This window comes from Nostoc sp. DSM 114167 (assembly GCF_052692655.1).
In genome coordinates this window covers 7,663,186-8,124,558 of record NZ_CP195116.1, presented here as the reverse complement: position 1 = coordinate 8,124,558, position 461,373 = coordinate 7,663,186, and the positions used below count along the sequence as shown (strand labels likewise).

The following is a 461,373-nucleotide window of genomic DNA, read 5'->3' as shown; positions in this document are numbered from 1 at the left end:
TGTGCCTAATCTAGTAGCACCTGCTACGATTAAGTCTAGGGCTTGATTGATAGTGTGAATACCACCTGAAGCCTTAATTCCCACTTTTTCTTTTGCTAATTCCTGCAAAAGTCGTACATCTGCCACTGTGGCACCACCATTCCAACCTGTACTAGTTTTTAAGAATGCTGCTCCCGCCTCCATAGCTATTTCAGCAGCTATTTTTTTCTCTGCATCTGTCAACAGGTTAGTTTCCAAAATTACTTTGACTGTTTGTCCAGTCTCTTCACAAATTTCGGCAATCTCCCGATGGACTTTTTCAGTCTTGCCAGCTTTCAACCAGCCCAAGTTCATGACTACATCCAACTCAGTAGCCCCACTATCAACAGCTTCTTGAGCTTCGTACAGTTTCACGGCTGAAGTCGTTGCACCAGAAGGAAAGCCTATTACTGTACAAACTTTCGGGTTTTTACCGTGGAGGAGTTCTACTGCTTGCTTGACATTAGCAGGGAACAGACAAACCGCCGCAAAGTTGAATCTATATGCTTCTTCACACCATTGCTCAACCTGCTCTGGAGTAGCCGTTGGCATTAACAGGGAGTGATCGATAAATGGCGCAATATCAATGTCTGGATAGTCTGCTGCCATCGTGTCTTCTGCCAGTGATTGATTATTAAACTTTATAAAAAATTAAAACATTTCTTATATATATATTAAACCACATTTATTACGAGTTTATCCTGAAAACAAGTTGCTGAATTGTCTTTCATATTGGCTTTACAGATATCCCAGGATTACTACAAGTGTTTAAGTTAACGCTAAGTAGTAGTAATACTAGGAAGATCGAGAGTGTTTTTTATACTATTTGCTAAAAAGTTAATAATACTTTGAGCCAATGCCTGCGATGCCAAATATGGAACACCATTACCAATAGTTTTAAACATATTAGTAAGTGACATATTTTCTGGAAGTACAAAATTGGCAGGCAAAGATTGGATAGCTAAAGCTTCTGCTACAGAAATCCGCCGGACTTTGTAAGGATGTAAATGTACCTCATTATTTCCATAGCAAGCTGTCGGAGAGTAACGCCATCTATGCAGACGTTTGAAAGACTTTTTAGAATCATCTCCTTCATCAATAGCAGCAAATTTTGTGATCCCTGCCCTTGGTTGAAAACAATTTTCCGTATTGAGATGTTTCAGAACATTATTTTTTCTAAACCAGTATTCAACTGTTAATTCTTCGGGGATGTCATCAGGGCAAGGTATTAGAGAATTTTCTTGGAATGGTTCACACTGACGCCAAGGGTAAGCAAAGACTTTTTCGGGAGGATATAAAATATGATTTTTCCAAGGAAAATATCCCTCATGTAGTAACTTTTCACTACCGATTTCGATCCCTATGTCCTGAAGAAAATTATTTTTGAAGCCAATTAGGATAATTCTTTCTCTATCCTGGGGTACGCCATATTCGATAGCATTAATTAATCGCTCTGTTAATATATAGCCTGCTTCGTGTAATTGTTGCTTGAGCGATTCAAAAAATAAACGATGTTTTGTTGTCTTCCATAAACCCTTAACGTTCTCAAATAAAAAGAAGTCGGGAATGTTTTGGCAAATTAATTCAATATATGAAGCAGAAAGCTTACCATTGTCTCCCAAACTTCCTCTATTTTTCCCACCAATAGAAAAATCAGGACAAGGAGGCCCACCGATGAAACCAATTATATTATGAGATTTGCGGCAGTCTTTGACTAATTCTTGAAGTTGTTGTGCTTCTTTTCTAACAATAAGTTTTGTTACATCTGCTGCTTCACCGTGATGATATCCATATTCAGGCGATCGCATTTTCATAACTTCTCGTGAATAGCGATAGGCGGCAATAAATGGGGCGAAGATTTCATTGACATAAACAATATTAAAACCGCTGGTTTCAAAACCTAAATCGAGGAAACCTGAGCCAGCAAAAAAAGAGAAAATACAAGGGCGATCGTTCATTGAATTACTAGTACGATCAAAAATCTTATTAATATTCAGATTCTCGGAAAATGGTTTATGTACGTAACTTATACTAACTACCCCAAATTGGATTTAAGGGTTGGCAAAAACTAATATACTTAGGATTTCTACGTAAGTACCAATCAAAAAATAACAATTGAAAAACTGCTTAAATAGTCAAAAAAATTTACAGTTTCTCTAAGTATTACATCTTAAAGTTTACTCAATCTTTAAGGAAAATACCTGACAGAAAAAGAGTCTGGAGTCACAATTAAATATAGGGTTTCCAAGCCCAAATGATATTTCAGACAAATATTTGTCATTCAATAAAAAGCCGGGGTACTTCGGACTAAATTTTATGCGAATTTTAATTTACTCCTACAACTACTATCCAGAACCGATTGGTATTGCCCCACTAATGACTGAATTAGCAGAGGGACTAGTGAAACGTGGGCATGAAGTGCGTGTAGTCACCGCTATGCCCAATTACCCTGAGCGGCAAATTTACCAGGAATATCGGGGTAAATGGTATGTCAACGAATACAAAAATGGCGTTCAAATTCAACGCAGTTACGTTTGGATTCGTCCACAACCCAACCTATTAGATAGGGTGTTATTAGATGCTAGTTTCGTCGTCACTAGCTTTGTACCCGCCCTCATCGGTTGGCGCCCAGATGTGATTCTCTCAACATCGCCATCCTTGCCAAGCTGTGTACCAGTTGCTCTTTTAGGATGGTTACGTGCTTGTCCTGTAATTTTAAATCTACAAGATATCTTACCAGAAGCAGCAGTTCATGTCGGTCTATTAAAAAATAAATTACTTATCCGGTTGTTTACATTATTGGAAAAATTTGCTTACCGCACTGCCACTAAAATTAGCGTCATTGCCGATGGGTTTGTGGAAAATTTGCGATCTAAAGGCGTAGAAGCTGACAAAATTGTACAAATTCCCAACTGGGTTGATGTAAATTTTATCCGCCCTTTGCCTAAAGAGGATAACCCTTTCCGTACAGCACATAATCTAAACGGCAAATTTGTAGTACTGTATTCAGGTAATATTGCCCTAACCCAAGGCTTAGAAAGCGTTGTCAAAGCTGCTTCTGTCTTGCGCCATATCCCAGATATTGTCTTTGTCATCGTTGGAGAGGCAAAAGGTCTACAGCGATTGCAACAGGAATGTCTAGACTGCGGCGCAGATAATGTGATGTTACTGCCATTTCAACCCCGCAAAGATTTACCACAGATGTTAGCAGCTGCGGATATTGGTTTAGTGGTACAAAAGAAAAATGTTGTATCCTTCAACATGCCGTCAAAAATTCAAGTGTTACTTGCTAGTGGAGGGGCCTTAGTTGCTTCTGTACCTGATAATGGTACGGCAGCAAGAGCCATTAGGCAAAGTGGCGGCGGAGTTATCGTTCCTCCAGAAGATCCCCAAGCTTTAGCGATGGCAATATTAGATTTGTACCAAAACCCCGAAAAAGTCAAAACTCTAGGTTATAAAAGTCGCCAATATGCCGTTGAGCAATATGCTTTTGAGCAAGCTTTAAATCAGTATGAGTCCTTGTGTTACTCATTGACAGCAGAACGTAGAGCAATTCAATCTACAGGCATAGTTACAAAACAAGAAGTTTAATCTTTGCTGCAAAGTTATGTTACATCTGTAGAAATTACAATTATACACTCGTGTCTAAGTATTATGAGTTTATAAAGGTAGCTAATTTTACTCTTAAAAATATAATAATAGACAAGCAGGTTGTCAGGTGGATTGTTGAACTAAAAATCTCGTGGCTCACTTCATTCAATAGACCTCTTGCAAAAGTCCCTAACACCCCACCCCCAACACCTTCCCAAAGCATAGGAAAGAGGAGCGTTTACTTTCCTCAAATGCGCGGTGGGGTTCTTTATTTTTGATTTATGCAAGAAGTATAGCCGTAGTCACATAGGTTAGGACAGTGTTGAACGCTCAAAGCCTTGACAAAACTGGGTTTTTACTCAGCACGGGCTAAACGTCCCGCTGACGCTAACAGCACTCAGCACTTTGCTATATAATCCGGGAGTTACTGTGATAAAGTATGTATTTATACTTATTTATATGTGTGTATAATAAATCGTACTTTTGCTAGACCAGTAATTAGTATGCTGTGTTGGATCGTAATTTTTAGCAGACAGTATAAAACGTAGATGTGTAGTTACCTGCAAATTACTAGCTTTAGATTACATATTATGCTGTTTGATGAATCTGCAATTATTTTCCCTATCAATTCCTGCTGCAAAGCTATTGGTTGATCGATCGCTGCACAATAACCATCAGCTTTTGGGCTATTGCGGATATCGAAATCTAAACAGCCAATTATCAAACTAATCCCATAGACACCTGTTTTTTTGTTAGTATTCAAAAAAACCTATTGGCATATTTGTCAGATCAATTGTTCGTTGTTTGTAAGTAAATGTCAACAATTGTTTCACAAGGAAGAAAGTACCTGAGGTTTAATGACTGATTATTTCCAAGGAAATTTACCATTGCAATCTGTCCCACTGACTAAGAGTGCGGTAATAAGCCACGGCCAAACCGAAGAGGCGAGCGAAAAATTAGCTGCAACGATCGCTGTTGCGGCATCAGACCGCAAAGCAGGTGAGATTTTATTGCTCAAAGTAGCAGAGGTATCTTACCTGGCGGATTACTTTGTGATGATGACTGGCTATTCTAAGGTACAGGTAAGGGCGATCGCTCAAGCAATTGAAGGAAAAGTCGAAACTGAGTTGCAACGCCGTCCCTTAAGAACAGAAGGAAAAGTCGAGGGCAATTGGGTACTACAAGATTACGGTGATGTGATCGTTCATATCATGATGCCCAAGGAACGAGAGTTTTATAATTTAGAAGCGTTCTGGATTCATGCAGAACGTATTTCCCTTCCAGAATCTGATGAAGGTGAGGGTAAGCCAACATGATTAGGTCTTCGGTTTCTAATTGCCCAGTTCCTACAGACCAACAACCACTCAATGAATACGAAGAGTTAAAAACTTCCTGGCTGTTTCGTGATACCACTTTACATTGGCGCGAGTATATCACAAAACTTGTTTGGATTTGGGGTTTATCTTGGGTCTTCGCAGGGCCGATAGCTGCGGCAAGTTTTCCTCCTCACAAGTATATTGCACATTTTATCCTTTGTGGTGCAGCAGGAGCCAGTGTCGGGTTAGTGCTGATACTGGTAAGGTTATACTTAGGCTGGTTCTACGTGTGCGATCGCCTTTGTAGTCCCACAGTATTTTATGAAGAATCCGGCTGGTACGACGGTCAAACTTGGACTAAACCACAGGAAGTCCTTAACCGCGATCGCTTAATTGTCTCATACGAAATCAAACCGATTCTGCGGCGGTTACAATTTACCTTCGCTGGGTTGGCGGGAATGTACGTTATTGGTACTATAGGTTGGCATTTGTTTTAAAACGTCATTAGTCATTAGTCATTAGTCATTAGTCATTAGTAAATAAACAAAGGACAAAGGACAAAGGATTAATAACCAATGACTAATTAATTAAAAAAGGTGATAAATATAAACCCATGACAATGGGAAAACGAACTCAAGCCACAGCATTGGAAGTCCGGTTGCTGCGGGAAGGTATTATTGAATCCAGGCATATAGTCCAAGCTGTTGTCTGCGACGAACGAGGACGGGTTCTAACCGTTGCCGGAAATTCTGAAACTGCTGCATTTATCCGTTCAGCCCTCAAACCATTTCAGGCACTTGCTGTCACCACCACAGGTACACTAGAACGCTATCAACTCAGCGATCGCGATTTAGCAATTATCACAAGTTCCCATAAAGGAAGAATCGATCAAGTCCGACAGGTATTTAACATCCTTTGGCGGGCCGATCTTGACCCAACTGTACTCCAGTGTCCAATTCCTGAAGATAAGCACAGTCCTCTGGAATACAATTGCTCTGGAAAACATGCCGGAATGTTAGCCGTTTGTCAGCAACGCCATTGGCCTTTGAATAACTACTTGGATCGCAAACACCCAATACAGCAGTTAATTTTGGGCAAGGTAGCAGAGTTGCTGCGAATGCCAGCAGCAGAATTTATCAGCGCTCATGACGACTGTGGCGCACCAACATATCTAATGCAACTCGGTCACATGGCATCTTTATATGCACTGCTAGCCTCCAGTACCAACTTGGATATGGAGCGCATTGTCCGTGCTATGACTCATCACCCCGCAATGGTAGCAGGAGATGGAGAATTTGATACGGAACTGATGCGCTTAACTCCCGGAGAACTAGTCAGCAAAAGTGGTGCCGAAGGAGTGCAGTGCATTGGTAGACTCGGTGAAGGCTTGGGATTGGCAATCAAAGTCATGGATGGGGCGAAACGAGCAAAATATGCTGTTGCTATTCACTTACTCCAGCAAATGGGGTGGATTAGTCCCAGCGGCGCCGAAAGCCTCTCAGAAAAGTTTGTCACCTTGGGAAAATACAAGCGTTTAGAAGTAATTGGAGAATTATCATTTTTATAGTTGCCAAACTCTTGACTATTAGGTTATACTATAAAAGTTAAGAGCAACGCGGGATAGAGCAGCCTGGTAGCTCGTCGGGCTCATAACCCGAAGGTCAGTGGTTCAAATCCACTTCCCGCCACCACATAGAACATAAAACAAAACCCTACAATCAGTAAAGATTGGAGGGTTTTGTTTTATTTTGATCTATTCTGGAAGAAATAGCCATCCAAAAAGCGCGGAGAATCATGGTTGTGAAGTTGCAGCGACCAATTTTAGTGGGAGGATTGGGACTTTCCTTTTCCCTGTGGATGTTGGACAGTTGGCACGATTCTATAGTGCAGGTGGGTGAGTTCGGTTTGTTGAGTGCCTTAGCTGTCGGTGGTGGTTTGTGGTTATTCCAGCAAAAGCGCCCCAAAGACAGTTTAGAGCAGCTAGATGGTATGGTAGTGGATCGGGCAACTGTGGAAAGTGCGATCGCTAAAACTGAAACTGTAATTAACCAACTAGCACAAGAAACAGAAAACCATCCAGCCTTAGAGACACTCAGAGAACAAGTTGCTCAATTGTTGCTGGAATTAGACAGAGAAAAAATTAAAGTAGCTGTGACTGGCGGTAAATCCGTGGGTAAAAGCACTTTAATTGAAGTGCTACAAATAGAGACACAAAATTTCGTATCTCTACAAGAGACAGCACCTTTATTTAGAGAAGTGGGCGAAAATTCAGATGCGGCTATTTTGGCAGAAGTAGCAAAATCTGATTTTGTGCTATTTCTGACAAACGGTGATTTGACAGACTCAGAATTTCAAACTTTACAGCAGCTAAAGGCAGCAAATCAGCCTAATATGTTGGTTTTCAACAAACAAGACCAGTATTTAACTGATGAAAGCGCTAACATCTTTAGTCAATTGAAACAGCGGATGCAAGGAAATGTAGTTGCAACTGCGGCCTCTCCCGTTGCCATCAAAGTCCGAAAGCATGAGGCTGATGGTTCTGTGCAAGAGTGGATGGAGCAACCAGCAGCAGATATCCAGCAATTAACGCAACAGTTAGATGAAGTTTTGGCACAGCAAGGACAACGGCTAGTTTGGCTAACAACCATGAGGAAAGCTGGGTTGTTGAAAGCTGAGGCAAAAAACTGGTTGAATGGAACCAGACGCGATCGCGCCACCCCAATTATTGAACAATATCAGTGGATAGCTGCTGCTGCTGCCTTTGCTAACCCAGTCCCAGCCTTTGATATTCTGGCAACTGCGGCAATTAATGCTCAAATGGTAATGGATTTGGGTAATATCTATCAGCAAAAATTTTCCCTAGAACAGGCACAAACCGTAGCTGGAACAATGGGAAGTTTAATGCTGAAATTGGGTTTAGTTGAACTTTCTACAAAGGCGATTAGTACTGTTCTGAAAAGTAATGCCGTTACCTTTGTTGCTGGTGGCGTAGTGCAAGGAGTAAGTGCAGCTTATCTGACTAGAGTCGCAGGGTTAAGTCTAGTTGAGTATTTCCAACAGCAGGAAATAGCGATAGATTCTGGAACTGGTTTGAATCTGGAGAATTTGCGGCAAACCTTGCAAAAGGTATTTCAGCAAAATCAGCAGATTGGTTTTTTGCAGGGGTTTGTTAAGCAAGGTGTGAAACGTTTGTTGCCAGAAGTGCAGCCGATTGAAGTAATTAGTGTTCAGAAGGCAATGGGATAATCTTATACACAGGATCGCTAAATTTTAGATTTTGAATTTTGGATTTTGGATTTAATGATTCAAAATCCAAATTTTTTTCAAATCCTAATTTTAATAGAGGATAAAAATACATAAACATCTTTGTTTTAATAAATCAGTCTAAAATCTCAAAACCAAAATTGGCTGACACTTGTGTGCTGCTGTTATACCAATTTAAATAGTGTTTAGGGCAGATAGGGCATCGAGAATGAAGGAATACCCCGTAATGGACATAATCACGGACGGTGTTAACTCAGCCAAGAGTTGATCAACTTTGGCTTGCAGTTGATCAAGTGTCTGAAAACAAGCCCATTTAAGATCCACTTTGAGGTGTGCCCATAACCGCTCAATTGGATTGAGTTCTGGACAGTAAGGAGGTTGAAATAACAAAACGACATTCTCAGGCACAATCAAATTTTTACTTGTATGAAAGCGCCCTTGATCAACTTGAAGAATATTGAGACTACCTGGATAAGCTTGAGAAAAATCATTCAAGAACTGTTGATAACACTGGGTATCAACGTGAGAAAATTGCAAAAAGAAGGATTCTCCGGTTGCTGGTTCCACTGCGCCATAAAGCCAAAAGGCTTTAAATAACCACTGCCATCGCCCTATCGGTTTGACTCCACAAGCCGTAATCAAGCGTCCAAGCATTGTGTGCAGTCCAAAACGACTCTCGTCTTCAACAAAATAGCGAATTGGGCGTTCTTGTTGGCGAATTTGTCGATCATACTGGCTCAACAACTCCAGGTTGTCTGCAAGTTTTTTTTAAACGACTCTCGCTGTTGAGGCTTCTGCTTATTGTGTTGCGGACGTGGAACTTTTAGCTTAGCCTGGAGCCGATTATGGGTCATCTGATATACCGTGTGATATTCTGCTTCCACTCCCAAAGTCTGTGCCAACCATTGCTGCACTGCTCCGTAGCTTTCAAACCCATGATGCGGCTCCTCTAATCGCTTTGCCAACGCCGTTTCTGCCCATTGCGGAATTATCCTGACTCCTCCTGGCGATCGCTTGAGTTCCAGCATCTCATCAACTCCGCCTTGACGGTATTTCAATAACCAAGTTTGCACCGTATTGCGATGTTTCCCGATGGCTTTAGCCATCGCACTGATTGTCGGTGCATTCTCCTGTTTAAGCCAGTACAGCACTTGCAAGCGTTCTTTTGTTGTTGCTGTTTCTGCTTGACGCAACCTTTCTACCAATTCATTCAAACTTTCCTTGACTTCAATTGAGGTTACACCAACCATCGGTAGAGGTATCTAAACGACGATTCTCAGTTTACCTCATCTGCCCTGTATCCAATTTAAATTGGTATCAGTTTACCTCATCTGCCCTGTATCCAATTTAAATTGGTATTAGTAAACCTAAAATTTACCCAAGCCTAAAATAGGCTTGGGTGTATTTAAGAATATCGTGATTGCTAGTTCTCAAAAAATTGTGAATAAGGATAATTAGCTAAACAGCACCACTGTTTCTATTAAACAGAATAGCTATAGTTTTGAAAATTAGCTTTAAATCGTACACTAAACTCCAATTTTTTTGATACTGCAAATCCAGACGAATTACATCTTCAAAACTACGGACTGTAGAACGTCCATTTACTTGCCATTCGCCAGTCATACCGGGTTTTACATCTAAACGTTGCCACTCTGGTACTTCATAGCGTTCCACTTCATCGGGTGTAGGTGGTCGAGTACCGACTAAACTCATCTCTCCTTTGAGGACGTTCCAAAATTGGGGTAATTCATCAAGACTAGTTCGCCGTAAAAAACGCCCTACCTTAGTAATTCTGGGGTCATTTTCATTCTTGAAAAAAGCACCTTGTACTTGGTTTTTAACTAGGGATTTCTTCGCTTCTGCATCCACACACATAGAGCGGAATTTCCAAATCTTAAACCGCTTACCCATCCAGCCACAGCGGGTTTGACAAAAGAAAATCGGCCCGGGATCGTTAATTTGAATTGCGATCGCAATTGGAATAAACAAAATTCCTGTAATTAATAAACCAATCACTGACCCGACAATATCTAAAAACCGTTTCATCCAAGATGCCATAGAAGGGTGAGTAGTGGGTAACTGCTCTACTTTACGGGAAGTTGTCTTCCGATTATCTAGTACGTCATCTTGTTCTATTAACGGCCTATCCTCCACAAGTTCTAAAGGAAAAACCTGATCCAACCCTGTGAGTTTTAGAACTGCCATGACTTGAGGTGTTACATTTCGCAGTGTTAATGTAATACCTTGAGTTTGAGCGTATTTAAAATTACTTACCAGGGCACCTAAACCACTACTATCGATAAAAGTAGTTTGGTGAAAATCAATAATGATTTGCTTAGGATGTGAATTAGGCTGGATTAAGCCTTGGCAGGTTTGCTTAAAGCCTAAAGCCTCCAGCACGCTCAACCGCGTCGGCACCTGCACTATAGCCATGTCGTTTAGGGAATTAACTGGAAAATCGACCTCTGTCGGTTGGCTAGTCATGAAGCTCTGCACTTTCGTTGCCATGTATAATGTAATATGCCAAACATTACTTTGTCCTACAAAATTACTTAACCTAATATCGGAATTAGTGGTAATTAGGACTAACTGCTATTTACCGGGGCTGAGATTGGAGATCGCTAGCGACGATTCACAATAGAACAAGAAGCCAAAAAACATCCTTGCTGTTGTGCCGACGCAGCGCGATCGCGTTGCTCTCATCAAATGATTGCTAAAAATACGGTTACACCTACCGCACGCCTGATTGAGGTCTTTTCTGCCATTCAAGGGGAAGGACTGAATGTAGGGACACGTCAGATATTTATTCGTTTTGCTTTGTGTGATTTGCGCTGTCACTTTTGTGATAGTGCCCACACTTGGAGTGCACCTACAACTTGTCGGATAGAGCGATCGCCTGGATTGCGCGACTTTGAAATTCACTCTAACCCTGTCCCATTACCCATATTACTCGAATGGGTGGAACAGCAAAATCTACCTTGTCTACACGATAGCATTAGCTTAACTGGCGGCGAACCACTTCTTCATGCCTCATTTTTAACGCAGTTTCTACCCCAAGTGCGAGCCATAACTGGTCTACCTATATACTTAGAAACCGGCGGACATCGCCCAGAACAACTAGCAATGATTCTCCCCTACTTAGACTCTGTAGGTATGGATTTCAAATTGCCCAGTGTTAGCGGCGAAAGTCATTGGCAAGAACATAGTAAATTTCTCCAGTTATGTCATGACTCATATTTAAATGTTTTTGTCAAGATAATTGTGTCTCAAGACACAGATCCCGCCGAGTTGGAACGTTCAGCTTCGTTGGTGGCAGAGGTCAGTCCAGATATCTCAGTATTTTTACAACCTGTTACGCCTTTGGCAGTATCAGAACAATTTTCTCCAGTACCTGTACTTGCGCCTTCTGGCGATCGAGTTTTGATGTGGCAAGCTTTGATGAAAGGGTTTCTTAAGCACGTGCGCGTGATCCCCCAGACACATAAAATGCTGAACCAGTTGTAAAATTTTAGTTTGATAAAGATGTAGTCAAGAAAAAAGTAAGATTTTATGAAATGGTAATTGGGCTGTTGCCTCTTATGAATTAGGAAGGCAGCAGCCCAATTACTAGCAGCAGGGCTGATTTATGCCATTTCAAATAGAAGTTGCTATAGTGCGCCCTCATCTGGAGCTTTGGATTTAGCTTTTGCCTTATTGGCACTGCGTTTGAGGGCAGAGAGCCTTGCTTCGTATCTCGACCGTTGGCGCTTACTAGGAGTATTATCAATCAGGGTTTTCAAGGCGCTACCGAGACTCTTGTAGGCATTGGGGAGGCTATAACCAAAACGAGTTGCTAAAGCGATCGCTTTCTCATCAGCATTGAGCAATTCTCTTAGTTGCTTTTCCCCATTATTCTTTTGGTACAGTCGCCAGCCTGACACGCCACAAAGCGACAAAGCTAACACCAGCAGCAATCCATCTTGTACCCACAATTCCCCGACAGCACCACCTAAACCGATAGCTAGTGCTGCCATTTCCCAACCATCTTTAGGAATTGTGTCATTTTGAACGCGAGCAACCTCATGCCAGAACAGCAGATTACGCTGATCCATTGCGAGGGCATCCCATTTCACCAAATCAATTTGAATTTCTACCTGGTCTTTACCAATTTCTTCGCAGCGAACCAGGGGTGGATTGACCTCAGTTGTGCCTTCAACCGTGACCCAGCTTTGCAGTTCTGGTGGTAGTAAGGCTTTCAACCGCCGGAGTTCGCTCATTTCCGCTTTGGCAGAGGAGGTTGCATAGGATGTCATAAATATCCAGCCCCAGAAAATTTCAGTATATAGTGAGGGTATCACTTTGGAGTATAGCTATTTAAGTAACGATCCGTCTCACTCACTAGGAAAACTTCCTCGCTTTTTTCGGGCTTCCATTGCTTTTTCTAGTAAATCTAACAATCCTGGGGCTTCTTCTTGGATACTGAGTAATAGTCTTTCCCCAAGTTCTATATTCCCCGGATCGAGGCCTGTTGCCATCACTTCTGTCAAGCGAGGTATTGCTATGCCATCCACAATCTGAATTAATCCACTCAGACAACGGTGAAATTGTTTTTCTGTAAGAATCGAGTCCTCTAAAGGAAACTCAATAATGGCACGAATTTCACCATCGGATGGGTCATACTCCCATTGCAACATTTTGGTTTCCCAAGAAATGGCCAGCATTGTTTGGAGGATAGCTGCCTTGTGAGGATGGTCTTGGATACCTCCCAGAACTTGAGGGGCAAATACCCGAAAAAATTTTCCTTCTTCATCCAGTTGGACAACTATTAGGAAATCTTCTAGATTATCAGCCTCCACACCTGTTATAATTCGGTCTTCTTCATCATCAAAACGGTAGTCCCAACCAAGGTTGTCTAAATAGTTGGCAATCTGTTTGAGGTTAGCTCCCATAAAAGCCTCATAAGGAACGTGGAGCAGTTGTTACCAGACCTAGTTTAACCTGCTAGGGGTAGCTGTTTGGGTTGGTGTGGATACTTCCGATCGCATAGAAGTATGCAATGAAGGTATTGGGGATGGGTTATGGGGTATGGGGCATTGAAGATAAGAAAAATAGACGTTCAGTCGGCCCTATGAAGAATGATATTTTTTGAATGACTCTTGCTGATTCTTAAAGAGACAATCATTACTGTTTTTCAAATGTTAGTCAGTCAAGGATATAGTCCTAACTCTCTTAAATTTTAATTTTTTATAATTTGAATGAATGTCTTGCTAGAGCAAGCATAGTGGCAGGATTTGTAAGCAAATAGAAAATTGAAACTTATGAAATATCGAAAAAATGGAACTGCGACACCTGCGCTACTTTATTGCTGTAGCTGAAGAACTGCACTTCAGTAGAGCCGCCGAGCGACTGCACATCGCTCAACCACCCTTAAGCCAGCAAATTCAGCAATTAGAGGCGCAATTGGGGGTAGAACTGTTTCACCGTAAAACCAAACGACAGGTGCAACTAACAGAAGCAGGACAAGTTTTTTTGCAAGAAGCTTATCAACTTTTAGCTCAACTCCAAAAAGGAATTGAGCTAACCCAAAAAACGGGAAGAGGTGAAAAGGGACAATTACGAATTGGGTTTACCAGTTTGGCAACTTATGATTTGCTTCCTGTGATTTTGCGGCGATTCCAAGAACAGTTTCCAGAAGTAGAGTTGGTATTGCAAGAATTAACCACAACTCAGCAAGAACAAGCACTACAGAATCGGCACATCCATGTAGGTTTTGCCCATCCACCCTTAGAAGACAACACACTCAATCAAGAGTGCATTCAGCAAGAAGCTTTAATTGTGGCTATGTTAAAAACTCATCCCTTAGCTGAACAAGAAAAGATTTCAGTGCGATCGCTAGTAAACGAAAACTTTATCATGTTCCCTCGCCATTTGGGGCCCGGACTTTACGATCAAATCGTAAGTCTATGTCAGCAAGGAGACTTCAGCCCAAAAGTGACTCAAGAAGCGATTCAGATGCAGACGATTATCGGATTGGTTTCAGCAGGAATGGGGATTGCGATCGCACCGTCTTCATTGCAAAATCTTCAGAGAACTGGTGTAGTTTATCGTACTCTGGAGGAGAAAACACCACTAGTAGAAACGGCCATAGTGTGGCAGGAAGAAGATATGACACCTGTACTAAAGGAATTTCTACAAGTTGTCAGGAGTATCTGTTAAGAAATGACGGCCCTATTTTGATGGAGATATTATGCAAACACAAGTTAGCTTGATTTTTGCCATTCTACTTATTTGTTTAAAACGGGTTTTGCTAGGTTATCAAAACAGTAATTGAGAAAAAAGGGTGGTTAATCACTCATGATATTCATACTCTTCAGACGGAAACCTTGTTATATACTTTGTACATGAGCGATCACTTTTCGTTAGATTTAGGGTTAAGTAGCATCATAGTGATTTTATCTAAGTTGGTGAGAGAGAGGGTAATCGCATTTACGGTGCTGAAAATGGACGGCTATAACTGAAACCTTGTTTTTTACTCTTAATTTACAATTTGAGAATTATTAATATAAAATTAGTAGCTTCACATCCTTTAAAATGTCCTCTAGATGCTTTTCTTGTTCTTTATCTATTAAAGAATTATCAACTATTTCTAACAATTTTTTCTTTTCAAAGTTAATGACTCCTTTATTTACTTTTATAAATTCGTTTTGCTTAGACAATACAATAATAGTTATTATTAATACACGGAGATAATCTAGTATTTCTATTAAAAACTCTTTAGAATTATAATGGCTATCTAATTTTTTTACCTCTTTTTCCAACTCAATATCATCGCCATGAGCAAACGTACTCCTTATACTGTAAGCTACTTTTAGCTTCTTTTTTACATCAATGGCAGAATAATTTAATAAGCTGAGTATCTTTGCTCCACGTATGCAAAAACGGAATGCTATTTCCTGATTTTCAGCTAAAATTAGAGATTCTAAACCAATTACTGCTTTTGTAATTTTTTCTTCTAAAAAAGTATTGCTAAGTAAAGCTTCACAATAATGCCTATAAGCAATACCTAAATGAATCATTTCTTTATTTTCTGTTCCTAAATTATAAAAAATTGTGGGTATTATATTTGCTAGTTTTTTAAAAAAAATAATAAAATTATCTTTGTCGTTTTCTGTCACTTCAAGTGTATTAACATTAGTAAAATTAAGATATTTTAAATTTCCAAATCTTCCAATTATTTTTCTTTTCCATACAATTGATTCTGAATCTAGATCGTAAGAGATATATTTAACACTACAGACTCTAAATAAACGTAAAATCGCAATAGTTTTTTCAACTTCAAATTGTATTTCATATCCTTGATCTAGATATGATTCTACATTAGCTATAGCTGAAGTTGTCTGATAGTATGTTCTATCTATCGAAGTTTGAACGTAAGGATAAATAATATATTCCTTCTCGAAATCTTTAGGTTCAACTTGCCTAAAAATAATTTTTAATTTATCAATATTCAATTCAATTGGTGCAGTCTGTAATTTAATTCCTGACAGGTCAATATTTGCAGTACACTTGAAGGTTTCATTATTAACATCTTTTAAAAAAATATCTATAATTGAATTTATTTTTGCCTCATTGATATTAGGTAGATTCAAAAAAGAATGAGCAAGATAATCTATAAAATTATCTAATAACATAATTTCTATATTCATCTCATCATTTATTTTATATTCTAAAACTGATTGATAATTTCTAGTATTTTTAATCTTGTTAATAACTTCTTGAGAAAGACTATAATTTTTTTTAGTAATATACTCAGTCTGTGATTGCCAGTTTGGATTATCAGCATTGTGTTGAAAGTTAACTATCTTGTCACGACAATAGATACTTTCGCTTACATTAATGGAAGAAGACTTAATACTATATTCAATTTCATCTTTCACTATAAAAGCTAATTGCTTTAGTAATTATTTAATATTTTTCATATATTTAAAAAAATGTATTATGCACTATTTGTTAGGTTTATACATTAGCTGAGAAAACATTTAAAAGTCCAATTAATAAAGTATAGCAATTAAATTAATGGGTGCTTTGTATAAGTAAAGCGATCGCACCTTACCCCAATTCCTCAACATCAGCACTTTCCCCTTCAAACTCAACAGGCTCAAACTCCACCTTGTTGTATAAATCTTGTAGAGAAATCTCAAATGGTACGGTTACAAGTGCGATCGCTTCATCTTCTTCATCATATTCACGAAGCGTCCATTGTTTTTTCCCAGTTTTAGAAAATTGATCTACATGAATCCGAGTTTGGTCAATTAATAGATATTCTTGAAAGGTAGAAATAGTCCGGTAAGCCTGAAATTTATCTTCGCGATCGTAGCCTTTGGTAGATTTTGACAAAACCTCAACAATAATCTGTGGGTTTATAATTATATCCTTTCGGTTGTTAAAAAACTCTGGTTCACCCGCCAGAATCATCACATCTGGATAGGTATAGGTACGCTTTTGGAGTATCCACAGACGAACATCACCCATGAAAACGCGGTAATTCTGCTTTTTAAAAGCAAAATTCAACTCAGTACTTAAGTTAAGTGCTATTTGATTATGATTTACTGTTCCACCCGCCATAGGAATTATTTGTCCATTAATGTATTCACTTTTGTAGTCAGCAGCTTCTTCTAGCTCTAAATATTCCTCTGGGGTATAGTATCGCTGTTTTGTTATTTGCATAATTTTATCGGGTAACAATGTTTAAAAATACGGCTCGTCTAGGCACTAAAGATATTTTATCCATGTTGACCGAACTGGTTAACAGGTTAGATAGAGGTTTTATGTGCTTTCTACAAGGTGAGCGTAGGCGCAGCCGACTGTAGGCATCGCTATCTCAATTTACAAAGTCTTTTAACTTCTTTTCCTATTGATAACCAGCAGCTTGTAAGAGAAACAACTTGGCATAACGTCCTCCTAGCTGTAATAATTCTTCGTGAGTTCCCTGTTCTATAACTTCGCCGTTTTCTATAACTAGAATTTTGTCAGCCATTCGTACCGTCGAGAAGCGATGGGAAATCAAAAGTACCATCTGATTTTGAGTTATCGCGCGAAAATGATTGAAAATTTCAAACTCAGCTTGGGCATCTATTGCTGATGTTGGTTCATCTAACACCAAGATATCTGCTTGCGATCGCATAAAAGCACGAGACAAAGCAATCTTCTGCCACTGTCCCCCAGAAAGTTCTTGTCCTCCCTTAAACCAACGACCAAGTTGAGTCTGAAAGCTTTGAGGTAATTGGTCAATAAAAGATTGGGCCATGCCTTTTTGGGCAGCAGTTTTCCACTGTGTTTTATTTTCGAGATGTTCTACATCGCCTACGCCAATATTCTCTCCCACAGTGAACTGGTAGCGGACAAAGTTCTGAAAAATCACACCAACGCGACGCCGCAACACATCCACATCCCATTCCTGCAAATCCAAGCCATCTAAAAAAATTCGCCCGGAGTCTGGTGTGTAGAGTCGGGTAAGTAATTTGATTAAGGTAGTCTTACCGGAACCGTTTTCACCCACAATTGCCAGTTTTTCTCTGGGTTTTAAGTGCAGCGAAATGTTTCTCAATGCTGGCTTGGAACTTCCCGGATAAGTAAATGAGACATTCTCAAAACGGATACCATCTTGGGAATTTAAACCAATGGTTGCCTTACCCCAAGATTTTGGTACTTCTTCTTCTAAAAAATCGTAGAGATTTGATAGATATAGGTTGTCTTCATACATCCCTCCAATAGAAGTGAGGGCATTGGAGAAAGTAGACTGTCCTTGGCGAAACACGGTGAGATACATTGTCATATCTCCCAAAGAAATCTTACCTAGCACTGTTTCCAGCACAATCCAAGCATAAGCTAAGTAAAAAGCACCAGTACTCACTAAACTCAAGAGATATCCCCAAAGTCCTCGTCGCAGAGTTAAATCGCGGTCTTCGCCATATAGTTGATCGAATAGGCTGCGATAACGTCCTAGCAGCATCTCTCCCAACTGGTAGAGTTTAACTTCTGTGACAAAATCTTCTCTTGCTAGCAGATTTTCTAAGTAGTTTTGTTGACGGGTTTCTGGCGCACGCCAACTAAACAAGCGAAAGGCTTCTCCAGCAAATTTTGTTTCGGCAATAAATACAGGCATAGCTGCCAAAACCAGTACCACCACTGCCCAAACTGAGAAATTGACCAGCAAAATCCCGTAGGTGATTAAGGATAGGGCATTTTGCACCAACCCAAAGGTGCGGTTTACTAGGGAAAGGGGACGAACCGATGCTTCTCGTCGGGCATTGGTCAATTTGTCATAAAATTCTGAGTCTTCAAATTGCCTAAGATCGAGTGTCAGCGCCTTTTCTAAGATGAGTACATTTACTCGCTGACCCATTAGCGCCCGCAATAACGACTGACAAATAGTGATTCCTCGCTGACTGCCTGCTAGTAAAATTACAGCGATCGCTTCTAATCCTACATAAAATAGCGAGGGGTAAATATTGACAAAACCATCGCTTTGTGTATTAGCTTGAGATGCAAATACCACTGCATCAACAATTAACTTACTAATGTAAGATATCGCCGCCGGTAAAAGACCAGCAACTATTGTTAAACTAGCCAGAAAAATAGTAAGCGATCGGCTAGTAGTCCATACCAAGCTTACAGCTCGTCCACTGTAGCGGAAAACCGTCAGTGATTGGCGCAGGATATTTCTTTTTTTTTAATCTTCATCTTTCTTGCCGCGAGATACCCCAGCTTGGGCGGATCTTCCTAACTCTATTAAATCTTTATTAATTTTACATTTTTCTAAGAATGTTCGCTGAAAACCCCGAAGTTAAAACCTAAAAACTAGTTTTGTAGGGTGTGTTATGCCGTGGGCTAACGCACTAGGGTGTTAACTTTGTACCATTTTAGGTGTTCAAAATTCATGCAATATATATATGCCAGTAGTTCTAATCAAGCGGACTACGAACAGCTTTACCCAGAAAGAAGGTAGCTGTAATGCTTGATATATTAGGATTTAGAAAAAAATTATATGGAAAACTGACTTTTACACAAAGGCTTTCAAATAGCTGTTATACATATAGCTCCAGAGGGTGCAATTGTACAGGTCAAAGTAGGGCGATCGCCTATCGTCGTAGGCTGGGTTGACAACAGGAAACCCAGCATCACTTTTCTCTGGCAGTATTAACCAGAAGCCAGATTGCACTATAAGCTGCAACCGTGGATGCAATCGCGAGGCTAAAATGAGAGGGCGATCGCTTCCTTTCACCAGCCCTCAGACGAGGAGATTCTCAAATGCCATTAGCTGAACTCATGTCACAAATCCAAGAACTTCCAAAAATTGACAAGCTTCGGCTAATGCAGTTCCTTGCCACAGAACTGGTCAAGGAAGAAGATGCAAACTTTTTTGTTGCGAACCGGGAGTATCCAGTCTGGTCGCCGTACAATTGTTCTGAGGCTGCCAATGTCTTGATGAATCTTCTGGCGACAAAGCAGCAAGAGAAGAATGGTTGACACTCAAAAATTTCCCTACAAAATTATTGATAGTAGCCTTGGCATAGTTGATCGAGTGCCATACATACCTTTGAGGCTCAGTCTTAATGGTCAATCTCTGAACACTGAAGGTTTATTGGATACAGGTGCAAGCGTTAATGTTTTGCCCTATGAGTTGGGTTTACAACTGGGCTTAATTTGGGAGGATGAAACTCTCTCAGTTCTATTGACAGGGAACTTGGCTCGATTTGAAGCTCGTGCAGTCGTTGTTGATGCTCAAGTCAGTTCATTCCCCACCATTAATCTTGCATTTGCTTGGACACATACACCCAATGTGCCTTTAATCTTGGGGCAAGCTCATTTCTTCTTTGAGTTTGATGTTTGTTTCTTCCGCGCGCGTTCTGAATTTGAAGTTCGTCCCAAAGAGGTTGGATAAAATGAAGATAGGAGCGTCAGTTGGCAGCGATTGCTGAGGTACGGTCTAACAATCTCGTTGCACACCGACTGTACAGAGTCTCTGATTTTCGGTGCATTAGGACTAATATCCATAACGCACCCTACCAGATTCAAGCCAATGTGCATGAGGTTTTCCGACTTGTGTGTACACAGTAAGTCTTTAGACCGGAGAGTGTCAGCTCCACAATCTCCTACCTACTTTCCCATTTAATCTTTGATGAGTATCTTCCAACAAAGCTGGAATATCTAATTTTGCTGGACAGCGAGGCAAACAGTCACCACATTCTGTACAACGGTTGCCTTTCATTCCAGGGAACCAGTGACCGGCATTTTCAAACATTCCGTAACGATATTGGCCATAGTCTTTCATGTCGTATGCCACAGCGAGATTACGTAACCGTAACACCTCTGGAATATTAATATTTTCTGGACAAGGTAAACAAGCATAACACTGGCTACAATTATCAGTTTCCAAAGTAAGTTTTTGGTGATTTTCTAACTGCTGGAAAGTGGAAATTTCTGCTGATGTTAACTCTCCATCATGGTCAGCAATTTGCAAAGGTTCTCTTAATTCACCTGGGTTAGCTGGCCCTATACTCAAAGTAGTAATACGGCGATCTGAAAGTAAAAATCGATAACTTAGTTCTAAGGGTGAATACGGGTAACACAGGTCTTTTAAGGTTTGAGGTGGCGTGTAGAGACGTCCTCCCTTATCAGCAGGGGAAATAATGAAAATGCCCATATCCTTTTCGGCAGCTAGTTGAATCGCTAGTGCGTGCCGTTGAAAAAAATAGTAATAATGCAGATTGACAAATTCAAATAAATCTGTATTTATTGCAGCCTGAATTACCTCTAATGACCCGTGGGTGGAAAAACCGACGTGTCGCACTCGACCATCAGCAATAGCTTCCTCTACTGCTTGCATACAGCCATTTTTGGCTTGCACCCATTCCAAATGTTGCCACGTATTCAAACCATGAACACCTAAGCAATCTAAATAATCTAGTTGTAATCGTTCTAGGGATTCGTCGATGCACCGACGCATGGTGTCAGCATCTGCTGTGGCTGAGATTTTGGTAGTGACATAAAGCCTAGTTCGGGGTACTGACAACCCAGCTTTTAGCGCTCTACCAAGATACTCCTCGCTTTTGCCATAACCTCGGGCAGTTTCTAGATGATTAATTCCTAGCGCTAAGGCTTGTTCGATGGTCTGGTGAGCATTTTCAAAATCAGCCAAGTAGCGCATTGTTCCCAAGGAAAAAACCGAGAGGCGCAGATTCGTTTTTCCAAAGCGTCGGTATTGCATTTTTAACAAAGAGTTAAGAGTTAGGAGTTATAAGTTAGGAGTTGAAGGAAATAAATCATAACTCTTAACTCCTAACTTTTTTTGCTTACAAGTTAGGAGTTGAAGCAAAATAACTCATAACTCCTAACTACTAACTCATAACTCATAACTCATAACTTTAATTTAGCTGTCGTCATTACCAAAGCGCTTGATCAAATCTTCAGGACGGAGATTAGAAATAAATTCACGGAAGGCTTGCTGTTCGGCTTCATCTGCATCGCGATCGACAGGGATAGAAGCATCGGCAATGACTTCTTCCATTACCCAAATGGGAGTATTTGTACGGAGGGCAATAGCGATCGCATCGCTAGGACGCGCGTCAATTTCTTTTTTGACTTCGCCTTGCTGGACAATTAAAGCTGCATAAAATGTATCCTTTTGCAGGGAATGAATAATCACCTTTTCTAGAGTCATATTCCAAGTCTCTAGAATATTCACAATCAGGTCGTGAGTTAAGGGTCTGGGAGGCTTCTGATTCTCCAGCGCGCCCATAATTGCCCTAGCCTGTTCCTGACCAATGTAAATTGGCAAAGCCCGCCGATCTGAAGAATCTTTCAAAAGGACGATCGGGCTGCGGGTTATGGCATCTAATGCTATGCCAGCGACTTTCATTTCAATCATTGCCTAAGCCTCTACAATGCTTTGAGAGTCTTGGATGCCGTGTAATAAATAGCACCCATTTTTAGGCGGTTTGGTGACAGTAATAAACATAAGCATTCGTTCTCTATAATTGCTTCTATTAAACTCCGAACTTGTGGTGAAAACCAGAGTAAGTCAAATTGGTCTTCTTAGACAATAACCTTCTTACCCAAGTATGCCCTGTGAAGGATGCTAATGTGTTAATATTCCTATGCGAAAAAACTATGCGAAAAAAAGTCAGAAAATATACTTGGATGTTCGAGATTTCTGTGACAATTACCAATTGATTTCCGGCCAAATTAGGCAATAAATAGAGTTAGTTTGACAAAAAAGCCGTGTTTACAGGATTAATCCAGGCATTAGGAACGATGGAACCCTTAGGGGGCGATTCTTGGCAAATTACTTGTGTAAGCCATTCGGGTGAAGTAATTATGCAAGATTTGGCTTATGGTGACAGTGTTGCTGTAGATGGTGTTTGCCTGACAGTGGAACAAGTTTTAAAAGACGGGTTTATTGCCACGGCTTCACCGGAAACTCTACGCCGGACAACCTTGGGAGGTGAGCAAACCCAACGGAGATATGTCAATTTAGAAGCGTCGCTCAAGGTAGGCAGCAAAGTTGGCGGTCATTTTGTGATGGGTCATGTAGACGGCATCGGTCGATTGCTAGTGGCAGAACAAACGGCTAGTTCTTGGGAAATGACCTTTATTGCTTCCGCTGCGATCGCACGGTACATTGTCCCCAAAGGTAGCATTGCCGTCAATGGCATCAGTCTCACAGTCGCCGCTTATGAGCCAGAACTCTCCCAATTCAAAGTAGCGGTAATTCCCCTGACATACAGCGAGACAAATCTTCGCTACTTGGTTTCTGGCAGTTTGGTAAATCTAGAAGGGGATATTCTCGGCAAATACGTCGAAAAATTCCTTTATTCTGGCAACCCCCACACCAGAGCTAATGATGACAATAGTATAGATGGCATTACACCCGCATTCCTCGCAGAACACGGGTATTTGTAAGTAACTAAAGGAGTTTGGAGTTTGGAGTTTTAAATTCATAACTCTTCACTCCTCACTCCTAACTTTCTTCTAACTGCCTGGTTCTTGACTAACCTGAGCAGTTTGCAAACCCCGCACTAACTGACTGAGGGCACTTTGTAATTCCACGCCTGGGTCAGAAGCAACCCACCCATCTTGTGTCAGGTGACGAACTTCAAAGTGCAGGTGAGGGCCTGTGGAGTTCCCAGTGCTGCCAACTCGCCCGATGACAGTTCCAGGCTGTACCCACTGACCGGGTTGAACAAGGATTTCTGACATATGACCGTAGAGAGTTTGTTCAGCAGATTTGTGATTTAGGATAACAGTTAAACCATAACCACCCACCCAATTAGCAGTTTCCACTTGACCCGCAGCAGCAGCCAAAACTGGTGTTCCTGTAGGCGCACCCAAGTCTGTACCAGCATGGAACCGTTGAGTACCTGTGATTGGATGAATTCGCCAACCAAACAAAGAAGTAATGGGAGCGGGAATAGATAGGGGATACATCATTCCCGTACCACTATAGGCGACTCTCCCCATGTAGGGGATTTGCGGCAATACTGATGCCAGTGAGAAGTCGTAAGCTACGTTGCTGGGGCGGGGTGCAATGTTACCATCTGCCATTGGTGGCGGTAAAGTCCCACCACTTGGTGCAATCGGAGCTGCACTTACTCTGGTAGGACTGAATTCAGCGGGAGTCGGGATAAACCGATTCGGGCGAAATGCGCTCTTGGTGACGACACCGCTAGAACCACTTTGAGCAGCACGCCATCTACTAGTATTGCCAGTAGTTGCAATTGGCCGCACGGGTGGAACTACTACTGGTAATTGAGCGTTTTGACTTCTTCTGAGCCAATTAGGTGCTGATTTACGATTAGAATCAGCTACACTTTTTTGGGGTACTTTGGCACAAACGCCGCCTAATACACTTTGCCCTGATGGCAAAATGGCTCGACAACCACTAGAGCGTTCTGTAACAATTACAGAGTTTGGTGCTTGATAAGTAGCTGTTGCACCACTGTCATAACTATTAGGATCGATATAAGCGTTATTATAATCCTTGGTTTTTTGTGCCGTTGCACTGACAGGGCTGTTAGAGTTATTTGATGGTTGAGCAACTACTGGAAGTTTTTCAGGTGCATAGCGGGCAGGGGCATTGGGTTTTTCCTGTCTCACCCTTACAGGAGTAACCTGGGAAGCTTCTACTTTGGGCTTTGACTGTCTGATAATTACAACAGGTTCAGCTGCTTCGATTTTAGGTGTAGACTGCCTAACTGGCTCTTTTGATTGAGCAACCTCTGGCCTGCCTAGTCTCTGTCTGAGTCTGGCTCGCCGTTGGGAAAATTCCGGTTGCGCTTGAGCGGCTTCCGGCGCAGCAGCCTGTTTTTTAACACTTTGGCTTCTCTGCGAGACGCTGCGCGAACGCTCAGTGTTAACTGGATTTGTAACGGCTGTTGGCTGAGAACTTTCAACAGTAGGAACGATGTTATCTATTTGTGCTTCCGTTTGGGCAAATACGAAGCCACCGCTAAGGAGGCTAACGCTACTCAGCCAACAGAGGCTCTGAGCTGGTAGCGTTGAGGCAAAACGTTTTTTTGTCAGACTTTGCTGCCATAAGTAATGCAAACGATGATCGGCAGAATTATTGCGCTGCGTCATTTGTTCTCTCAGTTGTGTGTAATTGCCTAAAGAGATGATGCTAGTGGTTTGTCTTGCCCCGAGAGCGAAATTTTGAACAAACCTCAAATTTAAACGGAAGATTTATGGTACCCCAAACTGATTGTACCGGGTTCAATATAAATTTCCGGTGAAATTAATTCCTTTGTATCATGTGTTTCTAAATCAACTCGTAAATTTCCTTGAAGAGTCACCCCAACTACTGTACCTGAAAGATTATTGACGTACACCCGATCGCCTATGTTTGTAAACAATTCTAAATAGCGAGACAAGAGTATATTTACTCCTTCTTGTTCAAGGCACTCCATACCGGATTCTATTCCTAGCAAGACTCTAGAGGTTAACATTTCCAGACAAGAAATTGGTCTGCTATCTTGGGAAGCTTGCCACGATTCCAGATTGATTCCAGTTTCTGGTACTGGGTTTGTCCAGTTAATACCAACACCAATTACTGCTTGGGTGATTTGTCCTTTGTTTACTTTGGTTTCTGTCAAAATGCCGCCTAGTTTGCGACCATTTAAAACTAAATCGTTAGGCCATTTTATCCCAACATCTATACCGTGTTGACGCAATTGCGACGCAATTCCCCAAGCAGTGGCAAAAGTTAGCTGATAGCTGTCAGTAGCTTCTATTTTGTGGTCGAAAGAAATTGCCACGGAAACATATAATCCCCCAGCCGGAGAAATCCACTGGCGGCCCCATTGTCCCCGCCCAGCAGATTGCACAGTTGCGATTACTACTGTTCCTGAAATAGCCCCTTGGTTGAGTAAGTTCCAGAGGGTTTGGTTGGTTGAAGAGACGCTTTCAAAAAAGTGAAGAGAAAATGGTAAATATGTATGCTTACGCCCTGCTAGCAAGGCTGCTTCCAAGTTTTGCAGATTAAATCCCACAGCAGTTAACCCAAATTCCGTTGTTCAAGTTAGCATTGATTGGCTGATGAGTGATTTCTGTTTAGGTTTGGTTGAAGATGCACACTTGGCACTGGCGCAATTGGGAAGGACTCCCCTATCTAACTTGTAGTATTCTGGAACGTTGGCATCACGGCTTCTTTACCCACCAGTTTTGGCCGCGATCGCCACAAGTTATCACAGAAGTATTGCAACCAGAGGCATCAGTCTATCGCTTAAAGCAGGTTCATGGCAATACTGTTCTCACCCCCCAAGAAGTTGAAAGCTTCTTAAGTTCTGCACAGGAGGATTTCGCATCGGCAGATGGTTTAATCAGCGAACAGCCAAAACAAGCGGTTTGGGTCGCTAGCGCAGATTGCACACCCGTGTTGATTGGGGATGTGCGAACTGGACAGGTAGCAGCATTACACGCAGGCTGGCGGGGGACTGCCAAGAAGATTGTTCCCTTGGCGATCGCTAGATTACAATCTCAAGGCAGCAAACTTGATGATTTACGGATTGCGATGGGCCCAGCGATCGCTGGTGAGGTTTACCAAGTCTCTATCGAAGTGGCTGCCGAAATTGGGGCTAGTATTATATCACATAATGACGAAGAAAAAATTGTTCAAGCGTTGTATGAATTACCAAATTCACCTTTGCTAGAAGACCCCGATCCAGGAAAGGTACGGCTGGATGTGCGGCGAGTAAATACCTTACAACTGGAAAATATGGGAATTAATGCAGAACAAATTGCGATCGCACCTTATTGTACTTTTCAAACTCCAGAACATTTCTTTTCTTACCGTCGGGAGAAAGAAAAAAAGGTTCAATGGTCAGGAATTGTTAGCAGTAAAATAAGTCACTAGCATTCAAATGTGTTTTGGCTGATAGAGCAATCGCTTTATCAGCTTGGATTCAATATATAAATTCGCCATGTTGTGGATCAAAAATACGGCATTTTAACTGATGACAGAGATCCTGAATAATTCTCAAATCACAGATACCAACATGGGGTGAGAGATAAATCAACTTTACGGGTTCATCATCTAAACAGACTTTCCATACAGAAGAATCACTAGGATTTTCTCTAGTGCATCCTGGAAAGTAATAAAAACCATCGTAGAATTCAACGTTAGGATAAAGTTCATAAATTACAGAAATTATTTCTGTACTAGTACCAATTTCTAAAATATTCTCTTCAATGATATGGTTTATCGAGATTAAGTCAGGTGATACTCGCATTAGCCAAAAGCTGAGACTCATAACTGACAAAAACTTAACTTAAAGCTTCACTCAACAACTCGCAGTACAGGAAAACACCATCTACCAAAGATTGGATTTTCTCTGATGATAAGTTCTTAGCCTATATTCTCATCACAGGATAGTTAGGATACTCAGGATTCGGAATAAGTCGCTGATTTCTACACTCCACCAGTAAATCCAGCGTCTCAAGCACCGTTTGTCCAATCAAGACTATATCACCTATAACCAATGTTGCTTCGGTAGTTTCCCGTCCTGTTAATTCAATAATTACGGGTTCAGTGACGCCTATAGATTCTTCACTACCGTTGGCGTATTGAGCAATCTGTTGTCCTCGAATTCTCATACCAAGTTGCAGGGCAATAGACATGGGTAGTACAGTACGTACTGCTCCAGTGTCCACTAATGCTTCAGTTTCATACACCCGCAGCATATTCGGATTGAGCATTCCTCGGCTAACAAGCGCTTCATCAATGGCGTTAGTGAGCTTGACTTTGACTTGAACTGCACCCATAGGTTGATTGCTGGCAGAATGGTAACGATTGAGATTTACCATAATCCCTATGTTTTGGAAAATTATTTAATCTGTTTCTAGAGTATCCTATGTTGCCCAAAGGTTTACCGAATTTTAGATTTTAAATTTTGAATCTTCAATCCAAAATCTAAAATATAAACGGGTTTGAAAGCAAGCAAATTAAAACGCGAGAATAAATCCAAAATAAAAAATTTTTAATTTATCCCTGCATTCATGAGCCACTGCGGTCTTGAGACCTTTCCTAGTAGAGCAGGTGGCGTGCATGGGGTCAATCTAAAATCAAAATCCAAAATTAATTCACACCCGATTCAAAAGTTCAAATTTCATCACTTGTTTTTGACGAAGGGAACTAATTGCTAAAAGTAAAATACTCAGTGTAATTCCTAAAACTGCATAACTCGGTAGGGCGAAGATAGTTACTTTCATAATGTATGGCAATTCCCCTGCTTTTACGTTCCAACAATTTGCTAGCGAGTGGATAAGCCAGCCATGAATAACTGCTGTTTGCACTGCAATACAGCAAACCCCTACGAACCAAACAGACATTTTTATCCGAGAGAATTTACAATACCTGATCTGATACAGGAAATCATTTAGCAAAAAAACAACAGCAGGTATTAACATTACAGAACTAGTTTCCTGCGAATAATTGATGCCAATACTCAAGCAAGAAACTAGTACCATTTCTACTAAATATATTTTTTTTGACCAGTTGGTGACAGATTGTTGTAAATACCAATACCAACCCGCCAAACCAAGAAGTATCAAAACAATTAAGTTTGACAAAAGCTTGGCAAAGAATGGGTTATTGGGAACTAATCTTGGGCCCACAACCATCAAATCGAGACGACTGATTGATATATAAGGGCTAACTGCGGGATCATTTTGCCAGAGAGAAAATCCACGAGATGAATCGGACACGAATTGTGTCAAAGAATTACCTGTCAAGGCTAAACCTAAAAATGCTAGAGCCGTTACTGTGAAAACAGATACAAAAACTAGAGAGAAGCGTCTTTTAAGTAGAAAATAAAGAATGAATAATGCAGCTAATGTTGGCTTACAAAGGGCAATTCCCAAGCAAATTCCTGCTGGAATATCCTGATTTTTTCTAGCCAAGATAAACATCCATAAGGTCAGAACCGCAATAAAAATTGCAATATTACCAACTTGAAGATCGCGAACTACGCCATAAATCAAGGCAACCGAAATTGTGCAAATAGTTCTTAGAGCTAGTGACTTCGACTCTAGCAATATATTCGCTCCCCATAAGGCCAAACCGATTGCTAATATATGCATTAAAATTGAAATTTTAAATGCAGTATTCATCGAAAAATAACCGAGAAACCAGATGAGAGGAATAATATTAGGTGGATAGACAAACGGTGGAAGAGATCCACACACCGTAGTTATGGTACAGAAATTTTGGTTAAAAATCTCAACATTAAACGGACTCAAATGCTGATGAGCCAATTTACTCGCTACATAGTACCAGTGAAAATCCCATAAAGGTGCATTTGGCTGGTTTAGGAAATCAATTAGCCAGCCTGTATAACAGAGAAATCTCGTAACAACTAATACAACACATCCTTGGATGAAAAAGTTAACAATTGGTTGACGAAAAAATTTTATTAGCCGTTGTATGACTGAAGATTTTAAAAATAAAGAATTTTTCCAGGCTGCCTTTTCTTCATCTAATCGCCAATTATTGTTGAGAACTAAAGCAACTAAAATTAGTATAATTAAGTTCCAAAAGCCAAAGCTTATCATTAGAATTATTTTAATCATTATTTTTGCATTTAGTAAATAATATCGCTAAAGCAAATATGTACAATTAAGACTAAGATATTTTTATAACTACTTCATAAAGTTTTTACAATTACTCTATGTACAATTAAGACTAAGATATTTTTACAAACACTTCATAAAGCTTTTAAAATTTCTTCCCGCCAAAAAACAATAAAAGCAGGAAAAGATGTATTTATATCGCTACACAACATGATGATTTTGAACAATTTATAAGTTATAGAAGTTAACCCCTTCAAGGGGGTAAAAATATTACTTGAAAAATCCTTTTTAATCTCTTTTATCGGTGCTGTCTGCGTATGTAGGGGTTAGTTCAGTTACTTTTAACCAGAGAGGAGCGAGTGCGCCCTTGCAGTTAGTTACCCAGCCTGTTCGCGCTATTAGCGTTCCCGCAAGGTAGCAACTGACATAGCACAGAGATAAAAAAAGATATTTTACAAGTCACCTTGAAAAGGCTAGTTCTAGAAGTTTTACATTTTCTTCGCTTTAAATTGTACAATCTTATTTATTAAATAAAACGTGGCTTAATAACTCGCGGTGCATTAATGCCCCATCTACTAAAGATTGGATTTTCTCTGATGATAAAGGATCGCCATTGGCGTAATGCTCCATCCAAGTCAGCCCAATCAAATTGGGGTCATCTGGTAAACTCGCTAAATCCCATCCAGGCATTTCCAAGTCTTCCATCAGCCGATTTACCTTGGGGTCATAACTGAGAGCAAAACAGCGACAACCTTCAGATGCAGCCATAATTAAACTGTGCAAACGCATTCCAATCGCCATTTCAACGCCGCGAAACACACCTTTTAAAAGTTGCGGATCTTCCAGACACAAAATCTTGCTAACACCTTTAAGATGTGGTTGAATGGCTTCGGCAATACTTAAATCTTCACTTTTTTGAAACGGCAGTAATAAAATAAATGCTTGCGTAGCTTTTTGAAAGTCAACCAAAGCGCGAGTTAAGTTTGCCAGACGTGTTTCTGTAAGTTGGGGATGCGATCGCAACGTTACCGCAACTCTCGGCGCAGGTAAATCCCAAAGTCCTGGTACTGGTTGAGATTCCAACGCCCAAACCGGGTCAGGAGCTATAATACAAGGAATTTGCCAATCAGATAATAAAGCCGCACTGGCGCGATCGCGGACACTAACTTTGGTACACTTACTAAAGGTTTGCTTTGCCAACCAACGAGTTTGCGGACGCACCAAAGGGCCAATACCCTGCGCCCAAGCAACAGTTTTCAAACCCATTTTCTGCGCCAATGCCATCAGTCCCCCATAATAAAATGGACTGATAGTACTGGTGACATCTTGAATAAGACTCCCGCCGCCCCAAATTAAGGCATCACTTGAGCGTAAAGCTTGTAGTACAGCCAAAGGAGCCATGCGATCGTAGGTTTCTACATTGTAGCGATCGCGGGTTTCCTCTGGATTACCAGAAAGCACCACAGGCGTTACGTGAGATGGTAACATTTGCAAAAGCGTTGCCAATAAAGCTTCGTCACCACCATTACCTTTACCGTAATACCCAGACAATAATGCCCGCATCTTGACCATTTTGGATTTTGGATTTTGGATTTTGGATTAATAGCTATTGTGAAATGAATCTCTGTCCACCATATAGATGGTAAACTCATTCCCAAGTTCTATAACAGCAATCAAACAACTGAGGACATTCATTGGCAAATCGTCAAAGAACTACTGTCACAGTTATCCATAGCAGACTTGTCCTAAGCAGGATAGCAGGCGCTATAATTACTTACATTTTTTCGACTCCGAAGTGTTTACTTCCGGTTTCATTGACAAAAGTCTTGTTACCTTGCGCTTTCTTGGTCTGTGCTTGGATACTGGGATAAAAGTTACGTCGCTTCTCTTGAAAACTAGCTAATACAATAGACATCTAGTGAAAAATCCTTGTAGAAACTCGAAATTTCGCGTCTCTACAAGGATTTAAATTTTCAAAAGATGGGTTTTGTTACACAAAAAGTAGGAGTAGAGTTCTAATGTGGAACTTGAAAACTGGTATTTTGCTACTGACGCTGAGTTGCATAATTGCAACTGGTATAACCGTATATCTTCTTGGTGGCATTGAACCAGTACAAATTCAAGCTTTGCTGAAATCTTCTGGTATCTGGGCACCGATTATTTATATTGCTTTATACGTTGTGGCAACCATGTTAGTTTTGCCCTCAACGGTACTAAATTTGACTGGAGGTGCCATTTTTGGCCCTTGGCTGGGTACTGTCTGGACTAGTGTTGGAGCAGTCATTGCGGCAATAATTGCCTTCGTTTTTACTCGAACTATTGGACGCAAAGCAGTTGCAAAACGACTAGCAGGACGCTGGCAAGCTATGGATGCTGAGGTGCGTCGTGGAGGGCTTTTTTATATGTTTGCCATCCGATTAGTACCAATCATGCCCTATGGCTTGGTCAACTTTGTCGCGGGACTGACTTCGATTAGCTTTAAAGATTATGTTCTCGGTACAACACTTGGTACTGTTCCTAGTGTCTTACCTTTTGTACTACTAGGTAGTTCTGGTCTGAAGGCAGTGAATACGGGCGATTTTTTGCCGCTAATACTTGCATTAGGTTTAACTGGAACACTGGTAGCAGGGTCTACTTGGTATCGCCATCATCGAACTTTTGCCAAAAAAGCTGTAGAAAGCCTGAAAAAATCAGACTCTTCAGATAACATAAATCCGAAGAATAAATAAAGTATGAGAATGAGACTTGAGTCTTGCTAGGTATACTGTGAAGCAAACCTTTACGATCGCAAGCAGCTTGTTATCTTAGTTGTAAAAAAAATTAAACAATATTTTTAGATGCTACCAAAGTATTCATTCATTGTTCCAATTTATAACGAAGAAGAAATTATTCCAGAACTATACCGCAGACTGAGTGCAGTCATGAATCGGATGGATGGGCTTGTCGAATTAATTTTAATCAATGATGGTAGCCGCGATCGCTCCCTACAATTACTACGAGACCTGCATCAAAAAGACCCGCGCATTTGCTATCTGAGCTTTGCTCGTAACTTTGGTCATCAAATTGCCGTAACTGCTGGTCTTAATTTTGTCCGGGGTCAAGCTATTGTCATCCTTGATGCAGACTTACAAGACCCACCAGAACTAATCCCCGACATGGTTGAAAAATGGCGACAAGGTTATCAAGTCGTCTACGCTCAACGCACTCAACGCCTTAAAGAAAGATGGTTTAAGCGTTTTACTGCCTATTTCTTTTATCGTATCCTTAAGAAGCTTGCAGATGTAGAGATTCCTACTGATACTGGTGATTTTTGTCTAATGGATCGGCAGATTGTAGATATTCTCAATTCTATGCCAGAACGTACCCGCTATATTCGTGGTTTACGTTCTTGGGTTGGCTTTCAGCAAACAGCAATTCGGTTCGAGCGCAACCCCCGCTTTGCTGGGGAAGTTAAATACACTTTTAGCAAATCCTTAGTCCTTGCTATCAATGGTCTAGTGTCTTTTTCAATAGTGCCACTGCGGTTATCAACCTACTTAGGCTTAGTAGCAGCGGCGGTGGCCATCTTCATGGCTTTATTAGTCTTGTATTGGCGTCTTTTTGTCCCCCATTCGCCTTTAACTGGATTTACGATTATTTTGATGGCAATTTTCTTTCTCGGCTCTGTGCAGTTAGTCAGTGTTGGCATATTAGGTGAATATATAGGGCGCATCTACGAAGAAGTTAAAGCCAGGCCCCTATATACTCTGGCAGAAGTAGGTGGTTTTGAGCGCAAATCCTTCAACTCAACGAGCAATTCTGACAAACTAGATAATTTAGAAGACGCTTATAAATAAGAATCTCAATACTGCTCGGTTAAAGGGAAAAGGGTAAGGGTAAAAGGAGTATAAGGCTCGATATATAAGGTTTTTTCCCTTTTGACATGAGTCCCTTTCCCGCAAAACCCGACAAGTATTGATAAGAATCTTTATTTGGCGTTGCATAATCAAGGTTTGTTTAAACAAATATAAAATTCAATATATATCACCTTGACAGTGCTACTCTCCACTCCAAATCCCTAACTCCCAACTCCTAACTTTCTTATGCACGCCCTTTCGATTCCTACCTGGATTATTCATGTTTCTAGCGTTATTGAGTGGATTGTCGCCATTTGGTTAATCTGGACTTACGGCGAACTGACTAATAACCGCAGCTGGTGGGGATTATCCCTGGCGATGTTACCAGCTTTAGTCAGCGCTATGTGTGCTTGTACCTGGCATTATTTCGACAACGCCGAATCTCTGGAATGGCTGGTAACGCTTCAAGCTACCATGACTTTAGTTGGTAATTTTACACTTTGGGCGGCGGCGTTTGTGATTTGGCGTTCTACCAAATCTGTCAACACTGTTGAACCAAAACCTATCAAATCAGAGCAATGATTTCTAAAGAAACCCTGTTTGCACTTTCACTGTTTCCCTATTTGGGTTTCTTGTGGTTTATCAGCCGCAGTCCGCAAATGCCTCGTTTAGCGTTGTATGGATTTTACGGCACTCTCGTTTTTGTTGCCATTACCATCCCGGCGGGGATTTATGCTGTATTGCATTATGGCGAGTCTTTAGCCAATGTGGATTGGTTGCACGGTAGTGCAGAACTATTTTTGACGCTTTCTAACATCTTGCTTGTGCTAGGTTTTGGGCAAGCTGTAAGGCAATTACAAATGAAAAATGAAAAATAGTAAATTTCAGCTATAGATAGCGTTTTGATTGCAATAAGGAAGAGTTAAATGGACGTAATTCCAGCGATTGATTTACTAGAAGGTCATTGTGTGCGACTGTATCAGGGAGACTACGATCGCTCGCAAGTTTTTAGCGAAAATCCTGCCGATGTTGCCAAACAGTGGGTAGAGCAAGGTGCTACTAGATTGCATATAGTTGATTTAGATGGTGCTAAAGCAGGTAAAGTAGTAAATCTGGGGGCAATTGAAGCGATCGCTCAAGCAGTGTCAGTACCCATTGAAATTGGTGGAGGATTGCGCGATCGCACCAGTGTACGACAAGTATTTAATCTAGGCATACAGTGGGCAATTCTCGGAACCATTGCCGTAGAACAACCCCAGTTAGTCCAAGAACTCTGCCAAGAATTTCCCGAACAGATTATTATCGGTATTGATGCTCGTAACGGCAAAGTAGCAACTCGCGGCTGGTTAGAAACCTCAGAAGTTTTAGCAACTCAACTGGCTGTACAAATGCAAGAATTAGGCGCAGCCGCCATAATTTACACAGATATCCACCGCGATGGTACACTGACAGGGCCAAATTTAGAAGCTTTGCGAGAACTTGCAGCAGCAATTTCCATCCCGATAATTGCTTCTGGCGGGGTAAGTTCTGTCACGGACTTGTTGAGTTTGTTGGCGTTAGAACCTCAAGGCGTGACTGGCGTAATAGTCGGACGTGCCTTGTATACTGGGGATATTTTACTCAAAGAAGCATTACGAGCGATCGGGCCTGGGCGAATTCAGGATATTCCACCCAATCTCGGTTTTTCTACCTTTGCTTGACATTTTCTTGGCAAGTTCGCTATCAAAATTTAGAATTACCCTGGTTGCGCTGGTGGGATAGATAATCAAGGATGCGACAAATAGACCATCTTGTAGAGACGCGATTCATCGCGTCTTTAGCCAAGAATGTATTGCAATCATTAATTGAGTTGGTATTAGTTTAATTATTTTGACAACTATCTTTAGATAGATAAGGTAAACACTACATTATTTCTGATTACAAATCCCTTGTTAATGGAAAAAATCTACACCCCATATTTGATCGATTTTGTCAAGATGTAATCCCTTGTATGATTTAAAAAATCAGTAAGGCCTTCTCTGGACTGAATTTATATTAATGCTTTCAGTAGATGTAGTTATGACTTTGCAAATGCAATAATGAATATGTTCTCAAACAATATAGTTGCTGTGATTCAGATAAAAAATTAAAATTTTATCAGACTCTAGTAACTTTGGTTTTTAGAAAATTGTTTGATGTTTTGAGAAGGTAACACAATGAATAAAATCCTAAAACGCGCACTTTTACCCAGCCTCATGGCTGCAAGTTTAGCTGGTGTAACCTTAGTTCCCGCCAAACCGGCTGCTGCTGATGACCAAGTATTAAGAGATGCAGGTATCGGAGCTGTTACCAACGTTGTAACCGGAGCTGTTAGGGGAAATGGCAGTGTATTAGGGAATGCTGTTAAGGGTGGTGTCACTGGTGCAGCCGTCAACGGTGCAAATGGTCTGAGAAATACTCGCAATCGCCGTCACCGGAACGCTGCTCAAGATGTTGGAGTCGGTGCAGGGGCTAGTGCATTGACTGGTGTAATTACTGGCGATAAAAGAGATACTCTTGGCAATGCTATTGATGGTGCAGCTGTTGGTGGCGCAATCCATCTATTAACCAATGGTAAATAATTGGTAAATTCATCAGTTGAAATATTTTCCAACGGTAAACGAACTTATCCTTCCCTAATCCTTCCCTAATTGCTCTCCTTCGTAAAAGGAACAAACCTAACCTCGCTTCCTTAGTAGGAAGCGAGGTTGTAGGTTAGATTTATTTGAGATATATACCACCGTCACCATTAGATGATTTAGGTTTAATAGTAATCCCTAGCCCTTCAACGCCTTTCTAAAGTTTCGACGATAAGACTGATTTGTAATAAACAAAGCTGGCCATAGCAAAGATAAACCAATCCGATTAGTCAAAGTTGGATTAAAATTAGTCCGTCCAAACCCATTCCAAAATTTCCAAGCGCCGCCTCCGTAAACCACTATCAAGCCAATAAAAATTAAGGTAGTCATTCCCATCAACTCCGTTAGTAACTGACAGAATTTAAGTTAAGTTTTAACACACGAGGTAATCACCTCATAAGCAACACCGAGAAGGTATGACAAAACTCCCCAGTTTTGGACATATAAGCCAGTTAAACACACATTCTCTTATTCCAGTGTAGATTAGCCTCATGCATCCGAGCTAGTTATCAGCGGTGGCAAGCTAGTCAAAGGATGCAAAAACGTTATTTTTGAGGTGTTTTGGCGACACACTCAAATATAAATGCCGATCCCTTAGTAGAAAAAAGTCTCTACCATCTTAAACTACAAAGTTCTGGGGCGCATTATTCTTATACTTCGTCTACCCAATAAAGATAATATCTTTCATTATCCACCCAGCCTCTCTGAAAATCTTTGATCGGAACAATTTTCAAATCATTGCGGTTAACATTCAGTTTTTTATTTAAAATCAGCAAAACTTTCTTTCGCTCATCTTGATTTTGAAGTAAAGAATTAATCTGGCTTAATATCTCAGCTTGTTCTACTTCTTGACGACCTTTTTTAAATAAAGTAAAGCTTCCCATTTTTTCAATCTCTGGATAGTAAAACTTTCGATTGAGATAACCTGATAAAGGAGCCATATTCGCATCTCGACTGGCAACAATAAACTCATTATCCAATCCAGATTTATGAATATACTGGGCTGTTTCGCGACTAGCAGAAAATGGTATAACTAAATCTCTTGAAAAACTATAAATTCCTCCTCCAAACTGGACATAAAGAATGAGCATCAAAGCGACATAATGCCATTTATGAATAAATGTAATTGAACGTGGAATAATAGAAATTTTATTAAGTAAAGCTACAGACTTGTGATAATAACTTCCCAGCCATAAAGCTGCAATTAAAACTAAATAGAAATGTCCAAAATGCCGTGGCATACCTATAAATCTCAAGTATGTAAAGGCAAATAATATACAATTACCTATCATGTAGAAAAAGCAAACAACTGGCTTTTCAGATAATTTTATTAAAGTTAAAACTACAAAAAATAAAGCAATTGTCGCACAAACAATTAAATCCAGCCATCTTTTATGTGTAGGAATAATTAATAAATAACTACCAAATACTCTGCCAACACTTCTCAACAGATGACGGATATCTAATTCTATTAGCCAACCATTATTTAACCCACCGTGAAGATAACTATCTGTTGGAGGAGTAATAATATAAACGGATAAAATAAAAGATAATGTGATAATTCCAATACTTAAAGCTAAGTCGTACCTTTGGGCTTGACTAAAATACTGCTGCCGATGTTCGCTATCAAAACAAAATTCAACCAGCAAAGTCAATAATAAAGAAAATGATACTAGTAAACCATAAGCACTACTATTTGCGAGTAAACCCAATAAAATTCCCAAATAAGCATAAGTTATTTTTCTAGATGCAAAAACTGTACAGAATGCAAAAACAAATAACATACTAAAGGCATAATTTCGAGAAATTAAAAGATATTCATAAAAAGGAAAGAAGCCAAAGGAAAATAGAAATTTTTGTTGATAGTTAAAAGGGCTATACAGGCAACAAAGTGTAACTGAAACAACAGTAATTGCCAAATGGAAAATTTGCATGATAATTGGATCGTCGGCTATTTTTCTTAGAAGTGCCAGAGAAAAATACCATAGAACAGGATGACCTTCATAATGAATATTTGTAATTAAATCCCTCACTGAGCCACTATCTCTGACAATCAGCCAGGGATTTAGTTCATCTCGCCACATAGAATGGTTAAGAATACCTATTAAACCAAGAAAAGAAAAAAGAAGAATAATAAACCAAGGAGAATTCAAAGGTAATTTTGAAGTATATTTGCTAATTTGATTGCTTAACATTGTTAGTTTAGAATCCAATTTGTTTGGAGCGTAAAAATTGTTGTAAATGCTATCATCACATATTCTTCTGATTCTTAAACTACTCAGACGGATAGGTTATGACTTATGAATTATTACTCATTTTTACTTATAACTTTCTGGTATACCCACTGCTGATAAACCTGCGATCGCTCGTAAGTTTTGGCAACGAATCAACTCAGTAAAATTGAAACTGGAACGTCCTTCAATTTTGGCTACCGCTTCAATTGCTGATAATAGGTGCTGTGCTGCTTCAACTTCTGAATAACCACGCCGCTGTGCTATTTTAATCGCGGCTGCATCGGCATTTAACTCTGACTCTTGAGATTTATTAGTGCGCCAAATCCGAAAAGCAGCGATCGCACTTAATCCCCCAGCGACAGCAACGCCCACTACATCTGACTGTGCTGCTTCCAAGAATCCGCCTAACAGCCCAGCCAACACCACGCCTTGATAAATGTCGGGTTTAAACCACTTTACCCCTGTCAACCAGCTAACCATCTGCAACAGCAGCAAGTCTCGTTGGGGCTTTGTCAGGCGACGCCACAAATCAAAATTAATATATATCGGTCGCGCTTGGTTCCAGGGTTGGGGAAAGGAAGCGTCAATTACTTTTGCTTGCTCTGGCTTACTGACGATTTTTGTCGTCATCCGACCAGAAGCAGGCATCACATCTAACAAACGGCGAATTTCAACATTTGGCTCCATAAATTTAATTATTAGCCATAATGTGCATAGTAACTAGTAGTCTGCCAACCCAAAAATGTTAAGTGGAGGTTGGGTAAAGGGAAAAGGGTAAGGGATAAAAAACATGAGTCCCTTTCCCCTGCCCCTTATCCCCGCCGACGTTGCCAAGGCGTACTACTATGTGTGTAAAAAATAAAGTTTTCGTGTTAACCTTTGATTTATGAGATGCTCTCGCAGTCATTGAATAGATTCAGATTGAGCTATAAGAATATTTATTCAGCAGTTTGATAGTATGGCGGGATTTTATAGTATTCCTTTGCCGCCAAATTCCAAACCTCAAAGTTTTGGCTTGCCATTAAGACTATATTTGTAACTACATGGACGCTTTTGCTCCCCTCCCACCTGAATGGACAAATAAGGCAATACACGCTTATGATTTTTGCTGTCCTAACTGCCACTCAAGTAGCCTAGAAGCTGAGAAAGTTTGGCTAAATCGGCGATCGCCTGTTCTTACGGAAGACCGTCGTCGCAAATGGCAAGAGTTTTATTACTGTCACTGTGGTTCTGTGTGGTGGGCTTGGAGTAGCGATCGCCCCCCAAAAGATATATCCAATCAGCCAGATTACCATCCTACATAGCCAATTTTCTTCATAAACAAAACCCCACCTAAAAGTGGGGTTTTGTTTATCTAATTCTCAGCTTTATATTTCATCACCAATTTTAACGTGAGTTCGACGAGTGCTATTTTGACCTCTCCCCCAGCCCCTCCCCTTTACAAGGCTACCGTGTATACACAAGTCGGATGTAAAGTAGGTGCAGAGGATTTTTGAGAAGCAAAAACATGGATAATCCAATCTTAATTCACGCTGCGATGATACCAGCAAAGGCATTTGGAGACGCTCGGTTGATAAAAAGGGGGCAGCATTATATGAAGCGATACAAAAACACCAATCGATAAAGATCCGGCAAATAAGTCGAAATTGGGCAGAACAGATGGGTTATTATCGGTTTTTGGAGAATGAAAATATCACAGTATCAGAACTAGTACGTAGGATTGCGGTTGATTGCCAGCTTCGTGTAGCAGAAAAGCACGTATTAGCGATAAGTGATAGTAGCGAAATCAACTTGCAGTCTCATTTAGGTAGGCTGTCACCAGCAGGATTAGGAGTAGTAGGAAACAACACAGATGTAGGGTTTTATATTCATCCAACACTGGTATTGGATGGTGAGAGTGGATTTACTTTGGGATTAAGCACCATACAATTGTGCAGCCGAGATATTGACCATGCAGATAAATATGAACGGGGCTATAAAAATTTACCAATTGAGGAGAAAGAATCCTACAAATGGTTAGCATCGGCATCGGAGAGCCAGAAATGCTTTGAAGCGGGTAGGGCAAAGATGGGAACTCACATTGGCGATCGCGAATCCGATCTATTTGAGGAATTTGCCACTGTACCCAACAAAAACAATCATTTACTGATCCGCGCTTGCCAAGACCGTCGATTGTTAGGGCGATCTCAATCACTGTTCGATTACTTAAGGGGAGCAACCATGTGAAGGTACTTATATCATTAACATACCTACAGACTCACGTCGAAAGCGAATGCCAAGAGAAGCAATGCTTATTGTTCGTTGTGGACAAGTTGAGATTCAACGCCCAGATAAATTAAGCGTTTTTGGCTATCCCACTAGCGTAACCCAAGTTGGCTGTTGAAGCTTTGGAAGTCCAACCACCCGCAGGACAAGAACCGATTCATTGGCGGTTACTAACCACACACGAAGTTGTTTGCTTAGAACAGGCACTGCGAGTGATTCAATGGTACGGGTGGCGATGGAAGATTGAACAACTCTTTGCCACCCTCAAAACAGCAGGATTAAATTTAGAAGCTACTCAGTTAGAGTCTGCGATCGCTATTCGACGCCTGACAATCTTGGCTTTGTCCGTAGCTGTCCGAACCTTACAAATGGTTGAAGGGCGCGACAATACTCAGCTTTCGGCTGCGCTTACCTTTTGTGAAAAGCAGCAACAATGCTTAGGAGTAATTCAATCTTCTGTTGAAGGTGATAGCGAAAAACTGCAAAATCCTTATCCCCTGGGTTGTTTACCCTGGGCTACTCGATCCAAAAGCTCGCCTGGGTGGATGGTCTGGTTACTTCTCTCAAAGACCTCCGGGGATGCATACCCTCGTTCGAGGTTTGAGGCAATTTGAATCCATCTTTTTAGGCTGGAAACTTGCTCAGGGTGGACTTGTGTATACACGGTAGGCCCCCTGCCCCCTCTTTCTGGGGCAGGTTTTTTTGATTAGACAAATTTTTGGGATTTTAAAACCAAAACCATTGTCTGAGAACTTAAAACTACGTTCAATAATTGAGAACATTCTCAACTATTTATCGAAAGCCTAAAAGCCTGCCCTTGAAAGCCCTGCCCCCTGCCCCCTTTCCTCTTTATTAGCTTTGGGAAGGAATAAATTCGTTTTCTAATTTTGGCGCTTCTTGATACATTTGCCATTCCTGCCAGAGTAAAGCAGATAAATGTACTATGGCGAGAATTAGCGTCGTTACCGAAATCAGATAACTGTGGATTGTGTAAAGGTGTTCGACGGTAATTGTGTTAATAGCTCCACCACCAGTCAGGATTTCGCGCAGTTGCCCACCAATCAAAGGAATGGCTTCGATGGTTCCTAGCTCAATGCTAAAACGCCAGTATCCTTCCTGAGTCCAATCTAGAATCATTGCTGTCCAATCCAGCCCGATCGCACTTAGGGTTAACAAAATCACACTAATCCAAGCAGCCAGCCAACTCTTGCGAAATTGCCGACCTAAAAACATCACCACAATTTGAATGAGAGCGATCGCAATTACCCCGTTACCAGCAATATCATGCGCTCTCCAAAACAACCAGCCGTATGGCAGTTGTGTATTAATCATCTTTAATGAGTTATAAGCTCCGCCTGCTGTCGGTTCATAGTAAAAAGAAAGCATTACTCCGGTAGAGATATAAATTAAACACAGAGTCAAAATCACGACTGATAATATCGTCGCTATTCTTCGCAAAATCTTATCGAACTGGGTGCTTTGCATGGCTCACCCCTCCTGTTCTTAACTAAGTATTTATTCTTATTACGATTTTAGCTAAGAAATTTTAATAAATTTTACTTTTCTTATATAAAAATAAAGTTTTTTAAATCAAATATTGTACCCAAGCTTTTAAGGGTTCTGGTGAGCCATACCAAATTCCAGGACTTCTGGGAGAATGCTTGACACCTGCAATCACCAGATTTTCTGCCCCCTGCAAATGAGCAGCTTCGATGGGCGTAATGCCATCTCCCCAAGTGTTACCCTTACCACAGGTTAATTGGTAACTACTATAAGCTAACCAACTACCAGGCCGCCTTTTGCCAAAGATAGTTTTGCCAGCCACACAAACGTAACGAACGTTTTTGTAAAAAGCTCCTGGGTAGTTATTGTTGACAAAATCTAGATTGGAGCGTGTCCAGCGTTCTTGGCTAATATGGGGTGTACCTAAAGTGATGAGAGTAGCAACCAAGGGATGCCCTTGCCAGAGAAATGGTTTGACATCACCGCGCGCTAAATAGGGCTTTTCTCCCATGTAAATGCGGGATATCCAACCTCCGGCTGAGTGACCAATTAAGTTAATTTGAGTAGCATTATGTTGACGTAATATATGCTTAATCGTGTAATCGAGTTGTTGCAAAATCGATATTACAGGTCTTACTCCCAGAGTGGGAAGCCAGTCACGCCGTCGCAGTGGCACTGTAACTGTGGGAAAATCTAACTGCTGTAGGGATTGTTCTAGTTGGCGATAAGCGATCGCACTTTCTAGATATCCAGGCAAAATAACTGTCGGTAACGGCATTAGAAATTTTGGATGCAATGATTACGGGTTTGAACTTTTTTGACGAAGAAGTAGTCATATTCAAGAGCTAGAATTGCGATCGCCTGACTGACTCCTTGGAGAAAAAAACCATAGCCTTAATGAGATTTCAGGCTAAAATGTCAATAAAATTGTACAATTTACAACAGTTTGACGGGCTGCTGATGTGGTAATATTTTCAAATAGGGCCCAGTCTCAGACAAACACATGTGTCATCTGTTACAGAAGTGTAGTTGACTGAAAAACAGTTGAAAAAACCAGGCAACTTCGGCAGATGTTTTGATGTATTCAAACCTGTGCGTTTACTTAAACCTTATAAAACTCCCAGATATTAATTTTAATTGTGTGCGTCATAACAATAAAAAATCAAAAGTAGTAATTTTTCAAATATCTGTTTAGCAAGCTCGAATTTTGAAAATATGATACAGCGTCATTGATTAATTAAAAACTTGAATAAATGGCAATTTTGGCGTTTTGATTGCCAACCGGGGAAGTTATTATTTCCTTATGAAGAACGCATCTCTTGCAAAATATTGCAATGCCGGAAAGAGAAAATCGCTATTCAACTGCAACTGAGTGAGTGAACGATAACAGCCATGTCTTACGTCTCCCTGCTGAAAAATATACCAGACATCTTAAGCCAGCCAATTGGGATAGCAGCTATAGCTTCCCTTGGTATCCACGGTGCGATCGCCATGATCGTACCATTGATGCCGATGGAGTCTAACAAGCCCAAAGAAACAGCATCAGCCAAACCAGTTGGACTTTTGGAATTGAGCCAAGCTGACCAAAACCGTCTGCCGCAAAGCACACCCCAAATTGGTTTACAACAATTACCTCCAGTCGCCCCACTTGCGGCTCCAAACTTTAGTGTCCCACCGGGATTAACGCCATTAGCGCCATCACCATCCAGTCAGCTGGTATTACCTCCGCTACCGGCATCATCGAATAACTATCGAGTCTCTTCCTTACCTACAAAGCAGTCTTTGCGGATGATTCCGAGTGATAATTTGCGGTTTGACGCTTCTAAATTTGATAGTTCTAAATTTAATACCAGCGCCAGATTCTCTCGACCAGTTCCTCGTGTGAATGTGAGTGAGAGCGTCGCCAAATACGAGCCACCTAAGCCGCTACCTGTAAATAGGTTGCCAGAATTGCAGTCGCAGCAAATACCTGCTGATCTTCTGCGGAATCCCCAGCCTCCAATCTTATCTGACAGTGCACCTGTTGCAACGGCACAGGTAAATACAACTTCACAGCCAATGACGCAACCAATTCTGAATGCGTCGTCTACAATTCCTCAAAATCCGCCAATAAATTCCCTAAAACAAGCTCCAACGAATGGGGGTACTTTAATTGGAACTAGGGGAAGCACGCTACAAACAGCGGATTTATCAGGGAAGGGAACTCAACAGGCAATTGCACAGCTAGACTCCTACGCCAACCTGAGAAAGGAAGTTCAGCGACAATACCCCAACGCTGAACAAAAACCAGTCATCCGTCAAACATTATCTACGAATAAGTCAAATCTTGAAGGTACTGTTTTGGGAGTATTGGTTGTAGATCCTGATGGTAAGGTTTTAGATATCAAATTTCAAGACAAGTTAATTTCTCCGGAATTGCAATTAAAAGCAAGGCAATACTTCAACAAGCAATCCCCCAAGGGTGATAAACAGATTAGTTCCTATCCATTTAACCTACGTTTCCAAAACAGTACGAGCAATCTTACTGAGGCTACTCAAGAGCAAAAGCCCTCGTTATTATCTGCACCGACAAGCAATAACAATCAGTTTACCCCCTCACCAGCAGCTACTTTTAAACCATTACCTAATTTACAAATCAGAAATAACCCGCCTACGTCCTCACCAACAGGTACTCTCAAACCATTAATTACACCAGCTACTCCCAAACCATTATCTGAACTGCAAATTCAAAATAACCAGCCTACGCCTTCATCGGCAGCTACTACTTCTGAACCTTTATTGTTGCCGAAAATCAATCAGGGTCAGTCTACATCTGCTGCTGAATCGGATAAAAAATTAGTAGAACGGTTGCGCGAAGTTAAGGAAAACAGACAAAAGTCTAATCCAGAAAAATAATCGCCCGTTGATAATTTCGGATTCAGATAGGAGTAATTTATCTAGACGCATTTGCAGCGTCTGATAAAGAAGCGTCTACTCTACAAGTTCTCAACTGGAGTAACCGCAGGGTATTATCCCTATCTGAAAAATTTTCTTGCATAAGTCCTGTTTAAAATACAATACGTTTGGGTTAAAAGTTATTGGTGTAGTTTCAAGACAGGATAAATCGCGTCTCTAGATCGGGGTTTTGGATTTCAAATATTGTTTTTAGTCGTTGACGAATTAGCGATCGCTAGTTCGTGATACATAATACTTAGTTTAGAAGTTCGTTAGAAGGTTCTAAGAAGGAAATGCAGGCTTGGGATTTTCAACAAATAAATTATCCAATGTTTTCGGGTGAGTGTCTAGTTAGCTATTAACTAAAGATAGGCAAACGCTCACCCCAAAAAAACTATACAGTATAGCTACTTTACCAACCTTGTTCTGCATTTTGAAAAACGTAAGCAGCTACCTCTAGAATCTCCTCAGAAGTTAACTTGGCTTTAAAAGCAGGCATGGCATTTTTACCATTTTGTACTTGATGGATAATCGCCTCGATTGAGTCTTGATTGTAATTTTCTAGGTACTTTGACAATGCTTCCTTTTTCAAGGTTTTCTGGCTGATAAGGATGTTACCGCCACCTATATGGCAAGAAGCGCAGTTAGCCTCGAAAATTTTAGCACCGTTGGATGTTTCGGCAGCTAGTGCTGGACTAATGAATGTGAATTTGAATAGGGCGATCGCCGACAGTAGAATTAATAAAAGTATTCTCAACAGTATTTCCTCGCAACAAGCCTCCAGCAAGAGTATAAACGCGATTAATCCCTGATTAAGTCAAATTTGATCAAAATTGGCGGTAACAAGTTCACTCCTCGATCGCTACAGATTGTTTAGCGTCTTAAGGAAGGATAGAACTCGTTACCGCCATTTCTGCATTTTATGCGTCACTCTAGGAGTGTAGCGTGTGGCGATGAGCTAATTTCATTGAGTAATCATCTCGTGTCAAACGCTGGTGTTTCTAGCCTTTGACAGTAATTGTACCAACCATGCCAGCACCACGATGAGGTTCACAGTAGAAAGTGTAGTCACCAGCAGGTGCGTCTGCTGCAAAGGTGGTGGTTTCCTTTTGACCAGGACTCATGAGCAACTTCTTATGAGACAGAGATTTAGCTAAATCGGCACTCTTAGTGGGGTTTTTGGCAGCATCAAACACAACATTATGAGGAGGAACTTTATTGTTCACCCATTCAATAGTGTCACCTGGTTTAATGGTCAACTTTTTCGGTTCAAATGCTAGCAGTCCTTTATCGCTACCCAATTTCACCTTGTAGGTTTCAGCCGAAGCACTGGGAGTAAAAACAGCAAAGCTGCTAACAACTAAAAGGATTGTCAACACAGCTAAACTAAGGCGTCGCCAGCTTACCGAAATTAATTTCATAGCTCTCTCCTAACAATCAATTTTTTTCCCTTTCTCATTTTAAATAAAATCAACACCAAAGTATGACAATCTGTCATAGATCCATTTTTTTTTTAGAATGGAAAGCAATTTATTGCAAAAAGCTGTCCAATAATCAGTAAATGGGGAATGGGGAACGGGGGATTAAGAGTAGGGACTGAATTCTTTCCAATGCCCTATTCCCAATGCCCAATACCCTATTCCCAATGACTCAACTCCGGGATTTAGTAATAGATTTTTCCGCCTCCCCACTTAGTACCAACGATTTTGGGTTGTAAGAGAATATGACCAGCGATCGCTTCCAAGTCATCATCCGTCAGATTTCGCACTGCTGTGAAAATATCTGCGCTTTTGATACTGGGGTGTATTTCGGAAATCTCTTCTTCACCATCGTAAGTAGTGGGATTTTTTAGGTAATCTACTAAACCTTCAATGTTGTTCCGGTTAGGTGTTGCCAGTGCTAAGTCCTCTGGAGTGAGTCCCACGTTTTGGTTTGTCTTGGTAACTCCACCAGCATGACATTGGGCGCAAGCGTAATTAAATAAGCGTTTGCCTTCTTTGACTTGTTTAAGGCTGAGTACAACGGTATCACCTTGAGCATTTAATGGCACTGTTCGGGTAGCTTTGTCTAGTTCCACTGCTGTCGCGCTACCGACAATCAACTGAAACGAGAGTAAAACAGTAGCCATAACAACGCCAATTAGTCTTATAAACATGTTTCCCCTTAAAGATTTTGACGCTCAACACAGCTAAGAACGCGATTCTCAATCTCCAAGCTGCTAATTGCTAATGACTCATTAGTTTTTTATCATTAGCTATCAGTTATTAGCGAAAGTTCTGAGATAACCCTTCAGGGGACTTCGCGATCGCCCACCAAGTCGTTAGTACCTTTGGGGCGTATTTCAGAGGATATTTGGGAAATAATTGCCCTTGCATCTTCTAACGCCAAACGGGTCTTTTGGTGTTTGTAGGCGATTCCCAGTTGGTTGCACAGAGAAAACACTTGTTCTACAGGAATGCTGTAGTCGGCTGCTATCTCTGCGATCGATAGGTCTGCAAAACCCATAATGCTTGTTTACTGATAGATAGAGATTGAGTCGCTGTAATACCAATATCACGTTAGGAGTGCAATTTGTTGCCCAAAATACTGTTTGGGGAATGGGAGGGGGCAGGGGGCAGGGAAAGCAGGGGAAGAATTTTTAACTGTTGACTAATGACTAATGACTATTAACCTTTTCCCCCGGTAAAGGTGACGCTTTGAATGAAGTAACGATTAAAAAAGGCATAAATACCTAAAGCTGGCAGGGTAAAGACCATAGAAGCCGCCATAATGTAGTTCCAATAGCTGATGTATTGACCTTTGAAGGTGTTCAGTCCCAAGGGGAGGGTAAACATTTCTGGGTCAAATAGGATAACTATGGGCAGTAAAAAATTATTCCAACTCCCCATGAACACAAAAACTGCCTGTGCTGCTAGTGCTGGTTTTGCTAAAGGTAAAACAATGTGTCGAAAAATTCCAAAGGTATTTAAGCCATCGAGTTGTGCTGCTTCTTCTAGTTCTTTAGGAAAATTAACGAAAAACTGCCGCATCATGAAGATAAAAGTGGCATTAACCATGCTAGGAACAATCATGCCTTGATAAGAATTCAGCCAGCCGATCGCTTTTAAAATCAAAAATGTCGGAATCAGGGTGATTTGCGTCGGTACTGCTAGTACTGCCAAAATTAGGAAGAACCAAAAGCGCTTGCCCACAAAGCGCAGTCTTGCCAAGGCATAACCAGCCATTGAATTTAACAACAAGTTTAAAAGCGTGACGCTGAGTGCGATCGCTACACTGTTAAACAACCAGCGCCAAAATAGCGGTTCTTGGAGAAAGATTTGCCTGTAGTTGTCAAGAGTAAAATTCTTGGGGAGAAAGTTGGGTTCACCATTGACAATCTCTGTTAGCGGCTTAAATGATGCTGAAAGTGCCCAGAGAAAGGGAATTAGGGTAATGATGGCATAGAGTGTCAGCAAGACGTACAACAGGGCTTTGAGCCAAGATAAGCCAGAGGTATTAGTCAAATCCGTTCGCCTCCGAAAAATCGTCGCTGAATCAAAGTGATGGCAACGATGGCAGCTGCTAACAAAAATGCGATCGCAGCTGCATATCCCATTTGTAAATTCCGAAATACAGCTTGATAAATCAGCAGCACCACAGTTAAGGTAGCGTTGTTTGGCCCGCCAGTACCGCCAGAAAAGATGTAAGACTGGTCAAAAAGTTGAAAAGTCCAAATTACCCCCACTGTTACCACAAAGAAGGTTACAGGCTTAAGCAAGGGAAGAGTAATGTGGATAAATTGCTGCCATCCATTTGCGCCATCCAGTTCTGCGGCGTCGTAAAGTGTTTGGGGTATATCTTGCAATGCCGCCAGATAAATCACCATGAAAAACGGTGCAGTGGACCAAATGTTCATGATCGTAATGCCTTTGAGGGCAACTGCTGGATCGCCCAACCAGTTATAAGTAGGTAGCCCCACAAAAGCGAGAAAATCGTTTAGTAGCCCATCAGTGTTATAAATCCACATAAAGATGAGTGTCAGTACTGCTGAAGAAGTGACTGTCGGCAAAAAATAGAGGATGCGCCACCAGTTTTTACCGCGAATCCCAGAATTCAGAGTTACTGCCAGAATTAAAGCCAGGATAGTTTGAGTTGGCACAACAATAGCTACATATTCGGCTGTGTTTCTCAAAGCAATCCAAACTCTTTCATCTTCAGCTAATCGTGTGAAGTTGCGAAAACCGATGAATTCGTACTCAATACCGCCGAGAAGTTGGACTTTTTGCAAGGAAAGAAAAACGGCGTAGAGAATGGGTAAGACTACAAAAGTTCCCAAAACTAGAATGGTGGGCATCATGAACATATACCCAGCCAAGTCTTCAGTGATGTTCCACTTGTGGTTTCTGCGCCGCCTGCTAATTTCAAACACTACTGAACCTCCGATGAATCTCGCACTCACCCGACTGTAGCGATGGGTTGTACATGATTATTTATCGTACTCCTGTACAAAAATATTTCACCTCATCAAATAATTCTCTACCTTTGGAAAGCGTAGATAAAAGCAGCAAGTCAAAAGACATCGCTTGTATGAGTTAGCTGGATATGCAACTTAGGGAACTATATATTAACCCGATTCAAGCAATAGGACACAAAATGTCATATACAGTTTACTTACGTTCGATCAAAAATAAACTCCAGAGAACTGGTAAAAGTCAAAAAAGCCTACGGGTCAAAACTATCATAGAACAGTTTGGCTACCAGCGTAGAAGTCAATCATTCATAGATGATTTTAATACTGCTCTTGATGAATTGGGGCTTTGTGCAAATCCTCGGTTGGATTTGCATATTCCGTTAGATACAAAAATAGCTATTTCTCTTAAAGGTGTAAAACCAACAAATGAAGTTGCTGAATCTGAATCAATTTCAGACAAACTAAAAGAGGCAATTTCAGTCAAGCATGATTTTTTCTACTACTTGTTTGATTTTGGCTCTGAACAAGAATATGAACGATTCCAAGCGTGTTTAGATTCTCAGCAGCCAGTTGGTATTTTTTTGATTCCGCAAGTAGAAGATTTCTTCTGTGATATTGTTGTCAAAATCTTTAATTATGAATTAATTAGAAAATCTCAGTATGGAGGCTATAATAGTATACCTAAAATTGCTAATAGGAAAATTCCTACAAATCTTGTCTCAGAAGATAAAGATTGTGAAGATGAACAAGAAAATCCTATCTCTGATGCTAGTATTTTTCAATTTTATCGCTCAACTATGACTAGCATTATACTTGGCAACACTGGTTTAGAATTGCTTGATTCAGAAAAATTCGATCGGCAGTTTGAACAGATATCTTTATATGCCAATAAATATAATTCTGAACAATTTTTTATCTTATTTCATTGTCCATCGGCATTAGAAATCCAAGCTCATCAACAAGAAGATGCTTTAGGATATTTGGTAGATAAAGTTGCTAGTAAAATTCCTTTTACTTTTACTCTCCGATGTAAATATCCAAATGAAACTTCGATTGAATATCAAGAGGAAGTGTATGCCCATTTCCGTCTACTACTGGAACTTCCGTATTATGAAATAGAGGAAGAGGATGCATCTTTGCAAGATTACTTTGTAGAATTACAAAAGGCTCAAATCCAAGCTGAGTCTCAGTTATTGCTGAAGATGAAAACTGAACATTTTTACACTTTGAAATGGCAGCAAGAAAGTAAAGAATATATCTACCTTAAGTATTTTGCGATTAAAACGTTGAAAAGTCTAGGATATGGATTGTCTAATATTGGCTGTGAAGTTGAGTTGACTTCTAGGGATGAAGAAACAATCGATGAAGATACATCAGACGACGATCAAGAGTACCAAAGTGAAATTATAGAAGTCTATGTAAAAAATCAGGTAGTGGTTGAAATAGAAACGCTCAAATACCAAGAGTTTCAAGATAACAATCTCTTTTTAGATTCAATTAAAAGAGTTTTAAGGAAATCAAAAGTATGGCCAAATCAATTAGAAAGCCTTTGGTTGGTAATTCCCGGTTTTGAGATAGCACGCAACTATTACCAGCTGAAAAAACTAAAGGAAATATTAGAATATAAGTTTTCTGAATATTATGGCGATCGCTTCCAAGTTGTAATCATGGCTCCTGATTATGAAAAACACCAATTAGTCCCAGTATCCTTTGACTCTATCGACTATCCATCTTTTAATTATGAGACTAAAAAACCTAGTTTAGTCCAAGCATATCCAATTACTAACCGCGTCAAAGAATTTAAACTTGACTTTAGCCAAGTACAAGGGCTGAATGAAGAAAAAGAGAAACTAACTAGACTTCTGAAGCTGCAATCTCAAGGATATAAAAGTTCAATTGGTGGAATTCTTTTTTATGGCTTACCGGGATGTGGTAAAACTTTACTAGCAAATGCCTTTGCTAATGAGTCTGGAAGATATTTTTTTAAGTTCTCTCCTGCTGATATTGTCAGTGTTTGGATAGGGCAAAGTCAAAAGAATATTCGAGATATCTTTGCTCAAGCTAAGAAAAAATCACCTTCACTTTTATTTATTGATGAATTAGACAGTATTGGGTTTAATCGTAATGAAGATAACGCACACACAGATCAAAAGGCAACTATCAACCAATTACTCATAGAACTAAATAATCTGCAAAATAGTGATGTAATTGTTATTGCTGCTACTAACTATTTGAGTGGCATTGATAGTGCTTTGAAGCGTTCTGGTAGATTAGATTGGAAAATTCCTGTTTTTCCACCCGATCGAGTAGAAAGAATAGATTTATTCAAACACTACCTATCAAAAATTGATATGAATCAGCTAATCAACTTTGAAATTCTGGCAGATAAAAGTGGGAGATTTACTTCATCTGATATTGAGTTAGTTTGCCGGGAAGTCAGAAATGCTCTTCTTTTAGAAGAAATAAGTTCGGCTTTAACAACTTCAGATGTAATTACTTACATTAATAATCTACAAGATGGTGGCTTAAGTCTTAACGAGGAACAAGTTAAAGAATTTTTGGAAGAGTGTAGGAGAATGAGTGTAAAAAATCCTAAGTTAGAAACTCTAAAATTAGAATGGGGATTGTATTAGTAATAGGCTAGCGATCGCTATTTCCACACCCCGATCGATCGTAAAAAATAATTCGTCTTCCGGTTGCGGCGATCGCTTCCAAAGGTTCTAAGTATTCGTGGGGTACTTCTGGCTATTAGATTCAGAAACATCGCTTGACTATCTTGATCTCATTGATGAGGATGATATCCCTCAAAATAGTGATGTAGTACTGATGTTATCTCAGTATTTAGCCGCTATGAAGCAGTTCAAATCCGCTTATTATGCCTGGGATGCTTCCAAGCGTCGTTGGTGCTGGTTTACTGAATAAATACAGCGTTTTAAGCAATAGTTCATGCTATGTCCTATTAAAATATGACTATAGTCATGACTACGGTTATTATGAAATCAATTTCCAAAAGTAAACTCAAATCTCAACTTCTTGAGTTCTTACGACTTGTAGAGTCAGAAGGAGAAGAAATTGTAGTTACCGATCGCGGTAAGCCAGTCGTGAAAATTTCCAAATACGCACAAGCACCTTCAACAGAAGAGTTATTTGGGGAAATACGCGGTAAAGTGAAGTACTTTGAGGATTTAACTACACCAACCACTGACGAATGGACACAATTGTGAAGATAGTCCTTGACACTTGTGCCCTAATCTGGTGGAGTTTAGATCCAGCCAAACTTTCTGAACAAGCTAAAGAAGCGTGCAACCAGATGGAAAAGGATAAAAATGGTCTTGTCCCTTCCATAGCTATATGGGAAATTGCGATAAAAATTAAAAATAAAAAACTAGATTTAGGAGTCAATCTTAACGAATACGTAGTAAGGCTGAAAAAGTCTAGTACCGTTCAGATTGTACCCATTGATGAAAATATTTGGATGGAAAGTGTCAATTTAGAATGGGATCATCGAGATCCAGTAGATCGAGTTGTCGTCGCACTAGCCAGAAGTAATCAAGCTGCAATAATTACAGCCGATCGAGAGATAGCAAATTTCTACTCAGAAGTGATTTGGTAGAGGTAAGAAAGATCGCTTACTCCATCGTCTTAATTTGCTGGTTAGCTTCATTTTCTGCCTTTAGCATTGCTTGCTTTAATGATTGTTGTCCCAACAAGGCGCTGACAAACTGGTTATCAAAGTTATTCACGATCGCACCTGGATACTGACCTACCTGCCAGAGTGTAGCATATTTAACCCCCGCTACTAATGGCGCTCGCAATGGGTCTTGGTCATAGCCCAAATTCTTTGCCACTGATTTACGTGTTGGCAAAGCAAACCCTGTTCCTGTCCACTTTTGCATCCCCTCTTTACCCGTGAGATAGGAAATCAATTCCCAAGCTTCGGCTTTGTGGTGTGCTTGCTTGTTCATCACGTAGGCAACAGTCAGCATCATTGTGCCTTTTTTATCATTAATAGTAGGTACTGGTGCGGTAGCAAACTCTACTTGGGGAAAGGTTTCGATTAGATAGGGAATTGCCCAGTTACCTTCAATCACCATTGCCACTTTACCTTGACCAAACATTTCACTACCTGTGTTTGTGCCAACATCAGATTTTTGAGCAGAGGAGTGGTCTTTTTGATACTGATCTACTACTAACTCTAAACCCTGTAAACTTGCCTCGCTGGCAAAAGTAGCATAACTATTTCGATCGACAGCTTGCCCACCAAAGGCTTTAATTTTATAAGCCTGACGCGCTAATTCTGGGATTTCTCCAAAGCCGTATTTATTAAGTTTACCTGTCAATTGCTTAGAGTAGGTGCGTAGTTCATCCCAATTAGCTGGCGGATTACTCAAGCCTGCGGCGGCAAAGGCTTTTTTATTATAAAACAGGGCAAGGGTGGAATAGTCTTTAGGAAGACCATAAATATGGTTCTGGTATTTGAAGCTTTTAAGTAAGCTATTCTCAAAGTCCGCTAAGTCAAATTCAGGGGTAATGTAAGCTTCTAGCGGTTCCAGAACATTTTGACTCATCAAAAAAGGAGCTTCTACCGACTCCAGATAAAAGACATCTGGCGCTGCTTCGCCAACCAAACGAGTTTTGATTACATCCATGTATTGGTCAGAAATCGCCTCATATTTGACCTTAATATTTGGATGCTGTGCCTCAAAGTCTAGCAGTACCTGTTGCAAAAGTTTTTGCTCAACAACATTGCCTCCCCAACCACTGAGTTTGATGGTGACTGCGGTAGATGCTAACGGCTTGCTTGGCAATTGTAGGCTTTGACAAGCAATAATAGCGATCGCGATCGCCATCGCTAATGCCAAAAAGTTAAATAATCCTTTATTGTTCACAGACAAATAATACGTCTCTTTCCTTGCTCATACCTTGTGTTATTAAGGAGTGATATGTTTAATTATTTGAAATTTTGGTTAAAAATTGCAAGCTAAAATAACGAAAAATTATCAGCGATGCTAATTGAAGCATACTGAGTTCTTGTGCAACCTGATTTATCAGAGGATACTTCACCCATAATCTATGTTTACGGATTCTGTTCAGATTGAAACAACTGCGCCACTGATCCTGGAATTTACCCAGACTGCCTCACCACCAACAGCAATCTCTTCAAACTCTCGAATTTCCAAGGATACTATTCGCACTAGTTTAAAAGCTTCTACTGCGGATTCTGTCTTAGCATCGGTTTATTCTCTGGGAACTGGCGGGATTTTACTCAGCAATTTATTGGTGGAATTGGGTGCTAGTCCAGTGGTATTTGGGATGCTGTCTTCTATTCCCATGTTGGTCAATCTTATTCAGCCGTTGGGTGCTTACTTGTCGGAACGCAGCACCAGCCGCTTTCAATATTCGCTTCGGACACACGGAATTGGTCGGCTGCTATGGCTGATTTTAGTAATTGGTATTGTCAGCGCCAGCTTGGGAGTAATTGATGCTCACCAGTTAGTCATATTGACACTCTTGATTGTTCTATTCAGTAGTCTTTTAGGAGGATTAGGAACAGCATCGTGGCTCAGTTGGGTGGCAATGATAGTTCCCCGACGATTACGAGGCAGGTATTTTGGGACACGCAATAGTGCTGCTAGTCTCACTAATTTGATTTGCGTACCAATGGCCGGTTTAGTTGTATCGCATTGGTATGGGGGAACTCTCCAAGGTTATGGTGTAGTTCTACTGCTAAGTATTGTGTTTGGGATTGTGGGATTGGGGTGTCAGTATTTCCAGGTGGATATGAATCCGCGATCGCAAAACACTTATTATGGCAAGTCCTCACAAACCAGTGAGATTCAATCCGAGGTTGCAAAAGATGAATCTTCTGAAATACTTCAATCAATTCATTTGCCACAAGAACAGTCAGCTAACAGCATCTGGAAAAACTCTAACTTTTTGGTATTTCTGCTGTATTTCAGCTTCTGGACGCTTGCTGTTAACCTCAGCAGTCCTTTTTTTAACCTCTATATGCTCGACACGCTGGATTTAGATGTCAGCTATGTGACTATCTACAATAGCCTTCAGGCGGGGGCAACTTTGCTGATGCTTATTCTGTGGGGAAAATTAGCAGACAAGATAGGTAATCGTCCCATCCTCATCTGTATTGGGATTTTGGTTGGAGTTACACCACTCTTGTGGCTGGGGATTGGTGTAAATCGCCTTGATATCTGGTTGTGGTTGCCACTACTACACATCTTGATTGGAGGTACTTGGGCGGCGATTGACTTGTGCAGCAACAATATCCAATTGAGCATTGCACCAACTAAAAATCAGTCTATCTATTTTGCGATCGCAGCTGCCGTTGCTGGAGCAAGTGGTGCTTTGGGCACAACTATAGGCAGCTTTCTCGTGCAATTTACTCAGTCTGGAGGTTTACTAGGCTTATTTGCCCTCTCAGGCATATTTCGACTAGTAGCCCTTGTTCCACTCATGTTTGTTCAAGAGCCAAGCAGAAGTTAGGAGTTAGAAGTTAGGAGTTAGAAGTTAGGAGTTAGGAGTTGTAAATTTTTAACTCATAACTCATAACTCATAACTTTTGACTATTCTGCGGCGGTAGAAGTCAAGGACATTGTTTCCCACAACACCATGTGAGGTGTTGTTAATACGGGCTGATGTAGAGCAATCAGCTGGGCTAGGGTGTTCTTTAATTGGGTACGGGGGACGATATCATCAACAAAACCATGCTGGAGCAAATCTTCAGCAGTCTGGAAATCTTCGGGTAGTTTTTCCCGCAGGGTTTGCTCAATCACTCGCCGACCAGCAAAACCAATGGTTGCCTTGGGTTCTGCCAAAATTATATCGCCCAACATTGCAAAACTAGCGGTAACGCCGCCCGTTGTCGGATTGGTCAAAACAGGAATATATAATAATCGGGCATCTTTATGGCGCTGTAAAGCTGCGGAGATTTTTGCCATTTGCATCAAAGAGAGCATACCTTCTTGCATTCTCGCGCCACCGGAGGTGCAGACGATAACTACAGGATAGCGTCGTTGAGTGGCTTGCTCAATCATCCGGGTGAGTCTTTCTCCCACAACCGAACCCATACTACCACCCATGAAGCGGAAGTCCATAACTCCAAGGGCAATGGGCAAACCATTGATTTGACCTAAACCAGTTTTAACTGCGTCTATTAAGCCAATTTTATCTTGTGTTTCCCGCAAGCGATCGCTGTAGGGTTTGCGATCGCGAAATTCTAGCGGGTCAGTTGGACGCAAATGCTCATCCAGAGGTTTCCAGGTATTATTATCTATCAATTGACGGATGCGCTCATCACTGTCTACCCGATTGTGATGACCACATTCGACACAAACCATCTGATTGGCTTTCAAGTCTTTTGTATATGCCAACACGCCACATTTAGAGCATTTATGCCACAAACCATCAGCAATTTCACGTTCTTGGCGTTCGAGGCTGGTAGGCCCTGACTTCCTTCGATTTGCAAACCAATCAAATAGAGACTTTAAACCACGTGATTCTTCGTTGTTAGCCATTTTTTATTTTATTTTAAGTGGGTATGAGGTCGAAAACATGTCAAACCGTATTGGTTGTGCTAAGTCATAAGTCATTTGTATTTACTAATGACTTATGAATACATCGTTAAACTACGTTTTTAAGCAATTCAGACCTTAATTTTCGTCTTTGGTTGCCAGCTTAACGAAAATACTTATACCAATACAAGTCTCTTGCTCTTTTTTTCAGCAGACTTAATTATATGGACGTAGTGACAAAACCATGAGAATACCAACCTCCAAATAAGATGCTCTCCCCCTCCCACCCTAATCAATTATTTGTATTGCTGGGTTTTGAACAATCAGCATCTGTTGCACTAGTTGTACTTGCCAACGGTTAATCGTCGTTAAGAGGGTAATACAAGTCACAAGCTGAATATTATCAAAATGTGAAAGGCAGATGGGGTAATGTTGGTTACAGTCACGAATTATAAATATTTCTTATGAAAGAGCATTAGGTATGGGTATAGGGCATTGGGTGTTGGGCATGGAGAAGAGACAAGGGAGACAAGGAAGAGGGGGAAGACAAGGGAGAGATTTGTTCAATAATTCCCTCTTGTCCCCCTTGTCCCCCTTGTCCCCCTCGTCCCCCTTGTCCCCCTCATCTTCCCTGCTCCCCTGCTCCCTACTTCAATTCAAGAGGCTGGAAAAAATAACCGCAGGTAGCTAGACAAAATGGCTTCGCCGCTAAACAGGGTAATCACAGATCCTAAAGCCAGAAAAGGCCCAAAAGGGATCTTTTGTCCTAATTTTTGTCGCGATCGCTGCATAATCAAAATACCGATGCCAATAAATGCTCCTAGCGCACAGGCAATAAAACTAGCCAAGAGCAAATATTTCCAGCCTAACCAGGCTCCCATCATGGATGCTAACTTGGGATCGCCTGTACCCATTGCTCTTTTACCAAAGGCAATTGAACTCAATAGGGCGATCGCTTCAAACAGCCATAAGCCTAATACTGCACCAACTATAGCGATCATAAGGTGATTTACCAATGCCACAAAACTACCCTCTGGTAGAAAACCAACTATCATTTGAAACAAAATTCCCACCACTAAACCCGACTTAATCAGTGGATTGGGTAGGGTCATTGTATCTAAGTCGATGAGTGATAGCGCCAATAACCAACTGCAAAAAGCCCAATAGCCTATTGTTAAAGTCGAAACTTGAAATACCAAAAAAATTAGTAAAAAAATTATGCCCGTTACCCCTTCTACCACAGGATAACGGACAGAAATTTTGCTTTTGCAATATCGACACCGCCCTTTTAAGGAAATCCAGCCGAACACTGGTACGTTGTCGTAAGCTTTTAGCTGGTTTAAGCATTTAGGACAACGAGAAGGCGGCCAAAGAATTGACAACCCAGCAGGTAGGCGATAAACAATAACATTCAAAAAACTACCAATAGATGCACCCAAAGCAAAGACCATTACACTCGCCGGGATGGCGAACAAAATGTCCATACAGTCATTTGTCCTTTGTCATTTGTCTTTTGTCATTTGTCATTTGTCCTTTGTCATTTGTCATTTGTCAATAACTAGTTACCAATGACCAATACATCTCTTGGAGAGGGTGCACTTCGACTCATTTCGGCTACGCGGTAATTGAGCGTAGTCGAAATTCAATGACCAACGCTCAGTGACCACGCCAACGACTACGCCCAACTCTTGGAGAGGCTGCGCCTTAAGCGTTCGCGTTGGCGAAGCCTCTCGAAGAGAAACGTCTCGAAGAGAAGCTATGCCGCAGGCTTTACGGCTACGCTCAGGACAAGCTCAGTACAAGTGACCAATGACCAATGACCAATGACCAATGACCAATGACCAATGACCAATGACCAATGACCAATGACTAATACATATGGGATTCAATTTGACTTAAGGGCACAAAACACTCTTGAGGTAAAAGAACTGGTTGGTTAGTAAAAATAACCTTGCCTCGATGAGTCACACGATTAATTGCTACACCGGAAGGTTGCCCAGCTATTTCGGGATGGACTTCACAGTGAGTATAGTATATCTGCCCAGCAGCTCTAATTACAGAGGGATCAATCAAAGGCGATTGGTTCTTTGGGGCGGTAAAATTTACTTGACCTTGTCGTAATGCGTACACTATCGACTGTTATTTGATTGCTAGATTTCCCTTTAGTCTACCCGAAACTTATAGCAAAGGTTGCCAAATTGCCCAAGTTGCTATATAAAATTATTTTTCTTCGATCGCTTTGATGAGTGAGTCTCCCATAGCGCGGCAACCAAGGAGATTTTTTCCTGGAGAAATTATATCGCCTGTGCGATCGCCTTGCTCTAAAACTTGCAGTACACCTTGTTCGATCCGATCTGCCGCTTCTGGTTGGTCTAAACCGTAACGTAACATCATCGCCACACTCAAAACTTGTGCTAGAGGATTTGCCTTATCCTGTCCAGCAATATCTGGGGCGGAACCATGAACTGGTTCATATACACCAGGGCCAGAAGCGCCCAAACTAGCTGAAGGTAACATCCCAATACTACCTGTGAGCATGGCAGCAGCATCAGAGAGAATATCGCCAAACAAGTTGCCTGTAACAATGGTGTCAAACTGCTTGGGAGCGCGTACCAACTGCATAGCAGCATTATCTACATATAAATGAGAGAGTTCGATATCTGGATATTCGGTAGAAAGTTGGGTGATGCGATCGCGCCACAACTGAGATACTTCTAATACGTTCGCTTTATCTACTGAACAAAGTTTTCCACCGCGTTTTCGGGCTGTTTCAAAGGCCACTCGCCCAATGCGTTCAATTTCTGATTCGGTGTAAACCATCGTATTTACACCACGTTTCTCACCGTTTTCTGTAGCAAAAATACCTTTGGGTTTACCAAAGTAAATCCCACCAGTGAGTTCGCGCACCACCATAATATCCACGCCTTCGACAATTTCGCGTTTCAAAGTTGAAGCGTCGATTAGCTGGGGCAAAATTTTCGCTGGGCGCAAATTGGCAAATAATTCCAAACCGGCACGTAACCCTAACAAACCTGTTTCTGGACGTAAATTGGATGGCAGAGAATCCCACTTATAACCACCAATCGCTGCAAGTAACACAGCATCACTGTTACGGCAAGCCTCTAGAGTGGCAGATGGTAGGGGTTCCCCGGTGGCATCAATTGCTGCACCACCGATGAGAACTTCTTGGAATTCAAACTTCAGATCGAATTGCTTCCCTACGACTTTCAGCACATCTACCGCCACTGCCATAATTTCAGGGCCAATGCCATCGCCGGGGAGTAGAGTAATGCGGTAGTTCTGAGTCATAGCTGGTTATTACTAGGTAAATGCTTTCAGATCAAATATCATACCTAGCAAAATGTACTGATGGAGTTTTTAATTTTAGGACTTACGCAAACTCTACGAACTCTTGGCGTCTTCTCTGCGAGACGCTACGCGTTGGCGAAAGCCTCTCGTAGAGAAGGTGGTTCGATAACTTGCAGCAGTTTTCATGTATTTGAACCACATCTGTGGTAAAGGCACAGCATTGCTCATTAGTGTCAACTTAACGCCAAACCCCTTGTCCATCCTTGTGCGTCGGGAATTGAAATTCCCGCCTCATAGCTCAAGTCATCTGAAGATGACTAAATATCGCCAAAATCTCCAGTTTCTCGTTGCTCTCGTTCCCATGCTCTGCATGGGAATGCCTGATTTAGAGGCTCTGCCTCCAGTCAGATATTGAGTCAGAGACTCAATGAATGCATTCCCAGTCGGAAACTGGGAACGAGGAACGAGGAAAGTCAAGGTTTTTAGGACTTGTGTGTACACCGTAGCTGGAGGTAAGCGGCGGGGGAAAAGGGAAAGAAAAAACCTTTAACCCAACCCCAGTAACCTTTTCCTCAAACCAAATTCTGAGTTCAAACCCTAGTTGAGCGGATCGAAACGCTGCAAGATCAGAGCGATGAACACTACTGGCAAACCTACACCCATACAAATGAGAGCTTGGATCAATGTTAAAGGTGTAGTGTTAAACACTTGATTCATCATGCTCCACTGACTAAACAGACATTGTAAAATCACCACAGCCACAATTCCGATCGCAGGTGCATAGGCTACAGGTGTGCGTTTACCTTGGAATCTCACGACTAGAGATGGTAAAAACTGGGTAATGCTTAACAAGTAAAAGACTTCTGCCGCCACCAATCCATTAATCGCCATCGTGCGAGCTAAGGCTTCATTGCCTGTAGTTTGAAGTATCCATTGAAACATCCCAAAAATTACTACCCAATTGAAGACGGAAATCGCGACGATCCGCTGGAGCAATCCACCCGATAAAAGTCTTTCTCTGGGGTTGCGCGGTGGTTGTTGCATCACCTGTCCAGATTTTGGCTCAAAGGCGAGGGGAGCAATTAATGCTATTGAACTGACCATGTTCAACCAGAGAATTTGGATTGGTAAGATGGGAAGCACGGTTGCTAGAAGAATAGCAATCAAAATCGTCATGGATTCGCCAACGTTGATCGGCAGCAAGAAGGCGATCGCTTTTCGTAAGTTGCGGTAAACACTACGTCCCTCTTCCACAGCAGCTTCGATTGAGGCGAAGTTATCGTCAGTTAGCAGCATATCCGCCGATTCTTTGGCAACCTCTGCCCCAGCTATGCCCATCGCTACACCAATATCTGCCTGTTTGAGCGCGGGAGCATCGTTGACACCATCTCCAGTCATGGCAATAATTTCACCCTGAGACTGCAATGCTTTTACCAGATGCAATTTTTGTTGTGGCGCAACTCGCGCAAATACCATACCTTCCTCAGCCGCTTGGGTGAATTCTTTTTCATCCATCTGAGTTAATTGCTGTCCGGTGAAAACTTGTGCTTCAGTCGAGCAAATTCCCATTTGACGGGCGATCGCAGCTGCTGTTAGTGCATGATCCCCTGTAATCATTTTCACCTGAATTCCAGCCGATTGACAGGCTTTGACTGCGGCGATCGCTTCTTCGCGCGGCGGATCGATAATGCCTTGAAGTCCCAGAAACACCAGTCCTCGATCGAGATCGTTGCGATCCAAGGATCGCTTAGTGGCAACTTCTTTGCTGGCAAAAGCTAGCACTCGTAACCCTTGGTTTGCCATACCAGCAACTTCTTCTTCCACTGTGGCAGGATTGAGACGAGCGAGTTGTCCTTGAGCATCGAGCAGGCGATCGCATCGTTGGAGAATTGCCTCTACAGAACCTTTGAGATAAATCACATTCAGCCGGCGTTTTACATCCAATTCATGCAAAGTCGCCATGTATTGGAATTGAGACTCAAAGGGAATGGTGTCTATTCTGGGTAATTCTTGCTCTAGATTGGCTTGCGTCATTCCCACTTTATTGGCAGCCGTAATCAATGCTCCCTCAGTTGGGGTTCCTACTAAATCCCACTGTCCATCTCCCCATTCGATGTGAGAATCATTGCAGAGCAATCCTGCTTCTAAGGATTCCCAAAGAGCAATATGTCCATCTGCATTGAAATCAACAGGCTGTCCATCGATTAGGATTTCACCGTCTGGCGCATAACCAATACCGCTAACGGTGTAATGTTGTCCACCTGCATAAATCTTTTGAACCGTCATCTGATTCTCAGTTAACGTCCCAGTTTTGTCAGAGCAGATAACGGTGGTACTTCCCAAGGTTTCCACAGCAGGTAGCTTGCGAATAATCGCCTTACGTCGTGCCATCCGGGAAACTCCGATCGCCAACGTGACGGTAACGATCGCAGGTAATCCTTCGGGAATCGCGCTGACTACCAAAGCCACACTCGCTTTAAAAACATCAATCCAAGATTCGCCTTGTCCTAATCCGACTGCAAATGTCAGAGCAGCCAAACCTAAAATCACATACAACAAGCTTTTGCTAAACTTGTCAATATTACGTGTTAACGGTGTTTTCAGATTTGTGCTGCTTTCAATTAACTGGGAGATGCGACCGGTTTCAGTGGCATCTGCGATCGCTACTACAATCCCTTCTGCCTGTCCAAAGGTGACGAAACTTCCGGCATACACCATATTGCTGCGTTCGGCTAACGGTGTCTCGACATCCAACAATTGAGTTACTTTCTCCACCGGAACGGATTCGCCTGTTAAGGCAGACTCGTCAACTTGCAAGCCACGCACACTTAATAGCCGCAGATCGGCGGGTACTTTATCCCCAGATGCCAACAGTACCAAATCACCTAGAACAAGTTCAGTCGAAGCCAAACGAGTTTTTTGACCATTGCGAATCACAGTTGCTTCGGTAGTGACAGCTTTGGATAAAGCAGCGATCGCACCTTCTGCTTTCGATTCTTGAATGTAGCCAATGATAACGTTTATCAGGGTGACACCAAAAATTACTCCTGCATCTAGCCAATCTTGCAGCAGCAGCGTTACTACTCCCGCCGTCAGCAAAATATATAGTAGTGGTTGATTAAATTGCTCTAGAAATCGCAGCCAAGGACTTTTTCCTCCTTTACTACTCAATTGATTTGCACCCATCTGCTGGTATCGGGTAGTAGCTTCTTCATGGCTCAAACCCGCTTCCGGATGGCTGGCTAACGTTTGCACAACCTTTTGTTCGCCCAGAGTATGCCATTCATAGTTGAGTAAATCTTCTGTTGTCTGAGTCAAAGTATTTGTAGCGATCGTATTTGCTGTCATCTGTATCTCCAAACTAATTCGTAATTAATACTCATCAGATTTAAGTAAAAATTTCTTTTTGAATCTGTACCTTTGATTTTTGAAATTGGTGTGATTACGAGAATCTTTTGCTAGGTTCGTAAACATGCCACTCTCGCACACCCCAGTAACTAAGAATCAATTCTGCTTGCAAAATTTCATCTGCTGTTCCCTCTACCTTCACCAAAAGTTCTTCTTGGAAGGTGGTTGGCTTACAGAGCGTAGCTTGCCTTTCGGGAGCAAACCAACCTTGATATGCACCATATACACTGCCCAAAATTGCACTTGCTCCACCTGCCAGCAATGTACCCAGCACAGATTCAACCGCTAATACTGGCCCAAAACCGGGAATAACTAATACGCCAAGTCCAACTGTTAGTGCCAGAAAGCCCCCGGCTGTTCCTCCTGTAATTGCGCCTGCTTTGGCACCTTGGCTCGGAGTTATGATATGTTTATCCGCATTAGCATCCCCATACAACTTTTCGTGTTTAGAGTCTAAAGGAAACACAGAAATTTGTTGCATAGGAAAGTCAATTGCTCTGAGTTCATTAAGCACCTGTGTTGCCGCTTGACGGGTAGAAATGATGCCTATTGCATATTTAACTGAATGTAAATTCATCACAATTTCTCCTATATAAATAATTAAGTGAAAAATGAAAAATTATTAATATCTAAATAGTATAAAGTTAGAGTTTTTAGCTTGATTTTGAGTCATATTAGGTTGCCGAACTGCTGCTTCTATTTCAGGATTACTGATAAATGTGAATGAAAAGTGAATAAATTGTTTATCTTACTTAATTTTCATTTTTGAATCACATTTATCACTTAAGCTAAAAGACAACACAGATGAATGAAGTAATTAGCACCTCTTGCAAAAATCCTTGAATTACCCCTCCCCAACCCTCACCTTGTGAAGCTACCTGACTTTTCACGTTATGTAGAAAAGTCCACGAAAAACTAACCCCCTTCCCGTGTTGGGAAGGAGAGAGAAATAGAAGAGAGGTTTTTCAGATACCGTGAAAAGTCAGGTGAAGCTACGGGGTATACACACGTCTGAAATAGTTGGAAATTTGGGTTTGAACGTGGTTTTACCCCACCCTAACCCTCCCCGTATGTATTGGGGAGGGAACAAGATTTATTATTTCCCCCCTTTATAAGGAGGGATTAAGGGGGGTAATTTGACTTGTGTATACACGGTAGCCAATATATCGGGGGGATTAAGGGGGGTATTAGAATTGGTATCAGCACTTTGCTATACCTTCGCCAAAATAAAAGTATGAAGATAGGGCTGATTATCAACCCATTTTGCCAAGCTTATTTCTGGAGAACGTATTTATCTGATTTTTACAGGCGTTAAATCCTTGCAATTTGGCGAAGGTGTTGCCATAAAAGTGAGATTTGCTCCAATTAGGCTACCACTCGGTTTTATTATTGGTGTAATGTGGATATCGAAATAACGAGTGCTGTGGCTAGTTGTCCACTCTATGTTCTTTTCACTTATCAAATAGCGATCGCGATTTAACCGCTTCATCAATTCTCTAAAATTTACAATTTGTCCTATTTCTAAATCTTGCATTTGCACACCTAGATCGTCATTTTTGAGACCAAATAAGGTATAAGCTTGCTCGTTAGCCAGAATTAGGCAAGCACGAGCGTCGACTGCAAGTAAGGCAAATAGGCTGTTTTGGAAAGCAGCTTGCCAGAAGTGGATAATTTCAAAAACTGGAGAGTCGGGTACTTTCTTTTTGGCAGACTCAGGTCGAATCTGCAAGTATTTTTGCAAACTGAGATTCTCTGCTTTAGTAAAAATCGAATGCTTCATACTAACGGGGATGAAGATTTGTTTGTCGTTAGTCAAGTTTTTTGTTTTTTCTAAAAAAAGAAAACCATTATTGTTCAAGGCAAAATGAAAGCGAAGTAGAATAGTTGCGTAAGTTTTTGCGTCGAAGTACTTTAGGATGTTGCGGCACACAAGCAGGTCAATTTTAGATATGGGCGCATTCTTAACTAAGTCATGGCGACCAAAAATGATTGACCTACGCAGTTCGGAGCAAAAAACATGAATCGACCCAATTTGCTTACAGTACTCAGACAAAAATTTACAGGGAATGTCTGCTAGCTCCGAGTCACTATAACTACCTTGTCGCCCCTGTTTGAGCGCGTCTTCTTCTATATCCGTGGCAAAAATTTGCACTCGTTCCAAATATTGCTCCATACCCAGAGCTTTTGCTAGCAACATACTCACTGCATAAGCTTCTTGTCCAAAAGCACAGCCAGCAACCCAAACTCGAATTCTTTCGTCTGGATGCTTGCTCTTAATAATTTGGGGAATAATTTTGTTAGCTAAATAATCCCAAGAATCGCGCTTAGAAAACAATTCGGTGGAATTCTTTAAAATGGTGTTAATTAAAACATTAAGTTCTTCTGGTTGATCTTGTAAGTATTGTAAGTATTTACTATATTTCTCAATTTTTAATTGCTGCATCCGGTCTTGTAACTGAGCTATTAAATTCAGCTGGTTATAATCTGGAAGATTATAAGCATAATTTTGCTGAAGGTAATCTAATAAAGTCTCTAACTCTTGCTGGCAAATTGATTTATTCATGTTATTATTTTTTTGTGTTGCTAAATAATTACTGAAGCACTGAAGTTAATGTAAAAAGGCATCGTTAGCCGTACTCAGTGAAATCTGTCAAAATAATGTATTATTAATGTTAAATATAAATAATACCAAGTTGCCAAAGTTAGTATTGTTTAGTATCTAAGCGCTGCTGGACTAGCTTTCAAGCAAATAATACTATCTATCACAACTTGGTATTATTTGATTAATATTTTTAAATTTTAAATAATTAGTATTTCTTCTGAAGCTAGAAAGGAATCATTTATTATACAACAAACTTGAAGTACTAAAAAACTGCCTTAAGGCTTAAATGCTATTACCACTCAACGGTAAGTTGACAATAAAAGTTGCACCCTGCCCGACTGCTGCACTTTGGGCGTAGATAGTACCACCGTGGAGTTCTACGAGGTTACGTGCGATCGCCAGTCCTAACCCTAGTCCTTTTTTTGTGCCTTTTGCTTGACGAAATGCGTCAAAAATGTGTGGTAGAAACTCAGAATCTATGCCGCAGCCAGTGTCACTTAATATAATCTGGGCTTGATTTTCATGAGTTTGCAGACTAATTTCAATTTTTCCCCCAGTAGGAGTAAATTTGACAGCATTAGTCAGTAAATTTAAGACAATTTGTTGTAAACGGTGTGGATCGCCTTGAACTGTTACTGGTAAAGGAGCAAGCGTGCACTTTAAGTGAATATCTTTGGTTTGGTAAGATTGATGCACTGTAGCGATCGCCATTTCAATCACTTCTTGCAGTTCAACTGGCTCTGGATTGAGGTTAATTTTACCCGCAGTGATACGCGAGATATCGAGCAAATCTTGAACGAGTTTAGTTTGGAGAGTAGCATTGCGTTCTATCGCTTCCAGGGATTTCGTTAACATGGCAAGACTTGGCTGGCTGCTACGGAGTAAGCGAGTCCAACCAAGAATAGCGACTAGGGGGGTATTGAGTTCGTGAGAAACTTCTGCTAAAAACTTATCCTTCATCCGGTTAATTGTTTTCTCTTGGTGGAGTGCAAGCGATCGCAACTGTGCCATTTGGAGATGAGCTAAAACACGGGTGACAAGTTCGGTGGCCGAGAAGGGTTTAATTAAGTAATCGTCAGCCCCAGCTTGAAGCCCTTCAATTACAGACTCTTCTCTTGCACGGGCAGACAGCAGGATGATGGGTACTTCTTTTGTCCGGGCGTCGGCACGCAATGCTTTCAATAACTCAAAGCCGTCCACCTGTGGCATCATCACATCAGAAAGAACCAAAGAAGGTACTCGTTCGGTAACAATTGCCAGTGCAGCTGCCCCATCCGCAACGGCTTCAACTTCAACATCGCGATCGCTTAATATCCGCTTGAGGTAATCGCGCATATCGGCGTTGTCATCGACAATCAGGACATAGGTTGAGGGAGGTGGGGAAGAAGTTTTAGTTTCTGGGTTCGCCGAAATGATTTCTGAGTTCGCCGAAATGATTTCTGAGTTCGCCGAAATGATTTCTGAGTTCGCCGAAATGGTTTCTGAGTTCGCCGAAATGGTTTCTGGGTTCGCCGAAATGGTTTCTGGGTTCGCCGAAATGGTTTCTGAGTTCGCCGAAATGGTTTCTGGGTTCGCCGAAATGGTTTCTGGGTTCGCCGAAATGATTTCTGGGTTCGCCGAAATGGTTTCTGGGTTCGCCGAAATGGTTTTTGCAGCTGCTTCCCCTACTTCTGTTGTATCGCTATCTTGCAACAACCAGCGCTCTGCCTCTTGAACATAAGGGGCTGCACCTAATGCAGTTGATGTCAGGGTGCGTGTTGCTATGATACGATCGCGAAGCGTCTCCGAAGGAGATTCGCCTACGTCAAATCGTAGGCGACGTGCGCTATTGCGCCCCGCTGACGCTCCTAACGTCGCTACCGCTTCGCTAACGCTAACGCTTGGCAGGTGTGCTGTCCCTAATGGAATTGTGACGGTAAAGCAACTTCCTTGTCCTACAGTGCTGCTCACATCTATAGTTCCGCCATGCATCTCGATCAATTCCTGCACCAAAGCTAGACCAATACCAGACCCTTCATGAGTTCTGGCTTTTGTACTTCGCACTTGATAAAATCTCTCAAACAGATGAGGCAGTTCTTCCGGCTCAATCCCGGTGCCTGTATCTTCTACCTTTAGCGTTACACGATCGCCATCAGCAAGATGCAGTCTGACGGCGATTTCGCCTTCTAGGGTAAACTTAAAGGCGTTGGAGAGCAAGTTAAGCACAATTTTCTCCCACATTTGGCGGTCTACGTATACAGGCTCGGCTAAAGGTGGGCAATCGACCACTAGCCGCAAAGAAGCCCTTTCAATGGCGGAACGAAACACTGAGGCTAACTCAGTGGTGAACGTTGCCAAGTCGGTCGGTTCATAAACTGCTTCCATGCGTCCGGCTTCGATGCGAGAGAAGTCGAGCAGGGTATTAACTAGTTTCAGCAGCCTCACGGCGTTTCGCTGGGCAAGTTCTAAACGGAGGCTTTGTTCTTGAGGCAGGGGATGAGTGCGATCGCTTAAAGCATCTTGCAAAGGAGCCAGCAACAGCGTTATAGGCGTGCGGAATTCATGGCTCACATTGCTGAAGAAAGCTGTTTTGGCACGATCGAGGTCTGCCAGAGCCTCGGCGCGTTGGCGTTCTTGTTGACGGGCAGCTTGTTCCTGAATCAGGCGAATTCGATCGGCTTCTGCCTGTTTGCGATCGGTAATGTTGTTGAATACGACGACAATGTGGTGTTTATCTTCGTTGATGCGCGACACCAAAATCTCGAACCAGTAATCTACACTGTCGATGTAGTGTTCAAACCGGGTTGATTCGCCTGTTTGAGCTACCGTACCAAAGGTTTGCAGCCAGTTCTGATTCAACGGTTGATTCAGTTGAGTGGCGTTTTTACCTGCGACATCGCGCAGTCCAGTCAGGGACTCGAACGCTGGGTTGACCTGCAAAATTTTCCAGTCGATCGCTCTTTCATCGTCGTCATACAGCAGTTCGCAGAGGGCGTAACCTTCAGCGATCGAATTGAACAGCAGCCGATATTTTTCTTCTGATTGGCGCAACCCGATTTCGGCGCGGGCGCGTTCGACGGCTGCCCAGGTGCGATCGGCGGTTTCTGTTGCCAGTTCTACTTCCATATCTGTCCAGTCTCTGGGCGTGCTTTGAACCAGACAAAAGATGCCTACCGACTTGCCGTTTTTAATCACGGGCACATTGACATAGGAAATCACCTGCAACTGTATGCAAAGCTGCCTAACATCTTCGTCCACCGTATCGGTCGTATGCACATCCCGAACAATAAAAGGACGACCTCTATCCACCACAGCTTGCAAGATGGCAAAGTTCGAGAGCGGATACACACCGACAACGGTCGGCAAATCTCCACGGACGGTATCGCGTCGAATGATGGCATTGCCATCCTCGATTTCGCAGTAGTAGCACCTGTCCGCTCCAAAGTAATTCATGGCGGTTCGGGTTACTGTTTGCTGAATGTCAACTGGATCGGCAAGCGATCGCAGCGCATCGCTGAGTTTCAGCAGGAAGAACTGCCGCTCCTCGCTCTTGCGTAACAACTCCTCGGCAAGCTTGCGCTCAGTAATATCATAGGAAACGGCAAGCACTGCATAAACTTCACCGTCAACAGAACGCAACGGCGTTCCGCGCGAGATGAATGAGCGATTGTGTGCGTCATATTCGTGTTCAAACGACTCACCAGCTAGCCCCCGACGGTAAAACACCTCGTAAGTTGCTGCTAATTCGAGCGGCAGTACCTCGAAAATCGTTTTTCCGACAAAATCTTCGCTTTTGAATCCAGCAGCAGACAACGCTTCGCCTTCAGCCAGCAAGTAGCGCAACTCGCGATCGACGACAAAGGCAGCTCCACCCGGCAGATTCTCAATCAAAGCGCGCGCTCGTTCTTGTGCCTGTTTGCGCTGCACAATTTCAGCTTCTAAGGCAGCGTTGGCAGCTAGCAGTTCCTTTGTTTGTCGTTGATTCAAAAGCAGGGTAGCCGCAGTAAAGTTTGCTAAACTCATCATCACCCGCACGTCTTCACTGTCAAAGTGTCGCTGTTCATCGTGCGATATAATCCAGATTGTGCCGAGTGCTTTGTTGTCAGCAATCAGAGGCAACACCAACCCTTCAACGAAAGGGGTTTTAGCTTCCTGAAAGTACGTGAAATAGCGTTCCGGATAAGAATAAAGCACAGGTGTACCGCGATCGAGGCAAGTTCCACAGGGGCTAAAGTTGCGAGGGATAGTGCCGCCTACGTACTGTTTTAACGCTCCTGCCAACACATTCCAGCGAAAGACTTCTTCACCACTTGGCAATACTTCAAGTAAACTGACCCCTGTACTTTGGGCATTGCACAATTCTAGTGCCATGTCAACTAGACTCTGGAGCATCGTCTCCGGCTGATTTACCAACTGCCGCGCCAACGTATGCAATGCTTGATTTTCCGAAGCTAAGTTTGCCGGACGAGGGTTTCGCCGGGACAACTCTTGGGTGATGACAATATCCTCTAGGGTGACTGTTTCTGTTTGAGGTCGTTGCATCGCTTTTACTAGTTAATTGGGTGCGATCGCACAGAAATAGGCTGATTGTAATTCATTATTTTAAGGCTTGCTGACTGCCATCTGTGTATAAAGCAGCAGCAAGACGTTCTCTCACGCTGGGCGATCGAAATCCTAAAACAATATCTTGGGGTGCAACGCCGCGTCCAATCAGTTCTCGATCGATAAAAATTTCAGTACTGTTGTGCTGAATCCAAACTTTACCTTCAATCAGGTCTAGCTGCATTGCACAACCGTAGATGCGGTATTCGCCGCGCCAACCATTATGCATGACCAGATAGCGATTGCGCTCAGTATCAAAAATCAACTGGGCTTCTGGATCGTCAGCAGCAAAATTCTCTAAGAAATCACGCACGATTTGGCGATATTGGTTTACTCGATCCATTGTTCAATCACCTCTTGATTGGAATTGTAAATAATCAAGCGAACTTCATAGCGGTCTATGACCGTTTTGGCTGGCTCAAAACGCAAAAAGGTTTGATGAACATCGCTTGGAACTGCCAAATAAAGAATGCGGTCTGGTTCTTCTGAAACTTCTAAGGCAATGCGATAGTTTAGAAATTGTCCAAGGGCAGTATGAAATTCGGAGATTGCTGAACTTGACACAAAGCTTTTGACTTCTACTGCAATTTTACGTCCTGCTTTTTGGGCAGCGATCGCTTCTTCTGCGGCGAGGTCAATGTAGATATCAGCAATCCCATAGCGCAGGCGATAGGGATCGTGGGTAATTGTCCAGCCGTCTTTTTGCAGTGCCAGCTTCACAGTATCGTGAAAAATGTCTTTTGCCATCTCAACTGTTAAATTAATGGCAATTTGATGGTAAACGTTGCACCTCGTCCTTCCCCTTCACTGGCTGCCTCAATTGTACCGCCGTGTAGCTCTACGAGTTGACGTGCGATCGCTAGCCCCAATCCCAGTCCTCCTGGCGAATGTCTGCTAGGAACCTCTGCTTGCGTAAAGCGATCGAAAACGTCAGGCAGAAACTCGGCACTAATTCCCACACCTGTATCTTTGATTTGAATCGTAGCTAGAGAATCAATAGTATCAATATCAAGCCGAACTTCTACTATTCCTTCCTTGAATGTAAATTTAATCGCATTGGCAAGTAATTCTCTGATAATTTGCTGCAAGCGATCGCGATCGCCTAAAACGGTGTCACATTCTTCGGAAGTTGCTTGCAAAGTTCTGACAATTTTCGCTATCGCCTGCAAATACATCCAAAGCGAGAGCGGCTTTCTTATTTTCGATTAAGCTGTCCATAATTACTCAGATAATCTACTAAAGTTCTCAATTCTTCAGCTAAGAGAATTTTAGAATGTTACCGAATTGATATATGATGATTCAGGTTTTACAGAAAAACCAAAATTCTTTCTTTCCTTGCCCCCCTGCCCCCTGCCCCCTGCCCTGGTTCACGCTCGTCCAGCAAGCTGTGCCACCATTGCTATTAACTCCCTTGGTTGAGCAAGTTTATGCAAGTGCGATTGAAAACCTGCTTTTATTGCTTTTGCTCGGTCTTCTGCAAGATAAGCAGTCAAGGCAGCAGTGGGAATTTGCCATCCCTTCTCTATTTCTAGTGCTTTAATTTTGCGAATCAAAGCATAGCCATCCTCATCAGGCATTCTGATATCGCTAATTATGACATCAGGACGCGATCGCTCTAATTCCAAAAGCGCCTCAGTTACAGATGCAACTGCTGTCACCATCACCCCATATTGCTTTAGCACTGCTGCAATTAACTCGCGGGCATCAGCTTCATCATCTATAAACAGTACGTGTAAGCCATTAAGCTGATGGGGCGTTTCCACAGGTTCGCTAAAAATAGGTTGCTGACTTGCTGCAAATTGCGATCGCTGTATATGCTTGTACTTGGTAATATCATGCAAGCATATCTGTAGTAAACTCTGTGTCCCAAAAGCTTCTCGGATAGGCTTGACTAAAAGTAAAGCATCAAAAGCTTGAGCGTTCCGCGGACAGATAGATACTTCCCATTCTTGCACAGACTTTACATTCAACGATTGGTTGAGTTTGGTACGAAAGAATGGACGCTCTTCCCTAGAAACGAAATTAGTTAATGATTTGCCAACTAAGAAACTGGGCAACATATTTAATAATGCAGCAGCAGCATAGTTGATTTCTTGAATTTTTCCTTGGCTATCTATTAGCAAATAAGCATTAGGTGCAAATTTAAACAAATTATGATAAAGCTTGCGTTCTGTTATTATCTTTTCATTTTGTTGTAGCAGTTGTTCCTCAATGATTTCCATTGCTTCTAAACTAGCCTGCATTTCTTCTTTGAGTAGCTCTAGATTGCTGAGAGAAATGTCAAGAGCTTCTAACTCTGCAATCACCTGTTGCTGCTGCATTGGTGTCTCTTTAATGTATTTATACAGTGTCTCTATCTGATCTCTAATATTTTGAAACTCAAATAGCAACTCATCTCTGTTCATAATTAACTTGCTTGTTTACAATACCTTAGCCAAAATAAAAGGATGAAGTAGAGAGGTCTACTGTAGTAGAGTAATTGTCTTCCCAGACAACTCAAAAACTACCGATCAGCCCGTGCCCGACATCTTATCACTACTAGAGTGTCTGTTACCGCAGATAAATCCTACAACGATTTGACTTTTGCCTTGCGGTACTAGCCTGAAATCGGATCGATGTTATTGTGCAATTTCATAGCGCACTAATTTTCTAATATCCTGACGGGGTAGACCTAATTCTTGGGCAATTGTCGCTTCTATTTGGTTGAATTCTATTGTTTGAAGTTCTAATTCCAATCGCTTCAAGATGGGATCTGCTGTTTCCACTTCAACCTGGGTAATTCTCTTAGTTCGGTCAACGGCGGCGTTAATGAGTAACACATTGACTGATATCTGTGCTTCGAGTTGAGTATCTGACTGAAGTTTATTTTCTGTGGAATAGGGCCGGCTTAACTCTTGAGCAGCGAGGAAATTACAGCCAAGCCAAAACACAACCGCTACTAGTGGTAGAGGCAACCAAAACTCTAATCCCAGCCCTTGCAGCCAACGTTTACTAATACGCCACACCAATACACCTGCTTTTGATTTTGCTAGCTCACACTTCATCTATATCTTAATGGGGTAGACAATTCTCTGAAATCTGACTGATGAAAGACGTTGAGATTGCTTCAATGGATTATTCTAAACAAGCACAAGTGTATAAAAGTGATGAAAATCTTACTGGTAGAGGATGATCCAAAGCAATTAATGCCGCTACACATGGTTCTCTCTCAGGCTGGACACAGCGTTGATGGTATTAAGGATGGTGAAACCGCTCAATGGCTTTTAGCTGAAAAAGAATACGATCTGCTGATTTTAGATTGGATGTTACCTCGAATTAGTGGAGTGAGTTTGTGTCAACAATATCGGGCGGCGGGAAAAACTGCTCCCGTATTAATGATTACAGCAAAAGATACCACACCCGATAAAGTCATAGGATTAGATGCCGGAGCAGATGATTACCTCGTCAAACCGATTGATATCGTGGAGTTCATGGCACGGGTGCGGGCATTGAGGAGGCGATCGCCCCTCTGGCAAGGAGACACTCTCAGCTTGGCAGACCTCGAACTTCATCTTGATACACTAATTTTGGAGCGTCAAGAGACGACTGTATCCCTTTCCAGCCAAGAATTTCAGTTGCTAGAGTACTTCATGCGTCATCCTAAGCAAGTTTTGACTCGCCACCAAATTGAGCAAGCCGTATGGGAGTGGGGTAGTGAGCCAGAAAGCAATGCAATCACCGTTTTAGTTCGTAAACTTCGCCAACGTTTGCAAACATTAGCAGCAGCCGATTGGATTGAAACTGTTTACGGTATGGGCTATCGCCTCAACCCTCCAGAACCATCTTGAAACTTGATAATAACTCAGACGCAGAGTAGGGAGTAGTGTAGTTCAATTACTTGAAAAGTCTTGTAATTACAAACTACGAACTTGTACTGAGCGTAGCCGTTGGCGTGGTCACTGAGCGTAGTCGAAGTGCAGCCTCTCGTAGAGAAGTATTACGAATTACGAATTAGCATAAGTTGTGTTTAACCGCAGTCGTCGTAACTTAGCTCGTTGGTTTACCCTTTCAATGGGATGCATTCTCATTCTCTTTGCTGGAGTCATTTACGATCTTGAGGTAAAAGACAAGCTAAAAGCATTAGATCAACTGCTTTATAAAAGAGCAGAGCTAATGGCAGCCAGTTCGCAGTATCGGCTGGATCGAGGAAAAAAACAAGTCGATCTGAGCAATATACCGCTATTGGGTAGTGGTTCTCACCCTGCTGATATTGAATTGGTCTATGTTCGCTGGTATGACCCAAATGGCAAACTCAAACGGTTTTTTGGTACTCCACCTCCAGAAAAGTTGGGAATAGCATCTGAGTTTCTCACGATTAAATCTGTTGACCAATTTACAGGTGAGACAGTTTGGCTGCGTCAAGTTACGTTACCTGTTCAAGGCGGAAATTCGGTCATCGGTTATCTGCAAGTTGCTATCCCGCTGACAGAAACTCAAAACGATCTCAGAGAATTTCAGTTAATGTTAACCCTTGCTGTGCCTGTAGCACTGGGGTTAATTGGACTTACAGGTTGGGTACTTGGCGGCATAGCTATGCAACCCGTTCAGCAAGCTTATAATCAACTGCAACGCTTTACATCAGATGCTTCTCATGAATTGCGATCGCCCTTGTCTGCGATTTTGACCAATGCCCAAGTTGGGTTACTAATGGCAGCAGACCATCCTCAAATCCATCCCTCTGTGGAGAACATCATCGATAGCGCTAAGTCGATGAGTACCTTGGTCAACAACCTACTGCTGTTGGCTCGGCATCAGGGAAAATTAACTCCCGAATCTCTCAAAAAGGTTAATCTTAATAGCTTGCTAGAGAATTTAGCTATTTATTACCATACTGTTGCTGCAAAAGCATCGATCGAGTTGATCGGCCATTTACCAGAACAATCCATTGAGTTGTGGGCTGACCCCGATTTGCTACGGCTAGCTGTGGAAAACTTGCTCAACAACGCCTGTAATTATACTCCGTCTGGTGGAACTGTCTGGTTACGCTTAGAACCTCACTCAGATCGGGCAGTAATTCAGGTTATTGATACTGGAATTGGAATTCCAGAGGCAGATTTACCTTACATTTTCGATCGCTTTTACCGAGTTGATACAGAACGTGCCAGAGAAAGCGGCGGATTTGGGTTGGGATTAGCGATCGCTCAACAAATTGTCCAGGCTCACGGCGGTAACATTCATGCGATCAGCAATGAGGGTAAAGGCTCGACTTTCCAGATAAAGTTACCGCTGATGAGTCATTCCTAAATCACCTTTAAGAGATGATTCATAATGAAAATCACAGATCAGAAAATATTTTCTGAGAATATCCAGAACCTCACATACTTCTTGATGTCGCTAATTTTCTGAAAGCTATAGCAGGAGGCAGGTGGTCACTGAGCGGAGCCGAAGTGAGACAGGAGGCAGTGTTTCGACTACGCGGCAGTTGAGCGTAGTCGAAACTCAACAACCATGCTGGAGGTAAAAACCTTGCTATTCCTGAGATTTACGCTTGTCATTATGTCCTAATCTACTTGGCAACTGCTATAGTTTCAATTTTGGAAACCATCCTGACAAAAGCTGTAAAAAAAGTTAGGTTAGCGGTTAATTACAAGCCGCACCCTAGCAGCGATGGTAAAAGAATTAACAATTTGCACCCGTGGACTCACTAAGCAATTTGACCGACACGTTGCTGTCAATGATGTTGATTTAGAAATCCAGGCGGGGGAAGTATATGGACTGATTGGGCCGAATGGCGCGGGTAAAACAACTCTCATCCGAATGTTGGCGACTGCTGAGGAAGCAACTACGGGTGAGATTTATATTAATGGCGATCGCCTGATCCGTGACAGCAGTAACCTCAAACTTAAGCGTCATCTTGGCTATTTACCCGATGACTACCCACTATATGAGGATTTGACAGTCTGGGATTACTTAGATTACTTTGCGCGTTTATATCGTTTGCGAGAACCGCGCCGCACTAAACGCTTACATGAAGTTTTAGAACTTATTCAACTTGGTAATAAACGCAATAGTCAGATTTCTACTCTGTCGAGGGGAATGAAACAGCGTTTAAGTTTAGCGCGAACTATTATCCACGAACCAACTTTACTATTACTCGATGAGCCTGTTTCTGGTCTCGATCCGATTGCGAGGATGCACTTTCGTGAAATTATTAAGGCTTTGCAAGAAGCTGGAATGACTGTCATCATTTCCTCTCACGTTCTCAGCGATCTAGCGGAAATTTGTACTTCTGTAGGAATTATGGAACTTGGCTTCTTAGTAGAAAGTACTTCCTTACAGCAACTTTATCAACGTCTAGCCCATCAGCAAATTGTGTTATCAACTCTAGGAAACTTAGAGACACTTTTGAACGAACTTAAACATCATCCTTTAGTAGAAGAATGGGAGGTTATATCAGGAAAAAACAGTGTGCGGGTAAATTTTTCCGGCAAAGATGAAGATAGTGCCGAGTTATTGCGATCGCTCATCAAAGCGGGCATTCCTTTAACTGATTTTCACTGCACGCAAGAAGACTTAGAAAGTATTTTCTTAAAATTAGGTCACAAACAAGCATCTTGATTCATCAATAAATCTCACTCACTATTTTTGGAGAATTTTTTTATCCTATGCTCAATTTAATAGACAAAATCGGCGATTGGAATCCGCAATTATTTCGCGAACTCAAAGGACAATTTAAATTTTTTAATGTAGCGATCGCAGTTGTGACATCTTTCCTATTGCAACTGGTAGTTATTTTATATCATTTAAGTAATCCTCCCGATCATAAATACTCCCTAACTGGTAAATACTGTCTTTTACGCCAAATATATGAACCGCAACAAACACAGGTTTTCAAAGAATCAAATCAATCTAAAATCGATGAATTAAATAAATTCTTTTCCACAACTTTTTGTCCCCAAAATCAAATCAATTGGCAGATGTGGTGGCGAGAGCATTGGGAATATATATTTTTAACATTTAGTGTAATTTTTATATTTACACTACTAGTTGCAGGAACTTATTTTCTAATCAATGATTTCGCTAAAGAAGAAACTCGCGGCACACTCAACTTTATCCGTCTTAGTCCCCAATCAGAAACAAGTATATTGACTGGCAAGTTGCTAGGAGTTCCGAGTTTAATTTATCTGATGATTTTAGTAGCAGTTCCTTTACATTTATGGGCTGGGCTTTCTGCCAAAATTGCTTTTAGTTACATTTTGGCTTACTATGCAATTCTTGCTGGTAGCTGTATTTTCTTCTACAGTGCTGCACTACTACTTAGCTTATTTAGTCGTTCATTTAGTGGTTCTCAGCCTTTGTTAGGTTTGTTAGTTAGTGGTATAATTTTTGTGTTTTTGTTCATAACGATGTTACTTGCATCGTCTTATAACAACAGTTTAAATCATGCAACTGCTTGGTTTAGACTTTTTAATCCTTGGGATACAACTAATTATCTATTTCCTAACTTGTTTAATCTCTCCAGTGGCTCTGATATTAAAAAATTGCAGTTTTTCTATTTACCATTAGGGAGGAATATTATTAGTGTTGTTGGCTTTCATTTATTAAATTTGGGATTGTGCAGTTACGGAATTTTGCAAATTCTTAAACGTTGCTTCCGTAACCCTCAAGCCTCAATAATTAGTAAAAAACAAAGTTATTTATTAGTAGCGTTTTGCCAGTTGATGATCTGGGGCTTTACTCTACAAATTGGTGAAAACAGTTACACATTAGATCGACAAGTTGGGGAAAATTACATTTTGCTAGCATCGTACAACTTGGTGTTGATTTTAAGTTTAATTGCAGTTCTTTCGCCTCACCGTCAAGATGTACAAGATTGGGCAAGATATCGACATCAAGGAGTTTCTAGCCGCAAGAGTATTTGGCAGGATCTAATTTGGGCTGAAAAAAGCCCTGCACTCGTGGCGATCGCAATTAATCTTACAATTATTACTATCCCCTGGCTAATTTGGATTTCAGTGACATCTATTTTTGATACGAACAATGGCCAAACTTGGCTGGGTAGCGATGTTGACAGGTTTAAAGTACTTTTAGCTATAGCTTTGTCTATCAGCGTAATCATGATTTACGCTACCATCGCCCAATTGATACTTTTACTGAAAACTCCCAAACGTTCTTTCTGGGCAATTCGGATTATCGGTGCAGCAGTGTTCCTACCACCGATAATTTTAGAATTTATCGGCATCACATCACAGGTGTCTACTGTGATGTCTACTGTATGGCTGTTTTCAACTTTTCCTTGGGCTGGGATACAAGGCTCTAGTACGACAACAATTTTTATGGCATTCCTCGCTGAGTTAACTTTTCTAGGATGGTTAAACTTGCAGTTGACAAGGCAAGTGAAATTAGCAGGCGAGTCTGCTACGAAAGCATTATTAGCATAACGTTAGCTCGGTAGTTATCAATAAACTTAGAACCTCAATTTATCAAATAAATTGGGGTTTATGTTTTTTTTGACATCCTTACCGACCTTTAGGCGCAGTGATTCTAGAGTAATGAGTAATGAGTAATGAGTAATGAGTAAATACCTATTTTTCATCTACTCATTACTCCAAAATCATTACTTGAAAGCATTGCGTGAAGCACGGGGTTTCAAACCTATTTTTCTGATGAATGCTTTAACACTGCTATATTATCTATTATTTGTTATTTTTTTATTAACACAAAAATCACAACCATCTGAAAATCATGTTAAATATCTCTACTCAAGACCTACGCTATACAGCTATTCAGTTTTTAGAACAAAGTCCCCCACAACGTCTACAGATTCTTAAGCAACTGGGTATCGCTCGTTATGAATTTTTAACTAAAATGAAACTAAATGAAGCTAATATCATCTGTATAATGCGGTTTTTTCAATATCCCAGTCAGCTAAAGTTTCCTAATCTGATGGGTGCAGATTTATCTGGTTTAATTTTAGATGGTGTCAACTTCATCAGAGGAAATTTGTCAGAAGCAAATCTCCAAGGTAGTAGTTTAGTAAATGCAGACCTTTTATTTGTAAATTTTACGAAAGCCGACTTGAGAAATGCAGATTTGCGAGGTGCAACTCTGAATGAGACTATTTGGTTAGAGACTTTAGTAGATAAGTGTCAGTTTGGCGTAGGTATTGGTTTAAATCCTCTACAACGTCAAGATTTAGAACTACGCAAAGCAATATTTAATTATTGAGAAATTAGTAATGGAAACGCAAAAAATTATAAGATGATTGAATTGATCTTGACCTGGATAAGTTAATGAGTATTAAGTTGCCCCAAAAATTGATGTTGCTGGGTTCAGGAGAACTAGGCAAAGAATTTGCGATCGCGGCTCAACGTCTTGGTAATTATGTGATTGCCGTTGACCGCTACGCCAATGCTCCAGCGATGCAGGTTGCTGATGCTTATGAAGTTATTTCTATGCTCAGTGCTGATGATTTAGAAGCTGTAGTGACAAAACATCAGCCAAATATTATTATACCAGAAATTGAAGCAATCCGAACAGAAAAACTCATCGAATTTGAACAGCGAGGAATTACAGTTATTCCGACTGCGGCTGCTACTAACTATACAATGAACCGTGACAGGATTCGGGAACTGGCACATCAAGAATTGGGCATTAGAACGGCTAAATATGGTTATGCAACAACTCTAGAAGAATTGATTGCAGTTTCGGATAAAATTGGCTTTCCCAATGTTGTTAAACCTGTGATGTCATCATCAGGAAAAGGTCAATCTGTAGTGCAGAATAAGAGTGAAGTTGAGAAAGCTTGGAATTATGCGATCGCTAATTCTAGAGGAGACAGTCAAAAGGTTATTGTAGAAGAATTTATTAACTTTGAAATTGAGATAACTTTACTGACAATTAAACAGTGGAATGCACCGACAATTTTCTGTTCTCCCATTGGTCATCGCCAAGAAAGAGGCGATTATCAAGAATCGTGGCAACCCGCAGAAATTTCTGAAGATAAAATATTAAAATCCCAAGAAATAGCTATAAAAGTCACTGATGCTTTAGGAGGAGCCGGAATTTTTGGCGTTGAATTTTTCATTACTAAAGATGAAGTGATTTTTTCAGAACTTTCTCCTAGACCTCACGATACGGGAATGGTGACATTAATCTCACAAAATCTCAATGAATTTGAACTACATCTACGAGCTATTTTAGGCTTGCCAATTCCTCATATAGAACAGCTAGGAGCATCAGCCAGTGCAGTAATTTTAGCCTCAGAAAAATCTGATTCTATTGCTTTTGGTGGTGTCGCCGATGCTTTGTCGGAAAAAGATGTAGATATTAAATTATTTGGTAAACCTAATGCTCATCCATATCGGCGAATGGGCGTAGCTTTGGCGAAAGGTGTGAATGTCCAAGAGGCTAGGGAAAAGGCTACTAAAGCCGCAAGTAAAATCACAATTATCTAATTACTTTAGGGACGTACAGCTGTCATTGATGTAAACTTCAGCCAAAACCCTTTTAAAATCTCGTTTTCAGCCTTTAGCTGGAAATGCTACTCTTAGCGGCTCTGCCGCGAGTTGGGAGGCGGAGCCTCAATGAGGGGCGTTCCCAGTCTGATGACTGGGAACGAGATAATCTGCTAAAAGCTTTTTCTAGACTGGCTTTAACCTTAAGTTGACACTAATGCGCAGCTATCTGTGCGCCCTACTCCTATCTCGTAACACTATTAGGCGAATCAACCGCAGCAACCGGATTCGGCTGATTCAGATAATCGTAAACTAATCGGGAAACTTGACGGATAAAGTCTCTCCCTCTTGTGTCCTTATAAGGACGAGTGACAAAGATAGCCGCCAGGTAATGCTTACCATTGGGCATAGTTACAAATCCTGCATCGCCGATGAGAAAGCCGATATCTCCGGTTTTGTTGGCGATAACTGCACCTTTCCCCAAACCGGCGGGAAGCAGTGTGTGAATTGTGGTGTGACGCAGAATATCTAAGGCTTGCTCCCGACTCTGGGGCGACACTAACTTGTTATTCACAACTAAAGCCAGCACCCGCGCCATATCTTGAGAACTTGTGGTGTTGGTTCCTCTCAAGTCAGCTAAAAGATGGCGAATTACTGTGTCTTTCAGTCCCCAACTACGAAAGCGCTGATTTAGTTTCGCCGCTCCACCTAAGCGATCGATAATCATGTTGGTGGCGGTATTATCGCTAATGGTAATCATCTTAGTGATGGTTTCCAAAGCTGTGTACTTCTTCCCAACGCGTTCATATTGCATACTTCCAGAACCATTGGTAACTAAATCGCGCCGCATCGTCAGGTTTTCCTGAAGGGTAACTTTACCAGCATCTAAATCCTGGAAAAAGGCGATGAGTATTGGCAGTTTGATTGTACTCGCAGCAGGGAAAACGCGATCGCCTCCAATATCCAAATAATCCCCAGTATCCAAATCCAGGAAAAACATTCCTGTTTTCAGAAAGCTGTAGCGACTCATCAAGGCTTTAATTTGTGGTTCCAGCACTTTCATTGGTGAATGCATTGGAACCACGCCAGCAAAGAGAGTGCTATTATCATTCACTCTTGGAGAAATACTCGGAGTTATTTCTAAATATTGCGGCTGGGTTGCAGTCAATCGTATTGGCTTAGGTAACTGCACAGACCAATGATTAGGGGATTCCTCTTGCAGTTGCACCTGTGCTAAATCAAAGGTGTAACCTGGTGCTAAAGTAACTACCATGCGGGTAGTCTCTGCATTAAACTGCTCGATGCGAATGTCTTTAATTACTGGCCCCACTCTTTGACTAGTCTGTGGATATCCTAATGTAACTCCAGACAAATCAATTACCAGACGAGTCGGGTTGGTAAGTAGTTGTACCTTCGGTTGAACATTTTCATCTGTAGTGAAGTCCAGATGATTGCGATTGCTATCAAAATGCCAATTAGCGACCGCACCATTAGCTTTAACAGTGGAGCCAAGCAGCAGCAAGCTTAAGAAACTGGGTAGAAGCCAACTAAATTTTACAATGTTTTCTTTGTGTGTGAGTAGCATCAGCGATCGCTTTGTGTGTGAGGAAAATTCTTGAACTAACAAAAGCCGCCCACCATTAAAGCACAATTATGAAAAATTTTGTAAATTGCAGTGAAAAGGCAAGGTAAAGAACCAACCGAACCGATTTTGAGCGTGGCGTAAGCTATTGCATCCACCACGAATGCATTTGCGTATCGCGGCTGATGACTGTTTCTCCGGCGTGAGCCGCAATGCCACAATTGTGTCACTGAAGGCTTTTATTGCGAAATCTACAGTAGATATTCGATAGGCACACCACATAAAAATGAGTTTTATCCTGACATAACATTGACATCAGAATGACATATCTAAAAAGTATGGAATCAACTATAGTTTTAACAAATCAACATAATTTCTATTTAGTAACTGCGCTGGTTACAAGCTACAAAATTTTTAAATTATATTTCAGCAGCTAAAGCATTGTCAAAATTACTATATAGACCATGTGCGAAACCTGTTTCGTTCAGTACGTCAACTGAAGTCAGGTATCAAGAGCAAAAATCTCAAGATATCATTGAGGCGTTTATTCTCAATACAATACTAAAACAATAAATGCGATCCTATGAATTCTGTTTCAATATCTCTGCTTGATTCAACAGCAATAGCAATCTGGCAGAATCTGTCTATAGGTACTTTCATGTATTTTTCTACCTAAAAGTATACATATATAGCTAAAACTTGAGTTATTGATTTAGAGAAATCAGTACTACAAGAAAACTGTCTATGTTTTCCCAAGATAAACCAAATCCAAAAGATTCACCGCAAGTATCATCTTCAGCACCTTGCCAAACCATTTTGCCCACAGCCCCATTGCCGGAAGCGATTAGTCAAAATATCGAGACTATTATTGCCCTGCACAAACGTTATGAAAAAGACGTACCTCAACATCAACGGTTTGTAGAAACGGTAACAGCCTTTTTTGGTCGTCCGGTATTCCTATATAGCATCTTGTTAGGAATTATTCTATGGGTAACACCCAATGTTTTACCACGACGTTTAGGCATATCAAGATTCGATCCCCCGCCATTTTCTTGGCTACAATTTTCACTGACCGCAGGTTCCCTGTTAGTAACAGCAGGGGTGTTGATAAAACAAGAGCGTCAGGAAAAATTAGCAGAGCAACGGGCGCAACTTAGCCTTCAGCTTAACCTCCTCTCTGAGCAAAAAATCGCAAAACTTATCGCTTTAGTTGAAGAATTACGCCAAGATATTCCCAATGTTAAAAATCGCCCCGATCCGCAAGCCCAAATAATGAAAGAAGCTGTCGATCCCCAAGCGATTCTAGATACTTTAGAAGAGACTTTAGAATCAGAGTTAGCTAATTTTCAGCACCGAAAAATACCAGATAATGAGTAATAATGCTAACTATTGTGTTAGCAAAATCACTAAAGTTAGTAACTTTTTGATTGTATTTGCTACCCCTCTCAATACGGTTTAGATAGGCTGGGGAGGTAGTTTGGAGGCTCTTAAAGTGAAGAGATTAAATTTAAATACTTTTGCTTCCCCAGCACTTTCCTCTACCTTCGCTCAAAAAACTCGCTTTAACAGATAACTTTCTTAACAAACCGTATTGAGAGTTACTCAGATTGTTAGGGTAGCTATCAGCTTCACTAGTAAAGTTATCCGCTTACTAGGTTTTTTGCATAGGCTGTTTCTGTAATTAAAATCCTAAATCTACAGCAATGCGATGGGCGCAAGCAAACCCAGAAAAAGCAACTGCATTCAACCCTTGACCCGGAAAGGTACTATCCCCTACACAATAAAGTCCTGAAATAGCTGTGCGATTAAAAGGCATATTCAATAACCCCCACAACTTACGCCGGGGAATTGGCCCATAAGTGCCATCTTCTCGACCCAAAAAGCGGCGATGGGTGCGCGGTGTTCCCACTTCTAAATAATCCAATCCGGCATCTAAACCGGGAAAAAGTTTCTCTAGGCGGTCAATAATTCGCCAAGCTGCCTTTTCTTTTTTTGCTTCGTACTCACTTGGAGAAAGTTCTTGCCAATCATCAATCCAGTGAGGCGTAAAAGCATGAATGATGTGATATCCATTTGGTGCTAAATCTGGGTCAAGCAGTGTGGGAATCGAAACAAACACTGTGCCTTCTGCTGCTGTCATCTTTTCCCAATCTTCCAGCAAAATATGGTGACACTCTGTCCCCGCAGGTAAAACTGACTCCTTTACTCCCATGTGCAAACTCAAGAAGCTTGGAGATTTTTCATAGTTTTGTTGCCATTTTTTCTCATTATTCGGCATTGCTTCTACTGGTAATAATTGTGTAAATGTATCCCAGCGTGTAGCATTAGAAACTATGCGTTTACCCCGATATATTTTACCATTAGCCAGTTGCACACCTACCGCTTTTCCTTGTTCTATAAGAATTTTGGTGACTCTAGCTTGGTACTGAATCTGACCTCCAGCCTTTTCTAGACCTTCGACTAGTTTTTGGGCAATTTGCCCGACTCCGCCTTTGGGATAGTTAACTCCGCCATAATGCCTGTCAGAAAAGACCATTCCAGCATTAATCATAGGAGTCATATCTGATGGAACCACCGACCAGCAATAACATTCCATATCAATAAATTTCAATAATTGCGGGTCTTTGATGTAGCGCCGCGCCACATCTCCAGCATTTTGCGGCAGATACTTAGCTAAACCGAGACACGCCAAAGGATGCTGGAAAAATACGCGCAGTAAATACCGAGGTTCTTCCAGCGACAGCAAATCCATGCTGTTGAGACACTTGAATACTTTTTGGCATTCGTCATAAAAGCGACGAATCCCTTGTTCTTCATGACGAAAATGAGCAGTAAGATTTTGTAAAAATTTTTCATAAACCCGGTCAACCTTCAAGTCTAAACCTTGGGGTAAATGATAGTGAATCTGTACCGGATCTGCGATCGCTTCTTGGCTGACATTTACAGCTGATAATGCACGGGTGAGTAAGTTGGTAGTACCGTTGTGTCCCAGTCCAAAAATCATTGATGCGCCAACATCGAATCGATAGCCTTGGCGTTCAAAATAACCAGCGCTACCGCCAGGAATCAAATAACGTTCCAGTACCAGCACTTTCGCACCCTTCGCCGCCAACTGGGTCGCTGTTACTAATCCGCCAATCCCAGACCCAATTACGATCGCGTCATTTGTCATTTGTCATTTGTCCTTTGTCATTTGTACTGAGCGTATCGCTAAAGCGAAAGCTCCGCTAACGCGTAACGTTTCGTAGAGAAGTATTTGTCCTTTGTCTAGAGTCAAATCAATATTTAATTTAACTAATGACAAATGACCAATGACCAACGACTAATCAAAAAAAAAGAGGGACGAGCCTGCTACTGCTGGCTAATCCCGTCTGCCGATCCTTAAAAGAGAGGAGAACACTTTATAAAAATATAGCCTTGATTGAGAATTAATGTCAACTATTAATGAAAAATTTTATCAATAAACTTGAGATTGTCAATTTTAAGCTGTCAGCCGGATGCAGGAAAGAGTATTATGGTGTTTCAGTTCTTATACAATCAAAAGGCGCCTATTTCTGGCTATGACGCTACAATTGCGCGTTTATGTTCCACCCCATCCCCTGATCAAGCACTGGCTAGCAGTTGCCCGTGATGCAGGCACGCCTTCAGTATTGTTCCGCAGTGCCATGACTGAGTTGGGAAGATGGCTGACTTATGAAGCTGCACGAGACTGGTTGCCGACTCAAGAAACAGCAGTACAGAGTCCCTTAGATACCTGTGCAGCAACGGTAATCGATCCGCAAGTGCCTATGGCAGTAGTGCCGATTCTGCGGGCTGGGCTAGGATTACTAGAGGGAGCGCAGACTTTACTGCCTTTAGCATCGATTTACCACCTTGGTTTGGCACGAGATGAAGAGACACTACAACCTCATTGTTATCTGAACAAGTTACCAGAAAAATTTGACCCCCAAACACGAGTGTTAGTTACCGATCCAATGTTGGCAACCGGAGGATCGATCATGACAGCAATGGCAGAATTGACACAACGGGGTGCTGACCCAGCCCTGACGCGGATTGTTTGTGTAGTAGCAGCTCCACCAGCTTTACAAAAATTAAGTGAAGCTTATCCAGGTTTAATAATTTATACCGCTACTATTGACGAAAAACTCGACAGTAGGGGATATATTGTACCGGGATTAGGAGATGCAGGCGATCGCATCTTTGGGACTTAAGCTAGTATGCAGCTAGGGCAGGAAATAGCATAACTACTGTAAAAGTTGCAAGGTTTGTTGAAGGCGGTAAAGATATGAGTCAGCGAGATGGTTTTGGCAGTGGTTTTGTAGCAGGGGCGTTTGTTGGTGGCGTATTTGGCGGTGTTATCGGGGCACTGATTGCTTCTCGACGCGAGCCAGAATTGCTAATAGAAGAGGAGACAGAACTGACAGATAGTCAAGCCGAAGCGAAAAAAATAGCAGCAAAGCGGCGTCAGATGAAAGCCTCAGAAAGCGAAAGCATCGGCATAGAAACGGCCAGGCGATCGCTAGAAGATAAAATTGCCCAGCTAAATGCCACAATAGATGAAGTGCGAAATCAACTAGGAAACGTGAATAGTAGTTCACCCCAACCAAGCAATGATCGCTCCCTCACTAAAGACTCCTGAAGTTTGTTTAGGCGTGGTGAAAGTGTCAAGTGTGGTAAAGGTGAAATCCGCAAACACTTTTGACTTTGGACTAAATTAAAATTAAAACATAAGACCGCGTTTGACACCTAGTAGGAAACAAAGCTATCCATGAGTTTACTGATTACAACACTAATTACCTTTGTCACCTTTTATAGCTATTTGCTAATTATCCGGGTTTTGCTAACCTGGTTCCCGACAATCAACTGGTATAACCAACCATTTGCCGCTTTAGCCCAGATAACCGATCCTTATCTGAATCTATTCCGCTCAATTATTCCCCCATTGGGCGGTATGGATTTTTCGCCGATCTTAGCTTTCTTAGCACTCAATCTAGTTAGTAGCCTTCTGAGTGCCATTCCAGCTAGCCTGCCCTTATAGAACGATTTTGATTACTACCTTGGTAAAGAATTGTGTAGAGACGTTAAGTATACAAGCGTCTCTACGATTTTTTACAGGGTTTCTAATTAGCTAGCCGTACTACGAATTACGTAGCTTGCTTCTCGCCTTTGGCGAGTATTAAGAATTACTTACGCACTTGACCGCTAAACCCCGCAGCCTTGAACTGTTTTAGCTTCAACGGAGTAGGCTGATTCGCAGGTACAGAAATTCTCAATTCAAAATCGCTAATACCTGGTGGTACCTCAGTAATGGAGCCTAAGCGAGTGCGGTTTTGCATCACCGAGTCATTATTAGCATCATAGATACGTCCAAAAATATCTGCGTCGTAGACTGTTTTGTTAGTGCCATTTTCTGCTTTGCCAACGACAAGAAAACAATTGGCAGCAGCGCTACCACTACTGATAACAGCCCCTTGTGCTAGTTCTGGTGGACAATCTTTATATGAGACATCAAATAGTTTAATCTGTGTCAGGGCTACAGCTGGGGGAATAATCACCCACGATAGAAAAGTAATCAGACATGAAATAAAAACGACCGTGAGTGAACGCAACCGCATAAAAGAAAGACCCCGTGATTTAATTGAATAATTATTAACTGATAACCTCAGCTTACAACATACCCCTACTCTCTATTCTCTACTTCCCTGATTAATTCGCCACTGCAAATACCTGCTCTACGATCAATTCCTAATCAGGTACTATATCTGATGCAATGGTCGCCGTACCTTTCAAGACCGTATCTTCATATTGTCCCTCAACCCACTTGCAAACGGTGATTTGTTTTAACTCAGGATCGACAATCCAGTATTCAGTAATGCCTCTAGCTGCGTATTCCGTGCGCTTATAACGGTAATCGCGGGTGCGGTTCTCAGTTCCGGGGCTGACGACTTCAACCACCAGCGCAGGCGGGGGCATATCACGGGTAATCAGATTGCGAGGACTGCCAATCAAAGCCGCTTTCGACTCTTCCGTATGCAACACCAGATCCGGTAGGCGACAGGTTGCTCGCCGCCCACTAACTTCAACTTCAATGTCCTTGTAAGCCAGCAAGGTAATAGGAAAACGCTTTGCCAACTCGAATAATAGAAATTTGGCAATATCACAATTTTCCTGGCTCTCAGTTGGCATTTCTACTAGCTCTCCATCCACTAATTCATAACGGGTATCAGTGCGATCGTCATAAGCCAGAAATTCCTCAAAAGTCAGGAGTTTTGTGGGATGCTGAGTTTGAGTCATGGCAATTTTCCTAACTAGGTGATAAATGAGGTCAACACTAGAAAATACCAAACCGATACCAAAAACTCAGGAGACAGAATCAAGTTTTCTGCTGACTTCCTTGAATATTAGGCATCTTACATTTGATTATGTCTATATTTAACTACAGGAGGATTAGAGACTTGAATTTAACATTTGTAATAATTAGGGGAATAACCCCTCAATTGCTATGAACTTATGACTCCAGATGAGATTGAAGTAGCTATGTTCGCAGCCTTTAATGATTGTGATGCAGCAAGCTGTCCTCTCACTGACACGCAAAAACAGATATTACTGCAAGTGGTTGAGCAAATTCAGGGAAATTCTACCTCTGCGATGTCAAATATTGCTAATCCTTTAGACGAACTTACCCCAGAGGAATTAGAAGCATTTTTACAATTTGTTAAGGATGAAGAACAACACAACCGCACTTGGAAAGTGCAATTACTCAATGACTGGTTGCTGGGCAATGACTCTGGAACAGTACAATTCATTCGCCAACGCTATGGTTTGCAGTGGTTGAATCGGGTTGAGTCATATCATTTTGACAAGTATTCTTATTTTGAGGATGCACTGAAGTTAAGAGTAGGCGATCGCATTGAAGTTTCCAATGCACTATGGGAATGGGTGCAAGAGGATGGGCCTTGTAAGCGGGAATGGTTTCCCTGTATGGTGATTAAGGTTAAGGAAATTAGCGATAGCAATGATTCTTCTACTAATTGCGTTGTCCGCTTCTTCAATGGCGCTGAGTACGAAATTCAAGGTATGTATGAATGGAATCGCTACAATTGGCGTTGGCCTCAAAAGGAGTAAGGAGTGCTGAGTTTTTAATACTTGTGAATGAGTCTGCAAATAAAATCATTGCCTGAACAACGCCCAAGCCAAAAACCTCTCAGTATAATACAACGCTAATTGATTGCTCACACCGTTGAAAACAGCATCAAAAGCGTGTTCTGCCCAAGGAATTTCTAGAAAAACCGCAGTGTTACTATCATGTAAACGTTCATACATCTGTCTGCCAAATCGCGCTTGCACCAAATGGTCGCGACTGCCGTAAATTAATAAAGTTGGCGGTAAAGGGTGCGTTAGGTAATTTATCGGTGAAGCAATTTGATATCGATTAGGCAATTCTTCTAAAGAACCACCAAGAAATGCTTTTAAAACAGCGCGGCTATTTATAGGATCGGGATTTGGCGGCGTTTTGTATCCTTCGGTTAAATCAACAGGCCCGTAATAGTTCACTACAGCACGAATGGGTGGTGCATCGGCTTGATAAGCCGCTAGCATTGCTAGGTGCGCTCCCGCAGAACGTCCTAAAAGTACCATACGTTCTGAATTCGCTTCATATTCAGCTGCATGTTTGCGAATAAAATTTAGGGCTGTACGCACATCATCTAACTGAGATGGAAACTGATATTTAGGTGCGTGTCGATAGTCGATCGCAAATACCGTATATCCATGATTAGCAATATATTGATTAAACTCGGTATTAGCATGAGTATTGCCATACTGCCAAGCTCCACCATAAATTACTACCACGGCTGGATATTTCCCTACCTCTGGGGGTTGGTAAACTTCCATTTTTAAAGGCATTCCCCCAGGAGAAGCAAAGAGAATATCTTTTTGATGACGCGTTTTACCTAATGGAATACCCCAGAAAAAATTAACTAAGTTAAAGGGATAGATTTGCATCTTAGCCCTTACTTGAGGTGGAATTTGCTCTAGATAATTTGCTCCCAACCCTTGTTTCATCGCTTTAGCCATCTGCATTTGAGTTGGTGGGATATTTATTAGCACCCATCCACAAATTAGCAATCCGATTAAACTGAAAATGCAAACTAAACGCTGTAATTTACGGCGACGGATATAGAATAAAGACAGCAATAAAAAGAGCAAGTTTAATAAAAATAACCAAGGACTGACTTCTGGCGCTCCCACTGCAAGGGTGAGGAAAAACATATTTGGAGCCGGAAGAATAATCCAAGAACTAAGAAATAGAGTTGCCAAACTGAGTAACAATGCAACCGATGATAAAAATATTTTGGGTTTAAAAAACATAGATTAAAATGCGGTAGTAATGACTTCAAAGAAGTACAATTTATCCGCTAATGCTAGGGCGTGTCATCAATTGAGCCAGATGACAGAAGCAGCCAGATAAATATAAATAGCACCTAGAAATTTGGTTGCCCGTTTATCATAGCGAGTTGCGTAGGCATCGCCCGGTACTGTTTGAGTTTAGCAAAGAAGTTGTCAATTAAATAACGAGCTTTGTACAAGTCTAAATCGTAATCACGAGGATTTCTACGGTTGCACTTGAGCGGAATCACGACAGTTTTGCCTTGGGCTTGCAGGGGTTCAATCACGCGCTTATCAGCATCGTATCCTTTGTCTGCCAGCACCAAACAATATCTTGTTGGCATCAAGTCATTAACAGAATTTAACCTATCTGTGGATAGATAGTAATAGTTTGAATAAAAGTATATTTTCAGTAACGAAAGATACAGAAATTTATAAAAGATATGGCTGACATTGTTGATACTGCTGTTAATGCTGGTTCCTTTAACACCTTAGTAGCAGCAGTACAAGCTGCTGGTTTAGTGGATACCCTCAAGGGCGCTGGTCCATTTACGGTCTTTGCACCAACTGACGAAGCATTTTCTAAGCTACATGAAGGGACAGTAGACTCACTGCTTGCTGACGTTCCACTACTGACAAGAATCTTAACTTATCATGTTGTTTCAGGGAAAGTGTTGTCAACAGATGTGGTCAATTTAGACTCTGCTCCAACCGTTGAAGGAAGCAGCATCAAAATTGATGCATCTAATGGTGCTGTGAAAATCAATAATGCGACAGTTATTACGCCAGATGTGGAAGCTGATAACGGTGTGATTCATGTGATTGACACAGTATTAATTCCTGAACCTGCATAGGCACCTGTTTCAATAGCTAATTTGTATTTCGATTTTGTAGGACAGCGATTATATTTAATTGCTGTCTTACAAATTTTTAGATGCAGTGTAGAGCAGGGGTGAGTGTTGGGTTTCGTTAACCATGTCGATGAATTTAGTTTTAACGTGAGAATATGTGACAAAGACGGGAGCATCATAACTTATTGTTTTTGACAAATACTTGATAGCTAACAAGTCAAAAGCATTCTTTTTTCTAAAACTTTATTTGTCCCACTAAAACAGGGTTTCTATACTCGACTAAAAGATGACAAACCCTAAAGTTGACAATAGTTATACAATATAATTCAGAATTTATATTGTGAATTATGGTGACAGCGTTAGTTATTGCTGTTGTATCTGTTTTTGTACCCAAAGACGAAAAGCTTTGAGCGTTGCATTTCTGCCTGCTGTTGTACTTTGCTCTAAATATTGGGGAATTGCTTCAATTAGTGAGAAGAGAGGGAAATTTAGGCTTTGTTGAGATTCTACATAATGTCCGTCTTGCAAAACATTAATTTTGAGCTTTCCTCGATCAAAACGCCAAAGTTCCGGCACTTTTAAGGCTTCATAAATATTAGGATGAGTGCGAGAAGTAATATCAATTTCTAGAGCTAAATCTGGAGGAGGATCTACTGCTAAATCTAGCCGCTTCTTGCCGCGAATCTTAGATTCATTTTTTATATAGAAACACCGATCGGGTTCTATACCTTGAGCCATTGCTTGGTTTTTGAAAGTAGTAGAACCAAGGCATCTAAACTCAATGTCTAATTCTTCCAAAAGAGCTTTGACTAAATCGCTAATAATTTCTTTGTCATATTCATGTTCTGGCAGTGGTGCCATAATCTCCAGTATTCCTCTGTCATAAGCAATTCGTGCAGCACGATGTTCCCCTAAATCTTCTAGAATTGTTTCCAATTCCTGCCAGGTTACATCTCGCAGTAGCACTCTTTGTCCTGGTGGAACATGGATGCGCTTTAATTCCAACAACATCATCTCCACTCCCGATAGTTAAAACCTAAATTTAGCTTACTCTAGTTGACCCGATCGGGGCGACAACTTTTGCTGCTTTATAGAAGTGTATGCTGGAGCGATCGCTTCTATAAAGATGAATAGAGTAGAGAAAAACCTCTGGAGTTCCCAGAGGTTTTGGTTCCTGATTTAGTTTCTACTTGTTACTCCAATTTGTCTTTAGTCATTTCCTGATAATGGAGAAAATTATTTTCAAAACAAGATCCCCAATTTCTTAAACAGTTGGGGATCTGAGCCTTGCGATTTTATTTGGATATTGAATGTCTACCCATCTACGCTATTAATTCTTTGCCTGTGGCTGCGAACCAGGAATAGTTACATCTATTGGTGTCACCTGTTTAGCTAACTCTGTCAATGGCGGTTGAATAGCGGTTTGATTCCCCACTACTAGAGTCACAATCTTTTCTGGTTTGAGATATTCTCGCGCTACCCGTTGGACATCGGCTGCTGTGGTGGCGGCGACGGCTTTTTGATAGCGAAAGAGAAAATCAGCAGGATAGCCGTAATATTCGTATCGCATCAAGCGTGATAAGGTTTGGCTGGGGTCTTGAAAGTTGAATACAAAGGAGTTGAGTGTAGACTCTTTGGCATAAGCCAGTTCTTTTGCTGTCACTCTCTGAGTTTGGGTGCGCTTGATTTGGGCTTGTAAAGCTTTGACAAACTGGACGGTAGCATCCGATCGCGTTTCTCCACCAGCGATAAATATGCCAGGATAATCGTAGCGGGGACTCCACTGCCCGTAGACAGAGTAAGCTAAACCTTGACGCGATCGCAATTCATTAAATAAGCGTCCACCAAATCCATTTAACACTCCATTCAATACATCCAGCGCGGCATAATCGGGACTATCGAAACGTCCGCCCAAATGCCCGATAAGCACACTACTTTGCGTCAGTTGGGGCTGATTGACAAAAAAGACTCCACCTGTATTAGCTGGTGAAACCTTTGGTAATGTGGGTTTAGCAATACCTGGGTTACGCTGCCAATCGCCAAACTTAGCTTGAATGAGCGATCGCATTTTCTTACTATCAAAATCGCCCACAATCCCCAAAATCATATTATTGGGGTGGAAATATTGCTGATAAAACTTGAGCAAATCCTCACGCTCAACTTTATCCACCGTCGCATACTCTATGGTGCGAGCATAAGGGCTATCTTTGCCATAGATTAATTTCTTAAATTCCCGATTAGCAATCCCATCTGGATTGTCATTACGACGGGCAATGCCACCTTTGGCTTGAGTTTTCGCCAAGTCTAGCTTTTCTGGAGCAAATACAGGCGATCGCAACACCTCAGCAAACAGCCCAAACACTGTTTCTAAATCTTCACTGAGGGCGTCAAAGCTAGCACTACCAGAAGTTTCACCAATACCAACTTCCACAGATGCCGCCCGTTGTTCTAATATCTCGTTGAGTTCATCAGACGAATGCTGCTTAGTTCCTCCAGTTCGCATTACTGCGCCTGTAAAACCAGCCAACCCAACTTTTTCCATTGGTTCCAAGCGATTCCCTGTCCGCACAAACGCCGTACCATTCACCAACGGTAATTCATGATCCTCCATTAAATAGACAACCAAGCCATTTTGCAGCACAAACCGCTCATACTTGGGTAACTTAATCTCAGGTAGCGGTGGTAGCTGCAACTCTGTGTAATGTTTCGCCTCAGCCGTCGCCGCCAGAGAGAAATTACAAGTTAAAAGTAAGCACGCAAAAACAGCAACCAAAGCATAAATCAACCCTTTCCTATTTTGAATTTTCAACGCTATTTGCCTTTTAGCTTTCACCTTGTACTTGTGCATATCTATTTTCCTGTGCGCCCTTTGCGATTTGTTGTTCATGCTGCTTTCGACAACAACTTGCCAATCGTGCGATTTTTCGGCGTAAAAGTTTCCTTTGCCACCCGTTGAATATCAGCCGTTGTCACTGCTGAAATGTCATCCAACTGCTTAAACAAATTCCGCCAAGAGCCAGTTTTCACTTCATATTCCAACAATTGTTGAGCCATGCCCATATTGGAATCGAGAGTACGTAACAAACTCGCCCGTGCTTGGGTTTTCACTCGTTGTAAATCAGCCGCCGCCACAGGCTCAGTTTTTAATTTGTCTATTTCTTGCCGCAAAGCCACCGCCAACTCATCAACTGTATGACCAGGAGCTGTGAGAGCATAGAAAAATATCAAGTTTGGGTATTTATCTCCAGGAAATCCACTGTAACCTTGGGCATTTAACGCCAAACGCTGCTTTTCTACCAAAGACTTATATAGCCGCGACGTGCGCCCATCACTTAATAAACTGCCAATAATTTCATAGACGGCATTATCTGGATGAGTAATCGCCGGACGATGATAACCTTCTAAATACCAAGGTTGAGAAGGTAGCTGTAAAGTAACTTCCCGTGTTTGTTGTTGTGGCGGTTCCACTGGAATTTCTTCAACAGCTTTGGTTTTGGCTTGAAAGCGGCCAAAATAAATTTGTGCCAGTTTTTTCACCTCAGCCGGGTTGACATCCCCGACAATAGCGATCGCTAAATTACTTGGTACGTAGTGAGTATCAAAAAACTTTTGGACATCTTCTGGTGTCAGATTGCGGATATCTTCGTCATAACCAATCACCGGACGCCTGTAGGGATGGGCTTTATAAGCAGTATCGATAAACTTTTCCACCATCAATCCAATAGGTGAATTCTCTATCCGCATCCGTCGTTCTTCTAAAATTACATCTTTTTCTTTATAAAACTCACGACGAATTACCGGATCGAGAAATCGTTCTGACTCCAACGACATCCAAAGTTCTAGCTTATTGGCAGGAAAGCTGTAAAAATAACGAGTCGCTTCGGTTGAAGTATTAGCATTTAAACCCACGCCTCCCGCTTGTTCGACAATTTGCCCTAATTCATTTTGCTTGACGAGCTTACCTGCTTGCGATTCCACTTGCTCAAACTCAGTCTGTAAGCGGATAACCTCAGCTTTTCTGCCAGCGGCTTTCGCTGTTTTAATTTGAGCATTCAACTGCTCTAAGGTATCTAGTAGCGGTTTTTCTTTTTTGTAGTCTTGTGTACCAATGCGCGTTGTGCCTTTAAACGCCAAATGTTCTAGAAAGTGAGCTACACCAGTTTTACCATCTGGCTCATCCACACCACCCACATTCGCATAAGTGAGAAAAGAAACCACGGGCGCTTGATGTCGTTCCAAGACAATGAATTTTAAACCATTGTCGAGGCGAAACTCCGTTAATTGCTTAATAACTCGATCTAAATAAGGTTGAATTGAACTTTCAACTGGTGGGGTTGGAGTTTTAGTTTCTTGAGGAGGTGCTGTCTGAGTTTGAGCTAGAGCAACTTCTGGCAGCAATCCCCATGAGAGAACGATCGAAGCTAACAAAGCGATCGACAACCGCCGCAATATCACAGATACTCGATCTGACCAATCCAAAATCGTTCGACTGAGCGTACCCCTGCGGGGAAGCAAGCTACGCGTAGCGTCTCGTAGAGAAGTCGAAGTCCCCAATCGTTCGACTGAGCGACTTGCCTTGAGCGTTCGCGTAGCGTCTCGTAGAGAAGTCGAAAGGAGCCGAAGTCTAAAATCTAAAATTGACCGACTGCTCTGGTTCATAAGCGAGAAGTAAGATAAAGTTACATTACCTAAATAACAGGATACTTAGCAAAAGAGCCTTAATCTTGTATTAAGCTTTCAGTGGCTCTTTAACTTGATGTTAGACAATAATGCTACAAGTCTTGTTACGGATATCTAACCATAACTGTTATGCGAGTTTTTAATTCTTCCCCGCCCTCAGAGGCTCAGACGCGCACCCGGATTTTACACGCAGCGCAAAGGTTGTTTGCCTCTCAGGGATTTGACGGCACTACCACCCGCGACTTAGCACAAGCGGCAGGTATAGCTGAAGGTACTTTATTTCGTCATTTTCCAAATAAAAAAGCAATTTTAGTGGAAGTAGCCACGAATGGCTGGGTAGAAATTCTGACAGATTTGCTCACAGAATTAAGTGAAATGGGCAGTTATAAAGCCGTTGCTCAGGTGATGCGCCGTCGGATGTGGAATTTCCAAAAAAATGCCGATTTGATGCGCGTCTGTTTTATGGAGGTGCAATTTCACCCCGATTTGCGCGATCGCATTCAATTAGAAGTCATTACCAAAATGACTGATGTCGGCGAAGCATTCTTTCAAACAGCGATGGATAAAGGTATTTATCGTCAAGGCGACGCGAAGCTAGTTGCGAAAGTTTTCTTAGGAATGTTTGCGATCGCAGGTTTTTCTAACAACACCCTCATGGAACCTGATGCCTCTCCCCAACAAATGCAGGAAATGGCAGAAGGACTCGCTGATATTTTTCTTAATGGTGTTTTAGCTAAAGAGTGAAGAGTTATGAGTTATGGGTTATGAGTTATGGGTTATGAGTTATGAGTTATGAGTTATGAGTTTTAACTCCTCACTCCTAACTCCTAACTCCTAACTAATGATTGTTTTCGCTTGCTGACTCCACTGTTGTACTAGCTCAAGTGCTGGACACAAATCTCGGCGCTGCATTGTTGCTACTTGCAAGCGCATGATTTGTTGGTGCAATCTGTGAGTGGGAGTTTGAGCTAACTGCACTACAGAACCAATACCCGCATGAAGCAATAAACCACAATATTGTGTCCCGACACTGGGAATACGTGCCAAGTCAGCTAAAGCCATCCATTTATTTACATACTGAAGATGAATCTGTAATTTATTTGCTAACGCTAGTCTTGACTCTAGAGTTTTCCCTTGTTTGACTAAAGCTACTGTGCTAGTTATCCCACAATTTTGGAGTTGAGATTGTTCCTCATGGCTCAGTCCAGGTAATTGCTCAATTGGCCAATCACGAGATTGGATACTAGTTCTACTATCTTTGTGTTTAGCAGACATTTTTGAAATTAAAATATAGGCTTGTTTAAATATTGTGACAGTTGCTTCTTCGCAAGAGAACGCTCTTGCGGTTTAGTGTTTGTATTGATGTGCAATTTTAAGCCAACCTTCTGCAATGCGATTGCATCGACTGACAATGCGATTGTATCGACTGACAATGCGATTGCATCGACTAACAATGCGATTGCATCGACTAACAATGCAATTGTATCGACTAACAATGCAATTGTATCGACTAACAATGCCATTGCATCGCTTGACAATGCCATTGTATCGCCTGACAATTAGATATCTTGCAAAAGTCTCTAACACTTCACAGGCTACAAGCAGACACAGCTTGGTACATAAACCTCATCTATGTTGAAACCTAGAGTTTTTTAAAAAATATATTTTTGTAGGTTGGGTGGAGTGAAACGCAACCCAACATTACCACCAAATTTTATGTTGGGTTACGCTATCGCTGCACCCAACCTACAAAACTTGTGTATACACCGTAGCCTAAAAGGTGAGGGGAGGAGTAACGAGAAAACAAAAGTTTTTGCTCCCCTCTCCTGGTAGGAGAGGGGCTGGGGGAGAGGTCAAAATAGCACTCGTCGAACTCACGTTATTTTAGGCAGGTAATGCCGATCGTATCGGGATAGTCAATGTAATCCTGCCAGAACTCAAAGCCAAATTTCTGTATGCCTTTGGGAGAGACTTTTGGATGGTGCCAGCGGATATCTTTAAAACCAGCACTCATCAAAGCCCATTCATAAGTCGCTTGGCTAAGGTAGTAGTTGTCAATACTGATAGACTCACCGTCATCAGGAATACTCAATGTTAAGGTTATGGGAGTACCTTCTTGGAGCGACTGGGCACATCTCCTAGCAATGCCATATTTCTGATGTTTATCATAAAACTCTGGAAGCAGTTCTAAATTATTGTTCAAACTGACGAATCGACCACCAGGTTTCAGATGAATTGCTATGGCCTGACACATTTTGAGTAGTTGCTCTTTAGTTGAAGCGCAATTGAGCAAGTAGGAGACTACCACAAGATCGAAGCTGCCAATAGAACCAATTTCCATGACATCACCGATGATATATTCAATTCCAAGTGGCACAGAGGCTTCTTCAAGTCTTGCCAACTCGATCATTTCTGAGGAAATATCTACACCAACCAAACGTGCAGCGCCATTCTGTTTGAGCAATCGTGTGAAAAATCCTTCTCCACAAGCTAGATCGAGGATTGATTTCCCGGCAACATCTCCGATTAAATTTAAGTATGTATATGCCTCACCATACAAGCGATAAGGCAATTTGTTAAGTTTTTGAAATTGGAGAGCTATGTTATCAAAGACGGTTGCCATTTTTTCACCTCGCTTGCAAGTTTTTTATTAAAGGATATCTCAAAAGTTAAATTCTACACCTGTCATCTCAGCATCAACAGTTCAAGATAAGCGCGTTACGGCTCGTATGGCTAAAAAGATGCGATCGCTTTCTATAGTTTTCTTGAGTTTTATCCACAAGAAGTTTTAGCCCAGTCTTATCATTGGGGATTGAAAGCTGTTAGTAATGAAACTGAACTACCAATCAATACGTTTCCAGTGAAATGTCCTTATTCCATTGCCCAAGTTCTTGACGGTGAATTTTTGCCAGATATTATTGATTTGTAATATGAGGTTTATGCGGTAATTAACTCGCCTCGCAACACAGTTACCGCTTGTCCGGCGAGAAAGACGCGATCGCTCCCGTCATAATACACCTTCACCACACCGCCGCGACTGGATGCTTGATAAGCCAAAAACTCATTTTTGTGCAGGCGATCGCGCCAGAACCAAGCAAGACAGCAATGAGCTGCTCCTGTAACTGGGTCTTCATTAATACCTAATCCTGGTGCAAAGAAGCGAGAGACGAAATCATATTCAGAATCAGAGTCAGTGAGGCTAGTGACAATGACATTAGGAATCGGCAACGTTTTGAGTAGTTGAAAATTGGGCTGTATTTGCCGCACCAATTCTTCAGATTCCAATTCCACTAGATAACCCAGTGAATTCTGCAAGACAGATTTGTAGGCTACACCCAAAGCTTGCTTGAGTTCTGGAGGAGCGACTGTTGCTTGTGAGTGATTTACTGGAAAATCTAACTCAATCCAATCACCTTGTAACTTCGCAATCAGCACTCCACTTTTGGTATAAAAACGTGCAACTTCATCAGGTAACAAATGTCCCTCTGACCAAAGTACATGGGCACTAGCTAAAGTTGCGTGACCACAAAGCGGCACTTCTACTGTAGGCGTAAACCAACGCAGATTAAAGCCATCATCCTGTCTGACTAGAAAAGCTGTTTCAGATAAATTCATCTCCTGCGCCACCTTTTGCATCCAGCGCTCATCTTGGGGAGTAGGCAAAACACAGACAGCAGCCGGATTACCTGCAAAAGGTGTATTGGTAAAAGCATCAACTTGAGTAATAATTTGTCCCATTATAGTCACGTCACCTCGCTCCAAATTCAAAATTCAAAACTTGTACTGAGCTTGTAGAAGTATTCACGCATTCAAAATTTAAAATTAATGATCCCCATAAATAAATTTTCTTGTGGGGCGGGCTAGAGAGCTTATCCCACAAGAGTTTGCTAATGCACTATTTTAGTCCTACGTTGTGTTAATCCAAATGAGAACCACTATATACAGTACCTTAGAAATTAGAAATACAATCTCCAAAAACTAGGGTCAATGTTAAAGCAAACCGAAAACGTGAGGATAAAAATCTTCAGAAGCATCTTTGCTGCTGTCAACTTAGCGCTAATTTCTGGAGGATTAGTTAGTTGTGTTGTTGAAGTCCCGCAGCCACCTGCACCAACTGAGCAACAAAAACCAGTGTTACAACCTAATCAAGAACCTAAGCAGATAAAGCAGAACGACCAAGATGATGATGACAAACATCGCGATCGCAAAAACGATCGAAAAGATGGCGATAAGGATGATAAAGACGATAACGACTAAATAAAGGCAAAACCATCACTTTTATCTTTTTTTGAGTTTACATTTATGCTTATCCCACAAACTTCTACTTCCCTCGCCGATACTTTACGCCACCGACGGCAACAATTAGCCAAACTGATTGATTTTCCCGCAATTTTGTGGTCAGGTAGCAATAATCCGCGCAATTTTCCGGCAAATTCCTTTCCATTTCGTGCTAACAGTCATTTCCTCTATTTCGCCGGACTGCCATTACCAAAGGCGGCAATTCGTCTAGAAGCAGGCAAACTAGAATTATTCATCGACGATCCGTCACCCAGCAGCGCCCTTTGGCATGGTGAAATGCCAACGCGCGAGGAAATAGCCGAGAAGATTGGGGCGGATGTGGCAGGGCCAATGGCAGAATTAGAGTCTCGGCTAGAAGATGCCGCTACACTTGCCGTCCAAGATGCGGCTACTTGGACGCAGCAATCGCAGCTATTAAATAGATGGGTTTTACCACAAAGTCCTCCTCAAGGAATTGACTTGGAGTTAGCGAAGGCGATCGTTTCTCTCCGCCTCACCCACGATGATGGTGCATTAACCGAGTTGCGAAAAGCTGCGGCTGTCACTGTCAAAGCTCACAAAGCCGGGATGGCAGCAACACCCCAAGCCAAACTAGAAGCAGAAGTTCGGGCAGCGATGGAAGGGGTGATTATTGCCCACAATATGACTACCTCTTACAACAGTATTGTCACTGTTCGCGGTGAAGTTTTGCATAACGAGCAGTATCACAATAGTTTGCAGCCAGGTGATTTACTCCTTGCCGATGTTGGCGCTGAGACTGAAACTGGTTGGGCAGGTGATGTGACTCGTACATGGCCAGTTTCGGGTAAGTTTTCATCTACCCAAAGAGATATTTATAATGTGGTGTTGGCAGCCCATGATGCTTGTATTGCCAAAATCCAGCCTGGTGTAGAGTATGGAGATATTCATTTGCTAGCAGCTACAGCGATCGCTGAAGGTTTAGTAAATTTAGGTATTTTACAAGGAAATCCCCAAGATTTAGTAGAAATGGATGCCCACGCGCTGTTTTTTCCTCATGGGATCGGCCATCTACTGGGTTTAGATGTGCATGATATGGAAGATTTGGGCGATTTAGCTGGGTATGAAGAAGGACGCCAAAGGAGCGATCGCTTTGGCTTAAGCTATCTTCGTTTAAATCGTCCCCTGCGTCCAGGAATGTTAGTCACAATTGAGCCTGGTTTTTATCAAGTACCAGCAATTTTAAACGATCCTAATGTCCGTTCAAAATATCAAAATGTGGTGAATTGGCAGCGTTTATCTGAATTCGCCGATGTGCGAGGAATTCGCATTGAAGATGATGTTTTAGTTACTACAGAAGGCAGCGAAGTTTTAACAGCTGCATTACCAAACGATGCCGATACTGTAGAAAATCTAGTTAATGGCTAAGTTCATATCTCACAGGCATCTTTTGTAAATACTTGCAGTGTAATGCTGCGTACTACTACGGTTTTTCTAAATTACTGGATTGACGTTTAATCCAGTTAAGCATTTGACGGGAGCACATCACCTTCAGATCGGGAATCCAGCAAGATCGCTAACATAGAGGCATCGCGCTCATCATCAGTGTTAGAGTACTGCGCTGGCTCTCGATTTACTTGCACTTTTGCAATCTTTACGCTTTCTGCAATCACCTCAAAACGCACTTTGAAAATACAAAAACCAGTCCAACTACGATGCAAGTATAGCCAAGGAGCCTCATAGAAAATGAACCACTTATCTTCCATCTGCTCTGGAATGACTCCAGCAGCAATTCGGTCGAATTCTTCCTGTGAGTAAACTTTTTCTAGTGTTATATTTTTGCATACAGAAGGCATAGGTTCTGTTTTCCAATCATTGCGTTTGGCTATTCGCATAGTTTTGATTTCATTCTATTACCATTGTGAAAAAGGGTATTTTACTAAATTGCTGTTGAAATATCTAGAGTCATCAGAAACTTCTTGTCCAATCCAGTTTGGTAATTCAATTTGCTGATTTTCATCAGTGAGTTCAACTTCTGCTAAGATGAGTCCTTTATTAACACCATCAAACTCATCTATTTCCCAAATCAAACCACCCGACTCTATTTTATATCTGGTTTTTTCTATAAAGGGACGTTGACATAATGTCTCAAGTATTTCTTGAGCATCTTGAACAGGAATAGGATACTCAAACTCTAATCTCGAATATTTAAGATTGGGGCCTTTAATGGTCAAATAACTTTTTTCCCCTACTACACGTATGCGTACAGTTGCTTTATCTTGTGTAGCAATATATCCTTGACGATATACACTACCTTCAGCTAATCCTCTCCAGCTATCTCCTCTTACTAAATATTTCCGCTCTATTTCTTTTGCCATTTTATTTACCAAATTATTTGCTTTTTTATATCACAAATAATAGATTAATTCTAAATATATTCACAAAAATGTGTGTGCAATTATTACAAATCAAAGTAACTTTCTTGAAGGATTGATATTGACTAATTGATAATTAGCGATCGCTTTTACTGTCGTCCGATAATTTACCTCCTGATGACGATTTAATGCTATCTGCACTAAGCAATTGCAAGTAGCAGTAAATTCGTGATTTTTATCCCACTTATTTCCAGGTACAGTGAATTTAAAAGACTTTTAATCCTCCATACCTATGCTCGATCGCTAACCTGGAATTCAAACATTTGTTATATGTAAGAACTCACCAAATTTTCTTGTTTAATTTGTTCTTTTGCTAAAGCCAATGATTGACGAGCATTTTTAAACTTTATTTCATCTGTAAATTTATGCTCAAAATTCTTTAAATAAGCTTCCAAATATCGAATACGTAAGTGTGGATCGGCAGGATTCTGAAGAAAAGGGAGGTCAGCTTCAACCATAAACCGAATAGCCAACAAGGGGATAGGGCTACGAAGGGGACGAAAGTTTGGGTTGTGTAGACCAGGACTCTCATTACGTTTATGAAATTCTCCGATCATCAGTCCTGACTCAACAAACAAAGGTTTAAGTTTTTGTTGGACACTATCTATTACTTTAGAAGCGTCTTCTATATGAATGTCAGGAAAAATAAGTAAAAAAGCTCTATTAATTGCTAATTCCTGCTCTTTAACATCTATTTGCAGAAATATATCTCGATAGCGTCCAACAATCTCTTCTAATTCTTCTGGATACAAATCTTTTGTGTGAATAACTGCTAGACGAATACTATTTGATTTGAGAGAGTAAGGTACAAAGGGGCAAACTGCGCCGGGTCTACCTAAGTCAGGATGAGACCTTCCTAAAAATTTTTTCACCCACTCCATAATTTCAATTAAGACAGAAAGGTCTTCGTGTTGCTGGAGTTGTTCAATTTCACGAGTTGTATAGAGTTGCATAAGCTTGAGCGAAATGGAATAATTGTTTAATTCTGAATCCCAAATTAGTTTACCTACATGTGTATTGTAAAACTAATTATTTAAGTAAATAAAACAAGCCCTTTGTTGTTGATTTTTGGTTACTCTTTAACTGGCAGAAGATAACAACTATCTCTCATTTAGTTCTGTGAACTTAAAGTAAGTTACCTCAATACATACACAAACATATTTCACATCAAATAACTTGTTTTCATTTGTTTTGAAATTAGTTTGTAATATGTTAGCTTCAGAACTAATATTTGAATCTTGAACCACTTGTAAGGTGTGCTACAGTTTGCTAATACACCCTACAAGTAATTGAGAATCTTTTTCAAAAATAATTTACGATTTCTATAGGATACGTATGTACCATCATTCGGCATCTACTCCTAGTTTTTTTCACTCTTAAGCTTCTGTTATTTTTACGAATACATTATAAATTTTATGTGTAAATAGTTATTTTTACTGTAAAAATTTGGTGTAGATTTAACAGCAACTTTAGTGCTACTATCAAGGTAGTATACTTGTAGCAAGTAAAAAGTTTACATAGAATTGGTATAAGTCAATTTTATAAGTTTTATATTACTTACAGCGGATTATAAATTAATAAAGTACACTCTCCCAAATAGATTGGGGAGGATGCTTGATAGGGTGGTAGGGTAGTTAATCTGCTTAGATAAAAAGTACTATATTCTCGATTGGTCGATCTCAACGTCAGGTATTTGTAGCGAATATCAGTATTTTAGGCTTTGTTTGGTCTCAAAATAAAAATAGTAGGGATAGTTAGAATAAGCGGGGGCTTCTACCGTTCCCTATACCCCTATTCTTAAGTAAGCTACTCACAAAATTAAATATTTTAGGACTTACGGTACTATACCAATTAACCATAATATGCATTAAGTGAAATTTATACTTCAGGTGCTGATTGCAACCCTGATTTTGTTGCATATTTACTGTTCTGGGTATTATAGGACTTACGCAAGTGTCACAAAAAAATCGGATTTGTAGTTTGTAGTAAGCGGCTCTAGCCCTTATTTTGAGGACTTTAGTCCTCTCTTCTCTTTCAGAGACGCACTCACGTTCGAGACGCTACTTCGGCTCCCAACTCTTGGAGAGGCTGCACTTCGACTACGCTCAGTGACCACGCCAACGACTACGCTCAGGGCAAGTTGCTCAGTACAAGTGCGCGAAAACTAGGAACTGAAAATAATATGTCAGTTGCGTAAGACCATTTTGAAAAATGATTGCGACAGACGGATTCACACCAAGCCAGACGCACCAAGGCAATTTCCAATCCAAAATCTAAAATCCAAAATCTAAAATGGTATAAGTCCTGTATTAGAAATGGTTCAAAAGCCCAAAATTAGTACAGTCAATATGTATCATAGGTAAGTCCTATATTTGTTTAATTGAAAGTCTCTTATTTCTCAACAAATTCTTTCACCACTGCCATAGCATCAGGAGGAATCTGGGTAACTAGACGAAATGGAAATGCGGCAGTTGAAGCAAACTGAGCATAGTCTGGTGTCAGGAAGATAGCATAGTTTTTAGCTTCTGGAGTCATCTGGAAAGCAAAGGCCAAGGTTAAAGCTTTAACGTACTTGCGAACATCTGCTGCTTGTTCGCCGACAACTTCACCGCCACTAATCGGTGTATTTGGTTGTCCGATCTGATCTAATGTGGTGCTGGGGTCTTTTACACTGAGATGAGTACCTCCAATAATACCAACTAGCGATTTTGGGGATGGGATCTTGTCAAATCCCACAATCTGTTCAGTTAAAGCTGGGGTAGTTTTATCAGCGGAACCTGCTAACACTATGGTAGGAACTTGTATCTTAGTTAACCCAGTTTCGCCAAAAATTAGAGAAGTTGTGGGATTGAAAGCGATCGCTTGTTTGATTCTGGTATCTCGTAGTTGATAACTATTTTCTGGTAATTCTTGAGCGATACACTGAATATTTTCTCCCAAACTCAAGATAGTCAGGTTCTTTTTACAGCGTTGTTTGAGATGTTCTAGTTGCAACTCCGCCCCAGCAAGTGCTAAAGCTGTACCACCACCCAAAGAATAGCCAACAACCATCGCGTTTGTAGTTGCAAGTTTCCCTTGTAGGGGATGATTAGCCGTTTGGTTGAGTTTTTCTAATTCATCGAGAACAAAACTAATATCTTGAGGGCGATTTAAAAACTCTTGAGGCTTCATAACTCTGGTTTTGCCTTGTAATGCTATATCAGTATTTGCCGCATTACTACCGGGATGTTCTAAAGCTGCGACTACATAACCGTAGGATGCTAAATGTTCTGCTAGGTAACGCAAGTCCGTGCGAACCGATCCGAAGCCGTGAGAAAAGACAATTACGGGTTTTTCGGGAGTTGCAGCAGTTGACCAGTAAATATCAACTGGGATTTTGCGATCGCGCTTTCGATCGTTCAGATTTAAGTTGAGTATTTTTACTTGGGCGCTTCCTAGTTGGCTGGGATCGAAAGGGAAAGCAATCTGCGGTGTTCTCGGATGTGCTGTTATCGGGTCGAGTTGGGGAGCGATCGCTAACATGAATTGCTGGGTACGCCAAAAAGCTGTATTTAAGTTTTTTGTAACAACGAAAGCCTTTGGCAAATCAATTTCTAAGCGTTTACTGGGATAAGCAGCAATAAAACTCAGTATAGAAAGACCTTGCGGTGCAGTAGAACCTAATACCAAGCCTGCTCTCAATGCTTGTACCCCAGCTTTATCCTTTCGGGCTAAGGCTGTAGCGAAGTCATTGAGAATAGTTGTACCAATCTGGGTATTAATTAACTTATCAAGTGTGACAACATTCATAGGTATATTCATGCCCAGCGCCCCCAAGAAGAAGCGGCGTTGTTCTTCAGATAAAGACTGTAAACTCCCAGGCAATTTTCCTGTTTTTACAGCCTTTTGCAACTCAGTAAGAGAAATGGATTCTGTAAATAAACCCAAACGCACAACAACTGTGTCAGCAGCAATGGCCGAAGTATTTACCCCAAACTGTGTAAGTGCGATGGCGCTAAATAAACCCGCAACTGTCTTAAGACTTCTCCAATTTCCCATAAACTTTTATACCAATTCTTACTTACGGGAATATAACGGATATTTGTGTATTTGACTACCCCAATAATTGATTAGAAATAAAAGTAAATTTTTTCTTAACTTGATGGCGATGTCTACGATGGGCTGTGACGCTCTTGCGGACGCTCGAGTACTCGCTAACGCTACGCTTTCGCTAACGCTACGCTAATGGTGACGCTGCAATCTCCTCAAAGCATCTGCGGATGCAAGAGCCATATTACAAGCATAACAAAAGCAACGAATTGTAGAATTCATCACAGCTAAAAATTTAAGCATAAATCAGTGTTAACAGCCACAAAAGCTTAATGGTTTCTCAGCTAGGTTTAGTACTGTAACGGAGCTACTAGAACAGGGTAAACTACGCATCGACAATCTGCAATTTTTTTTGACAACAAAATTTAACTGACTGCTTAATGTTTTGTCTTTGCCCTTTAAAACGTTTTGCAGATGTGTTGCCAATACTTTTCGGATAAGCCTAACAATCTCTCTTTTGGTCTGGGAAAAGGTTAAAGGGCAAAGGGGAAAAGGTAAATTTAAACCCTTTCCCTTTCCCCTTTCCCCTTTCCCCCTTAACCGAAAAGTATTGGATGTGTTGCAGGTGAATAGTCTGACTGCTGTAGCTGCACTATCGTTACTCATCAAATTTTACCAGCCGCATCAACAACTTTTCTTGGCTTTATGCGTCGCAGACTACCCTATATTTTAATTTTTCTGCTCTCTTTGAGTATTATTACACTGTGGTGGCCTGTGAATGATTCTGATTGCAATTTTGAGGCTTTTATTGCATCAAAAACTACAAAATTTCAAGTACATGCTACTAAGGTTAGTGTTCAGCCGTGGCGTGGTCGTCACCATGTATATGGCATCTTTATGATTCCTAATGAATACAAACAAGCGCCATTTTTTGTGTTAACAGTCCAAGGTGCTGGTAGTTACTGTTCAAAACAATTTGGTTATAAACAAAACTTTGATGATATCTTTGCTGAACCAGGAACTTATCTGGTAAAAAAGGCTATTAGAACTCGAAAAACTCTGCGGCTTATTCTTCAAGGTTTATATTCTCAGGTCAATGATAAAAATAATTGGACGTTGACTTTCCCTGAACCAAAAGCTAGTCAAGATAATTCATAATTCATTAGTTAGCTTGGTGGTTGAGTTTCCAAAACCTGATCTTTCTCCAATAAGGCACTAGTCGTATTAACTACAATTTGTGCCGCTCCGGTGAAAAACGATCGCTCGATAGTCGCTGGCACATCGCTAGGTTTATGATAGTGCGGAGTGCGTAAATTTGCGGTATCTGTCACCAGTACAGCGCCCACACCTTGGTACCAAAACGGTGCATGATCGCTGCGTAAGGTGTCTGGTGTCAGTAAACCTTTAAAAGGAATTGGTAGTGTTAGAACTGCTGGCATTGATTCCTGTGTATTCAGGGCGGTTGAGGAGATGTTTTGTGAGTTTTGAAAGGCATTTAAGAAAGGCAAATGTTCTGTATCACCAACTACTACCAAAAAGTCACCCTTGTCGCTAGGTGGCGTAACAGGCAATCCAGCCGGGTATTTCTGACATCCAGAAGTGTAACAAGCGTAACCTACCATATCCATAACGATCGCTCCGCCTAAATTTTGCAAGCGTGATTTCTGACTCACAAAAGCCTGACTACCCAAAAGTCCTGCTTCCTCTTGGTCAAAAAAAGCTAGCTGTAACGTCCGTGGCGTCGGACGAAAACCGAGCAACCGAGCAATTTCCAGCACTACAGCGACACCACTGGCATTATCATCAGCACCAGGGGAAGAGAAAACAGTGTCGTAATGCGCTGCTACAAGAATTGCTTTCGCGGCTTTATTCGTTCCTGGGCGCTCGGCAAAAATATTCACACCGTCGGAGAACTTTTCTAATTTAGGTTTCCAGCCGAATTTTTTCAGTTCGGTTGTAATATAAGTGCGAGTAAGCGATCGCTCTTTTGCGGTGTAGCGCTGAAAATTCAACTTTTGGATATGGTTCAGCAGCCGATCGGTAGACACTTGCGGGGTAATATCAACTTCCTTTGACTCTGGCTGTGGTTCGGATGTTTCCACTGGAATGCTTTCAACAATTGCCGGTGAGGGGCGCTGTTCAAAAAACGTGCTACCTCTGCTACCCACAACAACAACTGTCATCAGCACCAACAGCATCAGCCAAATCCATTTGCTCATCTGATTTATCCTTGGCTTCCTGACTTAGGGTAGCGCAAATCCCCAAGCATCACTTTCCAGGATTGCTTCGGTTAAAGTTTTTTGATGAAAATTCTAGCGATCGCAAAGACGCGATAAATCTGATTATTGTAGAGACGGCGATTCATCGCGTCTCTTGCTTGCGTTAACCTAACATTTGTCTCTTAACAAGAGCATGGCCAGATTGCACGTCAAACCAGTGAATATCTTCAGGGGGCAATGCTAGTGTAATATCCTCGTTACTCCAATTTTGGTCTGTTGGCAACAAAGCACGTACCGTAATCGCTCCAGTTTGTGAACCCTCCACCTTGACACTAACCAAATAGTGCATACCCAAATTTTCCACTAAAAACACTTTCCCTTGAATAGTTTGAGTATCACCTGGTTGAGCAATGCGGACATTTTCTGGGCGGATTCCCAGAACAATCTGCGGTGGTACAGTTGGTATATCTGGGAGAAGTATTTGGAAATTACCCAGGAGCGCGTATTTTCCTTTACAAGGTAGAGTCAGCAAATTCATTTGCGGACTACCAACAAATCCAGCCACAAATAGATTAGCTGGATGGTTATAGATGCGGTCAGGCGGGTCAAGTTGTTGGACATAGCCATCATTAAGCAAGGCAACTTTCGTAGAGAGCGTCATCGCTTCGGTTTGGTCGTGGGTGACGTAAACAACTGGCACTTTCTGAGCGGCAAAAATTTGTTTGATATCGGCTCGGACTCTTTCCCGCAGCAGTGCATCCAGGTTACTTAAAGGCTCATCCAGCAGGTAGACATCGGCATTACGCACCAAAGCACGACCGACAGCAACCCGTTGCCGTTGACCTCCAGACATTTGGCCAGGTTTGCGGTTCATTAACTCTGCTAATCCTAAAACGTCTGCCACTTCTGCTACTCGCTGTTTAATTTCTGTCGGTGGTACTTTTTTCAGCTTGAGTCCAGAAGCGAGGTTTTCGTACACCGTCATGTGAGGATAGAGTGCATAGCTTTGAAATACCATTGCAATATTGCGATCGGCCGCTCGTTTATAGGTGACATCTACATCCCCGATTTCGATCTGACCGCGAGTCGGTTCTTCAAGACCCGCAATCATGCGTAGGACGGTGGATTTGCCACAGCCAGAAGGGCCAAGTAAAGTGAGAAACTCATGGTTATCTACAGTTAAGCTAACGTCTTTGACAGGGACGACTTTGGGACTGTAGGTTTTATTCAAGTTTTTGAGTTCGAGTTTAGCCATTTTTCATTTGTCATTTGTCATTTGTCATTTGTCATTGGTCATTTGTCATTTGTACTGAGCTTGTCCTGATTTTCGACTGCCCGGTAATCGAGCGACTTGTACTGAGCGTAGTCGAAGTAAGTCGAGATTCAACTACCGCGTAGCCGAAGTATTAGTCATTAATTATTCTCCTTGTCTCCCTTGTCCTCCTTGTCTCCCTTGTCTCCCTTGTCTCCCTTGTCTCCCTATCCCTTGACAGCACCAGCGGTAAGACCTTGGACAATCCGGCGCTGGAAAAACAAAACTAGTAAAATCAGGGGTAATGTGCCGATGACAGTTGCAGCAGCGATCGGGCCATAGGGAATTTCATATATTGTCGCACCACCCAACTGAGCCGCAGCAACGGGAATTGTCTTCAACTCTTCACGCGTCATAAACGTGAGAGCGAAAATAAACTCGTTCCAAGCAAAAATAAAGGTAAGGATTCCAGTAGTCACTAAGGCAGGAAGGGTCATGGGTAGCACGATTTGCCACAATAGTTGAAAGGTGTTGTAGCCATCGACCCTAGCAGAATCCTCCAAGTCTTTTGGTAATTGTTCAAAAAAGCTTTTAAGTACTAAAATTGTTAGCGGCAAATTAATCGCAGTATAGGGTATAATTAGCGCCAGATAATTATTGCCCAATTTCAGCGCTTGGATAATTTCTAATAGTCCTAAGAACAAGAGAATTCCAGGAAATAAGGTAACAATTAAAATGCTGGCGAGGATAACTTTTTCACCCCAAGGGCGTAACCTTGCGAGAGCATAAGCCGCAGGTGCGCCGATCGCTAAAGCTACAGCTGTAGAAGTAATCGACACAAAGGCACTGTTGAAGATGTAGCGCCAAAATGGCCGACGAGTAAATAACTCAATGTAGTGATTGAAAGTAAAGCGTGTGGGGAAATAGACAGTAGGAACGGCGGCAATATCGTCATTTACTTTAAACGAGGTCAGCAATTGCCATAAAGCTGGTGCCAGGCTAAATAGCACTATCAATACAACTATGATGCCCAGCAAGATTTTTTTCAGAGAAAACTTGGTTTTCCCTGTTCGTTTTGGAGTCGTTGGCACTGCTTGGGGAGTTACACTCATAGGTTAAATGGCTCCTGAGGTTTTGGCACGGTATTTGTTAAGTAAGAAACTAGCGATCGCCACCGCCGCAATTAATATTAAAAATGTCACTACTACCAGGGCTGCTCCATAACCAAAATCTAAGTAGCGCATCACCGTGGAGTAAATGTACAATGACACCACTTCCGTAGCGCCACCAGGGCCACCCCCGGTCATCACAGCAATCAAGTCAAAAATTCCGAAAGCTTGAGCAAACCGAAATAGCACTGCAATTAATATCTGCGGCAGCAGTAATGGTAGGGTAATATTGCGGAAACTTTGCCAAGCAGTTGCTCCATCAACCGAGTAAGCTTCATAAAGGTCTTGTGATATCGACTGCAACCCAGCTAGCAACAGGATACTGATAAACGGCGTAGTTTTCCAAACATCAGCAAAAACCACTGCGATCGTTGCCAGCGTTGGCTCTCCTAACCAATTAATCCCAGTCTTAATCAGCCCCAAGCGCAGCAGAATATCATTCACAACCCCAAACTGGTCGTTAAAAATCCAAGACCACGCCAGACCAATCAAAGCAGTAGGCAAAGCCCAAGGGATAATGGCAGTTGTACGCACTATGCCCCGGCCAACAAACGCCTGATTGAGAACTAGGGCAATCCCCAGTCCTAGCAACAGTTCTGAGATTACTGATGCTGTTGTGAACACGGTTGTCGCCCACAAACTCTGCCAGAAACGACCATCCCCCGCCATCCGCACATAATTCTCCAAACCAGAGAATACGGGTTGTAACTCTGTTCCCAAATTTCTAGTAAATACGCTTAACCAAAATGCTCGTAAAATCGGGTAGGCAAATACAAACAACAACAGCAGCAATGCTGGTGTTAGTAAGATCCAGGCTGTCTGTTGTTCTCGATTTCTGAGTGTATGTAAATTTGTCATTTGTCATTTGTCATTGGGCATTGGGCATTGGGCATTGGGCATGAAGAAGAGACAAGGTAGACAAGGAAGAGGGGGGAGACAAGGGAGAGACTTATTCAATAATTCACCCTTGTCCCCCTTGTCTCCCTTGTCTCCCCTGCTCCTCCTGCTCCCCTGCCCCCTGCCGCCAGCAGTCGGCGTGTTTCCGCCGCAGCAGCTTGCATTGCTCGTTCCGAATTCATTCGACCGGATAAGGCGGCGCTGAGATAACGCTGTAAAATATCTGATGTTTGAGCATATTGGGCGATCGGTGGACGTAAAACTGCATTGTCTACGACCTCTAATAACTGCGGATAGTGGGGGTATTTAGAAACAATCCCTGGGTCTGTAAACAGTTCCCGGCGACTGGGCACATAACCTGCACTGAAAATGAATCGGCGCTGTGCTTCTCGACTGGTAAAATACTGAATTGCTTTCCAAGCTTCTTCAGGATGTTGAGAAGATTTCGCAATGCCTAAACCCCAGCCTCCAAGACAAGCTGCTCCCGTCTTACCAGGAGCATGAACCATCGGTTTAATCGCAATTTTGCCCCGGATTGGCGAATTTTCTGCTTGGGCGAGAGGCCATGCGTATGGCCAACTACGTAAAAACGCTACTTGACCACTTTGAAACAAGCGTCGGGTGTCTTCTTCTTGATAGGTTGTGACTCCAGGAGGAGAAACGCCTTTGCTGATGGTACTACGTAGAAACTCAATGGCTTGTAATGTTTCTGGTCGATCTAGTCCAACTTCGAGGGTGTCGGGTTTAACCCAAAAGCCGCCAAAGCCATCGAGGACTTCCGCAAACATCGCCACGAGTCCTTCATATTGGCGACCCTGCCAAACATAGCCCCAATTTACCTGGTTTTTCTTCTGCAAGACTTGGGAAATTCGGATCAAATCATCAAATGTTTCTGGCGGTTGCAATCCTGCTTGTTTGATTAAATCTTCCCGGTAATAGAGCATTCCTACGTCGGAACGCACTGGAATGCGGTACAGCTGGTTTTGATAACGTCCCCCTTCTACATCCTGGGGTGAAAATGCTGCCAACTCTTTTTTAGAAATGCGATCGCCTAAAGGTAGCAACCATCCAGCAGCAGCAAACTTGGATGTCCAGATCACATCCATATTGATCAGGTCATAAGGGGATTCACCCAAGATAAAAGATGAAGTATACAGGTCTTCGAGCAAATTTGTGGCATTCGGCCCTTCAACTAGGTTAATGCGAATACCAGGGTTCTCAGCCTCGAAGTCTTTAATCAAACCCTGCCTCCAAGGTTGGGCATCAGGGGCAGTCATTAACAGATTGAGGGTGACTGGTTGCTGCGAGAGTGCTACCCAACTGAACAATATAATGCTCAAGAGAGTTGCGAAAAAAAACTTTATATGCAGATAACTTTGTTTTTGGATGAATTTTTGCAACTTGTTTATTGGCTTTCGGTACAACATTATCAATGTAGCGATCGCTAGTGGTAATTCTTAGGAAATAAAAACATAAAATATCTGAAAAAAGATTATTTTGTATTATTTTTTATCAAAATGCTTGAGTAATGAAGAAGCAAGTCAATAATTCCCTAACTACATTAACAAGTAGGGGAATTAACTATACAAAACTTAAGCTCACTATTGTTTTGATCGGGCTTGGTTGGTTTAATTGGAGTAACCAAAACCCTAATGTTTTTTTCTTGGCGATCGCCATTTTCTTCAAAACTTACTGTTAAGTCACTAACTACGCTACTTTTTGTTGGACTAAAAGTAGATAAATTATCTTTTATGCTTGATCGATTGTTTTGTACTCCTGACTTTAGTAATATTTTGACCAATATTTCAGTTGCTTCATACGCCATAGCAGTTCTATAGTTTACGTTACCGTACCAGTACTGTTCTGCTGGCGTAGAAAAAACATCTGCTCCAGGCTGATTAGGATGCCAGTCAACAGCAATAATCAAGCGATTGTTGAGTTGTAAATCTTTAAGATTATTCAAGGTTTCCATCTGATAAAGCGAATTTGCACCCAGGATCAACTTATCTGTCTTCTCGATCACCTCAATTGCTCTATAAAATGAATTATTACTATCCTCTGTTTGACCATCAGGAAAAACAGCTAAAGCATCAGCTTGTTTGCTTTTTCCTAACTCTTGTGTCAAACTAAAGTTCGGTGCTGATAGTGAAGAGACACCAATAACTCTTCCTTTTTTATCTTTTTCTAAAACTTCTTTAAACTGTTTAAATAGAGATTTACTGAATTCTTCTTCAGGGTTGTAAAAAACAACAACTTGAGGATTAGGTTTTCCACTATTATTCAATAAGTGAGTGACAAGAGACTCGGCTTCTACTTGCGTTGAAGAGACAGTACGAAAAAACACTTTGTTATTGTCTCTACATTCTAAGCGCATACCAAACATGGTACTACCTGGAGAAATCACAACAAGATTGCCTTTGCTATATTGTGGTAGGGCAGAGCAGGTGCTACTAGAAGCATAGTGTCCTACAACAGCAATAACATCTTTTTGATGATTGGCGAGTTCAGTTGCTATGTTCTTAGCTTGAGATTTATAGTTGCCATCATCAGCAATTAATACTTGTAAATTTAACTTTGAATCTTCTGGCGCATTAACAGCTTTATCTTGTGCCTGAGCAACTCCAAGTAAAATCTGACTCCCGGCGGCATATTTTTTCATCGGAGCCGCAACAGCAATTGTATAAAGAGTTGATTCTGGTCGAGCCTTATGATTCTGTCGTGCTTGAGCGTTGTTGCGAAATATCAAGATTTCGGGATCTTTTAAAACTGCTAAAGCCGCATTTTTTTCAGGGTTTTTACCAGAAGTATCATTACGATATCTCTCTACAACAGTTTTGGCATTTTCTCGGATTCCCTTAAATATGTCAGATGCTCCCTTATAGTCTTTGTCTCTGAATACTTGCATCCCTGACAACTTCTGATCATAGTAATATTTTGCTGTGACTGATTTATCCTGTCCAGGAGCAAGCAGAGATTTTTCCCCGAAGCTAATGAATTCTTCCACATTTGGACTATAGGAAATTAGATTTAATATGAACGGGAAAGCAATCAAGAGAACTAACAGACTGACAATTGCCAAGCCCACCCGGACAAAGCGGTAGTGTCTGCGGAATAACGGAATCTTGAGTATTCTAGTAATCTTATTTAGCCATGATCCTTTGGGAGGTGGTACAACAGGGACAGGAACTTTAGTAGGTGGAGGGGGTGGAGGTTGGCGTTTCTTCCGTATACCTTCAACTACCCGTCGAATTTCACGCGCTACATCGGTTAAAGAATCATCAATTGAACAGCCCTGACGGACAACAGGTTTACCATCTTTAGGCAAAGCCTGAAGATTTATAAGAGGCGGATGTTTCCAATCGCAGGGACGAAGAATAACAGGGATGACACAAATTTCACCACGCCTGTGTCGCTCCAGTGCGAGGGACATCTCATTGTTGTAACAATATTTTGAGGCAAGAAAACCTGCGCTAACCAGTAGTAAGACAATATCTGCTGCCCTCAACTGATCTTCAATTTCATTTTGCCAGTTTGACCCAGGCTCAATCATCCGGTCATACCAAATTGTAATATAACCCGAATTGATAAGACCAGCGAGATGATCTACCAATTCACGCCGCAGCGAGTCGTCCTGGCGAGAGTAACAAAAAAATACATTAAGCCCCTCATCTACTACCCCAGAGAATGAGAGTGAATTCATTTTAGTTCTAAATCTAGTAGCGATTATTCTGGCAATGACTGATTATACATTGAGACTCTTTAGGTGGGAATATGGGGTTTTATATAAAACAAAAATATTTAGCAAATTTAATATGGCTGAAGTACAAGTTCCCATACTTACTTAAACACTTGTTTTAAATAGCACATTTTAAATTTATAACAAGTGTTTAAGAGATGCTCTTATTTACTAACTTAGTTGTGTCTAGGGAAGGTATTATCGACCACCTACTCCAAACAAGCGTTTAAATTCTCTGTTGGATAAGCTTTTGGCTTATTCGTTTGGCATCTTGCTCAATCAGCTTTTGGTAAACTCCTTGATTTAGTATAAATTATTTGTGCAAGAGTTTTTTTATAGATTGACCCTGATGACAGAACATTCATGTTGAGCCTTGTTGCAATGGTCTTAGCAAGATATCCCAAAAGTACTCAGCGGCTCCTTGTTGAGACAATAATTTCTTCACATTCTGTTGGCTTGGAAAGGAAGCCATTCCTAATGGTTGCACAAAAAGAGCGTATCCATCATCAACTATAGACATAGATTCATTAATACTATTGTCACTTCCTGAGGCATTTGAGGAATATGCAATATCGTTTCCATAAAGATGGCTAGTTCCTCTTATCCAAATTCGACATTGAGTAGCTTTCTTTCCCGCAATGTAGACAATAGCCGAAAAATGATTTGCATCTATACGTTTAAAATTTGTACCCACTTCTGGATTTCGGTTGGATAATTCAGCAAGTGAATTCTCAAAAAAGTTGGCTATGTATTCAAACAATTCCTCCACAAATTGATCCCTCTCTCGATCAAAGAATGTTCTGCGAATACGGAGATTGCTCGATCTTGGTATATCCAAAATTTGTGGTTTGACAGCAGAACCACTGTAACTTATGCTTGGTGGCGTGGAATCTTGACGGAGTTGTAAGCGAGTAATTGTCCGTTTTATAGCGTTGACTACTTCAAGAAAAGCATCATCTTTATCGGGGAATTTTGTGATAGGCTTGCCATCAGTTGGCATAACCAAGAGCTTGCCAAATGGTGCACTGCGCCAATCACATGGACGCAGAATGACTGGTAAAATGTGAGATTATCCCTGCTCATGCTTTTCCATTGCACGTTGCATCTCAATATCATAACAATAATTGGAAGCTAGAAAATCTGAACTGACTAATAAAAGAATGATGTCTGCTTCTTCCAAGTTTTTGCTTATTGCCTTATCGAATTCCTCACCAGCAGTTATTCGCCGATCATGCCACGTCTCAATGAAGCCTTGCTTTTTTAGCATAGCAAGATGAATTTCCAACTCATCGCGCAGGGTTTCATCCCGATGTGAATAAGAGAAAAAAATTGTAGCCATTCGACGATTATTAATTAAAGCAGGTATTTACTTATGATTAATACCTTTATATCTTATACCAGTACAAAAGAACTAATTCTTTAAAGTAAACATCAAGTTTGACAACTTGTCTTTTGACAGCGATCGCAATTTCACCTACAGTTCCGCACTAGAGGAGTCCTGAGTACTGAGCAAAAAAGAAAAGAATTTCTTAATTACTTCTTCAAAATCTTTATTCTTACATTCAGGACTCATGACTCAGAACTCGGAACTTTTTTTATGGTAGATTTGTTGCTGATCGCAATCCTGGGGTTCCTGGGAAGTTTTGGACACTGCTTTGGGATGTGTGGCCCGCTAACAGTGGCATTTTCTCTGTCTCATCAGCCGAAAAGTCCAAAAACAGTCTCTTTGGGACGGACATTAACCTTAGAAAAGCCCGATACTTGGCAACAGCAATTAAAATTTCATATCCTGCTAAACCTGGGGCGGATGTTGAGCTATGCTCTAGTCGGTGCTGGCATTGGGGCGCTAGGTTCGGTATTGCTACAAGGTGGACAGCTAGCGGGTGTTGGCAGCGAGTTCCGGCGCTGGATGGCAATTCTGACTGGTGTGATGTTGATTTGGTTTGGCTTAGGACAGGTAAAACCCGATTTACTACCGCGTATTCCCGTATTACATCCCCTATTGCAAGGTAGTTTACACGATCGCCTCAGCAGCGGAATGGTTAAACTTTCCTTAAAAACCAAATGGTGGACGCCAATGCTTTTGGGGATGACTTGGGGTTTAATGCCCTGTGGTTTCCTGTATGCTGCCCAAATTAAAGCCGCTGAAACTGGCAATTTATGGATGAGTACAGCTACTATGCTGGCTTTTGGCTTGGGAACCTTGCCGACAATGCTAGGTGTAGGCGTTTCCACATCTTTGGTAAGTAAAGACAGGCGCAGTCAGTTGTTTCGATTAGGCGGTTGGGTAACACTCACCATTGGCGTTATCACCTTGCTGCGGACTGGTGACACAATGGTAGATTACACCGGACACGCTGCCTTAATCTGCTTAATTTTGGCATTAATTGCGCGTCCGATTAGTAGCTTGTGGGCTTCACCACTCCGTTACCGCCGCGGCTTGGGAGTAGGATCTTTTGTGCTTTCTGTGGTTCACACCTTCCACATGATAGAACACTCATTGCAATGGAATTTTGCCGCCTTTTCGTATTTGCCGCCAGAATTTCAGTGGGGGATGGCTGCGGGTGCTGTAGCATTGGTATTAATGTCCCCCGCCGCTTTTACAAGTTGGGAATCGTTGCAAAAATCTTTGGGCAAGCGTTGGCGACAGATTCATCTATTGGGTGTGCCAGCCTTGCTCTTGAGTGCCATTCATACTGTGTTGATTGGTTCCCATTACCTGGGTTCCCTGCAATCAACTTGGGGAAATAAATTAGCGGCAGTACTGATGGTAATGATTACTCTCAGTGTCTTGCTAGTGCGATCGCGCTTTTTCTGGTCAAAGTTAGCCGTAGAAAAGTTTTATGTTCCCCCAACCAAATCGCGGTAAATCATCCTTATTTTCTGGCTCCATTTCAACGAGTCAAAAACAGAAGCGTTACCCTCAAAAAGGTATTTTCTGGAAAAATCAAGGAACGATAAAGTATTTATTATTCTTGAGTTGCTTAGTTATATCAATAACTAATCTTTACCCTGCTTTTGCTCATAAGGTTGAAGTAGCCTCAGATGTTGGCGGCACTCTCCACATTGAACCAAATGATAATCCCCGTGCTGGAGAAGCAAGCCAAGCCTGGTTTGCACTTACCCGCAGAGGTGGAAAGGTGATTCCTCTGTCACAGTGTAATTGTCAGTTGGCTGTTTATGCCGAACCTTATGCAGCCGGAGAGCCGCCGCTATTAGAACCACAGTTACAACCTGTGGCAGCCGAACGTTATCAAGGCATCCCAGGTGCAGATATTACCTTTCCCAAACCAGGTCTTTATGAGTTGCAACTAAATGGAAAACCTGTTTCTGGGGCAAGATTCAAACCCTTTGAATTCAAATTTGAAGTGACTGTGGCAGGAGGCGGGTCTACACAAAATACACAAAATGTGCGAAATGTCAATGGCGATCTAGTAGAGGGTCAATCTCAACAATTACCAACTTGGGCGATCGCACTGCCAATTCTCGGATTTATCGGCATCTTAGTTGTCGTCATGCAAAGTATGAGGAGGGGAGGGGAGTAGGGAAGAGGCAGGGGAGTAGGGGGGCAGAGGAGCAGGGAGCAGGGGGACAAGGGAGACAAGGGGGACAAGGGAGAATTATTGAATAAGTCTCTCCCTTGTCTCCCCCCTCTTCCTTGTCTACCTTGTCTCTTCTTCATGCCCAATGCCCTTACTTATGTCGCTTCTGATGCCACTGCCACGCGTCAGCGACGATATCTTTGATGGATGGATACTGAGGTTGCCAGCCTAAAATGGTTCTAGCTTTCTCGCTGGTGCCAATGAGAACTGGGGGATCGCCAGGACGGCGATCGCGTTCTTCTACTGGTATCGAAATTCCTGTCACCTCTTCAACTGCGGCAATGACTTCTCTAACGGAGAAGCCGCTGCCATTGCTCAAATTAAAAACTTCGCTATCGCCACCTTTTAATAAATATTCCAATCCCAAAATATGGGCATCTGCTAAGTCGTTAACGTGAATATAATCGCGAATACACGTACCATCGGGCGTTGGGTAATCAGTACCGAAAATTGAAATGGATTCTCGTTTCCCTAAAGCTGTCATTAGCACCAAGGGAATTAAATGGGTTTCTGGGTTGTGATCCTCGCCCAGTAAGCCATCGGGATTAGCTCCAGCAGCATTGAAGTAGCGAAAACGCACTGATTGCAAACCGTAAGCAACATCAAAATCAGAGAGAATCCTTTCTACCATCAGCTTTGTAGCGCCATAGGGATTAATCGGATTTTGGGGATGGGTTTCTGGAATGGGCACGAATTCCGGCACCCCGTAGGTGGCACAGGTAGAAGAAAAGACAAATTTCTTTACAGATGCTGTCAGCATCGCTTCTAACAAGGTCAAAGTACCAAGGACGTTATTGCGGTAATATTTGGCCGGATCGCTCACCGATTCTCCTACGTAGGCATAAGCAGAAAAATGCATTACTGCGGCAATATCGTGGGTTTTAAATACACGATCCAGCAAGGCGCGATCGCTTGTGTCCCCAATTATCAGTTCTACCTGTAAAACCTCTTCTACTAGATCGCGATGTCCATAGACTAGATTATCAAGTATGACAACGCCATAACCCGCTTTCTTCAAAGCAAGCACTGTATGAGAACCAATATATCCAGCTCCCCCCGTTACCAGAATAGTAGGCTTTCCAGGCGACATAGTTTTTCCTTTTGAGTTGATTACTTAATTAATTTAGTTTACCGGTACCAGATTACTCTTCTGGAAAATTATAAATAATAGACGCAGTGTCAAAAAATTGCACTAAAATCACTACGACGGTAGTCATTGGGTGTGAGGTTTGAGAAATTTTAAGTCAAACAGTACGATTACAATTTGACAATAAAATAAATCCATTTCCCGAAACCTCTAGGTTGAGCCTTACGGGTGACGCTTATCACGTCGCTATCAGTAAGAAGTCGCCAGTTGTTTTATGTATGGTTTCCCTGCATGGCAGTCTTTTCTGGGGGCAACCCCGATCGAAACGGACTGCCTCTCCTGACGGAGACGCTACGCGAACACCACCACACTGGCTCACCGAAGAGGCAGAGGGGAAAGGGGCAGGGAGCAGGGGGGAGCAAGCCCTTCCTCTCTGCGACAAGCGTTGCGGAGCATGGGTACGTTCGCGGCGCGTCTCGTTGGCGCAGCCTCTCGCAGAGAAGAGAAGCCCCGCCCCTCCGAGGCGCTCTTGCTGGGGCAAAGTACAAGCTCCGAGTCTTCCCCCTTTCTCCCTGCTCCCTGCTCCCCTGCCTCTTGTGACTGCACCAGAAAATTTGAGAGTTAGTCTATGTTTCTATTGTTAAGCCGGGTACTGCTGTGGCTGCTGATTGGCACTATCGTTTATTCTCTGTTCCAGCGATTTTATCCCTCTGGAACTTTTGTCGGACGATTAATCTTAGTCGTTATCTTGGTAATCGTAGCCCTGTCATTTCTTAACCCTAATGAACCTGCTGTGGCGTCGTTGTGGAGGATGCTATCTTTTCCACTCAAGCCTCTAGGAGCCTCTGTTTTACTGATGATTCTTGCCGCTCAGAAAATCAAAGGAGGTGGAATAGACAAACCAGGAGGATACTTGATCGGTTGGGCACTGACGATTTTGCTGTTGGCAAGTACACCAGCAGTCGCCTATTTCCTTTATAGAGCACCTCTAGCAATGACGGGTGAAACATCTGTTGCAACTGCTACACTAACATCTGGGACACTGGTAGCATTAGGGCAACCCGCCACAGCGAATATCTCAGATGTAACGGGGGATAACATTCTTTCTTATAATTTGAGAGTGCCTCCCTATTTATTACAAGGAAGTCCTCAAGATATTCGCACACGCGGTTTACGACTTGAAGACTTTGTACCAAATTCGGAAACGTTGCAATTGACAACAAGAACTTGGGAAAGTTATCTGGTTGAAATTTACAGGTTCTTGCGTGTTCAGCGGTAATAGGCAAGAGAACAATACTTAGTTCGTAGTCAGCGCTTGAGCGCTTAATTCAATGCCTAAAGTCCTGACTACGAACTTATTTCTTCATTAAAGTTGCTGTGGTGGACTACTAGTACCGAATGGCAATAGCTATCCAGTTAAAAGAGGTAACAAAAGCTGAATTTATCACAAGCGATATTTCCTCTTCATAGCTGCCTTCTGGGACTAGCAGTTAATCTAGATGATAAAGTTGCACAATTGCTTTAATGGCAAAATCTCGACGAATCGCTAAACTCAGTGCTTACCTACGACCCCATTGGCGGGAAGCCTCCTTGGGCATTCTCGCTTTGTTGTCTGTCAATGCACTGGGTGTTTATATCCCTTGGTTGATTCGTGCTGGTGTTGATAAACTCTCGACAACCTTCAGCTGGAACCAAATACTACATTACGTAGTAGTTATTGTCTTGCTCAGTTCGGCAATGTGGCTAATGCGGATGGCATCACGCATTTGGCTATTTGGGGTGGGGCGTCAGGTAGAATTTGACCTGAAACAACGGATTTTTGAACACTTACTGAAACTGGAGCCTGGTTATTTTGCCAGTAATACTGCTGGCGATTTGATTAGTCGCGCTACTAGTGATGTGGAAAATATCAAGCGGTTATTGGGTTTTGCGGTCTTGAGTTTGGCAAATACGATGTTTGCCTACGCCCTGACACTGCCAGTAATGCTGACAATTAGTGTGGATCTCACCCTAGCCGCCCTGGCAGTATACCCTTTTATGCTCTTATTGGTGAGTCTGTTTAGCGATCGCTTACGCAAACAACAAGCAAAAGTCCAAGAGCAACTCTCTGACATCAGCGAACTCATCCAAGAGGATATCAGTGGCATTGCTTTAATAAAAATCTATGCTCAAGAAGCAAACGAGCGTCGAGCTTTTGCCAAGAAAAATCAGCAGCTATTGACTGCTAACCTGGAATTGGCAAAACTCCGCAATACACTGTTTCCGCTAATTGGTGGGTTAGCTAATATCAGTTCGCTGGTAATCATCTGGCTAGGGTCGGCACGAATGTCTGCTGGGACACTTCAGGTTGGCGATTTTTTAGCATTATTAATTTATGTAGAGCGTCTAGTTTTCCCTACTGCTCTTTTAGGATTCACAATTACTGCCTACCAACGCGGTGAAGTTAGTATCGATCGGCTTGAAGCTATTCTCTCTGTCACACCAAAAATTCAAGATGCAGCCGATGCCATACATCTGCCAGTGGCTGAACTCAAAGGCGAACTGACAGCTAAAAATCTCACCTACAGTTACCCTGGTTCTACGACTCCAGCTTTAGCAAATGTTAACTTTACCATTGCTGCTGGAGAAACTGTCGCGATTGTTGGGGCAATTGGTTCGGGGAAATCTACTTTGGCCAATGCTTTACCGCGCTTGTTAGATATTGAATCAGGACAATTGTTTTTAGATGGCGTAGATATTACTAAGATCGCTTTGACAGATTTACGAGGTGCGATCGCCTACGTTCCTCAAGATAGCTTTCTATTTAGCACTACAATCAAAAATAACATTCGCTACGGCGATCCAGTTAGCGAACAACAGCAGGTAGAATCTGTCGCTAAACTTGCCCAAATTGAATCTGAAATTCAGAATTTTCCCCAGCAATATGAAACTATTGTTGGCGAACGCGGTATTAATCTTTCTGGCGGTCAACGCCAACGTACTGCTTTGGCTCGAGCAATGTTGGTCAATGCTCCAGTATTAATTTTGGATGACGCTCTCTCTAGTGTAGATAATCAAACAGCTACGAAAATCCTCAAAAATCTTTCTAGTGGTACTGAACGTAAAACAGTAATTTTTATTACGCACCAATTATCAGCGGCAGCGGCAGCTGACCGAATTTTTGTCATGGAGAAGGGAAAAATTGTGCAGATCGGAAATCACTTAGAACTTTTACAACAACAGGGGTTATACAGAACTTTATGGAGCCAGCATCAAGTTGAAGAATTACTGCGGTGAAGGAGGAAGGGAGCAGGGAGCAGGGGGCAGGGGGCAGGGAGCAGGGGGAGCAAGGGGAGAAGAATAATTAGTCCCAGAGTTCCCATTACTCACCTTCAAGCTTGGCTGAAATTCGGGAATCCTGGGCGCGGCCCGTTGAAGAAAAATTCAGAAATTCCGACTTTACTGAAGGATTGTAAATAGGTCTAGCAAAATAATTGCATTTGTCATAGCTTTATAGTTATAGAACTATTGACTCGATCGCCTCATCACTCATGGTTAACACCCTACCCAAGCCAGAAACTAAAACCCCCAGCAAAGAAACTGTACTCACCCCCCGGTTTTACACTACAGATTTTGAAACCGCAGCCAAGCTGGATTTGTCTGCCCAGGAAACGGAATTGCAGGCGATGTTGACAGAAATGCGGACAGACTACAATCGGCACCATTTTGTCCGGGATGAAGCGTTTGAGCAGTCTTGGGAACACATTGACGGTGAAGCAAGGCAGGCGTTTATAGAGTATTTGGAACGTTCTTGCATTTCTGAGTTTTCCGGCTTCTTGCTGTTCAAAGAATTATCCCGCAAGCTGAAAAATCGCAGTCCAGTGCTAGCGGAAATTTTTCAAATGATGGCGCGTGATGAAGCCCGCCATGCCGGATTTCTCAACAAAGCAATGGCCGATTTTAAACTCTCTCTTGATTTAGGTGCTGTTACTAAAACCCGCACTTATACATTTTTCCCAATTGAATGGGTACTTTACACCGTTTACCTCTCAGAAAAAATCGGCTACTGGCGTTACATTATTATTTTCAGGCATCTAGAAAAGCACCCAGAAAACCAGTTTTATCCGATATTCCGCTACTTTGAGAGCTGGTGTCAGGACGAAAACCGCCACGGAGATATATTCAAGGCATTATTGCGTTCTCAACCCCAACTCTGGAACACCTGGAAATCTAGGCTGTGGAGTCGCTTTTTCTTGCTATCAGTATTTGCTACTCACACCCTGACAGTTCATGAACGTTCTGGGTTCTACAAATCATTGGGACTTGATGCCACAGAATTTGATATCCAAGTTGTCCGCAACACCAATGAAACCGCAGGACGGGCTTTTCCTGTAATGTTGAATACCGAACATCCCCAGTTTTTCCCACGTCTGCAACGCTGTGCAGGTTATAACTTGAAAATTGCAGAGATTGAAGGCAGTTATAATCCGAAATTAATGAAGCTAATTCGCAAACTACCTTTGATTGCAGCAATTGTTTGGAATCTGCTGTTAATTTACCTCATCAAACCAATTGATGCTGAAGCCCTGCGGGGAACGGTTCGTTAGCTATTTATTAGACATCTGCTTGTGAAATTAATTATGTGTTCTGAATAACGCATAATTAATTTCCCTAGATGTCAATTTTTGAATATTTGGGTAGCTGAATAATGACAAAACTAGACTAAAGTCTATATATAAGTATGTTAATAAAATAGTTAAATTTTTGTATAAGTATCTAGGCATAAACAAATTTCAAGTTTGTAGTAAGGACTTTAGTCCCGATCATCCTTGCTCTGAGCGATAAATCGCTCACTACAAACTAGGAGTTGATTTTATATTTAATTATATCTACCTACTTAGAAGATACTGAAATGCAATATATAAGAGGTTACTAATTAATCTAGAAAATGTAGGAATTGAGAGATGAGCGACATTAAAAGACAAGCCGCTTCGCCTTTAACCACATGGAAGCAGCCCCACATAGGGACATCAAATTTTACGAATCCATCGCTTGTCTCATCCAATATTCCCACATTGGCCAATCCAACACGCGGTTTTGGTTTACCAACAAATAATAATACTGCGCTCAATGGCGACGTTCAAGAAACCACGTCTACTAATGAGCAATTATTAGAACCAGAAGCTATTAAAGAAAAACCTCTTGTTCACGACATTAGTCGGATATCTTTGCGTCGTCCACAGCCGCAACTTATAGGTAGTCAGCCAAAAGACCAGTATGAGCAGTCATCTGACCAGATTATGCTTCTACCTAGACTTAAGTCAAATATAAATATCGGTGCAATAGATTCACATCTAGTACAACGAGAATGTGCAGATTGTGAGCAAGAAGAACAAGAAGTAGAAACCGACTTGTCACTACAACGCGTTAGCGATCGCAGCGTTCAAACCCAAGATAATATTGAGAGTCAGTTAAATAATAGTAAGAGTGGAGGAAGCCCGTTATCTCCCGAAGTGCGAAACTTTATGGAACCACGCTTTGGTAGTAAATTCGACGATGTGCGAGTACATACTGACTCCAATGCTACGCAGATGAATAAGTCGTTGAGAGCGCAGGCCTTTACTCATGGTAGTCATATTTACTTTAGCGCCGAGAAATCACCTGGTAATAATGAGTTGACAGCCCATGAGTTAACCCATGTGGTACAGCAGACAGGCAAAGTACAGAAACAAAGCGATGCATCTACAGCACCAGCCGCTGTTGAACAGACATCTAGTGGGATGCCGCCCAAAAAAGGGACAACTAAAATTGACAAAAAAAATACCACAATTACTGCTTCTGGAAAAAATATTACCGAAGCAATTACAAACTTAACATCACAAGGAAAAGGCGAAGCAGGGAGTGTTACTTGTGCCCCTGAAAAAGATGTCAAAACTTACCAAGCAGAAGATAAATCTGATGAAATTGTCTACGAAGCAGATGTCTTAGTAACAGAAACTAAGGCAATGCCCGTCTGGACGGAACTCGACCAACAATGCGAACCCGTTAAAAAAGAATGGGCAAGGTTTTATAGCGCTCTTGATACACACGAGAATGGGCACATTAGTATTGACGAAAAGGCTTTTAAAGATTTACACAAAAAGCTTCTTGGCAAAACAACTTCAGCATCTGACAAGATTTTTAACGATACTTACGCCCAAGCAAATACTGATAACAATACTTATGACACTACAACGAAACACGGACTCACTCAAGGTACAGGAGTAACTCCGGTACAGTGCGGCCCAGAAAAAGTTTCTCAAAGTGGGGATGAATCGGATGCAAAGGTAGAGGTTCAAACTCAACAATAAAGGCGAAAACAGCATAATGCAAACCTGCTAATAATTTTCGCGCTTACACTGTTTGGAGTCAAATTGAAAAATTACAAAAAGAACTCCGAACCATACGGAAGCCACTTGGCTTGACTATAGTGCAAGAAGTGTCAACGGCGAATTTATCCACAAGGTGCTTGATTCTTCTGGCTGTCTGTGATAATTTTTTTTGTACAAACCATAAAATACTGTAATCTTATCAAGATACCGTTGTTTTCAAACCTCGTTAACCTATTTACACAGATTGGGAGTTAAGAATAAATAGCTAATCTATCGAGATTATTTATTGCAGGTATAAGATTGCGAACCAACGAACTAGAAATTAATCTCTAAGCTAGGGCAACCTTATGAGCAAAATACGTGCTGTGATTGTTGATCCTAATGTGCCGGGGCGTTTGGCACTGAGTGAAGTGACTGCACCCAAGCCTGCCCCAGATGAAGCTCTAGTGCGGGTAGCGGCAATTTCCCTCAATCGAGGAGAGATAAAACGTTCAACCACTGCTGAGGCTGGTTGGCAACCTGGTTGGGACTTGGCAGGTGTAGTGGAAATCCCCGCCGCCGATGGTTCCGGGCCTCCCCAAGGGGCACGTGTAGTTGGCTTGCGTCGTGCTGGTGCTTGGGCAGAACTTGTATCTGTTCCCACCAATGCCTTAGCAGTAGTGCCGTCATCGGTATCTTTTGCTCAAGCTGCCACATTGCCTGTAGCGGGTTTAACTGCATACCATGCAGTGTTAAAAGGTGGTTCACTTTTGGGTCGGACAGTTCTGGTTACAGGCGCATCAGGAGGTGTTGGTTACTTCGCTATTCAATTGGCGCAACTGTCAGGAGCGCAAGTTGTGGCACATATTCGTCAAGCTGGTTATGAAACTCTAGTTAGAGACGCAGGGGCGCAATCGGTAGTGATTGGCGAAGACCTTTCACCCGCCAGCGAGTACGGCCCCTACGATCTAATTGTAGAGTCAGTAGGTGGCAAGACTTTGGGGGTAGCCCTTGGCTTACTGGCACAGGATGGGAAAACTGTGCTGTATGGAGTATCTGGGGGAGCTGAAGTAACATTCAATGCGGCTCAATTTTTTGGGACTGGTAGCGTCAGCCTGTATGGTCTACGTCTGTTCGATGAATTGAGATTTGAATCAGCAGCAATCGGTCTAAAACGGCTTTTGAGTCTAGTAGAAGCAGGTGAGTTACATCCTCACATTGATTTAGAAGCTTCTTGGACACAAATAGCTGATGTGGCCCAACAACTGCTCGATAGGCGTTTTCCTGGCAAAGCTGTGTTGCACATTTCAAATTGAGCGATCGCAGATGGTATGAGGGATAGTACTGAATTCTGGTTCAAACTAGATCGGCTTGTAGCCATTAGTAATCTCAAGATAGATCGCCCAAAGGGTACATCGCATCCACGTTATCCATCCTTTGTTTATCCGTTGGACTATGGATATTTGGAAAACACTCGCTCTGGAGATGGAGCCGATATTGATGTCTGGATAGGTAGTTTATCTAGTAAAAAAGTCACCGCCATCATTTGTAGTGTTGACTTGGAAAAACGGGATACAGAAATCAAAATACTTCTGGGCTGCACTTTTGGGGAAAATCAAGCCATCTTGGATGTCCACAATACAGGCTCTCAATCAGCAATATTATTGGTTCGCAATTAAATTACTTACATTTTTGAGGGTAAGTTTGTATGAGTTTAGAACTAAAACTATCAGGTAAAACAGCGATCGTTACAGGAGGAAGTGCGGGAATTGGATTAGCTACTGCCAAAGCACTTTATAGTGAGGGTGTGAATGTGGCGATCGCAGCTCGCAATCAAGAAAGACTGGAAAATGCAGTAGCTGCCATCCAGTCCTTACCAAGTTCAGGCGCTAAAGTTATTGCCATCAGCGCCGATTTAACGAAAGCAGAAGATATTGAAAAAGTTGTCTCCACAACATTAGCCCAGTTTAATCAGATTGATATCTTGATTAACAATGCCGGATCGGCCCGTGCTGGGTCTTTCCTAGAATCCACTGATGATTTATTTTTGGATGCTTGGAACTTAAAATTATTGGGCTATATCCGCTTAGTTAGAGCCGTCGTTCCCCATCAAAAAAGTCGCGGTGATGGGCGGATTGTCAATATAGTCGGTGGTGCAGGACGGACACCTCGTCCGAACTTCCTAGCTGGTGGTACAAGCAATGCTGCTTTGCTGAATTTCACAAAGGGCATTTCAAAAGAACTAGCCGAGTACAAGATTCGCATTAACGCTATCTCCCCTGGTGCTACAGCTACCGAGCGTGCCGAGACTTTAGCTCGGCAAAACGCCCAAGCGCAAGGCATCACCGTTGAGCAAGTGAAGGCACAAAATATCCAAAGTATTCCTTTAAAAAGAATCGCCCAGCCAGAAGAAATTGCCGCGCTGGCGCTATTTTTGGTGTCCGATCTTGCTGCATCGATTACAGGAACAGAGATTATCGTTGATGGCGGATCTACCCCTGGTGTTTAACAGACGCGATGAATCGGACGCGATGAATCGGACGCGATGAATCAGACGCGATGAATCGCGTCTCTACAAAAATACAAACTTCTTGGAGATAAAAACATGGGTTCTCAATACTTTGATATCAAACCAGTTGCAGGACGTATTGGTGCTGAAATTATTGGTGTTAATCTGAGTTCTAACCTCAGCGATGACATTATCAGCGATATTCGCAAGACTCTAGTCAAATACAAAGTGATCTTTTTCCGCGGTCAGCAACAACTCGATGCTGATGGACAGGTTGCTTTCGCTCGTCGTTTTGGTGAAGTCACTACAGCCCACCCCACTGTACCATCGCTGCCAGAAAACCCAGAAGTCTTAGATTTGAACTATGGCCGCACCACTTCCCGCGCTAATAGCTGGCATACTGATGTAACATTTGTAGACCGTCCTCCTCTCGGTTCTATCTTACGAGCGCTTGACATTCCACCAACTGGTGGCGATACAATCTGGGCAAACTCGGTAACTGCATACGAAGATTTACCTATCCATTTGCGTAATCTTGCAGACCAACTTTGGGCAGTACATAGCAATAAATACGACTATGCTACTGCATTTGACCTACCTGAAGATGCGAAGGCTTACCGGGCTGTCTTCACCTCGACTGTGTACGAGACTCTGCACCCAGTAGTACGCGTCCATCCCGAATCTGGGGAGCGGGGGCTATTCATCGGTGGATTTGTGCGCCAATTCCGTGGCTTATCAACAACTGAATCAGATGATATTCTGCGGTTGTTGCAAGCATATATCACACGTCCTGAGAACACAGTCAGGTGGCGTTGGCAAGTTGGTGATGTTGCATTTTGGGATAATCGGGCTACTCAACATTACGCGATCGCAGATTACGGCAACCAGCCTCGCCACGTTCAACGAGTGACAATTGTCGGCGACCTCCCAGTTGGCATTGATGGTAAACAAAGTGAGGCGATCAAAGGAGATGCTTCTGAGTACAACCGACGTGAGGCGGTGACTGCCTAATATTTGGGCATTGGGCATGGAGCATTGCGCATTGGGCATGGGGAATAGGGGATGAGTCTTTGATACTCGTGAACGAGTCTTTAATACTCGCCGACGAGTCTTTGAACTCCGTTAATGAGTCTTTAATACTCGCCGACGAGTCTTTGAACTCCGTTAATGAGTCTTTGATACTCGCTGGCGAGTCTTTGAACTCCGTTAATGAGTCTTTAATACTGGCTGACGAGTCTTTGAACTCCACTCTCCTACTTTCTCTGCTCTCCCTCATCTCCCCATTCTCTTTTGCTGGCTTAACCTTCCACTGATTAATGAGTCCTGAATTCTGAATTCAGTATCTAATCACGATCGCACTTTTTTATGAAACTCTTCTATACACCTAATTCACCCTATGCACGCATTACACGGATAGCAACACTAGAATTGAATCTCAGCAATCAGATCGAAACGCAAAAAGTCATTGCACGAGATCCAAACAGCGACCTAGTGAATTACAACCCTACAGGTAAAGTTCCAACCCTAGCGACTGACGACGGATTTATCTTGAGTGAAACACGTATAATATGCGCTTATCTAAATCACTTAAATCCTGAAATCAAACTAGTTGCTGACATTTCTAATGGCTTTTTACAGCAACTTGAAGGTATAACTGGTGGCTTCATAGATGGTATTGCTGTCTGGGTACGGGAGTTAAGGCGTCCTCTAGGCGAACAGTCTCTTGGGGCGATCGAGTTTGAGCATGAGCGGGCGTTGAGAATTTTAAACTACTTCGAGAAGATATCAGATAAACTCGACCAAACTCCTAAACTTGCTCATATAACCCTCGCCTCTGCACTTGGACTAGAGATCCGTCTTCTCAATCTGCAATGGCGGCAGAAATATCCAAAACTTGCTAATTGGTACGATGAATTCTCTAAACGACCATCCATGCAAGTAACAAAACCAGAGTCTTAATAACTAATACTTTCTTATTCCAAACAAGAAAACGAAAAAAGCATAAGTACGCCGTCGCAAATAGAAATATGAGTACAAAAAAACAACTTAAACTCGGAGCATTTTTACCCGGTAGTGGACATCACGTTGCAGCATGGCGGCATCCCAACACCCCGGCTGATGGAGGTTTAAACTTCCAACATTACAAGCAGCTGGCACAAACGGCTGAACGGGGTAAATTTGATATGCTTTTCCTCGCAGATGGTTTAGCTGTCTGGGATAGAGGACAAGGGGCTGAGGCTTTTAGCCGTTCGGGACAATTCAGTGTCCACTTTGAACCTTTAACCTTGTTGTCGGCTCTGTCTGCTGTGACAGAAAATATCGGTTTGGTGGCGACATCATCAACGACTTATGATGAACCTTATCATCTCGCCCGTAAGTTTGCATCACTGGATTATCTTAGCGGTGGTCGTGCTGGATGGAATCTCGTAACCTCTGCTGCTGAAGCCGCAGCGCAGAATTTCAGCCAAGAAAACCACCTAGAACACTCACTACGCTATGAACGAGCGAGGGAATTTGTGGATGTTGTCACCAAACTTTGGGACAGTTGGGAAGACGATGCTTTCCTCCACGATAAGGAGTCAGGTATTTACTTCGATGCAGAAAAGCTGCATGTTCCCCACCACAAGGGCAAATATTTCTCGGTGCGCGGCCCGCTCAATGTGGCGCGTCCACCGCAGGGATATCCAGTAATTGTACAAGCTGGATCTTCCGAGGCTGGACAGGATTTAGCTGCCCAAACAGCAGAGGCGATTTTCACTGCTCAACAGACATTGGCAGAGGCTCAAGCCTTCTACACCAGCGTCAAAGGGAGATTAGCTAAATACGGACGTTCCCCCGATCATCTCAAAATTATGCCAGGGGTATTCCCGGTAATTGGTAAGACTGAGCAGGAAGCTAAGGATAAATATGAGCAACTTCAGGAGTTGATTCATCCCTTGGTCGGATTAGGGCTACTTTCTGGGCTAGTGGGTGGCCATGATTTGTCCAAATATCCCCTAGATGGGCCGCTGCCGGATCTGCCAGATACCAACGGTGGCAAAAGCCGCTTGCAGCTGATTACCGATCTTGCCCGCAGAGAGAACTTAACAATCCGACAACTGTATTTGTGGATTGCAGGAGCGCGGGGACATCGAACGATTCTCGGAACACCAGAACAGATTGCCGATCAGTTAGAAGATTGGTTTGTTAATGGTGGGGCTGATGGATTTAACATTATGCCGCCCTGGCTACCTGGGGGTTTGGAGGAATTCGTGGACTTGGTAATTCCCAAACTGCAACGCCGAGGAATATTTCGTACTGAGTATGAAGGTAGTACCTTGCGTGAAAATCTTGGTTTGCCCCGTCCGGTGAACCAGTTCACTACAAAGACTGCTCCTGAACCTGTGAGCGCCGGTTCCTTAGCATAGTAATAATTGATGGATAAATTCCTTGTAGAGACGGCGATTTATCGCGTCTTTTGAAGCGACGGCTTTGATTTCTTCAAACTTCATCTGGTTTGTTATTCCAGTGATTTTAACAATACAATCAAGTCGTCTCTAAGGAAACTTTTTATCGTGTTGGGCATCTTGACGGTTCTAGTATCCTCCTTTGTTTTGACGTTTCACAACGTTACTGTCCGAGTTTTGTTTTCAGAACATCTCGTACTAGGTTTATTTTTACTCGGTGGATACGTTAAACCGGATTTGCAGAATTCCTTCTTGCTAATGTTCATGCGAATGCTGCTGGTGGTTCCATTCATGGCATCTCTATCATTCAAGCTATATCCATCTGCTTGGACAGAATTTCAAGACTTGTTCACCCGCAAGCGTAGGGATGTTCTAATTCAAGCTCTTGGCTGTGGAGTGCTGATGTTTGTATATATCGCCTCACTCTACATTGCTATTGGCTTGATTCCCACAGGTATTGCCTTGACCCTTTTCTTTACTTATCCCGTATTTACAGCGCTGCTATCTTGGAGGTTTTTTGGCGATCGCCCCACATTGTTCCGTTGGCTGGTAATGGCTATTATTCTGGTGGGAAGCGCTCTCACCATTCCCCAATCTTCTGCTACCTATAGCAGTCATACCATTGCGATCGGCATTTTCGCTAGTTTTGGCGCTGGGATCGTTTACGCCTTTTATTGCATCATTGCTCAAAAATGTTTAGAAAAATTCCATCCAATTCCTTTTACGTGGATCGGTTTTGCCTGTACTCTACTACTCTCCGGTATTAGCTTACTGTTCTGGCCGGCTAATAACGCCCAACTTGACTGGACACCCCTATGGATTGGCAGCATATTTTCTGGTCTGGTCAGCTTTCTCGGACACACTTTAAACAATGTAGGGATTCGGATGGTTGGCGCATCTACCGCTTCTATAATCGGCTCTAGCAGTCCAGCATTGACAGCGTTAATGGCATGGATAACGATTAGCGAAACTTTAAACGTGATTCAAAGTGTAGGGATTGGTATTGTCACATTGGGGATCGCCTTACTTAGTGCAGAAGGGTTTATGAAATCGTTCAAAATTAGAAGTTGAATTGGGACTTGGGAATTGGGCATGGGGTAATTTTAAAACATTACTTTCTTAATTATGAATTACGAATTACGAATTACGAATTAAAATATGCCTTTCTCCGCTATTCTTTTCGATCTTGACGGGACTTTAACAGATCCGAAACCTGGCATCACTGGTTGTATTCAGTATGCGCTCTCTGAACTCGGTTACAAACCACCGAATGCTGATGAATTAAATTGGTGTATTGGCCCGCCACTGAAAGATAGCTTTTCGCAATTACTCAATACCTTGGATGGTACAGTAATTGAACAAGCTCTTTTACTATATCGTCGTCGTTTTGCGACAATTGGATTATTTGAAAACTCACTTTATCCCCAAATTACAGAAGTTTTAAAAGCAATTCGTTTTGCTGGTTATAAAACTTTTGTTGCGACTTCTAAACCATATATTTATGCTACGCAAATTATTGAATATTTTGGCTTATCATTGCTTTTTGATGGTATTTATGGTAGTGAACTTGACGGAACACGGAGCATAAAAGGTGACTTAATTCACCATATTTTATTAACAGAAAAACTTTTACCCTCTACTGTGGTGATGGTAGGCGATCGCTCACATGACATCATTGGAGCCAAGCGCCATCATATTACTTCAATTGGTGTCACCTATGGCTATGGAACTGAGGAGGAATTAAAAGCTCATGGTGCTGACTTGATTGCCCATTCTCCAAGTGATATTCCCAAATTAATAATTCGTAATTCGTAATCAAAGATAATGCCGCCATCATTAACGTTTATCCATAGCTTGCTGTTGTTTAGTACCGCTTTTATTGCAGGTGGCTTAAATGCTGTAGCAGGTGGTGGAAGCTTTATCACGTTTCCAACTCTCATCTTTACAGGTGTCGCCCCGATCGCAGCTAACGCCACTAATAATACTGCAATTTGGGTAGCTTCCTTAGCCAGCGCTGGAGCATATCGTCAAGATTTGGGCATTGAGCGGCGAGATTTTTTACTTCTATGTGGTGTCAGTTTAGTTGGTGGCATGATTGGCTCCATCGCCTTGTTGTATACATCGCCAGATGTCTTTAAAAAGCTGATTCCCTATCTATTGCTGCTAGCAACAGTTGTATTTACCTTTGGCGAACCGTTCAAAAAGTGGTTGCAGCGTAAAAGCCAGAATACATCACCAGAATCTGTACCGTTGTTTAATTTGGTACTAGCTCAACTTGCGATCGCCATCTATGGCGGTTTCTTCGGTGCAGGTATAGGGATTTTAATGCTGGCAACTCTGACATTGTTAGGTATCAAAAGTATCCACAAAATGAATGCTTTTAAGACATTTTTAGGGAGTTGTATTAATGGTATTGCGATCGTTCCATTTCTTTTTGCTGGTGTGATTGCTTGGCATCAAGCTATTTTGATGGCAGTCGGTGGCTCTCTTGGTGGTTACTTAAGTGCCCATTATGCTCGTCAACTTGAACCGCACTTAATTCGGAAATTTGTCATGATTGTTGCCTTCAGCATGACTGCCTACTTTTTTATTCACGGTTAAGAACTGGGAACTACTCAGGGGTGATGTATGCAAGCATCAAACAAATCACAGGTCATGTTGCGTGCTTTTAGTTCTAGAAATTTTCGCCTGTACTACACAGGTCAGGCAATTTCTCTAATTGGTACGTCAATGACTCAAGTAGCTACTAGTTGGTTAGTATATCGCCTCACCGATTCCGCTTGGTTACTAGGTCTAGTGGGCTTTGCCAACCAAATTCCTACACTTCTATTGATTCCTCTGGGTGGAATCATTGCCGATCGCACGAACCGCCACCGCATTCTGCTTGTTGCCCAAATTCTGGGGATGCTTCAGTCTTTGGCTCTGACTTGGCTGGCTTTGAGCGGTACTATTAACGTTTGGCAGATTGCATTTCTTGGTGTACTGCAAGGGATAATTAACGCCTTCGATATTCCCACTCGACAAGCATTTCTACCGGAAACGGTCAGTAAGGAAAATCTCGGTAATGCGATCGCCTTGTACTCCTCCCTTGTCAGCGTTTCACTTATGGTTGGGCCTGCGATCGCAGGTTTGTTGATTGTAGCGCTGGGATCGGGGCTATGTTTCCTGATTGATAGCATTAGTTACATCGCTGTAATTATTGCCCTCCTAGCAATACGGCTGACATCCAGAAAAGCCGTCATTCCCAAACGCAAACCCTTAGAAGAATTAAAAACTAGTTTTAAATATGCCTTTGGGTTTTTGCCAATTCGCTCAGTCTTGATTGGTTCGGCTTTAGTTTGCTGCGTGTGGGGATTTTACTTAGCTTTGGGGCCGATTTTTGCTAAAGAGATTTTGCAGGGTGGCCCTAACACTTTCGGTTTCTTGATGACAGCTTCCAGTTTGGGAACCTTAGCAGGTGGTATCTATTTAACGAAGCATAGCAATGTACTAGAGTCGGGTAAAGTTCTAACATTGGGAATAGGTTTTATGGGGTTAAACTTGATTGTCTTTGCCTTATCCCGTGTATTCTGGCTTTCACTGCTTTCATTATTAGCAGCTGGTTTCGGCTTTATTTTGCAGATAATTGCCGGACGCACTTTGCTTCAGTTGTTGGTGAGCGATGAAAATCGCGGACAAATTACTGGTCTTTATGTTATGGCCTCTACAGGCGCATTTGCTATCGGCAACTTAATAGCTGGCGCACTAGCAAGCAAAATTGGTAGTAGCAATACTGTCATCCTTGGTGCAAGTATTTGTATTGCAAGCTCAATTTTCTTTATGCAGCAAATTTCCACCTTCCGCAATCTGGTTCGTCTGAATCTACGTACTGAAGCAACTTAAAAGAAAAATAGCTTTGACTATTTGAAAGAGTGCATTATCTAGCCATAACACTAAGAATTGGTAAAAAAAATGACTACTATAAATGACCCTGCTGTTGTAGCTGAAGTAACCGATTTGTACTTCAAGTATGAAGAAGCCCTTTCTAATAACAATTTGGAAGTGATGGATAGCTTGTTTTGGGATGCACCCGAAGTAGTGCGCTTTGGCATCACAGAAAACCTCTATGGTGGCGATGAAATTCGTAACTTTCGCCAGAATCGATCAAACCCGAAAATAGAGCGAGAAATCTCGAATCTCAAGGTTGTAACCTTTGGGAAAGATGCAGCAACAGTGACTTTAGAATTTCACCGGATTATCAATGGTGTAGAGCGTTTCGGACGACAAAGCCAGACTTGGTACAGGTTTACCGAAGGCTGGAAGGTGGTTTCAGCCCATGTTTCATTATTGCCAGTGTGATTGTTTTTTAGCAACAGATGTGGAATGTGTAGCTGATTTAAAGTTAGACGTTACCGAACAAATTGATGTAGTTTTATTGCCTTTAAAAAAGGTCATTGAAGGTATTGATAAAGGTATATTGCTGCAAACATTACATATTAGCTCATTATTCTTCGCTCTAAAAAAACTTGGTAAAGTGCAATTTGATTAGTCATCTGGCTATAGTTGCCTTTGCCAATAACTATCAAGAAAGGATAAAAGATATATGACTGCAACCATTTCATTCGATCGCGTTTCTGATATCTACGATGCAACACGAGGACTACCGCCTGGGATTTCTGAGGAAATCACAGATTTTATTCTCAATCTAGTTTCAGCAACAACAGAAACCAAATTTTATGAAACAGGTATCGGCACTGGTAGAATTGCTGTCCCGATCGCAAAAAGAGGTTACTCTTATACTGGTGTAGATATCTCTGAAAAAATGTTAGCTGAACTGCACCAAAAGCTAGAGGGTGTGTCTCATAAATTAACAGCAATTAAGGGAGATGCAACTTCTCTACCATTTGCTGACAATTCTTTTGATGTGGCGTTGACAGTTCATGTGTTTCACTTGATTTCAGCTTGGAAGCAAGCACTAGCAGAAATTCGTCGAGTCCTCAAACCGGGAGGAATTTACCTCTACACTCACGGTAATATGAATTACAGCAAAGTTAATGAAGATATCAATCAGGGTAGGTTTGATTTTCAGCAACGTTGGCAAGATATCATTGCTGGCTATAATTACCCTTTACTCCGTTATGGTGCAACAGAAGAAGAAGTTTTAACAGAGTTGCGCGAACAAGGAGCAAATTTAGAAACAGTTGTTGCAGCCAAATGGCAGCCTGAAGTAACTGTGGGCAAATTGCTTGAATATCATAAAAACAAAGTTAATAGTCATACCTGGCACATCCCAGATGATATCTTTGCCCGTGCAATTCAAGATTTGCAAGACTGGGCTTTGCAACACTACGGCTCTTTAGACTACGATTTGTCTGGTGAAAGGAGGTTCAAAATTGTGGTAGTACGCAACTGGGCTTAATTGCGATAAACAGGTTTGTAGTAAGGACTTTAGTCCTTGTCTATGGCTAAATGAGGATTCACTAATGATATTGGAAACTCAACGCCTATTCCTGCGGGAAATGACGCTTTCTGACCTTGACGCGCTACTGCTTGTCCTCGGCGATGCAGAGTCGATGCGCTACTACCCAAAGCCCTTTGACCGCGAGATGGTGGAAAAATGGATCGATCGGCATCGCCACAACTACGCACAGCACGGCCACGGCTTATGGGCGATGGTTCTGAAAGCAACAGGCGAGGTAATCGGCGACTGCGGACTGGTTTGGCAAGAGGTCGAGGGACATCGAGAACTCGAAATTGGTTATCATGTCCGCCGCGACCAACAAAGGCAGGGTTACGCCACCGAAGCCGCGTATGCTTGCCAAGACTACGCCTTTAACGTGTTGGATTGCGGCGATCGCGTCATTTCCTTGATTCGCCCAGAAAACATCCCCTCTCGCCGTGTAGCTGAAAAGAACGGACTCAAGGTCGTTCAGGAGACACTCTGGCGCGACATACCGCATTATATATATGCTGTGCAGCGCTCAGAAAGTAAACTTTTTACAACAAGTAATTTCAAAAACAGAGAAGTTTAATAATCTCTGTACCAACGTTGAGGCTGTTCACCGGAAACATAGTTATATCAATTTGAAAAAACAATGCGACAAATAAACCATTTGTAGAGACGCGATTCATCGCGTCTTTACCCAAGGATGTGTTGCAACCATTAATTGAATTGGTATTAGCCATTATACCTCTTGGCAAAAGTGCTTTTTGCACTCTTGGGGGAAAAGGGTAAAGGTTAAAGGGGAAAGGGAAAAGGTATTGGTTTTGAATACATCAAAGCTCTTGGCAAAAGTGCTTTTTGCACTCTCGTGGGAAAAAGTTTTGGTTAAAGGGGAAGGGAAAATACAAAACCTTTACCCTTTCCCCCAAACCCAATTCCCGACAAATGCCAAGAAGTCTATCCTTTACCCAATACCTCCAAACGCATTCCCCCTGCCCCCTGCTCCCTGCCCCCTGCCCTCAAAGCGATGGGATATTTTTGTAGTTGGAAGTCCCATAGGTTGTAGAGCGAACTTTTGGTTGGCTATGCTTCAAAATATCAGGTGCATTTAATTTTTCGGGTATAAAATCTACTTGCTAAAAGAACTGCACCTGCTACTAAAGTTGCTAGTACACTATCAGGTTCAGGGACGGCAGCAACTTGAGCATCAATTCGTGCAGTTCCAGCAAACAAACCGATCAATTTAGAGTCGCCTAATATATTAGCAAACTCTGGAGAAATTAATAATTTCACATCAGGGATAGTTAAATTTTGGCCATCAAATGCTACAAGTCCTGGAGCGCTCAAATCAAACAAAATTGTATTTAAAGAAAACGTATCTCTTAAAACAAGTCCGCTGGCACCTGTGACAGTACGTCCTGGAGCAAAACCGATTGAAAAGTTACCAACAGTAATTTGATTGTTGAATGTAACAGTACCAGTATGCTCGATTGTACCTGAGAGCGGAGTAAAACCGCCCTCGTCACTGAACGTGAAGTTGGTGGCTGAGTCGATGTTGAAGCCGACTAAATAATTGCTAGGAATTGGTGCAACCGTCTGATTAGTACCTGTCAAGTTTAGCCCAATACTACTAAGAATCTCTTCGTGATCGCGATCGATACTGGTAACTCCAGATATCACTTTAAAAGTTGCAGCTTCTACCTGTATGGGTGCGATTGAGATGAAAGCTGCTGTAGTACAACCAAGAATCCCTGCAAACTGAAAAAAATGCATATATATTTCTGATGATCTTTGTATTTTATTTTAAATAATAAAACCTTTTTTATTAATCTATAAAGTCAAAATTTACTCTAAAAAAATATTTGCAAAAGTTAAGTTTACGTAAACGTGCAGTTAATAACAAAATTTAAACCAGGTGTTTCAAAAACTTAGTTAAGTAAGTAGGTACAAATAAAAATCAATCATCAGAATCAAGCGTAAAGTAGAAAGCATAAAGCATTAAGGGTAGAAAATGAAAAAAATATAGTTACGTTTAATTATGCCCAATGCCAATTATTTACCCTTCAACCTAATAATTATGAAGTGGTCAAACATAAGTTTATCTTTAATTATTAATAAGTTTAAATTAAGAGTTGCAGTACTGTCTTATATATATAATTTCAGTGTAATAATGATAAAAAAATGATATAAATACGTTGATAAAAGCACAGCAATGCTCATGCATATCAACTTCAGCCAAAACACAAGAGAAAGTTTTCGTTTCCAGCCAGAGGTAATGCCTTAAAAGCAGTTCTGCTGGAAATTTAGGAGGCGTATCCTTACAATAGGTATTCCCAGACTTTAGCTGAGAACCAGAAAAAGCTGATTTATTCTCGCCGATTTACTTTTTAGTTCACAGACTTGTTCTAATCCACCAGCTTATTTTCTCCAAATTAGAATCTATTTCCTGCCAAAAGCTGCCTGAAGAGTCTACTTCTCTTGTTGCTGCAAGTATTTTATCTATACTGTCGAAGTTTTTTTGAATCAATTGCTTATCTAGTTTAGGAATATCTAATTTCAGATATTTCAAACGGTTGGGTAACTCTACTTGCTCTTGTGCCGACAAGTGGGGAATTTGAGTGACTTGTTCTAAAATTTTGTCTATTGATGTAATAACTTCTTGTAGACTCGGTTTTTTAGTTTGTAATTGTAAATCTTTTTCTTCAAAAGCTTCTTCTTGATTACCTAACTTTACTAAAACTATTTTGACAAAGAAAATATTGTAATCTACCTGACTAACTTCACCCACTTGCTGATGATATTTTCCATTTTTAGTTATAACTACTATGTCACCTTTCTCAATTCTATTGCTCATAATTTATATAGCTTGGTATTAAATTACTAAATAATCTCCTCTACAGAAAATACTACTCTAAAGCCACAAACCCTCAGTCCACCGTCTGACTCATTCCAGCTACGGCTAGCGCTGCGACACAGTTCTGGACTGAAACTCCAAGAACCACCGCGTAGCACTCGACGATTTATATCGCCGCCAATTTCCCAAGCTGTTCCATCTACGGGTGCGTCGTTGTAATTGTTATGCCAGGAATCGGCACACCATTCCCAAACTAGCCCGTGCATATCGTACAATCCAAAGGCGTTGGCGACTTCAAAACTACCGACGTTTGTTGTTTCTTTACGGAATTTGCTTTTTGGTTCCATAGTGCAACTAACTAACTCAGGGGTAATGGTTTCGCCAAAGTGGAATGAGGTTGTAGTTCCAGCCCGACAAGCATATTCCCATTCAGCTTCACTCGGTAAACGATAGTCGCGTCCAGTTTTTTCTGATAGCCTGAGACAGAATTCTACAGCCTCATACCAAGATACATTTTCTACTGGTCTATCTAAACCTTTGAATTTCGATGGATGGGGATTTAAAGCTTGTTTGACTTTGGGTAAAGCTGCTACTACTCTCCACTGTGCTTGAGTTACAGGAAATTTACCCATAAAAAATGGTTCGACGGTAACTTGATGTTGAGGACGTTCGTCAGCATCTCCTTCAAATTCCGGTGAACCCATCATGTAAGTACCACCAGGAATCGATACCATTTCTAACGTGACAGACTTACCTAATTGTTCAGCAAAGAAGTTGGCGTTACAGTTCATGCGGTTTACTTCTCTACCACCTGTGTCTACTGTCACTACATCAAATTCAAAGGTTTCTAATGGGGGTAATGGGACGATTACTTTTTGTGGTAGCGGCGGTAATATAGATTGAGGCATCGAAACAATTTTTAAGGCAACAGGTTCAATGTTCGATGTGGCAAACTTCAAATCGTTAATGACTTCTACTGCTGTTTGATACCTTTCACTCGGTAGATGTTTGAGTAATTTATCTAAAATTTTTCCTAATTCGTCGCTGATAGTAATACCTTTTTTCTGTAAATGTTCGCGCCACAACCATTTAGCATTCATGGCATCATAAATAGGGTCATTAATCTGTCCAGAAGCATCTTGCAAGGGCAAACATTGAGTTAAAAGACGCACACAAGTTACACCCAAAGCATACAAATCACTGCCGTGACAAGCAAATCCAGCCATTTGTTCTGTTGGGGCATAGCCAAGGGTATAAATTACTGTAGCTTGTCTTCCAATACTGGTTTGTGTTACTTGTTTAGCACCACCAAAGTCAATTAAGACAGGTTTTTCATCACTTGCACGGCGGATAATATTTTCTGGTTTGATATCCCGATGAATGACGTTATGGGTATGAATGAATTCCAGAACTGGCAATAAATCAGCTAAAAGTTCCCAAATTTGTTGTTCGCCATAAATTTGCTGCTGAACTTCTTGTAAGAGAGTTTTTCCTTGAATAAATTCTTGTACAAGATACAAGCTAGTACCTTGTTCAAAATAAGCTAGTAATCTGGGAATTTGGGTATGATTTTCTCCCAATTCATACAACCGAAAAGCCTCTTCTTTGAAAAATTCTGCGGCTTTAGTGCGTTGTCCTGTTCCCTGGAACTGCGGGAAAAATTGCTTGATGACGCAAGGGGCGTTTAGTCTGTCTACATCTTCTGTAGAATATGTTCTACTAAATCCACCTTCACCTAAAAGTCTTAATACGCGGTAACGGTTTCTGAGAAGTTTGCCAAAGTTGCTTTGTCCGCAACTCACGCAAAATCTATTGCTATCAGAGTTGAATGGATTTGAGCAATTGGGGTTTTGGCAGATTTGCATAATGAGGGGGAAATAGCATCTTCTCCAAAGTTAGCCCCAATATTATCTAATTGAAAACAGTTATGTAGAGAAGCGAACACGGAAGTTTATTCATGTGTTTAAAACTATGTTTTACACGAGGGCATAAGGATGAATAAATTATATTTATTTATACCAATTAAATTAATGATTGCAATACATCTTGGGTTAAGACGCGACGCCAGTCGCTACAACGGGGGGAACCCCCGCAACGCGCTGGCTCATGAATCGCGTCTCTACAAATGGTGTATTTGTTACATTCTTTTTTGCAATTGGTATTACTTATCTATACTATGACGTTGTGTTAGCAGAAAGTATGGCACATTGCCATAATATTGGAGCGTTAGGCTTGCCGTAATGCACCTTAAATTTTAATATAGCTGTTGTTCGCTATCTAAAAAAGTTCATAAAGAACCAAATTACCTATAATTTTTATTGGCAATAGCAAGTCTTATTTAAAAGTTTTCTTCTCTCCAGAAGCGCGAATTAATTCAGCTACAAAGGCAACGATCGCAGATACTAAAATTAACATTACACTGAGAGCATTAATATCAGGTTTAACTCCGGTTCTAATGCGGCTAAAAATTTCCATTGGCAGGGTGTTAGAACCGCTACCAGCAGTAAAACTAGCAATCAGAAAGTCATCTAAGCTAAGAACAAAGGCTAAGAGACAACCAGCGATAATTCCAGGCATTAATTGAGGTAACAATACTTTGATGAAAGCTTGGGTTGGTGTTGCACCTAAATCTAGTGCTGCTTCTTCTAAGTGGGGATCTAAATTAGTCAGTCGGGAAGCAACCACAAGTCCAACGTAGGCTAGACAAAACACTACATGGGCTGCAACTATTGTCCACAAACTCAAAGGTACTGCAAAGGCTGCGAGACATACTAGGGTAGCCACTGCGATCGCAATATCGGGAATAATCAATGGTAGGTAAGCAATACCCAGATACAATTTCTTACCAGGAAATTCGTAACGCGCCAACCCAACCGCCATCAAGGTTCCCAGCACTGCAGAAATTGCCACGGCACAACCGGCAACTATCATACTGTTTTGCAAAGCCGATAAAATGCGATCGTCACTGAACAACTTGCGATACCAATCGAGAGTGAATCCTTGCAAAGTTGCACTGTAAGGCGACTTATTGAAGCTATAAAAGCCAAGTACCAGTATGGGCAGGTACATGAACACAAATATCAGCAGTGAGAAAACCGCTTGCCATGAGACACGCGGTTTTTTGAGAGATGGAGAGATATTCACGTTTATATATGATTTTTCTTGATAGCAATCGATTATATCATATTTTATCTAAAAAGTCAATGATTACTGACTAGCGATCGCCACTTTCTTTTCCATTAGAATGTACAAGTAGTTGTTGTCAAGATTGCAATATTCCTGGCGAACATTGCAATATTTCTGGCAAACATTGCAATATTCCTGGCAGACATTGCAATATTTCTGGCAAACATTGCAATATTTCTGGCAGATATTGCAATATTTCTCATCAACATTAGAATATTCCTTATCAATACTGCAATATTTCTCATCAACATTAAAATATTTCGGTATAAGAACCTATCCCACTAATAATATTTGTGCTACAAAGCTTAAGCTTATTGAGAAATGAAAACGAAAAATTAAGGTTTTCAAGCACAATTTCCGAAAAAAAGTAGGGATTTTTAGAATAGTGGGATAGGTTCAAGTAAGTCGGTGCAATAAAACCAAACCGTGTCAACAAAAGTAAATAAAGCTCAAACTCTCTCTCCCCCTGCCCCCTGCTCCACTTCGACTATGCTCAGTGACCTCCTGCCCCCTGCCCACTATTCTTAACTAGACTTCTTTCTTCCTTGTCCCCCTTGTCCCCCTTGTCTTCCTTGTCCCTCTGCTATTGAATATTTTTTACTTGGAAGTCCCCTATTTCCCACTCGGACACACTGACTGCAATTCTTGGGGAAGTTGCCGACACCTTTGCTGTAATCCTTGAGGATTAATTTGCCACCAAGCAAATAATCCCAGACTTGTACCCCCTACAAGCAACGCCAACACTCCTCCCAGCATTACCAAAGGTTTACTCCACTTCGGTTTTGTAATTAAAGTTGGTGGAATTTCTGGGTTGAGAGGTGGTTCTTCTGAAAGATCCAAATCTAGATCCAAATTTAGATCCAAATCTAGCAAAGCTTGGGAACTTTCTGTAAAAGAAGTTGGTTCTTCTAATTTCTCTAGTTCTTCTAGTTCTTCTAATTCTTCTAATTTCTCTAGTTCTTTTTCCTGTATTTCTGTTTCTATAATCTCTTCTGGCAACGCCGGAGTCACTGGTACTAAGTATTCTGGAGAAACACGGCAATAGGTGATAACAACCGATGTATTATCAAGCCCATTTTTTTCGTTTGCTAAGTTAATCCAGTTGCGGACAGCATTTTCAACTGTCATTTGCCCTGTTAACACGGGTATTGCATAATCCTGCCAAGATTGTTCTACCCAGTTGCGATCGCTTAAACCATCAGAACACAGTAGCAAAATGCCATCTTCTTCCAGAATAAATCGCTGAACATTGAGACGTAAAGATTCGGAATTTCTTGTCCCCAATGCTTGAGTTAAGGCACTCGCATCTGGTCTTAAAAGTGCCTTTCGATACAAGCTTTTAGCAAGGCGTACTTCTCGCGTTGCCACATCATCATCTACTGTTAGTAGCTGGCAATAATTGCGAGTAATCCAATAGGCACGGCTATCGCCAACATTAGCCAAGTAAAGCTCATGGGTATTATTTGATTGCCACCCAGTACTTGTCTGGATTCGTTGTGGAACTTGCAACGCCATCACAATAGTTGTAGCCATGCGTTCTTTGCCTTGGCGTTTTTGTTCGTTATTGCGGGCACAAATTACATTATTTACTACCCGTAAGCTTGCTTCTAATTGTTCCTGCAACAACTCAGGTGGAAAAAGTGCAGTTTGTTCTGTCACTTCAGTTAGTAAAGCGCGAATTTGCAACTTTACAGACTGCACTGCCAACTGACTTGCAACCTCACCGCCTTCGTGTCCGCCAATGCCATCGCACACAATCGACAAGTGGCGCAATAAAGGTTCCTCTAAATCACTCAAACTATTGGGATAGCAAGCATCTTCATTTTGCGCCATCATTGGGCCAATATCTGTAGAACCTGCCACCTTTAAGGCTAATGGCAATTCTGCCGCCGCCGCTAGTAGTAAATTATTGAGTTGAATATTAATTTCCTCTAACTCAATCTCAGTTTCACACATCTCCTGGGCAATGTTCTGTAACGCTTTAGCTACTGATGCCTTCGCAGAAACTACCCAAAACTGCCAACATTCCCCCAGATTTTGTAAACTCAACTTTTCATCAGTTGGTGTTTGATAGAGTTCCAACAGTCGCACACACCAACCTTCGACTCTCAAGTTGTCTACTACTAGTAAACTGCGGCTAAGTCCCAATTCTGCTAGAGGTGTCCAAAGTTGGAGAATTTGCCACAGCCAATAAACTTGTCGTACTGCCGTGGCTTCCTCCCAAGCCTCAACAATAGTTGGATAGATATTTCCTGTCTTATCTATCGGCGCATTTTCTAATAAAAGGATATCAGTTGTATCTTCTTCAAGATTACTAGCAAACCCATAAGCTTGGGGCAGATGTAACCGCTGTTGATATAACTGTAAATAAGGAATTACTGCGGCTGGCAATTCTTCAGGTATATCTGGCGGCAGTCCCGGTTGAGTATCTAGCCAAATCTGTTGTTTAATTACCTCATACCTATCTGCTACCTTTGTGCCTGGTGGGATGCAAGCAGCCAATGAGCCAGTCGCCCAAAGATAGCGGTGAACTAAAGGAGTTTGGCAACTGGCACAAACGTTATCTCCCATAGGATTAATGGGGCTATTACAGCGTGGATTTATACAAAAAATTATCAGTTGAGTGGAAATCATAAATATAGGAGTCAGGAGTCAGAATTCTTATTTATACATAAACTTCGATTAACTTTAGCTGGCAATGAATTGAAGGCTAGAATAAACTGGACTTGTGTACCGTTAGCTACACCTTGTTACTGAAATTAATCAAAATTACAAAATTATTGGTAGAAATACCCAGTTTTGTTTTCTGTAAATAACTTATATCTGGCTGTATCTAATCGTAGAAATGCATTTACGTCAATGTAGAGTTTAGGATGGCGCTATGCCAAGTTTTACCTTAATCTGGCTTCTGGCAGGAGCAGTTCTGTGTTTAATGGAACTGTTCTTACCGTCGGCGTTTGTCGCCTTGATGATGGGAGTTAGCGCTTTTGTGGTGGCGCTGCTGTCTGGAGTGGGTATGGGAAGTGTATGGTTGCAAATTATAGTTTGGCTGTTGCTTTCCACAGCCCTAATCGTACTTTCTCGTCGGTTTTTGCAACCAAGACAACGCAAATCAAAAATTCGGGATGCAGTCATAGCTGAAACCTTAACAGAAATTCTGCCTGGAAAAACAGGGCGGGTACGGTATGAAGGAAATTCTTGGCAAGCAAGATGTGACGATGACAAATTTACCATACCACCCCATCAAAGAGTTTATGTGGTTAGGAGGGAAGGTACTACTTTGATTGTTGTACCGGAAAATCTGTTGAATTCTTAGGAAGGAGGCAGGAGGCAGGGGGCAGGGGGCAGGGGGCAGGAGGCATTAGTTCCTCGTCTTCTTGTGCTAACTTGTTCCTTACTCTTCTCTTCTTTTGAGTGACATTTAATACTTAAAAATTAGGAGATTCATAATGGAACAGTTTTTTTTACTAGTATTTTTAGCTCTTGGTGGTTCTGCTGTAGCAAGTTCGGTAAAAGTCGTCAATCAGGGCAATGAAGCTTTGGTGGAAAGATTGGGTAGCTATAACAAAAAACTGGAACCAGGACTAAACTTTGTTGTTCCTTTTGTAGATAGAGTTGTCTACCGAGAAACTATTAAAGAAAAAGTCTTAGATATTCCTCCTCAACAGTGCATTACCCGTGACAACGTTGGTATTGAGGTAGATGCAGTGTTTTATTGGCGCATTGTGGATATGGAAAAAGCCTGGTACAAGGTAGAAAATCTCCAAGCGGCAATGATAAATATGGTGCTGACTCAAATTCGCGCCGAAATGGGACAACTGGAGTTGGATCAAACTTTTACTGCTCGTTCTCACATCAGTGAGCTTTTATTACGAGATTTGGATGTTGCTACCGATCCTTGGGGTGTGAAAGTGACACGGGTAGAACTGCGAGATATTATTCCGTCTCAAGCAGTACGAGAATCGATGGAATTGCAAATGTCAGCAGAACGACGCAAACGGGCAGCAATTTTAACTTCAGAGGGCGATCGCGAAGCTGCTGTCAATAGCGCCAGAGGTAAAGCTGACGCGCAAATCTTGGATGCGGAAGCTCGTCAAAAATCGGTAATTTTGCAAGCAGAAGCCGAACAAAAGGCGATCGTTTTGAAGGCTCAAGCAGAACGTCAGCAGCAGGTTTTAAAAGCCCAGGCGATCGCAGAGTCATCAGAAATTATTGCCCAAAAGCTCCACAATAACCCCAATGCCAATAAAGCAGTGGAAGTACTATTTGCCTTGGGCTATTTAGATATGGGCGCGACAATTGGTAAAAGCGATAGTAGCAAGGTGATTTTTATAGATCCGCGTTCCATTCCCGCTGCTTTAGAGGGTATACGCTCCGTCGTTTCAGATGGTGAGGTTAACTCTAACGAATTGTTTTCTAAACAAATCCCAGGATTAGAAAACAATCGCTCTAGTTAAGAATAGGGAGCAGGGGAGCAGAGGAGCACAGGAGCAGGGGAAGAAAATAACTCCTGCTTCTGCCTTCTAACAAATGACAAATGACCAATGACAAATGACTAATGACTTGGTTATGCTTTGATTTACCGCAGTAACAAAACCTCAACTCCTAAAATTTCAGCACTTGTTGCTAAAGCTTCATCAGCCGTTACCAATTGGATATTATTTTGAAATGCAATTGTCAAATGTAGAGCATCAAGTGTACGCAATGGTGTATCAAATCGACTAATCCACTCACGCGCTAAATTATAATGAACTATTTCTACCGCAATTTGAGTATAAAATCCACTATCTAAATCTGCTTGGAACCTTTCTACAACGGCTGTTGCATCCTGCTGAGATATTTCTCGCATTCTGACTCGACGCGATAACGCAGAAACGAATTCAACCTCAACTAACTGACTCAAACCTACTTCAGTTTCATTGAGTAATAATTGTTCAACTGCATCGCTCAAAGCTTCTCTCCAATACAAAGGAGCGATAACGCTTGTATCTAAATAAATCAACGACGTTCCTCTGTACGCGCATTGATGACAGTTGCGCTCAATGACTCACCCTTAATCGCAAGAGAATCACGAAATTGTTTCATACTTGCTAATCGTTCTTCCTTTTGTAGCGGAGGAACTAAACGAGCTACAGCTTTATCTTGGTCTAGCAAAATTACTTCTTCTCCCCTAGCTACTCGTTCTAAGAGAGATTTTAAATCTATAGCTGCTTCTTCAACGCTAATTCTCAACACTCCATTACTCCTGTAGTTAGATTTGAAGATAAAATAAAATTCCCTGTTTAAATTATTGTAATTGAATTGAGTAGTTTTCTATCTTCTTCTGTGATATAGGAATCCGGTTTGATTTCTGAAAAAAATCCGTACACTTATAATCCTCTTCTTCACTATTGCCTATTGCCTATTGCCTGTTCCCTGCCTCTACGAGTAATTTCAAAAATCAAATACTAGTCCTATATATAAAAAATAGGTACGGTAGAAGAAACATAGAGAATAAATTTTAGGCGATACATGACGGTAAGTTATTAGAATATCTACGACGGGCTATGCCTATGCGATACTTGTCTAATTATTTTCGCGATAAAATAATCAAGCTTTGATAAGTTGTAAATTATGACCTTATCTATTGAGTCAACTACAGCATTAAATATAGAAGAGTTCTTAAAATTACCAGAGACAAAACCAGCAAGCGAGTATTTTAACGGAAAAATATACCAAAAGCCTATGCCGCAAGGAGAACATAGTACTTTACAAATTGAATTAGCTTCTGCCATAAATCAAGTTGCAAAACTACAAAAGTTAGCTTATGCCTTTACTGAATTACGCTGCACGTTTAGTGGATTTTCAATAGTACCAGATATTGCTGTGTTTGAATGGCAAAGAATTCCCTTTGATGCAAAAGGTAGAATTGCGAAGAAATTTGAGATTCCCCCAGATTGGATAATCGAAATTCTCTCACCGGAACAATCACCCAACCGAGTTATCCGCAAAATTACATTTTCGATTCAAAATGGAGCGAAGCTAGGTTGGTTACTCGATTCTGCTGATGAATCCATCATGATTTTTGAACCCAATAAATTACCAGAATTAAAAGAACAGCAAGATATCTTACCCGTTTTGAGTGTTTTGGAAAATTGGCAATTAACAGTTGCAGATGTATTTAATTGGTTGAGTTTTGTTTAAATAAAGCATTTATTACAACAGAATTCAGGAGTCAGAAATCAGAAATCAGAAGTAAAACACGCTTTATCCGTCTCATAAAATTGGTATGGCTATTGACTAATTCCAGTACTTTGATTCACCTGGCATTGATTGCACAACCCAAAAAACTCTAGGGTGTGGTAAAAAACTTTAAACTGATGGCTTGATTCTAACTGGTTTTCTAAGTCATGAACTGGGCATTGATTAATCGCAATTGAGACGCCACATTGCAAGCAGGTAAGGTGGTGTTTATCTTGTTGTGCTAGGCTATAGAGGGCTTCACCGTTAGCCAAATTTCGCACTTGTACCATGCCTTCTAGTTTTAAGGCTTCTAGAGAACGGTAAACTGTTGCTAAACCCATGCTCTGATTGATATTACGTAGTTCTACGTAAATATCTTGGGCAGAAATGCCTTTTTTGATAGTTTTTAGTAGGTTGAAAATACGCTCTTGACTGCGGGTGCGTATGACTTTCATAGACAATTATTTAAGTATGCCACTGTAGTTTGAAGCTGTTAGGATGAGCTAATCAATCGATTAAGTTTAACCGCTTCGTAATCTTATTTTCACTCAGTTGGAACAGAAAGTTATAGTATAGCGATCGCAGCATTCAGCAAAAGCCCGTGCAAACCAAGTATCTAGCCAAAATTTTCGTGACCCTTCGTCCTTCAGTTTTAGACCCCGCTGGTGTGGCAGTACAATCCGGTCTTAAGCAACTGGGATACGATAACGTTGACCAGGTGCGGATTGGCAAGTACATTGAACTCACCATCACCTCAACTGAAGAGAAGAAAGCGCGTCAAGACCTTGATACCATTTGTGACCAAATGCTATCAAATCCGGTAATTGAAAATTACCGCTTTGAATTAATTGAGGTCGAAACTCAAACTGGGGTATTTTAGGAATTGGGTATAGGGCATTGGGCATGGGGCATTGGGCATTAATTATTCTTTCTCCCCCTTGCCTCCTCTGCTCCCACTTCGGCTACGCTCAGTGACCACCTGCTCCCCTGCTCCCCTGCTCCCCTAACTAATCATGAAATTCGGTGTTGTTGTTTTTCCCGGTTCTAATTGCGATCGCGATGTTGCTTATGTAACCAGAGATTTACTGGGGCAACCAACTCGCATGGTTTGGCATCAAGAAACAGATATTGCTGATTTGGATGTTGTGATTATTCCTGGTGGCTTTAGTTACGGGGATTATCTCCGCTGTGGTGCGATCGCGCGTTTTTCACCTGTGATGCAACAAATTGTGGAACACGCCCAAAAGGGTAAGTTTGTCCTCGGTATTTGCAACGGCTTTCAGGTATTAACTGAAGCTGGACTTTTGCCAGGAGTGTTAACTAGAAACCGAGATTTACATTTTATTTGCGATCGCGTCCTCTTGAAAGTTGAGCGTACTAATCTATGGACGCAAGCTTATACAACTGGTGAAGTTATCACTTTGCCCATTGCCCACGGAGAGGGGCGATTCTACGCTGATGCAGCCACTCTGGCAAAAATTGAAGATAACGGACAAGTCATATTTCGCTATGAAGGGGAGAATCCCAACGGTTCACTAAACAACATTGCCGGGATTAGCGATCGCCGGGGCAATGTGTTGGGAATGATGCCGCACCCAGAAAGGGCATCAGACGCAATGTTAGGGGGTAGTGATGGCTTGAGGTTGTTTCAAGGCTTACTAGAGAAAATAGCGGCATTAGCGTAGAGCAAATATCGGTCAAATAAGTTGAGCGTTTTGCGATCGCTGTCTGTAGAAAAATGTTCATCTATCTTTCAGACAGCGATTTATTTTTTCCGAACGACGCATTAGTAAAGGTTTGGGGTTAGCAATGCCTGCGGTAAATGCTCGCCTACGCACCTCAAATTGTAGTAGAAAAACATTTGGGTAAAATTATTTACCAATTTGAAAAAAGAATGTGACAAGTAGACCATTTGTAGAGACGCGATTCATCGCGTCTTGACTCAAGAATGTGTTGCAATCATTAATTGAATTGATATAGGTTAAAATTTAGAGGTTGCGTGTTTTAATCTTTTAGTAGACTTACAAAAGTCCGCGTACACAAAAAACTTCCAGCCAGTTTTGGCAAGTTTTTGAAAACAAAGAGAGAAACAAACTTATGGGACTTTTCGATCAAATTCTTGGTGCCGTCGCTAATCCCAATCAACAGGGCAGCTTAGGTGAAATAGGAAGCATTGTTAACACTGTACAGCAGTTGAGCGATCGCACAGGCGCAGATCCTTCTACCATCCAATCAGTTTTGTCAGTTGTGGGTGGTCAAGTACGTTCTGCTTTACAAGACAAACAAGCTACAGATGGTAATGAAGCCACACAAAATTTAGTCAGTCAATATGCTGGTACTTCTGCCAATCCCCAAGCCGTCAATTCGTTGTTTTCTCCTCAGATACAACAGCAAGTAGCTGAAGTTGCAGCCCAACGCACTGGGTTGGATGCTGGTATCGTTCAACAATTGCTACCTTTAGCAGTACCTTTGGTGCTAAAGTTTTTGCAATCAGGAGCCAATGCTCAAAATCTCCAAGCTGGTGGAAATCCTGTCCTAAATTCTTTCTTGGATGCTGATGGTGATGGCGATGTCGATATTGCTGATGCCATCCAAATGGCTAGTCGGTATATGAGACAGTAACAGTTCTCCCCACTCTTTTGCGATAAACCAGACATCGGTAATTATACCTTGCTAGATTTTTAGCTAAGACATAGGCTGAGAACACGATCAATTTGTAAATATAAATCAGACAGTCTATGTCTAAATTGTTTGACTGTATTACTGAAGAACTGCAAGACTTTATTGCTGCCCAACATCTTTTCTTTGTTGGCTCTGCACCTTTGAGTCCTACAGGCCATGTTAACCTGTCTCCTAAAGGTCAAGACTGCTTTCGTATTTTCTCTCCCAAGCGAGTAGGTTATGTAGACCTCACAGGTAGTGGTAACGAAACATCAGCCCATTTGCAAGAAAATGGGCGGATAACCTTCATGTTTTGTGCCTTTCAAGAACCCGCGTGTATCTTGCGTCTTTACGGTCAAGGAACCACCATTTTACCGAATTCTCCAGAGTGGGATTCGTTGTATTCTCTATTTTTGCCGATACCTGGAACTCGTCAAATTATCGTCGCTGACATTGACAAAATCCAGACTTCCTGTGGTTTTGGCGTACCACTTTATGAATATCAAGGTCAGCGCCAGACTTTAGTAAACTGGGCTACTAAAAAAGGCGAAGAAGGAGTTAGAGAATATCAACAAAAGAAAAATCTTGTCAGCCTTGATGGTTTGGCAACACCACTGAGTAAATTACTCTAACTTTGTCTGATAGATTATTCTATTCATCCATATATTAGTGATTAAGTACAATACAGGATAATTGTAGGTTGGGTTGAACGAAGTGAAACCCAACAAATGCCTGAAAATGTTGGGTTGCACTTTGCTTAACCCAACCTACAATTTTTCACAAAGCCAAGCGTATTGCACTATAAGTAATCAAGCAGAAATGATATTAGAGGTAGGAGCAATTATTAGTTACAGTTAAGGATAATTGTAGGTTGGGTTGAACGAAGTGAAACCCAACAAATTCCTGAAAATGTTGGGTTACGCTTTGCTTAACCCAACCTACAATTTTTCACAAAGCCAAGCGTATTGCACTATAAGTAATCAAGCAGAAATGATATTAGAGGTAGGAGCAATTATTAGCGATCAAAGTAAAGGAGTCAGCAATCGAGAGACTCTCACAGCTAACTTGAACCAAAAAGGTTTTTTATCGTACTCATTAAGATCGACAGCAACACAGACAGCTAAATCATCCTCTAACATCTTTTTCACACTTTGGACAAACCCACACTCGGTAACAAAACCCATAACTTCAAAATTTAGGGAAAACGAGCGATTATCTAAGTTAACAGTTCCTACCCCTGCTAGATTTTCATCAATGACTATAACTTTCTGGTGCATAAACCCATTTTTGTAACGATACAACTTGATACCGATTTTTTCCATTTCGGTGTAGTAAGAGAAGGAACATAAATAAACGAATAAATGATCGGGTCGATTTGGTAAGAGAATTCGCACATCAACACCTCGCATTGCTGCCAATTTTAAAGCTGACAATGTTGCCTCATCCGGTACAAAATATGGACTAGCAATCCAGAGGTGAGTTTGAGCTTGATTAATTAATTCGACGAAAAAAAGCTTACAAGCTGGCAAATGATCTGCGGGGCCTGTAGGAAGTATAAATACAGTTTGATTATCCCGATTAATTTTTACCTGCCAGTTAACTTCGATAAGTTTTCGAGTTGCCCAATACCAATCTTGCACAAAAGAGCTTTGTAGGCTTTGTACACTTGGCCCTTCAAGCATAATATGAGTATCGCGCCAAGGACTCAAGCGAGGATTTTTTCCTAAATATTCATCACCAATATTTAGTCCACCGACAAATGCGATTTCTCCATCCACCACCAGAATTTTCCGATGATTGCGAAAATTAAATTGGAACCGATTACCCTGACCTTTAGTGGTATTAAATGCACTCACTGCAATTCCATGCTGTTGTAGAGATTGGATATAAGGGCGAGATAATTTCTTGGAACCAATTTCATCGTAAAGAAAATAGATGTTTATTCCTTGCTTGGCTTTAGCAATCAACGCTTGTCTAAACTCATTAGCCGATTCGTCATCGTTAACAGTATAGAATTGAAACAAAATATAATTTGTCGCCGATGCAATCTTTTTCAGCATCGCTTCATAAGTTTGCTGACCATTAATCAGTAATTCGGCAGCATTCCCTGATGTGAAAGAAATTTCTGTAAAAGCCTCAGCTAATGGTTGCAACTGGGCTAGATTATCTGGTGGCGCAACCTGAAATTTAATTAGTTCGCTATAAGTCGAATGAAAAAGCTTATAGTGTTGTGCATAGACTGAGCGCAGTGTTTCAGCATATCCATGAAATTTAGTTCTTCCTAAAATCCAATACAACGGAATCGCTAGCCAGGGAAAGGTAATTAGAGAAATGCTCCAGGCAATTGCCCCTTGAGAAGAACGCACATTCATCACTGCATGGGCTGCATGTATAACTCCCATGCAATGAACAACAACTGTAGCTGTGCTAAAAATAGCTAAAACACCAGCATCTACAAGCATCTTAATTTTTTTTAAGTATTGGTATAAGTAAATTCTGCCAGCAATGGCTTATGATCGGATGAACAAATTTTATCTAGCACCTTAGCACTGGCTTTCTTTACACTGATATCTCGATAAAAGATATGATCTAAAGGGGGTGATAACAGGAAGCGTTTAATTTTCTCCTTCTCATCAGGTGCGAAAATTACAGGCGTTAATCCCAATTGAGTTGTTATTTGATTGAGGATAACTGCTCTTTTGCGACTCCAAGTATTGAAATCTCCTGAAAATATTAGCGGCCCCCGATGTATAGATAAGGCTCGCTCTAATTCATTTAATTGGATTTTAAATTTATTTATATCTACAAAATTGATCAGATGAGTATTGATTGTCAGTATAGTTACGCTTTGCTCAGATAGCAGATACTCAGTGATTAAAGAAATTTTCGGAGTTTTAACAATTGGCTCATAATGTTTAGTAGTTATAACTTTTTTGGTAATTGGACTGATTGTCGAGGCTGTAAAGATTCCTGAGTAAGTTTGATGATGAATATCTACGAAGTTAGGAGCAAAACTCCAATTCATTTTCAACCATTTTGCCCATTCTTTTGCCTCTAACTTTAAAGAAAATTCTTGTAGAAATATAAGATTTGGTTGATAAGCTGCAATGATTTTTGAAAAATCTTCTAACCAAACGTTATTATAGTTTTGTTTAGCAATATTCCAACTGAGAACTTTAATTGATTGACTATTAATTTCTGTTTGAATTGAATGATTTTTATCAATTGTGAGTTCTTGTAAACGAAAAAATCTATAACCCGGAACAAATTTCGTAACTAGAGTGTTTACGTGTTCTTGAATATTAGGCATTACTAATATTAAAATGGATTTATTCTAGCTTAACGCTATTAAACAGTCGTTAGAGAAGAATAGCACGTTTGTAAAGCTATAGGCTATGCTCCATAAGCACTAGAGCTTGAACAGTGTCGGCATTGATTAGGCCATTTTCCTTGATAGAACTTACAGTTTAGCAGGGTGGCTTACGAGAGCGATCGCAATCCTAAATGATTTGTAAGAAAATTCACCCCCAGCTAACGCCGTCCCCCAATGCTTTGAGGGAACTACAAGGGGCCATAATTATCTCAAATTATCAAGCTCTAAAAAAGAATGTAGAGACATAGCATTGCTATGTCTCTGTACAAGAGTTCTAAATAACGCATATTTAATTTATAGAAATGTTTAGTAGGAATATTCCTTTGATTTGCATCTAGAATTGAAGTTGTTCTTATTTCCTATTTCCCTAAAACTCATACTGAGGAATAACTTCTGTCTCATTCTTTGCTGCATTTATCCACTCTTGCATTGCTGGAAGTGCCAAAACTGACTCTACATAATCTTTAGAAACAGTATCTAACTGCACATCATAGGCGACAAACCGTAAAACAACTGGAGCAAAAAAAGCATCGGCAATCGTGAAATTGCCAAACAAAAAATTGCCACTATCCCCAAACTTTTGACGGGATTCTTGCCAGATACTAGTAATGCGGTCAATGTCTTGTTGTACGCCGGGTTCTAAACCTTTACCAGGATATTTAGTACGGCAGTTCATTGGCATATTCTGACGCAAGTTTTGAAATCCTGAGTGCATTTCTGCACTGATAGAACGAGCTAATGCTCTTGCAGCCTTATCTTCTGGCCACCATTGCAGAGTTGTAAAAGTTTCAGCTAGATATTCACAAATAGCGAGAGAATCCCACACCGTTTGTGTATCGTGCAATAACACAGGTACTTTTCCTGATGACGAATATTGCCGAACCTTTGATGAAAAATCTGGGTTGTTATAGAGAGGAATCCGAATCTCATTGAATTCTAAACCAAATTGCTTCATCGCTAACCAAGGACGAAGAGACCAAGATGAATAATTTTTGTTGCCAATTACTAAAGTAAGTTGTGTCATATTTTTAATACCGATAAAGTTGTTCAATCCACATAGACACATCAGTTTCCGAACCTGATGAAAAAGATTTTCCGGTTACAGGGTCGTAAGCTTGCCAATAGATATTACCGTGGCGGTCAACCTTTTGCCAAACTTGTAATTCATTCGGATCTGCTAGGAGTTTTTTAACAAAATTTTCCCAAATCAAATGCAAAGATTTCCAGAAGTTGGAATGAGTTTTTTTCTGGAATGACGGACTACAATTTATTTTTATATCTTCTGTTGATAGACACCTAATGTCATTTTTCATAAAATTATTCCTGAAAGTTACTCAGTAAATAAAACAGTAACAATATCTCAGTTAGGAATCAAATCATGGCTTGCATAGGTTCTATAAATGGTATTTATAGATATGAGAAATCACTAATACAACGTTTTTGCCACAATAAAGCCAGGATGTGTATACCCTTATTCTCATCAATTGCCTATGAAATTCTCCCAACTCCGAGCCATAGTTGCAGTCGCAGATCGTGGTAATTTTAGTGAAGCAGCCTTAGAATTGCAACTTTCCCAACCTGCAATTAGTCATGCGATCGCCACCCTAGAAGAAGAATTGGGTGTGCCATTATTTGCGAGAGGTCGTCACGGTGCTGTGCTGACACCTGCTGGAGAGCGCATTTTGTATCATGCGCGTCAAGCAATGGAGCATCTAAACATGATGCAACAGGAAGCCAACCTACATAAAGGTTTACACGGTGGTCATGTGCGAATTGCAGCTTTTCGCAGCGTCGCTACGCATTTATTACCAAAAGCGATCGCTCAATTTCACAATCAATTTCCAGAAATTGCTGTCACAATCATAGAGTGTAGTGCTTTCACGGATGTAGAGCAGTGTTTGCATGATGGACGTGCCGATATTGGTATTACCTGTCTCCCAACTGGTGAAGAATTTGAAACCTGGGAAATTTTTCGGGATGAGTATGTAGCTTTACTACCACCAGATAGCAAAATTAGCAGTCCGAAAATTACTTGGGAAGACATCGCAGCCTATCCGCCAGTTTTGCTTCCTTGTACACCTTGCGGACGCATTCTTCACAACCACCTGAAGACTTTAGCAATTCCAATCAATACTGCTACCGATATTCAAGAAGATTCTACAGTCGTTAGCATGGTGAATCAAGGATTGAGAGCAGCTATTATGCCTCGTTTAGCAGCTGTACCCATTCCCCCAAAGGTGCAGGTCTACACTTTACCTACACCACTTGAAAGAGTCATTGCAACTGCAACTTTATCTAATACTCTGCAAGTACCTGCGGTATTCACCTTTTTGGAAATGTTGAGTAAATTTGATTTTTATAGTTTAGCTAAATTCACTTATTGAACGCATCCGAATTACAAACTTGTACTGAGCGTAGCCGTTGGCGCAGCCTCTCGTAGAGAAGTATTACGAATTACTTAAACCGATGCCTCCTTTAGCGAATTCTTCAACAGTTTTTTGTGAGAATTCATGAGTTGCGATCGCCTGCAACATTGCCAATGGTAAAGTTAAATGATCCGCTCCGGCTTGCAACGATGCGGCTGCTTCTTCAGGAGATTTGATACTAGCTGCCAAGATTTCTGTATCACTACCTTTGAGTATGCTAGCCATATCCCGCACTAAGGCAATACCGTCACCTAACAATCGGGTAGCGCGATTTACATAAGCTATGGCAATTTTAGCTCCTGCTTCCCGTGCAACTGCTGCCTGTGCTGCACTATAAATCGCTGTCACCGAACAGGTAATCTCTGGTGATAGACTCGCCACCACTTCAAACCCTAACGGTGTTGCGGGAATCTTCAAAATTGTTTGTGAACCAATAATCTCGAAAGCTTTTCTACCTTCAGCTAGCATCCCAGCTTTATCAGATGCCATAAGTTGATAGTATAACGGCCCATTTGTCAAGGCAACCAACTTTTTGAGCGTGGTTTCTGGTGGAGTATCGCTTTGAGATAACAGCGTGGGATTTGTGGTGATACCTTTTACCCATCCCCAAAGCTTAACAACTTCAGCTTCCGATGCGATCGCTGAATCTAGATATAGTGCCATACTTAATTCCTCACTTTTCCTATCTGCATTTCTGCTGCTATACACCCTACATCGTTCAGAAGCTTTGCACTAATATTTCTGCCAATCCCTATCAGATAAGTATTTTACCTGTTTATCTATGCCTTTTTTAACTAGTTTGGGGGTTTAAGTACCCTGGCTAACGACCGCAGAACGAATTGAAGCCTAAATCTAAATCCTCGTCACAAAACGTAATTACGAATTACGAATTACGAATTACGAATTATTCAATACCACCATTCATTCCCCTTTCCTTAAGAAATGCATCAAATGTAAACCTATCCGGTAGCGAAGTTTGTGCGCCTGGTTTTGTTGCTGTCAAAGCACCTGCTGCTGCACCCCAAACAACTGCTTGATGTAAGGAAAGTCCTTCAAAAAGTGCCGCCGCTAAACCACCATTAAAAGCATCGCCTGCGGCTACTGTGTCAACTGCATGAACTGAAAATGCGGGTACAAAAAACTCTTCTTCAGCAGTCGCACAAAAAACACCCTTAGCACCCAGCTTGACGATCGCACATTTCACATCCCGTTGCAATAAAACCGCAGCTGCTTTAGCTGCTTGTTCTTCTCCATTCACAGGAAAACCCACCAATTGCGATGCTTCAACTTCATTCGGTGTAATAATGTCCACCAATGGATACAGTTCATCTGGTAAATTAGATTGTGCGGGTGCGGGGTCAAAAATCACTTTTATGTTTGCACCTTTTGCAGCTTTAGCAGCAGCAACCACGGCATTAATCGGAATTTCTAGTTGTAAAAGTAGTGCTGTAGCTGCTGGTAAAAAGTGGGATAATCGCTCTACATCTTCTTGATTGACGCGCCCATTTGCACCAGGAATGACGACAATTTGATTTTCACCAGTCTGACTCACGGTGATAATCGCAACTCCAGAACTAACAGTTTTATCGACAAAAATGTTATCAGTCTGCACACCAGATATTTGCAAATTGTTAACAAGTTCTGTCCCAAAATCATCTGCGCCGACACGCCCCACTATCTGGGTAGGAATGCCCAATTTTGCCAATGCTACGGCTTGATTGGCTCCTTTGCCTCCCGAAACTTTAAAAAATTCTTCTCCTAGTAACGTTTCTCCTGCAACTGGCAACCGGGGTGTTGTTGCTACCAAGTCTATATTTATGCTGCCGAAGACGATAATACTCATGATGCGGATCTTAAAGTTATTCAGATTGATATTACAGGATGCCAGTAACGCAATATCATCACATATCGCATATTGACAACTACTCAACCCAGTTTTCTAATAGGAGCGTAGGAATACGAGAAAACTCTCGCACATTATTGGTGACTAGGATAACTCCTAAACTCAGCGCATGAGAAGCAATGAGCATATCCATTGCACCAATAATAAGTCCTCTACTTTCGAGATCGCTTCTGATGCTGCCGTAAATCGTTGCAGATGCTTGATTGAATTCGACAATTTCTAGAGGTAGCAGAAATTGCATCAGGGCGATGCGGTTTTTCTCTTGCTGTTGACTTTTGGCAACTCCGTATTCGAGTTCAGCAACGGTGATAGACGAGATACCAACATCAGAAATGCTAAGGGTTTGAAATTTATCCAGTATTTTTTGGGGTTTTTGCTTGATGAGGTAAATACAGATGTTCGTATCAAGCAGGTATCGCATTTAAAAGCTCTCTCTAGTGTCGAGGAGTGGCTGATCTCTAGAATTCATGAAGTCATCGGAGAAATTGTCTAGACTCTCTATTAGGGATTGCCAGGGGTTATCTTTGGCAATGAGGACAATGGCGTTACCAATTTTTTTGATATAAACTTCAGTGCCAGTGAGTTGGAAATCTTCGGGTAAAATGACCATTTGGTGAGTGCCATCAGTAGTAATTTTTGCAGTGTTCATAGTGTTTTTGTCCTTAAATTAGCTAGTATTTCATAACCTAGTCGTGCATGAAGTCCTGCTTCTTTTCTCTTTCAATTTCTTCCCGTAATCCCTGAATAAGTTGCTCTACGTATTGCTTATGTTGCAAAAAAGCTACACTATTGAAAAGTGGAAGCAGTGACTCTAAATACTTAACGCGATTCTGATATACGGGAACCCAACTTCCTACACAACTCCAAGAGCTAGGTTCTAGGCTAAGTTTTTTAAAGTCATCGAATTTTTGATTTTTATTTATAAAAAATTCTACAAATGAATGTCTTCTTTTATATGAGAATTTTGTAACTATATCAAATATAAATTCGGTAAACGGAATATCATTACATCGAGATTCTAGTAATTTCATCAGGATCTTATCTTGCCGCTCCCACAAAATTTCATGATCTTTTAAATCTGCACTGAGAATAAAGAATTTGCTAAGTCTAATAGAGCCTAAGCTAAGATACTCCTCATCCCGTTGATAAATATATTCAATGATCTGCGTCATGAAGTTCTCATAGTTGTCACATCGCCATAGGAAGGAATAATCTCGTTCATTTTCAAAATGATATGATTGATATTCTTGGCGGTAAATCCAATCCATGTATTCAAGAATGAATTCTGGATCGCGTTTTAGTATATAAGCAAAGTATTGTCCCTTATCATCTGTATCCCAGTCATTTTTTATGAATTCAAGATAAGCTTTTTTCAGCACATTCAATTGATTATCAAAAAGGTTAATCAAAACTGTATTGAATTCATATCTATGAAATAAGCACGATAATGGATAAAATTTATTGGAGTTTTTAGAAGCATTTTTCAAGAGAATTTCGACTATCTTAACCAATAAATTTTCATCTAGCGCATGATATTTTATAACAAAGTTTAAATCGTGTGGTATATCACTTACCTCACTTTCTTTATAGAGAGTATAAAGTTGCTCTAGATGTTCTTCTCTAATCAGTTCTTGAGGTAATAACTTATAAAAGTCAAACAACCACTTTCTTTTTAAAGAAAAAGAACCTTGATTAATAACTTCATAAGTTTTATCAATGCCTAAAACTTGAAATAGGTGATTTATAAGTTGAACATCATTAATATTCAGTGGATTTCCAAGAATAATGTAATTTTCTACTACATCAGCATAGAGTTGTGGATCTCGATTTGCTAGGTCAATAAAAACTCTGGTTACTTTGCTTGCAAGATGGAATATATTATGATTTCGACGTTCTGTTTCTTCCTGAATCTCAAGACATTGCTTGAAAAAACTCTTGTAGTCCTCTAAGTTGTAGTTTACAAAAAAATCATGATTTTTTTGTTGCTTAAGTTGCTCTTCTTCCTCAAAGTTATAGTTAGTTAAAAACTCTCGAATTTCTTCTTCTCTAAGTTGTTTATTTTCCTTGTTTGCTACATTGAGTTTCTGTCTCTTTGATGGATCATAAAAAAGAATTTCAGATAACGCATAGGTTTTATTGGTAAACCGTTCGCGTAAATTTTTAACAAATGGTACATTATGATGATCTAAATGATCTAAATAGCTTTGAACAACCAGACAATTTAAATAGCTACTGGTATCCAGATATGACTCAATAAAAGCAAGCACCTCAGATGAATCTTGGATAATTATTTCATTTTCTGAGACCTTGTAACCTGATGTACTGTACTTGTAAAGAAGATTAAGCACATCTTTCTTGAGAACAGGTACTTGATAAAGTTGAAATACGCTCTGCCAAATTTCTTGTCTAAGTTCTGCCATTTCTGGCGTTGCTGGTAAGGTGAAGTTAAAGATGTTGATTCCTTTCCCTTTCATCCTAGTAGTGTTAAAGTCGGTGTAAAGATAATGTTCAGCCACCGCAATAAATAGCTTTGAAAACATTATATTTTCACCATCTCTAACCCGTTCCCATAGTACATCAATTACTATCCGCTGAATAGCAAATCTATAACGATAGGATTCGTGATCAAACCCAAATCGTTCGGTAAGAAGGTAAAGCACTTGCGATATTTCGGTCGGTCGTTTTGTGACATACTCCAAAATAAGCTCTAATGCCATTTGAAGATTATTCTCATCTGAATGGTTGAATAACCCTAGTGTGCTGAGGAGAGAAAGTGATGGAATATTAGAGTTAGTCTTAATTTCCAACTTAGAGAGGTCTGCTAATTCGGGTTCCATTGCAGAAATGCATTTCTGAATATATACAAGGATGTCTGTTTGCTTGAGGAACCAGAACACCTGTATGAACTGCATCAGATTTTTTTCGTCTCCTGCATTTTGATATGTTTGCCATGCTTGATTAACGTGTGGACGTATTATCTCTATAATTCTTTTACTATCAAAAGTATTCAGAACAGGATTGAGAGCGTCAACAATTCGATACTGAAGCTCAGGGAAAAAGTGATTTATAAGAACAGCGAAATTGAGTAGTTTTTCCTTAAAGAAGGCAAGGTAAAAAAGATAGGTAGCGAGAACTTGATCCGAGACTCGCACGATCTCATTCTCGTACATATCGAGCAATTCATGATCATGTAACTGGCAAACAGCCTTCCAGAAAAGTTCTTGGCTAATGCCGAATGCTGTCTCAATTTCCTCCATCATCTTTTCGTTTGAACGATCTACCGTCCTAAAAAATGCAACAATCCCAGCGGCTTTCAAAAGGTTTTCATCACCGAGTTCTTGTAAATCTTTTTGGATTGAAGAGTAATACTGGTCGTAAAGATTAGATACATTCTTAATGCTGTCAAGTCTCTCTTCTTGTTTTGCTAACAGTGCAGCCATGATTGCAAGACGAGGATTTCCTTGTGCAATATCGGCAATTCTGTTGAGATAGAGGGGATTAATAATTTCGTACTCTTTCTTAAGTATTTGCTTTATCTGATTCTCATCCAAAGAGTTTAGCTCTACCTCAGTTCGATTTTTATAGGAATGCGCTAAGTCTTTAACTTTTTCAAAGGCATAATCTCGAACGGTAGAAATGATCTTTATATGTTGATCCTCGCGTTTATCATGAAGGATTTGAATGAAGTACTCAAATGAGTTGACCCGATTTGCATCATCTACAAAAATGAGGTGACAACCCGGTTCTGAAAAATAGACACGGAGATCCTCAAAAATATCTGCTCCTCGAACAAAAATACATCTAACCTGATATTCAGGGTGATTTGCTAAAAATTGATTGCAACATTCGAGCGCCAATCGAGATTTACCAATGCCTGCCTTGCCAGATACAATAACAAGATTACTGTTATTTAATCCTTGCGATACTTGCTCTAACTCTTCCTCTCGAAAGTGGAAAGTTGTATTAAGAGGAGTAGCCGCTTTTTTATCGTAAGCCTTAATAAATTCATCAAGATCAACGATTTGTCCTGTATCTACCTCAACTCCAAGGAAATCTCTTGCAATGCCTGGATATTTTTGGTAAAGATCATAAGATATAGGGCCAAGACCAAAGATGTTAAGGTTGACTCCCTGGTTCTGGCATTCCTCCCTCAATAAAACTTCTTCATCTGGGGAAAGCATCGATGTGTGACATAAAACTATCTCTTGGATTTTTTCAACAGATATTCCAGTTTTTACCTCATCAAAGCACTTGTCGAGGTCTTTCTTAAATTTCTGAGCAACTCCTTTCTTCTCTGTTGTGTATTCTGCAAAGACATACTTTCCATTAGATAGCACTACTAATGTATCTGGAGTTCCTGTCCTCACTTTGTCAGCGCCAATTACAGATCCAAGGGGATTAATCTGCTCATATCCTTTTTTGTGAAGGTAAGCGTCAGCAATCTTTTGGAACTTTTCACCGCTTTGTTCCCGTAGTTCGTTTTGGATCTGGTTAATTTTTGACATATAACTTTACACGGTTGAAATCTTAGTAGCGTTGCCAATAATTTAACGCTTAACTAAAGATAAATCCGGTGTCAGCCTTTGCAAAACTTGCTTCAACACCATCACCGTCCAATCTATATCAGCTTCAGTCGTATCACGCCCCAATGTGATACGAATTCCGCCCAAGGCAGCTTTTTCGGAATAACCCATCGCTAAAAGTATCGGACTAGGGCTAAGTTTACCACTGTGACAAGCAGCACCAGCACTAATGCCGATGCCAGCAAGGTTTAATTGTCGCACCAAGGTTTTACCGCTAAGTTTTTCCCCATCGGCGTTTTCTAAGCACATACTGACATGGTGAGGCAAACGATCGCAAACATCCCCTGTAGGAATTAAACCAGGAATCTCAGCTAATTGGGCAAAGGCGCGATCGCGTAACTTAATTAACCGTGGTGTTTCTGTAGCTAATTCTTCGGCTGCTAATTCTGCTGCTACACCAAATCCGGCAATTATCGGTACTGCTTGCGTACCAGAACGTAATCCCATTTCTTGTCCACCACCGCCCAGTAAGGATATTAATTCCACACCAGGACGCACGTACAAAGCCCCTGCACCTTGCGGCCCATATATTTTATGACTGGAAAGGCTAAGTAAATCTACAGGTAGTTGTTGTACATCTATAGGTAAGCGTCCTGCAACTTGCACCGCATCTGTATGGAACAAAGCCCCATACGATCGCACTATCTTACCCAGTTCTGCAATCGGTTGCACAGTCCCAACTTCACTTTGACCGTAAATTATAGAAACCAAAACTGTATTATGTCGCAATGCCGCCTTTAAATCTAGAGGGTTGACTCTACCTTTAACATCAACAGACAAGCGCGTAACTTCCCAACCCCACGTTTCTAGAAACCTTGCTGTTTCAGAAATTGCCGAATGCTCAACGCTGGAAATAATTAGATGTTGAGGTACAGCATACAACCGAGCCACACCCATAATCGCCAAATTATCTGCCTCAGTGCCACCAGAGGTAAAAACGATCGATTCAGGACTGGCGGCGTTAATTAAACCAGCTACTTGGACTCTGGCTTGTTCTATAACCGTTGCCGCCCGTTGTCCCCACTCATGTAAACTGGAAGGATTGCCCCACTGTTGAGTGAGGATTGTTTGCATAACTGCGATCGCTTCTTTTCGAGTCGGAGTAGTGGCGCTGTAATCTAGATAAATTTGCATAAAACCGATAATAGTGAGAACACAGGTTAGTGATAGACTGCGGATTTGTCAGCATATACAGTTTTTGTGGACAAATCCAGAAAAAAATATCTGTAATTTTACATCTGATAGTGGATTTTTCCCTTTACTTAGAAACTTATTTCTCTACTTAATTCAGAACAAAAAATTTTGGGAATGATAAATATATCCACTTCCAATCCACTTTTAACAGATTACAGTGCAACTTATCTCTAGACAAAGATATTTTTTATATATCTTTTTACTGATATTCTCTCTCGCGGGTTGTCAACGAGTCCAGTCCTACAATCAGCGTCCAGCACCCTTACCACAAGACCCGTTAATTCAAGCTTACTTTAACCATTCTGAGTCTTCAGAATACCAAGAAGCTTACCGTCAGCAAACTCGTCTGGGGGATGATTTAGAAAAACAGATTGTCGATGCTATTGTGCAAGCTAAATCTACAGTAGATGTAGCAGTACAAGAATTACGTTTACCCAAAGTTGCCCAAGCATTGGTTGGTAGACAAAAAGCTGGGGTAAAAGTCAGAATCATTTTAGAAAATACCTATAGCCGACCTTGGAGTAGCTTAACATCTGCTGAAGTAGGTAAGTTAGATAAAAGAGAACAGGAACGTTACAACGAATTTCGCAAATTTATCGATCTTAACCAAGATAATCAACTCAGTCCAGCCGAAATCAATCAAAGAGATGCTTTAATAATTTTGCAGAATGCCCAAATTCCCTGGATAGACGATCGAGCAGATGGTTCAGCGGGTAGCAGCTTGATGCATCATAAATTTGTGATTGTAGACAATCGCCTTGTAATTATCACTTCCGCCAACTTTACATTAAGTGATACTTCTGGTGATTTTACAAATCTTAGCAGTTTAGGCAATGCCAATAATTTATTGCAGATTGACAGCCCAGAATTAGCTGCTTTATTTACAGAAGAGTTTAATATTATGTGGGGTGATGGCCCAGGAGGTCAACCAGATAGTCGATTTGGTTTGAAAAAACCGATGCGTTTACCTAAAGAAATAACTTTAGGTAACACCAAAATTACTGTGCAATTTTCGCCGACTTCTCCAACTCAACTTTGGAGTAACAGTAGTAATGGTTTAATTGGTAAAACTTTAGATTCAGCAACCAAATCTATTGACATGGCGTTATTTGTCTTTTCCGAACAGCCTCTTGCCAATATTTTAGAAAAACGCCATCAACAAAGTGTGCAAATTCGCGCTTTAATTGAACCACAATTTGCCTACCGTTCTTATAGCGAAGCCTTAGATATGATGGGGGTTGCTCTTAGTAACAAATGTAAATATGAAGTTGACAATCATCCTTGGTCAAATCCAATTACTACCGTAGGTGTACCTGTATTACCCAAAGGCGATTTATTGCATCACAAATTTGCTGTTATTGATAGTCAAACAGTAATTACAGGTTCTCATAATTGGTCAGATGCGGCCAATAATGGTAACGATGAGACGCTTGTAGCGATCAAAAATCCGATAGTTGCTGCCCATTATGTGCGAGAATTTGCTCGTCTTTATGCCAAAGTAAAACCAGGCTTACCACCAGCAATTCAACAAAAAATTAAATTAGAGCAAACACGATGTCCTCAAATAAAAACTTCTTTATAAACTGAGTTAAAAGTAATTCAAAAAGTAAATATTAACACCGCAAGTTTAGCATAATTAGCAACTCTTCCTGGCGTAGATCAAAAATTAGCAAAGCGAATAATTATTAGTCGTCAACAGCAACAATTTATATCTTGACAAGACTTAGGAAAAGTTCCAGGAGTGAGTGCTATAACTTTAGAAAAATGGGGAGCGATCGCGTGACTTTGTAGGGCGCACAGCTAGCTGCACACCCTTACAACGATCTGTATTCTACCTAGTTAAAAACATCTAAGATTACACAAATACCATATTTAAATTTGGCTGCTACCTAAACTAAGCAAACTACGGAAACGTCCATTCTGAGAAAATCGTTCTGCTATTATCTGTTGATAAACTGCCTCATAACCATCAGTCATGTGCTCAACGCTAAAAAGGTTTTCAACATAGCGACGACAGGCATAGCGGTCTAACTCTGTTACCCGATCGATCGCACTGATGCACTCTTGAATATTATTGCAGAGGAAACCCGTCTTTCCGTGGGAAATTACCTCTTCAGTAGAACCCAATTTCATCGCAATCACTGGCGTACCGGAAGCCATTGACTCTACCATCACCAATCCAAAGGGTTCCCGCCAAGTGATGGGGAACAGAGTTGCTACTGCACCTCCCATCAAGGCATTTTTTTGAGCATGGTTGGCTTCACCTAAATACTCTATTTGCTTTCCGTCGATATGTGGTTTAATTTCCTTCTCAAAATATTCCACATCAACGACATCTATCTTACCCGCCATTTTTAAATGCCAACCAGCAAGTTTTGCAATTTCTATGGCTAAATGCACTCCCTTTTCTGGAGACATCCGACCTAAAAATGCTAGGTAAGGAGGATCTTCTGGTTGGGAGTGAAACTTATAACTGTTAACATCAATCCCATTGTAAACCGTTGCTATACAGTTCAACCCTAATCTTGGTTCTCGTTGTGAATTGGAAATACTGACGTAGGGTTGTTTTTTCCCAAAACTAAAAATCTTTTCGTTGTCAGGGGTAAAAGTACCGTGCAACGTGTGAACTGTAGGAGTTTTTACTAGATTTGCATAAGGCAGTGCCCCATGACCAATATGGGAGTGAATAATATCAAACTCTTCTGCACGTTCATACACCGAAGCTAGATTCAGCATCTCGTAAGTGCTGTAATCTTTGATTGTGCGATCGAGTCTGAGAGCGCGGGGATGAACTGAAATTAGTTTTGCTAGACTAATCGAATCTCCCGATGCAAATAAAGTTACTTCGTGTCCGCGCCGGACTAATTCATCAGTCAGTAACCCTACTACTAACTCTATGCCACCATAAGCTGGAGGTGGAACTCTTTCCCACAGTGGAGCTACTTGAGCAATTCGCATCATAAACCTCCTAACAAATAAAACTTGAATTAGAAGTTTTTTCTTTCTGTTGTTGTAGTGCTTTTAATTGATTCACTTTGCATCAGAAATTAACTTCAGATACTAAACTTATAAACAATTGCTTCTAAAGCCTAAGCTTTTACTTATATAATTTTCATCTATCCTAGTACGCAAATTATCCACTTCTAAAGAGGTAAATTTACTCTAAATGATTAACTTTTGGTGATTTTGTACAATCTTAAATATATATTTTGCCGATCAAAAAAACTTTATAAAATCGTCAAACTCTCAGATGAATGCTGATATTTAACGTACCAAACTAGCCAAGTCAATACATGATGCTGGTTTTGGTATGCTGCTTAATTTCATCAGCTACAAACTAGAGAGAGGGAGGTAAATTTATTCAAATTGACAGGTTATTTCTTAGTTCAAAGCTTTATTCATGCTGCGGTCATAAGAATGATTTCCTGAATTTAAGTATCTGTGAGTGGAATGGCACGCTTGTTAAGATACAGCCCTTGCTCTGACTGGTTAAGATCCTAGAGGCTCTTAACCCATTCTGGGAGGCTCTGCCTCCGATCTTCTTGACAAGAGGCAGAAGCCCACTTTAAATATATTCCCAGCCTCCAGGCTGGAAACAAGGCGACACAAGCCTTTGGGTATATGGGATATAGAAAAGTCCCCAGCTTTAGGTTGCTAGGAACTAACTACTTTCGGCTTGTAAACTGATTTAACGCGATGTGCAACTTATTCTTAGAACCCCTCTCCAAACCTCTCCCCGAAACGGAGAGAGGCTTTGATTCTTGCTCCCCAACCCTAGCTCTTAAGGGGCTGGGGGTTAGGTTTGAAAAAAAGTCGCACACGGCGCGATTTACTGATTTAGCAGTCCGATAGCCATCTCAAGGTGCATCTTAGCTTTATGCAAGTTTAGTAAACTCTCTTGGTCGTATCGGTCAGGGTAGCTCATAGCCTTGCCCTCTAAAGTTATCCGAATTAATGCTGCTTGTTCATCAGTGGGGGAGTTCATCTCATCTACGACCCCTTCGAGGAATTGAATAACACTAAAGCCTGGTGATTTTAACCCTCTTCCTTGCCTTAATTGAGAGAGTGCTATCTGGGGAAATGCCATCAAGGTGACAATCCAACTAGTCTTGTAACCTCCATTCCCAGTAGGCTTTAATCCGTAACGCCTACATAAGTCTCTTAACTCAGCAGTAGTTTTGATTTCGAGTTCTGACCTTGTGAACATAAAATAGAATTACCCATTTGTAAAAGTGGTATCGGTGGATGCAAACTTTACCAGGGTGAACATCCACCAAATAAACATTTTCCACTGGTAGGCACGTGGAAAATATTATTATTTATATTTCTATACAAATGACCAAGAATAAGGGCAAGCCAGAGAATCTAAAACCGTTCACTACAGACAGAGAAGAACCATTAACCGAAAGATTAAATTTACGCATCACTAAAACAATGAAAGAGGAAGTGCAGCAACAAGATGACCCTCCTGAATTCTGTAGAGAAGCAATTCAGAAAGCACTGGATGAGAAAAAAGGGAAGTAGTGAAAAGTTATTGCACTAAACTACAACAAATTTTCTAAATTCATTAAAAACTTTTAAGCTTATTTTTTCTTACCTCGCCAAGTGCAGATGTACGCGTAAAATTCCTTGAATTACCTGTTGTACAGCTTCTTTACTCAAGCTGCCATCTACCCGAACAATTCGTGAGGGATGAGACGCTGCTAAATGCGCGTATCCTTGCTGAACGCGCCGATGAAAAGCGATTGTCTCCTGTTCAATACGGTCTAGTCCTACTTGGTCTGAGAGTTTGCGGGACAGTCCTACTTCGACATCGACATCTAGCCAAATAGTTAGATCGCTTTCTAAACCACCAGTGGCAATATTATTAAGCTGATTGATTAAACTCATATTCAGACCGCGACCATATCCTTGGTAGGCAATGGTAGAGTCAGTGTAGCGATCGCATAAAATATATTTCCCAGCTGCAAGATTTGGTTTAAGTTCTTGTTCAACGTGTTGCGATCGGTCAGCAGCATACAACAAGAGTTCTGTCACCTCTGCAACTGGCTCGCCTTCTGACTTTTCTAGTAGCAAGCGGCGAAGATGTACACCTAACTCTGTTCCCCCCGGTTCGCGAGTTACTACCACAGAAACACCGAGACTTTCCAGCCACTCAGAACAAAGCTGCATTTGGCTAGTTTTGCCACAGCCTTCCACTCCTTCAAATACAATTAATTTTCCACCCATGCTTTTTTATTCGCTGCGATAAACTGATTCGCTGAGGTTTCATCAGATCAAGAATAGCGCGAAGTGTAAAATTAACCTGCAATTGCGTAGGCGTAGCCCATCGTAGATATCGCAGTTTATGATTCAATACAGTTCAGATAAGACCAAAACACTTGTAGAGACGGCGATTTATCGCGTCTCAAAAACGGCGATTTATCGCGTCTCAAAAACGGCGATTTATCGCGTCTCAAAAACGGCGATTTATCGCGTCTCAAAAACGGCGATTTATCGCGTCTCAAAAACGGCGATTTATCGCGTCTCAAAAACGGCGATTTATCGCGTCTCAAAAACGGCGATTTATCGCGTCTCAAAAACGGCGATTTATCGCGTCTCAAAAACGGCGATTTATCGCGTCTCAAAAACGGCGATTTATCGCGTCTCAAAAACGGCGATTTATCGCGTCTCAAAAACGGCGATTTATCGCGTCTCAAAAACGGCGATTTATCGCGTCTCAAAAACGGCGATTTATCGCGTCTCAAAAACGGCGATTTATCGCGTCTCAAAAACTACGATTTAGTTTCCTGAAAATTACTGTCACTTAAACGGTACAGTATTTCGCCAGCTTTCGGCACAAGCAATATGCCTTCATCTTCTCGATTAGCCCATTGAGTGGGTTGAATGGTCGCCGGATCGCGATAGTTTAAGTTATGAGCAGCACAGCGTTCAGCAGAAATGCCAGTAGCTAAAGTAACGCGAATCCGCGCTTGTTCTCCTTTTATCGGATCGAAAGTACCCATCCCTTTTAAGTGAGTACTATGGGCCAGCACTCCAGCAGGATAGTCTTGGAATTTATGCCACTGTTTAAGAAAGTAATCCCGCACATGATAGCCAATTTGGGAGAGAATTTTGCCGTGTGTATAGCTAAACTCGGTAATATGAGGCGCATATATAATTACTTCGCCTCCGTCAGCTATTACTGGCTCTAGCTTGTACATTCCTTTTGCTGCTGTCCAAATGTCATCATACATTTGGGGCATGACTGAAAGCACTTGTTTAAAAGGCCGATCTACATATTTAATATGCAGTTTAGCTGATAGTTTTGCAGCAGCTTCCCAGGCTGATTCTGGTTGACCTATATAAAGTCCAGCTAGCTGATTTGTTTTCGGTGCGACCACCATCGCCAAACAAAGCTTTGGGGTAGAAATCAGGCTAGCGGCTCGGTTAATCAAACGCCGGACTGGTGTGATTCCCAGCGTACCAATAATTTCGTAACAAGTAATTAAAGCACCTAACCAGTGTGAGAGATTAATTACTTCTTGACCACCAATACCAGGAAAAAAATATTTATTTCCACCAGAAAAACCGACAACTTCGTGGGGAAAAACTGGGCCGCAAATTATAATCAAATCGTATTCTGTTATCAGCTTATTAATCCGCACATCAACTGACTGATGTAGCATTCCACCGCTAATTTCTGCTATCTCGTCTGCCGAAATTACTCCACAAGAGATAAAGGTATCTGGTTCGTTCCAAAGGTGGTTAAAGATGCGAACTTTTTTAAAAGTTGTCTCTCGTTCCTCTGGTGTTACTCCTACCAAGTGATTGATTTGTTCTTCACTCATCGGATTATGTGTACCCAGAGCAATTAAAAAGTCCAGAGCCGCTACCCTTTGACCCAACTCCTGATGCAGCAATCGAAACATTTGCGGGATGGGAGCAGTGCGGGTACTATCTGGAATTAACACCAAGATGCGCTGTCCATCCAACTTAGGGTCTACTAAAGCTTGATGAACTAGCGCCGAAACTTGCTCATCTGAAAGTGTCCCATTATTTACAGCCAGTGAATACATGACATTATTAAACTCCACTGTAGATACTAAATCCACCATCTACCGGCACAACTACTCCGTTGACGAAACTAGAACCAGAACTACATAACCAGATTAAGGTGCTGAGTAATTCATCTGGTTTTCCGAAACGTCCGGCGGGAGTATGGTCAATAATTTTTTGCCCGCGAACGGTCAAACTACTATCAGAATTTAAAAGTAAATCTCGATTTTGCTCGCCAATAAAAAAACCTGGTGCGATCGCATTTACTCGCATTCCATCACCATACTTTTGGGCGAGTTCTACAGCTAACCAGCGAGTAAAGTTATCTATCCCTGCTTTCGCGGCCGAGTAGCCAACCACTCGACTAATCGCTCGAATCGCAGACATAGAAGAAATATTCACAATGCAACCGTGGGGCTGACTTCTTTCCACCATTACTTGACCAAAAACCTGGCAAGGTAGTAAAGTGCCAACTAAATTGAGGCTAACTACTTCCTCGAAAGCTGTATGTGGCATCTCAAAAATATTCCCATCAGCAGTAATTGTGGCAGCCGGAATATTACCGCCAGCCATATTTACCAAAATATCTATCTCACCCCAACGCTGTATAATAACATCCCTAGCAATTTCTAATTGGGAGCGATCGCTAACATCGGCCACCACAGCCATACTTTCTCCACCGTTAGCAGTAATCTCAGCCGCCACCGCCCCCGCCCTAACTTCATTGCGACCCAAAACGACCACTCGCGCTCCAGCCAGAGCCAAACCCTTTGCCATAGCCCCACCAAGCACACCAGAACCACCAGTAACTACCGCAACCCGCTCTTTCAAACTAAAAAGTTTACTCAAAATCAACTCAGCCATCACCCATTCCCCCTCTCTGCGTACCTCTGCGCTTCCCTCTGCGCCCCTCTGCGTTTAAATTTCCCCCCTCAATTCCCCTCAAACTTATAAGCAACCTTAGCAAGGTCATAAGCCAAAGCACGAGCCATACCATACCCTTCCTCTTCCTCAACCAATCCCCGTGCGACCAATCCAGCCAACCAATTACAAGCTACCCGTCGCCAGACATGATGACGAGCCGGAATCGAAACAAAAGCCCGCGTATCATCATTAAATCCAGCAGTATTATAAATTCCCGCAGTTTCCATAACTTGATTGAAATAACGCTCCATACCATTTACGCTGTCGTGAAACCACCAAGGCGGTCCAAGCAATACACTGGGATAATGACCAGCTAACGGAGCCATCTCGCGGCTATAAGTGCTTTCATCCATACCAAAAATGATTAAATGGAAGCGGCGATCGCTACCATAAGCTGACAACAACGGGCGTAAATTTTCAGTCCATTCGATTTTTACGGGAATATCAGCACCTTTATCAGCTCCAAATTTCTCAAATAAAGCCGGGTTATGGTTACGCATCACACCGCAATGCATTTGCATCACTAACCCATCTTCCACACTCATCTGCGCCATTTCCATGAAGATATGACCGGTAAAATTTTCGACATCACCTGGATTCAGCTTGCCGGCTAATGCTCTGGCGAAGATAGCTTCGGCTTCTTGGTCAGAAAGGCGTGTGGTATAAGGTGTAGCTGCACCTTGATCGGTAGCTGTCGCGCCCATTTTCTTAAAGAAAGCTCGACGTTCTTCGAGAGCTTGCACAAAATTGGCGTAAGTGTTAATTTCTCTACCGATACTGCTTTCCAACTTGCTAAGATTTTCGCGCCAACCAGGAGCATCTAGATTAACTACTGCATCTGGGCGAAAAGTTGGTCTAATTTGAGTAAAACCTTCTTCGTGGAGCGATCGCTGATTTTCTAGACGATCGCTGGCGGCATCGGTAGTACAAAGCACTTCGATGTTAAAGCGTTTGAATAAAGCACGCGGGGAAAACTCCGGTGAGGCTAACAAACCTTCCAGATAATCATAGATACGTCCGGCGTTGCGAGAATTTAAAGGTTCATCCACCCCAAAGACGTTAGTTAATTCCTCTTTCAACCACAACCCAGATGGAGTACCTTGGAATAAATAAAAATGGTCGGCGAACAATTGCCAGATTTTGCGGTGGTCGGTTTCTACTGGCGAACCATCATTAGTTGGTATGCCCAAAGCTTGCAGAGATACGCCCTGACTATAAAGCATCCGCAAAAGGTAGTGGTCAGGGATAATCAATAATTCTGTGGGCGAACCAAAACGGGCTGCGGGATTAGCTAACAAAGCTGGATCTACGTGTCCGTGTGGACAAACTAAAGGTAACGCAGATATACTATCAAAAAATTGATGGGCTAATCGTCTTTGAACTGGTTCTGGAGAGAAGCAGCGATCGGGAGATAAACCCGGTTTTTTAGTTAACATAATTTTTGTATAAATTGTTTTGAATTTTAAATTGTTAATAATGGTGCACTGCTACCACGCTTTAATAGAAAAGGAGATAAAACGCGGTTTTCCACAGTTTTTTCTTCTATTAAATCGAGTAACATTTGCATAGCTATGCCACCAATTTCTAACATGGGCTGACTAATTGTGGTCAACGCTGGCGTAACGTAACAACCCAGAGCAATACCATCAAATCCGACAAGGCTTAAATTTCGCGGTACTAAAATACCTAATTCTTGGCAAGCTAACAGAGCGCCAATTGCTACCATATCGTTGTAACAAAATATGCCTGTAACTTCTGCGGCCAATAGTTTAGACAGCATATTTTGTCCGGTGTTCACGTCGCTGGTTCTGGTATTATACTCGTCACTAATTGAAACCCAATCAGTATTTTGTGGGATACTAGCTTCTGCAAGGGCCATTTGATATCCTTCTAGGCGCTGCTGGTTCGATCTGCTGCGATCGCTCACACCCAAATAACCAATAGCGGTGTGTCCTAAACTAATTAGATGCTCTGTCGCTAATTTAGCACCTAAGCGATCGTCTATTGCTACTGAATGAAATATTTCTGATTGGTCTTCAGTCTGACTATTAATTAAAACTGTTGGTACAGCAATTTGTGTGAGTTGTTTAGTATGCTGTTTACTAATTCGCGAGTCAGCTATTAAAATCCCGTCCACCCTACGGCGATGAAAAGTATCAATAGCTGCCATTTCCTGCTCAAAATCTCGGTGTGAAGCACTCAACAAAACACTCAAACCCGCTGGTTTGGCTATCTTCTCGATTCCTTCTACCACCTCAGCGTAAAAGGGATCTGAAATTGAAGTTACTACTACACCAATAGTATTAGTACGTTTATTTTGCAAACTTTGAGCAATAGCATTCGGCACATAACTCATCTCCTCTGCCAGTCGCTTAATTTCTTCTCGCACTTTTGGGCTAATGAGAGCGTTATCTCGCAAAGCGCGTGAAACTGTAGAATGAGAAACCCCTGCTCTGCGGGCAATATCTTCAATTGAAATTCTTCGTTTATTCATTATTTTATTTGAGCTTTTAATTATTGCACACGTGTGCATTTGTATGTATTATAGAAAATAATCGTCATTTGTCAAGAGATTTGAATACAACTGACATTTTGCATAGCAAGGAGTTAAAAATCCTCACTTTCACCTCCGTCAATGATTACAACTACAAGTTACAAATCACAAATTCCGAATTCCGAATTAGTTGAACTTTTATTAAGAAAAAAATGATTATTATCGTCATGGGTGTATCTGGTTCTGGAAAAACCACTATCGGAAAACTACTAGCAGACTCCTTAGAATGGGAATTTAGCGACGCTGATACTTTCCACTCGCCAGAGAATGTTGAGAAAATGCGGCGCGGTATTCCTCTGAGTGAAGAGGACAGAATGCCTTGGTTACAAGATTTGCAAACAGCCATCAAGCATTGGCTGCAAGAAAATAAAAATGTAGTGCTGGCGTGTTCGGCTTTAAAAAATAGCTATCGGCAATTTTTGGTAGTGGATAGCGAACGCATCAAGCTAGTTTACCTCAAAGGGTCTTACGAGTTGATTCAAAAACGCTTAAAAGAGCGTAGCAATCATTACATGAGTGAAAAACTACTCGATAGTCAGTTTTATACACTTGAAGAACCAGTAGATACTCTATCTATGGATGTTGCACAGCCACCCCAGATAATTGTCCAAAACATTAGAACTGCTCTAGAAATTTAGCTGAGTGGTGACAACCGTAATATTAAGATTAATCACGTATCTAGGAAAACACGAATTTTTGGCAACTAAATCACATCAGATGTAAGTCTAAAGAAATATCAAAGCAAGCAGATAACTGTAATGGTAGGAGAAAAGTAGTGTTTATAAGATTAGCGCAACAGCATCAGCAATTCATCCAAGACTTAGTAATGAACCTGCAAGCCTTGACAATTATACTTGAGCGGCGTGGCTATACTGCCTCTTGTTATACATGCGGCGAGCAAATGAACAGTGCTTCATTTATGGTTAGCCTGAAAGAAAAGCACCTGATTCGGTTTTTAGTGTCTGATTACGGAATTACTTGGATGGAATTGTGGGACGATCGCGAATTAATGAAGTTGGAGGGTGCAGAAGCGATCAACCAACTACAAGAGTTGGCTAATATTGTCAAGCATTCCACTGCCATACAATTAATAAAATAGTTAACGACTCCCTTAGCTGAGTTCGACAAAAAAATTAACAGAGGTTTTGCACACGTGTGTAAAACAAAAGAGATTATATATAATCAAAGGCTTGTGTACACGTATGCACAAGCCTTTTCAAAAATCTATCCAACACAAAAATCAGCTATAGAGGCGTAGCGATATGCTGACGCTGCGCGATCGGGTGCTGTGGTAGCAGGTTGTCGCTACCCAGAAGGCATCAAAGTCTCTGAAAAGTAGACCTCTTGCAAAAGTAACTTTTGCATTCTTGGGGGAAAGGGACTCATCTTTATTGGGAAAAGGGTTTTTATTAGCCCTTTCCCCTTTACCCCTTACCCTTTTCCCCACAAATGCCAAGAAGTCTCTGAGAATTAATTAGCGATCGGATCGCATCAGTGCTTTGTCTTAACTCCGATCCAAACTGGAATAAATTAGGCTAGGCACAGGTATGCAAAGACGAAATGAAACTTAACACCTATTTTTGCACACGTGTGCAAAAATAATAAATAAGTCTAATACAGGTTTTGCACACCTGTGCATAATAGAGTGCGAAAGTACGATTTAACAAATACAATATCGACAACTAGGAAGATATGTCTCAAACTCTAAATAATGCCATTGCTCAAGTTCAAAACAATCCCTTACGTTCGCTAGAAGAATGGGAACAAGACTTACTTAATCGCTATCCCGATCCAGATAACATTGTTAAAGAAGGTAAAACCACCGAAGAGTACAGGAATTACGAAACTACTATTAGATATACAGTAAAAGAATTTTATCGGTTAAATCATATTAATCAAACATATAATTTTGTGCTTCAAAAAGAAAAAGAGTTTTTGAAGTTTGATAAAAAAGAAATGTCTGTTTGGGATGCGGTCGAATTTTTGAATCAGTTGGTTGATGATTCCGATCCTGATACAGACATGGATCAGTTACAACATCTATTGCAAACATCAGAAGCTATTCGCGCTGATGGTCATCCTGACTGGATGGTACTTACTGGCTTCTTTCACGATATGGGGAAAGTGCTTTGTCTGTTTGGCGAACCTCAATGGGCTACCGTAGGGGATACTTATCCTGTAGGTTGTGCATTTTCTGATAAAATTGTTTTCTCAGAATTCTTTAAAGAAAATCCTGATTATAATAACCCCGATTACAACACTAAATATGGCATTTACGAACCTAACTGTGGATTAAGTAATGTACACATATCATGGGGACATGATGAGTATTTTTATCAGATGATGAAAAACTATTTGCCCGAACCTGCATTGTATATGCTTCGTTATCACTCATTTTATCCTCAACATCGTGAAAATGCCTATGAGCATTTGATGGATAAACACGATCGAGAAATGTTTAAATGGGTACGTTTATTCAATCCCTACGATTTGTATTCCAAAAACCCTATTCCTCCTGATTGGCAGAAAATAAAACCATACTATGAAGATTTGGTGGCTAAATATTTACCGACAACATTAAAGTTTTAAACTGTTAAAAGAAGATGCAATCTTCTATTTTTGATGGGAGAAAGTAAGAACAAAAATTAGTATGCAAACTTTCTTTATCCCTAATCAAGCTTAAAAACATTATCTTGTTTACTCTTTTATTGCCTGCATGTAATAAAAGAGGAATAACAAATAAATACACTTGTCAAGCTGATGAAAGTTGATTTGAAAAATCTAACCAAAGGATGTTTACATTTTCCGAAATTCCGTACTATCAATCAAAAAGCTCTCTACTCTAATGTATCTTTTCTGAAGGAGATTGATTGAGAAATGTTAACGTTTTTAACATCAATCATAATATGGAATAGCCTAATTTATCCGAATGCTTTGGAATCAAGACTTTGAGTTCTATCGAAAGATTTAAACACTTTACAAATGTAAAGTTCGATAAACAAATTAATTTTTTTACTGGGTCGGGATAAAATGAAATAAATTCAAAACAAATAAAGACTTATAAGTTTAATAAAACTAATTTTGGGAAGTTTCACTTAAAAGCTACTTTCAGGCTATGCACTACGAAGTAATTTTACTCAAAAATAATGTAAATATTTGAAGTAGTGTAATCTTCGTAAGTTTGCTTTAAAAATAAAACATTTGGGTTCGTGAAACTAATAGCAATAACTCCCATTAAGTCAAATAACAAGCTTTTTTGAGTTTCAATTCCAAAAGTTAGTAGTAACGCTAGGTTAAGTCTAAGTTTTTCAGACCTAGTTTATCTGGTTATGACCTTTATCCAATTTAAATCAGTTGTTAGAAACAGAGGAATATGAATAAAATTTCGCTCATAGCTGGTATATTAGGTTTTGTAGTTGTTGGTTGCACAAATGGCGCTGAAAATGGCAACACTGCTACTAATACTACTAACAAGGCTACTAATATAAGCGCAGAGAGTCTTAGTACTTCAAATAGAAAATTGCAAACAATCGGCGTCGCTTTGGGTGACTTAGGCAATCCTTTCTATAATGCTGTGCAGAAGGGGACTGAGACAGAAGCTCAAAAAATCGGCGGTAATATCAGAGTTAATGCGGTTTCCAGTGCCTTCGATTTGAACCAACAAACCAACCAAATCGAAAATTTTACAGCTGCAAATACTGACTTAATTATCCTCAGCGCTGTTGATAAAAAAGGAGTTAAACCAGTTATTGACCAAGCAAGGCTTGCAGGTAGAGTTGTTATTGCATTAGATTCAGCCGTTGATGCAGATGTGGATGCAATGATTAGTTCCAACAATACCCAAGCTGGTGAGGTTGCTTGCCAATATATTGCCGATCGCCTCAAAGGTCAAGGTAGTGTAGTCATCCTCAACGGTACGCCGATGGACTCAATCAATCAGCGAGTGAGTGGCTGTGAGAAGTCATTGTCTAAATATCCGAATATTAAACTGATCTCTAAAGAGCAAAACGCTGAAGGGACTAGGGATGGAGGACTAAGAGTCATGAGCGATTTGCTGACAACCTTTCCGAAAATTGATGCCGTTTTTGCCACTAACGATCAAAGCGGTGTCGGCGCAGATTTAGCTGCTAGACAAGCAAGACGTAAAGAATTTTTTATTGTTGGGGTTGACGGATCGCCAGATGCAACCAAAGCAATGGAAGACAAAAATGGTGTATTTGCTGCAACTGCTGCTCAAAATCCCGCAGGGATGGCCCAAAAAGCAGTTCAGATTGGCAACGATATCATCCAGGGTAAAAAACCTGAGTCATCTGAGATTCTGATTCCGGTCAAGTTGGTTACTAGAGAGAACCTCAGCAGTTATCAAGGCTGGTAATTTGTAATTCGTAATTCGTAATACTTCGGCTACGCTCAGTACAAGTTCGTAATTCGTAATTACAAAATGTTTTAATATATCGTTTCTAAATTTGGTGTAAGTAAGAATGATTTTTAGGAGATATATGAATGTGAAAAAGATTCCGCTTACTTCTGATGTTGCGCTTCGCTTAATCGCAGCTAGCATACTAGGTATCATTAGTGGTAGCTTTGTCGGCTGTACAAATGGTTCTCCCGATCGCAACACTGCTACTAACACTGATACTACAACTGCTATCAATACTAGTGCAGAAATTAAAACCGCTACTGAAAATAGAAAGTTGCGATCGGTTGCCTTTACCGTTGGCGATTTAAGTAACCCTTTCTTCGTTGTTATGGGACAAGCAGTTGAGGCAGAAGCGAAGAGAATTGGCGGAAAAGATGTCAACGTTATTATAGCTTCTAGTGCTTATGACCTTAACGAACAAGCCAATCAAATTGAAAATTTTACGGCTGCAAATACTGACATCATTGTTTTGAACGCTGCTGATAAAAGTGGCATTAAGCCAATAGTTGAAAAAGCAAAACAAGCAGGTAGAATTGTCATTGCCGTAGACACAGGTGCTGAGGGAGGTGTGGATGCCACCATCACTACTAATAATACCCAAGCTGGAGAAGTTAGTTGCAAATATATTGCTGACCGCCTCAAAGGTAAAGGCAATGTAGTAATAGTTAACGGCCCGCCAGTAGATTCGGTAATTCAGCGTGTTAGTGGCTGCGAGAATGTATTGTCTAAATATCCCAATATCAAAATTCTCTCTAAAAACCAGAATGCAGGCGGTAGTAGGGATGGAGGACTCAGAGTGATGACTGATTTGCTGACAACCTTTCCGAAGATTGATGCTGTTTTTGCTATCAACGATCCGAGTGGAGTTGGTGCAGAACTAGCAGCTAACCAAGCACAACGTAAAGAATTCTTTATTGTTGGGGTTGATGGTGCGCCAGAAGCGATCGCTGCGATCGCTTCTAAAAATAGTTTATATGCTGCAACGGCTACTCAAAATCCGCGAGGAATGGCGCAAAAAGCAGTTCAGGTTGGCAACGACATTTTAAATGGGAACAAACCTAGCAATCCTACAATTTTGATTCCAGTTAAGTTGATCACAAAAGATAATGTCAGCACAGAAAAAGGCTGGTAAATAATAAAAATTGTAAATTTACAATGCAAATTATTTCTAATCTGAGTTGAGTCTTTTGGTGCATTGACAGACTTTTTGCACATACCCATGATGTATATATATGCATTTGCGAAAAGTTCTAAATTTTGGAAGACGACGTTTAGAAGTTTCCAAAATAGCGATCGCTTTTTAAAACATGATTTTGTGATGATTTTAATTTCACATCAAGTGTGAGTTGATTGATTTCTAACTCACGATGCAATTTTTAAATTGTTTTTAGAGGTTCTGCTCATGACAACAAATATTGAAACCTCATTTCCTGATACACCAACCACCACCCCTGTATTAGAAATGCAAGGGATTACGAAACGATTTCATGGTGTATCTGCGCTCCAAAATGTCAATCTGACGATTTATCCGGGGGAAGTTCACGCCCTCATGGGTGAAAACGGAGCAGGCAAAAGCACATTGATGAAAATCTTGGCTGGGGCTTATATTGCCGACGAAGGAGAAATTCGCATCAATGGTCAACCCCTGAAAATTACCGATCCGGCGACAGCACGCAAGGCGGGTATTAATCTTATTTATCAAGAACTGAATGTTGCACCTAATTTAACCGTTACCGAAAATATGTTTATGGGTAGCGAGTTGCGGCGAGGTCAGCTTTTAGACCGCAAAGCTATGCAACTGGAAGCAGAAGAAGTGCTAGATAGCCTGGGAGCCAATTTTACCGCCCAAACTGTAGTTGGTACTTTGTCCATCGCCGAACAGCAGCAAGTGGAAATTGCCAGGGCGCTAAAGGATAAAAGCCGCGTTTTGGTGATGGATGAGCCAACAGCAGCATTGTCTGACCGCGAGAGCGACCATTTATTTGAGGTAATTCGCAAACTGCGGCGTGATGGTATTGCCATTATTTACATCAGCCATCGTATGGAAGAAATCTATGCCTTAGCTGACCGGATTAGCGTGTTGCGCGATGGTCAATATATTGGCAGTCTCACACGCAGTGAAATTACTCCCCAGCGATTGGTGCAGATGATGGTCGGTCGCTCCATGCAAGACTTTTACGAACATCAACGGCAAATGAATCCCGGCCCCGTCGTGCTGTCAGTCAGAAATATGAGCGACGCCCGCAAAAAGATTGAGCCGGCTAGTTTTGAACTTCATGCTGGAGAAATTCTGGGTTTAGCTGGGTTGGTTGGTGCCGGACGCACAGAACTATCCCGGCTGATTTTTGGTGCAGACCGTAAGGCTAGTGGTGAAGTATTCTTGAATGGCAAAAAACTGGAAATTAATACGCCCAGTGATGCCATTGCTGCCGGAATTGGCTACGTTCCAGAAGACCGCAAAGACCAAGGTTTATTTCTGGAGATGAGCGCCCGCAAGAATATTGCCATCAACACACTCAAAGAGGATGCAAAGGGTGGAGTTGTTGACTGGAGTTCAGTTAATCGGCTGTCAACAGATGCGGTAGAAAACTTTAATATCCGCCTAGCCAATTTGGAAATCAGAGCATTGGATCTTTCTGGTGGTAATCAACAGAAGCTAATGCTAGCGCGCTGGTTAGCCATTAAACCAAAAGTCCTGATGTTAGATGAGCCGACACGCGGCGTAGATATCGGTGCTAAAAGTGAAATTTACCGAATTATGAGCGAATTAGCAGCGCAAGGTGTTGCTATTTTAATGGTTTCCAGCGAACTATCGGAGATTGTCGGTATGAGCGATCGCGTCTTAGTGATGCGAGAAGGACAACTGGTAGGCGAACTGGACGGCAGTCTTGGCAAAGAAATCACCCAAGAAAAGATTATGCATTTTGCAACTGGAGCATCGGAGGTATCAGCATTATGAGTCAGACAGTCAGACCGCCTGCCAATAAATTAGCCAACAATCCCGCAGCTCGCAACCGGAAATCAATCAGCACTCTGTTGGAAGTTGCGGGTATTTTGCCAATTCTAGTAATTATCTGCATCTTATTTGCCTTCCTTTCTCCCAACTTCCTCACAGGCAGTAACATCGTTAATATCTTGCGTCAGTCATCAATCAATATTGTGCTGGCCACAGGAATGACCTTTGTGATTCTCACCGGAGGGATTGACCTTTCAGTTGGGTCAATATTGGCTGTTTCTGCCGTAGTTTCCTTACTGGTATCGCTGCTGCCAGCTTTAAGTTGGGCGGCCGTGCCTGCTGCGTTGCTAGCGGGATTGCTTTTAGGCTTAGTCAACGGCGCTCTCATCACCTTTTTGGATGTGCCACCTTTTATTGTCACATTAGGTTCACTTACAGCTTTGCGGGGTGTTGCCTTTTTAGTTGCCAAGGGAGCAACACTGATTAACCCAAACATCAATTTTGCTTGGGTGGGTAATAATTATGTCGGCCCCCTACCGTGGCTAGTAATCATTGCGCTACTGACCGTAATCGCTAGCTGGTTTGTGCTGCGACAAACTGTTTTGGGAGTGCAGATATATGCTGTTGGCGGTAACGAACGGGCAGCCAGATTAACAGGGATTAAAGTTAATCGCGTGTTGCTATTCGTCTATGGTATTAGCGGATTACTGGCAGGTTTAGCAGGAATCATGAGCGCCAGCCGTCTTTATAGTGCCAGTGGCGTATTAGGTCAGGGTTATGAATTAGATGCGATCGCAGCTGTTATTCTAGGTGGAACCAGCTTTACAGGCGGTATTGGCACCATTGGCGGCACTCTTCTCGGTGCATTGATTATTGCGATTCTCAACAACGGTTTAACTCTGTTGAACCTATCTTACTTCTGGCAACTAGTCGTCAAAGGCCTAGTAATTATTTTGGCAGTAACCATTGATAGACTCCGCAGACGTTCCAGACGGTAAAAAAGAGGCAGGGGAGCAGGGGAGATGAGGGAGATGAGGGGACAAGGGGATAAACAAAACTCCTAACTCCTAACTCTTAACTCATTACTCATTACTCATTACTCATTACTCATTACTCAGCACTCCTAACGCCCAATGCCCAATGCCCAATTCCCCATCTTCAATAATAAATATATAAACTATGACCTCCACTACTACTCGTCGTAAAGCCAGCACGTTTTATGTAATTTTGATTGCTGGTGCCGCTGCCCTCGGCGGGTTTTTATTCGGTTTTGATACTGCTGTAATCAATGGTGCGGTTTTATCTTTAGCAAAAGCTTTTAATACCAGTAGTTGGGTGACAGGGCTGGCAGTGTCCCTAGCGTTGCTGGGGTCTGCGGTAGGAGCCTTCTTTGCCGGACAGATTGCAGACCGTTATGGTCGAGTCAACGCAATGGTGGTCGCTTCGGCATTGTTTACTATCAGTGCCATTGGCTCTGGAATAGCCTTCACAATCTGGGATTTTATCTTTTGGCGATTATTGGGTGGGATTGGCATCGGCGTTGCTAGCGTCATTGCGCCAGCTTACATTGCCGAATGTTCTCCCACCCATTTGCGAGGAAGGTTAGGATCTCTGCAACAATTAGCGATCGTAGTGGGAATTTTCGTTGCCTTATTGAGCGACTACTTTATCGCTGTGTCAGCAGGTTCAGCAGACTCGCCGTTTTTGTTTGGGGTTCCAGCTTGGCGCTGGATGTTTTGGACAGCAGTCCCGCCAGCTGTATTCTACGGGATGGTAGCTTTAACAATTCCTGAATCTCCCCGTTATTTGGTTGCCAAAGGACGAGAACCAGAAGCTGCTAACGTTCTGACCAAGATTTTAGGGGGTGACGTACTGCCAAAAATCGAAGAAATTCGGCAGACAGTGCTTCGCGAACGCCAACCCAGGTTTTCTGACCTCTTAAGCAGAAGTGGCGGACTGCTGCCAATTGTTTGGATAGGAATCGGCTTATCTGTATTACAGCAATTTGTTGGGATTAATGTAATTTTCTACTACAGCAGCGTTTTGTGGCGGGCTGTCGGCTTTTCCGAAAAAGATTCCTTATCAATCACGGTGATTACAGGAGCCGTCAACATTATTACAACACTGATTGCGATCGCCTTCGTAGATAAATTTGGTCGCAAGCCATTACTTATACTAGGGTCGATTGGCATGACCTTGACCTTGGGGACGATGGCTTATCTTTTTGGCCATGCTCCCCTCGATGCTGCTGGAAACCCCAATCTCACCGGTAGCGCCGGCACTATAGCTCTCATTGCAGCCAACCTCTATGTGTTCTGCTTCGGTTTCTCCTGGGGACCAGTGGTTTGGGTGCTGTTGGGAGAAATGTTTAATAACAAAATTCGAGCCGCCGCACTTTCGATTGCTGCTGCTATGCAATGGGTTGCTAATTTCCTCGTTTCCACAACATTTCCTCCAATACTGCAATATTTCGGTCTAGGTTCTGCCTATGGACTCTATACAATTGCAGCAGCTACCTCATTCTTTTTCATTCTCTTTTTTATTAAAGAAACCAAAGGGATTGAGTTAGAAGATATGTAATTTGTAGTCTCATCAAGTCTGATTTTGCTACGAGTATTAAGGTAAGAATTCACAAGTCAAAATTCCGAATCCAGAATAGTTAAAGAATGAGGAGAAAATGGGATACATAAATGTACTATAGCGTTTCCCGACCTGCTGAAGTACTGAGTAAATCACGAATAAAATGAGGTAAGCCTCTGCGTACCTTTGCGTTTGACTCTGCGCTCCTCTGCGTTTAAAAACATTATTTCTGGTACCTCACGTAACCAGGAATTGCCATAATCATGCTGCATTTCTTTTAAATTAACGTGAGTTCGACAGACCTCTCCCGGACAGCCTCCCACTCCTTTTAGGCAACGCATAGCGTCTGGGTAAGGAGAGGGAAGAGTAACGAGAAAAGAAAAGTTTTTGCTCTCCTCTCCTACTAGGAGAGCGGCTGGGGGAGAGGTCAAAATAGCACTCGTCGAACTCACGTTAAATTACGACTTTTGAGTTCTGGATGCTGAATTTTTACGTTTGTAGTAAGCACTTTAGTGCTTAGATGAGAGTTAGAACCACTCGCTACGAACTTATCAAAATTAATTTGGTGAACTAGATACAAACTCTCGCTTCAGTCAATCACTAAAAAAATAAGCTGATTCGAGGGTAATTTGTTTCGTTACCAGCCCATAATTCAACCATTTTCAATTAATAAATCAATGCTAAAAACTATTTTTCCTAGCTTTTTTATTTTATTTTTGGCAATTCCAGCAGTTTGGGCAGCACCTCCAGAAGACGATCCGAATGCAGTAGATGCTAATCGGACTTTGCAGGGACAAGTCACTTCTGTTTCTCAGTTTTCTGATGTACAACCAACTGATTGGGCGTTTGGTGCATTGCAATCGTTGGTGGAACGCTACGGTTGTATTGCAGGTTATCCCAATTCCACCTATCGCGGCAACCGTGCCTTAACCCGTTATGAGTTTGCGGCAGGTTTAAATGCTTGTTTGGATCGGATTAATGAGTTAATTGCTACAGCTACTAGCGATTTAGTTAATAAGCAAGATTTAGCAGTAATGCAAAAGTTGCAGCAAGACTTTGCCGCAGAACTGACAACTCTGCGCGGACGAGTAGATACTTTAGAGGCACATACAGCAACATTAGAGGCGCAGCAGTTTTCTACTACCACTAGGTTGAATGCTCAAATTATTACCGCCATTAGTGATACCTTTGGCGATCGCGTCGGTGGCGAAGATGATGAATCCCACATCTACTTTGCAAATCGGGGTCGTCTCAACTTTGAGAGTAGTTTCACTGGCAAAGATTTATTGCGAGTCCGGCTAGAATTTGGTAACTTTGCGAATTCCAATGGTGTCAGCCAAATTGCCGCAGCCACAGGCACAGGGATGACACGCCTGAACTTCGATTATGACAGCAACGAGACACTTTATGTCCCCCACATCCGTTATTACTTCCCAGTTAGTGATTCCCTTAACTTCGTTGTTGGGCCTACAGGCATTGGTTACACCGACATTTCCACCACCGTCACTCCCCCCACAATTGCTGACGACGGCAATGGAGTTCCCTCATTATTTGGATCGTACAGTCCCTTATTCCGGCGAGGTGGCGGTGGTGCAGCCGCTAACTGGAACATCACCAAAGACTTGGTTCTCACCTTGGGTTATTTAGCAAACAATCCCAATGTGCCATCGGCTAGTAACGGCTTGTTTGATGGCGGCTACAACGCCTTAGCGCACTTAGCCTATTATGGTAAGCAAGGAGCGATCGGTGTTGCCTACTCTCATGGCTATAGCCCTGGTGGAGTACCCGATATCTCCGCCGGGACGGGTAGCGTCTTGTCAAACGCTCCCTTTGGCAACAACATTGCTACTTCCAACGATATTGTCGGCACACAGGGATACTATCGCTTCTCCCCGAATTTCCAAGTCCACGCTTGGGGTGGATATATTTGGGCAAATGCCGAGAGTTCTGGTTTGAGTGATGTTTCCAATGGTAGAGGTGGAACAGATTCTCTATTTGTGAACAATGGTGCCAATGCCAATGTCTGGTTTGGGGCGATTGGTGTTTCGTTTCCCGATGTGGGTGGTAGAGGCAATCTCCCAGGAATTCTCTTTGGTATACCACCCCATGTCTCTAACAGTGATGTCCGTCAAGACCGAGACAACGCTTACCATATCGAAGCATTTTATCGCTACCGCTTGAATGACAACATCTCAGTTACTCCTGGTTTTTGGGTGATTCTCAACCCAGAAAACGATAGCAGAAATGATACGCAGTATGTGGGTGTGCTTCGCACAACCTTCGATTTTTAACCGAATAGACCTCTTGCAAAAATCCTTGAATCACCCCTCCCCAACCCTCCCCGTATGTGTTGGCTACGGTGTACACACATCTCTAAAAATCCTACCCACCCAATATTTCTGTTCAAGTGAAAGTCTCACACTGAGCAAATATCCCGCCCGGAACTTTAGTTCCGGGCTGATAAGCGAAAGTCCTCTAAAAGAGGACTAAAGAAGAAATTTAGTTTAGTCTTCTTTTAGAAGACTTTGGTTATGAGACTGGGAATTTATTCCGAGGCAGGATAGATACACTGCACCACCCGGATTTCTCACCACACCTCTTAAAGCCTGTGCAAGTGCCGGGGAGAAGTAACTCGTCAAGAAGTAACTCGTCAAGAAGTAAGAAGTTTTTACTCATTACTCATTACTCATTACTCATTACTTCTTTTCTGCTCCATCAAACGTCTTGAGAAGAGTGAGAAATGCGGGACCAACATTTGTGTGTACACCGTAACTTGTGAAGGGGAGGGCGCAAGATTTCAAGTTTCCCCCCAATATATCGCAGGGATGTTTCACAATCCAAAATCTAAAATCTAAAATCCAAAATTGTATAAGGGGGGGTAATTTGACTTGTGTATACACCGTAGCTTTTTAACGGGGTCGCCGTGGGCGGGGGGATCTTAACCGAACCGTATTTGTGTAGCGACTACTCCCAAGTCTGTAGCGACTACTCCCAAGTCTGTAGCGACTACTCCCAAGTCTGTAGCGACTACTCTCAAGTCTGTAGCGACTACTCTCAAGTCTGTAGCAATTACTCTCAAATCTGTAGCGACTACACCCAAGTCTGTAGCGACTACTCCCAAGTCTGTAGCGACTACTCCCAAGTCTGTAGCGACTACTCTCAAGTCTGTAGCGACTACTCCCAAGTCTGTAGCGACTACTCCCAAGTCTGTAGCGACTACTCTCGTGTTTTCTAGCCCTTGTCCTCGTACATGAGTAATTATATACCGAGATATTACTGGTATAAGCTAAAAATTTTATTATGAGAAATTGCGATTTATGCTGAACCGAAATCGGGTTTAATTGAGGCAAGCTAGTTTTAGAAATATCTTAAAAGAGAAAAATTATGTCTCGTCAAAAACGTACATCCCGCGTTTTAGAAAAAGCTGAATTAAGAGCATCTGGGATGAAATCGATTATTCCCAGCATTAAATTTGAAGAAGATTATACTTTAGAAAAACTGATTGATTCAATCGAACAGTTACGTAATAAAATTGATGTTCATAATAGCGCTCTGGCTATAGTTGACTCTACTTTAACAGAAGTTGAAGAGATGGAAAAAAACTTGAAGCAGCTTTCTGAGAAAATGTTAATGGTGGTTGCTATTAAGTACGGCAAAGACAGCGCTGAATATGAAATGGCGGGTGGTGTTCGTAATAGCGATCGCCTCCGCAAAATGAGAGCTAGCCGCTTAAAAAATCTTGCAGAACAAGCATCAGATAAGAATGGAAAAACCGCATAAAAAATGAGGTAATATCATTTTGGATTTTGGATTTGAGATTTTGGATTGAACAATCTAAAATCTCAAAGGTGTTTCTACCTCTGGCTGAAGCAAGCTTTCGATCGCAATTGGGATATCCAAAATTTTCCATTTTATAGCAGGGGACAGGGAACAGGTGACAGAGGACAGGGTTGAAAGTCTCTTGGTGTCTAGGTTCTATATTCAGTTTATGTCCTAACCTACCTGGCGACCGCTATATCGCCAGACATTAGAAATTGCTATGGAAGATATAGAGATGAAAATTTCATACAGAGGTGCAGCGCAGTGTTAGCCTGCTGACCGCAACAAACGAGTAAAACCTTCTTGCTCAAAGTGTTTATCAGTTGTTAATGCCTCCATAATTCCTTGCCTACGCATCAACACAAAGCTTATAGCATCACATAATGAATAAGTTTTATCCTGTCTTGCTAACAATAAATCTATTGCTTCTTGATGTAGCGGCTGATCAACCCATACAATTTGAACGTTTGAATTGTTGATCAGTTCAAGGCTGTATGACAGTACAATTGAACGGGAAAAGCCTCGAACCAATGCTAGAGCCACTAATTCTGCTAAAACATAGTTGTGCGTAAGCCGAGTTCTGCTTGTAGTAGCAATCAGTTCAACTGCCTTTTCATGTTGTGGCTCATCTTTATGGAGAAAGCAGAGCAATCCTGACGTATCAAGCAGCATAATCTACATTCCAATGCTTAAAAATCATTGGTGTAAGCTTTTGCCAAGTCAGCATCAATGCTTTCGTTATCTATACCTGTGGCATAACCCAAGCTAATTGCACCTGCATAACTAAGTAACCGTTGACGTGCTTCTTCTGGCTGAACTTCTGGTTGTAGCTTTGTACCAGTTAGAAGATCGTGCTGCCCATCAAGAGATGTCACAATCAATTCTGCTACCGAAACCCCGATGGCATCAGCTTGCTGCTGCAAAGCTGCATAGACATCATCACTTAATTCCAGTGTTAGCAGTTGGCTCATAAGAATAAACGATTTCAATTAAAGCTAGGGCAATTATAGCTTTTTTCCACAAATATTCTGAAGCGGTTCGGCTCATTCATATTTCATATATGAATTCGAGCGTAAGCCTAGCCTGTCATAGACATCGCAGGAGCGCTATATCTAGTAGCACCAGTTTCAGTCGGGGTTTAAATCCCCGTCTGAAATGTCTTTAATTTTGAATTTTGAATTTTGAATTTTGAATTGTTAATCTTCCTGTTTTCCCAAATACACCTCAATCACACGAGAGTCATTTTGCACTTCTTCAAAATTACCTTCGCACAGCACCGAACCTTCGTGTAACACTGTTACTTTCTTAGCAATTTGACGCACAAATTCCATATCATGTTCAATTACTAAAATTGAATGACTCTGCGCTAGTGCTAAAAGTAGTTCGCCAATGTTGTAGGTTTCTTCATCTGTTAAACCAGCAACGGGTTCATCTACAAGTAATAAATCTGGAGACTGTGCTACTAACATTCCAATTTCTAAACGTTGCTTTTCTCCGTGAGAAAGTAAAGCTGCTTTGATATCGGCTTTCGGCGTTAAACCGATGGTTTCTAATAATCCTTTAATATTATTCTTTTCCACAGCATGAGAACGTTCAAATAAAGTAGAAAAGACATTTTTCTTCTTATGACTGGTAATGTCTAAATTTTCGCGGGCCGTTAAGTTAAGGTAAATTCGAGGTGTTTGAAACTTGCGTCCAATTCCCAATCGGGCAATTTTATATTCAGGTAAAGAACGCAGGTTTCTTCCTTTGAATAAAACTCGCCCCACGGTTGGCTGAACTTTCCCCGTAATTACATCCAGAAAGGTTGTCTTTCCCGCACCATTGGGGCCAATTACGACTCGTAATTCTCCCACATCCATACTAAAGTTAAGCTGGTTTAAAGCCTTAAAACCGTCAAAGCTAACAGTTACATTTTCAGTTTCCAATATTTTCGCGTTCATGTTGCACTTCGGGGTCTTCTTCTAAGGTGGGATATGTAGCAATTTCTTGACGACGGTGGAAAAAAGAAATATTCTGACTGCGCAACCATCCCACAATGCCGTCGGGAAGGACTGTAACGACTATCAAAAATAGTGCGCCTTGGAAAAATAGCCAGATTTCAGCAAATTGTTCGCTTAAAAAAGTGCGGGCATAATTTACTAACAAAGTTCCCACAATCGCCCCAATTAAAGTAGCGCGTCCCCCTACAGCTACCCAAATTACCATTTCAATGGAAAAGGCAATATCCATTGCTCTGGGTGATACAGAACCACTCTGAATCGTGTAAAATGCTCCTGCTATACCTGCGATCGCACCGGAAACTGCAAACACCAACACCTTAAAATCTGTAGGGTCATAGCCAGAAAATCGTACCCGACTTTCATCATCACGAATCGCTATCAACAACCTGCCAAAGCGTCCAGTTGTCAACCAGCGACAAATTCCGTAGGTGGCTGCGAGAAACACTACCGTCAGTGTGTAGAAAACAAACTGCGTCTTGGCATCGCTCACCGTTGCGCCAAACAAAGTTGTAAAATCTATCAGTCCGTTCGTGCCGTTGAAAAATTGTTGTTGACCGTTAAAGAAGTTGAAAAATACAATCGTTCCGGCTTGAGTCAAGATAGAAAAATAAACTCCCTTGAGGCGATTTCGGAAAACCAAATATCCTAACAATCCCGCCAATAACCCCGGAATTAGTACCACAGCAGCTATTGTCAAAGGAAACGAATAAAAAGGTTGCCAAAAACTGGGAAGTTCTGTAACCCCATAAAGACTCATGAAATCAGGCAATTCTCCAGTGGGGACTTGCAGCTTCAGGTACATTGCGATCGCATATCCACCCAAGCCAAAGAAAATACCATGTCCCAAACTTAGTAAACCAGTATAACCCCAAATCAAATCGATACCCAAAGCTGCGATCACCAGCGATAAAAATCGTCCCAACAAATTCAGGCGAAACTCCGTAAGCAGCAGTGGCATGATAATTATAAGGAGGAGTGCGATCGCGACTACCACCCCCACTTCAATTAAAATTAACCTTCCCCCCTTCTTTTTCATTCTCTACCTCCTCTGCGTCTTGGCGGTTTAAACATCAACAGTACGTCCCTTCTGCGGAAAAATTCCCCCAGGCTTCCACTGCAAAAACACAATAATCAGCGCAAATACCATCACCTTGGCCATACTTGTGGTGGCAAAAAAAGTAAAGAAATCTACCAAAGGTTTAACAGGAGTCAACAACAAAGCCAAAGTTCCAGAACCAATTAGAAAATTAGCCGTACCAATACCCAACGCCGCCACAATCGTCCCGGCTAAATTACCCACACCTCCAACGACAACCACCATAAAAGTATCAATAATATAGTTTTGTCCCGTATTTGGCCCCACAGAACCGAGTAAACTAATTGCACATCCCGCCACACCAGCTAAACCAGAACCCAGTGCAAAAGTAATCGCGTCCACCTTTTGAGTTGGGATACCCAAACAAGCACTCATACTCCGGTTTTGTGTCACCGCCCGAATTCTTAAACCCCAGCTAGAACGTTGTAAAAATAAGTAAATTCCTGCCACACAGATTATTGTTAAAACAATAATAAATAATCTGGCAAAGGGTAATTGCACACCACCTAAAGATATCCCTGCTTGTAACCAAGTCGGTGCTGTTACATCCACATTTTGAGCGCCAAACCAAGGTTGAGTTACTGCTAACTGATAAGTTTGACTTAATAAATTGCCCGTTGTGATTGTCACCCCCAGCGATAATAAAAATATCACCGCTACAATCCAGTTACGAACCCTTCCCAAATCAGTGCGAGAATTTAAAATCCATAAACCTCCAAAAAACAACAAAGAAAATAAACCTAGACCAATTATCAATACCCAATTCACACTGCGAACAAACTGCTGAAAAATTAAACTTACTCCCCAAGTTGCCAGTAAAGTTTCTAATGGGCGTCCATAGAGATAACGAATCACACCTCTTTCTAAAATCAATCCCACAGCAGCCGTGAATATAAATGCAATAATCAAAGCCAAAAATATATAGACTTCAAACCACACCCCACCCAATTGTTTGCAGACATTTTGCACAACAAATGTTGTATAAGCGCCGAACATCATCAATTCACCATGCGCCATATTGATGACGCCCATCAAGCCAAATATAATCGCCAGCCCCAACGCCGCGATTAATAATACCGCGCCAATACTAATACCATTAAATACAGCTTCTAAAAATCCTGCTAACACTTATTTCTCCACAAAAACTATCAGCGAGTAGTTAGTATCTCGTGTCCCTCGTTCCCAGCAAAAAAATTGTAGGTTGGGTGGAGGCTTTGCGTAACCCAACATCCTGATATATGTTGGGTTGCGCTCCGCTCCACCCAACCTACGTCTACTAATGACAAATGAATTAAACTTTCTTGTACTTACCACCCTTAGCAGGGTCACTCCAATCACAAGCAAATCCCTTAGTTTCTTTCACAAATTGATTCCAAGGAACTGGCTCAACTGCTGTTGGAGTAGCATAGACAATATCAAATAAACCATCTTGTCTAACTTGACCAATCCGCACAATTTTAGATATGTGATGATTGGCATCCAGTGTCACTTTACCTTCAGGTGCATCTAGAGTTTGACCATAAGCCGCAGCGCTTACCTTAGCTATGTCTGTAGTACCAGCTTTTTGGACTGCTTGTTTCCACAAATAAACTGCAATGTATGCAGCTTCCATTGGGTCATTTGTCACCCGATTTTCACCGTACTCTTTTTTGAAAGCTGCTACAAACTTCTTATTAGCAGGTGTGTCTACTGTTTGAAAATAGTTCCAAGCTGCATAATGACCTTTGAGATACTCTACACCAATTGCTTTCACTTCTTCTTCAGCAATACTCACAGACATAGAGGGATATTTATCTGGTGTCAATCCAGCCCCTTTTAATTGTTTGAAGAAAGCAACGTTGCTATCACCATTTAAGGTGTTGTAAATCACGCCACCATTGGGCAAATTTTGCTTGATTTTAGTGATAATTGGTGTAACTTCTGTATTGCCTAGAGGTAAATAATCTTCACCAACTGTTTTTCCGCCTAAAGCTTCTAATTGAGCTTTAATGATGGTATTAGCTGTTCGGGGAAAAACGTAGTCAGAGCCAACTAAGAAGAATTCTTTGCCCTTATTTTTTAACAGCCAATCAACAGATGGTTCAATTTGTTGATTGGGTGCAGCGCCAGTGTAGAAAATATTTTTAGAACACTCTTGACCTTCGTATTGCACGGGATACCAGAGCATGTGATTTTTGCTCTCGAATACTGGCTTAACATTCTTGCGGCTAGCAGAAGTCCAACAACCAAAAACTACAGCGACTTTATCTTGATCGATTAGCTTAGTTGCCTTTTCTCTAAAAGTATCCCAGTTAGAAGCGCCATCTTCGGTAATTGCTTCAATTTGTTTACCTAAGACACCACCAGCTGCGTTAATTTCTTGGATTGCTAACTTTTCAGCATCAACAACGCTTTTTTCACTAATAGACATCGTACCACTCAAAGAGTGCAAAATACCTACTTTGATTGTGTCACCAGCAGTAGCCGCCGCTGGTGAAGCCGTAGGAGGTGCGGCTCGACTCTCTGTCGCAGTTGGAGAATTATTCGCGCAAGCTTTCAAAAAAAAGCTGCTGCCAAAAGTTAAAGAACCGTAGATTATAAACTTGCGCCGATTAAATTGCCTTCTCATCTTTTTATGAATTTTCCTGTAGATGAATCAGCTAACTTAATAGAAAGCTGACAATATCAAACTTTAAAGTGTGATAATAGTGCGATAGTTTACTAGTAAAAAGTGACGCCTTATACAAAAAAGTTTGTTTTTGTAATAAAAAACAAACTTTTTAAGATTAAGCTTTATTAACTTTATAAAGATTCTCATATCTATGTAACACGTTATGGAAGAATAAAACCTTTCTCTTCCACAAACGTCTTTGATTCTAAACAGTTAAAAACTGCCAAGTATCTAAGCATAATTAAATTTCAAGTTTGTAGTAAGGACTTCAGTCCCGATAATCCTTGCTCTGAGCGATAAATCGCTCACTACAAACTATGAGTTGATTGTATATAGGACTTACGCATTGACAGGAAATGGACTATGTGCATCCCCTTAAAGGGAAGTGAAGCGGGATGAATTAACATAGGTCAAAGCCTCATGCTGGGGAGCCTACTCCCAGTATACTTTGCCTAAAAGAAGACATTCTCGGCAAAGTTAAGCATCTAAAAATCCTGGAGTGAAACACTTGTCAAGTTATGTTTGAATGTCTAGATTGCAATAGGTGACAGTTTCCCTAGCATGACGCCAATGTATAAGCTAGAACCAACTAACTTAACACTAATCTCATTCTTTAGTTAGAGGTTAGGTTTAGTTGAAAGCTTTAAGGTTCAGGTGTTGATTTGTAGTTGTTAATTTTTTTAGTAGTCTAGAAGGCTGATACGAAGGGTAAATTTTTTCAAGAGACTTCTACATGCCTCTCGCTAATAAGCTTTTATTCTACACTATTCTCCGCTCCTGGTATTAGGGTTTGGACAAATTTGTTTGTCCAAACTGCGATAAACAAAGCACCATACAGCAAGCACGGGAGATAATAGACATGAGCCAACCAATTAAAGTTGAAAAGACGGTAACGATTAGCAAACCAGCAGAGGAACTTTACCGCTTTTGGCATAACTTTGGGAACTTGCCGCGTTTCATGAAGCATCTCAAAGACGTAAAAGTACACAATAATAAGCGATCGCACTGGACGACCAGTGGGGTGTTAGGTGTGAGTGTTGAATGGGATGCAGACATCATTGAAGATCGGGAAAACGAATTGATTGCTTGGGCTTCGGTTGAAGGTGCAGATTTTGATAACTCTGGTTCTGTCCGCTTCCAGCCAGCACCGACCAATCGCGGTACAGAGGTAAAGGTCGTCACGAAATATAATAACCCGCCTGGTGGTGCGATTGCATCTGTGTTTGCCAAACTCTTCGGCGAAGAACCAGAACAGCAGATTGGAGATGATTTACGCCGCTTCAAAATGCTGATGGAAGCAGGGGAGATTGCAACAACAGAAGGTCAACCAAAGGGAGGTTAAAGATTATGAAAGCAGTTTGCTGGCACGGCACTAACGATGTACGGGTGGAAACAGTGCCAGATCCAAAAATCCTCAACCCGCGCGATGCCATCCTCAAAGTTACATCAACAACCATTTGTGGTTCTGACTTGCACCTCTACGATGGCTACATTCCGACGATGCAACCGGGTGACATTTTGGGTCATGAGTTCATGGGGGAAATCGTCGAAACTGGCAGTGAAGTCAAGAAACTGAAAAAGGGCGATCGCGTAGCTGTTTCTTCGATGATCGGCTGCGGTCAGTGTTTCTTCTGCCAAAAGCAGATGTGGTCGCTGTGCGATAACTCCAACCCCAACGCTTGGATGCAGGAGAAGTTGTTTGGCTTTGGTACGTCGGGTATCTATGGCTACTCACACTTGTTTGGTGGTTATGCTGGTGGCGACGCGGAATACGTGCGCGTGCCATTCGCTGATTTCGGCGCTCTCAAACTTCCCCAAGACATTCCCGATGAAAAACTGCTGCCGATCAGCGATGCCTTTCCCACCGGCTACATGGGAGCAGATTTATGTAATATTCAGCGTGGAGATATCGTCGCAGTCTGGGGTTGTGGTCCGGTCGGACAATTCGCCATGCGTAGCGCCTATATGTTGGGTGCAGAGCGCGTGATTGGTATCGATCGAGTTCCCCACCGTCTGCAACTGGCTAAGGACTTTGCTAAAGCGGAAACGATCAACTATGAGGAAGTCGATGCTGGCGAAGCCCTAAAAGAAATGACAGGTGGTCGCGGTCCCGATGCTTGTATTGATGCAGTGGGAATGGAAGCACACGGTATGGGGCTGGAAGGATTCTACGATGAAGCGAAGCAAAAAGTCGGACTAGAAACCGATCGCCCTACCGTGCTGCGGCAAGTAATGCTTGCTTGTCGTAAAGGCGGCACCCTGTCAATCATGGGCGTTTACGCTGGCTTTGTAGACAAGATGCCGATGGGTGCTTTCATGAACAAAGGCTTGACGCTTAAAACCGGACAAATGCACGGGCAGAAGTATATGCCGAGGTTGCTGGAGAGCATTGTGGCGGGCGAAGTCGATCCATCTGCTGTATTCACACATCGCTTGCCCCTAGCAGAAGCCAAACAAGGCTTCGAGCTTTTCAAACACAAAAAAGACGGGTGCGTAAAAGTTCTCTTGCTGCCCTGAAATGGCTCATAGAAGACTGGCTAATAGTTAATAGTCGTTCAATTAACAAAAAAGGAAAAACAATGAAAGCACTTTGTTGGCACGGGGCTAACGATGTACGAGTTGATACAGTACCCGATCCAAAAATCATCAATCCGCGTGATGCGATTGTTAAAATCACGTCAACGGCGATTTGCGGTTCTGATTTACATCTTTATGACGGTTACATCCCCACGATGGAAAAAGGCGACATCCTTGGTCATGAATTTATGGGGGAGGTCGTCGAGCTAGGCAGTGCCGTCAAGAATGTGAAGATAGGCGATCGCGTTGTCGTCCCCTTTACCATTTCCTGCGGCTCCTGTTTCTTTTGTCAAAAAGATTTGTGGTCGCTGTGCGATAACTCCAACCCCAACGGCTGGATACCGGAAAAACTGATGGGTTATTCTCCATCTGGTCTTTTCGGCTACTCCCATATGATGGGCGGTTATGCTGGAGGTCAAGCTGAATATGCCCGCGTTCCCTTTGCCGATGTCGGTTTATTCAAGATTCCTGATGGACTAACAGACGAACAAGTCCTGTTTCTGACGGATATCTTCCCCACTGGCTATATGGCAGCGGAAAACTGTGATATCCAGCCAGGAGATACTGTAGCAATCTGGGGCTGCGGTCCAGTCGGACAGTTTGCCATTAGAAGTGCATATATGCTAGGTGCCGAGCGCGTCATTGCGATCGATCGAGTTCCCGAACGCCTACAGATGGCGAAAGACGGCAAGGCAGAAGTCCTTAACTATGAGGAAGTCGAGGTGGGTGAAGCATTGAAAGAAATGACGGGTGGTCGCGGCCCCGATGCTTGCATGGATGCTGTGGGAATGGAAGCCCACGGTACGGGCCCTGATGCGTTTTACGACCAGGTAAAGCAAGCCGTGCGTATGGAAACCGACCGACCCACTGCCCTAAGGCAAGTGATTGTTGCCTGTCGCAAAGGTGGCACTGTTTCAATTCCTGGTGTTTACGGCGGCTTTGTAGACAAGATACCGATGGGTGCTGCCATGAACAAAGCTTTGACGTTTAAAACGGGACAAACGCACGTTCATAAGTACTTGCGCCCGTTACTCGATCGCGTCCAAAATGGCGATATCGACCCATCTTTTGTAATCACCCATCGTCTGCCGCTAGAACAAGCACCGCACGGCTACGAAATTTTTAAACACAAGAAGGACAACTGTATCAAGATCGTGCTCAAGCCAGGTCAGGCTGCCTAAAACCCCACAAGAACACGAAAAAACCAAGTCTAGCCAACACTTTAGGAGGTAGAGATGACAGAAGAGCTCACAAATAAGAAAGTTGCCATTCTGGTTACAGATGGCTTTGAGCAAGTTGAAATGACTCAACCAAAGCTTGCCCTTGAGTCAGCAGGTGCTCAAACCCACATTATTTCACCGAAGAGCGATCGCGTTCAGGGCTGGAACCATTTTGACAAAGGGGATTTTTTCCCGGTAGATGTCCCCCTCGATCGAGTAAATCCAGCCGACTATGATGCCCTCCTGCTTCCCGGTGGTGTTGCCAATCCAGATCAACTTCGGACTCAAGCTAAGGCGATCGAGTTTATAAAGTCCTTCTTCGATACCGACAAGCCGGTAGCGGTGATCTGCCACGGGCCTTGGACTCTGATCGAGGCAGATGTGGTGCGCGGACGGCGGATCGCCTCGTGGCCGTCGCTCAAGACCGATCTCCAGAACGCAGGTGCCCAGTGGGTAGATCGGGAAGTTGTAGTTGATAACAACCTCGTGTCGAGCCGCAAGCCAGACGACATCCCAGCCTTCAATCGGGAAATGATCGAGCTGTTCAGCCATGCAGGGCAGGTACGGCAGATTGTGTGAGGACTCGGAGCGTTAATCAGGAGAACAGGTATGGAACAAGCAGGGGGAGTACAGAATGTCTTTTCTCCCTCTGCCTCAAGAGCTTCCCCAGCCCAAGGTGCTTGCCACCATGCAAAGTTCACTTGGCGAACTACTAGGTCTAGTTGTATACATCCTGAGGAGATCATGATGCGAATCGCTCAAGTTGCTCCATTGTGGGAACAAGTACCGCCTCCTGCTTATGGAGGAATTGAGTTGGTGATTAGTCTCTTGGCTGAAGAACTCATTCGTCGTGGTCATGAAGTGACTCTGTTTGCATCGGGTGATTCGAGTAGTTTTGCCAAGATAGAATCTGTTCACTCACAGGCATTGAGCTTAGACCCTACCGTTAAGGAACCAAGCGTTTACGAAACATTGCAGCTAATGCGAGTGTACGAACAGGCGCACAAGTTTGATGTCATTCACTCTCACGTTGGCTACCCTGCACTACCCTACGCCAGATTGGTGGAGACACCGACCATTCATACGCTGCATGGCATCTTGACACCAGATAATGAAAAGGTGTTCAAGTATGCTCGCTCTCAGCCGTTTGTCAGCATTTCCAACGCGCAGCGAGAACCAAGAGTGGGACTCAATTACGTTGCCACTGTCTACAACGGCATCGATCCAATGACTTACAAGTTTTACCCGCAGGCAGAGTCGTCTCCCTATCTTGCATTTCTGGGTCGAATGTCACCTGAAAAGGGGGTGCATTTAGCGATCGAAATTGCTAAACGTTCCGGCTGGCACTTAAAGATAGCAGGTAAAGTCGATGTAGTTGATGTGGATTATTTCGAGCAACAGATCAGACCTCACATTGATGGAACGCAGATTGAATACCTGGGAGAAGCTAACCATGCCCAAAAGAGCCTCCTGATGGGAGGAGCAGTTGCGACTCTATTCCCGATTACCTGGCGTGAACCCTTTGGACTGGTGATGATTGAGTCGATGGTAACAGGTACACCTGTGATTGCTATGAATTTGGGTTCCACCTCTGAAGTGATTGTTCACGGTAAGACAGGATTTTTGTGTCGCTCAGTCAAAGACTGTCTCTCTGCCATTGATAGAGTGCCTGAGCTAAACCGCTACATCTGCCAAGAGCATGTGCTGAGAAACTTCACGATTAAGCAGATGACAGATGGCTACGAAGCTGTCTACAGCAAGTTTGCTAGTCGTACAACCGAAGACCTTAGTATGATGTACCCCGAAACCTGGACATAGCAATAAGATAGAGTCGTTGCTTACACAACGAGTAGAACTATGGAGACAACTTAGTGCAATTCGAGCTTTTACACAACTAGAATTAATGCGCTCCGAAGAGTTAATTGAAAATTGGTATGAAATCCAAAGGAATTTATCTCTTCAAGTAGCTCGTGACTTTATTCTAGAACACCTAACACAGAAATTGGGCTTGACCGCATAGTATCAACTTTCTGTCAATGCGTAAGCCCTAGTATATTTAATTATGTTTATCTACTTATCTGTTTTCAAAATTCTGGTCTGTGCTGAACAGGTAGCTGGTTAACACAACCATAGTTTTTATCAACTACTGCTATGACTCAGATATTCCTGGTTCAATCCGTGCGCCAAGCTGAAGAACCCGTCCAAGGTCGTCAGCGTTTCGCCAGGTTTCAATTATCTTACCATCAACAATATAATGAATGAACGTAGCGGTGAATGTCTGTTGACGGCCGCGACTTGGTATGCCAAGAAAACTCTCTTGGATGCAGGTATTAGTCGCACGCACAACAACTTTGTCACCTTCAGCGATTACGTCTTCAATTGTCCATTGCTGCTCGATAGGCCCAAATGAACCAAAGAGTTTACGTACCCCTTCAGGGCCGAGGGGAAGTCCTGGTAAACCACCGTGCATTTTCCAATTCGGGGCGGTTATCTCGCAAATTTCTTCGATTTTATGCTCGCTAATAAGTTCCATCCACCGTTGAGCAATGATTTTGTTGTCCTCAATGGAAGACATTGCTGCTATTCCTCTACTGAAAATTAGGCGAACTCTAGTTATTTATTTAGCCAGACAAGCTGCACTATTGTCAATTAACCAAGTATGAGATTGAATTAAAATCAGTGCAGCGCTTAATGTGCCAGCATCAGTAATATTTGTGTTTTTCACTGCGGGTCTTTAGGCAATTTTCGTTAATAAATCTACCGCTGCCGTTGGTTTCGACTTCGCTCAACCAACTAAAGAATCGAGAGTTGAGCGAAGTCGAAACTCGTCAACCTGGGTAGATTCTTTGTCACAAATCATCTTAGATTAGCATTTGTGTAATAATTTCATCTTCTTGGCCAGTTGCAAAATTAGCAAAGCGTTTTGCCAAAGGTGGTATAAGTACTAGGGGATTACTAAATCCAGAGAAAACATGAACGCCTTGCAATCCTGGAATAGCACCAATTAAGGGAAGTTGATTGCTACTAAATGCCACTAAGCAGTGATACCAAGTTCCTGGTAAATGCTCTAATGCTGGTAAAATTTGACCAACACCTTTTCGCAACCATTTTTCGCTTACGTCTGAGTTTACCTTGGCATGAGGATCTGCGATCGCCCGGCTAATTTGACCGATGCGGATACTACCATTTTGAAACTGAATTGCACCCACATCTAAAATTGGCGGTACTAATTCATTACCAAGTTCATCCCACAATTCATCAACTTGAGTAGATTCAGCTTCTAGTTGAAACCGTTGCAGATTCGCTGGCATAACTAAGGTGCGTAACTTGACATCAACGGCTGGGGTTTCAATGATTTCTTCGTGGGTAAAATACAGCTTGATGGAAATACCAGCAGATTTGAGCAGCTGGCGGCTGAGTCCACCCGCACAAACGACAACGTTAGCGCTGTGAAAAGTTGCAGTGGTGGTTTGGACACCATTTTGCAATATTTGCAAAACTTGAGTAATCTGCATTTCACCCCCAGCCCGCTTAAAAGCTTGGATGTAAGCAAGTGATGTTTTTTCTGGGTGAATATGACCGTGTTTGACAGTTAAAGCCCCAGATATTGCCTCTGGATTTAGCTGCGGTTCCAACTCACAAGCTTCTTGAATATTGAGTAAACGCGGTGGAATGGCAAAATGATTATATGATGCCGCAGTTGCTTCTGGGTCGTTATCGGCGGAAATAGTCAGTAATAAATCTAATTCCCGAAATTGAATATCAGCGTCTAACTCTTGAGATAAGATATGGTAACGTGCGATCGCTTCTTCGCACAATCGCCGAGTTAGCGGTGTAGTACCAGACCAATAAGCCAGTCCACCATAACTATAGCGAGTTGCATTTTGTGGTGTAACATCTTGTTCTAGCAAAAGTACAGCAAAACCTTTCTTCGCTAGTTCGTAGGAGAGTGTAGCACCCGTAATTCCACCACCAACAACAATCCAGTCGTAGGTTTTCATATTTTGCAAATTATGAATAGGTCAAGGTAATTCGTAATTGATAATGACCGAGACAATTTTAGATTTTAGATTTTGGATACTTCGACTACGCGGTAGTTGAGCGCAGTCGAAACTCAGTACAAGTTTTGGATTAGACTCAAAATCTGAAATTTAAAAAAGGTTTCAAGTCTCTCCATTTATGGAGAATTTTTAATAACTAATATTACTAAAATTATGCATAATTTATTTCCCTTAAAACTCAATAATTACTAATAAAAATTTTTCAACTACTGCTTAAAAAGTATAATTTTATACAGTATTATTAAAGTACGATCGAGGCGAGCGCTAAATCCCGCAAAGAAGACAGCGATTGCCCCTATCTAAACCCCAAAATCGATAAAGACGATCGCCAAATCCCGCAAAGAAGACAGCGATCGCCTTTATATAAACCCCAATATCGGAGTATGAATATCATCATGTCACAATTACCAGAATCTGCCCAGTCCAAGTTAAAACAGTTTTTGTCTGGGGAAAATTTCGATACATCCACCAGCCATCAACCAACCGGACAACCATTACCCCGGCGAGAACCGATTAAACATACATTGATTGGTTCTGCCAAAGCCGTTACCAGCACCATCCACTATTTACAAGTAATTGGCTACGCCAGCGTTGGAGACTGGAGTCCACTAGTACCCACCGAGAACCCAAATCAGGTAATGAGCATTTTAATCCGCCAGATTCTTATCTAATAGACCTCTTGCAAAAGTTACTTTTGCAAGAGGCGGGAAAAGGTGAAAGGTTAAAGGGGAAAGGTTTTTTTTATTCCTTTTCCCTTTCCCCCTTACCCTTTTCCCTACAATGCCAAGAAGTCTAATAACCTAAATGTAGAGACTAGCAATTGCTAGTCTCTTTTCTATTCGATGAAAGAACCAGTAGGTGCGGGTTCACCGACAGCAGAAACCACGTTTTTACGCACATTAGGCTTGCGATCGCTTTTACGAATACCTCCAGCCATTTGGTACTCATAGCTATTCTTACCAAATTTATAAGCAATACCACGCAAAATTTTCTCAGAATAATCTGCTAAATCTTGCTCATTTTCAAGGATCTGGGTTAGTAAGACATCAATAGTGGAGAGGGTAGTATTGTATGTTTCTAGAGATTGTCGCAGGGTTTCGATTTTTCCAGTATAATCTTTGACTGACAATCCTTCTCCGACATCTAGACTTGAATTGATAGATTTAACGCTTGCTAGACGTGTTTCAGCTTTGCCAAGAATACGTGAATTTCGTTTTGGTCTTGCCATAATTGCTACTTATTTTTTAAATTTTTCATAACTCTATAATGGACAATTGTTTCAAAAGTTGTCATACGTAAAATTATTGGTTTTTATTTAAAAACCTAAAATTTAAGTAATTTCCGGCTACTTCTGATAACGTGAAGGCGGAATTCGATTCAGAGTGCGCGAAACACTCAAACGTGAAGGCAAAATTCGATCCAGGGAAGACGGAATTCGATCCAGAGTGCGCGAAACACTCAAACGTGAAGGCAAAATTCGATCCAGCCAAGGCAGAATTTGATCCAGAGTGCGCGAAACACTCAAACGTGAAGGCAAAATTCGATCCAGCCAAGGCAGAAGTTGATACAGGCGAGCCTTATAAAGGGGGGAAATAAGAAATCTTGTTCCCTCCCCTTTACAAGGGGAGGGTTAGGGTGGGGTAAAACCGTGTATTTCTCAGCTATTTCAGACTTGTGTATACACCGTAGCCAATACATCGAGGGGATTAAGGGAGGTAATTCGACTTATGCAAGAGGTCTAATGTCTTTCTTAATTACAAATTACAAATTACGTAGCTTGCTTCTCGCCAAAGGCGAATATTACGAATTACCATAAGTTGCTTGTAAACGTTGTAAAAGATATTCTCCCGCCAAGATAGGGGGATAGATAGGCGATTGTTCTTTCTGGCAACTCTCCAAACAAGTAATTTCCGTATCATCATTAGGATGACAGAAAAAAGCGATAGAATACCGAGACTGATTTACCCTATTATCAGTGGGAATCATCACTCGATGCTTAGTTGAGCAAAATTGATGATTTGTCCACCGTTGCATTAAATCGCCAGTATTGACTATTACAGTATCAGGAATCGCAGGCGCAACAATCCACTCTCTAGATACTGTCTGTACTTCTAACCCGCCAATGTCATCTTGGAAAAGCAAGGTAATACTGCCATAATCGGAATGCTCGCCAGCACGCACCTGTCCGGGTTTCGCTGGTGTCTGCAATGGCGGATAGTGTAATAGTCGTAAGGTATGATTTTGTTGATTATGTCTGATAGTAAAAAAATCTTCTGGCAATTCCAATGCCAACGCATAAGCTTGTAATATCGTATTAGCAAGTTCTGTACAACCAGCGTAGAAGGTGACAAGAGAAGCATCTATCCCTACCGCTTGTTTGTTGACATTAAATGCCTCTTTTAAATCGCCTGGTTGATTGGGGTTAAGACGTTCTCTTTCAATCCCAACGTAACCCATATTACTAAATTCATCACTCCAAGCTTGCTTTTGCTTAACTTCTAAAGGTAAATTGAAAAAAGATTTGCTGTAAGCGAATACTTCCTCGATTAGGTTTTTTGATATTCCCGAATTTTGCAAGTACATGAAGCCAATTTCATGACAAGCTTCATAGATTTGTTTGATGACAGCTTGCCGAGTTATTGCGTTGCCCTTAGTAAAATTAGTGAAATCAATTACTGGAATTTTGACCATTGATTCAAAATACCACATCTTTACTGAGAACGGGGAAAAGGTTAAAGGGTAAAGGGAAAAGGGAAAAGGTTAAGGGGTAAAGGGAAAAGGTTAAAGGGTAAAGGGAAAAGGTTAAAGGGTAAAGGGAAAAGGTTAAAGGGTAAAGGGTAAAGGTTAAAGGGAAAAGGGTAAAGGGAAAAGGTTAAAGGTTAAAGGGAAAGGAAAAATTCTATTTATTTACCCCTTACCCCTTCCCCTTTACCCCTTCCCCTTTACCCCTTCCCCTTTACCCCTTCCCCCTTCCCCCTTCCCCTCTTCTTTACGCAGCTTCAGATTTTGAATGCGAGTATCTTCGGTAGGCGGTACATCCTCCTGAGCAAATGGAATCTGCTTAAAGTTAGCAGCCAGATATTCTGCTAATGCATCTTGTTCGGAACCATCAGCAGCAAAGGTGGCTAAACCTGTACGTTTAGCATCTTTTGATATCAAATCAACCCGTTCAGTTTTGGGAAAAGGATAACCATCACCACCATTTGCTAGGAAGTTTAAGGTGACAGCGCGGAAGATGCGATTCGAGTCACCCACTAACTCTGCATTTTTCACTACTACATCAATAATTTTGCCTTTCCTATCTTTGATAACCAGGGATTTAACACGCTTACCTGCTGGCAAATCTGGGTCAAAGCTAAAGGCTAATCCCGCTACTTGGGGAAAACTACCAGGGGTAGCACCCGGCGCGATCGCGCCGCGACACTGTGTTCAATTATTGCTACTAGTTCTTTAGCATTTAAAGTAACTAAAGTCAAGCTATTGTTGAACCGTAAAGCATTGGTGATATCAAGTTGAGAAATTTCTTTTTCTTTCTTACCTGCTACAGGATTTGCTTGGGGTGGCAGTTTGATAACATCCTGCGAGCGAGTCGAACCTGCGGGAAAGGTATAAGTACCAATACTGTCACGGATACCACCACCATTTTTAATGGAAATCACCGTTTTAGGATCGTATCGTTTAGCGATCGCTAAATTAGCTTCAGCTGTCAAATTCCCTAAATTGGTTTCTTGGGTGCGGACATCACCCCGCCAGCCGTTGAGAAAAACGTTGGTTTTCCCGAAAATCTGACCATCTTGGGCAATAATCACTTTTTTGAGTGCTTCTGTAATCGCAACAATTTTGGCATCGGGTTTCCCGCCTACAGCTGCTACCCCTTGGGAATCAGTCGCATAAGCACCACTAATTTTGGGGTCAATACTTTTAGGAATAATCACTCCCTTGGCATCAAAGTTAACTACTAGACGACCAACATAGCGATAGTTACCATCAGTATTAACTACAGCTATCGGATTACCATCTGCGGCTTTTTTGATGATTGGATAAGTTCCAGCAGATTTATCACCCACTCGCAGACGGTCTGTTTTATCGGCTAGTAAGGTATTGGAACCGCCAGCAACAATAATATCTACTCCCTTGAGTAATTGTGCTAGCTTTTGCTCAATGGCAATTTGCTGCATATGTGCCAATAAAATGACTTTATTAATCTCAGGGTTTTTGGTCAGCACTGCATCAACAGAAGTTTGAATTTCAGCAGCCAAAGCAGCGATATCTGCGGCATCGCGGTCATTAAATTTTTTAGGCAACACAGTCACACCACCAGGAGAAGAAATAGTCCGCAGTGTGGGAGTTGTCGCCCCAACTACAGCAATTTTTTCCCCATTGACAGTAATAATGGTGCTACGGGCAATTTTATTGGAAATTTTACTTGCTTCTTGTCCATCAGCAGTCACTAATTTTGCCAGGTCTTTATCAGTGCTGAAGTCTAGATTCGCGCTGAGATAGGGAAATTTTGTACCTGGGTAATCTTCTTTAGCACGCAGCAAGTCAGCAACAACACCCGTACCTAAATCAAATTCGTGATTACCAAAGGCGATCGCACCAAACCCAAGAGCATTTAAAATTAAAATATCTCCCCGTCCCTGTCCACCAAAAGCTGTGTCACTGGCAAATAAAAAGGGACTGGGAATATAAGCATCTCCAGATGAAAGAATTAAGGTATTAGGATAATCAGGCTTACCGTCGCCATTAGCATCCTGATTTTTCAGTGCATTCAACACCGCCGAAAAGTTCGGTGCATCCTTCAGCGCTGGGACACCTGCTTCTTGGTCGGAAGTATGTAAAAGTTGTAGTGTGAACCCTGACTTCTGTGCTGTTTTAACTTGCACCACACCACCAGCAGTTCCTAAAAATAAAAAGATGCTAGATATAATCAGCAAACTTAACTGATTAGTCCTTAAATCTTGGCGATTAAACTTACTGAAAAATCGACTTTTCCGCTCTAAAAAAGACATATTAACAATTCACGCATTCAAAGTTCACGCATTTAAGTTAAGAAAAATTGTAGTAGCGTGTCAAGGCTAAAATTTTACAATTAATGTGGAGGCTCAAGGATAAATTGTCGATGCTAATGGTAATATTATGCTTGTGGCTCAATCTGGGCAAAGTTTTTCTATTCCCTCTGCCATGTTTTGTAGTCAATAATTCGTTACTTCAAGGGTCGCGGGAGGAATTACGATGAAACTCAAAATTGAGCTAGCAAAAAACCCTTGAATATGTGGCTCGAAGCTGTGGTGTAAGAAAATTGCATATTCACAGGTAAGAAATGAGCAAGCGAGGCTGGTTCTAATATGACAATCGGTAAAGATAGGAATTGGCACTCAGATTTATTAGAAGCTATTAGCATTATTGGAGTGTTTGCTGGTGTCATATTTGGTTGTGAAAATCACGTATTAGCCCAGATTACTCCTGATAGAACATTGGGTAATAACTCTTCAAAAATCACTCCCAATGTGAATATAAAAGGTAGTGCTACTAACCGCATTGATGGTGGAGCAATTCGCGGTGCAAACCTCTTCCATAGTTTTCGTGAATTCAATGTTGGAGAATCCCAGCGAGTTTATTTTGCCAATCCCACAGGAATTAACAATATTTTCACCAGAGTCACGGGAGGTAAAGTATCTAATATTTTGGGTACTTTAGGAGTGGATGGTGCAGCAAATTTATTTCTGCTCAATTCTAATGGGATAATTTTTGGCAAAAATGCACGTCTTGATGTAGCAGGTTCGTTTGTGGCAAGTACGGCGAACTCGTTTGTCTTTGGTGATGGGATGGAATTTAGTGCTACTAATCCCCAAGCGCCGCCACTGTTGGAAATTAATCTAACACCAGGGTTGCAGTATGGCAAGAATGACCCCTTGAGAACCATCGAAAATACGGGAAATTTAGCAGTAGGACAAGATTTAAAGCTGTTTGCAGGGAATTTAGATTTACAGGGACATCTGCAAGCAGGCAAAGATTTAATCTTGCAAGCCGATACTATCAAAGTACGCGATCGCTTTACCAATCCTTTCGTTGCTGCTGCTGGAGGTAAGCTGTTAGTTCAAGGTAATGAAAATATAGATATTTTTGCCTTAAACGATCCAAGTAGTGGTTTGTTCTCTCGTGGGGATATGGTTTTACGCAGTGTTAATACTGTGGGTGGTGATGCTCATTTCTGGAGTGGGGGGAGTTTTCGGATTGAAAAATTAGACGGAAGTTTAGGCAATTTATTTAGTCCCCACGATCCAATTATTCGCTCTCAAGGCGATGTCAGCTTTTTTGCATATCAAGGAGCTTCTTTACATATCTTGGCTGGGGGAAAAGTAGATATTAATACCGTGGTGATAACAGATCCCGATACAGCAGGTGAAATCATTAACCCCACAACCACTCCTAGTCTGGCTAATGTTACTTTATCGGATGGAACTCCCATTGTCATTGATGGTAGCGTCAAACCAACACTTGATATCCGCGCCGGGATGAACCCAGCAGCAATAGGAAATCCTTTAGGAACTATAGGCGATGCCGGTATTTTCTTAGACTCCTCGATTTCTATTGTCGCGCCTCCTGTAAACAATTCTGTAGCGACAAGTGCAGATATTACTATTGGTGATATTAGAGTAAATTCTCCCAAGGGCATTGTTTTACTCACCAATCAGTATCAGCCTAATCCGGCGCTGACAGAAGGAAACATTACTCTCACAGGGAAGGGAGCATTAAATCTTGGCGGAATTGTCGCAGGTAGTGAAGAAGGTGATGGCACGTCGGTTATTTTTGACTCAAGAGATAAAATTACACTAGCCAGTAGTTATATTGATACCTTTTCTAGATATACTCGCGCTGGAGATATTGCTTTGCTGGCAAATGGCGATATCAAACTTAATGGTGCGTCAATTTACGCTAATGCGTTGACAATCTCTGCTGATGATGTAGCCAGTGCTTTGGGTGGTGATGTTAGGCTGATCAGCAGTGGTGGTGATGTATCCCTCAATGGAGCTGCTATTAACGTAGCCAGTAACGGCGGCGGAAGTTTAATGATTGATGCTCAAAACATCAACATTTTGAACAATAGTTACATATTTTCTGGAATCCTCGGCAATTCTGGAACACTTGAAATTCAAGCAGGAGACATTCAACTCAATGCTCACCAGAATATCTCAATAGCAGATAGTGATATCAGCAATTCTGTATTTAAAGGAGCAGTAGGTAATGCTGGAAAGATTTTAGTACAAGCAAATGGATCTGTATCTCTTTCTGGTAACAATGGAATTTTCAACTCCGTAGGTCTTGGACTCAATCCAGAGGGAGGAGGGTATGCACTTGGAACAGTTGGAGGAATCGCAGTTAAAGCTGACTCACTTTCTTTAAGCGGGGGATATGAACTCGTAACTTCCACTCAAGGACAAGGTGATGCAGGTAACATGGAAATTAACGTTCGCAATCTGACTTCCTTGGATGGAGTTGATAAAACAGGATTTCCTAGTGGCTTATTTGCTACCGTTTTCAAAAGTGGAATTGGTAACGGAGGCAATATCAACCTCAAAACTGGTTCCCTCTCGATCGCAGATGGCGCTCGTATCCAAACTAAAAGTGAGGGACAAGGTAACACAGGAAATGTGGCGATTGAAGCGAGCGCTCGCATCTTTTTTGATGGAACCGAAAAAAATCCCAATCCCGCAATCGAACATTTAACGGGAATTTTCACTACTGTGCAAACTACTACTCCTCAACAAGGAGGAAATATTAACCTGAAAACAGGTTCTCTTAGTGTCATGAATGGCGCTCAACTGACGAGCAATACTTTTGGACTTGGCAATTCTGGCAATATTACGATCGAGGCTAGTGGTAAAGTCTCCCTTGATGGCATCAACAATCGCGCCAGTAACAGTGGAATATTTAGTGCTGTTGGCAATGAATTAGGAAATATAGGTAAAGGACGTGGTGGGAACATTGAAATTTTCGCCAATTCCCTTTCGGTAACGAATGGTGCAGCTTTAACTTCAGCCACTGAGGGGGTAGGCGATGCTGGCAAAATCACTATTATTGCACCAGAAGAAGTCTTCTTAGAGGGGATGGGGAACAATGGATTTTCCAGTCAGATAGCAACCTCCGTGGAACCTGAAGCAGTTGGTAATGCCAACGATATTGCGATCGCAACTGGATTACTCACCCTCGCCAATGGCGCTCAACTGCGTGCCGATACTGCTGGACAAGGTAAAGCAGGCAATATCTTTGTGACAGCCAACACCTATAAAGCCAGCAATGGCGGACAACTTCGCACCACTACATCCAGTAATTTTGATGCTGGCAATATCACCCTCAAAGTGCAGGACAACATCAGCCTATCTGGTTCACAAACAGGATTATTTGCCAACACCACTGATAGTTCAATTGGCAACGGTGGTAGCATCTTCATTGACCCCAGAACTTTAAATATTACGGATGGCGCGAAAATCGCAGTTGATAGCCAAGGTACAGGAGACGGTGGCAGCATTAAACTAGCAGCAGGTATCCTTACCCTTAACAATGGCAGCATCTCTGCCGAAACTCGCAGCAACACTGGCGGTAATATTACCTTGAATCTGCAAGACTTATTATTATTACGCAACGGCAGTCAAATCTCCACCACTGCCGGAAATCGCCAGTTTGGTGGCGATGGCGGCAACATCACCATTAATAGCCCTTTCATTGTCGCCGTCCCCAAAGAAAATAGCGATATCACCGCTAATGCTTTCACAGGTATTGGTGGCAAAGTTGATATTACAACAAACGGTATTTTTGGTATTGTCTCGCAAAAACGCCCAACCGAAAACAGTGACATTACAGCAAGTTCCGAATTGGGAGTGAGTGGGGAAGTAACTATCAACAGTCCAGATACTGACCCCAGTCGCGGCTTAATTCAACTACCCTCTAACCTCATAGATGCATCCCGACAAATTGCCCAAGGTTGCACTCCCAGAAGAGGACAAAATGCCAGTCGTTTTATCGCTACCGGACGCGGTGGATTACCCCAAAGCCCTAACGAACCGTTGCAGGGACGAGCAGTGATTACTGGTTGGGTAGATTTGCCACCACAAACAACAGCGATCGCGGATAAATTATCTACTGCATCTATAACCAAATCTAGCGATCGCATTGTCGAGGCTCAAGGATGGATTGTCGATCCTAACGGTAATATTATGCTCGTGGCTCAATCTGGGCAAAGTTCTTCTATTCCCTCTGCCATGTCTTGTAGTCAATAGACCTCTTGGCATTTGTGCTTTTTGCACTCTTGGGGGAAAAGGGTAAAGGTTAAAGGGAAAAGGGACTTTTGCAGTACCTTTTCCCCTTTCCCCTGCCCCTTTTCCCGACATAATCCTTTTCCCTTTCCCCCTTACCCTTTTCCCTACAAATGCCAAGAAGTCTATTTTAGAACAGTACTGTTATTAGCCCTTTTCCCTACAAATGCCAAGAAGTCTATCGACCGATAATACAAAATTTCTGCTTGGGGTGCATAAAAAATAAAACTCATCGTATATGAGTTTAACAGGGAGATTCACTTAGCTCAACTTTATTCAGCAAAAAGCCTAGCTTTTGGGCAAATACTTTTTAAGTAAAACTACCTTCCCTTAAAGGTTTCAGGGATAGCGTAGACCCTATTTAGCGGTTTGTTGCAGGTATCTTGTTACTAACAAAACCGATAAAGTTGAGCTAAAACCGGACTTCCAATTGCGTCTGATTGTGATGAAATATCACCCCAGATAGACCTTATTGAAACCAAAAAACTAAAACCTTTTACTTTTACTACTCAGAGGAATAATTAAAATGCCAACCTACAGTGGAACTAACGGAAATGACAATATTATCGGTAGTATTTTTACTGATAGTATCTTTGGGTTTGGAGGAAACGATACCCTTAATCCTGGATCTGGACTTAATGATTATATTGATGGCGGCACGGGGATTGATTTACTCGTAGCTGACTACTCTAATGTCAGCAGTCCCTACAGCTTTTCTTTCAATAACATCGAAAAAATTTACTTCAAAGGTGGTAACGGAGTTGATAATTTTACCTTCAACAACACCACTGATACCCTATACGGTAATGGTGGTAATGATATCTTAGATGCTGGGGCTTTTGATGACTATCTTAATGGCGGCAGTGGGAGTGACTCTCTCTACGGAGGCGATGGCAACGATACCCTCAATCCTGGGTCTGGAGTGAATGATTATATAGATGGCGGTAACGGAGTCGATTTACTCGTAGCCGACTACTCGAACGTCACCGACGCCTACAGCTTTTCCTACACTAATATCGAAAAAATTTCCTTCAATGGCAGTAACAGCGTCGATAATTTTGTCTTCAACAACACCACTGATACCCTATACGGCAATGGTGGCAACGATACCTTGAATGCAGGAGCTTTCGATGACTATCTAAATGGTGGCAGTGGCAATGACTCTCTTTTGGGAGGCACCGGCAGAGATACTATCTATGGCGGTAGTGACAATGATTTTCTCTTCGGTCAGGGTGATAACGATATTCTTTTCGGCGAGAGTGGCAATGATTTGCTCAATGGCGGGGAAGGCAATGACTCTCTCTACGGAGGCGATGGCAATGATATTTTAAATGGCCGTAAAGATTACGATTACCTTGTAGGAGGAAGTGGAGCCGATACATTTGTCTTCGACTCTCTGTCTGATGGACTTGATTACATTGCAGACTTTAAGTACTTTGAAGGAGATAAAATTCAGATTTCTAAACTTGGATTTGGTGCTAGTTCTACCAGTCAGTTTAGTTATAACAACAGCACAGGTGCTTTGTCTTTTGATAAATCTCCATTTGATGCGATCGCATCGGTTCAATTTGCCTCTCTCCAACCCAACTTAGGGAGCGGATTTATTCCCAGTCTTGACATCGTTTTGGTTTAAAACAGGACTAATGTTACCAGGAGTAAGAGTTACATTAGACCTCTTGCAAAAAACACTTTTGCAAGAGTTGGGAAAAAGAAAAGGTTAAAGGGAAAAGGTTAAAGGGGAAAGGAAAAGTTCTATTCATTTACCCCTTCCCCTTTATCCTTCCCCCCGCTCTTTTTCCCTACAAATGCCAAGAAGTCTATAGGACAGGTTACTGGATTTATTGTTATTTTCAGCTTACTACCTGTCCTTTTTCCGATCCCGAACTCAGGTTAATTAGATTGTGGAGGCTCAAGGATGGATTGTTGATGGTAACGGTGATATTATGCTTGTAGCTGAATCTGGGCAAAATTCTTTTATTCCCTCTGCCATATCTTGTGGTCAATAATTCGTTGCCCAAGATTCAAGGGAGGAATTACGATGAAACTCAAGAGTTATAAAAATAATCAGTGGCAACAGATATATAACGGATGCAACAGATGGTTCATTCGTCCCTTTAAAAACCATAACTTACCTGTTTTCATCCTCTTGGTTGTGGTGACAGCTTTTTTGTGCGTTACTGCTTTTCCGGTTGCTGCAACTTTAGAGACACAACATATCGCAATTGGAGTGTCAATCCAAAATCCGACTGCACAAACACAAGACTTGCTGCAACAGGGGAAAGTGCTGTATGAGGCAGGACAATTTGCAGAAGCGGTTAAAGTTTTACAACAAGCAGTTAAAAGTTTTGGCAGCCAAGGCAATGAATTGCAGCAAGCTGTAGCATTAAGTAATTTGGCGTTAGCATATCAAAAACTGGGTAATTTGCCACCAGCGCAACAGGCAATTACAGATAGCTTGAAGTTGCTCGAAAAATCCTCTAATTCCCAAAATCTTCAGGTTTTGGCTCCAATCCTAGATATTCAAGGTAGTATTCAACTCGACTTAGGACAAGCTGAACAGGCACTCAACACCTGGCAACGTGCGGAAGTTAGCTATAAGCAATTAGGCGATCGCAATGGCATTATCCGCGATCGCATCAATCAAGCACAAGCATGGCAAGTTATGGGATTTTACCGTCGGGCTTTGACGATCTTGACTCAATTGCAGCAGGAGTTACAATCAAAACCTAATTCCGTCAGTAAAGCAGTAGAATTACGGTCTTTTGGGAATGCTCTGCAATTAGCAGGAGATTTGAATCAATCTCGTCAGGTATTACAGCAAAGTTTGTCAATTGCTCAAAAATTGGATTCTCCCCAGGATGTCAGCGCGGCTTTATTCAGTTTAGGGAACACGGCACAAGTACAGCAAGATTTGAAGGGTGCAATACAGTTTTATCAGCAAGCTGCTGCGATCGCTCCTAACCCGATTAGCAAAGTTCAGGCTCAAGTTAATCAGTTGAATTTACTAGTGAACGCGGGACAAACAGCCGCAGTACAGACACTATTGCCGCAAATTCAAACTCAACTGGCACAACTACCTGCTTCTGTGACAACTATTTATGCGCAGATTAATCTAGCTCAAAGCTTGATGAAATTCGGAACTACACCCGAAGCGATCGCTAAAATCTGCGCCAGGGCCCTGCAACAAGCTGAAAATTTAGCAGATAAACGAGCCGAGAGCTTTGCCCTTGGGACTTTGGGCAGTGTATACGAGCAAACTAAACAATGGTCAATAGCCCAGAACCTCACTCAACAGGCATTGAACATCGCCCAAACAATCAACGCCCCAGATATCGCTTATCGATGGCATTGGCAGTTAGGACGCTTGTTAAAACAGCAAAGAGAGATTGAGGGCGCTATTGCCAGCTATGATACTGCGATCGCTGAGTTGCAGACTCTCCGTAGTGACTTAGTAGTTGTAAATCGAGATGTCCAGTTTTCCTTTAAAGAAAGTGTAGAACCTGTATATCGAGAGTCCGTAGAATTATTGTTGCAGTTTCAGCAAACTCATCCGAGCGAACCAATCCTAGACAAAGCTAGACAAAGGATTGAATCACTGCAACTAGCGGAATTAGACGACTTTTTTCGGGAAGCTTGCATTAATGCCAAAACTGTTTTGCTTGACACAGTGGTAGATAAAGATAATCCCACAGCCGCAATTATTTATCCAATTATTCTGCCCGATCAACTGCAAGTGATTGTCAAAATTCCTAAACACCCACTGCGTAATTATACAGTAAATAAGTCACAAAATGAGGTAGAAGGTACTATCAAACAACTTAGAGAGTATCTATTAGAACCCGATCGGACTGAGGAAGTGCAGGCGCTATCACAAGAAGTCTATGGGTGGTTAATCAAAGAAATTGAGTCAGATTTAAAAGATCGTGGCGTCAAAACCCTTGTATTTGTACTGGATGGCATATTGCGAAATATACCAATGGCTATATTGTATGACGGTCAGCAATATCTGGTAGAAAAATACGCCGTAACACTCAGCTTGGGACTCCAGTTACTCGCACTCAAACCCTTGACACAAACAAAACTCAATGTACTAGCTGCCGGGTTAGTGCAACCACCACAAGGCTTTAAACAGCAATTTCCACCGCTACCAGAAATTAAATCAGAATTCGACTCTATTTCCCAAGCGATCGCGTCTACCACCCAGTTACTAAATCGAGATTTCAACAGCAAAAACCTGGAGAGTAAGGTAAATACTGTGCCATTTAATGTGTTACATCTGGCAACCCACGGTCAATTTAGCTCCAGTGTTGAGAATACTTTTATACTTGCAAATGATGGGCCGATCAACGTCACGCAATTTGATAGCCTACTGCGCCGTCGAGATCAAACTCGCTCCGAAGCCTTGGAAATGCTGGTGTTAAGTGCTTGCCAAACTGCTACTGGTGACAATCGCGCCACGTTAGGGCTAGCAGGAGCATCCGTGAAAGCTGGCGCTCGTAGTACCTTGGCTTCACTATGGCATATCAGCGATAAATCTACTGCTATATTAATTGGGGAATTTTATCGTGAGTTAGTTAAAAATGAGGTGACAAAGGCTGAAGCCTTGCGTCGTGCCCAAGTAAAGTTGTTAAAAGATTATCCCAATTACAGTCGTCCTGGCTACTGGGCACCTTATGTTTTAGTTGGTAACTGGCTTTGACAAATTCTACTCATACCATTTTGGATTTTAGATTTTAGACTTCGGCTCCTTTCGACTTCGCGGTAGTTGAATCTCGACTTCGCTCGATTACCGCGCAGTCGAAACTCAAGGCAAGTCGCTCAGTCGAACGATTTTGGATTGTGAAACATCCATTGGATAAGTGTTTCAGTTTCCCATCTGTCGCAATCATTTTTCAAATTGGTATCATTTATTGAAGTTTCTAGAGGTTGCCCTTTTGTTCTGACTCCTGATATCATGTCTGCCTAAATAGTTATAGCAGGAGGCAGAAGACAGGAGGTAAAACTATTGCTAACTCTAGCATTCACCCCATCCTTATGTCCTAACCTATGTAACCACAGCTATATAATTCCCGCATCTGTGCAAAAATCAGGAAACCCTCTTTCCCCCTGCCCCCTGCTCCCTGCTCCCTGCTCCCTGCCCCCTGCCCCCTGCCCCCTGCTCCCTGCTCCCTGCTCCCTGCTCCCTGCCCCCTGCCCCCTGCTCCCTGCTCCCTGCTCCCTGCCCCCTGCTCCCTGCTCCCTGCTCCCCTGCCCCCTGCCCCCTGCCCCCTGCTCCCCTGCCCCCTGCCCCGACTCCTGGGTGCTGAATTCTGACATCAAAACTAAACAGTTAAAAGTTCTTTATATGCTCAAAATTTCTAACCTTAACGTTTATTACGGCGAAAGCCATATTCTCCGCAACGTAGATTTGAGCGTACCATCTGGGCAAATGGTTTGCCTAATTGGACGCAATGGTGTCGGAAAAACTACCCTACTAAAAACTATCATGGGTTTACTCAAACCCCGCAGCGGTACTATTAATTTAGCTGAAGAATTAATCAACTCCAAATCCCCAGACCAAAGGGCAAAGTTGGGAATTGGTTATGTTCCCCAAGGACGAGAGATTATCCCTCGGTTGACAGTTAAAGAAAATCTACTGCTGGGGTTGGAAGCTAGACGCAAACCAGTCAAAAAAGCAGAAATTTCTGAGGAAGTTTTTAGTTTATTTCCGGTGTTAAAAAGTATGCTTTCGCGGATGGGTGGTGATTTAAGTGGAGGACAGCAGCAACAATTAGCGATCGCACGTGCTTTAATGGGAGAGCCTCAATTACTCGTTTTAGATGAACCCACTGAAGGTATTCAACCCTCCATCATCTTAGAAATTGAAGCCGCAGTCCGGCGCATCGTCGAAACCACAGGTATTTCGGTGTTATTAGTAGAGCAACATTTACACTTTGTCCGTCAGGCTGATTACTATTACGCTATGCAAAAAGGTGGTATTGTCGCCTCCGGTTCCACCACCGAACTCAGCCAAGATGTGATTCAGCGCTTTTTAGCTGTTTAATTTTTGATACTTCCATATCAATTGTGTCGGCAGCAATCAAGTCTGCCGCTTCTTGTAAAAGCTCATGTTGTTCCTTTTGAATTGCTGCCAAACGACTAGAAATTTCTGCTAATCGTTGTTGTTTATTTGGTTGAAAACTTTCAGGTAATAAAGCTGGTAAATTATCAGCTTTTTTAGCACCTGCGATTCTTTGAACAGCAAAACTCCCAACTTTAGTTAAGGATAGAAAGCTAACTTGAAACAAAACCTGAAGCAATTTTAACGGAACTTGGAGTATTGACCAACTAGCTGTCTCAATTAAGCGGACAATTGCTCTGATGATGCTCCAAAGTAGAGCAAGTGCAAACAGCAAAATTACTACACTAATAATTGGGTGATTAGCTCCCCAACCTAGTATTTGAACTAACCGAAAAAATATCGGGTGTTGTGTCAACCAATCACTTACAGAAGATGCGATCGCATCTTTAACTGCTCCCGATGTGGTATTTTTAAATTGCTCTGCTGTTTGCCAAGTTTGCTCTAAACTTGTTGTAACTGTATCAATTGCTCTATCAGTTGTGGTAGTGGCTGTTGTCTTCAAAGACTCACCAGCTTGTTGCGCTGAGTTACTTAGAGAGTTAACGCTCCCGCCCACAAAATCTTTCACACTTTGCAAGCGTTGTAAAACTTCGTTAGGCAAATGTATGTTTATTTGGGATGTCATAAAACATTTTACCGAGGTTGAAATCTAACCCGCAATCCATCTTTCGGGCGATTAGTAGGAACTACAACTTCCTCTAAACTTTGATTGGGTAATATCTCCCAATGATAATTGCGTAGAAGATGAGCAGCAACAATCTTCATTTCCATTTTGGCAAAGGCTAGGCCAATACAAATGCGCGGGCCACCGCCAAAACCAACTAAACTAAAAGGATACTTTTTATTTTCTTGGCGCTGGGGACTGAAACGGTCTGGTTCAAATCGGTCTGGTTCAGAATAAATTTCTTCAATTCGGTGAGTAACTCCAATTGAATAGTATAACTGCCAACCAGCAGGAACGTGATAACCTTTAAACTCAAAGTCTTTAATCACACCACGAAACCCGCCTCCGACAGGTTGATGTAATCTTTCAACTTCCCACAAAACCTGCTCTAAATAAGGCATTTTCCCTAATTGTTCTAAATCCAAATTACCTTTACTTGCAAGTTGCAATTGTTCAGCTTTTGCTTTTTCGAGTACTTCTGGATGACGGGCTAACTCTACACACAACCAAGTCAGCATCGAAGTAGTAGTTTCATGTCCAGCAAATAGTAACAGCACCGCTTGGGCAATGAGTTCTTTTTCGCTGAGGCTATTACCATCTTCATCTCTAGCTTGGATTAACAAGCTGATGGTATCTTTTGTTGGGTTTTGCTGGCGTTCTCTGACAACTTGAGTTAGATGTTCTAAAATCTGATTACGAGCGGCTATAGCTTTACCAAATGTAGTAAATGGTAAGGGCAACGGGTTAATAGCAAACAGCCCATTGGTCAAGGTTGTAAACAACTCGCTCAGGCGCACGCATTCAGGCCCAGGACGCGTACCCAACAACAATTGACTAGCAATATCAAATGTCAGCTGTTTAAATTCTGGAAACCAAGTAAATTCCTGCTGCTTCTCCCACTTTTGCAGATAACTACGTGTAATATCTTCCATTGTGGAGAGATAATTCGCCAATGCTGGGCCATGCAATGCTGGCATCATCAAGCGACGGTTTCTGCGGTGTTCTTCTCCATCTTGCAGAAAAAGTGATTCACCCAGTAATGTCTTGAAATTATCAGGCCATCCCTCGCGCCAAGAAAAATTCTCCATTTGGCTTGACAAAACCAACTCCAATGCTTCCGGCCCGACCATCACTACAGTCGGTCTGCCAAGAAGATGAGTTTTGAAGATGGGCCCATACTGGCGATAGCGCTTTTTAGCAAAATCGCGGTCGAAAACAAAGGAGGGTGTTTCACCTAATACAGGTATACCAAAGCTTCCAGGAGGAATTTGATGACTTTTCATATCTCTAAGGGTAGCTATGAAAAAGTTAACACGATATTCCCGCTCTGCGGCGTTAGCAAAGCTCGCCGTAGGCATCGCAGCACCCGAAAAAGTAAGGGACTGGGGACTGGGGACTGGGGACTGGGGACTGGGGACTGGGGATTGGGGAAAAAATTAAAACATGAGTCCCTTTACCCCTTACCCTTTACTCCGCTTGCGTTTACGAGAGCGAACTACTAGGGACTGGGGACTGGGTGAAAAGTCTTTTTGTATCTAAGTTTTATCATCTGTTGATGTCCTAATCACTCAGGCTTTTGCTATACTTTCAAATGTCTTTGTATCTTGCACCTATAACTCAAAACCTGTCATCTGTCATTACATTTCTTCAGATTACATAATAAATTTACAGAAATTTAATATTACTTTTTATTCAATAAAATTGCTGAACGTTAGGATGTTGTGGATCTATTGAAAGAAAAGTCAAAATTCTATGCATCTGGATTTGCCACAACTGATTAAATCACTTGGCTATTTTGGGGTCTGGGCGATTGTCTTTGCTGAATCTGGCTTGTTAATTGGTTTTTTTCTGCCTGGGGATAGCTTATTGTTCACCGCTGGATTTGTCGCATCTCAGAATTTATTGAACATTTGGGTTCTGATTTTTGGTGCTTTTATTTGTGCGGTCTTAGGTGACAATGTTGGCTATTTTACTGGGCATAAATTTGGCAGAAGACTATTTCAGAAAGAAGATTCATGGCTGTTTCATAAAAAACATCTTGTGAAAACTCAGAACTTTTATGAACAGCACGGTAAAAAAACGATTGTTTTGGCACGATTTTTACCCATTGTACGCACTTTCGCGCCCATCGTGGCTGGGATTGGTGCAATGCATTATCGCACATTTATGTCTTACAACTTAATTGGTGGCTTTATTTGGACATTTGGCATTACCCTATTAGGGTTTTTCTTAGGAAAATCTCTGCCAGCTGAACAGGTAGATAAGTATTTGTTACCGATTATTGGATTAATTATAGTCATTTCTTTAGTACCATCGATTATTCATTTGGTACAAGAAAATAGAGCAAACAAAAGTTGAAATATCTTTGGGATTTTGTGTAGATATAATTACGAATTTGAGCAAAGCGACTTGACACACAAATATCAGAGTTTGATAATACTCTCATGGCTTCCTTAAACATCAACCTCTATCTGTTCCTAGAAAATCTCCTCTTTTTCTTTTTTGCCACACTTTTTATTGTGGTTGTGAACTGGGGATGGAAAAACGCAAAGCCTTATACTTTACCTTTACCATTTCCCAGTTGGTATAAAATCTGGTTTGGCTCGGTGCAACTGCTAGGGATAGTGCCGCCATTAGTGGTTATGTTATTGTGGGGTGTATGGTGGGGCGATCGCACAGTCTTAACTGTGCTTGCTTGGTATTTTATCGTCTTAGGGCTGCAAATCATCTCTGAAAGTGTGACGCTTAGGAAGTTGCAAAATGTCGTCTGGGTAATGGTTCCTTATATATATCTTCCTTACCGCTTTTGGCAGTTGTATGAGGGTTTGACACTTTTGGATTCGACAAGCGAGTTGCAGTGGGTACGATATTTATTGATTTTTGAATTAGTAATGTGGATTATTAATTACGCCATAGATGTATCTCAATTGCCGCGGCTGTTTCATTGGGAAGTACAATCAAATGACGTGAGCTAGGGATTAATCGCAGAATTAGCCATTTTTACTAAAGAAGTGCGATCGCCGCAGAAGAACTAAAAGAACCAGCTTCTTTTACAGGAAATTCGCAAGCTTTGCTAGATTAAGTCGGGAAAAGGGGAAGGTGGGGTTCTCTCTGGGGGAAAGGGTAAAGGTTAAAGGGGAAAGGGACTTTTGCAGAACCTTTTTCCCTTACCCTTTCCCCTTTTCCCCCTCTTACAAAAAGCACAAATGCCAAGAGGTCTAGTGTACACACAACTCTGAAATAGCTGAGAAATCACGGATTTACCCCACCCCAACCCTCCCCGTATGTATTGGGGAGGGAGCAAGATTTCTGTTTCCCCCCAATATATCGGGGGGACTAAGGGGGGTAAATCCAAGGTTTGTGTGTACACCGTAGCGCCTTTTAGGAGAGGGAGGCTGTCCGGGAGAGGTCTGTCGAACTCACGTTAATATTAGTGAGGAATATTGCAATGTTGGTGAGGAATATTGCAATGTTGATGAGGAATATTGCAATGTTGGTGAGAAATATTCCAATGTTGGTGAGGAATATTGCAATGTTTGGGAGAAATATTGCAATGTTGGTGAGAAATATTCCAATGTTGGTGAGGAATATTGCAATCTTGACAAGAACTACTTGTACATTAGACTTATTGCATAAATCGGGATAAAGGCGGGGGAAAGGGGAAAGGGTTTGTTATTTTCCCTTTCCCCTTTAACCTTTCCCCTTTAACCTTTACCCTTTAACCTTTTCCCAAATCCAATTCCAAGTTAGAAATCTTTAACCGAGCAGTATTGGGAGCTAGCCCAATGGGTAAGGTATTGCAATGCCATATCCCTGTGCGTAATCAATTCCAAGTGCCGTAATTCGCTCTAAAATCGCGTCATTCTCGACAAACTCAGCAATCGTCTGAATACCCATCACGCTAGCAATCTGCGTGATTGCTGTCACGATCGCATTATCCACAGGATTCTCGATAATGTTACGAATAAAGCTGCCGTCAATTTTGAGGTAATCCACAGGCAGAGACTTGAGATAGGCAAACGACGACATCCCCACCCCAAAATCGTCCAAGGCGAAGCGACAGCCCATCCGTTGAAGTGACTGAATGAACTCTCTGGCTTTGATTAGGTTAGCGATCGCTACAGTCTCGGTAATCTCAAAGCAGATGCGCTGGGGTGAGATAGGGTATAAGGTAAACTGCTCATACAGGAAATTAATGAACTGATCGTCATTGATGCTAGAGCCAGAAAGGTTAATTGCATAGATGCTTTGCTCATCGCCAACGAACCTTGACCAATTCTTGAACATAGTCACAATCACCCAGCGATCGATCAGGTGCATCAAGTTGTAGCGTTCTGCTGCTGGAATAAACGCCATCGGCTGCACTAAATTTCCCTGCTCATCTTGGAGCCGTAGCAGCACTTCATAATGGTCGCTGTTTTCGGCTACCGGGGCGATACCTTCTCTACGAGAGGCTTCTCTTTCAGAGACGCTAACGCGAACGCCAACGGTGAGCTTCGCTAACGCGGCAATCCTTTGAACATAGAGACAAAACGAATCACTTTTCAAGGCTTGAGAAATGCGGTTGACCCACTGCATCTCCCCGCGCTGTTGCACTCGCTCCTGGTCGTCAGTCCGAGCAACATAGACGCGATTGCGCCCTCGGTTCTTCGCGGTGTAGCAAGCTGCGTCAGCCGTGCTGATAATCTCTGCAAGGCTCTCGCTATTTGTATCGATACTAACTAAGCCGATACTGACTCCAATTGAGAATGCCTGCTGTTGCCAAACAAACCGGAACTCTTGAACACACTCACGCAGATCGTTGGCAACTCGTAAAGCTTGCTCCAGCGTACACTGGTTGAGCAATACCCCGAATTCATCGCCTCCTAACCTTGCCAATGTGTCAGTTTTCCGAATCTTCTCCTGTAATAGGGCAGAAATTTGACGCAGTAATTCATCTCCAGCCAAATGACCACAGGTATCATTGACAATTTTGAAGCGATCGAGATCCAAATAGCACAACGCATGAACCTGGTAGTCTGATTTGGCAAGGCACAATGCTTGTTCAACCCGTCGCTCAAATTCCTGGCGATTCACCAATCCGCTTAAGGCATCATGGCTGGCCTGCCAGGATAGCTGACGCGAAAGCTTGCGGTTCTGAGTCACGTCATGAAACACCATAACTGCGCCAATAACTTGTCCCTCACGATTGCGAATGGGCGCGGCTGAATCTTGAATCGCAATCTCTCGATCGTTTTGAGCAATTAAGACGGTATGGTTTGCTAAACTGACAATTCGATTTTCCTCTAACGCTTGCTCAATTGGGTTCGGAACTGACTCGCGTGTAATTTCATGCACAATTCTAAAGACTTCTACTAAGGGCAACCCTTGTGCCAATGCTTCGGTACATCCAATCAGAGATTCTGCAACCGGATTGAGGTATTGAATCCTGCTAAAAGCATCTGTGGTTATAACTGCATCTCCGATGGATTGCAACGTCACCTGAGCTAATTCTTTTTCTTGAAAAAGTGTTTCTTCGATTTGCTTGAGGGCTGTGATATCGCGTCCCACCGATTGAAATTCGATAAAACATCCTTCCTCGTCAAATAGCATTCGGTTATGCCACTGAGTCCAACGCACCTCATTTGCCACAATCACGCGATTCTCAATGATGACTACAGGATTATCAACACTAATTGAAGCGACTAATTGAGCAACTCGCTGCCGATCTTCCTCAAAGATAGCCGGTTGATAGCGGCTGCCGATAAATTCCTCTGGCGATCGCCCAAAATAAACTGCATAAGCTTGGTTGACAAAGGTGAGTGTACCGTCTGGTAAATATCGGGCAATGAGTTCAGTCTGATCTTCGACAATGGCACGATAGCGAATCTCGCTTTGTTTCAGAGCAATTTCTGCCTGTTTGCGATCTGTAATGTCTAAAATAGCTCCATACAGTCTAATAGTCTTGCCTTGAGTATCATAAGCTACTTCTATTCTTAACTCCAGGTAGCGTAATAAGCCATCAGGTCGGACAATGCGATATTCAAGATTGAAAGGGGTTTTATTGGCGATCGCCTTTACTAGATGCCTCTGCAACACTGGTCGGTCTTCTGGGTAAACCGTCTGGAGAAATGTAGCCTGTGTCGGTACTGATTCAGTAGGATTTAAACCGAAGATGCGGAAGGTTTCGGCTGACCAAATTTGTTTTTGAGACTCTAAGTACCATTCCCAACTGCCTAGATGAGCGATCTTTTGAGCAGTAGCTAGCAGCGTTTCACTGCGTCGGAGTTCTTCCTCGGCTTTTTGGCGTTTATTGAGTGCGGCTTGTCGTTCTGTAACATCTTGGGCAGTTCCATAAAGGCGAATTACTTCTCCATCCGCATTAAGTTGTGTATGTCCAATCCCCTCAATATAAATTGTAGAGCCGTCAGTTTGAGACGCACGCAAAATGAGTTTGTAGGATTCGCCAGTTGAAATTGCCTGTTCAATTGCTTGGGCTAATTTTCCTGCATCTTCTGGGTAATATAATTGCAGATTTTCTTGGTAGTTCGGCTCAAGAAGTGCCGGATCTCGATTAAAGAGGGTAAAAAGCTGCTTTGACCAGGTAATTTTGCCAGTGGCAATATCAAACTCCCAATTACCGAGACGAGCAACTTGCTGAGATTCTTCTAATAAGGCTTCACTCTTGCGTAGTGTTTCTTCAGCACGTTTGAGGTCGGTGACATCCACCACCAGCCCATCCCAAAGCACTCTTCCATCTTGCAATTGGCGTGGTGTAGAACGAAAATGGAACCATTTAAGCAGACCGCTAGGCGTTTGGATTCGCACTTGGATATCAAACACTGAGAGATTCCGCCGGGATTCATCGACTGCTGCCTGGAAAAATGGTACATCCTCTGGGATAAACTGACGATATAGCAAACTTGAATCTTTGAGTGCATCTTCTGCACTGACTTCCATCAGTTTTTCAATCCCCGCGCTGATATAAGAAAAGCGATCGCTGCCATCCACTTCGCGGATTACCTTATAAATTGCTCCATTAGGCAAATTATCGCCAATTCGCCGTAACATAGCTTCCCGCTCTTGTAGCGCGAGTTCTGCCTGTTTGTGTTCGCTAATTTCCTGCTCTAGTTCTTGATTGGCTGCCTCCAGTTGTGCAGAACTGGGGAAAGCAAGTGCTTTTGGTATTAAAGGTATAAGTTCAGAAGCTGTGTACAGTGAAACTACGGCTGTAATCGCTTTAATACAACCACTCAACCAATAAGTTGGATACCAGAGCGTCCAAATATTCATCAGGTGGGTAGTGCCACAAGTAACAATAAATATTGCAAATAGCAGAAATATCCAGTTGAAGGGCAAATCTTGGCGCTTGCGGACAAGATAAAATAGCGTAATGGGAATGGAATAATAAGCAAGTGCAATTAAACTATCGGATAAAATATGCAACCCTACTAATTCTGGTTTCCAAAGATAGCAATGACCGTGGGGAATAAACTGCTTATAAGCAAGAAGGCTTTTCCAAAATTCCAGCATCACGTTGTCTCAAACACAAGTTGTTTTATTGAAATAGCAGTTAATTATATTACCCAAATACCTTCAGCGTTGGGTAGCTTTGCGTCGTAGTATCGTTGTTAATTTAGCATAAGCGGCGCACCTTGTAGCGATAATAGTGCTATTCCTACCAACTAAATTACAGAAAATACATGTATTTTTTATTACAATTTCAATTTGATTGCATACAAACGAGCGTAGGTTTAGCCCTTCGTAGACATCGCGATCGCAAAGCATCTGCCATACACTAAAATTCTTAAGAGAGTTGACCTGGGGAACATCCTAGAGTCAAGATAAAAGAGTTAGATATCTGTCAAAGCACTAAGCACATCTGATGTCGCCTGATTTCCTTTCATTTCCCTGCTTTTGGGTAAACACGAAAGGTAGGGGCGATACTTATTAACGTGGCAAAAAACTGAAAAAAGTACGCGCGGATTGCTAAAACGTGCCTGGACGTAGAGGGTTAAATGCGCCGTTGCACCCCGATGAAGCGTCAAGAAATAGCTGATTAAATCAAATTCTAAGCGATTTAATCATATATTTTGTAGCAGATACTTGTGGAAAAGAAAATGCTAGGTGTGAATGTTGTTATGAAAGTTGGCGATCGCGTCCGCGTTAAAGATTCGGTAGTGGTGTATCATCATCCTGAACATCGGAATCAGCCTTTTGATATCAAAGGTACAGAAGGCGATGTAGTAGCTATTGCCAGCCAATGGCGAGACAGACCAGTAAGCGCTAATCTACCGATTGTAGTCCAGTTTGGTAAAAAGTTTAAAGCCCACTTGCGTGAAAATGAGTTAGAAGTCATCTAAAGCACTTATCTGCGGCGAAACCACTGGAAAATATTCAGTTCGCCGCGCATTCTTTTAAGCTCTTGGCGGTTTTGTTCTGCTGTTGTATAATACCAATCACAATAACGCTGAAATTCCGCTCGCGATCGAACTTCGTGGTAAAACTCATGGGTTGTTTGGTAAGAGGCAAAAGCTTCCTCAACTTGGGGTTGAGCAACTGGAATAATATAAGGTAAATTTTTTGACATAAAGTTAATAAAGTTAGGAGTTAGGAGTTGGGAGTTAGGAGTTGGTAGTTGAGAGTTAGGAGTTAGGAGTTAGGAGTTGGGAGTTGGGAGTTTGAGGTTAAAAGTTTAGGGAATTTACTATATTTCATAATTAACAATTCATAACTCATAACTTATAATTCATAACTCATAACTCATAACTTTCTAACAACTCCTAACTTTAATTAAAGCCAACCGCGTAAGCGATAAACTAAAGAACCAATATACTCTTTGAAAGCGATGGTAAATTGGTGTAAGTTATCAGTATCAGGTAATAAATTTAGTATAGCGGCTTTGGGAGTACTACCGAGTTCTTGCAACTCACCCTCACTAACTAAAAAGTCAGTAGGTGCAGGAATAGCATTGATTCCTTGACGCTGGAAAATCTGAAGCGATCGCGGCATATGCATTGCTGAAGTTACTAATAATACTTGACGAATGCCACGAGCTGACAAAATTTTTTGGACATTTACAGCATTTTGATAAGTATTGAGAGAGTCAGGTTCTTGGACAATCGCCTCAGATGGAATACCAATAGATGTAAGGATTGTGGCCATATCTGCCGACTCTGGCGAACCACTTCCCCGCCAATCAATGCGTCCCCCACTGAGAATAATTATAGGCGCTTTTTTTTGGCGATACAGTTGTGCGGCATAGATGACGCGATCGCCTGCTTCACTTAAATCGACAGTAGGTCTTGGGGGAAAAGCTGATTTTGTTGCGCCACCCAAAACCACAATTGCATCTGCATTAGGTATTTGGGCGGGTGGAAGATTTTGCCATTCTAGCGATCGCACTAATGATTTAGCGATCCAAGCATTGCTACAAAATAGCAATAAAATTAGGGAAAAAGCAATTGCGATCGCCGCAGTCCGCGGTCGTTTCCACAAAGTCACTAATGCTACTACCAAGCTTACACAGGCTAATCCTAGTGGATAAAAAAATAGTGGCAGTAATTTGGATAGATATAAAAACATATTATTAGGGCATAGGGAATAGTGAAGAAGAAAGGGAGTAGCGAGACAAGGAAGAGGGGGTAAACAAGGAAGAAACGTTATTCAATAATTCCTCCTTGTCCTCCTTGTCCTCCTTGTCCTCCTTGTCTCCCTGTTCCCCTGCTCCCCTGCTCCCAGTCACCATTCCCTACCTTTCCCAAAACTTGTAATTGAAAGTACTTCCAGGAGCGCGACGGTAACGGCGACCGGCTCTTCTGATTTGCCGTTTGTTGATCCTTTGATTGGTTGGTTCAACTTCAACCTCTTCTGATTCTTCAACTTGTAACTGAGTTCTAGTATCTTCCTTACTTCCCCACCAAGCAGTAATCCAGCCTCCAGCTAAAGCACCTAATCCACCGAGCAAGATACTCATAGGTGCTGGATAGCCTAAATATACAAAACCCAGCATGAAAAATAACCAGTATTTCAGTCCTGCATCAACACCATCAGAGGAGGCAACAGCTGGAGCTTGGGGGCTATTATCAGTTAAATTTGCGATCCAGCTTAAGATGAAACCCCCCATGATTCCTAAGAAGATGCTTAGGGCTGGTGCGGAGCCGGTCATTATTAATATAAATGTTAAAAATGCCCCAAATAATAGTTGAGAAAAGAAGCTGGGAGAAATACTGAATAAGTCGTTCTTTTTGTCTGCCATAAAATAAAAAACTTATTTAACAAATTACTAATGACGCTCGATAGCAAAGCCTTAGCGACGTAGGAGCGTCTGACTCGCTAACGTAATTCCTAATTTTCGATTCAATTACGAATTACGAATTACGAATTACAAATTATTTTAATTGTGCCTGTTGTGGTTGAGTTGTATCCCAAATCTTTACATAAGGTTGTTCCTCTTCAGTGAAAGGTTCAGCTTGTTTGATTTGTGAGGCTAATAAATCGGCGGTAGCATCAGCAATATCACCAGTGCGATTGTTCAAACGCTCTTTTAGAACTTCAAGTGGTGCTGTGCATTGGATAATCTGAAGGGGAAGTTGATGTGTTGTAGCTTGTGCGATCGCTTCTTGGCGTAACTGCTGTTTATCATACTTGGCATCTAAAATTACCGAAAAACCTTGTTTAGCCAGGATAATTCCCAATTCTAACAGTCGTGTGTAAGTTTTCTCGGTCATCTCTGGTGTATACAAATCATTGCCACCCCGTTCCCACAACGGAATTCCCCCTAGATGTTTCCGCACCGCATCAGAACGCAGGTGAATCGCTCCCTGTTGACGGGCTAAAGACCTTGCTGTGGTACTTTTACCAGAACCCGACAACCCCGACATCAAAATTAGTTGTCCCTGCTTGGGTTTAGTGTATTCCCAAGCTTGTTTGTAATAATCAGTGGCGGTTTTTGTCGCTTCTTCCTTTACCGTCGCGGATACACTCAGATCGTCTAGTAAAAATGATGTCACCTTTGCCCGGACATAAGCCTGACGGCTTAAATACAAGGGCAACACCTGTAAGCCTTCCCAGTCTCCAGTTTGCTCTGTATAGGTATTCAAAAACGCATTACCCAAGTCTTGACGCTGGCCAGCTTCCAAATCCATCACAGTGAACGCCACATCGTACATCACATCAACAAAGCGAAACGACTCATTAAATTCAATGCAATCGAACAACAAGATTTTATCGTGCCACAGAGCAATATTTCTCAGGTGTAAATCCCCATGACATTCACGAATATAACCGTTGTGAATTCTGCTAGCAAATAATTCTGGACGTTCGGCAAAAAATTTATCTGTATATTGCTTTGTTTCTGTAAATTGCGCCTGAGTCTGGGGACCACCAATATACTTCTCAGTTTGCTGATAATTCTCATCAAAGGCAGCCCGGATATTTGCCACTTCCCCAAAAGTACGAATGTAATCATTCGTTTGTGCTTGGGCATGATATTGAGCAACCACTCGTCCCAACTCATTTAGAAGTGTCTCATTTAACTTACCTTCTTCAAAAAGGATACTTAGTAGCGACTCTTGAGGAAACTGACGCATCTTCAGCGCATATTCTACAGCCTCGCTCGTTCCCCCTAACTGGTATTGCTCCCCAACCAAAGTTATGGGCAAAACTTCTAAATATAATTCACCAGCACCGCGCTGATTTAACCGTAACTCTTCCTGACAAAAATGCTGCCGCTTATCTAAGGTAGAAAAATCCAAAAAGCCAAAATTCACAGGTTTTTTCAGTTTATAGACGTAATCCCCAGTTAACAGCACATAAGAAGCGTGGGTTTGAACTAGTTGAATAGGTTCTGTTACCTTATGAGGATAAAATCCCGGCTGCAACATTTGCTCAATTAAAGCTGGGAGAGTTACTTCTGTCATCTCTTTGCTCTGCGGGTTCAAATACAAAAAAACCAGGAGTTTCCCCCTGGCTATCATCAAAAATTATTACACACTTACGTAGCTTCAGAGGTTGTTTCACTCTCTGACTCAGCTTCATCCTCAGCAGCAGCACTGATTTGCGGCTGCGAGACGCTAACTACAACTCGCTCCGGATCGCCAAGAACTGTGACACCTTGAGGCAAGACCAGTTCGTGAACACGCAAGCTGTCTCCGAGTTGCAGGTTAGAGACATCAATTTCAATTATTTCCGGGATGTTTTCTGGCGCACAGGTGACTTGCAATTCAGTGATAACAGTGTCTAAAAAACCCCCTTCCTGTTTAACACCAACAGCAGTTCCCACATAACGCAGCGGTACTTCTACAGTGGTGTCGCCGTGGCCAGCAACCGCGAAAAAGCTGAGGTGATAAGGCGTACCTTTGGCTGGATGGATCTGAAGTTCCCGCAGCAAGGTTTTACCGCGCCAAGGTGCATCAGCAATATTCAACTCAATCAAGGTGTTGTTGACGGAAGCTCTTTTGAGCAAACGCTCAACAGTTTTAGCTTCAATGGTCAAAGAAATGGATTCTGTACCCTTATGACCATACAAATTGGCAGGTATCAATCCTGCACGGCGCAAAGCTTTTGGCTTGCTGCCTTCTGGACGTTTTTGAGATTCGACTGTAATAGCCATAGAAGTTGTTAATTAGAGTTAGTTGTGAATTAGAGTTAGGAGTTAGGAGTTTGGAGTTTGGAGTTTGGAGTTTGGAGTTTGGAGTTAGGAGTTTGGAGTTTGGAGTTTGGAGTTTTGATTTAATTACTCATTTTTCACTCTTCACTCTTAACTCTTAACTGTTCACTTTTAACTCCTAACTCTTCACTCTTAACTCCTCACTCTTAACTAAGCACTAAGTAGGGTAGCAGGTGTACCGTCGGGGTGCAATAAAGCGCGTTTGGGCCCGTGGATTGGGTCTTCTACGATTATGGTTTGATCGCGGCTGGCTCCTAATGAGACGATCGCGATCGGAACTTCCATCAATTCGGCTAAGAATTTCAGATAATCCAATGCTGCTTGTGGCAAGTCTTCTAGGGTGCGACAGTGAGTTGTTGACACTTTCCACCCTGGCAAGGTTTTGTAGATGGGACGACATCTAGCAAATTGACGAGAACTGGTGGGGAAGTGTTCGCTGCGATCGCCATCTATGTCATAAGCGACACAAACTTTGATTTCTTCTAATTCATCAAGAACATCTAGTTTGGTCAGCGCCATACAATCCATGCCGTTAATCCGCACGGCATAGCGACCGATGACTGCATCAAACCAGCCACAGCGCCGTTTGCGTCCGGTGGTTGTGCCAAATTCCGCACCGCGATCACACAATAATTCTCCCAATTTTCCATCTAATTCGGTGGGAAATGGCCCCTCTCCCACACGAGTTGTATAGGCTTTCGACACCCCAATTACCCGGTCAATCATTGTCGGTCCTACCCCAGTACCAACGCAAGCCCCACCCGCCACTGGGTTAGAGGAGGTAACATAGGGATAAGTTCCATGATCTAAGTCTAGGAGCGTACCTTGTGCGCCTTCAAACAAAATATTGCGCCGTCTTTGAATCGCATCGGATATTTTCAACGATGTATCAACAACGTAAGGCCGCAAGCGTTCTGCATACCCCAAATACTGCTCGATCACCTCTTGTGGATCTAGAGGCGGCAAGTTGTAAAGCTTTTCTAAAATGACGTTTTTATAATTGATCGTCCATTCCAGCTGCTCGCGCAACCCATCCGGGTCCATCAAGTCTAAAACCCGAATCCCTGTCCGTTCAGATTTGTCAGCATAAGTCGGCCCAATACCCCGACCTGTTGTGCCGATCTTATAGCTTCCCCGTCGTTCTTCAGATGCCTGGTCAATCAATCGATGATAAGGCATCGTTACGTGGGCTGTCTCAGATATCAGCAGGTGGTCAGTGGAAATATTTAATTCTTTTAGTTGGTCGAGTTCTGCGATCAAAATCTGTGGGTCGATCACTGTTCCACAGCCGATAATGCAATCGGTATTTGGATACAAAATCCCAGAGGGAATCAAATGCAGTTTAAAGGTCTGACCTTTAACTACAATCGTGTGTCCAGCATTGACACCCCCTTGGTAACGCACCACAACATCTGCGGAACGGCTGAGTAAGTCAGTTATTTTACCTTTTCCTTCATCGCCCCATTGGGCACCTATGACAATGACGTTAGCCAAGAGCTTATATTAAGAAGTAAAGTTTCCACAAACTATTATTATTAACATATTGCGTGAATCATGTCAATAATCAAAATATCCCGCCCGGAACTAAAGTTCCGGGCTGATAGTTAAAGGCTTCTTTTAGAGGACTAAACAAGAAATTTAGTTTAGTCCTCTAAAAGAAGCCTTTGGTTATGAGACTTGGAATTTATTCCGAGGCGGGATAGATACACTCACTGCACCAACACTTGTGTGTACACCGTAGCCTTTTAGGAGAGAGAAATAAGAAATAGAAGAGAGGTTTTTCAGATACCGTGAAAAGTCAGGTTGGGGGAGAGGTCAAAAAAGGGCTTGTCGAATTCACGTAATTTTAGATTTGAGAGTTTTGATTAAAAGGCAACGACGGGAATTGCACCCGTATCTCCTGGTGTACTCCAAGGAATTCTACTGTTTGAACTACGTTGCTGGGGCAGAGAACCGAATCGAACGGTTGCCTTCCGCTTTGAACGGCGAACGCTCTACCATTAAGCTACACTGCCAGAAATTACCAATCTATTTCTCTATAATCCTTAAATAATTTAGCAAAAGGTGTTTTACCTTGGTTAATTCCTAGATAAATTGGGTCACAAATGCGTGCAACCGCATCATTGACATCAAAGGGAGGATAAACACCACGTTCTTGCATGGATTTTGCTTGATGATAGGGATGTTGAAAGCTAATCCATCCAGGGTCTACTGCATTCATAAAAATACGATGTTTAGCGTATTCTTTGGCACAGGTACGGGTCATTTGATTGAGAGCAGCCTTTGCCATATTGGTGTGGGGATGTCGCCAGGGTTTGTCAACATCGTTAAATCGCCCCTCCATTGAAGAAACATTAATAATGTATTTATTAGTTTCTTTGGAGTTGCTCATTAATTGCTTGAGTCTACTGTTAATCACAAATGGAGCGATCGCATTAATTATATGCACTTCCAATAATTCTAAAATACTGACTTCATCATCCTTCATCAGCCAGCTATTAAAGGGACGTAAGTCAAGTTGTTGTCCATCATCGGTATACCCTCCTAAAGGGAAAGCCGAATTATCTACGCTGTCTACGGGAATTAAAGGAATTTGGGAGAGGAAAGCAGAATTTTCGGTAAATGTGGCTTTTTCTTCTGTATTACCTAATAGTGTTGGATTCTCAGCCTTCACTCCATGATTATGGCTGACTAACACCTGTATTTCTGGCGGTAGTTCCCCGAAAGGTAGTGATTCAAACTCAATTAAATGACGATAAAACGCAGGCGGACGACGTACTGTTTGTGCTGCATTATTGATAATAATGTCGAGTCGCGGATAAAACTTGCAAACGTGTTGGGTAAATTGCTCAACACTGTGGAGATGGCGCAAATCGAGTCCGTAAATTTGCAAACGATGTTGCCATTCTAGAAAATCTGGCTCTGTTGCGTACCTTTTTGCCGCATCATGAGGAAAACGGCTTGTTGCGATCGCAGTTGCACCATTTCGCAACAGTCTCAATGCTACGCCATAACCAATCTTTACCCTGGCTCCTGTGACAATGGCAATTGTACCCCGTAAATCAGCAGTTTGTTGACGCTTGCTGAAGTTAAGATTTCCACACTCAATACAGAGTCCAGTGTAAAAACTATGACCTTGTAAAAAAGTTGTCTTGCAGACAATGCAACGTGGTAGTTTGGTCATTAGTCATTTTTGGTATTATTGCCTTGCATACCTGTAGCTCACTGGGTTGAAAATGGCTATATTCCATCTAAACTGCATTGCCCATATTACTGTAAAAATGAATTTATATTAAAAACTAGCTGATTTATTTGTAACTATTATGTATAAATCATCATTCCCAAAAATTCAGATATTTACAACTTTAAGAGATTGTATTTTGCTACCCGTGTTATCAAAATCTTTAAAATCTTCTCAGTATTTGTTTTTAATATTTAATCTTAACTGATGAAAGGCATCTGCGGCAGAAAGGGCGATCGCACGATCAAAAAATGGTATCGAGTCCAAAAGCTGAAAGCAATATTCATCTTAGCATTGGCAGTTGTATTTACTAATGCTGTAGTTTCGTATAGTAACACTGTGAAGTTAATTCACAACCAACAATGGCTAACATACTCTTATAAAGTTATTAGCCAAATTGAAAGTATCCAATCTACACTCAAAGATACTGAAACTGCACAACGTAGTTATTTAATTACAGCAGATGCAGATGATTTCCAAACTTATCTTGCAGCTGCTCAACAAATAAATAGCAATATTCATAATTTCAAAAAACTAACTGCTAATAACCGTCAAAAGCAGCAGTGGATTGCTTTGCTAGAGCCGAAAGTTACCAACAGACTCAACATTTTGCAACAAGAAATTTACCTCAGAAAAAACCAGGGATTAGAAGCAGTTCGGCAGCAAATATTATCTGATAATGACAAACAAATTGGCAAAGAGATTCAACAACTGATTAACGACTCTTTGAAGGCAGAGAAAAATTTATTACAGCAGGAAATGCAGCAGTCACAAGCAAATTCCCAAAAGGCGATAGTGACATTTTTTATCGCTGCAATTGTGGATTTGGTGTTGGTGGCGTTGCTATATGATTTGTTGTGGCGTTATCTCAGGCAACTTCAGCAGACAGAACTGGCCCTACGTCAAAGCGAAAATCGTTTACGCGCCATGATAGATGCAGAACCAGAATGCATCCAGCTAATTGCCAGAGATGGCACCCTTTTAGAAATTAATGCAGAAGGGCTGGCAATGATGGAAGTGGAAAGTGCTGATATCTTGATTGGTAAACCAGTTGATGCGCTAATTGTACCAGAGTATAGAGCCGCCTTTGCCGACTTGCATGAAAGTGTCTGCCAAGGTAATAAAGGGACTTTGGAGTTTGAAATAGTAGGATGTAAAGGCACTCGCCGCTACATAGCAACTCATGCCGTACCACTACGTAACGAATCTGATGGCACGTTCATCCATTTGGCACTGACGCGAGATATCACCCAGCAGAAACAGGCAGAACAGAAAATTCGCGAGCAAGCGGCGCTGTTAGATGTATCAACTGATGCAATTTTAGTACGAAATATCCACAACCAAATCCTATTCTGGAATAAAGGTGCCCAGAGTCTATACGGCTGGAAGGCTGAGGAAGTTGTGGGTAAGAATGTTTTACAACTTTTATATAAAGAGATTTCACCACAGCTAGAAGATGCTTACTTGAGGGTGATGAATACAGGTGAGTGGCGGGGTGAGTTGCATCAACTGACAAGGGAAGGCAAAGTAATTATTGTTGAAAGTCGGTGGACACTAATACCAGATGAGAATGGACAACCCAAATCTATTTTGAGTGCGAATACTGAGATTACGCAACAGAAACAACTAGAAGCTCAACTTCTGCGATCGCAACGTTTGGAGAGTATCGGCACTCTAGCTGGCGGTATCGCTCACGACCTCAACAATATACTATCGCCAATTTTAATGTCAGTTCAACTATTGCAGAAGAAATTGCCCGATCCGCAGAGTCAGCAAATATTGCAAACTTTAGAAAATAATGTCAAACGCGGCGCTAATTTGCTTAAACAAGTGTTATCTTTTGCACGCGGTATTGAAGATAAACGGACAATTGTGGAAATTCAGCCTTTGATGGCAGAGATTGAGCAAATTATCGCTCAAACATTCCCTAAATCCATTATTTGCCAAATAGATATCCCTAAAAATCTCTGGTACGTTCGTGGAGATATAACTCAACTACATCAGGTATTGATAAACTTAGTAATCAATGCCCGCGATGCTATGCCCAATGGCGGTATTCTTCGGATTGCGGCGGAAAATCTGGTGATTGGCGAACATTCTACCCAGATAAATATTGATGCGAAAGTTGGTTCTTATATTGCGATCGTGGTGACGGATACTGGTATAGGGATGTCGTCAGAAGTCCAGCAAAGAATTTTTGAACCATTTTTCACTACCAAAGAGGTAGGCAAAGGTACAGGTTTAGGACTTTCTACGGCATTGGGTATTATTAAGAATTACGGTGGTTTTGTCAATGTTTACAGTCAATTAGGCAGAGGTACTCAATTCACAGTGTACTTACCTGCCTCAACATTCAAAGACACACATTCGCTGTCTCAACAATTGGAATCAGATAAAAAACTTTTTACTTAAAGTTTTGATAAAGTCAGCGTTTAATTACGTAGTTGAATTGATTTTATCCAACTTAGTTGGTATGATAGTTTCAGTTGAAAACACCAACTTGTATAAAAGCATACGCAATCAATACTGTTGAATAATTCATAAGTTTAAACGCTCAGATCGAAACTGTTTAAGCATTATTTAAGCTGTTTCACACTTTTTAAATCATATATGGTCGTGTTGGCTGTTGAGTGTTAACTCTTGACTGTCAACTGTCAGCAGTCAATAAAACTCACTCCTTCACTATGCAATAAATATGTGTTTTAGCTTACCAAAAATGAGAAAGTAATTTTTTTCTTACTTATGGGCTGTTAAAAATGATGAAATGTTAGAAAATATCAAGAGATAATTTATGTTAGAAAGAAAGTTTTTTCAAAAACCATTAATGGTTATTCTGGGGTTAGCATTAGTTACTGTTTCTACCGCTCAACCTTCTAAAGCTGCTACCTTGACTTATCAGGGAGATACAACAAACGAACCGATTTGGCGGCGTGTAGCACCAGGGAATCCTCCCACTCTTATCAGTGGTGAAAAAGATGGAAATTTGGGAATGAGTGTACCTTACAGTGTATTTGATTTTACGGTCGATCGATCGGGTTTATATAATATAAGTGGTGAATCTCAACCGACGCCACCTGCAAATAGAAAATGGGATATTTTCTTAGCTTTATATCAGGATAGTTTCAATCCTACTGAACAATTAAGCAATGTGATTATAGCAAGTACTACTACTAATGGTAGTACTGTTACTTTCAACCGAGAACTCCTTACAGGACAGAAATACTTTTTAGTTACTACCGGTCGTCGAGTCAATGATTTTGGCCAGTTTAGCAACACAATAAGTGGTTTGGGTCAAATTACACCAATTCCTGAATCAGATTCAATATCTGCTATGTTAGTCACGGGTGGTATAACTTTACTACTGTATAAGCGAAAAGTAGGTTTAAGAATACAGCATTTAACTCATTTTGGCGACTGAGGTATATATTCTTTCTTAATAAAGTTATTTTTTACCAACTATTTGGAACAATAGTAGTAATTATTACAATTCCTACAACTAAATGAGATTAGGTTTAGTGGGAATCTTGATTGAGCTATTTATTTGTCAGCCGATCATAAAACTAAAATGAGTGTTTTCTTCTCAGATGAGGCGATCGCTAGGTTAATTCAGGAAGATGTTCCCTACCTAGATTTGACAACCTATGGACTTGGCATTGGCAAGCAACCTGGTGAAATCGAGTTTTCTACCCGTCATCCAATGACTATTTGCGCTATTGAAGAAGCAGCCAGAGTATTAAAATATTGTGGTGCCGAAGTTCATTATCAAGTTGAAAGTGGTACAGTCTGCCAAGAGAAGCAATTAATTCTTCAAGCTAGTGGCACTGCTCAAGCTTTGCACAGTGGCTGGAGAGTTGCTTTAAATTTGATAGAATACGCCTCCGGTATTGCTTCGCGTACAAGAGTATTAGTAGATACTGCTAAAACAGTAAATCAGTCAGTTTCTATTGTGACTACTCGTAAATGTTTTCCAGGTACTAGAGCGCTTTCCATCAAAGCAGTTCTAGCAGGCGGAGGATTTTTTCATCGCTTAGGATTATCTGAAACAGTTCTGATCTTTAACCAACACTTGATATTCCTGGGAGGTATAGTTGGGTTAATTGAGCGCATGAATGAACTGCGACGACAGTTTCCAGAACAACATATTTGCGTTGAAGTAGATACACCAAAAGATGCTTGGATGGCTGCTGGTGCAGGTGTAGATTTAATTCAGTTTGATAAAATTCCCCTACCAGACCTTGAGCCTCTAGTTTTGAAATTGAAGCAGCAGTATCCAAAGTTAAAACTAGCAGCAGCTGGTGGTATTACCTCTGAAAATATAAAGGATTATGCTAGTACTGGTGTAGATATTTTAGTGACAAGTTCACCGTACTTTGGTAAACCGTGCGATATTGCAGTCAAAATGACGATGGTACAGTAGACATTCTTAATTTAGTTTGATACTTAAGATTGCAGTTGTTAAAACGTAGGAGTTGAGCCAGAAAGAACAGCGCTTAGGCAAAACTTAGAGCGGAAGTAAGTGGGCGTTTTACGAAGCTCTTAAGCAGTTAATGAAATAGAGCGATATAGCCATCTATCGCTCTATTCACTGCACCAGTAATTGTAGCTTTTATTTGGTCTATTGATTGTCTACACGGAGTAGTCTAGTCGTTCTATGCTTTTGCTTCAACTATAGTGTCGGGACAACTACAACCCTTCCACATAACTCGGACAGTTTTCCAATTTACAGGTGAATCTCACTTATAAAAAGTTTATTAGCTTGATAGTTACCTATTTATAAGGCAAATAACGACGGCTTCGTTTATCTACAACATTAAGCTGAACTATTTTAAAAAGAAATAAAAATTAATTTTGTTAGTGTTTGATTACTATATTAGTTGGTATTTTACTCAATAAGTTGGTATTATCTTCATTAGATTACACAGATACACTTATCCATTTGGAAAAACGCAAATCTAACAAGAGGTTTGCGACTAATTTTGGCGTCAGGATTCATTAGTTTTTAATATGAGTTATTAAAAACTAGCTATTTAGTAGCGTCTGGTAAGGAGTTGAAAGTTTAACGATAGAACCGTTTTTATTTTTATCTAACAAAATCTATTGTCAAATTGCTCAATTTTGGCGATAACGATACTAATTTTTGGTAAGCAAATAGCTTTGAGCAAAACTATCTAGTTTTTTCAATATTCAATAGTAAACGGAGAAATGTTTTATGCGTTTTACCCGCCAGATACCCATTGCGTCTCTAATGCTATCGATACTGGTTTTATGGCAGCCTACTTTAGCTGACTCCAGGAGCGATCTTCCCTGGGGTCGAGAAGAAAAAACACCTTCTGTCTGGGATAAAAATAAGTGTCTTGGAGGTTCTTCGCAAAGTTTTCGCTTGGGTGGAGAACTCAAGAATCCAGCCACTTATAACTTGCAAAAACTGCGAAATTTACAAGATGCTTTAAAAAAACAAAATCCAGCATTAGTTACTGAAGTTACTGTGAGCTTTCAAACCGGCTCAGGGCCACGAACAGAAACATACTATGGAGTTCCTCTATGGGAATTGATTAATAATCCGAAAGCCGGAGGTGGTCTAAAACCTGGGAATTCTGGGGTGAATAGTAAAAACTCTTTTCTGAGGCAATATGTTCTAGTTGACGCCACAGATTGCTATGGTGCAGTCGTAGCTATTGGTGAAATTCAACCTAATTTTGAAGGGAAAACAGTGCTAGTTGCATTTGAAAAAAAAGGTAGTGATGGTAAAGTAGTGCCTTTAACAGACGAAGGATTTGCTCGTTTAGTAGTTCCAGGTGACAAAGCTGGAGGTCGTTACGTTAGTAATGTGAGAAATATTGTCATATTATCTGCTCCTCCTTCTCCTTTGAAACCAAAATATTTCTGATATACAGACTAAGGTTGTCAATCTCAATAATATCAGCAATAACTTCTGGAGAGATTTGTAAATCTCTTGAGTATCACTGGCGTAAAACAAGTTTTACGCCTACCATATCTTCAATAATTAACAAAGCCGAATACGGTTTGGATCAGCTGTTGAAGCAGGGGAGAAAAAAGAGTTATTAAGCAATAATTCTTTCTCAATAACTGCTCAATAACTGCTTGCCTTAACTGATAACTTTCTTAACCGAAGATTGTAAGTAACAAAGTCAACATTTGTCTATATAAAGTAATTGACATTTTTCCAACTAAGTTGGTAATGTGAGCTTTGAGGATAAAATACCCAAAAACTTGAAGATTTTAGCGAACAGATGAAAAAATATTTTTTGACAGGTTCTTTGGCAGCTTGTGCCTTTAGTGTTCTGATACCAAATCAAGCTTTTGCAGCTAATCTCAACTTATATGGAGCAGGTAGTTTAAGAAATGCACTAACGGAAGTCAGCCAAGACTTCACCGAAGAAACAGGAATAGGAACGAATACAGTATTTGGGCCATCAGGGATTAGAGAGCAAGCAATAGAAACAGAACTCCAACTGGGACAACCTACTGCTGATGTCTTTGCTAGTGCAGATATTGGAAATCCCCAAAAACTCTACAGTAAGGGGTTGAGCAGTCAGCCAGTGGAATTTACTCAAAACCAGATTGTAGCGGTGTTTTCATCAAAGTATTCCCAGGCAAAAATTACACCAAATCAGGTGTTAGATTACTTACTAAATCCCAACATTAAGTTGGGAATTGCAACACCTATATTAGATCCTCTTGGAGACTATACTCAACAGATATTTACTCAAGCTAATTCAAAAAAACCTGGTAGTTTTGATACCCTCAATAGTAAAGCCTTGCAATTAACAGGTGGAAGGAATTCCCCAATAGTCCCATCAGGACAAGACAGCTTAGTATATTTTCTAGACAAAACTCAGCAAGCAGATGTTTTCTTAAGTTACTATACTGGCGCGATCGCATCGCAAAAAATTGATCCGAGCCTGCAAGTAGTTGGGCTACCAGATTATTTGTCTGTTGCAGCACCATTCGGTTTAACAGTTATCAAAAATGCTGACCCAAATGCACAGAAACTAGCAGATTATATTTTGTCAGACAAAGGACAGCAAGTTTTGCATAAGTATGGCTTTATTAGCTCCAGCAAATCAGTACCCGAACCCAACTATGTTTGGGGACTATTACTAGCTGCGATTATGGGTTTAGCACTCAAGAAAAAATTGGCAGAACAAACTGTTAAATAAGCTACCAAAAAATAGTACTGAACCCAAAGCTGTATAAACATGAAAAAATACTTACTCGCTGCTTCACTAACTAGCTGCATTTTTAACATAATTGTCAGCAACAAAACTTTTGCTGCTAACATTGGAACCTCGCCTCAAACAGAACCTTCTTCAGTTGTTTTATTTGGTGCTGGCAGTTTGAGAGCAGGTCTTTCTGAAGTAGCTGATGATTTCACTAAGGAAAATGGTATTCCTGTAGAAACGAGTTTTAATCATTCTGATATCCAGCGCGATCGCATAATACAAGGAGGGGAAAAACCTGATATTTTTGCTAGTGCTGATACTGATAAACCACTCGAAGTATATGAGAAAGGTTTGGGTGGACCAGTGGTAAAGTTCGCTAGCAATCGTTTAGTTGCTGTCACTAGAGCTGATTCGTCTTTAACATCCAGTAACTTTTTGGAACAGTTACCTAATCTTCGGATAGGTACACCGCCTGACACCGATCCTTTGGGATACTATGCACAGGTCGTATATAAAAAAGCCGATCGAATCAAACCAGGGAGTTTTCAAAAGTTAAATAAAAACACTGCTTTTTTCTCACCAAACAAAATAGAGAATCTGGGTAATTCAGGGCTGATGCCACAGATAATACCACAAAACAGGAATGATTCAGGTGGTAGTATATATTATTCTTTGGAAGAAAGTCCTGAGCCAGTAGATGTCAATCTGGCATATTATACTAGCGCTTTGTTAGCATTACAAGTTCCATCTGATTCAACAAGTCTGAAGCTGGTCGAATTACCACAAAACCTAGCAGTCAAAGCTGATTATGGTTTAACAGTATTAAATGATGCCAGTTCAGATGGTCAAAAATTAGCTAATTACATTATTTCATCAAATGGACAAAAAGTACTGGCGAAATATGGATTTAGCGCCCCCTCTACTTCTATTCCTGAACCTAATACTATAGGTGGAAGTATCCTTGCAATGGGCTTAGTTTTTGCCCTTAAGAAAAAACGAGTATTTGTTTGTCACAAGTAAATAGCTAAAGTAAAAGAACACTAGGCCGAGAAAAAAAAGTATTACAAAATCTAATAGCACTTGAGTTTATCCTCAACGAATTCACATTCGAGCTATTAGATACTTTAACTCTTGCTCGATTTATGGTTCAGAATTTTTTCCAAATTATCATTCAAAGCACAGAAAAATACGTCTTCATTTACGGTTGATGCTTGCATACTGCATGGCTATCCCCTGACTCTGGCTATTTCTGGTGCTTGTCTTTAAACCAGATAATTTGTTCAAGACCTTTGTTCAACAAGCATCTCTTAATTTATTCTTGTTCGGGATACCGTCTTTTGAAAAGAGCCGCACCCTAATCATTTAACATTACACAGGCTTGTTTATAAACTGTTATTGCATTTAATAAAACCTGACTACGCCATGTTAGATCGGAGGGTGAAAAGACCTCTAGCAATCGCTGCTTAGAGGGAGCAAACAAGTTTTTCTGTGCATAGTGATGCAGTCGATTCTCGTTGCGTAACGCAGCTAAAACATGGAGCATATTATAGGTGCCAAACTCACACGTAATCCCATCGTAGCGGACACCCTGAAGACGTTGAGCTAGAGCGCGGGTAAAGCCACCACGGACTAGGTAGCCACCTTTGCGATCGTAACGGCTTTTCAACCTAGAGCCAAACGCACGCTCCGCTCGTGCGACTTGCTCTGGATTAGACTCTCCTTCAAGTAGCAAAGATATCTCGCTAAACTTACCAAGACCACTGTGCAAATCAACGTGTACAATTCTCTCTCGATGACTCAGCGTTTTGTCGAGAAATAATAATAGCCGAGACAACCCAGGCTGTAACGATTTACCACCAAAGAACAAACCTTGGGGATACTCATATTGCCCAGTAACCACAGCACTTTTCACGTTCTCGTAGCCATGTTGAAGTACTGCCTTTATAACTAGCAATAAAAAGAAATCTCTTGTTGGTGGCGAAGGTGGATTCAGCAGAGGGTCGAGGAGACTATAAGTCGGATGTACGCCTTGGTACTCCTTTTCTTCTGCGAGAAAGTTACGATTCAGGTCTACGTTTGCGTTATCCACGCGTCGCAGATTTGCCATTCCCCAAGGGTTGAGTACATGCAGCCAAAGCGTAGAGATTTCAGAGTTAAGAGAAAGCAAATAAAGTTGAGCAGCACTACCAGCAAATCCCTCAATGCCGTGAAGTCCGCTACTAAAGACTAGGACGTGAGGAGACTTGGAGTCTCCCGACCAAGCCCAGTCAATAGTCAGACCATCACCAACCTCTATAGCTCCGTGTTCTAACAAATGCGTTGTTTTTCGGAAACGTTCTTGAGCTTGCGCGTAGTCTTGAGAAAACCAAGAGTAAATATCATCCATTTAATTCACATTTGATTGTGACAGTTTTGGACTTTCGCTATGTTTATACAAGCGATCGTGGATTGTTTGGCATAATGCGATCGCCTCACTAGTACTGACAATATGCCTTAGTACTAAGCTATTACCATTAAATTCACTAATTAGCAGAGAATTTCGGCGATGTGCGTCAATACCAGACTCAGCTAGGAACTTGACAGCATCAAAAAAACCGCAAGTAACTACAAGCATTGGCGTTTTTTGGTCTTCGAGTAAAATAACAGGAATATTCGCTAGTTGTAGCTTAAGTCTGGCAATCTCGAAATCTCGTTTTGACGCAAACTCTAGAACAATCGATCGAGGATCGAGTATGGTAGCCTTTGATGTCTTGCCATCACCAATTACTGTCCCAATGCGATAATCATCCCGATTATGCCGACACACGATTTGCACTCCTTTATCTTTGGCAACTTGTAGTGATTTATAGTGCAAGACTTTTGCCCCACTGAGTGAAAAGTTGATTGCGGTGTCAAAAGATACAGCTTTAAGAAGTCTAGTGTTTTGGATGAGATTCGGATCGGCGCTGTAAATGCCATTGACATCAGAAAAAATCTCGCAACTTTCAAGTTCAAGCGTCGTTGCTAGTGTCACAGCAGTAAAGTCAGAACTGTTTCTACCAAGAAATGTGGGACGATTATGGCTATCAACTGCTTGACCACCAGGAACTACTACAATATCAACTTCTGTAAGTGCTTGTTTTAAACCTGCTCCATCAATTTTTTGGATCGAAGCACGGGAAAAGTTAGAGTCTGTAATAATACCTAGTTGATAGCCAGACAGTACTTTTGCAGAAATACCTGTTGCTTCGACTGCTAAACGAAGCAGATTTGCCCCGATAGTATCAGCAAGTGGAAGAAGTGAGTCAAGGGCTTCGGGTGATGGATTTGTGTTGACTTCCAAAGCAAGTTTATGAAACTCATCCGTCAAACCAGCCATTGCACTAACAACTACTACAAGCTTGTCGCTATCTTGTTCAAGCCGAGATTTGAGAAATGCTGCAATGGTGTTGAAATCAGTACTACGTTGAAAGGTTGACCCACCGAACTTGAGGACGCGGATTTGCATTTTAAATCACCTGCCTTTGGATCATTTCCTCGGCGATTTGGATTGCGTTCAAAGCTGCACCAATCCGAAGATTGTCAGAAACTAGCCAAAACCATCCAGCTTTGGAATTATTGGGGTCAATTCTGATTCGACCAACATGGATATAATCGGGATTATCTATAGTTCGCGGTGTCGGATAACCTTGCGTACCTTCACCGTCATAAACTGTCACTTCTGGAGCATGACGGAGCAATTCAACGATATGATTGCGATCTAAGTCGCGATCGCATTCAAAATAGACTGCTTCTGAATGGCAATTAATAACTGGCACTCGGACGCAAGTTGCAGAAACCTTCAAGTCAGGACGGTTGAGTATTTTCTGCGACTCCTGAAGCATTTTTTGCTCCTCCAGTGTGAAGTGGTTATCAAGAAGCACATCAATGCTGGGAATCAGATTGAAGGCCAAAGGCAGAGGAAAGCGCTCTGCTTTTGGTGGTTCTAGTGGAGTTTTGATGATTTGTAAACAACCGTTTTTGAGTTCCTCAATACCCGTGACACCTCGACCAGAAGCAGATTGATATGTACTGACAATCACCTGCTTGACGTGGTAACTTTCTTCAATCGGCTGTAGAAGGCGTACCAACGGAATTGTTGAGCAGTTGGGATTGGCGATGATTCCACTTTTAGGCCGCTCTACTAAAAGATGACGGTTTACCTGCGGTACAACAAGTGGTGTATCGGGATGCATCCGAAACGCATTTGTGTTGTCAATCACAATTGCGCCTTGCTCTACTGCCTTTCCTACCCATTCACGACTAATGGACGTTCCAGCAGCAAAGAAGGCAATGTCAACACCTGTAAAGTCAAAGTCCGCCAAATCGCAAACTTCATAATCGCGTCCACCCTGAGTTAAGCAACGACCGACTGAGCGCGATGAAGCGACTAAATGCAAATTTGAATACTTAAAAGAGCGCTCCTCAAACAGCGACAAGAAAGTAGTACCGACGATACCTGTCGCTCCGACAATCGCGATACTAGGATTTTTCTGAACAATTGGCATGGGCTTTCTCCCTAAAAACTTTGTAGTGGATAAGATTTTAAGTTCAACATCCACAGTTGTTGATTAGCTCACATCTTTGAAGCCAGGTTAGTTGGTAATAATGACCAGTTTAAGTTCACAGCAAGGCTGGCGAGTACGATGAGTGCAACGCCGATTCCCTGTATTGGCTCTAAGATATGCCCGTAGATGACGTAATCACTAAGCATCGCACTAGCCGGATTAGCAAAAGTAAGAACTGCGATCGCTGATGTTGTCAGCTTTTGGTAGGATGAATACATCAAAATGTATACAATACCAGTGTGAATTACACCTAACCCCAACAGGTAGTACCAGTGGTTGCCAAAAAGAGGAACTTTTTCAAGAGACGTGAATGGTAGAACCAAAAATATTCCCAGTGTCAAATGAATCAGGACGATGAGGTGGGGACGCACACCCTCAAGACACTTGACAAGGAGGGTAGTCAGAGCATAAAAGATAGCTGCAAGTAGAGCAAATAATATACCAATAATATAAGAACTGTGGAAGGACACCATAGTGAACCGCAGTTTAGTAACCAGCACTAATCCTAAAAATGCGATCGCAATCCAGCCAATTTTGTTTTTGGAAATAGTAGTCTTAAATATTAAGCTACCTAGTATAACCACAAAAAAAGGCTGAGTATGAAAGACTGTTGTCCCTAGTGCGATTGAGATTAGCGAGAAAGATTTGAAAATTAATGTCCAATTTAAAATCAGCGATACACCACTAAGTAGAGCCAGTGTTAGTAGTCGTAAGGTTAAATTATGTTGCTTAAAATATCCTTTAAAATAGCAAAATAAACTTAAGAAAATTGCTCCGAATATACAGCGATAAAATACAACATTAAAAATCGCTTGATGCGACTCTTTAAAAAACACGCCAACTGTTCCTGACACCAGCATAGCAACAGTCAGTTCAACAGTTCCAGTAGAAAAGTTTTCCTTTTTCATCTTTAAATAAGACTAAAAATATTCAACTTTTACTTGTACCCCCAAACCTGGAATAATCTAGCAAAGACTATAATACTTTCTTGGCTTTCAATAAATTGACCTAGCTCGGCTAAAAGAGAATCTATCTCCTTTTGTGAGGCAACTTTTTCGGAAATAATTGCTTCTTTAATATTAAACAGCGTTATTTGGGGAATTATTTTTTCTGAAAGTTTTGTAAATATTGGTTGTACTAAATTAACTTGAACATTTTTAAACCCTGACTCTCTCAAAATTTTAGGAATTTTAGCTCCCAGATCGACATTTCCACCTCTTCGGTCAATTACCTGGCGGTGTAGTTCAAGATATCTTGCAAAAGCTTGGGATTCTGGATGACAGTAATATCCAGAAAAGTCTGTTTCTTCAACTATAGCAACTCCCCCAGGCTTTAAAGCATGATACATTTTTGTAGTCACTATTCCGGGATTTGTTAAATGTGCTAGTAAAAACCGGGAATAAGTCAAATCGTATTGTGATTCTTCATCGAGATCAAAAGCATTTAATGCTCTAAATTGAATATTAGTAAATTTCTGTTGAAATTCTTCTTGAATCAACTGAATAATACTACTATCCATATCGATGCCAACAACTTTACCTTTTGCACCTATTAGTTTAGCTATCTCTATAGTTACATCACCACCTCCACATCCCACGTCTAGACAGTGCATTCCTTCGCCAATTCCAACGTTTTTTAAAAGATTTTGTGTAGTTTCTTGCACAACTTCTGCTAGTACTTTCAGACGATCTTTACCCTTTTGACCTCCGGAAATAACATAATTGCTTTTCATTTCGCTGTCCTCTCATTATGTTAACAATATTTAATATTTCGGATGATTAATCAAAAATTATTTAGAGTATTTAGATTGAAAATGCGAAGCCGTACATTTGAGTTTGATTAACATCATTCATTTGGCGTGTATCAAGTTGGGTAAAGCCAAATTGATTATAGAGACGATGACCTTGGGTAAATTGAGTAAAAGACCATAGTTCTATATGAGTTTTTCCCTGTAATTGTGCCCAGTCAACCGCAGTTTTAAGTAATTGGTAGCCTAAACCAAGACCTCGAAAATCCCGTTTAAGATAAAGCCTGACGATTTCAGCTTCTGAAGATTTGATTATTTTTACACCTACAGTCCCAATAATTTCTTCTTGCACTAATAGAACAAAGAAAGCAGCAGATTTTTGATTGTATTTTTGCTCAAAATCTAAAATATCTGGGATTTCTTGAGAAACATCAAATACAAGACCATGCTCAATATAAACCTCACGCATAATATTGATTATGCTAGGAACATCATTATGAGTGGCTAAACGAATTTTGGAATTAATAGTTGGTTTTGTTGACATAGATAGTTATATAGGACTCGTATTTGATTGCGTGCAAAAACTCAGTACACATTCCTTCTTCTTTATTCCTTCTTCCCTGTTCCCTGTTCCCTATTCCCTATTCCCTCCCTACGCAAATAATTTCTCCGAATCAAAGCGGATTCCTATAAGACCTTTTGACTGAGCAACTTGAGGTTAAGAAAAGCTTCGAGTCCTTCAGTTCCGCCTTCATATCCATAGCCACTGTCTTTAATACCTCCCACTGGTGCATTAGGAGGTACTCCACTCAGTTGATTGATGCCGACATTACCTACTTCTAAAGCCTTAGCGGCAGCCTCTGCTACTACAGGCGAACTAGTAAATACGTAAGCTGCAAGTCCATAAGGATTATTATTTGCTCGATGAATTACTTCATCAAAATCAGCAAAAGGTGCGATGGAGATGATCGGGCCGAATGGTTCCTCATTCATAATGGCTGCATCGTCTGCAACTTCAGTCAGTACTGTAGGCAAAAAGAAATATCCTGGTCTTGGCAGCCTTTTTCCTCCAGTTACCACACACCCGCCTTTAGCTGCTGCATCAGCAACTAAGCGTTCCATTGCTGCAATTCGACGGGGGTTTGCCATTGGTCCCATATCAGTGTTCTCGTCCATCCCATCACCGACTCGAATATTTTGTACAAGTTCTGTAAACCGTTTGAGGAATGGTTCATAGAGAGTTTCATGCACATAAATTCGGCTAGGTGCATTGCAACTTTGACCAGAGCCTTTAAACTTGTAAGCAGCGATCGCTTCAGCAGCAGTATCAACATCTGCATCTGCAAAGACGATCGCTGGTGCATGACCGCCAAGTTCCAGGGTACAGCGTACTAGATTATCTGTGGCTAGCTTTGCCAGTTGTTTGCCGACTACTGTCGAACCCGTGAAAGAAAGCTTCCTGATAATTGGCGAAGCAAGAAGATGTTTAGAAATCGCTGGTGGATCGCCAAAAACTAAATTGATTACGCCAGGTGGCAATCCGGCATCAATCAATGCCGTTGCGATCGCTACAGCTGAACTTGGTGTTTCTTCCGCAGCCTTGAGAATTATTGTGCAGCCAGCAGCAAGTGCAGGTGCTATTTTTCGCGCAGAAACAACTGCTGGATAGTTCCACGGCGTGAAGGCAGCGACAACACCAATTGGTTCAGGTACGATCAACCTGTGATAGTCTGTCACAGGAAAATTACGGTACTCTAAAATTTGTTCTGCTTCTTTGGCGTTCCAAGCAATGGTTTCGGCTGCTCGGATAAATTCTTGGCGGGATTCGCTTAGTGGCTTACCTTGTTCGCAGGTAAGCAAGAGTGCGGCAGCATCAATGCGATCGTAGAGTAATGTCGCTGCTCGATCTAGTATCTTCACACGAGTACTTACTGGTGTATCACGCCAAGTTAAAAAACTTTTTTTGGCAGCAGCGAGTGCTCGGTCAAGATCGGTTTGACTTGCATAAGCTACCCGTCCTATTACCTGTTCGTTAGCTGGATTGATTAATTCCCCAAAGCGACGATCGCTGCCATTACACCAGTTGCCGTTAATTAACAAACCAAACTCTTGATTCATAAAAGAGTTTTATGGGTAGTAGTACCATTAGTTCGACAGAAGCGCAAACATACTTGCACATTTAGATTACAGTGCATTACCTTGTTGCTGAAAGCGTTGCTGGCTTGCCAACAAGTGCCTCTCCATTCCGACCCAGTACTTGGGTATCTGGGCAGATGAGGATCAGCGCATACTGAGTATAAGGTGTCAAACCGATTCCTAAATGGAACACCCCGTTACTGCCGCCATAAGTTTCGTTCATACCGAAATTCCCAGGTAGAAGTTCGTGAGCGGTATTAATGCCAAACCCCATTTCCCAAATAATCCGGTAACGGGAATCTAACATGAACATATTATTGAGCATATCAACTGCTGGTTGAGCTTCTGGATGAGATGCTCGTAACTCTGTAATCAGACCGTTGTTAACTGTAGCAATGACTGCGCGATCGCGCATACACTCAAGCCCTTTGTAAATTCGCGCCCGATCTTCAGGTAAAAAGGAAACTGTTCCTGAGTGGACTGTAGGCTGACCTTGCAATGCAATCTCACCGTTGACTGCTAATCTGAGGTTGGCGTTAAATCGCATAATGTCATCAGGTAGGGCGCTGAGTTCTCCTCCTGGGGCAATTTGCTGCTCTCCCCATTCGATAAATCCTGCCTGCTGGTTCCATTCATAGCTCTCATCTAGGTGTTCAAAGATTGCTTTAGTACCTTGAGCTTCGTTGATAATTTCCAGATACTCACTATTCCTTCCCAAATCAAAAAAGCGTTCTGCAAAGGCTTCTAGTTTTTCCGGATCGGTGCGCTCCATGATTCCCAAAAAATGCTGAATCGCTAATAATGGCGTTGGTGTGGAATTGCAAGGCATGACAACTAGTTTGCGCTGTCCCAGCTTTTCGGGTGCAGGAGACTCAAAGAAGTATTGGGGAGAAATCACAAGAACATGGGCTGGCTCAGGAATACTCTCGTCAAACAACTCTTCAAGCGATCGCTCTGCATCATAAGGCACAATTTTTGTAGAAGTATAGCCGCTATCTTCTACAATTTGGAACTGGTTTACTAAAGAGGAGTTGGTAACAAGGCAGAAATGACTATCTTCGCTAGCTCCAAATTGACGAAGGCGTTGTGGACGGATGAGTATAGTTTCCATTTTGATAATATCCGTAAATAGAAAATGTTGATTCTTTACAGAACTTTCTTAAAAACAACCTAAAATACTATGTTTCGTGGTTGTTACTATATCTGCGCTCAAATTAACAAGTGTATATGAACGTCGAGTGATTCTGAAAAATTATTACTTCATCATCTACAATTTTTTTGCTATAAAAAAATATTATTTGAATAAATAGGAGGGATTTACCCCTCCTATTTATTAGGCTGTTATCCAATTAAATTACATCTTGTAGAACTCAGATTTATTAAACATTCCGAATTCTTGAGGTTTATTAAAAACCTCTTGCAAATGCAACTTAAATGCTAACTGGCTAATCCAAAAAGATTAGCCTAACAATGTGCCAAGGTAACGACCGTTCTTGTTTACTTTCTTCATGGTTATGACTCCATTCTGGTTAACGTTTGTTGTTGAGGGCTATTTAAAAACCCGGAAATACAAATTGAGCAGTAGTTAGCTAATCCAAAAAGATTAACCTAACAATGTGCCAAGGTAACGACCGTTCTTGTTTACTTTCTTCATGGTTATGACTCCATTCTGGTTAATGTTTATCTGCTTGTACAAGCTAAATTGAACATACAACTATTTTCTGAAAAATACAAGCTATAAACAAATATTTTTTTAACTTTTAAAAATTGCCTAACAATTTAATTTCAAACAATACAAATAGAACGATTTTTAAACAACGTCAATAATGATTAATACGCTGCTTTATATCGTCTAAGCAATGAATAAAATATATGTTTTTTTCAGAAACTAGTAGTTCGCCAAGGAAACTTGGCTCTTTTAAGGGGAATGGCACTAAGAAAAGGCGAAAGGCTTGTGTCACCTCGTTCCCAGTCTGAAGACTGGGAATGTATTCCAAGAGGCTCTGCCTCTGGTCAAGCCACTGGAGGCGGAGCTTCCGAGAATGAGTTAAGAGTCTCCAGGCTCTTAACCAGTTAGGGCAAAGCCTATAGCTTTACAAGCGTGCCATTCCTTTTAAGGGCAAGGGGGAAAGGGACTCATATGTTTACTTCTTTAATCTTTAACATGAACCCCTTTTCCCAGCCCTCAACTAACAATTTTGGGTTGGCAGACTACTAGTTAAAAAGTTCGTTTTTTTTCACCAATTACTTCCTTAAGAAAATACAAACAATTGCTAAATATTCGCCTTTTTCTCTGAATCAAAGAGCTTTACTGAGCTAATGCAGATATATAACAGTTATTGCTCGCTACAGCGGTAAGCATTCTATTTTGATTAAGAACGTTGCTGATTGTGCAAACTGAAAGTCCGCATTACAAACCAATGCTCATCAATTATCTGTGCGGTATATACTGCACTAAGACTTGAATAAAGGTGCGTGTAAGAGCAAGTCCAAGTTTAAAACATGGATACCTCTGATTTAGATCGACTAATTAAGACTGAGAATTCTGTTCTTCAATCGAAACGACTGGTGTCCAAGCTCGTAAACGTCGTTCTTGTCGCGATCGCATAGTCTCTCCATCGTAGTCCATAGTTACTGAATCTTGAGAGACTAACTGAGCGCAATCTAGGACATTGACATTGATGGTGGCAAAGGACTGCTGTGTTTCATTCTGTATGAGAGCGGCAACATAAACGCCGCAGCAACCGCAAATTAGGAAGTCGGCTGTGTGCATACCAAAGCGATAACGAATGACTTGCTCAGGATTGATAATCTGAATTTGCAAGTATCCATTGGGATCTGAGGTACTACGTGTGCCGTGTTTCCGACAGAAGGAACAAGCGCACGTCCGGACAGCTAATCGGTTTGGAGTCTGTGTGCTGTTAAATATAAGTTTGAGGTTGCCACAGTGACATCCGCCTCGAAGCGGAAAGTGTTGACTATCCATCTAACTTTCATCCCTATACTTGCTATCAGCAGCCTGCAACCTTCAACGGACGTAACTCGCCCCGTTGACATCAATGGTAGCGCCTGTCACATGACGTGCCAAATCTGATGCTAGAAAAATTACGACGTTAGCAATATCCTGTGGCATTGCCATTTCTCCTAGTGGTGTCTGGGAGATAGCAGCTGACTCACCATAGCTATCGAAGTACTCGGCGTTGAGTTCTGTACGGACAAATCCAGGAGCGATCGCATAAACTAGGATATTCTTATCGGCAAATCCACGAGCAATTGTACGAGACAGAGCAAGCATTCCTCCTTTCGATGCTGCGTAGTGCGTATAGTCAGGCAAGTCACCTCGGAATCCTGCTCTGCTGGCAATGTTAATAATCTTTCCACCACCTTGCTGTTTAAAGTGATGGATAGCCTCACGACACAGGGATGCCGGAGCAACTAGGTTAATATTGAGTGTACGTATCCAAGAAGTATGCCAGTCCTCAAAATCACCTTCGATAAGTGCTTTTTCATACACTCCTGCATTGTTCACAAGTACATCAATGCCATCTCGCCAGTCAGTTGCACGCTCCCATAGATATGGTACAGCCGTGACATCAGCCAGATCGCAAACAACTACGTGACAGCGCTCAGAGCCTAAATCAGCTTGTAAAACATCAAGTTGTTCTGTAAGTACATCGTTAACTACTACATAACCACCGGCAGCTACAACAGCGCGTGCAGATGCCTCGCCTATACCACGAGCCGCTCCTGTAATGAGTACTACTTTTCCTGTGAGGTCAATCATAGTTACCCTCCCCAAAATCTAGACAACATAGCAAGCTTTGTCAAAATAATTCGTAATACCGCTCTCTATGAGACGCTCTTGCTAGCTTGGTTCTTTGCAAAAGTACGCGGACTCGCTATCGCGACGCTAACGTAATTTGTAGTTGCAAGACGCTCGCGGACTCGCTCTAAGCGAAGCCATGCCGTTGGCGCAGCCTCTCGTAGAGAAGGCTTTACGCTGCGCTATCAGTGGGGCTGCTGAACCCTCCACTGTCTTGTTGACCACTAAATTTTTGATGAACGTGTTGGCTTTGTAGCCTTTTAATTACGAATTACGAATTACGAATTAGTAATTTGGCTCATCTAGTAACAGCGCTAGTGAGTTCTGGAGTACCGAGAAGTAGCTTTTTATCCTTTCCATATACCCGAATACCGGGACAAATCAAATCGAGATGGTACTGTGTGTAAGGTGTCAGACCAAGCCCAAAGTGCAGCGCTCCACTAGTACCACCATAAACTTCGTTCATAGCATAATTACCCCAAAGCAAGTCGAGTGAGGTATTGATCGCAAAGCCTAACTCCCAAATAGTTAAATACCGGGAATCAACAGCACCCATTGCTTTAAGCATCTCTGCTGCTGGTTCAACATCCGGGTGAGTGGGATGCAAATCCGTTACAACACCTTGCTCTACCTTGGCAATCAGCGCGTGATGCTTTATATGTCGCAGCTGATTGAAAATGCGTGTTTGATCCTCTCGTAAGAAAGACGGTTCACCACTATGTAAAATCGGTAGTCCTCGAAATGCAATCTCACCATTGATTGCAAGGTAAAGATTGGGATTAAACTCCCAAATATCGGCAGGTAAGACACTAATTTCTCCTGATGGCGCGATTTGTTGTTCACCCCACTCTAGAGGCCCAGCCTGCAAATTCCATTCGTATTTGTCGTTAAGATGGTCGAAGATTGCGCGAGTACCGTACTCTTCATCTACAATTTCTAAGCGATCGCTTTTTTGTCCTAACTCAAAGAAACGGTCAGCAAACTCTGCCTGAGCATACGGATCGGTTCGTTCGATGACACCAAGAAAATGCTTCACAGCTTCTAATGGTGTTGGTGTGGAATTGGAAGCCATCGCGATCAGCTTGCGCTTGTCCCCCAATACCTCTGGATTGGGAGAACGGAAGAAACAGTTTGGTGAAACTACAAAAATATGCGATTTTTCCGGGATTTCGTTTTGTAGTATTGTTTCAAATGACCCTTCCTGGTCATAAGTAACTGTTCGATAGTCTGTATAAGCACCACTTTTCTCAATCAAGAATCGATCGACAATATCAGTGTTAGTCACCAAGTAAAAAATACAATCCTCTGACGGGCCAAACTGTCGGTAAGAACCAGGTCTAATGGTAATAAGCTCCATAAATCACCCCTTTTTTTTTAACAACGGTTATAGTTTCTTGTCCAACGACTGTAATATGCGATGTTTTGCTAAGTCTGTTGATATGTGAAGAATGCAAAGTAGCCGATCTGCTGGAGTCAGATTGTTTTGGAAATAGTGTCCTACGTCAGCTTTCTTTGTTGTTGGTAGCGAGGGATAAAAATCTCTCGGTACACTAGCATTTTTAATCACGCCAGTATGCAAACAAAACTCCAGATCGGGACAAATACTCTTTGCAATCAGACAAGCTATCTCGTTTATCTCTGGCTCTGGCATTTCACCCTCAATCCGAGGATACAATTGAACACCGTCAAAACGTGAGAACACCCGCATTGCCGAGAAAACAGCAGGATGACAGGTTTTTAGAGCAACGATTGATGGGAATCCAAAATGTCCTTGACTCACCTTGTAAAGGTGAAATCCCCACATATGTTTGAGCAGATGTGTTTTCTGATAACGCTCTGCAATCATCTGTATTTTGATGTGCAGAAAGGGTAATGAGTCTGTTTCTACCCAACTGGATGCCAATACAGCGATTAGGTCATTCGATATCGCCTCGACTGCAACAATTAAGTAATCACATTCTTCAAACCAGTTTCGCTTCGCCTCAAAATACTGTTCAATCTTTAAGGTTGGCATTGCTTGGGTCAATCCCTGCACAATCCATTCCTTTATTGCTGGTTGAATAAGTTGTTTTGGAGTGGCGTAGTGAAGGATATAACGGTCAAATAATCGCGAATCAAGCCAGTTTTTTTGCAAAAGTTGCATATTTGCAGGATGATTGAATGAGCTTTGTCCCCGCGTCAGTCCTAATGATAAGTATTCAATCGGACTTGATATTAGAATTAAAGGGAGAAGATACTTGCCTCAAACTACACAAGAATCATCCTTAAATCTTCTGCAACAAAACGTTGCATAGATCAAGACACCTGCGCTAGCACACTCATATCAAGGGATTTTCCAAGGATTAGATCGTCAGTTTGACCTACGATCAACTCCTGATGGAGTTCCATAAAGTATGCAACGTAAAGACGACCGACATTACGTATATGTTCGAGGACTTTCTCCTCATCTTCAGGAGTCTTGATTAAAGATACAAGGACATCCCACACGAAATCGTCATGGTCATCTTTGAGATCGAGGTTCACATGTCCTCTAGCTCCGATAATTTTGTCTTTGCCCAGAATCTTCGCCAAATTGTCTAACCATTGCGGCTGGGTCTTTACAGTTGTATATTCGACAAAGTAAACGCTTGAAATCAAGGCCAGTGGACTATCTTTGTATTCAATGTCAAACAGCAAATATCCCATAAGCAGCTTCGTTGAGAGCAATGACTCTTGCGAGTAAATCGCATCCTTCGATACACCTACAGCCTCAAGATCCCTGACGAAGAACTCGGTGTCGTGAAGCATCTCCTCCTCAGTATATTTCGCCCATGCTTTGGCTTGAACTGGGTCATGCTTAGTGAAGTATCGGATAGCTAGTGCATCTACTGTACGTTTTAGCCGTAGCCGAAGAATAGTTTCAATGTTGTGCCGCTTGTAGTAATCCATATTGATTTGCGAACCGTTCAACATATGTTGAGAAAACGGAACTTCTTTATAGAACTTCACAATCATCGAGTCTAGGAGTGCGTTTACACGGGATCTGAGTTCCGGTTTTTTAGGCTGACCAATAGGCTTTTTCATTTTTTGTACAATTGATTTATTTTCAATGGTTTCAGAACTTTGGGAAAGTGCAGAATCAGAAACTAGGAATCGAGAAGGTTGGTATTTGAGAAAAGTTTTTCTCGCTGTCTCTAGGATTACCCATTCTTCTAATCCCTTATCATCTAGGGGTTTTAGCTTAAGTTAGTGCATTCGATTGGCACTGAAGTTGTGGTTAGTAGAATATCTTGCTAGTGGTTAAATACCAACTTATCTGGTATTAAATCCTATACCAATCCGATTGGAGAAAATGTAATCCAAGATACACTTTTTGATTTATCTCCTGAATCCCTATTGAGTCAATAGGTTTTTTAAATCCTATGCATTAGTCACATATATGAATGGCACTAAGATAAACCCAAAGTCTTGTGTTGCCTCGTTCCCAGCCTCCAGGCTGGGATTCTATTACGAGAGGGCTGCTGCCTCTGGTCAAGCCACTGGAGGCAGAGCCTCCCAGGATCGGTTCCTAGCCTCCAGGCTAGGAACCAGTCAAGACAGGGGCTGTGTCTTAACAAGCGTGCCATTCGTCACATAGATAAGTGTAAAAATGTTATCGACGAGTAGATTCGGTTGTTTATAAAGATGCTGCTTGCGAATTTTCCGAGCAAGAACGGCTACCACACACTAGACATGAAGGATCGTGGTAAGAATGTCGTTTGGCAAATTCCATTCGCATCAAATCGATTGTCAGCAGTTGTGACAATAGAGGTTCACTAAACTTAGTAATCAGCTTTATTACCTCTAATGCACTAAGACAAGCTAGTGTCCCAGAAACAGCACCGATAACCGAGAACCCACGCCGATCCCAATCCGGCTTTTCTGGAAACAAGCATGATAGACAAGGAGTGACACCAGGAATAATCGTCGTCAGGTAAGCTTCCATTCCATCCATTGCAGCTTCCACCATTGGTTTTTGCCAGCGCACGCAAGCTTGGTTGAGCAAGTTTCGCTCTGTGAAATTGTGGGCGCAATCAACAGCTATATCAGCGGATTGCACTAAAGAGTCTACATTCTCCTTTGTAACGTAATCATGAACTGCTTCTACTTGAATATCAGGATTAATAGCTTGCAGAGTTTCTCTGGCTTTGAATACTCTTGGCTTACCTACCCAATCATTTGTCATCAGAACCTGACGATTCAGATCGTCTAGCCGTAAGTCACCACCCCGAACTAGAATTAGTCGCCCAACACCTGCTACTGCCAAATAAAGCGCTGATGTACCGCCTAATCCCCCTACACCTGTAACCAAAACCGTTGCAGACTTCAAACGCTTTTGTCCTGCTTCTCCAAAATTAGGAAGCATCATTTGGCGGTGATAGCGTTCTAACTCACTGGGTGTTAAGTTCATCGCTTTTTACCTCTTTATCAGTCGTAAAATCTACCACCTAGTTGGTAGCAAGTATTGTAATTGTCTATACATTTTTCTAATTTTATACCTGTTAAGTTGGTATTTTTTCTAGGCATCATTAAGGGAGCTGTGTGCAATACTCTTTATCTTAAGTTGAATGCCCAATGAAATAAGCCCCACAGCAAAGCGTGGGGCCTTTGAAGTATTATTACTTTTTGATGGGATATAAAGCATTGGCTGATGCAGGAATCAGTACGGCATCTATAACTGCTGCCTTAAGGTTGGGATTTATCCTTCTTCATAGTGTGCTTATTTGACAGATGCAAGATAAGTTTTCGGTGCAAGTTCATCTTTTTTGAGGTCTTCGTACTCCAATTAGATCGTTCCATCGGGTATCCTTCTCCTGTCACAGACGCTACGCATAGCTTGCTTTCACGTATCGCTAAAGCGAAAGCTCCGCTAACGCGTAGCGTCCCGTAGGCAAGTGGTACAGGATCTTGCTACATTTCAGAACAATATTTGGGGAAAAATTCATATTTCCTTCTGCAACGGCAGTCTCCACAATTCAGGAAGGCATTCTATTGACAAGTCGCCAAAGCCACCTAGCAGACTGTCTCCCTGTTGTAACGACTGCCGTTTTTTTAATGCAAAATTATCTAGAATCGGAATGTACTACGAACAACTCCTGTATAGATAGTGTCATTATTGCTGTTCTGCTCTGGGTTAAATATCACAATCAAGCCTGGTGTAATTGAGATATTGTTATTCACTTGGTAGCGATATAGTCCTTCTAAATGGAAAGATGTATCGCTATCTTCACGAAGATTACTAGTAGCAGTAAGAACAGCAGGGCCAAAGTCATTACTCGTCACCTTGGGTGGTTGACCAAAGATTAAACCTCCCAAGTTACCCTTTTTGCCTAAATCAGGGAAAGCTAAAGTGACCGCCCAGTTCCAGATGTCTGCCTTATCGCCTTTATTAACATTTGCACCAGAACTAACCTCTGCGATCGCTTGACTATACCCAACCCAACCAGAAAGTACCAATTTGGGGTTGAAACGATAGCTAGTTTCTATCCCATAATGATTGGCTGAAGTGGCAATACCAGCACCAAATGGGGTATTAGCGAAAGCGCTACCATAAGCTCCCGAAACGGAAACATCATTATTACTACCAGTAAAGTAAGAGTGTGCATAGCTCAAAGCAAGAGTTAAGTTTTGGTTGGGCTGGAATGCTAATTGAGCTAAAGCACCATAACTACCATCAAATAGCCCTGCACCAGCACTAGGATCGTTAGCTCTTCTAGCAAGATAACCCCCAGATAAAGTAATCGCGTCGCTCAATTTAAAGATGGCGCTGACACCTGAACCTGTATTACTAGCAGAACCCGTATTACTGGCACGGTAAATAGGGGAGAATCGACCAAACCGCGAAAGAGATCCAATCGGAGTTGAGGACAACAAAGGGTTAACAGTGTTGAAGTTGTCGTAGAACTCCCCACCAATAGCATCAACAATGACATTGATTTTGTCACCTACCGGGAAGCGATAATATAATTTGCCCAGTACAATGGTGTTGTCGTTGTTCCCGTCCCACGATACACGGGTCATGTTTGTACCAGTGACTGCCCCACTAAAGGCTGTGGTGTTGTTCGCTTCTAAACGGGTAAACAACTGGTCTTTACCAGTGAAACTACTAATTAAATTCAAGCGGATGCGATCGCTGAAAATCGCGTTGTCCTGAAGCCTTCGTCCACCCGATGCTGTATACTCGTTAGCTCTTGCAGCCTCTCTAGCTGTACCCTCTGGAGCTGCTTCGATTCTTCTCCAGCGATCGGAGTCTAGCGCTCTATCCCCACCAAACACACTCCCAACAGAGAAAATTATTTCTGCATTTAACTTGGTAGTAGTTGAAAATTGTTGATTTTCCAGGTTTGCATTACGAGCTTCCAACCCATCTATCCGTCCCCGTATTTCAACTAGCCCGTCAGCGAATTCTTCTTGCAATTTTCGCAAGGTTTCTAAGTCTTCTTTTGTGACTAAATCTGCTGTGCTAGTAGCAATCAATTCATTAACCCGATTCAGACAAGCGTTAAGACCTGCGGCAAACTCATAACGAGTCATTGCCCGATTTCCTTGGAAGCTGCCATTAGGATATCCAGCTATACAACCGTAGCGCTCAACTAAAGATTGTAAAGCCTGGAATGCCCAATCTGTAGGTTGTACATCAGATAGTTGAGAGACTGAAGTAACCTGACTCATGACTGAGTTTGGATTTTTGCTGCTGCGATCGTTGAACTGCTGGCTCTGGTCAGATAAAGTAACGCCGATAGGTGCAGTCAAAACAGCTTGATTATCTGTTTGAGCAACCACACCTTCTTTTGCCGGAGACTGAGTAGTCTGCATATCTGCTGGAATAGCTGATGCACCTTGAGCATTAACCAGACTAACTACTAATAAGATTGGAGCAATCAACAATGAATTATGTAAAAAACCAGACATTAACCTCACACCTCAAATACTATTAGACCAACTTGATTTCTGAAATAGTTGGTACTAAAAAACACCCGATGCATTATTATTACCAGATTTTCAGATTTTTACCATATAAGTTGGTAAAAAGCTGACAAAATTTTAGTCAGTATCGGCACAGTTATTGATAACAGTCAATTCTAAGTGGTAATCTGTGATTTTTTACCAGTTTTTTTGGTTACTAGGTCGTTAGATTGGTAAATTATGAATTGATTAAGAAAAAATGCTTGAGAGACTGCAAATGAATAACAAACGAATCCTAACTTTTGTCAGTTGGGTATTTATCTCGTTTTTACTAATCGTTGGCTGTAGTCAAACAATTACACCTAAGTTATCCTCAACTACTAGCCCAGCAGCCCAAACAGCAAATTTGACGATATCAGCAGCTGCTAGCCTCAGAGATGCAATGAACGAAATCAAACCTCTCTACAGTAAGGAAAAACCAAATGTTACTCTGAGCTACAACTTTGGTTAATCAGGCGCTTTGCAACAACAGATTGAACAGGGTGCTGGAGTTGACGTTTTTATCTCAGCTGCAACTAAACAGATAGATGCTTTACAGCAAAAAGGTTTATTAGTTGATGGAACTCGCAAAAACTTGCTGAAAAATCAGGTGGTGTTGATAGTACCCCAAAATTCTACAGTTGTGGCTGATTTCAAAGACTTAACTTCACCACGGATTAAGAAAATTGCTCTAGGCGAACCCAAAAGTGTCCCTGCTGGACAATACGCTCAACAAATCTTAACTTCATTAAAAATTCTTGACACCGTTAAAAGCAAAGCCGTCTATGCTAAAGACGTTCGTCAAGCACTCAATTACGTAGAATCAGGTAATGCTGATGCTGGAGTCGTCTACCTTTCAGATGCTAAAAGTACGCCAAAAGTCAAAATTGTAGCAACTGCATCTGAAAAAACCCATTCTCCCGTCGTCTATCCGATCGCGATTCTCAAAAGCAGTAAAAATGTCGATGCTGCTAAGGATTTTGTGCAATTTTTATCAAGCAATGAAGCCAAAACTGTGTTTGAAAAACAGGGATTTACGGTAGCTGGTAGTTAACATCAGAGAAATTTTGACAAGGCTGGTTGAGGATTTAACGCACTACTCAAACCAGCCTTAATAAGCACAGTTTTAGCACCAATCAGAAACTGTTAACCATAAGTTTTATTTCTTGAATAAATCGATTAAGTGCTTTCTGTGCTGCTTTGTAAGCTGAAGCTTGCCGTCCTAGCTTCAATTCAAGTAAAATGCGATCGCGTACAAAAAAATGGTAACGATCGATTTCACCAAATGCTACGTTAACCTTTATGATGACGATAGCAACAAGCAAAAATCGTACCTGTTAAGTTAATGAAATGGATCTTAACAACTGCTCTGATTTTGAGCAGCACTACTCAATATTCCGCACAAGTAATAGATCAAACTAAACAACCACCTACTAATAAACAGCCTGCACAACCAGTTAAAACACCTGCTTCACCTCAACAACCTACTTCTCGACCAGTTTTTATTTTGCCAAAAGCACCTGCTCCATTAAGTCCTGTATCTGGGCGTAGAACAGGAATGGGTAGTCGAGATAATTGTCCTGCGGTTTCAACCCCGCTCACTGCCTTAGTACCATTTCAAGAGGAACAAAAGGTTGGCAAACAGACAAACAAATCAATTATCGGGACTGTAGAAGGACTAACCACTTTAGAACGGCCTACGTTTTGGTTTTACATTCCCTACACTAAGAATTTGTCTAATTCAAGTGCTGAATTTAGCTTACAGGATAGCGCCGAAAATGATATTTACAGAAATGCGATCGCCCTACCTTCAAAGCCAAGTATCATTGGGATTTCTCTTTCTAGTACTGCTTCATTAGAAGTAGATAAGACATATCGCTGGTATTTCAAAGTACGTTGTAACCAAGAGACAGCAAGCATTCCTGTATATGTAGAAGGGGACATTAAAAGAATCAATTTAGATGAGCGTGTTGTGCAACAATTAAAAGCCGCAAATGAGCCTCGACAAAAAATTATAATTTATGCTGAAAAAGGAATTTGGTTTGACGCTTTAAATATGCTAGCACAACTACGAATTTCTAATTTTAATGATGCATCTACTGAAAAAGATTGGCAAAGTTTATTGCAATCAATCAATTTAGATAATATCGCTATGATGCCCTTAATAAAGTTACCAACCCGCTAATCATTTCAGATCCAGTAAAGTATCTATAAACCCAGATTTTTACAACCAATTACCAACTATAACGTAGGGTGCCCAGTACATCGGACGGTGATATTCAGGAGTTTCAAGTAATTTTAATTGAGCAAAGCGTAAAGCTTTTGCCGTAGTTTTACCACTCACTAACTGGCGGTAAAATTCCTCAATAAATAAAGCTGTAGAGTTATCGCCAATTTGCCATAAAGAAGCTAAAGTACTCCGCGCACCAGCACGAAGAGCAACTCCTGCTAATCCCAATGCAGCTCGGTTATCTCCTGCTGCTGTTTCGCAAGCGCTCAAAACAAGTAATTCAACTGGTTTTGTTAGTTTTTGCTCTCTACTTTTGAGCAAACTATCTAATTCACTCACATTGATACGTCCATCAGCTGCTAGGATAAAAGTGTCTTTGGCTTTAGAGCTAAATTGTCCGTGAGTTGCCAAGTGAACAACTTTAAAAGGTTGAGCGTTGATGGTTTTCCCTAAATTTGCACTGGTAAAATTTTTATCCAATAATGTAGTTGTCGATACCCCTGATTCCTGAATTAATTTCAGTTCAACTTTAACGTAGGGAAGCGGTGCAAACTTTTCATTTTTGGGTGGTTGCGATAGTCCTCCAGCAAGAGCATTTAATGTTTTCTGTCCTAGAGGTTTGGGAGCAAATAGTTGCAGTCCGGGGCTAATAACTACAGAGTATTTTTGGGCTAAATACTCTCTGCCATCATACAATGCAGACATCGGTATATTTCGCAATAACCCATCTGGAATAAAGACTAGAGTATTAACTTTACTATTTTTAAGCTCTGTTTCAACTGGTTTAATTAACCAGTTATAAAGTTGTTGAGAAACTGCTTGAAATTGCAGATTAGCATCAGGTTCGACTATTGTCTTTCGTATTTTTGTAATAACTTGCTCTACTTGCTTACGGTTAACTTGAGAAGTTTTATGAATCAACGGTTGCTTGGGAAGTTTGATAATAATCTCTAAAGAATTATCTAGGATAATCGGGTAGAAAATAGCAGTATTCGGGTTGTCGCGGTCTACTACTTTGTCTAAAACCACAAATTGGTTACTTAAGCAAGCTTCTCGAAAAAAATTGTCGAGTTCTGCAAGTTGCAAAGCTTCTATTCGCTGACGTGCTTTATCTAAATCTGGTTTTCCTTGTCCTTTCTCTTGTAAAATCAACTCTACAGACTGCCGATAAAGAGGTTCTATGCGATCGCGAAAATTGAACTGTACCTCTCGATTAACCGCAACTAAATCGCTGCGAAGAGACTGAAGAGTTGTGACAGCAGCATCATAAGCAGATATGGCGGTTTCGATATTTCCCTGTGCTTTGAGCAAACGTCCTAACTGCCACTCAAGGCGATAAGCTATATCTGAGGCATCGATTTTTTCAGCCAGAAATAACGCTTGCTGGGTCAAATCCTGTGCTTCTTGCAATTGTTGGTTCTGTTCGTAAACTTCTCCCAAGCTGCCCAGTGCATAGGATTCGGCACGTTCATCGCCGATGATTTTGGCTTGCTGAACGCTAGTTGCCAGAATCTCTGCAATGTCTTTTTTATTACCAATTGTGGTTAAAGTCTGAGCAAAATTGATCCGTGCATAAATACCAGCTTGATTGGTAGGCAGATTCGGGAGTTGAGATTGAATTGTGGGTATTAATGACTTTGCTTCAGTGATGCGTTCGTTTTCAACCAGCAAACTCAGCTGATTAATCAGGGCTTGAACTTTGGCTAGAGAGTTTGGTGCAATTTTGGCAGCATTTTCATAATGAGCGATCGCATCTTTAATGTTACTTAACGACCTAGCAGTATTACCAAGGCTAAATTCCGTCAAACTAATTTCTAGAGGCAGTTGCAGACGTTGAGCGATTTCTAAACTTTGTTGTAAGTTTTTCTGGGATAACTCTAGTTCGCCTAATTGTTGTAAGACATTGCCAAGCGATCGCAAAGCTGTTACTTTTACAAGAGAATCAGGTTGAGCTTGTAACTGTTTGGATACTTCCTCTAATATATTCAAGCTACGGCGGTAAAACCCAGCAACTCGTAGAGCTTGCGCTTGGTTAATCCGGCTGCGCGTTACTCCAGCAGTATCACCTAATTTCTTCCAGATTTGCTCTGCTTGTTGTGATGTTTTTACAGATGCATCAGTTTGTCCCTGTGCTAGTTGCAATTCGCCCTGAATATTTAGAGTTTGTGCCAGAATTTCTAACAATTCAGATTTGGGATTATTGGCATTTAACTTTTGATTTATTTCATCCCAGCCAAGCAAATTTAAGCTATTGCCAATAGTTGCATAAGCTTCTTTCCAGGAGCCGAGTTGCTGGTATACAAGACAGAGGTTAGTCAGCGCTGCGGCTTGTGCGAGGTTATTGCTTTCTCGTTGATAGGTACGGACAGCTTGTTGTAAAACATTTACCGCTTCGGTCAAGCGTCCAGCTTGATAAAGCGCTTCTCCTTGCTCAAGAAGTTGCTGTGGTATTGTAGCTGGAGGTTTATTGGTTTGGATGTGAAACCCGTTTGGTGAGTTTGTCTGGATTTGTTTAGCGAATGTGCTAGGGATAATAGTCAGGAAAACAGCAAGGGTAAATAGGACTACGGGAGTTACCGCAAATCTAATTACTCGCTTTGGCAGCTGAAATTTTGCCATATTTCACACCTCCCTGAGATACCGGACAGGAAGCAGGTGTTTGCCAAGGGCTGTGGGGGTTGAGTTGAGGAACTTGTGCTACTAATTCTATGTTTCCCTTGCGATCGATTACCCAGCCAGAAGCTTCCACAATTGGAATTGTCGCAGCAATAGAAGTAGTTGAAACTGCTGTTGATTTTGGCACAGGCTTTGTGTTTGCCAAGTTTTCTGATTTTGGTCTTAATTTCACCCACCCAGACACAGTACTTGAATCTTGTAATGGTTCAGTAGGACTCATGGGTAGTCCGCCGCGTCCTGTTGCCACAAATGTGTTTTGGAATTGCCGAGTTCCTGGCGTGCAGGCGGTGGAAATTTGCCTAGAAGCATCAACTAGATTAATTGGGAGTTCAACTAAGCCGCGAGTAGGGTTAATATCAGGTGTAATGATTTCTACATTACCGCTCAAGCTGCGAGTTTGCCCTGTAGCGGTGATATCGCTTGTTTGTAGCTGACGCGGGTCTAAATCTTTAGGACGTAATCTCTCAAGTTCTTGTCGACTGAGAGGTGCGATACCAAAGATACCTTTAGTATTGATTGTGACATTCCCCCCACGAAATTTAGCAGAATTAGCGCTGATGTCGCTATTTTCAAAGCCAACCAAGACATCGGCATCAATATTGATGTTGCCGCCGATAACCTTTATTCGTCTGGCGTTGGTTCTGATGTTGCTATTGCCAGTCATGATTAAATCTTTTGAGTTAATGTTAATTGTCGCCTCTTCCCTATTTCGGTCAACTTTGGGGCTACCTGTATCGGCGATGAGTAAGCCGTGGTTTAAACGGATAGAGCGTGCATATAATGTCATCTTACCTGCGGTTCCTGTTATGGAACTCCGCACGCTTACTCTTGCATCTTGTACTAGTAAGGTATGGGTTGTGACTGTCAAATTACCCGCATCTCCTATTGAGTTTTGGCTGGCTCGTGTAAACAAGCCACCATTCCGCTTATCAGCACTTCTACCAATCAGTTGTACATCTTGGGCATCAACTCTCAAATTTCCCCCGTTACCCGCACCGGAAGTACCAGTATTTACTTGTGCCTCATCTCGCACTAGTAAGGTATTAGTTTTGACCGTCAAATCACCCGCATCTCCTGTTGAGTTTGCTCGTGCAAACAAGCCACTACGAAACCGATTGTCAGCGCTTGTACCAATCAGTTGCACATCTTGGGCATTAACGCTCAAATTTCCCCCCTTGCCTGCACCGAAAGTAGCAGTATTTATCCATGCCCCATCTCGCACTAGTAAGGTATGGGTTGTGACTGTCAAATCACCCGCATTTCCTGTTGAGTTTGCTTGTGCAAACAAGCCACTACGAAACCGATCGTTAGCGCTTGTACCAATCAGTTGCACATCTTGAGCATCAACCTTCAAATTTCCTCCCTTACCCGCACTAGATGTACTAGTAATTACCTGTGCCCCATCTCGCACTAGCAAGGTATTAGTTTTAATCGTTAAATTACCTGCGTCCTCTAATGAGTTTCGCTGTGCAGAAGTACCCAAGGAACTGGGAAGCAGATTATTAGAACTTCTACCAATTAGTTGTACATCTTGGGCATCAACCCTCAAATTTCCTCCCTTACCCGCACCAAATGTAGCAGTATTTACCTGTGCTCCATCTCGCACTAGCAAGGTATTAGTTTTAATCGTCACATCACCCGCGTCCCCTGTTAAGTTTGGCTGTGCGCCAGCACTCAAGCCACTGGGATACTTATTATCGGCGGTTGTACCAATCAGTTGCACGTCTTGAGCATTAACGCTCAAATTTCCTCCCTTACCCGCACCAAGTGTAATAGTGCTTACCTGTGCCCCATCTCGCACTAGCAAGGTATTAGTTTTAATCGTTAAATTACCTGCGTCCCCTGTTGAGTTTGGCTGTGCGCCAGCAAACAAGCCACTGGGATACTCACCATCGGCACTTGTACCAATCAGTTGCACATCTTGGGCATCAATGCTCAAATTTCCTCCCTTACCCGCACCAGATGTAATAGTACTTACCTCTACCCCATCTCGCACTAGCAAGGTATTAGTTTTAATCGTTAAATTACCTGCGTCCCCTGTTGAGTTTGGCTGTGCGCCAGCAAACAAGCCACCGGCTTTACCATCAGCGCTTGTACCAATCAGTTGCACATCTTGGGCATCAATGCTCAAATTTCCTGCCTTACCCGCACCAGATGTAATAGTACTTACCTGTGCCCCATCTCGCACTATCAAGGTATTAGTTTTAATCTTTAAATTACCTGCATCCCCTATTGAGTTTGGCTGTGCGCCAGCAAACAAGCTACTGGCAGATTGATCGTCAGCGCTTCTACCAATCAGTTGCACATCTTGAGCATCAACGCTCAAATTTCCTCCTTTACCCGCACCAGATGTAATAGTACTTATCTGTGCTCCAGCATCAACTTGTAACGTGCTAGCACTGATATTGACATCGCCTCCCTGTCCATTTGCTTGCGATCGCACCTCATTACCAATTACACTCCCATTGTTAAGGTTTATTGCAACCGTGGCATTAACCGAAATATTTCCTGCCTGACTATTATTAGAACCTAATCTACTGTCTATGCCTGCAAACAGTTGACTCTCTCCCGTCATCTCTAAATTCCGGGCATTAATCGCGATACTACCACCATTGCCAGCAAATACATTTACTTGCGCGCCATCGCTAAGGAAAACATCGCTTCTTTCTACACTATTGGGAAAACTCAAACGACTATTATCATCTCCATTCAACCCAACTGTACCGGCACTAGCTAACCCACCCAACTCGACGAGTCCACCAAAAGCATTCAATCTTCCACCATCCATGTTCACATTACCGCCTACTAGCAGCAAACTTCGACCATCTGGGACACGTAGACCAAATGCATTCTCGTTACCAGGAGTAGATCCTGCTGGCGCAGTTGAACTATTTTGAATCGGTGCAGCCGCAATTTGATTAAATAATAAGGCATTTGGATTTACTGTTAACAAGGGTGAAGGTGCTTCTGGATTTGAGGCGCTGAAAAATCCCAAATTGCTAAACCCAATGGCGTTGGCTGTTGTGGCGATAAAGGAACCGCCGATATTCAAACTAGCATTTTTACCAAAAATAATCCCATTCGGATTGAGCAGGAATAAGTTTGCTTTACCGTTAGCACGAATTAAGCCATCTATATTAGAAATTGACTTACCTGTTACTCGTGTCAGGATGTTCTGAATATCGGGTGAATTATTGAACCAAGCAGTACTGTCATTGGGAACAGAGAACTCCTCAAAGCTGTGGAACAGATTAGCACCTCGTGTGGTTCCACCTTCAATCATCCTGGTATTGCCCTCTAATTTCACATTGGAATTATTTGGCAGAGTGCTGTCTGGAGTGATTTGGGCAACTGAGATATTTGCATATAAGGTAACTGCACTGACAATGGCAACTCCTAGACCTTGTAACCAGTTTGGCGCAGTTTTAAAAGACATTGCACTCTCCTATAGAAAAGGAAATTTAGGTTGTCAGCCGCAATCTTGAGTAGAAGTGTCAGGATAATAAACTGATGCACAACAGAGGATATTAGCAAATTGACACTGCTGAATCAAGTGAATAAACCAGAGCAAACGCGCCTCGCATCTAAATAGAATAATCCTTTCATAGCAGGGGTTTGAGCGTTTGAGAATTGAGGCGATTTTTTCATCAATATCTTTATGCAACAAGGGTTTCACAAATTACGTGCGTTTGGCTTGATGAATAAAATTCTACCACTGCTACCAATTAAGAATTAGAAGGCAAAGCTAAAAAACCTCTGATTTCCAGCCGTGAATAAACTTACCTCACTGCTACCAATTAATAATCAGAAGGCAAAGCTAAAAAACTTCTGATTCCCAGCCGTGAATAAACTTATCTCACTGCTACCAATTAATAATCAGAAGGCAAAGCTAAAAAACTTCTGATTCCCAGCCGTGAATAAACTTATATCACTGCTACCAATTAACAATCAGAAGGAAGAAAACAAGCTGACCTTCAGTTCAAACCCCAATCTAAAACTTAGGGGAAAAACAATGTCTAACATCAAAAACCACGGAGTAGATATGAACAACAAGCAAATCAAAGACCTCTACAGCATCGAAGCTGTGCAAGACCTTGACCATGAAGCCGCTGCTACTATTAGTGGTGGTGCTTTAGACTTGTCCGACCTGAAGGGTGGTAAAGGAAAGCGGCTAGATAATATCGGAAAGGCACGACCCGATTTAGGCAAATTTAACAATAAAGCAACTTGGTACGAGGTGACGGGTAAAAGAGATTGGATTGTCTACACTGGTAAGAGATTCACAGGTGCATCAAGGACTCTGAAAGCAGGTACAAAAGGTAACTTCATCGGTACTTTTAACAACAGCATCGAGTCTGCCAAACCTGCATAATCAGCTCTGGTCTATTTCATACCGTGTACTCGAATCCTTCAAAACCTCAAAAAGAAAAGAATGCTCTGACATCAGCTTTTAGCTGAGTAACATTCTTCTGTTGCAGTTTGTAGGGGCGAAGTCGTTTTCGCTCCTACTTTTTCATTCATATCAAAATAGCACAAATAAACGTCAACGGTGTTATCAGTAACAGCCGCATTTATCAGAAGGCAAAGCTAAAAAACCTCTGATTCCCAGCCGTGAATAAACTTATATCACTGCTACCAATTAACAATCAGAAGGAAGAAAACAAGCTGACCTTCAGTTCAAACCCCAATCTAAAACTTAGGGGAAAAACAATGTCTAACATCAAAAACCACGGAGTGGATATGAACAACAAGCAAATCAAAGACCTCTACAGCATCGAAGCTGTGCAAGACCTTGACCATGAAGCCGCTGCTACTATTAGTGGTGGTAGCTTAGACCTTTCCGACTTGAAGGATGGTAAAGGAAGGCGGCTAAATAATATCGGAAACCCACGAGTCAATTTATACAACTTTAACAATAAAGCATCTTGGTACGAGGTGACCGGTAAAAGAGATTGGATTGTCTACACTGGTGTGAAATTCTCAGGTAAATCAAGGCGGCTGAAAGCAGGTACAAAAGGTAACTTCACTGGGTCTTTTAACAACGACATCGAGTCTGCCAGACCTGCATAATCAGTTCTGGTCTATTTCATACCGTGTACTCGAATCCTTCAAAACCTCAAAGAGAAAAGAATGCTCTCACATCAGCTTTTAGCTGAGTAACATTCTTCTGTTGCAGTTTGTAGGGGCGAAGTCGTTTTTGCTCCTACTTTCTCATTTATATCAAGATAGCACAAATAAACGTCAACGGTGTTAATAGTTATCAGTTATTAGGTAGGAAACGGACTCGTTCACCTCTTGTTAACTGCGGCTGGTATTGATTTTTTAAACTATGAAATACCACAGTATATTGCAACACAGTGAAGAAGATTGTGGTGCAGCAAGCCTAGCCACGATCGCCAAATACTACGGACGCACCTTTGCCCTCAATCGCGTGCGAGAAGCAGTGGGTACAGGTTCGCGGGGAACCACACTACTAGGTTTGAGACGGGGAGCCGAAACTCTGGGATTTCATGCCCGTCAAGTTCAAGCTACCCCAGAACTGTTTGAGAAATTAGATGAAGTTCCTTTGCCTGCCATTATTCACTGGAAAGGCTACCACTGGGTAGTATTGTACGGGAAAAAGGGGAAAAAATATGTCCTCTCTGACCCTGCCGTTGGTATCTTGTACCTCACCTCCCAGGAGTTAATCGCGGGTTGGAGTGATGGTGTGATGCTGCTGCTGATGCCAGACGATAGCCGCTTTTATGAGCAAGGGGAAGATAAAATTGGCGGTTTTGGGCGGTTTATTGCCCGCGTTATGCCCTATCGCAATCTTTTGGTTCAGGCGATCGCGATCAACTTTGCGATCGGGCTGTTGTCCCTCGCTTCCCCGTTAATGATGCAACTTCTCACCGATGACGTACTAGTGCGGGGAGATACCCAACTGCTAACAACAGTGGCAATTGGTGTGATTGCCATGAACCTAATCCAAAGTGCCATTGGTTTGGTACAATCTCACCTGATTGGTCATTTTGGTCAACGATTGCAATACGGGCTAATTCTAGAATACGGCCGAAAACTGTTGCGCTTACCCCTATCATATTTTGAAGCACGTCGCAGTGGGGAAGTCGTTAGCCGGATTGCTGATGTTCATACCATCAATAATCTAGTTTCTCAAATTGTTCTGGGTTTACCCAGTGAATTTTTTGTGGCTCTGGTTTCCTTGGGTTTCATGCTCTTTTATAGTTGGCAACTGACTCTCGCTTCCGTCGCCGCTTTTATCATTGTCACTTTTGTCAACCTGCTTTTTCTTCCCGCCTTGCGCCAAAAAACCCGCAGCCTCATCGTTAAAGGTACGGAAAATCAAGGCTTTTTAGTCGAAACTTTTCGTGGTGTTCAAGTTCTGAAAACCACCCAAGCTACAGAGCAAGCTTGGCAAGAATATCAGACAAATTTTGGTCGCCTTGCTAACTTAGACTGGACTACGATGAAGTTGGAGCTTTACAGTGGCACAGTCACTAGTATTCTTTCCAAATTGACGAGTATTGGCATACTCTGGTTAGGTTCTAGCTTGGCGATTAATCAGACATTATCCATCGGTCAACTGCTGGCGTACAGCGGTATGAGTGGTAGTTTTCTGGAATTTTTAGAGTCAGCAGTCGGGCTAATCGATGAATTTATCACTGCACAAATTGTCGTTCAACGCTTGACAGAAGTGATAGATTCTACCCCAGAAGATAAAAATGACATTAAAAAACCTTGGGCAGAAATTCCTGGCAATGCAGATATTAGTTGTTCTCAAGTGAACTTTCACCATCCTGGTAGAACTGACCTGTTAGAAAATTTTTCTTTAACTATCCCTGGTGGTAAAGTAATAGCCTTAATCGGTCAATCTGGCTGTGGTAAAAGCTCCTTTGGCAAATTAATTACTGGTTTATATCAAGTCCAATCTGGTAATATCCGTTATGGCATATACAACCAGCAAGACTTATCTTTAGAATGTTTGCGGCAGCAAGTCGTATTAGTTCCCCAAGAACCTCATTTTTGGAGTCGTTCGATTGTAGAAAATTTTCATTTCAGTTATCCCAATATTAGTTTTGAGGAGATAGTTAAAGCTTGTCAAATTGCTGGTGCAGATGAATTTATTAGCAAATTACCAGATAAATATCAAACTGTTTTAGGCGAATTTGGTGCAAATATTTCTGGCGGACAAAGGCAGAGATTAGCTATAGCTAGAGCAATTGTGATTGACCCACCTGTATTAATTCTAGATGAATCTACAGGCGCTCTTGACCCAATCAGTGAAACTCAAGTTTTGGATAGATTACTTAATCACCGTCAAGGGAAAACTACAATTATGATTAGCCACCGCCCTCAAGTTATCAAACGGGCTGATTGGATTGTATTGCTTGAAGATGGGCGCTTAAAAATTCAAGGAACTCCAGAAGAATTACGTCATATTCCTGGAGAGCATTTAAGCTTTCTTGATGAGATTTATGCTTCTAATAATGGTAATGGATTGAAATCTTCTTTACTTTTTCGGAATTAGTTAAGTAAGGTATGACAAACAAACACAACTATCTTGAGAAAGATAAATGAGGCGAAAACCTTTTCTCTCCTGCCTTCTGCCTGGTTGTTGAGTTTCGACTACGCTCAACTGCCGCGTAGTCGAAACACTGCCTCCTGTCTCATCGCAACTAAAAAGATTTACGCCGTTTGACTTAATGTTTATTAGACATTTTAGAGAGATTTATAACTTATGATTAGTAAGTCTCAAACCAATTTTTTACCCTTAGTTCAAGACAATGAATTTCTCCCACCAATTAGTCGTTGGACTACATTTGGCGGACTATTTATCGTGTTTGTGTTGTCGTTAGCTGTTCCTGTGGCTGCGATTGCTAAATATAAAGTTACAGTCATTGGACAAGGGGTTGTCCGTCCTGCGGGTGAATTGCCAATTGTGCAGGCGGCGACAGAAGGACAGGTAATGCATATTTACGTCAAAGAAAATCAAACGCTGCGAAAAGGAGATATAATTGCTACTATTGATGACTCTCGATTGCAAACTAAAAAAAACCAGCTGCAAACCAATATTCAACAAGCTAGGTTACAACTAATTCAAACCGTTCCCCAAATTAATGCAATCGATAGTCAAATTCGAGCCGAAAGCGATCGCACTAATCGGACTATCGCCTCTGCTAAAGCTGAATTGCAGGGACGCGATCGCGATTATCAAGACAAAAAAATTACCAGTATCACTGAACTTCAAGAAGCAGCAGCCAATGTCAAAATGGCTCAAGAAGAATTATATGCAGGGCAAGCACAGTTACAATCAGCATTAGCTAATCTCCACGCAACTGAGGCGGCTTTAGGAGCCGCGACATCAAAGCAGAGCCGATATGAAAATGTTGCTAAACAAGGGGCATTATCCCGCGACCAACTAGAAGAAGTACAGCTGGCTGTCAAACAGCAACAACAAGCTGTACAGGCGCAAAAAGCAACTTATAAGGCCCAAGAAAAAACAAATGAACGGCTAAAACAAGCTGTGAATGGGGCTATTGCCAAACGCGATATCGCGCTCAAGCAGTTCTCAATCCCAGCAATGCAGAGGTAGCAATGGCGAGTGAACGCATTGCTCAAGAAAAAGCTTCTGGGGAAGTGAATAAAGCATCGTTAGAAAGAGAACTTCAAGCACTTATCAAACAGAAAATTGAAACGGAAAAACAATTAGAGCGCGATACTAGCGAATTCAAGCAAGCTGAAATTGACCTGAAGCAAACTACTATTACTGCTACAGCAGACGGAATTATTTCCAAGCTCAATTTGAGAAACCCCGGTCAAACTCTCCGGGCTGGGGAGGAAGTTGTGCAAATTGTTCCTAGTCATGCACCTTTAGTTATCAAAGCAGCTGTCGGTTCTGAGGAAAAAGGTAAGATAAAAGTCGATCAAAAGGTGCAAATGCGAGTAACAGCTTGTCCTTATCCTGATTACGGTACTCTCAATGGCGTTGTCAAAGCGATTTCTCCGGATGCTGTTAAGTCGCAAAAAAACGATGCTGATACTGATCCGAACTCTAGCCCAAAAGCAACTGCTGTAGGTGCTTTTTACGAAGTCACAATTGAACCAGAGAAACTTGCTTTAGGTCGCAGTACAAAGAAATGTCAAATTCAATTGGGTATGGATGGCAGAGTTGATATTATTACCCGCGAAGAAACTGTACTGCAATTTGTGCTCCGCAAAGCAAGATTAATCACCGATTTTTGACCAATTCTTCCTTACCCTTTACCCCAAACTCGATTCCGAGTTAAAAATGCACAAAGCAAGAAGTATTGAGATAAATTTTATCTTTTTGCACCAAATCTCACACTTAAGTATTACATCTACCAGCCGGACTCCAATTCAATTGGAGAATTCTGACGACTGACGCCTCTATTCTGTTTTGATAAAAATTTGGTTTTTTACCATACCCAAAGCCAAAAAATGAAACTATGACATTGTAAATCAAGAGGTCATTTGATGAAAACATTCAATTTGAGAATAAAGTTCTTTGCTCTAATAATGCTCGGTGTTTTGGTATTCAATGTGTTCTTATTAGCACCACAAAAAGCTTTCACCGAGACAAGTAAACCCAATATTGTTTTCGTCCTAGTAGATGACATGGACGCTGACACAATTAACAGAAATCCAAAGAAGTATGCACCAAACATTAAGTCGCTTTTGATCGACCAGGGCGTAACATTTCCTAACTTTTTTGTAAACGTGTCTCTATGCTGCCCATCGCGCACGAATATTTTGCGCGGTCAATATGCCCACAATACTGGGGTCTTGACCAATTCACGACCTGATGGAGGTTTCCAGAAAGCCTATAGCCAGGGCTTAGAAAAACAGACGATCGCCACCTCGTTACAGGCAAATGGTTATCAGACAGCGTTGATTGGCAAGTACCTCAACGGCTACCCCGACACAGCCCCTAGTGATACATACATCCCGCCTGGTTGGACAGAGTGGTATAGCCCGATGGAAAAAGGCAAGAAGAAAAACGACCAAAAGAAATATGGCAATCCTTACTCTCAGTTCAATTACACGCTGAACAAGAATGGCCAGCTGGTCAAATACGGTGACAACCCCAAAGACTACGGTACAGATGTTTATACTGGCTTTGCCATTGATTTCATCCAACGTTCTGTCAAGAACGGCAAACCGTTTTTCGTTTATCTAGCTCCCTTCAACATTCACGGACCATATACGCCAGCACCACGCTATAAAAACCTCTTCCCAGATGCTCAAGCGCCCCGCGTAGACAATTTTAACGAAGCCAATGTCAGGACTAAGCCTCAATTCATTCAAGATTTGCCTCAACTCAATCAAACACAAATTGACGAAATTGATAAAAGTTATCGTTTGCGCTTGCGATCGCTACAGTCGGTTGACGATACAATTGACAAGTTGGTTGATACGCTCAAGGCAAATGGGCAACTTAACAATACTTACATCATTTTCACCTCCGATAACGGTTACAAACAGGGTATTCACCGAGCAAGTACAGGCAAAGAAAGTGCCTACGAGGAAGATATTCGCTTGAATCTGGTAGTGCGTGGACCGGGAATTCCAGCTGGCAAGAAACTGCAAGAGCAAGTGGGTAATATCGACTTTTTCCCAACCTTTACCGATATGGCTGGAGTTAAACCACCCGCTTTTGTTGATGGACGCTCGTTCTTACCCTTGTTAAAGAGTACGATGTCAAATCTCCCTAAGTGGCGCTCTGCATTTTTGATAGAACACAAACAAAATCAGAAGCGACGTGCTGCACTTGAGAATCAGACAACGCTTCTTCAGGATCGGTCAGAGCTTGAGGATCAGTTAGAGCTTGAGGATCAGTCAGAGCTTCAATCGCTCCAAAAAGGAGGCCAAGTACCGAAGATCCCTACTTACCAAGCGATCCGGACACAAGATTATACCTATGTTGAGTATAAAACTGGAGCGAAGGAACTGTATAACATCAAAAAAGACCCATATCAGTTGAACAACCTGGCTTCTACAGCCGATCCAACTCTACTCAAACAGCTTGCTAACCGACTGAGTAAACTGCATACTTGTCAAGCCGATTCCTGTCGGGTAATTGAGGAGGAGCCGTTCACTCTCTAAGAAGGTTCTGCCAGGATACTTACCACGTATCCTGGTAAACCAGACAGAGCAACAGTGAATATCCAAAGCCTCAAAATTCAGTTGCAACCTTGCTACTTTTACCCCTTATTCTAATTAATTGAAGATAGTTTTACATTACTCAACTAATGATGGTAGAGGAGTGGAAAATTGTCGGCGACTTTGAATAAATATAATTACAACACCACTTGCAACCACGACAAAGGCAGAAGGAATAAATGGCAACCATAGCCCTTGTTTTAAAAGAGCGATCGCACAAATTCCATATAATATGACAACTGTCACAAAGATCGTGCATCCCTGATGTGAGAGCGATCGCACCCGCCAAATAATCAGACTCCCAACTACAGACCAGCCGCATATCCAGAGAATATCGCCCCAGTAAGGCAAAACCCCAAGAATTGGACGTTGGTCTAAAACTGCACTCAAAACTTGGCTAATCATTTGTGCTTGTATAAATACCCCTGATATTTCTTGGTAATCTTGTTGTGCAGTACTGTAGGGAGTTGACCAAGTATCGCTGACTGTATTAGCTGTCACTCCAACGATAACTACCTTATCTTTAAATGATTTACGATCGAATTTATTACTCAATACATCATCAAGGGAAACTCTTTGATAATCTGTATTCCGGTAATTGACAAGTATTTGATTTCCGCCTAAATCAACTCCTTGTTGATACGCACCACTGCGACTAGGTTTTAAGCGTTTAAATACTTTAGAGCCAAACTGTACATAATCTTCATTAAATTTAGGTTTAATATTTTCATAAGATAAGTAACGAGTAACTAATTGCAACGAGAGCGAATAAGGCGTTGTACAAGTTGAGGAAGGCTCTTGTGCCATCATCAAAATTTGGCGACGGACGATACCATCAGGGTCTTGAATTGCATCAGTAAAACCCTGACGTTCTATAGGTACGTCTTTCGGAGGTTTAACACCTTGGAGATCGTATTTACTATCGCGGCTTTTGCAGATAACAACAACGTTTTTTTTATTAAGTTCAGTCGGAAGTTGTATTAGATTTGATTTGTTTGGGGGGTCAGCTAAGTCTCTATAAATATCCAGTCCAATAACTCGCGGTTGATATTTTTGTATTTTGTTGAGCAATTTAGCTAACGTACTATCCGAAATGGATTTCAGTCCTTTGGTGATGTCTTGTCGTGATTGAATATCTTTTTCAGTAATTTCTACAATTATCAACCTTGGATCTGGATCTTCCTTGAGTCCCAGCCGTAGCATTCGATCGAAAGTTTGCAGTTCGATTTTCTCAAAGACTCCCAAGTATCTCAAACCTACCGTTGAAACAGCCACAAGAAAAGTACTAAGTAGTACATTCCAAAACTTAGATTTTGATGTCGCAATTTTACCTTTTCTCGAAACTTTACCCACAAATTTAGTATTATCCAAATTACCACGTAATTCTTGCCACGTAGTAGGAACAGTTGTAGGATTTTGACAGATGACTGGCAACCAACTGGCACAAGGAAATTCATTTTCCAGCCCTTGAAGTCTTTCTCGTGCTTCTCGCACAGCCAAGTAAAATGGTTTGCTATCTGCAAAGGCAGTAAGAAAGTTTTTTAAAAATTCCTGTGCGATTAAATCTGGCACTCCTTCCCGCATTACAATCATTTGGGGAATGTTTAAATCCGCTAAATTTCGTCCTAAACCAATTCCGTCACAAGAGTTGAAAATTGCTAGTTTCAAACCGCGTCTAATTGCTGCCTTTAGTCCATTTTTCAATTGCGAAATTGCTAAACTTTCTGTTTGATTGATGCAGATTTCTCCAATCTCTCCGTCAGCAAGACTATTGCTATGTCCGGCAAAAAATAGAATATCCCAATCCTGATTCCATAAATACTCATCAAGTGTTTGCCGTGTTGGTTCTATAAGAAAGGTGGTTTTAGCATCTGTTAAACCTTGTAACAAAGAGGCGTCTTTTTCAATATCAATACCAACTCTATTGCCTAGAATTGCTAAAATTTTGACTTTACCTGTAGGAGATTTTTGTAATAGCTGAGGAGATTCATACTCTTGATTGCTCAAAGCTAATTCCGCATTCGGATAATCTTCAAAAAAATTCCATAGATGCCAAGGCAAGCGATGCAGTAGAACTATATTTGTTTCAATAATTACTCTAATTTCATCATGACGACTGAGTAGAGTTCGCAACTGCCGTTCAATATTCTGAAATGACTCAAATTTCAACCAAGCATTGATATTTGCTTGTAGCTGTTGACACACTTCATCGAAGTCATTAACAGAAATATTGGTTATGTCTTGTGAATGTACTTTTATCCGTTGATTTTTACGATCGAGGCGTTGATGAACTGCTGCGTAGAGTAACTGCCATCTGCGGTAGAGTTCGCTTAGTTCTGGTGCTGGCGGTAGACTCCCTGTTAATTTCACGGGTACAAATTGGTTATGACACCAAAGTTGAGCCGTGACAACAGGAAATCCTTGATTTAAATCTCCTCCCAAGAAGCTGAAGACAACTAGCTTACTCATAAGTTAAGTAGACTTTGCCATTCGTGATTAACTAATGATTAATCAACAGAAAGCATTCTATTTATGCAAAAATTCCAAAAGAAAGTGTAGTATCAGGACTACACATGATAGGTTTATTTCTACCACGTTGTACTAGCGATCGCTTCTTTCTCATCTGGGTATAGAGGAGTAAGAATCGAAACTTAGTACTAATCACATTAAGCGTAGCTTAATGTGATTATTTAGCAATTTATTGATAATAAGTTGCTCTTAATGACAAGATGCATTCGTCTTGCAGTGTCATCCATTCAATGTTCCTTCTATACTAGAATTACGTTGTGCCTATCTCAACAATCGACTCGCTATTTGATATTTTTGTATAAGTAAAATGTTCCTAATCAATACCAATTTGACACTGCTGGCTCCTAATAACTAAATTATGAAATTTTCTGTTATTTGATAACTATTTAGCTCGATCTGGATGCTGAAACATTCTCCCACTTCCCCATCAAAGAGTTTCAATTGCACATAACTATCTTGAATTCTTGCTTGTACTTCTTGAAGTATTTCTCCTCGATCTGAAAATAAAACTAGCTTGATATTAGGAGGTAGGTAAGGTTGATTACAAGCTGGATGTAGTTGGACGCGAATCTTAACTTGTTGGTTAGCTTCTGGTATTAAGGCAACTAATAAAATAACTTTTTGAGCCTCTATTTCTATTCCCAAGTCAATCAGCTTGGCGCGTTTGCTCGCAGCAGCGTTTAACCCGGAAGAAGTGCGGAAATTAAAAGCTAGGCTACTGGAGTTTGGCTCAAAAAAAGTCTCTATAGCTTGCCAAGAAGCATCGTAAATCTGCTCCAGCCAACGACTAAGATTCACTTGTACTTGTGAATACTGCGTAGGTGCGGCTTGTCGTAGAGATTGCAGCCTTTCTTGGTACAAACGCTGCCGCCACTGCTCATTTTCTAGTAGTACTCCCCAAGTTGTAAATGGCACTGCAAGTCTCGGAAATGTTACAGAGGAATTACTTAACTGTTGCACAAGATTTTCTGCTTCAACAGTCGATAATTCTGGTAGTGGAGCGATCGCACCTTTCATCTCCTCTGTTTCACAAAATTGGTAGGTCATCCAAAAAGCATTAAGGTCTTTAATTAAGTGCCGTGCATCTATACAATAAGTCCTATCTACTTGGTCATAGTCTGCTAGTGATTTCAGTTCTTGATGGGTTATATAGCCCCAAATTCTTACCCACTCCCCATCTGGTGTGACTTGCACTGCTAAATAATAGTCTGCTGCCCAACTAGGAATATCTACCCATTCTTGAGGAACTTCTAACTCGCTATCATCAATTGCCTCGCTAGGAATTAAAACGACTCGCTTTTGGTTTAACAAAATTGCTGTGCCATTGACAAATTCCCAAAAAGCAGGAATACCAGGGGAGCTGTGCCAGATACTTGCTTCTGGAACATATTCAGCTTTTACCCAATTCAAAAACCCATGAAGGCAAATTTGATTCATGTAAGCACGCCAGCGACTGCTAGGTGTGGCGTACATTTGGCTTTCTTGCCAAGAACTTGTCTGTAATGAGGGTGATATTTCTAACAATAGTTCCTGCGGTTCTGTAAAAGCGTAAGTCATTTTTACTACCTCATCCTTCATAATCTCAGCGAGATTCCCCATACTTAACTTGCAACCATTCTTCCAAAGCGGTACTCATATTATTAACTAGGTTGGAAGTCACAGAAATATTAAGTGTATCTTGACTCCATTGGATCAATGCTGAAAGCATTGATTCTCTGGCTTTGAGCAGTCGGCGAGAAACAGTAGGCTGACTAATTTGTAGGTGTTCTACAATCTGTGGCTGAGTTAACCCCTGTTGGTAGTAAAGTTTAAGTATTTCCTGAGTTTTTACCTCCAGAGTTTGTATGTTTTTTAACAAAATACCTGCAATTTGAGATTGTTGATTTTGTTGGTTTTGGGCATCCTCTTGGGCTATTATCTCTGCAATTAATGAGTCAGAGGATGGATCTGGCAAATCAAAAGTTGTTGTGGAGTCATCTTCTGATATTGCCAAATTTAAAGAACTAACAAGTGGATACAGATAACCACGCACGTACACAGATGTCTGGGTTAGCCACTGTTCCATTTTCTCTCTCGTGCATTGTGCAGTAGGTTGAGTTAACTGATTTTGGCGTTCGCGGTTGTAGAGGTTGACAATAGCTTCCCAAAGTTGAGGTTCTGGTTCTGGTAGTGACTTTGTGCCACCTGGTTGGTTTTGAACATACAGTTCTTTGAAACAAGTCCAGGCGAGTCGATATTGGGCGATTAGAATCGGTGATAATCCAGCTTGAGTAAGAGCTTCTAATAACTGCTTTTTGCTTACTTTGCGTAACAATGCCCAATTTGTGCAAATATCAGCTTCCTTGCGTTGGCGTAAAATATCTTTTAGCCGACTGGGAACTGCTATAGTAGCATAGGTTTTTAAGCTAAAGCATTTTTCTAGATTAAAATTTTTGAGAATTGTTTCAATTTCAGCATTCGCCATTTGAAAATAATCTGCGAGGCTATGTTGACTATTTGTAAACTTGGCAATTGTTTTTTTAGCAGCCCAATAATTTGGTTCCTGTAAATAAGCAGATAAATGCATTCTAGCAAGGCTATTAGATTTCTCTCGCCAGCATTTGTGCCAATGTAACGCCCAAAAATTTTCTGAGTTAGCGACGAATGGTGAAGACTCCAAGCAATTTTGAATATTTCGATGCAGTTTGATATCAATCAACCATTTGCTGAATCTGTCTCCTTCCAACTCAACGAAGGTTGAGAACATCTCGATAATTTTTTGACGAGGACGCATAAGCAGTTAACAATTTCAATTTATTATCTGAACTTAAGCAACTATCAAAGCCGCAGATAGCTCTGTAGACAATTGCAAGATACTGGTTTGCTAATTTGCAATTCAATAGCGCACATATTTTATTCCTTGATATTTTTTGAAGATAACTATACTCATATTCTGTTGAATCTAGATAATTTAGTTATTTTAAAGTTAAATTGGCATAAAAAGCGATTTTAAGCGTTGTATAAATGCGGCATAATTCGAGTAAACACTGGTTGAGAAGGTCTAGCAAGATATTAGACCTCTTGCAAAAGTAACTTTTGCACTCTTGCGGTCAAAGGGGAAAGGTCAAAGGGGAAAGGTTTTTTTATTCCTTTTCCCTTTCCCCCAAACCCAATTCCCTACAAATGCCAAGAAGTCTATTGTCTCTTAACTTTTTGAAAATTACCTTGCCAATTTCCGTGTGTCGAAAAGTGTTTATCGATTAGCGGTTATATGTTCATAGGCTCTATTTGAGTTAGAAGTATAGGCATATCATCGACTCCTTCGTTTGTAATTATGGGTTCAGTAACTATAGTTGCGAACATATACCTAATCAAGTCTTTTTGGGAATACGCCCTTCGGTATAGTTTTGACTATTTACTTTTCCTAAATCCCTAAAAAATGGGCGAACCGGGAATATAATTATTTTTCAGCTTAAAGTATTTTAATTAAATCGATTAAATCAACTTTTTTGAGCTAACCGCACGTGAGTTTAAAAGTGAGAAAAATCAAACTACTGGCTTTGATATTAATTAGTTTGGCAATGGTGTTGTGGTTTAATTTACGTTTTTCAACACCGTCGATACCCACTATTGCAGCTTCACCAGCAAAAACTATCCGCTACTTCGATCGCACTTTGCCCCAAAGCATCGCTCACATCGTGTTGATTCCAGCGAATAGCAAATTTTTGGTGACTCCTGCACTATCACAGAAGGTAGCCACTGTAGAGGAATTTGCCCAAAAGTATCAAGCCGTAGCTATTTTGAATGCAGGCTTTTTCGATCCAGCCAACCAAAAAACGACATCTTATGTTGTCCGACAAGGAAAGTTGATAGCCGATCCCAAGGAAAACGAGCGGCTGGTGAACAATCCCAACTTAAAACCTTATTTGGGTTAAATATTCAATCGCACAGAATTCCGTCGCTACTTATGCGGGCAAACTAGCCGCTATTCCATTGCCCTACACAATCAGTCACCACCAGCAGGTTGTCAGTTAGTTGATGCTATCGGTGCTGGCCCGCGCCTATTACCAGAACTCACCTTAGAAAAAGAGGGCTTTGTAGATAATACCAATAAACGAGATGCCCTTGGCAGCAACCAACCCAACGCCAGAACTGCCGTAGGTATCACCCGCGATGGCAGCGTTATTTTAGTTATGGTGGCTCAAAAACCCTTGGCTTCCGCGAATGGAATATCTTTGCCAGCATTAGCTGATTTGATGAAAACTCTTGGTGCCGATCGAGCGATGAATTTGGATGGAGGAAGTTCGTCTTCGCTTTATTACAACGGGAAAACCTTTTACGGAAAGGTTGATTTAGAGGGAAATTCTATCAAGCGTCCTGTGAAGTCGGTTTTGCTGGTTCAGGAAAAATAGGGGTTATGGGAATTATACCTACCTACTGGTAGATTTTTTCCATAGCACCAATCTCCGAATCCAAATTGAGTCACAATAATAATAGGCAATCATTGAAGGTGCTTTTATGCTTCGTCTAACTCAAATTATTCGGAACTTGTTCCTTCGTATTGAAGGCTTGTTTGGTGTTTTATTCCAAAGTATTTCTAATTTTTTCGGAAATTTATTTGGTTTTTTTGCCAAGCTTTTCGGATTCTCTCAGTCTGGTTATTTCTTGGAATCCGATCGGGTGCAAGGCGTAAATCAAGTTTCAACTAAACAGCCAATTGAAACGAATCGGGATAACACTACTAAAATTTCTGCCCCTAACCGCCGTCGTACTAATGCCAAACTTGATGACTACTACCTCAACATGGCTCGTGATGTGAAAAAGAACTAACAAAAGCCATAAATTAGATTTTTATCTCAGAATTTTCTCAATTACTGTTCCCTATACTAGTGGTCTGTCCTATTAGTTACGAGGGGTGAGTAAGTTTGTAGTAAGGACTTTAGTCCTGGATTTTTAAGCACGCTTTGTGCTTACTACAAACTGATTATATTTAATGGAACAGACCACTAGGTAGTGTGAGGTCGCGAAAATCATTCAGCCATAATTAACAGATGCGTATGTGCGTAAACATCGCACCTTTCACAAAAATTTTGTCCAGTTTGAGGCTGGACAATAGCTAGAAATATTTTTGAGCTTGAATATTTACTTGGTTTTTAACTTACCAAGTCAACTAAGGCGTTGCTTTGGAAGCGGACTATAGATGAAACTGAGCAGCCGCGATAATTCTCAGAGGTGAATACTGATAGTGTAATATTGGCTTGACCTGGATCTAAAATGCGTTTTACCTTGCAGATTTGCATTTTATTGTTGCAGTAAGCAATAATGCGATCGCCAGCCTTGACTTCCAACGCTTGAATTTTCAATTAATACCAACCTTGCCAGGAATTTGCTTTGTTAAAGGAAAAACATATTGCTATATCTCAGCTGCTTAACAATAGCAATGTTCTTCTAGTATAGCACAAAAATTAAGGATATCAATGCTATCAATTTAATCTTGGTAATGTCAAGTTGATTCATACTGCAAATACTAGTGCAAAAGGTAGGAGGCAGAAATTTATCTGTTGCTCTCAACCCTATCTAGTTCCAAGCCACCAAATCGTTCGCGCAGCAGAGTATTTATTGAAATTCTGATGTAGGGAAACCTCCAATACGGTTCAGATAAGCATTTTGAACTCAAAATAGGGTTTGGGGAAAAGGGAAATGGGTTTGCGGTTAAAGGTTTTTTATTCCCCTTTCCCCTTTACCCTCGCCCCTTATCCCCAGAGGGGACCCCACCTTCCCCTTTAACCGAACCGTATTGGGGAAACCTCTACTCCAAAGAAGTTAGAGCAAAATTTTTTTGAAGACAAATTTTTCTTTCGATGTTTTTGTTACAATCATTGAAATTTTTACCTAAAAATACCACTATGGCTTTATACGCTGAATTACATAGACATCTAGGCGGCTCGGTCGTACCACGAGTTTTATGGCGATATTTCGAGCGACATTCTGCGGAGTTGATTTCCCGCTTTGCTGACTATTCAGATTTTGAAGATTTTTATACCCGCCCACGTAACACCCTAGATGAGTATCTAGAATTACACACCTTGGTAGAAAGCGTGCAAACCGTGGAAACTTTGCCTTACTTTATCTATCGCTTGGTGCGGGGTGCTTACATATTTGAAAATTTGGCTTATCTGGAACTGCGCTACACTCCTTATTTGCGGACACCTGAGCATCTGAGTCAATCTGAAAGGATTGACAAGATGGCAGAAATTGTGCGAGTAGTAGGACTTGCCAGCCAACAGCCAGAATATCCGATTGTTACTAGCCAAATTCTCTGTATGCATACGCGCCTACCTTATGAGGTGAACAAGGCGATTGTTGATTTGGCGGCGCAAAATAAACAGTATGTCTGTGCAGTAGATGTAGCCGGAGGTGATAGTTATTACGCCGATCGCTTAGAAGAATGGATTAGCTTATATGATTATGCGCGATCGCAGGGCGTTAACACCACAGGACATCTATATGAAACCACCGCTGGTTGTTACCCAGAACTGTTACCATATCTGATGCGGATTGGTCACGGCATTCAAATTCCCCTACTATATCCAGAGCTACTTAATGATGTGGCTAGACGCGGACAATGTTTGGAGGTTTGTCCGACAACTTACCTAAAAACTGGAACTTTGCAGGATATACGTCAACTCAAATTAGTTTTTGACCGTTGTCTTGATGCTGGAGTTGATATCGCTATCTGTACTGATAATGCTGGATTGCACAATGTACGTCTACCGTTTGAGTATGAGAATCTTTTGACTTACAACATTATTAGTTTTGAACAACTACAAGCTTGTCAAGATGCAGCTTTCCGTCATGCTTTTGCTTGGCCTTACAGTCAACGTCCTGCATCACTGTTGAACGGTTTGCTCAAACCTGAACCAGCGAAAATTTTGTCCATGAGAGATAGTAATTAACGAATCGCCTAAAGATATTCATAAAGTCAGGTGATTTAATGTTAATTAATGTTGCAATTACTAATTTTTTCTGATGCCATAGAGAAAGTTGTAATGCACAATAGATATCTTGCAAAAGTATTTTTGCACTCTTGGGGGAAAGAGACTCATGTTAAAGTGAAAGGATTTTTCTTATCCCTTTCCCCTTTCCCCTTTCCCCTTTTCCCTTTTCCCGACAAATGCCAAGAAGCCTAATAGATATCTTGCAATAATTAATGTTTTAAAAATTAAACCACAGATGCACACAGATAATTTATCGGTGTATATTTGTGGTTCTTTTTTTGCTGAGAAAGGATTCTTACTATATTGGCGTTGCGTAAGTCCTATAATCAAAAAACGAACTGCAAAGGACACGAAAGGATAAGAGTTTTAGAGAGATTTTGCAGTGAAGCGATCGCGATCATCAGCCCAGAAACGTCGGCTGAAAACCTGATTATTTCGTTAAATTACAAAAGTTTTCAATCTACTGAATGTAAGTTAATGGGACTTAGACAAAAAGTAGCCAGAAAAAAGCCTCAAATTTAATATGCAGAGAAACTTTGACATCGTTTTGTCTAGTTTCTTAATATATCTGGGTTGAAAGCATTTTTGAGCATTTGGTGTATTTTTCTTGCCCTGTATGGGTTTGAGGATTGTTTGTGCCTCAAAAATGTTAAGTCCCGTTAATCGTTTTATTTCTAAACTGACTAACCTCACATAGGCGTTTCCGTGTTCGCCAACAGCGTCACATCATTTGTGAACCAATCTCCCCTTTTTACATCCTGTGAAAAGTCAGGCCGAAACAGGTTGCATTTGGCTCTCTGCCTCCCTAACATTACGGTTGTACTCCTCAATCAACTGAGCTTCTTTTTCACTAAAGAAAAATGACACAAGCGCAAAGCGTCGTCCTTTTGTGATGTCTGTAACCTCATGGAGTAGCGAACTTGAAAATATTGCTGCACAGCCTGTTTCTGGCTGGTATAAATCTGTCCCGTACTCTGGAAACCTTAGATATCCTCCTTCATATTCCCCTGCATTCAGATTAATGGTCATAGAAAGGCGACGGTAAGCAGTATTCTCTGTACAATTGTCACGATGTAGACCCAGGTATCCACCACTACTTGCCTCATAGCCAAAAATACTAAAACCCTCAAATCGAGTAACTTGAAAGTGAAACGCTTTCTGAATTTCAGGGCGAACCCAATTCCGAATGGAATGTTTAAGGTGCTCCAGTATCTCTCCTTCTTTAAGACAATGGTTTCGTCGAACAGCTTGTTTATAGTCAATACGTTCATTCCATTTTCCATTCTCCTTAATCAGGTGAGTAGTATCTTCATTTCCTTCAGTTTCCCAAATGTGAATAAGGTGTTTACAAAAATCAACATCTAAAACGTTCGGGATGAAAAGAACTGGTGCCTGCATTGTGATTTTACGGGGGCAGTCTGTAGATTGGGTCATAACTTTACTAATTCTTATTCCAAGAAAAATGTGAGCATTCAGAGTTTAGTGGTCAGCTATCTAAGAGATTAGGACTTATGCAAAAAGGTAGTAAAAGCCTTGATTTACCGTAGGGTAAATTCATCAATTGCCCCTACATTTTGTGCTTGATGCGTAAGTCCTAGAGATGAAATGGGTATGCTTTGTCTCTACGCTGAGGGGCTGTTGGGCTTAACCTTTTTCGTAAGATATGTTGAGTACTAAATGTTGATATGTGAGCGAACACAAGGTTCGCTCTGAACGAGTATAAAAGGCCCCTTACTACAAAAAAGTTAGTTTTATAATTTCATGTAGATTGAGGCTCAACTAAGGGGAACGTAGAACCATTCTCATCAGTGTTATAGAACAGAACCTACACCAAGTTTTGCTATCCCTAAGTTAGCTATCCCTAAATCAGATGTTACTAAGTTAGCTATCCCTAAATCAGATGTTACTAAGTTAGCTATCCCTAAATCAGATGTTGCTAAGTTAGCTATCCCTAAATCAGATGTTGCTAAGTTAGCTATCCCTAAATCAGATGTTGCTAAGTTAGCTATCCCTAAATCAGATGTTGCTAAGTTAGCTATCCCTAAATCAGATGTTGCTAAGTTAGCTGTCGCTAAACCACCTATGATGTCATTGCATTCTTTATCATCTAAATCGGTCATCGAGATTTCGGAATCCAGTTTGTAGATATTAATTTCAGCCATTTGGAAATATTCTCCTAAGTTTTGTCTGCAAACTGCAAAATTTATAATTTTGAGCTGCTAGCGACTAATGCGATTGACATCTCCCTTTTATGCAAAGACTGAGGTTGTGTGTAACATTTCTTTGCAAAACTGATTTTGCAGTTCCGGGTTGAGAAATGCAAATCAATACCGAACCCTTATCAGTTGTTGCAGTTGGTTCTTCTTGGTAAGCACGATAGTATTTACAGTTGTAAAAAAGGTGACAGTTATTTATTTAACTTACTTGCACGGGCAAACTCAACGTAGGTATCTATTTCAATTGCCAAATCAAGCGAACATGATATAAGTCATATATAGCGTGTCCCCAGAAGCTATAAACTAGAATTTATGGCATCTACTATTCAAGCTCTACCAACAGAAGTTGTATATCTCATTACAGCTGGAGAGGTAATCGATTCTTTAGCCTCTGTGGTGCGGGAATTGGTAGAAAATTCCCTAGACGCAGGTGCAACGCGAATTGTGGTTTCTCTGTGGCCGCAGCAATGGCGAATTCGGGTGGCAGATAATGGCTGTGGAATGAACCTAGATGATTTGCAACAAGCAGCCACGGCCCACAGCACTAGTAAAATTCGCTCTAGTGCCGATTTGTGGAAAATTAACAGTTTGGGGTTTCGTGGTGAGGCGTTGCACAGTTTAACGACTCTGGCTGATTTAGAAATTTTGAGTCGTCCTCTGGGGGGAAAATTAGGATGGCGGATAATTTATGGCAATGGCGGGAAAGTTGTACAAGTTGAAGCAACTGCGATCGCACCTGGTACAGTAGTTACAGTTTCCCATCTTTTTGGTAATTGCTCATCTCGTCGTCAGGGATTACCCACAACAGCACAGCAAATGAAAGCTGTGCAAGCCACAATTCACCAAATCGCCCTGTGTCATCCCCACGTCACCTGGCAGATTTGGCAAAATGACCGTCAATGGTTTACCATTTGTCCGGCCGCCACAACTGGACAACTACTACCGCAAATTTTACCGCAAGTGCGACAAGGTGACTTGCAAGAAATAAAATTAGAACTCCCCAACCCTCCAAACTCCTGTACAGAAGACGCGATAAATCGCGTCTCTACTCTGGACTCTTGTACAGACGCGATGAATCGCGTCTCTCAGCACTCAGCACTAAATTTAGTGGTAGGATTACCCGATCGCACTCATCGTCATCGTCCAGATTGGGTACGTGTAGCCATTAACGGCAGGATGGTGAAGACACCGGAATTAGAGCAAACCATATTATCAGCATTTCATAGAACATTACCACGCGATCGCTATCCAATTTGTTTCTTACATCTTGCCATTTCCCCCAATCAAATTAACTGGAATCGCAATCCAGCAAAAACAGAAATTTACCTCAACGAAATCATTTATTGGCAAGAAAAAATTACCCAAGCAATTAACCAAGCACTCAGCATTTCTTCTAATAATCTCAAAGAAGCTGTTCACACAACACGAGTTAGTAAATTACTCAAAGCCGCAGAAGCCAAAGGCAGTTATAATTTCAATCCTCAAAATCCTAACGAAAATCCCAAAACTCCTAACTCCTCACTCCCAACTCCTAACTCTTTAAAAGCTGTCGCTCAAGTTAGCAACACTTATATTGTGGCGGAACATTCAAGTGGGATGTGGTTAGTAGAACAGCACATTGCCCATGAGCGAGTTTTGTATGAGCAATTGTCTGATAATTGGCAACTTGTACCCGTCGAACCGCCAATCATTCTTTATCAATTATCCCCAGCGCAAGTATTGCAACTGCAACGCATTGGTTTAGAAATAGACCCCTTTGGCGAACAACTTTGGGCAGTCCGTAATATCCCTGCACCTTTACAACAGCGAGACGACTGTGCAGAAGCAATTTTAGAACTTAGTTGGGGAGGTGATTTACAAACAGCCCAAGTCGCTGTTGCCTGTCGTAGTGCTATTCGTAACGGTACACCGATGAATCAGCAAGAAATGCAGACACTTTTAGATAATTGGCAACGCACTCGCAACCCCCGCACCTGTCCTCATGGACGACCAATTTATCTATCTTTAGAAGAATCAGCATTAGCCCGATTTTTCCGGCGGAATTGGGTAATTGGTAAAAGTCATGGAATTTGATGTTTGCAGTAAGTGTATACACAAGTCGAATTACCCCCCTTAATCTCCCCGATGTATTGGCAGGGCTGTTTCATTCCCTAAAGAGCGCTAAATATCAAGGGTTATAGCGATTTAAAATTGATTATTTTGTTACCAGCGTGCCAAGAAAATGAACAATTTTACTGTTGTTTAAGTGCTTAAAAGTTCATCTTCTCGTCACCCTCACTTACAATTTTCTCGCTAACCATCTTGACAAATCCTGTTTGAAATGGAATGAATCAGCCCTGCCTTTGCAAGGGGAGGGTTAGGGTGGGGTAAAACCCAGATTTATCAAGCAATAGCCTCTTGCTTAGGCTTTCGCGCCGGACGCTTGCGATCGCTTCGACGAACGCCCCCCGCCATTTTGTACTCATCGCTATTCTTGCCATACTTTGCAGCTACACTCAGTAACATGTGTTCTGTTAGTTCCATTAGCGACTTTTCGGTAACTTCTAAAGCTTCCTGAGTCATATCCACGGTGGAGAGGCTTGAGTTATAAGCTTCCAACTTGTCTTGTGTTGTTTTAATAAGGGTTGCAAAAGCGTCAATTGTTACCCCATTCCCTAAGTCTAAGGTGGGACTGATCGATTTCAAAGCCGCAATCCGACGCTGCGCTTTATCAATTACTTTAGACCCGCGTTTTAGACGTGACATAAATCACCTTTCTGTTATTAATAATGCGCCAGGATAAAAACTGACTTCTACCCTAGACTGTACAGCACTAGGATAAACAGAATTAGGGTTACTTGACACCCGCATTGTTCAGTATAGATTAACTTATCTGCTACAAATACATAAAATTGCTTTGCGTAAATTCTTGTAGGTTGCCCGAATTCAATAAACGACTACCCGAATTCAATAAACAACTACCCGAATTCAATAAACGACTACCCGAATTCGATAAACGACTACCCGAATTCAATAAACGACTACCCGAATTCGATAAACGACTACCCGAATTCGATAAACGACTACCCGAATTCGATAAACGACTACCCGAATTCAATAAACGACTACCCGAATTCAATATAGGAACTCATAGCAATCTTATTTGAGTTGTGAGAATTTTTGTTATGGTCGTCCTTGGTCAGTTGTGATTACAAAGGACAAATGACTAATGACATCTTCACGGCTAATCTATGTAAAAACACTTAAAAAAGTATTGACAAGTATAAAATATTACTGTAAATTAAAATAAGAAAGGCGATCGCGGACTCTTGGCCGAGGGCGATCGCCTTTCATTTAACCCCTACAATTGGAGTCAAGTACAATCATGACACAATCAAAAAAGTTCGCCAAATCACAACAAAAGCAGTTTTTACCTACCCAAGGCAACAACGCACCCCCTCTGAATCTATCTAATCAAAAGCAATCGCCAAAAAGAGAACCGATTAAACATTTATTGATTGGTTCACCCAAAGCCGTTACCAGCACAATTCACTTGTTGCAAGTTCTCGGTTATGCCAACGTTGGTGATTGGAGTGCGCTACTACCAACAGGTAATCCACATGAAGTTATGAGTATTTTAAGCCGTCAGCTTTTGATGCAATAACTTTCTTGGCATTTGTCGGGAAAAGGGGAAAGGAAAAGGGGAAAAAGGTTCTGTATTTTCCCTTTCCCCTTTAACCAAAACCTTTTCCCCAAGAGTGCAAAAAGCACTTTTTCCAAGAGGTCTAATGGTCAACATAGCCTAGACCCTGATTTTTCTTAGATATTCTTAGTCTCGGTCTTTTTTTGTGACTTTGTACCCATCTAAAGCAATCCTAGCGATCGCCTTTTTGTATGCCCTGTTGTGCTTGCTTCATACACAGCAAGCTTTTTGCGCTTTCCTATCCGTCGAACTCCTAATAAATAAAGAGAAATTCCTCTGCCGATTAGAGTAACGAATTATTGACTACAGGATATGGCAGAGGGAATAAAAGAACTTTGCCCAGATTGAGCCACAAGCATAATATTACCATTAGCATCAACAATCCATCCTTGAGCCTCGACAATTGGGTTGCTAGATTTGGTCATAGTTGCAGTAGATGATTTATCCGTGACTGTGTGTGTTACTTGTGCGGGCAAATCTACCCAACCAGTAATCACTGCTCGTCCTCGCAACGGTTCATTAGGACTTTGGGGTAATCCACCGCGTCCGGTGGCGATAAAACTACTAGCGTTTTGTCCTCCTCTGGGAGTGCAACCTTGGGTAATTTGTTGGGATACATCCACGAGGTTATAGGGTAGTTGAATTAAGCCGCGACTGGGGTCAGTATCTGGACTGTTGATAGTTACTTCCCCACTCACTCCTAATTCGGAACTTGCGGTAATGTCGCTATTTTCGGTTGGGCGTTTTTGCGGGAGAATACCGAAAATACCGTTGGTTGTAATGTCAACTCTACCACCAGTGCCAGTGAAGGCGTTAGCGCTGATATCGCTATTTTCTTTAGGAACTGCAACGATAAATCTTGAATTGATTTTGATGTTACCACCATTGCCACCTAATTTTTCTGTACCTGCGTTGGTGGAAATTTGACTGTTGCGGCGGAGTAAGAGTAAGTCGCTGTTGACGTTGATGTTACCACCGTTACCGGATGCAGATTCGGCATTGAGTTTACCTTGGTTATCTAAGGTAAATTTGGGTGAGTTAATTTCGATGTCGCCTGTGATTCCTGAACCAGTAGAACTGACAAATAAGCCACTGTTAGCACCGATAGTTAGTACGTTGTCAGGAAAGTTAGTAGTGCGATCGCTGTAACTAGGGTCAATACCATTAATTATTAGCCGATCGTCAGCGTTGACAGTAATTTTACCTGCACGCCCATTGCTTGAGGTAGTGGTGGTGAGTTGTCCGCCGTTGAGTGCTTCAAAAATATTTGCATTTACCGTAATATCGCCACCCTGTTGATTATTTCTAGTGCGTGCATCTAGTAACGCGCCGTCGGAGATGCGAAAGATATTGGTGTTTATGGTAATATCGCCACCAATGCCAGTGGAAGTAGAATCAGTAAATGTGAATAAAGCACTAGAATTTCCGCTTTCTTGACTAGTTCCAGAAACAGTAACCACATTTTTTGCACCCACTGTCACATTCCCCGCATTCCCCACTCCTGAAGTTGAGGCAATAAGTTGAGCGCCGTCTCGTAATGAGAAGTCACCAGAATCGATGGTAATGCTACCGCCATTCCCAATAGTCCCCGTTTCCACATTGCTGCTAATCACACTCAAAAAATCGTTTTTCTCCCCAGCAATATCAACCCTACCTGTGACTTGAACATTGACATTGCCTGCATCCCCCCGTCCGGCTGGTTGGGTAGCAGATGCTCCACGAGTGGAAGTTAGCAATTGAGCGCCATCAGTGAGTGACAGTGTTGTAGCATTAATATCGATATTGCCTCCTTTACCTACGCCTCCTGCTTCCACGGTGCTGAAAATGTTACCATTTGCCAGGTCAACAGCATTTTTTGCATTCACTGTCACGTTCCCCGCATTCCCCACTCCTGAAGTTAAGGCAGAAAGTGAAGCACCATTTCGTAATGAGAAGTCATCAGAATCGATGGTAATGCTACCGCCATTGCCAACAGTCCCCGTTTCCACATTACTGCGAATCCCACTGAAAAAATCGTTTTTCTCTCCAGAGATGTCAACAGCACCTGTGACTTTAACATTGACATTGCCTGCATTCCCCCGTCCGGCTGGTTGGGTAAGAGATGCTCCACGAGTGGAAGTTAGCAATTGAGCGCCATCAGTGAGTGACAGTGTTGTAGCATTAATATCGATATTGCCTCCTTTACCTACACCTCCTGCTTCCACTGTGCTGAAAATGCTACTATTTGCCAGGTCAACAGCATTTTTTGCACGTACCGTTACATTCCCTGCATTCCCCACTCCTGAAGTTGAGGCTTGAAGTTGAGCGCCATCACTTAGAGAGAAGTTACCAGAATCGATGGTAATGCTACCGCCATTCCCAATAGTCCCCGTTTGCGCAACGCTGCTAATCACACTAAAAAAATCGTTTTTCTCACCAGAAATATCAACAGCACCTGTGACTTGAACATTGACATTGCCTGCATCTCCCCGTCCGGCTGGTTGGGTAGCAGATGCACGACTAGTAATGGTTAGCAATCGAGCGCCATCAGTGAGTGAAAGTGTTGTAGCATTGATGTTGATATTGCCTCCTTTACCTACGCCTCCTGCTTCTACGGTGCTGAAAATGCCACCATTTGCAACAAGGTCAACAGCATTTTTTGCACGTACCGTTACATTCCCTGCATTTCCCTCTCCATAAGTTGAGGCAATAAGTCCAGCACCATCACTTAGAGAGAAGTTACCAGAATCGATTGTAATGCTACCCCCATTGCCAATAGTCCCCGTTTGCACAACGCTGCTAATCACACTAAAAAAATCGTTTTTCTCACCAGAAATATCAACAGCACCTGTGACTTGAACATTAACATTGCCTGCATCTCCCCGTCCGGCTGGTTGGGTAGCAGATGCACGACTAGTAATGGTTAGCAGTTGAGCGCCATCAGTGAGTGACAGTGTTGTAGCATTAATATCTATATTGCCTCCTTTACCTACGCCTCCTGCTTCCACTGTGCTGAAAATGCTACCATTTGCAAGGGAAATAGCATTTTTTGCACGTACCGTTACATTCCCTGCATTTCCCTCTCCATAAGTTGAGGCAATAAGTCCAGCGCCATCACTTAGAGAGAAGTCACCAGAATCGATGAAAATGTTACCGCCATTCCCCCGTCCGGCTGGTTGGGTAGCAGATGCACCACGAGTAATAGTTACCAGTTGAGTGCCATCAGTGAGTGACAGTGTTGTAGCATTAATATCGATATTGCCTGCTTTACCTACACCTCCTGCTTCTACGATGCTGAGAATGCTACCATTTGCAAGGGAAATAGCATTTTTTGCACGTACCGTTACATTCCCTGCATTCCCCACTCCATAAGTTGAGGCAGAAAGTTGAGCGCCGTCTTTTAATGAGAAGTCACCAGAATCGATAAAAATGTTACCGCCATTCCCAATAGTCCCCGTTTGCACAACGCTGCTAATCACACTGAAAAAATCGTTTTTCTCCCCAGAGATGTCAACAGCACCTGTGACTTGAACATTGAGATTGCCTGCATCCCCTCTTCCGGCTGGTTGGGTAGCAGATGCACCACGAGTAATAGTTAGCAGTTGAGCGCCATCAGTGAGTGACAGTGTTGTAGCATTGATGTTGATATTGCCTCCTTTACCTACACCTCCTGCTTCTACAGAGCTGAAAATGCTACCATTTGCCAGGTCAACAGCATCTTTTGCACTCACTGTCACATTCCCCGCATTTCCCTCTCCATAAGTTGAGGCAGAAAGTTGAGCGCTATCTCGTAATGAGAAGTCACCAGAATCAATAAAAATGTTACCGCCATTGCCTTTTGAATCCTGACTCACAAAATTGCGAATCCCACTCCCGGAGTCAGCAACTTTGATTTCCCCCGTAGCATTAAGCGTGATATCCCCCGCAGTCGCCTCTGGTTGCCCTAAACCAAAGCCGATACCAGCAGAAAGCTGACTCCCTGCCACAATATCTATGTTGCGGGCATTAATCGCAATATCACCGCCACCAGCAGCTTCTACATACACAAACGCTTCATTGGTAAGTGACACATCTGCACGAGTCACATTAAGAGGAAACTTCAAGCTGAGATTATCGCCATTAAAAAGAAGATTGACATTTCCAGGTGCTGCTAACCCCCCTAATTCAACTCTCCCACCATAAGCATTTAACTGGCCGCCATCCATGCTGACATTACCACCCACTAGCAGCAAACTTTTACCATCTCCGACTCGTAAACCAAATGCATTAAAACCTGCGGGATCTATTCCTGCTGGTGCGACTGAGTTGTTTTGAATCGGTGCAGCAGCAATTTGATTGAAGAACAATGCCGAAGGATTAACTGTTAGTAATGGCGAAGGAGTCTGAGGATTAGTTGCACTAAATTCCAACCCATTGCCAAACACAAAAGAATTCGCCGTACTCCCGACAAAGGAACCCGCCACATCAAGGCGTGCATTCTTCCCAAAGAAAATGCCATTAGGATTAATCAAAAACAAATTTGCGCCACCATCCACCCCCAAAGTGCCGAGAATATTGGAGATATTACTTCCCGTCACCCGTGTGAGAATATTGGAGATTCCCGTGGGATTGGCAAAATAAACTCGCTGCAACTCACCCACATTGAATTCCTGGAAACTATGGAACAGGTTTGCACCGCGAATTACTCCACCATCAATCCGGTCAGCAGTACTACCTTTGATATTGACATTGGGAGTGATTATTGAAGAGTTATTACCCAATGTCCCATCAGGGGTAATCTGGGCTAAGGCGTGATTTTCATAATAAAATATGCCATGAGCCAGCACTCCAATAATACTAAAAACTTCTAATAAATTTGAGTGAAAATTTTTATTTCCATAGATTGCCATATCACAACTAGCCTCACTTGCTCATTTCCTAATTGTGAATATGCAATTTTCTTACACCACGGCTTTGAGCATACATATTCAAAAGTTTTTTGTTAGCCGTCCCGATCAATTTTTCTACAATTAATTTCAGCAGATATTTTAACTAGATCGGAGTAAACTTTTTAAAACTTAAAAATAGGTAACGCATCTGATTGTTTCGATCGCTCTTGAGTTTCATCGTAATTTCTCCCCCGATTGGAGTCACGAATTATTGACTACAGGACATGGCAGAGGGAATAAAAGAACTTTGCCCAGATTGAGCCACAAGCATAATATCACCGTTACCATCAACAATCCATCCTTGAGCCTCGACAATTGGGTTGCTAGATTTGGTCATAGTTGCAGTAAATAAATTATCCGCGATCGCTGTTGTTTGTGGTGGCAAATCTACCCAACCAGTAATCACTGCTCGTCCCTGCAACGGTTCGTTAGGACTTTGGGGTAATCCACCGCGTCCGGTAGCGATAAAACGACTAGCGTTTTGTCCTCTTTTAGGAGTGCAACCTTGAGCAATTTGTTGGGATACATCCACGAGGTTAGAGGGTAGTTGAATTAAGCCGCGACTGGGGTCAGTATCTGGACTGTTGATAGTTACTTCCCCGCTCACCCCCAATTCTGAACTTGCGGTAATGTCGCTGTTTTCAGTTGGGCTTTTTTGCGGGAGAATACCGAAAATCCCGTTTGTTGTAATGTCAACTCTACCACCAGTGCCAGTAAAAGCATTAGCGCTGATATCGCTATTTTCTTTAGGAACGGCGACAATGAAAGGGCTATTAATGGTGATGTTACCGCCATCGCCACCGAATTCGCTACTGCCAGCAGTGGTAGAAATTTGACTATGATTGCGTAGTAATAATAAGTCTTGCAACTTCAGGGTAATATTACCACCATTCCCCGCTCTGGTTATGGCGGCGATCGCTCCTTGATTATCCAGGCTCAAAGAACCAGCTTGGATGTCAAGGTTGCCTGCCGTCCCTGCGCCGGTACTACTGACAGTGACTTCACCTCCATCCCGGACACTCATCTGCTCAGTTTCAACCTTTAAACTTCCCCCACTACCAGTACCTTCTGGCGTCACCGCAGCGCTGATTTGGCTGTTAAAGTTACCATTTGCTGATTTGCCAACGACTTCTACAGATTTCGACGCATGAATTCGTAAGTTACCTGCATTGCCCACTCCAGCAGTTCCAACCGATACTACTGCACCACCTCTCACACTCAAGCGATCGGTTTCAATTGTTAAATCGCCACCGTTACCTCTGGGTGGAATCACTGTTTCGTCTGCGTCTACTTCCACACCTGCATTGATACCTGTAGCATAGAGGTTATCAATAAGTGTATCAAATACCTCTACCTCAGAAGCACGAATTGTGAGATTACCAGCGTCGCCTTGACCAAAAGTAGCGACTTGCACTTTGCCTCCATTACTGACACTCAAGCGTTTTGTCTCAATGGTCAAGTTGCCACCGCGACCTTCACCTCTAGGGTTTACCTGAGCAAATAAGCCAGCAGGATTTTCAAGATTAGATGTAAATGATTTGATTTTTCCGCTGATTCCCACTGACTCGGCAGCGTGAATAGTCAAATTTCCGGCAAACCCTTTACGGTAAACACTGCTTCCTACTTGACTGTCAATGATATTCATCGTGACAGTTTCAATGTTTATATTGCCAGCATTCCCTTGTCCAAAAGTACTGGCAGATAGTTGTCCATCTCGGACAATCAACTGATTGGTATTAATTGCCAAATCTCCTGCTGTTCCTGTACTCGATGTTTGAGTTAACAAGCTGCTGGGAAAGGGAAATAAACTATTACTATTAGTAGCAGATCCGATCAGTTTAACTGATTGGGAGGCATTGACTGTCAAACTTCCTCCAGCCCCACTACTGCTAGCTCGAGCTGAAATCGCTGCTCCATCTTGGATTAACAACTGATTGGTGTTAATCGTAATCTTTCCTGCGGGCCCTATGTCATAGGCGTTAGAACTTATTCTGCTAGGGTACCATCTATTAGGAAACTGTGGAAGAATAGCAGTACCGACTAGCTGCACTGATTCGGCATTTACTGTTATACTCCCTCCAACCCCTTTAGCTTCGCTATCGGTTATAATTCCGGCTCCATTTTGGATGAGTAACTGTCTAGTGTTAATCGTGATGTCTCCGGCGTCTCCTACTCCATTAGATGCAGCAAACATACCAGTAGAGCCTAAGTTGGGATTATCTGGAATACCGATTATTTGCACTGATTCTGAGGCATTCACAGTCAAATTTCCTGCCACACCTGCATTCGTTGTACTAGATGAAATCTTTCCTCCTGCTAAGATTTGTAACTGTCTGGTGTTAATTGTCAGGTCTCCTGCATCTCCTGTCCCAGAATTTTCAGCAAATAAACCACTGCGAATTCCAGTAGGTGATTCTCCAACGACTTGCACTGATTCAGAAGCATTTACACTCAATCCTTTTCCAGGTAATGCTCCTAAAGTGCTGGCTTCAATCTTGGAACCTCCACTAACTGTAACTCCTTTACCCCACACCTGAATAGCGCCGCCACCTTCGCCACTGGTACTGACCAAGGCTTGATTACTGAGTGAGATATCGGCTTTAGCTAGATTATCAGGAACAATCAAACTTAAATTATTACCATCCACATTCAGTCCGACTGTCCCCTCACCTGCAACTCCTGCTAATTCCACTCGCCCACCCGGAGCATTCAATTTACCTTCGTTGATGGCAATTTCTCCACCGACTAATAGCAAACTCTGGCCATCTGGTACTCGTAGACCAAAGATATTATCTCCTGCTGGTGCAATTGACCTGTTTTCAATTCTGCCAGCCTGAAGTTGATTGAATAGCAAAGCAGAAGGATTAACTGTTAGTAACAAGGAAGGAGTCTGAGGATTTGTTGCACTAAATTCCAACTCATTGCCAAACACAAAAGAATTCGCCGTACTCCCGACAAAGGAACCCGCTACATCTAAGCGTGCATTGTTGCCAAATAAAATGCCATTCGGATTAATCAAAAACAAATTTGCATTACCATTCACCCCCAATGTACCGAGAATATTCGAGATATTACTTCCCGTCACCCGTGTGAGAATATTGGAGATTCCCGTGGGATTGGCAAAATAAACTCGCTGCAATTCACCCACATTGAATTCCTGGAAACTATGGAACAGGTTTGCACCGCGAATTACTCCACCATCAATCCGATCGGCAGCACTACCTTTAATATTCACATTGGGAGTGATTTTTGAAGAGTTATCGCCCAATGTCCCATCAGGAATAATCTGGGCTAAGGCGTGATTTTCACAAGAAAATATGCCGTGAGCAAGCACTCCAATAATGCTAATAGCTTCTAATAAATCTGAGTGCCAATTCCTATTTTTACAGGTTGTCATACAGAATCAGCCTCGCTTGCTCATTTCCTACCTGTGAATATGCAATCAATTTTTTGAGAAATTTATGTACAATCAACCTTCATCTAAGTTGAAACCGAGAGTTTTTTAATAAATATATTTTTATAGGTTGGATGGAGTGAAACGCAACCCAACATTGCCACCAAATTTTATGTTGGGTTACGCTATCGCTGCACCCAACCTACAAAATTACGGTTCTCAAGGTAGACGAGGTTTAATTTCATTTCAGCAGATATTTTGACTAGATGAAAGTAAAATTTTAAAAACTTAAAATTAAGTATAGACATCTAGTGAAATTAAATATAAGCGATCGCTTTGACCGTAAAGTTAAGAATGGTAAGGAAAATCTCTCTAAACCCATTAATCCCTTGAAAGTTAGCGTACCCGAAGCATCAGGGGAATGGCTTTTAGGTGTGAGTGCGATCGCTCTGTTATCCTTTTTAAGCAGTTTCAATCAAAAATAGCACCATAGATGAATTGCTTTACCACTAGCAATAACCAGGATTTTAAATCCATTGAGTATCAAAAGAGTCTTGTCCAGCACCATAAATTAAGTCGCCATACTCCTGCCAATGAGTTAGTTCCTGCTGCGAAAGTTGGGGTGAGTGCAGCACAGAAAGATTTTCCAGTAATTGCTGCCTATTTTTTGGGGCAGTAAGTGCCAGACGCACTGCCCGATGACTTAGTGCCATTCGGTAACAATCTGTTGCTAGTGGTGGTTTTTGTTGCCAATTGGGATGCCCCTTAAGTAATGACCCCCAACGAGTACAGGTAAACGCTACTACTGGAATACCTGTCTTTGAAGCGCTGGGAAGAACATCTTCTTCAGCTTTTCGATGTGCCATATTATAGCGGAGCATCAGCACGTCAATGTGATGTGCTTCAATTAATTGTTTGGCAATGGGTAGGTTGTGAGTTGTGACTCCTACATAACGCACGAGTTTTTGCTCTTTCCAAGAATGCAGTTCGTCAAGCACCGCTTGAAGTTGACCTATGTCATCAGCAGGGGAAACATATTCAGCAAAAAATACATCCACTTGCGCGATATTTAAACGATGGCGCACACAGTCCAAGTAATTGCGTAAAGATTTTATATTCCGATTTTCACTACCTGTTGCTACCAAGGTCTGCTTACGCTTTTCTACCAACAGAGATTTCAAGCCATCCAAGAAGTTTTCCGATTCCAAATTGTAAAAGAAAAAGTAATTGATCCCCGCTTCAAATGCCAATGAAACAGTTGCAGCATCTATCGATTGCCCTGCTAAACCAAGAATGCTGGCTGGCTGTCTGTGTATGGTTACTAACTCCACGTCAACGCTCCAATTCTCACTTTTACTCTATTACACCTTCATGATGTTAGTGAAAACTCAATGAATCTTAATTTTTAATCATCTTCTGCAATGATTGATAAAAATTGGTTAACTTCTGAAAAAAGGAAGTCAGGAGTATTGAATTAGGAGCTACAAGTTGGAAACTATGCAATCATCTCACGGTTAAGTATATAGTAATTCTTAGTTACGTGAGGTACAGAAATAATGTTTTTAAACGCAGAGGCGCGCAGAGTCAAACGCAAAGGTACGCAGAGGTTTACCTAATTTTATTAGTGATTTACTCAGTACCTCAGCAGGTCGGGAAACGCTATGATAAAATATAAAATTTTTACTGTCGAATCTTATTTTACAATGATATAAGCTAATATTCTCACTCTAGAATGTATATTTCAACTAAATAAAGTAATTGAGCTTTAAAATGGTTTAACTTATGCAGAACTCTAGTTGATATTGTCACATTCGTCAAGCGTCAAAAGAATCGCTCTATGTTAGTTTAAGACCTTTTGTGTGCAATGAAAAAGCCTGGATTTATTGAGCGTCATCACCTGTGGACAGAAATCCAAAAAGAAGCATCTGAAAAGATCCAAGCTGTTGTCAAAGAACGGGATCTATTGTTGATTCGTACTGCTTGGTCAGACCAGCATGGCATCGTTCGCAGCAAATCGCTCTTACCGCAGACATTTTTCAGCGCCTTAGAAAACGGTATGCAAATCAGCACAGGGACATTCCTGTTTGATACTGGTGGTGCAATAGTATTTAACCCGTTTGTTCCTGGCGGTAGTTTAGATATGCCTTTGATGACAGGTGCGCCAAATCTTGTGGCTGTTCCTGACCCTGATACTTTCAAAATTCTGCCTTGGGCAAAACGTACTGGTTTTATCCTCTGTGACGAGTACTTTCAAAATGGTCAGGTAATGCCCTTTTCCAGTCGCGGTATTTTGCGCCAATCATTGGTAGAGTTACATCAAAGAGGATTGGAGTATATTGTCGGCTTAGAAGTTGAGTGGTATCTGGCAAAGTTAGAAGATCCAATGTTAGCGATCGCTAATGTTGGTACTTCTGGAAAACCTGGTGAACCTGCTAAAGTTAGCGCTGTAGAGCATAGTTTCCAATATCTTTTAGAATCCCACAATCCAGAGATTCACGACTTACTGCGCGTTTTAGCAGAAAACTTAGTTGAAATGGGATTGCCTTTAAGGAGTGTAGAAAATGAAGGAGGTGTCGGTCAATTTGAATTTACCTTTGACCCAATTCCGGCGTTGCAAGCTGCGGATACAATGATGATATTCCGCATGGCAACCAAGCAAATCTGCCGTCAACAAGGTTACATCGCCTCATTTATGTGTCGTCCAGGATTGCAAGGTTCTTCTTCCAATGGTTGGCATTTGCACCAATCCCTGGTAGACCGAACCACAGGCGAGAACGCTTTCATGTCTGCAAACTCTAAAACCCTAATGTCAGATTTAGGTAAACATTTCGTTGGTGGTCTTCTGAAACACGCCAATGCTGCTTCTGTGTTCACAACCCCGACAATTAACGGCTACAAAAGATTTAGACCTTATTCCCTAGCTCCCGATCGCGCCGGATGGGGATTGGAAAATCGAGGGGCAATGATTAGATTACAAGGTGGTTTTGATGACCCCACCACCCATATTGAAAACCGAGTTGGAGAACCAGCAGCCAATCCTTATCTGTATATGGCATCGCAATTGATTTCTGGGCTAGATGGTGTAGATCGTAAACTTGACCCTGGCTCTCCAACAGAGTCACCTTACGCGACAGAAAGTCCCACCTTACCCAAAAGTTTGCCAGAGGCGATTTCATATTTGAGCCAAAGCGAAGTTTTTGCTCAAAAAATGGGGCAGCAGTTCATCAACTTCATCATTAAGATGAAACAGAGTGAAATTAATCGCTTTTTGCAGTCCGTTGCCGATCGGCTACCAGAAGAGTATTTAAAGCAGGTGACTAACTGGGAGCAAAGAGAATATTTTGAATTATTTTGAAGTGAATAAGCTAGTACTGTTTCACAATTGCGCCCCGTCCATACTTGCTGTAAGAAAAATTATTATATTTTTAACTTTATACAAGCATAATTACACAAAAGTAAATATTTATTAAAAAATAAATTAATACTTATTTTGGTAAGTCAAACCTCGCCAATTTCCGAGGTTGAGTTGATGTATAAACTCTTATTTTGGCAAAGGTATTAGTATGTATTATGTCATATAATACAGGAGATATTTAAGTTCAGTTTTTATAGGAGAAAGATTGTGTCTGAAAACAAACCAGAAAAGTTGAATTCACAAGCAGTACCATTCTTTGCTCGATTCTTGGAAGGGCAAAGCCTTGAAGACCTTTCTGATGAAGACTCAAAAGCGATTATCGGTGGTAAATGTAATAATGCCACAAACAAGAAAGATGATGAAATTGTAACAACTCTGAAGTATCCATCCGATCAAGAAGATGGCGCAGTAACTACTAAGAAGTATCCTTCTGATAGTGATGAATACGCTGTTACTCAGAAGTATCCTTCAGATGGTGATGACAGTTCGCCGTCTAAACCTGTATAGCTGCATACTTTTGATTACACCAGAGATGCGGTTTTAAAACTATTGTCAGTATAAAAATATAGTTAGTGCCAACTTCGTCTAGGGGTTGGCTTCTCATTAAAATTAAGTTCACTTGTTTAATATTTTGCTTTCTCAAGAGTTAACAATAGTGAAAATGCAAAAACTAATAAAAATATTTTATGCACCTCGATCGTAATGTAGTTTTATTAATCACCCATAGTGGTGATTACTTTACAATAGATAGAGTTGCAGAAGCAGTATCAAAACTAGGCGCACAGCCATTTCGTTTTGATACTGATAAGTTTCCGATCGCACTCCAACTCCAGGCTAATTTAAGTAACTCTGGTAGCAACCATACATTGATATATAAGGATCGCTCCCTGAACACCGAGCAAGTGCAAGCAGTATGGATGCGGCGTATTTGGCAACCCGATCTCGGTCAAGAATTGGCTCCCCAATTTCAAGCAGTCTGTTCTAATGAATCACTCGCAGTCTTAGATGGCTTTTGGGACAGCCTCAGAGATGCTAAGTGGGTGGATGATTTATGCCGGATAAGTGCAGCTGAAAACAAGTTACACCAACTGCGGGTTGCATCGGAAGTAGGTCTTGTCATACCTCGGACTCTCGTCACCAACAATCCTCAAGAAGCACGAGAATTTTTCCACCAAGTTAAGGGAAAAATGATTGTCAAGCTGCTTAGACCTCTTTCTTCTGGGATGCAAGCCTCCTCTTTTTTCATGTATACCAGCGTCGTTAAAGAAGAAGACTTACTTGATGCTGAAACACTGCGCTATTGTCCAGTTATGTTTCAAGAACAAATCCCTAAACAGCAAGAACTACGAGCAGTATATGTGAATGGCAATCTCTTTGTCGGGGCGCTAGATGCGTCTGAGTATGCAGCATCTACTCAGGATTGGCGACGTGAGACAAAAAAGATTCTTACCTGGCAACCAGAGCAATTACCCGATCGACTAATCCGTTGTTTGGATGCCTTTATGGCTAAGTTTGGACTGGTTTTTGGAGCATTTGATTTTATTAAAACACCATCAGGAGAATATGTTTTTTTAGAAATTAATCCTACAGGAGAGTGGGGGATGCTGGAGAGAGATTTAGACTATCCAATTGCTCAAGCGATCGCATCTGCACTACTTTCAACAAGTCCGAAGTAAAATGCTCTTATTTAAAAATCCCAAACCAACTGATAACTTCTATATTTATCTGTAGCGTACTTCATTCTCCATATTTGTAAATGACTGTTTTAATCATTACTCACAGCCAAGATAACGAAAGTATTCCTTTAGTTATTCAGGCAATTGAAGCCCAAGGAAAGAAAGCATTTCGTTTTGACACAGACCGATTTCCCACAGAAATGCAGTTAGATATTTACTATGGTAGTAGTCAGCGAGTGATTCTGAGTGTCGATGACCAGACATTAGATTTAAATGAAGTGTCAGCAGTTTGGTATCGGCGCATTGCAATTGGGTCAAAAATTCCCAACTCGATGGACAGGCAACTTAGAGAAGCCTCACTGAAAGAATCTCGCGTCTGCATTGAGGGAATGATTGCTAGTATCAGGGGCTTTCATCTTGACCCTCTGCCAAATATTCGCCGAGCCGAAAATAAGCAACTGCAATTAGAAATAGCAAGAGATATCGGTCTAGATACGCCTCGCACTCTGACCACAAATAATCCCATAGCAGTAAAGCAATTTGCCCAAGAGTGTCAGCAGGGAATGATTACCAAAATGCTGTCTTCTTTCGCTATTTATGATGAACAAGGGCGAGAAAAAGTTGTGTTTACAAATCCAATTTCCTCAGAGGATCTAGACAACCTTGATGGCTTACGTTTCTGCCCAATGACATTTCAGGAGAAGATTCCCAAGGCATTGGAATTGCGGACAATTATTGTCGGTAAACGCGTGCTAACGGCTGCGGTTAATTCTCAAGCTTTGGATAAGGCACGTTACGACTGGCGCAAACAGGGAATCGCCTTACTCGACGCTTGGGAGTCATACACTTTGCCCGAAGATGTCGAAGAGAAATTGCTCAAACTCATGGCAGAATTTGGTTTAAATTATGGGGCGCTTGATATTATTTTGACTCCTGATGGTCGTCATGTATTCCTGGAAGTTAACCCAGTTGGCGAGTTCTTCTGGCTGGAACGCTGTCCTGGTTTACCGATTTCCCAGGCGATCGCTGAGGTTTTAACTAATTCACCTAATTGATTACAATTTCTCTTTAGCTGGCGTTGCAATACCGCGTTTAACTAGACCCGCTTCTAGTTCCTGAATGAATTTTAAATCTTCCTCTAATAGAGGCTGGCTTTCGCTAGAAGAAAGATTTTTTTCCATAAAAGCAAATGCTTGCCGAAATTGACGCGGATTTGCTTTAATTAGCGATTCAAAGTGACAGGGAATAATCTGCTGAAAATCCCAACTTGCAACTGTATCAGCCCATTTGAGTACTTGGCTTGGTGCTTGAGGAAAAATGAGAATTTGCAAAATCGGTGCGACAAACGGTCGTCCCTGACCTCGTAGAGCGTCGAATGCCTGCTTCCAGTTTTCTTGCCAGCGAAAAGGAAATAAACCTAAGTACGTTTTTAGCGATCGCTGTGGTGCTTTGAGAGCATCACGAAACATCTGTCCAATTGAAGTAACTTCCAAAGCACTTGGACGGAAGTAAAGGGCAAACAGTGAAATGCGTTGCCATCCCTTACGACGATTGTCTTCATTGTCCTCGATCGTCTCCCAGGCATTGTCCCTAGCATGAAACAGTAAGGGATAAGGATCTAATTGGAGAATTTCTGGTGGGTCAACTGGCACAGAAAGTATCGAATCAGTTACAAGTAGAGTACGCGATCGCTTGTGAAACAATGCAACTTCTGCAAAAGATCCTCGTCCTAAGTCAATGTCCAATGTTGCATAGTCAAACTCCAGAGCAAAGGGAGCAAGGCTTGAGTCCTCTGGGAGTTCTTGAGTTCGTTTTTGGGGAAAACCTAGCCAACTAAGCGGCAGATTGAACGGGAAACTCCACTGGTGCGGGGCAACAAACACTTGTGCTTGAGGAAAGCGACGAGCAAAAGGGCCAACGAAGACTTTATGCTCCAGACCAGAACTAGTTGGCAGTAAGATATACTTAACTTCACCGTGCTTTGCTACCAACTCATTAACCAAGCGGACACACTCAGTTGTGGGAGCAACGGGTGCATAAACCAGAAGTCCTCCGCCAGAGAGCTTGACGACAGTCATGCGAATCGGCACGATGGTGTAGAGAATGCCGTGAAGCTGATCGAATGTCCAGATAGTGTCCTGAACTATTTCCTGACGAAGTGTCCGCCGCCTGCCGTAGGGATAGAGTGGGACAGCAGCCCAGAATGGCCATGACCAATCCTTGGGGTTGTTCAAAGGAGACATCCCTCGATCTTGTAGTTCAACCTTCGACTTAGATCCTTGTGAATTCATCGTCGTTCCATTGTCCTGGCAAGGGCCAGTTATGAGAGTGCTGTAGTGGCTATAAGAATTGATATAGCACGCTTGTCGGGCGAGGGCAACTGGCTAAAATCCCTACACAACACTTGTCGGTAAAAGATTCTTTTTACCGAAAGTTTACCGCGATCAAGGCCCTTGTTGAGAGTGCGATCGCGGTAAACTGGTTGAGCTTTGTAAGTAGATTAGACTTTGCAACTAAGTACAGCTTTGTGTAAAATCGTGGCGAATTGAGGTATGAGATTTAAACGCAAAGGGCGCAGAGGGAAGCGCAGAGGCACGCAGAGAATTCGCTACGAATTAATGAAATGTTGTCTAAGTTACTATATGTAGCAGTAAATTCCGACTTCTACTTCTCTTGTAAAGAGTCATTTTGTAAAAAGGTAAAAAATCACTCTTTTTTCGATTGTGGTGTAATAATATTAGTACAGAATGTAAATTTTGTAAATTTTTACCAAATTGTACAAAGTTTACCTTTTAACTGTAATTTATTAATTTTGTGAGGCACTATGACTGGTATAAGTGCAACAGAAGCTCGTGCAAATTTTCAAGAGCTTATTAGTCGTGCTGAGTATAAGCGTGAGCGTATTGTGATTGAGCGTCATGGTAAACCTGCTGTAGCGATTATCAGTCTTGATGATTTGAAATTGCTTGAAGCTATAGAAGACGCTATTGATTCAGAGGCGCTTCGCCGTGCAGTTAGTGAAAATGATGGTTTTACTACATTAGACGCAATTAGTGCCAAGCGTGGAGATGAGCGAACGCTATAGTTTGAGGATTGCTAAGACTGCTGAAAAGGATTTGAATGATTTACAAGCTAAACAATATAAGCAAGTTGTAGCTAAAATTCTTTCGCTTCAAGGTAATTCTCAACCCCAGGACTGTAAGGCATTGAAGGGTTATGAAGGTGGCTATCGTGTCGATCAAGGTGAGTACAGGATTCTTTACACTATTGACCACGATAACCAGATGATTGATGTTTTTCGTGTTGGCAAGAGGAATGATGGTGAAGTCTACAAAAATTTGTAGTTTTTCCGGCTTCACTTCTTTTTGCATTGAGTAGCGTTGCAGTAACTTCCAACTTCAACTTCCAACTTCACCAGCTAGTTGGTGGAAGTTGGAAGTCAGGAGTTAGAAGTCAGGGGTCAATTGCGATCGCTGATGACCGTTGCAGTTTTTGTTGCACCTAAACTGCGATCGCGAATGAGCCGACGGTGAGTAACTAACCAACTCCCACCAGTTCAGTAATAAATACTACTAGAATTTCGATAGGAGGTAAAAACAATGCTACAAACCATTGAAGGAATTTATAAAAACGGCAAAATCGAACTAGCTGAAAAACCACAAGGTATTACTGAAAGCAAAGTCTTTGTTACTTTCTTAGAAACAAAGCCTATAACTTGGCCAGAAACTATTATGCAACATCAAGGTGTAGTAGAAAGTATTATTTTTGAGTCCTACCGAGACGAACTGCTACCACCTAACGAAATCGAGTTTTAATGATGGGTTATTTACTCGATACCTGCGTCATTAGTGATTTTGTCAAGGGAGAAAAAAATACTCTCAAGCTATTAAAGTCTACTACTCCCACAGATATTTTTATTTCTTCCTTAACAGTAATGGAGGTTAAGTACGGATTAGCAATCAATCCTCAACGTGCCTTAAAAATCCAATCATTGATTGAAGCATTGTTAGGTTCGATTACAATTTTACCTTTTGGTGTGGAAGAAGCAGAACAAGCTGCCCAAATTAGAAGTATTTTGAAAACAGCGGGTACTCCTATCGGTTCTTATGATCTATTGATCGCAGCAACAGCACTAACTCACAATCATGTTGTTGTAACATCTAATGTTTGAGAATTTCAAAGAGTAAACGGCTTGCAAATAGAGAATTGGCGTTCTTCTTAAATTACATATCAATCAATGTATTGGAAATGGGGCTTTAGGCTATTAATCGGATTTTTGGGGCTATGGCTACTGTTGGATCTGGGTTCCCGTCTGGGAGCAGAAATTTTTTGGTTTCGGGAAGTTGGCTATCTCCAAGTATTTTTGTTGAGGCTGCTGACTCGTGGTATTTTGTGGGTAGTTGTGGCTGGAATAACTGCTGCCTATCTACTGTTAAACCTGGCTTTAGCACAACGGCTAAAATATTCTCAGTCTCTAAAGATTGAGCAACCAGAACTCAACAGTGAATTAACAAATTTTCTCAGTCCTAATTATCCAAGACGCAACGAAACCCGGATACTTGCGCCGCAACGCCTGAAAGCATTAAAATTGCGCTGGTTATTACCCTTAACTCTGATATTGAGCTTGTTAATCGGGTTAATGCTGGCTCACTATGGTCAAATTGCTCTTTTCTACTGGCATTCTCCAGTTAATCAGGCTATTCTACCCGTTCCCGCTCTATTTCGACCGGAGACAATTTGGCAACTTTTGAGGCAGATTCTCTCTCAAGTCTGGTATCTCGGTTTAATTGGGGGAGTAGCGATCGCCATTTTAATCTATCCGCAATTTTTACTGACTGCGATCGCAATTCTCTCTAGTCCCATTTTTGCCTTCATCATCTTCCGACACTGGCCCAAGGTGCTGGAATATTTGCACCCTACCCTTTTCAACAGCACTGAGCCTTTATTTGGTCTAGATATCAGCTTTTACGTATTTTCTTTACCTTTTTGGGAACTGCTAGAACTCTGGCTGATGGGTTTATGTTTGTATGGCTTTGTCGCTGTTACTCTCACTTATCTTTTGTCGGCGGATAGTTTGAGTCAGGGGATTTTCCCTGGTTTTTCACCCCAGCAGCAGCGTCATTTATTCGGTATGGGTGGCTTGTTGATGCTGGTAGTGGCTTTTAGTTATTGGCAAAGTCGCTATGAACTGGTGTATTCTAGCCGGGGAGTGAGTTATGGTGCTAGCTATACCGATGTGACAGCCCAGTTGCCAGCTTACACCGTTTTGGGCATTGTGGCAGTAGCGATCGCAACTTACCTCCTTTGGCGAACGTTTTTCTGGAAATCCAAATCTCGGTATCCTCGCTTTGTCTTTTATGGGTTAGGGGTTTATTTAGTATTAGTTATAGCTGCTGATGTTGTCTTACCTACTGTGGTGCAATATTTAATTGTCCAACCTAATGAGTTGCAGCGAGAGCAACCCTACATTCAGCGGACTATTGCCTTAACTCGCCAAGCATTCGATTTAGAGGCGATCGATTCTAGAAGCTTCAACCCGCAAGGAACACTGACTGAAGTTGATATTCAAAAGAATGCCTCGACAATTCGGAATATTCGCCTGTGGGATGAGCGACCACTTTTAGAAACTAACCGTCAACTGCAACAAATTCGGCCCTATTATCGGTTCCCCGATGCCGATATCGATCGATATACTCTCAAAACAGATGATCCTTCACCTCGACCACCTGCTCCCCAAAAGCCGCCAGAACCTAAGCAAGAAGCCCTTGACTCAACAGAACGGCGGCAAGTATTAATTGCTGCGCGAGAATTAGACTACACTGCCGTACCACAGGAAGCTCAAACATGGGTTAATCGCCATTTAATTTATACTCACGGTTTCGGGTTTACTGTTAGTCCAGTTAATACAGTTGGGCCGGGTGGACTACCAGAATATTTTGTTAAAGATATTAGTGGTAATAGTAGCACTCTCACAACTTCTAATGAAGCCGTTCGTCAAAGTATTCCGATTGGGCAACCCCGGATTTATTACGGTGAAATTACCAATACTTATGTAATGACTGGCACAAAAGTTAGAGAGCTAGACTACCCTAGCGGTAGTGATAATGTTTACAACTCTTATGAAGGTCTAGGTGGCGTTGAAATCGGTTCAATATGGCGACGGTGGCTATTTGCGATGTATTTGAAAGATTGGCAGATGGTGCTGACACGGGACTTTTTGCCAGATACAAAAGTGCTACTGCGACGAAATGTCAAGGAAAGAATTCAAGCGATCGCCCCTTTTTTGAAATTTGACAGCGACCCTTATTTAGTTGCTGCTGCTGCTAATCAAGATTTTCCCAGCAATCCCAGCTATCTTTATTGGATTGTTGACGCTTACACAACGAGCGATCGCTATCCCTATTCAGACACTGGTAGCGATGGTATCAACTACATTCGCAACTCGATCAAGGTAGTGATTGATGCCTATCACGGTACTGTTAACTTTTATATTGCCGATCGCAGCGATCCGATTATTGCTACTTGGTCAGCGATATTTCCCAATATGTTCAAACCGCTCAGTACAATGCCAGTCAATCTCCGCAGTCATACCCGATATCCGGAGGACTTTTTCAAAATTCAATCTGAGCGGTTGATGACTTACCACATGACCGACCCCCAAGTATTTTACAACCGGGAAGACCAGTGGCAGATTCCTAATGAAATCTATGGCAGTGAACCCCGTCCGGTAGAGCCGTATTATTTGATTACTAGTTTACCCACTGTAGACTTTGTTGGCGTTCGCGAAGGCTCTCGTAGAGAAGAATTTCTGCTGTTTTTACCTTATACTCCCAAACAGCGGACTAATTTAATCGCTTGGTTAGCGGCGCGATCGGATGGCAAAAACTACGGTAAGCTGCTGCTATATGTCTTTCCTAAAGAACGCCTGATTTACGGAACAGAGCAAATCGAGGCGCGGATTAACCAAGACCCAGTAATTTCTCAGCAAATTTCCTTGTGGAATCGCCAAGGTTCGAGAGCGATTCAAGGCAATCTACTAGTAATCCCCATTCAGCAATCGCTGCTGTATGTCGAGCCAATCTATCTAGAAGCCACACAGAATAGTCTGCCAACTTTGGTACGAGTAGTAGTAGCTTACGAAAACCGGATTGTCATGGCGCAAACCTTAGAACAAGCATTGCAAGGAATCTTTAAACCAGAAGTTACACCAGCCCCGGCGATTATCCGTCCCTTTGAAGAAGCAGCCCCGCCCGGTTAAGTAGGGGCGCAAGGCTTTGCGCCCCTACAAATCTATAAATAATTTGGGATAATTTATTTTTGAGAAAAGAATGCAACAAATAGTTGTAGAGACGCGATTCATCACGTCTTTACAAATGGATGTGTTGCAATCATTGACTGGAGGCAGAGCCTCTAAATCAACGTGAGTTCGATGAACCTCTCCCGGACAGCCTCCTTCTTTGAAACCCAAAGGGAGGAGCAACGAAAAATTAAGCTTTTTGCTCCCCTCTCCGTGTCGGAGAGGGGTTGGGGGCAATACGGTTCGGTTAAAGGGGAAAGGGTAAAGGGGAAAGGGGAATAAAAAACCTTTAACCCTTACCCATTTCCCTTTTCCCCAAACCCTATTTTGAGTTCAAAATGCTTATCTGAACCGTATTGGGGTTGGGGGAGAGGTTAAATAAGACTTGTCGAATTCACGTTAAATCAGGCATTTCCATCCAGAGCATGGAATCTAATACTTTCAGATTTGACGCAATAAAAAACCCCACTAACTTATAGAAAGTGGAGCAATCAATGTTACAAATTTAGGAGTCACTCATCGTTAAAATCGCTATTTGTACTAGACTAGCGCAATTATTCTAAAGCTTTCTTCAGTTCGTCTTTAATATTTTCTACGGTGTGATCGATTTGGGCTTCAGCTTGCTTTGCTTGCCCTTCAGTTTTATCTTGTGGATTACCTGTGACTTCACCCACAATCTCTTGAATTTTTCCTTCAATATTTTTTGCAGTCGCTTCTATTCTCTTTTCGACACTCATGGTTTTTATCTCCAGCTTGTAGTTGATTTAGAGAACTCCAAAGATAACAAGACTTACGCAACTGGCATATTATTTTCAGTTCGTAGTGTTCGCGCACTTGTACTGAGCAAAGCCGAAGTAGCGTCTCGAACGCGAGTGCGTCTCTGAAAGAGAAGAGAGGATTTTAGTCTTCAAAATAAGGGCTAAAACCCTTACTGCAAACTACAAATCCGATTTTTTTGTGACACTTGCGAAGTCCTAAGTCCTAAATAAATTACTACTTGCAAAGTGGCACGAAAAGCCCGCCCATTTCACGGGACGGGCAAGACGCTCACCCTACAGTAATAAAATATTGCTTATCTTATTACTTGTAAGTCCCTAAAGCTATTAGATAATTTAACAACTGTGTATTGTTTTTTACTTCCATCAACGGAGAGAATATTTTGGTAAATTATATCATCTTAAGATAGATGCTGGTCAGTACTGTAGCAAATAATACAAAATATAAAAATCTGATAAATAAAATTTATATATATTAAAAAAATAACTTTTTCGCAGATAAATGAACTATAAATTAAAACAAAATTTCAATAAAAGGAAAATAAAGGAGTGCCAACGAACAGTCAAAAAAATGTTTGGAAGAATGAGATTAATGACATCATTCGAGGTGCTTGTGGAGGTTTTTTGTTTGGCATACCCTTGCTGTACACAATGGAGGTTTGGTGGATTGGATCGCTGGCAAAAGCACAATTTCTCATGACGGCGATCGCATTAATGTTTATTGTGGTTTACTTGCTCAATTACACAGAAGGCTTTCGGAAACGCAGATATACAGGTCTCGCTCATCAAGCCGTAATGGATACCGTAGAAGCGATCGCGATCGGCATAGCTTGTTCTACCTTTGTGCTATTACTATTGCAAGAATTGACACCAGAAACCTCCCTAAAAGAATCTTTAGGTAAAATTATCTTTGAAAGTGTGCCATTTGCTCTCGGTGTAGCATTAGCGAATCAGTTTTTGGGAGAGACTGAAAACAGCAATGGAAAAGGACAAGGAAGCGATCGCGAAAATAACACAACCAAGAACAAAGGTGATGAGTTACAAGCCACTTTTGTAGATGTGGGTGGAACCCTGATTGGTGCAACCATAATTGCATTTAACATCGCTCCCACTGATGAAGTTCCTATGCTAGCAGCCGCAACCTCTCCACTTTGGGAGTTGGCAATGATCGCCGCATCTTTGCTGATTTCTTATGGCATTGTATTTCAGGCAGGTTTTTCTAACCAGCAAAAACGTAAAGAGCAAAAGGGAATTTTTCAACGACCATCGAGCGAAACTATTATGTCCTACTTAGTATCATTGCTAGCAGGCGCTTTTATGCTGTGGTTCTTTCAAAAATTAACTTTTAGCGACCCTTGGACAATGTGGTTAGATCATACATTGATACTGGGTTTACCTGCAACCATTGGTGGTGCAGCCGGAAGGTTAGCAATATAGGAATCCGGTTTGATTCGGAGAATTTACTTGCGTGGGTAGGGAACAGGAAATAGGGAATAGGGAACAGGAAAGAAAGCTTTCTAAGGTGTACTGAGTTTTTTCACCCAATCAAATATGAGTCCTATATGACTAAAACAGAACAACCAAAGCGCTCAATAGCTGAGTGGACAACATTCAGCATCGCCTCATTCATCTTAGCAATCATTGTGATTTTAGTAGGCTACACTTGGCTGAACGAAAAAAATCAACCTCCGATCCTTTCTGTTACAAAAAAACAAACAATTCGAGAAATTAATGGCCAGTTTTATGTTCCTTTTGAAGTTATAAATAGTGGAGGAGATACAGCTGAGTCAGTTCAGATTATGGCTGAGTTAATGATTGACGGCAAAGTTACAGAAACAGGAGAGCAACAGATTGACTTTTTATCTAGTGGGGAAAGCGAAGAAGGCGCATTTATATTCAGCCATAACCCGCGCCAAGGTCAGTTAAATCTACGTGTTGGTAGCTATAAATTGCCATAGGGGACTGATATTATGTCCGGTTAAAGACCGCTCCAGGGGCTGGCACAACTATTTTGCTACCAGACCAGTCCTAGTTTTTGCAACACAACCGAAATCCCACCGCCCGTCGTTAGTCTGCTGGAGAAAGTCTACACTGGCACTCGTAGAATAGTCGTTGTTATTTCATTGTTTTATATTTAGTACGGCTGACGTAGGGGAATCTCAATTACAAATTCTGTTCCTTGATTGAGACAAGAAACACAACGCAATTTTCCTTGATGTTTTTCTGTAATAATTTGATAACTAATTGATAAGCCTAATCCAGTACCTTTACCAATGGGTTTAGTAGTAAAAAAAGGATCGAATAATTTTTTTTGTACATTTTCTGACATACCAGAACCATTATCAGCAACACGAATAATTACCTGATTAGTATTTACAAGTTCAGTTTTAATCCGAATCTGAGGATGAGGATTATTTTGTCCAGTCATACATAATTCTTCTAAAGCATCAATCGCATTTGTTAATATATTCATAAATACTTGATTGAGTTGTCCAGCATAGCATTCTACTAATGGAATATTGCCATATTCTTTAATTGTTTCTATCCCTGGACATTTAGCTTGCTCCTGAAGACGATGCTCAAGTATCATTAAAGTACTATCGATACCATGATGAATATCTACCTCTTTCATTTCTGCCTCATCCAAGCGAGAAAAATTTCGCAGAGATAGGACAATTTCTTTGATTCTTTCGGCTCCAACTTTCATCGAAGTTAGCAATTGTGGCAAATCTGTGAGTAAAAAATCAATGTCTACTGCTTCTGCTTCGTCTTGGATTTCTGCTACTGGATTAGGATAATGTTGTTGATAAAGTTGCAACAGTTTGAGTAAATCTTGGATATATTCATTAGCTGGTGTAAGATTACCATAAATAAAGTTGACTGGGTTGTTAATTTCGTGCGCTACTCCTGCTACTAGCTGTCCTAAACTGGACATTTTTTCACTTTGCACCAGTTGAGTAGCTAATTGTGTAGCCTCTTGCCGTAATTGTGCTTCTGATTGTCGCAATACTTCTTCTGCTTGTTTGCGCTTGGTTATATCATGGAGAATAACGACATATTCTTGAAAGTTCTGATGGGGTCTGTCTGAGATAGAAACTTCCAAATTTTTGATTTTAGAATTATAAATTATGGTGTGTTCGCTACGTCTTGTCCACTGTTGGGGATAGTTAGTAAGTTCTGGCAACCATTTGTTGAGGTGATGTCCCAAAAGCGTATGTGGATTCACACCAAAAAAAAATTCAGTTGCTGGGTTTGCTTGCCAAACTATACCTTGTTCATCTGTAACGACAATACCATCTTGGGCAATCTGAAAAAGATGTTCTGCCGCCTCTCTTGCTTCCGCGATCGCCATTACCTGAGGTAAACTTGTCCAACAGGCTATAGCTACTCCTACAAATGCTACCGTCATCAGCAAAACCACAACTAAATTTTCAAAATTTACAGTTGCAGCTTTATGCCAATTCCATCCAAATAAACAGCCAACTAAAACCGCACTACACAACAGAAGAATTAAGATGCTCACTTGTAACATCACCGAATCTTGAAATAGCTTCTGCCGCCGTGAGTAATAAAGTTTTAACCACCAATTAGGACGAAAAATTGGCATCCGAATCTGGCGCACTAATACATCAATTGCTAATACACCAAACGGAACTAATAAGCCAGTTAAAAAATCTTGCCATCCCCAAGCATAGCTTGCCGTTAATAAAATTACTATTTCTAACAAACATACTCCCAAAGTCAGCGGTGGCAGCACTACATCGAACTTCGCTCGTTGTTGCCATAAACCTAAATGCAGCAGTATGAATGATATAAACCAAGCTGCATTTGTCGCTGCAATGATGTGAGATACATTACCCCAAAGAAAATAAATCAATGCCAAAATTAGGCTCAGAGCCAAAGACGGGCCAAAGACTCCACGCGGTGAGACTACAGAAAAAACTGGTGCAAGATGTTTATCTACAGCTAACTGATAGATAATTCGGGGACAGTTAGAAACAGTCGTTGCTGAACCTAATAAACAAGAACCGGCTAGTAAAAAAGTAACACTCGCCGGAGCAAAATTTCCCCAAAATGGTGTAGAAGCTGCAACAAAATTTAAAAAGCTGTTATCACCTAAATCTGGAACTGTTGCTAAACGCATGATTACCCAAGAACCACCAACCATTACTGGTAACATTAACCAAGCAGCAATCTCGAGAAACCATAGAGTTTTATGAGGCTCACGGCTATCAGCAACAAAGGATGAGGCTGTTTCACTACTATAAGTTACATAGCTAACAAAATAAAACCATTTTGCCCAATCAATAAAGCTCAAAGATGACCAATTATTCGGAAAAAAGCCAGGACTATTACTAGAAAAAGCTAAAAATCCCAGACCTTGTACACAAAAAGTAAATAGCAAGGTAAAGGCAGGAATTGCAAAAAATAAATGTAGAATGCTTAATGCACGCGTACCACTGAATGCAACCACAAAGGGTAATAATATAAAACTAATCCTGAGAATCGCCTCTGGAACACTGATACCTAATGCCTCAAGATTCACTTTGATTAAATCTGTCAGCACAACAGCATTTACTGACAGGAAAGAAAGCCAAGCCAAAAGATATCCTATTGCCCCGTAGCGGGCAATTATTGGACAATGCTGCCACACTTTAGTTGTGTAATTAGGTGTTCCGCCAGCTACATCAAATAAACTTCTACCTAAATGCTTCATCTGATAATTCAGTAACATCCCAACAATCACACCAGGAATCCAAACAAAAATAGCTTGTGTTCCCAAAGCGGCATGAATAGCCGGCACTACTGATGTCCAACCAAGATGGGATGTTAAACCAAACGCCCAAGTCTCCCAAGAACTCAAGCTACGCGGCAAACCACACAATGACGGCTGATTAGGTACAGCGCTATCAAAATCAGACATAAGTAATTACTCTAGGAAAATTGATATCAACTTCCTAGTTAGAGTTCCCATTCTGTAGGTGTAACCAACATCATGTGACTGTAAGCATAAGTTTGCGTGTGATTCGTTCAGTCGAAATGAGTAGTAATATTCAAGGATAACTGGAAAGGAAAAGAGAAATCTCTCGAACGAATGGCACTAAGAAAAGCGTAAATGTATTATTTACAAGGGTTTCATCACTTTGGAAAAATGTAGGCTAATGAAGCAGCGATCGCAAACTGAGAGTAGCAGATTATTCTGATTCTTGCCCTTAAAAGTATTAGTTTTCTAAAACCCTTACCAGGCAACTATTTCAGCTTTTGTTAGTGCCATTCTGGTTAGAGTTATAGCAGGGGACAGGGAACAGGTGACAGAGGACAGGGTTGAAAGTCTCTTGGTGTCTATGTTCTATATTCAGTTTATGTCCTAACCTACCTGGCGACCGCTATATATGTGTTAGTTGATGCCAGAAATAAATTATGAGACGAAAACTGACTGTTGAAGAACTGTTGGAGCGATATGCTACTGGGGAAAGAAACGCCCAAGTTTTGTCAGAGCAGGATATTGGAATCTGACTCTCCCTGATGGCAGATTCATTGCTGATTGGCAAACTGAAGAGATTTGACCAATTGATATTATTGGTGAAAGTTTGATTCACATTCTCGGCTAAAAGAGGAGCATTAAGCCGGTCAGTAACAGGGCCAGTAATAGCACTCGTCGAACTCACGTTATAACTAATTAGCCAGACATAATATGACAAATAAAAAAATACCCTACAATATTGCATAATCTATTTGTTGGAAGTACACCCGAACTCAACCCTCACCCCACTTGCTTTCATAGTGGGAATGCTAAGAGCGAACAAGTCGGGCATTGCCTGCACTAGTACGCTAAGAGTTGAGTTCGGATAAGCGCGATCGATCGCGTGGGTGAGATATTTCTTTACCTGACGTTGACGTAGCCTCTGTCTCCAACACGCTGTTCGCATTCGTAAAAAAGTTGAAATCTGCTGTATGAATCCTATATTTTATTGCTTGCCCATATTTTCAACACGATAGCGCCCGCATTCTGATAACCTTGAAGAAATAAAATAGTTTAAAAAAATAAACAATCGCATTTTTATTTCACCAGAGATATAAAATATGATTAACTGTTTTGAGGTAGATTTCATCAGAAATTTATAATCTTGATATTTGTATTATGTAAGTATTACAAGTATCAACTACCTTTGATATACAAAACTATCAAGGAATATTTTATATTTTTATTATTGATATTCCTAACGATGATTTATTGAGAGAATACTAGTAATTACGACCGGATTTTTGCTCGTGGAGGCAATGACCATATCTCTGCTAGTCTTGGAAACAATCTAATTGATGGTGGAGAGAGAACAATAACAAGTTGACTGCTAACGATCGCCAATGAAACATTTAAGCTCAGTTGGAGCGCTCGCAGCGATTGCTTTCACTCTCTCGATCTGAGCAAGGCATTAGACCTCTTGCAAAAGTAACTTTTGCACTCTTGCGGGAAAAGGGGAAAGGTCAAAGGGGAAAGGTTTTTTTATTCCTTTTCCCTTTCCCCCTTACCCTTTTCCCTACAAATGCCAAGAAGTCTATTGTTCGATCGTCAATATTTAATTGTTGCATTTTGATGATATTATCTTAAAAAAATTAAGGAGAAAACCTTGTGGGAGTTACGATCGAGCGATTATTTAATAAACTATCGGTAAAATATTTTTCAGCGATCGCAGCTATAATAACGGTTCTCCCATTACCAGTTAAAGCCGCTACATTTTTAGTAACTGAGCGCGCTGGTTTAGGAGGCAATGATGAAGTTAATTGGGAAAGTTTAGGTAAAGTATTTAATCCCTCTGCTCCTGATTTTTCGGCTTTTTTACCTAACTCTTTTTCAGCGACATCACAACGTGGTTTAGGCTTGGATATAAATATAACTCCAACTAATAAACCTCAAATCACTCCACCATTTGTTTTTCAAACTTTACCTCCACCTGGCATTCGGAGTAACTTCGCTCTAGGTGATTTTATTCTCTTCGGAGGTATAGATCCAACAGGTTTTATCCCTCTTCCTCCTGGTACTCCCGATCCTGGTACTCAGGGGAACGGCGGGCCTTTTTCGATTAGTTTTGCCCAGCCGGTTTTTGGCGCTGGAACTCAGATAGCTGTAGACACTAGTAAATTGAAAATTGAAAATTCGATCGCCGCTTTTGATAAAGCTAATAACCTATTGGGTACTTTCTCAGTTCCAAATATTTCGTCCTTAGCATTAGATAATTCGGCAGTATTCTTGGGGATTCGTAGTGACACTCCAAACATCTCACGGCTTGTTTTTAGCAGTTCTGCTCCACAATACGGCTTGGCTATTAATCAGGTAAGTATTCTTGCAGTTCCCGAACCAACTTATACCTTAGCGATATTAGCTTTTGGTATTTCAGGTGCTGTTTTGAAACGGCGTAAAAGTTATTGACATTCGCGCTGTATTGAAATAGTTTTCATTTAATAAGTTAGAGATTTCGGACATAATCTAACTTATGTAAGTACCTAACGTATAGCAGGAGGCAGTGTTTCGACTACGCGGCAGTTGAGCGTAGTCGAAACTCAACAACCGGGCAGTTCTTGCTGGAGGTAAAACTATTGCTAACTCTAGCATTCACCCTTTTCAAATGTCCTAACCTGTGTGACTACGGCTATAAGTTCCAGATAATTATTGTCTTTAATCAAATTCAACTCAATGTTATACAAAGAATTAGAAAACATCATAGACGCTAAGATTCAAAAAGCCATACGGAAGCACGAAATTATAGTTGCTTTAATTAGTAGTATTATTGGCTTGATTTTTATCATGGGTTTGTTCCATGCTATTTTGCTCAACCACACTGAAATTCAAACACTTTGCTTGTACTGATGACTGTTTGTAATTAATAAATTTTTACAATCAAGCATTCCCAAATGTCCTTAAAACTAATTTAATTCACACATCTTTTTTATCAAATGGAATTGCCCAGATGGAGAGTAAAAATAATCGCAGGGCTATATTCGTCTTATTTTTGAGTGTATTTATAGACTTGCTCGGCTTCGGAATTATTCTGCCGATACTGCCTTTGTATGCCGAACAATTTGGTGCCAAACCGAATGAAGCGACTTTACTTGTAGCTATTTATTCTTTAATGCAGTTCTTATTTGCACCATTATGGGGCAGATTTAGCGATCGCTACGGTCGCCGTCCGATTTTATTACTGACTTTATTCGGTTCGGTAATTGCATACGCAGGCTTAGGTTTTGCCAACTCCCTATGGATTTTGTTTATTGCTCGTAGTCTGGCCGGGATTATGTCAGGGAATATTGCCACTGCTCAGGCGTACATAGCAGATGTTACTACGCCAACTAATCGAGCTCGTGGCATGGGTGTAATCGGCGCAGCTTTTGGTCTTGGGTTTATTCTCGGCCCAGCGATTGGAGGTCTTTTAATCGGGTCAGATCCGAACAACGCTAACTTTCATCTACCGTCATTGTTTGCAGCCGGATTATCTTTATTAGCATTTCTTTGTGCTTTGATATTACTTCCCGAATCTCTAAATTCTGAGACTAAAGCTAAAATCCAACTTCATCGCCATCGTCAGCGATCGCTAAACTTATTACAGTTGTCACAGCGATCGCAGTTTTGTGTACTTGTTGGCATCTACTTTTTAGTCACCTTTGCTGTTGCAGCTATGGACTCTACATTAGCTTTATGGTCTAAGCAGCAATTAAATTGGGGCCCTCAACAAGCTAGTTATCTTTTTGCCTTCATGGGGATTGTCAGCACAATAATTCAAGGAGGACTAATCGGATTTCTCAAGAAACAATTAGGTGAAATCAAGTTACTTATCTTGGGAATATTAGGATTAGGTTTAGGATTACTGTTAATTGGATTCTCGCAAAGCTTAATTTTCTTATTAGTCGCCACCACACTTGTAGCATGGGGAATTAGTGTCAGCCAACCAATATTGAACAGCTTAATTTCTCAGATGACATCCCCAGAAGAACAAGGACAAATATTAGGAATTGCCAGTTCTTGCTCTGCATTGGCACGCATCGCCGGGCCAACGTGGGCAGGGGTGAGTTTTATGAAATTTGGGAGTTCTGCTCCTTTTTTAAGTGGAACTTTAGTAATGGTAGTAGCTTTGACTCTTAGTTTGCGAGTAACTAAAAGCGCATCTGAGCCAAAAACAGAACGTGTCGCCTGACAATCTTGATTTCAAAGCTTAATAATTTTTTGAAACAGCCTTGTATTAAAAATTTTTAATCCCAAATCTAAAATCTAAAATCTAAAATTAATATGACAGGTCGCCGAGTATTATTTTTAGGCATCTTTGTAAGCATCCTCCTCACCTACGCAATTTGGATCGGTGGGAGCATTCCTGCAAGCATTATCAAACTTCCCGATCAAGGATTAAACTGGTACTACTGGAAGCTTCCCCAACCAACCTTTTGGAGTCGAGCAACGGCTTGGGGTATGTACATTGGGCATCAGTTTAGCATCTGGGCGTGTATCTTGTGGGCGCAGCGATGGCTACGCCCGCCGCAGGCATCGCAGTTGAAATACAAATCGGCGTTGCATCCGATAAATTACCTCATGCTTGCCATTAATAGTGTATTCATCGCTTTACACTTTCTCCAAACATATATTTGGTACGATGCTCTAGCTCAAGATACTTCAATTTGGGCTTCTCAAGGTGCAGTTGTACTCTTACTAGTCTTCGTACTGATTTTAGAAACACCTCGACGCGGTTTATTTTTTGGCAATTCTGTTCCCTTCCATCAACAGTTTTTGCAAATTATCAAACTGTACCACGGCTATTTTTTCTCCTTCGCCGCCATCTACACCTTCTGGTATCACCCAATGGAAGCGACTTTGGGGCACTTGATTGGTTTTCTCTATATGTTCTTGCTTTTGCTCCAATCTTCCTTGATTTTTAACCGCACCCATGTAAACCGTTGGTGGACATTTACTTTGGAGGCTTCCGTGCTTTTACATAGTGTAATCGTGTCATTAATACTAGGACAAAGCAAATGGCCCACATTTCTCTTTGGTTTTTTTGGTATTCTCGTGCTTACTCAACTTCACGGTTTACCTGTGGGTATCTGGACTAAACGTACTATCTACGGAGCCTTTTTAGTGAGTGTCCTGGCCGTTTATGCACTGACTGAACGCGGCTTGGGCAGAATTTACGAAGTAACCTATATTCCTCTGATTGAGTTTGGATTAGTTGGTGCAATTTACTTAATCTTCCTGCTCATCTTATGGACAATTTCTTATTTACCTGTCAAGACATAATGTCATGTTAGTGTTGTAACTCCAGCAGGACTGGTTCCCAGCCTAGAGGCTGAGAACGAGGATACAATAACTCTTTGGGCTTTACAAGCGTGCCATTCCACACTATACCAAAGCCACGCATTGCAGCAGAGCGCGGTTCGCTACATCGCCTGGTTAGACGTTTTGAGGCGGCAGTATGGAGACTAACCGAGTGGTTTGCGGTTACGACTGAATGAATTCGAGAAGATCGGCATTGATCTGGTCTGCATTTGTCGTCGGCATACCGTGCGGGAAACCCTTGTAGGTTTTCAATACCGCGCCCTTGACCAACTTAGCGCTCAGTGGGGCGGAGTCGGCATAGGGCACTATCTGGTCATCATCGCCGTGCATTACCAAAGTCGGCACAGAGAACTTCTTAAGATCCTCGGTAAAGTCTGTCTGGGAGAAAGCCACGATGCCATCATACTGCGCCTTGCTACCGCCCATCATGCCCTGGCGCCACCAATTCTCAATCACGCCTTGCGACGCTTTCGCACCCGGTCGATTGTAACCGTAAAAGGGCCCGCTCGGTACATCCCAATAAAATTGCGCCCGATTGGTGGCAACCTGCACCTGAAAGTCGTCAAATACCTCTTTAGGTAGACCGCCGGGATTCGCTGGGGTCTTCACCATCAGTGGTGGCACGGCGCTAATAAGAACGGCCTTCGCGACGCGGCTTTCGCCGTGGCGCGCAATGTAACGTGTCACCTCACCGCCGCCTGTCGAGTGTCCAACGTGGATGGCGTTCTTTAAGTCGAGATGCGCGGTAAGCGCGGCGAGGTCATCGGCGTAATGATCCATATCATGTCCGTCGGCGCCTTGGCTCGAACGTCCATGCCCTCGCCGATCGTGGGCGATGACGCGATAGCCGTGATTTAAGAAGAACATCATTTGGTTGTCCCAGTCGTCGGCCGATAGAGGCCAACCATGCGAGAAAACGATGGGCTGACCGCTGCCCCAATCCTTATAGTAAATCTCTATACCGTCTTTCACTGCGATCGTGTTCATCTGTTTTTCTCCAGTAGGCTGAATTTTTGGAAATGTCTATTAAAAAACTAACAATTTTACTCACCACTACTAAGAATTTTTTGCTGTTGATAACGCAGTTTAAATTGCTGTTGCTGAATTTTATGATCCACAATTGGGTCAGGATAGCCAACAGCATGACGTTCTGAAGGTGGAATTTTTCCAGTAACTAAATATTCTGTATCTACAGACCGCAATTCTGACACCCATTGCCGAATATATTCCCCTTCTGGATCGAATTTTTGTGTTTGACTGGCTGGGTTGAAAATCCGCACAGGTTTGGGGTCCATGCCGCTAGAAGCACTCCATTGCCAACCGCCATTATTAGCAGATAAATCACCATCAATCAGGTGCTGCATAAAATATTTTTCTCCCAGTTGGGGATTGATTAACAAGTCTTTAGTGAGGAAACTCGCAACAATCATCCGACAGCGGTTATGCATCCAGCCGCTTTCGTTTAACTGACGCATTGCTGCATCCACAATGGGGTAGCCTGTTCTCCCCTCACACCAAGCTTGGAAATGTTCTTCTTTAGTTTCCCAAGGAAAATTCTTAAAGGTGTCGCGGAAAGCACCATCAGCTAATTCCGGGAAGTTATACATTGCGTGTTGATAAAACTCCCGCCAAGCTAATTCCTGTTGCCATGTGCGGATATTAACTGCTGTTTCCTCACTGCGGCTATTTTCCAGTGCTTCTACCGTGGCTTGCCAAACGGTGCGAATGCCAATTACGCCAAATTTTAAAGCTGCACTCAGTTGTGATGTTCCGTCCACTGCGGGGAAATTGCGCTGTTCTTGATATTCAGTAATGGCTTTATTAGTAAATTCTTCTAATCGTTCTTGTGCCGCCGCTTCTCCTGGTGAAATAATCAAGTCACCATCCCAGATGAATCCTAAATCTTTTGCTGAAGGTAGTGCCAAGGCTCCTGCAACTTTGGCAATTTCCTGTTCGGCTTCCGTTAATCCCTCAACATTTTGCAGTGTTTCTACTGGTTGAGCCTTTGGTTTGGCAATCCAATTTTTCCAGAAGGGTGTGTAAACCGTGTAAGGACTGTTACTACCCGTGCGTAACTCCTCTGGAGAGTTGAGGATTTGATCCCAGTTTTGGTTAAGAAACTCAATACCTTTTTCTTTGAGGGCATTTATAATGGTGCGATCGCGTTCTTGCGAATAAGGTTCTACATCCCAATTCCAAAAAACAGCTTTAGCATTTATTGCTTCGGCTAAAGCTGGTATTGCTTGTACAGGATCGGCGTGGAGGATTAACAACTGGCTACCAACTTGAGCATATCGCTCTTGGAGTTTCTGCAAACAGCCAATCATATAAGTTACTCTCACAGGAGCAACATCATCCCGTTCCAGAAGATTCGGATCGAGGCAAAACACGCCCACTACCTTCGGACTTTGCCGTTTTGCCGCAGCCAGTCCCGTATTATCAGAAATGCGTAAATCGCGCCGATGCCAAAACAGAATTAAGTCAGACATTCCATGTTGGATATAGTTCACCCGTACTAGCTTAGATGCTAGTGGTACCAATAAGCATCATTCTGGCGATAAATTTATTCTTTTAATGGGCATTGGGCATTGGGATTAGGGGAGAGGTGACAGGTGACAGGTGATAGGGAATAATCTGTACCCTGTACCCTGTAACCTGTATCCTATTCCCTATTCCCTATTCCCCGGTTTGTCAATCGGGAATAGTGGCTTCTTATCTCAAAATTGAGTATACTCTTCTTAACAGTTAATTAGTCTTTTTGTCATGGCTAACCTACTACTTGATGACGGTACGATTGAGAGCGATTTAGACGAAATAGCCCGCGAACTTGCGCCTCTTGGCATTCAACTCAAACACTACGACCCAGGAACATCGCTACTCTTCCCTAATCTGCTAGACCAGGACGTTTTAACTGAGACCGAGAAACGTTATTACGTAGAACTCCATAACAGCGTCTTTGAATTTCTTCAGCAAGAAAATGGCGCTCTCTGGTGTGACTTACTAAATGTGCATCCAGGTTCGTTCAATCTTCACCACCTGATTGCCACCTACGGTCGCTACCATACTCATCCTGCGCCTGAACCCGTCTACGTGTTGGCAGGAGAAATGATTTATGGCTTCGTGCGACCTGATGGCAGCCAGGTACAGCTTTTAGTTCAGGCACAAGATTATCTCTACATCCCCGCCGGCGTTGAGCATTGGTGTAGCCCAACTGCATTGTTGAATTTCAAAGGGATACGCTATTTTGCAATCGCCGAAGGTTGGGTTCCCAATTATACAGGGACTCAAATGAGTGATTCGAGCCAAAAGCCGCGTTAAAGCTCATTTATACACGTCCTTTGGGCGACTTCACGAAATCGCGTTGCTCCCCCCTAAGCCTTGTGAAATGCGCTGTCTTTGAGTATATCCTGTAGTCTTTAAAGCAACAGTCTCAATTCGACTGTAAAGGAACTGGGGCAAAAGCCGAAGGAAATAGGCAGCTCCCAAAGTCAAAAGTGTACGGCGTGGTTCTTTAGAGAGAATATGCCAGTTGGTTGCTAATGCTCGATTCACCAACTTCACAGCCATTGCACCATCTTGCAAGCTGACTGCTCTACGCGCTAAATACCGCAACTGGTAAGCTCTAGCCAGTGTTTCCCATTGATTAACTATTTCTGGGGCGTATAAACGTGCCCTAGAGATTGCCAATTCCCACGAATCTAACTGCTTGAGCAAATTTGCTGATAGTCCCCCTGAATTTACCCTATATAAAGTCAAAGCTTCAGGAATACCCTCTATTTCCAGATCGCTCTTAACAGACATCCGAAACCAACATTCAACATCTGTTGAGTCACCATTAGTATGACGCGATCGCTCATCGAAATAAAAATTTTCAACTGTACCGTAAAGATTGTCTTGGAATTCAATAGCTTCAAAAACTTCTCTTCTAATTACTGCTACCGAACCATTGCTAACTGGATTGCGGCAAAGGATAATCGCTGGAGTTATTCCCTGCATCTGAGGCATTTGATAAATACCTAAAGGGTTGCCATTATCATCAATAAAAGCAGAGCGGCTAAAGCTTACCCCGACATTAGGCGAATTATCTAAATGCTTAACGTGTTTTTCTAATTTTTCTGGCAACCATAAGTCATCAGCATCTAAAAGAGTTAAATATTCTCCTTGTGCATGGCGAATACCAGTGTTTCTTGCCCCAGGTAGACCCCGATTCTTTTGACGAATAATTTTAATTCTCGGGTCTGTAAATTGCTGACAAATTTCTATACTCTTATCAGGAGTACCATCATCAATAATTAAAATCTCGAAGTTTTCGTAAGTTTGCTCAAGAGCCGATTGCAGCGTAGCAGCTATATATTTTTCTGCTTTGTAAACCGGAATAATGATAGAAACTTTTTTCATTGTTGACCATTCCTATTGATTTAATTTAATTAATATCTAAGGAAATTTACTATGCACTATGCAATAATTTTAATTATGCTTTAGGCAGAGAAAGTTCTTAATTTTTGATAAAAAGGTTCTAAATTATTTCTATATATCTTCTTGAAGAATACGGCGTTTTTGGTTAGCTCCTACTATATTATTTGAAACCAGAGTTTCAAATTTATTGTAAACATTTTGAGGTAAGAGTAAAAGTAAATAGGCAGCTACTAGTGTCAAAATTGTACTTTTGGGATTTTCCAGAAGAATATGCCAGTCAGCTATTAACGCTCGATTAATTAATTTTACAGCCATTGAACCTTCTCGTAATCGTACTGCATTACGAGCTAAATACTGCAACTGGTAAGCTCTAGCTAGGGTTGCCCCTTGAGTAAATATTTCTGGAGCGTAGGAACGTGTCTTTTCAATTAGCTTTTCCCAAAAATCTAACTGCTTGAGCATATTTGCTGAAAGGCCTTTTGAATTAACCCGATACAAGGTCAAGGGTTCTGGAATGCCTTCTATTTGCCAATTGCTTTTAATGGAAATCCGAATCCAAAATTCGTTATCTTCTGATTGGAGTAAGCGTTCATCAAAATAACAATCTTCATTAGTACCATAAACATTATCTTGGAATTTAATCGCTTCTAGAACTTCTCTGCGCATTACCGCAGCCGAGCCATTACCAATCGGATTGCAACTGAGTAAATAGGACGGTGTGATTTCTTTAAGCTTGGGCATCTGATACGTACCTAAAGCTTGTCCAGCTTCATCAATAAAAGCAGAACGACTGAAGCTAACACCGGCTGCTGGTGAATTTTCCAAGTGAGCAATCTGTTTTTCTAACTTTTCTGGCAACCAAAGGTCATCTCCATCTAAAAAAGCTAAATATTCTCCTTGAGCATGACGAATACCAGTATTCCTAGCTCCAGATACTCCTCGATTTGCCTGGCGAATAATTTTAATTCTGGGGTCAGTAAATTGTTGACAGATATTTATACTCCTGTCCAAAGAAGCATCATCGATAATTAGAAGCTCGAAATTTGTATAGGTTTGCTCAAGAACAGATTGTACAGTAGCAGCTATATATTTTTCGACACCATAAACCGGAATAATTACAGAAACTTTTTTCATTTTCCAGACCGACTTTAGTTTCAGTTTGCTCTCAGGTTTTACTGGTAGTACAGTAATCTTTGATATGGCAATGGGAATACTATCTGATGGATACGATCGCACCTTCTAGTGATAGCATCTAAAAAAGTGAGATATTTATCCACCTGGCTATCCGTCTAGTTATAAGATGAATCCCACTTCCTAACTTTTCACCGGATAATCTCAGATATTTACTTTTAGTATGCGTTATTAAAGTAAACACTGTACTTAATCATACATTTTATCTTGCGTGTGGATAGTCTGATTGAAATTTTTAAGCAAGCGATCGCTCCACTATTATCCAGAATCAGACTGAGTAACTATCCCATTGAATTACCAAGTGGCAAGTACTACAACTTACTTCAACCGATTCTTTTTTCATGAATATTTAATTTTTGAACATGAGTAACACGAATTTTACTAATAATCTGGAGCAAGTATGCAGAAATATTTTCTACAAAGATTTTTTTCAACAACAATTTAATAATTAGCTTTTGAGTTTCCTTTTCCAAGAGAATTTTTGGATATAGCTGAATTGCATTACCCAATTTTTTACTTGCTTTTTCAACTCCTTCATCACCTGGAATTCTTGTTAAGCAGAGCCTACAAGAATATCGGTAAACATAAGCTAAACTATGATTTTTCAAAATTTGAATTTCTGGCGCTCCTGATTGAAAAGCTCGCTCCAATACTTTGAACTGGCAGTCTTCCATAAATTCAATTTTAGATGACATTGAATTTGAAGATTGACGATAAAAAATCTGCGGTTTACTAACTACAACAAACGACCATTTTGCAGCTAAACGTAGCCAATAATCCCAATCTGCTGCTCCTGATACTGAAGGTTCAAACTCTCCGACAGATTCAATCGCTTGCTTACGGATTAATGGATTTGAACCACTAGCAATAAAGTTCCAGGTTAATAAATTAGCCAAAACCTTACTTTGGAAAAAGATCGGCCGATCCATGTGGCAATTTCCAGTTTGTTCATCCATAAAATAAGTCCAGCTATAAGCAACACCTGCCTCTGGATTTTTCTGCAAAGCTTCTAACTGGAGTTCTAGCTTATCGGCTGTCCATAAATCATCAGCATCAATAAAGGCTATAAAATCTCCCTTGGCATGAGAGATACCACGATTACGAGCTACTGATAAACCCCCATTTTGATAGGAAAAGACTTTTAGACGACTATCTTTTAACTCATCCAGTAGCTTAAGAGTTCCGTCTGTTGAACCATCATTGATAACAATTATCTCAAAATCAGAAAAAGTTTGTTGTTGTACTGAGACAATTGTATCGGCAATTGTGCGCTCAGAATTATAAGCGGGAATAATGACAGATATAGTTGGCATATGATTTCAATAAGTTGCTAAATTTTACTAGCGAATTAGGATCGAAAAGTTGCTTTCTAATAAGAGTCTTTATTGCAGCTTTGGAACCGCAACAGACCTAGCCAAAGAAAAAGGTCGAGTCAAGTACTTAGCAATTCGAGGAGAAAGGACTTGCATTACCAGCCATTTCATTAAATAACGCTGAGTGACTCTTTCTCGCAAAATCTGAGGATATAAAGAAACCGTCTTCCACAATTTGCGACCAGCTTGGTTGACTTGTTCTCTATTAGTCACATGAGCCAGTTCCATCCCCGTTAAATATTGATAGATATTAGCTAGGCTTTGATTTTTCAGATTTTGTAACTCTGGCGGTGCTGCTTGAAAGCCTCTTTCCAAGACAATAAGCAAATATTTCTCCATCTTCTCAACTTTAGTTGACATAGATTTTGAAGAGTGACGATAGAGAATTTGAGGTTTGGGAACTACTGCAAAATCCCAGCGCTGTGCTACACGAAACCAATAATCCCAATCTTCCACAGAAGAAAGCGTTGGGTCGAATTCTCCAGCAGATTCAATTGCTTGTTTACGAATTAAAGGATTAGAACCATTGGAAATAAAGTTACTGAGTAATAATTTGTCATACACATTACCTTCATAGACTACATTATGACCAGGGTGAAAAATCTCTGCTGTTTCACTCATGTTCAGAGTCCAGCTATAAGCAAGTCCTGCCTCTGGATGTTTTTGTAATGCTGCTAGTTGTAGTTCTAATTTATCAGGTGTCCATAAGTCATCGGCATCGAGAAATGCCATAAACTCTCCAGTGGCATGAGAAATACCACGATTACGAGCTACTGATAGACCAGCATTGCTGTATGAAAAAATCTTGAGACGAGAATCTTCAATAGTCTTCAATAATTCTAAAGTCCGGTCGGTTGAGCCATCATTAATAATAATTAGCTCAAAATCAGAAAAGGTTTGTTGAAGAACGGATTTTATCGTTTCTAAAATAGTGCGTTCAGCATTGTAAGCAGGAATAATAACAGATATAGTTGTCACGTCGCTTCGCTCCGAATTAAAAATTAAAAATTAAAAATTAATGATACCCACAAATAAATTTAGTTGCTCTGTATCATCAGTCGCTTTCGGTCATAGAGCTTAATCAGATAGAAAGTGAAGGATTTTTGTAATTCTTAATGTAGGCACAGAAACCAGTTAGTTTAGGAATAATTCTAATAGTTCTTGCGCAGCCACCTGAATTTGTGAAGGTTCTTTGACAAATCTGCAAAAGGGAATTGAGTAAGTCCAAGCTTGATAAAATGCCTCATTTTTATGGTAAGCATTAGGTAAAAAGACATGAGGAATACCCATAAGAATGCAGAGAATATGTCCGTGTAAGCGGTTTGTAATAATTAGACGATGCTGCTTGAATTGATACATTCCATGATGCATATAACTTAAGGATTTAAGATGCATTGAGGAGTTATATAAGCTATTGAATCCAAAGGAATAATGATGGAAGTATTTCCAAAGATGTCGGTATATCCACTCACCAGGAATCACTGTACCTTTTTGCAAGCCTTCCCGAATTCGCTCCATACGTTCAGTTGTGTCATATTTGAAAGAAGTCCAATCTTCTACAACTAAATTAGGGAGATCGATAGAAGTCTGAGAATTACTTGGATTCAACTCTTTGTCATTTCTATAGTGATATAAAATAGAGTTACTATGGTTAGACTTAGATAAGATACCAGGTAGGTTGACCATTTGAAAAGCCATATCAGGTGCTTTAATTACCTGGCAGTTGTAGAAATATTTTAGAGCAAGTTCATAGCTATATTCGTCACGCACAAACAAAGTCAAATTAGGATGTGAATTGAAGACATTTGCTGCTTCCATTAAATTGCTTTGTTCAACAAAATAAATACTTTGTGGTAGGATAACTATTGGTCGATCTTGGTATTTGGAAATAATCTGTTCGCGAAATTTTTGATGAGCAGTCCAAAGATCGCCTAAATTCCCTCCTCCTTGCAGGAAAATAGGAGATTTTCCAATTCTATCTTCCATTACTTTGCTAGAAAAGTTGTTAGGACTGGCAGTATATTTAATTTTTGTTTTTCGCACATTGATTAAATAAAGTAAAGTACCTAACGCAATCAGATGATCGCCAATATTAGGATAATCAGGATAGTCTAATAATGCACACTCTGGAAATGTCTCTAATTTTTCTAGTGATTTATGCAGAAGTTGTTTTAATTGTTCCGGTTGGGTGGTAGTCATTAATTTTAGTTCCTCCCTGTTATTATTCGTTATTTTGCAATGAATGTAGCTAGAAAAAGGTATTTTTCTAAAAAGCCAAATTTTTATTTTGCAATTGATAAAGATTGAGTTCTAGATAAAACATATTTACTAGCCCAAATGCTGTAAAGAGGTAATGCTAATATATGAGCCATGAACACCGCAACAGCTACCCAAAAAATTCCCCATTTCACAGCTACTAGTAATGAAATTGTAAAAATCACAGTAAAAATTAGGTTCCAGTAAAGATTAATATGACTTTTATCTACAGAGTTCAGTAACATAGAAGCGCCATCAGCAAATGGGCGTGGTATGGCTGACAAGCAGATAACTATCAAGACTGGAATTGCTGTTATCCACTTTTGCCCAAAAATAATTGGTACATAAAATGGAGCTAGGCTTGACTGTAGCAAAACCAATGGAAATACAATTAAGGCAAATGTTTTGAGGCTACTAAAATAACGTTCTCGAAGCTGCTTAACGTTTCCCCGAGCAGCACAAAGATGGGGGTATAAAGACCAAGTCATTGTATTTATGACATTCATGCTGATTCCTAAGCCAGCATTGAAAGCGAAATAGTAAATTCCTAGCGCCTGGACTCCTAAAAAACGTCCAATAATCAGGTAATCAAGATTAGCTCTTAGCTTATTTAGTAACTCAACGCCAAGAATATTTCTAGCATAACTAACAACTTCCTGCCACTTGTTAAAACTAAAGAACATGGTAGGTCGCCAAGGATGATTCATCAGATTAATAACAATCCATACTGGAGTCGTTATAACAATAGGTATAACAACAGCCCACATTCCCAGCCCTAATAGAGCTAGACCTATAGTGAGAATATTGATTAGAAACGACTGAGTAGCATTGCATAATGCTATAATTTTTAGGCGGTTCTCTCGCTGGATTAAAGCAGACTGAACTGCAAAGATTGGCAACATTAAATAGACTAATGCCATAATCCAGATAGGTAAGATAACTTGGTTATTACTATAAAACCAAGCTATCGGGAAAGCGGCAGTACACTGAATAATAAACATTACTCCGCATAGTATCCAATTAAGGCAGTAAGATGTCTGACAAATAATTTTTAGATCCTTTTCTGATGCCTGAATAATCTTAGAGCCAATTCCAGCTCTTAAGGTAAAAACAGTTGCAAATTCATTAGTAGTCAAAACGATTGCGATCAATCCATAATCGTAGGGATTTAACAGGTGAGATAAAGTAATTGTTGTTCCCAATCGGAAAACACGATTTGCTAACTCTGCTCCACCCATCCAACCAACATTACGCACATATTGACTAGATACTTTTTGCCTTAGCTTTTTGATTAACATGAGGGTATTTTTAAGAGATAATTTATATTTTTTAATTAAATTAAAAATCAAATATAAGCAGTTTCAGGCTTATTTTTAAGAGAAAAATTAGAAGGTTTAACTTCTTCTTTAAATGCAATTCCCATGATAATTAAACCGGGATAATATAAGTAAGCTAAAGCCTCTTGACTATCATTAAATGTAAAAAGTAATAAAGTTATAAGAAAATACAATGCAACTCTGGCAATTATGCTTTTCTCTGCTTTAATCAGCAAAACTATAAAACTCAATAAAATTGGTACTAAAAAAGCAATGAAGCCAACTATACCTTTAACAAACAAGAGACCAAACCAAGTATGGTGAGAGCCGATAGGCATTTCTGCTAATGCTTTAGGCCCTGGTGCTTCTCGAAAACCATGACCCCAGATAGGAGCTTCTTTCCATTTTTCCAAGGCAATTACACCTAAAGCTTCATGCACTCGTGAAGAGTCTGGTCTAGCATTATCAAATGCTTCTTTAGCATCTTTAATAGTACCAAGAAGTACCGTGCTAAAAATACCTGCTAAAAAGCTAAAAAACCCGATCGCAATTTGCGTAGTAGGTTTAGTAATTTTTGTCAGCAACAAAACTAGTATGAAAACTATTGGTAAAGCTATAAAAGATAAGCGAGAAACAGATACTATACTCATCGCTAAAGAGCCGACTAGACCAATGAAGCGCCACTTATTGTTACGTTCTTCAAGAGCAAGGAAGAAGTAGATGTTTCCAATAAGACCTAGCGCAGGTGCCCAAGGTGCAAATAGAAATAGACGGACATTATTCGTACCGTAATCACTACCATAGAAATTTACATTGTAAAAAAGCTCACCATTCTGGATTAATCTTTCAATTGGAGAAGAATATAGGTGTGCAGGCAACTTTAATATCCAAGCTAAATAAAAGAAGGGAATTAAAATCAAACTTTGAAGGCATAATATACAGACGGCTCTATAGATTATTTGTGGTCGAATATTGAGACAGCCGCTTAATGGAAATAGTGCTAGCAAAGCCCAATCTGTAAACCAATTAATTAATGACCTAAGAGTTTGATTTGTACCTACATCATAATTTATACAGCCTACAATCGTAGCGATCGCTATTACCAAAATAGAGACAATCCAAACCCAATGTATCCAATAAACTTTGATTCTTTTTTCAATACTAGTGTGCGTTGTTTGGCTCCAAAGCCGCTTACATAGGTAAAAAAACAGTATCCAGGCTAATAGAAAATTTACAGGATATAAAATACCAATAAAATAAAATACATAGGTACTAATTATCCAATACCAAACAAGACTTTCTTCAAAGTTTTGAGGTTTCATTGTTCCATTCTCTTCCTCTCTGTACTCATAGTCTTATCAGATATTAAATTTTTACGTTCGCGCCACCAAAGTAACACCAGTCCAAGGGATACGAAAAGGGAGCCTAAAGTTGAACCTAGTAAAACCAATTTATCTTTTGGTGAAGTCGGTTTCTCAGGTAATGTAGGCTGTATAACAAGTTGAATCAGTGGATAAGATCCAAAAGTATTCGACTTGCCAATATCCAATCTGGTCAAATTGGAAGAAAAGACCGCTTCCGCAATTTGCGTATTTCGCTTCAGCGAATCCAAGGTGCTTTCCAACTGTGTTAAATTCTTCAGCCTACTCTCAAGCTGGTTAATCTCCTGTTCTATTGCTTGAGCTTGAGCGGTGAATCCCTTTTGGTCTGCTTGAACTGTAACTAATTCTTGGGAAAGAGCGTCTCGAGGAATGCTGTTACCAGAGTTATTGCTACTAAGGCTTAACTGCTTGAGAACTGCCAAAGTGAATTTTCGCCCTAAAAGAGACTGACCTCGAACTAGCAGGGCCTCTTGAGCAGCATCTCTTTTCGCTTTCTCTGTAATTAATATCGGATAGCTAGGCAGAAACTTAGATTCTAAAACTACCACAGAAGCGCTAGCATCACTATAATTTTTTAAGTTCTGTTGAAATATCTGGTCTGTTTGAAGAGTAAAAGCATCTGTAGCTTGTCCAGCAGATAATTTTAAATTATTCGATAGTTGTGCCAGACGAGTAGTAGCCTGTTGCTGTTGACCGATTATTTCAGCTCTTTGTCTGCGGAGCTGTTCAATGTTGGTTGTCAAATCCTTAATTTGATCTTCAGAGTTCAAACCTGAACGTGCTTTGTAATCGGCAAGGCGCTTATGAGCATCTGCTAATTTTTTTTGCGAAGAAATTAGGGAAGTTTGATAACCGGTATCTCTTTGAACAGCTTCTTGATTTCGTAGCATGTTGAGTCTTGCTTGCAAGGCTTTGTAAAAAGCTAAAGATTTATTTTGAGCTTCCTGGGGACTCGCGCCTTCAAAATCAACGCTCATCATGGAAGTATTAATTATTAGCTTGAGCCGAGGTTTGCCAAACTCTTCTAAAGACATATTAAGTTGATCTGCTGCCGCTTTTAATATCGGGTCGCTTTCAGCAATAAATTTATAAATTTCTCTGGGATCTTGAGAAGCAAGAGCAGCATATGGAGACACATTTTCATAATTAGCATAGCCAATGTCTGGTAAATTAATATTGGCATTTGACCATGCTCCCGGCAGATTAATCGCTGAAGAACTAGTATAGGTCGGTGGTGTAAGCTTTAGATAAAGAAAAGTTGCAGTCCAAAATGCTATGTTGGTTGCTATACCTATAAGTAAGTAACGCTGCCAACATCCTTTTCTCGCTACTAATTTTCTCAAACTGCTAGGGTAACCCGCAGAGATTTCTGTATGATTGGCCATTAAAAATCCTTTAAAGTCGGGAACTGGCTGCGGAATTACAAAGTCTAGGTGGGTTTGTGCGATTCGCCTAAGTAAACTTACAGGTACTACATTGTTACTTAAAAATTGATTAATAATTCTTAGTAAAGTTTCCTTCCTAAACAGCAATGACAAAACCGCCTGATGGTCAATATTGCATCCATGCAGACAGCATCCTCTAGGGTTCAATAAAATTATCCACCCGGATATCCACCTAAGTAGGTGCAAATAAAGATAACTAGTGTACCCCTCTGGGGAAGCAAGCTAGCAAGAGCGTCTCCTTCAGGAGAGGGTTGTCATTTGTCATTTGTCCTTGGGAGCTAGTGCGCCCTTGCGCTCTGCCGACTTGTAGCAACTGGCGTTCATTTGTAAGGGTTTTAGATGTATTTACATTTCGTAACTTAGTTAGGTTTTTTCTCGCAGACTTACTTAATTGGACTAACCGAGAAGTATCGATCTGTAGCTGATTTACTTGACTTTAATTTACTTCCTGTAACGTCAATTAAAATAAATACGTGCAAATATCATGAAAATAGCAATGAGCGATCGCCGTTTCTGGAGACTGCTAAGGAAAACAATTTGTATTGCTATAGTTGCGCTGGCTATTGTCGTCAACATTACACCCCTCAAGTCTAGTTGGAGTACTACATCAAGGTATCACTGGACTAATGTCTCTATTGGAGGAGGTGGTTATGTTACAGGCATTTATTTGCATCCACAAGAGCAAAATTTAGCCTACATCAGAACTGATATGGGTGGCTTTTATCGTTGGAATTCAAAAGACTACACATGGATGCCGCTAACAGATATATTTAGCTTGCAATACAGCAATTACTACGGGGGAGAAGCCTTAGCACTTGACCCAAATAACCCAGATATTGTATACATAGCAGCAGGTAAATATACTACTAATCGGGGTAGATTAGGAACAATTTTTAAATCGAGCGATCGCGGTAAAACCTGGAATAAGCTGAAAATAGACTTGCCAATGGGCGGCAATGAAACTAAACGTTGGCTAGGAGAAAGGCTAGCCGTGAATCCCTTTAATTCCAGTGTTATTTTATTTGGTTCGCGATTGAATGGGCTATGGAAGTCTTCAGATGGTGGTACAACATGGGACAAGGTTAGCTCCTTTCCCGAAAAGTCAGAAGCAAAGATTGGAATTGCAGGTATTGTATTTAGCAAAAATGTATCTGGACTAGTCTATGCCAATGCCTATGGAGATGGCATATATGAATCCACTGATGCAGGTGTTACCTGGAGCAAAATATCAGGAAGCCCATCACACGTGAATCGAATGGCTTTGGCAAAGGACAAAGTTCTGTATGTAACGCATAAATCAGGTGTCAGCAAATATGCAAACAGCATTTGGAGCGATATCACACCAAGTAACGCCAAAACTACATTTAATGCCATTTCTGTAGACCCAAAGAATCCCGATCGCCTTTTAATTGTTTATGACCAGTATGTTTCTACAACAAACGATCGTGTAATATTTCAATCTAATGATGGTGGAGCTACATGGCAACAAAAAAAGCATACCTTGAAACCTCAAGTGCCCTGGTGGCCTGAGTGGTATTTTGCCTCCTCAACCTCAGCGATTGAGTTCGATCCAAAAACTCCTGGACGGTTATGGTTAACAGACTGGTATGGGACATGGCGGACAGACAACATCAACGCAGAGCCATCTGTTTGGTCGAACTATGAAAAAGGACATGAGCAAATAGTTAGCTTCGCCCTAGCCTCGCCTCGAAGTGGCTCTAAATTGTTGAGCGGTGTTGCTGATACGGATGGGTTTAACCACAGCAATGGGCTAGATGTCTACCCATCTACGCAGTTTGGCGGCAAAAATAGTCCTCGGTTTCAGGATACCTATGGCCTTGCTTATAGCGAAAGCAATCCTTCACGAATGGTACGTGTTGGTGGTAATCGATGGAACAATAGTTATACGGGAGCAACTTCTAAAGATGGGGGACTGACATGGAAAAAATTTTCCTCGTTTCCGAAGAACACAATTCCGTTGCGTGTAGCCATGTCAGCTACAAATCCAAATCTATTTGTTGCAATTGTTAATCAAGGACAGCCGATTCGCACAACCAATGGCGGATCTTCTTGGAGCAAAGTATCAGGATTACCCAAAGGCCCCAAAGGCCCGTGGTACTGGGGTCAACCATTAGTAGCTGACAAATTAGATGGCAACACTTTTTACTATTACAGTAGTGGCAAGTTATACCGTAGTAAGAATGAAGGCGCATCTTTTAAGACTGTAAACTCATCATTGCCTTCAGAAAGTTGGTCTATGCTCAAAACAGTTCCGGGGGTTAAAGGCGAAGTCTGGCTCAGTCTTAACTCTCACGGACTTTATCGTTCAACAAATGGCGGTGTGAACTTTGCCCAGATTCCGAAAGTGAAGAAAGCTTATTTATTCGCTCTTGGTAAGGCACAAAAGGGAAGCAAAATTCCTGCACTGTATTTGTATGGAGAAATTGCTGGTATGGGCGAAGGAGTATTTCGTTCTCTCGATACAGGAAAAACATGGATAAATATCGCCTTTTTACACCAACCTATGGGCAATGAGCCTAATGTCATGGAGGCTAGCTGGCAGAAATTCGGACTAGTCTTTATTGGCACTAATGGTAGGGGTATATATCGAGGTAGTTTGTAGAAAAAACTACTGTAAATTACCTAAAATTATTAATTTTTGTGCGCTATGTTAATTTTTGTAAAAAACATAGTAGTATGATTTTTGCAACGTTATTTAATACAATTAGCTTGTTAATACGAGGTATATTGATATGTAGTATATGTATAGTTAACGCTTATCGAATGACAGCTTAACATTAGTAAAGCTTTTGTAATGCTGTAGTATACGGGTTTTAAGTAGTATTCTAGGTAACTTTAATTAAGGTGGTAGAGATATTAAATAGTGATAGCTATTAGCTTGATACCTTTCTTAATTCATTCATCTAGGAAAGGTAATTTTTTGAACCCTCTGCATACTAGTATTTTACTGCTAGTGTTGTGTTTATTCGGACAGCAAGTCTTCAACCTCTTGATAGCACACCTAAATCATGAAGTATATGAGGGCGTAACTCATGCTTTAATCGTCGGGCGAGAAGGAGAACGTTTACTCAATGCTGTGATAGATAATCAAGAAAAAAGTTTTCTAGAAAATTCCACTCAGGGACAAACTAATCCTATAGATTATCGTCAGAAGAGGCCCAGCTTCCACAGCAGCTTGAACCATCTGTACAATCTCGTACAAGACAACCCCGATCAAATAAAACAACTCAATAAAATTAGATATATCTATAACCAGTGGCAAAGGGAGTTGAAGCAAAAAACGCTTTCTGGTTCTGCGAGCAACTCTGCTCTGATAAAAAGCACTTTATTTGATTCCTTGCACAACGAGATTAGAAAACTCATTCAGCATGAAGAGATGCTTTTGAGGGTTCGCAAAAATCGTGTACAGTATTTAAATAATATTAACACTGCGATCAATATTTCCAGTACATTAATCATTTTGTTAGGAGCAATTTTAAATCTCCAGTTGTTGCATTCGCGAGTCAAACTTCCATTAAGCAAATTGACACAAGTTTGTAAACTTTGGCAAGCGGGACAAATGGAAGTACAACTCTCCCATTCTTCTCTAGATGAGATTGGGCAACTAGCGGGAGTTCTGAATGCGATCGCTGATAAGACTCGTCACCGTCAACAAAGTATTGAGGTGCGTAACCAACAGCTTGAAGATATGATATCTGCACTTTCCCACGACCTACGTATTCCTTTACTTGCCACTCGTAACACTTTAGATTGTATGATCAAAGGAGCTTTTGGTTCAGTAAATGACACTTGGAAGGAAGTTTTTCAAGAGTACCATGAAGCGAATGAGGATCTGCTTAAGCTTGTGGAACTCCTCTTAGATATCTCCCGTTATGAAGCACGCAGCGCTTATTTAATGTGCGATCGCCTGAATTGGGAAAAGATTTTAATTAAAGTAATTAATCAGATAAAAGCAACATCTACACGTGAGTTAGCCTTCGTTTGTAAAACTTCTCAATTGCTGCCAACTGTCTATGGTGATGAACTAGAAATTCAAAGAGTTTTACAAAACTTACTTGATAATGCTGTGCGGGTAAGTAAGCCTAACGGGGAAATTCTGATTCAGATAACGCCTGATGGAGATGAGCAAGTGCGGGTTTCGGTGCGTGATTCCGGTCCAGGAATTGCACCGCAAGCTCAGGAAAAGCTATTCCACCGCTTTATTCAAGGACGAGGGCATCGTGGAAGAAGTGGGCTTGGTCTGTACTTATGTCGTCAAATTATTGAGGCTCACGGAGGAAACATTGGTGTTGAAAGTTCTCTTGGAAAGGGAAGTACTTTCTGGTTTACTCTCCCAAGTGCCATAAATAAAGTTGATTGCAACGATGAACAGAATATAACCAGATTTAGCAAGAATGATACCTAATATTAATAAAGAAAAAACTGTCCGGGTTCTATTAGTTGACGATCACGCTTTAATCCGCCGAGGGATGAAAGGGCAATTTAGCCTAGAACCTGGTTTTAGTATAGTTGGAGAGGCATTGGACGGTGGAGAGGCTGTTGAATTAGCTAGTCAACTCCAACCAGATGTAGTTTTAATGGATATCGATCTACCGATTATGGATGGGATTACAGCCACCCAGCACATAAAAAGTAACTGCTTAACTACTTGTGTTCTAGCCTTAAGTGCCTTCGACGACGATATCCAGGTTATGGGGATGCTTGCAGCTGGTGCTGATGGTTACTGTCTTAAAACCATTGAATGGGAACAGCTTATCGCCGTTATTCAATTGATACTGCAAGGTGGTGCTTATTTAGATCCTCTAATCGCTCAAAAAGTTGCTCGGATGCTTAGGTCAACCACTGTCGTTCCCGATGTTCCTGTATCTCAGGTAATAGCACAACCTATTCTCAGTAATCGCGAACGCGAGATTCTTAAACTTATTGCACAAGGGCGCTCAAACCAGCAGATTGCAAACCAACTCTACCTTTCACTCGGAACCGTCAAGTCTTATGTACGTATGGTTCTCAACAAACTTAGCGTTGACGATCGCGTTCAAGCAGCAGCTTTAGCCGTACGCCAAGGCTTGATTTAAGCTTATAGGAATTTATGTAAATAGTCAGATAATTCTGTCAAAGTGGTAGCCAGTGGTGAGATGCCATTCACGAGTTTTTCTGACCACAAAATGTAAGGCTGAAGTAGTTGCTGCTGAAATTGCTCAGGTATGGGTAGACATAGCACCAATACATGAGGTTCAAACAAAGCGATCTCATCCGGCGTGGGAATACAATAATATGGAAAAACTTCTGCATTTTGTTTTAGGCAATGACTGCTGACGCGCTGCACGGTCATGACATTACTACCAACAACCATAATTCGCTGTCTCTTCATATATTTTGACTTATCTGCAAATGGTAAATTCCTACTAAAAAATGGTTTTAGCGATCGTAAAGGAAGTGCAATGGCGTAGCCGATCATCAGCGTTGAATGGACGTGACGATAAGGCTTTGGGCGAATAAGTTGAGCTAAGTCATCAGTTAAGAGCAAAAAGATAGAAAAGAAGAAAGATTTATTTTTCCCAGAAAGGCTCAAGTCATTAACAGATAAAAAAAATTGCAATCTGACAACTCTACAGACTGCCATTATTACCTGAATATAGAAATGACGAGAGAAACAAAACTTCTCACTCGCTACTTGAAATATTTTCACTCAACATATCATCTGTTCAATACCAATTTTGCGTGGCAATAATTGTTTGTTATCTTAATTTTCGTAATTGTCAAAATTTCTGATTTTTGTGGTTTTTTACGTGGTGTAGTCAGTCAATCGGCGTTAAAAAACAAAGCTATGTGAAGAAATATAAATTTAACAAATAGCTTAGAAATTGGTTATTCTACAGGTTTGAAAAAATTAAACATACATTTGTTTTATTCTGCCTACTTATCTTATTATGAAATTTAGACTATCTGTACGCTACAGCCAAACGGATAGTTAGCTGGATAATTTTATTCCTCGTTAGGATACTGTATAAAAAATAATTTAAGTAGCCATCAGATAGTATTTTGCATCGGTATTTGCGTACGAAAGTATACGTAGGTTTCGCGAGGTTTTGACTCAACCTTGTGAATAAACTCTCAATTCGGATCGAATGTTTTATGGTACTTACACATTAAAAAGTTAAGTATCTCAAAAGGCCTAATCGATCAAAAGTTTCAGTTTTGTTGCAGGTAATGTTCGCTTAGCAGCAGCCATAATTCTTTGTGTCAATTAATGTATAACCTGTCAGTAAATTTCCGGTGAGCAGAAAATATGGGCAATGCTCTGAATTCTACTATTTTGCAACTCTAGATGGCGAGCATTAAATTATATGGCAGACCGAGTTAATTTTCTCGATACTGATTTTGATCGTATGCCTTTATATGAGGCAATTGAACTATTACTGATGCAGTTGCTGAAGCGGCAGGGTGGTCGAGTGTATTATGCTAACGCCCACACGATGGTAACTGCTGCCAAAAACCCAGCATTGGCAAAAGCCTTAGAGCAGAGTGATTTGTTGTTGGCAGATGGGAGCGGAGTTCGTTGGGGTAGCGCTTTGTTGGGTACACCATTGGTGCATAATCTCAATGGCACTGATTTAGTTCCGGCTTTGTGCAAAGAAGGGGCAGCAAAAGGTTTATCAGTTTATTTTCTCGGTGGTAAGCCAGGTGTCGCTGAAGAAGCGGCAGCTAACCTCAAGAAAGCCTATTCTGGGTTGATAATTGCCGGAACTCAGCACGGCTATTTTCCTGAATCACAAACGCAGCAAGTATTAGAAGCTATTCGGATAGCCCGCCCCCACCTGCTGTTAGTGGCGATGGGCGTACCCCTACAGGAAATTTGGATTAACCAATACGCTAGTCAATTGCCTCGTATCACTTGTATGGGTGTGGGGGGTCTGTTCGATTTTATGGCTGAACGTGTGGCCCGTGCCCCCTATCCAATTCGTTCTGTTGGTATGGAGTGGCTGTGGCGACTGGCAATGGAACCGACTCGACTTTGGCAGCGCTATCTTCTAGGCAACTTTATCTTTTTACGTTTAGTACTAACCTACGCGTTTGCTCGACGCCAAAGTGAAGAACAAAGTAGCCAAATCACATTAGCTACAAGAAATAAGTCTGGATTTGAAAACGATTTGAACTTTTAATTCATCACCAAGACTGATTAAAAGTTGCTTGTAACACTACTCTTTGGGTGATTCATCTAGTCAAAGTAAATTTTATAAATAGTTCAAGCTTAACCGCTTTACTTAAGGGGGTTTTGATATGCAAGTTGATATGCAAGTTTTAGATGATATCCATACTCTTCCTAAAGTTAAAGTTCCAGTTCATCCTTCTGTAATCAGTAAAGCCAAGCGAATGATTGACATCTTAGGTGCTGTTATTGGGCTATCGATTACACTATTCTTAGCAATTCCGATTGCGATCGCGATTAAGTTAGATAGCCCAGGCTCTATATTTTACAGTCAAATTCGCTGTGGTCTGAATGGGCATCACTTCCGAATTTGGAAGTTCCGTTCGATGTCAGTTGGAGCTGACCAACTTAAGCATCTAGTTAAGAATGAAGCTCAAAGCGATCGGATATTCAAAAATGAGAATGATCCCCGCATTACCTGTGTAGGAAAGTTTCTTCGCCGCACTAGCTTAGATGAACTTCCTCAGTTTTGGAACGTGCTGCTGGGGGAAATGAGTCTAGTCGGTACCCGCCCTCCTACTCCTAATGAAGTAATACACTACTCAAAGCACCACTGGGAACGTTTGAATGTCAAGCCGGGTATGACTGGTGAATGGCAGGCTCATGGTCGCTCCAGTATTAAAGACTTTGAAGATATTGTTCACATGGACTTAGACTACCAACGTAAGTGGTCTATCGTTTATGATATTAGTTTAATCTTCAAAACTTTAAAAGTTGTGTCATCAAATAAGAGCAGTGCTTGCTAACGTACTGCGATATACTTCTAGTGCTAAATAAAAACTTACTTCTTGTGATTGATGAGGCGATACGGCTGCTGTCATTATTAAAAGAGAGCGATCGCACCTGGGCAATTAAACGACGTTTGACAGCAGATTGTGACTTTTCCTGATGGCGAGAGGCTGTTGGTCAATAACGAGAAGAAGTATACTTTTAGCAGAAGGTACAGGATGAGCGGTTGGGAGTATGTCAATGCACTTTTGCTTTGAACCGATGAATGCGGCTGAGGCAGAAAAACTTACTCGCTGGCATTATCAGCCACCTTACCAAAGGTATAACAGTACATCTGATGAAACACTAATTGGGTCGTTTATAGACCCTGAAAACGCTTACTATAGCATTCTTGACAATGGGGAACTGGTTGGTTTTTGCTGCTTTGGTAAGGAGGCTGAAGTCCCAGGAGGTGATTATGCAAAGGACTCACTCGACATTGGTTTGGGAGTGCGCCCCGACCTCACGGGTCAGGGAAGGGGACAGATGTATATTGCAGATGTCCTCAATTTTGCACGTTCAAAGTTTAATCCCACCCTATTTCGCATTACAGTGGCAGCATTTAATAAACGTGCGATCAAAGCATGGAAAAAAGCCGGATTCCGACAGGTACAATCATTTCAAGCACTAGATGATAAGGAACTATTTATTATACTGGTGCGGCATATTTGAGAAGTCTACTGTAGAACGACGAATTATTTGACCAGAATGGCAGATTGTTTGTCATCAATCTAAATTTTTCTAGGTTTCTTGTTCCAGCAATTTCTATAACTTCATGCCAGAAATCCTAAAAATTAGATACTGAATGCTTACGCGACTTGACTACTTTACTCAACTTCCTCACAATGAATTAACAGCTTTTCCATCGCTTCTGCTAGAGAAATCAATTCTGTCCAAGAGGAACCACTAACTAAACTTTGGGCGTGAGCTAATCGGTTTCGCAACTGTTCAGCAGACTTGAGGAAACGTTCTCCAAACCGTTTTGATTTTAGTCCTAGTTGCTGAAGAAGTTCTGGTTGATTTAAAATCAACTCTCGCTTATCACAGAATTGCAGATAATCTAACAAATCGGTGGCTTCGTTTCTTTCCTGACTCTCTCGCCATAATCGTTGAGCAACTTCTAAGCGTTCAGGTTTAAGGACTTTTTGCCAAGAATCTTGAGGATAGTAAATCCGCACCAGCCGCAGCAAATTCATTTCTAGCAGCGTTACTAAGCCAAACAGTAGCATTCGCACGGGTGCTTTCTGCAAATCACCACAGGTAACAATACCACTTACTTGATTGCAATCCAAGACAAACAATCGCGGAGTTTGCTGCAAAATGGGTAGCAACTTGATCAGTGGAGTGGAAATGGCAATTAGTTCTTTGGGATGAAACACCCGTTGATAGTCGCTACATTTACCTTTTTTGCCTGGGATCAAACTAGAGCGTTCTACATAACCGCTAATAATATCTCCCGTCTCCACGCCGATAACATCAAAATTTTGTGCTTGCATCCAATGCAGCACTTCTTTCGCCTCCGCATCAGCTGGCATAGCTTTTAGGGGTTCTGCTACGTATTCAATGGTGATATTGTTCTCAAATAAACTCCGCAGGTCTTGAGAACGTGATTTTAGGTGTTTCATCCCCCAGCTGTGAACTCAGGTTAAATAATCCTACGACACTCACGCGATGTCTGCGACGGGCTACGCCTACGCCAGTGGAATTTTCTGTTAGATTATCCTTGCGTAAGCGTAGCTACCCCAACAAATACCATCTTAGTTGGTATCATTTTAGTGATGATTTAGACAATCTCAAGTAACAAAATATTTCGCATCTAGAAAAAAATAAATATATATGTAGTTAACTATATGAGAATAGTTGATTAATTGCGGTAAAAATGCCGAAAATCTCGACAAAAAAATGTTATTACTAAAACGACGTATCGAATTGATACTTGATAGAATTTTACCAAGATAACCAAAATTGATAATAATATTATTATGCCAAGAAAAGAACAAGGATGGGTTACATTTCAAACCTCAGAGGACGAGCGGAAGATTCTAGAGGAGTTCTGCGAACAGTCTCAACGCACTAAGACTGAGATTCTGCGGGAACTGGTGCGTAGTCTCACTCAGCAAAGCTTGGTACCAATATCACCACCAACTCACCAAGAACAACAGGAAGATATCTACTACACTCAAAAGCCTGACATAGAAAGTAGTATTCAAAAGAAATCACTAAAAGTTAGCTCTCGCAATATTCTTAAAGGTGTAATTAAACGAGTTGTTTATGGAGCAGTTAATAGTGAGGTTACTCTGGAGATTATTCACAAAGTAGAATTAACTTCGATTATCACCAGAGCTTCCGCAGAAGAGTTGGAATTATCTGAGGGAAAAGAAGCTTATGCAGTTATTAAATCTAACGATATTGTCATTGCTAGGGAATAGAAATACATTGATTATGGGTGTTATATCAGGTTTGGTTAAACACTTATAATATCTGTATGTTGGGTTTCGTTCTTCAACCCAACATTAATTGTTTCGTTATTTATGTTGGGTTTCACTGTCGTACCCCTACGGAGAAGCAAGCTACAGCCCAACCTACATTGATAGGTTTTATTATAACTAATCACCCAAACTTGATATTAGATATTAAGAGAATAAGCTTTATTCACTAAGATTTTAAAGAATTGAGTATATATAGTTGATGCGATCGCTGATGTAATAGCTCTTTTTGTGTAAATGTAATACAGCATAGGGTAGCACAGTTATTCTACCCTACTGAAGTTGACACTGATAACAGATGTGCCATCCTACCCTTGCACCACGAAATCTGATGCACTGAGAGTTGGCGCACTAGTCAGAGTTGCAAATAGACCGCCATTGCCAAAACCAGCCGCACTACCATTTTGGTTGTAGAACAACTGCCCACTCACAGCGTCGTAGATAATTTTTGCTGTGCTGGTCGCGACTGAAGAAGTAATTTTAAAATCACTGGCATGACTAAAACCCGTTCCTGCAGTTGAAGCGATCGCACTAAAAGTAGTTTTATCTAGAATAATCTTATCGCCTTGGGAATGCTTGAAATCAGCGATCGCATCTACACCAACAGCAACACTGGCAAAAGCAGCATTGGTGTTGTACAGGAAAGAGTCGGCACCCGCACCACCTGTAAGAATATCATCGCCAGCACCACCGATGAGAATATCATCGCCAGCACCACCTCGCAGCAAGTCGTTGCCACTCAAGCCGTCGATAGTGTCGTTACCCCCCTGAGCATTAATCACATCAGCGGAGTTGTCAAAACCCGTGATGTTATTGTTAAGGTCATTGAGGAATGTCACACTGTTGCTGTTAAAGATACTACTAAAATTCCAGTTGGCATTGAAGACATCATAACTGTCCCTGATAAAAACTTCTTCGTCAAACGATATATTACCAATGCCTACTAATATTCTAGGAGATTCGGGCGGAAGATTTTCCAAGTTTTCCAACTGAAAGTTTTCCAGGGTGACTTTGGTATTTGCAACGTCTTCAAAGGTGAGTTCCAAGTTATTACCATTTTGAGTTAGTTGCAGATTCCGGGCAGTTAAGCCAGCGCCGATAAATTGCAACGTGTCTGAAGAGGCAGTCATCAACAGTGACCCAGTGCCCACACCACCAAAGTCAGTGATGGTCTTATTGCCATCGCCGACTCGGACAACAAAAGAATCATTGTCAGTACCACCAACAAGAGTATCATCGCCAGTACCACCAACAAGAGTGTCATAGCCACTACCACCAACAAGAGTGTCATCACCAGTACCACCCCGCAGCAGGTCGTTGCCACTCAAGCCGTCGATGCTGTCATTACCTCCTTGGGCATTAATCACATCATTGGAATCGTCAAAACCTGTAATGTTGTTATTCAAGTCATTGAGGAAAGTGACGGTGTTTTTGTTGAATAACGTAGTTTGAGTGGAATTAGCATTAATCACATCAAAGCTGTCGTGGATAAATGGTTGTTCGTCAAATTCCCCAAATAGAATATTACCGATAGCAGGTCTTGCTGTCGATGCAGGTAGGTTATCCAGGTTTTGTAGCTGAAAGTTTTGCAGAATGACTTTGGTATTTGCTACACCCTCAAAGGTGAGTTCTAAGTTGTTGCCATTTTGAGTTAGTTGCAGATTGCTGACGCTCAAGTCAAGATACCCAGAAAATTGCAACCTGTCTAATTCGCCAATCACCGACGCTGATGGGTTTGCTCCAGTACCAATACCATCAAAATCAGTAATGATGTCAATGCCATCTCCTTCCCGAATAATAAAGTTGTCATTTCCACCGTTACCTGTCAAGGTATCATTACCAGCTAGTCCGTTAAAAGTTTCGTTGTTGGGAGTACCGATGAGGTTATCGTTTTGATCGGTGCCGTTGAAGTCAAGGGTAGGGGTAGCACTGCCATAGATGACATAGCTTTGTCCAGCTTGGAGGTTGCCGTTAGGAGAGGACAGCCATGCTCCAATAATCAAGTCGCCAATGCCATCACCGTTAATATCCCCCGCATTGCTAACCGATCTGCCTGCCTCACGAATGCCACTAATGGCGCCATTGATGGCGAAGCCGTTAGTACCATTCAGAGAAGAGAGGTCGAAAGTGCCGCCACTACCCACATTTTTCCCCCCATACACCACGTAGCTTTGCGAAGCACCAATTGCTCCAATAATTAAGTCGTCAATGCCATCATCGTTAATATCTCCCGCATTGCTGACTGAAAAACCTGAATAGCTTGATGAATTAATGCCATTGATGGCGAAGCCGTTAGTACCATTCAAAGAAGAGAGGTTGAAAATCCCGCCACTGTCCACATTCGTCCCCCCAAATACCACATAGGTTTGTCCAACTTCATTTATGAAGTTGCGGGAGGCCAGCCATGCGCCAATAATCAGGTCGTCAATGCCATCACCGTTAATATCTTCTGCATTGCTGACTGAGATGCCTAATTCATCACCACGATCAATTCCAGTAATAGTAAAGCCATTGGTGCCATTTAGGTCAGAGAGGTTAAGAGTGCCGCCACTACTCACATTTGTCCCTCCGTACACCACATAGGCTTGCCCAGCATACTGTTTGCCGTTGGGTGAGGCATGATATGCTCCAATAATTAGGTCATTAATGCCATCGTTGTTGATATCCCCTGCATTGCTAACTGAGTAGCCTGAGAAGTCATCCGCAGCAATACCGTTAATGGCAAAGCCATTAGTACCATTGAGGTCAGAAAGGTTTAGAATGCCCCCACTTGCTACATTCGTTCCCCCAAACACTACATAGCTTTGCCCAGCACCAGAGTTGCCGTTAGGGGAGGCATTAAATGCCCCAATAATCAGGTCGTCAATACCATCATTGTTGATATCCCCCGCATTGCTGACCGACGAGCCTAAGTAGTCACGCGCATGAATCCCGTTGATGGCAAAGCCATTAGTGCCATTCAAGTTAGAGAGGTCGAAAGTGCCAGTACTTCCTACATTTGTCCCCCCAAAAACTACATAGCTTTGTTCAGCATGAGAGTTGCCGTTGGGGGAGGCATAGGATGCCCCAATAATCAGGTCGTCAATACCATCATCGTTAATGTCCCCTGCATTGCTAACTGAGGTGCCGTTAATTAAAAAGCCATTAGTGCCATCTAAAGAAGAGAGATTGAAGGTGCCGCTTCTGGCTACATTCGTTCCCCCAAACACTACATAGCTTTGCCCAGAAAAATCGTTGCCATTGGGAGCAGCACCAGATGCCTCAATAATCAGGTCGTCAAAGCCATCATTATTGATGTCTCCTGCATTGCTAACCGACGAGCCTAACTGATCTTCAACAGCAATGCCGTTGATGGCGAAACCGTTGTTGCCATTCAAGGAAGAAAGAGTAAATGATGAAATAGCCATAATTTTCTCCTATAGTCAGGGAGTAAACTTTAAAGGTCTAAACTAGAAATCCCGTGTTCTAAACTGAAAGTATTGTTATAAAGTGCCACAATTATAAATCAGCAAAACAACGCGCTTTTAATATGGGATTTCTTAATCAGGATAACTGCGATGTCTACGACAGGCTGTGACGCTCCTACGTCGCTAACGCTACGCTATCGGTGACGCTAATTATCTACTAGCTATATTTTCGCTGATTAGTCTATATCGCTTTTCCAACTGTTACAATCAGCTTATTCATAACTTTATGAAAACAATATACATTATCTATACAAAAAACATTCTGTAATAATACCAGTTCAAAAATGTTTGCGACAGATACCCCACCTGCGCTAACACGCACCCTCCTTTTAGCAACTACGGTTTACAACACACAAATCTCTTGACCTGTAATGGCATTGCATCGCATAACAATGGCATTGCATCGCATAACAATGGCATTGCATCGCATAACAATGGCATTGCATTGACTAACAATGGCATTGCATTGACTGACAATGGCATTGCATTGACTGACAATGCTATTGCATCGACTAACAATGCTATTTCTCTCGTTTCCATGCTTTGTATGAGAACGAGTCAAGCCTTATCAAGCTAGATTTTTATAACTTTTGCGTTAACCGTAGCCCTGACCAAGGGGAGGATTCGGGAGGTAGGGCAAACGCATAATTACTCTTAACCTTTTTGAATCGCTGCTTGATAGCGACCTAGCGCAATTAAAGGAAAGTATTGTTGATACAGATGATACTTGAGATAAAAATGGCAAGGGAAGCCAGTACCTGTAAAGTCAGCCTCAAACCAAGTACCATCGGGCTTTTGAGTTGCCACCAAATAGCCAATTCCCCGTTCAACGGACTCAAGAGCTAATTTACCTGTTGCTTCACCTGCTGCTATTAAGCCTATTATTGCCCAAGCAGTTTGAGATGCAGTACTATTTCCTTGGCCTTTGAGACTGGGATCGTTGTAACTACGGCAAGTCTCGCCCCAACCACCATCTGGATTTTGACATCCAACTAACCAAGCTGCTCCCCGTTCTATACTGAGTTTGTGTCTTTGAGGATCGATTAACGCCAAAGCTGACAAAACGCCACTGGTGCCGTAGATATAATTTACACCCCAACGACCAAACCAACAGCCTTCAGTTTCTTGTTCGCGCAAAAGATAAGTAAGCGATCGCTCCAAATTATCACTATCAATTGTCAAATCACAAGCACCCAGCATTTCTAGTACCCTAGCCGTAACATCTGCGGTGTTTGGATCGATCATGGCTTTCAAATCGCCATAAGGGATGGAATTAAGCCAATCTTGGTCATTATCCAAATCAAAAGCAGCCCAACCGCCTGGTTTACATTGCATAGATGCAATCCAGTTTAACGCACGAGCGATCGCAGCCTGCTTGATTTTTTCATTGGGGAGTTTTACCAAATGTAGTGCCATCACCACCACCGCCGAGTCGTCTACATCGGGATAAAAGCGATTTTCAAACTCAAACGCCCAAGCCCCTGGTTTTCCTTGGCGATTTTTGACAGCCCAATCTCCGTAATCTAAAATTTGTTTTTGCAGCAACCATTCTCCAGCCTTTACTACAGCCGAACGATCTGGTGCAAAACCAGATTCTATCAAAGCACGCATCGCCCAAGCTGTATCCCAGATGGGTGAAATACAAGGCTGAATTCGATAACTATCCTCTGTTTCAATCGCAAAGTTATCAATTGCTTGCAAACCGCGTTCCACAATCGGATCGCTTGGGTCATAATCTAGACAGCGCAAAGCTAGCATTGAATTCAACATCGCCGGAATAATGCCGCCCCAGTCACCTGTAGCTTCTTGGCGCTCTAAAATCCATTTTTCGGCAGCTTTGATGCCTTCTTTACGAAAGGGTACTAAATTCAGACTTTCTGCCAACTTGAACCCTTTATCAAGAGTGAGGAATAAATCCGTCCAATCGCCACTTTCAGGTAATTCCCACCGGACTCGATCGATACCTTCAGCGTATAACTCATCTAGGTTGATAGCTGAGTCAGTCAGAAAAACAGGTTTGCGAGCGCATACAATCAGTAATGGTACTGTACTAGAACGTGCCCAGCTAGACATCTCGTAGATATTGACAGGGAAAGCTTCGGGCAACAGCATTATCCAAGGTGGTAGCGAGGGAATACCGCGCCAGTTGTAGCAGCCAATCAAGGCTAGGTGCAACTTGGTAAAAATCCGAGTTTTGCCGATCCCACCTCGTTGGAGAATAAAAGCTTGCGCCCGAATCATCGCCGGATCGGTTGCTGGTACGCCTAGCAATCTTAGAGCCATGTAAGCTTCAACCGAAGTGCTAAGTTCTCCGCCATCACCATAGTAAAGTTCCCAGCCGCCATGCTCTCGTTGCTCTTGACGCAAATATGCTTCAACTTTGTGCAAAGGTCTGGTTTGGTCTGTTCCCCAAATTTTATGCAAGAGGACGACTTCAGCAGTGATGGTGACATTAGATTCTAACTCAGCCCACCAGTACCCTGCCGGATTTTGAATCGAAAGCAGATATTCTTGGCTAGCTGCGATCGCATCTGCGACTTGATTGACTTTTACCCTGTCTTGTGTGTGCATCAAAAACTATTTAACCTCAACACCCAACACTAAATATGAACGCGATATTACAGCGAAAAAATTTTTTTTCCTCTATCAATAGACATAGTATTCTGTCTGAGTCACTGATAATTTGCAATAGGTCATGGATGTAATTGTATTAGGATTGATGCTCTTATCGTTGACAATTTGGTTAGTATTACTGGGTTTTTGGGGACAGTTTTGGCAAACAGACCAGCAATTAGAGGTTACAGAAACTCAGCTAAAATCATTACCTGTGGTTTGTGCGGTCGTTCCAGCGCGTAACGAAGCTGAGTTAATACCAACTAGTTTGCGATCGCTCTTACTTCAAGATTATCCTGGTTCTTTCAACGTATTTTTGGTAGACGATCGCAGCACAGACCGGACAGCAAATTTTGCCGAAGGGGTTGCACACGCTGTTGGGAAACCCCAACAACTGCATATTATCTCTGGCGCTTCACTACCTCCCGGTTGGTCGGGTAAACTTTGGGCAGTTGAGCAAGGTATAAAAAGTGCGAGTTTATTAGCACCTGACTATTTTTTGCTGACTGACGCAGATATCGAACACGATCCTGGTAATCTCCGCCGACTCGTGAAGAAAGCTGTCCAGGAAGATTTAGACTTGGTTTCGGTAATGGTGCGACTCAGGTGTGAGAGCTTTTGGGAAAAACTTTTGATTCCAGCTTTTGTCTTTTTCTTCCAAAAACTCTATCCTTTTCGCTGGGTGAATAATCCCAACAATCCCACCGCCGCCGCCGCCGGGGGATCTATTTTGATTCGTAGAGAAGCTTTAGAGCGAATCGGGGGAATTCAAGTGATTCGTCAAGCTTTAATTGACGATTGCGCCCTCGCTAAAGCTGTTAAGAAGAGTGGGGGACAAGGGGACAAGGGGACAAGGGGAAAAGGGGACAGGAAGATTAACTCAATGCCCAGTCAAGGTCGTATCTGGCTGGGATTGAGTAGCTTGACTCGAAGCTTGCGCCCTTATGACTCGCTAGCGACGATTTGGGATATGGTTGCTCGCACTGCCTATACCCAACTGAATTATTCGCCATTAATACTATTGACAACTTTGATAGGAATGCCTCTGATTTATTTAACTCCACCTGTATGTGTGATTCTGGGTGCAGTTTGGAGCAATTGGGCGATCGCACTTACAGGTATATTAGGATGGCTGTTAATGGCTTTCGCTTACTACCCGACGATCCGCTTTTATAAATGTTCTGTCTGGTTTGTGTTGAGCTTACCTGCGATCGCTGTTCTCTATACTTTAATGACTTTAGACTCAGCACTCCGTCATTGGCAAGGAAGCGGCGGCAGATGGAAAGGAAGAGTTTATCCCGTAAACTTAAAGTAAGCCGAAAGTGGTTGATTAAAAGAATTATGACAACCGCAACATCAACAAATAATCCTGTTATTGTCCCCAAAAAACTGCCTTTTCTGGAGTCAATTTGTTGGCAGACTGCCGATGTGTATCGGTTTACTCCAGAAGAAATGCTGAGTCGCTACGAGCGTGGTTGGCAATATCGCAACCTATTTAATAATCTTGAGGGTGAAGAACTCAATTTTCTTCAGGAACTCGCCAGACGCTATAAATCCTGGTTGCAAGTTTATTTATGACCTCCAGATTTGAACATCATAATAAAATTCTCACCGTTCTTGAATCCTTAGATTCTGAAATACTTAGGAAGGGTTCTGCTTACTTCGGTGGCGGAACCCTTCTGGCATTTGAGTTTGAAGAATATCGCTGGAGTCAGGACGTTGATTTTATCGCTTCTGTCGGTACAGAAGGCTACAAATACCTGCGTACAGTGGTATTTGAGGGTGGGCATGAAGCATTATTTCGGGATTTAAGTAAAATCCAAGTTGGACGTAGCACAACAGACCAATATGGAATTCGGATGATCGTTTTTGTCGATGATATGCCGATTAAAACGGAAATTATTGCCGAAACTCGTTTTCAACTAGACCCACCAAGATATCCAAACTGGTCACTCGTTCCCTGCTTAAGCTTTAATGACTGTTTTACCTCTAAGCTGCTGTCAAATTCTGACCGTTACGCAGATGACAGCGTTGAAGCAAGAGATTTAATCGATCTAGCTGTTCTCAGGCTGCGATCGCCAATCCCTCAAGCATCAATTGAGAAAGCTGAAAAAGCATATCAGGTTATCCGCCCTTTGAAAAGAGCGTAGGCGTAGCCCGTCGTAGACATCGCACTTTTTCAAGAAAGACCAGATTACAGGGAGAAATGCTTTCTCGGTCTACAAGTCGATCGAGCTCAAATACCCAAAATTATCGATGGAATTGATTTGCTATCTACAGATTTAGGTTTATCTCACACTCCAAGGACTTTTCGAGAACAACATGATGTCTTTGCCGATCTAGAAACACAAATTGAAAAACGAGCAGATTCTTAAACAGGTCATGCCCAATACCCCTAAATCCTTGAAGCTGTTTGTTTAGTATTAGCGGGTTCAACAGGTAATGGTTGAGCAGCTTTCAATACCACATCCAACAACCCTGGAAACAGCACCTCTAAATCTTCACGCCGCAGGATGTTAATATGATGTGTCCCTTCTTTGCGTGTCAAGACTATCCCCGACTCTCGCAAAATCTTGAAGTGGTTGGACATAGTTGATTTGGCGATCGCAAAATCAAATTTGGCACAGCATTGTTCCCCCTCAGTCGCTAACAGTCGCACAATCTCTAGCCGCACCGGATCGCCCAATGCATACAACACGCCTGGTAAAGAAATATTTTTTCTATCTGGATGATAAAGGAATCTCATAGTTGCATTATCTCATCAAGTGGCATATATTTTTATTATTCGATATTATCGAATAATAGAATTAAGTAGGAAGGCAATTTATGTCATCCATTACAAACGTCACAGAAGCCACATTCAAGCAAGAAGTCTTGGAAAGTGAAATTCCGGTATTAGTAGACTTTTGGGCACCGTGGTGCGGCCCTTGCCGGATGGTGGGCCCAGTCGTCGATGAAGTTGCTGTTGAATACGAAGGACAGGTGAAATTTGTGAAGTTGAACACAGATCAAAATCCTACTGTCGCTAGCCACTATGGAATTCGCAGCATTCCGACATTGATGGTTTTTAAAGGAGGTCGCCAGGTCGATACTGTCGTAGGGGCGGTTCCAAAAACTACCTTGAATAAGACCTTAGCACAGCATCTTTAATCTAGTAGTCTGCCAACCCAAAATTGTTAGGTGGAGATTGGGTAAAGGTTAAAGGGAAAAGGGTAAGAGGGAAAGGGAAAAGGAATAAAAAAACCTTTCCCCTTTGACCTTTCCCCTTTTCCCGCCTCTTGCAAAAGTAACTTTTGCAAGAGGTCTATTAGACTCCTGAATCCTGACTTCTGACTTTTGAATTCTGTTTCAAATAACGGGGAAAGAGCGAAATGGACTTGAAATTGCATGGTAAATCCGCATTGGTGAGTGGCTCAACTGCCGGAATTGGTTTGGCCATCGCTCTTGGGCTAGCTCAAGAGGGTGCATCAGTAATTGTCAACGGTCGTTCTGAAGAACGAGTAGCTCAAGCGATCGCTAAAATTAAGCATTCTACACCCGACGCAAAAGTTTCTGGTGTTGTTGCTGACACAGCCACTGCATCAGGAATAGAGAAACTCATTCAAGAGGTTCCTCACGTTGATATACTCATAAACAATGTGGGTATTTATGAGGTAAAAACCTTCTTTGATATTACTGATGAAGACTGGTTAAAGATATTTGAGGTTAACGTCCTCAGTGGAGTCCGTTTGAGTCGGCAATATCTGCAAAAGCAGCTAGAGCAAAACTGGGGGCGGATAATTTTCATCTCCAGCGAATCTGCTATTCAGATCCCAGTGGAAATGATTCACTACGGCACAACAAAGACAGCGCAGCTAGCCATTGCCAGAGGTTTAGCAGAAATGACTGTGGGGACTGGAGTTACAGTAAACTCTGTCCTTCCAGGGCCAACTCGTTCTGAAGGAGTTGAAGAGTTTATCACCAACCTGGCACAGGAACGCGGTATTACTCGCGCTGACGTTGAGGCGGAGTTTTTTCAAAATGTGCGTCCAAGTTCCTTAATCAAACGCTTTGCAACAAATGAAGAAGTAGCAGCGATCGTCGTTTACCTTTCTAGTCCTGTAGCATCAGCAACTAATGGCGCAGCTTTGCGGGTAGATGGTGGCGTTATTCGATCGATTGTCTAGTATTTCAACCACAACCGCATAGTCTATTTACCTGAAATAGCTATAATGCGCCGCACGCAAAATTTAAATCTCGTTTCCAGTCTGAGGCTGGAAATGCACTTCAATTGGGCTGCTTGCTGCCGCGAGTTCGGGAGGCGGAGCCTCAACGACGAGCATTCCCTCGGAGACTGGGAACGAGGCAAATGACAAATACTTCGGCTTACCTCGGCTCCACTACCTCGACTTCGCTCGGCACAAGTCGGTACGAGTCGCTCAGTACAAGTGACAAATGACTAAAATAATTTGGAGATATAACCAATGACTACTGAGATCGACTTATTCTCTCCTTACCAATTAGGAAATCTGGAACTGCCTAACCGGATAGTGATGGCACCCTTAACCCGAAACCGCGCAGGTGAGGGAAACGTACCACACCAACTGAATGCTACTTACTACGTCCAACGTGCTTCCGCCGGACTAATTATTTCTGAAGCAACACAGGTAACTCCTGAAGGACAAGGCTATCCCGCGACACCAGGAATTCATTCATCAGAACAGGTGGAGGGATGGAAGTTAGTAACCGATGCCGTACATCAGCACGGCGGCAGAATTTTTCTGCAACTATGGCACGTAGGCAGAATTTCTCACCCTGATTTACAACCGAATGGAGTTTTACCTGTGGCACCTTCTGCCATTACTCCTAAAGGTGAGGCTGCAACTTATGAGGGGCCAAAACCCTTTGTTACTCCTCGTGCTTTAGAAACTTCAGAAATACCGCAGATAGTCGAACAGTACCGTCAGGGAGCGGCAAATGCCCTAGCGGCTGGGTTTGATGGGGTGGAAATTCATGCAGCTAATGGTTATTTAATAGATCAGTTTCTGCGCGATCGCACGAATCAACGCACAGATAAATATGGGGGTTCGATTGAGAATCGCGCTCGATTTCTGTTAGAAGTGACAGAGGCGGTAACTAGTGTGTGGGATTCTAACCGAGTTGGGGTACGTTTCTCTCCCAGTGGGACTTTTAACGATATGCATGACTCCAATCCTCTGGAGACATTCGGTTATGCCACTCAAGCGTTGAACCAGTTTAATTTGGCATATCTGCATATTTATGAGGCAACAGAAGCAGATATTAGACATGGTGGGATAATAGTACCCACTAGTCATATACGCGATCGCTTTACAGGTACACTGATCGTCAATGGCGGTTATACTCGTGAAAAAGGCGATGCAGTACTGGCAAATAAAGCAGCAGATTTAGTTGCCTTTGGCACATTATTTATATCAAATCCCGATTTACCCCGACGCTTCGCTTTGAATGCACCACTAAATGAACCAAATCAAGCCAGCTTTTATGGCGGCGGTGAAAAAGGATATACAGACTATCCATTTTGGTCGCCTGCTAACGAGCAGGTGGTCAATGCCTAATTCTTCTCATCTAAATAATTAAAACCTACTTGCCGCACTCTAAAGTATCAAATCAAACTGAGGATTTTTAGATTTTTCCCAGATACAACATCAGTAAAATGATTGTAAAAATTGGTTTTGAACTATGAAAGATACTTTAGATGCAGCAAAAATCAAAGAACGCGTTAACGATTGGCTAGCTGCGTTTAGTCCAGGCAACAAACCCTTTGATTTCTCTCTCCTAAACAATCTCTACTGGCAAGATGAACAATTCCTCGCCTTCGATACCCTCTCACCGCAGACCACTCGAATTCAAGGATGGCAATCCTATGAGAAGATATGGAAGCCCTTCATGACAGCAATAACCCAGTGGCAAGTTAAATTAGTTGGGGATATTCAGATATTTCCAGGCGATCGCATTACCGTCTCTGCTTTGCTCTTCCACAGTACGGCAACCACCATCGGGAATGAGGCGGTTGGAATTACGGCTCATGCGACGCTTGTATGGGAGAAGCGAGAAGGACAATGGCGCATTATCCACGAGCATATCTCTAACCCAGTTAACATTGCCAATTAGAGAGGAATATATTTGGATTGCCCTGCTCTTTAACGCTTTTAATCACTTTAGATATAAAATCCGAAACCCTTTCATAATCTAGCTATCAGGAGAATATCATGAGTTCCATCATCCAAACTCAACCTTTAGATGTACCCAGTGCGATCGCTAAACGTCGTGCCATCAAAACTTTTAAAACAGACCCCATCACCCCAGAACTGCTCAAGCAATTGGTAGAGTTAACCGTAGCTGCACCCAGTAGCTATAATCTCCAAGACTGGCAAATTATTCTTGTGCAAGATGAAGCGCAAAAGGCAGCACTGTCAGCGGCATCTTTTAATCAACAGCAAATTGTTCAAGCACCTGTAACCTTTGTCTTTGCCGCCGATCCTAACGCAGGCGAAAAAAACTTGGCCCCAATTCTAGAGCAGGGACTCGAAACTGGGGCATGGAATGAAGGCACAGTAAACTACTTTAAAACCGCCGTTCCGCAATTTCAATCAACGCTAGGCGACAAGCGACGCGAATATGCGATCAAAGATGCCATTATTGCCGCTACCCATTTGGTGTTAGCGGCAGAAAGTCTAGGATTGTCCACTTGTTTTATGAACGGTTGGATTGAGGATCGGGTAAAACAAGTGATTGGTGCAGGAGATAATCCAGATTTAGCGATCGCTGTTTTAGTTCCTGTGGGTTATGCAGCCGAACCACGCTTAAATCCAGGTCGTTTGCCATTTTCCTCGAACGTCTCTGTAGACAGAATCGGTAATCCTTATGCAGGGTAGCTTTCCCTAAATTGGGAATGGGGCATTGTAAGGGGCAGAGACAAGGTAGACAAGGAAGAGGGGGGAGACTTGGGAGAGACTTGCTCAATAATTTCCCCTTGTCCCCCTTGTCCCCCTTGTCCCCCTTGTCCCCCTGCCCCCTGCCCCCTGCCCCCTGCCCCCTACCCCCTCCACACCATGTCCTTACCCTCCTTCCTAGCGCGTCGTTCGTTCCACTATGCTTGGATCGTCGCGGGTCTAACATTCCTAGCCTTGCTGGTGGCAGCCGGAATCCGCTCTGCTCCTGGAGTTTTTATAGTTCCTCTCGAACACGAGTTTGGCTGGAGTAGAGCAACTATATCTTTGGCAATCTCCATTAACTTAATACTCTACGGATTAATTGGCCCTTTTGCTGCCACAGTCATGGAGCGAATCGGCATTCGTCGGATGATGGTATTATCACTTGCTGTCATTGCGCTTGGTGTCGGTTTAACCACTTTAATGTCAGCTTCCTGGCAGCTAGTTTTGCTGTGGGGTGTAGTTGTCGGTTGTGGTAGCGGAGTCATTGCCCTAGTTTTGGGTGCTATTGTCGTCAATCGCTGGTTTTTGGAAAAGCGGGGTTTAGTTCTGGGGATCTTAACCGCCAGTACAGCCACGGGACAACTAGTGTTTCTGCCGATGCTGGCCTCAATAGCCGATCGCTTTGGCTGGCGAACTGCGGCTCTGGCTCTGACTGGTGCAGCACTTCTAATTATTCCAGCGATCGCAGTCTTTATGCGCGATCATCCGGCGGATGTCGGTTTGCGAGCCTTTGGCGACAACAGCGAAACTGTAGAAGTGTTACAGCCTAAAGTCAATTCCATCGCCTCCACTCTTAACGCCCTCTGGCTAGGAATGCGTAATCGAGACTTCTGGCTGTTATTTGGTAGCTTTTTTATCTGTGGCGCAAGCACAAATGGGTTAATTGGAACTCATCTAATTCCTGCTTGTATTGACCACGGTATCCCTGAAGTCAAGGCTGCTGGGCTTTTGGCAATCATGGGACTATTCGATTTTTTTGGAACTACTATGTCCGGTTGGCTATCTGACCGTTGGAATAATCGCTACTTATTGTTTTGGTACTACGGACTGCGGGGTTTATCTTTGATTTTCTTGCCCTTCAGTTTCAACTTTTCCTTTTATGGACTTTCCATTTTTGCCGTCTTCTATGGACTTGATTGGATTGCCACCGTACCACCAACAGTCCGTCTTGTTGCCAACGCCTTCGGTAAAGAAAATGTCGGCGTGATGTTCGGTTGGATTGTCGCCGGACATCAGCTTGGTGCAGCGACAGCAGCATTCGGAGCCGGAGTCTTGAGAACTTGGACGGGTAGTTATTTACAAGCGTTTATTTTATCAGGTATTCTCTGCCTGATTGCCGCAGTTTGTGTGCTGCAAATTGGTCAAACTCCCACTAAGGATAATTATCTCGTAGAGAAGAATTCGTAATGTGTGCGTAAGTATTTAGGATACAGCAACATTTTTGAGGATAGTCATCGGCCCTTGGGTTTTGAGAATCTCCATTTCTGCTGCATTTTTCACCAGCAGCGCACCAGCAAATCCTAATGAATTCACAGAGATAGATTGGAAATGCTCTTGCGATCGCGGTACGATTAACATCCATTCTCGTGTCGCTAGCAGATTGTAAGCACCAGACTGCTTGTCATCTAAACCTACAGCGTGACGCAAATTGTGATAAACTTCCAATGTTGCTTGGCCCCCTGCAAATGGCGATCGCACCCAATTGGAATTTAGTGATGCGAAAGCGTGTACAAAAGGAAGTTTTGCTGAAGTTGGGTTCGAGTTTTGAAATTGTGCTGATGTTAGTAAAGCTTCAATCGGTATTTGCAACCCTGAAGGAGCAAGTGGTAGAGGTACTAATTGTAAGTGCTTGTGTCGCTGACTAGCACCTGCGGTTTTGCTACTGTTGTAAAATGCTAAACCATCGCAATCCGCCAAACACGCCCACATAGCCGTAAAATCTTCTAGGGTGAGTAAGCTTTCTTGTTCCTCGAAACCACGGGTAATGATTAGCAGATGATCGTCTACAACATTGAATTTATTTAAAATACATACATGGGTATCGGAGATATCCGCCACAAATAAATCCTCTTCGTAGGGCAAAAAAGGATTAAACTCATCACCAGAAGTAACAGATTGTTTTTTCTGTTTATCCTTCGCTGCTTTTTTGCGATTCAGGTTAGACATAATCCGTACCAAAAAGCGCACGCCATCCTGTTCAACAAATTCAAATTCTGTTGGAATCGAGAGTAGCGCCCCGCATTGCAAAGCATATTCAGTTCGTTTTTTAACACTTGTCCATAAAGTGTCAGGTTTCAGTAAGATTTTCCCCTGTGCCATTTTTATTCCTTCAAGTATGGTCAGATATTTTAATTTTTTGTAGCATGTTAATTAGAATGTCCCGGCATTTATGCGTGGGGTATTAATTGCGAATTTATAATTGCGAATTATTTTGAGTTTCAGCATAATTTAGATAGTCAATTATGTGCTGATTTCTTCTGAGAACCATTTCTTTTGGTGTTCTCCCATGATTATTTCTGGCAAAAACATCAGCTTTTGCTTCCACCAAAAGCTTTACGATCTCGAAATGACCTTTTTCAGCAGCCAGGGATAATGCTGTTCGAGAATATAGAGAGTCGCCTCTATTAATCAGTTCCAGGCATCTTTCTGAATCATGACATTCATCAATAAAACGTTGTACTGTATTTATATCGCCTCTTTCCGCAGCTAAAATTAAGCTATCTACCTCCGGGTTTGGAGATGTGATAAAGGGCTTAATTCTATAATCTGCTCCCTTATCAATAAACTTTGTTACTAAATCATAATTTCCTTGCTTGACAGCTTTATAAAGAGCCGTTTCACCTTTTCGGTCTCTTTGATTAATATTTGATTTCGGTATTTGCTCAATCAGATAATCTGCAATTGCATAATTTTCACGCCAGATAGCAACCATGAGAGGAGTAAATCTATCCTCACTAGGTAAATTAATATCTACTCCTTTTTCCTCTAGCATCCTTATAATTTCAACCTCATTAGACCCAAAAGCAGCTTCATACACAGTAGTTGCATTCATGTTAGTCGTTTCTGTCGGTCTAGTTCTTTCATCGTTAAGTAGTTTATGTACTATTGTTAAACAACCAGTGTTTGCAGCTTTGTGAAGTGGTGTCCAGCCATGTTCATTTTTTGCATTTATATCTATATTGTGCTGCTGAATCAAAAAATTAACTACTTCTATTTTTTGAGTTTCTATCGCAATAAAAAGTGGAGTACATCTTTCATTATCTCTTTCGTTTATGTTAGCACCCCGATTTATTTTCTCTTCTAAAAAAATTACGGTTTTTATGTCATTCAATGAAAAATTTTTAATAATTTCATGCATTTGATATGTAGATATAGATATCTGTGAATTATTTTCTATTGAATTTTGATTATTAGAATTAATGTTGAGAATTTCATGTGGATATTTAATGAAAATTCTCATTAAGTGAAGGCGACCAAAATTAATTTCTGGTAATTGATTTTCTACCATAAGCTGCTTAAAATTATTACAAATATTAGATATATGTTTTCTCACAGTTTCTTTTGAGACATAGAAACGACTTGCTATATATTGATCGGAATGACCTGAAAGAAATAAACCTAAATACTCTCTTTCTTTATTTGTTAATCTGTTGTACACATAATCAACTTGTTCACGATTTATTCTGTCTAACCATTGAGTATCGTCTGTACACATGTGATATCTCCTTATGGATAAATCTAAAAATGTGAATTTGTGTAGAAATTATATCATCAACATAAATTTCCATAAATTCACAATTGAGTAGTAGTTTTAATCAGAGTAGTAGTTTTAATCAGAATAGATTCACAAGTGAGTCTTGCATTCGCAGAGTAATTTTGGTCAACTATAACTAGTTGAATTGGAGAATACATTATGAAACGAGAAGTTGACCTATCTGGCAATAATTCTTCAAATGTATGCATTTCAAAGGATATCAGTATCTCTGAAATCTCAAACAGCCTTTGGACAAAAAATTTTTTTGAGACTTGTCAGACACAATTGCAAGAGTGTGGCTGGGTATATATCTCTGGGTTACCTGCTGATTTTCAGTGGATTGGCTATACACAACACCTTACTCAAACTTGCCTAATGCCACAAGATAACAACGAGTATATCTACAATGTTAAGTTCGCGCCAGGTAATGAAAAACTGTCCGACTCCAAAAGCCAAAACGAGCTACGACCCCACACTGAAGCTCCTTATCTAAAGACACCTCCAAAATACTTAGCTTTATGGTGTTTACAACCTTCAAATTGTGGCAAAGGCTACACAACTTTTGTTGATAGTAAAGAATTACTTCGCAATCTCACGATAGAGGAACAACAAAAATTAATGAAATATAAGTGCAGTTTTGTTTCTAAAGATACTACCCACTCAATCATCGCTCCAATGCTTCAATTTATGCAACTCAACCAACTAATGCTTAGGTTCAGTTACAATGTACTAGTCTATGGTGAGCCATCTCCAGATGTGACAAAAAAAGCATCTGTGTCAGACCGATTCTTAAAAAATATCTGCGATCTTGTCTTAGAGTTTTTTAATAACAACCATGTGCCACTCCTAATGGAAAAGCACTCATTGTTAATTATGGACAACCACAGGGTACTTCATTCAAGAACCCAATACTCTGACACTGTTCGACACTTACAAAGAATTTGGCTGATTTGACCTACTAATTCAAAAGTCAGAAAATGTAGCGGTGTGGCAAGACTAAAATGTTACAAAAAAATTGTAGGTTGGGTTGAACGAAGTGAAACCCAACACGAAGATATACGTTGGGTTTCGCGTTGCTCAACCCAACCTACACCTAATGCACTTGGGGATTCAGACCTGCCGTTTCTTATAGCAATCCTATTTTAGTTGTGAAAAATTTAATAGTCGCTGCACTGTTAACAATCAACAGTCAACACCCTATATGCAAGATTTCACTTTCTCATTTAGAACTGCTATATCAAGTAAGGCTCCTCTCTTACGCCAAATCTGCACTGCATGTTAACCTCTCAATATCTTCTTCAGGATAATAAATCGGTACTTCAATGACTACAGGCCCACCTATTTCAAAAGCTTTTTTAATACTGTTTTTTAGCTCCTCATTTGAGTCAACCTTAAATGCTTTACAGTTATACCCTTCAGCAATTTTCACGAAAGATGCTTCGGCATGATTAACAGAGGGAGAATAAGTTTGTCCATGTCCTTTTTGCTGATAAATGTTGATTAGCCCATTTTTATTATTGTTAAGTACGATAATTACTATACTTAAATCGAGATTTTTTAAAGTTCTTAAATCCCCAATGATAGAGTTAAATCCTCCGTCCCCTGTCAAGACTATAATTTTGGTTTCGTGATTTCTACAAGCTAAACAAGTCCCTAATCCGAGAGGTAGTCCTGTACCAAAAGACGAACTTCCAGCAGAAGTTAGAAAAAAATTAGGTTTTTCTGTATTGCTAAACAAAACTGCGTAATGTCTAAATGTGCCGACATCTGAAATTAAAAGTGCTGAAGTCTCATTAATAGCATTGATGACTGAGATTATATTTATCAATCCTTGAGGTGCTTCCAAATTAGCTTGTTTTTTCTTAATAGCCTCTTTCAGTAAGGTAATATTATATGGTTTTCTGAAAGACAAATTTTGTTTATCTAACTTATGCAACAAAGTAATTAGGTTTTCTTCGAGATTACCTGGAATATCTAAAAACTGGGAACGTATTTTTTCTGGCATAACGCTGGAAAAACCGATCAGAATTTTTTCTATTCCATAACTGAAGTGTTTGTCTGGAAATACATCATCTTTCCAGTCATAGCCAAACGCTATTACACAATCTACAGGACTAAAAATAATTTCATCTGCATTAATTCCTAAAATACCTTGTGCATAGCTTGTACAAGCAAAATAGTTTAATTCATGATTTGTAGGTAAAACTCCTTTAGCATCATAAGCAGATACCATTGGCAGATTATAATTTTCACATAAACGCCTTATCAGTTCAACACAACCTGACCTAATAACCTGATTTCCAACATAAACTAATGGTTGTTTGGCATTTTGCAAAACAGATACAACTTTATCTATTGAATCAATATCTAAATTTGATTGATTAATTTTTTTAATTGCTAGTTTACTTGGACTTATTTTGTAAGATATTCTTTGCTTAATTACATCAATAGGAATGCTAATTATCGCTGGACCTTTGGGTTCTTTTTGGGTAATTTCAAAAGCATTTTCTATAACATCCCTTATTTCTGTAACATCACCAATTTCGTAGGCAAATTTGCTGATAGGTTCGTACATTTTTACAGCATCCATACATTGATGAGTATGATTATAGTAGCATTTTTCACGCTCTACTTGTGCTGTAATAAAGACAATAGCTACCCTATCTGCATAGGCAGAATAAATCGCATTGGCTAAGTTTGCTGCACCGGGACCAAGAGTTGAAAAAACTACTTGTGTTTTATGAGAAATAATGGCATAAGCATAAGCTGCAAACCCCGCAGTGAGTTCTATAGCAGTTAGCACAATATGTAAATTGGGAGATTCATTAAACAAGATGCTTTCTGCTTCTCTTCCTGGCACTGCAAATATATAACTAATACCATGCTCAGATAAGGTATCTAAAAGAAGTTTAGCTCCAGAAATATCTGCTTCTGGAGTGTGAATCTGGCTACACAAAACTTTGATTGGTCTTTTCATCAACTATGATTATTTTTTAAGATTTGTTCGACACAATATTCTAACAATTAATTTCAATTTTAATCAATATTTATAAATTCAGGCTAATCTTGTTTTTCTATCGACCTACAATGCCCGAAGTGCAGGAACAACGCTTACTAATTCATATTATAACCGACTATTCACTATTAAAATATCTGTGCGTTAGAGCGGATTTACATCAGCTTTAATCATAAGTCTTCAACCGGACATGACATCATCAGGGAATTGATGACTTGGGTTTAATTTTAACGAATATTAGCCCATCTTTAAATTTCAGATGCCGTACTTTCAAGTACTGTAAGGGTTAAAAGAGGTGCAAATATCAGCTTGGATAAAATAAATGTTGCACTTGGCAGGTATTTGAGCGTTTTGTCGAAGAAAATCTGGAATTTGTAATGGTTCGCGGGCTTTTGGAGAAAGTGCTGTCTCACCAAATCCTATATGAATTATTTGAACGTTGTACAAAAAATCAGTACTCTCGTGAGTTATTCTCCACAATTGTGAATTTAATGAGTCTTGTTGTCTGCGGATGAGTGTTGCACACTTACATTCTGGCTCCTGAGTTCTTTAGTAGTAAAAAATCAAACTTTTCACAACAACGCAATACCTTTGCAACAAAACTGTCATAAATCATATCTACATTAGTAATACATCTAAATATCCTTCCAGACAGCAATGCAAAACGAATCTCGCGACAGAGAACACCCATCAAATAGCATTTTACATAACACTGCTGATGCCAAATATTATAAACCCTGGCGAAAAGCTGCCGCCTCTCTATCGCTGGTGCTGCTGGGATCGGGGATGACATTGGCAGGCGGCTATCTAGCTGGACACTCTCAGCAGGTGTCTGAAAATGCATCTAATTTGGCAGTAAGTCGAGTAAATGCTGCGCCTCCAATCCCAGCAGGCACAGATCCTAACTTTGTTACCCAAGTGGTGCAAAAGGTAGGGCCTGCTGTGGTACGAATTGACTCTTCCCGTACCGTAAAAACCCAGTTACCAGATGAATTTAACGATCCACTCTTCCAACGCTTTTTTGGTTCTCAAATACCAGAACAACAGGATCGTGTAGAAAGAGGTACTGGTTCAGGTTTTATTATTAGTGCTGATGGTCGTATTCTTACCAACGCCCACGTAGTTGATGGTGCTGATACCGTAACAGTAACACTCAAGGATGGGCGTAGCTTTAAAGGAAAGGTGTTAGGAAAAGACGAGTTGACCGATGTTGCTGTTGTGAAGATTCAGGCAGACAATCTCCCGTTAGTAGCCTTGGGTAATTCAGATCAACTGCAACCCGGAGAATGGGCGATCGCGATCGGCAATCCCCTTGGATTAGATAATACAGTAACTACCGGAATCATCAGTGCCACTGGACGCAGTAGCAATCTCATCGGCGCTCCCGATAAGCGAGTAGAATATATTCAAACCGACGCCGCAATTAACCCCGGTAACTCCGGCGGTCCCCTGCTAAATTCTCGCGGCCAGGTAATTGCCATGAATACAGCCATTATTCAAGGGGCACAAGGATTAGGCTTTGCTATTCCGATCAACACAGCACAACGCATTTCCAGTCAACTAATAGCTACAGGTAAAGTAGAACATCCTTACTTGGGAATTCAAATGGTGGGGTTAACACCTCAGCTAAAACAAAGTATCAACTCAGATCCCAATAGCGGTTTGAGTGTAAATGAAGATAAAGGTGTATTAGTTGTAAAAGTTGTACCAAATTCACCAGCCGCTAAAGCAGGGATACGTGCTGGTGATGTAATCCAAACCCTTGGAGGTCAAGCAGTCACAGATGCCAGCAGTGTCCAAAGGGCAGTAGAAAATAGCCAAGTCGGAAGCGATTTACGTATGGAATTACGTCGCAATGGGCAGAATCTTAACATAGCTGTGCAACCTGGTGCTTTCCCCACCCAAACCCAAGTGCAATAAAAGTTTTGCTAGTCAATTAAGTAAAAGGGAATTTTCTGGGATGGGTATTTTACCCGTCCCTTTTTTTCAGGTGGCAAAATTGAATTGCAGTAATTGTATTGCCGTCAGATAGGCACTGCCCCAAACATCAAAATCACAATTTTCGGTATTAACAGTTCTATCTCGTAAAAATCGTTTTATTCAATAGCAGAGTCATGTTTATAATTTTTATCCATGACATTAGTCACGGTTCAACTAATGACCTTTCTCACTAGTAAATAGCTCTTTCCAACCCTAATATTTATTTGTCAAAGAGATTATTGGGCAATTATTAATCTCTTTGATGTCAATATCATAAAAGGGAAGTTTGCGAATGAGTATTAAAAGAATGCTTGCTAGTGCAGCCCTGATTTTACCAATTGCTGTTACCTTTATTCCTTTTCAAGCCGACGCTCAGATCAGACGACCAGTTAGGCGATCGGTTCCAGCTAGAATAATCAGAAGACCAGTGCGATTTAGAGTTCATACCCCTGCTCAAGCAAGAAGGAGAATAGTGATTCCTGGACGTTGGGTGCAAACAAATCGTGGTCGCCGCTGGATACCTGCTCGCTATGTATATCGATAAGAAGTCTTACAATTGCAAAAAAATATTGTCCATCAATATTGATTGCAGATTTATTTTTTCATAGCTTTAGTTAACGTGAGTTCGATGAACCTCTCCCCAACCCCTCTCCGAGGCGGAGAGGGACAGAAATATTCTTAGTTGACAACAAAAAAATTAGGGTTTCAAAGCCTCTCGAAGAGTGGGGGAGAGGTTTGGAGAGGGGTTTTTAGAGCCGTCGAACTCACGTTTAGTTAGTGTTTAAAAATCCCCTTTAGAAATCATCTAAAGGGGCATTATTTCGTATTTAACATGGTTCGACGAGTGCTATTTTGACCTCTCCCTTTGGAAGAAGACCGCGCTAACTCACTACAAACCTTAATTTATGGCTAGCAATAAGTTGCAATTGAATTTTAAGCTAGAGCCACTGCTGGTTGCTTCCAGCGCCCCACCGCCTTACCAATTACTGCCAATTCTTGCATCAAGTTATCGAAACCATCTGGTGTCAGAGATTGGGGCCCGTCGGATAAAGCTTTGGCAGGATTAGGGTGAACCTCTATCATCAGGGAATCTGTACCAGCTGCGATCGCAGCCATTGCCATTGAAGGCACAAATTCAGACCAACCTACGCCGTGGCTGGGGTCAATCATGATTGGCAGGTGAGTCAGTTTTCGCAACACTGGCACTACCGATAAATCCAGTGTATTTCGTGTATACTGACGGTCAAAGGTGCGTATTCCCCTTTCACACAAAATTACATTGGGATTGCCAGATGCCAGAATATACTCGGCTGCCATCAACCAATCTTCAATAGTAGCTGCCATTCCCCGCTTCAACAGAACTGGTTTCGGCTGCGCTCCCACTTTTTTGAGCAAGGAGAAATTTTGCATATTTCTTGCTCCCACCTGAATTACGTCAGCAACTTCGGCAATTTTTTCGAGGTCTACCGCATCCATCACTTCTGTAATAATACCTAGTCCGCTAACTTCCCGCGCCTTCGCTAACAAATCCAAAGCACTCTCGCCATGTCCTTGGAAAGCATAAGGTGAAGTCCGGGGTTTGTATGCCCCTCCGCGCAAAAATGCCGCTCCAGCAGCCTTGACGCGCCGCGCTGTCTCCACAATCATTTCTTCATTTTCTACAGAGCAGGGGCCAGCAACGACTACCAAAGGCTGATGTTCGCCAAATACTACTGCTCCATCAGGAGTATTAACCACCACATCCGAAGCTTCGCCGTGGCGGTACTGACGGCTAGCTCGTTTGTAAGGCTGCTCTACCCGTAACACCTGCTCAATCCAGGGGCTAAGTTCCTGAATTTGTAGCGGATCTAAGCTGGCGGTTTCACCTACTAGACCAATAACTACTTTGTGTTGACCAACAATTTTTTCTGGAGTTAGCCCCCAGCTACTAAGTTCCTCATCAATGCGGTTTATTTCCGCCTCTGGGGAACCACTTTTCATTACTATAATCATCTGAAAGTTCCTGATTAATTAATTGAGTAAAATTTTCTGTAAATAGGCTAACTTTATTGTTGCCTATTGGCCTAATTACAAATAGTTAAAAATAAAATTTGTTTACAAAATAAACAGATAAAATGCAGCGCTCAGTCAGTATTTTTACTGCTAATTAACTAGATATTGTGTATAAAAATGATTGTAGGATTTTAACTAGCAATGTTGAAGCGATCGAATTTCAACTTCAACATTAACTTTTTCATTTACCCAATATCACAGTTACTTAATACCTGAGCGCCGTTCATCATAAGTTTTTTTGCCGAGTTTCGCGCCAAGCTGCCACCATTCGTCCCAAATTGGTGTTGAACTCACCCAAACCCAGAAAACTTCCGACTTTTTCTTCATCCCAGGAGGCAGAGAGAACGCCATAAGTTATCCCTAAAACCCCCAAACCAAATAATCCCATGTTTACCAATAACACGGCGATGGGAGGTAGTCGGATATCAGAGTAGGCAGCAAGCAGATAGCTAGCAACCAAGGCGCTAATGCCCAAAGCTGTTGGTACACCAGAGAACCCAGCTACCCGTCGGATCATTCGTTGGCTGACTACTTGGGGAATTGCCATCTCTTGTTTGGTGTAAACCACTTTTTTATCAGCCTTTTTGACGGATTCTTGGGGCTGTGCTGCTGGTTTACTTTGAGCTTTTGCGGGTTTTTGGCGCTTTTTGTTCGGTTCAAAAGGCAAACGACTGCGTTCAGATTCTTCAGCAGACATAAGCGGTAGTCCTATCCACGAATACCGAGACGAGCAATCAAAGCTTGATATTTTTCCCGGCTTTCCTGCGATATGTAAGCTAGAAGACGCTTACGCTGTCCGATTAGCTTCAACAGTCCTCTTCGGGAAGAATGGTCTTTTTTATTTGCTTGCAGATGTTCGCTGAGGCGGTTAATGCGCTCAGTTAGCATAGCAACTTGGACATCGGCCGAGCCAGTGTCAGTTTCGTGAACTTGGTAGTTGGAGATTATTTCTTGTTTCCGCTGTTGCGTGAGGGCCATGGTCGATTCAGTTTCTAGTTTTTCTAAAATGTATGCAGCAGTCTCCTATAATATCACAGCCCTCAAGCTGGATGTGGAATGACCTTTATAAGAATATTTGTAATTTTTGACACCAAATGGTTAGAGGCTAACTCTCAGTATAATTAGTTTTAATCCTTAATAGGAGACTTCTAGAAAACAAATTATACCATTAAAATAATGATAATCATTTTAAGAAAGTGTGTGAAGGGGCTGCCGTCGGCAATTCCTTCACACTCTTTTTGTAGTAATTAAAATAATGACTGATTTTTGATAAATATCTAACTGAAAGTAATACTTTGGGATGGAACCTTCCCACTTTTTTTGTAGTAATTTAAATAATGAATGACTGATTATTGAATATGGTGTGAGCAGCATGAACTTCCAGCAATTTGCTAAACAAGGCTACTCGATCCTGAGACAAAACTATCTTGACACAACCTTGGAATCCACTGAATTGGAGAGGTTTCACCAAAATATAGTCTTCTTCCGTGAAGCAATGAAGAAGTTTTTTGAGCAACCAATCCCAGAAAGACTTTTGTTTAAATCCGATCAACCTAAAGATTTAAGAGTATCAGGGTATCGTTGTGGCTATTGGCCTAAAGGTGTATATCAGGATAAATATGAAGGCAAAAATTTTCCACTTGAGTACTATCACTCCCGAAATTTCTCTTCTAGTGAACACGATAACTTCTTGATTCCTGAAAATGGATTAGAGCCTAGCTGGAGAGATAACGTCGATCGGTTGCCTCATCAACAAGGCTATGAAATAGCTGGGTTTATAGATCGCCATATCCTTAAACCACTTCTGGAAAACTTAGTTATCTATTTACAACCTAACTTGCTGCCATCCTTGATTCTTCAGGTTGGATCGACATATTATCGAGATCGGGTAGTGCTAAATATACATCGAGACAAAGGCTTTCTCCAAATTATTATTGGACCTGCATCGGGGTTAAGAATTCAACCTAGTGATAGTGCTAACCCTCAACCATTAACTCTTGATATTGGAGAAATACTTATTTATACAGGTTTTCAGTTTCAGGATTATTTTGGGGGAGTTCCTGCTCTTGCCAAGGTTGAACCCCTTTTGCATGAAGTTATAGCTACTGAAGACAAAAGAATGAGTATTGTAGCTGCGGCCTTTTTGAAGATATGACGATCGCTCCTCCTATGCATAGTCTGATTTTTCACGGGAAGTCCTCAAGCCTTGAAAAAGCATGGCTTTTTCCACAGGCTAATTTTCAATAGTCCTAAATTAATGAAAATAGCTGAGGAAAAAATCAGATTAGTAAAGGTAATTGATCGGGTGGTGGTAGTGTTGTTTCAATCCCTAATAGGGATTTTAGTTGATTGCAATTTCATCCACAAATACAATGCTCCCAAATTGTCGCCTCGTTTCAATCCCTAATAGGGATTTTAGTTGATTGCAATGCCAGAAAGTGTTGGGGCAGCAGTAGAAGCATTCGTTTCAATCCCTAATAGGGATTTTAGTTGATTGCAATACCGCAGACGAAACCTATATCATCCGCACTGGTTTCAATCCCTAATAGGGATTTTAGTTGATTGCAATATTATTGAAGCAGACGTAGATACCGTTTTAAATTCTGTTTCAATCCCTAATAGGGATTTTAGTTGATTGCAATAGGGAATTGTATTTACCCTTGTAAGGATTTAGATCGTTTCAATCCCTAATAGGGATTTTAGTTGATTGCAATAATGTGTCTGTATTTCACACCTACATTTATGGGATGTTTCAATCCCTAATAGGGATTTTAGTTGATTGCAATTTTAAGAGGTTTTAATAATTCCTTATAGTAAGAAGTCTGTTTCAATCCCTAATAGGGATTTTAGTTGATTGCAATAGCAGGCGTCTGAAAGACTTGTGTTATTTGGTTTTCAAGGTTCAATAGCGCGAATGCAAAAATCATAACATAAGGAGTGGCAATTGTGCTAAATGTAAATAGCTGAAACTCAGTCTACATAAGTGCGCGGATGGTTTTAAGATGCTACAGCCCTCAAAACCTTGCATATAGGGCAATTCAGCTATTTTTGTATTCCCCCCTTCTCCAACACCTACCCATCCGCGCATTTAGTTAAAAAACTAATCCGATTGAAAAGCTGTTTACTATAGATATCCCAAGATATCCCACTCAACTAGGTCAGATGGCTTTAAGATGATGCCTATACTTAGGCAATTCCAGCATCCCCATAACTAAGCTTATTTGGCAACGTCTTCAAAGTCTGTTATCGCATAAGCAAATTCTCTAAAAGCTGTTTTAATCAGAACCTCTTTTGTTCCTCTTTCTAGGGAAGAGTTGCGGATGAGGTCTGTTAATTCTATGAACAATAGAGAAAACATAAAACGATCTTGGCGGTCAACTTGTTTCAAGCAAGACGATATAAACTGATAAAGCTCTGTTTTTCTGGGTTTGGTTTGTTCATCCCATATTTGCAAACCAAGCCGAAAAGTTCTCAAGCGGATTTCATTAGTGTTGAAGGACGCGTCTTTGTAGCGGACTGATACGCGCTGGGGTAGTTCCATGAGTTTTAGCTATACATATTCAACGTAAAGTAATTATTCACTTATATTTTGGCTCAACCGGAAAAATCTGATATTTTGCACTAATAGCAATAGCCGCCAGATGTTAAAAACAAATGACTTGCGTGGAATATAAAGAGTTATGTAGGGTAGAACTGCTGTACTACCCTACGATCGCCAATTTAGAGGATACCCCAGAAATGGAGTAGCCCTTGACCAGAAAAAGCTTCAATCAAAATCGCAGAGACAAAACCAATCATTGCAAGCCGACCGTTCCAATTTTCACTCTGAGGAGTGAAGCCAAAACGCACAGCATTAGGATCTTCTGAAACAATAGACGCAGAATTCTTCAAATCTGACATGAGCATAACTCCAAAATTCAAGTGTTGTAGCAGTTATAACTGTCTGTAAAGTAATGTAACAGATGTTCAAAAAAATGCAAGATTGAGTGAATTAGGACTTACTCACTCTCTATGAATTCTTTGTCTATGAGACGCTGCGTGATGTTGATGATAACAGCGAATTAGTGCGAGAAAATTGGACTATTAGCTTGAGTATAGATAATGATTTTGGCGATTTTTGATGGTTAAAGCGCTTTTCAAATGCATCGATTTTTCTCCTAAAGGACTTCCAAAAAATAAATTATCCATTTTGTGGGGTGGGCACATGAGCGCCCTAAATTTTGGACGGGTGGGGACACCCATCCCACAAGAAAATTTGGGATGTTTTTTTATTTGGAAGTCCGCCCCTACTATGGGATATTTTTTAACTGGAAGTCCCTTAAAGTTACGCTGGATAAATCCGTAATCTTCTATTTGGTTCTTCGCCAAAACTATGCGACTTGAGGCGATAATGTTCTACCAACTCATGTTGCATTTTGCGAACTTGGGGAGAACGTGGCAATAACTCGACTGGCTGTCCTTTAGGAATCACAATTTGCTCAACGGCAAGTCTAGCTTCTTCTAAGGCATCCATCTCATCATCGCTACCATTGTGCAAAAACAATTGTAGTTCTCGATCGTCGGCCATCTCTGGGTCGTCAATATTCAGCAACCGCCGCAAACCACGGGTAATTTGCGGAATGGTGCTGGACTTAATCATGTGAATGGGTACATGACGAGCTTTGGCCATTTGGCGTAATTTGGCGTGGTTTTTGACGTGCGATCGCAGTGCTAAAATTGCATCAGCACTATCTATATCTTTTGTCAATACTACGGGCAAAGTTAGCACACTAATCACCTGTTCCAGTTGGTGGCGGCTCACCCCATAAGGGTAAACGTGCAATGGCAAATCTTCACCATTCGGCCCTGGGTGTCTAGTAACAGCATCGAAATCAATGCTCTCAGAATAGTTGAAGGATTCATCCAGCAAACGGTCAAACTCACTGCGCCCAGTTACCCGCTCTACAGGCAATTGGGGTAGTGCAACCATTTGTCCAGATGAACGCCAGCCATTAGACGGTCGCGCCGGTGGGAAAGAATCCTCCACTGTTCCTAGCTGTCCACCACGACCGTTGACAACAGCTAACTGACGTGTAACTGCAATTTTGCCGTGGTCATCAACGGTTCTGGTTTGTGGAGTAGGCTGACGCCCCCGCAGCAGATTATCTACGGTGTCAGCAACACTTTCGTGTACTGTCCAGCGTTGGCGTTCCAACATTTCCACCGCAATTTCAAAGGTAGGTGGGGCTTTGCGCTCCAAAACAGTCTTTTGAGAGCCTCGCCGTCTGGCTTCATCGTCTCCCAAGGTCACAGCTTGGATACCCCCAACTAAATCAGCTAGGGTGGGATTTTTTATCAGATTTTCGATCTGATTTCCGTGAGCAGTACCTACCAACTGTACGCCCCGTTCCGCAATGGTACGAGCCGCTAAAGCTTCCAATTCCGTGCCAATTTCATCAATGACAATGACTTCTGGCATGTGGTTTTCCACTGCCTCAATCATCACCTGATGCTGTTCGTTTGGATGAGCCACTTGCATCCGTCGAGCGCGACCAATGGCGGGGTGGGCAACATCACCATCCCCAGCGATTTCGTTGGAAGTGTCAATAATCACTACTCGCTTTTGCAAATCGTCCGCTAAAACACGGGCTATTTCTCGTAAGGCGGTAGTTTTACCCACGCCTGGACGCCCCAGCATGAGAATCGATTTACCAGTTTCTACCAAATCGCGGATCATGCCAATGGTTCCGAATACGGCTCGACCAACGCGACAGGTCAAGCCAATAATCTTACCAGTGCGGTTGCGAATAGCGCTGATCCGATGCAAAGTTTGCTCAATTCCTGCCCGATTATCTCCGCCAAAGATTCCGACTCGTTGAATGCAATCATCTATTTGTTCTTGAGTAACGGGTACTTCGCTCAAATACTCAGCTTGATTAGGAAAGCGAGCCTCTGGGCGACGACCCAAATCCAAGACCACTTCTACTAAACTATCTCGTTTGGGATGACTCTCTAGTACTTGTTGCAGGTCTTGGGGCAAAATGTCTAATAACTTTTGGAGATCGTCTGTAATCGTCATGCGTTCTATGGTGACGTTTTTAGAGATAGCGAGGACATTTGCGTGCAGGAGAACCCGTCCTGGGTATATTTCCGAACGAGCGATTAATGCTCCTGCTGTGACTTGATCTGGGAAACGAGAGAATGGGCAAGTTCTACAGCTTGCCAAAGCAATACTTCATCTTCTTCTAGGCGAACAGTCGCCTTCATATTGGTGTTACTTACCTCCTTATTCTCTAACTGTTCGAGAATTGGTGACAGCAGTACGCGAGCGTAGCTACCGTAGGCGACCCCGGCAATGGAGGCAGGGGAGCAGGGAGCAGGGAGCAAGGGGGAATTTTCTCCTCTGCCCCCTGCCCCTTGCCCCTCTGCCTCTTTAAGTAGTCCCATTGCCTTTAACTTAGCAACGGTATACTTATTTGTGCCGCCTGCTAACTGCACATATCCTGGTAACTTAGCTGCCAAAACTTTTTGCCCTAATTTCACTGCGGCTATTGTGGTGCCATCGCCAATATCACCACTCATCGGACGACCATCGGTTTGCCAAATTAAAGCACCCTTGAGTGGGGCAATCCTATCGTAGAGCGTTCTTAAGTAGTCAATCATCCCTTCACCATCAGGACAGCTGATGGCTAGTAACTTTAGTTTATCGACCCACGGTGAAATTGCTTGCCATAATCGCTCAAATTCTGCCAATCGCCCGACTTTTGTATGGATTTCTACGGCATCTACTCCCGTTGACATTACCAATGGCGCGATCGCTCCTGGCGTTGTCACGTATGAAGCTGTATAAATTATACCATAAGGGCAAACTGGAATGCAACGACCGCAGCCATAACACTTTTTGGATACTACTCCTGAAAAGTCTTTTTTGATACTGTCAAACACAATCGCTTGTGCCGGACAAATCCGTTCGCAGGGTCTAGGGCAGTCTGGAGGACACTCATAAGGATTAAATTCTGCTTTGCGAAAATGGGGGTCTTCTCCATCGTTTAGGCTGACCATCAAAAACGGTAAATTGCCTTTGTAGTCAAAGCCTCGCTTTTGGGCATCCTGAGCCAGAGATTTGGCTGCTTGTAGCCCTGATTGCGCTGCTGCAATTACTGCTGGATCAGCTGCAACATCTATGCAGTCAGCGCCCGCCAAAGTATAGGCTAACGTTAAACTTCTGACTGCCGGCAAATGCTGGAAGCTGGCTCCGCAGATCAGCTTGAACCAGTCACCTTGTTTGAGAGATTGTAAAGGTACGAACAGATCAGTCACTATTCTATTATGCGTTTATGCGACTAAAAATAGTAGTCTGCGATCGAGAAAAAGTCCGAATTTGCTAACTTAGGGTTTATCGAATTGGGTATGGGGCACAAGAGGCTGAGGGGGATTGGACATTAGGAGTGCTGAGTTAGGAGTTAGGAGTTAGGAGTTAGGAGTTAGGAGTTAGGAGTTAGGAGTTAAGAGTTAGGAGTTAGAAGTTAGGAGTTAAGAGTTAGGAGTTTTGTTTACCCCCTTGTCTCCCTTGTCTCCCTTGTCCCCCTTGTCTCCCTGCCCCCTGCCCCCTGCTCCCCACTCCCACAGCTGTCTTAGGAGGCCGACAACATGACAACTGTATTTTTTGTAGAAGACTCTGCTGAAGATAGAGCTTTGTATCGACGCTTCCTAAAGCGGGACGATCGCTACACTTATGATATTTACGAATTTGAGTCTGGCAATCAGGCGCTACAAGCTTGTCAAGGGAAAATACCAGATGTGATTTTGTTGGACTATCGATTACCAGATTTAGACGGGCTGGAATTTCTCACTCAGCTACAGAGACAAACTTCTCACATTATAATTTCAGTAATTATACTGACGGGACAGGGAGACGAAACGATCGCAGTCCAAGCAATCAAGAGTGGGGCGCAAGATTATCTAGTCAAGGGAAAACTGACTTCTGATAATTTACGTCGAGCGGTTCATGGGGCGATCGAGCAGATGCAGCTAATGCGGCAGCTAAAACAACAACAAGAACAACAAAAGTTAGTAGGTGCGATCGCTCTTAATATTCGCCAATCGTTGAGGCTTCAAGATATCCTTGCCACGAGTGTTCAAGAAGTCCGTCAGTTACTGGGTGCCGATCGGGTAATAGTGTATCATTTTACGCCACAAATGCGGGGTAACATCGTTGCGGAGTCGGTATTACCCCAATGGACACCAATCTTCGGACTGAAGATTGAAGATACCTGTTTTCAGGAAAATCAGGGGGGAGAATATCGCCGAGGAAAAATTTGGGCAGCCACAAACATCTACGAAGCGGGTTTAAGTGATTGCCATATTCAACTTTTGGAACAGTTTCAGGTGAGGGCGAATTTAGTTGTCCCGATTTTGTTAGAGAGCAAGGAGACTCAAACAGTTGAACTTTGGGGGCTATTTATTGCACATCAATGTTCTGCCCCGCGACAATGGCAGACATTTGAGGTGGAATTGCTCAAGCAAATAACGGTGCAACTAGCGATCGCTATCCAACAAGCGGAACTCTATCACAATCTCCAAACCCTCAACACCGAGTTAGAAGCCAAGGTACAGGAGCGCACTGCCAAATTGCACCAAAGCGATCGCCGTTTCCGTGCCATCTTCAACAACACTTTCCAGTTCATAGGACTGCTAACGCCAGCTGGCATTTTACTGGAGGCGAACCAGACGGCGCTAAGTTTTGCCGGACTGAAACTAGAAGATGTCATCAATCGCCCTTTTTGGGAAGCACACTGGTGGACAATTTCACCACAAACTCAAACAGAATTAAAACAAGCGATCGCTCGTGCAGCCCAAGGAGAGTTTATTCGCTATGAAGTTGACGTTCTTGGTGCAAATAATCGGGTAGCAACAATCGATTTTTCACTCCGTCCGCTTTTAGATGAGACAGGTCAAGCTGTTTTGTTGATTCCAGAAGGGCGAGATATTACCGAACTCAAACAGGCTAAAGAAAAGCTCCAACAAAGTGAAGCACTGCTAGCTACTACTCAACAAATCGCCCATGTAGGCAGTTGGGAATTGAATTTAGAAACGAAAAAGCGCTCCTGGTCAATGGAAACCTTTCGCATCTCTGGTCTAAATCCCACTCAAGGCGAACCCGACCAGACGGAACTTCTCCAAATAATTCATCCAGACGATCGCGCCTGGATAGAGGCTCAACTCGAAAAGATGATGTCTACAACGGGCTACGCCTACGCTCAAAAAGCCCCTTTCAATCTTGAGTATCGAATTATCCGACCTGATGGTTCGGTGCGCTACGTTGAATCAAAAGCAGAGATAGCTTATGACGCTCAAGGACAGCCAGTTAAACTGTTGGGAGCGGTTATAGATATTACAGAACGTAAACAAAATGAGTTAGAAATCATCCGTAGTCGTGACCTGCTAGAAGCTGTTTATAACGAATCCGCTGATGCACTTTTTTTGGTAGATGTTGAAACATTACTGATCGCTGACTGTAACGATCGAGCAGTGGAGCTATTTGCAGCCTCTAGTAAAGCTGAACTGATTAATATTGAAAGTAATACTCTACAAAAACAACCCTTTACTTCCGATGAAATCGCCACTTTTATGGAAGAAATTAAACAGCAAGGGTTTTGGAGTCGAGAAGTTGAATATATTACTAAGCAGGGCAAACCCTTTTGGGGAAATATCGCCGCCAAGCAAATCACAGTCGCTGGTACTGTGATGCAACTGGTACGAATCACGGATATTACTGCCCGGAAGTATGGTGAAAAAGAGCAGCAACGAGCAGAAATAGCTCTCCGAGAAAGCGAGGAACGACTACAATTAGCCCTTGAGGCTTCTGGAGATGCTTTGTGGGACTGGCATATTTTGACTAAAGAGGTGTATTACAGCCCTGGCTATTTAGAAATGCTCGGATACCGCTTTGATGAACTCCCACAGAATTTGAGTACTTGGCAGCGATTAGTTCATCCAGACGATCTACCTTGGGTGGAGAAAATCTTGGCAGCTCACCTCAAGGACAGTTCAATACCGTACAAATTTGACTATCGGCTTTGCACTAAGTCAGGGGAATACAAATGGATTGCCAACTACGGCAAGGTTGTGATGCGAGATGCAGATGGTAATCCTCTGCGAATGACTGGTACTCATCGGGATATCAGCGATCGACAAGCCGCGCTACGCGAACACAAACAAGCCGAAGCAGCCTTAGCCAAAAGTGAAGAACAACTGAGACTAACGTTGGAATTTAATCACATCGGTCTTTGGGATTGGAATGTTCAAACAGGTGAAGTTATCTGGAACGACAACCATTTTCGTTTGTTAGGTTTAGAGCCAGAAATATCAGCAGCCAGCTATCAATTATGGCGCGATCGCGTGCATCCAGAGGATGTTGACGGAATTGAACAGACTGTATCAAATGCACTGGCACAACATATTAATTTTCAAGCTGAATATCGAGTGATTTATCCCGATGGCAGGGTTCGCTGGCTTACGGGGAAAGGGCGTGCTGCTTACAACGAAGCAGGCGAACCTGTACGGATGTTAGGGGTAATTATTGATGTCAGTGAACGTAAGCAAGCAGAAGCAGCTTTGCAAGAAAGTGAAGCTCGATTCCAGGCATTTATGAACAACAGCCCAGTGCTAGCTTGCATCACTGATACAGACGGCTGTGTACTTTACTTAAATCAAACATACCTGCGGACATTTAAATTACTACCCGAACAGGTAATTGGGCAATCTATTTTTGACCTCTACCCAGATGAAATTGCTCGGCAGCATTTCGATCGCATTCGCACAGTCATAGAGACAAATCAGGCAATTGAGGTGATTGAATTTGCTCCTCGACCAGACGGTTCCCTCGGTGAGTTCTTGGTATACAAATTCCCGATTCTCGGATTGTCTGCACAAAAGCTAGTGGGTAGGGTAGCGATTGATATCACAGAACGCAAAATTCTAGAGCGAGAACTAGCTCACAAGCAAAAGTTATTGGATACCTTCATCAATAATGCACCTGTTGGGATAACCATTCTCGATCGGGAACTGCGTTATTCATTGATTAATGAAGCATTAGCAGAAATTAATGGCATTCCCGCAGCAGAGCATATTGGTAAGACACCGTGGGAGATTGTCCCTGATATAGCACCAAAACAAAAGCAACTCTTTCGACATGTTTTAACAACGGGCGAACCGATTTTAGATTTAGAAATCAGTGGAGAAACTCCAAAATTTCCAGGTGTAATCAGGACTTGGCTAGCTTCCTATTTTCCAATTCAGTCTGAAGCCGATCGACCTATTAGCATAGGCATTGTGGTAGTTGAAATCAGCGATCGCAAACGCACTGAACAGATGTTAGAGTTGCAAGCAGTCATTACCCGCAACATGGCAGAAGGAATTTGCTTAATTCGTGCTACAGATGGCGTGTTTGTCTACGCCAATCCTAAATTCGAGCAGATGTTTGGTTATGAATCTGGTGAATTAATCGGTCAGCACGTATCGATTGTTAACTATGGTGATGAAAACAATACACCTGAAGATGTTAATCAGGCGATTAGAACTGCTGTTTTAGAACACCGCGAAGCAATTTATGAAGTCCATAATATTAAAAAAGATGGCACTCCATTCTGGTGTAGCGCTACCGCTTCCGTTTTTGAACATCCTGAGTATGGAAGTGTCCTTGTGGCTATCCAACAAGATATCACCGAACAAAAGCAAGCGGAAGAAAAAATCAAAGCCTCTCTAAAAGAAAAGGAAGTATTACTCAAAGAAATTCATCATCGTGTTAAGAACAATTTAGGAATTGTTAGCAGTTTGCTGCAAATGCAATGCAGACGAACACAAGATCCTGTGGTGACAGCTATTTTGCGCGATAGCCAAAACCGCATTGCTTCCATTGCCCTAGTTCATGAAAAATTATATTGTTCTGAAGACCTCGCTGATATTGATTTCGCTCAATACATTCCAGATTTAACAACTCATTTATTTGATTCCTATAATGTCAGTTCCAGCCAGATTCAACTACATATTCAAGTTGATAATGCTAGCCTTGACATCGAAACAGCCATTCCTTGTGGCTTAATTATCAACGAACTGGTTTCTAATGCTTTAAAATACGCTTTTATTGGCAATTGTGGGGGCAAAATTGAGGTTAAGTTTTATCAAGAATCCGCATCTACTTTGACACTCATTATTAGAGATAATGGTGTTGGCTTACCTGAAAACTTTGATAGTAAGAAAACTAAAACACTGGGTATAACACTTGTCCAAGGTTTAGTCAAGCAGCTAAGAGGAAAACTTGAAATTGACTCTCAACAAGGAACAGAGTTCAAAATTACTTTTACAAACAGCCGGATATGAACATAATTGACCTCTCACCAAACATGCAGACAAAAGAAACAGTTCGAGTCCTTGTTGTTGAAGATGAATATATCCTTGCTATCAACTTACAAGAAACTTTAGAGTCTTTAGGATATGTTGTTTTAGATATTGCCGATTCTGCCGAAGAGGCAATTGCAAAAGCAACTGAATTACGCCCAAACTTGATTTTAATGGATATCAGATTACGCGGTGAAATAGATGGTATCCAGGCATCAGAGCAAATTTGGCATCATTTGCAAATCCCGATTATCTACGTCACTGGGCACTCCGATAAAAGTACTGTTGAGCGAGCAACGCTGACATCCCCCTTTGGGTATATTCTTAAACCCATTAAAGAGCAAGAACTTTACGTTGCTATTCAAACAGCACTCAATCGCTACGATCGCGAGCAATTTTTGAGTTCTGTACTTCGAGGAATGGGCGATGGGGTAATTGTAGTCGATACTCAATTAAATATTAAATATATCAATCAGGTAGCTGAAGCTTTAACAGGGTGGCAATGGAATGAAGCTAAAGACAAGACGTTAACTGAAGTTATCAAAATCATTGATGAACAAACTCAGTTGCCGATAGAAAATCCAATTATTGCAGCCCTCCAACAAGAAACTATTATATATTTAGGCAGTGGTGTTCTACTAGTTGCTAGAAACGGGACAATTATACCAATAGCTGATAGCGCTACTCCCCTGAGAAATAACAATGGTGTAATTACCGGAGCCGTATTTGTTTTTCGGGATGACACGCAAAGACGGTTAACCGAAGAACGCAATCTCGCAGCTGAACGCGCTCAACAACTAGAAGTTAGAGTGGCAGAACTGCAACGCCTGAACCAATTAAAAGAGGATTTTCTGGCAACCACTTCTCATGAAATGCGAACGCCTTTGTCAAACATCAAAATGGCAATCTCTGTGCTAGAAAATATTCTCGATCGCCAGGGTATCTTAAATTCAAACACACTTCCCCCACCTGAATCTGTAGACCGCTATTTACGTATTGTGCGCGAACAGTGCGAACAAGAACTGGATTTGGTAGACAATTTACTGCATCTACGAATGATTGATGCAGATGTCTATCCATTGGAATTAACATCAATTCAACTTCAAAACTGGCTACCTCACGTTGCCGAGTATTTTCAAGAACGCGCTCAAGCTAGAGAACAGTCTTTGCAAGTTAGTGTTTCTCCAGATTTACCACCTTTAGTTTCAGACTTGGCTAGCCTGACTGAAATTGTCTCAGAATTACTCAACAATGCTTGTAAATACACTCCACCTGATGGACAGATTGTGTTAAACGTTCAGCTAATATATATCACAAAAAGTCCGCTTGATGAGGATGCTAAATCTGATGTATTAGATAATTTTCAAGTTCCTTATTTTCAAATCACATTTAGCAATTCTGGGGTGATAATTCCGAAAAAAGAACAATCTCGAATTTTTGAGCCGTTTTACCGGATTCCTGAAAGCGAACGCTGGCAAGAAAGCGGCACAGGATTAGGTTTAACATTGGTTAAGAAGTTAGTAGAATATCTCCAAGGCACGATTGAAGTTACCAGTTCTCAGGGCTGGACAACGTTTACAGTTCAGCTGCCTTTAAGTTTGTGATGGTATTTGGCATTTGTCATTTGTCATTTGTCCTTTGTCATTAGGTGTTGGTTATTAATTCTTCTTATCCTGCCTCCCTCGCTCTCCGAAAGAGTTCAAACTACGCCAAAATCTAAATAAACGCGATCGCGTCTTACTAACATCTTACCGACAATGCAGATTACCCAAAGTCTCCATACAGCGATTCTTGTGACTGACTTAGAACGCTCTGAACATTTTTATGGCAAAGTATTGGGATTATCCAAAATCGATCGTTCCCTAAGCTACCCTGGTGCATGGTATCAAGTCGGTAACTATCAAATTCACCTGATAGTTTCAACCACTGTCCCCACGGAAAACCCAAACGAAAAATGGGGACGTAATCCCCACGTTGCCTTCACAGTAGCTAACTTAGAGGCCGCCAAACAAGAATTCCTCAATCAGAATTATCCCATTCAAGCTAGTGCTTCCGGTCGCGCTGCCCTGTTCACTCAAGACCCGGATGGGAATATTATCGAGTTGAGTCAGCAGTGAGCCGGAGTGGGAAGCAGGGGAGCAAGGGAGCAGGGGAGCAGGGGGCAGGGGGCAGGGAGATGAGGGGGACAAGGGGGAATTATTGAACAAGTCTCTCCCTTATCTCCCCCCTCTTTTTTGTCTACCTTGTCTCCTCTCAATGCCCAATGCCCCACTTCTATTCTGGTAATTTATATTGCCCAACAATACGCTTGGCAAACTCTGGAACGTGTGCGTCTAATTTCTCTGGATGATTGCGCTTCACATACAAATAATTCCGAGTAAAGTGAGAATCAATGGAAAATCGCGCATATTCTAGACCCTTGGGGCCGATTTTTTCGATTACCACACCCATCAGTTTTGCTGCCCACATCGGCAGGGTAACGCCTTTATCGTAAGCGGGAATACTTTGTTGTACGGCTTCTTTCCGGTTGCCTTTAGACGTTACTGGTTGAGTGTCTAACTGGTCTTTCACTAAATCCAGCATTTCCTTACCAGTGTCATTTCTAACTACAATCCATTGCCAACCGAAGGGTGCGCCCATATAACCAACAACTAAGTCGGCTAGGGAATTAACATAATCAAAGCAACTCATACAGGATGGTGCAAAGACATCTTTGAGTTTGTTGGTCTTCAAGCCAAAGAAAGGCACTGTTTCTGATGAGCCATCTTCATGTTTGAAGTGAACCCGAAAGTCTTGCATAAATTCGTAATGCACAACTGTATGAGGCGAACGACTGGTGGTTTCTAAGAATTTTTGCAGTCCGGCGCGGTTAACGTTGTCTACGCAGGGCGTACCCAAAACATACAGCTTTTCTAAACCAAGTTGTTTTTCTACGGCTCGTAATGCCTGGATTTGGCAACCAACACCAATTACCAACAGCCGCTTCATCCCCGATTTTTCCACCTGTTCTAATATGGAAAGGTTCGGAGAAAGTGTTGGTTTATTTACTCGTGCTGCTAGTATTTCTTCTGGAGTCCGGGCAATGACGGGCATGGGTTGAAAGCGGTCTTCTTTGGTGTTTTGCACGCAGACTACACCTTCAACTAAGCCGCGATTCAGCATTTCAATGGCAATGCTGCTCACGATACCCGTCCATTGTGCGCCTTCGATGGGTTGTTGTTTCTTCGCCGCTATCATGTCTTGATGAACACCAAAGTAGAGTTCATCGGGGTTTTCGAGATGGCGCGATATCGCGTGTGTGTTTCTTGTTCAAGTTCGCCTATTTGCTGATTAATAAAAGCGCAAGCTTCCTTGACATAGTGAATATAATATGTATCGCATAGCCCGCACTCGCTACAGAGTTCTTTGGCTGGGCGGCGGCTGGTAGGTTTTAAGGCTCTGGCTTTTTTGTGAGGAGAAACTGAGGTCATATAAACTTTTTGTTTTATCCAGGAATCGCTTTTATTACAATACCTTCACTCGCTATGAACTTGACGATAGAGGATGAACAAGACATTGTAATATTTTGAAACGCAAAGGGACGCAAAGTAAACGCATAGGCGCTTCGCCTTCCCGCAGGGTAGGAACGCAGAGTTTTACCTAATTTATTTGGCTACGAATTAATTAAATATTGTACTGAGGCTTTGATGAGGAACTATAGAAATACAATGGCACTCAGCGATGAGTTGGGGAAATAGAATTTGATTTTTGATACACAGATAAAAGCAGACATTCCCAAACTAGCCGTGGTTGAGCGTAAGCAAGCAAGTATTTTCGAGATTGTTCTAGCTGGTTAATGATACTAGGTTGATGCCACTGCTGCCAGTAAGATTGCTGAAGATAATCAACTAACCACAGTTGTGCTTCTGTATCTAAATCCTTATCAATTGTCTTGGCTAACTCTAAGGCGTTGCGGTAAGATTTAGGCGCTTTTTTCAAGTCTTGGAGTAACTCATCGGGAATAGCTTGTAATTGCTCATAAGATGCGATCGCACTTCCAGCACTACCAGCTGCTATGCTCAATACTGCCTGATTTGACAAAATTTCTTGATGACCTGTTTGTGTGAGTACAACAGCTAAAGACTGTGCATCTAAGCGATAAAAAGGAATGCGTTGACAGCGTGATACCAAAGTCGGCAACACAGATTCAAGTGTCGGTGCAATTAAAATTAATGTCGCCTGTCCCGGTTCTTCTAAGGTTTTAAGTAAAGCATTGGCTGCGGCTTCAGCCATTGTTTGCGCTTCTTCTAGCACTACCACATTTCTTTGTGCTTCTAAAGGGGGACGACTTAAAAACTCGGTAATTTCCCGAATTTGCTCTAGTCGAATTACAGGAGGGGCTTTACGCTTGAGTCCTTTTTCGGCTGCTTCTGCTGTTGTTAATCGTTGTCCCTGGTATTGGTACGTTGGTTCCACCCACAATAAAGCTGGATGGTTCCCCTGACGCAAACGGTTTTGTAAAGATGCAGTAACTCCCATCCCATTAGAAAATAGCAATTCCACAAAGCATCTGGCTGCTAAACTCCTGCCTACACCATCTGGCCCCACAAATAAGTAGGCTGGAGAAACCCGGTTTTGTCTGACAGCCTGAGTGAGTAACTCTATAGCTTGCTGTTGTCCGATAACTGGTGCAAATGGATCGTTAGTCATTCATTATTAGTTAGGAGTTAGGAGTTAGGAGTTAGGAGTTAGGAGTTAGGAGTTAAGAATTAAAAGTTATTATTATTTCTTTGTTTTTCTATATATAGCAATGATGGAAATCTTTGATTATGCGATCCTGGGAGCCGGATTGGGCGGACTTTCGGCCGCAGGTTGTTTAAATCGACAAGGCTATCGGGTAGCAGTTCTAGAACAACATTATTTACCTGGTGGATGTTGTCTGACTAGTTAAAATTACCAGGGGCTTTGATCGTAGGCAAAAGTGCTGAGTACTTCTTCAATTGACTCAGCACTTCAGCACGGGCTAAACCTTAGCTTTCCGCTAACATCACTCAGTACTGAGTACTGAGTTAGTAAATTAGCAATCAAACCTTAGACGTGAGAAATCTGGATATCTCCGCGTGTGCCAACACAGCACCAGGTTCGCGCTGGAGAGCGTTGTAATACTTTCTCTCGAAGGTATTACCCGTCTCTAACGGTACAATGAGTGTACGGACATCAGCAATCAATTTTTGGAAATCTTCCAGCAATATCGGTTCATCTGCTTGGAGCATTTCATCAACTTGCACAACCATCTCAGAAATGCGATGTAGCCAAGCAAATTGTTCGTGAGCTATGACTAGCTGAAGAAGTTCTCCACTTGATACTCGTCCACTAATCTGTTCGTAGGCAATGCGTTCTGTCTCCAGCAACATCTTGTGAAGGTGGAGTAATTTGTTTCGTAAATCACGCAGATATTGATGCTGACGTATTCTTTCTGTAAGTGTGTTAGAAGTCAATGTTACTTATCCTCTCGTTACAATAGTCTTCAATGGCTTAAGTAATTTCTAAGCATTGAGAATTGGGCATTGGGATTGGGGAAGAGGTTAAAGGTAACAGGCGATCGCGATCTGTACCCTGTAACCTTTAACCTTGCTTTGATTTAGGTTTAGATGTCGATCCAGAAATACAGGCGATAGGGATCTGTACCCTGTAACCTATTCCCTTGTTCTTCCCCATGCCCTGGTGAATGAAGTTTTTTATCTATTTGGTTTCCTTGCTAAGAAGCATTATAATGAGCATATCTTTTTATAACCGTTATGTCTTATATCTGATTAATCATATATTAGCATAAAATTATAAGAAGTACACAGTGTAGAACCGAGCGAGAAAATATCAATTATGGGAAAACCATCTTCATGTCGCTAGCAAATGTAATTTTAGGTCTTCTTCAGCAGCAAGAAATGACGGGCTACGACCTCAAAACGAGCTGCTTCGATCAATGCATTGCCCATTTATGGCCAGCAGATCAGGCACAAATTTACAGAACTCTCGATAAGCTAGTTGAGCAAGGCTGGATTACCTGTAACATTGAGATTCAACACGATCGCCCCAACCGCAAAGTCTACAGTGTGACGGAGCTAGGGAAAGCGGAATTTAGGCGATGGCTAGGGATTCATCAGCCCTTACCGACTATCAGAGAACCTTTACTCGTCCAGTTGCATTTTGCAGATCAGTTGTCGAATGAAACCATCATTGATCTACTGGAGCAACAATTAGCGGCTCGAAGCAAAAAGCTGGCTGAATGTGAAACCATTGATTTGCCATCAATCGGTGATGAATCTGCCAACCGCAACCAGGTGATGCAAAGGCTGGTGCTGGAGTTGATAATCCGAAGAGAAGAGACTTATATTGATTGGTTAAAGACAGTAATCGAAGTTGTCAGTCGCCAAGAGCCATATCCATTTACCAAGAAAGAATTCAGGAGCCAGGAGGTCACTGAGCGACTTGCCTTGAGCGAAGTCGAAAGGAGTCAAAGTGAGCCAGAATCAGAATTGAATTTTGAACGAAACAGCAGATGAATCGTGGATTATTTGTAGGTTTAGTAACTTTAGATTTGATTTACCTTGCTGACTCAGCCCCTAAGAATAATCAGAAGATTGTCGCTACTGACTATACTGTAGCGGCAGGGGGCCCAGCAACAAACGCGGCTGTAACTTTCAATTATTTAGGAAATCAGGCTACAGTCTTAGGTGTAGTGGGTTCTCACCCAATGACGCAGCTAATTCGAGATGATTTGGCAAATTACAAAGTTGCGATCGCAGACCTTGAGCCTAGCACTGATTTAGTACCGCCTGTATCTTCGATTATTGTCACTCAAGCCACAGGTGAACGCGCTGTGGTTTCGATCAATGCTGTGAAAACTCAAGCTAGCAACGCATCTATTCCGCCAGATATTTTGCAGAATGTCGATATCATACTGATTGATGGACATCAGATGGCGGTTGGTGATTCCATAGCTCAAATGGCTAAAGCCAATAATATCCCAGTAGCGATCGATGGTGGTAGTTGGAAGCCTGGATTTGAGCAAATTCTACCGTTTGTAGATTATGCTATCTGTTCAGCTAATTTTTATCCCCCCAACTGCCAGACTGGAGAAGATGTTTTTAGCTATCTCAGTGGATTTGATATTCCTCACATCGCCATTACTCACGGACAAGAACCAATTGAATACTTGAGTGGCACTAAAACTGGTATCGTAAATGTGCCGCAGATTCAAGCAGTTGATACGTTAGGGGCTGGAGATATTTTCCACGGTGCTTTCTGTCATTATATTTTAAGGGAAAGCTTTACTGATGCACTGACACTGGCAGCTAATATTGCTGCTGATTCCTGTAAATTTTTTGGTACTCGGCGTTGGATGGATTTAAGATAATTCGTAATTCGTAATTTGTAATTAGTTAGACTAAGTATCGCTGTGCGCCCCTAATCAACGTTATACATATTTTTAAATAGGCCAAATTAATGAAAGATTTACAAGAAATATTAGCGATCGCTCGTGAGGTAGGTTGGGGCGCAGCAGATATACTGCGATCGTATTACCACGGCACAGCAAAAGACCCTAATTTAGAAGTCCAATATAAGCAGAATGAGCCTGTCACTGTTGCCGATGTCGCTGTGAGTCAATACATTTTACAGAGGCTACAAGCAACTTTGGGTAATGAAGATTTTGCTTACATCAGCGAAGAAACTTATCAATCGTCAAGTAGTGGTAGACAGGCTTCTGCCCCTTGGGTATGGATAATTGACCCTTTGGATGGCACGCGAGATTTTATCGAAAAAACTGGCGACTATGCAGTTCACATTGCTTTAGTCAAAGAAACACGCCCAGTGTTGGCAGTGGTAGTAATACCAGAGGCTCATAAGTTATATTACGCTACCAAAGGCGGGGGTACATTTGTAGAAACCCGTAACGAATCTGTTCCTATACAAGTGTCTTCAGGTAAACAAATTGAAGATTTAACCTTAGTCGTTAGTCGCTCTCACCGCAACCAACGGTTAGATCGCCTGCTACAAAATTTACCCTGTCAAAATCAGAAATCTGTGGGTAGTGTAGGCTGCAAAATCGCCACCATTGTTGAGCAACAGGCAGATATCTACATTTCCCTTTCCGGCAAGTCTGCGCCCAAAGACTGGGATATAGCCGCTCCAGAATTGATTTTAACAGAAGCCGGTGGTCAGTTTACTCACTTCGATGGCACGCCGTTGCAGTATAACACTGGTGATATCAATCAATGGGGAGGTTTGCTAGCTAGTAATGGTGAATATCACGAATTACTATGTAAAAAAGCAGAAGGTATCTTAGCGCAGTTTGACCATAGCTAACGGGATACTGGATGATGAATATTTTTTAATTTGCTTTAATTTGCTTTTAAGACTGTCGATCGTGGTATGATTAATCCTATTACCAATAATAATCTTTACCTCTTAGTCCACAAGTTAATTTTGAAAACACTAAATATCTGGGCGATCGCGAGTTAATTACGATTTCCGATTAAAAGTGTAACTTGATATAGTACAAGCAAAAAAAGCCAGTCTTTAGAAAGTCTGCAAACCGTCTTTAAAGGTTTGATTTGTGAATAAAATTCACTATCAGACAATATTCAAAGACTGAATGCTGTGCTACACTCATGGACATAAAGATTATTTTCGGTTGAGTAACTCGTTTTGATTTCTAAAAACCGTCTCTCCGAATTTAACTCTCTACACTCCCTGAATTCGGAGATTTCTATGTCAATTTACGTCGGAAACCTGTCCTATCAGGTTACAGAAGAGGACCTAAAGCAGGCTTTTGCAGAATACGGAACAGTAAACCGTGTTCAACTACCCACAGATCGGGAAACAGGCCGGCCGCGTGGGTTCGCTTTTGTGGAAATGGAATCAGACACACAAGAACAAGCTGCCATTGATGCACTTGATGGTGCTGAGTGGATGGGACGTGATTTGAAAGTGAACAAAGCTAAACCCCGTGAGGAAAGAAGCAACTCCTCTCGCGGTAGCTGGGGTGGCGGTAATAATGCCCGCCGCAACAATAATCGCTACTAAGTCAATTCCTGAAAATTTCACATTTAGAGTCTCCAGCAGATAAAGCCAAAGGCTCCATTCTGCTGGAATATTTTATTTGGTATCTAGTCTTGAACTATTCATCCATATTAAGGAGGAATGAGAATGACACAAGTAGTTCTAGGAGAGAATGAAGGTATTGAATCAGCCTTGAGAAGATTTAAACGGGAAGTTTCTAAAGCAGGAATTTTCCAAGATATGAGAAAAAAGCGTCACTTTGAGACGCCGATAGAAAAAGAGAAGCGTAAAGCAATTGCTAGGCACAAACAACGTCGTCAACAACGTTCTCGCTTCAGTTAAAAGTCCAAGCAAATTTGCCCTTCGATTTGACATCTAGCCAACATCTCTTCATTGTTGTCAGTAATTAGCATACATCAATCGATAAACAACACTGTTCGTAGAATCGCTGTATTGGCTTTCGGCGCTACTGAATTATACATGTTTTCAGTTGCGTGAAGTATGGGCTTACAGCTAGCTATGCGCCCTTAACTAATATCGTGTCCGGTGAAAGACTTATAATTAAGACCACAGTTCTTGCTGGGAACTTCTTAGCTGCGGGAAAGAGGGTTTTCCCGTTTCTGCATAGATTACAGGAATTATAACTAATTAACCGGACATGATATTACTCATCTTCGCACTCACTACTTTTATCGTAAGCGATTATCCGGACATGATATAACGATTACCTAGCATTTCTCCAGGTTACGGTTATACTGCTATCATTGCTGGCTCTACTGGTCAGCTAAATTTACTGAGTATTATTTTATTCAGTGTAACAAGGGTAGCAAATTAGTACTAACAAAATTGAGACATCCTTTAGCTGGAATGTTTCAAGGTATTTTATTGTTTTCTTTTTTCTTTCAGCAGTAGATATATTAATTACAACAGCCTAGAAATAATATCAAGTCCGGGTAATTCCAGTTTAATAAGTAATCACGCGGACATGATATAACGTATGGGAACATCAGGGAGAAACCAATCCCCAATAACTAATATTTGAGGAGATTTAATGTGTCTAGTCGTAAATTATCTTTATTACTGAAAATAATATTTGTTACATTGGTTACTAGTGCTAGTAGTTTAGGTATCAGCTTGCTTTTAACCACAAGCGGATTTGAGCATTTGTTGGGAATTCTCAAGCCAAAAAGCGAGAATGCTAAAGCGAGTCACAACAAGCTGATGAGTGCAGATGCACAGAATATAAATCCAGTCACAGACCAGATAAATGAACTGCCAAAGGCTTTTCAGGGAGCAATCGTATATCAAGGGAAACTAAAACCGAATGAGAAAGTTATTGCCCTAACTTTTGATGATGGCCCCAGCCCCAAAAATACGGCACAGATTTTAGAAATCTTGAAGAAAAATGATATAAAAGCCACATTCTTCATGATCGGGGAAATGGTGAAATATTTTCCTCAAGTTGCCAAGCAAGTGGCTGCTGATGGTCACATAATTGGTAATCACACATGGCATCATTGGTATCGCCACATGGACTTAGCTACTGCGGCTAGTGAAATCGATCGTACAGCAGAAATTATCTACAAGACTACTGGAGAGAAAACTACTCTATTTCGTCCTCCTGGGGGTTTTCTGAACAATGGGCTAGCCGAATATGCCAAAAACGAGAAATATGCTGTCATGATGTGGTCAGAACAATCGGGAGATGCTGAACGTCATTCGCCTCAAGTTCCAGGGCTGGTTAAAAATGTGCTGAAATATGCAAAACCCGGTGCAATTGTACTGTTGCACGATGGGGGTGGCAACCGTTCCAAATCTGTCAAGGCTTTACCAGAAATGATCGCAGGTTTAAAAGCCCAAGGCTATAGATTTGTGACGATTCCCCAACTACTGGAAATACAAGCTCAAGAAAAAAGTGTGGAGACAGCAGCATCACCCGTAACAAATCAAGAACATCCAAACCAACAACTTAATCATCAGTGATATCATGTCCGGTCAAAGACTTATCATTAAGGCAGCAGAGGGGCAGCACTTCGGCTCATTTCGGCTACGCGGTAATTGAGCGTAGTCGAAATTCAATGACCAACGCTCAGTGACCGAGGGGCAGAGGGCAGAGGAGAAGGGTTTTTGGGTTTTTGCATAGATTCGGGAATCATAACTAATTAGCCGGACTTGATATGATATCCCAATACGGTTCGGTTAAGGTTTTTTGATGAAAATTATTGCTCGTCAAAGACGCGATAAATCGCCGTCTCTACAAAAGCGATTCATCGCGTCTCTTGCCTTGACCAAACAGTATTGAGTGATATCCTGTCCAGGTAATTAGTTAGTTTATTGGCCAGCAATGCGATTGTGTCGGCTGACAATGCTAATACAGCAATCTAAAATCGAGTTTCATACTCAACTTGGAGTTGATTGTCATCCCCCACATCAGTTGAGCCTCGCATCAGAATTTCGTCATTGACTCGATAGAGGACATTGAAACGGAAAGAGTCATCGCTAGAAAGAGCGCGTGATAAAGAGGCAGAGAAATTTTTATTAATATCAAACACACCTTCCGCTGATAAATTAAGAATTGAAGTTCTTGATGTTTTTGATTCATCATTATTAATAGATGGAGTCGGAAATATCCGAAATTCACTGAAACCAACAGCCTGTCCGATCGCAGTGATAGTTCCTTGTAAACTACCTAAAATGGTAGAACTAGCGAAATTAGTTAGCCCTTGGCCTGCATCTGCTTGTTGACCGAAAGAACCCAGAATTGAGCCACCTAGCAAAGCAACTATTTCTCCCTTACTACGGCTAGGTTCGCTCGTCAGTTCTAGATTCTCACCCAATTTACTAGCTGGCCCGTTCACCCTCGCTTGAACGGTAACGCTACGTAAAGTCCCAAAGTTGTTTACAGAAACATCACTGACTTCAGAAGACAATGGTGATTCCAAAGTTTGAGTGTTCCTTGCTGATGCTTCCGGCACAATTGCCGTCAGTCGGACATCCAAAGTCGGGTCAAGTCCTTGACTTGGAGTAAACCGCGCAGTTTGTTCATAGCCCCGCGCCAAGGTAAACTCAGTAGAAAATAAGCTGAGTCGTCCTCCTGTCAAACGAATGACTCCTTGAGGAAGCGGTTTGGCTAATGTACCATTAATGGTCAAGTCGCCTGTTGCGTCAAACCTCAATAGGGGCTGACTTAATGCCGCTCCTCCTGGTACAAAGCTGAGTAGGGACTGAGTTGCAACCCGAATATCTTTGCCTAAAATCAACTTTAAATCTGCAAACTCTACAGGTAAATTGGGTGGAGTTGCGGCGCTAGTGCTTGTGTCTGCTGTCGCCACTGGGTTAGTGCTTCCATCCACTGTAACCACTGGGTTAGTGCTTCCGTCCACTGTAGCTACTGGGTTAGCGTTATTCTCTGCTGTTGGTGTGGCGTTAGGGTTAACTTGGTTAACTTGTTGTCTATCTAGATTTATGACTTTAGTGTTAGACTCTGCTGTAGCTGCTGATTTTTTTGCCGTAGTAGGCGAGTTGCCAATAATTACCTGACCATCACTCAGTTGAATCTCTCCACCAATTACAGGTTTTAAGGCTGTGCCGCGAATCACGACATCACCACCAACACCACCTTCATACAGTCCTGCAAGCTTAAAGTTGAGTTTGTCTGCTATTGATACTGTTAGGGGATTCGCTGCGGCTTGTTGAGCATCAAAAATTGGCAAGATACCTGATGCAGTTACTTGCCCTTGATTGTAATTACCTTGGATATTTTCAACGCTTACCGTACTACCATTAAATTGTGCTGTTCCTGTGACATTCGTGAGAGGATCGGATAAGGCTTGAGCGCTAAAGGTAGCATTATTAAATGTGGCGTTGCCATTGATAATTGGTTCGGTTAAAGTACCTTTAACGTTTAAATCTACTTTTCCTTGACCGTCTACCCAAGCGACTTGATTGTTGGTTAACAGATTTAACAGTGCCAATCCTTCATTTTGCACATTGGCGTCGATGTTGATTTGATTGCTATCAGGTTGCACTTTGGCAAAAGGCAAAGGAGCAGGTACGCTACCTGTAATGGCAACTGGCTGCGTTCCTGTCACGAGTAAGGTACTATCAAAATTCAAGCGAGCGTTGTTGTAATCAAAGTTCACTTGTCCTGTTTGTACGGGTTGTTTGTTAAGGGTTGCATTCGCTAGCGCCACTTTCCCTTGAACTCTGGGGTCTTGCAAACTACCTGCTAAAGTGGCATCAGCATTTACGTTACCAGTGATATCTACGGGGTATTTTTCGATAAAAGGTTCTAAAAGTGATAAGGGCAGACTGGCTACATTCAATTTTCCAGATAGTTGATCGGTTCCTAACTGTCCTGAAAACGACACTAGTCCTCGATCGATCCCCACACTCAAGGGTGAAAGGGTGACGATACCATCGGCGAAAGTGCCTTGAGCAATGACTGGATTGATGGAATAATTACCCCATTGCCAGTTAGCACCTTGAAAATTAAAGCCAACATTCAACCCAGATTTTAACGAGCCATTGGCTGTAATTGCTCCGCTTAAAGCACCTGTTAATTCTGCAAGGCTGGGCAAAGATGCGGTTTTTTTGGTTTCAGCTTGCTGTTCTTTGGCTAGTGCTGTGGTAATATTCGAGAAATATGCTAACTGTGTTTTCAAATCTGCATTCGGCAACCTGACAGGCTCAGTTTCAAGTGCTTCTGCACCAGCTAAAGTCGGAGGCTGCAACCCAGTACTAAGGTCTTGAAAGTCGAAGATATTAAACGCTTGTAAAAGTCTCTGGATATTGGCTTGGGCAAAATTAGCTTGGAATTGAAATTGCGGGTCATTCCCTGCTTGCACATTGCCACTGAGAGCGATGTTGCTATCGCCAATTCGCAATAGACCGTTAGCCAAGCTAGCTGTACCATCGGCATAATTGATGCTACCGCGAAATTCATCGGCTGCAACTCTGGCAACGCGAGGCCCTGCGATCGCCACATCTCCCGCAATGGCATAATTATTCAGATTCACAACTAAATTACCCGATAATTGCCCTCCCAGAGGTTTCAATTGATTGTTAGGTAAAAAGCCGCCAACCAGAGCGATGGGAAACTCTTGGGCGTTAATTATCAAGTTATCTCCCTCAGTTCTCCCTGTAGTAACTGCCTCATCGCGTTTAACTAAAAATGAAGTCGGACGATAATCTGCACCTAAGTTAAGAGCAATCCGATCTTGCTTCCCAGCTAATCGCAGACTTCCTCCTTGTCCCCCTTGAAAATTCACATTTCCGGTTAAAAGTCGGTCAAACGCCAAGTTACTCACATTGAAATTCCGCAGTCGGATATTGCCATTCGCTTGGGGTACATCTGGAGTTCCTGTAACTTTTCCATTAAAATCAAGTCGCCCTGCTATTGCTACGTCCCCAGGAACTTTAAAGCCAGTATTTTGGAGGTTGAAATTCTGCGCCAGTACATTTAAATCAAATCCGGCAATTTGGGGTGCGCCAGTTGGGGGAGACTGAATAGCGATCGCACCATTAGCACTAAATCCTGAGGTACTTGCGTTTTCAACGATAATCTGCTGTCCATTCCACTGAAATCTTGCAGTCAGCGGTTTTGCCAGTTGCGCGACTCCTTGGGGAAGGCTGATTTGTCCGGCGGCGCGAATATCCGCAAGCTTGAAAGATTGTGTTGTGCCAGCTAACTGAATATTGCTATTCAGCCGTCCTCGCAGTTGTGGTGAGAAACGGTTGAGTTGAATTCGAGAAGTTTTGACAGATCCTTGCCAGCGTTGTTGTGCAAGTTGACCTTGAGCTGTGATTGTCCCACCTGCGACGTTCACAACCGCATCGGGAAAGACGATATTCTCTCCCTGTTTGGTAACAACAACTCGTCCGGTAGTGGGATAGGTAGCTTTAGGCGCTTGCACCCGCGCGACTGTTTGCAAATTGCTTAGAGTGCCGGAAATATCAGCATTTGCCGAGACATTCCCAATGGTGATGCCGGGTGAGGAATTGTAGGCTTTGGCGAGCGCATCTCCTGGTATATTTTTTGCTTGCACATTCAACGCTACCCTACCTTGAGGTGCAAGCTGAACTCGTCCGCTAGCTGTGACTTGCCCTCCCACATCTGGATTTGCTTGAACGCGAGAAACGTTGACGTTTAACGGTCTACCCAGAGAACCAGAAATTTTCGCGTTCGCAGATATACCACCAACATTAATGGGAGTTGAAATGCCGTAACCTTGAGCGATCGCATTTCCTGGAATACCTTGAGCTTGAATATCTACGCCTACCTGACCTTGGGGAGCGAGTTGAATTTGACCATTGGCTGTGATTTGTCCCCCGGCTGGTGGCGTTATCTGAACACTAGAAACATCAAGTTTCAAAGGCTGTTTGCGAAGTGAACCAGAAATTTGGGCTTTTGCTGAAACATTTCCCACTGCGATCGGTAGAGTAACGCCATAACTTTTTGCTAGTATATCTCCTGATATTCCATCAGCTTGAGCATTAAATATTACCCCATCTTTGGTTCCCAAATTAGCTTGACCGCCGCCGATAATTTGACCGCCAGCTGCGGGGACTATTTTCAGATTAGAGACAGTAAGTTGAGATGCAGTTTTGGATGCATTCAAGCGAAAATCAGTGTTGATGGTATTAAATTGAATGCGGTCAACTTGAATTGGTTTAGTGTTACTTACTGTACCGCTGACTACTGGTTGCTCAAGTGCGCCGCCTACCTGAATTTTTGCCTGAATTTCGCCACTAGCTGGGACTGACGAATTTACTTTTAATGTATCTAAGATATTTTTCGCAGTAACAGGTTTTATCTGAGCAGAAACATTAAAACCTGTTTGAGTATTAATTGTTCCATTAGCGAGAATGGGAACTTTGCCAAAGTTCGTACTCAGATTATCTAAAGTAACTGTCTGACCTTGAAATAGAAATTTCCCATTAAAATTAGAAATTGGCTGAGGAAGATTTTGAATTTTAGCGGTGACTTGATTAGCTGTAGCTGTTCCCGTAATTGCGATGTCTGAAAGTTTGGGGGGAATCTGAACCCCTAAGTCAGCATTTAAATATCCTGCTTGCAGCGCGATGGGTAACTGAATTAATCGAGTGATATCGGATGCTTGTAAATTTTGGGCTGAAAGTTGCAGGTTAGTTTGTTGAGCTTTTACTTGGGTTTCGCCAACAATTTTAGCAGCGCCTCCCCTAGTGAATTGAGTATTGAAGTCATAACCGATCCTTTGATTTTGATCGGAAAATCGGGCAATACCACCAACTCGATCTAATATGACTGAGCCTTTCGGTTTAGTCGGTGCGGCGAATGGCATCAACTCTATATTGCCATCTTGAATTTGAAGTGACTGCAACTCAGTTTGAATAAAACCTTTTCCTTCCCCAGCCTTAACTTGGGCTGTCACCCAACGACCATCTTTATCTTGTTGAATGTAGACATTGGGTTGAACTAACGTGACATCTAATACCAGTTTTCGGGTAAGGAGGAGTTGCAACGGCGAGAACTGCACATCCAAAGCTTTTGCTACCACCCGATCTGCATCGTTGGGAGTTGCTGGTATCGATAGAGAGCTAAATCTCAGACTAGAAAGCGAAAAACGTTCAACGTTCCCAACTTTTACTGGACGCCCCAGCAATTGCTCAAGATTTTGCTGTACTAACGGTGCTAAATCTTTATATACATAGTTTCTAGCCCACCAAGCACCAACTATAATTCCAACTAGTAAAACCCCACCCAGAGCCAAACTGGTACGTCCTAAAAGCAGGAGCCATAGACGACGATTAGATGGTTCCTGATTGTTTTCTGAATTTGGCGATCGCGTCATGATTGTTATTACTACCAGTAATTTTTCTGGAGTGAGGCTAGAGACAAATTAATTAGTTCTATCAGCAAGTTACAATTTATGGTTTCACAATATCAGGACTTACGCAAGAACTTTGTGGCAAGCTGCTTGTATTTTCGAGGAGAGGCTACGCCAATAAGACGCATTTGCGGTGCGTCTATGTTATTTCATGATTTTGTGTAATTCCTGAATTTCTTTCGATTAATAATTTTTCACCAGACGTTAGTTTTGTTCGTTTTGAGATTTGGAAACTTTGCTGGTATTAGGAAAATTATTTAGAATATTATGTGCATCTTCAAAAGAATTGGTATAGATATTATCTTTCACCAAGTCAGTAATTTTTTATTAAATGACTTTATAACCGCTCTTGTATATACAACTCTGGTTATAAACTTTAACTTTCCAGAATCTAACTTAGTATAGATGACAATGATGATTTAGCCTTCCATTATTCAGGAGGCAAATGTATCTGCGAACACACTTACAAAATATCTATGAATAAAGCTTAGAGGATACTTGAAAAGTGGTATGTTGTGTTAATTGAATTATTACCCCCCTTAACCCCCCCGATATATTGGGGAAAAAACAAATCTAGTTCCCTCCCCTTTATAAGGGGAGGGTTAGGGTGGGGTAAAAAATATTTTATACATCAATCATGACTTTTCAAACATCCTCTTAGGTTTACCCCAACTTATCAAATAATTTTATCCAGGAATTTATCAAGTTAAATTTGATACTCAGGCTGTGCTATTAGACATCAACACGCCGGAAATATATAGCGAATAACTACATAATCTTGAATAGCAACAAATTACTAACAAGATTCGCTACTTGTGTAGAGAAGTAGCGAATCTAAGCTTTTCGATTACTGTTTTACAAACTTAATCAATCATTATCAGATGGATCGTCAATCATTTCTGGTACTAAAGCTGGGTTACTTCTACGTTCTTCTGGTGATTGCTCTCGAATAACATCGTCTATTCTCGCAGGGTGTTTGATTTTGTCCAAAACCTCTGGACTTAATTGTGATGGATCGCCTTCTGGATTAGACTTTTCAGCTTGACTAGGAACTGTTTCCTTATTCATAACTCTTTCCTTAAACCCTAAACTTATATGCCAAGCTTAAGTTCTTCTATGGTGGGCTACACACTATCTTGGGACTTAATTTCACATCATAGTGGGTGAGGTGAGAAAGGCGATCGCTTAACGAAACAGCAATATTGGCGTCAGTCACCAGAAATCAGTTGGGTATTTTGAACGAAAGAGTTGATAGTGCAGCGTCTTTGGCTTTGCTTTTAAATTCTGACTTCTGAATTCTTCTTCAAGAATTGGGGTTTTTGGCTAACCCAGAAATAAATGTCATGAAAGCTTGACATTGTGTTCGTTGCTAAACACCTAGATTGCTCCAATTATCATGATTTCATGACAATAAGATCCCAGAAGGGCTGATAAATTCGTGAAACAGGCAAAAAACCTACTTATGACCCCTTGATCCCTAGATATGCTTAGTGGTTAATATAGACTTAACAAATAGAAATCCTCCGATCCCAAAGAAATGCTAATTTTGGCATCATGAGGAGTTGAAAGGATGTTGGCTCAATTTAAAAACAGATTAAAAAACTTAAAAACTGGGCAAAACCAGGAGTCAGGAATAAGAAATTCATCTGGAATGGATGAGATTTTACATAGCATTCTTTAACCAGGGGAAATCATTTACCGCTTAAACTACTGGAGGCCAAATTAATGGCAAAAGAACGCCCGCCACTAGAGGAGATGACCTTACGCCAACTACGCAAAGTTGCTAGCGAATATAGCATCTCTCGCTATAGCCGAATGCGTAAATCACAACTGCTGACATCAATACAAGAAGTCCAGCGTAGCAAAAACTTACTCAGTCCATCTCGTTCATTGGAGGCACAAGAAACCGTGGAAGCTGCAAAGTTTGAATTAGGTCAGGAAGATCGTACTGGCGGATCTTTGGCTGATGTTGATGAAGGACTCGCAGATTTGCCCTCTGGCTATGGTGAAAGCCGGATTGTACTCTTACCGCGCGATCCTCAATGGGCTTACACTTACTGGGATGTTCCCAATGAACACAAAGAGGAACTGCGTCGGCAAGGCGGACAACAACTAGCACTACGGATTTATGATGTCACCGACATAGATATCGAATACCAAAGCCCACATAGCATTCAAGAATATCCTGCTGATGAACTAGCTAGAGAATGGTATCTACCAGTTCCAGTTAGCGATCGCGATTATGTGATTGATATCGGCTATCGTGCTGCTGATGGTCGCTGGTTAGTACTAGCTCGTTCTAGTAAAGTACACATTCCTCCCGTCTATCCTTCTGACTGGATTGAGGATGTCTTCATCACTGTCAATTTTGAAGAAGATTTACGTGGCAAAACTCAGTACGAACTAGTTCCCCCTGCCAAGAAGGTTGCAGCTACCGCCAATGGTAATGTTGGTAATGCTGTGAATGGCAGCAACCCCATCTACGACGAAATATTTGGTTTAGCAGAATCTGCCGAAGCACTACGGGTTGCTGGTTCTATCTTCGGCTCCCAACAAGGTGCAGCGCGTCCCGAACAAGCTATTAGCTCCTACATTTTCCCATCGGGTGTAGGTCTGTGGGCTGTTCCTACCGTGTCTGGCTTAACCGCTTCCGGTGCAGGTATGTCAGGTGTTGGCTTCTCGGCTTCCGCCGTACCAGTGCGTCCGCGCAAGTTCTGGTTAATTGCTGATGCTGAGTTGATAGTCTACGGTGCAACCGAACCCGATGCTAATGTAACTATTGGTGGCCGTCCAATTAAGCTGAATCCAGATGGAACATTCCGCTTCCAGATGTCCTTCCAGGATGGTTTAATTGACTACCCAATTTTGGCTGTAGCTGCTGATGGCGAGCAAACCCGCTCGATTCAGATGAAATTTAACCGTGAGACACCATCTCGGAATACTAACACCAAAGAAGAAGCTGTCTTAGAATGGTTCTCTTAAGGTTTGGTTCTGAGATTGACTCCAGACTGAAATTTTAAATTATTCCCCGCTATAGTAATTCTGTAGCGGTTTTTTTTGCATTATATGTCCACAAAAAAATTATTTTTGTTATTTATTTTGATAATTAGTGCAAGCTTATTATCAGGTTGTCAAAAGATGGAAGCAAATTTAGTTCCAAAAGCGTCTAAAAGTTGCCCTGGCAAAGATGCCAAGTTTAGTATTGATTTTTTTAAAACCAATAATCAAGGTAAAAAAAATCCTAAAGGTATTAACAATGTAATTATTTTTAATCCCAAATCAGCAGAATTAGATTTCAAAGTTAATGTTGGACTATCTCATAAACTTTACGCCAAAGATAGTAGAGGGAAACTGCGTAAAGAATATGTAGCAAAACAGTTTCATGAACTCATCGCCGATGAAAATGCCAAGTTAAACGGACAGCTACCCATTGCCGCAATTAATGCCGACTATATAGATACTGATAATAAACCCCAAGGCTTAAATATTTCTCGTGGCGTAGAGTATTCAGGAGCATTTAAAAATAAACGTTCTTCCTTTGGGATATCAGGAGGTACACCCCAGCAGCGACAGGCTACTATTCAAACTGGCAGAAGAACGAGCGATATTCTCAATTACAATTTAGTGGGCGGTAATGGCAGATTCTATCGTCAGGGTAAATTTAAAGATATTTGCCAAGATTTGGGAGAATTTGCTTGTAAAAATGCGACTAATCGCTCTTTGGCAGCTATCACCAATCAAGGCTATGTAATCTTATTAGTTAATGACTTGAAAGCTAATTCTAAAATTGAATTATCACAACTTAATCAAGAGTTACTGCCAGATATGTTTGATAATGTCTTAGAAGGTATTGCTAGCAATAACTGTTTAGGTAAGATACAAGAAGGGATTTTATTTGATGGAGGTATGTCTCCAGGATTGTATTACAACCAGAAAATTTATGTAGAAAACCTTGGGCCGATTGGTTCAGTTTTTTTGATTTACAAAAAATAAAATAGTTATAATTCCCAGAGTTATTGCAGCCCTCCCCGATGCTTTGGCGGGGAGGGGTGATTCGTGTTTAATACAATAGGGTTCAGGTTTTTGAGACACGATAAATCGCCGTCTCTACAAATATTTTCCCTCGTTCCCAGTCTGAGACTGGGAACGAGATAGAATGCTTATTTACGACTTTATGATTCATCTTGATTTTTAGTTTTTTGATGAGAAAAGCGAATTCCGACAAAGATATCGTAAATAAACTCTAAAAAGTCTTTCTTTTGTAGTAACCCTGAAGTTTGATAACAGCCTTTTTCATCTAACAAAGGCTTCATTAGATAGTATGTAGACTGATATTTGTACCAGGGAATACAAGTCCATAAATGATGAATTAAATGGTAGTTCTGACCTAAAATCAGGATGTTAAGAATTGGGCTAGGGTATACACGAGCATTTTTCCAGCGATCGCGTTCAACAAAGGGACGATGGGGCAAATAATCAAAAAACAAACCCAGTACTAATCCCACGATACCAGAAGGTACAACCCAAAAATTGAGAACGTACATTAAAAAATGATATTGAACTGAGATATAAACAATTGCAACAACAATTGAGCGGCTAATTAACCATTCCCATAGCTCATATTTGCGCCACAGTCGCCGTCGAAAGAAAAACACCTCGTGGGACAAGAATCGAAATGCAATCATCCACAGCGGCCCACCTGTAGAAACAAAATGATCTGGGTCATCTTTGGGATGGTTTACATGAGCATGATGCTGCAAATGTACTCGTGTAAACACTGGAAAAACGAACCCTAGCATCAGGGCGCTACCATGCCCTAATATGGCATTAATGACTCGATTGCGGTGGGCAGATTGGTGACAAGCATCATGAATTACTGTTCCAGAACAATGCAGAGCAATAGTGTTAGAAATAAAACACAGCCAGTCTGGCCATTGCCAAAGCCAGTAACCGCAATGAGATGACACCAGTACTGTCACAGATGCAAAAAACAGTTGTAGTGTAGGATTGAAATCACCAGGAGGCACTAACAATTCCTTTGGTGGAGCTTTCAGTATTTTTTCTGCTTTTGAAGTTACCGTTATTACTTCTGGATCTACTACGTCTTTAAAGATGACTTCCAAGTTGTTGCCATTTAGCTTTTTATAGTCATCAACGCCTGGGTCGATGATGATTAGGCTTTTGTCCGGGATGTCAAAAAAATTAGGATCTAAAGAGGTCATAATTTTCCTGGTCGTGATTCGTTGATAAAATGAGTTTTAAATCCCAAACTCAGCCAGCACAGAATAGATTTCTTGCCCCGATTAAAGAGATGAAAAGATTGAAAGTTTAACCAATACTCTTCTCTATTCAAATTAGGTATGGACTGTAAGAGATAGGGAATAGTAAAAATTTTTGAATTTTTTGCTACATTACATGCATAAACAAAATATTTGATTTTTCATTTTGAGAGTTGCTCCTGTTACTCAATAATGCCAGCAACAACAGCATACATAGATTTTGGTTTGATATCGACATTTATCGATTTGCCCAGTCAATGTTTTTTGCGATGTGCTGAAATTGTGCTTTGTTATTGCTTTTGTGAAAAGCAATTTTCAACAATATAAAGAATACAGTTATTTTAACGATCGATGCAAGAGTTTTATCGGAATTTGACGTATAATAAAAATATTTTAGACATAAATATCATACTTCTAACAAAAATATATATTTTATTTGCTTACATAAAAATTTCATCCCTGGCTCTGGATGATGCAATAAGTATATATACTAGCGATCGCTTATCCTCTTTCGATTCCATGCAGTTTTGCTGTCTTCTTCTTTTAACCAAAAATCCATCGCTGGATACTGGTAGCCAGAATAAGCAAAGGTTCGTGCAAACCATGACACTTCTTTGTGGAGCATACCACTTTCTACTCTGATTCTGAGTTCGAGACCACCAAAAAGATCAAATTTCTATATTATTTAAGAACAAAGATTTTGCTATGCGTCAATTATTACTAGTTTTGTCCAGTATACTAACTCTCAGCAGTTTAAATCCCCTCGCCATGACAATAGCAGGCACAACGCCTGATTTATCTGAGATGCGCTTAGTTCAAAAGCTCAACTGCAATAATCCTCAAACTCAAGCGGCAATTAATGAATGTACAAAGTTGTCTTATCAGAATGCAGATAAAAAACTGAATCAGGTTTATCAACAATTGATATCTTCATTAGAAAGGCCTAGAAAACAAAAATTGATTGCTGCACAACTAGCATGGATCAAGTTTCGAGATACCAATTGTGAGTTTGAAAGAAGTAGATATGAGGGCGGAAGTATTGCCTCTAGCATTTATTTTGGTTGTTTGGAAGATACTACAAAACTGCGTACCCAACAATTACAAGAATATCTGAAAACTGACCCTTAAGCTGAAAGCAGGTTAGAAGAAGCTTTTAGAGATTATATTTGTTGCATGAATTTAAAGTCCTCACCCTAAATCTCTCTCCCAGGCTCTACCGTGTATACACAAGTCTCAAGTAGTTGATAAATCTTGGTTTTACCCCACCCTAACCCTCCCCTTATAAAAGGGCTACGGTGTACACACAAGTTATCGAATTACCCCACCCTAACCCTCCCCGTATGTATTGGGGAGGGAACTAGATTTTCTTGTTTCCCCCCTTTCCAAGGGGGGATTAAGGGGGGTAATTTGACTTGTGTATACACCGTAGCTTCAGGCTTGGGAGAGGGACTTTTAAATTTGCATTTGTGCAAGAGGTTTATTGAGTCAGAGACTCAATGAATGCATTCCCAGGCGGCAGCCTGGGAACGAGGAAATGGAAACTAGAGTAATTATCTTTTTTTGAGATTAACGCAAACCTAAAATTTCGGAAATCGCCGCTACAATATCTAAATAAAAATTGCCTTTCACCGCCCGAAATAACTCAAATTTAGAGTCAGGGGCACCAAAAAACGGTCTGAGAAACCATCCCAATTGCATACCAACAAAGGCATAAAGCAATAACCAGGATCTTAAAATAGTGGTGCGGGTTTTTTTACCAACTTCATCTTGTTGAGAAAGTAATTGCATTCCTTCATACAGGAATTTAACGCCAAATATGCCTGTAATACCAAAAATGAACACATTCAGCAGTTTAAAAAATTGATAAGAATCGGGTGTAGTTATTAGAAAAAATAGCGTCACGGGTGCCAAGCTAAATAAAAGTACGCTAATCACTGACACAGATGTGAGTAATACAACGAAATGCTGTAGAATACTGCTCCGAGAACCAAACAAAACATTAAAAAAGAATAACGTCGGGAAACAAATAATCAGTGTGATTAAATAGAATACCGGAAGTTTAATAGCACCAGATAATGCCTGTGCCCAACTGTGGGATGCACCGATAATTGCTCCATAAAGGGCAAAGAAAATGGAACTAGATACGAATAGAGAAGTTATTTTATTTTGTAATCGCACTCCCTGACGAATTTCTTCTAAGAACGACTGGCGATCGCGCAGTAAATTAACTAAAACTCCAAATTGTTGAATTCCGCGATTTTGCTTTTTCAGCATATTTTTTAGTTTGTATATTTTGGGGTATTGCTAACGACTAATTAACGGAATCCAAAGAGATAGCTAAGAGATTTAATCACGCTTAAATAGAAATTACCTTCTCTTTCGCGGAATAGTTCAAAGACAGAACCAGGTGTGCCAAAAAACGGTCTGAGAGTCCATCCTAACTGACTGCCTACGAATGCGTAAAGAAATAGCCAAAATTGCAAAATTTTCTGGCGTGTCTTACTACCTTCATTATCTTGTTCTAAAACTAAACTCGTGGCTTGATATAAAGATGAAACACCAATAAATCCAGTGATGGCAAAGATAAAGACATTTAACAAAATTAAAAATTGGTAATTATTAGTGGTAATTAAGAAAAAGAGTGTGATTGGAGCAAAGCTAAACAAAAGTACGCTGGTGACTGAAACTGCAGTTAAGACTAATGCTAAATGCTGGGCAAAACTCCGTTTGGAACCAAAAATAATGTTGGCAAAGAACAACGTCGGGATACAAATCAAAAGTGTGATTAAATAAAGGGCTGGGAGTTTAATGGCGGAAGATATAGCTTGCATCCAGCTATGATATGCACCAATGATTCCGCCATAAGCAGCGATAAATAAAGAACTGCAAACCAAGAGCGAAATGATTTTATTTGGTAATCTCGTACCTTGACGAATTTCCTCTAGAAAACCTTGGCGATCGCGCAGGAATCCAATCAGCACTGCAAAGTATTTTATTCCTGAAGATTTCCGTTCAATCATGTTATCCTCACACCGATATTATTCTAAGTTTCATTTGAGTAATCACCGCCAGAACCATACTTCCAAGCATCAACCAAACGATGCCAATAATATTGTTGTTCGTTCGGTTGATTCTTAATCCATGTTTCTAGCATTGGACTTAGCGAAAGCAAGGCAGTGTATACACCTAAATTACTGTAATGTAACATCCAATCTAACAAACTTGCCAAACCTACTTGTGGAATTATCTTGACAACTAATAGAGGATGATATAAACCAGTTTTTAACAGTGTTTGCGTTAATGCCGAAAATTGCACTATATCTTGTAAAAATGGTTTTAACACTGGCGTACCCAATTGTTGCATTTCTTGAAATACTGCTGAGAGTAATTGGTTAATTTGATCTGGGGCAATTTTCTGATTTACACCAACACTCATCGCCCTTTGAAACAACCAGGTAACAGTCAAACTTGGCTGATAGGGTTGCAGCAGTGTTAACGCTTTTGCAGATAATTGTTCTGTTTCTAGCGCTTCCTTGATGCCATAAGTTAAACGCTTCAGGTGACGCACCATTGCCCCAAAACCTCCAAAACTCAAGGGAGATTGACTACCACTGCTATCTCCGGCTGGGAGAATGCGATTCCAAGGAGTTTTTAAGGGACTTTGGCGATAGGTGGGAAAGAAGCCAAATAGTGCCCGTTGAAATTTCAGGTTGCTTAATTCCACTCCCTGATATTCTGGTAACAGACGCAGATATTCCTCAAATAGAGTTTCTAAACTCAAGCGTTGAGCATCTGCATCCATGTAGGTAAACAAGTAAGTTGTTCTGCCATCCCTGGCTGGAAAGGCTTCCCAGAAGTATTGGCATTGATTTTGCAACTCAGTGAATGATAATAATAAATCGCCTGAGTTATTTTCAGGAAAACCTTGGGCGCAACTTCCGACAACTAAGCATAAAGCATCTGGTTTTTTGCCTTGGCGTGCTTGTTGGCTGATGGGTGAAAAATGTCCCATCGCGTCGATTAATAAGCGAGTTTTGAATTGGTTATTTACCATCACCCCATCGGGATGAACCACGGCTTCGCTAAAGGGTGTGTTTTCTAACAACTTTCCCCCGGCGGCGAGAAATCGGGTTTTCAAGGTAGCGAGTAGATAAACTGGATCTACGCCGATATTCAAGACATCCTCTACCCAAACTTCTGTACCGCCAGCAAAACTAACTCGCGCTGGGTTATATTGAGTGGCGATCGCACTCACTAATTCTTCCTCAGTCAGCAAGTTCAATTCCACAAATACATCTAATTCTTTGCGAGAAATATTCCACTCTTGTTCCCTCCCCCGCAAAATACCCCGTTCCAGCAACGCCACCCGCAACCCCTTCACCGCCAAGGCGCAACCAATTAAAATGCCCAAAGTGCCACCGCAGATAAGCACATCGAAGTCTTTATCGCCTAAAGGCTGTTGACTTTCTTTAACTAACGTTGGTACTGGTGCGGAGTTTTCACGCACAGATGTTAAGATGCGATCGCCTTGGCGCAATCCTTTTAAAACATCGCCGGGTAATTGGGAAAGAATTTCTTCAGTTAAAGACATTTTGGAAAAATTTAACTCTACATTCCAAAACTACCTGAGAATGAAGAAAGTAGATACGATATTATTTTTGGAGAGCTACAAGCGTGGTCAACAATAATAATCAAATACTACCATTACCCTTAGAGGTTGACACAGAAGAGTTAGAAGGCGTTGTGCAGGTGTTAGCAAACGTAACTAAGCTCCCTACTGAAGTGGTTAAGCCACATTTAGATGCATTACTTGAGCAGTTGATGAAATTAAAACAGGAGCAACCATTTTACAAAACTGCAACGGCTTTTGAGTGGATAACAGCTTTTCGGGAATGGGCACAGAGCCATAAAAGAGATACGCCCTTACTATCAGAGTATGCTTTAAGTCGGGCAGGAATATACGATGATGAGGAATCGGAAGATATTTAAGTGACTTATCTTGTCGATACCAACTTATTGCTACTAAGCTTTTATTAGGATAAAAATACGATGGATAGTATAAAAATCCGGTTGCATGTGGGTAAAGATGGTATTTTACATTTAGATATCCCAGTAGAAATGCCAGATACAGAAATTGAAGTTACGGTAACAATTCAAAGAGTTACACCACAACAACGGGGCTGGATGCCTGGGTTTTTTGAAGAGGTAATTGGTGGTTGGGTAGGAAAACCGCTAGAACGGGCAGAACAGGGAGAATACGAAACTAGGGAGCCGCTATTTTGATTTATCTGCTCGATTCTAATGTCTGTATCCGCTTAATAAATAATAGTAGTCCTGCGGTAACAACTCGACTGGCATCCCAACAACCAGAAGATATTTTAGTTTCTACAATAACCCAATTAGAACTTTACTATGGTGCTTACCGTAGTGCCCAACAGGAGAGAAATTTAGAAATATTGCAACGTTTTTTTAGTCAGTTTATTCTTATACCTTTAGACCCAGAAGCCGCAAGGATAGCAGGGAGAATTCGGGCTGAGTTAGCGGCTAGTGGTACGCCGATTGGCCCTTATGATGTGCAGATTGCAGCTATTGCAATGGCGAATAATTTGATAGTGGTTACGCATAATACAAAAGAATTTGGTCGAGTGAATGGGTTGCAGATTGAAGATTGGGAGGAAAAGAGTTGACCAGCATTGTAAGAAATTGAATTTACCACAATAGGTAATTTCAATCTTTGATTAATTATTCTTGAACACCTAAAGACTGTTAATTTTCTTTAACTAACTGTGGTGTGGGTACAGAGTTTTCGCGCACAGATGTAAGGATGCGATCGCCTTGACGCAATCCTTTTAAAACATCGCCTGGTAATTGGGAAAGAATTTCTTCAGTTAAAGACATTTTGGAAAAATTCAAATGTGAAGAAATATTTTGCCAACAGCATCAGTAAAGCTTCAAAAAACTCGCATCCTCTACCCCCTCAATTCACCTTACCTGCGCCAAGAGTGCGATCGCCATCCTCTAAGAAAATAGGCAAGCGATCGCACTAATAACGCTATATATTAAGTTAACTTCTCATCTTATTTAGCAGTGACAAGCTGACCTGTAAAGAAGAATGACCCACCATTTTGTCCATTACCTTGTAGTGGATTCCCTTGTAGAGGAAACAGACGAAGCTCAATTGTCCCTTCTACTGTTTGAGTTATCGGATTAAAAGTAGCTTTATAATCATTTCTTGCAATACCGCTACCGCCCTTGTTTGAAAGACTAAAGTTGAGTGCCCTACCTATAATCGCCTTCTTTCCATTACACGCCCAAGTACCCACAGATGTGGTAAAAGGATCAAACTGACCCGTAACACCACCTTGATTTGAGTCACTACTAATCAAGTTGCCTTCTTCAGTAAGAGCGATCAGCGCGCGTGAAGCAAACTTTCCTGTTTTATCTTTAATTGTCACGAGGTATGTACCAGCGACAAATTTGCTGCAAACTTTCAGTTCAGACTTGGTATCGACAGAGTCAGCCTTGACTTTTTGAATGCTCCAGATATCCAAAATGCTCGCTGTGGAAAGTACACCAATTGTTAATCCAAGCAAAGTTTTACGAATTTTCATGAGAAACAGTAGTAAAGAATTTATGAAACCTACTTAGAAACATATACAGAAACAAGAAACATTTTTGGTAAATTTTGGTTAACGCCTGATTAAAAAAGCGATGTCTGCGACGGGCTACTCGGCGTCGCGTGTCTTGCCAATGAGAGCTAAATTGTAAACTCACGTTAAATTATCCCAAACCGAACAGTTTAGAAATCGCAGGCAATAATTTATTACCCGCTTCCACCAGAGAAGCAACAGCAGGTAAGCCGGTAAATATTCCTTTCAACATGGTGATTGCAGTTTTTGCCGTCTTTTGCTTAGTAGATTCTTGAGGACTTTTACCCGCTTCTGCTAAAGCTTTCACCTGTTCTAGCGCTTCGGTTTTGTCTTCTTCTGACAAATATGTGGATTGTATAATTGCATCTTGCAACTGCGACAATAATTCTTTGATTCCTGGTTTCTCGGCATCGGTTGCATCAGGTAACTCATTGAGGGCAATACTCACGTTACCGCTAATGGTTCCTAGATTAGCAATAGAATTATTGCCAGCGATACCGCTAACATTACTGCTGCCTTGAATACTGATGCCGCTGATATCTGACATATTTGTATCTCCTTGAGTATAAAATTTTGGCTGCTTGAGAGCAGTATCTACCATATTTTCTAAACTAATAATGCGCTTATCTTTTTCTACCAGCAATAATTGCTGACTCTGCGATAAAGCTTTGAGTTGATTATAGTCATCAAAATATTCTGCACTCAGTTGAGATTTATCGCTACCTGCGGCGGTTTTGGCTCTGAGCAAGATTTTATCATCGCCGCGTTTCTCCATTGCCACGATTTCTAACTCAGCTTCGGGATGATTTTCGGCAAGGTTTTTGAAAGCAATGGCAACGGCGCGGGGGTCAACGCCTTGATTATGGTAAAGGTCGAGGGTGTCAAAAATTGGTTTGATAAAGTCGGCAAAATCCCCGTCTGCAAATACCTCTTGTTTATTATCAGGTTTGCGGAGGGGATCGGGGTCTTCTTTGGTGGGTAAGCGCATGAAGATATATTCACACCTCACCCCATGCAATTTAGTTGTATTTGTAATGCCCCAATCTTCAATGTACGCGCCTGTAAGTGTTGCACCTGTTAAATCTGTGCCGTCTAATTGGGTTTGCTTTAGTTTTGCTCTCGACAAATTGGCATCTTGCAAGTTGGCTTCACTGAGATCGGCGCCAATAAAGCTGGCATCTGCTAAATTTGCTGATTGTAAGTTGATACCCCGCAGGTTTTGACGCTCAAAGTTTTTGCCCTGTCCCTTTCCTGTAACCAGCAGTTGGCGTATTTGTGGGTTTTGAAGATAAGTTAAACCAGGACGAACACGGTCAAGCATTTTGGCTTGATGCCAACGGCTACAAATAAGAATAGTGTTTCGGAAATCTGTACTTTTGAGTGTGGCTTGGGTGAAATCAGCATTGGTTAAGTTAGCGTTACGAAAACTTGTACCTCCTGTTGCAGCAAAGGCGATCGCAAAATTGCGAATTAAGGAGTATTTTTGATCTCCTTTCATGGCTCGCCAGCTGATGTAGATACTAAATAAAGTTCCGGCTCCGGCGACGGCGAAGGCGAAGGCGAAGGCTCCGGCGAAGGCGAAGTCGAAGGCTCCGGCGACGGCGACGGCTCCGGCGAAGGCGACGGCGACGGCGAAGGCTCCGGCGAAGGCGAAGGCGACGGCGAAGGCTCCGGCGAAGGCGAAGGCGACGGCGAAGGCTCCGGCGAAGGCGAAGGCGACGGCTCCGGCGACGGCGACGGCGAAGGCTCCGGCTCCGGCTCCGGCTCCGGTGAAGGCTCCGGCGAAGGCTCCGGCGTAGACCACGGCAAAGGCTCCGGCGAAGGCGAAGGCGACGGCTCCTAAACCAGCTATTATTCCTTGGCGAATTGTGATGAAGAAAAAGGCAATCAATGTGATTAGAGCAACCCAGCCTGCAATCTGATTATCACTGGATGAGTTAAATATCAGCGACACCAAGTAACCATTGATAGCCCAAAAAAATCCTGACAGTCCCGACAATAAGAATGAGATAATAACTAAACCAATTGCCCAACGTCGTTGCAGTCCAGCTTTGGCGTGGCTGAGGTTTGCCCTTGTCAGGTTGGCGTTGGTGAAGTTTGCCCCTCGGATGTCGGCATAGCTAAAGTTGACACCCGCAAGGTCTTGTCCTTTGAAGTTGCGTCCTCGGAGATTTTGACCGGAGAAGTCTAAAGCCATGTTCCACTTTACAGAGGTGAGCAAATTTTACTACACCCTCACCCCTGTAAATTCAGGAATGGTTAGATATATTTGTTAGTTGAGCTTCAAAGGTGCAACTTCGAGGATAAAAGGTGCAATTTCGAGGATAAAAGGTGCAATTTCGAGGATAAAAGGTGCAACTTCGAGGCTCAGAAGGTCAACATTGAGCCTCAGAAGGTCAACATTGAGCCTCAGAAGGTCATCGTTGAGCCTCAGAAGGTCAACGTCGAGGCTCAGAAGGTCAACGTCGAGCCTCAGAAGGTCAACATTGAGCTTCAAAGGCTCATTTATTGCACTTTTTTATTAAAGTGCGATGTGCAACTTAATATTTTGACCTCTCTCCAAACCTCTCTCCTAAAAGGAGAGAGGCTTTGATTTTTGCTCTCCAACGCTAGTCTACGGTGTACACACAAGTTTGAAATAGCTGATAAATCTGGGTTTTACCCCACCCTAACCCTCACGCCACTTGACGGCAGTTGCTCCACTTGGGGAGACCCCAAGACCGCACTGCCTCCTCCACTTGGGGAAACCCCAAGACCGCAGTGGCTCACCTTAGAAAGGGGAGGGAACTAGATTTTCTTGTTTCCCCCCAATATATCGCTACGGTGTATACACAAGTCCTAAAAACCTAGCTTGATAAGACTTTCCTCGTTCCCAGTCTTCGACTGGGAATGCATTCATTGAGTCTCTGACTCAATATCTGACTGGAGGCAGAGCCTCAACGAGAAGCATTCTCATGCTCTGCATGAGAACGAGACAAACGAAAGAACAATGGAAAATCAAACTTTTTTTGACTTGTGTATACACGGTAGCCTTTTTAAGGGGGGCTAGGGGGATCAAGCGAAATATTTAATACTTCTTATACATCCTCTTAGGTGCTGCTCTGGCAGTTGTTCAATTGCGTCAAAGATAGCTTGTTTCCTTGTCATGGCGATCGCTCAATGTCGCTTTCAGGTTGTTAATATTTTATCTGCGAAACTGCGGTTCGCTCACGCCCAGAAACAATAGCCAAGTTTATTATGTGGATATAGGCACTACACAATAACTTGCATTACAGGAAATACTGATGGAACGTTCAAAATTAATTGCTATTCTTACAGGTGCGATTTCGGTCATTTTAGCGATCGCCTACCTCATCGTAGTCCAATTGCTAGACTACCGAGATATGAAACCCGCCCCCATCAGCCAAGTTGACTCACCACCTGCCATTACTATCTCTCACTGGCAGGTTGACAAAATCACCAAAATATAAATTACATTTAGTCGATTCGTAGAGACGCGATTGATTGCGTCTCTTGTCATTTATATAAATTGATAAAACTAATGATAACTATTGATTGATCCCTCATACGATGCATAGATAAGAATAAATACCTATTTTTCCTTGTTGAAATAGTTGCTTATATAAGAAATAATTAGAGTTATTATCTTAAATTTATTTAATTAACTAATTCCCTTTTGACAGATATAACGGTAAGCTGTTTTTAACAAAATTAAATAAACATAAATTTGTATGTTCTGCGTAGGCGTCGTCCATCGTAGATCATCGCTGAATTAACTGGGATCAACGCCAGTTGACTAAAAACCCATAATTTTTGATCTAAATCTTAGAGGTGAGTTAATGGCTCAGTTTCTACTAGAGACTGTTTGGCTTGTTCCGTGCTATGCCTTAATAGGTGGCTTGTTAGCCGTGCCTTGGTCGCCAGGGATCATTCGGAAAACAGGGCCAAGACCGGCGGGTTATGTAAACTTGGTGATGACATTTTTGGCGTTTGTACATAGTGCGATCGCCTTACAAGCAACTTGGAATTATCCAGCCCAAGAAGTATTTATTCCTTGGTTATCTACGGCTGGTTTAGACTTAACCATTGCTTTGGATATATCCTCAGTCAGTATCAGTGCTTTGGTTGTAATTACTGGCATGAACTTGCTGGCGCAAATTTATGCGATCGGCTACATGGAAATGGATTGGGGTTGGGGACGTTTCTATTCGTTGTTGGGATTATTTGAAGCGGGATTATGTGCCCTTGCTTTGTGTAATAACTTGTTCTTCAGCTATGTAATTCTGGAAATCTTGACGCTGGGAACTTATTTACTAGTCGGCTTATGGTTTAGCCAGCCTTTGGTAGTTTCCGGTGCAAGAGACGCGTTTTTAACCAAACGGGTGGGAGACTTATTCTTGCTGATGGGCGTGTTGGCATTATGGCCTTTAGCTGGAACTTGGAATTATACAGAATTAGCCCAATGGGCGGCTACTGCTAACGTCAACCCGACAACTATGGCGCTGGTAAGTTTAGCTTTAATTGCTGGGCCGATGGGTAAATGTGCCCAATTTCCCCTGCATTTATGGCTAGATGAAGCGATGGAAGGCCCGGTTCCCAGTACGATTTTGCGGAACTCGGTAGTAGTAGCTAGTGGTGCATGGGTGCTGATTAAATTGCAACCGGTGTTAACCATCTCGCCCATAGCTTCCTCAGCGATGGTTGCCATTGGTGCGGTGACAGCCCTGGGTGCTTCTTTAATTGCGATCGCTCAAATCGATATGAAACGCTGCCAATCCTATTCTGTCAGCGCATACATGGGTTTAATATTCATCGCCGTGGGAGTGCAACAAGACGAAGCAGCACTATTATTAGTTCTCACCCACGCCATATCCGCAGCACTATTGGTAATGAGTACCGGCGGAATTATCTGGAATAGCATCACCCAAGACGTAACCCAAATGGGTGGACTGTGGAAACGTCGCCCAATGTCTGGAATTGCTTTTATTGTCGGCAGTTTGGGGTTAATTGGTTTTCCACCACTGGGTAGCTTTTGGGCACTGATGGAATTAGCAGATGGGTTATGGGAAACTCAACCTTGGTTAGTCGGAATCATCATCGTGGTAAATGCTTTGACAGCTGTGAGTTTAACCAGAGAATTCGTTTTAGTTTTTGGCGGGAAAGCTACACAAATGACAGAGCGATCGCCTGAAGCTCACTGGCCGATGGTTCTGCCGATGATGATTCTACTTGGCTTTAGTCTCAATCTGCCTTTCATCTTGCAAAATTTATCACTTTTACCAGATTGGGCAAGCCTAAATAAAGATGTCGCACTACTTTTAAATTGGTCAAGTATTTTCGGTTGCAGTATCACTGGTGTGATTTATTTCAGCAAGATTCCCAAACCGATTCGTCTGCCTTGGAAAGGGTTACAAGACTTAATCGCATACGATTTTTATACGCCCAATATCTATCGAATGACGATTATTTTCAGCGTTGCCAAAATTTCCCAACTTGCCGATATGATTGACCGCTTCGTAGTTGATGGCATCGTTAACTTCGTTGGTTTATTTTCGCTATTAGGTGGTGAAGGTCTAAAATACAGCAACTCTGGACAAACCCAATTTTATGCATTTACTGTGCTTCTAGGAGTGAGTCTTTTAGGAATGTGGGTAACTTGGCAATTTTGGGGAATGCAGTTTTTAAATTTGGTTTTTCAAATCTCGACAATTGGATAGCAGTTACTATCCTACTAAAAGTCGGCAGTTTAATATGGTGAGGAGAATTTCATGAGCAGACAATATCCCCAAATCAATGTTTCTAGAAGAGGTTTATTGAAGTTTGGTGCAGGTGCGATCGGTACAGGTGTATTGACAGCCGGACTGGGTTCCAACTTACTTGCAGCCGAAACCAAATCAGTACCAGACGATCTTACACCTGATAAGGCACTGCAAGAGTTATTAGATGGAAACGATCGGTTTGTTAAAGCAAGACGGCGCAATCCTAACCAAACTCAATCACGTTTAGTCGAAATTGCCAAAGGTCAAAAGCCCTTTGCTTCTATTCTAGGCTGTGCAGATTCACGAGTACCTTCAGAAATTGTTTTTGACCAAGGACTTGGAGATTTATTTGTCTGCCGGATAGCTGGTAATATTGCCACAACACAGCAAATTGGTAGTTTAGAATTTGGTAGCTTAGTGTTAGGTACCAAAGTCATTATGGTCGTGGGGCATGAAAGATGCGGTGCAGTAGAGGCGGCGATTAAAGGTGCTCAAGTACCAGGGCGAATTGGAAGTTTGCTTGAAGCTATAAAACCAAGTGTAGAAAGCTCAAAAGATAAATCAGGAGATAAGTTAGAAAATGCTTGTAAAGCAAATATTTTGGCGCAAATTGAAAAATTGAAATCATCGACAGTTTTATCTGAGTTAATCAAAGCAGAAAAACTGAAAATAGTCGGTGGTTATTACGATTTAGATACTGGAAGAATCAGTTTAGTAAGTTAGCTTTTTTGTCCTTTGTCCTACCCTGCGGGAAGCCCTTCGGGTTCAGCAGTCGCTCATGGGGGAAACCCCCAAGACCGCGCTACTTCACCGCTGGCGCGTCTATGTCATTAGTCATTGGCTAAAAGTTAAGTCATAAAGCAATACAGTTCAGTTAAGCTTGAAAATTATACTGATGTATGTTGGATTGAACAACTTAGCTTGCTTCTTATTTGCGTAGCGTTTCCAAAGAAGAAAAGTAAACCAACATTATCGAGACTTTGTTGGGTAATGCATACGCTCAATCCAATCTATTATTCTCTTAACTGAAGCGTATTGAGTCACAAAGGACAAAGGACAAAGGACAAATGACAAATACTTCGACTTTGCTCAGTACAAGTGACAAAGAACAAAGGACAAAATTCCCATGTTAAGTGTCTTGATTTGGCTGCCGATTTTTGTTGCTATTATCATAGCAATATTACCTGGAAGTATACCGAAGCATCGCATTCGTTTAATAGCATTAATATTTTCGGGAATAGTTCTATTCTGGAACCTGTTTATCCTACTAAAATTTGATATCAGCAATCCAGGAATGCAATTTAAAGAGTATTTACCTTGGAATGAAACCCTTGGGTTGAGCTATCAAATAGGTGTTGATGGGCTTTCTATCTTGATGTTGGTGTTAAATAGCCTGCTCACCTGGATTGCTATTTACAGCAGTAGTCAAGAAACTGAACGTCCCCGGCTATTCTACTCCATGATTTTATTAGTTAGTGGAGGAGTCGCAGGTGCTTTTTTAGCAGAGAATTTGTTGCTATTTTTCCTATTTTACGAACTAGAATTAATCCCCTTCTATTTGCTAATTTCCATTTGGGGAGGGGCAAAACGGGCTTATGCTGGAATGAAATTCCTGATTTATACTGCTGTTTCGGGAGCCTTAATTCTGGCAACATTCTTGGGTATGGTATGGCTTAGTGGTTCTACCAATTTTGCTTTTGATGCAGTCTCTACAGAAAACCTCTCAACAGCAAAGCAAATCCTTTTACTAGCAGGAATAGTATTAGGTTTTGGGATTAAAATTCCCTTAATTCCTTTCCATACTTGGCTACCCGATGCTTACGTTGAAGCTTCAGCACCAATTGCCATTCTTCTCGGTGGCGTGTTAGCAAAGCTGGGAACTTATGGATTGTTGCGATTTGGGTTGGGTATGTTTCCCCATGCTTGGAGCATTATTGCACCGACCTTGGCAATTTGGGGAGCAATCAGCGCCATCTATGGGGCAGTAATTGCGATCGCTCAAAAAGATATCAAGCGCATGGTAGCATACAGTTCCGTTGGTCACATGGGCTATATCTTGCTAGCTGGTGCCGCTAGTACTCCCTTAGCACTTGTGGGTGCAGTCGCCCAAATGTTCAGCCACGGTATTATTTTGGCGATTCTCTTCCACTTGGTAGGAGTTGTAGAAGCCAAAGTCGGTACACGCGAGTTAGATAAACTCAACGGTTTAATGAGTCCTATACGCGGTATACCCTTAATTAGCGCTTTATTAGTTTTAAGCGGAATGGCTAGCGCAGGTATTCCCGGTTTAACAGGATTTATTGCCGAATTTCTCGTCTTTCAAGGTAGTTTCTCTATCTTTCCCATCCCGACAATTTTGTGTGTAGTCGCTAGTGGATTAACCGCAGTTTATTTTGTCATCCTCCTCAACCGCACTTGTTTTGGCAGACTCGATAACTTCGCTTACTATCCCAAAGTTCTGTGGCCTGAAAAAATCCCCGCTTTAATTTTGGCAGTTTTCATCATCTTTTTAGGAGTACAACCCACTTGGTTAGTGCGTTGGAGTGAATCCACAACTACAACAATGGTGGCTGCAATTCCCCCCTTGGAAAAAACCGTAATCTCTGATGTCGCCCTGAAATAAAAAATACATCGAAACACTTGTAGAGACGGCGATTTATCGCGTCTCAAAATCTATCCCCCTAAACGCGAGAAATTGCGTTTCAAAACCTATCCCCCAGACGCGATAAATCGCGTCTCTATCAATACCATGACAGCAATTAAAACAGCGATTAAATTACCTCCTTCTACACATGAATTTGCCGAAGTAATTCACCGCTTAGAAGCTGGCGGTGCAATGTTACCCGATACTCCAGAAAATTTGATGCAAATCATCGGTTTATACAAAGCTTATGCTGTACCGATGGATTTCTACTGGCGCGACCTACTTTATATTGCCGAACGCGAATTTTTAAACCCGCTTCCCTTTTTTAAATACTTCTTACCCAAAGAGTATTTAGAACGGCATAATCATTATGCTGGTGATGATGCCGATTTACGAATTTGGCGCGGCGAAGCTACTGCACATCCAGAACTTTTGGCATTTCTGGAAAAGGGTGAAACTTTCAAAATGCCAAAGTTGTTGCATCACTTGTTGCACGATCGCATTAACATGGAATTTGCGGAAGCTTGTATGCGGGCGATGTTGTGGCACAGAGGGATGGGTGGACAATTTGACCCTTACCTCGATTCAGACGAATACAAAGCCAACGCCGATAGAGCAATTAAAGCTTACTTCCAAGGGAACCCCGTGATGCTGGGGCTTTACAAGCTGTTCCCCGATATGTTTTTGGAACAGTGCCGCCAGATGTCATACTACGCGAATCTGGGCTTATTCTGGGAAATCATGGCCCCAGTATTCTTTGAAATGTCCGATCGCTATGACGAAGGTACCATTAGCAGCGTCCCAGAGGCGATGAGCTTCATAGTTAATGGTATATTTGCGATCGCAGGTCGTCCCATTTACCATCACGTTTATATTCGTGGTGAATGCTACGAAATTATCCCCAAATCTAAGGGTTTCATGTGGCTATACGAAGCTGCATTACCTTATGTAGAAGCAGTTTTCTACCGCACTGCACCCTTTAGAGGCACAAAATCTTATAATGCTCAAGCGGGTCAAGTGCCGGCAGACCAAAAAGATTTTCACTATGGTATTCTTTACGCTGATGTATTCCCAGTGGGTACTGCTGGCATTCCCCCGACATTATTAATGCAAGATATGCTGCATTTTTTACCACCATATCTTGTTGATTACTACAGCCAACATTGCCGCGGTGAAGAAGATATGTTGATTCAGTTAGGAGTGAGTTTTCAACGCTCAATGTACTGCGTCACTTCTGCGGTAATTCAAGCTTTGCGAACTGCACTTTTATATCCATTAGATGACCAAAATCCCAAACATTTACAAGCTAATCGAGACTTTTTTGAAATGCAGCTAAATCGCTTTACCCGTGCTGACTACAATATTCGTGATGCTGCTCGTTTAAGGAGCATTCAAAGTCAAGATTATCGCTAAAATATCTCCATCTAAAACCTTTGTAGAGACGTATCACTGCTACGTCTCTACATTCTTTTATCCCAGGTGTATAATAGACCTCTTGCAAAAATATGTTTTTGCACTTTTAGGGTAAAGGGTAAAGGTTAAAGGGAAAGGATTTTGAGTTTCTTTACCCTTTTCCCCCTTGCCCTTTACCCCGACAAATGCCAAGAAGTCTAAAGTAAAGCTAATAGCTATGAGTAATTTCAAATACTTACAATTTCATCGAGTGTAGCCCAAGAGGGAAGCAACCCAGCCAATGAAGGCGCTACCAAAGACTAACCATGCAGCATTGATGCGAAAGTGAATGGCTAAAATGGCTGAGACGATCGCGATCGCCAAACCGAGAAAATCTACAAATGGGGCTTGTGGTAATGTTAAAGTTACTGCCCCCAGTTGCAGAGTAGTTACAACCATTAACGCTACAGCACTAACATTCACAGCATCCAAAAATGCTCTAGTCCAAGAAGAAGCTCGTAAGCGTGGAATTAGAGGATTTAGGGCAGCAACGAAAACAAAAGAAGGTAGAAAAATTCCGATTGTGGCAACAATTGCACCAGGTATGCCAGCAATCACATAACCGATAAACGTCGCAGTGGAAAGTACTGGCCCAGGGGTAAATTGACCAATTGCGATCGCATCTAATAACTGCTGTTGTGTCAGCCAGCCGTATTCTTGAACTAATCCCCCTTGCAGAAAAGCCACCAAAAGGTAGCCACCACCAAACAAGACACTACCAACTTTCAGAAAAAACCAACCCAACTGCCATAAAGAAACGTTGGCGACAGTTGATGCAGTAGCTACCGATGTAGCAAGTACAGCAGATGCTTTCAAAGTCGCACCTGTGCTAAGACTAGCAATGAGAAAATTGGCTTTATCTCCTGGTTTATCGTGTTTATCGCCAGAATGTAACCAAACCATCCCCAGCAATCCCCCAATTAATAGGGCAATTACTTCATTTAATTTGAATAACAATGTCAGCAATGCCACAGCGAAAGCGATTACTAGTAATTGGCGAGTTTTCACAGCCTTTTTGGCCAAGCCCCACAGGGCATTGATGATGATTGCTAAAACAGCTGGTTTAATCCCATAAAGTAAAGGAGCAATTTGGGGTAGACTACCGTAGGCAACATAAACCCCAGCAAACCCACCAGTAATTAAAACCGCAGGTAAGACAAAACAGACGCCTGACACAATCAGCCCCAGCCATCCTGCATAAATGTATCCTATGTGGATAGCCATTTCTGTGGAATTTGGCCCAGGAATTAGGTTAGTTGCGCCCAGCAAATCTAGAAAATGCTCCCTTGTCAACCATTGACGCCGCTTAACCACTTCATCTTCAATCATGGCAATATGAGCAACCGGGCCCCCAAAGCCGATGACGCCCAATTTAAAAAACAGGTTGGCGAGTTCACCCAAACGACTTGGTGCTGAGTTAGTCATTTTTGCTTGGCAATATACTTTTCAAGTAAGAATTGCTTGAGGTGGGGTTGTTCTAAATTTAAACCAAGCTCTTGCGCTTTCTGACTAATTTCCTCATAAGTCAAACCTTCACTAATAGCATTGGCAATCAAGGCAATACCACTAGCCCTTGCTCCAGCAGCACAGTGAATTAAAATTGGTTTGGGTAAGTTCTCAATCTCCTGAATTGCTAACTCTGTTTGCTCTTGATTTGCTTCTGAAGGCTTTAATGGCACATTAGCATATTGCAGTCCAGCCGCTTCAGCTTGCTGCTGCTCGTCACTGAGAAAACCAGCTTCATCGGGATAACGCAGGTTCAGCACTGACTTAAATCCCTCTTGGGCTGCCTGTTTTAACTCTTCAGAAGTTAGTTGGGGAGCAGCGCTCAAGTCGTGACTAACTTTTTTAGTGTTGCTCATAATCTTTAAACACACTATTTTCGATAGCTTTATCGTAGTTTATTCTATAAACTATTTATAGAGCAATTTTTGTAGGGTGCTTTCGCCTAAAATACAAATGCCTTGACTACTATATATATAATCGATCGCTTCAACGAAAGAATCAGATTTAAAAGGCTGCGATCGCTCTACTTAAATTTAAAAAGCCCTGATAAAAGTTCAGGGCTTTGCTTTATATGCGGTTTATTAAATGCCAGCCTAAAATTTGTGCTAGCGCTTTTCTATAGAATTAATCATCCCTGAATCGCTTGCTTAAAGATAGCGGAGAACTACCCAATTTTTACCTGGGTAGCTATTTAATAAAGTCTTTAGATTTGTATATATCTCCACTGTGCGCTCGCTTCTTGGTAAAATTCCCTTATCCTTTGGTATTTGGTTACACCACGTTAAATATGAGTAGGTAAGTGCTAACTAACCTGAGTAAAACCAAATTCAGTTTTCTTGAGATTTTCTTTACGAGCATGAACTATAACGTACCACCTCCGATGAGGATAAATCTCCGCCCTGCTACCTTGGCCGATTTGGATCTGCTGCGACATTGGGATGAGCAACCTCATGTGGTAGAATCCGATCCTAATGATGACTGGGGCTGGGAGACAGAACTTGACCGCACTCCTGAATGGAGAGAGCAATTGATTGCTGAAATTGATGGTCGCCCCATCGGATTTATTCAGATCATCGATCCGGCACGTGAGGATAGTCACTACTGGGGTGATGTTCCGGCGAATCTTCGCGCTATTGATATCTGGATTGGGGAAGAGAGTGATTTGGGCAAAGGCTATGGAACCCAAATGATGCAGCTTGCACTTGCTCGATGTTTTGCTGACCCGCAAGTGATAGCTGTACTCGTCGATCCACTTGCTAGCAATACCCGCGTCCACTGCTTTTATGAACGTTTTGGTTTCCAATTTGTCGAGTCTCGACGATTTGGTGACGATGACTGCTTCGTTTATCGTATGAACCGACTAGATTGGCATCATGAAGATGTCACGGCAGCACATTAAACCTCTTGCAAAAAGCACTTTTTGCAAGAGATGGGAAAAGGGTAAAGGTTAAGGGGGAAGGGCAAAATACAGAACCTTTCCCTTTCCCCCCGCCCCCTATCCCCAGAGGAGACCCCACCTTCCCCTTTACCCTTTCCCCTTTACCCTTTCCCCTTTACCCTTTCCCCTTTCCCCTTTCCCCGAACCCTATTGGGTGATGCTGAACCTTAGGGCTGAACTTCGCGCAGTCGGCGCTCCAGAAAGCGGCGTTCGCTGTCATTTGTAACCAGCATAAGCGCGATCGCGTAGCTCTCTGCGGCTGACGCTGAAGCTCCGATGCGGCGCAGCATCTCGGCACGGGTGGCGTGAAATAGATGATAGTCATGAAGTTGGGGAGCAAGCCGATCAATGAGTTCGAGGGTCGTCTGAGGACTTTCTATCATTGAGATCGCCACCGCCCGATTCAGCGACACAATCGGCGAGGGCTGCAAGCTCTCAAGCAAATCATAGAGGCGGACAATTTGTAACCAGTCCGTTTCTTCTGCTTGTGCTGCTTGACAATGTAGTGCTGCGATCGCTGCTTGCACTGCAAACGAACCAATCTCGCCCCGCAATGCCTCTTCCACGAGCGGTAGCGCCTCAGCAATCTGCTGTTGATTCCAGCGACTACGATCCTGATCTTCGAGCAACACCAGATCGCCTGCCTCATCCAAACGGGCATCGCGTCGGGAGTCGTGCAGCAACATCAGCGCCAAGAGTGCAGTCACTTCTGAGGGCGGTTGCGGTGCCATCAACGTCCTTACGAGGCGAGCCAGCCGAATCGCTTCTGTACAGAGGTCAGCCCTCATCATCGTCTCGCCCCTAGTCGTCGCGTAGCCCTCATTGAAAATCAGATAGATCGCCGTCAGTACTGCGTCTACCCGCACAGACAGATCGGTTGTGTCCGGCACTTTATAGGGAATACCTGCATCCCGAATCTTGCGTTTGGCGCGTACCAGTCGTTGCGCCATCGTTGTCGTGGGCACGAGAAACGCCCGCGCAATTTCGTCTGTTTCAAGTCCGCCCAGCAGCCGCAGCGTCAAAGCAACCTGCGCCTCGATCGCCAGTGCTGGGTGGCAGCAAGTAAAGATCAGCCGCAGCCGATCGTCTGGAATTTCGTCTGTATCGTAAGTTGGCTCCTCGCGGGTTGGGATTAACCCAGAGGCGGCGTACCATTCCAATTTTTCCGTCAGCCGTGTCCGCCGTCGGAGGCGATCGATGGCTTTGTATCGGGCTGTTTTGACGATCCACGCACGGGGGAGATCGGGCACGCCGCTCGATTGCCATTGATTCACGGCGGCGATAAAGGCTTCCTGTACCGCTTCTTCAGCTACATCGAAATCCCCCACCAACCGGATGAGGATGGCGACGATCCGCCCCCATTCAGCCCGGTAAAGGGAGGCGATCGCTTGTTTTACGTCTGTTTTTGCGTTTGGGATCATACCTGAATTGAAGGAGGCAGGGGGCAGGGGGCAGGGGGCAGGGGGCGGTTTTTCTCTTTTCTTCGATAAAAATTTTTGGCGAGGTGTCGATTTGAGTTAGCGCCGTTCGACTTACTAACAAAGGGGAACAAGGGAGGTATACCCAGATCGTACTAAAGGATAAAAATTTTTGGCGAGGTGTCGATTTGAGTCAGCACCGTTCGACTTACTGACAAAGGGAAGTAATACCAATTCTCTAAAATGAGGCAACACTTTCAAACCCCGAAAGCCATGCCATATCTGACTTTCTTAATTACAAACTACGAATTACGAATTGGTATAACAACGGGAAATAAAGGAGGCAACCTGATGAAATATTTGCTGCTGATTTACCTGGAGGAAAATGCCCTGAGCCAAACTGAACGGGAACATTGTTATGTTGAATCCGCGCAACTGGCACAACAACTCAACTCGAAGGGGCAATATCTCGCAACCGCCCCACTCCACCCTGTGGCAACTGCAACCAGCGTTCGGGTGCGCGACGGCAAACCACTAATAACTGACGGGCCGTTTGCAGAAACTCGCGAACAATTGGGCGGTTTTTTTCTGATTAATGCTCAGGATCTCGACGAAGCGATCGCGATCGCTTCGCGGATTCCAGGCGCGCACGTCGGCACCGTTGAAATTCGACCTGTGATTGAAGTTGCAGGCTTGCCAGAAAATTCGTAACTGCACTCAACCTCAACCCAAAAGGAGAGATGACAATGACAACTAAAAACGCGATCGCAACTAACGAAGTTCAGATTCGCCAACTAATTGCCGAGCAACAACGCGCCATCTGCACCAAGAATGTTGAGCAAATCATGTCTCACTATGCCAACGAGATTATCGTCTTCGATGTTAAACCTCCTTTCCAAACCCAAGGAAGAGATGCTTGGAGTCAAGTGTGGAAAGAATGTTTGCCTTACTTCCCCGATACCTTTGAGATTGAAACACGAGACCTGAAGATTACCGCCAGTGAAGACTTAGCGGTTGCACACTGGCTATTTCGCTTCACAGGAAGCCAAGACCATCCGGCAATGCAGACGTGGATGCGCGTCACCGCTGTTTGCCAGAAAAATCAAGGCGAATGGCAGATATTACACGAACATCTCTCGGTTCCATTCGATCCAGAGACTTCTCAAGCTGTATTCACCTTAAACCCATAGCCCAATCTACTGAGCCAAGGCAATGAAACTCAATCCTTATCTCATGTTCAACGGCAACTGTGAGGCAGCGTTCAAGTTATATGAACACTGTCTTGGCGGCAAAATTGTCATGATGATGACCCACAAAGATGCGCCCTCAGCCGAGCATATACCTGTCGAATGGCATGACAAAATCATGCACGTCTGCCTCGACCTGGGCGATCGCCTCTTGATGGGGTCTGACAGCCCGCCTGGATATTTTGAAACACCCCAAGGCTTTTACGTGCAAATCAGCGTTGACGAGCCAGCGGAGGCAGAACGCATCTTTCATATCCTGGCAGAAAACGGAAAAGTGAAAATGCCGATCGATCAAACCTTTTGGTCTGTCCGCTTTGGGATGTTGGTCGATCAATTCGGTATTCCGTGGATGGTCAATTGCCAGAAAACTGCTTGACTTGTGGGGAGGCGCTTATAGGCGTCTTCCCTAGAGTAAAACCTCAGCACTTTTTCGCCAATCCTTTACTGTGCAATAATTCAAAAGAAGAACCCATGAGTACTCAAATTTTCGTTAATCTGCCAGTCAAAAACCTCAATCAATCGATCGAGTTCTTTACTCAACTCGGCTTTGAGTTTAATTCTCAATTCACTGACGAAACTACCACCTGTATGATTGTGTCCGAAAACATTTTCGTCATGCTCTTAAACCATGAAAAGTTTAAGACGTTTACTCCCAAAGAAATTTGTGATGCCACAAAAAGCACAGAAGTGCTTGTGTGTTTATCTTGTGATAGCCGAGAACAAGTTGATGAAATGATTCGCAAAGCTGTCGCCGCTGGTGGAACAACCTACAATGAACCGCAAGATCACGGTTTTATGTATGGACATGGATTTGCTGACTTAGATGGCCACATTTGGGAAATTATCTATATGGAGCCAAGCGCAATAAATCAAGGTTGATTGCAGACATCTAAATCATATCATGTCCGGTTGAAGACTTATCATTTAAAGGGCAGTTCTTGCAGGGGGCAGGGGGCAGGGGGAAAGAGACTTTTGGGATTTTTGCACAGATACGGTAATCATAAGTGATTAGCCGGACATGATATAATACTGCAAGTAAATAGGGCACGCGGTAGGGACGCAAGGCCTTGTGCCCCTACGATAGGTGTGGTTCAAATACAGCCGTAGTTACACAGGTTAGAACATTTAGAAAGAATGAATGCTAGAGTTAGCAATAGTTTTACCTCCAGCAAGAACTGCCTTCTGCTATACACGAATAACTGCTGTAATACACAAATGCAAATATTCCTACCTTTTTCAAATAGCTCTTTGCCGCAGATGTCGCCCATCAAAGCCTTGCTTAATCCAATCCAAACATTCATATTCAGATTTGAATAACTTTGGAGCTGCAATATTATTTAATAACTCTGGTGGATAATGGTCATAAAAATATTTGTCTCCTTCTTGGAAGATGATAATCAAATTGTTCCGATAAACATAGCGAGACTTAAAACTATCCCCCCGATGAACAAACTCGGAATTTCGATCGATATGCTCTTTAGCAATATCAATGATGTTACTAACGTCACTTCCATAGATTTCTGCTGGATTTTCTGCTTTATGAAATTTGCTTCTGTGCCCAATTTCAGATAGCATTTTATACGAATAAATTTCGTAATTATCGGCTTTGCCAAAAACAAATGGAATTATGAGATATCCTTTATATGAGACTGAATTTTCATAAAGAAGACGACTCATCTCAACCTCCTTTGGTAGAACTGCTCTGAAAAAATTTTTCTTTAACAGAAAAGTATTACAACCCTAATTATCTACTAAATACGATCGCCATAAACTGAGTTGATTAGGGGGATACTCAAGGTTATTCCAAGGTAAGGGGGGAACTGGTGTGCCACTTTGTTCTAATAGCTGTTGGAAGTGACGGGCCGTGCTGGGCGATCGCGCTTCTATTGGACAATGGACAAAGAAATAAATTCGCACTCCCATCTGTAACCATTGCTGAATCTGCCTTACCCACTCTTCCATAAATGGCTGATTCACTGATAAATTCGGATGAGAAATAAACCGAATCAGAGCAAAAGGTGCTGTCACACTCAATTGCAACGGTAATTTCGGTTTACGCCGTTCCGATTGCAACTGGGGGTCATCATCTCCAGTGTAAATCGGGCGCGAGTCTAACAATACTCGTCCGACACCTAAATTTTCTAAAAGCGCTGTCAAATTACTAGCATGGGGTTCCTTGAACCAGTCGGGATGCCGAACTTCCACTGCTAGGGGTGCTTCTGTACGCGGCCAAGCTTCTAGAAAGTTGGACAAATCATCAAGTAATGCAGGTGCATAGCCCGGTGGTAACTGGGCAAAAATTGGGCCAAGATGCTTACCTAAAGGGCGCATCGCCTCCAGAAATTTTAAAGCAGCTGGAATATAAGGTTTCAGCAATCCTTGATGGGTAATATCTCGCGGTAATTTTAGACAAAATTCAAAACCTGTTGGTGTTTCGGCAGCCCAACGAGTTACAGTTTCTTGCTTAGGCACGGCATAAAAGGTCGTGTTACCTTCTACAGTGGTGAAGCGACGGCTGTAGAGATGGAGAAAATCAGCAGTGGGAGTACCTTGGGGATAGAGTTCGCCTACCCAACCTTTATATGCCCAAACAGCACAACCGATAAAAAAGTTCACAATGCCTAAAAGCCTCGATGTATCATATTTAATTCTACACGCAGATTGTAGGGATAGATAAAGCTAGGTCAGATTCCCGACTTGTGAAAAAAAAATCACAGATTTTTTATCAAAATGCTTGATTGCTTTCTCATTTCAGTAGATTTAGCAAGCAAAAAGGCACATTGCTTTCTCAAAATGCTTGATTGCTTTCTCATTTCGGTAAATTCAGCAAGCAAAAAGGCATATTGCTTTCTCAAAATGCTTGATTGCTTTCTCATTTCGGTAGATTCAGCAAGCAAAAAGGCATATTGCTTTCTCAAAATGCTTGATTGCTTTCTCATTTCGGTAAATTCAGCAAGCAAAAAGACATATTGCTTTCTCAAAATGCTTGATTGCTTTCTCATTTCGGTAGATTCAGCAAGCAAAAAGGCATATTGCTTTCTTATTTCGGTAGATCGCGTACTCATTGTAGTGTTTTAGGCAAGCAAACAGGCATATAGCAGTTTTCAATTGGATTGCATAGGAGTCATTTATGCACCAATACGTTTCAGTTAAGGGTTATACCAATTTGAAAAAAGAATGCGACAAATAGATCATTTGTAGAAACGCGATTTATCGCGTCTTTAGCCAAGGATATGTTGCAATCATTAATTGAATTGGTATTATTAGTCTGGATAACTGGTTTTTTAAGACGCGATCGATAAATCGCGTCTCTACATAAGGGTTTTGGTGTTATGGCGCAACCTCAGTTATTGATAAATTGAGCCATCAGGCATAATTGCCCCTGCTAAATTAGTTCCAACTAATTTAACCAGAAGCCGCTCACCAGAGCGAATCCGCGCTCCCGTCAAGTCGGCTCCTCGCAAGTCGGCTCCACTGAGATCCGCTCCAATCAAATTAGCAGCGCGTAAATTCGCCTCCCTGAGATCGGCTAAAAGTAGATTTGCCCGAAATAAATTTGCTTCAGATAAATTTGCACCTCTGAGGTTGACTTTGTGCATAAAAGTATCGCTGAGATTAGCACCGCTCAAATTGGCATAACTCAGATTTCTGCCAGATAAGTCTTTATTACTCAAATTTGCCCGACTGTAGTCTTTGCCACTCAAGTCTGGGTTTTGCTTTGGTGGCCGCTGGATTGTTTGAGATGATTTTTCCTGTTGAGGTGGCGGTGAGTTAGGTGAGTTAAATGTAGTTTGAGGTTTGGTTTTTAGAGAGCGCAACTTTTCACGAGCTTCATTTATAGCTTTTAGCTTGTCTTGCGCTTTCTGCTGTAAACGGAGATTGTCTTTGGGAATGCGATCGGGATGCCAAACAAAAACTAAATCTTTGTAAGCCTGGTTCACTTCTTCAAGTGTAGCCCCAGGCTCTAATTCCAAAACTCTATAGTACCGCTCCAGATCGCTCATACGATATTTTGGTGGACAATCAACTTAATTATGAGTGATGGAGTCATTTATACGCTGCATCATTTGTTATGGATTATGGGGCATTAGGAGTGCTGAGTGCTGAGTTAGGAGTTTGGAGTTTGGAGTTAGGAGTTTGGGGTTGGGAGTTAGGAGTTAGGAGTTAGGAGTTTGGAGTTTGGGGTTGGGGGTTAGGAGTTAGGAGTTTGGAGTTAGGAGTTTGGAGTTAGGAGTTTGGAGTTAGGAGTTAGGAGTTTGGAGTTTTGTTTATCTCCTTGTCCCCTTGTCCCCGTGTCTCTTTTCTCCCCTGCTCCCTGCTCCCTGCTCCCCTGCCTCCCCAATCCCTCATCTCCCCATCTCTCCATTTCTCCATCGAGCGATCGCTCGAAAATATGCTGCAACTGGAATCTGATAGACTTCAATATAAATCCAAACAATAATTGATAAATGTGATAAGAAGGTTAATATTGTCCAAATATATGGCATCCAGGTAATGGGTTCTTTCAGATTAGCAGGAAAATAGTAAGCTACTATACCAATTAGAGTAGTGGGAAGAATTATAAAAACTGCTGCTGCTAATCCATAACCCCAACCTAATTCCACGCCTTCCAACTGGCCTTCTGTCCAACTAAACCCATTCCAACGCCAAGTTAAAGGTGGTTGCCTAGAAGGCATCTTGATTTGCTGTTGCTCTAAGTTGACTGTAAAAATCTCTTGACAAAAGTCACAAGCCATAGCTTCCATCAATGGCATGTGAGAAATCTTACCTATTCGACAGACTGGGCAGGGGTAAGCTCCATAATAGTCGAAAGATTGGGTTAAGATTTTGGAACTGGGCATAATGAGACAGATGATCCTAAAAAATTGATCTGGTGAATGAGAACTTGGTCAATAATGTATGGCGGTTGTCAATTCCCTGCAATAAGCTTTCGTAAGATGAAGTCTGGAGAATTATATATTTTAACTTTTCAATCCTGGCTTTTTCTTCTGAGGTTATATAACTATTGCGATCTTTAATGACAAGCCCTTCTCTACGAGAGGCTGCACTTCGACTCATTTCGGCTACGCGGTAGTTGAGCGCAGTCGAAACTCAATGACCAACGCTCTGTTACCACGCCAACGGGTTCGGAGGTGACGCTCGAAGACTCGCTTGCCGCCGACGCTATCGCAAGATGCTCGCAAGCTCGCTTGCCGCCGGCGCTAACGACGGGAATCGCCATCGCTCTTAGCGTCTCCCCTTCTCCCAAAGGGAGAGGCTAGCGCCAAGGGAGAAGACTGCGACCCCCTCACCGCTTTTTTCGTCTACGCAAATAAGCAACTAGTACAATTAGAACAGAGCGTGATTTTGAATTGTGCAAAGCGTTATTAGTCTTAATCCCCAGAGTTGTACTGAGTCTATCGTTTTTTTATAGTTTGTGCAGGTCTTGACAAAGCCCACTCTTCCTGCTAAGTTTACGTTAGATAGGTATATTTCTGAAGTTTCCCAGCAAAAAGCCCGCAAATGCTTAACACAAATTCCTACTTTTATTTTTGGTTTAGGGTGGTTCACCGGGGGTGAATTAAGTTTCCTAATGGAAACCGCCCGGTGAACCGCAGAGCAAACTCTGCGGTTTTTGTTTTTTTAAGGAGAATTTCATTGTCATGACTTATTTCATTAGCTGGTTTTATGGCTTTTACTTTTGGCCCAGAATAAATTCCGGGTAAATAGCGTCATGCCAATGAATCAGAACGCGCCCGGAACCTTGGTTTCGGGCTTTTTTGTTGTTATTTGAGAATGCAAAAGAAAGGCGCAAGGGAGAAATCAATTCAAACATTTTAGAACTTCTGCCTCCTGCCTGGTTGTTGAGTTTCGACTACGCTCAATTGCCGCGTAGTCGAAACACTGCCCCTTGCCTCTTTCCCAATACTTAATTTTTCAGGAAAATATAACCATGATTAATGCCAAACTTGCTGCACAAGCCCATCTCAACCACCAGACAATCGTTAAAATCTCGAAAGAAGTCGCTTTTGGCGGTAAAGAACTGGTAATTATCGGCGGGCCCTGCACTGTTGAAAGCTTAGAACAAATGGAGATAGTCGCCCAAAGGCTATCTACTGCATCAGTACAGGGGTTGCGTGGCGGTGTCTACAAACCTCGCACATCTCCCTACGCTTTCCAAGGTATGGGAGAGTCAGGATTAGAGATTTTAGCTAGAGTGCGATCGCATTACAATATGCCAGTTGTCACGGAGGTGATGTCAATTTCTCAAATTGAAGTAGTCGCCGCCCACGCTGATATGCTGCAAGTTGGTAGCCGCAATATGCAAAACTTTGATTTGCTCAAAGCTTTGGGACAAGCTGGTAAACCAATACTACTCAAACGTGGTTTAGCAGCGACTATTGAAGAATTTGTCATGGCTGCTGAATATATCCTCAGTCACGGGAATCCTGATGTGGTGTTGTGCGAAAGAGGTATTCGCAGTTTCGACGATTACACCCGTAACGTCCTAGATTTAGGGGCAGTGGCAGCACTCAAGCAAATAACTCACTTGCCTGTAATTGTAGATCCTTCTCATGCCGTCGGCAAACGGGAGTTGGTCGCACCTGTAGCTAGAGCTGCGATCGCTTGCGGTGCAGATGGATTAATTATTGAATGTCACCCAGAACCAGAAAAATCTGTTTCTGATGCCCGTCAAGCACTTTCTTTAGAAGATATGGTGCATTTAGTTGATAGTTTAAAGCCTGTAGCTACAGCCGTTGGGCGCAGTATATCAGATGTTGGGGCGGGTTTATCACCTGCCCCGATTTTTTGGGCAGCTTAAATTTCAGCTTCAAGCGTTGTTTACCGCCGTAGGCGATCGCTTCAATGTCTCAGCCAAAATATTTCTTTTGGGTTGAGGGCAAACAGCGATCGCTTTCGTAAAATAAACTTGTTACTTCAGCTATTCCATTTGTTCTCATTCTATATATAAATCTAACTTATCGTTTTAACAAATAAGACTATTTGATTTTATTCTCTAAGTCGTTTTATCCTGAAATCAGTAGATATTTTAATTTTTGCTAAATCATCTAAAGAAGTTTTAGTATACCGATCTTTAAACTTTGAAAACCAAAAGAAGGACAATAACTAAATGCTAGAGCAGCAGATTGATTGCCCCATAAAACCTAAGACAAGTGCAATGATTATGAAACTTTTTCAAATCACTCTAGTGGTCTTAGTACTTTTGATTAACTTAGCAGTTGCTTTTCCCTCTTGGGCAGACAGTACGCCTTCTTTAACTAGCAATCCTAACAACTTTCAAGTTGGGCAAAAAGTGATTTGGCTTTACAAGCCCCGCACAGATTCTAGCGATATCCAAAGAATTCCTGCTGAAATAATCAAGTTAAGTTCCAAGCAAGTGCAAATTAAGATTTACAAACATAATAACGAATTTGTCAACCGTTGGGTGAATCCAAACAAGCTTGAGAATTCGACAAAAATTAAATAGTCAGTAGTCATTAGTCATTTGTCATTTGTGATTACAAAGGACAAATAACTAATGACAGCCAACAGAAAAAAATGATTTAGGACTGCTATAGTTAAAACTCTCTTGTGTGGATTTGGTTTTCATAATTAGGATCTTCAGTACCAAGCAGTTTGTCCCAGAACGTAAAATACAAACCGTAGTGTACTTTATACTTGCGATGATGTATGGAATGATGCATAGAACCAATAAGCCACTTTTCAATCCAGTAACTTTTAGATGAGGAGGGAAATAGCTCAAATCCAAGATGAGTAAACACTGCCCATACTGTCATAGTTATAAGTGCGGCAACTAAGGTGACGAAATGCAGGGGAACTATGAAGCTTACACCGACAAAAAAAAGTGCTTGTACAATTGCTTCTGGTAAGTCGAAGGCAGAAGAACTCCAGGGTGTTGGCTCTCCTGAACGGTGGTGTCCAAAATGCATCCATCTAAAAATTCTAGGATGGTGAAACATCCGATGGATAAAATAAAAATAAGTATCTTGAAGAATTAGTACTGCAATAAAGCTAACTATTAAATACCACAGTCCGTATTTCCAGATATCAGCGTATAGCAGGGTTGCTCCCAAATTATACTCTGAGATCATAAATGCTCCAGAAATAGCAAAAACTACTGTGGAGATTACTGATAATTTAATATCATTTTTAATCGAACAATTCATCAACGGTTTCAAACGCAAACTCTTGTTGGCAAGAGACTTTCCTAAAACTAAATAAAAGAGCAAGTATGCTCCGCCAGCAATCAGAAAGTATCGGGCAAGAGTGATGCCGAAGAAGAAAAAGCAATAATACCAAAATGAGTGATTCGTCAATTAGACCCATCCGTAAGATTAATTTGGTGAAATGAAAATGCTGATTATGTCCAATTTTTTGGTCTTCATTACCAAAAATAACCAAATTAAGATTTAATTTGTTAATCGACAAAATCCACTGCTTATTTTACAGCATCAAGTAGTTCAAATAATATATATTAACTTTTGTTAATAAAAACTAAACTAATTTTATTGCATATATAAATATAAATTATTAGTATTGATAAAAAAAGGTTCTTAATTGACTTAAATTGTAGTAAATAGCTAATTTTGTAACTAAGTTACAATTTATTTAAGTTGTTTGTTTATATTATATATTTCAACATCAATTGAATTGATTTTTACCCATTGTGTTCTTTAACACCTAAAAAAACTTTTAAATCACTTTTCCCTCAATACGCTTGGGTTAAGGGCTAATGGCAAAAATTTTGGGTTTTGGAGACGCGATAAATCGCCGTCTCTACAAGTGTTTTGGTCTTATCTGGACTGTATTGACTTTTGCCTACGTCTACTTTTTATAAATTAATTTGCTATGGATTTTGTTCTACTTTTCTAGGCTCCAGCCCAAGGCTACGGCTACTTCAGCAGCTAATTCGAGAGGATTGAATGGTTTGGCGATCGCACTAATCATTCCCATCTGATTATAGCGACGGCGATCGGAAGCCTGGATTTTAGCAGTTAACAAAATTACTGGAATCGCTTTGGTTAATGGATTGGATTGTAACTTTTCAAAGGTAGTGATGCCATCCATCTCTGGCATCATCACATCTAGTAAAATTGCATCTGGTTGGTAAGTCTCAGCTTTAATTATGCCCTCTTGACCAGAACTCGCAGTCATTACTTTCCAGCCTGCAACTGTTTCCAAGCAAATCTTGGCAACTTCTTGAATATACTGCTCGTTATCAACCACTAGAATTTGCTTTGTTGTCATCGCTGCTATCCTCTTGTTGGTTCGGGGTAATGCTCTGAAGTAATTTCATCACCCGTTGTTCAAATTCCTTAGTAGTCACACGCCCGTTGCTCAAAAATTCTGCATTTGGACTTAGTTGGCTATTTGTAGTTGGCTCGTAACTACTATGAACTAAGGGAATGTTAGAAGAGTCTTCTAAATCAGGATTTTGGAAAGCCCTAAATAATGGCAGAGTGACGTAAAAAGTGCTACCTTCACCTAATACACTTTCAGCCCAGATGCGTCCGCTGTGTTGTTGCATAATACTCTTGCAAATTGCCAAACCTAAACCAGTGCCATCATGGTTACGTGAATCTGAAGAGTCAACTTGTTGAAAGCGCTCAAAGATACTTTCAAGTTTGTCTGTTGGGATACCGCGGCCGGTATCTTTGACTGTCAACAAAACTTCATTTTCTTGTGGTTGCGCCCCCAACCAAACCGTAGATCCAGCAGACGAGAATTTAATGGCGTTACTCAATAAATTGGTCAATGTTTGGACAATGCGATCGCAATCTGCCAATACTTGGCCAGATATAGCAGAAACAGATACTTTCACTCCTGCTTTGTCAGCCAGAGGTTGCATGACATTTACTGCTTGAACGATCAAGTCAACAATATTGCAGATTTCTGGTTCCATCTTCGCCTTACCCGACTCGATGCGCTCAATGTCTAGGATGTCGTTGATTAAACGTACTAGACGTTCGCTGCTATCAGTCGCAATTTGCAGTAGGCGTTTTCCCTGCTCTGAGTTTGTTGCTAGCAAACCACTGGCTAGCATTCCTAGAGAGCCGTGAATCGAAGTTAAAGGTGTGCGGAGTTCATGACTAACAACAGAGACAAATTCATCTTTCATGCGTTCAATTAGTTTGCGTTCTGTGATATCTCGTAAAATAACCGTATAAAATATTTCTTCAGCCATTTCTATTTTGGAGATAGAAGCCTCTGCTGGAAATTCAGTACCATCCTTGCGGCGTCCGTAGATTTCACGCCGTTCTCCCATCCGACGGGCAACATTGGGAGATTGTCCAAAGTCAACCACATGTTGACGATGCGCTTGAAAAAAGCGCTGCGGTAAAAGTAAATCAAGTCCTTGTCCAATCACTTCTTGGGCCGAGTAGCCAAAAATCTTCTCTGCTCCTTGATTAAATAAAGTGATGCTTTGGAACCCGTTAATGGAAATAATTGCATCATCAGCAATATCTAAAATTCGTGCAAATCGGGCTTGAGAGAACAGTAATTCTCCCTGTGTCCGTTGACGTTCATCAAGTTGTGACTGCAACTGTTGATTCACCCGAATTAACTCAGCAGTGCGCTCTGCTACTCGCAATTCCAGTTCGTTGATGGCTTGTAAATTGAGAGATGAGGGAGGTGAGGGAGACAAGGGAGATGAGGGAGACAAGGAAGACAAGGGAGACAAGGAAGACAAGGGAGACAAGGGAGAACTAAGTTCTCCTGCTCCCCCTGCTCCCTGCCCCCTGCCCCCTGCCCCCTGCCCCGGTGCCTCCCTGCCTCCCTGCACGACGCGCTGCCGCAATTTCATCCGTTCTAAGCGATTGACGATCCGGGTTACTAGTTCTGGCCCAACAATGGGCTTACTTACAAAGTCATCAGCACCAACACTAAACACTTGATTTACCATCTCGCCATCGCTATGCACAGTCAGGAATAGAATGGGTAATTCACACCAGCGCGAATCGTTGCGTACTAATTGGCAAAGTTCTATACCATTTGTATAAGGTAATTCCACATCCAGAATCAGCATATCTGGCGTAACTATTTCCAAGATTTCCCAAAACTGACGCGGATCTTCAAGAGCGATCGCTTTTAATCCCCAAGGACTAAGTAAGGTTTGTAAAAATGCCTGAATTTGCGGATCGTCATCCACAACCAATATTTTAGTTTCTGCATGGAGGTGATTTTGCAGTGGTTGTGTGACTTTTTCTAAAATTTGTGGGGTTGGTGATGCAGATATTATCGCTGTGTCGTTTCCGTCAATTTCCCGACGCAATAACTTTACCCAACTTTCGAGGTTGCTAATTTCAGATTGACTCAAAGTTTGACCAGAACTCAGTAACAATTCGATATTGCGTGCCAATTTTGAGCCAAGAGGCAAGCCAAAAGTACCTAAAGATCCCGCCAAGGTATGCGCCTCTTTGGCTGCAAGCGATCGCAAATCGGGATTTAAACTATTTTGGTTTAAAGTTGCGATCGCTTCCTCCAGCACCCGCACCTGCTCGTCTACCCGCTTTTGAAATCGTTGCCAAATTTCCGCAACTGCCATTAATGTTTGCTGTTGTGATTTGAGATTAGGAACCAAAGATTTTTCACAATCTAATTCCCCCCTGCTCCTCTGCTCCTCTGCTCCTCTGCTCCTCTGCCCCTCTGCCCCTCGGTCACTGAGCGTAGCCGAAGTGCTGCCCTTCTCCTCTGCCAGTGATTTCAGCCGATAGCCAATACCGTAAACTGTTTCAACTAAATCACCGGGCGCTCCTACAGCTTTGAGTTTGTGTCGTAACCCTTTGATATGGGTGCGAACAGCTTCTTCTTGTGGAGTGTCTTCATAACACCACAGATGTTCTAAAATCATGCCGCAGCTAAACACCCGGCGAGTATTTCGCAAAAATAGTTCTAAAAGAGCATACTCTTTGGGAGTAAGTGCTAGCAGATTTCCAGCATACATCACTTCACAGCTACTAGGGTCTAGCCGCAACCCACCATACTCCAGCACAGGTTGCGAGGTTACGCCTTTGCGACGCAACAGTGCCCGAACACGAGCAATTAACTCTTCTGCATCAAAGGGTTTAACTACGTAGTCATCTGCGCCTGCATCTAGTCCGATCGCTTTCTCATGACTACTATCGCACCCTGTCAATAACAATATTGGCATTTGCAGACCACTAGACCGAATTTGACGACAAAGACTAATGCCATCCAGTTTGGGCAACACTACATCTAGGAGGATTAAATCATAATCGTAAGTTTTAATAAAATTCCAAGCAGTATCACCATCACTGGCAACTTCAACTGCGTAGTTTTGGTTAGTTAAAACACAGGTGAGTGAATATGCACTTAACTCGTCATCTTCAACAACTAAAATTTTCATGTTAAAAGCTTTCCAAGTTAAAATGGATATAACAGATAATAAGTAATCAATTTAAATAGCAAGTCCAATATAATATCAATACTTATTTTTAAAGCATCTTCCAAAAGGTCTATATTTGCAATTTTAAATCATTAACAAATATCAATATTGATTAATTTTAATTGGATTTTCTAGCTACCTGCCCAAGAGCAGATGGTATGGAGAAAAAAACATTTTCCAGAGTATACTACCTTACTTACAAGTTTTTCTAGTACAGAGAGGTTTAGATCCAAAACTTTTTCAAGAAGCCAGGGATCTTTTTGTTCGTAACTCCTGCACGAATTGCTATAGTTTAACGCCATCACACGAAATCCCCGTTCTTGTAGGGGCGTACAGCCGATTTATGTGTTGCAAAGATTTTTGGAAATAGTGCTATGTATGTTGAGGTAGGAGCAGTGTCCTTCTCTTGCCTTGCTCGTTCGTTCGTGCAACTTACCACAAGAAAGGACTGATAAAACTCTCAATACGCTACAACAAAAAAAACCCTCTGCTAAACCTGTGAAAAAACGAGTAACACTCACCTTCCCAAAACGCGCCGTGCAAATGCCAGTCACTTACGTACTGGCTAAAGAGTTCAACGTCGCTGCTAATATTATCCGCGCCCAAGTTGCCCCAAATCAAATTGGCAAATTGGTAGTGGAATTATCGGGAGACATCGATCAATTAGATGCAGCGATCGAGTGGATGCGATCGCGTAATGTTAATGTTTCTTCGACGTTAGGCGAAATTGCGATCGACGAGGATGTGTGTGTCCACTGTGGCTTGTGTACTGGGGTTTGTCCTACCGAAGCCCTCACCCTCCAGCCAGAGACATACAAGTTGACATTCACGCGATCGCGCTGTATCGTCTGCGAACAGTGTATCCCTACCTGTCCCGTACAAGCAATTTCTACTAACATTTAACAATCTAAAATCCCAAAACCAAGAGCGAAGTTAGCCCAACTTAAACACATCCGCCATTACACTATCATCACCCACCAGCCTACTTTTTGCTGGAGAATCATAAACTACCAATAGCGAAGGTATACCAGCTACATCCTGAAACAGCGTCATTCCCTCAGCGTGTTCTTCCCGATTCCCATAAGGAATATCTTGCACAAAATCGGGATTGCTGAAAACATTTTCTCGCATATTCACACCATTTACCCAACGATAAACTTGCACGGGGCCATCTAAATCCATCGTTGGCCCGGCTAAAATCAACAAATCTTGCTCATCTACATACAAATCTCGAATTCCCAAACCATTCAACCAGATAAAATGCTTTTTATATAACTCCTGCAATTCCCCAATTTGCTTTAGTTTCATCAATCCAGAGGTAGAATCCTCTAACTCTATTTCCAGCACCACAGCCCAACCTCGCAATACAGGCCCGCGCAAACCCAGAAAAACGCGGTTTTGATAAATGCCTATTCCTTCAATATCAAAGCCATTATCCTTTCCGGGAATTGCTGCTTGAATAAACGAGCCTAAATGGGCATCATCTGCTAAAGCTGTCATCAGCAAATTACCCTGATTCGTCACCTCTAATTTACTAGCAGTCAATTGCACATCTGGCTTTTCGGGATGTGGGCAAGATGAGAATAGCTTACCGTCTATTAGAGGAATTCGTCCTAAAATGTAACGGTTAGGTTCTGATTCAATTTTTGCTAGCCTTTTAAAATTTTTAGCATCTGTATTTTCGGGGTTGAATTTTTTCCGTTTGTAGCTGTGAGAACCAACAAACCATAAGTAATTATCCGCGTAAGCCAGTCCTTCTATATCAATTTCTTCCTCTTCTGGTGCAGGTAAATCGATAAATTCTGCTACACCAAATTGTTGATGATCTGTAAATTTATCAGTATCAACCAAAGAGAGACGCTCAATAGTTGAAGTTTCATCTGACCCTAACCATAAATACTTCTGATGTGTGAGTAGCAGTGCTGATAAATCTTCTCTATGCTCTTTAAAAGAATCTGCAAAAGTCAATAAAACTTGATTTAGCAAATGTAACTTTGACATTTTAAATTATATTGATATTTACAAATATATTAGCCATGCTATTATAATATATAACTTGATGAGCGAAAAATCGGATTCTCAAAACTATAGCTCATATCAACTTAAGGGGATGAAATATTGTCAACCTTTGATAGATACTGCATATTTATAAAATCAAATGCAACTATCAATAGTCATAGGCATACCTAACAATTATCATACCTAAAAAACTTTCAAAAGTATATGCAATTTATCAAATAATCTTGTTATTATGCAATAACTTCGTGAGGTAATAATTCAGATAAATTATGAAATTAGCTACACAAACTACAGTAAAAACTCTCGGTGACTACGCCTACCAAGCGATTGAAAAACACTTTAAGAAAACCTTGAAGTGGGAAAAGTCAGTGAAGAAAGATGAAGATCCAGAAGCACTGCACCAAATGCGAGTAGGAATGCGCCGCCTACGGACAGCGGTAACTCGGTTTGGGCTAGCAGTGGATCTGTCGAAACCAGTCAGCGATAAAAATATTGGTAAAATAGCCCGTCGTCTTGGTAATCTGCGAGATTTAGACGTACTTAAAGAAAGTTTGGAAAACAATTATAAACCAAACTTACCCCGCAAAGAACAGGAATCTCTGCAAACAGCTTTTACAGCTTTGGCGAAACAACGTGAAGATGTAGAATCGAGCGTGCAGAAAACATTAAGCGATGAATCTTACAAGTCTTTAAAAGATGCATTGGATAAGTGGTTAGAAAAACCTACTTATCAACCTTTGGCATCTATTGCCATTCAGCAAGTATTACCAGACTTACTTTTACCAGAAGTGAGTAACTTCTTATTGCATCCAGGTTGGCTAGTTGGTACTGAAATTGTAGAATCAGAAGTGAAGATCCAGAAAAACTGGAAGCCAAAAAAGGTAGAAAAACAATTGACAACAGAAGGTGAAAATCTTCATAGTTTGCGAAAAGAAGCTAAACGTATACGCTATCAAATGGAGTTATTTACTGACTTATATGGCGAGTCTTACGAAGCTTATATTACAGAAGTGAAAAATATCCAAGAAATTTTGGGTACGATGCAAGATAGTGCCGTATTAACTGACTGGCTTGGAGATGTTTATAAATCAGAAATTCACACTGAGTTGCCCACCCTTGCTAATTTATTAACTGAAAATCGTTACCAGTCGTGGCAGCAGTGGCAACCTTTGCAAGAACGGTATCTGAAAACTGAAACCAGACATAGTTTTCATTTAACAATACTGCATCCACTTTCAGGAGTAATCAGTTAAAAGTTACTCTTTGTTGAGAAAAGATTGGACTAACAAACGGCAGTGTCAGTAATTACGTTCTTCACCATGCTCCTTGTTCTTCTAAATCAAAGCAAGATTCTGAAACTTTGATTGAGTCAACCTTTGAGCCTCTATTTTCTAATAGTAACTATTTGTAGCCAAAACCGGAAAATTAAAGCTCTGAAAGTCTTTCAGCGATTGGGTTCTCCCAAAGTGACAAAAGAAAGTTAGTTTGACATCAACTCAACCAGCAACGAATGAGATTTTGGGCAGGAGCTTGGGTAGCGAACTCTTGAGCCTGCGCGATCGCAATATCTCACACAAATCAACAAGTTTTAATCCGGTTTCCGCAAGGTAGCTATTTATGACACGACAAAAAAAGCAGATCGTTAGACTTCTTGGCATTTGTCGGGGAAAAGGGGAAGGGTTAAAGGGTAAAGGTATGGAATTTTCCCAAACCCAGTAACCTTTTACCTTTCTCCAACCGGAAAGCAAAAGCTACTTTTGCAAGATGTCTATTGCTTTTGCACAGCAACAAATAAAAGTCACTGTACATCCTCTAAGAGTTGTTTCCTACTGGTCTCCAAGCTAAGAATACAGAAAATCAACCACAGTAAACCTGCGGCATAGCCAGCTGTCACATCAGTTAACCAATGTACTCCAAGATAAAGCCGACTGAAACCAATGGCAGCAATTAAGACCGCAGTCAAGGCATAAATCCAAAAGCGCCATTGAGGAAACTGTTTTGCTAGAATATAGCCGATAAAACCGTAAATTACTATTGAGACCATTGCATGGCCGCTGGGGAAACTGTGTTGACCCACATTAATAATATGCTTCCATAGTGCTGGACGCGCTCTACCAAATAATAGTTTCATCAAATAATTTAGTAAGATTGCGCCGACTCCAGCTATGCCCAAGATAGTTGCTTCCCGGCGACGATTATAATATAAAGGACTAATTGCCAGCCCCAAAGAAGATAACAGTATTACTACTGGATCGCCGAGAAAAGTAATACTAACCATGATGCGATCGCGCAGTGGTGTATGCAACTTCTGAATCAAGAGCAAAATGGCTTCGTCAAGATTATATGCATATAACAATCCGGTGCTGCATACAAAGGCGCTAACAACCCCCAATACCGGAATAAATCGATTACTTGTTTGGTGTAATTGTCGCTGCATCCATATTTGAGACACTACGGCTGAATCAAATATGTTTCGATTTTTCCCCCTCACCAAAGCTATATTTTTTTTAGTGCCAAAGGATTGCAAGTTACTGTCTTCAATGACTGCGGCAGATGATTTTGGAGCCTTGACTGATTGACTTTGTATAGAAGAAGCAAGTGATTTATTGACTTTTTTCCAATAATCTAAAACAATTTCTTGAATAAGCAGCCCGATGGTCATTGGCGTAGCGTCTCGAAGAGAAGACCCACCTTGTCCTGCCGGACACGCTTCGCGAAGGGCGATCGCGTTTAAACTCTTATCTGGAGAGAAAATAACAAGCACATTCCCGGTGTAACTATTAGCACGAGCTTCTAAGATTATTTTCTGCTCTAATAATCTCGATTCCAGATATCTTTTGAGAGCTTCTGAATGGTAAAGCCCATTTACCTTATATCTAGCTCTTCCTTTAACAGCAGTATGTATTGCTTGAACCCAATGATTTTCATTGAGAAGTTCATCGAAATGAGCTATACCCATTTTTTTTAATTGATAATAGGGACATTTGGACTGGAGACTAGGAAAGAGAAATTTTCATACGTTCTGGGACGCTGTTGTTCAAAGTTACTTACTCTTAACTATCAATAAGTTAATGGCCACTGTATTGGCAACTACACAACCTTTTCGCTCACAGGTTGCAGTTGTAAAGCCTGGGAGTTCACCCCACCATTACCACGCAATCGCCATCGCTTGTAGGGCAAGATAAATATGGTGGCAGATTTTAGTTTCTTAATTATGTTTCTTGAGGTAGAAAGTATCCGTTCCCAAACATCTGTCCTAAACCTTCGATACACAATAACATTATGTGCTTGGTTGAGTTTGCGCGTACTATCAATTAGATTAATTAAAGCGTCAAAAACAGCACCTACAATTGATTTTGTCGCTACCTCTTTTGGCTCAATCGCTTCACGGGCAGTTTGAATCAGACTAATCAGATGCTGGCGCATTTGATTGTCTGAAATTACACGTACTTGATAATTGATAACGATGGATGTAGCTTCTAAATTAGTACGAACATTTGTAACTCTATTATCAGATTCTATGATCATTTTGAGTTTATTAGCATACTCTGTATCTCTGGCTAACAGAGGAATACGAAAACGAATGCGTCCAGGAATTGCATGGACAATACTATAGAATATTTTTGGAGTTGGTGGTGTTTTATTAGCTGCGCTTTTAACTGCATTTTTTGGTGATAAATGCTGATAAAAATTAGCTTTTTTGTCAGAATGAGACCGATTTCTATTAGTCATAAGATTATATGATGTTTTAGTTTCAAAAGATAAAATAATCTATTAATGTGCTGATATAGCGTTTTATTTAACTGCATTTATTTTACTTTAGTTATACATATTCTTCTGAGTGAAAAAATCTATCCCAGTAGTGAATCTAGCTGTTGCTATCATCAGGTTGATTTATTTCCAGATATTTAAGTATATATAGGTTTAAATGTAAAATTTGTAACTTATGACTGTTGAATTACTATAGTCACAAGTAGTAAGATCGAGAGTATCTATGAATTGACTGGATAAGAGTATTAGCTTGATTTCATACAAGCGTTGCTTATTTATTTTATTTAGTTTTTAGGTATGTGTTTATGCCGCAAGGGTTAGGGTTACTAATTCAACTGGTACTAGAGTTCGCACCTGTTGTTGCAGAGCTAGTACAAAAGAGAAGTCAAGACAGTTTGGCTCTAAGTAAATATAAACCGATTGAAGCAATTCCCGAATTACTCAAAGTTATAAATGCTTCCAATCAAAAAAGCAGTTATTTGGAAGATTTTGAACAAGAAAAAATTCTCCAACAGCAATTAGTAGTTGACAATCAAGAAACAAGATTAAGAATAGCCGCCGAAGAGCGAGAAACAACGCTCAAGTTGCCAGAAGTCAATAAAATTATTGATAGCTGGCCCTTAAGATTATACCCTTCACAAATTTTAGAACAAACCAATTATGGACGCACTCCACTAAAAATTTTTATCGCTCCTCCGCAAGTAAATTTTGATCTATTTGATGATAATAAAGATGAAAACATTCCCCAAATTGAGTTAATGTTAGCTGAAGGATTACGAGATTTTCTCAACAAGCATTACTCTTTACACAGTCAAGTGAGACCAACAGAGTTGTTAGCAGGAGCTTGGGATAGTAAACGTTTTCACAGCGAATCAAGTATTAAGGCTCTGTTTAGTATGTTGAAAACAGAGCCTATTTTAATTTTGGAATCAGAAAAGGATGGAGATTATTTAAATTTTCGGATTGCCTACTGGGGTTTAGAACCAGGGAATTATTATTATAAAACAATTGCTCGTCTACCTTATCGAGAGATTTTGGAATATTCTGCTAAAAAACGAGCGTTAGAATGGAAAAAAATTAGAGAGAAACTGATTGCTTTGGGAGAAGAAAGCGAGGAAATTAATCAAATTGGAAAAGAGAATGTAGTTAATTTGGCAATTTTAGAAAAGGTAGAAAAATGGAATGAAAAAGGAATTGATATTAGTAAGTTATCTTTACAATATCAAGTCAATCGTCAAGACTTGGAAGAACTTTGCCAGGTTTTGATTACCTATCACTGTTTGGTTGCAGGTTGGATAGCTGATGCTTACCATTTAGTCGATCGCGGTGTACCTCCACTATTACCAGAGTTGCTGTCGAGTTTGCTATCAGATAGTATTGATTTACAATCAATACAGCTTATTGCTTCAGGTTACAAACAACTTTACCAAGCTCTGGAAAATGAGCGTTCTTACTGGATTCCAGAGTTGGCTTTGCAATTAGCCCAAAGTTTATCACATTTAAGTAAGACCTACGGCGGTAAACTACGTACTTGGGCAAACGAACAGCTTGATTATTCTGTGAATACATGGTTACAACTACGCCAAATATCACCACAGGATTTTACTAACCCGCTTCAGGCAATGCAATCAGCAGTCAGCATCAAAGATGAAGAATATATCAAAAAGCTAAAAGAATATTTTGTCGCAGTAGGTGATAGTCAAAGTATTGCTGATGTTGAGTCAATTTTAAATTGCGTCGCCAACCTCAAACATCAAGTTAAACTAGAACATACCGTCCTTAGCCATACTCTAACGGGACATTCCGAAAAGGTGACATCTGTTGTTATTAGTCCCGATGGTGAGACTTTAGTTAGTGGGTGTGCAGATAAAACCATTAAAATATGGAATCTCAACACTGGTAAACTTATCCGCACCACAGAAGATTTAGGCAAAATTTCATCTGTTGCTATTAGTCCTGATGGCAATTTTCTTGCTGTTGGTAGTTCCCAACATCCCAAAAGTAATGTTAGAGTATTAAACGCTAATTCTGGCAAGTTAATCCACACTCTGTTAGGACATCAAAAACCGGTTAATTGCATCGCAATCAGTCCTGACGGACAAATTCTTGCCAGTGGTAGTAATAAAATTAAAATTTGGAATTTGCATAAAGGCGAACGCATTTGTACTCTTTGGCATTCATCGGCAGTTAATGCTGCTGCTATCAGTCCCAATGGTACAATTCTCGCTAGCGCTAGTTCCGATCGTAAAATTAGGCTATGGAACCCACGCACAGGAGATCCATTACGCACCATTAACGGACATTCAGGTGAGGTGAAATCAGTAATCATTAGTCCTGATGGAGAAATGCTCTTTAGCGGTAGCGCAGATAAAACCATTAAAATTTGGCATTTAGTTACGGGTAAAGTGCTACACACCTTGAATGGACATTTAGAAGAGGTTAGATCCTTAGCTGTTAGTCCTAATGGAGAAATTCTCTTTAGTGGTAGTGCAGACAAAACTATCAAAATTTGGCATTTGCAAACTGGAGAGTTACTACAAACTATCACAGAACACTCAGGGGCAGTAAACTCTATTGCTATTAGCCAGAATGGTCAATTTCTTGCTAGTGGTAGTTCTGATAAAACTATTAAAATTTGGCAGATTAATTAAACTTTTTAGTTACTCGTTTGTTGATTCTTCTTGGCTAGTTCCATGCAATTTAATAAAGCTATCAAAAGCATACCATGCTAAAACATACCAAGGAATCACTTCTAGTTGTAACCCTTTCTTAAGTAATTGCCGTACTGAAAGACTAGCTAATCCCAAAGGGAAAAGAATCCGCAGATCGAAAGCACCATGCGTTAACTGTTTGATGCGTTGGTTTAAGTCAACAACCGCAGATGATACTCCATCTGCTGCCTCGGTGTTACCTTCGGTAACATCAGCAAAAATTATGCCTAAATCTTTAAGGGTTGCTAGCACATCTTCCAGACTGCCATCATTACCATCGTGATTAATCACAATACTGCCATGAGCAACATTTGTCTTCACTCGATTAATGTGCGAATTTGCTGACAACGCATTAGCAATGCATTGCATTTTTTCTGGTTGACGATGAGAATGAGCCACTCTCAACCGCAATCTTCCGGGAGTCGAACTTACAACTTTTGTAGATATCGGTTTTGACGGGGTTTTGAAAGTAGTTTTGTTTATAATTTCTGACATTTTATTGTAAGTATTATAACCATTTGTCAACATAAAATCGCCTTTTTAACTGAAATTATTCTAGTGGATTATTTTTCGTAAAAGGGCTTATTATATAGCAGTCACAAATTATTTATGAAGTTATTTATTTCTCTTTATTTGCGTTCTGCTCCGTAGGAGTATGCAGTTTGTTAAAAAGAGTCATTTTCACAAATCATGAATGATTTATGAAATTTTCTATTTTCGTAGGGTGGGTTAGGTAAGACACCGTAACACCCCCTACTAATTTGAGATTTTGATAATTGAAAGTCCGATATCAGGAACAATTTAATTTGCTGATATGTAGATGAAATTACACACCATTATCGGGGACATTATCTGCATGGGTGGCACTAGCTTCAAAGGCTGGGGTTTGTTTTTCCTCAGCAAGTTCTGCTCTAGCTTCAGCTACCATGTCTTCCCAAGTTTCCCCCATTTCTGCAATGGTTCCTTTGCTTCTTTCATAAAGACCAATTCCACCTTTGATCGCTGATTTGATTAAGGGTTTACCAACTCCAGCCACAATGGGCAACAAAACAGGTGCTAAAAGTACTGCACCAATTCCGGCTATTATACCGGGAGCGCCTGCGTCTTCAATAAAATCACTAATTTTAGGTGCCATATTCAAGTTCCTCCTATTAATTAAAAGATTTGGGAAGCTTTCTAAATTACTCTGTCGGCATAGTTGTATCATCTCGCCGATGGTAGAGTTTTTTGGTGACGACTTTTGAGAATTGGACGCAATCCGTTGATGCCGGCAACTACTGTTGAGCCGTTGTTAACTACCGTTGCAGCTAAGGGGTTAAGACCAAAGAGAACGGCGATCGCTAATGCTGCTAAGTTAGGAACAGCAACAAGTCCTGTGTTTTGTCGAATCAATTGCTTGGCTTGACGAGCGATCGCGATCGCTTCTAATAAACCATGCAAGTCATTCTGCATCAACACTAAGTCTGCTGTCTCACGGGCGATCTCAGAACCGTTGGCAAAGGAAACGGAAACATCGGCGTAGGCTAAAGCTGGCGAATCGTTGATCCCATCGCCTACAAATGCAACTGTCTTACCTTGCTCGTGCAGTTGGCGGACAACTGTTGCCTTTTGTTCTGGAAAAGCTTCGGCGTGAGTATGCGTCGGCAAGATACCAAGTTCAGCAGCAACAGCAGTCGCAGTTCGCTGATTATCGCCGGTTAGCATGTGAATTTCTACACCTTCGACCGTCGAAAGTGCTGCGATTACTTCCCGGCTTTCGGGACGGAGAAGGTCACTATATTTAATAATACCTTGAAGTTGACCGTTGCTGGCTACATAAATCGCTGAATTTGGAGATTTTTGCTGACCGTTTAGCGCTTCGGTATTAACGCCATTGGAGCGCAAAAAGCGATCGCTCCCCACGTAAACTGTCTCTCCATCAATCAGAGCTTGTACGCCCAAACCTAGTTGATAGTCCCACTTACTACGCGGCAAAATTTCCACTTGCTCTGCTTGGGCATAGCGAACAATTGCTTCTGCTACTGGATGAGTTAAACGTTGTTCGGCGGCGGCTGCCAATTCCAACACCCGCAATCTTGAGGTTGCTGGATTGAGACTTTCCACACTAACAACATCGACTTCTCCCTTAGTCAGTGTCCCGGTTTTATCAAAAACTATGGTATCAACTTCTGCTAATTGTTCTAACGCCCGCCCGCTACGGATGAGAATCCCCCGTCGGGCAGCATAAGTTAATGCTGCTAAAACTGTTGTCGGGACTGATACTCGAATCCCTGTAGCAAAGTCTAGAGTTAAAACGCTGGCTGCCCGTGAAGGATTGCGGGTTGCGGCAAATACTGCCCCACCAAGTAACAAAGTTGGCACAACAGCTTTTTGAGCAAATTTCGTGGCATAATTCTCCATCCGGGTATCGTGAACAGGTGCTTCTTGCATTAATTTAATGCTCTGTCCGGCGCGGGTATCGTTGCCTATCCGTTCTGTGAAAATATAAATTCGTCCTTCCCGTAACAGCGTTGAGGCGAAAACTGGTTGTCCTTTTTTCTTCAGCACCGGCATCGACTCGCCAGTTAGTTTCTGCTCATCTAGTAGGGCTTTACCTCGCAAAATGCTACCATCAATCGGCACTTGTTCGCCGGGATAAACAATCACTGTATCGCCACGCTGCACATCTTGAATGGGAATTTGTTGCTTGTCGCCATTGCGTTCCACCCAGACGAATTGCCCCAGAGAACTAAGTAAATCTAGAGTTTGTTGAGCAGAAGAACGAGCCGTGCGATCGCGGATATTTTCGCCCACTTCAATTAAACTGAGCATCAGCGATGGTGTGAGAAATTGTCCTTGGAAGGTAGTAATTGCGATCGCCATCAAATCCAAAAAGTCAATATTCAATTTTCGTTCTACCCTAATACCTTCCCATGCTCGTTGGACGACGGGAAGTGTGGCAATGGCGATGGGAAGCGCCACTATCAAAGGCGGGATCGGTAATCCTAACGGCCCTCCTAGTACTGCTAAAGTAGTGGCAACGGCAGACAGTTGTAAACCTGGCCAAGATGCCTCTTTTTCGGTTTCTGATAAAGATGTATTTTTGAGAACGACTACAACACTTGCAGCCTGAATCAAATCGTGAAGGTGCGATCGCATCTTCGCTTCGGAAACTTTATCAGATTTATAAGTAACTGCAACCGACATTGCCGCAGGCTTGACACGGACATTCTTCACCAGCGCATCTGCTGTTAACAACACTTCCAGACGTTTGGCATAATCTGCATCACAGCGTAAGCGAGGTAGGCGAAACCGCAGTCTTCCCAAAGTTGTATGGACAACGCTGTAGTTAACATAGGGCAACTCTGCTTGAGAGTGTCCATTAGTGTCAATTAAAGAAACTTTTCCATTCCCTTCCAACACAGTAAATTGAGATTTTGGGGGTGATGGTAGTTGCAGTGCTACTTTTGCCATTACTTTTCTTTAATCCAATATTGTTACACTTCGATGAAAATCAGGCTCTTTGCTGGGGTAAAGAGAGCAAATTAGCCACCAATCCGGCGAGATTGATTAGCTATCAAAAGTTTGATTATTTGCGCTCTTTTGGACTGGTTGGCTAACTTATCGCTGTAGGTAAGCTAAGTTTGTCAGCCACGGGGTTTCAGAATCAGGGCGATAAGGTGCAATATTAGGTTTATAAAGGGAAATTCGCCATAAACCCTAAAGAAACACACATCGCAGGCGATTTGAGATTACTCCACAGACTGGAGAACTCTGGAGTAGGATGATTTGCCGTTGTTGTGTCTGTAACTTCAACAGTCTGACCAACGAAAGTAGTATGATTTGCCGTTGTTGGATCTGTAACTTCATTCGTCTGACTAACTTCTTCTAGGGGTTGGTTAGCCGTTGCGCTCCCTAGTGTTGGTGGGTTTGTTTCCAACGCTAATTCCATCAGACTCACCCAATGAGATAATGGGATATCACCAAACTGATAAGCGATCGCGATCGATGCTACATCAAAATTCACACGCACGTTGCTAACTTGAGCATCAGTTTTCACTATTCTCTCAAGCCGCCGCCCATAGGCTCGATCTTGGGCAATTTTTGGCACATTCAACCGAATACGTCCGGGAATTTGATGAACTACGCTGTAGTCAATCTTTGCAGGTGCTACCACCTCACTATTTTCTTGTTGGATAGTAGATTCGGATATGTCGCTTGCGATCGCAGAACTGGTGTGATTACCTTCGTTTTTTTCTGATGTCGGAACTTGAGAGCCAAGATAACCAATTACACCACGGGTTGCATCCGCCGTAATCATATAAACTGGAATCGAAACCCAGCCATGAATTCCTAACCCTCCTGTTACCGCCAAGCCTGTCATCATCGGAATTAAGGAAATACCTTGTTCTTTCCAAAATGAAAGCGATTTCCAAGCTGCAAAGGGATCGGTGTTGCTAGGTGAATCAGAGGAAGCTGGCGGCTGTTGAATCTGAAGATCGGATTTTAACGCCAAAATCTGCGGGAATGACAGCTTATGTTCATCAAAATTAATCACCAAACTGCCCGTTTGCTCGTTTACAGAAACTTCCCTCACTCCTTCTATAGAGCGTAAATCTTGAGCTATGTTGTCTAATATTGAGTTAAGACTACTGTCAGTGGTACGGAGTCGCACGCGCCCGGTAGTTACATGAACTATTTGCAAGGCACCTGAAGGCTGTAACTCCGTTGACTCTGCCATCGCTTTAGTTGTATTATGTCTAACTTTATTACTTTGTTGTGTAGAGATTAAGTCAGATGAAATTTTATCCGACAGACTTAATTTTTCGTGATTAATGATACTTTTAGTCATTTCCTCGATTACCCAATAGCTCAATCAAGCAATAGGTTAACAATAGGTTAATAATGGATTAACTGTAACACGTAGCTTTGAGGTTAAATCTATTTCTTGCGGATTATTTTCTATTAAAACTTATTAAGGTTTGCTGTTTATATTCTTGTTTAGTAAATACGTCTAAAGTAAGTAAACCAAAAAGTTTTGTCAGGATTCAGATCGAATAGTTAGGAAGTAGAGACGGGCAAAACTGATAATTAATAGAATCAGCCAGTAGTGCTTGTACAAAGAAATCAATCACAAACCGATCTTGACAGCGATAAGTCTAGAAACGTCTTAATTCTTCTAGTATTCCCTGCAAGCGTCTGGCTCGTTGGTTGAACTGGCTTTGGTCTAACAATTTTGAAAACAGGCTCAAGTAGTTTGCCTTCATAAACCCTATAACTTAGTGTCATTCGGTCAAAGGAACCTAGAGAACTGTGTAATAACCTTTCAATACCATAAATAAACGTGAGTTCGACAGACCTCTCCCGGACAGCCTCCCTCTCTTAAAAGGCGAACGCGAGTGCGTCTTTGTCAGGAGAGGGAGGAGTAACGAGTAAGGAGAGTTTTTGCTCCCCTCTCCTAGTAGGCTACGGTGTATACACAAGTCCTAAAAACCTAGCTTGATAAGACTTTCCTCGTTCCCAGTCTTCGACTGGGAATGCATTCATTGAGTCTCTGACTCAATATCTGACTGGAGGCAGAGCCTCAACGAGGAGCATTCTCATGCTCTTCATGAGAACGAGACAAACGAAAGAACAATGGAAAATCAAACTTTTTTTGACTTGTGTATACACGGTAGCTCCTAGTAGGAGAGGGGCTGGGGGAGAGGTCAAAATCGCACTCGTCGAACTCACGTTAAATAACTATATACTCAGTAAATAATTAATTTGCAATACTTAATGTTTGAAAAACTAATTATTAGTTTTTCGTGTTATTGTGATTTCCAGCACATCTTTTTTTGTATTTATTGTGTAGGCTCTATCTGGTAAGTAAAATTACTAGATAAATTTATGGTGATTAAAGCGCCAAGCAGCAGAATTCCTAATTTTGCTGTGGTATTAACCTGACTTACAGTTTGGTTATTTGATTTTTGAGCAATTGTAGGTAACTCAACGGTAAGTTACTAGAAAAGCTTTGCATGACGACATTGAGTGTCAAGCAAGAGGTGAATGCCTACCTTTTGTAGCAGTAGTAATCATAACTGGCGTAGCGCAAATCAGCCATACCGAGCCTAAGCTTTCTCTACGAGACGCTCCGCTAACGCACTATAAGAAAAGAAAAATATATGAGTACAACACGCAAAATTCGTTTAGGTGCATTCATTCAAGCCACCGGACACCATGTTTCTGCTTGGCGACACCCCGATTCACAAGCAGATGCAGGACTGAATTTTGAGCATTATAAGGAAATTACCCAAACCGCCGAACGCGGCTTATTCGATGCAGTTTTCTTGGCAGATAGTCCAGGAGTCTGGGGCGGCGCTCCAGAAACTCAGCATCGCAATGGTAAAATTGCCCATTTTGAGCCTGTCACCCTCTTCTCGGCCTTGTCCTCTGTAACTCAAAAAATCGGCTTCATTTCCACCGCTTCGACCACTTATGAAGAACCCTACACCTTGGCACGTAAGTTTGCTTCGTTGGACTATTTGAGTAAGGGCCGGGCCGGGTGGAATGTAGTCACTACAGGCAATGAGAATGCTGCACGTAACTTCGGACTTGAGCATCACCCAGAACACAGCCAGCGTTATGAACGAGCTGAAGAGTTTGTGGAAGTGGTGAAAGGTTTATGGGATAGTTGGGAAGACGATGCTTTCATCCGGGACAAAGAGTCTGGTGTCTATTTCGATCCTGATAAACTGCATACATTGAACCACAAGGGCAAATATTTTTCTGTAAAAGGCCCTTTAAACGTTGGTCGTCCGCCTCAAGGTTATCCGGTGATTGTTCAGGCTGGAGCCTCGGAATCGGGACGGGACTTGGCTGCACAGACTGCCGAAGTGATTTTCACCGCCAATCAAACCCTAGCTGATGCCCAAGAATTTTATGCTGATGTCAAAGGTAGGCTAGCACAATATGGGCGATCGCCAGACGATCTCAAAATCATGCCTGGTGCTTTCCCAATCATTGGTCGGACTGAATCAGAAGCTCAAGAGAAGTACGAATTTCTGCAATCGTTAATTCATCCCGATGTCGCCTGGGGGATTTTAAAGAACTATTACAAGGGTGTGGATTTGTCGAAATATTCTTTAGATGATGTGGCTCCCGAACTACCCAGCGACACCAACACTAACAAAAGTCGTCTCAAACTAGTTAGAGATTTGGCTACTCGTGGCACTCTTACACTGCGTCAGTTGTATCTTTCTCTTGCTACTGCACGAGGTCATCGCACCATACTTGGTACTCCTGAAACCATTGCCGACCAACTAGAAGAATGGTTCAACAACGGTGCAGCCGATGGCTTTAATATCATGCCGCCAATCCTTCCCACAGGATTGGATGAATTCGTTAACTTAGTCGTTCCCGTCCTCCAAAAACGCGGACTGTTCCGTACTGAATACGAAGGCAGTACTTTGCGCGAAAACCTGGGATTGCGTCGTCCGGCCAATCGTTTTGCTGCTAAACAACTAGATGAAAGATTGGTGTTGGCGTAAATGATTTTTCATATCTGCACTGTGTTGATAGTGCTGTAGCGTAAATCAATTTTTCACGGATGCTTATGCCATACCTTTTAAATTGCACTTTCTGTAGATCGCCACCTACAGACAATTGTGGAGAGACGCGATTGCACAGAGACGCGATTGTAGAGAGACGCAATTGCACAGAGACACGATTGTAGGGAGACGCGATAAATCGGCGTCTCTACAGGAAATGTATTTGTCAATAGCAGCATTGGATGCTGAAAAAACCTGTAATTTTTGTTGTAGGGAAGGAAAAAAACATGACTGAATATAGCCGATTGAAGACCTCACGCTCCGCCGCAATCAGAGCAACCCTTGATTATCCAGTAATCGATACCGATGTTCATACCAATGATTTCACGCCAGCTTTTGAGGATTACATTGCTAAGTACGGCGGTGCGAAACTTGTAGATGAGTTACGCAAGACTGAAGCTTCCCGTCTCAACTCCAAGAGCAACGGTAAAGACTGGTATCAACAAACTCCTGAAGAACGTCAATACAACCGGACAATCCGATCGCCTTGGTGGGCTAGAGTTACCAAAAACACATTGGATCTTGCTACCTACACCCTCCCCGGACTGCTCTATGAGCGTCAAGCAGAACAGGGATCGGACTATTCGGTGCTGTTTCCCAATAATGTCTTAGCACCGGCTGGAGCGAGTCCAGAGAACCGTCAAGCACTGCAACGTGCGGTCAATCACTATCATGCTGATATTTATCGGAAATATAGCGATCGCTTGACACCGGTTGCTGGTATTCCTTTAACTACTCCCCAAGAAGGCATTGAGGAGCTAGAGTTTGCTGTGAAAACACTGGGTTTAAAGGTGATTAATATCACTGGCGGTGTGAAACGGCCAATCAAAGCGATCGCTGATAAATATCCAGCCGATAAATTCCCTGAAATTGCCAAGTATGCTTCTTATATCGACTTCTACGGACTAGATAGTGAATACGACTACGATCCTTTCTGGGCAAAGGTCGTGGAACTTGGCGTACCTGTCACCACCCATTACGGCAGTCAGGGTTGGACTGGCCGCTCCTCCATCAGTAACTACATGAACAACCATATCGGTCACTTCGCCGATGGTTCGGAAGCATTTGCGAAGGCGCTGTTCTTCGGCGGTGTTACCAAGCGTTTTCCCCAGTTGCGTGTAGCAATGCTCGAAGGTGGTGCAGATTGGGGTGCGCGTGTCTACATCCATTTGGTAGATCGTTTTTCCAAGCGCAACATCAAAGCACTGCAAAACTACAATCCAGCGTTGACAAATGCCGATGAGTTGTTTGAAATATTTGAGCGCTACGGTGCAGAAGTTACTCAAGGGTATTCCCTCGATAAGGAAGAATTGACCAAGACTGTACTGGGAGCTTCATTCAGCCGTCATAGCCGTGCGCCAATTGGTAGCGAATTGGATGATTTTGCCGCCGCAGGCATTGAAACAATTGAAGACATCCGCGATCGCTGGGTGAATAGTTTCTTCTTTGGTTCCGAGTCAGACGATCGCACGATCGCTACAGCATTCAACGACAAAGCCAATCCCTTGGGAGTCAAAATCAATGCCATCTATTCCTCCGATGTTGGTCACTGGGATGTACCAGACCTCACCTCCCCCTTGGC

The 461,373-nt window shown here is 41.7% G+C and carries 394 protein-coding genes, 2 tRNA genes, 8 pseudogenes and 1 CRISPR repeat array (2 of these 405 cut by a window edge); of the genes and pseudogenes, 192 read left to right on the top strand and 212 right to left on the bottom strand.

The window, feature by feature from the left end; all coding sequences use genetic code 11:
* Positions 1-627, bottom strand: partial view of a deoxyribose-phosphate aldolase gene (gene deoC, locus NSTC731_RS34225; RefSeq protein WP_445628842.1) — the 5' portion only. 54 nt of this gene lie to the left of the window's left edge; 627 of the gene's 681 nt are visible here — the first part of the coding sequence; its start codon is at positions 625-627; its stop codon lies off the left edge, out of view.
* 170 nt (positions 628-797) lie between these two features.
* Entirely contained in the window at positions 798-1,976 is a 1,179-nt protein-coding gene (locus NSTC731_RS34220; RefSeq protein WP_445628841.1) for a DNA cytosine methyltransferase, read from the bottom strand.
* 358 nt (positions 1,977-2,334) lie between these two features.
* Between NSTC731_RS34220 and NSTC731_RS34215 the strand changes: the two genes are divergently transcribed.
* The gene (locus NSTC731_RS34215; RefSeq protein ID WP_445628840.1) at positions 2,335-3,609 is read left to right on the top strand and encodes a glycosyltransferase family 4 protein; all 1,275 of its coding nucleotides are present in this window, start codon (positions 2,335-2,337) and stop codon (positions 3,607-3,609) included.
* A 556-nt stretch (positions 3,610-4,165) separates the two neighbouring features.
* On the opposite strand, the gene NSTC731_RS34210 is transcribed toward NSTC731_RS34215, so the two are convergent.
* Positions 4,166-4,372 carry a hypothetical protein gene (locus tag NSTC731_RS34210; RefSeq protein WP_445628839.1) on the bottom strand — a complete coding sequence of 69 codons (207 nt, stop codon included), beginning with the start codon at positions 4,370-4,372 and terminating at the stop codon, positions 4,166-4,168.
* Between the two features lie 94 nt (positions 4,373-4,466).
* On the opposite strand from NSTC731_RS34210, the gene rsfS reads away from it, so the two are divergent.
* The 5 genes from rsfS (at position 4,467) to NSTC731_RS34185 (ending at position 8,171) form a co-directional block, all read left to right on the top strand.
* Positions 4,467-4,925: a ribosome silencing factor gene (gene rsfS / locus NSTC731_RS34205; protein ID WP_445628838.1), complete on the top strand. Its 459-nt coding sequence runs from the start codon at positions 4,467-4,469 to the stop codon at positions 4,923-4,925.
* Entirely contained in the window at positions 4,922-5,422 is a 501-nt protein-coding gene (locus NSTC731_RS34200; RefSeq protein WP_445628837.1) for a CGLD27 family protein, read from the top strand. Before rsfS ends, NSTC731_RS34200 begins: the two co-directional genes overlap by 4 nt.
* A 116-nt stretch (positions 5,423-5,538) precedes the next feature.
* Complete coding sequence (locus tag NSTC731_RS34195) at positions 5,539-6,492, top strand: asparaginase (protein WP_445628836.1); 954 nt, start codon at positions 5,539-5,541, stop codon at positions 6,490-6,492.
* 47 nt (positions 6,493-6,539) lie between these two features.
* Positions 6,540-6,616: transfer RNA gene (locus NSTC731_RS34190), tRNA-Met, on the top strand.
* Positions 6,617-6,719: 103 nt separating this feature from the next.
* Positions 6,720-8,171, top strand: coding sequence for a YcjF family protein (locus tag NSTC731_RS34185; RefSeq protein WP_445628835.1), 1,452 nt, complete (start codon positions 6,720-6,722; stop codon positions 8,169-8,171).
* Between the two features lie 192 nt (positions 8,172-8,363).
* Here NSTC731_RS34185 and NSTC731_RS34180 read toward each other — a convergent pair whose 3' ends face one another.
* The 3 genes from NSTC731_RS34180 to NSTC731_RS34170 all read right to left on the bottom strand — a co-directional run bounded on the left by NSTC731_RS34180 (position 8,364) and on the right by NSTC731_RS34170 (position 10,697).
* Positions 8,364-8,930 carry an IS630 family transposase gene (locus tag NSTC731_RS34180; RefSeq protein WP_445628834.1) on the bottom strand — a complete coding sequence of 189 codons (567 nt, stop codon included), beginning with the start codon at positions 8,928-8,930 and terminating at the stop codon, positions 8,364-8,366.
* On the bottom strand, positions 8,927-9,439 hold the full coding sequence (locus NSTC731_RS34175; protein WP_445628833.1) for a helix-turn-helix domain-containing protein: 513 nt from the start codon (positions 9,437-9,439) through the stop codon (positions 8,927-8,929). Before NSTC731_RS34175 ends, NSTC731_RS34180 begins: the two co-directional genes overlap by 4 nt.
* Before the next feature lie 208 nt (positions 9,440-9,647).
* Positions 9,648-10,697 (bottom strand): sugar transferase, encoded by a 1,050-nt coding sequence (locus NSTC731_RS34170; protein ID WP_445628832.1) that lies wholly within the window; start codon positions 10,695-10,697, stop codon positions 9,648-9,650.
* A 198-nt stretch (positions 10,698-10,895) separates the two neighbouring features.
* Here NSTC731_RS34170 and NSTC731_RS34165 point away from each other — a divergent pair, with 198 nt between their 5' ends.
* Positions 10,896-11,693 (top strand): 7-carboxy-7-deazaguanine synthase QueE, encoded by a 798-nt coding sequence (locus tag NSTC731_RS34165; protein WP_445628831.1) that lies wholly within the window; start codon positions 10,896-10,898, stop codon positions 11,691-11,693.
* 143 nt (positions 11,694-11,836) lie between these two features.
* On the opposite strand, the gene NSTC731_RS34160 is transcribed toward NSTC731_RS34165, so the two are convergent.
* Together NSTC731_RS34160 and NSTC731_RS34155 are read right to left on the bottom strand one after the other, a co-directional pair.
* Positions 11,837-12,481, bottom strand: coding sequence for a DUF3318 domain-containing protein (locus tag NSTC731_RS34160; protein WP_292729213.1), 645 nt, complete (start codon positions 12,479-12,481; stop codon positions 11,837-11,839).
* A gap of 78 nt (positions 12,482-12,559) precedes the next feature.
* Positions 12,560-13,117, bottom strand: a complete 558-nt coding sequence (locus tag NSTC731_RS34155; RefSeq protein ID WP_292774879.1) for a hypothetical protein — start codon at positions 13,115-13,117, stop codon at positions 12,560-12,562.
* A gap of 385 nt (positions 13,118-13,502) precedes the next feature.
* Between NSTC731_RS34155 and NSTC731_RS34150 the strand changes: the two genes are divergently transcribed.
* Positions 13,503-14,384 carry a LysR family transcriptional regulator gene (locus NSTC731_RS34150; RefSeq protein WP_445628830.1) on the top strand — a complete coding sequence of 294 codons (882 nt, stop codon included), beginning with the start codon at positions 13,503-13,505 and terminating at the stop codon, positions 14,382-14,384.
* Between the two features lie 341 nt (positions 14,385-14,725).
* Here NSTC731_RS34150 and NSTC731_RS34145 read toward each other — a convergent pair whose 3' ends face one another.
* The 4 genes from NSTC731_RS34145 to NSTC731_RS34130 form a co-directional block, all read right to left on the bottom strand.
* A complete protein-coding gene (locus NSTC731_RS34145) occupies positions 14,726-16,105 on the bottom strand; it encodes a hypothetical protein (protein ID WP_445628829.1) in 1,380 nt (459 codons plus the stop codon).
* A gap of 172 nt (positions 16,106-16,277) precedes the next feature.
* Positions 16,278-16,895, bottom strand: coding sequence for a Uma2 family endonuclease (locus NSTC731_RS34140; protein ID WP_445628828.1), 618 nt, complete (start codon positions 16,893-16,895; stop codon positions 16,278-16,280).
* A 184-nt stretch (positions 16,896-17,079) separates the two neighbouring features.
* Positions 17,080-18,888: an ABC transporter ATP-binding protein gene (locus tag NSTC731_RS34135; protein WP_445632238.1), complete on the bottom strand. Its 1,809-nt coding sequence runs from the start codon at positions 18,886-18,888 to the stop codon at positions 17,080-17,082.
* Between the two features lie 342 nt (positions 18,889-19,230).
* The gene (locus NSTC731_RS34130) at positions 19,231-19,389 is read right to left on the bottom strand and encodes a hypothetical protein (protein WP_445628827.1); all 159 of its coding nucleotides are present in this window, start codon (positions 19,387-19,389) and stop codon (positions 19,231-19,233) included.
* 89 nt (positions 19,390-19,478) lie between these two features.
* Here NSTC731_RS34130 and NSTC731_RS34125 point away from each other — a divergent pair, with 89 nt between their 5' ends.
* Both NSTC731_RS34125 and NSTC731_RS34120 read left to right on the top strand, forming a co-directional pair.
* A complete protein-coding gene (locus NSTC731_RS34125) occupies positions 19,479-19,697 on the top strand; it encodes a hypothetical protein (RefSeq protein ID WP_094342777.1) in 219 nt (72 codons plus the stop codon).
* Positions 19,690-20,112 (top strand): aspartyl protease family protein, encoded by a 423-nt coding sequence (locus NSTC731_RS34120; RefSeq protein ID WP_445628826.1) that lies wholly within the window; start codon positions 19,690-19,692, stop codon positions 20,110-20,112. The genes NSTC731_RS34125 and NSTC731_RS34120 overlap by 8 nt, the downstream gene beginning before the upstream one ends.
* Before the next feature lie 195 nt (positions 20,113-20,307).
* Here NSTC731_RS34120 and NSTC731_RS34115 read toward each other — a convergent pair whose 3' ends face one another.
* Complete coding sequence (locus NSTC731_RS34115; protein WP_445628825.1) at positions 20,308-21,438, bottom strand: aldo/keto reductase; 1,131 nt, start codon at positions 21,436-21,438, stop codon at positions 20,308-20,310.
* 162 nt (positions 21,439-21,600) lie between these two features.
* Positions 21,601-22,098, bottom strand: a complete 498-nt coding sequence (locus tag NSTC731_RS34110) for a bifunctional nuclease family protein (protein ID WP_190730096.1) — start codon at positions 22,096-22,098, stop codon at positions 21,601-21,603.
* Between the two features lie 353 nt (positions 22,099-22,451).
* Here NSTC731_RS34110 and NSTC731_RS34105 point away from each other — a divergent pair, with 353 nt between their 5' ends.
* Positions 22,452-23,132, top strand: a complete 681-nt coding sequence (locus NSTC731_RS34105) for a riboflavin synthase (RefSeq protein ID WP_445628824.1) — start codon at positions 22,452-22,454, stop codon at positions 23,130-23,132.
* A gap of 69 nt (positions 23,133-23,201) precedes the next feature.
* On the opposite strand, the gene NSTC731_RS34100 is transcribed toward NSTC731_RS34105, so the two are convergent.
* Entirely contained in the window at positions 23,202-24,809 is a 1,608-nt protein-coding gene (locus NSTC731_RS34100; RefSeq protein ID WP_445628823.1) for a M23 family metallopeptidase, read from the bottom strand.
* A gap of 89 nt (positions 24,810-24,898) precedes the next feature.
* Positions 24,899-25,717 carry a biotin--[acetyl-CoA-carboxylase] ligase gene (locus NSTC731_RS34095; protein WP_445628822.1) on the bottom strand — a complete coding sequence of 273 codons (819 nt, stop codon included), beginning with the start codon at positions 25,715-25,717 and terminating at the stop codon, positions 24,899-24,901.
* Positions 25,718-25,794: 77 nt separating this feature from the next.
* On the opposite strand from NSTC731_RS34095, the gene pgeF reads away from it, so the two are divergent.
* Positions 25,795-26,580 carry a peptidoglycan editing factor PgeF gene (gene pgeF, locus NSTC731_RS34090; RefSeq protein WP_445628821.1) on the top strand — a complete coding sequence of 262 codons (786 nt, stop codon included), beginning with the start codon at positions 25,795-25,797 and terminating at the stop codon, positions 26,578-26,580.
* Positions 26,581-26,629: 49 nt separating this feature from the next.
* Here the strand turns inward: pgeF and NSTC731_RS34085 are convergent, their stop codons facing one another.
* The 5 genes from NSTC731_RS34085 to NSTC731_RS34065 all read right to left on the bottom strand — a co-directional run bounded on the left by NSTC731_RS34085 (position 26,630) and on the right by NSTC731_RS34065 (position 31,209).
* On the bottom strand, positions 26,630-26,977 hold the full coding sequence (locus tag NSTC731_RS34085) for a hypothetical protein (RefSeq protein WP_445628820.1): 348 nt from the start codon (positions 26,975-26,977) through the stop codon (positions 26,630-26,632).
* A gap of 100 nt (positions 26,978-27,077) precedes the next feature.
* The gene (locus tag NSTC731_RS34080; protein ID WP_445628819.1) at positions 27,078-27,530 is read right to left on the bottom strand and encodes a retroviral-like aspartic protease family protein; all 453 of its coding nucleotides are present in this window, start codon (positions 27,528-27,530) and stop codon (positions 27,078-27,080) included.
* A 276-nt stretch (positions 27,531-27,806) separates the two neighbouring features.
* Positions 27,807-29,294 (bottom strand): glycosyltransferase family 87 protein, encoded by a 1,488-nt coding sequence (locus NSTC731_RS34075; RefSeq protein WP_445628818.1) that lies wholly within the window; start codon positions 29,292-29,294, stop codon positions 27,807-27,809.
* A 519-nt stretch (positions 29,295-29,813) separates the two neighbouring features.
* Positions 29,814-30,857 carry a polysaccharide pyruvyl transferase CsaB gene (csaB, locus tag NSTC731_RS34070; RefSeq protein ID WP_445628817.1) on the bottom strand — a complete coding sequence of 348 codons (1,044 nt, stop codon included), beginning with the start codon at positions 30,855-30,857 and terminating at the stop codon, positions 29,814-29,816.
* A gap of 211 nt (positions 30,858-31,068) precedes the next feature.
* Positions 31,069-31,209, bottom strand: coding sequence for a hypothetical protein (locus tag NSTC731_RS34065; protein WP_445628816.1), 141 nt, complete (start codon positions 31,207-31,209; stop codon positions 31,069-31,071).
* A 103-nt stretch (positions 31,210-31,312) separates the two neighbouring features.
* On the opposite strand from NSTC731_RS34065, the gene NSTC731_RS34060 reads away from it, so the two are divergent.
* From NSTC731_RS34060 to NSTC731_RS34035, 6 genes are all read left to right on the top strand, one after another.
* The gene (locus NSTC731_RS34060; RefSeq protein WP_445628815.1) at positions 31,313-32,023 is read left to right on the top strand and encodes a TVP38/TMEM64 family protein; all 711 of its coding nucleotides are present in this window, start codon (positions 31,313-31,315) and stop codon (positions 32,021-32,023) included.
* A 108-nt stretch (positions 32,024-32,131) separates the two neighbouring features.
* A complete protein-coding gene (locus NSTC731_RS34055; protein WP_445628814.1) occupies positions 32,132-33,130 on the top strand; it encodes a glycosyltransferase family 2 protein in 999 nt (332 codons plus the stop codon).
* Between the two features lie 246 nt (positions 33,131-33,376).
* Positions 33,377-33,712 carry a DUF2499 domain-containing protein gene (locus NSTC731_RS34050; RefSeq protein ID WP_445628813.1) on the top strand — a complete coding sequence of 112 codons (336 nt, stop codon included), beginning with the start codon at positions 33,377-33,379 and terminating at the stop codon, positions 33,710-33,712.
* Positions 33,709-34,008, top strand: a complete 300-nt coding sequence (locus NSTC731_RS34045; protein ID WP_099099640.1) for a DUF3593 domain-containing protein — start codon at positions 33,709-33,711, stop codon at positions 34,006-34,008. Before NSTC731_RS34050 ends, NSTC731_RS34045 begins: the two co-directional genes overlap by 4 nt.
* Before the next feature lie 48 nt (positions 34,009-34,056).
* Positions 34,057-34,830: a 1-(5-phosphoribosyl)-5-[(5-phosphoribosylamino)methylideneamino]imidazole-4-carboxamide isomerase gene (gene hisA / locus NSTC731_RS34040; RefSeq protein ID WP_445628812.1), complete on the top strand. Its 774-nt coding sequence runs from the start codon at positions 34,057-34,059 to the stop codon at positions 34,828-34,830.
* A 495-nt stretch (positions 34,831-35,325) separates the two neighbouring features.
* Positions 35,326-35,730 carry a hypothetical protein gene (locus NSTC731_RS34035; RefSeq protein ID WP_322672272.1) on the top strand — a complete coding sequence of 135 codons (405 nt, stop codon included), beginning with the start codon at positions 35,326-35,328 and terminating at the stop codon, positions 35,728-35,730.
* A gap of 195 nt (positions 35,731-35,925) precedes the next feature.
* Here the strand turns inward: NSTC731_RS34035 and NSTC731_RS34030 are convergent, their stop codons facing one another.
* From NSTC731_RS34030 to NSTC731_RS34020, 3 genes are all read right to left on the bottom strand, one after another.
* Positions 35,926-36,117 (bottom strand): hypothetical protein, encoded by a 192-nt coding sequence (locus NSTC731_RS34030; protein ID WP_445628811.1) that lies wholly within the window; start codon positions 36,115-36,117, stop codon positions 35,926-35,928.
* A gap of 320 nt (positions 36,118-36,437) precedes the next feature.
* Positions 36,438-37,982 carry a hypothetical protein gene (locus NSTC731_RS34025; RefSeq protein WP_445628810.1) on the bottom strand — a complete coding sequence of 515 codons (1,545 nt, stop codon included), beginning with the start codon at positions 37,980-37,982 and terminating at the stop codon, positions 36,438-36,440.
* A gap of 123 nt (positions 37,983-38,105) precedes the next feature.
* On the bottom strand, positions 38,106-38,708 hold the full coding sequence (locus tag NSTC731_RS34020) for a DUF3318 domain-containing protein (RefSeq protein ID WP_322637631.1): 603 nt from the start codon (positions 38,706-38,708) through the stop codon (positions 38,106-38,108).
* Between the two features lie 356 nt (positions 38,709-39,064).
* Between NSTC731_RS34020 and NSTC731_RS34015 the strand changes: the two genes are divergently transcribed.
* Complete coding sequence (locus tag NSTC731_RS34015; RefSeq protein WP_445628809.1) at positions 39,065-39,325, top strand: hypothetical protein; 261 nt, start codon at positions 39,065-39,067, stop codon at positions 39,323-39,325.
* 298 nt (positions 39,326-39,623) lie between these two features.
* Positions 39,624-40,955, top strand: a pseudogene (locus NSTC731_RS34010) (IS4 family transposase).
* Positions 40,956-41,138: 183 nt separating this feature from the next.
* Here the strand turns inward: NSTC731_RS34010 and NSTC731_RS34005 are convergent.
* Entirely contained in the window at positions 41,139-41,771 is a 633-nt protein-coding gene (locus tag NSTC731_RS34005) for a cytochrome b N-terminal domain-containing protein (RefSeq protein WP_445628808.1), read from the bottom strand.
* Positions 41,772-41,871: 100 nt separating this feature from the next.
* Positions 41,872-42,567 carry an esterase/lipase family protein gene (locus NSTC731_RS34000; protein WP_445628807.1) on the bottom strand — a complete coding sequence of 232 codons (696 nt, stop codon included), beginning with the start codon at positions 42,565-42,567 and terminating at the stop codon, positions 41,872-41,874.
* A 614-nt stretch (positions 42,568-43,181) separates the two neighbouring features.
* Here NSTC731_RS34000 and NSTC731_RS33995 point away from each other — a divergent pair.
* The gene (locus NSTC731_RS33995; RefSeq protein WP_445628806.1) at positions 43,182-44,684 is read left to right on the top strand and encodes a hypothetical protein; all 1,503 of its coding nucleotides are present in this window, start codon (positions 43,182-43,184) and stop codon (positions 44,682-44,684) included.
* Positions 44,685-45,135: 451 nt separating this feature from the next.
* Here the strand turns inward: NSTC731_RS33995 and petJ are convergent, their stop codons facing one another.
* From petJ to NSTC731_RS33965, 6 genes are all read right to left on the bottom strand, one after another.
* Positions 45,136-45,480: a cytochrome c6 PetJ gene (gene petJ, locus NSTC731_RS33990; RefSeq protein WP_445628805.1), complete on the bottom strand. Its 345-nt coding sequence runs from the start codon at positions 45,478-45,480 to the stop codon at positions 45,136-45,138.
* A gap of 244 nt (positions 45,481-45,724) precedes the next feature.
* Positions 45,725-46,144: a plastocyanin gene (gene petE, locus NSTC731_RS33985; RefSeq protein WP_445628804.1), complete on the bottom strand. Its 420-nt coding sequence runs from the start codon at positions 46,142-46,144 to the stop codon at positions 45,725-45,727.
* A gap of 242 nt (positions 46,145-46,386) precedes the next feature.
* Positions 46,387-46,878, bottom strand: a complete 492-nt coding sequence (psbV, locus tag NSTC731_RS33980; RefSeq protein WP_322695731.1) for a photosystem II cytochrome c-550 — start codon at positions 46,876-46,878, stop codon at positions 46,387-46,389.
* Positions 46,879-47,012: 134 nt separating this feature from the next.
* Complete coding sequence (locus tag NSTC731_RS33975; protein ID WP_322695732.1) at positions 47,013-47,228, bottom strand: hypothetical protein; 216 nt, start codon at positions 47,226-47,228, stop codon at positions 47,013-47,015.
* Positions 47,229-47,389: 161 nt separating this feature from the next.
* The gene (locus NSTC731_RS33970; RefSeq protein WP_445628803.1) at positions 47,390-48,226 is read right to left on the bottom strand and encodes a carbohydrate ABC transporter permease; all 837 of its coding nucleotides are present in this window, start codon (positions 48,224-48,226) and stop codon (positions 47,390-47,392) included.
* Positions 48,223-49,131, bottom strand: a complete 909-nt coding sequence (locus tag NSTC731_RS33965) for a carbohydrate ABC transporter permease (RefSeq protein WP_445628802.1) — start codon at positions 49,129-49,131, stop codon at positions 48,223-48,225. The genes NSTC731_RS33970 and NSTC731_RS33965 overlap by 4 nt, the downstream gene beginning before the upstream one ends.
* A 224-nt stretch (positions 49,132-49,355) precedes the next feature.
* On the opposite strand from NSTC731_RS33965, the gene NSTC731_RS33960 reads away from it, so the two are divergent.
* The 3 genes from NSTC731_RS33960 to NSTC731_RS33950 all read left to right on the top strand — a co-directional run bounded on the left by NSTC731_RS33960 (position 49,356) and on the right by NSTC731_RS33950 (position 52,786).
* A complete protein-coding gene (locus NSTC731_RS33960) occupies positions 49,356-51,806 on the top strand; it encodes an ATP-binding protein (protein ID WP_445628801.1) in 2,451 nt (816 codons plus the stop codon).
* A 345-nt stretch (positions 51,807-52,151) separates the two neighbouring features.
* Complete coding sequence (locus NSTC731_RS33955; RefSeq protein ID WP_445628800.1) at positions 52,152-52,397, top strand: type II toxin-antitoxin system Phd/YefM family antitoxin; 246 nt, start codon at positions 52,152-52,154, stop codon at positions 52,395-52,397.
* Positions 52,394-52,786, top strand: a complete 393-nt coding sequence (locus NSTC731_RS33950; RefSeq protein ID WP_445628799.1) for a type II toxin-antitoxin system VapC family toxin — start codon at positions 52,394-52,396, stop codon at positions 52,784-52,786. Before NSTC731_RS33955 ends, NSTC731_RS33950 begins: the two co-directional genes overlap by 4 nt.
* 16 nt (positions 52,787-52,802) lie before the next feature.
* Here NSTC731_RS33950 and NSTC731_RS33945 read toward each other — a convergent pair whose 3' ends face one another.
* A complete protein-coding gene (locus NSTC731_RS33945) occupies positions 52,803-54,023 on the bottom strand; it encodes an ABC transporter substrate-binding protein (protein WP_445632237.1) in 1,221 nt (406 codons plus the stop codon).
* A 223-nt stretch (positions 54,024-54,246) separates the two neighbouring features.
* Between NSTC731_RS33945 and NSTC731_RS33940 the strand changes: the two genes are divergently transcribed.
* The gene (locus NSTC731_RS33940; RefSeq protein WP_445628798.1) at positions 54,247-55,674 is read left to right on the top strand and encodes an MFS transporter; all 1,428 of its coding nucleotides are present in this window, start codon (positions 54,247-54,249) and stop codon (positions 55,672-55,674) included.
* Positions 55,675-55,754: 80 nt separating this feature from the next.
* Here NSTC731_RS33940 and accD read toward each other — a convergent pair whose 3' ends face one another.
* The 4 genes from accD to leuB form a co-directional block, all read right to left on the bottom strand.
* Entirely contained in the window at positions 55,755-56,705 is a 951-nt protein-coding gene (gene accD, locus NSTC731_RS33935) for an acetyl-CoA carboxylase, carboxyltransferase subunit beta (RefSeq protein ID WP_445628797.1), read from the bottom strand.
* 653 nt (positions 56,706-57,358) lie between these two features.
* Positions 57,359-58,186: a prepilin peptidase gene (locus NSTC731_RS33930; protein ID WP_445628796.1), complete on the bottom strand. Its 828-nt coding sequence runs from the start codon at positions 58,184-58,186 to the stop codon at positions 57,359-57,361.
* A gap of 385 nt (positions 58,187-58,571) precedes the next feature.
* A complete protein-coding gene (locus tag NSTC731_RS33925; protein ID WP_094347451.1) occupies positions 58,572-58,832 on the bottom strand; it encodes a hypothetical protein in 261 nt (86 codons plus the stop codon).
* A 90-nt stretch (positions 58,833-58,922) separates the two neighbouring features.
* Positions 58,923-60,011: a 3-isopropylmalate dehydrogenase gene (gene leuB, locus NSTC731_RS33920; protein WP_445628795.1), complete on the bottom strand. Its 1,089-nt coding sequence runs from the start codon at positions 60,009-60,011 to the stop codon at positions 58,923-58,925.
* A 184-nt stretch (positions 60,012-60,195) separates the two neighbouring features.
* Between leuB and NSTC731_RS33915 the strand changes: the two genes are divergently transcribed.
* Complete coding sequence (locus tag NSTC731_RS33915; protein WP_445628794.1) at positions 60,196-60,426, top strand: hypothetical protein; 231 nt, start codon at positions 60,196-60,198, stop codon at positions 60,424-60,426.
* 182 nt (positions 60,427-60,608) lie between these two features.
* Here the strand turns inward: NSTC731_RS33915 and NSTC731_RS33910 are convergent, their stop codons facing one another.
* The 9 genes from NSTC731_RS33910 to NSTC731_RS33870 form a co-directional block, all read right to left on the bottom strand.
* On the bottom strand, positions 60,609-63,359 hold the full coding sequence (locus tag NSTC731_RS33910) for a cation-translocating P-type ATPase (protein ID WP_445628793.1): 2,751 nt from the start codon (positions 63,357-63,359) through the stop codon (positions 60,609-60,611).
* A 94-nt stretch (positions 63,360-63,453) separates the two neighbouring features.
* Positions 63,454-63,996 (bottom strand): hypothetical protein, encoded by a 543-nt coding sequence (locus NSTC731_RS33905; protein WP_445628792.1) that lies wholly within the window; start codon positions 63,994-63,996, stop codon positions 63,454-63,456.
* Between the two features lie 714 nt (positions 63,997-64,710).
* Complete coding sequence (locus NSTC731_RS33900) at positions 64,711-65,982, bottom strand: CheR family methyltransferase (protein ID WP_445628791.1); 1,272 nt, start codon at positions 65,980-65,982, stop codon at positions 64,711-64,713.
* Positions 65,983-66,303: 321 nt separating this feature from the next.
* Complete coding sequence (locus NSTC731_RS33895) at positions 66,304-70,542, bottom strand: ATP-binding protein (RefSeq protein ID WP_445628790.1); 4,239 nt, start codon at positions 70,540-70,542, stop codon at positions 66,304-66,306.
* A gap of 55 nt (positions 70,543-70,597) precedes the next feature.
* Entirely contained in the window at positions 70,598-70,945 is a 348-nt protein-coding gene (locus NSTC731_RS33890) for a XisI protein (protein ID WP_445628789.1), read from the bottom strand.
* The gene (locus NSTC731_RS33885) at positions 70,933-71,349 is read right to left on the bottom strand and encodes a XisH family protein (RefSeq protein WP_445628788.1); all 417 of its coding nucleotides are present in this window, start codon (positions 71,347-71,349) and stop codon (positions 70,933-70,935) included. Before NSTC731_RS33885 ends, NSTC731_RS33890 begins: the two co-directional genes overlap by 13 nt.
* Positions 71,350-71,357: 8 nt before the next feature.
* Positions 71,358-71,771, bottom strand: a complete 414-nt coding sequence (locus tag NSTC731_RS33880) for a sensor histidine kinase (protein ID WP_445628787.1) — start codon at positions 71,769-71,771, stop codon at positions 71,358-71,360.
* Between the two features lie 198 nt (positions 71,772-71,969).
* On the bottom strand, positions 71,970-73,007 hold the full coding sequence (locus NSTC731_RS33875) for a response regulator (RefSeq protein WP_445628786.1): 1,038 nt from the start codon (positions 73,005-73,007) through the stop codon (positions 71,970-71,972).
* Between the two features lie 213 nt (positions 73,008-73,220).
* Positions 73,221-73,646 (bottom strand): hypothetical protein, encoded by a 426-nt coding sequence (locus NSTC731_RS33870; protein WP_445628785.1) that lies wholly within the window; start codon positions 73,644-73,646, stop codon positions 73,221-73,223.
* A gap of 102 nt (positions 73,647-73,748) precedes the next feature.
* Here NSTC731_RS33870 and rppA point away from each other — a divergent pair, with 102 nt between their 5' ends.
* The 6 genes from rppA to purT all read left to right on the top strand — a co-directional run bounded on the left by rppA (position 73,749) and on the right by purT (position 81,038).
* Positions 73,749-74,429 (top strand): two-component system response regulator RppA, encoded by a 681-nt coding sequence (gene rppA, locus NSTC731_RS33865; RefSeq protein WP_445632236.1) that lies wholly within the window; start codon positions 73,749-73,751, stop codon positions 74,427-74,429.
* Positions 74,430-74,604: 175 nt separating this feature from the next.
* Positions 74,605-75,885 (top strand): sensor histidine kinase, encoded by a 1,281-nt coding sequence (locus NSTC731_RS33860; RefSeq protein WP_445628784.1) that lies wholly within the window; start codon positions 74,605-74,607, stop codon positions 75,883-75,885.
* A 363-nt stretch (positions 75,886-76,248) separates the two neighbouring features.
* Positions 76,249-77,199, top strand: a complete 951-nt coding sequence (locus tag NSTC731_RS33855; RefSeq protein WP_445628783.1) for an ABC transporter ATP-binding protein — start codon at positions 76,249-76,251, stop codon at positions 77,197-77,199.
* 47 nt (positions 77,200-77,246) lie between these two features.
* The gene (locus NSTC731_RS33850; protein ID WP_445628782.1) at positions 77,247-79,022 is read left to right on the top strand and encodes an ABC transporter permease subunit; all 1,776 of its coding nucleotides are present in this window, start codon (positions 77,247-77,249) and stop codon (positions 79,020-79,022) included.
* 304 nt (positions 79,023-79,326) lie between these two features.
* Positions 79,327-79,809, top strand: a complete 483-nt coding sequence (locus NSTC731_RS33845; RefSeq protein ID WP_445628781.1) for a pentapeptide repeat-containing protein — start codon at positions 79,327-79,329, stop codon at positions 79,807-79,809.
* 65 nt (positions 79,810-79,874) lie between these two features.
* Positions 79,875-81,038, top strand: a complete 1,164-nt coding sequence (gene purT / locus NSTC731_RS33840) for a formate-dependent phosphoribosylglycinamide formyltransferase (protein WP_445628780.1) — start codon at positions 79,875-79,877, stop codon at positions 81,036-81,038.
* A 244-nt stretch (positions 81,039-81,282) separates the two neighbouring features.
* Here the strand turns inward: purT and NSTC731_RS33835 are convergent, their stop codons facing one another.
* Entirely contained in the window at positions 81,283-82,623 is a 1,341-nt protein-coding gene (locus NSTC731_RS33835; protein ID WP_445632235.1) for a serine hydrolase, read from the bottom strand.
* A 741-nt stretch (positions 82,624-83,364) separates the two neighbouring features.
* Between NSTC731_RS33835 and NSTC731_RS33830 the strand changes: the two genes are divergently transcribed.
* Positions 83,365-83,997, top strand: coding sequence for a DUF1003 domain-containing protein (locus tag NSTC731_RS33830; RefSeq protein WP_445628779.1), 633 nt, complete (start codon positions 83,365-83,367; stop codon positions 83,995-83,997).
* Positions 83,998-84,301: 304 nt separating this feature from the next.
* Here the strand turns inward: NSTC731_RS33830 and crtH are convergent, their stop codons facing one another.
* Entirely contained in the window at positions 84,302-85,792 is a 1,491-nt protein-coding gene (gene crtH, locus NSTC731_RS33825) for a carotenoid isomerase (RefSeq protein WP_445628778.1), read from the bottom strand.
* Positions 85,793-86,180: 388 nt separating this feature from the next.
* Here crtH and upp point away from each other — a divergent pair, with 388 nt between their 5' ends.
* From upp to NSTC731_RS33810, 3 genes are all read left to right on the top strand, one after another.
* Complete coding sequence (gene upp, locus NSTC731_RS33820) at positions 86,181-86,831, top strand: uracil phosphoribosyltransferase (RefSeq protein ID WP_445628777.1); 651 nt, start codon at positions 86,181-86,183, stop codon at positions 86,829-86,831.
* 74 nt (positions 86,832-86,905) lie between these two features.
* Positions 86,906-87,259, top strand: a complete 354-nt coding sequence (locus NSTC731_RS33815; protein ID WP_445628776.1) for a hypothetical protein — start codon at positions 86,906-86,908, stop codon at positions 87,257-87,259.
* 129 nt (positions 87,260-87,388) lie between these two features.
* Positions 87,389-87,658 carry a YggT family protein gene (locus tag NSTC731_RS33810; protein ID WP_322671822.1) on the top strand — a complete coding sequence of 90 codons (270 nt, stop codon included), beginning with the start codon at positions 87,389-87,391 and terminating at the stop codon, positions 87,656-87,658.
* A 145-nt stretch (positions 87,659-87,803) separates the two neighbouring features.
* On the opposite strand, the gene NSTC731_RS33805 is transcribed toward NSTC731_RS33810, so the two are convergent.
* Together NSTC731_RS33805 and NSTC731_RS33800 are read right to left on the bottom strand one after the other, a co-directional pair.
* Complete coding sequence (locus tag NSTC731_RS33805) at positions 87,804-88,235, bottom strand: biotin carboxylase (RefSeq protein ID WP_322702877.1); 432 nt, start codon at positions 88,233-88,235, stop codon at positions 87,804-87,806.
* Between the two features lie 130 nt (positions 88,236-88,365).
* Positions 88,366-88,914 carry a Uma2 family endonuclease gene (locus NSTC731_RS33800; RefSeq protein ID WP_445628775.1) on the bottom strand — a complete coding sequence of 183 codons (549 nt, stop codon included), beginning with the start codon at positions 88,912-88,914 and terminating at the stop codon, positions 88,366-88,368.
* A gap of 216 nt (positions 88,915-89,130) precedes the next feature.
* Between NSTC731_RS33800 and NSTC731_RS33795 the strand changes: the two genes are divergently transcribed.
* Positions 89,131-89,745 carry a hypothetical protein gene (locus NSTC731_RS33795; protein WP_445628774.1) on the top strand — a complete coding sequence of 205 codons (615 nt, stop codon included), beginning with the start codon at positions 89,131-89,133 and terminating at the stop codon, positions 89,743-89,745.
* A 45-nt stretch (positions 89,746-89,790) separates the two neighbouring features.
* Here NSTC731_RS33795 and NSTC731_RS33790 read toward each other — a convergent pair whose 3' ends face one another.
* Both NSTC731_RS33790 and NSTC731_RS33785 read right to left on the bottom strand, forming a co-directional pair.
* A complete protein-coding gene (locus NSTC731_RS33790; protein ID WP_445628773.1) occupies positions 89,791-90,990 on the bottom strand; it encodes an alpha/beta hydrolase in 1,200 nt (399 codons plus the stop codon).
* Positions 90,991-91,103: 113 nt separating this feature from the next.
* Positions 91,104-91,352, bottom strand: a complete 249-nt coding sequence (locus NSTC731_RS33785) for a hypothetical protein (protein ID WP_445628772.1) — start codon at positions 91,350-91,352, stop codon at positions 91,104-91,106.
* A gap of 99 nt (positions 91,353-91,451) precedes the next feature.
* Between NSTC731_RS33785 and NSTC731_RS33780 the strand changes: the two genes are divergently transcribed.
* Positions 91,452-91,862, top strand: coding sequence for a fasciclin domain-containing protein (locus tag NSTC731_RS33780; protein ID WP_445628771.1), 411 nt, complete (start codon positions 91,452-91,454; stop codon positions 91,860-91,862).
* A 360-nt stretch (positions 91,863-92,222) separates the two neighbouring features.
* Here the strand turns inward: NSTC731_RS33780 and NSTC731_RS33775 are convergent, their stop codons facing one another.
* From NSTC731_RS33775 to NSTC731_RS33765, 3 genes are all read right to left on the bottom strand, one after another.
* On the bottom strand, positions 92,223-92,870 hold the full coding sequence (locus NSTC731_RS33775) for a Uma2 family endonuclease (protein ID WP_445632234.1): 648 nt from the start codon (positions 92,868-92,870) through the stop codon (positions 92,223-92,225).
* A 319-nt stretch (positions 92,871-93,189) separates the two neighbouring features.
* Complete coding sequence (locus tag NSTC731_RS33770; RefSeq protein WP_445628770.1) at positions 93,190-94,707, bottom strand: M16 family metallopeptidase; 1,518 nt, start codon at positions 94,705-94,707, stop codon at positions 93,190-93,192.
* A 35-nt stretch (positions 94,708-94,742) separates the two neighbouring features.
* Positions 94,743-96,518: a M16 family metallopeptidase gene (locus NSTC731_RS33765; RefSeq protein ID WP_445628769.1), complete on the bottom strand. Its 1,776-nt coding sequence runs from the start codon at positions 96,516-96,518 to the stop codon at positions 94,743-94,745.
* Positions 96,519-96,668: 150 nt separating this feature from the next.
* Here NSTC731_RS33765 and NSTC731_RS33760 point away from each other — a divergent pair, with 150 nt between their 5' ends.
* The gene (locus NSTC731_RS33760; protein WP_322681570.1) at positions 96,669-97,283 is read left to right on the top strand and encodes a TetR/AcrR family transcriptional regulator; all 615 of its coding nucleotides are present in this window, start codon (positions 96,669-96,671) and stop codon (positions 97,281-97,283) included.
* 90 nt (positions 97,284-97,373) lie between these two features.
* Here NSTC731_RS33760 and NSTC731_RS33755 read toward each other — a convergent pair whose 3' ends face one another.
* From NSTC731_RS33755 to NSTC731_RS33745, 3 genes are all read right to left on the bottom strand, one after another.
* Positions 97,374-97,814 carry a DUF4332 domain-containing protein gene (locus tag NSTC731_RS33755; RefSeq protein WP_445628768.1) on the bottom strand — a complete coding sequence of 147 codons (441 nt, stop codon included), beginning with the start codon at positions 97,812-97,814 and terminating at the stop codon, positions 97,374-97,376.
* A gap of 8 nt (positions 97,815-97,822) precedes the next feature.
* Positions 97,823-98,098 carry a hypothetical protein gene (locus tag NSTC731_RS33750; protein ID WP_445628767.1) on the bottom strand — a complete coding sequence of 92 codons (276 nt, stop codon included), beginning with the start codon at positions 98,096-98,098 and terminating at the stop codon, positions 97,823-97,825.
* Between the two features lie 320 nt (positions 98,099-98,418).
* Positions 98,419-99,162 carry a class I SAM-dependent methyltransferase gene (locus NSTC731_RS33745; RefSeq protein WP_445628766.1) on the bottom strand — a complete coding sequence of 248 codons (744 nt, stop codon included), beginning with the start codon at positions 99,160-99,162 and terminating at the stop codon, positions 98,419-98,421.
* A gap of 123 nt (positions 99,163-99,285) precedes the next feature.
* Between NSTC731_RS33745 and NSTC731_RS33740 the strand changes: the two genes are divergently transcribed.
* On the top strand, positions 99,286-99,468 hold the full coding sequence (locus NSTC731_RS33740) for a DUF29 family protein (RefSeq protein ID WP_445632233.1): 183 nt from the start codon (positions 99,286-99,288) through the stop codon (positions 99,466-99,468).
* An 8-nt stretch (positions 99,469-99,476) separates the two neighbouring features.
* On the opposite strand, the gene NSTC731_RS33735 is transcribed toward NSTC731_RS33740, so the two are convergent.
* On the bottom strand, positions 99,477-100,277 hold the full coding sequence (locus tag NSTC731_RS33735) for a PhzF family phenazine biosynthesis protein (protein WP_445628765.1): 801 nt from the start codon (positions 100,275-100,277) through the stop codon (positions 99,477-99,479).
* Positions 100,278-100,526: 249 nt separating this feature from the next.
* On the opposite strand from NSTC731_RS33735, the gene NSTC731_RS33730 reads away from it, so the two are divergent.
* Entirely contained in the window at positions 100,527-100,796 is a 270-nt protein-coding gene (locus NSTC731_RS33730) for a hypothetical protein (protein WP_445628764.1), read from the top strand.
* A 45-nt stretch (positions 100,797-100,841) separates the two neighbouring features.
* Positions 100,842-102,224: an aminopeptidase P family protein gene (locus NSTC731_RS33725; protein WP_445628763.1), complete on the top strand. Its 1,383-nt coding sequence runs from the start codon at positions 100,842-100,844 to the stop codon at positions 102,222-102,224.
* Between the two features lie 95 nt (positions 102,225-102,319).
* On the opposite strand, the gene NSTC731_RS33720 is transcribed toward NSTC731_RS33725, so the two are convergent.
* The 4 genes from NSTC731_RS33720 to NSTC731_RS33705 all read right to left on the bottom strand — a co-directional run bounded on the left by NSTC731_RS33720 (position 102,320) and on the right by NSTC731_RS33705 (position 107,269).
* Positions 102,320-102,691, bottom strand: a complete 372-nt coding sequence (locus tag NSTC731_RS33720; RefSeq protein WP_445628762.1) for a hypothetical protein — start codon at positions 102,689-102,691, stop codon at positions 102,320-102,322.
* An 18-nt stretch (positions 102,692-102,709) separates the two neighbouring features.
* Positions 102,710-103,174: a CYTH domain-containing protein gene (locus tag NSTC731_RS33715; RefSeq protein WP_445628761.1), complete on the bottom strand. Its 465-nt coding sequence runs from the start codon at positions 103,172-103,174 to the stop codon at positions 102,710-102,712.
* Positions 103,175-103,497: 323 nt separating this feature from the next.
* Positions 103,498-104,184 (bottom strand): DUF6875 domain-containing protein, encoded by a 687-nt coding sequence (locus tag NSTC731_RS33710; RefSeq protein WP_445628760.1) that lies wholly within the window; start codon positions 104,182-104,184, stop codon positions 103,498-103,500.
* Between the two features lie 1,438 nt (positions 104,185-105,622).
* The gene (locus NSTC731_RS33705) at positions 105,623-107,269 is read right to left on the bottom strand and encodes an alpha/beta hydrolase (RefSeq protein WP_445628759.1); all 1,647 of its coding nucleotides are present in this window, start codon (positions 107,267-107,269) and stop codon (positions 105,623-105,625) included.
* A 696-nt stretch (positions 107,270-107,965) separates the two neighbouring features.
* On the opposite strand from NSTC731_RS33705, the gene NSTC731_RS33700 reads away from it, so the two are divergent.
* A complete protein-coding gene (locus tag NSTC731_RS33700) occupies positions 107,966-108,418 on the top strand; it encodes a hypothetical protein (RefSeq protein ID WP_445628758.1) in 453 nt (150 codons plus the stop codon).
* 8 nt (positions 108,419-108,426) lie between these two features.
* On the opposite strand, the gene NSTC731_RS33695 is transcribed toward NSTC731_RS33700, so the two are convergent.
* The 8 genes from NSTC731_RS33695 to NSTC731_RS33660 all read right to left on the bottom strand — a co-directional run bounded on the left by NSTC731_RS33695 (position 108,427) and on the right by NSTC731_RS33660 (position 117,872).
* Positions 108,427-109,479 carry a M28 family peptidase gene (locus tag NSTC731_RS33695; RefSeq protein ID WP_445628757.1) on the bottom strand — a complete coding sequence of 351 codons (1,053 nt, stop codon included), beginning with the start codon at positions 109,477-109,479 and terminating at the stop codon, positions 108,427-108,429.
* Positions 109,480-109,642: 163 nt separating this feature from the next.
* The gene (locus tag NSTC731_RS33690; RefSeq protein ID WP_445628756.1) at positions 109,643-110,734 is read right to left on the bottom strand and encodes an ABC transporter ATP-binding protein; all 1,092 of its coding nucleotides are present in this window, start codon (positions 110,732-110,734) and stop codon (positions 109,643-109,645) included.
* A gap of 224 nt (positions 110,735-110,958) precedes the next feature.
* Positions 110,959-111,843, bottom strand: coding sequence for a carbohydrate ABC transporter permease (locus NSTC731_RS33685; protein WP_445628755.1), 885 nt, complete (start codon positions 111,841-111,843; stop codon positions 110,959-110,961).
* A 3-nt stretch (positions 111,844-111,846) separates the two neighbouring features.
* Complete coding sequence (locus NSTC731_RS33680; RefSeq protein ID WP_445628754.1) at positions 111,847-112,758, bottom strand: carbohydrate ABC transporter permease; 912 nt, start codon at positions 112,756-112,758, stop codon at positions 111,847-111,849.
* Positions 112,759-112,853: 95 nt separating this feature from the next.
* Positions 112,854-114,224: an ABC transporter substrate-binding protein gene (locus tag NSTC731_RS33675; RefSeq protein ID WP_445628753.1), complete on the bottom strand. Its 1,371-nt coding sequence runs from the start codon at positions 114,222-114,224 to the stop codon at positions 112,854-112,856.
* A 134-nt stretch (positions 114,225-114,358) separates the two neighbouring features.
* A complete protein-coding gene (locus NSTC731_RS33670; RefSeq protein WP_445628752.1) occupies positions 114,359-116,497 on the bottom strand; it encodes a TIR domain-containing protein in 2,139 nt (712 codons plus the stop codon).
* A gap of 397 nt (positions 116,498-116,894) precedes the next feature.
* On the bottom strand, positions 116,895-117,533 hold the full coding sequence (locus tag NSTC731_RS33665; RefSeq protein WP_445628751.1) for a hypothetical protein: 639 nt from the start codon (positions 117,531-117,533) through the stop codon (positions 116,895-116,897).
* Positions 117,534-117,602: 69 nt separating this feature from the next.
* Complete coding sequence (locus NSTC731_RS33660; RefSeq protein WP_445628750.1) at positions 117,603-117,872, bottom strand: toll/interleukin-1 receptor domain-containing protein; 270 nt, start codon at positions 117,870-117,872, stop codon at positions 117,603-117,605.
* A gap of 258 nt (positions 117,873-118,130) precedes the next feature.
* Here NSTC731_RS33660 and NSTC731_RS33655 point away from each other — a divergent pair, with 258 nt between their 5' ends.
* Both NSTC731_RS33655 and NSTC731_RS33650 read left to right on the top strand, forming a co-directional pair.
* Positions 118,131-119,402 (top strand): urease accessory protein UreH domain-containing protein, encoded by a 1,272-nt coding sequence (locus NSTC731_RS33655; protein WP_445628749.1) that lies wholly within the window; start codon positions 118,131-118,133, stop codon positions 119,400-119,402.
* Positions 119,377-120,078, top strand: a complete 702-nt coding sequence (locus NSTC731_RS33650; RefSeq protein WP_445628748.1) for a hypothetical protein — start codon at positions 119,377-119,379, stop codon at positions 120,076-120,078. The genes NSTC731_RS33655 and NSTC731_RS33650 overlap by 26 nt, the downstream gene beginning before the upstream one ends.
* A 148-nt stretch (positions 120,079-120,226) precedes the next feature.
* Here the strand turns inward: NSTC731_RS33650 and galE are convergent, their stop codons facing one another.
* Complete coding sequence (galE, locus tag NSTC731_RS33645; protein WP_445628747.1) at positions 120,227-121,225, bottom strand: UDP-glucose 4-epimerase GalE; 999 nt, start codon at positions 121,223-121,225, stop codon at positions 120,227-120,229.
* Positions 121,226-121,850: 625 nt separating this feature from the next.
* Here galE and NSTC731_RS33640 point away from each other — a divergent pair.
* The 17 genes from NSTC731_RS33640 to NSTC731_RS33560 all read left to right on the top strand — a co-directional run bounded on the left by NSTC731_RS33640 (position 121,851) and on the right by NSTC731_RS33560 (position 139,517).
* Positions 121,851-122,501 carry a hypothetical protein gene (locus NSTC731_RS33640; protein WP_445628746.1) on the top strand — a complete coding sequence of 217 codons (651 nt, stop codon included), beginning with the start codon at positions 121,851-121,853 and terminating at the stop codon, positions 122,499-122,501.
* A 245-nt stretch (positions 122,502-122,746) separates the two neighbouring features.
* Positions 122,747-124,498 (top strand): ABC transporter ATP-binding protein, encoded by a 1,752-nt coding sequence (locus NSTC731_RS33635; RefSeq protein WP_445628745.1) that lies wholly within the window; start codon positions 122,747-122,749, stop codon positions 124,496-124,498.
* A 254-nt stretch (positions 124,499-124,752) separates the two neighbouring features.
* A complete protein-coding gene (gene acsF / locus NSTC731_RS33630; RefSeq protein ID WP_445628744.1) occupies positions 124,753-125,808 on the top strand; it encodes a magnesium-protoporphyrin IX monomethyl ester (oxidative) cyclase in 1,056 nt (351 codons plus the stop codon).
* A 357-nt stretch (positions 125,809-126,165) separates the two neighbouring features.
* Positions 126,166-127,551, top strand: a complete 1,386-nt coding sequence (locus NSTC731_RS33625; RefSeq protein ID WP_445628743.1) for an eCIS core domain-containing protein — start codon at positions 126,166-126,168, stop codon at positions 127,549-127,551.
* A 368-nt stretch (positions 127,552-127,919) separates the two neighbouring features.
* Positions 127,920-128,867, top strand: coding sequence for a zinc-binding dehydrogenase (locus NSTC731_RS33620; RefSeq protein WP_445628742.1), 948 nt, complete (start codon positions 127,920-127,922; stop codon positions 128,865-128,867).
* 15 nt (positions 128,868-128,882) lie between these two features.
* Positions 128,883-129,230 carry a hypothetical protein gene (locus tag NSTC731_RS33615; protein ID WP_445628741.1) on the top strand — a complete coding sequence of 116 codons (348 nt, stop codon included), beginning with the start codon at positions 128,883-128,885 and terminating at the stop codon, positions 129,228-129,230.
* Positions 129,231-129,259: 29 nt separating this feature from the next.
* The gene (locus NSTC731_RS33610; protein ID WP_445628740.1) at positions 129,260-130,060 is read left to right on the top strand and encodes an SDR family oxidoreductase; all 801 of its coding nucleotides are present in this window, start codon (positions 129,260-129,262) and stop codon (positions 130,058-130,060) included.
* Positions 130,061-130,156: 96 nt separating this feature from the next.
* Positions 130,157-131,071: a TauD/TfdA dioxygenase family protein gene (locus NSTC731_RS33605; protein ID WP_445628739.1), complete on the top strand. Its 915-nt coding sequence runs from the start codon at positions 130,157-130,159 to the stop codon at positions 131,069-131,071.
* A gap of 354 nt (positions 131,072-131,425) precedes the next feature.
* Positions 131,426-132,019, top strand: a complete 594-nt coding sequence (locus tag NSTC731_RS33600) for a glutathione S-transferase family protein (RefSeq protein WP_445628738.1) — start codon at positions 131,426-131,428, stop codon at positions 132,017-132,019.
* Positions 132,020-132,087: 68 nt separating this feature from the next.
* Positions 132,088-133,467 (top strand): LLM class flavin-dependent oxidoreductase, encoded by a 1,380-nt coding sequence (locus NSTC731_RS33595; RefSeq protein ID WP_445628737.1) that lies wholly within the window; start codon positions 132,088-132,090, stop codon positions 133,465-133,467.
* Positions 133,468-133,626: 159 nt separating this feature from the next.
* On the top strand, positions 133,627-134,577 hold the full coding sequence (locus NSTC731_RS33590; RefSeq protein WP_445628736.1) for a DMT family transporter: 951 nt from the start codon (positions 133,627-133,629) through the stop codon (positions 134,575-134,577).
* A gap of 87 nt (positions 134,578-134,664) precedes the next feature.
* Positions 134,665-135,321, top strand: a complete 657-nt coding sequence (locus tag NSTC731_RS33585) for an HAD family hydrolase (RefSeq protein ID WP_445628735.1) — start codon at positions 134,665-134,667, stop codon at positions 135,319-135,321.
* A gap of 9 nt (positions 135,322-135,330) precedes the next feature.
* Positions 135,331-136,107 (top strand): sulfite exporter TauE/SafE family protein, encoded by a 777-nt coding sequence (locus NSTC731_RS33580; protein WP_445628734.1) that lies wholly within the window; start codon positions 135,331-135,333, stop codon positions 136,105-136,107.
* Between the two features lie 27 nt (positions 136,108-136,134).
* Positions 136,135-137,388 carry an MFS transporter gene (locus tag NSTC731_RS33575; protein WP_445628733.1) on the top strand — a complete coding sequence of 418 codons (1,254 nt, stop codon included), beginning with the start codon at positions 136,135-136,137 and terminating at the stop codon, positions 137,386-137,388.
* A gap of 69 nt (positions 137,389-137,457) precedes the next feature.
* Positions 137,458-137,844 (top strand): oxalurate catabolism protein HpxZ, encoded by a 387-nt coding sequence (hpxZ, locus tag NSTC731_RS33570; protein ID WP_445628732.1) that lies wholly within the window; start codon positions 137,458-137,460, stop codon positions 137,842-137,844.
* Positions 137,845-138,088: 244 nt separating this feature from the next.
* Positions 138,089-138,904, top strand: a complete 816-nt coding sequence (locus tag NSTC731_RS33565; RefSeq protein ID WP_445628731.1) for a class I SAM-dependent methyltransferase — start codon at positions 138,089-138,091, stop codon at positions 138,902-138,904.
* Between the two features lie 64 nt (positions 138,905-138,968).
* On the top strand, positions 138,969-139,517 hold the full coding sequence (locus NSTC731_RS33560; protein ID WP_445628730.1) for a GNAT family N-acetyltransferase: 549 nt from the start codon (positions 138,969-138,971) through the stop codon (positions 139,515-139,517).
* On the opposite strand, the gene NSTC731_RS33555 is transcribed toward NSTC731_RS33560, so the two are convergent.
* The 6 genes from NSTC731_RS33555 to NSTC731_RS33530 all read right to left on the bottom strand — a co-directional run bounded on the left by NSTC731_RS33555 (position 139,498) and on the right by NSTC731_RS33530 (position 147,602).
* Entirely contained in the window at positions 139,498-139,671 is a 174-nt protein-coding gene (locus tag NSTC731_RS33555) for a hypothetical protein (RefSeq protein ID WP_445628729.1), read from the bottom strand. The genes NSTC731_RS33560 and NSTC731_RS33555 overlap by 20 nt on opposite strands.
* A gap of 355 nt (positions 139,672-140,026) precedes the next feature.
* Positions 140,027-140,701 carry a hypothetical protein gene (locus tag NSTC731_RS33550; protein ID WP_445628728.1) on the bottom strand — a complete coding sequence of 225 codons (675 nt, stop codon included), beginning with the start codon at positions 140,699-140,701 and terminating at the stop codon, positions 140,027-140,029.
* Positions 140,702-141,320: 619 nt separating this feature from the next.
* On the bottom strand, positions 141,321-141,782 hold the full coding sequence (locus NSTC731_RS33545; protein ID WP_445628727.1) for a hypothetical protein: 462 nt from the start codon (positions 141,780-141,782) through the stop codon (positions 141,321-141,323).
* Positions 141,783-141,808: 26 nt separating this feature from the next.
* Positions 141,809-143,647: an SUMF1/EgtB/PvdO family nonheme iron enzyme gene (locus NSTC731_RS33540; protein WP_445628726.1), complete on the bottom strand. Its 1,839-nt coding sequence runs from the start codon at positions 143,645-143,647 to the stop codon at positions 141,809-141,811.
* Positions 143,648-144,116: 469 nt separating this feature from the next.
* Positions 144,117-144,926: an ABC transporter permease gene (locus tag NSTC731_RS33535; RefSeq protein ID WP_445628725.1), complete on the bottom strand. Its 810-nt coding sequence runs from the start codon at positions 144,924-144,926 to the stop codon at positions 144,117-144,119.
* Between the two features lie 654 nt (positions 144,927-145,580).
* The gene (locus NSTC731_RS33530; protein WP_445628724.1) at positions 145,581-147,602 is read right to left on the bottom strand and encodes a protein phosphatase 2C domain-containing protein; all 2,022 of its coding nucleotides are present in this window, start codon (positions 147,600-147,602) and stop codon (positions 145,581-145,583) included.
* 247 nt (positions 147,603-147,849) lie between these two features.
* Between NSTC731_RS33530 and NSTC731_RS33525 the strand changes: the two genes are divergently transcribed.
* Complete coding sequence (locus tag NSTC731_RS33525; RefSeq protein WP_445628723.1) at positions 147,850-148,284, top strand: NfeD family protein; 435 nt, start codon at positions 147,850-147,852, stop codon at positions 148,282-148,284.
* Between the two features lie 133 nt (positions 148,285-148,417).
* Complete coding sequence (locus NSTC731_RS33520) at positions 148,418-149,425, top strand: SPFH domain-containing protein (RefSeq protein ID WP_445628722.1); 1,008 nt, start codon at positions 148,418-148,420, stop codon at positions 149,423-149,425.
* A gap of 122 nt (positions 149,426-149,547) precedes the next feature.
* Here NSTC731_RS33520 and NSTC731_RS33515 read toward each other — a convergent pair whose 3' ends face one another.
* Both NSTC731_RS33515 and NSTC731_RS33510 read right to left on the bottom strand, forming a co-directional pair.
* Positions 149,548-149,970, bottom strand: a complete 423-nt coding sequence (locus NSTC731_RS33515) for a type II toxin-antitoxin system VapC family toxin (RefSeq protein WP_445628721.1) — start codon at positions 149,968-149,970, stop codon at positions 149,548-149,550.
* Positions 149,967-150,203, bottom strand: coding sequence for a type II toxin-antitoxin system Phd/YefM family antitoxin (locus NSTC731_RS33510; RefSeq protein ID WP_445628720.1), 237 nt, complete (start codon positions 150,201-150,203; stop codon positions 149,967-149,969). The genes NSTC731_RS33515 and NSTC731_RS33510 overlap by 4 nt, the downstream gene beginning before the upstream one ends.
* A 378-nt stretch (positions 150,204-150,581) precedes the next feature.
* Between NSTC731_RS33510 and NSTC731_RS33505 the strand changes: the two genes are divergently transcribed.
* Positions 150,582-151,151, top strand: coding sequence for a Uma2 family endonuclease (locus tag NSTC731_RS33505; protein ID WP_445628719.1), 570 nt, complete (start codon positions 150,582-150,584; stop codon positions 151,149-151,151).
* Between the two features lie 89 nt (positions 151,152-151,240).
* Here NSTC731_RS33505 and NSTC731_RS33500 read toward each other — a convergent pair whose 3' ends face one another.
* On the bottom strand, positions 151,241-151,645 hold the full coding sequence (locus NSTC731_RS33500; RefSeq protein WP_445628718.1) for a Fur family transcriptional regulator: 405 nt from the start codon (positions 151,643-151,645) through the stop codon (positions 151,241-151,243).
* A 146-nt stretch (positions 151,646-151,791) separates the two neighbouring features.
* Between NSTC731_RS33500 and purS the strand changes: the two genes are divergently transcribed.
* The 4 genes from purS (at position 151,792) to NSTC731_RS33480 (ending at position 154,483) form a co-directional block, all read left to right on the top strand.
* Positions 151,792-152,070 (top strand): phosphoribosylformylglycinamidine synthase subunit PurS, encoded by a 279-nt coding sequence (gene purS, locus NSTC731_RS33495; protein ID WP_292747447.1) that lies wholly within the window; start codon positions 151,792-151,794, stop codon positions 152,068-152,070.
* Positions 152,071-152,203: 133 nt separating this feature from the next.
* Complete coding sequence (purQ, locus tag NSTC731_RS33490) at positions 152,204-152,875, top strand: phosphoribosylformylglycinamidine synthase subunit PurQ (protein WP_445628717.1); 672 nt, start codon at positions 152,204-152,206, stop codon at positions 152,873-152,875.
* A 412-nt stretch (positions 152,876-153,287) separates the two neighbouring features.
* Complete coding sequence (locus NSTC731_RS33485; RefSeq protein ID WP_445628716.1) at positions 153,288-153,812, top strand: DUF937 domain-containing protein; 525 nt, start codon at positions 153,288-153,290, stop codon at positions 153,810-153,812.
* A 116-nt stretch (positions 153,813-153,928) separates the two neighbouring features.
* Positions 153,929-154,483 (top strand): pyridoxamine 5'-phosphate oxidase family protein, encoded by a 555-nt coding sequence (locus NSTC731_RS33480; protein ID WP_445628715.1) that lies wholly within the window; start codon positions 153,929-153,931, stop codon positions 154,481-154,483.
* A gap of 390 nt (positions 154,484-154,873) precedes the next feature.
* Here the strand turns inward: NSTC731_RS33480 and cls are convergent, their stop codons facing one another.
* The 4 genes from cls to NSTC731_RS33460 form a co-directional block, all read right to left on the bottom strand.
* On the bottom strand, positions 154,874-156,313 hold the full coding sequence (cls, locus tag NSTC731_RS33475) for a cardiolipin synthase (protein WP_445628714.1): 1,440 nt from the start codon (positions 156,311-156,313) through the stop codon (positions 154,874-154,876).
* An 11-nt stretch (positions 156,314-156,324) separates the two neighbouring features.
* Entirely contained in the window at positions 156,325-157,161 is an 837-nt protein-coding gene (locus tag NSTC731_RS33470) for an endonuclease/exonuclease/phosphatase family protein (protein ID WP_445628713.1), read from the bottom strand.
* Positions 157,162-157,591: 430 nt separating this feature from the next.
* Positions 157,592-158,248, bottom strand: a complete 657-nt coding sequence (locus NSTC731_RS33465) for a glutathione S-transferase family protein (RefSeq protein ID WP_445628712.1) — start codon at positions 158,246-158,248, stop codon at positions 157,592-157,594.
* A gap of 4 nt (positions 158,249-158,252) precedes the next feature.
* Positions 158,253-158,537 (bottom strand): hypothetical protein, encoded by a 285-nt coding sequence (locus tag NSTC731_RS33460; protein WP_445628711.1) that lies wholly within the window; start codon positions 158,535-158,537, stop codon positions 158,253-158,255.
* A 177-nt stretch (positions 158,538-158,714) separates the two neighbouring features.
* On the opposite strand from NSTC731_RS33460, the gene NSTC731_RS33455 reads away from it, so the two are divergent.
* The gene (locus NSTC731_RS33455; protein ID WP_445628710.1) at positions 158,715-159,608 is read left to right on the top strand and encodes a LysR family transcriptional regulator; all 894 of its coding nucleotides are present in this window, start codon (positions 158,715-158,717) and stop codon (positions 159,606-159,608) included.
* Between the two features lie 63 nt (positions 159,609-159,671).
* Here the strand turns inward: NSTC731_RS33455 and NSTC731_RS33450 are convergent, their stop codons facing one another.
* From NSTC731_RS33450 to NSTC731_RS33425, 6 genes are all read right to left on the bottom strand, one after another.
* Positions 159,672-160,313 carry a transaldolase family protein gene (locus NSTC731_RS33450; RefSeq protein WP_445628709.1) on the bottom strand — a complete coding sequence of 214 codons (642 nt, stop codon included), beginning with the start codon at positions 160,311-160,313 and terminating at the stop codon, positions 159,672-159,674.
* 241 nt (positions 160,314-160,554) lie between these two features.
* Positions 160,555-161,493, bottom strand: coding sequence for a ribokinase (rbsK, locus tag NSTC731_RS33445; RefSeq protein WP_445628708.1), 939 nt, complete (start codon positions 161,491-161,493; stop codon positions 160,555-160,557).
* Between the two features lie 79 nt (positions 161,494-161,572).
* The gene (vapC, locus tag NSTC731_RS33440) at positions 161,573-161,974 is read right to left on the bottom strand and encodes a type II toxin-antitoxin system tRNA(fMet)-specific endonuclease VapC (RefSeq protein ID WP_445628707.1); all 402 of its coding nucleotides are present in this window, start codon (positions 161,972-161,974) and stop codon (positions 161,573-161,575) included.
* Positions 161,975-162,202 (bottom strand): antitoxin, encoded by a 228-nt coding sequence (locus tag NSTC731_RS33435; RefSeq protein WP_445628706.1) that lies wholly within the window; start codon positions 162,200-162,202, stop codon positions 161,975-161,977. It lies immediately after the preceding gene.
* Positions 162,203-162,239: 37 nt separating this feature from the next.
* Positions 162,240-166,058 carry an nSTAND3 domain-containing NTPase gene (locus NSTC731_RS33430; RefSeq protein WP_445628705.1) on the bottom strand — a complete coding sequence of 1,273 codons (3,819 nt, stop codon included), beginning with the start codon at positions 166,056-166,058 and terminating at the stop codon, positions 162,240-162,242.
* A gap of 42 nt (positions 166,059-166,100) precedes the next feature.
* Positions 166,101-167,270: a cysteine desulfurase family protein gene (locus NSTC731_RS33425; RefSeq protein ID WP_445628704.1), complete on the bottom strand. Its 1,170-nt coding sequence runs from the start codon at positions 167,268-167,270 to the stop codon at positions 166,101-166,103.
* 217 nt (positions 167,271-167,487) lie between these two features.
* Here NSTC731_RS33425 and NSTC731_RS33420 point away from each other — a divergent pair.
* Positions 167,488-169,044 (top strand): annotated as a pseudogene (locus tag NSTC731_RS33420) (phospholipase D-like domain-containing protein); the annotation flags it as partial.
* A gap of 158 nt (positions 169,045-169,202) precedes the next feature.
* Here NSTC731_RS33420 and NSTC731_RS33415 read toward each other — a convergent pair.
* The gene (locus NSTC731_RS33415) at positions 169,203-170,288 is read right to left on the bottom strand and encodes a glycosyltransferase family 4 protein (RefSeq protein WP_445632232.1); all 1,086 of its coding nucleotides are present in this window, start codon (positions 170,286-170,288) and stop codon (positions 169,203-169,205) included.
* Between the two features lie 871 nt (positions 170,289-171,159).
* Positions 171,160-171,537, bottom strand: a complete 378-nt coding sequence (locus tag NSTC731_RS33410) for a hypothetical protein (protein ID WP_292843718.1) — start codon at positions 171,535-171,537, stop codon at positions 171,160-171,162.
* Positions 171,538-171,665: 128 nt separating this feature from the next.
* Here NSTC731_RS33410 and NSTC731_RS33405 point away from each other — a divergent pair, with 128 nt between their 5' ends.
* A complete protein-coding gene (locus tag NSTC731_RS33405) occupies positions 171,666-171,854 on the top strand; it encodes a hypothetical protein (protein WP_292750468.1) in 189 nt (62 codons plus the stop codon).
* Between the two features lie 69 nt (positions 171,855-171,923).
* Here NSTC731_RS33405 and tmk read toward each other — a convergent pair whose 3' ends face one another.
* The gene (gene tmk, locus NSTC731_RS33400; protein ID WP_445628703.1) at positions 171,924-172,559 is read right to left on the bottom strand and encodes a dTMP kinase; all 636 of its coding nucleotides are present in this window, start codon (positions 172,557-172,559) and stop codon (positions 171,924-171,926) included.
* A 118-nt stretch (positions 172,560-172,677) separates the two neighbouring features.
* Here tmk and NSTC731_RS33395 point away from each other — a divergent pair, with 118 nt between their 5' ends.
* A complete protein-coding gene (locus NSTC731_RS33395; RefSeq protein ID WP_445628702.1) occupies positions 172,678-173,115 on the top strand; it encodes a hypothetical protein in 438 nt (145 codons plus the stop codon).
* Here NSTC731_RS33395 and NSTC731_RS33390 read toward each other — a convergent pair.
* From NSTC731_RS33390 to NSTC731_RS33375, 4 genes are all read right to left on the bottom strand, one after another.
* Positions 173,105-174,427 (bottom strand): lactate racemase domain-containing protein, encoded by a 1,323-nt coding sequence (locus tag NSTC731_RS33390; RefSeq protein ID WP_445628701.1) that lies wholly within the window; start codon positions 174,425-174,427, stop codon positions 173,105-173,107. The genes NSTC731_RS33395 and NSTC731_RS33390 overlap by 11 nt on opposite strands.
* The gene (locus tag NSTC731_RS33385) at positions 174,396-175,232 is read right to left on the bottom strand and encodes an SDR family oxidoreductase (RefSeq protein WP_445628700.1); all 837 of its coding nucleotides are present in this window, start codon (positions 175,230-175,232) and stop codon (positions 174,396-174,398) included. Before NSTC731_RS33385 ends, NSTC731_RS33390 begins: the two co-directional genes overlap by 32 nt.
* Positions 175,233-175,300: 68 nt before the next feature.
* Positions 175,301-176,728 carry a glucuronate isomerase gene (gene uxaC / locus NSTC731_RS33380; RefSeq protein WP_445628699.1) on the bottom strand — a complete coding sequence of 476 codons (1,428 nt, stop codon included), beginning with the start codon at positions 176,726-176,728 and terminating at the stop codon, positions 175,301-175,303.
* Between the two features lie 26 nt (positions 176,729-176,754).
* Entirely contained in the window at positions 176,755-177,786 is a 1,032-nt protein-coding gene (locus tag NSTC731_RS33375; RefSeq protein WP_445628698.1) for a LacI family DNA-binding transcriptional regulator, read from the bottom strand.
* A 212-nt stretch (positions 177,787-177,998) separates the two neighbouring features.
* On the opposite strand from NSTC731_RS33375, the gene NSTC731_RS33370 reads away from it, so the two are divergent.
* The 9 genes from NSTC731_RS33370 (at position 177,999) to NSTC731_RS33330 (ending at position 190,093) form a co-directional block, all read left to right on the top strand.
* The gene (locus NSTC731_RS33370) at positions 177,999-178,484 is read left to right on the top strand and encodes a gluconokinase (RefSeq protein WP_445628697.1); all 486 of its coding nucleotides are present in this window, start codon (positions 177,999-178,001) and stop codon (positions 178,482-178,484) included.
* Between the two features lie 137 nt (positions 178,485-178,621).
* On the top strand, positions 178,622-178,945 hold the full coding sequence (locus NSTC731_RS33365; protein WP_445628696.1) for a DUF1815 family protein: 324 nt from the start codon (positions 178,622-178,624) through the stop codon (positions 178,943-178,945).
* A 593-nt stretch (positions 178,946-179,538) separates the two neighbouring features.
* The gene (locus NSTC731_RS33360) at positions 179,539-180,435 is read left to right on the top strand and encodes an inositol oxygenase family protein (protein WP_445628695.1); all 897 of its coding nucleotides are present in this window, start codon (positions 179,539-179,541) and stop codon (positions 180,433-180,435) included.
* 784 nt (positions 180,436-181,219) lie between these two features.
* Positions 181,220-182,221, top strand: coding sequence for an ABC transporter substrate-binding protein (locus tag NSTC731_RS33355; RefSeq protein ID WP_445628694.1), 1,002 nt, complete (start codon positions 181,220-181,222; stop codon positions 182,219-182,221).
* Positions 182,222-182,345: 124 nt separating this feature from the next.
* Positions 182,346-183,398: an ABC transporter substrate-binding protein gene (locus NSTC731_RS33350; protein WP_445628693.1), complete on the top strand. Its 1,053-nt coding sequence runs from the start codon at positions 182,346-182,348 to the stop codon at positions 183,396-183,398.
* 270 nt (positions 183,399-183,668) lie between these two features.
* Positions 183,669-185,225: a sugar ABC transporter ATP-binding protein gene (locus NSTC731_RS33345; RefSeq protein WP_445628692.1), complete on the top strand. Its 1,557-nt coding sequence runs from the start codon at positions 183,669-183,671 to the stop codon at positions 185,223-185,225.
* Entirely contained in the window at positions 185,222-186,220 is a 999-nt protein-coding gene (locus NSTC731_RS33340; RefSeq protein ID WP_445628691.1) for an ABC transporter permease subunit, read from the top strand. The genes NSTC731_RS33345 and NSTC731_RS33340 overlap by 4 nt, the downstream gene beginning before the upstream one ends.
* Positions 186,221-186,401: 181 nt before the next feature.
* The gene (locus NSTC731_RS33335) at positions 186,402-187,802 is read left to right on the top strand and encodes a sugar porter family MFS transporter (protein WP_445628690.1); all 1,401 of its coding nucleotides are present in this window, start codon (positions 186,402-186,404) and stop codon (positions 187,800-187,802) included.
* Between the two features lie 677 nt (positions 187,803-188,479).
* On the top strand, positions 188,480-190,093 hold the full coding sequence (locus NSTC731_RS33330; RefSeq protein WP_445628689.1) for an iron uptake porin: 1,614 nt from the start codon (positions 188,480-188,482) through the stop codon (positions 190,091-190,093).
* Positions 190,094-190,740: 647 nt separating this feature from the next.
* Here NSTC731_RS33330 and NSTC731_RS33325 read toward each other — a convergent pair.
* Positions 190,741-191,007, bottom strand: coding sequence for a hypothetical protein (locus NSTC731_RS33325; protein ID WP_445628688.1), 267 nt, complete (start codon positions 191,005-191,007; stop codon positions 190,741-190,743).
* 179 nt (positions 191,008-191,186) lie between these two features.
* Here NSTC731_RS33325 and NSTC731_RS33320 point away from each other — a divergent pair, with 179 nt between their 5' ends.
* Together NSTC731_RS33320 and NSTC731_RS33315 are read left to right on the top strand one after the other, a co-directional pair.
* Positions 191,187-191,582: a hypothetical protein gene (locus NSTC731_RS33320; protein ID WP_445628687.1), complete on the top strand. Its 396-nt coding sequence runs from the start codon at positions 191,187-191,189 to the stop codon at positions 191,580-191,582.
* A 45-nt stretch (positions 191,583-191,627) separates the two neighbouring features.
* On the top strand, positions 191,628-191,756 hold the full coding sequence (locus NSTC731_RS33315; protein WP_445628686.1) for a hypothetical protein: 129 nt from the start codon (positions 191,628-191,630) through the stop codon (positions 191,754-191,756).
* Between the two features lie 132 nt (positions 191,757-191,888).
* On the opposite strand, the gene NSTC731_RS33310 is transcribed toward NSTC731_RS33315, so the two are convergent.
* The 6 genes from NSTC731_RS33310 to urtA all read right to left on the bottom strand — a co-directional run bounded on the left by NSTC731_RS33310 (position 191,889) and on the right by urtA (position 197,328).
* Positions 191,889-192,293: a type II toxin-antitoxin system VapC family toxin gene (locus tag NSTC731_RS33310; RefSeq protein ID WP_445628685.1), complete on the bottom strand. Its 405-nt coding sequence runs from the start codon at positions 192,291-192,293 to the stop codon at positions 191,889-191,891.
* Between the two features lie 17 nt (positions 192,294-192,310).
* Positions 192,311-192,592: a hypothetical protein gene (locus tag NSTC731_RS33305; protein ID WP_445628684.1), complete on the bottom strand. Its 282-nt coding sequence runs from the start codon at positions 192,590-192,592 to the stop codon at positions 192,311-192,313.
* A 225-nt stretch (positions 192,593-192,817) separates the two neighbouring features.
* Positions 192,818-193,564 (bottom strand): urea ABC transporter ATP-binding protein UrtD, encoded by a 747-nt coding sequence (urtD, locus tag NSTC731_RS33300; RefSeq protein ID WP_445628683.1) that lies wholly within the window; start codon positions 193,562-193,564, stop codon positions 192,818-192,820.
* A complete protein-coding gene (gene urtC, locus NSTC731_RS33295; RefSeq protein ID WP_445628682.1) occupies positions 193,539-194,660 on the bottom strand; it encodes an urea ABC transporter permease subunit UrtC in 1,122 nt (373 codons plus the stop codon). Before urtC ends, urtD begins: the two co-directional genes overlap by 26 nt.
* 27 nt (positions 194,661-194,687) lie before the next feature.
* Positions 194,688-195,848: an urea ABC transporter permease subunit UrtB gene (gene urtB, locus NSTC731_RS33290; RefSeq protein WP_445628681.1), complete on the bottom strand. Its 1,161-nt coding sequence runs from the start codon at positions 195,846-195,848 to the stop codon at positions 194,688-194,690.
* 163 nt (positions 195,849-196,011) lie between these two features.
* Complete coding sequence (gene urtA / locus NSTC731_RS33285) at positions 196,012-197,328, bottom strand: urea ABC transporter substrate-binding protein (protein WP_445628680.1); 1,317 nt, start codon at positions 197,326-197,328, stop codon at positions 196,012-196,014.
* A gap of 862 nt (positions 197,329-198,190) precedes the next feature.
* Here urtA and NSTC731_RS33280 point away from each other — a divergent pair.
* The 6 genes and pseudogenes from NSTC731_RS33280 to NSTC731_RS33255 form a co-directional block, all read left to right on the top strand.
* Positions 198,191-198,712 (top strand): annotated as a pseudogene (locus NSTC731_RS33280) (SRPBCC family protein); the annotation flags it as partial.
* A 5-nt stretch (positions 198,713-198,717) separates the two neighbouring features.
* Positions 198,718-199,887 carry a zinc-dependent alcohol dehydrogenase gene (locus tag NSTC731_RS33275; protein WP_445628679.1) on the top strand — a complete coding sequence of 390 codons (1,170 nt, stop codon included), beginning with the start codon at positions 198,718-198,720 and terminating at the stop codon, positions 199,885-199,887.
* Positions 199,888-199,949: 62 nt separating this feature from the next.
* A complete protein-coding gene (locus NSTC731_RS33270) occupies positions 199,950-201,128 on the top strand; it encodes a zinc-dependent alcohol dehydrogenase (RefSeq protein ID WP_445632231.1) in 1,179 nt (392 codons plus the stop codon).
* Positions 201,129-201,182: 54 nt separating this feature from the next.
* Positions 201,183-201,746: a type 1 glutamine amidotransferase domain-containing protein gene (locus NSTC731_RS33265; protein WP_445628678.1), complete on the top strand. Its 564-nt coding sequence runs from the start codon at positions 201,183-201,185 to the stop codon at positions 201,744-201,746.
* Between the two features lie 168 nt (positions 201,747-201,914).
* Positions 201,915-202,985: a glycosyltransferase family 4 protein gene (locus NSTC731_RS33260; RefSeq protein ID WP_445632230.1), complete on the top strand. Its 1,071-nt coding sequence runs from the start codon at positions 201,915-201,917 to the stop codon at positions 202,983-202,985.
* Between the two features lie 52 nt (positions 202,986-203,037).
* Positions 203,038-203,187 (top strand): annotated as a pseudogene (locus NSTC731_RS33255) (IS701 family transposase); the annotation flags it as partial.
* Positions 203,188-203,316: 129 nt separating this feature from the next.
* Here the strand turns inward: NSTC731_RS33255 and NSTC731_RS33250 are convergent.
* On the bottom strand, positions 203,317-203,742 hold the full coding sequence (locus NSTC731_RS33250; protein ID WP_445628677.1) for an ester cyclase: 426 nt from the start codon (positions 203,740-203,742) through the stop codon (positions 203,317-203,319).
* Between the two features lie 286 nt (positions 203,743-204,028).
* Positions 204,029-205,168 carry an NAD(P)/FAD-dependent oxidoreductase gene (locus NSTC731_RS33245; protein ID WP_445628676.1) on the bottom strand — a complete coding sequence of 380 codons (1,140 nt, stop codon included), beginning with the start codon at positions 205,166-205,168 and terminating at the stop codon, positions 204,029-204,031.
* Positions 205,169-205,623: 455 nt separating this feature from the next.
* Between NSTC731_RS33245 and NSTC731_RS33240 the strand changes: the two genes are divergently transcribed.
* The gene (locus NSTC731_RS33240; RefSeq protein ID WP_445628675.1) at positions 205,624-205,899 is read left to right on the top strand and encodes a hypothetical protein; all 276 of its coding nucleotides are present in this window, start codon (positions 205,624-205,626) and stop codon (positions 205,897-205,899) included.
* A gap of 164 nt (positions 205,900-206,063) precedes the next feature.
* On the opposite strand, the gene NSTC731_RS33235 is transcribed toward NSTC731_RS33240, so the two are convergent.
* Positions 206,064-206,456 carry a hypothetical protein gene (locus NSTC731_RS33235; RefSeq protein ID WP_445628674.1) on the bottom strand — a complete coding sequence of 131 codons (393 nt, stop codon included), beginning with the start codon at positions 206,454-206,456 and terminating at the stop codon, positions 206,064-206,066.
* A gap of 173 nt (positions 206,457-206,629) precedes the next feature.
* Between NSTC731_RS33235 and NSTC731_RS33230 the strand changes: the two genes are divergently transcribed.
* Complete coding sequence (locus tag NSTC731_RS33230; RefSeq protein ID WP_445628673.1) at positions 206,630-206,824, top strand: hypothetical protein; 195 nt, start codon at positions 206,630-206,632, stop codon at positions 206,822-206,824.
* A gap of 204 nt (positions 206,825-207,028) precedes the next feature.
* Here NSTC731_RS33230 and NSTC731_RS33225 read toward each other — a convergent pair whose 3' ends face one another.
* From NSTC731_RS33225 to NSTC731_RS33215, 3 genes are all read right to left on the bottom strand, one after another.
* Complete coding sequence (locus tag NSTC731_RS33225; RefSeq protein ID WP_445628672.1) at positions 207,029-207,919, bottom strand: isopenicillin N synthase family dioxygenase; 891 nt, start codon at positions 207,917-207,919, stop codon at positions 207,029-207,031.
* A 237-nt stretch (positions 207,920-208,156) separates the two neighbouring features.
* Entirely contained in the window at positions 208,157-208,639 is a 483-nt protein-coding gene (locus tag NSTC731_RS33220) for a 5'-nucleotidase C-terminal domain-containing protein (protein ID WP_445632229.1), read from the bottom strand.
* The gene (locus NSTC731_RS33215) at positions 208,600-210,240 is read right to left on the bottom strand and encodes a 5'-nucleotidase C-terminal domain-containing protein (RefSeq protein ID WP_445628671.1); all 1,641 of its coding nucleotides are present in this window, start codon (positions 210,238-210,240) and stop codon (positions 208,600-208,602) included. The genes NSTC731_RS33220 and NSTC731_RS33215 overlap by 40 nt, the downstream gene beginning before the upstream one ends.
* 336 nt (positions 210,241-210,576) lie before the next feature.
* Between NSTC731_RS33215 and NSTC731_RS33210 the strand changes: the two genes are divergently transcribed.
* The 4 genes from NSTC731_RS33210 (at position 210,577) to urtE (ending at position 220,588) form a co-directional block, all read left to right on the top strand.
* Entirely contained in the window at positions 210,577-214,509 is a 3,933-nt protein-coding gene (locus NSTC731_RS33210; protein WP_445628670.1) for a two-partner secretion domain-containing protein, read from the top strand.
* Between the two features lie 562 nt (positions 214,510-215,071).
* Positions 215,072-216,178 carry a calcium-binding protein gene (locus tag NSTC731_RS33205; protein ID WP_445628669.1) on the top strand — a complete coding sequence of 369 codons (1,107 nt, stop codon included), beginning with the start codon at positions 215,072-215,074 and terminating at the stop codon, positions 216,176-216,178.
* Between the two features lie 405 nt (positions 216,179-216,583).
* Positions 216,584-219,244, top strand: a complete 2,661-nt coding sequence (locus NSTC731_RS33200) for a CHAT domain-containing protein (RefSeq protein ID WP_445628668.1) — start codon at positions 216,584-216,586, stop codon at positions 219,242-219,244.
* Positions 219,245-219,889: 645 nt separating this feature from the next.
* Complete coding sequence (gene urtE, locus NSTC731_RS33195; protein WP_445628667.1) at positions 219,890-220,588, top strand: urea ABC transporter ATP-binding subunit UrtE; 699 nt, start codon at positions 219,890-219,892, stop codon at positions 220,586-220,588.
* Here urtE and NSTC731_RS33190 read toward each other — a convergent pair.
* Together NSTC731_RS33190 and NSTC731_RS33185 are read right to left on the bottom strand one after the other, a co-directional pair.
* Positions 220,551-221,291: a hypothetical protein gene (locus NSTC731_RS33190; protein WP_445628666.1), complete on the bottom strand. Its 741-nt coding sequence runs from the start codon at positions 221,289-221,291 to the stop codon at positions 220,551-220,553. The genes urtE and NSTC731_RS33190 overlap by 38 nt on opposite strands.
* A gap of 8 nt (positions 221,292-221,299) precedes the next feature.
* The gene (locus NSTC731_RS33185; protein ID WP_445632228.1) at positions 221,300-222,613 is read right to left on the bottom strand and encodes a cytochrome P450; all 1,314 of its coding nucleotides are present in this window, start codon (positions 222,611-222,613) and stop codon (positions 221,300-221,302) included.
* Between the two features lie 469 nt (positions 222,614-223,082).
* Between NSTC731_RS33185 and NSTC731_RS33180 the strand changes: the two genes are divergently transcribed.
* Together NSTC731_RS33180 and NSTC731_RS33175 are read left to right on the top strand one after the other, a co-directional pair.
* Entirely contained in the window at positions 223,083-223,688 is a 606-nt protein-coding gene (locus NSTC731_RS33180; RefSeq protein WP_322711889.1) for a DedA family protein, read from the top strand.
* Positions 223,689-223,774: 86 nt separating this feature from the next.
* A complete protein-coding gene (locus NSTC731_RS33175; RefSeq protein ID WP_445628665.1) occupies positions 223,775-224,305 on the top strand; it encodes a hypothetical protein in 531 nt (176 codons plus the stop codon).
* 802 nt (positions 224,306-225,107) lie between these two features.
* Here the strand turns inward: NSTC731_RS33175 and NSTC731_RS33170 are convergent.
* Positions 225,108-228,842 carry an EAL domain-containing protein gene (locus tag NSTC731_RS33170; protein ID WP_445628664.1) on the bottom strand — a complete coding sequence of 1,245 codons (3,735 nt, stop codon included), beginning with the start codon at positions 228,840-228,842 and terminating at the stop codon, positions 225,108-225,110.
* Positions 228,843-229,450: 608 nt separating this feature from the next.
* Here NSTC731_RS33170 and NSTC731_RS33165 point away from each other — a divergent pair.
* Complete coding sequence (locus tag NSTC731_RS33165) at positions 229,451-229,672, top strand: ferredoxin-thioredoxin reductase variable chain (protein WP_445632227.1); 222 nt, start codon at positions 229,451-229,453, stop codon at positions 229,670-229,672.
* A gap of 5 nt (positions 229,673-229,677) precedes the next feature.
* Here the strand turns inward: NSTC731_RS33165 and NSTC731_RS33160 are convergent, their stop codons facing one another.
* The 8 genes from NSTC731_RS33160 to NSTC731_RS33125 form a co-directional block, all read right to left on the bottom strand.
* Complete coding sequence (locus NSTC731_RS33160; RefSeq protein ID WP_445628663.1) at positions 229,678-229,899, bottom strand: hypothetical protein; 222 nt, start codon at positions 229,897-229,899, stop codon at positions 229,678-229,680.
* A gap of 203 nt (positions 229,900-230,102) precedes the next feature.
* Entirely contained in the window at positions 230,103-230,894 is a 792-nt protein-coding gene (locus tag NSTC731_RS33155; RefSeq protein ID WP_445628662.1) for a YdcF family protein, read from the bottom strand.
* A 166-nt stretch (positions 230,895-231,060) separates the two neighbouring features.
* On the bottom strand, positions 231,061-231,567 hold the full coding sequence (locus tag NSTC731_RS33150) for a hypothetical protein (RefSeq protein ID WP_445628661.1): 507 nt from the start codon (positions 231,565-231,567) through the stop codon (positions 231,061-231,063).
* 133 nt (positions 231,568-231,700) lie between these two features.
* A complete protein-coding gene (locus tag NSTC731_RS33145; RefSeq protein ID WP_445628660.1) occupies positions 231,701-233,230 on the bottom strand; it encodes a bifunctional aminoglycoside phosphotransferase/ATP-binding protein in 1,530 nt (509 codons plus the stop codon).
* 74 nt (positions 233,231-233,304) lie between these two features.
* A complete protein-coding gene (locus tag NSTC731_RS33140) occupies positions 233,305-233,922 on the bottom strand; it encodes a 50S ribosomal protein L25/general stress protein Ctc (protein ID WP_445628659.1) in 618 nt (205 codons plus the stop codon).
* Between the two features lie 207 nt (positions 233,923-234,129).
* Positions 234,130-235,473: an adenylosuccinate synthase gene (locus tag NSTC731_RS33135; protein ID WP_445628658.1), complete on the bottom strand. Its 1,344-nt coding sequence runs from the start codon at positions 235,471-235,473 to the stop codon at positions 234,130-234,132.
* A 449-nt stretch (positions 235,474-235,922) separates the two neighbouring features.
* Positions 235,923-235,994 (bottom strand) — tRNA-OTHER (locus tag NSTC731_RS33130).
* A gap of 5 nt (positions 235,995-235,999) precedes the next feature.
* A complete protein-coding gene (locus tag NSTC731_RS33125; RefSeq protein ID WP_445628657.1) occupies positions 236,000-237,163 on the bottom strand; it encodes an SDR family NAD(P)-dependent oxidoreductase in 1,164 nt (387 codons plus the stop codon).
* A 264-nt stretch (positions 237,164-237,427) separates the two neighbouring features.
* Here NSTC731_RS33125 and NSTC731_RS33120 point away from each other — a divergent pair, with 264 nt between their 5' ends.
* From NSTC731_RS33120 to NSTC731_RS33095, 6 genes are all read left to right on the top strand, one after another.
* Entirely contained in the window at positions 237,428-239,632 is a 2,205-nt protein-coding gene (locus tag NSTC731_RS33120) for a PAS domain S-box protein (RefSeq protein ID WP_445628656.1), read from the top strand.
* A 379-nt stretch (positions 239,633-240,011) separates the two neighbouring features.
* Entirely contained in the window at positions 240,012-240,638 is a 627-nt protein-coding gene (locus NSTC731_RS33115; protein ID WP_445628655.1) for a PEP-CTERM sorting domain-containing protein, read from the top strand.
* 147 nt (positions 240,639-240,785) lie between these two features.
* Entirely contained in the window at positions 240,786-241,637 is an 852-nt protein-coding gene (modD, locus tag NSTC731_RS33110; protein ID WP_445628654.1) for a ModD protein, read from the top strand.
* Between the two features lie 792 nt (positions 241,638-242,429).
* The gene (locus NSTC731_RS33105) at positions 242,430-243,107 is read left to right on the top strand and encodes a hypothetical protein (protein ID WP_445628653.1); all 678 of its coding nucleotides are present in this window, start codon (positions 242,430-242,432) and stop codon (positions 243,105-243,107) included.
* 364 nt (positions 243,108-243,471) lie between these two features.
* Positions 243,472-244,401: a molybdate ABC transporter substrate-binding protein gene (modA, locus tag NSTC731_RS33100; RefSeq protein WP_445628652.1), complete on the top strand. Its 930-nt coding sequence runs from the start codon at positions 243,472-243,474 to the stop codon at positions 244,399-244,401.
* A 39-nt stretch (positions 244,402-244,440) separates the two neighbouring features.
* On the top strand, positions 244,441-245,424 hold the full coding sequence (locus tag NSTC731_RS33095; protein ID WP_445628651.1) for a substrate-binding domain-containing protein: 984 nt from the start codon (positions 244,441-244,443) through the stop codon (positions 245,422-245,424).
* A gap of 334 nt (positions 245,425-245,758) precedes the next feature.
* Here NSTC731_RS33095 and NSTC731_RS33090 read toward each other — a convergent pair whose 3' ends face one another.
* From NSTC731_RS33090 to NSTC731_RS33020, 15 genes are all read right to left on the bottom strand, one after another.
* Complete coding sequence (locus NSTC731_RS33090; protein WP_445628650.1) at positions 245,759-246,790, bottom strand: DUF2817 domain-containing protein; 1,032 nt, start codon at positions 246,788-246,790, stop codon at positions 245,759-245,761.
* Positions 246,791-247,891 (bottom strand): amino acid kinase family protein, encoded by a 1,101-nt coding sequence (locus tag NSTC731_RS33085; RefSeq protein ID WP_445628649.1) that lies wholly within the window; start codon positions 247,889-247,891, stop codon positions 246,791-246,793.
* A gap of 1 nt (position 247,892) precedes the next feature.
* Positions 247,893-248,930, bottom strand: a complete 1,038-nt coding sequence (locus NSTC731_RS33080) for an aspartate-semialdehyde dehydrogenase (protein WP_445628648.1) — start codon at positions 248,928-248,930, stop codon at positions 247,893-247,895.
* A gap of 68 nt (positions 248,931-248,998) precedes the next feature.
* Complete coding sequence (locus tag NSTC731_RS33075) at positions 248,999-249,898, bottom strand: DMT family transporter (protein ID WP_445628647.1); 900 nt, start codon at positions 249,896-249,898, stop codon at positions 248,999-249,001.
* 29 nt (positions 249,899-249,927) lie between these two features.
* Positions 249,928-250,722 (bottom strand): methyltransferase domain-containing protein, encoded by a 795-nt coding sequence (locus NSTC731_RS33070; protein WP_445628646.1) that lies wholly within the window; start codon positions 250,720-250,722, stop codon positions 249,928-249,930.
* Between the two features lie 70 nt (positions 250,723-250,792).
* Positions 250,793-251,281 (bottom strand): GNAT family N-acetyltransferase, encoded by a 489-nt coding sequence (locus NSTC731_RS33065; RefSeq protein ID WP_445628645.1) that lies wholly within the window; start codon positions 251,279-251,281, stop codon positions 250,793-250,795.
* Between the two features lie 143 nt (positions 251,282-251,424).
* Positions 251,425-252,855 carry an NAD-dependent succinate-semialdehyde dehydrogenase gene (locus NSTC731_RS33060; RefSeq protein WP_445628644.1) on the bottom strand — a complete coding sequence of 477 codons (1,431 nt, stop codon included), beginning with the start codon at positions 252,853-252,855 and terminating at the stop codon, positions 251,425-251,427.
* A 76-nt stretch (positions 252,856-252,931) separates the two neighbouring features.
* Positions 252,932-253,984, bottom strand: coding sequence for a hypothetical protein (locus tag NSTC731_RS33055; RefSeq protein ID WP_445628643.1), 1,053 nt, complete (start codon positions 253,982-253,984; stop codon positions 252,932-252,934).
* A 1,419-nt stretch (positions 253,985-255,403) separates the two neighbouring features.
* On the bottom strand, positions 255,404-255,859 hold the full coding sequence (locus NSTC731_RS33050) for a hypothetical protein (RefSeq protein WP_445628642.1): 456 nt from the start codon (positions 255,857-255,859) through the stop codon (positions 255,404-255,406).
* 42 nt (positions 255,860-255,901) lie between these two features.
* Positions 255,902-256,657, bottom strand: a complete 756-nt coding sequence (locus NSTC731_RS33045; RefSeq protein ID WP_445628641.1) for an SDR family NAD(P)-dependent oxidoreductase — start codon at positions 256,655-256,657, stop codon at positions 255,902-255,904.
* Between the two features lie 337 nt (positions 256,658-256,994).
* Positions 256,995-258,053, bottom strand: a complete 1,059-nt coding sequence (locus NSTC731_RS33040) for a hypothetical protein (protein WP_445628640.1) — start codon at positions 258,051-258,053, stop codon at positions 256,995-256,997.
* Positions 258,054-258,080: 27 nt separating this feature from the next.
* Positions 258,081-258,839, bottom strand: coding sequence for a hypothetical protein (locus NSTC731_RS33035; RefSeq protein ID WP_445628639.1), 759 nt, complete (start codon positions 258,837-258,839; stop codon positions 258,081-258,083).
* 152 nt (positions 258,840-258,991) lie between these two features.
* On the bottom strand, positions 258,992-259,759 hold the full coding sequence (locus NSTC731_RS33030) for a hypothetical protein (protein ID WP_445628638.1): 768 nt from the start codon (positions 259,757-259,759) through the stop codon (positions 258,992-258,994).
* Between the two features lie 592 nt (positions 259,760-260,351).
* A complete protein-coding gene (locus NSTC731_RS33025; RefSeq protein ID WP_445628637.1) occupies positions 260,352-261,125 on the bottom strand; it encodes a HesA/MoeB/ThiF family protein in 774 nt (257 codons plus the stop codon).
* 656 nt (positions 261,126-261,781) lie between these two features.
* The gene (locus tag NSTC731_RS33020) at positions 261,782-263,626 is read right to left on the bottom strand and encodes an iron uptake porin (protein ID WP_445628636.1); all 1,845 of its coding nucleotides are present in this window, start codon (positions 263,624-263,626) and stop codon (positions 261,782-261,784) included.
* Between the two features lie 271 nt (positions 263,627-263,897).
* Between NSTC731_RS33020 and NSTC731_RS33015 the strand changes: the two genes are divergently transcribed.
* Both NSTC731_RS33015 and modA (NSTC731_RS33010) read left to right on the top strand, forming a co-directional pair.
* The gene (locus tag NSTC731_RS33015) at positions 263,898-264,131 is read left to right on the top strand and encodes a molybdate ABC transporter substrate-binding protein (protein WP_445628635.1); all 234 of its coding nucleotides are present in this window, start codon (positions 263,898-263,900) and stop codon (positions 264,129-264,131) included.
* A 9-nt stretch (positions 264,132-264,140) separates the two neighbouring features.
* Positions 264,141-264,713: a molybdate ABC transporter substrate-binding protein gene (gene modA, locus NSTC731_RS33010; protein WP_445628634.1), complete on the top strand. Its 573-nt coding sequence runs from the start codon at positions 264,141-264,143 to the stop codon at positions 264,711-264,713.
* An 82-nt stretch (positions 264,714-264,795) separates the two neighbouring features.
* Here the strand turns inward: modA (NSTC731_RS33010) and NSTC731_RS33005 are convergent, their stop codons facing one another.
* Positions 264,796-264,984, bottom strand: a complete 189-nt coding sequence (locus tag NSTC731_RS33005; protein ID WP_445628633.1) for a hypothetical protein — start codon at positions 264,982-264,984, stop codon at positions 264,796-264,798.
* Positions 264,985-265,004: 20 nt separating this feature from the next.
* On the opposite strand from NSTC731_RS33005, the gene NSTC731_RS33000 reads away from it, so the two are divergent.
* On the top strand, positions 265,005-265,844 hold the full coding sequence (locus NSTC731_RS33000) for a DUF928 domain-containing protein (protein WP_445628632.1): 840 nt from the start codon (positions 265,005-265,007) through the stop codon (positions 265,842-265,844).
* Between the two features lie 39 nt (positions 265,845-265,883).
* Here the strand turns inward: NSTC731_RS33000 and NSTC731_RS32995 are convergent, their stop codons facing one another.
* Together NSTC731_RS32995 and NSTC731_RS32990 are read right to left on the bottom strand one after the other, a co-directional pair.
* On the bottom strand, positions 265,884-268,508 hold the full coding sequence (locus NSTC731_RS32995) for a CHAT domain-containing protein (RefSeq protein ID WP_445628631.1): 2,625 nt from the start codon (positions 268,506-268,508) through the stop codon (positions 265,884-265,886).
* Positions 268,474-272,001, bottom strand: a complete 3,528-nt coding sequence (locus NSTC731_RS32990; RefSeq protein WP_445628630.1) for a two-partner secretion domain-containing protein — start codon at positions 271,999-272,001, stop codon at positions 268,474-268,476. Before NSTC731_RS32990 ends, NSTC731_RS32995 begins: the two co-directional genes overlap by 35 nt.
* Before the next feature lie 576 nt (positions 272,002-272,577).
* Here NSTC731_RS32990 and NSTC731_RS32985 point away from each other — a divergent pair.
* The 6 genes from NSTC731_RS32985 (at position 272,578) to NSTC731_RS32960 (ending at position 279,689) form a co-directional block, all read left to right on the top strand.
* Positions 272,578-272,937: a hypothetical protein gene (locus NSTC731_RS32985; RefSeq protein WP_445628629.1), complete on the top strand. Its 360-nt coding sequence runs from the start codon at positions 272,578-272,580 to the stop codon at positions 272,935-272,937.
* Between the two features lie 338 nt (positions 272,938-273,275).
* A complete protein-coding gene (locus tag NSTC731_RS32980) occupies positions 273,276-273,635 on the top strand; it encodes a hypothetical protein (RefSeq protein ID WP_445628628.1) in 360 nt (119 codons plus the stop codon).
* A gap of 259 nt (positions 273,636-273,894) precedes the next feature.
* Positions 273,895-276,093 (top strand): peptidase domain-containing ABC transporter, encoded by a 2,199-nt coding sequence (locus NSTC731_RS32975; protein WP_445628627.1) that lies wholly within the window; start codon positions 273,895-273,897, stop codon positions 276,091-276,093.
* 210 nt (positions 276,094-276,303) lie between these two features.
* Positions 276,304-277,158, top strand: coding sequence for a hypothetical protein (locus NSTC731_RS32970; RefSeq protein ID WP_445628626.1), 855 nt, complete (start codon positions 276,304-276,306; stop codon positions 277,156-277,158).
* Between the two features lie 2 nt (positions 277,159-277,160).
* Positions 277,161-277,808 carry an HlyD family efflux transporter periplasmic adaptor subunit gene (locus tag NSTC731_RS32965; RefSeq protein ID WP_445628625.1) on the top strand — a complete coding sequence of 216 codons (648 nt, stop codon included), beginning with the start codon at positions 277,161-277,163 and terminating at the stop codon, positions 277,806-277,808.
* A 252-nt stretch (positions 277,809-278,060) separates the two neighbouring features.
* Positions 278,061-279,689, top strand: a complete 1,629-nt coding sequence (locus NSTC731_RS32960; protein WP_445628624.1) for a sulfatase family protein — start codon at positions 278,061-278,063, stop codon at positions 279,687-279,689.
* 135 nt (positions 279,690-279,824) lie between these two features.
* On the opposite strand, the gene NSTC731_RS32955 is transcribed toward NSTC731_RS32960, so the two are convergent.
* The 3 genes from NSTC731_RS32955 to NSTC731_RS32945 all read right to left on the bottom strand — a co-directional run bounded on the left by NSTC731_RS32955 (position 279,825) and on the right by NSTC731_RS32945 (position 285,048).
* Positions 279,825-282,215, bottom strand: coding sequence for a CHASE2 domain-containing protein (locus tag NSTC731_RS32955; RefSeq protein ID WP_445628623.1), 2,391 nt, complete (start codon positions 282,213-282,215; stop codon positions 279,825-279,827).
* 411 nt (positions 282,216-282,626) lie between these two features.
* Positions 282,627-283,832, bottom strand: a complete 1,206-nt coding sequence (locus tag NSTC731_RS32950) for a DUF1822 family protein (RefSeq protein WP_445628622.1) — start codon at positions 283,830-283,832, stop codon at positions 282,627-282,629.
* Between the two features lie 25 nt (positions 283,833-283,857).
* Entirely contained in the window at positions 283,858-285,048 is a 1,191-nt protein-coding gene (locus NSTC731_RS32945; RefSeq protein ID WP_445628621.1) for a sigma-70 family RNA polymerase sigma factor, read from the bottom strand.
* A 742-nt stretch (positions 285,049-285,790) separates the two neighbouring features.
* On the opposite strand from NSTC731_RS32945, the gene NSTC731_RS32940 reads away from it, so the two are divergent.
* The 3 genes from NSTC731_RS32940 (at position 285,791) to NSTC731_RS32930 (ending at position 287,084) form a co-directional block, all read left to right on the top strand.
* Positions 285,791-286,189 carry a hypothetical protein gene (locus NSTC731_RS32940; RefSeq protein ID WP_445628620.1) on the top strand — a complete coding sequence of 133 codons (399 nt, stop codon included), beginning with the start codon at positions 285,791-285,793 and terminating at the stop codon, positions 286,187-286,189.
* Positions 286,190-286,666, top strand: coding sequence for a phosphodiester glycosidase family protein (locus tag NSTC731_RS32935; protein WP_445632226.1), 477 nt, complete (start codon positions 286,190-286,192; stop codon positions 286,664-286,666).
* Positions 286,667-286,772: 106 nt separating this feature from the next.
* On the top strand, positions 286,773-287,084 hold the full coding sequence (locus tag NSTC731_RS32930; protein ID WP_445628619.1) for a threonine dehydratase: 312 nt from the start codon (positions 286,773-286,775) through the stop codon (positions 287,082-287,084).
* Between the two features lie 323 nt (positions 287,085-287,407).
* Here NSTC731_RS32930 and NSTC731_RS32925 read toward each other — a convergent pair whose 3' ends face one another.
* The gene (locus NSTC731_RS32925) at positions 287,408-287,617 is read right to left on the bottom strand and encodes a hypothetical protein (protein ID WP_322716912.1); all 210 of its coding nucleotides are present in this window, start codon (positions 287,615-287,617) and stop codon (positions 287,408-287,410) included.
* 543 nt (positions 287,618-288,160) lie between these two features.
* On the opposite strand from NSTC731_RS32925, the gene NSTC731_RS32920 reads away from it, so the two are divergent.
* Entirely contained in the window at positions 288,161-289,210 is a 1,050-nt protein-coding gene (locus NSTC731_RS32920) for an adenosine deaminase (RefSeq protein ID WP_445628618.1), read from the top strand.
* Positions 289,211-290,020: 810 nt separating this feature from the next.
* On the opposite strand, the gene NSTC731_RS32915 is transcribed toward NSTC731_RS32920, so the two are convergent.
* Both NSTC731_RS32915 and NSTC731_RS32910 read right to left on the bottom strand, forming a co-directional pair.
* The gene (locus NSTC731_RS32915; RefSeq protein ID WP_445628617.1) at positions 290,021-290,650 is read right to left on the bottom strand and encodes a 2OG-Fe(II) oxygenase family protein; all 630 of its coding nucleotides are present in this window, start codon (positions 290,648-290,650) and stop codon (positions 290,021-290,023) included.
* A gap of 413 nt (positions 290,651-291,063) precedes the next feature.
* Complete coding sequence (locus tag NSTC731_RS32910; protein ID WP_445628616.1) at positions 291,064-291,414, bottom strand: hypothetical protein; 351 nt, start codon at positions 291,412-291,414, stop codon at positions 291,064-291,066.
* Positions 291,415-291,780: 366 nt separating this feature from the next.
* On the opposite strand from NSTC731_RS32910, the gene mutL reads away from it, so the two are divergent.
* Positions 291,781-293,541: a DNA mismatch repair endonuclease MutL gene (gene mutL, locus NSTC731_RS32905; protein ID WP_445628615.1), complete on the top strand. Its 1,761-nt coding sequence runs from the start codon at positions 291,781-291,783 to the stop codon at positions 293,539-293,541.
* A 309-nt stretch (positions 293,542-293,850) separates the two neighbouring features.
* On the opposite strand, the gene NSTC731_RS32900 is transcribed toward mutL, so the two are convergent.
* On the bottom strand, positions 293,851-294,213 hold the full coding sequence (locus tag NSTC731_RS32900) for a hypothetical protein (RefSeq protein ID WP_445628614.1): 363 nt from the start codon (positions 294,211-294,213) through the stop codon (positions 293,851-293,853).
* 619 nt (positions 294,214-294,832) lie between these two features.
* Between NSTC731_RS32900 and NSTC731_RS32895 the strand changes: the two genes are divergently transcribed.
* A complete protein-coding gene (locus NSTC731_RS32895) occupies positions 294,833-295,111 on the top strand; it encodes a hypothetical protein (RefSeq protein ID WP_445628613.1) in 279 nt (92 codons plus the stop codon).
* 335 nt (positions 295,112-295,446) lie between these two features.
* On the opposite strand, the gene NSTC731_RS32890 is transcribed toward NSTC731_RS32895, so the two are convergent.
* Together NSTC731_RS32890 and NSTC731_RS32885 are read right to left on the bottom strand one after the other, a co-directional pair.
* Positions 295,447-300,018, bottom strand: coding sequence for a beta strand repeat-containing protein (locus NSTC731_RS32890; protein ID WP_445628612.1), 4,572 nt, complete (start codon positions 300,016-300,018; stop codon positions 295,447-295,449).
* A gap of 247 nt (positions 300,019-300,265) precedes the next feature.
* Positions 300,266-303,454 carry a two-partner secretion domain-containing protein gene (locus NSTC731_RS32885; RefSeq protein ID WP_445628611.1) on the bottom strand — a complete coding sequence of 1,063 codons (3,189 nt, stop codon included), beginning with the start codon at positions 303,452-303,454 and terminating at the stop codon, positions 300,266-300,268.
* Positions 303,455-303,762: 308 nt separating this feature from the next.
* On the opposite strand from NSTC731_RS32885, the gene NSTC731_RS32880 reads away from it, so the two are divergent.
* Positions 303,763-303,936: a hypothetical protein gene (locus NSTC731_RS32880; protein ID WP_445628610.1), complete on the top strand. Its 174-nt coding sequence runs from the start codon at positions 303,763-303,765 to the stop codon at positions 303,934-303,936.
* Positions 303,937-303,978: 42 nt separating this feature from the next.
* Here NSTC731_RS32880 and NSTC731_RS32875 read toward each other — a convergent pair whose 3' ends face one another.
* On the bottom strand, positions 303,979-304,782 hold the full coding sequence (locus NSTC731_RS32875; RefSeq protein WP_445628609.1) for an aldo/keto reductase: 804 nt from the start codon (positions 304,780-304,782) through the stop codon (positions 303,979-303,981).
* 533 nt (positions 304,783-305,315) lie between these two features.
* Between NSTC731_RS32875 and NSTC731_RS32870 the strand changes: the two genes are divergently transcribed.
* From NSTC731_RS32870 to NSTC731_RS32855, 4 genes are all read left to right on the top strand, one after another.
* Positions 305,316-306,806 carry a glutamine synthetase family protein gene (locus NSTC731_RS32870; protein ID WP_445628608.1) on the top strand — a complete coding sequence of 497 codons (1,491 nt, stop codon included), beginning with the start codon at positions 305,316-305,318 and terminating at the stop codon, positions 306,804-306,806.
* A gap of 267 nt (positions 306,807-307,073) precedes the next feature.
* Complete coding sequence (locus NSTC731_RS32865; RefSeq protein ID WP_445628607.1) at positions 307,074-307,373, top strand: microviridin/marinostatin family tricyclic proteinase inhibitor; 300 nt, start codon at positions 307,074-307,076, stop codon at positions 307,371-307,373.
* A 179-nt stretch (positions 307,374-307,552) separates the two neighbouring features.
* Positions 307,553-308,542 carry an MvdC family ATP-grasp ribosomal peptide maturase gene (locus tag NSTC731_RS32860; protein WP_445628606.1) on the top strand — a complete coding sequence of 330 codons (990 nt, stop codon included), beginning with the start codon at positions 307,553-307,555 and terminating at the stop codon, positions 308,540-308,542.
* An 80-nt stretch (positions 308,543-308,622) separates the two neighbouring features.
* The gene (locus NSTC731_RS32855; protein ID WP_445628605.1) at positions 308,623-309,597 is read left to right on the top strand and encodes an MvdD family ATP-grasp ribosomal peptide maturase; all 975 of its coding nucleotides are present in this window, start codon (positions 308,623-308,625) and stop codon (positions 309,595-309,597) included.
* Here NSTC731_RS32855 and NSTC731_RS32850 read toward each other — a convergent pair whose 3' ends face one another.
* The gene (locus NSTC731_RS32850; protein ID WP_445628604.1) at positions 309,598-310,833 is read right to left on the bottom strand and encodes a DUF4336 domain-containing protein; all 1,236 of its coding nucleotides are present in this window, start codon (positions 310,831-310,833) and stop codon (positions 309,598-309,600) included.
* Between the two features lie 533 nt (positions 310,834-311,366).
* Here NSTC731_RS32850 and NSTC731_RS32845 point away from each other — a divergent pair.
* The 5 genes from NSTC731_RS32845 to NSTC731_RS32825 all read left to right on the top strand — a co-directional run bounded on the left by NSTC731_RS32845 (position 311,367) and on the right by NSTC731_RS32825 (position 315,800).
* Positions 311,367-311,627 (top strand): type II toxin-antitoxin system Phd/YefM family antitoxin, encoded by a 261-nt coding sequence (locus tag NSTC731_RS32845; RefSeq protein ID WP_445628603.1) that lies wholly within the window; start codon positions 311,367-311,369, stop codon positions 311,625-311,627.
* A complete protein-coding gene (locus NSTC731_RS32840) occupies positions 311,611-311,886 on the top strand; it encodes a type II toxin-antitoxin system RelE family toxin (protein WP_445628602.1) in 276 nt (91 codons plus the stop codon). The genes NSTC731_RS32845 and NSTC731_RS32840 overlap by 17 nt, the downstream gene beginning before the upstream one ends.
* 255 nt (positions 311,887-312,141) lie before the next feature.
* Entirely contained in the window at positions 312,142-312,357 is a 216-nt protein-coding gene (locus NSTC731_RS32835) for a hypothetical protein (RefSeq protein ID WP_445628601.1), read from the top strand.
* Complete coding sequence (locus NSTC731_RS32830) at positions 312,357-312,713, top strand: type II toxin-antitoxin system VapC family toxin (protein WP_445628600.1); 357 nt, start codon at positions 312,357-312,359, stop codon at positions 312,711-312,713. The genes NSTC731_RS32835 and NSTC731_RS32830 overlap by 1 nt, the downstream gene beginning before the upstream one ends.
* Positions 312,714-312,779: 66 nt before the next feature.
* On the top strand, positions 312,780-315,800 hold the full coding sequence (locus NSTC731_RS32825) for a UPF0182 family protein (protein ID WP_445628599.1): 3,021 nt from the start codon (positions 312,780-312,782) through the stop codon (positions 315,798-315,800).
* A 593-nt stretch (positions 315,801-316,393) separates the two neighbouring features.
* Here NSTC731_RS32825 and NSTC731_RS32820 read toward each other — a convergent pair.
* Positions 316,394-316,576, bottom strand: coding sequence for a CsbD family protein (locus NSTC731_RS32820; protein ID WP_322693288.1), 183 nt, complete (start codon positions 316,574-316,576; stop codon positions 316,394-316,396).
* 588 nt (positions 316,577-317,164) lie between these two features.
* On the opposite strand from NSTC731_RS32820, the gene NSTC731_RS32815 reads away from it, so the two are divergent.
* Positions 317,165-318,052: a TIGR02587 family membrane protein gene (locus NSTC731_RS32815; protein WP_445628598.1), complete on the top strand. Its 888-nt coding sequence runs from the start codon at positions 317,165-317,167 to the stop codon at positions 318,050-318,052.
* Between the two features lie 125 nt (positions 318,053-318,177).
* Positions 318,178-318,573 carry a TIGR02588 family protein gene (locus NSTC731_RS32810; protein ID WP_445628597.1) on the top strand — a complete coding sequence of 132 codons (396 nt, stop codon included), beginning with the start codon at positions 318,178-318,180 and terminating at the stop codon, positions 318,571-318,573.
* 176 nt (positions 318,574-318,749) lie between these two features.
* Here the strand turns inward: NSTC731_RS32810 and NSTC731_RS32805 are convergent, their stop codons facing one another.
* Positions 318,750-321,539: an ATP-binding protein gene (locus tag NSTC731_RS32805; RefSeq protein WP_445628596.1), complete on the bottom strand. Its 2,790-nt coding sequence runs from the start codon at positions 321,537-321,539 to the stop codon at positions 318,750-318,752.
* A 1,339-nt stretch (positions 321,540-322,878) separates the two neighbouring features.
* Between NSTC731_RS32805 and NSTC731_RS32800 the strand changes: the two genes are divergently transcribed.
* The 4 genes from NSTC731_RS32800 to NSTC731_RS32785 all read left to right on the top strand — a co-directional run bounded on the left by NSTC731_RS32800 (position 322,879) and on the right by NSTC731_RS32785 (position 326,894).
* Complete coding sequence (locus NSTC731_RS32800; RefSeq protein WP_445632225.1) at positions 322,879-322,965, top strand: hypothetical protein; 87 nt, start codon at positions 322,879-322,881, stop codon at positions 322,963-322,965.
* Between the two features lie 281 nt (positions 322,966-323,246).
* Positions 323,247-324,044, top strand: a complete 798-nt coding sequence (locus NSTC731_RS32795) for a hypothetical protein (protein ID WP_445628595.1) — start codon at positions 323,247-323,249, stop codon at positions 324,042-324,044.
* A 538-nt stretch (positions 324,045-324,582) separates the two neighbouring features.
* Positions 324,583-325,803, top strand: a complete 1,221-nt coding sequence (locus tag NSTC731_RS32790) for an MFS transporter (protein WP_445628594.1) — start codon at positions 324,583-324,585, stop codon at positions 325,801-325,803.
* 92 nt (positions 325,804-325,895) lie between these two features.
* The gene (locus NSTC731_RS32785) at positions 325,896-326,894 is read left to right on the top strand and encodes a hypothetical protein (RefSeq protein WP_445628593.1); all 999 of its coding nucleotides are present in this window, start codon (positions 325,896-325,898) and stop codon (positions 326,892-326,894) included.
* Positions 326,895-327,095: 201 nt separating this feature from the next.
* Here NSTC731_RS32785 and NSTC731_RS32780 read toward each other — a convergent pair whose 3' ends face one another.
* The gene (locus NSTC731_RS32780) at positions 327,096-327,920 is read right to left on the bottom strand and encodes an alpha/beta fold hydrolase (protein ID WP_445628592.1); all 825 of its coding nucleotides are present in this window, start codon (positions 327,918-327,920) and stop codon (positions 327,096-327,098) included.
* 56 nt (positions 327,921-327,976) lie between these two features.
* Positions 327,977-329,422 (bottom strand): deoxyribodipyrimidine photo-lyase, 8-HDF type, encoded by a 1,446-nt coding sequence (locus NSTC731_RS32775; protein ID WP_445628591.1) that lies wholly within the window; start codon positions 329,420-329,422, stop codon positions 327,977-327,979.
* A 274-nt stretch (positions 329,423-329,696) separates the two neighbouring features.
* On the opposite strand from NSTC731_RS32775, the gene NSTC731_RS32770 reads away from it, so the two are divergent.
* Complete coding sequence (locus NSTC731_RS32770) at positions 329,697-330,251, top strand: cupin domain-containing protein (protein ID WP_445628590.1); 555 nt, start codon at positions 329,697-329,699, stop codon at positions 330,249-330,251.
* 30 nt (positions 330,252-330,281) lie between these two features.
* Here the strand turns inward: NSTC731_RS32770 and NSTC731_RS32765 are convergent, their stop codons facing one another.
* The 8 genes from NSTC731_RS32765 to NSTC731_RS32730 all read right to left on the bottom strand — a co-directional run bounded on the left by NSTC731_RS32765 (position 330,282) and on the right by NSTC731_RS32730 (position 340,252).
* Positions 330,282-331,331: a glycosyltransferase family 2 protein gene (locus NSTC731_RS32765; protein WP_445628589.1), complete on the bottom strand. Its 1,050-nt coding sequence runs from the start codon at positions 331,329-331,331 to the stop codon at positions 330,282-330,284.
* A 129-nt stretch (positions 331,332-331,460) separates the two neighbouring features.
* Positions 331,461-332,483: a glycosyltransferase family 2 protein gene (locus tag NSTC731_RS32760; RefSeq protein ID WP_445628588.1), complete on the bottom strand. Its 1,023-nt coding sequence runs from the start codon at positions 332,481-332,483 to the stop codon at positions 331,461-331,463.
* Positions 332,484-332,863: 380 nt separating this feature from the next.
* Positions 332,864-333,853, bottom strand: coding sequence for a glycosyltransferase family 2 protein (locus NSTC731_RS32755; protein WP_445628587.1), 990 nt, complete (start codon positions 333,851-333,853; stop codon positions 332,864-332,866).
* Between the two features lie 69 nt (positions 333,854-333,922).
* Complete coding sequence (locus NSTC731_RS32750) at positions 333,923-334,891, bottom strand: glycosyltransferase family 2 protein (RefSeq protein WP_445628586.1); 969 nt, start codon at positions 334,889-334,891, stop codon at positions 333,923-333,925.
* A gap of 156 nt (positions 334,892-335,047) precedes the next feature.
* Positions 335,048-336,112, bottom strand: a complete 1,065-nt coding sequence (locus tag NSTC731_RS32745; protein ID WP_445628585.1) for a polysaccharide pyruvyl transferase family protein — start codon at positions 336,110-336,112, stop codon at positions 335,048-335,050.
* 83 nt (positions 336,113-336,195) lie between these two features.
* Positions 336,196-337,467, bottom strand: a complete 1,272-nt coding sequence (locus tag NSTC731_RS32740) for a lipopolysaccharide biosynthesis protein (protein WP_445632224.1) — start codon at positions 337,465-337,467, stop codon at positions 336,196-336,198.
* Between the two features lie 47 nt (positions 337,468-337,514).
* Positions 337,515-338,807, bottom strand: coding sequence for an O-antigen ligase family protein (locus NSTC731_RS32735; protein ID WP_445628584.1), 1,293 nt, complete (start codon positions 338,805-338,807; stop codon positions 337,515-337,517).
* Positions 338,804-340,252 carry a GumC family protein gene (locus tag NSTC731_RS32730; protein ID WP_445628583.1) on the bottom strand — a complete coding sequence of 483 codons (1,449 nt, stop codon included), beginning with the start codon at positions 340,250-340,252 and terminating at the stop codon, positions 338,804-338,806. Before NSTC731_RS32730 ends, NSTC731_RS32735 begins: the two co-directional genes overlap by 4 nt.
* Positions 340,253-340,796: 544 nt before the next feature.
* Between NSTC731_RS32730 and NSTC731_RS32725 the strand changes: the two genes are divergently transcribed.
* From NSTC731_RS32725 to NSTC731_RS32715, 3 genes are all read left to right on the top strand, one after another.
* Positions 340,797-342,935 (top strand): WD40/YVTN/BNR-like repeat-containing protein, encoded by a 2,139-nt coding sequence (locus NSTC731_RS32725; protein ID WP_445628582.1) that lies wholly within the window; start codon positions 340,797-340,799, stop codon positions 342,933-342,935.
* A 318-nt stretch (positions 342,936-343,253) separates the two neighbouring features.
* Positions 343,254-344,738 (top strand): ATP-binding protein, encoded by a 1,485-nt coding sequence (locus tag NSTC731_RS32720; RefSeq protein ID WP_445628581.1) that lies wholly within the window; start codon positions 343,254-343,256, stop codon positions 344,736-344,738.
* Positions 344,728-345,408 (top strand): response regulator, encoded by a 681-nt coding sequence (locus NSTC731_RS32715; RefSeq protein ID WP_445628580.1) that lies wholly within the window; start codon positions 344,728-344,730, stop codon positions 345,406-345,408. The genes NSTC731_RS32720 and NSTC731_RS32715 overlap by 11 nt, the downstream gene beginning before the upstream one ends.
* 2 nt (positions 345,409-345,410) lie before the next feature.
* Here the strand turns inward: NSTC731_RS32715 and NSTC731_RS32710 are convergent, their stop codons facing one another.
* Entirely contained in the window at positions 345,411-345,956 is a 546-nt protein-coding gene (locus tag NSTC731_RS32710; RefSeq protein ID WP_445628579.1) for a hypothetical protein, read from the bottom strand.
* Between the two features lie 724 nt (positions 345,957-346,680).
* Here NSTC731_RS32710 and NSTC731_RS32705 point away from each other — a divergent pair.
* From NSTC731_RS32705 to NSTC731_RS32690, 4 genes are all read left to right on the top strand, one after another.
* On the top strand, positions 346,681-347,496 hold the full coding sequence (locus tag NSTC731_RS32705; protein ID WP_445628578.1) for a WecB/TagA/CpsF family glycosyltransferase: 816 nt from the start codon (positions 346,681-346,683) through the stop codon (positions 347,494-347,496).
* A gap of 118 nt (positions 347,497-347,614) precedes the next feature.
* Positions 347,615-348,289: a sugar transferase gene (locus tag NSTC731_RS32700; protein WP_445628577.1), complete on the top strand. Its 675-nt coding sequence runs from the start codon at positions 347,615-347,617 to the stop codon at positions 348,287-348,289.
* 20 nt (positions 348,290-348,309) lie between these two features.
* Positions 348,310-348,432 (top strand): hypothetical protein, encoded by a 123-nt coding sequence (locus tag NSTC731_RS32695; RefSeq protein WP_445628576.1) that lies wholly within the window; start codon positions 348,310-348,312, stop codon positions 348,430-348,432.
* Positions 348,433-348,512: 80 nt separating this feature from the next.
* Positions 348,513-348,983, top strand: coding sequence for a GNAT family N-acetyltransferase (locus tag NSTC731_RS32690; protein WP_445628575.1), 471 nt, complete (start codon positions 348,513-348,515; stop codon positions 348,981-348,983).
* Positions 348,984-349,138: 155 nt separating this feature from the next.
* Here NSTC731_RS32690 and NSTC731_RS32685 read toward each other — a convergent pair whose 3' ends face one another.
* Positions 349,139-349,936, bottom strand: coding sequence for a hypothetical protein (locus NSTC731_RS32685; RefSeq protein ID WP_094352776.1), 798 nt, complete (start codon positions 349,934-349,936; stop codon positions 349,139-349,141).
* Positions 349,937-350,293: 357 nt separating this feature from the next.
* On the opposite strand from NSTC731_RS32685, the gene NSTC731_RS32680 reads away from it, so the two are divergent.
* Positions 350,294-350,740 carry a TOBE domain-containing protein gene (locus NSTC731_RS32680; RefSeq protein WP_445628574.1) on the top strand — a complete coding sequence of 149 codons (447 nt, stop codon included), beginning with the start codon at positions 350,294-350,296 and terminating at the stop codon, positions 350,738-350,740.
* A gap of 365 nt (positions 350,741-351,105) precedes the next feature.
* Here NSTC731_RS32680 and NSTC731_RS32675 read toward each other — a convergent pair whose 3' ends face one another.
* The 3 genes from NSTC731_RS32675 to shc all read right to left on the bottom strand — a co-directional run bounded on the left by NSTC731_RS32675 (position 351,106) and on the right by shc (position 356,835).
* A complete protein-coding gene (locus NSTC731_RS32675) occupies positions 351,106-354,204 on the bottom strand; it encodes a beta strand repeat-containing protein (protein WP_445628573.1) in 3,099 nt (1,032 codons plus the stop codon).
* 396 nt (positions 354,205-354,600) lie between these two features.
* On the bottom strand, positions 354,601-354,804 hold the full coding sequence (locus tag NSTC731_RS32670) for a hypothetical protein (RefSeq protein ID WP_445628572.1): 204 nt from the start codon (positions 354,802-354,804) through the stop codon (positions 354,601-354,603).
* Positions 354,805-354,918: 114 nt separating this feature from the next.
* On the bottom strand, positions 354,919-356,835 hold the full coding sequence (gene shc, locus NSTC731_RS32665) for a squalene--hopene cyclase (RefSeq protein WP_445628571.1): 1,917 nt from the start codon (positions 356,833-356,835) through the stop codon (positions 354,919-354,921).
* Between the two features lie 124 nt (positions 356,836-356,959).
* Here shc and NSTC731_RS32660 point away from each other — a divergent pair, with 124 nt between their 5' ends.
* From NSTC731_RS32660 to NSTC731_RS32650, 3 genes are read left to right on the top strand one after another with little or no spacing between them, the layout of a single operon-like run.
* Positions 356,960-358,192: a glycosyltransferase gene (locus NSTC731_RS32660; protein WP_445628570.1), complete on the top strand. Its 1,233-nt coding sequence runs from the start codon at positions 356,960-356,962 to the stop codon at positions 358,190-358,192.
* Between the two features lie 26 nt (positions 358,193-358,218).
* Positions 358,219-358,455: a hypothetical protein gene (locus NSTC731_RS32655; RefSeq protein ID WP_445628569.1), complete on the top strand. Its 237-nt coding sequence runs from the start codon at positions 358,219-358,221 to the stop codon at positions 358,453-358,455.
* Positions 358,452-359,027, top strand: coding sequence for a nucleotidyl transferase AbiEii/AbiGii toxin family protein (locus tag NSTC731_RS32650; RefSeq protein ID WP_445628568.1), 576 nt, complete (start codon positions 358,452-358,454; stop codon positions 359,025-359,027). Before NSTC731_RS32655 ends, NSTC731_RS32650 begins: the two co-directional genes overlap by 4 nt.
* A 245-nt stretch (positions 359,028-359,272) precedes the next feature.
* On the opposite strand, the gene NSTC731_RS32645 is transcribed toward NSTC731_RS32650, so the two are convergent.
* On the bottom strand, positions 359,273-359,623 hold the full coding sequence (locus NSTC731_RS32645; protein ID WP_445628567.1) for an ArsR/SmtB family transcription factor: 351 nt from the start codon (positions 359,621-359,623) through the stop codon (positions 359,273-359,275).
* A gap of 80 nt (positions 359,624-359,703) precedes the next feature.
* On the opposite strand from NSTC731_RS32645, the gene trxA reads away from it, so the two are divergent.
* From trxA to NSTC731_RS32615, 6 genes are all read left to right on the top strand, one after another.
* Positions 359,704-360,027: a thioredoxin gene (gene trxA, locus NSTC731_RS32640; RefSeq protein WP_292829099.1), complete on the top strand. Its 324-nt coding sequence runs from the start codon at positions 359,704-359,706 to the stop codon at positions 360,025-360,027.
* A 221-nt stretch (positions 360,028-360,248) separates the two neighbouring features.
* The gene (locus NSTC731_RS32635) at positions 360,249-361,043 is read left to right on the top strand and encodes an SDR family NAD(P)-dependent oxidoreductase (protein ID WP_445628566.1); all 795 of its coding nucleotides are present in this window, start codon (positions 360,249-360,251) and stop codon (positions 361,041-361,043) included.
* A 297-nt stretch (positions 361,044-361,340) separates the two neighbouring features.
* Entirely contained in the window at positions 361,341-362,453 is a 1,113-nt protein-coding gene (locus NSTC731_RS32630) for an alkene reductase (protein ID WP_445628565.1), read from the top strand.
* Positions 362,454-362,577: 124 nt separating this feature from the next.
* Positions 362,578-363,009 (top strand): YybH family protein, encoded by a 432-nt coding sequence (locus tag NSTC731_RS32625; protein ID WP_445628564.1) that lies wholly within the window; start codon positions 362,578-362,580, stop codon positions 363,007-363,009.
* 98 nt (positions 363,010-363,107) lie between these two features.
* Positions 363,108-363,773 (top strand): nitroreductase family protein, encoded by a 666-nt coding sequence (locus tag NSTC731_RS32620; protein WP_445628563.1) that lies wholly within the window; start codon positions 363,108-363,110, stop codon positions 363,771-363,773.
* 177 nt (positions 363,774-363,950) lie between these two features.
* Positions 363,951-365,240, top strand: a complete 1,290-nt coding sequence (locus tag NSTC731_RS32615; protein WP_445628562.1) for an MFS transporter — start codon at positions 363,951-363,953, stop codon at positions 365,238-365,240.
* Between the two features lie 15 nt (positions 365,241-365,255).
* Here the strand turns inward: NSTC731_RS32615 and NSTC731_RS32610 are convergent, their stop codons facing one another.
* Together NSTC731_RS32610 and NSTC731_RS32605 are read right to left on the bottom strand one after the other, a co-directional pair.
* Complete coding sequence (locus NSTC731_RS32610; RefSeq protein ID WP_445628561.1) at positions 365,256-366,152, bottom strand: ATP adenylyltransferase family protein; 897 nt, start codon at positions 366,150-366,152, stop codon at positions 365,256-365,258.
* A 94-nt stretch (positions 366,153-366,246) separates the two neighbouring features.
* A complete protein-coding gene (locus NSTC731_RS32605) occupies positions 366,247-367,548 on the bottom strand; it encodes an ankyrin repeat domain-containing protein (RefSeq protein ID WP_445628560.1) in 1,302 nt (433 codons plus the stop codon).
* 198 nt (positions 367,549-367,746) lie between these two features.
* On the opposite strand from NSTC731_RS32605, the gene NSTC731_RS32600 reads away from it, so the two are divergent.
* Positions 367,747-368,541: a TauD/TfdA family dioxygenase gene (locus tag NSTC731_RS32600; protein WP_445628559.1), complete on the top strand. Its 795-nt coding sequence runs from the start codon at positions 367,747-367,749 to the stop codon at positions 368,539-368,541.
* Positions 368,542-368,842: 301 nt separating this feature from the next.
* Here the strand turns inward: NSTC731_RS32600 and NSTC731_RS32595 are convergent, their stop codons facing one another.
* Positions 368,843-370,564, bottom strand: a complete 1,722-nt coding sequence (locus tag NSTC731_RS32595) for a thiamine pyrophosphate-binding protein (RefSeq protein ID WP_445628558.1) — start codon at positions 370,562-370,564, stop codon at positions 368,843-368,845.
* 696 nt (positions 370,565-371,260) lie between these two features.
* On the opposite strand from NSTC731_RS32595, the gene NSTC731_RS32590 reads away from it, so the two are divergent.
* Both NSTC731_RS32590 and NSTC731_RS32585 read left to right on the top strand, forming a co-directional pair.
* Positions 371,261-372,523 carry an HhoA/HhoB/HtrA family serine endopeptidase gene (locus NSTC731_RS32590; RefSeq protein ID WP_445628557.1) on the top strand — a complete coding sequence of 421 codons (1,263 nt, stop codon included), beginning with the start codon at positions 371,261-371,263 and terminating at the stop codon, positions 372,521-372,523.
* Between the two features lie 352 nt (positions 372,524-372,875).
* Positions 372,876-373,127, top strand: a complete 252-nt coding sequence (locus NSTC731_RS32585) for a hypothetical protein (RefSeq protein WP_445628556.1) — start codon at positions 372,876-372,878, stop codon at positions 373,125-373,127.
* 389 nt (positions 373,128-373,516) lie between these two features.
* Here NSTC731_RS32585 and aroF (NSTC731_RS32580) read toward each other — a convergent pair whose 3' ends face one another.
* From aroF (NSTC731_RS32580) to rpsO, 3 genes are all read right to left on the bottom strand, one after another.
* Positions 373,517-374,575 (bottom strand): 3-deoxy-7-phosphoheptulonate synthase, encoded by a 1,059-nt coding sequence (gene aroF / locus NSTC731_RS32580; protein ID WP_445628555.1) that lies wholly within the window; start codon positions 374,573-374,575, stop codon positions 373,517-373,519.
* A gap of 286 nt (positions 374,576-374,861) precedes the next feature.
* Positions 374,862-375,332 carry a PAM68 family protein gene (locus NSTC731_RS32575; RefSeq protein ID WP_322668932.1) on the bottom strand — a complete coding sequence of 157 codons (471 nt, stop codon included), beginning with the start codon at positions 375,330-375,332 and terminating at the stop codon, positions 374,862-374,864.
* 11 nt (positions 375,333-375,343) lie between these two features.
* On the bottom strand, positions 375,344-375,613 hold the full coding sequence (rpsO, locus tag NSTC731_RS32570) for a 30S ribosomal protein S15 (protein WP_322693329.1): 270 nt from the start codon (positions 375,611-375,613) through the stop codon (positions 375,344-375,346).
* Positions 375,614-376,007: 394 nt separating this feature from the next.
* On the opposite strand from rpsO, the gene NSTC731_RS32565 reads away from it, so the two are divergent.
* Positions 376,008-376,790: a hypothetical protein gene (locus NSTC731_RS32565; protein WP_445628554.1), complete on the top strand. Its 783-nt coding sequence runs from the start codon at positions 376,008-376,010 to the stop codon at positions 376,788-376,790.
* Positions 376,791-376,954: 164 nt separating this feature from the next.
* Positions 376,955-377,497: direct repeats of the CRISPR family, unit length 38 nt; unit sequence GTTTCAATCCCTAATAGGGATTTTAGTTGATTGCAATA.
* Between the two features lie 355 nt (positions 377,498-377,852).
* Here the strand turns inward: NSTC731_RS32565 and NSTC731_RS32560 are convergent.
* From NSTC731_RS32560 to ldpA, 4 genes are all read right to left on the bottom strand, one after another.
* On the bottom strand, positions 377,853-378,176 hold the full coding sequence (locus NSTC731_RS32560; protein ID WP_194046858.1) for a hypothetical protein: 324 nt from the start codon (positions 378,174-378,176) through the stop codon (positions 377,853-377,855).
* Between the two features lie 179 nt (positions 378,177-378,355).
* Positions 378,356-378,535 carry a chlorophyll a/b-binding protein gene (locus NSTC731_RS32555; protein ID WP_322693332.1) on the bottom strand — a complete coding sequence of 60 codons (180 nt, stop codon included), beginning with the start codon at positions 378,533-378,535 and terminating at the stop codon, positions 378,356-378,358.
* Between the two features lie 424 nt (positions 378,536-378,959).
* Positions 378,960-380,693, bottom strand: a complete 1,734-nt coding sequence (locus NSTC731_RS32550; RefSeq protein ID WP_322693385.1) for a R3H domain-containing nucleic acid-binding protein — start codon at positions 380,691-380,693, stop codon at positions 378,960-378,962.
* Between the two features lie 83 nt (positions 380,694-380,776).
* The gene (ldpA, locus tag NSTC731_RS32545; RefSeq protein ID WP_445628553.1) at positions 380,777-381,934 is read right to left on the bottom strand and encodes a circadian clock protein LdpA; all 1,158 of its coding nucleotides are present in this window, start codon (positions 381,932-381,934) and stop codon (positions 380,777-380,779) included.
* Positions 381,935-382,264: 330 nt separating this feature from the next.
* Here ldpA and NSTC731_RS32540 point away from each other — a divergent pair, with 330 nt between their 5' ends.
* The 3 genes from NSTC731_RS32540 (at position 382,265) to NSTC731_RS32530 (ending at position 389,130) form a co-directional block, all read left to right on the top strand.
* Entirely contained in the window at positions 382,265-386,995 is a 4,731-nt protein-coding gene (locus NSTC731_RS32540) for a PAS domain S-box protein (protein ID WP_445628552.1), read from the top strand.
* Between the two features lie 23 nt (positions 386,996-387,018).
* Positions 387,019-388,617 (top strand): response regulator, encoded by a 1,599-nt coding sequence (locus NSTC731_RS32535; RefSeq protein ID WP_445628551.1) that lies wholly within the window; start codon positions 387,019-387,021, stop codon positions 388,615-388,617.
* A gap of 153 nt (positions 388,618-388,770) precedes the next feature.
* Positions 388,771-389,130 (top strand): VOC family protein, encoded by a 360-nt coding sequence (locus NSTC731_RS32530; RefSeq protein ID WP_445628550.1) that lies wholly within the window; start codon positions 388,771-388,773, stop codon positions 389,128-389,130.
* Between the two features lie 157 nt (positions 389,131-389,287).
* Here NSTC731_RS32530 and NSTC731_RS32525 read toward each other — a convergent pair.
* A pseudogene (locus tag NSTC731_RS32525) lies at positions 389,288-390,483 on the bottom strand (Coenzyme F420 hydrogenase/dehydrogenase, beta subunit C-terminal domain).
* A 244-nt stretch (positions 390,484-390,727) separates the two neighbouring features.
* A complete protein-coding gene (locus tag NSTC731_RS32520) occupies positions 390,728-391,702 on the bottom strand; it encodes a DNA polymerase III subunit delta' (RefSeq protein ID WP_445628549.1) in 975 nt (324 codons plus the stop codon).
* A 103-nt stretch (positions 391,703-391,805) separates the two neighbouring features.
* On the opposite strand from NSTC731_RS32520, the pseudogene NSTC731_RS32515 reads away from it, so the two are divergent.
* Positions 391,806-391,937, top strand: a pseudogene (locus tag NSTC731_RS32515) (NAD(P)-binding protein); the annotation flags it as partial.
* Between the two features lie 139 nt (positions 391,938-392,076).
* Here NSTC731_RS32515 and NSTC731_RS32510 read toward each other — a convergent pair.
* Entirely contained in the window at positions 392,077-392,490 is a 414-nt protein-coding gene (locus NSTC731_RS32510) for a hypothetical protein (RefSeq protein WP_445628548.1), read from the bottom strand.
* A 399-nt stretch (positions 392,491-392,889) separates the two neighbouring features.
* Here NSTC731_RS32510 and NSTC731_RS32505 point away from each other — a divergent pair.
* The 6 genes and pseudogenes from NSTC731_RS32505 to NSTC731_RS32480 form a co-directional block, all read left to right on the top strand.
* Positions 392,890-393,423, top strand: a pseudogene (locus tag NSTC731_RS32505) (PadR family transcriptional regulator); the annotation flags it as partial.
* Between the two features lie 125 nt (positions 393,424-393,548).
* Positions 393,549-394,406 carry a sugar kinase gene (locus NSTC731_RS32500; RefSeq protein ID WP_445628547.1) on the top strand — a complete coding sequence of 286 codons (858 nt, stop codon included), beginning with the start codon at positions 393,549-393,551 and terminating at the stop codon, positions 394,404-394,406.
* Positions 394,407-394,495: 89 nt separating this feature from the next.
* Entirely contained in the window at positions 394,496-395,356 is an 861-nt protein-coding gene (locus tag NSTC731_RS32495) for a 3'(2'),5'-bisphosphate nucleotidase CysQ family protein (protein WP_445628546.1), read from the top strand.
* 405 nt (positions 395,357-395,761) lie between these two features.
* Positions 395,762-396,076, top strand: coding sequence for an RNA recognition motif domain-containing protein (locus NSTC731_RS32490; protein ID WP_194047264.1), 315 nt, complete (start codon positions 395,762-395,764; stop codon positions 396,074-396,076).
* Positions 396,077-396,199: 123 nt separating this feature from the next.
* Positions 396,200-396,394 (top strand): 30S ribosomal protein S21, encoded by a 195-nt coding sequence (gene rpsU, locus NSTC731_RS32485; protein ID WP_292717212.1) that lies wholly within the window; start codon positions 396,200-396,202, stop codon positions 396,392-396,394.
* 711 nt (positions 396,395-397,105) lie between these two features.
* Positions 397,106-398,035: a polysaccharide deacetylase family protein gene (locus NSTC731_RS32480; RefSeq protein ID WP_445628545.1), complete on the top strand. Its 930-nt coding sequence runs from the start codon at positions 397,106-397,108 to the stop codon at positions 398,033-398,035.
* 398 nt (positions 398,036-398,433) lie between these two features.
* Here the strand turns inward: NSTC731_RS32480 and NSTC731_RS32475 are convergent, their stop codons facing one another.
* Together NSTC731_RS32475 and NSTC731_RS32470 are read right to left on the bottom strand one after the other, a co-directional pair.
* Positions 398,434-403,884 carry a translocation/assembly module TamB domain-containing protein gene (locus NSTC731_RS32475; protein WP_445628544.1) on the bottom strand — a complete coding sequence of 1,817 codons (5,451 nt, stop codon included), beginning with the start codon at positions 403,882-403,884 and terminating at the stop codon, positions 398,434-398,436.
* Positions 403,885-404,787: 903 nt separating this feature from the next.
* Complete coding sequence (locus NSTC731_RS32470; RefSeq protein WP_335007072.1) at positions 404,788-404,988, bottom strand: hypothetical protein; 201 nt, start codon at positions 404,986-404,988, stop codon at positions 404,788-404,790.
* A 657-nt stretch (positions 404,989-405,645) separates the two neighbouring features.
* Here NSTC731_RS32470 and NSTC731_RS32465 point away from each other — a divergent pair.
* Positions 405,646-406,902, top strand: a complete 1,257-nt coding sequence (locus NSTC731_RS32465) for a DUF4912 domain-containing protein (RefSeq protein ID WP_445628543.1) — start codon at positions 405,646-405,648, stop codon at positions 406,900-406,902.
* A gap of 84 nt (positions 406,903-406,986) precedes the next feature.
* Positions 406,987-407,913, top strand: a complete 927-nt coding sequence (locus NSTC731_RS32460) for a phosphodiester glycosidase family protein (RefSeq protein ID WP_445628542.1) — start codon at positions 406,987-406,989, stop codon at positions 407,911-407,913.
* A 179-nt stretch (positions 407,914-408,092) separates the two neighbouring features.
* Here NSTC731_RS32460 and crtR read toward each other — a convergent pair whose 3' ends face one another.
* Positions 408,093-409,142 carry a beta-carotene hydroxylase gene (gene crtR / locus NSTC731_RS32455; protein ID WP_445628541.1) on the bottom strand — a complete coding sequence of 350 codons (1,050 nt, stop codon included), beginning with the start codon at positions 409,140-409,142 and terminating at the stop codon, positions 408,093-408,095.
* Between the two features lie 547 nt (positions 409,143-409,689).
* Complete coding sequence (locus tag NSTC731_RS32450) at positions 409,690-409,824, bottom strand: hypothetical protein (protein ID WP_445628540.1); 135 nt, start codon at positions 409,822-409,824, stop codon at positions 409,690-409,692.
* A gap of 80 nt (positions 409,825-409,904) precedes the next feature.
* Between NSTC731_RS32450 and NSTC731_RS32445 the strand changes: the two genes are divergently transcribed.
* Positions 409,905-410,327 (top strand): lysozyme inhibitor LprI family protein, encoded by a 423-nt coding sequence (locus NSTC731_RS32445; RefSeq protein WP_445628539.1) that lies wholly within the window; start codon positions 409,905-409,907, stop codon positions 410,325-410,327.
* Positions 410,328-410,765: 438 nt separating this feature from the next.
* Here the strand turns inward: NSTC731_RS32445 and NSTC731_RS32440 are convergent, their stop codons facing one another.
* The 3 genes from NSTC731_RS32440 to NSTC731_RS32430 are packed head-to-tail and all read right to left on the bottom strand — an operon-like array spanning position 410,766 to position 413,790.
* Complete coding sequence (locus NSTC731_RS32440; RefSeq protein ID WP_322710812.1) at positions 410,766-411,473, bottom strand: actin-binding WH2 domain-containing protein; 708 nt, start codon at positions 411,471-411,473, stop codon at positions 410,766-410,768.
* Positions 411,474-411,514: 41 nt separating this feature from the next.
* Positions 411,515-412,219, bottom strand: a complete 705-nt coding sequence (locus tag NSTC731_RS32435) for an actin-binding WH2 domain-containing protein (RefSeq protein ID WP_445628538.1) — start codon at positions 412,217-412,219, stop codon at positions 411,515-411,517.
* Positions 412,220-412,242: 23 nt separating this feature from the next.
* A complete protein-coding gene (locus tag NSTC731_RS32430) occupies positions 412,243-413,790 on the bottom strand; it encodes an FAD-dependent oxidoreductase (protein ID WP_445628537.1) in 1,548 nt (515 codons plus the stop codon).
* Between the two features lie 83 nt (positions 413,791-413,873).
* Here NSTC731_RS32430 and NSTC731_RS32425 point away from each other — a divergent pair, with 83 nt between their 5' ends.
* Genes NSTC731_RS32425 through vapC (NSTC731_RS32415) form a run of 3 tightly spaced genes read left to right on the top strand, consistent with a single transcriptional unit; the run spans position 413,874 to position 414,886 of the window.
* Positions 413,874-414,188 (top strand): hypothetical protein, encoded by a 315-nt coding sequence (locus NSTC731_RS32425; RefSeq protein ID WP_445628536.1) that lies wholly within the window; start codon positions 413,874-413,876, stop codon positions 414,186-414,188.
* A 60-nt stretch (positions 414,189-414,248) separates the two neighbouring features.
* A complete protein-coding gene (locus NSTC731_RS32420) occupies positions 414,249-414,482 on the top strand; it encodes a hypothetical protein (RefSeq protein WP_445628535.1) in 234 nt (77 codons plus the stop codon).
* Positions 414,479-414,886, top strand: coding sequence for a type II toxin-antitoxin system tRNA(fMet)-specific endonuclease VapC (gene vapC / locus NSTC731_RS32415; protein ID WP_445628534.1), 408 nt, complete (start codon positions 414,479-414,481; stop codon positions 414,884-414,886). Before NSTC731_RS32420 ends, vapC (NSTC731_RS32415) begins: the two co-directional genes overlap by 4 nt.
* A gap of 79 nt (positions 414,887-414,965) precedes the next feature.
* Here vapC (NSTC731_RS32415) and NSTC731_RS32410 read toward each other — a convergent pair whose 3' ends face one another.
* Positions 414,966-415,097, bottom strand: a complete 132-nt coding sequence (locus NSTC731_RS32410) for a hypothetical protein (protein WP_445632272.1) — start codon at positions 415,095-415,097, stop codon at positions 414,966-414,968.
* A gap of 17 nt (positions 415,098-415,114) precedes the next feature.
* On the opposite strand from NSTC731_RS32410, the gene NSTC731_RS32405 reads away from it, so the two are divergent.
* Complete coding sequence (locus tag NSTC731_RS32405; RefSeq protein WP_445628533.1) at positions 415,115-415,246, top strand: hypothetical protein; 132 nt, start codon at positions 415,115-415,117, stop codon at positions 415,244-415,246.
* 30 nt (positions 415,247-415,276) lie between these two features.
* On the opposite strand, the gene NSTC731_RS32400 is transcribed toward NSTC731_RS32405, so the two are convergent.
* The 3 genes from NSTC731_RS32400 to NSTC731_RS32390 all read right to left on the bottom strand — a co-directional run bounded on the left by NSTC731_RS32400 (position 415,277) and on the right by NSTC731_RS32390 (position 418,346).
* Positions 415,277-415,810, bottom strand: a complete 534-nt coding sequence (locus NSTC731_RS32400; protein ID WP_445628532.1) for a hypothetical protein — start codon at positions 415,808-415,810, stop codon at positions 415,277-415,279.
* A 169-nt stretch (positions 415,811-415,979) separates the two neighbouring features.
* On the bottom strand, positions 415,980-418,046 hold the full coding sequence (locus NSTC731_RS32395) for a pentapeptide repeat-containing protein (RefSeq protein WP_445628531.1): 2,067 nt from the start codon (positions 418,044-418,046) through the stop codon (positions 415,980-415,982).
* A gap of 75 nt (positions 418,047-418,121) precedes the next feature.
* Complete coding sequence (locus NSTC731_RS32390; protein ID WP_445628530.1) at positions 418,122-418,346, bottom strand: hypothetical protein; 225 nt, start codon at positions 418,344-418,346, stop codon at positions 418,122-418,124.
* A gap of 787 nt (positions 418,347-419,133) precedes the next feature.
* On the opposite strand from NSTC731_RS32390, the gene NSTC731_RS32385 reads away from it, so the two are divergent.
* The 5 genes from NSTC731_RS32385 to NSTC731_RS32365 all read left to right on the top strand — a co-directional run bounded on the left by NSTC731_RS32385 (position 419,134) and on the right by NSTC731_RS32365 (position 425,665).
* The gene (locus tag NSTC731_RS32385) at positions 419,134-419,319 is read left to right on the top strand and encodes a hypothetical protein (RefSeq protein ID WP_322674485.1); all 186 of its coding nucleotides are present in this window, start codon (positions 419,134-419,136) and stop codon (positions 419,317-419,319) included.
* 369 nt (positions 419,320-419,688) lie between these two features.
* The gene (locus NSTC731_RS32380) at positions 419,689-421,566 is read left to right on the top strand and encodes an NAD(P)H-quinone oxidoreductase subunit F (RefSeq protein ID WP_445628529.1); all 1,878 of its coding nucleotides are present in this window, start codon (positions 419,689-419,691) and stop codon (positions 421,564-421,566) included.
* Between the two features lie 51 nt (positions 421,567-421,617).
* Positions 421,618-422,331: a carbonic anhydrase gene (locus tag NSTC731_RS32375; RefSeq protein WP_445628528.1), complete on the top strand. Its 714-nt coding sequence runs from the start codon at positions 421,618-421,620 to the stop codon at positions 422,329-422,331.
* 403 nt (positions 422,332-422,734) lie between these two features.
* Positions 422,735-424,231, top strand: a complete 1,497-nt coding sequence (locus NSTC731_RS32370; protein WP_445628527.1) for an NADH-quinone oxidoreductase subunit M — start codon at positions 422,735-422,737, stop codon at positions 424,229-424,231.
* 126 nt (positions 424,232-424,357) lie between these two features.
* A complete protein-coding gene (locus NSTC731_RS32365) occupies positions 424,358-425,665 on the top strand; it encodes a CO2 hydration protein (RefSeq protein WP_445632223.1) in 1,308 nt (435 codons plus the stop codon).
* Positions 425,666-425,908: 243 nt separating this feature from the next.
* Here the strand turns inward: NSTC731_RS32365 and chrA are convergent, their stop codons facing one another.
* A complete protein-coding gene (gene chrA / locus NSTC731_RS32360) occupies positions 425,909-427,129 on the bottom strand; it encodes a chromate efflux transporter (protein WP_445628526.1) in 1,221 nt (406 codons plus the stop codon).
* Positions 427,126-427,566, bottom strand: coding sequence for a beta-lactamase hydrolase domain-containing protein (locus NSTC731_RS32355; protein ID WP_445628525.1), 441 nt, complete (start codon positions 427,564-427,566; stop codon positions 427,126-427,128). Before NSTC731_RS32355 ends, chrA begins: the two co-directional genes overlap by 4 nt.
* Positions 427,567-428,066: 500 nt before the next feature.
* Here NSTC731_RS32355 and NSTC731_RS32350 point away from each other — a divergent pair, with 500 nt between their 5' ends.
* Complete coding sequence (locus tag NSTC731_RS32350) at positions 428,067-428,609, top strand: GNAT family N-acetyltransferase (RefSeq protein WP_445628524.1); 543 nt, start codon at positions 428,067-428,069, stop codon at positions 428,607-428,609.
* 206 nt (positions 428,610-428,815) lie between these two features.
* On the opposite strand, the gene NSTC731_RS32345 is transcribed toward NSTC731_RS32350, so the two are convergent.
* Entirely contained in the window at positions 428,816-430,069 is a 1,254-nt protein-coding gene (locus NSTC731_RS32345; RefSeq protein ID WP_445628523.1) for an RNA polymerase sigma factor, read from the bottom strand.
* A gap of 240 nt (positions 430,070-430,309) precedes the next feature.
* Between NSTC731_RS32345 and NSTC731_RS32340 the strand changes: the two genes are divergently transcribed.
* The 4 genes from NSTC731_RS32340 (at position 430,310) to NSTC731_RS32325 (ending at position 432,192) form a co-directional block, all read left to right on the top strand.
* Positions 430,310-430,777 (top strand): YciI family protein, encoded by a 468-nt coding sequence (locus NSTC731_RS32340; protein WP_445628522.1) that lies wholly within the window; start codon positions 430,310-430,312, stop codon positions 430,775-430,777.
* A gap of 35 nt (positions 430,778-430,812) precedes the next feature.
* Entirely contained in the window at positions 430,813-431,256 is a 444-nt protein-coding gene (locus NSTC731_RS32335; RefSeq protein ID WP_445628521.1) for a YybH family protein, read from the top strand.
* A 22-nt stretch (positions 431,257-431,278) separates the two neighbouring features.
* Positions 431,279-431,689, top strand: coding sequence for a VOC family protein (locus NSTC731_RS32330; protein ID WP_445628520.1), 411 nt, complete (start codon positions 431,279-431,281; stop codon positions 431,687-431,689).
* A gap of 95 nt (positions 431,690-431,784) precedes the next feature.
* Positions 431,785-432,192 carry a VOC family protein gene (locus tag NSTC731_RS32325; RefSeq protein ID WP_445628519.1) on the top strand — a complete coding sequence of 136 codons (408 nt, stop codon included), beginning with the start codon at positions 431,785-431,787 and terminating at the stop codon, positions 432,190-432,192.
* 357 nt (positions 432,193-432,549) lie between these two features.
* Here the strand turns inward: NSTC731_RS32325 and NSTC731_RS32320 are convergent, their stop codons facing one another.
* The 5 genes from NSTC731_RS32320 to NSTC731_RS32300 form a co-directional block, all read right to left on the bottom strand.
* Positions 432,550-432,990 carry a hypothetical protein gene (locus NSTC731_RS32320; protein ID WP_445628518.1) on the bottom strand — a complete coding sequence of 147 codons (441 nt, stop codon included), beginning with the start codon at positions 432,988-432,990 and terminating at the stop codon, positions 432,550-432,552.
* Positions 432,991-433,053: 63 nt separating this feature from the next.
* Positions 433,054-433,929: a DUF72 domain-containing protein gene (locus tag NSTC731_RS32315; RefSeq protein ID WP_445628517.1), complete on the bottom strand. Its 876-nt coding sequence runs from the start codon at positions 433,927-433,929 to the stop codon at positions 433,054-433,056.
* A 95-nt stretch (positions 433,930-434,024) separates the two neighbouring features.
* On the bottom strand, positions 434,025-434,378 hold the full coding sequence (locus NSTC731_RS32310; protein WP_445628516.1) for a hypothetical protein: 354 nt from the start codon (positions 434,376-434,378) through the stop codon (positions 434,025-434,027).
* Positions 434,379-434,660: 282 nt separating this feature from the next.
* Positions 434,661-435,317 carry a pentapeptide repeat-containing protein gene (locus NSTC731_RS32305; protein WP_445628515.1) on the bottom strand — a complete coding sequence of 219 codons (657 nt, stop codon included), beginning with the start codon at positions 435,315-435,317 and terminating at the stop codon, positions 434,661-434,663.
* Positions 435,318-435,659: 342 nt separating this feature from the next.
* Positions 435,660-436,154 (bottom strand): hypothetical protein, encoded by a 495-nt coding sequence (locus tag NSTC731_RS32300; protein WP_094347731.1) that lies wholly within the window; start codon positions 436,152-436,154, stop codon positions 435,660-435,662.
* A 1,091-nt stretch (positions 436,155-437,245) separates the two neighbouring features.
* Between NSTC731_RS32300 and aroF (NSTC731_RS32295) the strand changes: the two genes are divergently transcribed.
* Positions 437,246-438,115: a 3-deoxy-7-phosphoheptulonate synthase gene (gene aroF / locus NSTC731_RS32295; RefSeq protein ID WP_445628514.1), complete on the top strand. Its 870-nt coding sequence runs from the start codon at positions 437,246-437,248 to the stop codon at positions 438,113-438,115.
* A gap of 363 nt (positions 438,116-438,478) precedes the next feature.
* Complete coding sequence (locus NSTC731_RS32290) at positions 438,479-438,781, top strand: hypothetical protein (RefSeq protein ID WP_445628513.1); 303 nt, start codon at positions 438,479-438,481, stop codon at positions 438,779-438,781.
* 91 nt (positions 438,782-438,872) lie between these two features.
* Here NSTC731_RS32290 and NSTC731_RS32285 read toward each other — a convergent pair whose 3' ends face one another.
* The 3 genes from NSTC731_RS32285 to NSTC731_RS32275 form a co-directional block, all read right to left on the bottom strand.
* Positions 438,873-439,631 (bottom strand): sterol desaturase family protein, encoded by a 759-nt coding sequence (locus NSTC731_RS32285; protein WP_445628512.1) that lies wholly within the window; start codon positions 439,629-439,631, stop codon positions 438,873-438,875.
* Between the two features lie 544 nt (positions 439,632-440,175).
* On the bottom strand, positions 440,176-440,562 hold the full coding sequence (locus NSTC731_RS32280; RefSeq protein WP_445628511.1) for a response regulator: 387 nt from the start codon (positions 440,560-440,562) through the stop codon (positions 440,176-440,178).
* Positions 440,534-443,683 carry a response regulator gene (locus NSTC731_RS32275; RefSeq protein WP_445628510.1) on the bottom strand — a complete coding sequence of 1,050 codons (3,150 nt, stop codon included), beginning with the start codon at positions 443,681-443,683 and terminating at the stop codon, positions 440,534-440,536. Before NSTC731_RS32275 ends, NSTC731_RS32280 begins: the two co-directional genes overlap by 29 nt.
* A gap of 537 nt (positions 443,684-444,220) precedes the next feature.
* Here NSTC731_RS32275 and NSTC731_RS32270 point away from each other — a divergent pair.
* Positions 444,221-444,625 (top strand): NIL domain-containing protein, encoded by a 405-nt coding sequence (locus tag NSTC731_RS32270; protein ID WP_094347724.1) that lies wholly within the window; start codon positions 444,221-444,223, stop codon positions 444,623-444,625.
* Positions 444,626-444,655: 30 nt separating this feature from the next.
* Here NSTC731_RS32270 and NSTC731_RS32265 read toward each other — a convergent pair whose 3' ends face one another.
* Positions 444,656-445,723, bottom strand: a complete 1,068-nt coding sequence (locus tag NSTC731_RS32265) for a DUF3616 domain-containing protein (RefSeq protein ID WP_445628509.1) — start codon at positions 445,721-445,723, stop codon at positions 444,656-444,658.
* A gap of 287 nt (positions 445,724-446,010) precedes the next feature.
* On the opposite strand from NSTC731_RS32265, the gene NSTC731_RS32260 reads away from it, so the two are divergent.
* Positions 446,011-446,994 (top strand): CHAD domain-containing protein, encoded by a 984-nt coding sequence (locus NSTC731_RS32260; RefSeq protein WP_445628508.1) that lies wholly within the window; start codon positions 446,011-446,013, stop codon positions 446,992-446,994.
* Between the two features lie 545 nt (positions 446,995-447,539).
* Here the strand turns inward: NSTC731_RS32260 and NSTC731_RS32255 are convergent.
* Both NSTC731_RS32255 and NSTC731_RS32250 read right to left on the bottom strand, forming a co-directional pair.
* Positions 447,540-448,700, bottom strand: coding sequence for a phosphatase PAP2 family protein (locus tag NSTC731_RS32255; protein WP_445628507.1), 1,161 nt, complete (start codon positions 448,698-448,700; stop codon positions 447,540-447,542).
* Positions 448,701-448,831: 131 nt separating this feature from the next.
* Positions 448,832-449,473: an HMA2 domain-containing protein gene (locus NSTC731_RS32250; RefSeq protein WP_445628506.1), complete on the bottom strand. Its 642-nt coding sequence runs from the start codon at positions 449,471-449,473 to the stop codon at positions 448,832-448,834.
* 344 nt (positions 449,474-449,817) lie between these two features.
* On the opposite strand from NSTC731_RS32250, the gene NSTC731_RS32245 reads away from it, so the two are divergent.
* Entirely contained in the window at positions 449,818-452,163 is a 2,346-nt protein-coding gene (locus tag NSTC731_RS32245; RefSeq protein WP_445628505.1) for a WD40 repeat domain-containing protein, read from the top strand.
* 9 nt (positions 452,164-452,172) lie between these two features.
* Here NSTC731_RS32245 and NSTC731_RS32240 read toward each other — a convergent pair whose 3' ends face one another.
* The 5 genes and pseudogenes from NSTC731_RS32240 to NSTC731_RS32220 form a co-directional block, all read right to left on the bottom strand.
* The gene (locus NSTC731_RS32240) at positions 452,173-452,751 is read right to left on the bottom strand and encodes an HMA2 domain-containing protein (RefSeq protein WP_445628504.1); all 579 of its coding nucleotides are present in this window, start codon (positions 452,749-452,751) and stop codon (positions 452,173-452,175) included.
* A 298-nt stretch (positions 452,752-453,049) separates the two neighbouring features.
* A complete protein-coding gene (locus NSTC731_RS32235) occupies positions 453,050-453,358 on the bottom strand; it encodes a DUF5132 domain-containing protein (RefSeq protein WP_445628503.1) in 309 nt (102 codons plus the stop codon).
* A gap of 68 nt (positions 453,359-453,426) precedes the next feature.
* Complete coding sequence (locus NSTC731_RS32230; protein ID WP_445628502.1) at positions 453,427-455,676, bottom strand: heavy metal translocating P-type ATPase; 2,250 nt, start codon at positions 455,674-455,676, stop codon at positions 453,427-453,429.
* Positions 455,677-455,896: 220 nt separating this feature from the next.
* Positions 455,897-457,054 carry an HMA2 domain-containing protein gene (locus NSTC731_RS32225; RefSeq protein WP_445628501.1) on the bottom strand — a complete coding sequence of 386 codons (1,158 nt, stop codon included), beginning with the start codon at positions 457,052-457,054 and terminating at the stop codon, positions 455,897-455,899.
* A 310-nt stretch (positions 457,055-457,364) separates the two neighbouring features.
* Positions 457,365-457,478: pseudogene (locus tag NSTC731_RS32220) on the bottom strand (IS982 family transposase); the annotation flags it as partial.
* A gap of 888 nt (positions 457,479-458,366) precedes the next feature.
* Here NSTC731_RS32220 and NSTC731_RS32215 point away from each other — a divergent pair.
* The gene (locus NSTC731_RS32215) at positions 458,367-459,731 is read left to right on the top strand and encodes an LLM class flavin-dependent oxidoreductase (RefSeq protein WP_445628500.1); all 1,365 of its coding nucleotides are present in this window, start codon (positions 458,367-458,369) and stop codon (positions 459,729-459,731) included.
* Between the two features lie 287 nt (positions 459,732-460,018).
* Positions 460,019-461,373, top strand: the 5' portion of a protein-coding gene (locus NSTC731_RS32210; RefSeq protein ID WP_445628499.1) for an amidohydrolase family protein. It continues 184 nt past the right edge of the window; 1,355 of the gene's 1,539 nt are visible here — the first part of the coding sequence; it begins with the start codon at positions 460,019-460,021; the stop codon falls past the right edge of the window.

Excerpts from the sequence above, each read along its gene's own strand:
- NSTC731_RS34220 (WP_445628841.1), bottom strand. The coding sequence starts at position 1,976 with ATGAACGATCGCCCTTGTATTTTCTCTTTTTTTGCTGGCTCAGGTTTC.
- NSTC731_RS34215 (WP_445628840.1), top strand. The coding sequence starts at position 2,335 with ATGCGAATTTTAATTTACTCCTACAACTACTATCCAGAACCGATTGGT.
- rsfS (WP_445628838.1), top strand. The coding sequence starts at position 4,467 with ATGACTGATTATTTCCAAGGAAATTTACCATTGCAATCTGTCCCACTG.
- NSTC731_RS34200 (WP_445628837.1), top strand. The coding sequence starts at position 4,922 with ATGATTAGGTCTTCGGTTTCTAATTGCCCAGTTCCTACAGACCAACAA.
- NSTC731_RS34195 (WP_445628836.1), top strand. The coding sequence starts at position 5,539 with ATGACAATGGGAAAACGAACTCAAGCCACAGCATTGGAAGTCCGGTTG.
- NSTC731_RS34185 (WP_445628835.1), top strand. The coding sequence starts at position 6,720 with ATGGTTGTGAAGTTGCAGCGACCAATTTTAGTGGGAGGATTGGGACTT.
- NSTC731_RS34175 (WP_445628833.1), bottom strand. The coding sequence starts at position 9,439 with ATGGTTGGTGTAACCTCAATTGAAGTCAAGGAAAGTTTGAATGAATTG.
- NSTC731_RS34170 (WP_445628832.1), bottom strand. The coding sequence starts at position 10,697 with ATGGCAACGAAAGTGCAGAGCTTCATGACTAGCCAACCGACAGAGGTC.
- NSTC731_RS34165 (WP_445628831.1), top strand. The coding sequence starts at position 10,896 with ATGATTGCTAAAAATACGGTTACACCTACCGCACGCCTGATTGAGGTC.
- NSTC731_RS34160 (WP_292729213.1), bottom strand. The coding sequence starts at position 12,481 with ATGACATCCTATGCAACCTCCTCTGCCAAAGCGGAAATGAGCGAACTC.
- NSTC731_RS34155 (WP_292774879.1), bottom strand. The coding sequence starts at position 13,117 with ATGGGAGCTAACCTCAAACAGATTGCCAACTATTTAGACAACCTTGGT.
- NSTC731_RS34150 (WP_445628830.1), top strand. The coding sequence starts at position 13,503 with ATGGAACTGCGACACCTGCGCTACTTTATTGCTGTAGCTGAAGAACTG.
- NSTC731_RS34140 (WP_445628828.1), bottom strand. The coding sequence starts at position 16,895 with ATGCAAATAACAAAACAGCGATACTATACCCCAGAGGAATATTTAGAG.
- NSTC731_RS34125 (WP_094342777.1), top strand. The coding sequence starts at position 19,479 with ATGCCATTAGCTGAACTCATGTCACAAATCCAAGAACTTCCAAAAATT.
- NSTC731_RS34120 (WP_445628826.1), top strand. The coding sequence starts at position 19,690 with ATGGTTGACACTCAAAAATTTCCCTACAAAATTATTGATAGTAGCCTT.
- NSTC731_RS34115 (WP_445628825.1), bottom strand. The coding sequence starts at position 21,438 with ATGCAATACCGACGCTTTGGAAAAACGAATCTGCGCCTCTCGGTTTTT.
- NSTC731_RS34110 (WP_190730096.1), bottom strand. The coding sequence starts at position 22,098 with ATGATTGAAATGAAAGTCGCTGGCATAGCATTAGATGCCATAACCCGC.
- NSTC731_RS34100 (WP_445628823.1), bottom strand. The coding sequence starts at position 24,809 with ATGACGCAGCGCAATAATTCTGCCGATCATCGTTTGCATTACTTATGG.
- pgeF (WP_445628821.1), top strand. The coding sequence starts at position 25,795 with ATGCACACTTGGCACTGGCGCAATTGGGAAGGACTCCCCTATCTAACT.
- NSTC731_RS34085 (WP_445628820.1), bottom strand. The coding sequence starts at position 26,977 with ATGAGTCTCAGCTTTTGGCTAATGCGAGTATCACCTGACTTAATCTCG.
- NSTC731_RS34080 (WP_445628819.1), bottom strand. The coding sequence starts at position 27,530 with ATGGTAAATCTCAATCGTTACCATTCTGCCAGCAATCAACCTATGGGT.
- NSTC731_RS34075 (WP_445628818.1), bottom strand. The coding sequence starts at position 29,294 with ATGATTAAAATAATTCTAATGATAAGCTTTGGCTTTTGGAACTTAATT.
- csaB (WP_445628817.1), bottom strand. The coding sequence starts at position 30,857 with ATGCGGGCATTATTGTCTGGGTATTACGGTAAAGGTAATGGTGGTGAC.
- NSTC731_RS34065 (WP_445628816.1), bottom strand. The coding sequence starts at position 31,209 with ATGTCTATTGTATTAGCTAGTTTTCAAGAGAAGCGACGTAACTTTTAT.
- NSTC731_RS34060 (WP_445628815.1), top strand. The coding sequence starts at position 31,313 with ATGTGGAACTTGAAAACTGGTATTTTGCTACTGACGCTGAGTTGCATA.
- NSTC731_RS34055 (WP_445628814.1), top strand. The coding sequence starts at position 32,132 with ATGCTACCAAAGTATTCATTCATTGTTCCAATTTATAACGAAGAAGAA.
- NSTC731_RS34050 (WP_445628813.1), top strand. The coding sequence starts at position 33,377 with ATGCACGCCCTTTCGATTCCTACCTGGATTATTCATGTTTCTAGCGTT.
- NSTC731_RS34045 (WP_099099640.1), top strand. The coding sequence starts at position 33,709 with ATGATTTCTAAAGAAACCCTGTTTGCACTTTCACTGTTTCCCTATTTG.
- hisA (WP_445628812.1), top strand. The coding sequence starts at position 34,057 with ATGGACGTAATTCCAGCGATTGATTTACTAGAAGGTCATTGTGTGCGA.
- NSTC731_RS34035 (WP_322672272.1), top strand. The coding sequence starts at position 35,326 with ATGAATAAAATCCTAAAACGCGCACTTTTACCCAGCCTCATGGCTGCA.
- NSTC731_RS34030 (WP_445628811.1), bottom strand. The coding sequence starts at position 36,117 with ATGACTACCTTAATTTTTATTGGCTTGATAGTGGTTTACGGAGGCGGC.
- NSTC731_RS34025 (WP_445628810.1), bottom strand. The coding sequence starts at position 37,982 with ATGTTAAGCAATCAAATTAGCAAATATACTTCAAAATTACCTTTGAAT.
- NSTC731_RS34020 (WP_322637631.1), bottom strand. The coding sequence starts at position 38,708 with ATGGAGCCAAATGTTGAAATTCGCCGTTTGTTAGATGTGATGCCTGCT.
- NSTC731_RS34015 (WP_445628809.1), top strand. The coding sequence starts at position 39,065 with ATGGACGCTTTTGCTCCCCTCCCACCTGAATGGACAAATAAGGCAATA.
- NSTC731_RS34005 (WP_445628808.1), bottom strand. The coding sequence starts at position 41,771 with ATGCAAAGCACCCAGTTCGATAAGATTTTGCGAAGAATAGCGACGATA.
- NSTC731_RS34000 (WP_445628807.1), bottom strand. The coding sequence starts at position 42,567 with ATGCCGTTACCGACAGTTATTTTGCCTGGATATCTAGAAAGTGCGATC.
- NSTC731_RS33995 (WP_445628806.1), top strand. The coding sequence starts at position 43,182 with ATGTCTTACGTCTCCCTGCTGAAAAATATACCAGACATCTTAAGCCAG.
- petE (WP_445628804.1), bottom strand. The coding sequence starts at position 46,144 with ATGAAATTAATTTCGGTAAGCTGGCGACGCCTTAGTTTAGCTGTGTTG.
- psbV (WP_322695731.1), bottom strand. The coding sequence starts at position 46,878 with ATGTTTATAAGACTAATTGGCGTTGTTATGGCTACTGTTTTACTCTCG.
- NSTC731_RS33975 (WP_322695732.1), bottom strand. The coding sequence starts at position 47,228 with ATGGGTTTTGCAGACCTATCGATCGCAGAGATAGCAGCCGACTACAGC.
- NSTC731_RS33960 (WP_445628801.1), top strand. The coding sequence starts at position 49,356 with ATGTCATATACAGTTTACTTACGTTCGATCAAAAATAAACTCCAGAGA.
- NSTC731_RS33955 (WP_445628800.1), top strand. The coding sequence starts at position 52,152 with ATGACTACGGTTATTATGAAATCAATTTCCAAAAGTAAACTCAAATCT.
- NSTC731_RS33945 (WP_445632237.1), bottom strand. The coding sequence starts at position 54,023 with ATGGCGATCGCGATCGCTATTATTGCTTGTCAAAGCCTACAATTGCCA.
- NSTC731_RS33940 (WP_445628798.1), top strand. The coding sequence starts at position 54,247 with ATGTTTACGGATTCTGTTCAGATTGAAACAACTGCGCCACTGATCCTG.
- accD (WP_445628797.1), bottom strand. The coding sequence starts at position 56,705 with ATGGCTAACAACGAAGAATCACGTGGTTTAAAGTCTCTATTTGATTGG.
- NSTC731_RS33930 (WP_445628796.1), bottom strand. The coding sequence starts at position 58,186 with ATGGACATTTTGTTCGCCATCCCGGCGAGTGTAATGGTCTTTGCTTTG.
- leuB (WP_445628795.1), bottom strand. The coding sequence starts at position 60,011 with ATGACTCAGAACTACCGCATTACTCTACTCCCCGGCGATGGCATTGGC.
- NSTC731_RS33915 (WP_445628794.1), top strand. The coding sequence starts at position 60,196 with ATGTATTTGAACCACATCTGTGGTAAAGGCACAGCATTGCTCATTAGT.
- NSTC731_RS33910 (WP_445628793.1), bottom strand. The coding sequence starts at position 63,359 with ATGACAGCAAATACGATCGCTACAAATACTTTGACTCAGACAACAGAA.
- NSTC731_RS33905 (WP_445628792.1), bottom strand. The coding sequence starts at position 63,996 with ATGAATTTACATTCAGTTAAATATGCAATAGGCATCATTTCTACCCGT.
- NSTC731_RS33900 (WP_445628791.1), bottom strand. The coding sequence starts at position 65,982 with ATGAATAAATCAATTTGCCAGCAAGAGTTAGAGACTTTATTAGATTAC.
- NSTC731_RS33895 (WP_445628790.1), bottom strand. The coding sequence starts at position 70,542 with ATGCAACGACCTCAAACAGAAACAGTCACCCTAGAGGATATTGTCATC.
- NSTC731_RS33890 (WP_445628789.1), bottom strand. The coding sequence starts at position 70,945 with ATGGATCGAGTAAACCAATATCGCCAAATCGTGCGTGATTTCTTAGAG.
- NSTC731_RS33885 (WP_445628788.1), bottom strand. The coding sequence starts at position 71,349 with ATGGCAAAAGACATTTTTCACGATACTGTGAAGCTGGCACTGCAAAAA.
- NSTC731_RS33875 (WP_445628786.1), bottom strand. The coding sequence starts at position 73,007 with ATGAACAGAGATGAGTTGCTATTTGAGTTTCAAAATATTAGAGATCAG.
- NSTC731_RS33870 (WP_445628785.1), bottom strand. The coding sequence starts at position 73,646 with ATGAAGTGTGAGCTAGCAAAATCAAAAGCAGGTGTATTGGTGTGGCGT.
- rppA (WP_445632236.1), top strand. The coding sequence starts at position 73,749 with ATGAAAATCTTACTGGTAGAGGATGATCCAAAGCAATTAATGCCGCTA.
- NSTC731_RS33855 (WP_445628783.1), top strand. The coding sequence starts at position 76,249 with ATGGTAAAAGAATTAACAATTTGCACCCGTGGACTCACTAAGCAATTT.
- NSTC731_RS33850 (WP_445628782.1), top strand. The coding sequence starts at position 77,247 with ATGCTCAATTTAATAGACAAAATCGGCGATTGGAATCCGCAATTATTT.
- NSTC731_RS33845 (WP_445628781.1), top strand. The coding sequence starts at position 79,327 with ATGTTAAATATCTCTACTCAAGACCTACGCTATACAGCTATTCAGTTT.
- purT (WP_445628780.1), top strand. The coding sequence starts at position 79,875 with ATGAGTATTAAGTTGCCCCAAAAATTGATGTTGCTGGGTTCAGGAGAA.
- NSTC731_RS33835 (WP_445632235.1), bottom strand. The coding sequence starts at position 82,623 with ATGCTACTCACACACAAAGAAAACATTGTAAAATTTAGTTGGCTTCTA.
- NSTC731_RS33830 (WP_445628779.1), top strand. The coding sequence starts at position 83,365 with ATGTTTTCCCAAGATAAACCAAATCCAAAAGATTCACCGCAAGTATCA.
- crtH (WP_445628778.1), bottom strand. The coding sequence starts at position 85,792 with ATGACAAATGACGCGATCGTAATTGGGTCTGGGATTGGCGGATTAGTA.
- upp (WP_445628777.1), top strand. The coding sequence starts at position 86,181 with ATGACGCTACAATTGCGCGTTTATGTTCCACCCCATCCCCTGATCAAG.
- NSTC731_RS33815 (WP_445628776.1), top strand. The coding sequence starts at position 86,906 with ATGAGTCAGCGAGATGGTTTTGGCAGTGGTTTTGTAGCAGGGGCGTTT.
- NSTC731_RS33810 (WP_322671822.1), top strand. The coding sequence starts at position 87,389 with ATGAGTTTACTGATTACAACACTAATTACCTTTGTCACCTTTTATAGC.
- NSTC731_RS33805 (WP_322702877.1), bottom strand. The coding sequence starts at position 88,235 with ATGCGGTTGCGTTCACTCACGGTCGTTTTTATTTCATGTCTGATTACT.
- NSTC731_RS33800 (WP_445628775.1), bottom strand. The coding sequence starts at position 88,914 with ATGACTCAAACTCAGCATCCCACAAAACTCCTGACTTTTGAGGAATTT.
- NSTC731_RS33795 (WP_445628774.1), top strand. The coding sequence starts at position 89,131 with ATGACTCCAGATGAGATTGAAGTAGCTATGTTCGCAGCCTTTAATGAT.
- NSTC731_RS33790 (WP_445628773.1), bottom strand. The coding sequence starts at position 90,990 with ATGTTTTTTAAACCCAAAATATTTTTATCATCGGTTGCATTGTTACTC.
- NSTC731_RS33785 (WP_445628772.1), bottom strand. The coding sequence starts at position 91,352 with ATGCCAACAAGATATTGTTTGGTGCTGGCAGACAAAGGATACGATGCT.
- NSTC731_RS33780 (WP_445628771.1), top strand. The coding sequence starts at position 91,452 with ATGGCTGACATTGTTGATACTGCTGTTAATGCTGGTTCCTTTAACACC.
- NSTC731_RS33775 (WP_445632234.1), bottom strand. The coding sequence starts at position 92,870 with ATGTTGTTGGAATTAAAGCGCATCCATGTTCCACCAGGACAAAGAGTG.
- NSTC731_RS33770 (WP_445628770.1), bottom strand. The coding sequence starts at position 94,707 with ATGCACAAGTACAAGGTGAAAGCTAAAAGGCAAATAGCGTTGAAAATT.
- NSTC731_RS33765 (WP_445628769.1), bottom strand. The coding sequence starts at position 96,518 with ATGAACCAGAGCAGTCGGTCAATTTTAGATTTTAGACTTCGGCTCCTT.
- NSTC731_RS33760 (WP_322681570.1), top strand. The coding sequence starts at position 96,669 with ATGCGAGTTTTTAATTCTTCCCCGCCCTCAGAGGCTCAGACGCGCACC.
- NSTC731_RS33755 (WP_445628768.1), bottom strand. The coding sequence starts at position 97,814 with ATGTCTGCTAAACACAAAGATAGTAGAACTAGTATCCAATCTCGTGAT.
- NSTC731_RS33745 (WP_445628766.1), bottom strand. The coding sequence starts at position 99,162 with ATGGCAACCGTCTTTGATAACATAGCTCTCCAATTTCAAAAACTTAAC.
- NSTC731_RS33735 (WP_445628765.1), bottom strand. The coding sequence starts at position 100,277 with ATGGGACAAATTATTACTCAAGTTGATGCTTTTACCAATACACCTTTT.
- NSTC731_RS33730 (WP_445628764.1), top strand. The coding sequence starts at position 100,527 with ATGTTAAAGCAAACCGAAAACGTGAGGATAAAAATCTTCAGAAGCATC.
- NSTC731_RS33725 (WP_445628763.1), top strand. The coding sequence starts at position 100,842 with ATGCTTATCCCACAAACTTCTACTTCCCTCGCCGATACTTTACGCCAC.
- NSTC731_RS33720 (WP_445628762.1), bottom strand. The coding sequence starts at position 102,691 with ATGCGAATAGCCAAACGCAATGATTGGAAAACAGAACCTATGCCTTCT.
- NSTC731_RS33715 (WP_445628761.1), bottom strand. The coding sequence starts at position 103,174 with ATGGCAAAAGAAATAGAGCGGAAATATTTAGTAAGAGGAGATAGCTGG.
- NSTC731_RS33710 (WP_445628760.1), bottom strand. The coding sequence starts at position 104,184 with ATGCAACTCTATACAACTCGTGAAATTGAACAACTCCAGCAACACGAA.
- NSTC731_RS33705 (WP_445628759.1), bottom strand. The coding sequence starts at position 107,269 with ATGGGAAATTGGAGAAGTCTTAAGACAGTTGCGGGTTTATTTAGCGCC.
- NSTC731_RS33700 (WP_445628758.1), top strand. The coding sequence starts at position 107,966 with ATGCGTCGCAGACTACCCTATATTTTAATTTTTCTGCTCTCTTTGAGT.
- NSTC731_RS33695 (WP_445628757.1), bottom strand. The coding sequence starts at position 109,479 with ATGAGCAAATGGATTTGGCTGATGCTGTTGGTGCTGATGACAGTTGTT.
- NSTC731_RS33690 (WP_445628756.1), bottom strand. The coding sequence starts at position 110,734 with ATGGCTAAACTCGAACTCAAAAACTTGAATAAAACCTACAGTCCCAAA.
- NSTC731_RS33685 (WP_445628755.1), bottom strand. The coding sequence starts at position 111,843 with ATGAGTGTAACTCCCCAAGCAGTGCCAACGACTCCAAAACGAACAGGG.
- NSTC731_RS33680 (WP_445628754.1), bottom strand. The coding sequence starts at position 112,758 with ATGACAAATTTACATACACTCAGAAATCGAGAACAACAGACAGCCTGG.
- NSTC731_RS33675 (WP_445628753.1), bottom strand. The coding sequence starts at position 114,224 with ATGTTGTACCGAAAGCCAATAAACAAGTTGCAAAAATTCATCCAAAAA.
- NSTC731_RS33670 (WP_445628752.1), bottom strand. The coding sequence starts at position 116,497 with ATGAATTCACTCTCATTCTCTGGGGTAGTAGATGAGGGGCTTAATGTA.
- NSTC731_RS33665 (WP_445628751.1), bottom strand. The coding sequence starts at position 117,533 with ATGCCAACTGATGGCAAGCCTATCACAAAATTCCCCGATAAAGATGAT.
- NSTC731_RS33660 (WP_445628750.1), bottom strand. The coding sequence starts at position 117,872 with ATGGCTACAATTTTTTTCTCTTATTCACATCGGGATGAAACCCTGCGC.
- NSTC731_RS33655 (WP_445628749.1), top strand. The coding sequence starts at position 118,131 with ATGGTAGATTTGTTGCTGATCGCAATCCTGGGGTTCCTGGGAAGTTTT.
- NSTC731_RS33650 (WP_445628748.1), top strand. The coding sequence starts at position 119,377 with ATGTTCCCCCAACCAAATCGCGGTAAATCATCCTTATTTTCTGGCTCC.
- galE (WP_445628747.1), bottom strand. The coding sequence starts at position 121,225 with ATGTCGCCTGGAAAGCCTACTATTCTGGTAACGGGGGGAGCTGGATAT.
- NSTC731_RS33640 (WP_445628746.1), top strand. The coding sequence starts at position 121,851 with ATGTTTCTATTGTTAAGCCGGGTACTGCTGTGGCTGCTGATTGGCACT.
- NSTC731_RS33635 (WP_445628745.1), top strand. The coding sequence starts at position 122,747 with ATGGCAAAATCTCGACGAATCGCTAAACTCAGTGCTTACCTACGACCC.
- acsF (WP_445628744.1), top strand. The coding sequence starts at position 124,753 with ATGGTTAACACCCTACCCAAGCCAGAAACTAAAACCCCCAGCAAAGAA.
- NSTC731_RS33625 (WP_445628743.1), top strand. The coding sequence starts at position 126,166 with ATGAGCGACATTAAAAGACAAGCCGCTTCGCCTTTAACCACATGGAAG.
- NSTC731_RS33620 (WP_445628742.1), top strand. The coding sequence starts at position 127,920 with ATGAGCAAAATACGTGCTGTGATTGTTGATCCTAATGTGCCGGGGCGT.
- NSTC731_RS33615 (WP_445628741.1), top strand. The coding sequence starts at position 128,883 with ATGAGGGATAGTACTGAATTCTGGTTCAAACTAGATCGGCTTGTAGCC.
- NSTC731_RS33610 (WP_445628740.1), top strand. The coding sequence starts at position 129,260 with ATGAGTTTAGAACTAAAACTATCAGGTAAAACAGCGATCGTTACAGGA.
- NSTC731_RS33605 (WP_445628739.1), top strand. The coding sequence starts at position 130,157 with ATGGGTTCTCAATACTTTGATATCAAACCAGTTGCAGGACGTATTGGT.
- NSTC731_RS33600 (WP_445628738.1), top strand. The coding sequence starts at position 131,426 with ATGAAACTCTTCTATACACCTAATTCACCCTATGCACGCATTACACGG.
- NSTC731_RS33595 (WP_445628737.1), top strand. The coding sequence starts at position 132,088 with ATGAGTACAAAAAAACAACTTAAACTCGGAGCATTTTTACCCGGTAGT.
- NSTC731_RS33585 (WP_445628735.1), top strand. The coding sequence starts at position 134,665 with ATGCCTTTCTCCGCTATTCTTTTCGATCTTGACGGGACTTTAACAGAT.
- NSTC731_RS33580 (WP_445628734.1), top strand. The coding sequence starts at position 135,331 with ATGCCGCCATCATTAACGTTTATCCATAGCTTGCTGTTGTTTAGTACC.
- NSTC731_RS33575 (WP_445628733.1), top strand. The coding sequence starts at position 136,135 with ATGCAAGCATCAAACAAATCACAGGTCATGTTGCGTGCTTTTAGTTCT.
- hpxZ (WP_445628732.1), top strand. The coding sequence starts at position 137,458 with ATGACTACTATAAATGACCCTGCTGTTGTAGCTGAAGTAACCGATTTG.
- NSTC731_RS33565 (WP_445628731.1), top strand. The coding sequence starts at position 138,089 with ATGACTGCAACCATTTCATTCGATCGCGTTTCTGATATCTACGATGCA.
- NSTC731_RS33560 (WP_445628730.1), top strand. The coding sequence starts at position 138,969 with ATGATATTGGAAACTCAACGCCTATTCCTGCGGGAAATGACGCTTTCT.
- NSTC731_RS33555 (WP_445628729.1), bottom strand. The coding sequence starts at position 139,671 with ATGGCTAATACCAATTCAATTAATGGTTGCAACACATCCTTGGGTAAA.
- NSTC731_RS33550 (WP_445628728.1), bottom strand. The coding sequence starts at position 140,701 with ATGCATTTTTTTCAGTTTGCAGGGATTCTTGGTTGTACTACAGCAGCT.
- NSTC731_RS33545 (WP_445628727.1), bottom strand. The coding sequence starts at position 141,782 with ATGAGCAATAGAATTGAGAAAGGTGACATAGTAGTTATAACTAAAAAT.
- NSTC731_RS33540 (WP_445628726.1), bottom strand. The coding sequence starts at position 143,647 with ATGCAAATCTGCCAAAACCCCAATTGCTCAAATCCATTCAACTCTGAT.
- NSTC731_RS33530 (WP_445628724.1), bottom strand. The coding sequence starts at position 147,602 with ATGATTTCCACTCAACTGATAATTTTTTGTATAAATCCACGCTGTAAT.
- NSTC731_RS33525 (WP_445628723.1), top strand. The coding sequence starts at position 147,850 with ATGCCAAGTTTTACCTTAATCTGGCTTCTGGCAGGAGCAGTTCTGTGT.
- NSTC731_RS33520 (WP_445628722.1), top strand. The coding sequence starts at position 148,418 with ATGGAACAGTTTTTTTTACTAGTATTTTTAGCTCTTGGTGGTTCTGCT.
- NSTC731_RS33505 (WP_445628719.1), top strand. The coding sequence starts at position 150,582 with ATGACCTTATCTATTGAGTCAACTACAGCATTAAATATAGAAGAGTTC.
- NSTC731_RS33500 (WP_445628718.1), bottom strand. The coding sequence starts at position 151,645 with ATGAAAGTCATACGCACCCGCAGTCAAGAGCGTATTTTCAACCTACTA.
- purQ (WP_445628717.1), top strand. The coding sequence starts at position 152,204 with ATGAAATTCGGTGTTGTTGTTTTTCCCGGTTCTAATTGCGATCGCGAT.
- NSTC731_RS33485 (WP_445628716.1), top strand. The coding sequence starts at position 153,288 with ATGGGACTTTTCGATCAAATTCTTGGTGCCGTCGCTAATCCCAATCAA.
- NSTC731_RS33480 (WP_445628715.1), top strand. The coding sequence starts at position 153,929 with ATGTCTAAATTGTTTGACTGTATTACTGAAGAACTGCAAGACTTTATT.
- cls (WP_445628714.1), bottom strand. The coding sequence starts at position 156,313 with ATGCTTGTAGATGCTGGTGTTTTAGCTATTTTTAGCACAGCTACAGTT.
- NSTC731_RS33470 (WP_445628713.1), bottom strand. The coding sequence starts at position 157,161 with ATGCCTAATATTCAAGAACACGTAAACACTCTAGTTACGAAATTTGTT.
- NSTC731_RS33465 (WP_445628712.1), bottom strand. The coding sequence starts at position 158,248 with ATGACACAACTTACTTTAGTAATTGGCAACAAAAATTATTCATCTTGG.
- NSTC731_RS33460 (WP_445628711.1), bottom strand. The coding sequence starts at position 158,537 with ATGAAAAATGACATTAGGTGTCTATCAACAGAAGATATAAAAATAAAT.
- NSTC731_RS33455 (WP_445628710.1), top strand. The coding sequence starts at position 158,715 with ATGAAATTCTCCCAACTCCGAGCCATAGTTGCAGTCGCAGATCGTGGT.
- NSTC731_RS33450 (WP_445628709.1), bottom strand. The coding sequence starts at position 160,313 with ATGGCACTATATCTAGATTCAGCGATCGCATCGGAAGCTGAAGTTGTT.
- rbsK (WP_445628708.1), bottom strand. The coding sequence starts at position 161,493 with ATGAGTATTATCGTCTTCGGCAGCATAAATATAGACTTGGTAGCAACA.
- vapC (WP_445628707.1), bottom strand. The coding sequence starts at position 161,974 with ATGCGATACCTGCTTGATACGAACATCTGTATTTACCTCATCAAGCAA.
- NSTC731_RS33435 (WP_445628706.1), bottom strand. The coding sequence starts at position 162,202 with ATGAACACTGCAAAAATTACTACTGATGGCACTCACCAAATGGTCATT.
- NSTC731_RS33430 (WP_445628705.1), bottom strand. The coding sequence starts at position 166,058 with ATGTCAAAAATTAACCAGATCCAAAACGAACTACGGGAACAAAGCGGT.
- NSTC731_RS33425 (WP_445628704.1), bottom strand. The coding sequence starts at position 167,270 with ATGCAAATTTATCTAGATTACAGCGCCACTACTCCGACTCGAAAAGAA.
- NSTC731_RS33415 (WP_445632232.1), bottom strand. The coding sequence starts at position 170,288 with ATGCGAATTGCTCAAGTAGCTCCACTGTGGGAAAGAGTTCCACCTCCA.
- NSTC731_RS33410 (WP_292843718.1), bottom strand. The coding sequence starts at position 171,537 with ATGTTCACAAGGTCAGAACTCGAAATCAAAACTACTGCTGAGTTAAGA.
- NSTC731_RS33405 (WP_292750468.1), top strand. The coding sequence starts at position 171,666 with ATGACCAAGAATAAGGGCAAGCCAGAGAATCTAAAACCGTTCACTACA.
- tmk (WP_445628703.1), bottom strand. The coding sequence starts at position 172,559 with ATGGGTGGAAAATTAATTGTATTTGAAGGAGTGGAAGGCTGTGGCAAA.
- NSTC731_RS33395 (WP_445628702.1), top strand. The coding sequence starts at position 172,678 with ATGATTCAATACAGTTCAGATAAGACCAAAACACTTGTAGAGACGGCG.
- NSTC731_RS33390 (WP_445628701.1), bottom strand. The coding sequence starts at position 174,427 with ATGGTGGATTTAGTATCTACAGTGGAGTTTAATAATGTCATGTATTCA.
- NSTC731_RS33385 (WP_445628700.1), bottom strand. The coding sequence starts at position 175,232 with ATGGCTGAGTTGATTTTGAGTAAACTTTTTAGTTTGAAAGAGCGGGTT.
- uxaC (WP_445628699.1), bottom strand. The coding sequence starts at position 176,728 with ATGTTAACTAAAAAACCGGGTTTATCTCCCGATCGCTGCTTCTCTCCA.
- NSTC731_RS33375 (WP_445628698.1), bottom strand. The coding sequence starts at position 177,786 with ATGAATAAACGAAGAATTTCAATTGAAGATATTGCCCGCAGAGCAGGG.
- NSTC731_RS33370 (WP_445628697.1), top strand. The coding sequence starts at position 177,999 with ATGATTATTATCGTCATGGGTGTATCTGGTTCTGGAAAAACCACTATC.
- NSTC731_RS33360 (WP_445628695.1), top strand. The coding sequence starts at position 179,539 with ATGTCTCAAACTCTAAATAATGCCATTGCTCAAGTTCAAAACAATCCC.
- NSTC731_RS33355 (WP_445628694.1), top strand. The coding sequence starts at position 181,220 with ATGAATAAAATTTCGCTCATAGCTGGTATATTAGGTTTTGTAGTTGTT.
- NSTC731_RS33350 (WP_445628693.1), top strand. The coding sequence starts at position 182,346 with ATGAATGTGAAAAAGATTCCGCTTACTTCTGATGTTGCGCTTCGCTTA.
- NSTC731_RS33345 (WP_445628692.1), top strand. The coding sequence starts at position 183,669 with ATGACAACAAATATTGAAACCTCATTTCCTGATACACCAACCACCACC.
- NSTC731_RS33340 (WP_445628691.1), top strand. The coding sequence starts at position 185,222 with ATGAGTCAGACAGTCAGACCGCCTGCCAATAAATTAGCCAACAATCCC.
- NSTC731_RS33335 (WP_445628690.1), top strand. The coding sequence starts at position 186,402 with ATGACCTCCACTACTACTCGTCGTAAAGCCAGCACGTTTTATGTAATT.
- NSTC731_RS33330 (WP_445628689.1), top strand. The coding sequence starts at position 188,480 with ATGCTAAAAACTATTTTTCCTAGCTTTTTTATTTTATTTTTGGCAATT.
- NSTC731_RS33320 (WP_445628687.1), top strand. The coding sequence starts at position 191,187 with ATGTCTCGTCAAAAACGTACATCCCGCGTTTTAGAAAAAGCTGAATTA.
- NSTC731_RS33310 (WP_445628685.1), bottom strand. The coding sequence starts at position 192,293 with ATGCTGCTTGATACGTCAGGATTGCTCTGCTTTCTCCATAAAGATGAG.
- NSTC731_RS33305 (WP_445628684.1), bottom strand. The coding sequence starts at position 192,592 with ATGAGCCAACTGCTAACACTGGAATTAAGTGATGATGTCTATGCAGCT.
- urtD (WP_445628683.1), bottom strand. The coding sequence starts at position 193,564 with ATGAACGCGAAAATATTGGAAACTGAAAATGTAACTGTTAGCTTTGAC.
- urtC (WP_445628682.1), bottom strand. The coding sequence starts at position 194,660 with ATGAAAAAGAAGGGGGGAAGGTTAATTTTAATTGAAGTGGGGGTGGTA.
- urtA (WP_445628680.1), bottom strand. The coding sequence starts at position 197,328 with ATGAGAAGGCAATTTAATCGGCGCAAGTTTATAATCTACGGTTCTTTA.
- NSTC731_RS33275 (WP_445628679.1), top strand. The coding sequence starts at position 198,718 with ATGAAAGCAGTTTGCTGGCACGGCACTAACGATGTACGGGTGGAAACA.
- NSTC731_RS33270 (WP_445632231.1), top strand. The coding sequence starts at position 199,950 with ATGAAAGCACTTTGTTGGCACGGGGCTAACGATGTACGAGTTGATACA.
- NSTC731_RS33265 (WP_445628678.1), top strand. The coding sequence starts at position 201,183 with ATGACAGAAGAGCTCACAAATAAGAAAGTTGCCATTCTGGTTACAGAT.
- NSTC731_RS33260 (WP_445632230.1), top strand. The coding sequence starts at position 201,915 with ATGCGAATCGCTCAAGTTGCTCCATTGTGGGAACAAGTACCGCCTCCT.
- NSTC731_RS33250 (WP_445628677.1), bottom strand. The coding sequence starts at position 203,742 with ATGTCTTCCATTGAGGACAACAAAATCATTGCTCAACGGTGGATGGAA.
- NSTC731_RS33245 (WP_445628676.1), bottom strand. The coding sequence starts at position 205,168 with ATGAAAACCTACGACTGGATTGTTGTTGGTGGTGGAATTACGGGTGCT.
- NSTC731_RS33240 (WP_445628675.1), top strand. The coding sequence starts at position 205,624 with ATGTCACAATTACCAGAATCTGCCCAGTCCAAGTTAAAACAGTTTTTG.
- NSTC731_RS33235 (WP_445628674.1), bottom strand. The coding sequence starts at position 206,456 with ATGGCAAGACCAAAACGAAATTCACGTATTCTTGGCAAAGCTGAAACA.
- NSTC731_RS33225 (WP_445628672.1), bottom strand. The coding sequence starts at position 207,919 with ATGGTCAAAATTCCAGTAATTGATTTCACTAATTTTACTAAGGGCAAC.
- NSTC731_RS33215 (WP_445628671.1), bottom strand. The coding sequence starts at position 210,240 with ATGTCTTTTTTAGAGCGGAAAAGTCGATTTTTCAGTAAGTTTAATCGC.
- NSTC731_RS33210 (WP_445628670.1), top strand. The coding sequence starts at position 210,577 with ATGACAATCGGTAAAGATAGGAATTGGCACTCAGATTTATTAGAAGCT.
- NSTC731_RS33205 (WP_445628669.1), top strand. The coding sequence starts at position 215,072 with ATGCCAACCTACAGTGGAACTAACGGAAATGACAATATTATCGGTAGT.
- NSTC731_RS33200 (WP_445628668.1), top strand. The coding sequence starts at position 216,584 with ATGAAACTCAAGAGTTATAAAAATAATCAGTGGCAACAGATATATAAC.
- urtE (WP_445628667.1), top strand. The coding sequence starts at position 219,890 with ATGCTCAAAATTTCTAACCTTAACGTTTATTACGGCGAAAGCCATATT.
- NSTC731_RS33190 (WP_445628666.1), bottom strand. The coding sequence starts at position 221,291 with ATGACATCCCAAATAAACATACATTTGCCTAACGAAGTTTTACAACGC.
- NSTC731_RS33185 (WP_445632228.1), bottom strand. The coding sequence starts at position 222,613 with ATGAAAAGTCATCAAATTCCTCCTGGAAGCTTTGGTATACCTGTATTA.
- NSTC731_RS33180 (WP_322711889.1), top strand. The coding sequence starts at position 223,083 with ATGCATCTGGATTTGCCACAACTGATTAAATCACTTGGCTATTTTGGG.
- NSTC731_RS33175 (WP_445628665.1), top strand. The coding sequence starts at position 223,775 with ATGGCTTCCTTAAACATCAACCTCTATCTGTTCCTAGAAAATCTCCTC.
- NSTC731_RS33170 (WP_445628664.1), bottom strand. The coding sequence starts at position 228,842 with ATGCTGGAATTTTGGAAAAGCCTTCTTGCTTATAAGCAGTTTATTCCC.
- NSTC731_RS33165 (WP_445632227.1), top strand. The coding sequence starts at position 229,451 with ATGAAAGTTGGCGATCGCGTCCGCGTTAAAGATTCGGTAGTGGTGTAT.
- NSTC731_RS33160 (WP_445628663.1), bottom strand. The coding sequence starts at position 229,899 with ATGTCAAAAAATTTACCTTATATTATTCCAGTTGCTCAACCCCAAGTT.
- NSTC731_RS33155 (WP_445628662.1), bottom strand. The coding sequence starts at position 230,894 with ATGTTTTTATATCTATCCAAATTACTGCCACTATTTTTTTATCCACTA.
- NSTC731_RS33150 (WP_445628661.1), bottom strand. The coding sequence starts at position 231,567 with ATGGCAGACAAAAAGAACGACTTATTCAGTATTTCTCCCAGCTTCTTT.
- NSTC731_RS33145 (WP_445628660.1), bottom strand. The coding sequence starts at position 233,230 with ATGACAGAAGTAACTCTCCCAGCTTTAATTGAGCAAATGTTGCAGCCG.
- NSTC731_RS33140 (WP_445628659.1), bottom strand. The coding sequence starts at position 233,922 with ATGGCTATTACAGTCGAATCTCAAAAACGTCCAGAAGGCAGCAAGCCA.
- NSTC731_RS33125 (WP_445628657.1), bottom strand. The coding sequence starts at position 237,163 with ATGACCAAACTACCACGTTGCATTGTCTGCAAGACAACTTTTTTACAA.
- NSTC731_RS33120 (WP_445628656.1), top strand. The coding sequence starts at position 237,428 with ATGAAAGGCATCTGCGGCAGAAAGGGCGATCGCACGATCAAAAAATGG.
- NSTC731_RS33115 (WP_445628655.1), top strand. The coding sequence starts at position 240,012 with ATGTTAGAAAGAAAGTTTTTTCAAAAACCATTAATGGTTATTCTGGGG.
- modD (WP_445628654.1), top strand. The coding sequence starts at position 240,786 with ATGAGTGTTTTCTTCTCAGATGAGGCGATCGCTAGGTTAATTCAGGAA.
- NSTC731_RS33105 (WP_445628653.1), top strand. The coding sequence starts at position 242,430 with ATGCGTTTTACCCGCCAGATACCCATTGCGTCTCTAATGCTATCGATA.
- modA (WP_445628652.1), top strand. The coding sequence starts at position 243,472 with ATGAAAAAATATTTTTTGACAGGTTCTTTGGCAGCTTGTGCCTTTAGT.
- NSTC731_RS33095 (WP_445628651.1), top strand. The coding sequence starts at position 244,441 with ATGAAAAAATACTTACTCGCTGCTTCACTAACTAGCTGCATTTTTAAC.
- NSTC731_RS33090 (WP_445628650.1), bottom strand. The coding sequence starts at position 246,790 with ATGGATGATATTTACTCTTGGTTTTCTCAAGACTACGCGCAAGCTCAA.
- NSTC731_RS33085 (WP_445628649.1), bottom strand. The coding sequence starts at position 247,891 with ATGCAAATCCGCGTCCTCAAGTTCGGTGGGTCAACCTTTCAACGTAGT.
- NSTC731_RS33080 (WP_445628648.1), bottom strand. The coding sequence starts at position 248,930 with ATGCCAATTGTTCAGAAAAATCCTAGTATCGCGATTGTCGGAGCGACA.
- NSTC731_RS33075 (WP_445628647.1), bottom strand. The coding sequence starts at position 249,898 with ATGAAAAAGGAAAACTTTTCTACTGGAACTGTTGAACTGACTGTTGCT.
- NSTC731_RS33070 (WP_445628646.1), bottom strand. The coding sequence starts at position 250,722 with ATGAAAAGCAATTATGTTATTTCCGGAGGTCAAAAGGGTAAAGATCGT.
- NSTC731_RS33065 (WP_445628645.1), bottom strand. The coding sequence starts at position 251,281 with ATGTCAACAAAACCAACTATTAATTCCAAAATTCGTTTAGCCACTCAT.
- NSTC731_RS33060 (WP_445628644.1), bottom strand. The coding sequence starts at position 252,855 with ATGAATCAAGAGTTTGGTTTGTTAATTAACGGCAACTGGTGTAATGGC.
- NSTC731_RS33055 (WP_445628643.1), bottom strand. The coding sequence starts at position 253,984 with ATGGAAACTATACTCATCCGTCCACAACGCCTTCGTCAATTTGGAGCT.
- NSTC731_RS33050 (WP_445628642.1), bottom strand. The coding sequence starts at position 255,859 with ATGGATAGTCAACACTTTCCGCTTCGAGGCGGATGTCACTGTGGCAAC.
- NSTC731_RS33045 (WP_445628641.1), bottom strand. The coding sequence starts at position 256,657 with ATGATTGACCTCACAGGAAAAGTAGTACTCATTACAGGAGCGGCTCGT.
- NSTC731_RS33040 (WP_445628640.1), bottom strand. The coding sequence starts at position 258,053 with ATGGAGCTTATTACCATTAGACCTGGTTCTTACCGACAGTTTGGCCCG.
- NSTC731_RS33035 (WP_445628639.1), bottom strand. The coding sequence starts at position 258,839 with ATGCAACTTTTGCAAAAAAACTGGCTTGATTCGCGATTATTTGACCGT.
- NSTC731_RS33030 (WP_445628638.1), bottom strand. The coding sequence starts at position 259,759 with ATGAAAAAGCCTATTGGTCAGCCTAAAAAACCGGAACTCAGATCCCGT.
- NSTC731_RS33025 (WP_445628637.1), bottom strand. The coding sequence starts at position 261,125 with ATGAACTTAACACCCAGTGAGTTAGAACGCTATCACCGCCAAATGATG.
- NSTC731_RS33020 (WP_445628636.1), bottom strand. The coding sequence starts at position 263,626 with ATGTCTGGTTTTTTACATAATTCATTGTTGATTGCTCCAATCTTATTA.
- NSTC731_RS33015 (WP_445628635.1), top strand. The coding sequence starts at position 263,898 with ATGAATAACAAACGAATCCTAACTTTTGTCAGTTGGGTATTTATCTCG.
- NSTC731_RS33000 (WP_445628632.1), top strand. The coding sequence starts at position 265,005 with ATGAAATGGATCTTAACAACTGCTCTGATTTTGAGCAGCACTACTCAA.
- NSTC731_RS32995 (WP_445628631.1), bottom strand. The coding sequence starts at position 268,508 with ATGGCAAAATTTCAGCTGCCAAAGCGAGTAATTAGATTTGCGGTAACT.
- NSTC731_RS32990 (WP_445628630.1), bottom strand. The coding sequence starts at position 272,001 with ATGTCTTTTAAAACTGCGCCAAACTGGTTACAAGGTCTAGGAGTTGCC.
- NSTC731_RS32985 (WP_445628629.1), top strand. The coding sequence starts at position 272,578 with ATGTCTAACATCAAAAACCACGGAGTAGATATGAACAACAAGCAAATC.
- NSTC731_RS32980 (WP_445628628.1), top strand. The coding sequence starts at position 273,276 with ATGTCTAACATCAAAAACCACGGAGTGGATATGAACAACAAGCAAATC.
- NSTC731_RS32975 (WP_445628627.1), top strand. The coding sequence starts at position 273,895 with ATGAAATACCACAGTATATTGCAACACAGTGAAGAAGATTGTGGTGCA.
- NSTC731_RS32970 (WP_445628626.1), top strand. The coding sequence starts at position 276,304 with ATGATTAGTAAGTCTCAAACCAATTTTTTACCCTTAGTTCAAGACAAT.
- NSTC731_RS32965 (WP_445628625.1), top strand. The coding sequence starts at position 277,161 with ATGGCGAGTGAACGCATTGCTCAAGAAAAAGCTTCTGGGGAAGTGAAT.
- NSTC731_RS32960 (WP_445628624.1), top strand. The coding sequence starts at position 278,061 with ATGAAAACATTCAATTTGAGAATAAAGTTCTTTGCTCTAATAATGCTC.
- NSTC731_RS32955 (WP_445628623.1), bottom strand. The coding sequence starts at position 282,215 with ATGAGTAAGCTAGTTGTCTTCAGCTTCTTGGGAGGAGATTTAAATCAA.
- NSTC731_RS32950 (WP_445628622.1), bottom strand. The coding sequence starts at position 283,832 with ATGACTTACGCTTTTACAGAACCGCAGGAACTATTGTTAGAAATATCA.
- NSTC731_RS32945 (WP_445628621.1), bottom strand. The coding sequence starts at position 285,048 with ATGCGTCCTCGTCAAAAAATTATCGAGATGTTCTCAACCTTCGTTGAG.
- NSTC731_RS32930 (WP_445628619.1), top strand. The coding sequence starts at position 286,773 with ATGCTTCGTCTAACTCAAATTATTCGGAACTTGTTCCTTCGTATTGAA.
- NSTC731_RS32920 (WP_445628618.1), top strand. The coding sequence starts at position 288,161 with ATGGCTTTATACGCTGAATTACATAGACATCTAGGCGGCTCGGTCGTA.
- NSTC731_RS32915 (WP_445628617.1), bottom strand. The coding sequence starts at position 290,650 with ATGCAGGCACCAGTTCTTTTCATCCCGAACGTTTTAGATGTTGATTTT.
- NSTC731_RS32910 (WP_445628616.1), bottom strand. The coding sequence starts at position 291,414 with ATGGCTGAAATTAATATCTACAAACTGGATTCCGAAATCTCGATGACC.
- mutL (WP_445628615.1), top strand. The coding sequence starts at position 291,781 with ATGGCATCTACTATTCAAGCTCTACCAACAGAAGTTGTATATCTCATT.
- NSTC731_RS32900 (WP_445628614.1), bottom strand. The coding sequence starts at position 294,213 with ATGTCACGTCTAAAACGCGGGTCTAAAGTAATTGATAAAGCGCAGCGT.
- NSTC731_RS32895 (WP_445628613.1), top strand. The coding sequence starts at position 294,833 with ATGACACAATCAAAAAAGTTCGCCAAATCACAACAAAAGCAGTTTTTA.
- NSTC731_RS32890 (WP_445628612.1), bottom strand. The coding sequence starts at position 300,018 with ATGGCAATCTATGGAAATAAAAATTTTCACTCAAATTTATTAGAAGTT.
- NSTC731_RS32885 (WP_445628611.1), bottom strand. The coding sequence starts at position 303,454 with ATGACAACCTGTAAAAATAGGAATTGGCACTCAGATTTATTAGAAGCT.
- NSTC731_RS32870 (WP_445628608.1), top strand. The coding sequence starts at position 305,316 with ATGAAAAAGCCTGGATTTATTGAGCGTCATCACCTGTGGACAGAAATC.
- NSTC731_RS32860 (WP_445628606.1), top strand. The coding sequence starts at position 307,553 with ATGCACCTCGATCGTAATGTAGTTTTATTAATCACCCATAGTGGTGAT.
- NSTC731_RS32855 (WP_445628605.1), top strand. The coding sequence starts at position 308,623 with ATGACTGTTTTAATCATTACTCACAGCCAAGATAACGAAAGTATTCCT.
- NSTC731_RS32850 (WP_445628604.1), bottom strand. The coding sequence starts at position 310,833 with ATGAATTCACAAGGATCTAAGTCGAAGGTTGAACTACAAGATCGAGGG.
- NSTC731_RS32845 (WP_445628603.1), top strand. The coding sequence starts at position 311,367 with ATGACTGGTATAAGTGCAACAGAAGCTCGTGCAAATTTTCAAGAGCTT.
- NSTC731_RS32840 (WP_445628602.1), top strand. The coding sequence starts at position 311,611 with ATGAGCGAACGCTATAGTTTGAGGATTGCTAAGACTGCTGAAAAGGAT.
- NSTC731_RS32835 (WP_445628601.1), top strand. The coding sequence starts at position 312,142 with ATGCTACAAACCATTGAAGGAATTTATAAAAACGGCAAAATCGAACTA.
- NSTC731_RS32830 (WP_445628600.1), top strand. The coding sequence starts at position 312,357 with ATGATGGGTTATTTACTCGATACCTGCGTCATTAGTGATTTTGTCAAG.
- NSTC731_RS32825 (WP_445628599.1), top strand. The coding sequence starts at position 312,780 with ATGTATTGGAAATGGGGCTTTAGGCTATTAATCGGATTTTTGGGGCTA.
- NSTC731_RS32820 (WP_322693288.1), bottom strand. The coding sequence starts at position 316,576 with ATGAGTGTCGAAAAGAGAATAGAAGCGACTGCAAAAAATATTGAAGGA.
- NSTC731_RS32810 (WP_445628597.1), top strand. The coding sequence starts at position 318,178 with ATGACTAAAACAGAACAACCAAAGCGCTCAATAGCTGAGTGGACAACA.
- NSTC731_RS32805 (WP_445628596.1), bottom strand. The coding sequence starts at position 321,539 with ATGTCTGATTTTGATAGCGCTGTACCTAATCAGCCGTCATTGTGTGGT.
- NSTC731_RS32790 (WP_445628594.1), top strand. The coding sequence starts at position 324,583 with ATGGAGAGTAAAAATAATCGCAGGGCTATATTCGTCTTATTTTTGAGT.
- NSTC731_RS32785 (WP_445628593.1), top strand. The coding sequence starts at position 325,896 with ATGACAGGTCGCCGAGTATTATTTTTAGGCATCTTTGTAAGCATCCTC.
- NSTC731_RS32780 (WP_445628592.1), bottom strand. The coding sequence starts at position 327,920 with ATGAACACGATCGCAGTGAAAGACGGTATAGAGATTTACTATAAGGAT.
- NSTC731_RS32775 (WP_445628591.1), bottom strand. The coding sequence starts at position 329,422 with ATGTCTGACTTAATTCTGTTTTGGCATCGGCGCGATTTACGCATTTCT.
- NSTC731_RS32770 (WP_445628590.1), top strand. The coding sequence starts at position 329,697 with ATGGCTAACCTACTACTTGATGACGGTACGATTGAGAGCGATTTAGAC.
- NSTC731_RS32765 (WP_445628589.1), bottom strand. The coding sequence starts at position 331,331 with ATGAAAAAAGTTTCTATCATTATTCCGGTTTACAAAGCAGAAAAATAT.
- NSTC731_RS32760 (WP_445628588.1), bottom strand. The coding sequence starts at position 332,483 with ATGAAAAAAGTTTCTGTAATTATTCCGGTTTATGGTGTCGAAAAATAT.
- NSTC731_RS32755 (WP_445628587.1), bottom strand. The coding sequence starts at position 333,853 with ATGCCAACTATATCTGTCATTATTCCCGCTTATAATTCTGAGCGCACA.
- NSTC731_RS32745 (WP_445628585.1), bottom strand. The coding sequence starts at position 336,112 with ATGACTACCACCCAACCGGAACAATTAAAACAACTTCTGCATAAATCA.
- NSTC731_RS32740 (WP_445632224.1), bottom strand. The coding sequence starts at position 337,467 with ATGTTAATCAAAAAGCTAAGGCAAAAAGTATCTAGTCAATATGTGCGT.
- NSTC731_RS32735 (WP_445628584.1), bottom strand. The coding sequence starts at position 338,807 with ATGAAACCTCAAAACTTTGAAGAAAGTCTTGTTTGGTATTGGATAATT.
- NSTC731_RS32730 (WP_445628583.1), bottom strand. The coding sequence starts at position 340,252 with ATGGCCAATCATACAGAAATCTCTGCGGGTTACCCTAGCAGTTTGAGA.
- NSTC731_RS32725 (WP_445628582.1), top strand. The coding sequence starts at position 340,797 with ATGAAAATAGCAATGAGCGATCGCCGTTTCTGGAGACTGCTAAGGAAA.
- NSTC731_RS32715 (WP_445628580.1), top strand. The coding sequence starts at position 344,728 with ATGATACCTAATATTAATAAAGAAAAAACTGTCCGGGTTCTATTAGTT.
- NSTC731_RS32710 (WP_445628579.1), bottom strand. The coding sequence starts at position 345,956 with ATGGCAGTCTGTAGAGTTGTCAGATTGCAATTTTTTTTATCTGTTAAT.
- NSTC731_RS32705 (WP_445628578.1), top strand. The coding sequence starts at position 346,681 with ATGGCAGACCGAGTTAATTTTCTCGATACTGATTTTGATCGTATGCCT.
- NSTC731_RS32700 (WP_445628577.1), top strand. The coding sequence starts at position 347,615 with ATGCAAGTTGATATGCAAGTTTTAGATGATATCCATACTCTTCCTAAA.
- NSTC731_RS32690 (WP_445628575.1), top strand. The coding sequence starts at position 348,513 with ATGCACTTTTGCTTTGAACCGATGAATGCGGCTGAGGCAGAAAAACTT.
- NSTC731_RS32685 (WP_094352776.1), bottom strand. The coding sequence starts at position 349,936 with ATGAAACACCTAAAATCACGTTCTCAAGACCTGCGGAGTTTATTTGAG.
- NSTC731_RS32680 (WP_445628574.1), top strand. The coding sequence starts at position 350,294 with ATGCCAAGAAAAGAACAAGGATGGGTTACATTTCAAACCTCAGAGGAC.
- NSTC731_RS32675 (WP_445628573.1), bottom strand. The coding sequence starts at position 354,204 with ATGGCTATTTCATCATTTACTCTTTCTTCCTTGAATGGCAACAACGGT.
- NSTC731_RS32670 (WP_445628572.1), bottom strand. The coding sequence starts at position 354,804 with ATGGAAACGAGAGAAATAGCATTGTTAGTCGATGCAATAGCATTGTCA.
- shc (WP_445628571.1), bottom strand. The coding sequence starts at position 356,835 with ATGCACACACAAGACAGGGTAAAAGTCAATCAAGTCGCAGATGCGATC.
- NSTC731_RS32660 (WP_445628570.1), top strand. The coding sequence starts at position 356,960 with ATGGATGTAATTGTATTAGGATTGATGCTCTTATCGTTGACAATTTGG.
- NSTC731_RS32655 (WP_445628569.1), top strand. The coding sequence starts at position 358,219 with ATGACAACCGCAACATCAACAAATAATCCTGTTATTGTCCCCAAAAAA.
- NSTC731_RS32650 (WP_445628568.1), top strand. The coding sequence starts at position 358,452 with ATGACCTCCAGATTTGAACATCATAATAAAATTCTCACCGTTCTTGAA.
- NSTC731_RS32645 (WP_445628567.1), bottom strand. The coding sequence starts at position 359,623 with ATGAGATTCCTTTATCATCCAGATAGAAAAAATATTTCTTTACCAGGC.
- trxA (WP_292829099.1), top strand. The coding sequence starts at position 359,704 with ATGTCATCCATTACAAACGTCACAGAAGCCACATTCAAGCAAGAAGTC.
- NSTC731_RS32635 (WP_445628566.1), top strand. The coding sequence starts at position 360,249 with ATGGACTTGAAATTGCATGGTAAATCCGCATTGGTGAGTGGCTCAACT.
- NSTC731_RS32630 (WP_445628565.1), top strand. The coding sequence starts at position 361,341 with ATGACTACTGAGATCGACTTATTCTCTCCTTACCAATTAGGAAATCTG.
- NSTC731_RS32625 (WP_445628564.1), top strand. The coding sequence starts at position 362,578 with ATGAAAGATACTTTAGATGCAGCAAAAATCAAAGAACGCGTTAACGAT.
- NSTC731_RS32620 (WP_445628563.1), top strand. The coding sequence starts at position 363,108 with ATGAGTTCCATCATCCAAACTCAACCTTTAGATGTACCCAGTGCGATC.
- NSTC731_RS32615 (WP_445628562.1), top strand. The coding sequence starts at position 363,951 with ATGTCCTTACCCTCCTTCCTAGCGCGTCGTTCGTTCCACTATGCTTGG.
- NSTC731_RS32610 (WP_445628561.1), bottom strand. The coding sequence starts at position 366,152 with ATGGCACAGGGGAAAATCTTACTGAAACCTGACACTTTATGGACAAGT.
- NSTC731_RS32605 (WP_445628560.1), bottom strand. The coding sequence starts at position 367,548 with ATGTGTACAGACGATACTCAATGGTTAGACAGAATAAATCGTGAACAA.
- NSTC731_RS32600 (WP_445628559.1), top strand. The coding sequence starts at position 367,747 with ATGAAACGAGAAGTTGACCTATCTGGCAATAATTCTTCAAATGTATGC.
- NSTC731_RS32595 (WP_445628558.1), bottom strand. The coding sequence starts at position 370,564 with ATGAAAAGACCAATCAAAGTTTTGTGTAGCCAGATTCACACTCCAGAA.
- NSTC731_RS32590 (WP_445628557.1), top strand. The coding sequence starts at position 371,261 with ATGCAAAACGAATCTCGCGACAGAGAACACCCATCAAATAGCATTTTA.
- NSTC731_RS32585 (WP_445628556.1), top strand. The coding sequence starts at position 372,876 with ATGAGTATTAAAAGAATGCTTGCTAGTGCAGCCCTGATTTTACCAATT.
- aroF (WP_445628555.1), bottom strand. The coding sequence starts at position 374,575 with ATGATTATAGTAATGAAAAGTGGTTCCCCAGAGGCGGAAATAAACCGC.
- NSTC731_RS32575 (WP_322668932.1), bottom strand. The coding sequence starts at position 375,332 with ATGTCTGCTGAAGAATCTGAACGCAGTCGTTTGCCTTTTGAACCGAAC.
- rpsO (WP_322693329.1), bottom strand. The coding sequence starts at position 375,613 with ATGGCCCTCACGCAACAGCGGAAACAAGAAATAATCTCCAACTACCAA.
- NSTC731_RS32565 (WP_445628554.1), top strand. The coding sequence starts at position 376,008 with ATGAACTTCCAGCAATTTGCTAAACAAGGCTACTCGATCCTGAGACAA.
- NSTC731_RS32560 (WP_194046858.1), bottom strand. The coding sequence starts at position 378,176 with ATGGAACTACCCCAGCGCGTATCAGTCCGCTACAAAGACGCGTCCTTC.
- NSTC731_RS32555 (WP_322693332.1), bottom strand. The coding sequence starts at position 378,535 with ATGTCAGATTTGAAGAATTCTGCGTCTATTGTTTCAGAAGATCCTAAT.
- NSTC731_RS32550 (WP_322693385.1), bottom strand. The coding sequence starts at position 380,693 with ATGACGATTACAGACGATCTCCAAAAGTTATTAGACATTTTGCCCCAA.
- NSTC731_RS32540 (WP_445628552.1), top strand. The coding sequence starts at position 382,265 with ATGACAACTGTATTTTTTGTAGAAGACTCTGCTGAAGATAGAGCTTTG.
- NSTC731_RS32535 (WP_445628551.1), top strand. The coding sequence starts at position 387,019 with ATGCAGACAAAAGAAACAGTTCGAGTCCTTGTTGTTGAAGATGAATAT.
- NSTC731_RS32530 (WP_445628550.1), top strand. The coding sequence starts at position 388,771 with ATGCAGATTACCCAAAGTCTCCATACAGCGATTCTTGTGACTGACTTA.
- NSTC731_RS32520 (WP_445628549.1), bottom strand. The coding sequence starts at position 391,702 with ATGACTAACGATCCATTTGCACCAGTTATCGGACAACAGCAAGCTATA.
- NSTC731_RS32500 (WP_445628547.1), top strand. The coding sequence starts at position 393,549 with ATGAATCGTGGATTATTTGTAGGTTTAGTAACTTTAGATTTGATTTAC.
- NSTC731_RS32495 (WP_445628546.1), top strand. The coding sequence starts at position 394,496 with ATGAAAGATTTACAAGAAATATTAGCGATCGCTCGTGAGGTAGGTTGG.
- NSTC731_RS32490 (WP_194047264.1), top strand. The coding sequence starts at position 395,762 with ATGTCAATTTACGTCGGAAACCTGTCCTATCAGGTTACAGAAGAGGAC.
- rpsU (WP_292717212.1), top strand. The coding sequence starts at position 396,200 with ATGACACAAGTAGTTCTAGGAGAGAATGAAGGTATTGAATCAGCCTTG.
- NSTC731_RS32475 (WP_445628544.1), bottom strand. The coding sequence starts at position 403,884 with ATGACGCGATCGCCAAATTCAGAAAACAATCAGGAACCATCTAATCGT.
- NSTC731_RS32470 (WP_335007072.1), bottom strand. The coding sequence starts at position 404,988 with ATGAATAAGGAAACAGTTCCTAGTCAAGCTGAAAAGTCTAATCCAGAA.
- NSTC731_RS32465 (WP_445628543.1), top strand. The coding sequence starts at position 405,646 with ATGGCAAAAGAACGCCCGCCACTAGAGGAGATGACCTTACGCCAACTA.
- NSTC731_RS32460 (WP_445628542.1), top strand. The coding sequence starts at position 406,987 with ATGTCCACAAAAAAATTATTTTTGTTATTTATTTTGATAATTAGTGCA.
- crtR (WP_445628541.1), bottom strand. The coding sequence starts at position 409,142 with ATGACCTCTTTAGATCCTAATTTTTTTGACATCCCGGACAAAAGCCTA.
- NSTC731_RS32450 (WP_445628540.1), bottom strand. The coding sequence starts at position 409,824 with ATGCTCCACAAAGAAGTGTCATGGTTTGCACGAACCTTTGCTTATTCT.
- NSTC731_RS32445 (WP_445628539.1), top strand. The coding sequence starts at position 409,905 with ATGCGTCAATTATTACTAGTTTTGTCCAGTATACTAACTCTCAGCAGT.
- NSTC731_RS32440 (WP_322710812.1), bottom strand. The coding sequence starts at position 411,473 with ATGCTGAAAAAGCAAAATCGCGGAATTCAACAATTTGGAGTTTTAGTT.
- NSTC731_RS32435 (WP_445628538.1), bottom strand. The coding sequence starts at position 412,219 with ATGATTGAACGGAAATCTTCAGGAATAAAATACTTTGCAGTGCTGATT.
- NSTC731_RS32430 (WP_445628537.1), bottom strand. The coding sequence starts at position 413,790 with ATGTCTTTAACTGAAGAAATTCTTTCCCAATTACCCGGCGATGTTTTA.
- NSTC731_RS32420 (WP_445628535.1), top strand. The coding sequence starts at position 414,249 with ATGGATAGTATAAAAATCCGGTTGCATGTGGGTAAAGATGGTATTTTA.
- NSTC731_RS32410 (WP_445632272.1), bottom strand. The coding sequence starts at position 415,097 with ATGTCTTTAACTGAAGAAATTCTTTCCCAATTACCAGGCGATGTTTTA.
- NSTC731_RS32400 (WP_445628532.1), bottom strand. The coding sequence starts at position 415,810 with ATGAAAATTCGTAAAACTTTGCTTGGATTAACAATTGGTGTACTTTCC.
- NSTC731_RS32395 (WP_445628531.1), bottom strand. The coding sequence starts at position 418,046 with ATGGCTTTAGACTTCTCCGGTCAAAATCTCCGAGGACGCAACTTCAAA.
- NSTC731_RS32385 (WP_322674485.1), top strand. The coding sequence starts at position 419,134 with ATGGAACGTTCAAAATTAATTGCTATTCTTACAGGTGCGATTTCGGTC.
- NSTC731_RS32380 (WP_445628529.1), top strand. The coding sequence starts at position 419,689 with ATGGCTCAGTTTCTACTAGAGACTGTTTGGCTTGTTCCGTGCTATGCC.
- NSTC731_RS32375 (WP_445628528.1), top strand. The coding sequence starts at position 421,618 with ATGAGCAGACAATATCCCCAAATCAATGTTTCTAGAAGAGGTTTATTG.
- NSTC731_RS32370 (WP_445628527.1), top strand. The coding sequence starts at position 422,735 with ATGTTAAGTGTCTTGATTTGGCTGCCGATTTTTGTTGCTATTATCATA.
- NSTC731_RS32365 (WP_445632223.1), top strand. The coding sequence starts at position 424,358 with ATGACAGCAATTAAAACAGCGATTAAATTACCTCCTTCTACACATGAA.
- chrA (WP_445628526.1), bottom strand. The coding sequence starts at position 427,129 with ATGACTAACTCAGCACCAAGTCGTTTGGGTGAACTCGCCAACCTGTTT.
- NSTC731_RS32355 (WP_445628525.1), bottom strand. The coding sequence starts at position 427,566 with ATGAGCAACACTAAAAAAGTTAGTCACGACTTGAGCGCTGCTCCCCAA.
- NSTC731_RS32350 (WP_445628524.1), top strand. The coding sequence starts at position 428,067 with ATGAACTATAACGTACCACCTCCGATGAGGATAAATCTCCGCCCTGCT.
- NSTC731_RS32345 (WP_445628523.1), bottom strand. The coding sequence starts at position 430,069 with ATGATCCCAAACGCAAAAACAGACGTAAAACAAGCGATCGCCTCCCTT.
- NSTC731_RS32340 (WP_445628522.1), top strand. The coding sequence starts at position 430,310 with ATGAGGCAACACTTTCAAACCCCGAAAGCCATGCCATATCTGACTTTC.
- NSTC731_RS32335 (WP_445628521.1), top strand. The coding sequence starts at position 430,813 with ATGACAACTAAAAACGCGATCGCAACTAACGAAGTTCAGATTCGCCAA.
- NSTC731_RS32330 (WP_445628520.1), top strand. The coding sequence starts at position 431,279 with ATGAAACTCAATCCTTATCTCATGTTCAACGGCAACTGTGAGGCAGCG.
- NSTC731_RS32325 (WP_445628519.1), top strand. The coding sequence starts at position 431,785 with ATGAGTACTCAAATTTTCGTTAATCTGCCAGTCAAAAACCTCAATCAA.
- NSTC731_RS32320 (WP_445628518.1), bottom strand. The coding sequence starts at position 432,990 with ATGAGTCGTCTTCTTTATGAAAATTCAGTCTCATATAAAGGATATCTC.
- NSTC731_RS32310 (WP_445628516.1), bottom strand. The coding sequence starts at position 434,378 with ATGAGTACGCGATCTACCGAAATAAGAAAGCAATATGCCTTTTTGCTT.
- NSTC731_RS32305 (WP_445628515.1), bottom strand. The coding sequence starts at position 435,317 with ATGAGCGATCTGGAGCGGTACTATAGAGTTTTGGAATTAGAGCCTGGG.
- NSTC731_RS32300 (WP_094347731.1), bottom strand. The coding sequence starts at position 436,154 with ATGCCCAGTTCCAAAATCTTAACCCAATCTTTCGACTATTATGGAGCT.
- aroF (WP_445628514.1), top strand. The coding sequence starts at position 437,246 with ATGATTAATGCCAAACTTGCTGCACAAGCCCATCTCAACCACCAGACA.
- NSTC731_RS32290 (WP_445628513.1), top strand. The coding sequence starts at position 438,479 with ATGAAACTTTTTCAAATCACTCTAGTGGTCTTAGTACTTTTGATTAAC.
- NSTC731_RS32280 (WP_445628511.1), bottom strand. The coding sequence starts at position 440,562 with ATGACAACAAAGCAAATTCTAGTGGTTGATAACGAGCAGTATATTCAA.
- NSTC731_RS32275 (WP_445628510.1), bottom strand. The coding sequence starts at position 443,683 with ATGAAAATTTTAGTTGTTGAAGATGACGAGTTAAGTGCATATTCACTC.
- NSTC731_RS32265 (WP_445628509.1), bottom strand. The coding sequence starts at position 445,723 with ATGTCAAAGTTACATTTGCTAAATCAAGTTTTATTGACTTTTGCAGAT.
- NSTC731_RS32260 (WP_445628508.1), top strand. The coding sequence starts at position 446,011 with ATGAAATTAGCTACACAAACTACAGTAAAAACTCTCGGTGACTACGCC.
- NSTC731_RS32255 (WP_445628507.1), bottom strand. The coding sequence starts at position 448,700 with ATGGGTATAGCTCATTTCGATGAACTTCTCAATGAAAATCATTGGGTT.
- NSTC731_RS32250 (WP_445628506.1), bottom strand. The coding sequence starts at position 449,473 with ATGACTAATAGAAATCGGTCTCATTCTGACAAAAAAGCTAATTTTTAT.
- NSTC731_RS32245 (WP_445628505.1), top strand. The coding sequence starts at position 449,818 with ATGCCGCAAGGGTTAGGGTTACTAATTCAACTGGTACTAGAGTTCGCA.
- NSTC731_RS32240 (WP_445628504.1), bottom strand. The coding sequence starts at position 452,751 with ATGTTGACAAATGGTTATAATACTTACAATAAAATGTCAGAAATTATA.
- NSTC731_RS32235 (WP_445628503.1), bottom strand. The coding sequence starts at position 453,358 with ATGGCACCTAAAATTAGTGATTTTATTGAAGACGCAGGCGCTCCCGGT.
- NSTC731_RS32230 (WP_445628502.1), bottom strand. The coding sequence starts at position 455,676 with ATGGCAAAAGTAGCACTGCAACTACCATCACCCCCAAAATCTCAATTT.
- NSTC731_RS32225 (WP_445628501.1), bottom strand. The coding sequence starts at position 457,054 with ATGACTAAAAGTATCATTAATCACGAAAAATTAAGTCTGTCGGATAAA.
- NSTC731_RS32215 (WP_445628500.1), top strand. The coding sequence starts at position 458,367 with ATGAGTACAACACGCAAAATTCGTTTAGGTGCATTCATTCAAGCCACC.